The following is a 437,785-nucleotide window of genomic DNA, read 5'->3' as shown; positions in this document are numbered from 1 at the left end:
ACGGCCAGCACTTGGCGTGGTGGTTGTCCCATCACTCTCAGTGGTCACACTGAATACTTCAAAGTCACTACTGCCATCAACATCACGAATGGTGATATTACCACTACCAAGCGCGATATCTTCATCGAAGTCGATGACAATGTCGTTACTAACTGAAACATTGGTGTCGCCATCACTGGGGGTAGAATTGGCACTGTCAAACGTAGGGTTGGTGTTATCAACCGCGGCGGCAGTAAATACTATATTATCTATACCTATCCTCGAGTTATTACCAGTACCTGTTACATGACTGAATGTGACTGAGTTAACCGCTGTCCAGTCAGAGGGGCTTAGTGTTGCTAGAAAATCTCCAAGTTCAGCATCGGCAGCTGTAATACTTACCGCAGTACCACTATCTGGTGTAAACACATAACTACCATCTGAAAGGTCTGCAAATTCGGCCATATCAAACTGAGTAATACTAACTGGAGAATCAAAAGAGAGCGTCCAAGTTTCCCCATTTGGAGTCACAGTGCTCGGAACCATGAACCCTGAAGATACGGTTATATTCCCACCGTCTGACTGAGTTGCGGTAAGTGTAATACCACTAACCGTTGTGGTTAACGTTGCAGTACCTGACCCAGAGACTGTACTAAAAGTATATGTATCTGCTGCAGCTTGAGCACTAAATAGAAACAACACTACAAGCGCTTGTTTAATTGCCAGACTAAATTTACTGTAAGTACCGCACGCCCTATCTTGTGGAAACAATATAGATTTGAAACGCATAATTTTATCCTATACACCAAACTTACGAATAATAAGTAGCAACTAACTAATCAAGGTCATTCACTCTTTTTGTGCCGTGTTTACCGCAAACGTCATAAAAACCAACAATTAGACTGCCAAGTAATATTTTTCACGCCCTAACCAAATCATTGACCTGCCTGAAATAAAACGTGCTATGCGGCCAGCCAAACAGGTTAGCCGCATCGTCTGCTTATTTAGGCTCTGCTGGGATATATTCCCATAAGCGCCATCAGCCAATTTATGGGTAAAATAGGGTTGATTATATCTACTGGTAAACTGTTACCTGTGTTACCAACAGTAACAGTGCCACCCTCGCTGCCTCCGCCTTCGATTGTGAGCCCCGGAATTTCAACCAAATTCGCGCCAACAAAACCGGGTTTGAAGTACGCAGCGCTGGCATTGGCTGCCAAATATGTGTCCGTCGACGGTGTTGTTGCTGTCGCCTCATTGGTAGCCACTTCAAATTTACCGCTGGCACTTGTCGAGCCAGAAGGTTCAAATACAGCCATGTGGTTATGTGCAGGCATATGTACTATGTCAAGCGTAACGCGTTCCTTACCTAGCTTGATCCCCTGCCGATAATCTAAACCGCCCGGCATAGGGCCTTGACCAACTGGGCTTCTTCCACGTAGGTCAGGTATACCAAATGTCGTACGGGCATCCCCCCCATAAATAGTGCCTAACAGTGAAAATAGTGCGGTATTCTCACTGATGGCTTGTAACTGACCTAAGCACATTGTCCAGCGCTCAATCACAAACGATCCGCCAAAAGGCATCATTGATCCAATAAAAGGTTCGGTAGCCATATTTATTCCTCTAAGTTTGTATACTTACCTTGTTTAACTGTGCGCCTTTTACTGCTTAAAACCATACACAGTTTCGTTTGAATTTCTTTATTGTCGGTACTGCCTACACCTACTATCTAAATTACTAACCTGCTCAATTCTATTTACCGCGATTAGTGCTAGCCTTCCTTGCTTTCCTCCGGCAAGCCGACGTTAAATACCGGTGGAATAAAAAACTCAGGTAAAGACACTTGTCGAGCCTCTCCTGATACAACTTTGTCTAAGCACACTGTCCCCAAGTCATTCACACTAAGCTGCAATTCAGCCGCCTCGTCACTGGTAGGAAAGCGCCAGTAGAGTTCAGTTGTTTTGTATCTCAGCAGTGCCATTTGCTGATACTTGTCAAAGTCGCTTGGATTTTCACAAAATCTATCGTGACAACTTTCCAATCGTTGTTCGCCGAGAAATTGCACCAACAAACTCCCCATTCCTGGAATTTCAACTATCTGGCTTTGGCCACTTTTTATTGACAGTTCAGCACTGCCGTCTTTTGGAGCAACCTTTTGAGCCTTACTAATGTCAGGATAGTTGCCATTGTCATAGGGGTAGACAAGTAGCTCATATTCATAACGATTCGTGAGGTTTACCTTTATGTTCATATCTATCTCGCTTCTGAGGTTAATGTCAGAGCATAGTTAGAATGCAGGATTGATAAAAACATCAGCAGGGCAGTTATCATTTCCATCTAAACTAAGCTTCATATAAAAACGGGGTTATGTGTCATCAATACCTGAAATCATTACCTGCACCACTTTCAAGCTCCATACCTGGGTCCAGAGCAAACAACATCGCAAACCGATAGCCATCAAAACACCCCTGCTGCGTACCAATAATATCCAGCTTTACGGCCCCATCTGATGTTTTAATGATCAGCCCTACACTTTTATCAAGCTCAATGATAGTGCCAGGCTTAATGCCAGATAACGTACAGTCAACTTTAGACGCCTGAATGAGTTGGAATGTACTTTGGCTAAACCGAAATACAGCGCAAGTCATATCGGCATTGCCTGCTCGTGCCATGTTCACAATTTCGTGCGTACTGTGCTTAAACCAATCAATGAATAAGTCAACATGTTCGATTGCAGGAGCAAGCTTATTGCCGCCAGACGGCTGCTTGTGCCAAGCTAACTTGTGTTCCTTATCTAACTGAATAAAGTTTGAAACTAAATACGGTAGTGTTTGAGCAACCTTTTGGTGTAGGCACTTTATGGTCTCAAATGGATGTATATCTATGTCAACGCGATAGCCTATATCACCACTATCTAATTCTTCTGCGACTTTGTGAATGGTCAGTGCCGTGGTAGTTTCCCCATTACGAATTTGCCAATATAAAGGTTGCGGACCTCGGTAATCTGGTAAATGGCTTGGATGTATATTTACAAGCTCTTGATTGAAATACTGGATTAAATCTTTTCTTATTTTATGTCTAAATAAATAAACCATTCCTTTTTGGGCTTGTAAGCCATCTAGGCTAGCAATGAGTTGCTGGTCATCTTTGTTAGAATAGCCTAAAACAGCTATCTGTTGATGCTTAAGCCACTGTTGAAGCTGTAACAAATCTGAATTTGGTTCGCCATCGGGCAAAACGACGCATGCTAAGAGATTCGCTTTGTGCAAGTATTCAATCGCTGGCAAACTGAGACAGCTCCCCGTAAAAACAGCATACCGATTCATCACCTTCTCCCTATATTTTTACGGGCACAAACCCCGTCAAGCCGCTTAATTGATAATAAAATTGCACCGTGTCGCCGCTACTTGCTACAAAGTGCGTATGTTCGACTTCCCGAGGTTTAAGATCGACGTAAAAAGTCATATCCGGCTTTGGGTTCGTTATTCCAGAGTCATATTGACCAACTGACTCCTCTGCAAATGTATCGATGTGCGCATAAATCGCTAAGATTCGCTTGCTCATATCATCAACATCGGTGGGTAACACAATCTGGTTTGCGGAGATCACCCTAACGCCATCTTGAAGTTCCAATTCATCCATGGCCAATAGCGTTGATTTATTGATACGCAGTATTTCTCCTAGCTCCACTCTATCTTGCTGCGCCTGATTGTTTACATTCATTGAGTGACTATATTCAACGTTTTTCCATTGCTGGTTAAACTCAGTTTCACCAATAACCATCATGCCTTTTACCGACACATTTTGTGGGATCATCCAGCCATCTATGTTGAGAAACTTCACCAAGTGCTTGGCAATACTCAACTGCCCCTCTTTGGTAAAACCATGTTGCATAGCTTCAAGCACTAACAGATCTATTGCAACATCGGGGGTAAATTGGGTCGCATCCGCTTCTGCTATTTGTAATATGTAATCATCCAGTTGTAAGTCTTTTATCAACTGTTTAAGAGTCATCACTGCACCCGGCTGCACATCAACCAGAATGACCTTGATCTGCTGTGAGTCAAAGGTTTGCGAGTTTTTGTAATAGCTCAACAGCGGTAACAAAAGTGGTGCAAAAGGGCCACAGGCTGGATATAAAATGGTGATGGTTGAATTGTTTTTTAATTTGCCACGAATGGCTTGATCAATACCGCGAGCATATCCCTTGATGCGATACACATCTTTAATCGTATGCTTACAATTATGCACCGACATAACTAAACCGGTGGCCGATATATATTGACGCGTCAATACTTCCTGACTCAAGTCTGCCAACGCCATCGACTGCACAGCTTGGTCGTACATGTTTTCAAATGCTTTGACTAACTGTTGGTGGGTTACTTGGGTGTCACTCAATACCAAAGTCATCGCCTCAACAAAACTTTTTTGTAGGAGTTGCACTCGTTGTTCTGTTGTAACTTTTGACTTCAATAAAGACTCAAGTTGGGTGCGAATTGAATGCTTTAGCAACTCATCAATGTGAGGATCAGCATATCCAAGCGCTGACGCTTTTTCTAATTGTGGTTTTTCCATTAATGCTACCTAGCTCCAAGGGTCCTTGACTAAAACGTTCCACTGCAAGATTCAGTCGGTATTCATTGCTACTCAATGATTCAGTCTAGTCAAACGTTGCAGAAGTACTAAGTTTTTAATCTCAATAACTGGTTGCTTTAATTGTTTATTTTCAAACCAAAAATAAAGAACACAAAAAGTGCCTTAAACCCTTAGCAAAGAAGCCACAAATACCATTCTTTTTGTGAAGTACACCTTACACTGGACTATTCATTTTTAATTCGATAGCTGTTCAATATGAGATTACAAAACAAGCCGTTATCCATTGTGCCAACAATATGAATAATGGGGAATTACACTGAATTACACGCATAGAAACAGCATAAGCTGAGAAGCGCCACGTCAAGGTTTAAAGGCGCCCTAAATTAGCGAGGAAGCTTAATGGACGCCATAATAATGAGAGGGCTAAGCCTTAACAGTGAATTCACTATTTTCGGCTTAGTTTATTGTTTAGAAGATCGCAGTATTAAGCTGTTCTGACAAACACTCCAATGCCGCGATGCCGGCAACAGAATTACCAAATTTATCCAGACCAGGTGACCAAACTGCCACGGTAAACTTTCCTGGTACAACGGCGATAATCGTACCCGATACACCAGATTTGCCCGGCATCCCAACGCGATAAGCAAAATCTCCAGCAGCATCGTAAAGCCCGCTTGTAAACAGTAACGAATTTAACTGTTTGGTTTGTTTTGCACTGAGTAACTGTTGTTGGCTTTGCGCGCAATATCCTTGATTGGATAGGTATGAGAAAGTTCGCGCCAACTCGGCACAGTTAATTTCAATTGCACAGTAATTGAAGTAGCACCAAAGTACTTCTTCAACTTCATTGGTAAAATTGCCGAATGACTTCATTAAATACGCCATCGCCGCATTGCGAAAACGATGTTCAAATTCAGACTGTGCCACCTTTTTGTTGATCACCACCTTGTCGTTACCAGACTGACGACGATACTGTTCAAGCATGGTATAAATTGGCGCACCTAAACGTGAGAACAGCGCATCACAGGTGACAATCGCTCCGGCATTTATAAAAGGGTTGCGAGGAATACCATTTTCAAATTCAAGCTGCGTTAAAGAGTTAAAAGCGGTGCCTGATGGCTCTTTGCCGACGCGTTGCCAAAGCTCATCCTCATAACGCTGCAACGCCATAGTCAGAGTCATCACTTTAGATACTGATTGCACCGTAAAACGCGCCTGACACTCCCCCACCGTATAGGTTTTTCCGTCAATAGTGTGTAACGCCATGGCGAATTGACCGAGTTTTTGCTCCGCCAACGCCGGAATATAATCAGCCACTTTACCTGAGAGTAACAAGGGTTGAATGTGCGCGAAGGCGGTATCTAAAACGGCTTGATAATCGGTCATTTAAACTACTTTATAAGGGGTAAGACTGTTGCTCAGTCTAACATAAAAAAAGGGCCTGTTAAGGCCCTCTTTGCTGATATCACGTTAGGCACTATTACCTTAACGTAAATCCATTTCTTGAATAATTTCGTGTGCGATCTCTGGTGTTGTACTCACCGGCTTATTGTGTAAATTTGCTTTCAGTTGCCCTTTTCTATGTTTTAGTGAGGCATCTAATTTTTTAGCAGCGTTCGCGATTGCGGGATACATTACGTCCCCTTCCCCCTTAACTGCAATACGCACGCCAGAATACGTAGTCGATATTTCCGTGTAAAACTTTTTGTTCTCATTACTTATAATGATGTCTAATGACAATAACGACGGAAAATGTGTAGCTGTTTTGGCAAACTTTTCTTGAACGTGAGCTCTTACTGCATCTGTAACATCCACATGGTGGCCCGATAGATTTATCTTCATACATTTATCCTTTTCTTGTTTACCTCAATTACAGTATTGAGGTCATTTGCGAAAACCTCAAGGGTAAAAAGTCAGATTATTTTCATAAATGTGAAATCAGTGTGCGAGATCAAAAAAGTGTCTTGCCATGAGTTATCCCATAAAAAAATGTAAGTTCATGAATCAGAATTCTTATTTATTATTCTTAGCAGCTAGCTCGGTTGCTCCCTCCCAACGCACTCATCAAATCCATATTTACTTAGCCAAATTACATGCCAATATTGGCGTTGATACGCACACTCCCTAAACATTCCTTGTTACATGTTTCGCTTTTTTTCACAGCGCTATTTCTGTAATCTAGCTAAAACCACTGAGTAACAAGGAATTACAGTGATTAGTGTGACCGACTTATGTTTTAGCCGACAAGATGGCGACCAAGTTCAAACTCTATTTGATGGCTTTAGTTTTAAAATTGCAGCACAAGAGCAAGTTGCTTTACTTGGTGATAGTGGCTCTGGAAAAACCACACTACTGCACTTATTGGCAGGTTTACTCAGCCCTGATAGCGGACAAATTGAAGTAAATGACGAGCTTATTTCTTCTTATAGCAAGCAACAACTTGCGCACTTCCGCCGTAAGATAGGCCTTATTTTTCAACATTATCAACTGCTTGACTGTCTCACTGTGAAACAAAACATTCTGTTTCAACATCAGCTCAATTTTCCAAACCAGCCACCTGAAGCGCTCGATACTTTGGTTGAGCAACTGGGATTAAGCAACAAGCTGAATAAATTGCCTAGCCAGCTCTCAGGTGGTGAGCAACAGCGTGTTGGTATTGCCAGAGCGTTACTTAACCAACCTAAGCTGATCTTAGCCGATGAACCGACGGGCAATCTTGATCAAGCGCGCTCTCATCAAGTGGTCGAAATGCTGACAACTTTATGTAAAGAAAGACAAATGAACTTAGTCATGGTGACCCACTCGCAACAGCTCACCCAGTATTTTGATAGCGTTAAAGTGCTCGCAAACGGGCAGTTCAATGACTGAAATTAAGCTCATTTTAAATACGCACCTTGCGTATTTTAGACGCCACCCGTGGTTACTATTACTGTTTATCGTTGGCCTAAGTTTAGGAAGCGCCCTACTGAGCGCCATTGCTGGGCTCAACCAAGAAGCCAAAAGCCGCCATCAGAAATCATCCGCACTCATTGATGCGACCGTCAGCCATATTGTAAAACCGCCCATTGGCCAAAACTACATTGATGGGAAATTATGGTTAAAGTTACGCGAACAGGGCTTTACCAACGCACAGCCTGTGTTACGCGCCAAACTAACGCTGGCATCGGGTGACACACTTTATCTACAAGGCGTAGATAGCCTCATTTGGATGACCAAACCCGCGCCAAGCAACGCGCAGCAATCTGGCAGTGATGGCAATACGGGATTTGCGTTTGATACCATTTTGATAGATAGCAAACAGGCTGAAAAACTAAAGCTGGCGACGACTAACAACACACTCCAACTTGCAAATAGCCCATATACACCCAGCTTCAGCTTGGCTGATGGTATTGGCATATGGTCGATTACGGACTTGGCTTATGCGGATATGTTACTTGAAGCCAAGGGCCAACTCAGCTTTATTGAATTTGTTGGTTTAACTCCTGAGCAAATTCCACAGGTCGAGGCCATTTTGGCCCATGACGCAAGGCTTGTTGCCACACAAGAGCAAGACTTTGATGCTCTGTCTGAGGCGTTCTTTTTTAACCTCGCTGCACTTGCCTTACTGGGCTACATTGTTGCTGCCTTTTTAAGTTTCAATGCAATTAAGCTCTCAATTGCAGGGCGAAAAAAGCTGCTTGGTCAGTTTAATATTTTAGGGTGCTCACCTAAGGCTATTCGCACCGCTATTGTGATTGAGTTTACCTTGATGAGCTTTGTTACTGCGCTGCTAGGTAGTGTCGCAGGGTTTGTTATTGCCAATGCTTTGGTACTTGACGTAAACCGCACGCTCATGGGGCTTTATAAACTTGAACAAGCATTGACGATACAGTGGCAATGGCAAACCCTAGCACTGGGGTTTGTGGTTAATATCGCCACACTCACCCTGATGCTAGCAACGCAAAAAAACGCAGTACAAAAGCAAAGCAACACCCTGTTTTATTCGGTTCTAGGGGGGGTGATTGCGGCACTCGGTTACTTGTATTTTAACGCCCAATCTGAGTTTGACGCGCTACTGCTGTGCTTTTTCATTTTATTGCTATTTGTGCTGATCACCCCAAAAAGCCTACAAAGGGTACTGAGCTTGCAAAATCCATTTTCGGCCCCTTTGTGGCAATGGCTATATGCAGACAGCAAGCTGCAATTAAAAGAGTTGAGAATTGCTATCGTGGCAATTTTGGTGGCCCTTGGTAGTGCCATTGGCATGCAGATCATGGTTAAAAGCTTTAGCAACACGCTCAATGCTCACCTAGAAAAGCAATTAAGTGCTGATGTGTATATTCAAGTAGATAAATACGACCCAGAACTTCGCGCACGTTTGAGCGCTGACGACCTCACAGAACGGGTTGGCATTTATATGGCAAGCAATGGCTACATCAATAAAATACCAGCAAAGCTGACGAGCTTTGGACAAGGGCAGTTAGCCTTTGCACATATAAACTTAACCTCAGGGGAGGCAGTAAATGCCTCACACTTTGCAAACAATGGCTGTATCGCTAACGAACAAGCCACCATAAAATATCATTACCGACTTGGTGACAAGATTACATTTAAACAAAATCAACATACCTTTGAATGCCGAATTTCTGCATTTACCTATGATTATGGTAACACTGCTTTGGGCCTGATAACCCAAGAGCAAACCATCAAAACAAGCCCGTTACACTGGCAGGTATATGGTTTGTCGCTCACTATCAATGATGGTGTGACTGTGGAGCAACTTATCGAACGCCTTATAAACACGTACCAGATCGACAGTACCTATATTACCGAGAACAAACGATTCAAAGCCATTGCCAATGGACTGTTTAATGATACTTTTAAGGTCACTAAGGTTTTAAATGGCTTTATTCTCGCCATTGCGTTAGTCAGCCTGTGTATCAGCCTGCTGAGTTTGAGCGCTCAACACGCAAAGCAGTTGGCCGTGTTGAATAGCTTAGGTGTGGATGCCACTCAATTACAAAAACTCAAGCTGGTGCAAACCATCTTGCTGGTTGGCTTTACCTGCCTGTTTGCAATGCCATTGGGTTTTGCCTTGGGGTTTGCTTTATTAAAATTTGTCATGCCTATCGCATTTGGCTGGACCATTCATTTTTATTTAGATTTGCCTGCGCTGTTGAACACATGTTTGTTGTTACTGCTTGCTGCGGTGTTTTGTGCTTATTTGCCCATTAAAAAGCTCACCGCCGACTTGCACGCTAAAGGAAGTTAACCAATGATAAAGTCGTCCTGCTTACTGCTTTTTATTGTGCTACTGATGGGATGTGGCCCAGCTCCTCAGACTGAACACACCCAAGCCCTGCAAACCGTCAGTGGTGAACCTGTAGACAAACGCCGTGGCGTAATGTTTCCACAAGATCATGGCCCACACTTGGAGCAAGGCATCGAATGGTGGTATGTGACAGCAAACTTAAGTGCGGATAGTGGCGAAACCTTTGGCGCACAGTGGACTTTATTTCGAACACTGGTGCCTTTACCCTTTGAGTCAACATGGTGGGATAACCAACTTTATTTTGCCCATTTTGCGCTACAACATGAGCAGTCACATATTGCCTTTGAACGATTTGCACGAGCTGGACAGGCAGGTATCACAACCACCCCATTTGCCGCCCATTTAGATAACTGGTCACTAAAAAGCACCGAGCGAAGCTTTTTGCCACTGCAACTCAAAGCAAGCCAAGGTGACTATGCCATTGATGTGTCACTCAGTAATAGTCCACTCACCTTGCATGGTGAAAACGGCTACAGTCAAAAAACTCAAAGCGGCCATGCCTCTTACTATTTCAGCTACCCATTTTTGCAAACACAGGGCACCTTAACTTTTGAGGGCAAAAGTTACCAAGTGTCAGGTAATGCTTGGTATGACAGAGAGTGGTCAGCGAGCTTGTTGGATAAAAGCCAACTTGGCTGGGACTGGTTCAGCCTAGTGAGTGACGATAACCCCAAACAAGGCTTAATGTTGTTTTGCATTCGCGATGCACAGCAAAATTATGACTACTGTAGCGGCACACGTATTAATGAGCAGGGTCAAGCGACGCAAATTCCTCGACAAGATATTCGTTTACAGGCGTTACAACATATCACGATTGAGGGTACTCAATACCCAAGTCATTGGAAAATTGAATTGCCCGACTTTGCACCGGTGCTGATTGAAACCATCACGAAAAATTCTCTAAACAAGTTGTCGATCCCCTACTGGGAAGGCCGAGTGAGAGCCAGCGGTGGATTTAATGGCATTGGCTATGCCGAGTTATCGGGGTATTAACTCTGCATCCATCTTTTTTTGATGCTTTTCAACTCGTTAATTAGCTGTTGTTCAGTGGATGCGAATTGCATAAAGTGATCTTTTAACCCTAAAAACACATGGAAGTAGTCATGAACTCTCATTCTATTTTTAAATATTTATGTTGTTTCACTTTATTAGTCACTTGGCAAAGTGATGCGACGCAACACAAGTTGTTGCCCGACAATGGTCAAGCCCAAGACCAATTTGCTTTTAGCGTTGCAATAGATGGCACAACCGCACTAGTGGGTGCGCTCAACGCTGACGCCAACCAAGTCAAAGACTCAGGAACCGCCTACGTCTATACCTTGGGCGCTAAAGGGTGGCAACAGCAAGCCACATTGGTTGCCGAACCGGCTTTTGCTGGTGACACCCTTGGCGGCAAGGTAGCACTCAAAAACCATGTCGCCGTGCTAGGGGCAAGCAGACGAGACGATAAAGGGGAAGACTCAGGTGCCGTAATTACCTTTGAACGAGCAGCAAGCTCATGGACACAAAAACAAATTTTAACCGCCATCGATGGGCAAGCAGGAGATGCATTTGGTCAAAGCATTGCACTGACAGAGCGCTTTTTGGTCATCGGTGCCCCTCACAGCGATACGCCACATAAAGACTCAGGATCCGCCTACGTTTATATGCGAGACAAAGACTCATGGCAATTTCACAGTAAACTCACCGCTCAAGATGGCGCGGCTGGCGATTTATTCGGAATAAGTGTTGCGATTGACGGCAATACCATGCTCGTGGGCGCTGATTTAAACGATGAACGCGCCGAAAAAGCCGGTGCCGTTTATGCCTATCATTTTGACGGTAAGCAATGGCATCAACAAGCCAAACTGATGGCAAGTGATGGCGCCAACACCGACATTTTTGGTGTAAGAGTGGCACTGTTTGGCGATACCGCCCTCATCTCCGCCAGACGTGATGATGTAGAAGGCATTGGCACAGATGCAGGCTCGGCCTATATTTTTGAGCGCTCACAAGGGAAATGGACTCAAACCCAAAAGTTAATCGCCCCCGATGGCAAAGCCGACGACCGATTCGCCCGTGGCGTAGCACTTTACCAAGACACCGCGCTCATCAGCGCCATGCATCACGATGCCAAGGCTGAAAACGCAGGTGCGCTATACGTGTTTAAAAAACAACAAGGTCAATGGCGTTATAGCACCAAAATCGTCGCCAGTGATGGCGCAGCAGAAGACCGATTTGGTTGGAACCTTGCCCTAACCAAGCAACACGCAATTATCGGAGCCCCGCATCGCGACGACAACGGCAATGCCTCAGGCGCTGCTTACATTCTAGATTTGCAAGATTAAACACGGTACTTTACAGGCGGGTTTATTGGCTGGAGCCTTTAGTTTAACCAGCCTAATTTGCAAGCAGTAAGGGGACTAACTCGGCGTGCTCATAACGTCCAACACAGAGCCAATAAAGAGCTAGAGGTTAATTCAATACGCTTACTATGTGCCTAATGCTCGTTGCCTGAATATATCCACATAGGCTCTGTTTTACCTGCTCGTTCAAAGCCTAGCGCTTTATAAAACTCAATGGCCCCTGTGTCAGCGCTAAGCATTTGTTGATGAAAACCTCGGTAAACAGACTGCATTGCCACCATCATTTTACGCCCTATGCCATTACCATGGTAAGAGGGGTGAACAAGCATATGAGGGTAATATACGACGAGATGACCATCAGATATAGCGTTCCCCACACCTACTAATTTTCCATCTAAACGAGCTGTAACTAGAGTGTGGGAGTTACGCAGAGCAGGCAAAAGCCGTTCAGGCTTTTCTGCCGATGACCATTCGTTAGCTCGGTATAACGCTACAATTTCGGCGTCGTCAATCTCGCCATTAAGTTCAACTTTAATATTCATAGCTGCTTCGATTCTGATTATTCATAGCGCCCAATAATGGGCAAAAAATTGTTAGCTAAAATGTTGAGACACGAAAACATCCAACTGTTTCTTGTTCATATTAACTAGCTAGTTATGCAGTATTTAAAACCACACCTTTTGATTTATTTAGAATAACTAAAGAAAATATAATTTCTGTTAAACCACCAATAAAAGCACCAATTAAAAAGTTTGCACCAAATATGACACAAAACATACCTGATAGCATAAGCACCGCACCTAAAACCCAGTAGATTCTTGAGCCATATAAAGTGTTAAAAATTAAGTAACGGACACCTATAGCCATGAGCATTATTGGGTAAAACCACTCTACATGCAGCTTTGCCACATAGAAAGCTAAGAACAAACCGACAAACAAAATAATAGTGCTTTCTAATGCAAGTTTACCTAAAGGATTTTTAGGATCATGATTTCCAGGACGTTTAAGTACTTTCGATAATAACATAGCCAGCGGGTGTATAAACATACCACCAAAGAACAAGGTCAGCATACTTGACAGGTTCGAGTAAAATAGCGCAACAAAACCCGCAATACACCACACTAAGCCAGAAACTAAAACACCTGTTCCACCTCCAAAATATGAAAAACTCATATCTTTTTGTGCTTCTTCAAACTTCATGCTTACTCCTTATTCCAGAACCGAATAACAGTTTATTCTATTGCATTTTGGTGCTTTATAATGCTCTAAAACAGCTTGTATTACTTACATTTATAATTCCATCAATATTTACCTTTGTAAACAGCTAACTAAAACAACCAAAACCACACTAAAAATGGCGGAGCCAAAAAGTATTGACCACTACACTTGCACCCCACGTTGTCCACATGAGCGTAATTATAAACTCACTTAAAAGCCACTTTCTTCAGCTCGCTTCTGTGCTAGTTCGAGTACATCATCATATGAATAAGCTGAGGTATAAAAAGCATGCTCCCAATAAGGTGGAACTTCATTCATGGAGATCTCGTATCCATGCTCTTCTAACAATGTGAGCAAATGCCCTCTTTGGCTTCTGGAAATTGACCCATTCCAGTAGATCCCATTCTCTTCAATATCGTTAATCGCTGCGTCTAATAGATGTTCTCTCGCATTTTCTTTTAAATTCATAACAGCCTCGCTGTAAAGTGATTTGTGTTTAAGTTAATTACATGCAAGTACAAATAGCCAAATTCAAGGCATAAAAGTGCCTAAATCAGATGAACTAATTTGTGAGGTAAAAAGCCCGAAAGCTTGGTTTCTAGTTGTGAGTAGATCTCACTGATATGATAAAGCCAAAGGCTTTATTTCTTGATGCGATGACATTCGTCTCGCTTTTGCTGGAATCGTTTTCAGACTGTCATAACGCGCACATAAAGTCAATAATTGATTCTCCCCTCTTTGTTCTGCTTGGTTTAGGTGGGGTTTGCCACCGCGTCATTTCTCTTTGCTTCGCGGAATGACGTGGTGGATGTGTATCGGTGAAATCGAGCTATCATATTGATAAGGAGAATCTTATTTACGAAACTTTTCTAGTTACGTTCTTTTGGAGTAGGTAATTTCAATGACACAAACTCAGCTAAATAGAATACTCGCATTACATAAGAAATTTCTTAAAACAGGAGGTATTGAGGGCGAACGTGCGAACTTCTCTGCTACATATCTTGATAAGGTTTATGGTCGAGATGACGCTTCAAATAAAGTTGCCATATACGAAAATGGAAGCTCATGTACCACATTAGTTGGGGCAGAATGCAGCGATGAGCACTTATTTAGAACTTCCCATTTTAATTCATTAGATTTCAAATCAGCTGATTTGAGAGGAGCCAACTTTGCTGGTGCACTGTTTCACAATTGTGATATGAGTGGAGTCGTATTTGGCACTCAAGATTTGTCATCTACATGGTTTTTAAAAGTAAGAATAAAAGTAATGCTAAGGTTAATAGCCAATTTAAAAGGCGCGAAGCTGGTTGAATGTGACTTTTCAGACTGTATGATCCAAAACGCTAACTTTGGCAAAGCTGAAATGCATTGCTGTACCTTTGAGAACTCAAATATTTACTTCTCTTCTTTCCAAAGTACAGTCTTAAAGAAATCAATCTTTAATAAATGCGTATTTTGGGCAGTTAATATTAGAAATACTGACCTCTCAAATAGCCAATTTATATCTGCTAATTTCAAAGAAAGCACAATAGCCCAATCTAATATCTCATACTGCAATTTTCATAACGCTATTATTAGTGGCCTTGAGCTTGTAATGCTTCCTTTCCTGAGCCGCCTTAAAAACGGTAAACAGCTTTCAACTCAATGTATTGGCTGCAATATAGGTACATCAATTGGGGGAGAACTTATAAAACACAAAGTACAAGAACAAGCCCACATTGAAGAATTTGCAGAAGACAGACCCAACACTTACTTGCTCTGGCTCTTAACCTCAGATTGTGGAAAGAGTGGCTACTTGCTGGGTGGTTGGGCAACTCTCTTAATTCTACTTTTTTCAGTTTTATTCTGGTACCTTTCTCCAGATCACCTTAATTACCCAGAACATCTACAGACAATGAAAGAAAGTTGGTTTGTCCATTTGTACTATTCGGTTGCTACATTTACGACTCTGGGATACGGAGACATATCTCCAAAGACATTATTGGCAATGGTTTTAGCTAGCATTGAAGTAATTATTGGCTTCATTTTTCTTGGCCTTTTAATAACATTATTCAGCAATAAAATTACAGCTAAATAATGATTTAAAACATACAAACTAGCTATCAAAAGTGTGCTAAAACGCGATAAGTAATAGAGCATTTATTTCAATGCTGCTGGTATGGGAGCTCCACATTTCAATGAATCGTCTCGAATTGCAGTCTCCCAATACTTTGCCACTGTGAGACTCTCGCATGATAGCCCTATGGCGCCACGAATGTCGGCGTCTTTTAGGCTCACTTCAACTAACGGACTACCCGAGAAATGCGCACCTCGCATGTTGGCACCATCAAAAATTGTTTGCCTCAAAAATCCAGCTCTTAAGTCGCTCATAACCAGCGTTGCATTTGAGAAATTAGCACCTCCAAGGTGCGCTCCCAAAAAATTTGCCATACTTAAATCAGCATCGCTCAAATTAATTCCGGCTAAATACACTCCAACACTTAACATGTCTTCAGAGCGATCTATATTTGGGGGCGACATATCAATGCCCATTAACCTCTCCCCTCGTTGATTTAAGTATTCTAAAGCTCTTATTTTTCCGCTGTTCCCTGATGCTCGGGTTGCAACAACTTGCCAAGCAGTCATTAAACGGGACTCTTCTTTTATCACCCAATCATAGAAGAAAACTACTATAGCTAACATTACTGATACGTACGTCAGCAGTTTCATCAAAGGGTTTATCTTCTGGTCAATTAAACGTAAGTAACTGTTCATTCCCCCAAGTTTCCTTTTGTTATGTTTCGTTTAAAATACAAAAAGTATTAATGTCATATTCTTAGCTTCTGAGTCAATCTGGAGGTAGTCCATACATAAAATTAGAGGGGGAGAATTCTAAAAGCTCAACCACGGCAAGTGTTGTTATCCGATGTACAGCATGTTTAACATTATTCTTTGAAGCATTGATTAGCACCGAATTGGTATGCTTTTTGGGCGCTTTGATATGAATGTCACTTAATAGATGTTTTTGAAGATTTACCCAAATTACCGAATTTACCAATTAATACGATCGATGATGCAACATTGCTACAGTAGGAACTTAGTTACTATAACAACTATCACTCCACCTGTAATGGTGATAATAAAGCTAGCTAGGTGATTTACCAACCATTTAAGTACTCCTCCAGAGCTGCTGTTCGCGGTTTTGCAATCATTCTTTTCTCCAGTTTGAATAATACCACTATTGGACCCTTGGACATTCACAGTATTGTTAATGGTCGTGTGCTTTTTACTTGCCATTGATATTAAGTCTCCTTTTCTTGATTCTGATATTAGAGATAGATAAGGGCGCATTTCGTCATCAGATAAGTAGTGTAAGTATTGCTCCAACGCACCTCTCACATTCGCTTTAAACGTTGGAATGTGTTCAGTTTGAAACTGATTCGACACATTTCCCGAATTACAGTCATATATTCCTTTTGATGACGCACAATCTGATAGTTGCTTCATTGAAGCATAAGCTGCTTCAGCACTAGCTAAAAGGCCTAAGTTCATTAAAGTTTCACTCGCCGAAACCTGTCTCGCTGTAAAGCCAGGTGGTGGCGATTTATGTAACCTTTGACCTAACTTTGTTGCCAGTATGCCCCAGTTCATCTCGCTCGATAAATATTCATGGCCTTTAACGTGTTCACTAAATTTTACTTTGGGCATTTTTTGCTCAAAGTATCCTGAAGGTATGCTTCTATCAAGATCGGACAGTATTTGCACTCTCAGCTGTTTAACTACCCAAGAATCCATGAAAATATTACCTATAAAATAGTTTCGATACATTATAGTACTAAGTATTCACGGCTGTTTATAAGCATCTATGATCACGAAAACAGCTATCGTATCACCTCCTAGACTTGTTCACCTTTTAGTGTGTACCACTGCTACTCAAAGGTTTCTCATCAGACATGCTCAAAATAACCTGCATCATATAGTCTTGAATCGCTTCACTTTCATCATCTGACACACCTTTCAACACAGCTCGTTTTGAAACGCACTCGACACCAAGTCGCTCAAAGTCAGTTTGACCAACACAAAAAAATACATTTTCACCATTCAGATCATGCTGAAACGTTACTGGCTCAACTCCAAGCTCAATCTTTTCCATTACAACAACTACCTTTAAAAACTTAAAAATGATTTTGGCCAAACTACGTTTTGGTAAAAATCTATCTATTTATATTTAAACACTATATTTAAAGGCATCACCAGTTAAAAGTGATAGATCACTAAGTTTGCAGCTTTGAGCACTGATTTAGACTGAACGTAAAACACCTATCACTAATTTACTAACACAGTACTCTTAAGGCTTAGCAAAGAGCGCATTTAGACCTTTAAGTTGCTTAAACTAGGAAAACTCTGATTTTCACTCACCAGGGGAAGCCAACGGAGAAGCTGTGTGCTCTATTTCTTGAATTTCAGGCACGACAAAGCCCTGCATCGAGGCAGTTCTGATTTATATTGGCAAAAGCTTTATTAAGCTATGGGAATATCGCGATATCGCTCGATTGGTGGTGCTTCGCGCTCTTTTTTGGGAATTATCGTTCGGCGCACTTTGGCTTTACTTGCCTTCACTTCACCAAACACAAATTTTGCTACACGACTTACTTGCTCTTTGAGCACCGAAAAAAAACCAAGTGGCCGCATGGTTTCAATTAGAGACTTTACCGTCATATACGCCCACCCCAGCTTTTTAGATAGTTGAGAAATGCTTTGTTGGTAGGTATCTCGTTTATTACGTGTAGATAGTTTGCTGGCTTTGATTTTACTGCTGATCAACGCATGTAGCATCAACATTTTGTGTTGATGACGAGAGTCATATCGGCTTTTTGAGTCGAATAAATGTAACTGAAGACCATAGAGGGGAAGAGTATTCACTGCTTGTTGGCCATGAATGATTTGCGTGTAGCTTTGAAGTCGCCATATATAAACATCGCTTATGTTTATGAAAGCCGCGTTGGAAACTTAAGTCGCCAAACTTAATCTGAGTTTCTATATCGCGGTTTTTTGCTATCAAACGTTCGCTAAATCGCCTCCGTCATGCGCGACGAAGTTATAGATTTTGTAGGAAAAGGGTGTTTTTGTAGGAAACGGTATTTTAAAAATTCGCTGTAAGCGAGAGGGGATGGTGCCCAGAGGCGGAATCGAACCACCGACACGAGGATTTTCAATCCTCTGCTCTACCGACTGAGCTATCTGGGCATAAATAACAACTTTTCCATGCGACTCTCTTAAAAGAGTTTTATGTCCAAGTTTTTTGGCTTTCGCCGAAAATAAATGGTGCCGACTATCCGAGTCGAACGGATGACCTACTGATTACAAGTCAGTTGCTCTACCAACTGAGCTAAGTCGGCACACTAAATAATGGTGCCCAGAGGCGGAATCGAACCACCGACACGAGGATTTTCAATCCTCTGCTCTACCGACTGAGCTATCTGGGCAAAATACTTTTCAAAAGAAAATCCATATAGAATTTTCAATACTACACTAAACCGTTCAACTAATTGAACCATCTAGATAAATTTTTGCTTATCTTTTTATTCCTAGCGAGGAAATGGTGCCGACTATCCGAGTCGAACGGATGACCTACTGATTACAAGTCAGTTGCTCTACCAACTGAGCTAAGTCGGCGCACCTAAAAATGGTGCCCAGAGGCGGAATCGAACCACCGACACGAGGATTTTCAATCCTCTGCTCTACCGACTGAGCTATCTGGGCGTGCGGCGTATTAAAAGGGTTTTGCCCTTTTAAGTCAACCCTTTTTTTAAAACCAGTGTGCGTTTGAACAGTTTTCAGACAGGATGAGCAAAATAACACTCATTTGCCTAAGCTTTGGTCAATAATTAAAGAATCAATCTTGTCTATATTGAAACGATGCTATCAACGTTAGCTGCTAAAAACGTAGAGAAATTGTAGATATACAGTGTTAGGATTGAATTAGTAGTATGCTTTAAGTCTATTCAGCTTCGAATAGCAAAGACTGGAACACTTCAATAATGCAAAACGCTTCGCAAATTAAAATCTCGGGTCTGATGCCGTTAATTATCATCACGGCATTATTAACAGGTGCTATTTGTGCCACTGCTAGCTTTTTTATACCCTCAACCCAAAAAGCACCACAGCTAGACATTCAAGCAACCAAACTGTCCACGCCACTAGCAAGCCTGATGGTCAAATCGGGGTTTGATGATGCCAAGAAAATGCTAGCCAGCTTTGAGTATGCCACCGATGACATTCAATACTACTTATATAGCTATACTGGCGCGAGCACCCCTGAAGTGATTTATCAGTCATCACAAGATGTGCCCGCTGCGCTCTCCACACTCGATACCCGCCAAGATAACAATACCTTAGTGACACATCAGCCTTTACATGTTGACGGGCAGATGGTTGGCGAGCTTATTTTGCGCTATCAAGGTCCTCAGGCTTCCCCAATGGCTTGGCTTGGCTATACGCTCTTCGCGCTTGCTGGGTTACTCGCGTTATTGATGGCTTGGTGGTGTAACCGTCAGGTCGGTAATAACCTTGTAAAGCACAATCAACAGTTACAAGAAGAGCTACAAGATATTATCAACAGGCAAGACTATCACGCTCACATCACCTCACAACTAGGCTTTGGCCTTAATCACATTGCAGGACTTATCAATCAATTACTCGATCAGATGCAGTCCGTGATTGATAATGACCAAGAGGTACATAAAGAGCTTAAACAATTACAAACTAGCCTAGAAACCGAGGTACAGGCGCGTACACTGGCGCTTGAAAAAGCAACCCTTAATGCTGAGCGTGCCAGCGAAGCTAAAACCACTTTCCTCGCAACCATGAGCCATGAGATCAGAACCCCCATGAACGGGGTCATTGGCACCATTGATTTGTTAAGACAAACCGAATTAGACGGAGCCCAACACAGACTCAGTACCATCATTCGTGATTCGGCCTTTTCTTTGTTGGGCATATTGGACGATATTCTGGATTTTTCAAAAATCGAAGCAGGTAAATTACAAATCGACAGCCGAGCATTTTCGGTGGCGGAAACCATTGAAGAAGTTGCGCGAGTGCTGTCATCCGTTGCTAAAAAACGTAAGTTAGACCTGCAACTATCCATCGCGCCAGATATTCCCAATAACTTAGTGGGCGATACCGTGCGCGTTCGCCAAGTACTCTATAACCTGTGCAGCAACGCCATCAAGTTCACCACTACCGATGAAGATAGGCAAGGGTTTGTCAGAATAGCTGCTGAGGTTGCACAAAATACCTCTGAGCATTACACCCTACGATTTACCGTCAGCGACAACGGTAAAGGCATGGATCAGACCCAGCTAAGAGAGATCTTCAATCCGTTTATTCAAGCCGAAGGCAGTATCACCAGAGAGTTTGGTGGCACAGGCTTGGGTCTGTCCATTTGTAAAAGCTTAATTGAGTTGATGCTCGGCTCCATCCATGTTTCCAGTGATATCGGCATGGGCAGTGAATTTATCGTTGAACTACCATTTAGCACCGAAGGTAAGGTTGAATACGCGAACAAAGGCGTACTAAATCAAAAAGAGGTGATTATGATCACCGCTAACAATGAACACCAAAAAGTGTTGCATCGCTATCTATCATTTATGGGGGCAAAAGCCACCACCTATGCTTCGTTCAATGACGCTGAGGAATATCAAATAAGCAAGCCATAATTTGGGTATTGGATGGGCTAGAAAGTATGGCGAATGTTAACGATCAAATTCGCTCACTGCTTTATTCTCTTGAGAATAACAATCAGCAGGTCATCGTATTGAGTACCATGGACGAGGCGGCTATCAATCATAAAAACATTTTTTACCTCAATGCCTCGCCACTGTGTAAAACCAGTTTTATGACCGCAGTACTTGTTGCTGCGGGGTTACATCAACCAAAACAACTTAAGCCCACTCGGACGCTCAACAACTACCTCAGCGTTGAGCAAGCTAAAAAAGAAGACAGGTTGGTGTTGTTAGTAGAAGATAATATTCTTAATCAGCAAGTACTGACAGATCAGCTGCATTTGTTAGGCTATGGTGTTGAAGTGGCTGAAAATGGCGAACAAGGGCTAGAGATCTGGAAAAATGGCACCTACCCTATCATCCTGACTGATTTGCATATGCCCAGAATGTCAGGCTATGACATGGTAAAGGAGATCCGAGACTTAGCCGAACAAAGTGAAGACATTAACGCCCAGCCGTATATCATTGCCGTTACCGCAAACGCACTTAAAGGCGAGCGAGAGCGTTGCTTAAGCGCGGGTATGAACGATTACATCACCAAGCCGGTTGAGCTCAATGTGTTAGAAGCCACATTGCAAAAATATTTGGAGAGTATCGCAAATAAAAAGTCACATGCTGACAAGGCTGTTGAGCGAGGCCAAACGACAGAGCCAACTGACGACTTAGCTGTTGCTGCTACAAATACCGACCCAATTAACCTAGAAACCCTCAGTAAATACGTTAACCACGATGAAGCAAAACAACGTCGCTTCTTTAAAATGTATTTAGAGCAAAGCAACCAGCTGACGCGAGAAATCTATGGCGCGGTGATCTCAATGGAGCAAGATATCATTGTGGAATCTTGCCATCAGCTCAAGTCGATTTCAAACACCATAGGTGCACAGCAGGTAGCTGAAATCGCCACTGAATTCGAAGCCCAGTGTAAAGCACAGCAATTAGCCTCGGATACCCTCATTGAGTATCGTGATAAGCTAGATCAAGCTTACACGCAAGCGACTGAGTTTATTCAACAGTACCTACAAACCCCAGCCCCTAACGAGGAATAGCTCGCCATATGTAGCAGCCAATGGGAGTAGCTAGGGAGAAATATATAGAAACAAAAAAGAGGCGTTCAGTGCCTCTTTTGTAATTTTGCAATTCTTGTTACCCGTTATCTCTACTAACCTTCATACCAAAGCATATATAACAGCTTGATAACCAAAGAAACCATAATCAGTGGCAACACATATTTGCTATAGCGCTGCATTTTGTGCAATCCGAGTGTGTGCTGATAGCGCTCTAGCAAGGGGACTAGGATCAGCAACGCAATCACTAAAGACACTAAAATAACGATGATATTCATAGTTTAACGGCTTAAAACAAACGATTCCTTGTTATAACACGAACCGTCACCACAAAAAAAGCGCAGCTTTCGCTGCGCAGTCGGTTGGAAGTGAACTGATGTGTTAGAGCTAGCCCACTAGCGCTAACAAAATACCCGCCGCTACGGCGCTGCCTAATACACCCGCAACATTGGGGCCCATTGCGTGCATCAGCAAAAAGTTATGTGGATTTGCTTCAAGGCCAACTTTATTCACAACACGCGCAGCCATCGGCACCGCTGAAACACCCGCCGCGCCCACTAACGGGTTGATGGGGTTGCTCGACATGCGATTCATTGCTTTTGCCATAAACACACCTGAAGCAGTACCAATTGAAAACGCAAGCGCCCCAAGCACCAAAATACCTATTGTCTCTACCGTTAAAAACTGATCCGCGGCCAACTTAGAGCCAACCGCCAAGCCTAAGAAGATAGTGGTGATATTGATAAGCTCATTTTGCGCTGTATTGCTCAATCTATCGACCACACCACACTCGCGCATCAAGTTACCTAAACAGAACATTCCCACTAATGGCGTTGCCGCTGGCAAGAACACAATGGTTAAGCTCAAGACCAGTAACGGAAAGAGAATTTTCTCTTTTTTCGACACAGGTCTCAGTTGCGGCATCTCAATATTACGTTCCGCCTCGGTGGTCAGTGCACGCATAATCGGCGGCTGGATAATTGGCACCAATGCCATATATGAATACGCAGCTACGGCTATTGCACCTAATAGCTCAGGTGCCAGTTTTGAAGCTAAGAAGATAGCCGTTGGACCATCGGCACCACCAATGATTGCAATTGCGGAGGCATCTTTGAGGGTAAACTCAAAGCCCGGCACGAAGTTCAATGCAATTGCACCAAACAAGGTGGCAAAGATACCAAACTGCGCGGCCGCGCCCAACAACAGCATTCTGGGATTAGCTATTAATGCACTAAAGTCAGTCAACGCGCCAACGCCCATAAAAATGAGTAACGGAAAGACGCCGCTGTCTATGCCAATGTAATAGACGTAATAAAGCAGCCCACCCGGCTCAGCCAACCCTGCAACTGGAATGTTAGTTAAAATCGCACCAAAACCAATCGGCACCAATAATAGTGGTTCAAACCCTCGCGCAATCGCCAAGTACAATAACCCACATCCTACCGCCATCATGGTCAGTGCAGGCAGAGTAAAGTTCGCAAGTCCAGTGGCCTGCCACAGATTCAACAATCCGTCCATGTCACTCTCCTACGACAATGCCAGAATAGCTTCACCGGTCGCTACCGAATCGCCTTCTTTGACTAATACTTGTGACACAGTGCCGGAGTGTGTTGCTCTAACTTCGGTTTCCATTTTCATTGCTTCCATGATCAGCACTACATCGCCCTTTTCTACCTGATCGCCCGCTTTCACCTTAACCTTAAAAATGTTACCCGCAAGCGGCGCGTTCATGGTTTCAGATGAGCTAACCGATGCCGATTGCGGCATGAGTTCACTGTCTTGGACTTTAACTTCTTTGAGCTCTCCGCCAGGTGCCACAACCACGTCATAGACTTTGCCATCTACCTGCACACTGTAACGCTCTGGCGTGCTTGATGAGCTCTTAGTCGGTTGTGCAGCTTGAGCGTCGTTTTCACCGGCAGCTTTGACCAAGCTCGGCTTAGGCTCAAACGCATCTGGATTGTTTCTATTTTTCAAGAACTTTAAGCCAACTTGAGGGAACAGTGCATAGGTCAGCACATCATCAATTTGCGCATCGGCCAGCTCAATACCCTCTTCTTGTGCCAGCTTAAGTAATTCTGTTTCAAGGCTTTCAAGCTCTGGTTCGAGTAAGTCTGCGGGACGACAAGTAATTGCTTGCTCGCCATCAAGTACACGAAGTTGTAGTTCAGTATTCACCGCAGCAGGTGTTGCACCATATTCACCTTTCAATACGCCCGCGGTTTCTTTGGTAATGGTTTTATAGCGCTCGCCAGTAAGCACATTTAAAACCGCTTGTGTGCCAACTATCTGCGATGTTGGTGTGACCAAAGGTAGGAAACCTAAATCTTCACGTACGCTTGGGATCTCTTTCAACACTGCATCTAACTTGTCTTCAGCACCCTGCTCTTTGAGTTGGTTTTCCATGTTAGTCAACATACCGCCTGGCACCTGTGCGAGCAGAATACGTCCATCAACTCCTTTTAGACTGCCTTCAAACGCCGCATATTTTTTACGCACTTCTCTGAAGTAACTGGCGATATTTTCCAGTTCAGCGAGGTTGAGGCCCGTGTCACGCGCAGTCCCCTCAGTAATAGCCACCATAGTCTCGGTTGCACTATGGCCGTATGTCATACTCATTGATGATATTGCGGTATCTAGCATGTCGATCCCCGCATCAATGGCTTTTTGATAAGTCGCAGTACTTAGGCCGGTTGTAGCATGACATTGCATTGCAATTGGAATTGAAACCGTACTTTTGAGTCCACTGATCAGTTGCTCTGCATCATACGGCTTTAACAAGCCAGCCATATCTTTAATACAAATTGAGTGACACCCCATAGCTTCAAGTTTCTTAGCTTGCTCTAACCACATATCTAGGGTGTGAACTGGGCTGACGGTATATGAAATAGTGCCTTGCGCGTGTGCACCAACTTTGATGGCTGCTTTGATGGCCGTTTCGAGGTTGCGAATATCATTCATCGCATCAAAAATACGAAACACGTCTACGCCATTTTGATGCGCTCGTTGTACGAACTTTTCAACCACATCATCTGCGTAGTGGCGGTATCCCAGTAGGTTTTGACCACGCAACAACATCTGTTGTTTGGTGTTAGGCATTGCCTCTTTGAGGGCGCGTATTCTGTGCCACGGATCTTCGCCTAGGTATCGAATACAAGAATCAAATGTAGCGCCGCCCCATGACTCGACAGACCAATAACCTGCCTTATCAAGTTGCTCTGCAATTGGTAGCATATCTTCAAGACGCATGCGTGTTGCAAGCAACGACTGATGCGCATCACGTAATACCAGCTCGGTAAGTTTAAGTTGTGACATAGTAGACCCCTGTTATTTTTTTGTTCTGTACTGTGCAATGGCTGCTGTGATTGCTGCGATATGAGCATTTGAAACACCTGAAAAGGCTTTCTTTGGTGTACGTGTTGCGACGTCTTCTGGCAGTTGCGGGTCCGATAGTTTTTCCAAACTCTTCACTGCAAAAATTAGAATCGACAAAAAGACAAATACCCCGACCATACCTGTCAGCATTAAGTTTGCTGCTTGTAGCAATAGGCTGATGATATCCATGCTGCTCTCCCCCTGAGTCATGTGTTTTTGCAACACACCACTGTTGATTAATTGTTCTTATAAATACTTATACTCCATCATAACAAAACAATGTGACATGTAAATAACATTGTAAATTGGTAATACCAAATGAACTACATAAACATTTTCAGTCACTTACACACACAACAGTCAAATAAACGTCATATTTTTGCTATAAATATGAAAAATATTCAAAATAGTGACGTGCAATATTACTTTTAGGAATATCAAAGCCCACTCAAAACCAACCTTTTATTTACAGATTAATTGGTCTTACCAATAGCTCTTTTCATCTCTTCTAGTTGTACAGTAACGAGTTGCTTGGTATTGACTGTTTTAACTAGCGCAATAAGCTACAATAGCCGCGTTTCAGATAACTTGGAGTGATTAATGTTCACCGAAAAATTCACCCTAGACAGGGAATACTTTAGAGAGTGTTTTGACGAATCACTGCCTTTGAGTGACAGAACAAAACCTAAATATGCTCTATTAGTATTTCTAATAGTGTTGGCAGTTCTATCGTGGGTGGTGGTTAAGAATCACTATTTGGCGAGTTTTTTGGCCCTACTCGCTGTACTTGAGGTAGTCGCTTTTATTTATCGAAAACCTTGGTGGGTAGCAAGACAAATGATTAGTAGAGCTGCTGGCAGTTTGGTGGTGCTACATATAGATGATGAAGGGATTAAAGCCGTTAATCCGTATAAGCAATATCAGTTTTTATGGCACGAAATCATAGAGGCCAAACAAACCGATAAAGGGGTTGTATTAAAAACAAAGCGGGGAATGCAATATATTTCTCGGGCGGCAATTAGTAAGCAAGCGTTTGATTTTATTTTAGAAAAGACAAAAATATAGCCACTGTGTGGCTATATTTCTTTACAAGCTAGTGGTTTACATATTACCTGTCGAAGGGCTCGACTTCTCAGCTTGTATACGCATATAAATTTCTTCACGATGTACTGATACATCTTTTGGTGCATTTACACCAATACGCACCTGGTTACCTTTTACGCCCAGCACTGTAACGGTAACTTCATCACCAATCATGAGGGTTTCACCTACTCGACGAGTTAGTATTAGCATTCTCTTGCTCCTGTATTCCAATAATTAAAAGATTCCGCGTCTTCGCCATTTTAATGAAAAGTGAGCGTAAAAGTAAGCAAAAAACAGCACTTCGTGGCTGTTTAAGGCAAAAATGTTACATGCAACCTGTTAACAACACGTTGTAAGTCACATTCTGCCACTAAAACCGAAGCCTTTATTTCCGTCGTACTCATTAACTTGGGATAAATATCTTCATACGCTAACGCATCTAGAGTTTGCGCGAGAACTTCTGGGTGAGACTTTACACCCAAGCCAACCGCAGAGACTTTTACCAAGCCCTGCTCAAATGTCATTTCATTGATATCCTGTGCAAACGGCGTAGACTGCAATACCTCCAATACAACTAGGTGATCATTGCTATGCACAGTAAAAGCATAGTCGAAAATATCTACTTGGCGACACCTCTGATGCAACATATCTACTTCAATTTGTAATTTTGCCAATGCCATCAAAAGCTGACTAACGATTTTCACATTGCGGGTGCTAAATTGATATAAAACCGCCTCTTGATTGGCTATACCTGTAATTGGATGATTTGACACACTCCCTTCCTTATAGCTTATCAGTGTTCCTTTGTCGGGCTTAAAACTAGATAATACCCGTAATGGGATTTGATAACGACTCGCGGCTTCTACAGAACGTTGGTGTAACACTTTAGCACCTAGACTGGCCAACTCTAGCATTTCTGCAAAATGGATCTCTGTTAATCTGTGAGCATTGGCAACGATTCTAGGATCGGCCGTGTAAACACCATCTACATCGGTATATATTTGGCACTCGTCAGCTTGCAAAACACCAGCTATCTCAACGGCGGTAGTATCTGTACCTCCTCGCCCAAGCGTGGTGATATTGCCTTCACTATCACGCCCTTGAAAGCCTGCAATAATAGTGATCCGATTATGCTCCAATTCCTGATGTAATCGCTGAGTATCAATGTGTTCCACCCGTGCACGGCCAAACATGTTGTCCGTTTTGATGCTCACCTGATCCGCAAGCAGGCTCACCGCAGAATGGCCACGTTTAATAATTGCCATCGCCAGAAGCGCTACACTGACCTGCTCCCCAGTTGTTAGAAGTACATCTAATTCCCGTGCGCTTGGTGCAGCGTCTATCTGTTTAGCTAGATTTAATAGGCGATTGGTTTCACCAGACATGGCAGACACAACAACCACAACCTGATGGCCCTGCTGTTGAGTCTGAATTACGAGTTCGGCAACAGCCTCAATACGCTCTAACGAGCCTACTGAGGTGCCACCAAATTTTTGAACGATTAACGCCACGAGTTACTGAGTTTTCTCTGCAACCCATTGGTTAACACTTGCTAATGCGGCATCAAGGTGCTGCGGCTCTGAACCACCAGCTTGTGCCATGTCAGGACGGCCACCCCCCTTACCACCGACTTGTGCGGCCATGTGGTTTACCAGCTCGCCAGCCTTAACCTTACCAACAAGATCTTTGGTCACACCTGCAATCAGGCTCACCTTGTCACCATCAGCAACACCTAACGCAATAACGCCAGAACCCATCTTGTTCTTCAGGTCATCAACCATACCGCGTAACGCTTTAGATTCAGTACCTGCCACATTGGCCACCAATAGTTTGATACCATTTACCTCAACAGCTGACTCTAATAATGACGCACCGGCCGCACTGGCCAACTTATCATTCAGTTGCGAAATTTGCTTCTCAAGTACTTTGTTTTTTTCAAGCAAGCTGGTCACTTTTTCTAACACATTGCTCATATCGCCTTTTACCAGCGCCGCAATTTCACTTAATTGCTGTTCCTGCTGGGAAACATAGTTAATCGCTTCTACGCCAGTTACCGCTTCAATACGACGAACACCCGCAGCGATACCGCCTTCGGAAACTATCTTGAATAAACCGATGTCACCTGCACGGTTTACGTGTGTACCACCACACAATTCAATTGAATAATCCCCAATTGAAACCACACGTACTTCATCGTCATATTTTTCACCAAACAGTGCCATTGCACCTTTTTCTTTAGCGGCATCAATGTCCATAAGTTCAGTGTTAAGCGCAAAGTTACTGCGGATCTGAGCGTTAACCATATCTTCCACTTCACGTAGCTGTGCTTTGGTAACACCTTCAAAATGAGAGAAATCAAAACGCAGACGGTCTGGCATGACTAACGAGCCTTTCTGTGCCACATGATCACCCAAGATCTGACGCAGCGCTTCATGCACTAAGTGAGTTGCCGTATGGTTTTTCTTAATACTTTCACGACGCTGTGCATCAATGCGAGCATCAACTTTTTCATTAATGCTGATGGTCCCGCTTACCGTACCATGGTGCGCAAATGCGTTGCCCAACTTGGTCGTATCCGTCACGCTAAACTCACCACCAGTTACAGTTAACGAACCTGTATCACCAACCTGACCACCTGATTCTGCATAGAATGGTGTGCGGTCAAGTACCACAATACCTTGCTGGCCGTCTTGTAGTACTGATACTGGCTTACCTTCATGGAACAATTCAACCACTGTGCCAGTGTAATGCTCTGAGTCATACCCTTTAAAATCTGTGGTTTTTTCTGACTTCAATTGCTCGTTATAATCCGCACCGAACTTGCCCGCCTGCTGCGCCTTTTTACGCTGCACTTCCATACATTCTTGGAAGCCCTGTTCGTCAATCGTCATAAAACGTTCACGAGCCACGTCCGCAGTTAAATCCGCAGGGAAACCATAGGTGTCATACAGTTTAAAGACCAGTTCACCCGGGATCACGTCCCCTTTAATATCAGCAAGGCTTTCTTCAAGAATTGCCAAACCGCGGTCTAGTGTTTTGCCAAACTGTTCTTCTTCGATGCGTAATACTTTTTCAATAATGGCTTGTTGTTTAGCAAGCTCTGGGTAAGCTTGACCCATTTGTTCTATCAATGCTGCGACCAACTTGTAGAAGAACGCACCGTTAGCACCAAGCTTGTTACCGTGGCGCACTGCACGACGAATAATACGACGTAATACGTAACCACGCCCTTCATTAGAAGGCATTACGCCATCAGATACCAAGAATGCACATGAACGAATGTGGTCAGCCACAACGCGTAATGATTTGTCTTCTAGATCTTGTGCGTTGGTGACTTCTGCTGCCGCTTTAATCAAACCTTGGAATAGATCAATCTCATAGTTTGAATGTACCCCTTGCATGATCGCTGAGATACGTTCAAGGCCCATACCTGTATCAACAGACTGCTTAGGTAATGGCTCCATCGTGCCATCGGCATGACGGTTGTATTGCATAAATACTAGGTTCCAGATCTCAATGAAACGGTCACCATCTTCTTCGGGTGTGCCCGGACGACCACCCCAGATGTGCTCACCGTGATCATAGAAAATTTCAGAACAAGGGCCACATGGACCGGTATCACCCATAGACCAGAAGTTATCTGCTGTATCAATACGCACGATACGATCTTCTGGCATTCCTACTTCTTTGTTCCAAATATCAAAAGCTTCATCATCAGTGTGGTAAACCGTTACTAATAGCTTTTCTTTTGGTAGCTGTAAAACTTCAGTTAAAAACTGCCATGCAAACTTGATGGCGTCTTGTTTGAAGTAATCACCAAAACTAAAGTTACCAAGCATCTCGAAGAATGTGTGGTGGCGTGCTGTATAGCCCACATTTTCTAAGTCATTATGCTTACCACCGGCACGTACACAACGTTGTGAGCTGGTTGCTCTGTTGTAAGGGCGGCTTTCTGCCCCTAGAAAAACATCTTTAAATTGCACCATACCTGCATTGTTAAATAACAAAGTGGCATCATTGCCCGGGATCAACGAGCTTGAAGGCACAACTTGGTGTTGTTGTTTGGCAAAAAAGTCTAAAAACGCTTGCCTGATCTGTGCGGTAGTCATGTGCTGCATGTGATTATTCACCCATTGTTGCTGCTTGCATTGCAAAATCTATTTCTTCATAGCTAAAGCCACGGTACATCATGTAGCGTATACGCTTTGCTTTTTCTTTATAATCGAGTTTTTCTGGGGTTGTAGCATACTTCCGAAGATATGCTTGTTGCGCTAGTTCAAACCAGTCTATTTCCTGAGTCTCAACAAGCTGCATCAAACGGGCTCGATCGACCCCCTTGTTCCCCGCGTCACTTAGTACCCTTTTAAGTCCTAAGCCTTTATTTATCTGTGCTCTTAGAAAGCTCTCACAATACCGACTTTCATCTATATAGCCAAGTGATTCGCACCAAGCGAGTAACTTTTCTATAAACGCTTCATCTGCACCTTTGGCTTTGAGCTTTTGTATCAGCATTTTTTTTGAGTACTCTTGTCTACCAAGTAGCCAAAGTACGTAATTTTTTAATTTTTGCTGTTCTTGTTCATCCATTATGCGTCGAAACGCCCTGAGTCTTCTGGCTGATTTTTAACGTCTTGAGCTTTACCATCTGGGCTATTTTGCTGCTCGATAAAAATGTCCTGATAGGACACAAAGAAGCTAATGTAAGCGATGGGCATCACCACCAGCAGTGGGATCATGCTTAATGGTATGGTAGCTAACATCAAGAACGCGATTAGTAAACCATATACGCCGAGCGAGGCCATATTCGAATAAAACACCTTCAATGACAGACCCAATGCTTTGAGAATACGCGTTTCACCTTGAAAGAAAACGATGGGCAACGCATAAGCAAATGCCATGATGTTTATCGAATGAGCAATAAAGAACAGTACAACATCCGTCATTGAGATAGTTGCCAACATATTACTAAGTAATAGTTCATGTGACTGCTCTGCAGAGGCATTATGCATAATGTTCAGTGCTTCTTCGAAATAAATTCCCGCCCCCCAAGTCAGCAGTATCACCACACCAAGCTGGTAAAGACCGAGACGAAATAAGTGCAAACGTCGCCCCTTGGCAGAGAATGCGCCAAGTATGCTCGCAAGAGAAATAGTCTGTCCGCGTTGTTTACTTAACACCGCCATATAAAATCCAGCGGTGAGAAACGGGGCTGCAAATGCTGCAAGCAATTGTAACGGCGGTGCAACCAAAGGGCTCAACGCCACCACCACCATAAATACGTACATCATAATAAATGTCATGGGCTGCATTTTAAAAATCTCCCAGCCAGCTTTTAACCACTGGACGCCCATCGCTGCTTTAAACACTTTAAACTTTACTGACATGTTAACTCTATGCTTGTAAAAACCCTGTGATTATACCTATTAGAACGCAAAATGCGACCAACAGGTCGCACTTTACAAACACCTCTGCAACATATTTTATTTGGGCTTAGCAATCTTCTTAATGTCTAGCATGTGTGAACCATGCTTTACTTTCGTTTCTAAATAGCTGCGATTACCCACATGGCCCGCCTTGATGTGCGCTTGAGTGCCAACAACCGCTTCAACTTCAATGCCTGCATCTCGCAACGCATTAAGTTTATTGGGGTTATTGGTCATCAACTTCACTTTGCTCAAACCAAGTGCATTGAGCATCAATACCGCGTCTGAGAAGTCTCTCAAATCATCCGCAAAACCAAGGTGATTATTTGCCTCATAGGTATTCATACCTTGCGATTGTAAAACGTAGGCATCGATTTTGTTGTACAGGCCAATACCGCGTCCTTCTTGGCGTAAATAAAGCAACACACCGCCTTGCTGATGCATACTTTCGATACATTCGTTTAACTGTTCACCACAATCGCAGCGAGATGAATGAAACACATCACCAGTTAAACATTCTGAGTGCATACGAATTAATGGGATATCTTGGGTGCTATCCGCTTTGTTAAAAATCAGCGCAACATGTTCCTGACCATCTTTAAGGCCACTAAAAGAAACTATCTCTGCAGGAATATGACTATGTTGCCCTACGTTTAACTGAACTCTTGCTCTTACTTCTGCCACGACTTAATTAAGACCTTAAAATTTAGATAAGTGTTATAATATCACATTGTTGTGTTGATGACATAGATATGGTGTTTAAATTAAGAAAAACAAGTCACCACTTGTGCTTGTCACCGGCTAAAACTTCTTCAATATCGCTTCATCATATTGCTCAATATCTAGCGTAGTCTGATACTGAGAGGCCAATGAGTCCAATTCTGCCTGCCACAAACTCAAGTCTTCTAACGTGATCGTGTTGTCATCCAGCTCCCACAATTGCTTTGAACCGCTATAGCTAAATTGTATCGCTAACATCGCATCCACGTCTCCTTGCTGAGCTGCTTTCTTAAGCTTAGGCATCTTGCGGGTTACTCTGTTGAGTGCTTGTTTCAGATCCCATACATAAACCACTTCATACATAAACGGATGAACGCGAAATTTATTAAGCACCCAGCCAATCGCCAGTGCACTTGCCACTACACCGAGCAGATTCCAGTGAAAATGACTGCCGTCTTGATCTGGAAAGAGCGCAATCAAGGCCTGTGAGATACTCAAACTCCCAACGGTGAGGCAAACAATACATGCGAATATCACCTTGTTTAGATGACTGCGATAACGTGCCTTATCAATTTTTTGTAACTGCATAGTAACCCCTAAAAAACAGAGTGGCATTGTATCGTGATCTGAGCATAAAAAAAATTTTAAAAAATATTCACCCCTTTTTTGACGCTGAGCCGTTGTATTAGAAAAAGAGACACACTACAGGGTGCCATTATGCAAGCAATTGAATATCAAAGAGACAAGATTAACTATACGAAATTGGCCTGCGCTGTTGCGGGTGGTGTAGTAATGACAGGCGCTGCGTTTGTTTTTATGCACAATCTAATAACACAGGACAACATCCGAGTACCTTCATCAACTCCTACAACTATCGTAGAGTTGCCACAACTTAAGGAAGATACCCCTGTTCAAGAAGGCAGAAAATTACCTGAGCCGCCAAAAATGCAACCGCCGCCACCGCGATTAGTGGCTGAGCCAACGCCTGATCCAACACTGACGTCTGGTATACCTGTCGCCCCAGAAATATCGGTAAATAAAATTAAAATAGCGGGCCCAAGCTTTACCGAGCAAGGGCAAGAAGCTACGCCGGTGGTGAGAAGCGAGCCCAAATACCCAATAGAAGCAGCAAGAGATGGCGTTGAAGGTTGGGTACAATTAAGCTTTGCTGTCGCAAAATCTGGGGAAGTCATCAACATAAGTGTGACTGACGCAGAACCGAAACGGACTTTCGACCGCGCCGCCATCGCAGCCCTAAAACGTTGGAAATATCGCCCCAAGATCGAAAATGGTCAGGCTGTTGTACAAAATAATCAAAGTGTTGTGTTAGAGTTCAAACTAGCTCAGTAGTATTTAGCTGGGGGACATCCCCCCTAAGAGAGTGCCTATGCTGATAGCCCTAAAATCGTGGTTGAACAATAATGAAATGGCATATGACGCGCTCTATGCCTACAAGCAAAGCGGTGATAGTAAGTATTTAGAACAACTGATCGACAGCTACAGCCAAGATCTGTATTACTTTTTATGTAGCCAAGGCTGTGCCGCTTTGGCTCAGGATTTGTGTCAAAAAACTTGGTTAATTACCATGGAAAAAAAGCACCTATACCATCAACAGCAGTCTCCTAAAGCTTGGCTGTTTACTGTGGCACGTAATGCGATGATCGATGAGCTGAGAAAGCAACAACGCTTCATCAGTACTGACGACGTAAGTTTGCTGACATCCCCTCCCGTTGTCCACGAGCATACGTCACTAACTCAAGCGATTGAACAATTACCCTTTTTGCAAAGAGAAGCACTGTCTTTGCAATTGGAGGGCTTTACCTTGCAAGAAATCGCCGACATTACGCATAGCAACTTAGAGACCATAAAGACTAGGCTACGGTACGCAAAGCAGCAGCTCAAAAATGCAATTGGAGAAACTCATGAATGATGAGCAATTGGATAAACAACTCAAAGCTGAATTTAATAGACACAAACAGCAAAACAAACTCAGCAGAGCACAAGTCAATCAATTTAAGAAGCAGTGTAAGTCACAGAAAAATAGACCTTTGTGGCCACGTATGCAATGGACGTTTACAAGCCTTGCGGCTGTGTTTCTTGCATATTTACTATTTATTGAGTCTCAACCAACTCACCAACCGTTATATGTGTTAGATGTTGAACAGTATCAACAAGTTGAGGTTCATACTCTGCAAGAAGGTCAATATAGCCGCGCTTTGATATTACAAAAGCAACAGTTAGATAGTGCAAAACAAACAGCAACGGATAACCTGAACCAAGTGTATGCAACACGCGGTAGACTCATCGAAAAACATGCCGATACTTGGTTTATTGCCGACTGTCAGCAACAAACTCTACTCGAAATAAGTACAGAACTGATTGCACAAATTACGCAAAAAAACGACTATCAAGCCAATCAAGTTGGTACCTTATTGGCGTTTAGAAGAAATGCCCAAGGGCAGCTAGTTAGCTTGGCTGCCCTTGAGAATAGCGATTCAGCAACCTGTAGCTAGATCATAATCACACTGGCGACAAAGAAGCACACCACAGAGAGTGCGCCACCAACCAGTGCATAAGGTAGCTGCGTTTTAACATGAGTCAGCAAGTCACACCCTGATGCCAGTGCCGACACCGCACTGGTATCAGAAATCGGTGAGCAGTGATCACCAAAAATACCGCCACTCAAAATCGCGCCCAGTACCAAAGCTGGTGGGAGTCCAAGCGCTTGAATCAAAGGCACGCCAATAGGTATAAGGATGGCGAAGGTTCCCCAAGATGTACCGGTGGTAAACGACATAATCGCGCCCGCTAAAAACAATACTGGCACAACAAAATAAATCGGTAGATAGTCACCGACCAATGAAGCAACAAACACGCCCGTGCCCAATTCCTTTAAGCTCGCTCCAAGGGTAAGCGACAACAGCACAATGCTTACCAAAGGCAGCAACTCCCCCATGCCTTTAAAACCCACCTCAACCAATTCATGATGGCTAAAGCGTTTCGCGCTCAGTAACAGAAAGTAAGCTAATGCGGTGGCCAAGACAGTTGCGTATAACACTGATTTAGAACCGCTACCGTTGGCCAGCACTCCATCACCCGTCCAAAACATGAACCCCACCATAGAGACAATCAGTGTCAGTAAAGGTAACAACATAAAGCGTGCTTTACTGGCTTTGGGCCCTGCATCGAGCTCTACTTGTTGCTTTTCGAGTTGCTGCTCAGCATGTTTCATCGGGCCATGCACTTTGTCAAAAACAATAGTATATAAAACAATAAGTAAGGCGATAATGGCGTAAAAATTAAAGGCAACACTGCTCCATAAAATACTGACCGCAGGTTGCTCTAAATCATAGTTGCTAAGCAAGCCCAATACGTAAGCGCCCCACCCATTGAGTAACACCAAAATACACACGGGTGCACTGGTACTATCGATAATATAGGCCAAACGCGCTCGGCTCATTTTAAATTTATCAAATAACCCTCTTGAAACAATACCAGAGGTTAAAACACTCATGTTCGACTCAATAAATACTGCAGTACCGGTAAACATGGTCAACAATCCAACTTGTCGCTTACTGGTAGCCACTCCCTTATTCATCAATATGTTGACCGTCGCGGCTACTCCACCAGATTCTCTGATATACGCCAACAATGCTCCAATAATTAGACTAAATAATAAGATCCGGCTGTTGCCAGCAGAGGTAACAACGTCAACAATACGTTCAATACTGTTTACAGGCGTCATTAAAAGTTGACTAGTTTCATGTTGCATAAGCAACAAAAATTCAGAAGAAATCAGCGCAAGTAGTAATGCTAGGATCACTTCTTTACGCCAAAACACCACTAAGATCGCGATCAATGGTGGTAAAATTGAGTACCAGGTCATACATTCCCTTACAGCAGAGCCGTTTAGTCTTATTATTAAGGCTTAGTAGCTTAAAGGGTTCCTTATTAAAAACAAGGCTTTTACCATCTTTGACTCCACCATGGCAACATTTGTCCCTAAAATTACGATAAAAACATGATAAAAACACAATAATTATTGCATCGACTATCACTGACATTCATTTGAACCTATAATGAATACAACTCAGTAACCAAGAAGTATCGAAATGTCGACATTTGTAAAAATAAAGGCGCTCAAGCCCAGCCTTTCAAGCAGTGAAGCGAAGTTGGCTGATTTTACACTTAGCTCAGGTGCAAAAATTCGCTCCTTGTCATCCGTTGAGCTTGCAAAGCAAGCTGGGGTGAGTCAATCCAGTGTGGTGAAGTTTGCCCAGAAACTCGGATATAAAGGCTTCCCAGCCTTCAAACTCGCGGTGATAGACGATTTAAATCTACAAACTAAACAGCCTGAGCCTGCCCATTCACACATTACTCATGCTGATCCCATTGACCTAATTGCTCAGAAACTACTTGCACATCAGCAGAGTATTCTGGACGAAACTCACAAACTGAATGATGTTAAGCAATTCGAAGCAGCAATTGGGGCGATTAAGGCGGCAAAAAGAATCTTACTATGTGCGGTTGGTGGTAGCTTTACCATGGCACAAGACTTCGCTTTAAAGTTGCAAAAATTAGGACTACCCGCCATTGCACAGACTGATGAACTCTCTGCGGCAAGTTACATTGCGACTATGGGTAAAGATGATTTGCTGATTGCAATTAGTGATTCAGGGCAAAGTAAATCGGTGCTCAGAGTTGCTAGACAGGCGAGAAACAACAACTGTCCACTATTATGTTTATCTCGCTATGGTATTAACCCACTCAATGAGATGGCATCAATTAACTTGTATAACGTCACTGGTGATGAGCCAGTTAGACATGCATCTATGTTGACCCGAATTTCACAGAGCTATTTGATAGATGTGCTGTTTGTGGCGTTAACACAGTCCAATCTAAGATGGCAAAAACGCGCAGAACGTGCAAACGAGCACATGTACGATATCCGCCACAGCTAACGTTTGTATATTAAGTAAGGCTGACGCAACAGTTTAAACGCTTCTAAATCAGCCTGCCAACTGTTCTTAATCTGTGTCGCGGACTGCTGTGCAAGGATTGCTAATCGCAGTTTATCCGTACCCGCTAATTTATCCATAAAGTCTGCGTGAGTAAAAAAAGTTTCATTGCGCACTTTAAACGCTTCATGCGCCTCTAAAAGCCAGGTTAAATCCAAGCCATTAACTGACACGTTACGAAGGTCTGCACCGTGCGCGGTTTTGCCATTGAGTTTAGGATTGGTCGCCGCGCCTGCAACGGGCAATGGCGTAAAACTAAAAGAGCCTAACTTGACGATATCATGCCCGAATACCTGAAATGGCATCGATGTACCACGCCCCACAGAAACAGGGGTTGCTTCAAAAAAACATAATGATGGATACAAAGCGATTGCTTGTGCGTTTGGCAAATTAGGACTGGGCTTAATAGGCAAGTCATAGTTCATACTGGCGTTGTAATTAGCTACAGGGATCACCGTGAACTCGAGCTTTTTATTTGTGCTCAACCAACCCTCTGCATTGATCATTTTAGCCAGCTCTCCTATCGTCATACCGTGTAAAACTGGGATTGGATGCATACCCACAAATGAGCGAAACTTTTCCTCAAGCACCGGTCCATCCACATAGGCAATATTTGGATTAGGTCTATCAAGAATCACTAATTGTTTATCATGTTCGGCTGCGGCTTCCATCACATAGTGCATGGTGCTGATATAAGTATAAAATCGTACCCCCACATCCTGAATATCAAACACAATCGCATCGATATCTTTTAAAACATCTGCACTAGGTTTTTTATTTTTACCGTATAAAGAAACTATTGGGAGTCCTGTTTTACTATCTTTACTGGTGTCAACTTTTGCCCCGGCATCGTGGTCTCCCCTAAAACCGTGCTCTGGAGCAAATACCTTGCGAACATCAACCCCTTTAGCGAGCAAACTATCAAGCAAGTGACCATCTTGAGTTTGCGCTGTTTGATTCACCACCAAAGCGACACGCTGATTTTTTAACAAAGGAAGATAAAGGTCGTATCGTTCAGCACCAACTTGTAAAGCATGGGACATAGCTGAAACACAAAGAAGTATATAAGCAATAAAAAAGCGCATAATCTGACAGTTTAGGGAGTTTGCCTAATGATGGGAGAAATACATCAATGATGCAATCTCAATTAAAGACCCAAATAATATTGAAGCTTCACCCGTGTCCTTCTCACTACGCAAACTCGTTTGCTAAGCGAACCCATCATTGCCAAAACCGCATTTATCGACATTCATATGAGCGCAACTCTTAAAGACACTGAATGAAGGAAAGAAAAATATAATTGCTACGGCTATTCGAGTAGCAGTCATTATTTAATATATTAAAAATAGGTCATCAACGACCCAAGACGCCCTCACTCCAAAAAAAGCATTAACATAAAGTTAAAATAACATAGAAAATTAAAATGTATTCTTTGTTATAGTTCATCAATTACTTTTACTAGGGCTTATCTCCAGAAGAAAAAATACAGCAAAGTGGTTCATAAAAGTAAAATAGCTAATTATAAAATCACTTAAAAGAACCAACGATTAATTATTTTTATAAGCTTACAAAAAAATAGTTCTACATCAATTTTAATCAGTAAATTTTCGAACACCTCACAACAAAATAAAAACCTCAGTAACAAACAACCAAAAAAAGCGCTAACAAACTAGTATTGAAGGTTATTTTAAATTTAATATTTCTTACAAACCATCAAATTGACAACGCTGTCATTTGAAGGATAAAATCTTATGAAGATAATTATACAAAAGGAAGATTGATGAACAGGCGAAGCTTTATAAGCAATTTAGGAGTTAGTTTCTTATTACTAACACCACTCCACTCCTCAGCAGGAAGTTATTTAAGTTCCAGCTTTAATAATAGTCGCGATGAATTCGAGTCACTATTACATTACTTACACCTAAATGATAGTAGAAGCGAAAAAGACAAGATATTCGCAGAACTTTCTCCACAAGAGTTCGAGTTAATATCTCGGATGAATAATATTTTTAGAGAAGATAAAGAAAAAGCTATGACCATTATTAAAAAAACGCCAAAGTTTAAAAATGTCGCTAGCAAAATTGCTGTATCGTTTTACTTAAACACCACTCTAAACGACAGATATCAAGTCTATAGCTCAGATCCATCCATCGCGAGAAGAGTAAACGCAGATACTCACAATTTTAAAGCTTATTGTGGCGGGCAAACTGGCTTTTGGCACAAGCCACCGACGGTAGTATAAAGGATATATATATGTACGATGTAGTTATAATAGGTTCAGGTGTTGCAGGTAGCATATGTGCAAACGAGCTCGTCAAAAATGGACTGAAGATTGCTGTGTTAGATGCTGGGCACACGTTACAGCGCGCAGATTTAGTTTTAAACCAACTTAAATCTGGCCGCGACGACTCGATGTCACCATACCCACTGTTACCCTACACACCACACCCAGATCCCATTCTGTTAAAAGACTATCCAAGTGCTTTAAAAAGGCCATACGATACGAGTTATATTAGAACGGTTGGTGGCACAACTTGGCATTGGGGAGGAGCCTCATGGCGCTTTTTGCCATCAGACTTTAAGTTAAAAAGTAATTTTGGTGTTGGCCGAGATTGGGGAATTGATTATCAGGATTTAGAGCCATACTACGTATTGGCCGAACGTGAAATGGGGATCTCTGGCGAAGAGATCAAACAACTAAAGCAATGGAGAAGTGCGCCCTATCCACTTCCTCCAGTGCCACTTTCTTACATGGATCGCTTCATAAAAGACAAAATTGCAAGCGCCAACCTCAACCTTCAAGCAGAGCCTGCGGCACGAAACACCAAGCCTTATGACAGCCGGCCAAGCTGTTGCGGCAGCAATAACTGTATTCCGATCTGTCCTGTCGGTGCCCAATATAGCGCAATACATACTCTTGAAAAGGCAATAAAAAACGGTGTTGAGTTAATAGAAAATGCGGTTGTACATCGTCTGGAAGATAATCACAAAGGTGAAATAACCACTGCGATTTATAGAACACCAAATGGCAAAGACATCAGTATTAAAGGCAAATACTTTATTTTGGCAGCCAATGCTATTGAATCTGCCAAAATACTGTTGATGTCAAAAACCACGCATAGCCCACAAGGTATCGCCAACAGTAGCGGATTAGTAGGTAAAAACTTAATGGACCACCCGACTGTGCATGCCACATTCGATATAGAAGAACCTGTATACTCTGGGCGAGGTCCAGTGGGTATTTCTGCCATTACAGATTTTATGGATGGTGATTTCAGAAAAGACTACGCCGCCAAAAAGCTGGCTATCGGTAATGGTAACTTCAGCGAAATTATTGCAACTGAGATGATAGATGATCTGCAGTTAACCAAGGACTTTAAAACGCAGCTCAAACACAAAACGATTCGTAGAATAGGGTCTCACACCCAACACGAACAACTTCCTTCATTAAACAACAAGGTGACATTGAGTGCCACTAAGTTTGATGCATTAGGCTTGCCCTACCCAGAAGTGACGTGGGATGTTGAGGAGTATGTCATCAAAAGCGCTGAACACAGTGTAAAAGTATATGAAAAGCTAGGTGAGTTGCTAGGTGCCACCAAAACGAAAATCAACGTTAATCTGGCGTCTAACGCACACATGCTTGGCACAACAATCATGGGAGCAGATCCCAAAACATCTGTCGTCAATTCTGATTGCTTTAGTCATGATCACAGTAACCTTACCATAGCAGGGGGAGCCGTGTTTCCAAGCTCATCATCCGTAAACCCAACTTTGACCGTTGCGGCGCTATCTATCAGGCTCTGTGAAAAATTAAGCTTACTACTCAAGGAAACCTAATATGAAAGATAAAGTAACCCGCTGGGGAGTCATCGGCTGTGGTAGCGTTACCGAAGTAAAAAGCCTGCCTGCATACCAGCAGGTCGAAGGCTTTGATGTGTTCAGTGTAATGAGAAGAGACCATCAACTCGCTATCGATTATGCGCAAAGACATAACGTTCCACACGTTCACAAAGATGCCGATGAGTTAATTAACGATCAAAGTATTGATGCTATTTATATCGCAACTCCTCCGGATAGCCACTTGTATTATGCACTCAAAGTTGCTCAAGCTGGAAAAATTTGCTGTATAGAAAAGCCTCTATCACCAAGTTATCAAGAGAGCCTAGAGATTTGTCAGGCATTTAAAGAACGCGATCTCCCGCTGTATACAGCATACTATCGACGTTCACTTCCTCTTTTCAACAAAGTAAAAGCGTACATAGATCAAGGTGCGATAGGAGAGGTTCGCCATGTTTCTTGGAACTATTGCCGTCCCACATACGACATAGATTTGACTGGCGAATATAACTGGAGAACCGACAAGGATATTGCGCCTGGTGGCTATTTCGATGACCTCGCCAGCCATGGACTCGATATATTTGGTTACTTACTCGGTGACTATAAAGAGGCTAAAGGTGTTGGTAGTAATCAGCAGGCACTATACAGCGCATTGGATTCTGTGAGCGCTTGTTGGGTTCATAAAAACGGTGTCACTGGCTCTGGTATGTGGAATTTTGGCAGCGCGACAAGGCAAGACAACGTTGTTATATTTGGTAGTAAAGGAGAAATTCATTTTTCAATTTTCCAAGACCCCGAAGTAACACTGATAACCCAAAATGGTATTGAGAAAACTGTCCACGAGTATCCTAAACATATTCAAATCCATCATGTTGAGAATATAAAAAGTGATCTTTTAGGCGAACGACAACATCCTTCCACAGGATTAACTGCGCTGCATACGTCTTGGGTGATGGATAAAATCTTAAACACGATATAAAGCGTTACAGAGCAATATAGAAACACCTTTATCACTCTATAAACGTTCAATCTCGCAATTAACCGACTGTCTTTTCAGAACATGTTGGTTGATTGCTCACTCTTTATTTAACCACTTGAGAAAAGTGGCTGACGCGGACATTTGCTGGCAATACAAATCCAGCGCACGCTCTTTGCCTACCGCACCATGAAGCGCCTTTTCAAACTGAATAGTGAGTTTTAGCCAGTTGTCTGTCTTGATATTCAACCGTTCAAGAATCGGGGTTAGGTTTTGCTCTATGAAACCCTGTTTGTCAGTGCGAGTACATTTACCTGTCAGTTCGACTAATTCCAAATAGCTTTTAAGCTCAAATGGCAGCCCTGTGGGCATGTCTTTTCGTGGGCTGCAAATTGAGGGGATGTCAAAAATAATTCTTCAGACCCTATTGGTCTTTTTGCTCGGTATAGCTTGAATACATATTCTGAGAAAGCTCATTTCCTAAACTGGCACTAATAAGTAAATGCTGTAGACCCTTTTTCATATTATATACTGGCGATGTCTCAACTAGGTAAAGCTTAGCTGCCAGATGATGGCAATATCCTTTTGCCTCATCATCAATAAATGGGTCACAGTTCGAAAGCAACTTTAAAGTGTCATTTGCTAGTTGTGCGCTTTTGCGATCAATGCTCTCTACTACATTCTGATCAGCTTTGATCAATATAAAATCAGTTCTATTGAGCGCAACTAACTCATCTAACAAATTTTTAGCATATTTGTCATAGCTAAGGTAGTCGTTATTATAGAGCAGGTACAATGACTCTTTAGCAGTCAAATCGTCATACTTTTCTATAGCAATTCGATAAATTATTGCAGCTTGCTTAATATTGCCATCAAGATAATATAATGTTCCTAAATCTACATAGGCATCCTTCCAGCCCTCATGTACCGATTTATTTAAATATTCAAGCCCCTTTTTCTTGTCTTTAATGCCAAACTCATCAAACCCATAAATAATGCCTAAAACATGATATGCTTTTGCGCTTCCATCATTTTGAAGAAAACTAATAGCTTCATTTACCAAGTGCCTACTTTTCCCATCCAAAATTTCATGCACGACTTGCCAATTCATCACTTGCGCTCTTAAAAAAAATGAAATGGTTATTATCAGAATAAAAGCCATTTTTTTCATTTATCTATCCTATGTAATGGTCAATACTGGGCTCAAATTTCAGGCACGAAAAAACCGAATGTCTTTTAACATCATGGCGGTTGATTGCTCACTTCTTTTAAGAAGTGGCGGACGCGGGACATTTTTTGTAAGAGTGAACCTCCTACCACCTAACTCGCTTTTTAAGCAAAGCTCAAATTTCAGGCACAAAAAAACCGACTGTCTTTTCAGATCATGCCGGTTGATTGCTCACTTCTTTTAAGAAGTGACGGATGCGGGGCGTTATTTGTAAGAGTGAACCTCCGACCGCCTTGCATAACGATTCTCTATATTTAACCACTTGAGAGAAGTAGCGGATGCGGGACGTTATTTGTAAGAGTGAACCTCCGACCGCCTTGCATAACGATTCTCTATATTTAACCACTTAGAGAAAAGTGGCGGACGCGGGAGGATTCGAACCTCCGACCGCCTGGTTCGTAGCCAGGTACTCTATCCAGCTGAGCTACGCGTCCGTCGTTTAAGTATCTTTTACATCTTCACTTACTAGATGCCCTTTTATTAACCACTTAGAGAAAAGTGGCGGACGCGGGAGGATTCGAACCTCCGACCGCCTGGTTCGTAGCCAGGTACTCTATCCAGCTGAGCTACGCGTCCGTTACAAGAAACCATGTTTAAAACATGGCGGAGAGGGAGGGATTCGAACCCTCGATAGGGCTACAAACCCTATACTCCCTTAGCAGGGGAGCGCCTTCGGCCACTCGGCCACCTCTCCGTCTTGTGGATGCGTATAATAAAGACTTGAGAAAATAAGTCAAACACTTTTATGGTAAAAATGGACCGTATGCTCATAGAATGTGCAGCTTTTAAGTCATTTATATCACAGCGTTTAACTTTTCTGCACTTTACGGCCAAAAATACTACAAAGATAAGATAAAATACAAAAAAGCCGCTCTTTGAGCGGCTTTTTATTAAAGATTAAATTAGTCAGCTTGCGGGCGCATATGCGGGAACAAGATAACATCTTTAATTGTTGATGAGTCAGTAAATAGCATCACTAAGCGGTCAATACCAATCCCCTCACCTGCTGTTGGCGGTAAGCCATACTCAAGTGCTTGAATGTAGTCTTCATCAAAGTGCATTGCTTCATCGTCACCCGCATCTTTTTCTTCAACCTGACGAGCAAAACGCGCTGCTTGGTCTTCTGCGTCATTGAGCTCAGAGAAACCATTTGCCAGCTCACGACCTCCAACGAAGAACTCAAAGCGGTCAGTAATGAATGGGTTCTCATCATTACGACGCGCAAGTGGAGACACTTCCCACGGATACTCGGTAATGAAAGTAGGTTGAATAAGCCTATGCTCAGCCACTTCTTCAAAGATCTCACATAAGAACTTGCCAGGACCCCATACACAGTTTTCAGGAACTTTGACATGTACTTGCTTAGCAAATGCTTTTAACTCTTCAAAGTGATTCTCTGGGTCTTTAAAGATATGAGATTGAGCTGCTGCCGCTTCTGAATATTCAATGATGGCATCCGCCATTGATAAACGCGTAAATGCTTTACCAAAGTCGTATTCAATCGTGTCTATCACTTCACCGTCAGAGTTTTTAGTCGTGTTAACGATAGTCGTCGTACCTAGCACGTCTTGCGCCACTGTACGTAACATATCCTCAGTTAAGTTCATCAGATCATTGTAATCAGCATATGCCTGATAGAATTCAATCATGGTAAATTCTGGGTTATGACGCGTTGATAACCCTTCATTACGGAAGTTACGGTTAATTTCAAACACGCGATCAAAACCACCTACCACTAGACGCTTAAGATAAAGCTCTGGTGCAATACGCAGGTACATATCAATGTCTAATGCATTATGGTGAGTTACGAATGGGCGTGCTGATGCGCCACCAGGAATCACCTGAAGCATCGGTGTTTCAACTTCCATAAAGTCACGTTCTGCTAAGAAACGGCGGATACCCTCAATCACTTTTGAACGGATGCGGAACGTTTCACGCGTTTCCATGTTAGTGATTAAATCAACATAACGCTGACGGTACTTGGCTTCTTGGTCAGTCAAGCCATGGAACTTTTCTGGTAGGGGACGCAATGACTTGGTCAGTAGTTCATACTCGACCATGTCTACATATAAGTCGCCTTTACCAGATTTGTGTACTGGACCTTTGACACCAATAATATCGCCAATATCTAGTTGACCATATTTTTCTTTCAAATCTTTTTGTACGTCTTTTGAAGCATACGCCTGAATGCGGCCTTTCATATCTTGTAAAACCAAGAATGGACCACGTTTAGCTAAAATGCGGCCAGCAACAGAAGCTTGGCAGTCTAATTCAACCAATTCTTCTTTCGATTTATCACCAAGCTTAGCCTGTAGATCAGCCGTATAGTCTTCACGGCGGAAGCTGTTAGGGTGGCCATTGGCACTGCAATTCTCGCGAATCGCATCCAACTTGGTACGACGCTCAGCAATGAGTTTATTTTCGTCTTGGATTTGATCTGTCATTTTTTAGCTCTTAGTTTAGCTTGTTGATTAAAGGCCTGATTTCAGGCTAGCTTCGATAAATTTGTCTAAATCACCATCTAATACGGCTTGCGTATTGCGATTTTCAACACCAGTACGTAAATCTTTAATACGCGAGTCATCCAATACGTATGAACGTATTTGGCTACCCCACCCGATATCTGACTTGGCATCTTCTTGTGATTGCTTTTCAGCATTTTGCGCTTGCATTTCAAGTTCAAATAACTTGGCTTTTAACTGCTTCATCGCTTGCGCTTTATTTTTGTGCTGTGAACGCTCGTTCTGACACTGTACTACCGTATTCGTTGGTACGTGGGTAATACGAACCGCGGACTCGGTGGTGTTAACGTGCTGACCACCCGCACCTGAGGCACGATATACGTCAATACGTAAATCAGCCGGATTAATATCAATCTCAATGTTGTCGTCAACTTCAGGGTATACGAAGGCAGAAGCGAATGAGGTGTGACGACGACCACTTGAATCAAAAGGACTCTTGCGTACCAAACGGTGAACACCCGTTTCTGTGCGTAACCAACCGTAGGCATATTCACCGACAAAACGCACTGTTGCACCTTTGATACCGGCAACATCACCATCTGTCGCTTCAACCAGCTCAACTTTGAAGCCTTTTGCTTCACCCCAGCGTAAATACATACGCAAGAGCATGTTACACCAGTCTTGTGCCTCGGTACCGCCAGAGCCTGACTGTAAATCTAAATATGCATCGTTGCTATCGTGTGCACCTGAAAACATTCGACGGAATTCAAGTTTTTCCAATGACGCCAGCAATGTTTCCAATTCCTGCTGAGCTTCGTCAAAGGTTTCCTGATCTTCCGCTTCAACGGCTAGTTCTACCAAACCTTCCACATCGTCAGCACCTGAAACCAAGTTATCAATGGTTTCAACAACTTCCTCTAAAGCTGACTTTTCACGCCCTAAAGCTTGTGCTTTTTCAGGCTCGTTCCATACCGCCGAATCTTCAAGTTCTGCATTGACTTCTTCTAAGCGCTCTTGTTTGTGAGCATAGTCAAAGGTACCCCCGAAGCAGCTCAGTACGTTCGCGAATGTCCTTGATTTGATTAATCACAGGATTCACTTCAAACATGCATATTACTCCAAAAAATTATCGATTTTCTGCGCTTGCTCGTGATGCCTGCTAGGGCGCTACGAGGCGACAATTATTAAACGCGCCATAATAGCAAAGTTTGTTCTGGCTATAAATGCCTTTATGAGGTTATTGCGCTGATTTCTCGCACGATCAGCTGTAATGAAAACTTGCCTCTAAACTCGTTGATGTCAAGCTGATAAGCCACCTGTGAATGCGTTGCTTGTGAATTTGGCCATGACCGTACATCGACATTAAATGCAATTGCATCAACCAGCTTTCCTGATTGATGTTTGAGCACCAGTTTTAAATGTTTTTCGCCAACAATTCGTTGTTGTACTAGCTCAAACTCTCCGCAGAAAACTGGTTCAGGAAAATGCTGCCCCCAAGGTCCAGCTTGTTGAAGAAGCTGTGCAAATTCCATTGTAAAACAATCAGCTGGCAACACCCCATCAGTTAATAACACACTCTGTTTGTGCTCTGGCGACAAGCTTTCACTCACAGTTTGTACAAAAATTTGTTTAAAACGCTCGAAGTTTTGCTCTTGAATAGTGAGGCCAGCCGCCATTGCATGTCCGCCAAACTTTTCTATTAAATCTGGATAGCGAGTATTAAGAGATTCTAATAAGTCTCTTATGTGTACACCTTCAATAGAGCGACAAGAACCTTTTATCTCACCATTGTCTCCCTGCGCGAACACAACAGTTGGGCGATGATATTGCTCTTTGAGACGCCCAGCAAGAATACCAATTACTCCTTGGTGCCAATCATGTTGGTATAGGCACACGGCATCGGGCACGCTTTGACTGCTTAGCACGAAGCGCTCCAACACGGCCTGTGCTTCTTGTTGCATCCCTTGTTCGATTTCGCGTCGCTCATGGTTGAGGCTATCCAGTTCGCCAGCGATACGTCGTGCCTGATGGATATCCTTAGAAAGCAAACACGCTATTCCCAAACTCATATCATCCAAACGACCCGCGGCGTTTAGGCGTGGCGCTAACGCAAAGCCAAAATCACTGGCTGTTAGTCGCGCTGCATTACGATTAGCAACTTCTATCAACGCCAAAATTCCAGGCCGCGTATGGCCACTACGAATACGTGCTAGCCCTTGATAAACCAAGGTTCTATTGTTGGCATCAAGCGCAACAACATCCGCTACGGTTCCTAAGGCGACAACATCAAGCAAAGATGCAAGGTTTGGCATCGCTTGCCCTAAATGCTCGAAATAGCCTTGCTCTCTTAATGTGCTACGCAGTGCCATGAGTAAATAAAATGCAACGCCAACTCCGGCAATAGATTTTGATGGAAACTGACAGCCATGTTGGTTAGGGTTAACGATAGCATCCGCATTAGGTAGCTGCTCACCCTGTAGGTGATGGTCGGTGACTATCACACTTATCCCAGCTTGCTTAACGATATCTATACCAGCAATACACGAAATGCCATTATCAACGGTGATCACTAAATCAGGTTGTAACTGCACAATTTGTTCAGCTAATGCAGGACTCAAACCATAGCCTAAGTTGAACCTATCTGGCACCAAGTAATCCACATGTTGATAACCAAATAGAGCTAACCCTTCCATCAGTACCGTTGTACTTGTTGCCCCGTCCGCATCAAAATCACCAACAATTAGAATTTTCGCCTGCTCGTGAAGCGCTGACTGTAAAATATCGCACGCCTTTTCAATATCTTTTAACAGACGAAAATCAAGAAGCGTATTGGTTCTGTTATCCAATTCGTGTGCTGATTGTACACCTCGGCTGGCATAAATCTGTCTAATAACAGGGTGTAATTGGTTTGGTAGGTGACTATCATCGACGCGTTGACGTACTTGGATATGGGTGTTCATTAACTAACTAAACCTTAAATTTGAAGCAATAAAAAAGGCCTGACGGCCTTTTTCTCGTTGACGGTATTATACCCTCAATTATGACTTCGTGCTTTTGTCTTCTAACATTTTTGATAACGAGTCTGCAGGTTGATAGCCTGGAATTAGCGTGCCGTCATCAAGAATAATCGCTGGTGTGCCAGACAAACCAAAGCTCTGGCCCAACTGATAGTGCTCAGCGACAGGAGCGCTACAATTTTCGACTTTCGCAACTTTTTGTCCTGCTTTGGCATCGGTAAGTGCCTGTGCAGCATCTTTTGCACACCAGACATTTCTAAGATCTTCGTAACCAGAGCCCTGTAAACCACCACGAGGGTAAGCCAGATACTTTACTGTGATACCTGCTGATAGGTAGTCTTCCAACTCTCTATGCAACTTACGGCAATAGCCACAGGTAATGTCTGTAAAGACCGTAATTTGGTGCTTTTCATTTTCAGCTTTATACACAATCATTGAATCTTGGTATTGTGCCACGCCCTCTTTACGCACACCACTAAGTGCTTGATCGGTTACGTTTACGCGGTTTTCCAAATCAATTAGATTACCTTGCATCAAATATTTACCGTCAGCGCTGGCGTAAAGTACACCTTTGTCAGTTAAAACGGTCTTTAAACCAGCTACAGGGCTGTCTTCGATACTTGAAACTGTTACGCCTAATTTAGCAAAGCTTTCTTTAATAGGATCAATAGCTAGCGGCGCAACCTCCTCAGCAGAAATAGCTTCGGGGGCTGTGTTGGCGAAGGTTGAAAAGCAGCATGCCATTGCCGCTACATACATTAGTTTTTTCATATTATGCTCTTTCAATTATTATCCAGTCACCCAGTAGACCGACAATTTCAAATAAAATTCCATCAAGCTCTGGGATGATGCTGCTGATGAAGCGTTTTTAACCGTTCACTGGCAACATGTGTATAAATCTGTGTTGTCGATAAGTCACTATGCCCCAACATCATCTGTACAACTCTTAAATCAGCGCCATGATTCAACAAATGTGTTGCAAATGCATGACGTAACGTATGTGGTGATAATGGTGACGTTACATTTGCCAAAATAGCATAGTGTTTAATTCGATGCCAAAAAGTTTGACGTGTCATCCCCGTTCCGCGCTTTGAAGGGAACACAAAATCGGTAGCATGTTTAACCATTTCAGGGCGACCAACCTTTAAGAACTGTTCAACATAGTGCAATGCTTCTTCACCCATAGGCACCAAGCGTTCTTTACCACCTTTGCCTTTTACCAGCACAACGGCTTGGCGCACATTGATTTGTTCCATTCTCATACCGACCAGTTCCGTCACCCGTAACCCTGTAGCATACAGCAGCTCTAACATTGCTTTATCTCTGAGCCCCATTGCATCGGATAAATCAGGGGCCTCTAACAGCGCCTCAACTTCTTGCTCTGTCAAAGTCTTTGGTAAAGTTTGCGCTGTTTTAGGTTGTGCAATATTTAAAAGTGGCGTTGCGGTGATTTCTTTTTGGCGCAAAAAAAATAAATAAAATCGTTTCAAGGCACTGATTGCTCTAGCCGTGCTACGTGATTTCAATCCTAAATCATGCCGATGTGCCAAATAAGCTTCAACATCTGCGCTTTGCACCTTTAGCAGTGAATAGCTGTTATCTATTGATTGAATAAATTGCGCAAATTTATCCAAGTCACTTCGATAGGCTGCCAGAGTGTTTTCGCTTAATCCCTGCTCCAAATATAAGGAGTCTAGAAACAATTCTATGCTTTGCGCATTGGCTTCATTTAATGGCGTTCTTGAGGTATGTTCGCTCACAGGCTTCCTGTATCAATTTAGTGCGTCATAAGGTAGACTTCGCGCCTATCATATCAGTCAATCTAAAAGTGATAAATACTATGCAAATAGGGTTATTTTACGGTTCAACCACCTGTTACACTGAAATGGCAGCCGAAAAAATAAGAGATATTATTGGAGAAGATATTGTGTCATTACACAATATCAAAGATGAGCCTCTCACCAATGCACAGCAGTATGACTTTTTGATCTTTGGGATTTCAACTTGGGACTTTGGTGAGTTACAAGAAGACTGGGAATCATGTTGGGACGATATTGACGCTGTAAATCTTTCAGGTAAAACCATCGCACTGTTTGGGATGGGTGACCAACAAGGTTATGGACAGTGGTTTCAAGATGCCCTAGGCATGTTACATGACAAGATAGCACCACAGGGTGTAGACTTTTTAGGATACTGGCCCAATACTGCCGACTATGAATTTGAGGCTTCCAAAGCGCTTACTGAAGATGGCAAGTATTTCGTTGGCTTAGCACTTGATGAAGACAGCCAATATGAAAAAAGTGATGAGCGCATCGCCACTTGGGTTACTCAAATCATGACTGAATACAGTGATTCACTTTAATATCGCCTATTTTCTTACCCTGTAAATCGATGTAGCTGCTCATTAATTTGTTTTACGGCTTGATTGATCTCATCGGCAGCCGCAAGAATTTCAGCAGCACTCGCATTGGTCGTATTTGACGTCTGGTGTATCTCTGTGATGCTTGCGCTAATTTCTTTGATGGTTTGCCCCTGCAATCTCGCCGCTTGAGTGAGTTGCTCATTCTGTGTTTGGATCTCGTTGATCGAATTACTGATGCTTTCAATCATATGCTTGGTTTCATTCGCTTTTTGTTGGCTTACCTGAATACTCTGATTGCCATTTTCAATACTCTGCACTGCATTTTTAGCACCAGCTTGAAGCTGGGTGATCATATTGTTAATTTCTTCTGTAGATTCTTGTGTACGACTTGCCAGCGTCCTAACTTCATCAGCAACCACGGCAAATCCTCGCCCTTGCTCTCCAGCTCTAGCTGCTTCAATTGCGGCGTTCAAAGCGAGTAGGTTAGTTTGCTCTGCAATATTTTTAATTACATCCAATACCCCACCAATATTTTGACTATCTGACTCAAGGTTTCTCACCACATCGGCAACTTTTTGCATCATATGCGAAAGCGTTTCTACAGATTCAAAACTCTCCTTGACGATATTGCGCCCGTGAGACGCCTCGTGCTGCGTTGCTTTGGTATTTTCAGCCGTAACATCCGAAATTGTATTCATATCTTCTACAGACGACAGCATCTCATCCATAGACTGTGCAACCTGAGTTGTTATTTGTTGCTGCTTTTTCGCGCCACTATTCGTCGTTTTGCTTATCTCTTGCATCTCAAACGTTGCACCGGATAATTGCTCTACCTGAGTTGCGATACGCGTTAACGCCAAAGAAAACTTGTTCATGAATTCATTAAACGCCACCGACACCACCCCAATCTCATCCTTTGGATGCTCTTCAAGACGGTGAGTGAGATTACCCTCTCCCGCTACAATTTCTTCTAACGCCTTGTGTAAGCTACGTAGACGGTTAGAGATTAATCGTCTAAATAGGTAAAATAAGATACCGATAGTGAGCAACAATGCCCCGACAACGATCCCTGCAATAACGAGGTTTAAGCTTCGCGCACCCGCCAACTCTTTATCTATGGGGACCTGAACTTCCAGTACCCCCCTGACATCATTGAGTTTCCAGCCTGTTCGAGGAGTTTGTGGATGACTGTTATGGCAGTTTACGCACCCCTGCGCCACCATGGTATCGGCAAGTGCAACACGCACCACTTCTTTCCCCGCGACCTGCTCAACCGAGCTAAAAGTTTGCTTAGGATTGTTATTAAGCTTCTGCCAAGCTTGTTGAGCAAATTGATCTAACTGCCTGTTCTGCCTTACAGGAAATGGGTATGGACTGTATAGCTTTAATGCGATTATCCCTTTCTCAGAAAACTCCTCACTGATGTCATGAATAAATGTCGCAGGAAGCGGTATGTGTTTCTCATTATTTTTATGATTAAAGTGTGGGGAAAACTCTTTACCACTGGTAATTTTGTTGATGATATTCTTGGTATAGTACCCACGAATTGCCTTATATTGTTTAACCGTGCTTTCAGCCGATGCAATGGCATTATTGATGGTATGCTGTTTGGTGATATTAGGCACGTAGATGAGTAGCACCAAAAGAACGGCTAAAAAAATGATGACTAGAGGTGCAAATAAACGTGTGCTGAGCTTATCAAAATAAGGAATAATCATCTGAGGTTCATAATAATATATCTTGAATAGCTATTAAGTTTAGCTCAGTCTAATCAAAATGCGTGATTTACCGCCTGCCCAGAACAAAAATAAAAGCCATTAAATATCAATAAATTAAATATTCCACCATCTCATGTTCAGTTAATACCATGACAAATCCCTTAGCCAAATCCGCATAAATGGAAACCCCAAATCTGGATCTACCATATCCCATGCTCTTAGTAGCGGTGTGCCAAATGCCTCTCCTTCGGAAAATATTTTGATATAATGCTCACTTGCTCCTTTGTAGCCATGAGGATGAAACACCACTTCCAATGGCAAACCTATGAACTTAGACGCCGCTACAGACCAAGCAATCGCCGCCATTTCTTCGCCCTGCATCCAACTTTGATACGGCCACTTTTATAAATATCACCACTCATCAAATGCCTTTCTGTTGGCTCACAAACTGCGATATGCCCTGCTTCATGCAAAATATCACCGGGATGAAGTAACTTTGCGGTGTCAATGTGCAATACTCCCTGTTCGAGTCTCAACCCCGGCAGAAATGTCTGTTGTTCAATGCTGCACTCTTGATACGGCAAGCCTATCTGCGTTAAAAAACCTAAAATTGTTTTTACGGTTGCTTGCATTACGTATGTCCTTTTATTCAATACTGATATCTATAAACAAGATGTATCTTACTCCATGCACGCTTGAAATTGTCATATATGTAATAAGATGTAATTTGCTTTTGTCATTTTATTACTATAATTCAGTCTGCCAGTTTACTGGTTGCTAAGGAAGCTTGTGTATAACCTACTTGTAGGTCTCGTCTTTGCAGCAGTCTAGCCTCTTGCACTTTACGTGAAGCAGTAATCTTTAATCGCTGTTTACTTTAAATAACTCAGGGGCGAGTCATGAAAAACAAAAGCAATGCCAAATTCACATGGCACAAATATCTATCAATTGTAAGTTGTGGTTTGATCCTAGCGTTACCCGCTAAGCAAGCTTTCAGTGCTGCATCACCACCTGCAAGCTGCACTGCACCATCGAGTTGGTTTTCAGGTGATCCAGGTATTCCCAGTGAAGTACCAAATAACGGCAATGATTTTTGTGATTTTTATCACTTCACTTGGCAATCATTTATTAGTTTGATGTCTCCATATGAAAGCACTTCAACCAACCCGCAAAACAACGCAGAAAATAGAAACTTTGCAAATACCAATGATTACCCACTCTATGAGCTAGATGCAAAAGGTAATCCAGCAAACTCGTGTGATGACACAATTACGGGTGTCACTTTGAAAAACGCCTTGGCTAAAGGCGGCAGCTTTATTCATGGTGAGGCCGGTGGTGGCGATGTGATTTTCGATCAGGCACGTAATATTGTTTATTATGATATGCGTTTTAGTCGCAATATGTGTGATGACGCCAAGCAAATAAAAAGTGCCACTAACTTCCCTGGTGGTACAACCGAGTTAAAAACGGCTTGGAAAGTACTAACTTCAGCCGACAATCAGGCCGACTATCTAGTATGGAGCAACCCGCAAGGAGCCCCGGCCAATACCACTCTTGGTTTAATTGGCTTTCATTTTGCTATCGCAACACCTGAACACCCTGAATTCATCTGGGCAACATTTGAGCACAACAAAAACGTACCAGATTGCAATAAACCCACCACCAATACCGGCTGGTCATTTATTAGTGAATCATGCTCTGCAGCGCTTGCAAGCGGAGACAATATGACACTTTCCAAATGCCTGAATCAAGCAGCACCTAACGGCACACTTACTGGTGTTCCCACTGAAATATGTCGTGTTTATCCAAATGGTACAGCTGCGGGTGATTGGAAAGCAGATGAAAATGTGAGTGATATTGTATCTATGAACAACAGTGTTCATAACCAGTTATCTGGAGATATGAGCATTTTCAAAAACTACTTTAATGTAGGCGCAATTTGGGTAAGTGATATTAATAAAGACTCTAGTGTCAATGGAGACGTCAGCAATCAGCGTGGCTCGCTTCGTTTAGCAAATACAGTGGCTGAAACGACATTCCAATGGGTCGATACAAATCCAGAAACTAATAATGGGTTTGCCTCAAACTGTTTCGGTTGTCACGGCTATGCAGGCATAGACACTGTGAAGAACAAAAACACCACTTCAGGCTCTTTGAGCCACATTTTTGACAACATTGTTGTAGGTATGGGCCAGTGTGTGGATGTCCAAGCGGGACCAATATATAACCAGCAGGATGCGGTGAAAAAATGTAAAGGTACAACTGATAATGCAGGCGCATGTCCAAACCTCGCTTTAACATGGAATGGTCAGTGGACTACCACCCAAGAAGGCGTTATGTCAGTGTGTGGTTGTTGTAAATAACTTAATCTACATGCAGCTGAGCCAATAGCCGGTCTTCTATAGGCTATTGGCTCGTTCTTATCAAAGGTGCGCCATCCTATGAAATTACTTTTCTATCCCCAGTATCCTGATAAAGAATATTATTCCATTACTCATATCATCAATAGATTAAACTATCAGGTAACCCGTGACTTAAATGCGTCATTCGATATGGCCTTTTTATGGAGCGATGTAACTGAACTTGACTGCCCAAGCGAATTACTTGAAGCCATCGGTAACAGGCACATTATAAATCGACATTGTCTCGATATCAGTAAGAAGCATGTTGAACAATTGCAGTATGCAGTGTTTGGTTATGGCAGCTTTATTGACCCATTAACCCACTATGGCCGATGCGTTGAAAAACCCAATGCGAATGGGGTTAAGGGGGGTCGTGTGATCAATACACCGATAGCACATTATGATGAAAATAAAGTCTATCAAGCCCTGATTGATTCCACGGTAGGTGGCTATCAGCAAGAGTATCGCGTCCCTGTGATTTTTGGCCAACTTCCTATTGTGTATTTGGTACAACAAGCTGTCGCTTGCGATGGATTGGATGATAGAGACCAGAAGCCTCCAGAGCTACTGGGAACCCATACGGTGTTTAGTTATCAAGAACAAATAAACATTACCAAGTTTTGCAAACTGATCGGCTTAGATTTTGGCGAGCTAGACATTGTAAGATGTGCGCAAAGCCAGCGTTTGTTCATTCTTGATGCAAATAAAACACCAGCCGGATATGGCATGCTCAATTACTTTCTATGGCAATCCAAAGATAGAGAAGTTGCATTGGACCTACTGACAGAAACTTTCGATCGAGCAGTCAATAAACTGCTAATTGATGATTCAAGTTCTGAGTTTGCCAATCCAATCGGAGCACATAATCTATGAAAAAAACATATTGTTTGGCCACAGTAACGTGCGACAATTTCGTGCTCGGCACAGAAGTGTTAATTTATAGCTTCTTGAAATATAACGCTTGGTTTGCAGGTGACATCGTAATCTTCATTGACCATTTGTCTTCGGAAAATAAAGCACGTTTAAGTGCCCATTATCCTGTAAAGTTTATCAATCGTTCTGAACAAATTGAACAGGCCACCAACAGGTTGCGAAAACATCTACCGCAATTACGCGCCGATCTACACCTACGGCTACTATCACTTGAAATACTGCGCTTGCGTGATTATGAAAAGCTGGTGTTTCTAGACAGCGATGGCATGTGCTGTGGTGACATAAAAGAAGTATTCGAACATCCCAGTGACTTTTTAGCCGCACCGGACGGTTTCGCCTACGAACATAGAGCTAATAAGTTACTGGCCCATACTCAATCCCCTCTTTTGGCGATCCCAAAAAGTTACGGACAGAGCGAGCTCACCGACTCATTTAACTCTGGTTTTATGGCTGTTTCAAAGGTATACCTCACGGGCGAGCATTATCAAGGAATTGTTCGACTCATAGATGATTTTTCCCTTTGGCGTAATTTTGGCCTCAAAGGTTTTACCGATCAAATGTTGTTTAACATCTACTTTAAAAACAAAGTACAGTTGACCGATGGCCGCTACAACTTTATGCCTTTTATCGAGCAATATATTCATCAGCTAGATAAGGTGACCTTACTCGATGCCAAGTTTCTTCATTTTGCTGGTGTCATTAAACCTTGGTTTAACTACGACGACACAGAGATACTCGAATTGGCACCGCATTACCTAAAGTATCTGCATCTATGGAGAGATATTTGGGATGAATGCACACTTGGATCAGATACTCAGTTTGCCGCATCGCGTATCACCCAGCAGTACCATTGGACGGAAAACGCAGGCGCAACACTTCCAAGCAGCATACAGGCATTGACAAGTGAATATGCAGAACAGTCTGCTGTGAAATTGGTTAATCAATCATAGTATATTGTATTGGATAACAGCCTAAGCGCATACATCACTCATTTGATATTGTTAGAAAAATCATATAAAAAGGAGCGCTTAGCACTCCTTCTCTCTAAACTACTTGCTTTGTGTAGCCATGTATCTTCGTGCTGTAGCACTTAAGCTAACACCATTTTGATCAAATGGTTCCGCTTTAAAACCACCACGACTTTCCAAATTTTCCGTACTGATCAAAAAGCTAAAGATGCTACTTTTGGTGCCACTGGCATTGGTATATTTCGATTGACCGTGACATCCCATACATCCCCCCATCACAATATTATTTTGCTCTCCATGACTGACGCCCGGAACAACCAAGTTAGGCACATTCTGAATGTTTGCTGCGGTGGCGCCTGCTCTTGGATTTGGCAAACAATTTACACTAGGCTGTCCAGATGCTGGAACAGGTTTATCACAGTTCACAGTATTCGGTGGCTGTGGAAGTGGACCCGGCGCCCCACCTTTAAACAACTGAATACCTGGTTGACTACTTTCAATCACATTGTTGGCTAAAAAGAAGTCTTTAGTCAGTGGATTAGCCTTACCTGCGACACTGCTGTCTTCATTTGCGGGTAAAGGTTGCACACCTTTGAGTTGATAATACTGCCACACTGAGTTACCAAACTGTCCAGATTGTGCCATGGCATTTTTCACTTCCTGATTAACACTAATCACCGCATTGGTGATTGTCGGTGGTTGAACAACTCGGATTGGGCCCGCAGAGGTCGCCGTTGGCTGCGTGAAATTACCACTAATAAAATCATAACCATTTGCAGCGGTTATACTACCAGCCTTAGGTAGAGGCAATTGCACTAAATTTGTGCCAGTGTTCACAATCGCGTGCGGCGTTGATGAGACCGTGCTTTGGTAGCTCAATTGATTATACGTGGTGTAAAAATAGAGACCGGTATCAGCACCGTTTGGTTTTTTCAGGTTATCTACATGCTCGAATGTAGAAAATACAAACGCTTCGTAATTTTCCATCTTTCTAATGATGTGTAGGCCAATCAAGCCAAAAGTGGCAACATGCGCCTCAAGAGCACTCTCTTCACCTTTGTAGTACACCGCTTCTGCTGTATGGTAACGACCCGATTGCGCCAGCTCATCACTCAATACCCGCCATGCCGCTTTTATTTCTATGGTTTCATTTGGTAAATCAAAGCTTGCCAACGGTTGCCCGACAGTAACATTTAACCCTTTAATATAATCATATTCCGTTTGATTAACTTTGGCCTCAAACAGCACTTCATAATCGTCATAGGGATTGGTTGACGGCGTACTGCCGTTTTTTGGAAAGAAGATCTTATTCTGGCCAATCTGCGAGCTCTCATCGAGATTATTAAAACGCGCCTGGTTTGACGTTACTGTAACGTTCTCAAATTCGTACTTCGGTAACAGAGTGGGAAAATCACCGCTGGCTTTGGAATCCTTTGGGAATAATTCAGAGCGGTGCGCGTAACTTTCCCAAAGCAAAATGTTGCTACTAAAGTTGTCCGTTGAACTTTTGCCTGAGTGATAAAAGCGTGGGTTACCCGAGGTTACAAAACTGGCGTTAGGGTCCACAGTCCCCCTGACAACGGGGGACACAGTGGTGGGTCCTGAATTGGCTTTCTTCGCAGGTGAGTTCAAGTAAATAAATTGCCGCCAAGCAAAACGCGCAAACTCTTCATGACTTATTGGATCGTTCAATTGATATTTAGGTGGGGGAGCCGGCAGCTGAGCAGGCGTTGCTGTTAAATCTGTTGGTGTGATGGGTGTCCCACCAGGGAAACTTTGTGCCAAAACGATGCTCGAACACATGAGCAGTGTGCCTGACCATACAGTCTTTGAAACATGCTCAAAGCCTTTTACTTGCTTATTCATAATGAATTCCTTTTTAACGAGTGTTAACCCTGAGAGTTAAACCATTGCAGTGACAGACTGGTATCGTTGTAATCAGGTTCTGCCCCACCCTGATCATCGGTTACAAATAATGTTCCACCGCCATAAACAATGCCATTGAGATCAAACTCTACGGTACTTGCCGCCACCAAAGACGTTTTTGAGTGGTCGTTCTTAAACTGAATTTGGTAGCCCGATTGCATAATGAATTTACCGTTACCATTGGTAAATAAATTCACGCCCGTGCCTTGTCCTGTAATGGGAAAAGTATGGGATTGTCCATCGAACGTTTGGAAGGTAATGGGATGACCATTGGCATCAATAACTTGTATCTGCTGCTGGAATTGTGCTTGATGAGTGGCGCTAAAAATTACCAGTTTTCCTGCTGGAATACTTAGCGCTTGGGGTGCTGACCAATTAGACATGTTAATTTCCTCTTCAACAATGCGTTTTAACGAGCTACTGCTCGCTGTGAATTAAATAAGCATTCAGTATTTTTGCTTATTGTTTACAGGCACGGCGTTATGCTCTGATAACACCGACTACGCATGTATTCCTTTTAAGAGTGCACTACTGATAGTCATAAAGTACTGAGTGCATATCTCCATTTTTTTTAACCTTAATGAGACGTTGGTTTTGCCAAGCGAATATTCCTTGGCAAGGATGAATAAATGGCTGCTTAAGCACATTGCTGTAACCACCCATATATTGAAACACCACAAAATCTCCTGCCTGCACAGAGCCTTTGACACCTTGGCAAATCACATCTTTTTCTATACAGGTGTTACCGACCAGATCAAATGTCTCACCCAAGTTTGAGGTAGAACGACTCCCTGGCTTAGGTATCACCTGAACAGGCAAGGTTTCACCTTGCCACTTATGATTGACGTTGTGGTTGCTACCATTGATGAGTGCCAACGCTCTACCTGCGCGGTGCTTTACTTCCAATACTTGTGCAACAAATACCATGGCGTTTGACACCAGAGCAGTACCTGGTTCAAGTAATAATAACGGCTGACTTTCGCCCCGTTTTGGAGTGTACTGAGCTGTCATTGGGGAGCAAACAGCATCAGCGTATTGTTCAAACGTTGCGACACTCTGCCCATATTGACTTGCCAATGAGTCTGGCATCTCCCCAAAAAAGCCACCTCCTACATTTATAAAGTGGGGAAGCGCAGCTTTAAAAAATGTTTCACTGGCGCTAAGCAGGCCGTTTATACGAGAAGAAAAAGACGCAAAACTGCGTGACGAATTGGAAAAATGACTGTGAAATCCAACAATTTGACAATTGTTGAGACTTTTTTGCCAACTAGCTAATTTGCTCATATTGGCTTTATCGCAAGTGATGCCAAAGCGAGACTCTCCTCCTTGTGCTATCGGATAGGTAATTCGCACACCAATTCGAAACTGGCGCTGAGGGTAGCGTTTGCATACCTTTTCAACCATAGCCAGTAAATACCAAGCATCGGCATTGAACAGCGCACCATCAGTCATTACGGTTTCTACAAACTGCTGACTATGAACCGGGCCATTTACAATGACTTGAGAAGGATGATACCCAACCACTTTAGTGGCCATGTCATATTCCATTTTTGACACAACTTCGGCAAAGCAGCCAAGTGCTTTGAGGTGACGACATAGCGCGGGGGTGTAGTTGGTTTTAAATGAATAGGCTATTTGACACGCCTCATATTGCTGAGCAAAACAATTTCTAAACTTATGATAGTTATCAGTGACCTTGTTCAGATCCAACAAATAGTATGCATCCTCAGCAATATCCGCCAATTCTTTCAACTGCGCATGGCTAAGGCACTGCAAACGCTGTGGAGACTTTTCAAAGCTCGGAACATGAATATCTGTATATTCCTCATACGTTTGCATATATGACTCCTTACACTAAATACCTTTCAGTGGCTTGCTGCCACAGACCTTTCGCTTTAAGTAACGCCACCAGCACCTCTCGCACAGCGCCTTGCCCACCCTGTGCTTGTGTCGTCCAATGTGCGACCTCCTTAGCTTCAGCACTGGCATCGGCAGGGCATACTGCTATACCGGCACGACGCATCACAGGGATGTCCATCAAATCATCCCCCATATACAAACACTGCTGCGCACTTAATTGATAACTTTCCAGTACCCGTTTAAACGCATCTAGCTTTACAAGTTCACCAAAACAACACGGTGCCATACCAAGCTCTTGCGCATGTTGCGTATTGGCAAGATCAGCTCTGCCTGAAATTATTCCTACCGGAATGCCTTCGCGGATAGTCATGCGGATCAAGTGATCATCCTGTGAGTGGAAAAACTTGATTCTGGCATCACTCCCGTAACCAACCAGACCATTTGTCATTACGCCATCTATGTCTAACAACACCATGCGGATCTGCTTTGCTTTTTCACTATTCATATTCCCTCTATTATCCGTCTAAACTCGTTAATTGAGAGCGCAATGCCGGTTCATTGCTACTTAATAATTCTTGATAATTTGCAATCACTTCACTTAAATCTCTGGGAGTTTGTTTACGACTTTGAGCGACTAACGGTGCTTGGCTCATATTTAGAAATTCCAGCACAATTCGTTGTTGTGATGAGGTGTTGATAGCTTCATACTCCACCTCGCACCACTCTTGTCCAGAGGTATGCAAGGTGTCTCTAATGTGCTGATAGTAAGATTTGTTCAAAGCTATGTCTGTTTGAAGTTGCTGAATGTCTACCTTAACCTGACAGCGTGTTTGAGGAGGTAAACCCCCATAGTTTTCCCACACTCCGCTTTGTTCGGCTAGCAATTTAGAGACGTGAACTTTGAGCTGATTGCGACGCTCAAGTATTATTTTTTTTATACTTGAGTCGTGGAGTAGGCGGGAAAATACAGTTTGGTTCTGACAGTGGGTCATTTTAAAACCAACGGCTTTATGCCCTAAATCTGATTGCCAGATGCGCTCTAAACAACTCAGCGGGTGCGAATCTCTGTGACGTATATCGTTCGCCACACTAAACTCTCCCCCTCGCAACGGTAACGCATAAAACAGTCCATTTGGGTTGAAAATCTCATGATGACACAAAATATCAGGGTGAGATTGCAGCATGGTACACAGCATGTTGCTGCCACTTCGTGGCGCTGAGAGTATGACAAAGCGCTCAATTTTCTTATCAAACATAAGCCGGCTCGGAAGTTTTTTGCGTCATAGAGCGTAAGCTGTTTACCGTTATCAATTGCTTAGGATCGACCAAATAAATAGCACCATCGTAAGAGGTCGCAGCTAAAAATTCACCATGGCGCACTACCGCACTAATGCCATTCTTGGCAATGCTATTGCGTACTACAGAGCCGTCCGTTAAATCGACTTTTAACAACTCTCCCCAGTAGTTAGTGATAATGACGGTGCTTTGATCCAAAAACAGCAACCCTTTAGGTGAGCGTTTTCCTAAATGAATACAGTGATGTAATTTTCCATCTTCAATGCCATGTACTTTTAAAATAAAATCACGTCCAGCGCTTGCTACGTAACGTCCACTTGGGTCAATCGCAACATCATCAATAATGGCCGTATGGCCTAAATAGTGCTGTTGAATATTTCCCTCAAAATCCCAGCTCACCAGCTCCCCTTCTGCACAGCAACTTATCCCTAAACGCTGGTGAGGATGTAAAGCAAGGGCTTTGACTGCATTGTCATGGGCAGATATTTTTTTTATCTGTCTACCATCACTGGCCAAATGCGCAATCTTGCCGCTATAACAAGCAACGAATAAATCTCCTTGATAACCGCTATGATGTGCACTGACAATACTGTTGATAGGCCCTTCATCAAGCGCAATACTTGCTTGTTCATGCAAGTTTTGATGTGAGCGCTCAAATAAGTACAGGTGTTGATTATGGGCACCCGCAATGACCTTTTGCATTTGCGAGCAAAAGTGCACTGCGTTCATCAAAACACGTCCATTTTGTGGGCTATATTGAGTACGCCAGCGCGCCTGCTCGATAGTGAGCAAACCCACTCTAATGATGCCATCATCACTCACTGCCACTAAAGTGCCATCGCCTTTCGATGCAACATCATTAAAACAGGCGTTACCCATCGCATGCTTATGCCCCAGGTGATGGATGCACGCTCCAGAGGTAACATCCCAAACAAATACAGTACCATCAAAGCTCCCTGCGATAACTCGCAGACCATCAGAAGCCCAATTAAATGAGCGCTCCCAAAGCGCATTTTTACTTTCTAATTGTTGTATCTGCGCAAAGTTTTGGTGATCCCAAATTAAAATTCGTTGGTCGTAGGCTGCCGATAGGATATTGCCATTGGTGGGCGACACTGCCACCTTTTTAATGGCCGACGTATGACCCTCTAACTGGGCTATCAATTGATGTGTTTGCAAATCAAAAACCCGCACGATGCCGTCATCGCACCCTAGTATCAGTCGATGATTCTTCTCATCGATTGCACAGCTATCGGTTTCCGTGGTAAATGGGCCTATTTTGGCCAATTGCTTGCCCGTGTCTATGTCCCATACACGTAGCGTCATATCATCGCCAGATGTATATAACTTTCCCGCAAAATAGTTAATAGACAATACATCTTTTTCATGCCCTAAAATAATCCGTTCAATGGCGCCGGTATCTAAATTCCACACCAATATACGCCAATCTCTGGATACAGATGCTCCAAGGTGGTCATTGATAAATACAAAATCTTCAACGTCGTCATCATGTCCCTTGAGTACACGTTTCAGGCTTTTATCAACCAAATCCCACAAGTAAATGTTGTAATCTGATGAGGCACTGGCGGCCAAAGTCCCATCATGATTCACCGTTACTCTATTGACCAAGTGCTCATGGTAGCCTAGTAGTTCAACCTGCTCAGTATCAATATCAAATAAAGCAACAGCGCTATCATAACCCGATGTAATAATTTGCTGACTATTACCGACCTGTGCAGCACAGGTAATTGGGCCACGATGATATAAAAATTGTTCTGAAACGCTCATAATCCATTCCTTTATTAAAACTGCATGTCTAAACATGGCAGAGCATGAGGGCTCAGCTCCCCCCCTGACTGCTCATCTAGTAACTTGTGGTACTGCTGTGCTGTTAAGCCGTTAACAGCGTAGTTGTTATGATCTGCACCATTGACCCGACAATCTCCCGCATACTGTGCTAACAAAGACACCCATTCATAATAAAATGACTTACGTTGCTGTGCGCTAAAGTGCCAAAGACTATAGATTGTAAAGAAGGCATTACTCCACCAAATGTAGCTATTACCCGCCCCTTTGATCGCTTCAAACAATGCTTGTTTGTCTTCTAATAAATCAATGTGCATATAACGGTGAGGTAAAGATTTCAAACGTTGCCACTGCTCTTTAAAACGCTGTGAACCACCCCAACGCGCCAGTTCTGTTTGCCAAAGTTGCTCTAAGTCTTGCCAATCAATGTTTTTGGTATCTGTGTTATGCCACAGTTGATAGAAAGTGCTTGGCTCGGGAAAGTGTTTAAATATTATTTTCACAAATGCAGGAAAATCTTCGCCATCCCAATGCTCAACGATGAATTGGCGCACTGCTAGCGCCTGTTGACTGTAGTCAAAAAACACCACTTGGCTATGTGCATGAAACCCTTGTGTTGCCAATATTCGGTATGCCTTAAAGCCCGCTGCCACACTGAATACCGAATCAAGCACCTGATCTTTAGGCTCTTTGTCTAAATCATCATATGACTCAATATTCAGCAAAAACACACCCTTTTTGGCGTTTTGGTTCTGTTTTTGTGCTCGCTGTATAAACTCCAGCTGAGCTGGCGCTAATTGATTCGCTACTTCTTGCAACGAACGGGAGCCAAGTAAACATTCAGCAAATACTTGCTGGTTTTTTGGCGCATTCAAATCAAATCGGTTGTAGTTAATATCATGTGAAAACATCCTGACATGCAGTTTATGCTCCAAACTGCATAACACAAATTGCCATCCGTGAGCGTCACAGGGCTGCTGATTCTTTTGCCATTGCTCACTATCTTCAAGTGCAAATGATGATGCCGCTGAAATAACTTCTCGTGTTTGCCAGTCAATTTCGCCAAAATCAGGCATTCCAAGCTTTTGATACTGAAAAATATTTACCAATATACAACTAGGTTCAATGCCCAGTGTAAGATTGTCCGAACGGTACAACTGCCCCGCAACTAGAAAATCTTGCTGCTGACAAAGTTTGCTAATGCTTTGATGAAATCCCTGACGCTGCCAGTGAGGTAAGTACCACTGCTCATCAATTACATGTCCTATTGATTGAATAAGGCAATAGTTCGCACCTTTGCTCACTGCCATATTAAGTATCTCAGAGATACTCGACCCTTCGAGTATCTCTTTACGGTAGCGATAGCGTGAAAACGCAATCGTAAACTCTCTAAGCTTAGTTTGCAGGGCACTTAATTGTTCTCCATATGGGTTAAGCAACCCAAAAATGAGTTTATTCATAAGCCAACTCCTGCTTTTTAGTGACATTGGGTTGGGCCTGCTCTAAAACGGCTGTCAATAAAATACCATCGCCAAATGATTGTGCTTCGATTTGATCGGCACAGATGTCTTTTAGTACTTCCGTGGCTAGTTTAACCGCTTTACATATCGATGGCGTTCTTACATAAATGGTTACAAGGTCAAACAGTTGCTGCGAGACAAACGAATTAATTAAGGTGAGACCCCCCTCTACCAGCACGCTATTTATTTCCTTCTGCTTTAGTTTTGCTAGGGGCTGGGCAAGCATATAATCATGAGCATCAATGTAGGTCAGCCCATCGCTTTTTCTTAATGTGGTCGCGCCCACCAAAAAAGTGGCTCTGCGTATATTGGGTTGATCAACGTCTAAGTTTTGAAGCTGTGCTGACCTTTTGCCAGCAAAGATAACTCTCATCGGCTGGCGCGTAGGCTCACGACCCAACACTTCCTCTCTCACTGTCAGTTTGGGATTGTCATTGAGCCAAGTGTTTGCCCCTACCGCAATAGCATCATACTTTTGCCTAAGCTCATGTACTCGTTGCCAATCAGAGCTGCACGACACAGGCAGTGCATCACCATTTGGACAGCAGGTATTGGCGTGCCCATCAATGGCAAAATTAATGTGAATAAACGGCCTACTAATGGGACTGGGTATTATTTTAGACTTTACATCATGGCGCGCCAGCATATGCCCCATTTGACGACGTTTGGTTTCAAGGTAATCGATTGCATGAGATGTGGGATCACTTGGTACAGGCAACCGACCGGTTACCTTGATGCCCAATTCTGTAAGCTGATTAATTTTCAGCGGATTGTTTGTTAATAGCCGCACAGATTCCAAATCATGCAAGCGAATGATTTGCGCAGCATCGTCATACGTTCTTGCATCTATTGGTAGATTTAACATTGCATTGGCTTCTATCGTGTCATACCCCTGTTCTTGCAGGGCATACGCTTTGATTTTATTGCTCAAGCCAATACCACGCCCTTCTTGAGGCAGATAAATCACCATGCCTTGATGCTTAGCTATATAAGACAATGCAAAGTCAAGTTGTTGTTTACAATCGCACTTTAATGACCCTAGCACCTCTGCAGTAAAACATGCTGAGTGCATTCTGACGGGTAAATCACTACGCCCATGCACATCACCTTTGCAAATAGCTGTGACTTCTTCACCTTGGTGGTTGCGATAAATCTTTACATCAAACGAGCCTAGTTGGGTGGGTAATACGGTACTTGCAGTTAAAATCATAACGCATATTCCTTTTCTTACCGATCACATGGTCACAAGTACCATAGTCGGCCACGCATCCCTTACTGCTCACAGCAATGCGAAACAAAATATTAACAACACATAACTACTTTAGTTCAAAATCTCAGAAATAAAATTACAATGGCTTACAAAGATCACTTGCAGGGCATAACAAACGTTTAATAGATTTATCGTGACGACTGATGTCTTTACATTTTTAGATAAAAATCCTGACAGAGTTTAATAAAATCCTCTGTGTAGATTTGTCCTGGTTGATAGATACATAATGACTCAACGAGCGATGCTTGTGGTTGAATGCGTTGAATGCGTTGAAACTCCATCATACTGCGTGTCGGCCCTTTCTCTTTGCTACTAGAAACTTGGCAATGGCGCTGTAATGATAGTCCACTAGAATATGCCATGGATTGAAACTGTTCTGCTTCTTTGCAAGGTAGAATGATTGCTAACCTAGACAAGTCATGACTCACTTTCAAAAAAGTCTCAATCAGCTCTTCAAAGGTTAAGCTGTCCGTATGGCGCGCTGTATTTCTCGCATGACTCGGCCCCTTGAGGCTATTATTAAAATATGGTGGATTGCAAATCACGACATCAAACACATGCTGATTCTTAAAAGACTGAATATCGCCATGATGCAGTCTGATATCGGGCCACGGACTGTGTTTAATGTTACTCTGTGCGTCCTTGACCGCACCCGAGTCAATTTCCACTGCATCCACATGTAATTGTGGCTGACGTTGTTTGCACATTAGCGATAACAGTCCGGTACCACAGCCGATATCCAATAAGTACTTGGCATTACTTAAATTTATCCAGGCACCGAGCATGATTCCATCGGTCGACACCTTCATTGCGGTGTTGCTTTGTTGTATCTTAAACTGCTTAAATGCAAACCCAGACATGATTCACCTTTTCCAAAATAGCCATCGCGCGTATAATTGCGCACATTGTCCTTTATTTATGATGCGCTATGCAATTTTCTGAATTCGATCTTGACGCCAAAGTTTTGGCCGCCATTGACAAAATGGGCTATGAAACAGCCACCAGCATTCAACAACTCGCGATCCCCGAGGCTCTAATTGGTCGTGATATTTTAGCTTCGGCCCCTACAGGTACCGGTAAAACTGCCGCGTTTTTGATCCCTGCAATTCAGTATTTGCTTGATTTCCCTCGTCGTGATCCGGGTTTTGCACGCGTACTGATCATGGCTCCAACTCGTGAGCTGGCCTATCAGGTACATGAACAATGTCAGTTACTTGCCGCAAACACACACCTACGAATTGGGGTTGTCACCGGTGGTATCAACTACGGAAGTCACAAAGAGATCTTTGAAAAGAACAACGATATTCTAATCGCTACACCAGGGCGTCTAATGGAATATCTTGAAACCGAAAACTTCCACGCCGAAAATGTTGAACTATTGATCTTGGATGAAGCAGACCGAATGCTTGATTTAGGCTTCAAAAAAGAAATGTTGCGTATTTGTGATGAAGCTAAAAATCGACGCCAGTGTTTCTTATTTTCAGCAACATTAGAAGGCGATAGTGTTGAGCTGTTTGCAGAGCGTATTCTTAACGACCCTGCGCTACTAGAAGCAGAGTCATCAAGAAAAGAAAAAGCTAAAATTCACCAATGGGTGCATTTAGCGGATGACTATAAACATAAACTCGCCATGCTTACACACCTGCTGCAAGAAGAAGAAGTGCAAAAGGCCATTGTGTTTGTAAAAACGCGTGAACGTTTAGAACAATTGGTCGGTGAACTGTATGCTAACGACATAAAAACGACTTGGCTTCGCGGAGAAATGCCTCAAGATAAACGTATGGCCGCAATGGCTAGTTTTCACAGTGGTCGCACCCGCATCCTAATCGCCACCGATGTCGCTGCACGTGGCATTGATGTACCTGATATTACTCATGTCATCAACTTTGACATGCCACGCTCCGCGGATGTGTATGTACACCGTATTGGCAGAACGGGCCGTGCCGGTAAAAAAGGCACCGCTATCTCTTTGGTTGAAGCACATGATGCTGCGATACTCGCCAAAGTTGAGCGTTATACCGAGCAAAGCCTTAAACGCCGAGTTATCAAAGGGGTAGAGCCTAAACATAAAGAAGCTAAGCTTCCTAAAAAGAAAAAAGATCCAGTAAAGATAAAAGCAAAGAAAAAGCTGAAAACCAAACAAAAGAAAAAGAAGTAATCTCTTTTTCATAACAAAACCTAAATTCATTTGCTATGTGATGAGTTTAGGTTTTGGCTTTTTTAGTTAAGATACTGCACCAATACCGCTTTAAGTTTGTCCATTTCTATGGGTTTGGTAATAAAGTCATTCATGCCATGGGCGATAGCTTTGTCGAAATCTTCTGACATTGCATTGGCTGACAAACCGCAAATTGGGATATCTAATTTCAACTCATTGCGTATACATTGTGTTGCTTTAAAGCCATCCATCACTGGCATTTGTATATCCATTAAAACAAGGTCATAAGCATACGGTGTATTGCTTAACTTGTTGATAGCTTGTTTGCCATCTTCAGCAATATCAGCCTCAATCCCCAAAGTGTTTAGTAGCTTTTTAGCGACCATCTGATTCACTGCGTTATCTTCAACTAATAAAACATTACCATGTAAATTCAGTTCTATTTCAGGCTCTACATGAATTTGTTTTTTGCCATTACGCAGGCCAAAAAGCTTACAAGCGTGGTCGTAGAAGGTCACATACGTAAAAGGCATTTCTAATACCAATACATCATTTGCGATGCCCGCTCGGCTAAGCAATACAGCATCTCTTTTATCAATGACAACACTTAGCCTCTGACAATAATGCTGTAGCATCGCCATATCAGACAGACTCAAGATTTTTGAAAGCTCGTGATCTAACATCAAAACCACATGTTTATTGGCAATGTGCTGTTGAGATAGGTGTTTCGATTTACCCATTTGTAAATAATTCACCTTACAATTATTTATCGTAAAATATTCACTGATAAGGTCTAAGGGCTTACGGTTATGGCCGTGATATAGCAAACTTACCGCCAAGTCTTCTGAATTTGGAAGCTTTAATATTTCCTGATGTTGAGCGGGCTTTAGCCTTAATAATACCGAAAAAACCGACCCTTTCTCTGGCTGAGAGCGAACACTGATACTGCCATGCATTAACTCACATAACTGTTTTACTATGGCCAGCCCTAATCCTGTTCCACCGTATTTTCTGCTGGTTGAAACGTCAGCTTGAGAAAAACGATCGAAAACATCTCGCTGGTGTTGCTTTGACATGCCAATTCCTGTGTCTTCTACCTCTATACTCAGAATCACCTCTCCAGTAGCACTGCCATGTGCCGAAAGCCGTAAATCTATACCGCCTATCGAAGTAAATTTAATGGCGTTATTACACAAGTTTAAAATTATTTGCGTGATGCGTACTTCATCGCCAACAAAATGACTCAATTCGGTTGGGCATAAACACCTAAAGTATAAATTCTTTTCTGCAGCTCTCAGGCTGACCGAAGCGAGAATATTTTCTAGCATTTTATCCAGTTCAAACTCTTTGTCTTCAATGTCTAGCTTACCGGCTTCTATTTTTGAAAAGTCCAAAATGTCATTGATCACCGACATTAAAACACCGCTCGAATAATCTATTTTATCAAGGCACTCACGCTGCTCTTCCTGTAAGTCTGATTTTTTCAAAAGCTCAACCAGTCCGATAATACCATTCATCGGCGTGCGGATTTCATGACTCATATTGGCCAAAAACAAGCTTTTTGACACCGTTGCCTGTTCCGCTTCCTGACGTTTTACATCTAACTCCTGATTAAGCTCTTTTTGCTCGATCACTAATTCTTTGGTGCGCTCAAACAGCTCTGTTATTTGAATATTCTTTTTATGAAACACGCTAGCAGCCAATGATAGCTGACCAATTTCATCTCCACGTTTTAGATAAGGAATATCCACTATGTGAAGATTATTACTGAGGCGTTGAAACAGCACCGTCAAAGTTCGAATGGGTCGGATCACCCGTAAAATAAGGAATATTGCATATACGGCGACCATCACCATACTTAGCAAAATAAATAGCTCACTGCGTTGCTGCAAAGAGTTCATAGTCTGCTTTGCTTCCACTATTTTACTTTGCATCACCTTCTCCTCTAGTTCACGAAGCTTTGAAGAAAGGTGCAATATTTCATTAGCGCTGCCAGTTAAAACCACGTTGGTTAAGTACAAATAACCACGAATGGTTTGATGTAACTTTCTAAAGGCTAAATGAATATCCTGAAACTGAGCGACCACTGACTGTTTATTAAGCGCTACGAGTTCTGCCTTTGCCGCTGCAACCTGAGCATCAAACATTCTAATGTGCTCTGCATTTTGTGTAATCAAGTAGGCAAGCACTGCATTATGAGCTTTCAACAAATAAGACGATATTAGAGGCTGATTATTAACACTTATTTCTTTATGGATGGTTTCTTGAGCACGATTAATCAAGCCCAACAGCTCATTTTGGTATAAAGACTGTCGTCTTTCTCGACCCGAAATAACCATAGACAGGTTGTCACGATAGTCACCAATATGAATACGCATTCGCGCAATCATATCGCTCACTTCTTCTTTGTAATTTGGAGATTGGTCAAGTTCTGCTAGTGCACTTTCAATTTTACTGATTAAATCTTGACTACGATCCATCGCAACCAAGCTAGCAGACTGCTTATAAATCAGAACATTACGCTGTAGGTCGATAACAGCAAGCTCAAGGTCATGAGCGATCTCTGCCATATGCGTTGACTGCTCTATTTCTGTATCACGCTGCTCAAGTAATTGATAACTGATATTGGTTAAGTAGGCTGATATCAATGCCATTAACCCAATACATAACAGCCCAAAGCTGAGTTGAAATGTCAAAGAGCGATAGAACTTCATACCACCCTCCTAATTAATAAACTCATACCATTTTTGCAAGCTATAGTCATAACTGGGCATAACGGTGTTCCACACCGCGACATTACTGAAACGTTTTAAATAGCTGCCACCGGTCCGAACTTCTCCCTTTTTAACAGATAGTTGGCCATCAGTGCCCGCTAAGTCACTCGCCGCAGGCAAACCTTCATACCAATAGTTCCACTCATTCTGAGACAGATAATTTTTCGCCCGTTGCGGGTTGGAAATGTAATAGCCCTGACGTGCGATAAATGCTCCAGGCCAGCCCGACAACCACCAATTCATGTACTCATAGGCCGCATCCTTCACCGCGCCTTGAGTATGTGAAGACAAGCACATTACGCCATGCCAGCCCCGATACCCTTCTTTTGGTGCGGCATAAATCACAGGTACGTTTTGGCCATTTAGCGCCGATACAGCCGGAGAGAACATACTTTCAATGACCACTCGATTACTTTTCATAAAATCAACCGATTCTGGCACCGATGTCCAGAAACCACTAAAGTGGCCTTGCTGCTTAAACTCACTTAAAATCTTGAATAATTGATCGAGTTCTTGATTGGTAATGTTACCGATATTGCCAAAAGTCATCAGTCGCTGGGCTTGCGCCGCAAGTGCTAAGTCGAACAAACCAATCGTGGGCGCATTGACCACCCCCACTTTACCGCGATACTTTTCCTCGAGCAGCCATCCCCAACTTTCCGTCTTATACGGAATACCGGGTTCAATCACTTTTGTGTTGTAGCCAAATGAATCGACGTTGTGCACATAAGGGAGATAACTGATAACATCGGTTTCGTGATCAGAAAGGCTGCCATCAGGCTGCACATGTAACAACTTGTATGGTGCATCTCCTGCTCCGATATTCGCACTCGGTTGCACACGACCTGTTTTAGTCAGCGGGTTTATCTCATCCCAATAACGCAACCGCTTTTTTTCTATGGGCTGAATTGAGCCTGTATACCACAACACATTGATGCTATTTGACCACTGCTCGTACAAGTCAAAAGATTCGGGAGACATAGCAGCTTTTTGTAACACGGCTGCACTCCCTTTAGGCTCAAATGATAGGTTGATGCCCAAATCTTTTTGCGCTTGTTCTTTAAGTGCCTCTTGCAAGGTTACGTGAGTGCCAAGTACTCTAACCGTGTGCGTTTTTTTAGCAAATACATATGGCACATTAAAACCAAGTAGACCACATGCTCCTAGGCCTGCAGCACGCTTTAACAACTTGCGCTTACCTTGATCAATATCACAACGTAGCGGTTTGTCAGTCATCGCTATTTCCTTCTTATCGCAACCTTGCGACGCATTAATTACTTAAATTTTAACCAAGTATAGAAGAGGGAAAGGCATTTGGTATGCGCGACCACAATTTTTTACGGTCACTGTAACAGCGCAAAAATCTAAAAAAGCAGTGGGGTATTGCGCCGCTTATGCGTATTCCTAGAGGCTGAGAAATATTGTGAACTGAGCAAATGTGTGAGGTAAAAAGGACAACAAAAAAGCGTGCTATGCACGCTTTTACTCGTTAGTTTTGCTCTTCTCGTAAGAACACAGGTTCATTCGCTTTGCTGGTTGCTTGTTCGCTAAAGTAATAGCCAGCCACATCGAACTGACGTAGCTTGTCAACACTCTTCACTTGATGCTCCATAATATAGCGAGCCATCATTCCGCGTGCTTTTTTCGCGTAAAAGCTGATGACTTTGTATTGGCCATTTTTACAATCTTTAAAGATAGGGGTAACAATTTCCCCCTCTAGTGCCTTTTTATCAACCGCTTTGAAGTACTCGTTAGATGCCAAATTCACTAACTGTGATGAATGAGTTTGCGCCAGCGCTTCGTTAAGTTTTTTCGCTATAATGCTCCCCCAGAATTCATATAGGTTCTTACCACGTGGGCTGTCTAACTTGGTGCCCATTTCTAATCGATATGCTTGCATCAAATCTAGCGGCTTCAATACTCCATACAGACCCGATAAGATCCTTAAATGCTGCTGCGCGTACTCTAGTGTATCTTCACTCAGCGAACTGGCTTCCAAACCGCTATATACATCGCCGTTAAAGGCCAACACTGCTTGTTTAGCATTTTGTGCGTTAAAGGGTAAAGACCAGTCATTAAAACGCGCTACGTTCAATCCAGCGAGCTTATCACTAATTTTCATTAAGCTGGCGACCTGTTGCATTGATAAGTTACGGCACACTTTTATCAGTTCTTCACTGTGCTCTAGTAGTTCTGGCTGAGTAAAGTGCGAGATATGCGATGGCGTTTCAAAATCTAAATTTTTTGCAGGAGAGATTACCGTGATCATGGCGAGCCTATTGACTTAAAATATGTTTAATGTCAATTTCAACACTATCCCCTGCTGACTTCAAGTATTGAATAACCCTTGATTTTATAGGGGATAACAACAATTCAAACAAAGTGTCCCTACCTTTTGTACACTGTGAACGCCCGCATAATAGTGTTATCCGCATAAATACGGACAATTGACCTATTAATGGCCGTCATGGTACTGCAACATAGGAACACTAAGATTTTTCGAAATTTTTGCTGCAAATAGGAATGAGGAAAACCAATGACATCAGCACTAGATAGGCTCAAAAAGCACTCTTCAATCGTCGCCGATACTGGCGATATTGAAGCAATTCGTAAGCATCAACCTGAAGATGCCACAACCAACCCATCGCTACTTTTAAAAGCGAGCGAAATGCCAGCCTATCAAGCTTATCTACAAAAAGCATGGGATTACGCGAAATCAGTACACTCTGATACTGATAAACAATTAGAGCTAGCATGTGATTACTTTGCGGTGCTGATTGGTAAAGAGATCGCTGATATCGTGCCAGGCTATATTTCTACAGAAGTAGATGCGCGTTTATCATTTGATACACAAGCGACCATTGAAAAAGCAAAGAGCTTATTGGCGCTGTATCGCAAAGAAGGCGTTAGCCAAGATAAAATACTGATTAAAATCGCATCGACTTGGGAAGGTATCAAAGCCGCTGAACAACTAGAAAAAGAAGGTATCAAGTGTAATTTGACCTTATTGTTCAGCCAAGCTCAAGCCCGCGCATGTGCCGATGCAAACGTATTTTTGATTTCTCCATTTGTAGGCAGGATTTTAGACTGGCATGTTGCCAATGGCTTAGAAAAACCAACAGATCCAATGGCTGATCCTGGTGTGCAGTCTGTACGCAGCATTTATGAATTTTATAAGCGCCATGGTTATAAAACCGTTGTAATGGGTGCAAGTTTCCGTAACACAGGTGAAATAATCGCACTGACTGGCTGTGACAAATTAACGATTAGCCCTTCGTTACTCGAAGAATTAGGTGAGCTAACTGATGCGCCAGAATACTTGCTTGAAAGTAACTATGCACTAGAAGCAAAGCCTGCACCATTGAACGAAGCGCAATTCCGCTGGTTACACAATGAAGATGCCATGGCTACAGAAAAACTGGCTGAAGGTATTCGTTCTTTCGCTCAAGCGCAAGAAGAGTTAGAAACTCGCTTCAAAGCCCTGTAATAGCGCTCCTCTAGTTCCTTAAAAACGCCACTTAATGTGGCGTTTTTTTATGCCCGCTGTTTATTGATTTTAATCAAACTGTCACTCGTCTTTAACTTAAACGACACATTTGTGTTTTATTTTTACGCAAGTTGTGGTATACCGAAGTTGCTTAAAGTGCGAAATTGAGTGCAAAAGCGTTATTGAGGTTAATAATCAATAGGAGAAATTCATGGATAGCCTAGACGATATACTAGAAATATTAGAAGGTCCTGAAACACAAAAACGAACCTCTCAGAAAAAGCAAAAACGAAAATGGCGTGAAATAGAAGCGCTAAAAGATAAACAGCGTCTTCGCAAAGAACTACAGGAACTAGATTACTTCGCAGACAACCTAGATCTAGACGAATTAGACTTCATCTAATTCATCTGGATTTAACCTTTAAAAAAGGCTCCTGTGAGCCTTTTTTAATGTACTAAAAATCCGACTCCGTACTCATCGATTAAGCGCTACACCTGCCAGTTAATAGGTTGTTTACCCATCTCTTGTAGTAGCTGATTCGTTTTAGAAAAGTGCTGACAACCATAGAACCCACGGTGAACTGACAAAGGAGACGGGTGTGGGGCGTGCAAAACATGATGGCGTTGCTTATCAATATTCTTGCCTTTTTTCTGAGCATGTGCGCCCCATAACAAAAATACAATACCATCACTGTGTGCATTCAATTGTTCAATCACTACATCGGTAAAACGCTCCCAACCTAGTTTTTTATGAGAATGCGCTTGCCCCTGTTCTACCGTCAATACCGTGTTGAGCAACAGTACGCCTTGCTCGGCCCAAGGCAGCAGGTAGCCATGATTTGGAATGCTAAACCCCTCGATATCCTGAGCCAGTTCCTTGTACATATTCGCTAAAGAAGGAGGCGGCTTAACACCCGGCAACACCGAAAAGCACAAACCATGGGCCTGATTTGGGCCATGATAAGGGTCTTGCCCTAAAATAACCACTTTTACCTGTTCAAACGGCGTTACTTTAAAGGCTTCAAAAATTTGCTCATGTGGCGGATATACCGTGACCCCTTCATTGCGGCGCTGTGCCACGTAGTTTAATGTCTCTTGAAAGTAGGCTTGCTGCTTTTCCTGACCCAATACACTTTGCCAAGTTGTCATGCTGGTTTCCTTTAATTCTTATCATAGTGTGCGCGAGCAAGTTGTAGTTTATCACACATATCCGTTACCCCATCAAGCACTCGGGTACTGTAACGATGCAGTAAATCCGCGTCCACTTCAATAAACTGTTGATATTGCACCGCGGGGATCTCCGGCCAAGCTTGCCAATTTATTGTTGGCATCACCTTTTTGCTTTTCTCATAAGGCAACACGATAACTTCTGGCTTTTTCTTAAGCACATTTTCAACACTGATTTGCGGGTACTCCATTGAACTATCAGCAAATACATTATCTACGCTGCACAGTTCTAGCAATTGATGAAGCCATGTATTGCGATTTATGGTCATCATTGGCTCTGGCCACAATTGATAAAACACCTGTAAACGTGTTGCACCTTGATAGAGACTTTGTATACGATTGAAGCGAGCCGTGAACTGCTGCGCAAGTTGTTCTGCTTGTTGAATTTTCCCTGTTAACTTACCAAATAAGCGCAGCTCATCCGCAACTTTACTAATATCTTTGGTGTCGCTGTAGATCACACGAATACCCAGCTTCTCCAGTTTATCCAAGTCGTCTTTTTTGTTTCCAGATTGCCACGCAATCACCAAGTCAGGGTTCAGCGCCAATACTTTCTCTAGCATGATGCCATTGTAACCACCAATGCGCACAATCTGGTTCGCCGCTTCGGGATAATCTGCGTACTCTACGGTACCAACGATACGTTCACCTGCGCCAATAGCAAATAAGTTTTCAACAATATGTGGGGCCAATGCAATGATCCGCTTTGCCTCATTAGCGTGGCCATAACCACAAAATAACCCTATGATAAGTATACATAAACGTATATAAAACATTAGAAGTCAAATCCTTCTAGGGCCTTAATGCCAGACTCAAAAGCATGCTTAACATTACGAACTTCGCTCACCGTATCCGCCAATTCAGTCAACTTTCGATGAGCCCCACGACCAGTTACGATCACTGATTGCATTTTTGGACGATTAGCAATTGCCTGAAGTACTTCTTCTAACTCTATATAATCGTAACTGACCATATAAGTGAGTTCATCAAGTAGCACCAAATCAATGCTTTCGTCTTGTAGCCATAGCTTGGCTTGCTGCCATGTTTGTTGTGCAGCTTGGGTATCTGTTTCTCGGTTTTGCGTCTCCCAAGTAAACCCCGTTTTCATCACCGCAAATGGCACGCCGACCTTTTCTAGTAAATTACGCTCACCACATTCCCACATACCTTTGATAAACTGTGCCACTGCGGCTTGCTTACCATGACCCACACAGCGTGCCACCGTGCCAAAACCCGAGGTTGACTTGCCTTTGCCATTGCCCGTGATCACCTGAAAAATCCCCTGCACTTTGTCAGCGGCCGCTACCTTTGCATCCACTTGTTCTTTTACTTTTTGCTGCCTTTGCTGATGTTTTTCTTGATTTTTTTTACTAGCTGAGTCGCTCATAAATTCCTCTCGGTTAAATTTCTATACTTTTAGCGCCATGGCTAATAGTTTATCTATGTCCAAATATTGCTCGCAGGTATCAGCCAATCGCTCAAGCTGCTGCTCACGGTGCTCAGCAAGGTCAAAGGCATTTGCCTGCACTCGCCCATTACTGGCCCATGCCAGTAGCAGATTTGCGGCATCAGGGGTATCAAAAAGACCATGTAAGTAAGTGCCAACAATCTGGTTATCTTCTGATATAAAACCATCTTGAGTGATATTGTGCGGATGACTGCTAAAACGCATGAACGGCTGGCTCAATGCCTTGCCTTCACTGATACCACAATGGATCTCATACCCTTGGATGGCGACTGGCGTTTCACCCAGTAAACATTCACCCGATACTTGGGTTAAAGTTTTACTGCTTGTTAGCGTGGTCGAAAATCGAGCTAAATTTAGCCCGCTCATTTGCTGTTCCGATGATTCAATGCCATCTGGGTCAAAAATCGTCTGTCCCAGCATTTGTAAACCACCACAGATCCCCAAAACCTTGCCACCGAAACGCAGATGCCGCATGATCTCAGCCTGCCAACTCTGTGCTTTTAAAAAGGCCAAGTCACCCAACACATTTTTACTCCCCGGAATAATAATGAGATCGGTTGGACCAATTTGTTCTTCATGACGCACATATCGTAAATCCACATTAGGATGCAATCGCAGGGTATCAAAATCCGTATGGTTACTAATATGCGGTAAGAGCAACACACTGACTCTCAGTTGTGCGTCTATTACATGGTTTTCTATTGTCACCGCATCTTCGGCATCTAGATTGAGCGAATGCAAATAAGGCATCACCCCCAACACGGGTTTGCCGGTATACGCTTCAAGCCAATCCAAACCTGATTGCAGTAACCCTATATCTCCTCGAAAACGGTTGATCACAAACCCTTGTACCAGCGCTTGTTCCTGCTCGCTGAGTAACGCCAAAGTACCAACAAGATGTGCAAACACGCCGCCTTTGTCGATATCTGCCACAATGATAACAGGACACTCAACGGCACAGGCAAAGCCCATGTTGGCAATATCGTTCTCGCGTAAGTTGATTTCCGCCGGACTGCCCGCCCCTTCTACCAACACCAACTCATATTGCGCTTCGAGTCGTTGATGAGACTGTAATACCGCCCCCATCGCTACTTTCTTATAGTCGTGGTATTTACCCGCTTCCATATTACTGATCGCTCGACCATGCATGATCACTTGCGCCCCCGTATCGCTATTGGGCTTCAATAATATGGGATTAAAGTCAGTGCTAAGCTCAATCTTGGCCGCAATTGCCTGTAAGGCTTGTGCTCTGCCAATCTCTCCACCACAAGGAGTCACTGCGCTGTTAAGCGCCATATTTTGCGGTTTAAATGGCGCAACTCGCATACCTCTTCGCGCAAATACACGGCATAATCCCGCCACAAGCGTACTTTTACCCGCATCAGAGGTAGTCCCCTGTATCATGAGTGTTTTCGCCATTATTTTAGCCTCAACGCACAACCTGCCATGACAAATTCAACATGAGTTGCGATGCTTGCAATATCCTGATGTAACCAACCTGACTGATCAACAAACTCACGACTTAATTCACCAACGGGAACAATACCGTGGCCCACTTCATTGCTCACCAAAATCACATCAGCCAATGTACTTTTTAGGGCTTCCAGCAGCTGTTGCTTCTTAAGTAAATATTCCTCAAGTCCCAGCTCACAAAGCCCATACGTCAGCCAAAGTGTTAAACAATCAACTAACACACAACTGCGTTCGGGTTGCTCTATTAGCCTCTGTGGTAGCTGCCAAGGTTCTTCAATAAGCAGCCATTGCTCATCACGACGTGCTTGGTGATGAGCGATACGGTTATGCATCTCATCATCCTTCGCCTGTGCCGTGGCTAGATAAACAATTTGATCAACCTTGCCACTGGCCAGCAGCGCCTTCGCTTTTTGCTCGGCTAGCGCACTTTTCCCTGAGCGCGCGCCACCTAATATCAGTTGAATCTGTTTGTTCATAGCCATATCAATAAACACACCATATAAACGACCACTTCAGCACATTGCTGCGCAGCGCCCAGACAGTCACCTGTATAACCGCCTAGTTGCCAGCGAAACCACCTGATACATAAACTCCTTAGTAGTACTAAGCAGCCAACCAAAGTCACACAATGCCATAAATTAAAAAGGTCAAATCCCCAGCAAACCAGCAATACAGCCAGTGCACAGCCATAAAGGCTTTCTCGCGCACTTTTTGACAGGCTTTGTACTATAGGCTTCACCTTGCTTTGCATATCCTGTTGTACGTAGGGTAATAAACCTATCAAACTGGTCGCCATGGTTCGACTGAGCGTGTGTCCACAAATAAGTGCGATACATACCCAATACCAGTGTTCTGCTAAGCCAACTAGCAATTGATATTTCAAAAGTAACAACAAGCACAGTGCGGCGGCACCATAGGTTCCAAGCCGACTATCTTTCATAATGGTTAGCTTTTGCTCAACCGACCAGCCTCCACCGAACCCATCCCATACATCGGCAAATCCATCTTCATGAAAAGCACCAGTGAGTATTACTCCCGCAGCGAGCGTTAGTATCACTGCCACTTCAACAGGAAAAATACTTTGCAATATGAAATAGATAACAGCTAAAAATAGACCAATGAGTAAGCCCACTAAGGAAAAATAACGACTGGCATGGTTCAATAGAGCTTCATCTACCTCACCTTTGATAGGCACAGGCACACGTGTGAGAAACACGATAGCCAACAAAAATGCGCTTTTATTCACACACTCACCACATCACTTACCTGCGCCTGTGAAAAACTAGCCATGTCATTGTAAAATGCCAGTGCGCTGTGCAATATCGGTAAGCACAGAGCCGCTCCGGTGCCCTCTCCTAACCTTAAACCTAAATTTAGCAGCGGCTTGGCCTGTAGATGAGCCAGCATTTTGGCATGTCCTTGCTCACCTGAATTATGGGCAAAAATCATGTAATCACGGCTATTAGGCTCCATTTCAATCGCCAACATGGCACAAGCAGTTGCGATAAAACCATCAACCACAATCGCTTTTTGCTGATGAGCCGCAGCCAACATTGCTCCAACCATTTGGCAAATCTCAAAACCACCTAAGCAGCGTAAAATATCGCGAGCGGTGTTTAGCTGCTCGCGATGAAATAGCAAAGCCTGTTCAATCAATCTAAGCTTTTTAGCTTGCACATCATCGTCAACGCCAGTGCCTCTGCCCACGGTTTGCTCAGGAGCAAGGCCACTCAAAGCTGAAAAGATTGCAGCTGCCGAGCTGGTGTTGCCAATTCCCATCTCACCAAAAGCCAGCAAGTTACTGTTGTAAGGCAACTTAGATTCGACTAATTGTTTTCCATATGCCAAGCCTCGTTCAAGTTGTTCGACTGACATCGCAGGAGCCGTTGTAAAACATGCAGTAGTCCTACCAAGGCGCTGTGAGATAACGCCCAACGTGGGCGCTGGTGCAGTTAAAATCCCGCAATCAACGACACTGAGTTGCCAGTCAAACTGGCGACAAAACACATTGATGGCCGCACCACCTCTTGCGAAATTAGCGACCATTTGCCCCGTCACCTCGCTGGGGGCAATAGACACGCCCTCTGCTGCAATACCATGATCTCCTGCAAAAACAACTAATTGAGGATGGTTGATAGCAAAGTGAGCCGCAGCGAATTGCTCTGAGTTCAAGCCTTGAGAAAAAATCAAAACAAGCTGCTTAGCCAACACTTCAAGATCACCTAACGCCCCTAGCGGCTTTGTTTTGAAGTCAATTCGATGCTGAATTTGCTCGGCAAATTTCAGCTCAAGTTTACGTACATCACTCATATTATCTTCCTACATGGACGCCGCAGTGCGCTTGCGTAACACCAACAATACTAAGAAAAACACACTCCCGATGGCTGCGGTGATCACGCCAACAGGCAACTCTTGGTTTTCAAGTACAGTGCGCGCGACAATATCGACCCATAACATGAATAACCCACCACTGAGCGCCGTGAGCAACAAACCTGTTGTAGTTGCTTGGGACAAAAAAAACCGCACAATATGTGGGATCATTAAACCGACAAACCCAACACCACCACACATCGCCACCAGTACAGCTGTCAGTAACGAACTCAGTAGCAACATACCCAAACGCAGCTTAGTCACATTAACTCCTAGAGTCGTGGCACTTTCATCACCCAGTAGCATGGCGTTGAGTGTTCTTCTAAATAGCAACATACAACTTACACTCAACAGAACCACCAAAGCTGGCAGCCACAGAGTTTGCCAATCGGCTCGAGAGAAACTACCTAATGTCCAAAACACAATGGCAGTCACCGCTTGTGGGTCACTCCAATACAATAATAAACTGGTGCACGCACTAAAAAGAAACGACAAAGCAACACCAGCCAGTAGCATAGACTCCACCTGATTATTCAGTTGCGATTTGGCAATTAATAACAAAACCGTCATCGCCAGCAGACTACCTGCAAAGGCAGCACCTGAGAGTACTAAACCAGCTTGCACACCAGTGAGCGCAAATAACATCACCACACCAAATGAAGCACCAGATGACACCCCAAATAAATATGGATCTGCCAAAGGGTTGCGCGTAACAGTTTGTAAAATAAGGCCAGCCATTGCTAAGCCACTTCCCGCAAGAAAAGCTAATAACGCGCGCGGTAAACGCAACTCTAAGAGGACTTTTTGTGCTAGATTTGTCACATCGTAAGAGACCAAAAGTTGCCAAATATCTGATAACTTGATGTCAATTGCTCCTAAGCTCATGGCTGATACAAAACTGAGCAATGTCAGTAATAACAACCCTGATAGCACTAATTTACTCATTGAATGTACCCATAGTGATAGCGAATATGTGGTACGAGTGTCTGCTCGTTATGAGCATTGGGAACCTGAGTAACCTGTGCGCACACACCGAAAACATCACTGAGTAACTCACTGGTGAGTACCTGTAAAGGCGAGCCCTGAGCTTTTAATTCGCCGTCATGCAGTACCAACAAATGATCCGATATGGCCGCTGCCAGATTCAGGTCATGAAAGGATGCCAATACACTTACCCCGAGCGACTTTGCCAATTCCATGATCTGAATTTGATATTTCACATCAAGGTGGCTGGTTGGTTCGTCCATGATCAATAATTGCGGCTGCTGTACCATCGCTCGGGCTATCATTACACGCTGTTTTTCGCCGCCAGAGAGAGAACTGAACATCTGAGTTGATTTATGCGTTAAGCCAACCTTTGCTAGCGCCATCGCTATTTCAGACTTATCTTCATGATTCATTGAAGAAAAAAGGGGCTTATGCGGAGTTAAACCCATAGCAACCACATCAAATACCGCAAGATTAAATTGTTCAGGTACATCTTGTAGCACCACTGCAACTTGCTTGGCGTATTCCTGTCGAGAATAACTCTCTACTGGTGCATCAAGAAACTTGATTTGTCCTCTGGTGGGCTTGATAAAGCGGTAGATGCATCTTAATAGGGATGATTTTCCAGCCCCATTTGGGCCAAGCAAACCAACAAACTGTCCCGCTTTGATATTAAAGCTGACATCTTTGAGGATATAGGATTGATTAATTTGTAATCCAACTTGTTGGACATCCAACATAGTCCGAGTTGCTTGTACTGACTGATTCATGCTTACCTTAAAACACATAATCGCGAGTCGTAAGCACAAACAATAGCGCAGTCACATAATTACATGAATGCTAAAAAGAATAATATTGTATGTGACTCAAAGTACGCCCGCTATGAGTATGTCTGCTGGTCTTGGTATCTGACTTTGGCCACGAGTGTGCCTTCACAGTTGCGGGGACAGTTGAGTATTTGCAACTCATTCCCAAGGTTCACCAACAAAGTTAGCCGACATTATGCTGTCTAGACGTCTAAAATACAACTTTTGGCCAGCCTTTATCCTGTTCATCATAATAAACGCACACTTTGAGTACTTTGCCATACTCAATTTCTAATGCGCTGAACACGGACGAATTACTAATTGGTATCTGCAAAACATGTGCTACCAACTGCTTTATCACACCGGCATGTGTAAACACCACATTGTGTGGGTTTCGGTTACTATCAAGTTGAAAACACCACCATTGCTCAACACGCCTTCTAAACTCGAGCAAGGATTCACCGTTGGGAGGAGAGTACAAATGTGGGGACTGCCAAAACTGACCTAGAGTCGGTTTATGAGTAAGTTGCCATAACGACTCGTAAGGCTGGCCGTCCCAATCACCAAAATCCATTTCTTTGAGTGACGCATCTAGCTCAAATTGATAGCCATGCAATTGAGCATAATGTTGAGCAAATTCTTTGCAACGTTTTAAAGGTGAGCTGAAAACTAATGCACCGCTAGTGACTGATTCGACCGCTTGGCTAAGCTGTTGCCAGCCAAGTTTACTTAACGCAACATTACTGTGTCCGAGCATATGTCCGGTGACTTGTGGCTGCCCATGACGAATAAAGTACCAAGTTTGTTGCATATGCTCACCTGTCTCTACTGCACCTAGTTATGGTGATCAAAAATGCGAGCCTCAGCTCGCATTTTACATAAAACCAAACACTTACAAAATTTGATTATCTTTCCAAGCTTGCTCTTTTGCCAAGCGCTTTTTGCGCCTATCGCAAGGGTCATCACAATCGCAGGCTTTTTCAACACCTACCGCACCTAACCCACCACAGCTGCTAGCCATTGATTTCTTTTGTACTATTACGCCGACAGCCATCGCTGTAACAATCAAAATAAGTAAACCAAAGGTAAGTAAAAACAGTGACATGGTACTGGCCTCTAAAAGATAAAAGTTGGCCCACATTTGTTGAGCCGATAACGGTCTAAGACTTACCTATTATAACTCGCTTATTCCCTACTCACAAATAAGGTTTAAACGCTTCGCTGGCATAGGTAACAAGACCTTGTTCTGATTTGCTTATCAAGTACACTGCTAACTGATGCTGCTCTGCATATGCTTTCGCTCGTTCAGTTCCCATAACGGTCAGAGCTGTAGCAAGGCCATCTGCTGTCATTGCTGATGGGTGTAATACGGTGACCGACACTAACTCATGTTTAACTGGCATACCCGTTGCTGGGTCAATCAAATGCGTAAAAGTTTCACCATCCATTTCATAAAAAATACGATAGTCACCAGAGGTCGCAATACCGGTATTCCTCAATTTAAGCTCTCGGTGTACTTGCCTTTGGCCCATAGGTGCATCCGGTTGCTCTATGGCGATGATCCAAGGCTTGTCGTTTGGTTTACTTCCTGAAACACGCAGCTCTCCGCCAATTTCCACCATATAATTGTGAATACCTAATTGTTCCAACAAAGCTGCGACCTTATCGATGCCAAAACCTTTAGCCGTCGCGGAAAATGACACTTCTAGGCCACGAATTGTTTTCGCCAACCCCTGCTCACTAAGAAGCAGCTTATCTACACCAATACGGCTACGCATATCATCTAGCTGCGCTTGGCTCGGGCGCTTCGTTGGTCGTTTATCAGGACCAAACCCCCATAGGTCAATGAGTGGCCCCATAGTTACATCTAATGTTTCAGTTGATTTTCCTAGGCGAATCGATTCTGCTATCACTGTGCGAAAATCTTCGCTAATCGCCATGAACTCGCCTGCTGCAAGTGCATTGAACTGGTTAATTTCTGAGCCTTCAACCCATGGAGACATTGACTGATTTACCGCAATCAGCGCGTCATCTATTTGTTCTTTTAGCTGTACTTGATTGAGTTCAAGCGTATCAGGGAAAACCTTAATATTGTAGGTAGTGCCCATTGTTTTACCATTTATCACCATTGCCTGTGGGGCATGCGTTGTACTGTTGTCACACCCACTTAGGACAAGGGTCAGAAAAATAATAATGGGTAAAAAAATACGTGCCATCTTCCTTCCTATCGTTCATCAAATTATTCATAAGCGCCATACACGCTCATCCTGCATGCACTGTATTAGCTCATTCATAAACATTAAAAAGCCCCAAGACGAAACGCCTTGGGGCTGATATTTTATCTCAAAACAGTGTTTTGGATCATGCTCTAAAAGCCTAACTAGCCACCGAAGTCATCTAGTAAGATGTTTTCGTCTTCGCACCTAGATCTTTAAGCATGTTGATTACTGCTGCGTTCATCATTGGAGGACCACACATGTAGAACTCACAATCTTCTGGCGCTTCATGATCTTTCAAGTAGTTTTCATAAAGTACGTTATGGATGAAGCCAGTGTAGCCTTCCCAGTTATCTTCTGGTTGCGGATCTGATAACGCTGTATGCCATACGAAGTTGTCGTTCTCAGCAGCTAAGCCGTCGAAGTCTTCAACGTAGAACATTTCACGCTTAGAACGCGCACCGTACCAGAAAGACATCTTACGCTTAGAGTTAAGACGCTTAAGCTGGTCAAAAATGTGCGAACGCATCGGTGCCATACCTGCACCACCACCAACAAATACCATTTCTGCATCGGTGTCTTTAGCGAAGAACTCACCAAACGGACCAGAAATTGTAACCTTGTCACCCTCTTTAAGTGACCAAATGTACGAAGACATTTTACCACATGGTAATGACAGGTTATTAGGCGGCGGAGTCGCAATACGTACGTTTAGCATGATAATGCCGAACTCTTCTGGGTAGTTAGCCATTGAGTATGCACGAATTGTTTCGTCGTCCACTTTAGACTCAAGATTGAAGAAGCCAAAACGCTCCCAATCCGGACGATACTCTTGTGGAATATCGTAGTCTGCATATTTAACGTGGTGTGGTGGCGCTTCAATCTGAATGTAACCACCCGCACGGAACGGTACTGACTCACCATCAGGAATCGCAAGCTTAAGCTCTTTGATGAAAGTCGCTTTGTTATCGTTAGAGATAACTGTACATTCCCACTTTTTAACACCGAAAATTGACTCTTCAAGTTCAATTTCCATGTCGTTCTTCACGTTTACCTGACACGCTAAACGGCAGCCCTCACGAGCCTCACCTTTAGAGATGTGATCAAGCTCAGTTGGTAGAATATCGCCACCACCTGATTTAATGTGTACGCGACACTGACCACATGAGCCACCGCCACCACACGCTGATGATACGAAAATACCTGACTCTGCTAGTGCACCAAGCAACTTAGTACCCGCTGAAGTCGTAATACCCTTTTCAGGATCACCGTTAATTCCAATTGTGATGTCACCGCTTGCCACTAACTTAGATTTAGCTGCAATAATAACTAAAACTAAGATAACAACGATAGCAATGAACATCCCTACGCCTAAATATACCTCAAGCATGATTTTTCCTCGCTACCTTACAGTGAAATACCAGAGAATGACATAAAGCCAAAGCCCATTAAACCAACAGTGATAAAGGTAATACCTAAACCACGAAGGCCATCTGGCACGTCTGCATATTTCATTTTCTCACGGATACCAGCAAGCAATACGATCGCTAATGCCCAACCCACACCAGAACCAATACCAAATACCACTGACTCACCAAAGTTAAGGTTACGCTCAACCATGAATGAAACCGCACCAAAGATTGCACAGTTTACAGTGATAAGTGGTAAGAAGATGCCCAGTGCGTTGTAAAGTGCAGGGAAGAACTTGTCTAATGCCATCTCAAGAATTTGTACCAATGCCGCAATAACACCGATAAAAGTCAAGAAGCGTAAAAAGCTTAAGTCAGCTTCAGCAAACCCTAACCACTCTAGTGCACCTGGTGCTAGTACAGCGTAATACACTAAGTTATTTACTGGCACAGCAACACCTAGTACGAAGATTACTGCCACACCAAGGCCTAGTGATGTAGTTACTTTCTTAGATACCGCGAGGAATGTACACATACCCAAGAAGAAAGATAAAGCTAAGTTTTCAACAAAAACCGCTTTAACGAATAAACTAATATATTGTTCCATCTCTCTCCCCTTATGCCTTCGCTTCTACTTGATCTTTCTTGTATGTGCGAAGTATCCAAATAAAGATACCTACCAAGAAGAACGAGCTGAATGGCATAATCAGTAGACCCATTGGGCGATACCAGCCACCGTCAGAAACTAGTGGTAAGATTTCAACACCAAATAAAGTACCTGAGCCAAATAGTTCACGCACGAAACCAACCGTTAGTAGTACCACTGAGTAACCTAAACCGTTACCAATACCATCTAAGAATGACATCGCAGGTGGAGACTTCATCGCATAAGCTTCAGCTCGACCCATTACGATACAGTTGGTAATGATCAAACCGATGAAGGTCGAAAGCTCTTTCGCTGTTGAGTAAACAACCGCTTGCAATACCTGATCAACAACGATTACCAAAGAGGCAATGATGGTCATCTGCACAATGATACGTACACTCGAAGGAATGTGGTTACGCATCATAGAGATGAATAAGCTTGAAAATGCCGTTACTAATGTCAAAGCAATTGACATGATTAAAGCATTTTTAAGGCTTGATGTTACCGCCAATGCAGAACAAATACCTAATACCTGAAGGGCAATTGGGTTGTTTGCAAAGACAGGGCCAAACAAGACTTCTTTCATTTCTTTAGTGTTAGCCATTAGTTCAATGCTCCTTTACGTACTTTCGCAAGGAATGGACCAAAGCCTTTGTTGCTAGTCCAAAAATCAATCGTGTTATCCACACCGTTTGACGTCAAAGTAGCGCCAGACAAGCCGTCAATCTTATGCTCGTTGTCGCCTGCCGTACCTTTAACGATATCAACCGGAAGCTGCTTACCATTCCACGTTGCTGTCCACTTAGGGTTTTGGATTTCGCCACCTAGACCCGCAGTCTCATTGTGCTTGTAGAACTGAATCGCTTTGATTGTTTGACCATCATCATCCAGCGCTAAGAAGCCAAACATGACGCCCCAAAGACCGTAACCTTGAATTGGCAATATAACCGTAGACACCTGACCACTTTCATCTTTTGCAAGATAAACTGGTGAATTATGGGTCATACGTTGAATGCCCGCTAAGTCATCTTCTTTAGGAATAGCAAAGCTACGATCTGCATCATATTTAGTGCTTTCGAAATCAAATGAACTATGATCTACATCTACATATTCACCAGTTTTCATATCGATAACACGAGGTTCGATATTTGCCTTAAATGTTGCTTCAACATCTTCGACATTTTTAAAGCCAGCAGCCGCAAGGATATTGCGTTGAACGTCTTTAATTTTGTTAGCCTGTTGCAGTGGACGTAACTGTACTGATGCAACAGATACTACGATCGCACATACCAAACACAGGCCAACAACAACGCCTAACGTTTTGCCAATAGATTCATTGTTACTAGACACGTGCTAATCTCCTCTTAACATTAGACTGCACAACAAAGTGGTCGAATAGTGGAGCAAACAAGTTAGCGAATAGAATTGCTAACATCATGCCTTCTGGGTATGCCGGGTTAACCACACGGATCAACACTACCATCACACCGATTAGTGCACCGTATGCAAACTTACCTTTATTAGTGAAAGACGCAGAAACCGGGTCAGTCGCCATAAAGAACATACCAAATGCAAAACCACCTAATACCAAATGCCAGTACCAAGGCATAGCAAACGCAGAGTTAGTGTCTGAACCTAAAGCGTTGAACAAGCTTGCCATCGCAACCATACCTAGGAATACACCCAGCACGATACGCCATGAAGCAATACGAACATACATAAGGAAGAAGCCACCAATCATCAGTGCTAACGTAGAAGTTTCACCCATTGAACCTTGAATGAAACCGTAAAACGCATCCCACCAAAGAACCATGTTATTGAAATCTAAAGCGCCTTGAGCAGCCTGACCTAGGTATGTTGCACCAGAGAATGAGTCAACTGCCGTCCATACTGTGTCACCAGAAATATTTGCAGGATAAGCAAAGAATAGGAACGCACGGCCAGCAAGTGCAGGGTTTAAGAAGTTACGACCTGTACCGCCAAATACTTCTTTTGCAACGACAACACCAAAGGTAATACCAAGAGCGGCTTGCCAAAGAGGGATTGTTGCAGGAAGAATCAAAGAGAATAGTACCGATGTTACGAAGAAACCTTCATTTACTTCGTGCTTACGGATTGATGCAAATAATACTTCCCAAAAACCACCAACAGCAAAAACTGTGGCATAGATAGGCAAGTAGAAACATGCACCGTAGAACATTTTCGCGCCCCAACCAGCTTGTGCGGTTAACTCACCACCCAGTGCTTGGAAAATCGCTACCTGCCATGTGTTCGCAAGTTCAAAACCATTGCCAAGTGCAATTGCAGCTTGATGACCAATGTTGAACATACCAAAGAACATTGCAGGGAATGTTGCCATCCACACTAAAATCATAATACGTTTTAGGTCGATGTTGTCACGTACGTGAGTTGCACCTTTGTTTACATAACCCGGTGTGTAGAAAATGGTAGCGACTGCTTCGTACAACGCATACCACTTCTCGTGTTTACCACCTGGTTCAAAGTGAGGTTCAATGTCTTCTAAAAATTTCTTTAAGGCCATTTTTTAACCTTCCTTCTCGATAGTAGTCAGGCAATCGCGCAGGATTGAACCGTACTCATACTTGCCAGGACATACGAAGGTACACAGTGCTAAATCTTCTTCATCTAGCTCTAATGCGCCCAACGCAATCGCACTATCCAAATCACGTGAAATCAAATCACGTAATAATGGTGTTGGTAAGATATCGAGTGGCATAACACGCTCATAGTTACCGATTGGCACCATTGCACGCTTAGAACCGCCCGTTGAGGTAGTCATTTTAAATAAACGACTTGGTGCTAAGTGTGAAATAAATGTACGTGTTACTGAGAACTTGTCACTACCAGGTGCGATCCAGCCAAAGAGCTCTTTCTCACGACCTTCAAGTAATACAGATACTTGAACATGGTAACGACCTAGGAAAGCATGAGGACCGGTTGCTGTTTTACCAGCTAACACAGAGCCAGAAATGACTCGGTTATCACCGTCTTCAAGCTCGCCGGCTACTAAATCTGTTAGCGACGCACCTAATTGAGTTCTAACTAAACGTGGGTTCTTAACACGAGGACCAGCTAGTGATACCACACGCTCTGCGTAAATTTCGCCAGTTAAGAACAACTGACCAAACGCTATCACGTCTTGATATCCTAAGTGCCATACCTGTTTACTAGCAGATACTGGGTCCAAGTGGTGAATGTGAGTTCCCACTAAGCCTGCTGGATGAACACCTGCAAATTCATGCACTTCTACTTGAGAAAGTGACGAACTTGGCACCTTGCTACCCGCTTGCTTACAAACAAATACTTTGCCGTCAGTTAAACGTGACACTACCGCGAGACCCGCTTCAAATGCTTCCACATTTTCAGCAATAATCACAGCAGGATCAGCAGCTAACGGATTAGTATCGATTGCAGTTACAAAGATAGAACTTGGTGTTGCATCGATTGCAGCTACTTTGCTAAAAGGACGTGCTCTTAGCGCAGGCCATTGACCTGATTCAACAAGCACTTCTTTCACTTTGTCACGCTCTAAGCCACTTAAATCGGTAGCAGAGAATTTGTCAAAAGTGATTTGCTCGTTGCCTTGTACTTCAATCACAACGGATTGCAGTACACGCTTAGCACCACGGTTGATTTCTTTAACTACACCAGCAGCTGGTGCAGTAAACTTGACGCCAGGATTCTTTTTGTCTTCAAAAAGAACTTGGCCTTTCTTGACTTGGTCATCCACACGAACATGCATGGTAGGACGCATACCAATAAACTCTTCGCCAAGCACAGCAACTCGTTTGACGGCAGAACCATCATGAATCACTTGCTGAGGCGCGCCCTCTATGGGTAAGTCCAGACCTTTTTTTATGTTGATCATACGCACTTGCATTACATTAACGGAAAGAAATTGAAAAATCTTTAGTTACCACGGCGCTTGTTGCCTCATATCAAGTCTGTATCAAAGAGCCACTTGAACAAGTATTGAACAAGCATCGTAGTTGTATTCTCATATATTTCTGTGATTTTAACATTAATCACTCAAACTATGCGAGTGGAATTGCAAAATTAATATGCCTTTCATCGGCTTTGCTGCGAGCATTGAGAGCAGTATAGACTAAAGTAGCACAATAGAAAGTTTGCCACCCTGCGTGTATTAAAATTAGTCAGCTAAAACTATTCACCGACTATTTGCTATGAGATCAGAATAAAAAGTAACCTGTGGCAAGAAAATGATTACAATAAAAAACGGCTAAGCAACCAACAAATTTTTTTGGTCAGCTTAGCCGTTTTAACTAAAGTAATAAAACGTCTAGTAGTTTAGTTGTTAAATTAAATTGTTGATTGCAACGTCAGGATTAACGTCTTGCTCGTAATCAATTTCATCGATACCAAAACCGAACAAGCGTAAGAACTCATTGTGATAACCTACGTAATCAGTCAATTCATCAATAGTGTCAGTGGCGACTGTATCCCAAATGTGTTGAACTCGCGCCTGCACGTCATCTTCTAGCTCTTTGTAGTTTTGGAACAGGTGACCACCGTCATCAAAGCGAGGCGTTTCACCATATAAGTTTTCACGGAACAACGCATCGATCTGCTCGATAGTTCCTTCATAAGTACCGTCTGCTTTCATCACTTTGAATAGTGCAGAGATGTACAAAGGCATAATCGGAATTGCCGAGCTTGCTTGGGTTACAACTGCGTTTAAAGATGACACATATGCCTCACCGTTTAGTGCTGTGGTCGACTCTTTGATTGCCGCAGTCGCTCGATCTAAATCTTCTTTTGCTTTACCTATCGTCGCATGACCATAGATAGGCCAAGTAAGCTCTTTACCAATGTAGGTGTAAGCAGTTGTTTTAAAGTTATCAGCTAATACATCGGCGTCTTTTAGCGCTTCAATCCATAGCTCCCAATCTTCACCACCCATTACCTTAACAGTGTTGGCTATTTCATCTTCGTTTGCCGCCTCAACTGTCACTTCATCAATTTCGCGCTTAGAAGTGTTTAGGTTTTTAGTGGTGATGTCACCACCGATTGGCTTAAGCGTTGAAGAATATACTTCGCCTGTTTTAGGGTCAGTACGACGAGGCGAGGCCAAGCTATAAATGATAAGATCTACTTTGCCCATTTCAGCTTTGATGGTTTCAACGGCCTTTGCTTTGATCTCATCTGAAAAAGCATCACCATTAATATTTTTAGACCATAACCCTGCTTCATCAGCCGCTTGCTGGAAAGCCGCAGTATTGTACCAACCTGCCGAAGCTGTTTTACGCTCAGAGCCTTCTTTTTCAAAAAAGATGCCTAACGTTTTAGCACCAGCACCGAACGCAGCAGTGATACGCGAAGCTAGGCCGTAACCTGTTGATGCGCCAATCACTAATACATTTTTAGGGCCATTAGCAACTTGGCCTTGTGCTTTAACGTAAGCAATTTGCTCTTTTACATGCGCAGCACAGCCTTGAGGGTGTGCATTGGTACAAATAAAACCACGAATTTTCGGTTTAACGACCATAATCAATCCTATAATTTTTCAAAAACTGTCATAGTTTAATGGTTGATCAGACAAATACAGGTCTGATCAGCTAGTTATCTAACTTAGAACCACCTAAACAACTCGGTGAATCAGGTATTTGACCTGCTTTTTCACTATATTCTTCAGGCGTGTATGCATGAATAGACAAAGCATGGATATGATTCGCCAACTCCTGCTGTAAAACTTCATTCACTTTGCGATGGCGCTGTAGCAATCGTTTACCAACAAACTCCTCACTCACCACCACAACTTTAAAATGGGAGTCTTCACCACGGCTATGCATGTGACTTTCGTTTACAACATTGAGGTGTTTACAGCTAATTGCCGCCGCCAATTTATCGTAGATTTGCGCTTGCATCGACATGCTAACCCCTTAATTCGAATTTATTTACGGCCGATACTATACGCTTTTGTTGACGCTTGACCAACCGTTCTGAACGTTAAATTGATTCTCCCACCCGATACTCTCGCTTGAGCTGGAAGCGCATGTTGATATAGCTGCTGACTGTCACCATGCATCACCAGCGCACTGCCACTTTGTAGTAACACTTGGTACTGATGCCCCGTTACCTTATGCTTTATCTTAAACTTACGCGCTGCGCCAAGTGAGATAGACACAATACATGGCTCGTTACCAAGTTCGGCTTCATCATCACTATGCCAGCCCATTTTATCTTGACCATCTCGATACCAATTAGCCAATAAGGCATTGAACTCATAACCATAAACTCGCTGCAAGCGACGTCGCATCGCCAGCAGCGACGCAGGCCAAGGGGTGTTGTCTAATACTTGCTTTGAATAGCTATAGCGCACATCATCGTCAGCAATAAAGCATTGCTTGCGGGGAATTGTGTGATACTTTCCAAAAACCTGAATGCTTGGCTGCTGCCACGCTAGCTGCTCACAAAGATAATCATACAAGGCGATGCTTTTTTCTAAGCTGATCACGCCTGGGTGATAATCAAAACCCGACGGCAACAGCTGTTCAGGCTGAGACGATGTCATGATACTATTGTCCTATTCGATATATGTTTCTTTAAATTATGACAACTGATGCGTTATTAGGTGGCCAACCCCTAACCCTACACCGTTTTCCTTTAGAACAAAAAAACCGAAGTCTGCAAGCATGGGATGCGGCCGACGAATACCTCATCGATTATGTACTTGAGCATCATAACCAAGCACAGCGTATTTTGGTACTCAATGACAGTTTTGGCGCTTTAACATGTGCTTTAAAGGCAATCGATTCGCAGCGGCAGATTGTCAACGCCAGCGATTCTTTCATCGCTCATCAAGCCTGCCAATATAATCTGCTTGAGAACCACATAGAAAGTGATGAGATCCGTTATTTGGATAGCCTAAATGCACTACCGTGTGACATAGATTTAGTGTTACTAAAAATCCCAAAAAATGCAGGCTTTTTGGCTCATCAGTTATCTTTACTCAGCCATTTACCCGCAAACATCAAAGTCATTGCAGCAGGCAAAGCAAAAGAAATTCACACTTCTACTTTGAAAAGCTTTAGTCACTTTTTAAGTGAGCCAACAACCAGTTTAGCTGTAAAAAAATCACGGCTGATTTTCAGCGAAACAACGGCAAAACCGGTGATGAGTAAGTTCCCCGTGTCTTGGCCACTGGAAAAAACTGAATTTATTTTAAGCAACCATGCTAACGTGTTTTCTCGAGACTCTTTGGATATCGGTGCCCGATTCTTTATGAATTATCTGCCTCAAGGTAAAAAGCCGCTCAAAGTAATCGATTTAGGCTGTGGCAATGGCGTAATAGGCTTAGTTACCTTACATAATATGCCAAATGCCCAGCTTACTTTTATAGATGAATCAGCCATGGCGGTTGCCAGTGCAAAAGACAATGTCGCCAAAAATGTACCTGATGCATTAAGCCGCTGTCAGTTTATCCAAAACGACTGCCTCAGCGATTTCACCTCAGGTTCAGCTGACTTGGTGTTATGTAATCCCCCATTTCACCAAGCACAAGCAATCACAGACCATATTGCTTGGCAGATGTTTGTACAGGCCAAACACGTCTTGAAAAAAGGTGGCGAGTTGCGAATTATTGGCAATCGTCACCTTGACTATCAAGACAAACTCAATCGACTGTTTGGCAATTGTAAAATCATTGGAAACAATAAAAAGTTTACCGTGCTTAGTACAATAAAAAGAGGTTAATAAATGAAGCTACTTTTTGCTATTTCACTGCTTTTTTTAGCCAGTTGCGCTAGTTCACCTAAGACGGTGATACTAAACCCTAGCTATTCATCTGGCGCGATAAGTAATATTCAGGCTCCCGTCCAAGTGACTGTCGCAGATAACAGAATTAGTAATTTCACTATACGCGTTGTGGATCAAGAGCCCGCTCTTTATCTGCCTGACGCCAATATTCCTACCATTGTTGAAGAAACTTTCAAACAAGCATTGCAAGTCAACGGGGCTACAGTTTCAGCTATCGCAAATAACAAACTGGTGTTACACATTACTGAGTTTTCAAGTCTCATCACCGAGTCTCTTAGCAAACACCATAGTGTCGCCAATGCTCGATTTTCAGTTGAAGTTGTTCAAGGAAACAGACGCTTTGAAAAAAGCTACAGCGCCAAATCCGAACTCAACGGACCGTTGAGACACGATCAGGCAAAAATCGAATCTCAACTCAATGACTTGACTGAAATGCTCATCACTCGCATTGTATCAGACCAAGAACTCATTCATTTCTTACAGGGATCATAATGAAAAATATCATCATTTTTTTATCATGCTTATTGTTTTCATTAACAAGCGTCGCGATGAACAAAGAAGGTAGCTTTGTTCAAAAAGACAATTTATTTCCTCGAGTCAAAATGTCAACAAGCTTAGGTGACATTGTGATCGAGCTTGACCGTTCACGCGCGCCCATTACCGTAAACAACTTTTTGACCTACGTGATCAATGGCGACTACAAAGGTTCAGTCTTTCATCGTGTAGAACGTGATGAAGCGAACGAAACCGACTTTGTGATCCAAGGGGGTGGTTACGACAAAGAATACGATGGCATGTTTGAACGTCCTCCCATTTTTAATGAAAGTGGCAACGGTTTGAAAAATGACATGTACTCAGTAGCTATGGCATATCAGGATAATAAACCACACTCAGGCACCCGTCAGTTCTTCTTCAATATGAATGATAATGACCATCTCAATCCAGGCCGAGATTGGGGCTTCGCTGTATTTGGCAGCGTTGTAGAAGGCTATGAAACACTTGATAAAATTATGCAAGTAGAGACAGGTTACAATAGTAAGCTTGGCTACACCTTCATTCCTAAAACTCCCGTTATTATCTTTGACGTCAGCGTATTAGAAGCGAAGCCTCTTTAATTCAGCAAGGAAGTATATGATCCTCAAGGCCAGTTTACGAGAGTACCTAAGCTACTATAAAGACAAACGCTTAGTGACCATTTTTATGTTGGGGATCAGCAGCGGCTTCCCATGGGTATTAATTGGCTCGGTGATGTCAGCCTGGTTAAAAGACGAAGGACTCAGCCGCAGTATGATAGGGTTGTTTGGTCTTGTCTTTGCCGCCTATACCGTTAATTTCTTATGGTCACCACTGTTAGACCGGATCAAATTACCGATTTTAGAGCGTTTACTTGGGCAGCGACGTAGTTGGATTTTACTTTGTCAGTGTATCACCGCAGCCGCCGCGCTTGCTATGTCAACAGTGGTGCTAAAAGAGCAATTGTTCTTGGCAGCGCTTCTTTGCTTTATCATTGCACTAGCATCCGCTACCCATGATATCGCCATTGACGCGTTTCGTATTGATTCACTCCCAGAGGAAGAAAGTGAAAAAGCAACCGCAGCGGCAGCGATGGCAACATCTGGATGGTGGACAGGCTATGCATTGCTTGGTGCCATGCCATTCTTTCTCGCCGACTTGCCCAGCTTTGACTGGCCACATATTTACATATTTCTGGCCTCAATCATGTTAGCGTTGGTCATTGTGACCTTATTGGCAAAAGAGCCAGAATCTAACCGTGATGTCGTACAAGCACAATTAGAACAAGCCTATCAGGATAAGTTAATTGAGCTTGCTCCAGGCAAACTCAGCCAGCTCACAGCTTGGTTAGCGGTTACATTGATTGAGCCATTCAAGAGCTTTTTTCGAAAAAATGGCGTTAAGACCGCTATTGCCCTGTTAGCATTTGTGTTTTTGTTCAAAATTGGAGAGTCGTTTTTAGCGCGTATGTCGATTGTCTTCTACAAAGAAATCGGCTTTAGTAACAGTCAAATAGCGCAATACTCTAAACTTGGCTCAGGTGTGATTACCATCATATTTGCCTTTTTGGGCAGTATTTTTAATCACCGCTATGGGATCGTGAAGGGCTTGTTTGTCAGCGGTGTCGCTATGGCTGCATCAAACTTGATGTTCTCTTGGATAGCTATCGCAGGTCCTAAAGAGCATTTATATGCTTTGGCAATTGTTGTTGACGGATTCACTCAAGCCTGGTCGTTAGTAGCCATGGTTGCTTTCATTTCTATGCTCTGTGATAGAGCATTTAGCGCGACCCATTATGCGCTTTTAGCATCGTTAAGTAGTTTAGGCAGAACCGTGCTTTCAAGTTACAGTGGCGTAGTTATTGACGACTGGTTAGCTGGAAACTGGGCCTTATTTTTCGCGTTAACTGCGTTGATGGTAACGCCATCACTGGCATTTTTGTTCTTTATACGACACAAACTATACGCAATTGAAGCGTCATATCACTCTCGGGTAAATACCAAACAGGAAGGGTAAACAGAATCGGAATGAGATGAGATTTAGCGGAAAAGATTGAGGTGCAAATCCCTGCACCTATCAAAATGAACTGTTACTGCTCATCTTTTAATAAATGAAGACCTTCATATGGGTCTACTTCTAATGCTTCACAGTAACGTAAAAATTCAATCACATCCAAGCGACGTTCTTGATTTTCAATTTTACCGATGAACGAATGTGGCGTTCCCAATACTTGAGCAAGGCTGCGCATTGTGTGGCCTTTCTCATGACGCTTTGACTTAAGCCATTTAGTTAGCTTTCCGTTCTCTTCAGAAGAAACCGTTTTTCCCATCATATTAAACATCTCCTACTAGATGATATTAATAAAATCTCGAACGAAATATGCCCGTCTCGTTCGATCTGTTGTATTGTATACCATAATGAACGCCAAGTATTCACTCTTTGTTCCTATGTACCAAATTAGGTATAGACTATAATTCTTTTAACACCTAATTAAAACTTCCGTTATGAAAAACTTTTTGCTTAGGCGTTTAGACACCTTAACTTTAACAAAAATTTTATAAAATGTACCACTTTTAATAATAAAATATTTTTCTTTAAAAAATATATAGTTACGTCTAATATTAACACATTAACTATAATGTAGGCTGAATATAAATGATCAGATTGCTGTTTTTGTTACCAATTTTACTGTGTATAGCGTGGTATTGCTTTTTACGCACTAATGGTGTGCCAATAAAGAAGGGAAAGCGCGGATTTATGTATATTTTAGGATTTAGTACCTTTGTATTAGGTTTTTTTGTATTAATGATTCAAGTCACAAAAAATACATAAAAAAAGCCACTACATGAGTGGCTTTTTAATCGAATAAAATTTAAACACTGAAGCTTGCACCGCAACCACATGTTGTCGTGGCATTTGGGTTATTTACAAAGAAGCGAGCACCTTCCAGGCCTTCTGTGTAGTCAACAACACCATCGATCAGATATTGAATACTCATAGGGTCAACCACCATGGTCACACCATTTTTTTCAATTTCCAGATCACCTGGGTTGGTTTTTTCATCAAATGTAAAACCATACTGAAAACCAGAGCAGCCACCGCCGGTCACATAAACACGTAACTTAAGGTTTGAATTTTCTTCTTCCTCAATCAACTCTTTTACTCTGTTCGCTGCTGCGTCACTAAATTGAATAGGTAACTGTTCAGACATATCCGCTCGACCTTTATACATTCTATGGGTGCAATTATCTAATACCCGAGTATTTTAATCAAGTATAGTTATTTCTTAAAAAAACTAGATCAAATGCGCTTAAGTATGGAACTTTATATGCGATGTACTGGGACGGTATGACATTTTTTTGTTAGACTTAAGTCCTTATTATGACTTGGAATTCGAACATGTCGCTGGATACTCTTAGGCGTCGTCTTGCTAAACCTAAAACTTCCGTGCAGTTGTGCTTGCTTGGTGTGGCCGCAGGGCTATTGGCAGCGATTCTGATCATTGGGTTTCGTTTGACCATCACAAGCGTACAAGGGTTATTTCTAGAGACAGCTGAAGATTTTTCAACGCTTGCAGAGCACCAGCGTGTTATTCTTCCTGTGCTTGCCGCGTTAATGATAGCGGTGTTTGCAGACCTAACTGGTTTCAAGCACTACCGTTTAGGTATCCCATTTGTCATTCATAGGATTAAGCACCACTACGGTCAAATGCCTATTTGGAACACCGCAAATCAGTTTTTTGGTGGCGCTGTTGCCTTGATCTGTGGTTTTTCAGTAGGTCGAGAAGGTCCTTCTGTCCATATGGGAGCCACGGGCGCGAGTATTTTAGCTGAGCGTCTTCACCTACCTCTCAACTCAGCCAGAACACTTGCAGGGTGTGGTGTTGCTGCAGGTATTGCCGCTTCTTTTAATACCCCACTCGCTGCGGTTATTTTTGTTATGGAAGTCGTGTTACGTGAATACAAAGTCCATATTTTTGTGCCCATCATGCTGGCCGCAGTCACAGGGGCGCTAGCAACGCAGTTTGTTTTTGGCAATGACAGTGAGCTGGCGCTAATTAGCATAAATACCTTGAGCTTTTGGCATTATCCATATCTGATTTTGTGCGGTGTGGTCCTTGGTGCGATCGCATTTAGTTTTAATCAAAATTTAATGCTCATTATCAAAACCTTCAATCCTGTTAGCATGTTTCCCCGACTGATGTTAGCGGGTCTCATCGCAGGATTTATCGGCTATCTAGTGCCTGAAGCAATGGGCTCCGGTATGAGTGCCATACGTTTGGCTGTTGAATCACCCGATAATATGCAGCTTTTGACCACGGTCTTAATTGCCAAATTACTCGCAACTCTATTTGCTATCGGACTAGGGATCCCTGGAGGGCTGATAGGCCCTGTTATTGGATTGGGGGTTATAATGGGAACATTAATGTCTTTTTTTGCACAATTCATCTCTCCTGGCGTCGACGTAAGTGGTACTTATGGTGTTTTAGGTATGGCGGGTTTACTAGCGGCAACGCTACACGCACCGCTCGCAGCACTCACTGCTGTAATGGAATTGACCTCCAATCCAAAAATCATCGTGCCTGCTATGTTAGTGATTTCTGCCGCATACATTACCGCGTTACAGGTATTTGGTAACCGTTCTATTTTTTTACAGCAACTCGACTTTCAGGGTCTCCCCTATCAAGTATCACCTGCTAGTGAAGCTCTCCAAAAAGTAGGTATCATGGAAGAAATGGATGAGAACTTTAAATTGCTTTATTCAGATGACAAAGAACAAATCAAAGACACTTTAGCTGCGGTTAATAGCCAAACTCCCCTGATCGTATATGATGAACAAAATGGTTATCGTCTGGCTGAATATGATCTCAGTTTGATGAGTGACCAAAGTATGAGTATTTCTTATATTCCGTTACAGGGGCTCAGTAGCCAGGCTACTTTGTCTGATGCTTTTGATATATTGAAAGATAAACGTAGTGGTGCCGTGTATATCTATAACCAAAAAGATAACAAGCAAATTATGGGATTGCTCCGTTGGGACCAAATTCGTCACATTCTAACTATTCGCAACAGCTTACTTTAACGAGGACGTTATGAGCGCATTACTAATTTATAAAGCTCTACATATATTTTTTATGGTAGCGTGGTTTGCAGGTATTTTTTATGTGCCCCGCCTGTTTGTCTACCATGCTATGACCGAGGAAAAATCCTGTAGCGCTATGTTAAAAATCATGGAACGTCGCTTGCTGTATTTTGTCACGCCCTTTGCTGTGTTCACCCTAGTGTTTGGCGTACTTACCATTATGGAATATGGTCGTGACTGGTTTCGCCACAGCATGTGGCTGCACTACAAACTGGTATTGGTGATCTTACTTTATATATATCATGGCTATTGCTTTAAACTGCTTAGCGATTTTAAACATGATAGAAACCAAAGAAGCGATCGCTTTTATCGTTATTTTAATGAATTTCCAGTCTTGCTTTTATTAGCAATTGTTCTGCTCGCAATACTCAAACCTAATCTATAACTATGCTATGATAGCGCGCCAAATAACCGCGATGTTATGTGCGCGTTATCACGGCTGGGTTGTATGTGACATTCAACCCGTTGTTTATGTGTGATTAGGAACCGCCCCATGTTAAGTTTCCAAGGTGAAAATATACTTTCTGTCAATCAGTTAGACAGAGAAGCGATAGAGCATATCTTTACTGTTGCCAAAAGAATGGAACCTTACGCGAAAAAGCATAAGCGAACTCGCGTACTCGAAGGTGCCATTTTGGCTAATTTGTTCTTTGAGCCAAGCACGCGCACGCGAGTCAGCTTTGGTACTGCATTTAACTTACTTGGTGGAATCGTTCGTGAAACCACTGGGATGCAAAGCTCAGCGCTGGCCAAAGGTGAGTCACTCTACGATACAGCGCGAGTCATTTCAGCTTACGCGGATGCTGTGGCAATGCGCCACCCTGATGCAGGCTCAGTTAGCGAATTCGCCACAGGCTCAGATGTACCAGTTATCAATGGTGGCGATGGCCCTAACGAACACCCAACGCAAGCATTGCTAGATTTGCTGACCATCGAGCGTGAGCTTAGTCGTTTTAACAACGGTATTGATGGCATGCACATCGCTTTGGTAGGCGACCTTAAGTATGGCCGTACTGTGCACTCACTCTCGAAGTTGCTTTGTCATTACAAAGATATTCGCTTCACTATGGTCGCCCCTGATGGTTTGCAAATGCCTGACTATATTTTGGACAGCGTCAGTAATGCTGGCCATAAAATTGAACTGGTGTCGAAAATGGAAGGCAACCTAGCAGCCGATATCGTATATCAAACCCGTATCCAAGAAGAACGCTTTCCTTCGCAAGAAGAAGCCAACAAATATCGCGGTGGTTTTAGAATTAGTCAGGCTATTTACAACGCACACTGTAAACCCAGTTCCGTATTAATGCATCCATTGCCACGTGACAGTCGCCTTGATGCAAATGAGCTGGATAATGATCTGAACAGTAATGATAATCTGGCCATTTTCTGCCAAGTACAAAACGGCGTACTTATTCGTATGGCTCTGTTTGCATTGACCTTAGGGGTCGAAAATCAGGTTGAAAAGTATGAAGCTAATGTACCTTGGTTTAGCCGCAAACGAAACAGTTAACTTATAGGAATAACAATGACGATTAGCCAAGATCTATTCACTCGCGCCCAAGCATCGATTCCTGGTGGCGTAAATTCTCCTGTTCGCGCATTTAACGGCGTTGGTGGTACACCGCTGTTTATCACCAAAGCAGAGGGACCCTATACCTATGATGCTGACAATAACAAATACATAGATTATGTCGGGTCTTGGGGACCGATGATTTTAGGCCACAACCATCCACAAATAAAACAAGCGGTTCTTGCCGCAGTAGAAAATGGCCTAAGTTATGGAGCACCAACCGAAGCCGAAATCTTAATGGCCGAAAAAGTCAAACAACTGGTTCCGTCTATCGAAAAGGTGCGCATGGTTAGTTCGGGTACCGAGGCAACCATGAGTGCAATCCGCCTAGCCCGTGGTTACACCGGTCGTGACAAAATCCTAAAGTTTGAAGGGTGTTATCACGGTCATGCTGACTCTTTACTGGTAAAGGCAGGTTCTGGCGCGCTGACTATGGGTGTACCAAACTCTCCTGGGATCCCTGCTGACTTTGCAAAACATACGCTTACTGTATCATTCAACAACCTAGATGAAGTAAAAGCAATCTTTGCACAATACCAAGATGAAATAGCCTGTATTATTGTAGAACCTGTGGCAGGTAACATGAACTGTATCCCGCCAAAACCTGGGTTTTTAGAAGGGTTACGTTCGGTATGTGATGAACATGGCGCGGTACTTATTTTTGATGAGGTTATGACTGGTTTCCGTGTCGCATTAGGGGGTGCGCAACAGTACTATCAAATCACACCGGATCTTACTTGCCTAGGAAAAGTCATCGGCGGTGGTATGCCAGTTGGCGCATTTGGTGGTAAGCAAGAAATTATGGACTTTATTGCCCCTGTTGGTCCTGTTTATCAGGCAGGTACACTCTCAGGTAATCCAATCGCTATGGCCGCAGGACTTAAAGCCTTGGAGCTACTTTGCGAGCCGGGTCTACATGAGCAGCTTGAAGCCAAAAGTAAAGCACTATGTGAAGGGTTCCAACAAGCCGCAGATGAAGTGGGCGTTGCGCTCACGACTAACTATGCCGGTGGGATGTTCGGCTTTTTCTTCACACAGGCGAGCAGCGTAAGTAGTTATCAACAAGCAACTGAGTGTGATCTGGAGCGGTTCAAGCATTTCTTCCACTTAATGCTTGAAGAAGGCGTTTACCTAGCACCGTCTGCGTTTGAAGCTGGTTTTGTCAGCACCATGCATACACAACAAGACATTGATAATACAATCGCCGCAGCAAAGCGTGCTTTTGCAAAACTATAATTAATGTCTCGTTACGGTCAGCGAGCAAACCGCTGGCCGTAGCAAAAAACATTTCACTCTGTTTGCCCTCTCTTGCACAAACTCAACTAAATTGAACTAACATTAGCTTTTAACAGGTCTTTATTACTCTAAGTGCAATCTAACGAGAACCCGATGCAAGGCATAAGATCATTCTGCGCTCCAGCAATAAAACTCATGGCGAGTCTAAAGTACAAAACAAAAATTGGCTTAGTATTTGGTATTTTATTAGTACCTCTTAGCCTAAGTTTGTTTTTTCTAACGAGTATGTTGTCTCAGTCAATTAATATCAGTATTGGCCAGCAAGCCGGCTTGAACCTTTACCCCGCCTTGCTCGACAACACAATGAACATGCAAGAAGCAACAAACTTGTCATTAGCAAAGCGAGCGGGCTATAACATTGACACTAAAAACTCGGTTATTGAGCAAGTCTCAATTCAATCATTACTGGCCATTGACGATGATTTAGCACGTTCTTACATAAACAGAGCTTTGGTTGAGTCCACCCCAAAATTACTTGAGCATGTTAACAAACTCTCTGAGCAGGCAAATACCGTCATCAGTGAAGGGCAATTTAATCCTGACAGCTTTATTTCGCTGTCTAATTTGAACAAAGCGTTACCGGAGTTTTTTGTACAATTGAGCAGTAAATTGCATGTTGCCATGGCTGCAAACCAGGACATAAAACCACAATTGCAACCGCATTTAGAACGCCTACAATCCAGCTTGAACAATTATCAAAATAGTATTAAAAAGAATCTCTTGGACCCCGATGAACTACAATTATCAGGCGCACAGTTTCAAAAAATTCATGATAATGTGATAGAAGATGTCAGCCGTTTTATCGCCACAGCAACTCCTCTGCTCAAACAGCTATTAGCAGAAAAAATAACCCAACAAAGCTTGATAAGAAACAGTGTCGATACCGCCGCCGTGATCAGCCTATTACTTGCTGTATATCTCATGTTCGGTTTTTATTTTGCAGTAGTCGATAGCATTTCTGCTTTTTCTATCTCGGCGGGACGCGCAGCTCAAGGCGATTTAACCGCTAAAGCCAGCGCGTCGGGTAGTGATGAGATGTCTATCATCGTAGAGCAATACAACAAAGTTATCTCTGCATTTATCGCGCTACTAAAAGAAGTAAACAGCACCAGTGTAAACCTTGATACCGCGACAAAAAAGCTCAGTCAGATAAGCCAAGATACGCGTGGTGATGTCGACCAGCAGCAAAATAAGATCAGTACCATTCATGGTGCGCTTAGCGAAATGGCACAAGTTGCCGATTCGGTAGAGCACTCTGCGCAACATGCTACAGAGCTCGCCAGTACTGCTGCTGAGCAAGTAAAACAAGGGTCGCATAATACCACTCAGCTGGCTGAGCATATGGCCTTACTACAGCAAGAGTTCGAGGAGAGCCGAGTGGCTTTGGATAAATTGGCACAAGATAGTCAGAATATCAGTAAAGTCAGCGCTGCTATTAGTGAGATTGCAGAGCAAACCAATCTATTGGCACTCAATGCTGCCATTGAAGCAGCGAGAGCGGGAGAGCAAGGTCGTGGCTTCGCCGTTGTCGCGGATGAAGTCCGCACACTGGCCAAGCGCACTCAACAGCAAACGGAAGAAATTCACAGCATTATTAGTTCACTACAAAATGCCTCTAATGACACACAAACAAAAATGCGCAGTAGCGTGGAAAAAATGGAACAAGGTGTCAGTGCTGCAGAGCAAACCAATCAAGTGTTACTACTGGCACAGCAAAGTATGGTGAATATTGATGAACAGGGTGCGCATATCGCACAGCTTGTACAACAACAAAGTCAAGCTACCCAACAAGCACTCAATGATGCAAGTGAGATCAATACCTTGGCAGAACATACGCTCAGCTCAGCCGTTGCCACCGAAGATGATGCGAGAAAACTGGCGACCATGGCACAACATCTACAGTCTGCCATGAGCCAGTTTAAAACCTAATGACGACTATTCGCAGTGTGGTCTAGGTTCGAAATCACTTGCACGTATCGGCAGTTGCACGACCTGACCACACCCAGGTGGTGCCTGCTTCCCCGTGATGGTATTAACAAATGCCCAGCGTATTCCTGTTGGACGATTATCAGCAATCGCTTGTGGGTTGAGTGGTTTTAAATAGCGAATATATAATTCCAATGCACCGTTTCCACCTGTTAAACCAGTAGACTTATTGTCGTCACGGCCAATCCAAGTGACAGTGACTGTATTGTGATCAAACCCAGCAAACCAGCTATCACGCAAATCATTACTCGTCCCCGTTTTACCCGCCAACTGGATTGAAGGGAAATGCTGATTGAGACGCTTTGCGGTGCCCTCTTTAGTCACTTTCTTAAGACCAAACTTAGTCATATAGCTCGCTTCTGGCGTAAAACGTTCGCGGCTGATGACATCATGTTCGTACAAAACTTTACCTGTAGCGTTAGTCATGGCCGAAATCGTTGTTAACTGACGATACTGCCCATTCGCTGCTAATGTTGTGTACATTTGTGCCACATCATAACTTGAAAGCTCAAGCGCGCCGAGTAATAAAGACGGATATTGATTAATTCGCTCCGTTACCCCTAATTTTTGTAGCGTAGCCGCCACATTATGCACACCTAAATCAAGCCCCAAGTTAACCGCCGGAATATTGATACTATTACTAAACGCCTGATATAGCGGTAAGGTACCTCGATATTTGTGGTCAAAATTTTCCGGACGCCACACATCTCCCGATTCATCAGTTACTTGCAGTGGCCCATCTTCTACTAACGTCCCTAGGTTGTATTTAGCCTGCTCCAATGCCGTCAAATAAACCGCGGGTTTCACCAAAGAGCCAATGTTACGCTTGGTGTCCAACACACGATTAAAGCCACTAAAACGCATATCTCGTCCAGCAACAAGTGCCGAGACCCCGCCTTTTTCCACATTAACCGAGATCATTGCCGTTTCTAGCTTCGTGGTGTCGAAACGCCTTTCAAGATACGGTAGCCCCTGCTCCACAGCATTTTCCATAGCAGCTTGTTTTTGCAGATCAAAGTAAGTGAAGATCCGTACGCCTGCATTGATTATTTCTTGATTGGTTAACAGGCTCTTAAGTTCCCTGTCTACCAACTCAAGATAGCCTGGATAACTTTGCTGACGGCTCTTGTCCAAAGGCTGGATTTTTATTGGACGCACCAAGGCCTGACGCAATTCGTTAGTTGAAATATAGCCTTGTTCAGCAAGCAGGCGTAGCACCAAGTCACGGCGTTCTCGAACTCGTTCAGGATAGCGTCTTGGGTTGTAGTAAGATGGTCCTTTTACAATTGCGACCAACAGAGCTATCTGATCAAACTCCAATTCATCTACCGGCTTTGCAAAATAAAACTCAGCCGCCAGCCCCATACCATGAACACCTTGATTATAAGCCTGCCCCATAAATACTTCGTTGAGGTAGGCTTCTAGGATCTCATCTTTGCTGTACCGATAGTCAAGTATTAACGCAATAAAGGCTTCATTCACTTTTCGAATTAGAGAGCGCTCTCGGCTTAAATAAAAGTTTTTTGCCAATTGCTGGGTCAACGTGCTGCCACCTTGCACCGTGCGTCCCGCTTTTAAGTTTGTATACAATGCCCGCAAAATAGACCATGCAGATACACCATGGTGCTCATAAAAATCACGGTCTTCAACCACCAGCAAGGCCTGTTTGAGAATATTAGGGAATTTTTCAAGTGGCAAGAACTCTCGGTCTTGTTTTGATTCATTACCTATGCGGGCTATCTGTACAGGCTCTAAACGCGCTTGTTCGATACGTCGCCCGCCTTTATCAACAATACTGGCAAGGCGTTTCCCAGCAAAATTTAGGGTAAAGATCTGACCTTCTTCAATGCCATTATAGAACTCAAATGCGCGACGATAAATTTTTATAGTCCGCCCTTGCACCATGTACTGACCGGTACGGCTAAGCTGATTTACTTGGGAATAGTTGAGACGTTTTAGTTCCCAAATGACTTCTTGTTCGGACAAAAACTGTTCTGGATAAAAATTCATGGCACGAGCGTACACCTGAACCGGCAATTGCCATTTGCTGCCCTCAAATTGCCTTGTAATTTTTGAATCTAGATAGATGATGTAAAAACTCACTAACACCAAAATGGCCAATGTGCCTTTCCACATGAAACGCCAGCAGGCTTTTAGCGTACGCTGTTTGAAACGACTCAATGAAGAGCTCGACTGAGCTTGTTTCGCTTTGCTTTTGGTGTTTTTTGCGCGTGAGGATTTAGATGTGGTACGTGTGGTTCTTGTGTTTGTTTTAGCTGCGTTGTTATTATTTTTATCTACCATACCACTTATATAAACTTCAAAATTAAATATGCCAGAGCATAGAGTACCCTAGATTAACCAAGCCTGAAAGAGAGAACGGGCCACAATGGGCCCGTTCGACGTGATAACGTTCGACGTGATAACGTTCGACGTGATAACGTTCGACGTGATAACTTGATAGATATTGAAATTAACTATTGCCGCGTACAGATACAAACTCAGGGTACGCGTCGATACCACAATCGTGTTGATCCATACCGTTAATTTCCTCTTCCTCGCCAACACGGATCCCCATGGTACTTTTCAACAGTGCCCACACTAAGTAAGACACGATAAATACAAATCCAAGAATACACACCAAACCAATAAATTGATTCACAAAAGTTGCATCGCTGTTTGATAATGGCACCAACATCACACCTAACATGCCACATGTTCCGTGCACAGAAATCGCACCTACAGGGTCATCAATTTTCGCTTTATCTAAAAATACAATACTGAACACAACCAGTGAACCGCCCAAGGCTCCCAGTAGACAAGCCAGTAAAGGCGTAGGAGACGCAGGCTCAGCAGTGATCACTACAAGACCTGCCAACGCACCATTGAGTACCATGGTTAAATCTGCTTTCCCCCACAGCGCTTTACACACTAACAGTGCAGCAATTGCTCCCGTTGCGGCAGCAGCATTGGTATTAAGTAATATTTGACTTACAGCAACCGCATTCGCTTTGTCTGCCAAGAACAACTGCGAACCACCATTGAAGCCAAACCACCCCATCCAAAGAATGAAAGTCCCCAATGTTGCCAATGGCATGTTAGAGCCTGGAATTGGGTAAATTTCTCCATTTTTACCGTATTTACCTTTACGAGCCCCCAGTAGTAGCACACCCGCCAAAGCCGCCGCAGCACCAGCTCCATGCACAATTGCCGAGCCAGCAAAATCGACGAAACCAAGTTTAGATAAGAAGCCACCGCCCCATGTCCAAAACCCTTCAATTGGATAGATAAAACCTGTTAAAACCACGGTAAATGCCAAAAATGCCCATAATTTCATGCGCTCAGCAACAGCGCCAGACACAATCGACATGGCTGTGGCAACAAACACCACTTGGAAGAAAAAGTCAGACTCAAGGGCATGATCTGCATCAGCAGACGCTTCCCCTATCAACGCTCCAAAGCCCGGAACTACACCACCTTCGGTATTCCCCACATACATAATGTTGTAGCCGACAAGTAAAAACATGGTACAAGCAATGGCATAGAGGGTGATATTTTTGGTCAGTATCTCAGTGGTATTTTTTGAACGCACGAGTCCTGCCTCAAGCATGGCAAAGCCTGCGGCCATCCACATCACCAACACACCTGAAATTAAAAAGTAAAAAGTATTCAAAGAGAATTTGAGTTCTATAATTGCGTTTTCCATTTTCGGCCCCTTAAATCGCGTCTTCGTCTAATTCGCCGGTACGGATCCGCACGATTTGGTCTAAGTCATATACAAATATTTTACCGTCACCAATCTTTCCGGTGCTGGCAGCTTTAGTTAGCGTATCTACCACACGTTGTGTGTTTTCACTGCGAGTTGCTATTTCTAGCTTTATTTTTGGAATAAAATCGACTTGATACTCAGCGCCACGATACAGCTCTGTATGGCCTCGTTGGCGGCCAAAACCCTTTACATCAACGACTGTCATACCCTCTACGCCTAAATCTGCCAGCGCTTCGCGAACTTCATCCAATTTAAATGGTTTTATTATTGCACTTATCATTTTCATTGTTGGTCCCCTTAGGACAGGTTTATCCTGTTTGCAGAGTTAATCCAACCTTCGTGCCATAAAATTAAAGCTAACAATTTCATGCAATTAGATTGTTAAGCCAGTGCTTTTTAGTGCAATTTCGCACCAACTAGGTGCAATATCACACACCATGCTCATTACTGGTGCAGATGTTTCAGCAATTGCAGCAAAAAGGTCGTCTTCAATTGGTAGGCGGTGCATAATAGGTTTTTTCACGGTCTGAGCTCACAACTGTCCCACCATAAGGGGCGTTCAACTCATACCCTTTGAAAATTGAGACAAAAGCAATTTAAATGTTAAAAACTTATCGTCCGAGGAAAAATATGAACCTAACCAAATTGCTGGTTGTGTGCGCCTTAGTTTTAAGCTTTGGTGGTAACGCAGCCGAGCATCAACGTAAAATTGATATTGACAGTAAAGTTGTTACTCATCATAAAGCCACCATAAACGGGGAGCGTATAAACTACAGCGTCGCCTCTGGAACACAACCTGTTTGGGATGAGCAGGGAGAGCCTATTGCTACTTTGTATTACAATTACTATACAAAAGACAAAGTAGACGATTTGAGTAAACGCCCACTGCTTATTTCATTCAATGGTGGTCCAGGCTCTGCCTCTGTTTGGATGCATATAGCCTACACAGGCCCTCGTGTTTTAAAAATTGATGACGAAGGATATCCGGTACAACCTTACGGCATGAAAGATAATCCATACTCTGTACTCGATGTTGCTGATATTGTCTTTGTTAACCCTGTCAACACCGGATACTCTCGCGTATTACCTGATAAAGATGGCAAGATGCCAAGTAAAGAAGAGCAACAAAAGCAGTTCTTTGGTGTTAATGCGGATATTGAATACCTTGCCAGTTGGATCAACACCTTCGTCACACGCAATAATCGCTCACTATCACCAAAATTTTTAATTGGTGAAAGCTATGGTACGACACGCGTATCGGGCCTTGCCAAAGAATTACAGTCAGCACATTGGTGGTTCTTAAATGGCGTAGTTTTGGTTTCTCCTACCGACATAGGTATTAACCGTGACGGACCGGTGAAAGCCGCAAACCGTTTACCTTATTTCGCCGCAACTGCATGGCATCACAAAGTATTACCAGCGCACTTACAGCAAAAGGACTTACTTGAAGTATTAGCAGAAGTAGAAGCCTTCACGCTCAATCAGTATTTACCAGCACTGGCCAAAGGGGCATTTATTTCCCAGCAAGACAAACAAGCCATTGCCGAACGTGTAGCACTGTATAGCGGTCTGTCCAAACAGTTTGTATTACAAAATAATCTGGATATTAGCGATGATGCGTTCTGGAAAGAATTGCTACGTGACCAAGGCTACATCTTAGGTCGTCTAGACTCTCGCTACTTAGGTATCGACAAACGAGATGCCGGTGATTCTCCCGATTACTTCCCTGAGTTAAGTGCTTGGTTACATGCCTTTACGCCATCAATCAATCACTATATTCGTGAAGAGCTTAACTACAAAACTGATGTGCAATACAACATGCTAGCGAATGTTCACCCTTGGGATCGCAGCAACAACACCACCGGTGAACAACTACGCCAAGCCATGGCTGAAAACCCATACCTCAATGTATTATTCCAAGCAGGTTACTACGATGGCGCAACCAACTACTTTGACGCCAAATACAGCATGTGGCAACTAGATCCAAGCGGTAAGATGCGTGACCGTTTGAGCTTTAAAGGCTACCGATCCGGACACATGATGTATCTTAGACATGATGACCTCAAAGCCTCAAACGATGACTTACGTGAGTTTATTATTGAGTCATTAAAGAGCCAAACTCGCTCAGCAAAATACTAACTAATAACCCCACGCGGGTAGCAAAAAGCTGCCCGCCTGCTTTTGATAAACTCACCTAACACATTGTGACTTGCCTGCGGGCTTGGTAGTATCGCCCTTTTAACATCTTTAGGGGCGTAAAGATGCAAGGCACTTTAAGCAAGCTCAAAGCACAACTCACTCAACCCATTCAATACCAGCTTCCCATTGGGGATGAGCTAGTTAACTTAAATGACTATATAGGACAGCAATTCACGTTGACCCATACGGGTAATATTTTTTGCTGTAACTGTGGTAAAAAGACCAAAAAAAGCTACTCACAGGGCCACTGTTTTGTCTGTATGAAAAAGCTGGCGAGTTGCGACATGTGTATCATGAAGCCTGAAACCTGCCACTTTGATCAGGGTACCTGCCGCGAACCACAGTGGGGAGAGGCGAACTGTATGATCCCCCACTATGTTTATCTTGCTAATACCTCAGGCTTAAAAGTGGGTATCACGAGACACACACAAATCCCTACCCGTTGGATAGATCAAGGCGCCACACAGGCATTACCACTGTTTAAAGTGCAAACAAGATTGCAATCGGGGCTTGTGGAAGTCGCATTGGCTGAATTTATTGCCGATAAAACCAATTGGCGAAATATGCTCAAAGGTTTGAACGATAATGTGGATTTAAAAGCAGCAGCGGAACAATTAATCCCTCAAATTCAAAGTAAGCTGGATGAGCTAGCCGAACTATTTGGTGCCACTGCAATTGAGCGCTTGGACGAAGACGTGGTTGATTTGAGTTTTCCTGTTGAGCAGTTTCCAAGCAAAATTACCTCCTTTAATTTTGATAAAAGCCCAGAAGTAACCGGCACTTTGCTCGGTATAAAAGGCCAGTACTTGATCTTTGATACTGGCGTTATCAATATTCGCAAATTTACCGCTTACGAAGTCACTTTTTCAGCATGATAAAAACGCAGCCAGTCATCAGCACTTAAAGGCTTGCAAAACAAATAACCCTGAATGATGTTGCAGCCCAGTTTTTGTAAAAACTGGCGCTGCTCACTCTTTTCAACCCCTTCAGCTACCACCTGTAAGTTGAGCGCTTTGGCCATCGCGATAATGGCACTGACAATTTCACTATTGCCATATTCATCGGGGACCTTAGCCACAAAGCTGGCATCTATTTTTAAGGTGTCAATCGGCAACTTGGTTAAGTAACTCAATGCAGAATATCCGGTGCCAAAATCGTCCAGCGCAATCGAAATACCCAAACTTTTTAGTTTTTGTAATTCACTTTTTGCCTCATGTAAATTGCTGATAAAGCTACTTTCGGTCAATTCCAATTCAATGAAACGACCATCTAAACAGTGTTTATTCAAGGCATTTGCAACCGTGATAGCTAAATCACCCTGACATAAATGTTGTGCCGATACATTAATAGCGATACGTCTAATGTCACTGCCCTGACGACGCCACAGCGCAATACTTTCACAGGCTTTATTGATCACCCATTGGTCCAGCTTGGTGATAAGCCCCAGCTCTTCAGCTAAGGGAATAAACTGAGCCGGAGAGATCATTCCCAGATTTGGATCATTCCAACGCAGCAAACACTCCACACTGGATATTCGCCCACTTGCCAAACACTGCAAGGGCTGAAAATAAAGCTCAAATTCGTCATGCTCTAGCGCATATTGAAAACGACTGAGCATAGACAAACGTTCTAATGAGCGGGCATTCATGGATGCCTTGTATAACTGAAAGGAATTTCGGCCAATCTCTTTGGAGCGATACATAGCGACATCGGCATGTTTTAATAGGGTTTCACTGTCTAAACCATCTTCGGGATAGACCGCCGCACCTAAAGAAGCGGTAGCGGTGACACTCAGATCATTAAGCTCAAATGCTACACTCAATTGCGCAAGTATTTTGTTGGCAAAATTGACCACATCGGAAATATGCTTTACTTCGGTTAGTAACACCACAAATTCATCGCCCCCCAAGCGCGCCAAAGTGTCGCCCTCGTTTAACATGCCTTTGATACGCTCACTCACCTGTACCAGTAGCTCATCACCAGCACTGTGACCTAAGCTGTCATTGACTTCTTTAAAGCGGTCAAGGTCAATAAACATCACGGCAAGTTTATGGTTGTCTCGATGCGCGGAGGCCAGCGCCATGGACAAACGGTCATAAAACAAGCGTCGATTGGGTAACGCTGTTAATTCATCAAAATAGGCAAGTCGTGCTATCTTTTCCTCTGCGTTTTTGCGCTCGGTAATGTCACTGAATATCGCGGCGTATAGCACTTCATCGCTATAAGGCTCGTTGATGGCAATGATGGTTAACCATTCAACATATATTTCGCCATTTTTCTTGCGATTACAGATCTCCCCTTGCCACACACCGTTTTTTCTCAGCTCACCCCACATTTGATCATAATATGCTTTATCATGAATACCCGAACTCAAGATACTGGGGCTCTTGCCAATCACTTCGTAATCTTGGTATCCAGTAAGCTCACTAAACGCTGGATTTATCTGTAAAATTTCACCATCGCCCCGAGTGATCATAATGCCATCTAAAGATGCATCGATAATTCGATTAGCCAAATACAGGTTTTTCTCCGATTTTTGTAACGCTAGGTCGCGTTGCACCAATACTTTTTCAAGCTCACTACAGTAGGCAGTTTCAATTTCGGTGAGTACATTTTTCAATGGCAACAGGCCAATTACTTTGCCAGAACAAGGCTCTTTCACCACCAGATGACGAATAGATTCAGCTGTCATCAATCGATACGCATCAAACAGACTGTCTTTTGGGCTCACCTGTAACATGGGGTATGTAGCTAGCCGCCAACACGGCATTCGCCAATCGGGATTAAGCAACATATAGGCAATGTCTCGTTGCGTAATGATGCCATATTCTGCCAGTTCATGATTGTAAACCAGCACCGCCGTCAGTCGTTTTATACGCATGACTTCGATCACTTTCGACACACAATCATTGGCCTTCAAAATAACCACATTGCGATTATAGTGATCTTCAATAGGACGAAAATGTAAGTAATGATCAAGCCCCTGATTACGCACAATATCAGATAAGGAGACGACACCAACCGGAACTTGTTGTTGGTCTTTGACCAGTAAATGTCGGATCCCCAGTTGATGGAATTTTATCGTGGCCTCACTGAGGGTTTTATCAACTTGAATGTCGTGTACCGGTGAGGTCATTGATGTGGCGATGGGGGCTTTAGCAAAATCAGGATCATTAAAGTTAAGTTTGACACAATCTGACTCCGTCCAAATTCCCACAATCTGTTGCTGCTCGGTGACAAAAATAGAACTGACCCGGCGCTTGCGCATCATTTTTACCGCCTCGCAAAGCGGTGTTTGATGATCACATGACAATAATTGATTAGAAAAAATATCTTTGATTTGTAATTGACGGCTATCAGTGACCATTAAGCACAACCTCGCATTTTAACTTGAATACGAAGTATAATGCTGTATACCTTTTAGACTTTGATTAAGAACAAACAATGCCAATAAAATATTACCCATTCTTGCTCTGTTTAGAAGAAAGTATTGAATTTATTGACAGTGAAGCGACGCTCGAACATACCGTATTTTATCTTTCAAAAACTCAGGTACAACATGCGCTCTGTGTCTATGAGAATGGTCAGTGCTATGATTTACAAGGTAATAAAATGGCTCTACCGGATTTAGCCGTGCTCACTCGACATGTTCAGCAGGCGCTAATTGATGATGGGCAATGTTGTGTTCAAAAAGTCACACTCACCAATATTAAGCAAGTATTTGCACTGCTCAAGCAACTTTAAACACCTGTTAACCCTCAACCAAGGCTTTGATGTGTGTTACCGCACTGCGACCTAGCGCTGATAGCGCATAGCCTCCTTCCAAAAATGAAATAATCCCTTTGGCTTGGGTTTCTTTACTCAACTGGACAATTTGTTCGGTTAACCATTGGTAATCAGCTTCAACAAATTGCAGTCCCCCCATCTCATCTTCTAAATGTGCATCAAATCCCGCGCTGATAAAAATAAGTTCAGCCTCGAATTCTTTTAGCTTAGGAAGCCATTGTTGTGTAAATAACGCTTTTAAATCTTCGCCTTTGCTTGCCACAGGCAGCGGTGAATTAACGATATGTGCGTTGTTTTCTATATCACTGTTGGGATAAAAAGGGTATTGGAATAGCGAGCAAAACAATACATCCGAACGTGTTTTAAAGATATCTTGCGTCCCATTGCCATGGTGTACATCAATATCAAGAATCGCAACCCGTTCGATACCCAAGCTTTTGGCATGCTCCACCGCTATTGCCAGATTATTAAACACACAAAAGCCTGAGGACTGACTGCGATTAGCATGATGACCTGGCGGGCGCACACTACAAAATGCGGCATCAAGATCACCTGCAAGAATTTTGTCTACCGCTAAAATGCCCGCCCCGACTGCGCGTTCTATCGCTTGCAAAGACTCAGGCGCTAACCAAACATCTTCGGCAAAGGCACATAATCCATCATCTGGAATACTGTTACACACCTTGTCAATCAACGCTTGTTCGTGAACCAAAGCAATTTGTTCCATCGACGCTTTCGGCGCTTGTAGCTGCTTGAGTGCAATATCCATCCCCGATGCCAACAACCTATCCGCAATGGCGTCCAAACGCTCTGGGCACTCAGGATGTTCCTCTGGCATTTTGTGCTTTCTGCAATTTGGGTGTGTGATTATCCCGGTACGCATAACGCTCCCTCTATCAAGCTTTCTGCTAGTGTAACAAGCTTACGCCCCTTACACTGTGCGACTTTGGTGTTACTCTGATTCAACGCGAGGTAAAGCGGTTAGTTCAAGATCGTGAAAATCAAAACTAAAGTCAGTTACATCGGGGCTAACAAACTCCATACTGGCACCGACAACATGCTGAAAGTTATCCAAATGAAACTGAATATAGGCATCGGCCTCAAGCAACCGCTCATTCCAACGCACCACAAAAGTATTCCCTGTGTAGTGCTCAAGTTTGCCTTTGAGTAAATCGGTATGAGTAAAATCAATAGTTAACTGGCCATTGCTATGCTCGACAGTCACGTCTCCATACCAAGGGCTTGTTAAAGTGCCGATATATGATTTTAGCGGTAGGCTCGCTTGTACGGTTGTAAGAGGTTTGATACCAGCGCTGGCATAATTGCCAGCCCGCTCTTGTTCATAGCTTTTTGCAGCGACCTCCACACGATCTTCATCAGGCAATCCTAATGCGTCTTCAAACACTTCATCGATAATACCTGTGAGTGCTGGGTACGCTTGCTGATTAGATAATAGCACGACTCCTAACTGCTTTTCGGGAAGTAATGCAACCTGAGAGACCATGCCCAAAATGCCGCCTCCATGGCCGAGTTTCTTATAACCAAAATAGTCCTCGATTGCCCAACCTAAGCCATAACCTCTAAATTGCTGCCGATGGGTTAAGAAGCTTTCTTCCTCTGGCTCTCGCATGATATGCGGCAGCCACATTTGCAGTTGTTGTTGTGCACTGAATAGCTGCTGTCCACGTGGAGTTTTACCGGCGTTTAACTGTGTTAATAGCCACTGACTCATGTCATCAACATTTGAAGCAATCGCCCCTGCGCCACGAAAGTCTTCTAAATAATCAACAAAAAAAGGGTTAAGCTCACCATCCATTGGAATATGACCTGTCGCCCAATTGCGATTTTCAGCGCGAATACGCGAGAACCCGGCCTTTGAGTCATCCATACCAAGCTTGGTGAACATACGTTGTTCAACGAAGTCTTGCCAGCTAATGCCACTGACTCTGGCGACTACTTCGCCTGCCACCACAAACATTAAATTGTTGTAGGCATATTCACTGCGAAAGCTTGAACTTGGCTTCAATTTGGCGATCCCAGCTATAAGTTGCTGCGTTGTTTTATTGGTATCTGGCCAAATCATCAAATCACCAGCGCCTAATCCTAACCCACTGCGATGACTCAACAGATCGCGAATAGTCATTTCACCAGTTACATAAGCATCGAACATTCTAAACTCAGGAAGATGTGTGATTACCTTGTCATCCCAATTAATCTTTCCTTCATCAACCAGCATCGCCAAAGCAGCACTTGTGAATGCTTTGGTATTTGATGCGATACCAAACAAAGTATGCTTATCAACAGGTTCTGCTGTTTTAATATGCCTCACGCCATAACCTTTGGCCAATACCACCTTGCCTTTCTCAACCACTGCTATCGCAAGTCCTGGGATATTGAAACGTGTCATTGCTTGGTGCACTGCAGCATCTACATCATGTACATTCACACTTGTAGATGTATTCGCGGCAGAACTGGCGGCCTCTGAGGCCACTGATGGTAGGGTTAACAGCAACGCAAACCCTGCGCCAATTACGCTATGCAAATTCATACTAGGCCTTTTTAGTTATTTTTATTGGGCGGTGTAACTGCCATTCGCGCTGGGCTCGCTCTTCATGGTGGTCAATAACATGGGGTTGAGCTTTGATAAGTGCCACATATTCAGCGGGAAAGGTATGCTCCAACGCGCCGTTTAACACATGCTGTACATACCAATCAAAAGGGAGCTGATCATCAACAAAGGTGTTAGCAATATAGCAATAGGCTTCAATCACACCATGCTGAGCTGATTCAACTTCTATGGCGACTCTATCGTAGCGCTCTCCTTCAATGGCATCTAACATAGCAAGTTCTCATCATCGAGCGCATACAGCACCCCGATAACCACATCATCACCACAGCTGGTAGGCTCTATCGTGCACTTTGCCGAGCCATCGGTACTGAGCATATTGAACGTCAGTCTATGTTGATACAATTTAGCCACCCCAAGACATTGGGCCTGTGGAAGACGGGCAAATAACCTTCTAGTTGACAGATTAGAACCAAACGCAAAATTAATGTGAAGCTTATTACTCATACTAAATTGAACCTTTTACAATACAACACGCACAGCCAAGGCGATTAAAACGACACCAATACCTCGGTCAAACCAATGTCCTGCCCTTTGGAAAAATGCCCTAACCTGCGCTTTACTTAGGACCATCGCCAAAAATGAAAACCAAACCCAAGTGGCAAGTGCCATGTAGAGCCCATAAAACATCTGAACGAGCGTTGGCGTAGCAGGCGAGATAACCAAGGTGAATAAAGACAAGAAAAATAGCGTTGCTTTAGGATTAAGTGCATTCACCAAAAAACCACGCCTTAGGGCGTGCATCGCGGGCTCTGAGATTTGATGCTCTAAACCTGTCGTATTATCCACACCATTAACAGGTTTCGCACGTAGAGCCTGCACCCCCATATACGCCAAATAGGCCCCCGCTACATATTTTAAAACATTAAACATCGCTGGCGACTGAGATAGCACAATGGCCACACCAAGCAAACAGTAAGTAACATGCACTAAAATGCCCAGTGCGACCCCCCCGCTGGTCCACAAAGCGTTCGCTCTACCTCGCTGAATACTCTGCTTTAATACAATCGCAAAATCAGGACCAGGGCTGGCTACCGCAAAAAAATGCGCCAAAGCTATCAATAAAAACTCATCGAGATAGTCAAACACCGCTTTGTTCCTTGAACATCAGCAACAAAGGATTGGCAGAACTCTTTACATACTCCTGAATTTGTTTATGCGCCTTTTTATATGCACTTTTTAGATGGGGCTTTAGGTATTTCTTACCGTCACTATCTGGTTTGAAATAACATATCAAGGCATGCATAAATACGGTTTGCTCCTCACTTAAGGCAGCTTGTCGGTTTGCATAAGGGTTGTAACAGGAACCGCAACCGCCTTTAAACTGATATACGGTGTTGCTCATCATTACCCCAAACCCCATAAAACATGCTAATGCATCACTCGCTGCGGCAATTTGTTGCTCCCCACCTGGCGGCAATGCGCCTTTTTGATAGATAGCAATAGTCGCCAATGTTCCAGCAAAACTCGCGACCAAATCTTGAGGCTGATTTATTTGATTGGGATTATAAGATAGCAACACAGGGTGTGAAGGTGCTGCAACAAGCTCTGCGGCTTCTCCCCTTGATGGTCCGCTAAAGCTAAAAGCAGGAATACTCTGTTGTGCGGGTAAATGTGCAGGGCTTACTAACTGTAGCGGCCAAGCTTGCATGCCCGCATAGTCACGTACTCTGGCAAATACTGTTTGTGCCATCTGCTCAACACTCGATACCTGATCGGGAAAGTACTGCCCTGTTGGCTCAATAATGTTTGTATGTGCTAAAAAGTGCTGTCCATCAAAATGCTCACACGCCCATACAAAGGTGTCTATCAGCCAAGCAACCTCGCCTTCGCTCAATAAAGGTTTTGATTTAAATAACGCTAACATAATTACTCTGTTTTAGTAGCCCATTGCCAAGCCTGAGTGTTATACAAAGGCACGGTAGACAGTGCATGATGATGACTGCCACTGGTCTCTTTTGTTGAATATGATAAATACAATAAAGTGCGCGTTTTAGCATCATAAATACGACGAACTTTTAGAGACTTAAACAAAATACTCTTGGATGTTTTAAACACCACTTCACCATCTTTGGACAAATCAATTTGTTGCATCTGCTGCGCCGTGATCTCTCCAGTCTGTCGACACGCTATCGACATATCTGAAGGGTCTGAAAAATCCAAATTGGCTTCCACGTGACTAATATGACAAGTTACGCCAGTAATAATGGGGTCCTGTTGCGCGGATACCACCACATCTTTGGTGGTGAACAATCCTAGACTGACTTTTGCGGCGTCATCACTACATCCTGCCAAGGCTACAACTCCAACCAACGCCAACCAAATTTTCTGTTTATACATCTGGTGTTTCCTTATAAATCCCCTAATATAGGCCCATTTACTCATACTTGAGACTATAAGTCATCATGCCACACCTGATCATCGAGCATTCTAATAATTTGCCTATGCCTGCCAAGCAGTTGGTTGACGCGGTCCATGTTGCGGTTGAGCACACTGCACTGTTCGACCCCAAGACCATAAAAACCCGTACTCTGAGCACTGAAAATTTCAGAATAGACAGTGAAAAAACAGGTTTTATACATATTCACGCCCATCTAATTGAAGGCCGAACTGAAGCACAAAAGCAGCTACTCAGTAACACTTTGCTCGACACGCTACAAGATATGTTTGATGAAAACTGGTTACTAAGCGTTCACCCTTACGATTTACTCACAGCCATATACCGAAAGAACTGATCAAAATCGCACAATCACGTATGATATCGCCTCGTTTAATTTACAGACAAAGCATTATGAAATTTCCTTGCCGATTGGATAAATTTTTGAGTCACTTGGCCGAATTACCACGGACCAAAGTCAAAGCTGGTATTAAAAAACGTTATGTAACAGTAAATGGTGAAGTGATCACTCGTTTTGATTATTCAGTTAATCAAAACGACAACGTCATTTGGCAAGGTAAGCCTCTGCAATACCTTGGAAAACGCTACTTTATGCTCAATAAGCCGGTAGGCTATATTTGTGCCAATAGTGACGAAATGCATCCTACGGTGTTTGATTTATTAGATGAACCTAACTTAAAAGATTTTCATGTTGCGGGGCGTCTGGACATAGATACAACAGGCTTAGTACTGCTCACCAACGATGGTGACTGGTCTCACCAAATTACCTCACCGAAAAAGCAAAAGTACAAAACCTATCTAGTTGAAACTCAAGAGCCTATTACCGAAGAAGCATTACAGCTATTGAGAGACGGCGTGCAACTTCATAATGAAAAGCAGCTCACATTACCCGCAATCGCTGAACAACTTGCAAGCTACAGCCTACGGTTATCCATCTGTGAAGGTAAGTACCATCAAGTGAAGCGAATGCTTGCAGCCGTGGGCAATAAAGTCGTGGAACTGCACCGCGAAAAGATTGCGGATATAGCACTTGATACTAACCTAGCCAGTGGCGAATATCGTGAATTGACCGAACAAGAAGTCAACATAATCAATGCAAAATAAGGTGACTTCCTCATCAAGATGAGGAAATATCATCTCTTTTTCTATCGAAATGCACTATATGTTACTTACATGATTTCATTAAACATGGTAGATAATAATATTCTATTATCTGAAAGGGGCGTATTGTGCTATCAGGTTTAACATTAAGAATTAAAATAATACTTTTCGCTGCGGCTATTTTCCTCTCACTTTTGCTAGTCGTCATCTTAGGGTTACAAGCGTTACGCCATGCCAGTGAATCTGACAACATAGCGCGTATCAACCAGTTAATGAAGAGCACGGTCAATATTGTTGAACAATTCGAAGGATACGTACAAACCGGAGCCCTCAGTGAAGAACAAGCCAAAAAGCTCGCCACCAAAATGCTCAGGGAAAATAAATACCATGACTCTGAATACGTTTATGTGGTCGACGACCAGCTAAATTTTGTCGCGACACCACATGACCCACAGTTACATGGCACCAGCTTCAACGATTTCAAAGACGCTAAAGGCAATAGTATCGGTAGAATGGTTGAACGTTTGGTGGGCAATAAAACCAATCAAATTATCACTTATGAATGGGATTCTGTCCGCGAGGGCGAAGTTGTCGATTTAACGTCTGTTGTGCAAAAGACACCGATGTTTGGCTGGTATGTAGGCACGGGAATTAGCGCCAAAGAAACCGATGAACGTTATTGGGGCACAGCCCGCTGGCTATTAACGCTATCACTGCTAATAGCTGTGGCGCTGACCTTTGCGCTGGCCAAGTTTGGCCTTGGTCTGTCTAACAAACTAGGGGGAGAGCTCGATGAAGTATTGACCATCGTAAAGCAAGTGTCTCGTGGTAACTTAAGCTCACCAATCAATACCAGTGCAGCCAAAGAAGATAGCATCATCGCCGCTATGAGCTACATGCAAAAAGGGCTACAAGGGGTAGTTGGAGGGATTGCCACGGTAAGTGATGCGCTCAAAGCACAAAGCAACGATGGTGAAAAACGCTCCAATGAATTAGAACAGCTTACACGTAGCCTGAGCAGCGAAACTCAAATGGTCGCTTCGGCTATCACCGAGCTAACAGCTTCAGCACAAACAGTGGTAGAGCATGCCGAGCAAACAGCCAATTCAGTGCAAGAAGCGGAACGTCAGGGTCAAAATGCCGACAAGCTCACAACTGAGGCTGCAAAAACCATCGCCTTATTAGAGCAACAAATTGACAGCGCTGGTAATAACATTCAAACCTTAGATGAAGAAGTGACCAACATTGCCAATGTACTGAGTGTGATCCAAAGTATTGCCGAACAAACGAACTTGCTTGCACTGAACGCAGCCATAGAAGCAGCTCGAGCTGGTGAACAAGGCCGTGGTTTTGCGGTGGTTGCCGATGAAGTTCGCCAGCTTGCACAACGCACACAAACCAGCACCGAAGAAATTCACACTATGATTGGCAAGCTGCAATCAGCCACACAAGAGGCGAAATCATCGGTCACGGTTTCAATTCATACCAGTGAAAAAACGGTCAGTATGTCCAAAGAAGCGGGTGAAGAGCTACGCAAAGTAGCCAACTCATTAGGTGAGATCTCGCAAATGAGTCATCAAATCGCCCATGCAGCAAAAGAACAGTTGGAGGCAGGTGAGGATACCGCACGCCGAGTTGTAACCATTTCAGACACTGCGTCACAAACCGCTCATGTGTCTGAAAAAGCGCATCACGCCACAGACAGTATCAAAGAGTTAACCGTGAACTTAGAGTCAGAAATCGCCAAGTTCAACTGTTAAAACTCATTGTAAGAATACATTTGTATACCTTGTAACTAAAAAGGACCGTCAGGTCCTTTTTTATTTGTACCATGGCTAGAAAAGTCGCTTAGACGTTAATCAACCACGCCGAAACTTCAATAATATAAGTTATTTGACTTCTACACGCTGCGAGCGCATGACCACTTCGTCGTTAAGCTCGATACCGATCCCAGGCTCCTCTGAGACCTTAAACACCCCGTTTTTAGGTTGAGGGTCTTGGATGCACAGTTCACGGTTCCACTTCTTAATCGCGTAGGTGTGATGTTCGTGAATTAAAAAGTTAGGAATGGCTGTTTCAAGATGCAGTGAAGCCGCTGTTGCGACTGGACCACCACACACATGGGCCTGAATACGAACATCAAAAATATCTGCGTAATCACATACTTTCTTGGTTTCAGTAAAGCCACCACACAACCCAATATCCGGTTGAAGCACATCAATACTCTGATCTTCTAGATACGGACGAACTCCCCAGCGGTTATATAGGCGTTCGCCACCGGCTATCGGTACAGCTACTTTATCAGCGACCTTAGCATGCAGCGAATGGTTTAGATAATTCACTGGCTCTTCATAGTACATGCAATCAAACTCTTCTGCTATTGCGCCAATCTGAATAGCGGAAGTTGCGCCTGGCAAACTGTGACATTCAAAAATAATGTCTACTTCATCACCTACCGCCTCACGAATTGCTTGAATACGTGCACGATACAGTTTCATCTCAGCTCGGGAGATGATCTTAGTACGGTCGTAATAGGTATTGCCATGCTTATCATACTGAATTGGATCCACCTTGACGGCATCATACCCTTCGGCGATAGCCTTAAGCGCCGCTTCTGCGTACTCCTGTGGTTCAACCAGTGCTTTAAACTCTTTATCCCAGTCAAATTGTAACTGTGAAGCATAAGTTCTCAGCTCAGGGTTGACCTTGCCACCTAGCAATTGATAAACAGGTAAGTTAAGCGCTTTACCCTTGATATCCCAAAGTGCGGTATCAATTGCACTCATGGCGGCATACACCACAGGTCCACCGCCTAAGCCCCAAAAACTTTCACGGAGCATACGAGACCAAAGCAATTCAGTTTGAAATGGGTCGTGACCTATCAAAAAGGCTTCCGCCATTTCCTTAATCATACTAGCTGCTGCACTGTGACCTAAATCATATGCCAGACCCGCTTCACCTACACCACTGATACCTTCATCGGTGTGAATTCTTACAAACACAGGGGTCCACGCGGGTCTGTCAGGACAGTGGATATCAAATACTTCGACGCGATTAACTTTCATTGCTGATTCCTATTGTGCAAAGCCTGGATCTAAGCGGTATGCTTTTCGCAGCATTGCAGGCCAAGCTAATTGCCCGCCCGTACTGCCGCTATGAACAACATTCGCTTGGTTATAAATATTATCTATGATGGGCTGAGGTACTGGCACAGCCTGTTGGCCCGTTGACTGAATCGCCACCTGAATTTCACAGGCTCGTTGCAAATCGTAAAAGCGCATAAATGCATCACCAACCGTTGGCCCAACCGTCAATCCGCCATGGTTAACCAATAGCATGTGATTGGTGGTACCCAAATCATCTTGGAGTCGTTTGCGTTCATCATCGTTTACGGCTAGACCTTCGTAGCCATGATAGGACAAAGAAGGCAATGAGAACATTGAGTGCTGACTTAGAGGCAATAACCCACATTCAAGACTCGCAACAGCAACGGTTTCTTTGGTGTGCAGGTGGATCACACAGTGGGCATCTTCTCTCACTTCATGAATAGCACTGTGTATAGTGAAGCCCGCTGGGTTAATTTTAAACGGTGTGTCATCTAAAATATTGCCCTGCAAGTCCACCTTCACCAAGTTTGAAGCTGTTACTTCATCAAAACTCAGACCAAATGCATTAACTAAATATTGGTTAGTCCCAGGCAAACGCGCTGACATATGGGTATAAATCAAATCCCCCCACCGCATGTGTTCAACCAAACGATAACAAGCGGCTAGGTCAACTCTTAGCTGCCATTCCTGCTCGGATACTTTGCCTTTTAGGTTGAGTTTAGGTAGTTCAAACATAGAGGGTCCTTTACCAAGCCCAAATAGATGTATAGAAGTCTAAATGACTCTGGGCATTTGTTCAATATAATAAAAACCACCGACATGCGGTGGTTTTTTGTAAAACGTGTCGCTGAGCACTATTTTACTTGCGATAAATACTCAGCAATAGCTTCTAGTTCAGCATCAGATACATTGGCAACCATTGCCTTCATCGCGGCTGACATACCATTGCTGCGAGCACCCGACTTAATGTCTTTCATTTGTGCCAATAGATACTCTTTACTCTGGCCCGCTACTTTTGGATACATTGGCATAATAGGGGCTTTACCCTCTGCACCATGACAAGTTTGACACATTTTAGCAGTATACAATGCAGCACCATCGGCAGCGTGCACTGCATTTGCGCCTAGTGCAGCCATAGATAACCCAACCCCACAGATTAATTTTTTTATCTTACTCATAACATTACTCTTTTTATTAGTTAACGGATAATTCCCTTACAGTGTAGACCATTTGTCAGCGCTACACATATGTTGCTAATTAGCAGACCTGTGATGAGTAAAAACGGTTACCAAATTAAATCGTCTGGAACCTCATAACCTGCATACGGGTCGTCCTCATCAGGCCCGTTGTTATCATCTTCCACATGGAAAACTATGTATTTTTCATCTACTTCAGCTATCTTACGCGCAGGTTCATCTTGCAATACATAGAACTGGCCTTCAAGCACACAAATAGCCAAACGACCTTTTGATAACGCTTGTTTAGTCTGTTCATTCACATCTAGCTCTTTAACCTTGTTTTCATAAGTAAAGTTAAATGTAACCTCACCACGTATCGAATCCTGGTTGTGATGCTCTAAAATCTGCTTAACGCGAGCAACCTGTTCGCGCTCTTTTAGCTCTGCCTGCTTAGCCTTATTTAGCTCTTCGGCCTTTTGTTGCTGCTCTAGTTTTGTTTGAGCAATATGCTTTTGCAGATCACTTGGATCACTAGTTGCACCTTTTTTCTTTTTCTTCTTCTGCGCTTTACGCTTTTCCGACTTGGCTACCTTTGCTTTATGCTCCGTCGTTAACCCTGCTTTTAGTAGCTGCTCTTGTAAAGAACCCATTGTGCATGCTCCATGAAATACGAATTACCATATTTTAACGCAGTGGTTTTTTTTGACCATATACAAAACTTGTATTAGCGGTTTTTTTTATCTTCTGTCGCTACCTTAGCAAAGCCCTTGCCTCACTTATATGATTTACCGCAAAGAATTGCTAACTAACTGATCCAAAACTGTTCAATCAAAACAAATCCACGCATAATAGCAACGAACCGTGCAAACCACGTTTTGGAACTTTCATGCCGTTAATACAGCTGCTCATTTCTTCTATTTTTATATTTTTCGTGCTTTATGCGCCGCAGCCGTTACTCGCTATATTTGCACAGTCTTTTTCCGTATCAACCGCAGCCAGTGGTGCGCTCATGTCCATCACAATGATCCCATTAGCAATAGCACCAATCTTCTATGGCTTGTTGTTTGCTCGCAAAAACCCTCTCAGCATCCTGAAAAGCGCAATGCTAATCTTAGCACTCACCAGCGTCTTGTTTGCGCTTGCACCAAGTTTTGAGTTATTGCTTACTCTTAGATTTATTCAAGGTTTAACTTTACCTGCGGCCCTCACTGCTATGACAGGTTTTATTGGCCAGCAGTACAGCGGTCTTCAATTACAACAGAATATGACTCGCTATATTGGGAGCACAATTCTAGGAGGATACTTAGGACGCGTACTGGCTGCCAACTTTGCCAGTTGGTTTTCATGGCAAAGCTTTTATTATTTATTTGCATTTGTCTTGTTAATTCTGGCCTTGTGCATCAAGCCTCACCGCTGCCAACCACCCGAACGAGCGCCAGCATCGCCAAAAGCTTACCTGAAACCTTTGCGCAACCAATTAATCGTACGCTTATTTGGCTGTGTTTTTTGTATGTTTTTCTGCTTTGCGGCATTAATGAACTATCTACCTTTTATTCTGCGAGATATGTTCAATATAACCGACAGTAAAACCATTGGCTGGGTGTATAGTGGCTATCTGATAGGCGCCATCATTTCGATGGCAACACCGCGTCTTAATCAGTATTTCAACAACCCTTGGCGGTGGTTAAGCACCTTGTTTGCAATCTACTGTTTGACTCTTATGATCATGCAAATTCCACTTTTGAGTATATTCTTAGTGACATTTACCTTGTTTTGCGCCTGTATGTTTATGATCCATGCCAGCGCGGCCCCCTTGGCAAACAAGATAAGCGATGCGCCGCCCACAGTTACCAATGGTGCCTATGTATCATTTTATTATAGCGGCGGTGCTTTAGGGTCGTTTTTACCCGGTTTAGTTTTACAACATTTTGGTTATCATGCGTTTTTATTCGCCCTACTGTTGGTGTGTGCAATCGGGCTACAATTGACATACATGACCTATAAACAAGGGACATCAATAATGTGAGGTTGGTGGCCTGTATGTTGCCAAAACTGACAGAGTTGGGATTTAGATAAAACCCAAGTTTTACGATTATCAAACGGGTGACATTGCCACAACTGTGCGTCCCAAAGGCCACTATCAACCCACAACTCAACTTGGTGATCACTATCGTTGAATAATGCCAACGCTGAGACACAGCCTGGTTGAATTTTCAGATACTTTTCTAAACGTTGATCAGACGCGAAGCCAAGACGAGAAAGGCCTTGTTGTGTTGACAGTGCTTTTAAGTCGACTTTCAGATGCGCCCTAAGTAGTAGCAAAACATGACGACGCCCGTAGTTATCTCTTAAAAACAAGTTTTTAATTCGAGTACCTAGCCGTTCAAGTTGTAATTTATCGGCTTCATCACAGGTGTGTAGCGCCGGATGTTCATATTGAATAGGCTCAATCTCAAGCTCCCTAAGCGTTCTTGCAAGGCTAAGTTCTAACAAAGCACTCACAAGCAAACACCTCTAAGTTGCACACTGCGCTGACGCCAATAAACACGGTTGATTTTATGCCCTTTTTGGCAATAGTTACGTTGCTTAAGCGTCGTTTCTAACAGCTGTACCGCTCGCTCTTCTAATTGCAGCTTTAGCTCTGGTGAATCTTCGACGCGCTGATGTTTGGCATATTTTTTTAGTTCAGCGCGGCTCATCGGTTTGTGACTGCTAACTTTCATCAATGGTGTTGGTTCTACTGTGACAATATAAACGAAAAGCGAGTCCCCTGACTCGGATTGCTTGGTATGAAGCGCCTGCTCTGCTATTTGAAATTCAACGTCTTCAGGAGCCGATGCACACCCTCCTAAAATAACAAAACACAAACTAGCCAACAGGAGACGTAAATTGTTTTGAAACATCACACATTCTATCTTGGTATTATTTTCACCTAGTCTACCAAAGCCATTTGTAAAAATGTGAAAAAAATTTGTGAGTAAGGACTTGACGAGTCAATCAAAAAGTTTTAAATTTCGCTGCGTTCAAAACGGAATGTGGGGCTATAGCTCAGCTGGGAGAGCGCCTGCCTTGCACGCAGGAGGTCAGCAGTTCGATCCTGCTTAGCTCCACCACTTTCCGCCCATCTTACGATAAAACTCCATTTTCAATACTTATTACCGCTTCGTTCGCATTGCGTGCTTTTTTAGCAATAAAAAACGGGCCAATTAGCCCGCCTTCAGTAAATGATTTACTAACTACTCACTGATTATTCTCTTATCTGGCCTTCACCAGTTACTAAGAACTTTTCCGTTGTTAGCGACTCAAGTCCCATAGGACCATAAGCGTGCAACTTGGTTGTCGCAATACCTATTTCAGCACCTAAGCCAAGCTGCGAGCCATCAGAAAAACGTGATGACGCATTCACCATCACGACGGATGCATCAACGCTACGCTGGAACAGCTCAGCTTTGTGACTGTCTTGTGTACAAATAACCTCGGTGTGATGACTACCGAAACGATCTATATGTTCAAGCGCTCCGGCAAAGTCATCAACAATACGTACGGCAACTTCTAAGCTTAGGTATTCTTCACCAAATTGGTCCTCAGAAATGACATTTGCATTTTCAAAGTACTTTGCTGACTGACTATCTGCGTTGATAACAACTTGTTTGTGTGCGAATGCTTTTTGTAAACGTGGTAAAAATTGCGACGCAACTGCTTTGTGAACAACAATCCCTTCAAGCGCATTACACACCCCCGTGCGCTGTGTTTTACCATTCAATGCCAGCTTAAGTGCGACATCAAGATCTGCATCTTCATCGACATATAAATGACATACCCCTTTGAAGTGCTGGATAACTGGAATGGTGCTATTCTCTGTAACGAAGTTGATCAACCCCTCACCACCTCGTGGAATAATTAGGTCGATATATTGTTTTTGCTGCATCAATTCCATCAGCAAAGCTCTGTCAGGATCTGGTACAACCGTGATAAGTGCTGTTGGTAAGCCATGCTGCTCTAAGACCTTATGCATAACCTTCGCAATTGCTTGAGAGCTTTGTAACGCTTCTTTACCGCCGCGTAAAATCACACCGTTGCCTGATTTAAAGCACAACGCCCCAGCATCTGCCGTCACATTTGGACGTGCTTCATAGATCATACACACGACCCCTAGAGGTACGCGCATCTTGCTAATTTTTATACCGTTTGGGCGTACACCCATGTCACGAACCAAGCCTACAGGATCGTCCAGTTCTACGATTGTTTTTATTCCCTCAGCCATATCTGCGATACGTTCGGGAGTTAAGGTTAAACGGTCAACCATCGCAGGGGGTAACTGATTGTCACGCGCTAGGGATAAATCGTGCTCATTCGCCGCTAAAATATCACTGCTTTGAGCTACGAGTGCCGCTGCCATATCTGTCAGTACCGCATTCTTTTGCTGGGTGCTCAGAAGTGCCAATTGTTTTGCTGCACTTGCTGCTTGTTGTGATAATTCTGTAATTAAACTCATGAGTTACGATTTCTCCAAAATTGCAATGTCTTGTTCCGAAATAACTGGGCCTATGCTTTGTTGTAATTGTCCGTTATCCGATGTTTGTTCCTGCTCAGCTAAAAAGTTCAACAGGCAGCTACTGTAGTTAGTGGTAGCCTTGGCGAGTCGTTCACCTTTTGCGGTACGTACAAGTACCGTATCGCCGACCGAGAATTCACCGTTTACGTGCGAAATATTGCTCGCGGCCAGCGGTTCAGCGTGATCTTTCAATTCTTCTGCATAGTCATGTTCAACAACGATTTCTCCTTGTTCAGAAGCGGTATGCGTCATCCAGTGCTGCTGAGAATGCATAGGTTCATCATAAGGCAAGAATACTGTGCCTGGGTTTTCACCGAGTAATAAGCGCTCAAAGGTTTGTTCTTTAAAGCCATTTACAATATAAGTGCTAATACCGTGAGACGTCGCCTTCTCTGCCGCTTCTATCTTGGTTTTCATACCACCCGTGCCGACCGAGCTCGTTGCACACCCTGCCATTGCATATATATCTTCTGATATTTCAGATACTTGATGAACCAGCTCGGCATCTTCATGCAAGTTAGGGTTTTTATTGTAAAGGCCATCCACATCCGAACACATCAATAACACATCTGCATCTGCAGCTGCGGCGACCATCGCTGACAAATTATCGTTGTCACCTACTTTTAGATCATCGCTAGTCACCGCATCATTTTCATTGATAATAGGTAATATGCCATGTTCAAGTAAAGTGAATATAGTTTCACGAATGCTGTTATAGCGCTCTAAATCACGTAAATCACCATGTGTGAGCAAAATTTGTGCAGATGGGAAGTCAAAAAATCGGTCCCATGTTGCCATCATCTCTGTTTGACCCGCTGCGGCCATTGCTTTTTTCAGCACCACCGATGAGTTCTTTGCATCTTCTGGAAACAGGTGTGACCCTGCGGCGACAGAACCCGATGAAACAAGCACGACTTCCTTGCCCATTGAGCGACAACGAACGATAAATTGTGCAATAGTCAATAAATAACGCGCACGACAACCATCCTGGTCAGGTGCAATAAGTGCGCTACCTATTTTGATCACGATACGCCGAGAGTTTGAAATGTTCATATTGTTTCCTGTCGTTGCCTTACTTAAATAAATTTCACGCAGCACCAACGTAAATTGGACGTGCGCGAGTAAAAACAACCAGAGTTGAACAATACAAATATACAATACAGCTTACGCGTTTACACTCATGTGCCCAACACTGGCTGTCGCTTTACTAAAAAATGGATTGTGACATTGTATTTTTCTACAACGTCGAGCCGTTTTCAGCAGGTACATCATGGTTTGATGAGGCTGAAAAGACCTATACCGCAATGAATAATTGCGCAAAGAATAGTTTAATTGTTGAACAGTACAAAGTAGCTGCTACATTTACATGTGCCAATAACCTGTACTAAAAGCTAGCCTGTTATAATTGCTACAACAAAGCCAAAAAGAATTTCGGTGTACATCTACCGAACGCTTTATAGCTTAACCCATTCATTAGACATTTTTCAACTTTACAGTCGAATAATCGCTTATACCGACCATAAATATGAAAAATAGTACTTTATGGGGACGGGTTTGGCATATTTATTTGTCTTAATTTAAAACAATGTAATGATCCATTTCCTTTGATAAAGACTATGGTTAACTAATAGTGCTCGGCTTGGAACCAAATTCAATTTCGTAGCCGTAATATAACTGTGGTATAACCCGCTTAGTATATTTTAACTATGTTAACCAAAGGGTTAACTGGAGACATTATGTCAGCAATTTATATCGCTGGAATCGCCATTTTTTCTGTGCTTGCTCAATGGCTCGCATGGGTGCTCAAAGTACCCGCTATTTTGTTTTTATTACTCATTGGCTTACTACTCGGCCCCTTGACTGGACAATTAAGTCCAGATGATTTGTTGGGAGATTTACTGTTTCCAGTGGTATCGCTGTCTGTGGCCATCATTCTATTTGAAGGTGCACTGACCCTACACTTTAGAGAACTCAAAGGCATCGGCAAGATTGTCCGCAATCTTTGTTCCATAGGCATGTTTGCAACCTTTGTTATCATTGCCTTGTGCGGGTATTTTATTCTGGACTTAGATTGGCGTGTAGCGGCTGTGCTGGGCGCTGTACTAGTTGTTACCGGCCCAACGGTAATAGCCCCCATGCTCAATGCTATGAGGCCAAATCAAGATATTGACCGTGTATTGCGCTGGGAGGGTATTGTGATTGACCCGATTGGTGCTCTGTTCGCTGTATTAGTGTTCGAAGCAGTCAGTTTCGTTGGCCAAGGAGAAGTACTTAGTCACACTCTGATAGCACTGTTTTCAACGCTTGGGGTCGGCATAAGCGTGGGCGTTGTAGCAGGTTGGATCACCAGCGCATTGATCCGCCGTGAGTGGCTACCCTATGAATTGCATAAGTTTGGCATACTTGCCTTAGTGTTATTTAGTTTCACTTTTTCAAATCATCTCGCCCATGAATCGGGGCTACTCGCAGTGACAATTTTTGGTATTTGGCTGGCCAATCAGGACGACTTGGAAATTGATTCTGTTCTAGAGTTCAAAGAAGATTTATCAATGATATTGATCTCCAGTCTATTTATTTTACTCGCTGCTAGATTGCAATTGAGTGATTTAATGCTTTTAGGTGTCGAAACCTTTATTTTTCTCGCTGTGGTTTTATTTATAGCACGCCCAATCTGTATTGCGATATCTACTTACAACACCGATTTACCGCTTAAGTCTCGTGTTTTATTGTCATGGGTCGCCCCCAGAGGGATCGTCGCAGCGGCAGTAGGCTCGGTATTCGCACTGAGCATGATAGATTCGCAAATTCCCGATGCTAACAAATTAGTACCGTTGATCTTCACCGTTATTATTGTCACTGTCGTGCTACAAAGCCTGACGGCGACACCGCTCGCTAAGCTATTAGGCGTGCGTCAGCCAAGCCCCAATACCTTGTTGATTATAGGTGCGAACCACGTTGCTCGTGCGATTGCTAAAGGTCTAAAAGAACAAAACATTGATGTGTACCTATCAGACCCTGCATGGGAAAACTGTAAAATGGCAAGAATGGATGGACTGCCCTGCTACTATGGCAACCCTCAGTCGGAGCATGCCGAGCGCTATTTGCCGCTAACATCTCTCAAATCTGTTTTAGCCTTATCACCAAACCGACATCATAATGCACTTGGCGTACAATATTTTTCCCACTTGTTAAACGAACAAAATGTGTTCTCATTGCGCTCATCAACCAACCATGCAAAAGCAAACAAAGACAGTGCGACTTTCTTGTCTAGACAGATTTTGTTTGGTGAGCAAGGCTACTACGCAAGACTAAGCAGCCTAATAGCGAAAGGTGGTAAAGTCAGTGCGACTCGTTTATCAGAAGAGTTTAACTGGCAGCAGTATCTTGAGATAAATAAAGAAGCCATTCCGTTATTTATTATTTCAGACACAAATAACAGCGAAGAACCGCAAATAAGACCATTTGTAATCGATATGAAAAAACCACCGGAGCAAGGCGAACGCATAATCGCTTTACAGCCTCCCAAAATGTCAGTGCTCAAAGAGCCCACACTCAACAAAGAGCAAAGCGGCACGTTGGGAGAGAAACTCGGGAACTAATCAGAAGAAGTCATCATCAATGCTAGTAAATCGAGATGATGACTCTTTTTACATTGGTAACCTAGCTCGGCGCACTACACTTTCAGGCATTTTTTCAGCCAAACGAGCCAGCGCAGTTTGAATTTGCTGATGTAGCTTTTTGTCTGCTACTGCGGAATGAAATAACCAACGATAAGCATCTTCGTAATCTCTTGGGCTGCCATATCCACTATTAAATAGGTTGACCAAACGCAGCTGTGCGGCGAGGTTACCCTGCGATGCGGCCTCTCGCAAATAGATGACAGCCATCGCTTTATCTGCCTGCACTAGCTGACCTACATCGTAATAGCGACCTAACTGCTCCAATGCGGGTGCTAAACCTTGCTCGGCAGCTTTACGCATGAAGTAGACACCAAGCTCAACATTCCTATCGACACACACTGCATAAGCTAGCATATCGCCGTATAAAAACTGATATGAAGGCAGCTCCATGGTCTCGGCTCGCGCCTCAATGTCTTGTACAAGCTGGCAATCATCATCCTTAACTCGCTTTAAGTGCTGGTTTTTCTTTATTAGCTCGATTAGCTCTGCTTCAGTGTACAGTGGCACTGCGGTGAGTGGCTCTTGTGCCACCGCCGTCACACTCATTAATAAAGCAATGCAACACAACTTCTTGATCATAAGTTACCTGATTTTTTTGACTCGCATTAAAACTATACAAAGTCCGTACCAGTTCTTCGTATATTGGCGAATTTATAATCACCAAATAATCATACTCTTTTAGCAAATCACTACGGAACACGTTTATTATAGGCACAAAAAAAGCTGCACTATGCAGCCTTTTTCAACTTAACTATCAATTATGCGCCGAATGGGTTGCGAACAATCATAGTCTCAACGCGATCTGGACCTGTCGAAATGATATCAATAGGAACGCCGGTAATTTCTTCTAAACGCTTAATGTAGTTAACCGCAGCTTGAGGAAGTTGCTCGATAGAAGTTGCACCGAACGTGTTTTCACTCCAACCTGGCATCTCTTCATAAACTGGTGTTACTTTTTCATAACCCTCAGCAGCAAGCGGAGTCACGTTAGTCACTGTACCATCTTCTAACTGATAGCCAGTACAGATCTTAATTGTCTCTACACCGTCAAGTACATCTAGTTTTGTTAAACAGAAGCCAGAGATGCTGTTAATTTGTACTGCACGGCGCATTGCCACTGCATCAAACCAACCTGTACGACGTAAACGTCCTGTCGTAGCGCCAAATTCATGGCCCTTTTCACCTAAGTGCTTACCCACTGGATCTTGTTTTTCCTGACCATCGTATAACTCTGTCGGGAATGGACCTGAACCAACACGTGTCGTGTAAGCTTTAACAATACCAAGTACATAATCAAGGTTAAGCGGACCAAAGCCTGCGCCTGTTGCTACACCACCGGCAGTAGTGTTCGATGATGTCACATATGGGTAAGTACCGTGGTCGATATCTAATAGCGTACCCTGTGCACCTTCGAATAAGATGTTGTTACCAGCAATACGAGTCTGATCCAACAACTCAGTTACATCAACAACCATTGATTTCAGTATCTGTGCAACAGCCATTGCATCATCAAATGTCTTCTGGAAATCTACCGCTTCTACTTTGTAGTAGTTAACTAATGTAAAGTTGTGATATTCAAGTACTTCTTTAAGCTTCGCAGCAAACTGCTCAGGGTTAAACAAGTCACCGATGCGAAGACCGCGACGTGCAACCTTATCTTCGTAAGCAGGTCCAATACCACGACCCGTTGTACCAATTGCCTTCTCGCCACGCGCTAATTCACGAGCCTGATCCAGTGCAACATGGTAAGGCAAGATTAATGGACACGCTTCGCTTATCAATAAACGCTCACGAACCGGTACACCACGCTCTTCCAGCATACCTATTTCTTTCATTAGCGCATCTGGTGCCACGACCACACCATTACCAATCACACACTTTACGTTATCACGTAAAACACCTGATGGAATTAGATGTAATACTGTTTTCTCACCATTGATCACCAAAGTGTGGCCTGCATTATGACCGCCTTGATAACGCACAACTAGAGAAGCTTTATCTGTGAGTAAGTCAACAACCTTACCCTTACCTTCGTCACCCCATTGGGTGCCTAATACAACGACGTTTTTACCCATTGCAAAATCACTTAGAAAAAATTAGGCGCAGATTTTACCAGAAAAGCAGGGTGGAGATCACCCCGTTTTGAGTGTTTTTTCCGCATTCGCAAAAATAGTATTGAAAACAACTGAATTAAAACGAAAAAAAGCCCTGTTTAATGTCAGGGCTTTCTCAAAGTATAGTCACTGCAATGAGTAATTATTTACCTTTTGCGGCTTTCATGTAATCAAAGAATTCACTGTCTGGTGATAGCACCATAACGTCACCTTTGTTTTGGAAAGTACGCTTGTAGGCTTCTAACGAACGAACAAAGCTGTAAAACTCAGGGTCCTTATTATACACATCAGCGTATACCTTAGCTGCTGTTGCATCACCCTCACCTCGTACAGCTCGGGCATTACGCTCCGCATCAGCCAACATAACGGTTACTCTTCTATCGACTTCTGCACGAATAGTTTCAGCTTTTTCCTGACCTTCTGAGCGGTGCTCTTTTGCCACAGCGGTACGTTCAGCGCGCATACGTTGATAGATAGAACTACTTACTTCATTTGGTAGATTAATCTGCTTCACACGCACATCTAGCACTTCAATACCCAATTCTTTAGCGCTTTCAGATGCCTGAACCAAAGCTTCTTCCATCAGTTCACTACGCTCTCCAGATACAATCTCTCGTATAGTGCGCGAACCGAAGTTAGTTCTGAGGCCATTGTTTACTTTTTGCTTCAGTAGCGTCTCGGCGTATTGCTTATCACCTCGAGCACGCAGATAAAACGCACTGAAATCATTAACACGCCATTTTACGAATGAATCGACAATCAAGTCTTTCTTTTCACTCGTTACAAAACGGTCAGGTGCCCCATCTAAAGTCTGTATACGAGCATCTAGTTTTCGCACTTGGCTAAAGAACGGAACTTTAAAGTGTAAACCTGGTGCGTACACTACCGCATTGTCTTCACTGTCTTTTTGTACTTTACTGAACAGTAAAACAATCGCACGTTGGCCTTCAGTAACCACAAATACCGATGAAAAAGACATCAATACCGCAGCGAGTAAAATCACAATACTAAAATTCTTCATTGCGCTTATCTCCCGTTATTGAATCTGTCTTGTGAAAAACGATCATTGCCACCACCCACAGTGCTATTGCGAGATTGGCCTAATGTTTTTCTAAGTTCATTGATGTCGTTCTTGCTAGGTAAGGTGATCTGACTGCCAGCACCTGTTTGTCCCATAATTTTATCCAGTGGTAAGTACATCATATTGTTACCACCTTTGACATCCACCAGTACTTTTGTGCTGTTGGTCAACACTTCTTCCATGGCATCTATGTATAAACGCTGTCTCGTAACTTCTTTAGCAGCCAGATATTCAGGTAGTAGTTTCTCAAAACGTTCTACCTCACCTCGTGCTTCTAAAGTAACGCGTTCACGATATGCTTCTGCTTCTTGTGTCATACGCGTCACTTGGCCACGGGCTCTTGGCTCAATTTCACGTGCATACGCTTCTGCTTCACGAATAAAACGCTCTTCGTCTTCTTGCGCAGCAATAGCATCATCAAATGCATCTTTGACTTCTGCTGGCGGACGAGAGTCTTTAAAGTTCACATCCGTCACCAAAATACCGAGGTTATATGGTTCGATAATTTTGTTAAGTTCATCCCAAGTTCTTTGACGTACCAGTTCACGACCAGTCGTGAGCACTTGGTCCATTCTAGAGTGGCCCACAACATAACGAAGTGCACTATCCAAAGATTGTTGTAAGCTGTGATCTGCATCAGTTACGCTAAATTTATACAGTCTCGGGTCCATCACTCGATACTGAACTTCGAATTCAACGCTTACCACGTTTTCATCTTCAGTTAGCATAAAACCCGAAGCCGATAATGAGCGAACCGCTTCAATATCGATAGGGATCACTTGCTCAATAAAGGTCATCTTCCAGCGCAAACCAGGTTCGGCAATACGGTCAAACTGACCAAACTGCAATACAATGCCGCGCTCTGCTTCTTTTACGGTGTAAATACCACTTAGTGCCCAAACGATAGCAGCTATCAGCAAAATGAAGGTCATGCCTGCGCCACCGATGCCACCACTGCCTCCACCGCCGGACTTACCACCGAACAAACCACCAAACTTGTTGCTGAATTTACGGAATACTTCGTCTAGATCAGGTGGGCCTTGATCCCGTCCTCCGCGGTTTTTCCACGGATCGTTATCATTGCCATTATTACCCGGTTCATTCCAGGCCATAGCTATACTCCATTGTTATTAAAGTCAATTAGGGTAAATCTACCAAATATGCGACGATTCTCATACCCAAATGCGAACAAAACTACACATTTCTATGTAAAAATTATGTTTCAATAAATTTCTCGATGTCCATACCCTGTTCTTTTTTCAATCGCTGCCAATCAACTTCAGGTAAGCGTACCTTAATCAACCAGTTTCCTCGCTCATCATAATCTTCATGCTGTACGGCATTTAAATTAAATAACGCGCCTCGTAAACGACCAAAAGCAGGTGGAATACACAGAGTATGATTAAAAATTTTCTTTACTAGCAGCTCTGATATTGCTTGTAATAGTAACTCAGTACCCACGCCAGAGTGAGCCGATAGCCAAACGCGAATAGGTTGCCCTTCATCATTGCGGTCAATTCTTGGGCGCACATCTTCGAGTAGGTCAATCTTGTTATAAACCAACAACTGGGGAATGTCATCCGCTTCGATTTCTTTTAAAACGGACTGCACTTCGCCAATATTTTCCTTACGACGGCTATCTGCAACATCGACCACATGAATCTGTAAATCGGCTTCACGTGTTTCAGTTAAGGTGGCCTTAAATGCCGCGACTAAATCATGTGGCAAATGGCGAATAAAACCTACCGTATCAGCCAATATAACCGACCCAATATCATCTATTTGAAGTTTTCTTAACGTTGGATCTAACGTTGCAAATAACTGATCAGCGGCATATACATCTGAGTTCGTAATAAGATTAAAAAGCGTCGATTTTCCGGCATTGGTATAGCCGACCAAAGACACCGTTGGCACTTCGTTGCGGCTACGTGCGCGACGCCCTTGCTCGCGGACGGTGGCAACTTTATCCAAACGCTTGCGGATGCTTTTAATACGCTCACGCAATAAACGCCTATCTGTTTCAAGCTGGGTTTCACCTGGCCCCCGTAGACCGATACCACCTTTTTGTCTTTCAAGGTGAGTCCAGCCACGAATCAATCGAGTTGAAATATGCCTAAGTTGGGCTAATTCAACCTGTAACTTACCTTCGTGAGTACGTGCCCGTTGAGCGAATATATCAAGTATCAGGGTTGTTCTATCCAGTACCCGACACTGACAAACACGCTCTAAGTTTCTTTCTTGAGAAGGACTAAGTTGATGGTTGAATATAACGACATCTGCATTGTGGATTTTGACAATCTCAGCAATCTCTTCTGCTTTACCCGTACCGACGAATAGTTTGGCATGTGGTGCTTGACGACTGCCTTGCACAATCGCCAAACTACTAACACCTGCAGAAGAAACCAACATTTCCAGCTCGCGCAGATCTTCACGATCGCCTTCATTGGGAAAGTCGATATGAACCAAGACTGCCTGTTCGCCGGCTTCGTAACGGTCAAACAAGCATTATGCTCCTACTAAAAATTAATAATTACCATCATCAGCTTGGTCGGTACCCTCACTGCCCTGCGCACTTTGGAAGTTTACCGCACGAGCTGGTACAACGGTGGAGATAGCATGTTTATAAACCATTTGGTTTACTGTGTTTTCTAACAAAATCACGAACTGATCAAATGATTGAATTTTGCCTTGTAATTTAATGCCGTTAACTAAAAAAATTGAAACAGGAATGCGCTCACGACGTAAGACATTCAAAAACGGGTCTTGTAACGATTGGCCTTTTGCCATTTTCTTTTCCTTCGTTCTAGGTGTTATTATTAGTTTCGCCGTCGATTAAATCTTCAGTAGCTTGATTTAACAGCTACTATTAGCTTAGCGAAGTTAATACACGTTGCAAGTTTTGTTGCTCATTGGTCTCTAACCAAGTCACATCCGGCCAACCTCTTAACCAAGTAAGTTGCCGCTTTGCTAATTGTCTGGTTGCTGCAATGCCTTTGAAAATCATTTGGTCGTAATCGCAGTCACCAGCTAAATGCTCCCACATCTGTCGATAACCGACACAACGTATTGAGGGAAGATCAGGATGTAAGTCTCCTCGACGATATAAGGCCAAAACTTCATTTTTAAACCCCTGATCCAACATAATTTGGAATCTTTTTTCAATACGTTGGTGCAGCACCTTTCGATCTGTCGGAGCTATCGCAAACTGATGAAATTGATAGGGCAAAGGTGACTGTTTTTGTTTTTGTAATTCAGTCATATTTTTGCCCGTGATACGGAACACTTCCAATGCTCGGTTGATGCGTTGAGAGTCATTTTCACTTATTTTTTCAGCCGCTTGGGGATCAATTTCAGTGAGCTGTTTGTGTAATTCAGGCCAACCTAATTCTTGAGCTTCAATTTCCAATTGTGCACGTACATCTGAGTCAGCTTCGGGCAGCGGAGATAACCCTTCTATCAACCCCTTAAAATACATCATAGTACCACCCACAAGGATCGGTACTTTACCCTTTTGATGTAAAGCATCAATATGACGACAAGCATCGCGGCGAAAATCAGCAACCGAGTAACTTTCTAGTGGGTCGATAATGTCTATTAAATGGTGCGGAGCCAAAGCGAGTTCATCTGCATCGGGCTTAGCGGTGCCGATATCCATACCTTTATATACCAAGGCAGAATCAACACTTACCACTTCAGTGTCTAAATGCTGACATAACTCAATTGCTAGGGCCGTTTTTCCTGCCGCTGTAGGCCCCATCAGGGTTATAACAGGTAGCTTATTCACTCTTAAACTCTTGTGGTAATAACGTTAAAAACATCTTCTGATCTATTTTAACTGCTTTTTCCTGAATGCGCGCCAAACATTTTTGATTTTTTTCAATATATTGCTGTACTTTAGCAAATTGCTCGGACGAAAAATAGCGACTGGGTGTATGCGCCACTAACCAAGTTAACCATTCCTCTACACTGTCTACCTTCTTCTGGCAGGCCTTGATGACTTCAGACGTAAACGTTCCCACATCAATGCTGTAAAGGCTTACTGGGAGCTTTTTAACCATGATATATCTTTCGAACAATTGCACATCAAAGCCAAGTAACGTCAACCATGATTCATATTCAGCTAACAGTGCAATCTCCTGTTTCTCAAGATTTACCCTAACAGGTAATAACAGTGCTTTACATGGCAAGCTTGCGTCTTGTTCCAATAATTCTGACCAATAGCTATGAAGCGCATATTTAAAATGCGATACCAGCAGTGTTTGTTGTTGGCCAATTAGTACCAATCCATCTTCTAATGCGAGCAAAGAAGCATATCTTGCTTGGCATCCAGACTCGACCACAGCACTGGGCGGACTATCAAACTCACTCGCTTGTTGATGAGTCAAACCTTGATAAAGCTGGTTAACATTGTAGTGACGAGTGCTAGACTCGGAACGCCCCATACTTTTGTTGTGACTAAAATCCCCCCCTCCGATGGCTGAACGCACACTTGGGGATCGACCTTCATATTCGTAATGTGTGCTGGCTGCTTGGCCAACAGCAGGCTCAGACAAAGGTTGTAACGCACTTCGATAGGCCTGATGATCTACTTCAGACACTTGCCTATCCACCGTTGCAACCGACAGCTCGCAGTTTTGCGGCGTTACGGCTTGCTTGATGGCTTGAACAATAAAATCATGAACTAAACGGGCTTGGTGGAAGCGCACTTCATGCTTTGCGGGATGTACATTTACATCTACTTGGCGAGGATCAATTTCTAAATACACCACAAAACCAGACACTTCTTGCTCACCGACTACTTCTTCAAAGGCTTGGCGAATAGCATGCAAAATCAGCTTATCACGCATCATACGGCCATTCACATAAGTGTATTGAGCACTGTTGGTACAACCAACTGGTAACACCCATGCGTGAAGCATCAGCCCTTCAGAGCCCGATTCGATATAGGTTGCTTGCTGCTCAAAATCTTTTCCTGCGACTTGCGCTACACGCTTTACTCCGTCTTCTTTGTTTCGAGCACGATATTGACGTACCACTTTTTGATTGTGCGTCAAGGTAATAGCGACATCAAAGCGGCTTAAGGCAATGCGCTTAACAAGTTCATCGATATGACTGAACTCGGTTTTTTCGGTACGCAGGAACTTACGCCGTGCGGGCGTGTTAAAGAATAGATCTTTCACTTCAATGGTTGTGCCGTCTGGATGAGCGGTCGGCTGAACTTGCACCGCCATATCTCGTCCCTCAGCAAAAGCTTGCCACGCTGTTTCTTGTTCGGCTGGCTTAGAGCTAAGAGTCAAACGAGAGACAGAGCTGATAGATGCCAGCGCTTCGCCTCGAAATCCAAGAGATAAAATACACTCTAAATCATCCAGACTTTTAAGCTTACTCGTGGCATGGCGAGAGAGCGCCAACGTCAATTCATCTTTAACAATACCTTTACCATTGTCACGAATGCGAATGAGTTTATGGCCGCCACGCTCAATATCGATATGAATTCTGGTTGCCCCAGCATCTATACTATTCTCCACCAGCTCTTTTACCACAGAAGCTGGGCGCTCAACTACTTCACCAGCAGCGATTTGGTTAGCGAGCCTCGCTGGTAAAATCTCTATCGTCATATCGAATTAAGCCTTAGGAATTGTCAGTACCTGACCAACATATAAAATGTCTTTTGTCAGTTGGTTTGCTCGCTTTAATGCCGCAACGGATACGCCATAACGACTGGCAAGCAAGCTCAATGACTCGCCACTTTTTACGACATGCTGATCTGGTTCTTTCAAACGTGCAAACAGAGAATCATCAGGAGGGTTACGCTTATAGTAACTCTTGATTGATTTAAAAATAGCCCGCGCTAGTTTTTCTTGATGACTACTCGATTGCAGCAACCGTTCCTCTTTAGGGTTAGAAATAAATCCAGTTTCGACCAAAATAGAAGGAATATCTGGCGATTTTAAAACCCCTAGATTAGCTGACTGTGGTTTCTTTTTATGCAATTTAGTGACTTTCTTGAGCTCACCAACCACCTCATCAGCAACCTGCACAGCGGTTCGCATTGAATGGTCCATCGACATATCCAATAACGCTTTTGCGAGATACTTTTCGTTTTCTGTATCTTTTATAAGCTCCGCGGCGCCCCCCAACAATTGCGAATGTTTCTCTTTATCCTCCAGCCACTTACCAATCTCTGAGTTTGCGCGACGTAACGATAACACCCATACAGACGCACCATTTGGACCCGGTGTAAAAAATGCGTCCGCATGAATAGAAACAAAGAAATCCGCTCGTTTCTCGCGTGCTTTGACCGAGCGTGTATTTACTTTCAAAAAGTAGTCTCCCGTTCTGGTCAAACGCGCTTTCATGCCGGGTTGTTTATCAATTAAACGTGCTAAACGCCTTGCTATTGGCAAGGTTACATTTTTTTCATATGTACCGGAGGGGCCAATTGAGCCAGGGTCTTCACCACCATGCCCAGCATCCACTGCAATAATAATATCTCGGTCTGTAACTCTTTCTCGCTTTTTAGATTGAGGCTTTTCATTACTGTATAAACTGGTTTGTTGCGCGTACAAATCAACCACTAAACGATGTTTCTTAGGGGGCGTAGGTGCCAAAGCAAATACCACTGGTTTAGCGCTGCCAGATAAATCAAAAACTACGCGTGTGCTTTGTGAGTCTTTTGCTTTGCTATAGCGGATCTTCGTAATGATACGGTGCTCATCGGGGATCTGTGGCAGCGCTTCAGCTTTACTGGTTTTATCAAAATCAACCACTAATCGCAGAGGGTTTTTTAGCATAAAATAGCTGTATTCAGGCTTGTCTGATAAATCAAATACCACACGGGTGCTATCTGGCGAAGGCCAAACCCGCACCCCTTGAATGTCATTTTTCGCTTCTACTACCAAACTTAGCACCATGATTGTGATGCTAAAAAAGCTATTTATCAGAATTCCTATACTACGCATCTTGCCCTAATTGTTTTATGATTTGTTGTCCGCGTTCACTTGTTGCTGACACAGTAATATTTCTGTGTTGCCCATCGTATGCCATCTCGACATTCAGGTCTGGGTTGGGAATAAACCCACGTCCCTTTTCTGGCCACTCAACGATACAAATAGCCGCAGGGCTAAAATAATCTCTAATCCCCATGTACTCTAGCTCTTCAGGGTCACCTAAACGATACAAGTCAAAATGATATATTGAGACATCGTTGAGCTCATAGGGTTCCACCAAGGTGTAAGTTGGGCTTTTTACTTTTCCCTTATGCCCCATTCCTTGCACTATGCCGCGTGACAAAGTGGTTTTGCCAGCCCCTAAATCACCATGTAAAAACAAGACTGCACCATCTTTTATATATTTACACAGGCGTGCGCCCATAGCCACCGTTTGGGCCTCATCGGCCAAATGCTGACTAAAAGTATTACTCATGGTTACCCCAATAAACGTCGAATATGCACAAACAGATCGCTGGCTAATAACCCGCGCTCCCCGTCTTTTGCGGCGATTTGTGCAGCTAAACCATGAATATACACAGCTAGAGTGCTTGCCGCAAATGACTCCATGCCTTGCCCTACTAAAGCACCGATTATACCAGACAAAACGTCTCCCATCCCAGCGCTTGCCATAGCTGAGCTTCCTGAACGATTAATATTTATGCGCTTTGCATTTGCAACCAATGAACCAGGCCCTTTTAATACGACTGTTGCGTTATAGTTAGTCGCCAACCAAGATGCCAGCTCAAAACGAGACTGAGGGTCAATGACATCATTTTCTACCAGCAAACGCCTTGCTTCACCATGATGCGGAGTTAAAATGCTATGACAGTATCGCTCTGTTGAATTGGCCAATAAGTTTAACGCATCTGCATCAACTACCACCGCTCCCCCAAAAGAAAGACTCTTTTCAAACAGGGCTTTCGCCCAATCATTTTGACCAAGACCAGGGCCTATCACCACTACATCTGCTTTTTTAAAAAGTACCGCTAACTCATCTGCCTCGTTGATACCATGTACCATGAGCTCATATCGCCCTTGAAGTACACTTATCACACTATCAGGATGTGTTGCGACACTGACTAATCCTGCACCGCTTCGTAATGCGGCTTCTGCGGCTAGCCGTACTGCTCCAGCCATACCTTTGTTGCCACCGATAACTAATACGTGACCACAACTATTTTTATAACTATCCACCGCTCTTTGCCCGAGTTGACCAAGCAAAGTATTCGATGCATGGAAAGTTGCGCTAGGGTGCACTATCTGATTGAACGCTTCTGCGACATCTAACGATGCAAAAAGTAACTGACCGCATACCGCTTTTGCTGACCCCGTTAGCATACCTTGTTTCAATGCAATAAAAGTCATCGTCATATCAGCAACAAAAGCACCTTTGGAAACCACTGACGAGGTTCCGTTGACCCCACTGGGTATATCTATACTGATGCATTTTGCTTGGCTATTTTTACAGTCGCCAAATAAAGAGATGAGCGCTGGCGGGAGCTGTCCTTTGAATCCAGTGCCAAACACGCCATCAACTATCACGCAAAAATGCTGTAATTGTGGCTGCTCAATTACAATTTTTACGCCACTTTGCTCTGCCGCCAAATAAGCCTGACGCGCATCACCTAAAAGTTGCTGAGGTGAGAACACAGCATATACACACACCTCACGGCCTGATTGATGGAGCAGCTTAGCAAGCACATAGGCATCACCTGCGTTGTTGCCTTTACCTGCAAGCAACAATACACGCTGCGCTGTCACTAATTCATGATCAAACAAACTAAACAGTGCTTGACCTGCTCGGAGCATCAATTGTGATAGATTCGTGCCAGAGCGGCTTGCAGCATCCCCCTCATATTGCTTGACCTGTTGGGCGCTATAAGCAACTTGTGGTAAATTAGTAGAGTATTTAGCTTCCAAGATAAACATTCCGTGACGACTGATAGTATTAATTATATTGAACTGGCTGAAAAAATTAAGCAATGGGGCAAGGAACTCGGCTTTGCCGATGTAGGCATCACGGATATAGACTTATCTGCTCATGAGGCGCAACTACAGCGCTGGCTCGATCATGGCTACCATGGAGAGATGGAATACATGGCAGCGCACGGTATGAAAAGAGCGCGTCCAGATGAGCTCGTTCCTGGCACGCAACGTGTCATATCCGTTAGAATGCACTACCTTCCGCCTGATGCTAGCTTTGCTAAAGCGCTCGCCAATAAGAGCATCGCATACATCAGTCGCTATGCCCTCGGACGTGACTACCATAAAGTCATGAGAAACAGACTCAAACAACTTGGCCAAAGAATTTCGTCAGAAGTTGAGCAACTGGGATATCGACCCTTCGTTGATTCTGCCCCCGTATTAGAGAGACAACTCGCAGAAAAAGCGGGGTTAGGGTGGCGAGGAAAAAATAGCTTATTGATCCAAAAGCAAGCAGGTTCATGGTTTTTCCTCGGTGAACTGTTCGTTGACATTCCTCTACCCATTGACCAAAAAGATGAATTTGAGGGATGCGGTAAGTGTAATGCTTGTATCACTTTATGCCCAACAGGTGCCATTGTGGAACCGTATGTGGTTGATGCGCGTAAGTGTATTTCCTATCTAACGATTGAATTGCAAGGAGCTATTCCTGTGCAATATCGCTCACTCATAGGCAATAGAATTTACGGCTGTGATGATTGTCAACTCGTGTGTCCTTGGAACAGATTTGGTCAACTCACCAAAGAGCAAGATTTCATAGCTAGACCTCAATTGAAAGACCAACCTCTACTCGAGTTATTCTGCTGGGATGAAGAGACTTTTCTTAAGGCGACTGAAGGCAGTCCAATTCGCCGAATCGGTCATCAGCGATGGCTACGAAATTTAGCCGTTGGCTTGGGTAATGCCGACTACGATGAACGCATCATTGAGACCTTAGAAAAGCGCCTTGAAGGTGCATCAGATCTGGTCAAAGAGCATATCCTCTGGGCGTTGGCACAGCAAAATAATAAACGGCAGCAGTCGCAACAACGCAAACAAGCTCGCTTAATTCGTATTATAGAAAAAGGCCTGCCTAGGGACGCTTAGTCAGGGACGCTTAGTCAGGGACGCATTGTGAAAAGTTATACGCCCCTCACATTTTTTCATGTTTACATTGAGGGTGACATGAATTATTTCTCATCTACTTTGTGGCTCAAAGCAGCTAGATCAGACTCAATTTCCGAAAATGCAGCCTTGACTTGCATGACCGCCTCTTGTCTTGCTACTGACTTTTGAATAGCTTCGTCCACGTGATTGTAAATGAACAACTCTTGATCTTCATCCAGTCCCATAGTTGGGATGCGATTTTCAAACTGTTCTTGTAAACTCCTAAATACTGCCTCATTTTGTTTTCGATTATTGTCCAACAGGGAAATCAGTCCTTTAAATTTGCTGTTGATCATAGCAATCGCACCATTTAAGTTTTGTTGCTGTTCACGCAGCTCATTGCGAGTTTGTATAGCCAACAATTGCTGTTCGGTAACACTGACAATAAAGCAAATATGATCACGAATACGGCCATGCTTATCCGCGTCCCCTTCAGGCATGTTTAACACCAGCGCACTGATATAGTCGTAATTAACCAAGATTCGACTGGTAAACTCATGCAAGCGGCCTTTTGACTTTAAGATCTCGAACAGTTCCAACACGATGGGTGAACAAACACCAGAAGAAGCAAAATGCATAATCTGCTTGTCGGTGCGGATCTCAACATTACAGCTGAGTCCAAAATTCGCCATGCAGTTTATCAGCGCCCCTGCTAAAGCGGGTATATTGTCGATACTACCAATGTGCTCGATATAGTTAACAATTTGCCCCATCTCACTGCTTGTGGCCATCGCACTGAATGCCGTTGATGTTGCATCTTCAACCTGCTGTTCTAAAATGTCTTTCTCAAGCAACATTTGACCTAGCTTGGTAAGCTTTGTGGTCAGCTCACCTTGGCCAAAAGGCTTCACAATGTAGTCTTCAGCGCCTACCGCATAACCTTCCATGCGCTCTTCTACAGAACCTCTGGCCGATACAAACATTACGATAATATGGCTTGTCTCAGGGTTAGCTTTGATCTTACGACATACCTCATAGCCGTTCATATTAGGCATACTGACATCTAACAAAATCACCTGAGGGTCAAACTCTTCAAGCATGTCTAAACATTCAGGGCCACTGCAAGCAGTGCGAAGTTCAAACTCTAAGTCTTCTAAAATTTCTTCGATGATTTCGAGGTTGAATGGCTCATCATCTACGGCGAGTACACGTTGTAATGCCATACTTAAACTCCTTGTATTATCGTAAACCTTTATAGTTATAGCCTTGCTTACTCAGTTACGCGAATGTAAAGCAGTGCTTCACTGTTTATCTCTAGGTAGCTCTATATGCATCGTTGCACCGGCATCATCATTATTTGTGGCGTATATTTTCCCTTTATGCAACAACACAAACTCCTTACAGATCGCCAACCCTAAGCCCGTACCACCAGCGCCACTGTTCGTCGTACTACTTTGCACAAACTTAGAAAATATTTTATCCAATTCATCTTTTGGAATGCCGACTCCCTGATCGCGAATTTCGATTTTTACTGAATCATCTAACGCTTTTACGTTAATAAATACACACGCATGTTCAGGGCTAAATTTAATCGCGTTACCCAATAAATTGCGTATGATCTGATTCATCTGCTCAGAATCACAGGAAACCAATACAGCTTCTTTTGGAGCTGATAATTTAAAGTTGATTTGCTTGGCCAGAGCGCTGCCTGAGACATCATCGATACCTGTTTTAACTATGGTGCACAAGTCTTGAACACTTGGATTGAAAGGAAACCGTCCGGCATCCAACTTTGATAAATCCAGCAAGTTATTCAGCAACAGCAACAACCGCTCACCGCTGGTTTCTATTCTAGATAAATACTTACTCAACTTATCAACGGGTACCTCATCACCGGCAAGCTTGTCGATGCCAAAGCGCGCAAAGCTCAAAATAGAGTGCATGGGTGTGCGCAACTCGTGCGACATATTGGCTAAAAATTCAGACTTACTCACATTCGCAGCCTCCGCTGCTTCTTTCGCTTTTTGTAACTGCGCAGTTCGGGCCTGAACCTCCGCTTCAAGCACTTCTTTTGCCTCTTCCAACACCTGCTGTCTTTTTTTCAAGTGCGTCACATTCTTTAAAATAACCGAAAAAGCTAATTCGCCATGATGGTCAATCTCATGAAATGTGCCCATCAAAGGCACGTTTTTATTTTCGTGAGTAAGTAATAACTCACAGTCAAAGCTCCTTTTACCTTTAAGCTCTTGTATGTGCTGCTTCAAACTCGCAACTGACTCTTCATCAAAAATTTCAAATATAGACCTTGAACGTATTTTTTCTTGTGAACATTGAAATAACTCAACACACGCATCATTACCCTCAATAATATTGCCGTTGCGTGTGAATAGCATAATTGAGTCTGGGGTGTGTTTATAAATCACACGCAGCAAACTATCACGCTCAATCAGCGCATCTACCGTATCTTGTAACCGCTCGACCAGCTCCTGATTGTGTCGTTTTAGCATTTCTGTTTGCCAAAGTTTGTGTAAGGCTTTTAATAAATCACCATCATCAAACGGACTAATGAGTACATCCTCAACTCCTTGACGAATCGCTTCTAACATATCTATTTGGTCGGCTTTTTCGGTGTACAATAAACAACGTATGCCAGAATTGATTGACTTGAGCTGACTAAACAACTCCAACGCACTTTTATCATGAGGTTCAAAGGCAGCAATAAGAAGATCGATACTCAACTTCTGCGCCTGTGCTAATCCTGCAAAGCTCGACTCGGCAGTAAAAACTTGTAGTTGTGCCCCAGATAAACTTGAAGCTAGGTCAGCTAGGCGAGGAATTGAATGATCAACCAAGAGAACGGTCGGTAAAACCAAGCGGCTTTCTGCGCCTATTTCAAATACCCTTTCGAGTAGATTCGTTATTTCCTTATTAGAAAAAAATGGATATACCACAATGCCATTGGGCAATGCTTTATTAAATTGACTGAAAATTGCCAACTGCTGTGCATTGTCAGGTTTAGGAGCTAATAAAATAAGTTTATCGTGTTCACGCAGTGTAGCGAGTTTATCAAGATAGGTATTCGGAATGCCGTTGGCAATCGCCACCGCTTTATACTCGGTAAGATCATCGAGTTGTTCAAGCATTCTGTAATGAATATGCTCAACCTCTCCCCCCAACAGTTCAAACAACACTTTGAGACGCATTGCCAACACACTGTTACTGTCGATGATCAAAACCTTGTTCGTCATATTGCTACACAGATTTATCCTTAGTGTGTTTCTAGTGTAGACGAATTTTTGAGCACCTGAATATCGTTCGTCAAAGGTTACTTCAAGTGCTTGCCCATAATCGTTAGATTGTAATGTTTATCATCCATCACTGCGACCTCAGGCAGTTCCCCCCAACAACTAAAGCCATGCTTTTTAAATAAACTGATGCTCGGCGTGTTATGACTAAAAATAAATCCTAATAGCGTTGTCACGCCAATACTGGGCGCGTGGTTTTGTGCAAATGCCATTAGAGTGTGTCCAAGCCCCTTTCCTCGTGCGCTTGTCGCAATGTAAATGCTAACTTCACACGTTTGATCATAGGCTGGGCGACCATAAAAGGATTTAAAACTTAGCCAAGCCAATATTTCGCCACCAGATTCATATACAAATAATGGACGACGTGCATGATGACTGTCGAACCATGGTAAACGTTGTGCAAACTTGTTGGCTCGGTATCTGCTGTGACCATTCGACCAGCAATCGTTTCATTATAAATGTCAACGATATGCTGTAAGTCACTGCGCTGTGCTACTCTTATTGTCATTGTCGAAAAACTTGATCAAAATTTTAGATGTTGGCGTATCATAGAAGATATTCATCATAGAGGGAAAGCCAGTGTTCAGAAAATTAATGTTTCGAACCTTTGTATTGTGCGGCATTTTGGCCAGTACACAACCATTAGCCAGTGAATGTGACGACTTCACTAATGTAGAGCTTAGAAAATTGCGTTCAGAAGACACAATCAATCTATGCCAGTTTAAAAACAAGCCTTTATTAATCGTCAACACCGCTAGTAACTGCGGCTTTACAGATCAATTTACTGGCCTAGAAGAGCTTCATAAAACCTATCAAGATAAGGGGTTGGTGGTACTTGGTTTCCCATCAGATGATTTCTTTCAAGAAGAAAATGATGAAAAAGATACTGCTAAGGTCTGTTTTATAAACTACGGCGTCACTTTCAATATGTTTGCCACCTCAGCAGTGCGTGGGGACGATGCAAACCCTATTTTTCAATACCTAAACGAACAAACTAGCTCCCCCAACTGGAATTTTTACAAATACTTAGTATCCGCAGATAGAAAACAAGTTACGCGCTTTAACAGCCGCACTAAGCCTTTATCTAAAGAGCTAACCAGTGCCATCGAAAAAGCACTACAGTAGAAATCGTGAGTTTTTAATGTTCTTGTATTAGAATAAAGTTTGAGCAAAAAAATAATCATAAGCAAATTATGGAGAGCGTATGACAGTTGCAAGTGCAAGACACATATTAGTTGATAGTGAAGCTGAATGTTTAGATTTGAAAGCCCGTATCGCAGCCGGTGAGGACTTTGCAGAGTTGGCAAAACAGTACTCAAGCTGTCCATCTGGACAAGATGGCGGCGCATTAGGAGAGTTTGGTCCCGGCATGATGGTACCAGAATTTGACAAAGTCGTTTTTTCGGCACCAATTAATGAAGTGCAGGGTCCTGTGCAAACACAATTTGGGTTTCACTTACTTGAAGTTACTAGCCGCTCCGAGTAACTTATTAATTATATTAGTGAGGCCGCTCTATGCGGCTTTTTTTATACCTTGTTTGATAAGGAAATACTATGCAACTATACGGTTCTAATACCTCTCCTTATGCTCGTCGTATTCGGATGTTATGCGCCTTTCACAACTTAAACATTGATTATCGACATTTAGATATTTTCAGTGAAGAAGGCAAAGCGGTGTTAGTCGCCAATAACCCAGCAAGGAAAATTCCTTTCCTTGTGGATGGAGAGCACACTGTATGTGACTCTGGCGTGATACAAAGATACCTCACAGACAAATTTAACTTAACGAAGATGAGCTACTGGCAGGAAAATCAACTGACCAACATTAATGCGTGTAATGATTCACTGGTAGAACTACTGTTATGTTCGCGCTCAGGCTTTGATATTCATAGTGATGTTTTATTTTTTAATTTGCAAAGAGAGCGTATTGCAGCCGTATTAACCGATTTAAATGAACAATGCGTTAAAACTGATTTTTTAGACTGCGACTATTTGAAGATCAGTTTATACTGCTTGCTGGATTGGATCATATTTAGATCTTTAGCCGAATTGGCACCCTACAACGCACTGCTGAGCTTCTATGAAGTTCACAAAAGTTTACCGGGAAGTACACATTCTGATCCAAGAATATGATGATCAAATCAAAGAGGTAAAGAAAATGAACGACATTGAAATAGAATCAGAATTAGTCACCTTTGTAGAGCAAGTGCGCAAGAATGATCAAATTTGGGCACTAGGTGCAGAAGATGGTGGTGTTGTAGTGTGTGAATCAAATCAGTTCGAAGAAACTGATGTATTGCTAATCTGGGACAGTGAGCAAAAAGCACAGGCGCAGTGCAAAGACGAATGGCAGGATTATTCACCCGTGGCCATCGCTCTGGATGAGTTTTTAGATGAATGGGTTGAAGATCTCAATGAAGATCAAGCCTTGTTTGGCCTAAACTGGAATGATGACAATGTGTGCGTAGAGATTGAACCTGTCGGACTAGCTCGCGCGCTCGTTGACTAGCGCTATAAGTGTTCCTTCTATGGCGCGCACATATGCCTGCGCGCCTTCGCCCTTAACGCTTGGCGGCATTAATGGCTCAGCACCAGCGATTACCGCTCTGTCATAACTTTCACTTACGTTGCTACAACATAGGGTCAACTCAAAGCCCAATGCTGGCTGCTTAGGCTGGGCACGAATATAGCTTTGCTTAAATTGTGCTTGTGCCAAAGGATGAGACGCAAATCCCAAAATCACCTCACCACTGTCTATCTCACCATAATCTCCCGACTCTGTTAAGGCTAGAGTGCTTAATCCAAAAGCTTGATAATAGAAATCTAAAACTTCTTCAACATTGTCTACATATATGATTGTTTTTGCATAGCGCATGAATACTTCACTCATTTAATCACAGCCCTGTTCACATCGGGCTTTGTTTTACTTAAGCATAAAATCAAAACGGGGCAAAATACAATCAAAGCGTGCGACAACTTTTGCGCAAATCTGTGGATATTGTGAAGGTAAAAAAAACGACACATTGAGTGTCGTTTTTTTACTGAAATTATGACTTGTTACGATTCTCTTTGGTAAATGCTCTGAGCTTACGCTTTTGAGATAAAGTCATTTTGTTACTGCGACCAGCGTAAGGGTTATCCCCTTCTCGGAACTCTATCTTTATCGGCGTGCCCATAATATTGAGCGCTTTTCGATAGTAGTTCATCAAATAACGTTTGTAGCTATCAGGCAGGTCGTGAACCTGATTGCCATGAATAACAATCCTTGGTGGATTATAACCACCAGCGTGAGCATACTTGAGTTTCACACGGCGACCACGTACCAGTGGTGGCTGGTGATCTGCTTGTGCCATATCCATAATACGACGCAGCATTGCAGTGCTAATACGCTTAGTCGCTGACTCGTAAGCTTCGTTCACCGATTCAAACAGGTGACCCACGCCTGTACCATGTAGGGCAGAGATGAAGTGTAAACGGGCAAAATCGATAAACCCGAGTCTGCGGTCAAGTTCAGACTTAATACGCTCTTTTACGTAGTCATCCAACCCATCCCACTTGTTCACCGCTATCACCAATGATCGACCTGAGTTAAGGGCAAATCCTAACAAGCTAAGATCTTGATCTGAAATACCTTCTCTTGCATCAACCACCAACAATACAACGTTCGCATCTTCAATCGCTTTAAGTGTTTTGATCACCGAAAACTTTTCGACCACATCGCTGACTTTCTTACGCTTACGCACACCAGCCGTATCGATAAGCACGTATTCACGCTCATTTCGTGTCATTGGGATGTAGATAGAGTCTCGCGTTGTGCCTGGCATATCATACACAATCACCCTTTCTTCACCTAAGATACGATTAGTTAGTGTTGACTTACCAACATTAGGACGGCCAATGATAGCAAGCTTAATGGGTTTGTCTTCAAAACCTGATTTGCCATCTTCACCGTCTTCGCCTTCAAGATATAACTCAGCTAACTCAGTATCATCTTGCTGTAGTTCATCTTCTTGACTGGCAAGCTCAGCGATAACGGGCTGTAAGGTCACCTCAAGTAATTGAGTTACCCCACGGCCATGTGCCGCAGCAATTTGATACACTTCACCTAGCGCTAGCTGATAAAATTCAGCGCAGCTAGAATCTGCGTCAATACCATCAGTCTTATTGGCAACCAAAAAGCATTTTTTTTGCTGTTTACGTAAGTGTTGCGCAATAGCCTGATCAGCAGCGTTCATACCCGCACGCGCATCAACCAGAAAGAGTACAATATCAGCTTCTTCAATCGCTAACAGCGATTGCTCGGCCATTTCTGTTTCAATACCTTCTTCAGAGCCATCAATACCGCCAGTATCGACCACGATGAACTCATACCCATCATAATTGGCTTGGCCGTACTTACGGTCACGCGTAAGACCTGGAAAATCAGCCACCAAAGCATCTCTAGTACGCGTTAAGCGGTTAAACAGTGTGGATTTACCCACATTAGGTCGCCCAACAAGAGCGATCACCGGAAGCATAGACTACCTCTTTAATAAACAACAAAAGGCTTCGCAAAGCGAAGCCTTAACAAACTTAACTAAATATTAAGTGTTACGGAATTTTTACTGCGCTGACTTCACCATCTCGGGTGTACAAAATAAGTTTGTCATCAGCTTTCACTGGCTCAGTAAAAAAGCCCGAACTATCAAACGATTCACGTGATACTAGCTGACCTGATTGTTTATCAAGCCAATGAAGATTACCTTCTTGATCACCTAAGACGATGTAGTTACCTGCAACCGTAGGGGCTGTTAAGTACCATCCTCTAAGTGCTGGCTGACTCCAGCGTTCAATACCTGACTCTTTGTCCAAGGCATAAACCACGCCATCGCTATCAACAATATAAATAATATTTAGATCTATGGTCAGATCGCGATAGCTACTATATTCTCGCTTCCAAACCACGTTACCGTTACGAACATCAACTGCCGCTAAATTACCATTATAGCCGATTGCATATACTAACGCGCCGCTAACTACAGGCTTAGTATCAACATCTACCAAACGTTCAAACTCTGATGAACCTTTAGCCAAAGCAACGTCAACACTCCACGCACTGTAACCATTTTCTGCGATTAACACTGAGAGCTTGCCACTTTCCTCACCAAATAGCACACCGCCATTTGCTGAAGTTGGAGAACTGAGTCCTCGTAGAGTCAATGCCGGCACTTCTTGTTCATGGCGCCAACGCTCTTCACCTGTATCAGGATGCAAAGCGAGTAACTTGCCCGATCCTAGGTTAACGTATATCAGTCCATCACCCGCAGCTGGAGATGAAAGTGCTTCACCAGGCACATTTTTGCGCCAAACTATTTCACCCGAATCTCTGTTAATTGCAATCACTTCACCGTGCTCAGAGCCGATATAAATGTTGCCATAAGCTTGCAAGATACCGCCAGACAACTTAGCACTGTCGTTATCTTCCCACGGCCAAAACGCAGGCGCTTTGCGTGTATCAGTTTCCCACAAGGTTTTACCTGTATCAGCGTTAAGCGCTTTAACTCGACCGTAACGTTCAGCCACAAATACCATATCTTGATATACAGCTGGAGTCAGTCGCGAGAAATAATGCTCAACGCCACTACCCACACTTTCTTGCCATAGAATTTGCGTTTCAAACTGGTTGGTTATTTGTGGCAATACCAGTTCATCTTCATCATCATCACTTGATGAACACCCCAACAACGACGCCATACATAACGCCAAGGTTGCCATACTAAGCTTCTTCATGCTGATGACTCCTATGCAGCAGGCTGGGCGGCTGCTAAGTCGTCTAACTTAATTTTCAGCAGAGTATTTGCATTGTCAGATGACGCATCTAAAGCGACCTGATACTGGCTTTTTGCCTGTTCTTTATCGCCCTGAGCTAAGAATGCATCACCCTTAATTTCAGCGATTTGGGCTTTAAAACTGCTAGGCATAGGCTGATCCAACGTCGCCATAGCAGCATCAAACTTTTGTTGTGCGAGTTGAACGCGCGCCAAACGAGTTAATGCGGTTGCCTTTAATTCAGGACTCGCTACATTATCAGCAGCCCATTGCAGCTTTTGCGCAGCTACATCAAGTTGTCCTTTATCGGCAGCTTCTTTGGCAGCAACAAACGCTGCTAAAACTGCATAGCTAGAATCCGCATTCTCTTTAACGAAGCTCTCACTAGCAGCAAGTACGTCATCACTTTCAACAAATTTATTGTATGCATTTGATGTCGCTTCAGCGGTGTCAATTTGATTCTGGTTGTAAGCTTTCCAACCATATAAACCACCCAGACCAATCACGATGCCCAACGTCAACGACACGCCATTTTCGCGGAAAAATCGTTTTATGGCTTCTGCCTGTTGTTCTTCTGTTGAGTAAATTTCCATTCTAACCTCTTATTCTGTCAGTGCTTGCAATAAGGTTGTTACCTCAGCTAACGACACTGTAATTTGTTCTTTTTGTTCTCGCAGATACTTTACGGTGACTTTACCTTCTGCAAGCTCATCTTCACCCAAAATTAGGGCAACTAAAGCATCGCTTTTATCTGCGCGTTTTAATTGTTTCTTGAAATTACCACCACCGGCATGAACCATGACACGTAACCCTGACACGTCTGTGCGCAATTGCTCGGCAATAACTGGTGCCTGAATGCTCGCTTTGTCACCCATCGCTGCAACATAAACATCCGCACTGCGACGAATCTGACCAACACACTCAAGCTCTTGTAGCATCAGTACCAGACGCTCTAGACCCATGGCAAAACCTACTGCTGGGGTGGCTTTACCACCAAGCTGCTCAACCAAACCATCGTAACGGCCACCCGCACAAACAGTTCCTTGAGCGCCAAGGCTTTCTGTAACCCACTCAAAAACAGTGCGATTATAATAGTCTAAGCCTCGAACTAGCTTTTCATTAACCTGGTATTCGACGCCAGCTGCATCTAAACGTTCACATAAATTTGCAAAATGTGCTTTTGACTCATCGTCTAAGTGCTCTGACAGCTTCGGCGCATCAACCAGTAGCGCCTGTACCTCAGGGTTTTTACTATCAAGTACACGCAGTGGATTACTGTGCATGCGACGCTTACTATCTTCGTCTAACTGCTCTACGTGCTGTTCTAAAAATGCAACTAGGGCATCGCGATATTGCGCGCGCGCTTCATTTGAACCCAAAGAGTTAAGTTCTAAGCGAACATATTGGCTGATCCCAAACTCTTTCCACAAACGCGCGGTCATCAGGATCACTTCCGCATCAATATCGGCGCTAGCAATACCAAATGTCTCTACACCGAACTGATGGAACTGACGGTAACGTCCTTTTTGTGGACGCTCATGGCGGAACATCGGGCCCATGTACCAAAGGCGCTGCTCTTGGTTGTACAGTAGGCCATTTTCATTTCCTGCACGAACACATACCGCGGTCCCTTCAGGACGAAGCGTCAAGCTATCACCGCTTCTATCATCAAAGGTGTACATTTCCTTTTCAACAATGTCGGTCACTTCGCCGATAGAGCGCTTAAATAGATCGGTAGACTCAACAATCGGAAAACGGATCTCCTGATAACCATAAGACGCCACCGTTTTACGTAATGTCTCTTCAACCTTCTGCCATATTTGCGTTGTACCAGGCAGACAATCGTTCATACCTCGAACTGCTTGAATTTGTTTTGCCACTGAAATTCCTAAATAAATCTGTTTTTTATCAAAGCGATTGCCACAAAGTACCGTATTTGCGCAAAAAATTAATCGCTTATTATACCCAAACCGACTAAAAATGCGACCAACTCACTAACCTGAGCACTCGCAGCACCCATCTGTTGGTTGTAAGCTGGTATAAGTCGGCTATTCAACAATCTTGATATCTATTTCGCCTTGTTGCTCTTTTTTAGCAACAAAGTCGCGCACCTGGGCTTCCAACTGTTCAACTATATTATCATTGTCGATGCGCAGCTTCTGACGCTCACCATTGATATATAAACCAGAACGACGATTCGCCCCTGCTAGACCAATATCACTGACTAACGCTTCACCCGGGCCATTGACCACACAGCCAATCACAGATACCGAGATAGGAGTGATAATATCTTCCAAGCGTTCTTCTAGTTGGTTCATCGTACTGACCACATCAAACTCCTGACGAGAACAACTTGGACAGGCGATAAAGTTAATACCACGAGAACGAATTCGCAGCGATTTTAGAATATCAAAACCTACTTTAATCTCTTGAACTGGATCTGCGGCCAATGATACGCGTAGCGTGTCTCCGATCCCCTCAGCAAGCAACATCCCCAAACCAACCGCAGACTTCACCGAGCCAGAGCGAAACCCACCCGCTTCTGTGATGCCAAGATGTAACGGCTGATCGATTTCCTTTGCAAGCAAACGGTAGGCACCAACGGCTAAAAACACATCCGAAGCCTTCACAGATACCTTGAATTGATCAAAATTGAGGCGCTGAAGAATTTCTACATGGCGCATCGCCGATTCTAATAACGCTTCGGGTGTAGGTTCACCATATTTTTCTTGTAGGTCGCGCTCAAGAGAGCCACCATTTACACCTATACGAATTGGAATATTACGTTCTGCAGCCGCATCCACAACTGCACGTATACGGTCCTCAGAACCGATATTACCGGGGTTAATTCGCAAACAATCTGCGCCATATTCGGCAACTTTTAAAGCAATTCGATAATCAAAGTGAATATCTGTGACTAATGGAATATCAACCTGCTCTTTTATACTCTTAAAGGCTTGTGCAGCATCCATTGTTGGTACAGACACACGAACAATATCTGCGCCTGCATCTTGAATGGCTCTGATCTGCGCCACCGTAGCATCTATATCGAGTGTATTGGTGTTAGTCATGGACTGAACTGCAATGGGTGCACCGTCTCCAATCGGTACATTGCCCACATTAATGCGAGTCGATTTTCTGCGTTTAATAGGAGATTCTGAAAACATGGACGATTACTCTGCTAACGGTAATTTAAATTTTGCTAAACGGTTTCTAGGTAATGCGGACAAGTCGACTAATTGACCATCAAGCTCAACATCGACAGCCTGATGTTTGCCCAACACCACTGAAAAAGGCGCTTTACCATCAACGGTCATGGTATAGCCTGCTTTTTTGACACCAAAGGCAATACGCTCTTCGGTTGCATCGAAAATTTCAACCCAACTGTCATCATTGAAGCGCATAACAATTGTACTTAACGAGGCATCTTTATTCTCAGTCACACCCTGTGATACGTTCTGCTCAGAAGTATGCACATTGACGGCTTCATCACTGAGAGTCTCTTCCTCTAGATTAGGTATGGTATCATTTTGTATCGCTGTGTTCTCGCTTTCAGCTGTTATTTTTTGCCCATCACTGTCTTGTACCGTTGCGCTCTGCGTATCTGAGGTAGCTGCTTTATCCTCAGTTGCCGGTACTACAGATGTGCTATCAGCGTTCGTGAGTGCAGCCTTTGGCTCGGCTGGAGAATTTTCTACCGTGCTATTACTTGTTTGCCACACCCAAACTCCAGATGAGCCAATTACAAGCGCTAAAATAAGATAGCTGAAAATCATTAAACGATTATCACTGGCTTCTTTTTCAGTACGACGTGAAAAACTTTGCATACGCTTTGTCGCTTCTGGCGCTTTTGGTGCATCCATCAAAGCCAAGGTTTTCTCGACATCTAATTCGAGCACACCACAATAACTCCGAATATAACCTCGCACAAACGTCATCGGACCTAAATCTTGATAATCATCTTGTTCTAGTTTTGTTATCTGTAATGCTGTTAACTTTAGACGCGCAGACACGTCTTCAATACTTAACCCCGCAGCAACCCTCGCTGTATGCAACGATTGTCCTGTGGTTGGAGTCTGTTCTTCCATTTCAATGTTTTCTTGTTTCATAAAACGTAACTATCAGGGTCCACTATCAGAATCCCGTAGCCTTCGGTTAAGGCCACATCGGGTGTTAACTCATTCCATCGCATTAAATCATCGATCAGCAATCCATGCTGAGTCGCTATTGTAAACAAAGTATCACCCGTTCTAATCGCATGGGTGACGGCCGGGTTGTTTAAATAAACCTTTTGACCCGCGGCCACTTTATCCGATTCTTTTAAGTTATTCCAACGCAACAAATCAACCAATTTTATATCGTATTTTACCGACAGACTAAATATGTTTTCACCAGCACTCATTACATGAAACGGTACCGTCGGCACTTGCACTTTGTTATTCACCAACGGCAATTGATTTGCAGCAATTTCACTGCGTGCTGGGCGCACTGTAACAATCGTGCCCGAATTTGGTATAAACGTAACTTCACCGGGCTCTGGCTCGTAAAATCGAATCTGTCCAACGCCCTGCTCATCGGATAATGGGGCGTGGTCACTCGGGTTCATGTCCACGTTGTCTTGTGTGGTGACATTATCAATGTTCGAACCGTTTTGCTCGCCCGCTATGGTAGTTTTATTGCCTGAATGCGCTGTGAATTCAGTATTAGTTCTTAAAGAAACACTGCCGCTATGTAAGTTCGCAGACTGAGTTATGCCATCGTGCTTTGGCGTAACCTTACGCTTCACTTTTATCTGTGGTTGTTTTACTACATGACTAGGTGCTTGCGTGATGGTTTTTAATTGCGCTAAGCGGTACTGCTCTTTAAGTCTTACAAACTCACTGTTTTGTAGTGCATCATTGACCACTATTTTCGCTTGATAAGACTCTGGGTAAGTCTGAACAAGCAAGTCAGCCACTTCTTGCGCTTTTTGCAGGTGTCCCATGCTGGTGTTTAGCAAGTGTTGTAATAGCAAGCTACGAGGTGAGATAAAGCCCTTGTCAGCATAATTTTGCACTACCGCCATAGCCTGATGTAAGTCACTTTTTGCGTAAAATAACGCTGCTAAACCAATCAACGCTGACTGGCTGCGACCATCATGATCAATCGCACTATTAAAGTAGTCTTCAGCCTTAATAAAATTATCTTGCTTGATAGCACACAAAGCTAGGTTTTCGTAACTACGAGAGACTCGCAAATAGCTTGGCACATCAATGGCTTTGAAAAACTGCTCTTGAGCTGCTTGATACTCACCAATGCGACACAAGAAAGTCCCATAGTTATTCAAAGTATTTGGATTGTTTGGGTCGATATCAAGCGCTTTACGATACGCTTTACCTGCACGCTCATCTTCACCAACCTGCTCATAATAATATGCCAACGAATAGTGACCTTGCGGTAATTCTGGGGCAAGCTGCAGCGCTTTTTCGAGATTGTATTTGGCTTGGCTGTTATTACCCGCTCGCAAATATTGCAGCGCTAGGGTAATACGAGTTTTGGCAGCCTCTTGGTTATTTGCTTCACTTCTAACATTTGGTTTATTGCGGGTCACTGAACTTGTCTCAGTCACACACCCTGTCAAAAGGCTTAAAACTGTCAGTAAAATAAAGCAAGAACGCATGCACCACCCACCATGTAATAACATTGTGCCCTTATACTACCTAAAAGTCCTTATGATTCATCTATTTTTTACCATAAGGACACGTTTTTTGGGGTTAACCCGCATTTACCTTAACAGCAATCGCATTATCAGCACGTTGCTGCTTTTTTGCTAACCGCTTGGTTCTGTCTACCACATCACCAACTAACTGACCACATGCCGCATCAATATCATCGCCACGAGTACGGCGAACGATACAAGTCAAGCCCGCAGCTTGTAGTACTTTTGAGAAACGGTCAATACGGCTGTTGCTTGAACGACCATATTCGTTCCCTGGGAATGGGTTAAACGGGATCAAATTGATTTTAGACGGTGTGCCTTTGAGCACCTTAACTAACTCATGGGCATGATCGGTACTGTCGTTCACACCTTGCAGCATCACATACTCAATCGTGACATCTTTGTTCGCTTTAGAGCCATCAATGTAACGACGGCATGCCGCTAAAAACTCTTCGATTGGGTATTTCTTGTTTATTGGCACAAGCACGTCACGCAGTTCATTATTTGGAGCATGTAGGGAAATTGCCAGCGCCACATCAATCTTCTCTTTAAGGATGTCTAAGGCTGGCACAACACCTGATGTACTCAATGTTACGCGACGTTTAGACAAACCAAACGCCCAGTCGTCCATCATCAGTTCCATAGCTGGTACAACATTGTTAAGGTTAAGCAGTGGTTCGCCCATCCCCATCATTACCACGTTGGTTACTGGGCGTTTTGTGCTGTCGCCATCATGCATACCAATGTCTTTTGCAACACGCCACACCTGACCGATGATCTCAGACACCTTGAGGTTGCGGTTAAACCCCTGTTGCGCGGTTGAACAGAACGTACACTCTAGCGCGCAGCCCACTTGTGAAGACACGCACAAAGTAGCTCGGTCTTTTTCAGGGATCCAAACGGTTTCAACTTCCTGACCGCCTTCTAATAGTAAGGCATACTTAATAGTGCCATCACTTGCTACTTGTTTGACGGAAATTTCTGGAGCTTTTATTTCACACTCAGCGGCCAACTTCGCTTTAAGCTTTTTATTGATGTTACTCATCTGTTCGAAGTCATCAACACCGAAGTGATAGATCCATTTCATCACTTGATCAGCACGAAATGGCTTTTCGCCGAATGTAGCAAACAGCTCGCGCATCCCCTCGCGGTTTAAATCAAGTAAGTTAATCTTTTTCTCGGTATTGGCCATGAAACAACCTCAATTCAGGTGACGGTATAACATTAATAAGGTAGCCGCACATTGTACAAAAAACGAACAACTATAACAATCTTAGCATGCGTGCTTTGCTAAATATTCAGAACTAAAACGAATTAAACCCTTAGCAAAACATTTTAGGGACGAAAAAAGGGCTCAAAAGCCCTTCTTTCATGCTCACTGACTCGAAATTAACGAGTACGTGGGCAAATTTCTTCTTCAGCGAAGAAGTAAGCGATTTCGCGAGCAGCTGATTCAGGTGCGTCTGAACCGTGTACCGCGTTCTCGTCGATGCTGTCTGCGTAGTCAGCACGTAATGTACCAGCTAGAGCTTCAGCAGGGTTAGTAGCACCCATGATTTCACGGTTCTTACGAACTGCATCTTCACCTTCAAGAACCTGAACCATTACTGGGCCAGACGTCATGAAAGAAACTAAAGCACCGAAGAAGGGACGCTCTTTGTGCTCTGCGTAGAAACCTTCAGCTTTCTCTTGAGAAAGGTGAACCATTTTAGAAGCAACGATCTTAAGACCAGCTGATTCGAAACGGTTATAGATTGCACCGATGTGGTTTTTAGCTACCGCATCAGGCTTGATGATTGAAAAAGTACGCTCTAAAGCCATCTTTTTTGCTCCAAAATAGTTTGTGATTATTGACGGGCGCGAATTATACGCGTTTTAGCTGCAAAAACCTACTACATTTACCTGTAATGTTGCGAAGTTGATGCACAAGCAAACGGCATTCTCAATAAAACAATTTATGATCTACATCAAAATATCCCCTTCATACATCTCTTATACTGCCCCGCTTTTTTATTTCAGTGTCAATTTTGACCCCAACAGCTGGCTTGTACCCAGTTCGATGTATGAGGTTTTACTATGTTTGTACCAGAACTCCTTTCGCCTGCGGGTAGTTTAAAGAATATGCGTTACGCTTTTGCGTATGGTGCCGATGCGGTCTACGCCGGTCAGCCACGTTATAGTCTACGTGTTCGCAATAACGAATTTGATTTAGATAATTTGGCACTAGGTATTAACGAAGCCCACCAACAAAACAAAAAACTTTACGTCGTGTCAAACATCGCACCGCACAATAGCAAAGTAAAAACTTACTTACGCGATATTGAGCCGGTGATAGCCATGCAACCCGATGCGCTGATCATGTCAGATCCTGGCCTCATTATGTTGGTACGTGATAAATGGCCAGATATGCCGATCCACCTATCTGTACAAGCCAATGCGGTTAACTATGCCAGCGTGCAATTTTGGGCCAAACAAGGTATTGAGCGCGTGATCTTATCTCGCGAACTCTCACTGGAAGAAATCGCTGAGATCCGCGAACTGTGTCCACAAACCGAGTTAGAAGTCTTTGTACATGGCGCATTGTGTATGGCGTATTCAGGTCGCTGTTTGTTATCTGGTTATATTAATAAGCGCGATCCAAACCAAGGCACCTGTACCAATGCTTGTCGTTGGGAATATGACGTAAAACCGGGTAAAGAAACCGAAACGGGTGAGGTAGTACACAAAATAGACCCGAAATCCGTTATTCCAACGCTCGGTGAAGGCCAACCCACTTCCGAAGTGTTTATGCTTGAAGAACAAGGCCGCCCTGGTGAATACATGCCCGCGTTTGAAGATGAGCATGGCACCTATATCATGAACTCTAAAGATTTGCGTGCCGTGCAGTATGTGGACCAACTTACGAAAATGGGCGTACATAGTTTGAAAATAGAAGGCCGTACTAAGTCTTTCTATTATGTTGCTCGAACAGCGCAAGTGTATCGTAAAGCCATCGACGACGCTGTTGCTGGTAAGCCTTTTGATCCAAACCTGATGCATACCCTAGAGAACTTAGCTCATCGTGGATATACCGAGGGCTTTTTAAAGCGCCATGCCCATCAAGACTATCAAAACTATGAGTATGGTCACTCGGTGTCTGATAAGCAGCAGTTTGTTGGTGAAGTGTTAGGCCGCCACGATAATGGCTTGGTAGAAATTGATGTGAAAAACAAGTTCTGTACTGGACACAGTCTTGAGCTGATGACGCCACAGGGTAATATTGCCTTTAACCTTGAACATATGGAAAACAAAAAAGGCGAACGCATTGACGATGCCAAAGGTTCTGGTCACATCGTAAAAATTCCATTGCCTGAGGACATCAATTTAGATCACGCCATTTTAATGCGTAATCTAGACGACAACCAAGACACACGTAATCCATTTAAAAAGGCCTAATCATGGCGTTGATGATCAATTCCAAATGCATCAACTGTGATATGTGTGACCCTGAATGCCCGAATCAGGCCATCTATTTTGGTGAAAAAATCTATGAGATTGACCCAAATAAATGTACTGAGTGTGTCGGGCACTATGATACTCCCACCTGTGTGAGCGTCTGCCCCATTGACTGTATCAAACCCGATCCTAACCACAAAGAAGACTTAGATACATTGGCGGAAAAGTACTTGCGTTTGACAGGTCAAATTTAATTCAAACATTCTGAACTAGCTTTATGACAGGCTAGTTCAGATTATTTAAGCTATTAAGGCCCCAAAAAGCGACGGGGTTCATAGGCGTCAACATCTTGTAGCTGAGTGAACTTCCTCTCCAACACACTAAAATAAATGGGCATCTTCATCTTGAGACGACGTAAGCGCTGATAGTGATACTTATCTAACTGAGTATTACTCAATAGGTAGTCCAGTAGCTTTTTCTGCTCTGAGTTTATATAGGCGGCTCTGAAAGGGATCACTCTGTCTAGCAGTAATTGAAGGGGATCTCTACCAAACTTATAGCCATGTAAATATGGAAATGCCTCAGTTAACTCTAATGCACGACCATAGTTACGCTCATATATCATTTCATACATTACAGACGGAGATGTTTTGCCGACTGCTTTATAATCATTCAAAAATTGATGGTAGTCACCCGTTTCAAATTCCAAAAAAGCAGCTTTATAAAAATCAATATACCATGAGTTTTGCATCACGATATCAAGCGCTTTATGGCCAATATTTGTAAACAGCTGGTACGCTAAATAGTTTTGTTCATGGGGAAGAGATTGATTCCCTAGTTGGATAATTTCTGGCGTTATTTCACTTACCCCATCCACTATACTGTCAAGTTTAGATAAATGTTCGTGTCCACTCCCCCGTTAATGAGACACCAAGAAAACCCCCCTAGATATTTTTACTACTCACTTCCATTAAAAATTATATTTCCATACCTCCCCCACTGCTCTAATATATTTTCATACCTCAAATTAACACTATAATGACCAGAAAACCTAAAATCTGCCTGCCCCTTGCGTTTAACATCAACCCTAATCTTTCTAATCCAATTTCTATTTTTACAACTATAAAAGAAATAAAAACCTAAATACTCCAACTCATCTAGCGCAATTCTTTCGCCGTCAAAGCAAACATATTTGTCAGTAAGAAATATATCCTTCACAACTTTAAAGTAAGAATATAATGAGTAAATAAAGTAAAGAATAAAAAATGGTGTTAGGAAGTACAAAACCTTTTCTTGCCCATAATCAACTGAATTTTCGTTAAAATACCAATACACGCCTTGGCATGAGAAAAAAAATGACAAAACAATTTCATAGTTCATTTTTTTCTTTTTTAGGTGTAGTTTCTTCATACTTTCCTTAAAAACACAGTGGATACATTACTCTCCACATTTTGTAAAAATCAGGTTTGGTAATGTGCAAGCTGGCTAGATCCACACCAAATGAACAATTCATCTAGCGAATTCAAGTTTGCTTCAGCCACGCATTTATAGCACCTCCATCATCGCTTTCTAATAAATCCGCCAACTTACTGTTCCTTTCTAAAATCGCTACGCCACCTTTGCTTTCGAAAACATCATTCCCTTTGGCTATCTTTCTACAGCGTGGTCTTTGTATGGAATATCACTCTCTAAATAAGTTTTCTAAAACGTGGACTCTGAAAAAACTAGAAAATAAAATAAGAACTCTATATCGCTCGGTGCTTACTCACCATTTTTACTAATTTTTATTTTCTCATGACCTTTATACATATCGACTAACGTTTCATATCTAGCATTGAGGCTAAAAATACCTGAAAAGAAAAACGCTTCGCCATTATTGTATTTATAGTAAATCTCAACCTTCCTAACCCAGTTAAGCGACTTAAAGGCATATATAATATGAACATTAACACAACTAAGTTCATTCATATCAATCTTACGACCATCTAAAGACAAATAACTCTCACACAAAGTGACATTTTTATACATTCTAAAAAAAGAAAATGATACGTATAAAAAAACCACAAAAAACATAGGAGTCAAAAAATACAGTATCTTTATTTTACTTTCATCTATATATTCTTGGTTAAAGTGTAAAAAAACACCATGCAAGGTAAAATAAAGCGATATAATCACTTCATAATTAATTAACTTCTTTTTCAGTTTTAGCACTTAGATCCTTCCATAGTAATGGCTATAGCTTTTTGACAGTACAAGGGATAAAGAAGGGTACGATACAGGTACAACCGAATCAACAGATTTATACTTGATCCCTGATAGTTGGCCGATCATGCCTAATATGTATCCTGTTCAATGTGTAATTGCTTAGATAGTTTAAGAAAAAACAAAAAAGGCTCACATGGTGAGCCTTTTGGTGGGAATCTTCTATTTGATTAGAATTTGTATTCGATACCTAAACCTAGGTAGTCACGCTCAACTTGGTTATCACCATCAAATGTCGAGTAGAAACCGTACAGTTTAGTCGCTTTGTTTAGCTTGTGATCGATACCGATTGAAATACCATCTAGCTTATCGCCTTGGTCAAAATCAAGTACCTGATATTGTGCTTTTAACGTGTTTGCACCAAAGCTATACGCAGCGTTTAGTAAGTAACCATCTGCTTCTTCAGAACCGTCAACTTTCTCTTGCATTTGGTACATAGCACCAAGTTTAAAGTCAGCTACTTTACCTTGTACTGAGAAACGTACTGCATCGCGACCTTTTACTTCGCTATCTACAGCAACCGCTGCGTAAATAGATGACTTTTTCAAGCCACTGTCGCCATAAGTTAGCGCCGTTGAAAAACCGTTTTCACCATCTTTTTTATCTTCAGCGATGTAGGTACCTAATACTTTAAAACCATTGAAGCTTGCAGACTTATAAGAAATTGAGTTACCTAAACGGTTTTCACCCTTGAATAAGTTTTTGATATCACCTTCAAGGTCGTTGAATAAATCAAGCTTGCCTTGTGATTGCTTAAAAGCTGTATCGTTGCGGCCAATTACGACTTCACCAAAGCTACCTTTTAAACCCACGTATTGGTTACGTGCTGTGATGTTGTCATCTTCACCTTTTGAATCTGCGTCAGACAAGTCGACTTGAAACTCAAGTTTGTAGATAACTTCTAGACCACCTTCTAGTTTTTCAGCGCCTTTGAAACCAAAGCGAGATGCATTACTTTTGATCTCAGTTGCTGAACCTTCACCTTCATCACTCGATTGCAGTGAAACGTTCGCTTTACCGTATACTGTAACATCAGCATAGGCATTTAATGAAAGCGCACTCAATACAGAGAACAAAAGTGCAGAGTTAGTCAGTTTCATGTGTATTTCCTCAATATCGCAACACGTTAATTTTTAAAACAAGCGCAGTTTGCCAGCGCTTAATGACAGAAATATTACACACACTAAAAAGCAGTAAAAAAACTGACTTAAATATGAAATCATAAAGAAATATTTTAAAATATCTCAATAATATCAACAGAGTAAACGAATTACCCAAAAAGAAAACATGTCATAAAAAAACAATAGAAATGACATTATTTCAATGACATAAGTAAACTTGTGATGGTTTCTATTTGTTCTTTTTGCTCGTTATCTTTGTGATAAGCGATAAAGATCTCTCGTGATACTTGATCAACACAATCAATATGAAATAGCTTGCCTTGCTCTATCATATCTTGCGCTAGTGCTTGTGGAATAAATGCACTGCCACCACATTGCATGATTAAATCTAGCGCGATTCTGCCCGTGCTGGTTCTAAAATAAGGCGGCGTTGTGCCAGCAAACTGCTTAGCGTGCCACAGCGAAAAAGCGGTTCCCCAATCCACATATACGTACTGATTGTTAAAAAATGCCAGCGCATCTTCACACTCAAAGGTACTCACCGGAATAATGGGTAGATCACGAATAGGCTTGACCACTAACTCATCAACTTTAGGGGGATCGAACAACACGGCCAAATCCAGTGTGCGCTCCAGTAACAATCTGGTGCTCTCTTGCTGCGCTTTAACTTCTGCTACTAAAGACACTCCGGGCATTGCGGCAACGATATTATTGATACCAAATTGCAAAAATGCGTCCCAAATATTGGGTGTACCAGAAAGTGACAGCTGCTTATGCATGTTATTCGCCAGTGCAACATCCACCTTGGCCCGCTGCATGCCTGTTAAGATCATGGTAGCGTGGGGCAATAATCGTTCACCTGGTGCTGTCAGCTGAATATTATTACGCTGACGAATGAACAAGTTCACGCCTAAGCTCTGCTCTAATTGCCGAATTCTGAAACTCACAGCCGATTGAGTTATATACAAATTTTCTGCTGCGCGACCAAAATGGCGAGTCTTTACTACTTCCACAAAAGTTTTTAATAGATCTATGTCCACTTTTGTTCCTTACGATAAAAAAAACTTGTTTAAAAAATTTCTATTCCTGATCCATACTCCACCCAATATCAAAGTGAGGATTAAGTTATGGAACAAAACCTAGCGAACTTACATAACGCCTTTGCATGCCCACGCGCCTTTTATGACGATGCTAACTTTCCAAGAGGCTTTAGCCGCAGCGGTCACTTTACTCTCGCTGAAGCACAGGTCTTAGAGCAACATGGCGTAATTCTAAAAAGCTTATACAACAAAGATTGTGAACCACAAAATAGTTTTCAACTTCAGTTTGTTAATGTGATGGATGGTCACCTACCACCCACCAATATTTTTGAGCGAGCTTGGGCTAAATACCTCAAGCTTACGACGTGTAAAACCAAGTTTCACACCCTGTTTGGTCGCTCAAGAATCGTGCCTGATCCATCTATGCAACAATATAGCAGCGCAGACGACGAGCTATAAATTAATTGGGCGCAGTGTATACGAAGCGTTAACGCTTTGTGTGCCCTGCGCTTGACAAACAAGCCTCATCTATCTCACTTAACTAATTAAAAATAAATATAAAGCCATATTTTAGACTACCCTATAGCATTGCTTTTTGTCTAAGATCAGTTTACAACTAACAAGTAAACGATGATAACAAGGCTGGGTTGTGACTCGACGAATTCTTATTATTGAAGATACCCCAACAATTGCAAAGGTCCAAAAACACATTGCGTTGTCTTGTGGTTATGAGGCCGATATTGCCGGGTCACTTGCACAGGCTAAAACCTTGGTCGCAGATCACCAGTATTTTTGCGCTGTGGTTGATTTTATACTCCCGGATGCGCCCAAGGGTGAAGCAATACCATTTACGGTTGAAAATGAGATCCCCACCATAGTGATGACGGGTAATATCGATAGCCGTACGAGAGAGACAGTTGATAAATACCCTATCATTGACTATATCACCAAAGAAAATAAACAAGCGTATCAATATCTTAAAAACCAGCTCAACCGTTTACCCAGAAATGAAAACGTCAAAGTGCTCGTTGTTGAAGACTCACGCCATTCTCGAATGTACATCTGCAGCCTCCTTGAGAGGCATAAATACCAAATTCTCGAAGCTTCTGACGGTATTGAAGGGCTGGAGATGTTAAAGCAAAATCCAGATATCTCAGTGATCATCGCTGATAATGAAATGCCAAGAATGAATGGCGAGGAGCTTTGCGCCGAAATCCGTCGCTTGTATAGCAATGAAGACAAGGTCATTATTGGTGTATCAGGCTCAAATGCCCCCCACTTGTCAGCGCGTTTCTTAAAAAGTGGCGCCAATGACTATTTGTGTAAACCCTTTAATGCCGAAGAGTTTTACTGTCGACTGAGCCTCAACGTGGATATGCTCGATCATATCGCAACCATCAGGCTGCAAGCGAATACGGACTACCTAACCAAACTGCCTAATCGCAGATATTTTTTCGAACAAGCGAATCGTGAGCAAAAGATTCACACAGTCAAGCAGCTTGATAGCCGCCTTGCCATGATTGATATCGACCATTTTAAGCGTATCAACGATAACTATGGTCACGATGTGGGTGATGACGTGTTGAGCTCATTTGCAGCATTGTTTGAGAAGTTTTTCCCAAATCAATTGGCAGCCAGAATGGGCGGAGAAGAGTTTGTCGTGTATTTCACAGAAAATACAGCTGAGCAAAGCCTCAAAGCACTTGAGCTGTTTAGGCAGTATGTTGAATTAAACAGTGCTTCGTTTACTCAGCATCAGGTTCCGTTCACTGTCTCAATAGGCTTTGTCTCAGCTTTAGAACCGAAAATTGACGAGTTATTAAAAATAGCCGACCAAAAACTATACGAAGCCAAAGAGCAAGGCAGAAACCAAATTCAGCACTAGTTAAAAAGGGCTACGCGCCCTTTTCTGATTGGCTGTATCTGGCCTTACGAGCGCTATGGTACGAGTCCCAGCTAAATAATGCCAACGCACTCCATATGAAAGCAAACGTCACTATTCGCTGCGCCGAAAAAGTTTCACCATAAAACACAACCGCCAAAATAAACATGAGACTGGGTCCGATATATTGGAAGAATCCCAAGGTTGAGTACGGAATACGCTTCGCCGCCGCGGTAAAACACAATAATGGCAAAGTTGTTACCACACCAGCGCTAATCAAAAGTACATTCGTTAACAGGCTATTGTGGACTAAATCCGATGTTGCGGTAGGCACGCTAAAAAACCAATACGCTATTGCAAAAGGCATTAGAATAACGGCTTCAAGCAATAACCCAGGTAAAGATTCAACTGGAATTTTTTTGCGGATCAAACCATAGACGGCAAACGAGCCGGCCAATGAAAACGCGATGACAGGGAAGGAACCAAAACTTACCACTTGAATGATGACGCCGACAAAAGCCAGTGCCACCGCAACGAGTTGCCACTTGCGCAGTCGCTCCGCAAGAAAGACCATTCCCAATAAAACATTCAGCAGTGGATTAATATAGTAACCAAGACTGGCATCAAGGATATGGTTGCTATTGATGGCCCAAATAAACAGTCCCCAGTTAAACCCTAACAGACCTGCACTGACGCATAACATCAACATCAACTTAGGCTTTTTTAGTACATGCTGAACTTTGTGCCACTGCTTTAACAAAGCGATAATGATGATGATAAACACCACTGACCAAATCACCCTATGGGTTAGAATTTCAATTGCATCAACGGTATTTAACTGCTTGAAATAAATTGGCGCTAGGCCCCACATAAAAAATGCCAGCGTCGCAAAGATGTATCCCTGTTGCTGAGACGTGCTTTGGCCCATACCACCTCCTATCAAATTGAGGCGGCATTATACCTTTTTTGTGGAAAATTGAATGACTAAATTTAGAAAGCATAAACGTAGACTTATGTGGCTTAATTGTCGGACACTAGCCCACTAAGTACGTGCCTGTGCCAAAGGCAAGTTGTATACCTTGCTCGTTGTGCAATTCCATGCGGCATACACACACTTTGTTGCCCGAACGAATTAATGTTGCACTGGCAATGAAATACTCACCTCTGCCGGGGCGAAGAAAATCTGTACGAATATCAATTGTACCTAATGTCGCCAATTTATTGGGCACACTGTGTAGTTCTTCTTCGGGAAGTTTGGCTATGATTGAAGCCGCAGCCAGTAACCCACCCACATTATCAAGCACCGCAGAAATCACACCACCATGAAGTATTTTTTGTGTTGGATTACCAATAAAGTCATCTTTCCAAGGTAATTGTATTTGCGCCTTTTCAGCGCTGAGCGTTTGTATACTAATGCCCAAGAAGCGATTAAACGGCATTTTTTCGACAAAAATATTACCTACTTGATTGAGCAATAATGTCTTATCCACGGACTTTCCCTTAAACTCATCTGACCAGTAAATTTAAGCTCAGAATGGTTATTTTGCAAGCACTAAAAGTTACAGACAAGTGTGCTAAAAACATCTAGAATGCACGGCGATGGAAAACCAAGCCCTAAATACAGAACAAACCGATATCCACACCGTACTCAAAGAAATTTTTGGCTACAGTGAGTTTCGTGACGGCCAAAGCGCCGTGATCAATGCTGTTCTTCGCGCACAAGATGCCTTGGTGTTGCTGCCTACAGGTGGTGGTAAGTCATTGTGTTATCAAATTCCCGCTTTAACCTTACCGGGCCTAACCGTGGTCATATCACCACTTATTTCACTGATGCAAGATCAAGTTGCTCAGCTTCAGGCGCTAGAAATCAAAGCAGAATTTATCAATAACAGCCTCACCTTCGAGCAGCAACAAGATATTTATCAACGCCTACACCATGGTGATATCAAACTGTTATATGTTGCTCCAGAGAAAGTGCTGCAATACGAATTCAAAGAGCGCTTGAGAAATCTACATATCAGTTTGTTTGCGATTGATGAAGCACACTGTGTGTCACATTGGGGGCATGACTTTAGGCCCCACTACTGCCGCCTGAGCGAATTAAAGCAACAATTTCCTACGGTGCCTATGATGGCGCTGACTGCCACAGCGGATATTGCGACACGCAAAGACATAGTGCATCAACTAGGACTTAATCAACCTTATATTCACACCGGCAGCTTTGATAGACCAAATATTCGCTACACCATCGAAGAAAAGTTTAAGCCACTATCACAGCTCATGCGTTATCTGAAAACTCAAAAAGGTCAAAGTGGCATCATCTACTGCACCAGTAGAAAAAGGGTCGATGAGGTAGCTGAGAAGCTCGCTGATGCTGGTTTTAATGCAGCGGCGTACCACGCTGGGATGAGCAATGAGCAGCGTCAATTCGTGCAAACCGCATTTGCCCGAGATGATGTTCACATTGTAGTTGCCACGGTCGCGTTTGGCATGGGCATAAACAAACCAAATGTGCGCTTTGTTTTGCATTACGACATTCCAAAAAGTATCGAAGCCTATTATCAAGAAACAGGACGCGCAGGTAGGGACGGTCTAGCTGCTGAAGCCATTATGTATTTCGACCCAGCAGATATTGGCCGAGTAAAGCGCTTTTTCGAAGATATTACAGACGAGCAAAGACGTCGTGTTGAAGAACAGCGTTTCAATGCCATGGCAAGTTTTGCCGAAGCACAAACCTGTCGTAGACAAATTCTCTTAAATTACTTTAGTGAATATCAGCGTGAACCTTGCGGTAACTGCGATATATGTCTCAATCCGCCGAAACGGTTTGATGGAACGTTAGTCGCTCAACAAGCGCTGTCATGCGTTTACAGAGCGGAGCAGCGCTTTGGTCTAGGATACATTGTTGACGTACTAAGAGGGGCCAATACCAGCCGTATTAGAGATAATCAACATCACGCACTGAGTACCTATGGTATTGGTAAGCAACACAGTAATGAGTTTTGGCTCAGCGTCTTGCGACAACTCATCCACCATGGGCTGCTCGCGCAAGATATTACGCAAGGGGCCAGCTTACGCTTAACCGAGGCCGCTAGAGCGGTTTTAAAAGGTGAGTACACATTGCAACTTGCAGAGCCAAGGTTACAAGCAAAACACGTTTATCAGGACAAACTAGCACAGTTTAACTACGATAAAAAACTGTTCGCAAAACTTCGCAGTTTACGTAAAGAACTGGCTGATGAAGATGACGTGCCGCCTTATGTGGTCTTTAATGACAAAACCTTGGCAGAGATGGCGCAACTTATGCCGACCACTGACAGTGAGTTTTTGAAGGTCTCTGGAGTGGGATTCACTAAGCTCAGCAAATACGGTGCGCCTTTCATGCAACTTATCCGCAATTATCTGGCCGCCAGCTAATTTGTTAAGAGAAAAATCATGAGCCAAGTCGAATTTGATCCTCAATACCAAATACTGATCATTACACCAACCTGCTTCCCTGATGCGGATGAATTTGAGTTGTGGGGTAGTATTTTTTTACATCATCCAAACCTCATCCAAATTGCAGAGTTTTCCCAAGGCGCTGACCGCCATCAACTGCGCTTTAGCTATGCTCAGCAAAGTTTCAATCTCAACTTTGAGCACTATAGTGAAAGCATTTGGATAGCCCCTGAAGGACAAGAAGCGGCAACTTTTTTGCCTGCACTAGGGCAATTATTCCTATCAAATTCTTAATTATGAAATAGACTTAAAGACTCGGGTTTGTTTATAGTAACGCATTCATATGGTTAAATAATTGCTTAGGAGTTGCGAATGAAGGCACTGAAATGTAACCACTTTTTAGTTATTTTCAGCGCCCTAATGTCTACTTCAAGCGTTGCAAACAGTTTTGAAAACATCACGCAAAGCTGTGCTAATCAAAGAGCTGGAGAGCCACTCAATAGCAACTTGCAGCGCCAACTCGATAAAGAACCAAACCTACCATCAGAGGGTAAGAACAAGCGTATTGAAACGGTCAGTTTCCATCAGCTCAATGTTTTCGATACCAGTTTACCCGAGGAAGATAACGCGCTATTTCGTTTTGCCAACCGCGCGCACATAACCACTAAACCAGAGGTCCTGCGCAGCATATTGCTGTTTCAAGAAGGAGAGCTGTACTCGCAAAGGAGGCTCATAGAGTCGGAGCGGCTACTCAGGAATCAAAACTATCTGTATGACGCGCGGGTGTTTGCCGAAGAAGACTGCCACGGTAACATTCATGTGAGTGTCGTAACCCGTGATTTGTGGACATTATTACCTGAATTGAGCTTTAGCCGTAGCGGTGGTGAAAATTCGTCTCGTATCGGCTTTCGAGAAACCAATTTGCTGGGCTGGGGAAAACGACTGTCACTGACACACACCAGTGATAAAGACCGCTCTGGTTACTTATTTGTGTATGACGATCCCAATATACTTTCATCGCGCTATCGAGGCCGTCTTGAATACGCTGACAATGATGATGGAAAACGTCACTACATCGGTGTGCATTATCCATTCTTTTCAACTGAAACGCCTTATAGTTATGGTGCTTCAGACTATGAAAATCGCCGCATAGAATCTCTGTACGAAGCTGGCGAAGCGGTATCTGAATTCGACCATTTCACAAAAATATCGGATGTATACTTTGGCGCGGCAACTACCTTGAAAAGCAACTGGACCCAGCGTTTGAGTATCGGGTTTCGCCATCAAGAAGATACCTTCAAAAGGATCTCTACAACGCGCTTGCCTATCGCGAACGATAGAACTTTAAGCTATCCATACGTTAAGGGTCACTGGTTTGAAGACAACTATATAAAAGTCAGAAACTTTGACTCTATCTATCGTACCGAAGATTTAAACCTAGGTTGGAACATCAATGCCACACTCGGGTATTCTGATTCACAGTTAAGTAATGAAGACAATCATTGGCTCTATCAAATGTCGGCACAGAAAGCCCATTTTACCTCAGATAGAAGCTTGTGGCGTGTGGCTTTATCACTGAATGGACAATGGAACAGCGAACAAAATACCGCTCGTAACATGGTCTCAGAAGCCAACTTTGAATATTATCTCAATACCAGTTTATACCAGTCTTGGTATGCCAAAGCTCAGCTACGATTTGCTAAAAACCTTACTGAGGATATGCAATTAACTTTAGGCGGTGAAACTGGATTGCGCGGCTTTCCAATTAACTATCAGCATGGCAGTAAAAGCGTGTTAGTAAACCTAGAAAAACGCTACTATTGGGAGTATGACCTGCTTCAACTGTTTAAAGTAGGCGCTGCGATATTTTTCGATATTGGCCGTGTACGTGGCCATTCGTTAGTAAACAGCGATCCTAATTATCTAAAAAATATCGGTATGGGGCTGCGCCTGGCTCCCAGTCGAGCCAACGCTGGATTGGTGCTACATTTGGATGTCGCAGCCCCCATTAATGGGCCCGAAAACATTGACGGCATTCAATGGTTATTCACCGTAAAGAATCGCTTTTAAGAACCTCCCCACTATGCTATAACCAAGCAAATTTCAGTTATGGGATAGAGACTTGTCTTATTTAACGACTATATTAGCAGAACAGTATCGTTTAGTGGTTACGGCGGTTGTATTACTACTATTTCCTATCATTTTTAAATACAGCCAACGAGTGCTTGAAAGAGTCACGCAGGGCAAGATAGATGCACATCGTCAACTCAGAGCTGAGCTACTACTGAAAATAATCACAGCGATAGTGCTAATATGTTTGCTACTGGTTTTTTGGGGAATTGAGCTTAGAGGGCTACTCGTACTTGGTTCTTCTTTGTTTGCGATGTTAGGTGTTGCGCTCTTTGCAGGCTGGTCGTTACTAAGTAATCTCACCTCATTTTTACTGATGTTCATACAGAACTATTGCCGAGTTGGTCACTGGGTGCGCATCGTAGAAGGGGCAAACTATATTGAGGGCTGTATCATTGAAATGGGTTTAATGAATGTTGTACTGAAAAACGTTGATGGTCATCGCGTAATTTACCCTAACAATTTGTTTGTCACTCGCCCAGTATTAGTACTTTGTGAAGAACCAAGCAAACCCAAAGCACAGACACCCAAGCGAGTGCTTGGTCCCAAAAAGTGAGCAAGCAGCCTACACATATAGGCTACTTAGTTATTTAACTCTACATTGTTACCGTTCGATTCGCTGGTCTCGCTAAGCTCGTCAATAAATGACTCAACTTGTTGCTCCACCAGCGAATTGGCGTGTGCAAAATAGGCTAAATGAAACACCGCATCCCCTTCATTCACCAGTGGTAACGTTTGCTGGCCGATAACGATGCCGCTACGCGGAGCTTTAAGCGCTAACTCATTACTACCCAAAGGGTTATCTATATAGGCTAACACCTGTCCCTTGGTAACGCGCTCACCTAAATTAACTTGAGCGCGAACAATCCCATCAACTTCAGCTCGGATCCAACTTGTTGATGACGCTATAACAGCTTCTGGCCCTTTTTTACGCCTTCTTCCCTTTAGCATTTTTAGCTTTTTCAAAACATTTTCAACGCCTTGTAAACCACCCGCTATGGCTAGGGGATCAAACCTTAATGCTTCGCCAGCTTCGTAAGTCACAACTGGGATCCCAAGGCTACTGGCTTCACTACGCAATGACCCGTTGCGTAGCGTAGCGTCAATCACCACAGGTGTGCCAAACGCATGGGCAATTTCTGCCGTGTCTGGACAGGATAAATCCGCACGCACTTGAGGTAGGTTTGACCTATGTATTGCTCCCGTATGAAGATCAATAATATGCGTGCATAAACTGGCCACTTGAGAGAAAAACATATGGGCCATTCTGGCCCCTAGTGAGCCACGCTCTGACCCAGGGAAGCAACGATTTAAATCTCGTCTGTCTGGCAGGTAACGTGACTTTTGCACAAACCCAAATACGTTCACCACAGGAACCGCGATAATAGTGCCTTTGAGCTCTCGAACGTCTATCTTACCTAGTAATTGACGGACCACTTCAACGCCATTGAGTTCATCGCCGTGTATAGCGGCACAAACAAGGACAACCGGTCCCTTTTCTATACCGTTAACCACCTCAATTGGAATAGTTAACGGTGTATGCGTATAAAGTTTGGCAACTTCCAGCGATAATGTTTTTCTTTCACCTACACCGATACAGGTATCAAGTAAGGTGAATGGCCTGTTTATTCTAGCCTTTGCCACGTGTTGCAGTCCTCTTAGATGCCGCGTTCTTTTCAATAAAGTCAATGATCATGCCGGCAATATCTTTACCAGTTGCTTTTTCAATACCTTCCAACCCCGGCGATGAGTTCACTTCCATTACCAAAGGACCACGACTTGAACGCAGTAAATCAACCCCCGCTACATTCAGACCCATAGCTTTAGCGGCAGCCACCGCTGTTTTGCGCTCTTCAGGTGAAATACGTACTAGGCTTGCACTGCCACCTCGGTGCAAGTTAGAGCGAAACTCTCCTTCTTGCGCCTGACGTTTCATCGCGGCAATCACTTTATCACCAATAACAAAACAGCGAATATCAGCGCCACCAGCTTCTTTAATGTATTCTTGCACCATGATGTTGGCTTTTAGTCCCATAAATGCTTCGATTACACTCTCAGCAGCTTTACGGGTTTCGGCCAATACCACTCCAATCCCCTGTGTTCCCTCAAGCAACTTAATCACCACAGGTGTGCCACCAACCATCTCTAGTAAGTCTTTTACATCATCTGGCTTACTGGCAAAACCTGTAATGGGCATCCCCACACCTTTGCGTGACAATAGTTGTAGTGATCTAAGTTTATCTCGTGAACGCGTAATTGCTACCGACTCATTCAGCGGGTAAACGCCCATCATTTCAAACTGACGCAGTACCGAACAACCATAAAAAGTGACCGACGCGCCAATGCGAGGTATCACAGCTTCTACTTCTGTGATGCGCTCTCCTTTGAAGTGAATTTCAGGCTCCTTAGAGTTAATATTCATGTAACAGCGCAACGCATCCAACACAATAATTTCATGACCCCGTTGCTTAGCTGCCTCGATTAAGCGACGAGTTGAGTAAAGTTGTTTGTTGCGGGATAAAATCGCTATTTTCATTGTTGTTCCATTTCTTTGGTTAGATATGAAGCGTTTGGATCAACGACTATTCGACCAGCCATTGCTGTACGTCCTAATAACATTCTAAATTTCATGTTGTCACGGTTCGTCAATGTAATTTCTATCGGCCAAGCTTGCCCTGCGATAACAACGTTACTTTCTATAACATAACGCATTTCTCTATGACCGCCAGAGTCTGTGACCTGTCGCTCATCTTTAATCGCCGCTTCGCAGTAGATTTCCACATCCGTACGTTCTTGTTCTGGATGAAGCCAAAACCTCACCCAAGGCTGTCCTTGATTATCAAATTGCTCAACCCTAAATGCGTGCAAACAAGATGTACGAGCTCCAGTATCAACTTTCGCCTTAATGCGGCTAATTCCAAGCTCTGGCAACGATAGCCACTCACGCCAACCAACATTAATCATGTTAGACATACTCGCTCCTTAAAAAAACTGTCTTATACAGCAATTGTCAGCATATAACAGCGAGTATTATTTATCCAAACAATTAGAAAATTACATTGAAGTATCAAGAGTTTTGTACAACCATGGTAAAACTGTTGCAAAGGAGTATTACAATGAATTCAGGTTTAGTGCATGCGGTACAGCTAGATGGCCTAGGTGGTGCCATTGAGTTGAGTGATTTACAAGACGTCGCCCAGCTTCAAGCTCAAAATAAGCCTATCTGGCTACACTTTGACTATAGCGCCAATGACACAATCGAATGGCTCAAAGCGCAACCCTTTTTGGAGGAATGGGAATGGCAAGCGCTGACAACAGATGAAACGAGACCTCGGGTCACTCAAGCCCAGTATGGACTGTTACTATTCTTGCGGGGTGTAAATTTGAACCCGCAACAAAGTCCTGAGGACATGGTGTCTATCCGCTGTTTTGTGAATGAAAACTTACTGATCACCTTTCGCAAACGTCAATTAATGTCAGCACAAGATGTGTTGAAGCTACTGAAAAGTAAAAAGGGCCCCTGCGACATAGCAGATCTGCTAAGCACGCTAGTGCAGCGCCTTACAGCAAGAATGCAGGATGTAATCTATCAAATTGATGAACAACTGGATACATTTGAAGATTGTCTGGATAACAATGAAGGACACATTGATGCTGGCGTGCTCTCCACCACTCGCCGCCAAACCATTGCGCTGAAGCGCTACCTAAAACCGCAAAAAGTGGCCATATCTGAACTAGTAGATTGCCAGCTATCGTGGCTCAACGATACCGCAATACACAAATTGGATGAAGCCAATAACGCGCTGAGTCGTTATATAGAGGAGTTAGAATCAGCAATAGAGCGCGCTCAAGTTATACAGCACAGCTTATCCAATCAGCTTAGTGAACAGTTAAACCAGCGTATGTATGTGATGTCGGTTGTTGCCGCGTTGTTTCTACCATTGGGGTTTTTAACGGGTCTATTAGGTGTCAACATTGGTGGGATCCCAGGTACTGAGTCACCCTATGCCTTTGCGTTCTTTGTTGTCTCTTTGTGCTTATTAACCGGTGGAATTGGCTATTATTTCAAAACAAAACATTGGCTATGATATGTGCTTTAGTCTGTACGAAGGCAAGGTAACTGGCGCTCTCGGCAGGGATCGAACCTGCAACTCAGCTTCCGGAGAGCTACGTGATATCCATTTCACCACGAGAGCACATCAGTATGACCTGAGGCGTTATGATAATGGCATCGAAAAATAAATACTAGCATTTGTGCTCTATATGGTTAATAAACAACCTGAAAATCAAAAAAATACTATACAAGACACAAAAAACACGATATTTAACTATGCTTATTGTTACGGTTGTCTAACTTAGGCACTGTAATTGAGTAAACCTAAGTAATGACCGCACGACCTAAACAACAAAGTGTCATTACTATTTAGTACATCAAGAGGACTATATTTATGACCCCTATGACCACTGAGCAAGTCGCTGAATTCCTAGGCGTAAAAGTTGAACGTGTTAAACGTTTGGCGAGAGAAAACCTGCTAGTTGCAAAGGATCAGGACCCTCAGGGACAACCTATTTTTGATCGAGCCGATGTTGAAAAATACAAAGAACTTGCACAACGTTTAGGTGGTATTTAAACCACCAATCTCTGTAGTTGAAGTCGCAAAGGAGCTGCCAGTTCAACATAACCGCGATTTTCATACCATTGAATGCTTAGCAGTAAATAGCCAATCTGGTACGCCAGCAACTTGTCGGTTGCATACTCAGGTGTCGACAGTTGTTTGTGCGAGAAGTAAGCGTCTAACATGTCATTCTGCTGTGCTGTGGTTAATTTAAAACTGCTGCTCAGCGCAGCCAAATCAAAAAAAATATCGTTATAGCCCGCATATTCAAAATCAATGAACTTAATGCCTTGTGCAACACCTATTATGTTGTCTTTGACCAAGTCATTGTGACAAAAAGCCATATTTTTGGGTAATGAAGATATTTTATTTTGGGCCCAATTCAATGCCTGCTCAGCAAATGAATAGGGTGTCATATCCATCTCTTGCAATAAGTTTCCAATGTCTAGCGTTTCACACTCTATGTCGGCACTAAATGCGTGGATTTCCAATAAACACCTCAGAACCGAGTCTAAATCTAGCGACTTTGTAGTCTCTGGAGCAAATGCAAACAGGGCGAGTTTTTCTTCGTTGTGCCACATAATGACGGGCTGAGTAACTTGAGTCTCGATTGCTAGACGTTGCTGGGCCTTAAGAGCACTCAATGGAAAGTGACTGCGATATGATTTGAGTAACAGTGGACCAAGTGAAGAATCCAACCAAAAATTATCGTTACTTAAACCTTTGTTGAGTGGTTTTAGTTGGTAAATCGTCAGCTCAGGTTTGATGCTTGTAAGTTTGGCTCTCAATGCTCGCTCTTTCATCTCATAGGCTTCCAAGCGACTTACCCCGGCAACGCTCATAATTTTCATACCAATATTTGTAACCCCAGCAAGCCATAATTGTATAGATGACACTGAGCACCAACGTTGCATAGTAGCCTTTTACTAAAAACAAATACATCGTTGCAGTATTAATCACTATCCAATACAACCAGTTCTCAAGTACTTTATTGACCAGCAGATAGGTTGCCACGATTGAAAAAAAGGCGGTTAAAAAATCAAGATAAGCGAGTTGGTCATAATACCCCGCCAGCTTAGCCAGTAACACAGATATGATGGAGACAAATACGGTGACAGCAATAATAAGCGCATGATGTTTCACGGGCCAAGCACTAATTGGCAGCTTGGTGTTCTTCAAACCTTGTCGCCACATCCACCAACCAACAGCAGCCATCAACATATAGTAGCCATGCAATAAAGATTCGACAAAGAGCGTACCTTGCCAATACATCAGTGCATACATCAATGTGCTCAAAAAGCCGAATATCCAGCAGCCGTTATGTTCCTTTATCGCCAGAAATAGGTAGATCAGTGCAAACAAAACGGCTGTGTACTCCCAGTACGGAAGTGCAACAAGAATACTCATTAGCAACCACAAGGAATCTGACATCAGGCTGACAGATCACCACTGATAAATTTACATACAAACACGATTTTTCCATACTCTTCAAAAGAGCGTTTCATATGCTTTTGCAATTGGCTCATCACCACATCATAATCGCCAAACACTTGAGTAGACATGCTATTGCTAATCACTTTCAGTTCTTGATGTGCTTTAAGACGTTCAATAAAGTCTTTAATAAATGGCACATAATCTACATGCAATGGGTATTTACTAATTTCCACTGATAGTTTCATCATAACTCCAATATTTATCAAACATCACAACCTAATATCTAACGCTTTGGAATTTAAGGTTTTCCCCATTACTCACCATGGTTTTAGGTGTATAGTTTATCCAGTCCTGTTGGTATGTAATAAGGCCACGCTCGTTGAATTGCAGCTTAATTAAAAAGCGCCAAGGACCAAGAGTTTTGCCTCCAAAATCAAAGCGATGAAACTGACCAGATACAATTGCCACGCGCTGCTGCTGATCGATAATTTTCTGCTCAACTGTAAACAAGGGCTTGTTATCCAAGACCGTGACTCGACTTTGCGGCCAAGCATAAAACTTTTCGATCCCAGCGCGGTTCGCAGCATAGTGACCATAAACCATATCTTCCAGCTGCGCTTGTTCATCATAGAATGACAAAAATTTGTCAAAATCTGTCCGCTGCTTAAACACTTCTATATACCGATTTACAGTTTGTTCAAGCGATGGCCCAGTTGTTTGTACAGCACACGAACTCAGTAACAAAGTACTGACTATAAAAAGTGTAGGTAGTTTCATCACTCGACCTCTCAAGCGCCAATAATGCCTAATGGTTTTCCTTGCTGCCATGCCCCGCGCGTAAAGTCAGGAATATCAATAGATGCGCTGCGCTTAGAAACCGATAAAACCGATAATGGAGAGATCACTGACCACGCGGCTCCGTCATACACATCCTGATCCAAAGGTTCACCATTGCGTAGGCAATAAATCATACGCCAGAACATTAGAAAATCCATGCCACCGTGTCCGCCATTGCGCTGTGCTTCCTCACCCATCCGTATCCAAAGTGGATGATCGTATTTAGCATACCAACCGTCCATATTATAGTCCCACTCATGGAAGCTGGTCTCACTGCCCTGCTCCAGCGCAATACGATTAGGGAATCCCGCAAATACTCCATTGGTACCTTGAATAAGATTGTGCCTTGAGTACGGTCTTGGCGTGGTTGTATCATGCTGTACCATAATACTGCGCCCCTTGACGGTTTTGATCAGCGTGGTATTCATATCACCCGATATGTATTTGGTCTGATTGCGTTTATGTTCAGGTGAAAACTCACGCTGAGCATATGCCGCGCGTCCTAACGCAGGTGAACTCATAGACGTTAAATAGTCAAATCTGTCACCTCGGTTAATATTCATATATTGAGATACAGGACCTAAACCATGAGTGGGATACAGGTTACCGTTGCGTTTACTATGCCAATCCGTGCGCCATGAACCCGTTTTGTGTTCAACTTCCTTCATTTGCCAGCGTAATTCATGGATATACGCAGCCTCGCCATGAAGTAATTCACCAAACAATCCCTGACGAACCATATTTAACACCATCAGTTCATCACGGCCATAGTTAACATTCTCCATCATCATACAATGGCGCTGGGTGCGTTCAGCGGTGTTTACTATGTCCCACATTTCTTCAACTGTAAGCGCCAACGGCACTTCCACAAAGGCATGTTTACCACTATTCATTGTATCGATAGCCATTGGCGCATGCCATTTCCATGGTGTAGAAATGATGACAATATCGATATCATCGCGTGCCAATAAATCTTGATAAGCCAACTCAGCACCCGTATATGTCGCGGGTTTTGTTTGACCTTGTTCAGTCAAATATCCAACAGCGCGCTCAAGTACCTCCTGATGAGTATCACAAATAGCCACAATTTGTGCGCCATCTATCTTACTCATTCGCTTTACATGACCATAGCCACGTTGGCCCACACCGATAAAACCCACTCTGACAATATCCAGTTTTTCAGTAACCAACCCCATCACAGATTGTCCCTGACGCGCTGGAACCGACTCCCCAGTTTTTTGCGCGCACCCCGTTAAAGCCGCCCCTGCAATCGCAGTAGCCCCCACAGCACTGCCCGCCGCTTTAAGAAAATCTCGACGATTCATTTTTGTCATTATTATTGTTCCTTAAAAGATACTTCTATTGCACGCTACCTCATAGTAAGAGTAATGCAAAAAGGAATGCGACTAAGTAACCACCACCCAAGATAATTCGCGTGATACAAAAAAAGCGCCGCAGCGCTTTTTTTGTATCAGTATTGAGCCAAAATTTCCTTCAGCCTCCGCTCCTTGGCCAACACATCTTGATATAGCTTAAATTGATTGCGAGCACGCTGAAGATTATGCTGATCTCTATGCACAGCAAAATAATTATCGCCGTCCAAATAGTCCGTTAAAAACCGCAAGCCAATCATAAATGGCATGACTTTAGCACCCAATAAGAAGCTGCTTTTTTCTTGCTCCGTCAAAGTATCTGCCAACGGCTCTACATAACCCTTTACGATAGCTGAAAATATTTCCTCTCGAACCACTACATTTTCTAGGTTGAGAGAGTCTTCCGCTTCTGGTGAGCAGAAGGTGCGTACCATGTCACCAAAATCAAATAACCAATAACCCGGCATACAGGTATCCATATCGATCACGGCTTTACCTTGATTAGTTTTAGTACAAAACAGCATGTTATTAATTTTGGTGTCGTTATGGCAAGGACGCAGTGGAATCGACTTAAGAAGTACTTGCAGTTCTTGGGCTAAATCAAACTGAGACTGACAAAACGCAATTTCATCACGACATAATTGCACACGCTCATGGTTGTCATGGAGCACGGTCTCTTTGAATGTCTCTATGCGCTTAGCAAGATTGTGAAAATCAGGGATCACATGATGTAATTGCTGAGCTTCAAAATCTTCAAGTGCCTTGGCAAATTGACCAAACGCGTTTGCAGCTGTTTGCGCCTTACTCGTTGAATCAACAACATCTTCACTATAACTGCCACCAATGAACTCTAATGCACGCCATACACCACCGTTATGGTTAACCAAATACTCATTTTCTACGGTTGGTAAGTGTTTAATAATATTTAAATTATACTCACCTTGCACCACTTTATCTGATAAGTGTTGCTCAATAGCTCGTGCATTCTCTACCAGTTGTTCTGGATGAGGGAATACATCGGTATTGAGTTTTTGGACAACCACAGCTTGCTTGGTATCTTTGAGTAACATTGTGGTATTAATGTGTCCATTGCCAATTGGATTCATGACAGGCTGCTCACCCTGAAGTCCAAACTGCTGTGATAGGTGTGCCGCTACTGCACGATTTTCCATACTAACCTCATTGACTAATGGCATACAACTGAAGAGTCTTTCACTCTCATTATTAGCGTTGTTCATTTATTTTTCCTGCCACCGCTGCTAATTCTTCTTTAAACGTAACGCCATACCAATGATCTTCGGCTGAATAGACAATCAAATCCATATTCCTTGATACGATGCATTGTTCAATACAATTTGGTAAATAATACTCTTTTTTGACACCGTTGTCATAATTCCTTAGGAATTCCTCAAAGCCTAATTCTAAACTATCGAGTAGCTCAGGTGTTATGCCCCAAAAAGTCATCGATGCTAGCGCTGATGCGGGGAGTCGTTGCTGTTGCCCTTTATAGCGACCGACAATTCCCTGTGTAGTCTGACAAATATCGGTGTACTCTTTAACACTGGTTAATTTACTCCCATTTAGCTGACATATTCCCCTGTTGACTCCTCCTAACTGAGACAAGGTTTTCACTAACGGGTATGCCACCATCGCCATATTATCGGGGTGCCTTTGAAAATGCTCTACCATTTGTTGATACGCTTTTGGACCGTAGTAATCATCGGCAGTGATCACTATCGCAGGCTTATTTATTTGTGCTTTGGCACACAGCAAAGCATGCCCCGTTCCCCACGGTTTTTGTCTTGGTACTGCGTAACTGGCAAACTGTTTAGGAACTTGAGATATGCTTTGCTCAACCAAGGTTATCTGCATCTGAGTCGGCAAACGAGGTAAAATGTCCTGCTCTACCACAGCTTTTATCTGCCCATTTATAACTAAGACCACCTCACGGATACCTGCTTTATAAGCATCTTCGATGCTTAACTCCATGATAGTCCGATTTATATTTGGTAACAGTGCGATTTGTTTACCACCACCAAAGCGGCTACCAAGCCCAGCAGCCAAAACCACCAACATGGGCGAATCTACTTGTTGCAATGGTTTTGCTCCTAGCTTGAAAGAAAAAAGTAATCCAGCACAAAAGTTTATCGCTCTTTGTGATCAATGAAAAGCCATTGCGAAAAATGCGCTAATCAAACTTTTGACAAAGGTATTTTACCACTAAATATTCATCCAAACCTTGATGGCCGCCCTCTTTACCCATACCCGATTGCTTTACGCCACCAAATGGGGCCACAGGGTTAGACACCATACCTTCGTTAATACCCACCATGCCATACTCCAAGGATGTGGACACTCTATGTATTTGCGACACATCCTGAGAATAAAAGTATGCTGCTAAGCCTTCTTCAACACTATTGGCCATCCTTATAGCTTCTGATTCATCAGAAAATGACATAATGCTCACGACTGGGGCAAACACTTCTTGGTTTGCAATTGCCATCTGTGAGGTTACACCCGTTAATATAATCGGTGCCATAAACAGACCTGCTTGCTGTTTACCTTGGTAAGCAACCTCGGCCCCTTTTTTAATCGCGTCATCAATGAGCTTTTGTGCTTTTTCTTTGGCCTCATGGCTGATCAATGGGCCAATGTCCACACCTTCTTCTAGGCCATCGCCCACAACAAGCTTATCCACAGCTTCTATAAAACGCGGCAGGAACTCGGTCTCAACACCTTGTTGCAGCAAAATACGATTTGCGGCCACACAAGTCTGCCCCGCATTACGAAACTTTGCAGCCATCAAGCCTGTAACAGCTTCATCTAAATTAGCGGACTCAAAAACTATAAAGGGTGCATTACCGCCAAGCTCCATGGAAGTGCGTTTGATTGTACTCGCACATTGCTCAAGTAAAATACGACCTACCTGCGTCGAGCCGGTAAATGTAAGCTTACGGATATTGGTGTTCTGGCACAGTGGTTTGATTAACCCCTCAGAATCAGATGTCAATAACACCTGAAAAGCACCTTTTTGCATCCCAGCTTGTAAAGCAAGTTGAGCCAGTGCCAATGCAGACAGCGGTGTTTGTTCCGATGGTTTCAAAATGAAACTACACCCAGCGGCGTACGCTGGAGCGACCTTACGCGTGATCATTGCCAATGGAAAGTTCCATGGCGTGATACCAAGTACAACACCAACACCTTGCTTTATTGCGCTTAACTGATGTTGAGTATCGTTGGCTGGAATAATCTCACCATAGCTACGCTTGGCTTGTTCGCTATACCACTGAATATATCCAGCAGCGTAGTCTACCTCTGCCATTGCTTCTTTGAGTGGTTTACCTTGCTCTTGTGTCAGTAAGCGAGCAAGCAGCGGCTTATTTTCCATCATCAGCTCATACCAACGCCATAAAACCTCACTGCGCTGTTTAGCACTCGTTGTTTTTAACGTTTCAAATGTGTCTGTAGCAGAGCGCAGCGCCAGTGATGTACCTCGTGCATCAACCTCACTAACATACGCCAACTGCTCACCTGTAGCAGGGTTCAAAACCGAGAAATGTTGCTCTGTGTGATAAGGCTCACCTGCAATCAATGAATGCTCTAGTCCTTCTAATAAACTCATCTCTCACCTCATAAAAACACAAAAACCGTAGCTTTCACTGCGGTTTATATTTATCTGTCCAATGATGTAATACTAATCTTAAACCAGCATTTGAACAAACTTGGCCGACTCATACCGCCTGCCTATCACTTTAAAACTACTTATTGAAGTGAGAGGTAGCGAAAGTAAGCCCCCATGTCAGTGAGATTGATAAGTTATAGCAGCGTAAGACCCGACCATGATTTTCAACATCTACTTAAATTATTTTTGTTTCTATTTTCGCTATAACTACACTATCATATTAATTTCATTGAATTTATATAGAGTAGTATCAATGCAAATTAGCGAGTCATGTGTTCAATTTCTAGCTTATTGTAAAACGAATAAGCAAAAAAATTTACATACACATTGTTTCTATTACACAAGAGAAAAGCGCTAGCCTTTTGGTTACCGCTTCTTAGCTGATTATTCAGTTTTTATGCTGTATGCTGCTTTTGATCAATACTCGTTAGCGATATTCAAATGGTACTTTGAAGTTTCAACTACCAAATATCTTACAAAACCAGTTATTCTCTGCAGTTCGAAGTGATAAAGGCTATTTAGAAGCCCACCTGAATTATTCAGCTCAATTCTTTTCGAGTGTGATCTTTAAACTGAATTAGACGCCCTGAACGCTTTTCTTCTTGAAAGTCGCAACTTGTTAACCTAAACATGAGCACCCAATCTGAAAGACATTCTGTGTCATGAATATCTCCAGGCAGATAAGTCGTTACGCTAGATGACTGTATGACATTGGCTCCACGACTAACGAGCGCGGTATAACCATCTTGATTGGTTATTTGTTTATAACTAGTCACCCTCATTTCACCGCTATGTAGGGCGTAAAACACCCAACCTGCTCCGTGATTGTGTGGCACTCTGTACATGCCTTGTTTTTCAAAATGGGCAAGTAAGATAAAGCCATGCTTTGCATCACGATATAATTCTTGGCTCTGTGGTTTATCAGCAAATAAACGCTCTAACCATGGCTCCTGTGCTGGAGTGTGAGTCAATTTTTGTAATTGTGTACGGGTATGCTCGACTGTGTAAGAGTCTAACCCTCGCCAGTGTTTTTTAATGTCACTGATAACTTCATTTAATGTATTTTTCATCACGGTTTACCTCTATATAATCAATTGAAATACCAAACGTTATACTGTCTAGCTGGTTTTTTTTCGTTGGTCGCTTTGCTGATAAATTGCAAGGTTAATGCACAACATAGGACCAATGTGAGATTGACACTACTTACTGCTATTGAAGGTAACAACGCCGATAAAGCTAGCGCGATTAACGCAGCACAGTGTGGTTTTATCTTTGGATGTTGAGCGTTTACTTGAGCAAGCTGTTTCATAGGACCTTATTGAAGTCACATACCATGAAACCTATACTAAGACTTCAAGTCGACTTGAGGTCAACAGTTATGAGCACACACTCCGAATTAGATATACAACAGGTATCATTACGCTCAGGATTACCTTCATCTACCATTCGTTATTACGAAGAAAAAGGGCTGATCAAACCACTAGGACGTAAGGGCCTAACTCGTATATTCAATGCCAATGTTTTAGAAAAGCTATCAGTAATTTCATTGGGGCAATTTGCTGGTTTTTCTTTGGATGAAATACGCGTGTTGCTCGAATCAGGTACAACAACTGAGATTGACCGCTCACGGCTGCTTGAAAAATCGGAGGAAATTGAGCGGAGCATTAAGTTGCTAAGTGTTATCAGTGATACCTTACAACATGTGGCTCATTGCCCCGAACACAATCAATTTGATTGCGCTAAATTTCAAAGCTTATTAAAAAAGGCCACGCGACTTCAACATAAGGGCGTGAAGAAAATGAAGTTCAAATAGACGAGCCCAGTATTCTCACCCTTGTCATGAATGAACCTTGTTGGACACTGAGAACACATAAAAAAGCCACAGCATTTGCTGTGGCTTACTACTCTAAATAGCGCGAGGCAATTAGTGCTCTTCGTTCACTATATTGAGATTATATTTTGGAATTTCAACAACGAGATCTTCATCCGCAATCACGGCTTGGCAACCTAGGCGCGATTCAGCTTCTAAGCCCCATGCTTTGTCTAACATATCGTCTTCAAGCTCGTCACTTTCATCCAGTGAATCAAAGCCTTCACGCACAATAATATGACATGTGGTACAGGCGCATGATTTTTCACAGGCATGAGGAATACTGATACCATTTTTAAGTGCGGCGTCTAATACCGTTTGCCCTTTTGGTGCTTCAATTGCGGCACCTTCAGGGCAAAGCTCTTCATGGGGTAAAAAGATGATTTGTGGCATATTACACCTCGTCTACAGACTGCCCTTGCAGTGCTTTCTTAATTGATACATCCATACGACGTGAAGCAAATTCGCTGCTGGCAGCGTCTACTTTCTCGATGGCATTTTTTATTTCATCCGGCGATTGTGCCTGCTCTCGTGCTGTGGCGAGTAACGCCATTTGCTCGCGTAAATGAGCCAGCTCTTGCTCGTTTAACAGTGCACTGTCTGTGGCAAGTGACGCTTCCAGCGCTTCCAATACACGTAATGCTTCAACCTGTTGCTCTTTAAGCATACGCGCCTGCATATCATCTTTTGCGTTGCTCATTGAATCTTTTAGCATTTGTGCCACTTGATCGTCCGATAAGCCAAACGATGGTTTCACTTGAATTTCAGCTTGCACGCCCGTTGACTTCTCCATCGCAGAGACGCTTAACAGACCATCCGCATCAACCTTGAAGGTAACACGAATATGCGCCGCACCCGCAGCCATTGGGGGAATGCCTTTGAGGCTAAACTTTGCCAGCGAACGGCAGTCATCAACCAACTCTCGTTCACCTTGTAACACGTGCAAAGACATCGCGGTTTGACCATCTTTAAAGGTGGTAAATTCTTGTGCTCTGGCAACGGGAATAGTGGTATTACGGGGAATAATTTTTTCAACCAAGCCGCCCATAGTTTCTAAACCTAGAGACAGCGGCAAAACATCCAATAACAACATATCAGAGTCGGGCTTGTTGCCCACTAAGATATCAGCCTGAATCGCAGCACCAATCGCCACAACACGATCGGGGTCTATTGAGGTTAAAGGCTGCTTAGCAAAAAACTCTTCCACTTGCTCGCGAATGACTGGCATACGGGTTGAGCCGCCAACCATCACCACTTGCAAGATTTCTTCATGACTAACCTCGGCATCTTTCACTGCTCTGCGACACGCACGTAAGGTTTTTTTCACCAACGGCATGACCAGCTCTGCAAACTCTGCACGGGTAACTGTCACCGTGTGACTTTGCTCACGTAAGTCGAGTTTTACGTTAACAGTTTCGTAGCTGCTCAGCGCTTCTTTACATGCTTTGGCTTTGTTAATGAACAAGCGTAGTTCGTTGGCATTTAAGTTATTAATCCCAGTTTGAGACTTAAACAAGTTAACCAATACTGAGTCAAAATCGTCACCACCTAGGCTTGAGTCACCGCCTGTAGCAAGTACCTCAAATACCCCTTGGTTGAGACGTAAAATTGAAATATCAAACGTTCCACCACCCAAGTCATACACTGCAATAACGCCTTCTTGACCTGAGTCGAGACCATAGGCAACCGCCGCCGCTGTCGGTTCGTTCAACAGACGTAAGACTTTTAACCCCGCAAGCTCCGCAGCATCTTTGGTGCTTTGGCGCTGTGCATCATCAAAATAAGCAGGCACAGTGATCACCGCACCTTGCAGTTGTTCGCCCGCAAAGCTTTGCTCAGCACGCTCACGTAATGTTTTTAAAATCTCTGCGGATGCCTGCACTGGGCTAACAGGGCCTGCCACAGTATTAATTGCTAAGCCACTGTCGGTTTGCACAAACTCATAAGGCAACTGACCATAACTGTGCTCAATTTCTTGTTGGGTTTTACCTAAAAAGCGTTTTACTGAAATTAGGGTATTAGTTGGGTCTTGTGCAGAAGTTTGCTGTGCCTGGGCCCCCACTTCAGTGCCCTCTGAGAGATAGCGTACTACCGATGGTAGCATCACAGAACCGTCAAAATCGGCCAGTGTTTTGGCCTCGCCACTTTGCACAGTTGCAACCAATGAGTTAGTTGTGCCTAAGTCAATACCTACGGCCAGTTTATGTTCGTGTGGTGCCGCGCTCTGCCCCGGCTCAGCGATTTGCAATAATGCCATAATGCTCTTTCACTTTTTAGCCCGTTCGAGCGGGCTTCTTTGGAGAATTAATCAAATAAACTGTCTTCGATACGTGCCAGTTCGTCACGTAGCTTATATACAAACTTGAGTTTACGGATGTTATCGGCGGCTTGCTCTAAGTCTTGCGCATCGTCACTGCTTAATTGCATGGCCAATTGCTGACTAAATTGTACATCAAGCGCTTTAATTTGCTGCTCAAACTGCTCAATCGCTGCCTCAATATCGTTGCTGTTAGGCAGCTCTTCTAACGCTTCTCGCAGCTCCATTTGCTGCATGAGAAACATAGGGTCTTGTAGTGTCTGCTGCTCAGCTCGAATGTCAACGCCACGTTCACTCAGCATATACTCAGCACGCTTTACTGGGTGTTTGAGTACCGCTAATGCGTCATTGATCTCAGCTGTTTTTTGCACGGCGAGGAGTTTTTCTCGTTCACCTTTGCCTGCGAAGCGATCTGGGTGAACAACTCGCTGTAACTCAAGGTAATGTTGATTTATCTTTTTAAGATCAACATTATAATCGACTGGAATATCAAATAGCTCAAAATAGCGCATGTCTTTTATATACCCTAAGTGTGCGCACAATGCGCATTGCAAATATACGACAAAGCCCTACCAAGGCAGGGCTTTGAGATCAGGCTAAGCGGCTCTTAAACCGTAAAGCTCTCGCCACAGCCACATTCGTCTTTCTGATTAGGGTTATTAAATTTGAACCCTTCATTAAGACCTTCTTTAGTGTAATCAAGCTCTGTGCCGTCGATATAAACCAGACTTTTCGCATCAACAATGATTTTTACATCTTTGTGTTCAAAAACTTCATCGCCTTCGTCTAGCTCATCAACAAACTCAAGTACATATGCAAGACCTGAACAGCCCGTGGTTTTAATGCCAACACGCAAACCTATGCCTTTGCCACGATTGCTCAAAAAGGCCTGAACTCGGTTTGCCGCCGCGTCTGTCAATGTCACTGCCATATTATTTACTCTTACTTCGCTTGTTTACTTTTATAATCTGCAATTGCTGCTTGAATTGCGTCTTCTGCTAAAATTGAGCAGTGGATTTTAACCGGAGGCAACTCCAGCTCAGCACTAATATCGGTATTCTTGATGCTTGCAGCTTCATCAAGGGTTTTACCCTTTACCCACTCTGTTACCAAAGATGATGACGCAATCGCACTACCACAGCCGTAAGTTTTAAACTTAGCGTCTTCGATAATACCTTGATCTGAAACCTTAATTTGTAGTTTCATTACGTCACCACACGCTGGTGCACCCACCATACCCGTTGCAACACTTGGATCGTTTTTATCAAGCGACCCTACGTTACGTGGATTTTCCACGTGATCTATCACTTTTTCACTGTACGCCATAACTCTTTCCTCACTATGTGCTCATAGCGCCTGGCTACAAGCAAAAACTTGCTTAATGATGTGCCCATTCAACGCTATCTAGGTCAATGCCTTCTTGATGCATTTCCCAAAGCGGCGACATTTCACGTAATCGACCGATTGATTCTTTAATCAAATTGACGGTGTAGTCGATATCTTCTTCCGTCGTGAAACGACCAATGCTAAAACGAATCGAGCTGTGTGCCAGTTCATCGTTACGCCCTAGAGCGCGTAATACATAAGACGGTTCCAAACTTGCTGACGTACAAGCTGAACCCGAAGACACCGCGATGTCTTTTACCGCCATTAATAATGATTCACCTTCAACAAAGTTGAAGCTGATATTCACAATACCTGGTACTGATTGATCAATCGCACCGTTGAAATACACTTCATCCATTGTCATTACGCCGTCAATTAAGCGCTGACGAAGTGCACTGATATGCGCGTGATCTTTTTCAAAATCTTCTTTTGCAATGCGGAACGCCGCCCCCATGCCAACCAGCTGATGCGTTGCCAAAGTACCTGAACGCATACCACGCTCATGACCACCACCGTGCATTTGCGCTTCCAAACGCGCACGAGGTTTACGGCGAACATATAAGGCACCAACACCTTTAGGGCCATATACTTTGTGGCCAGAGAACGACATGAAATCAACTTTCAGTTCTTGCAGGTCAATTTTAACTTTACCCGCACTTTGTGCGCCATCAACATGGAACATGATTTTGCGTTCACGACACATCTCACCGATAGTCGCGATATCCTGAATCACGCCCAGTTCATTGTTAACATGCATAACGCTCACTAGGACGGTGTCATCACGCATGGCTGCTTCCAGCTTTTTCAAATCTAATAGACCGTTATTTTCAACGTCCATATAGGTAACTTCAAAGCCTTGACGCTCTAGCTCGCGGCACGTATCTAATACTGCTTTGTGCTCGGTTTTAACCGTAATAATGTGCTTGCCTTTCTTTTTGTAGAAGTGCGCAGCACCTTTGATAGCTAGGTTGTTAGACTCTGTTGCACCTGAAGTAAAAACAATTTCACGTGGGTCCGCGTTAATTAAATCAGCGATATCATTACGCGCCTGATCAACCAACTCTTCTGCCTGCCAACCAAAACGGTGTGAGCGTGAAGCTGGGTTACCAAAGTTGCCATCCATTGTCAGACATTGCATCATTTCGTCTGCAACGCGCTGATCAACCGGAGTGGTTGCTGCATAATCTAGATAAATCGGTAATTTCATTTGTTTCTCCGCTTGACGTCAACCTACAGTTGACAGCTCACTTGAATATTGTCTAATTGCTTCATCGCACTGTTGACGCTTTTATCTTGACGCGATGCAACCGCACGCACCTCTGAATTTGCGACTAACTCGGCAAGGGAAATATTGTTTAAAAACTCTTCGATGCGCACGCTTAAATCCGACCACAGGGTATGTGTTAAACATCGCATACCGCTTTGGCAGCCGCCCCCTTCTCCGTGACAACGGGTTGCGTCAACAGACTCATCAACCGCACTGATCACGTCGCCAACAGAAATGCTTTGCACATCGCGACCAAGTAGATAGCCGCCACCCGGACCACGAACAGAGCTTACTAAGCCATGTTTACGTAATCGGGCAAATAATTGTTCAAGGTAAGATAGAGATATTTCCTGACGTTCTGAAATATCAGCCAACGGGACTGGGCCAATTTCGCCATGCAACGCAACGTCTAACATTGCTGTTACTGCATATCTGCCCTTTGATGTCAGTTTCATGGAAGCCCCCTAGCTAGTTTACCAAGCCGCAAATTTTAATTACCTGACTAAGATAGTCAAGTATTACTCATCAGTATTACGACTAAAGTTGACGAATACTTGAGTAAATTAGTCAACTACTAGGTTCATTGTAATTACCTGAGTAATTTAGTCAAGTATTATTCTTGTCTCGTAGAACGTGCTGGAGCGAATTAACGCCACTGGTCAGCACGTCCATCACCACAGTTTGGCTTACTCTGATTTTTGGCGGGTAGATTTATTGATAGAGGTTAAAATGCCACGCAAAATATTTAGCTCTTGATCCTCTGGTCGGGCACGATTGAACAAACGCTTAAGCTTGGTCATCACCATGCCGGGATGTTGCTTAATAATGAACCCCGTTTCATTTAACGTGCTCTCTAAGTGCTCGTAAAACAGTGCCATTTGCTGTGCGCTTGGATATACAGCGTCATCTTCTTCAGGCTGTTTTTCCTGACGGTCTAAAAACGCCATACGGGTTTCGTAAGTCAGTGTTTGTACTGCCATAGCTAAGTTTAATGAACTGTATTCAGGATTCGCTGGAATACATACGTGGTAGTTACACAGTTGTAATTCTTCGTTGGTGAGGCCGCTATTTTCACGACCAAACACCAAAGCCACAGGGCCTGTTTCAGATTCACTGACTAACTTTTGCGCACACTCGCGCGGCTCTACCATAGGCCATGACAATGTGCGTGAACGAGCACTGGTGCCAATGGTTAAAGCACACTCTTCTATTGCCTGTGATAATTCACTGACAATCGTCGCATTACCTAAAACATCCGTTGCACCCGCAGCCAGAGCACTGGCGTGGCTGTCTACTTCACAGGCAGGATCAACTAAATAAAGTTTAGATAGCCCCATTGTTTTCATTGCCCGTGCTACAGAGCCAATGTTGCCTGAATGAGATGTGTTTACTAACACAATACGAATGTCTTCTAATGCCATTGATTAACCAGTCTCAAAAAAATAATTGTGAAGTTTATCACAGCATCAAGCGCTCACCATAGTAAAAAGCGCTCTAACTGACCTGAACGCAACATTCCCTCTGATCCAGACTAACTAATTCCTTATCCAGAACAATACAGTACAAAAAAGCAGCAACTTTATTTGCGACAGGTTATTTACTTTGTGACAAAAATCGCTAGAATACGCCGGCTCTATATGAATATGTTCTTTTACAACCCAAAGGTAATGCTATGCATCCAATGTTAAACATTGCGGTACGCGCTGCGCGTAATGCAGGTAAAGTGATCTTACGTGCATGTGAAGATTTATCAAAAGTCGAAGCCCAACAAAAAGGCACTAATGACTTTGTTACAAACGTAGACAAAGACGCTGAAGCGATCATCCGTGATACTATCCTTAAAGCCTATCCAGACCATTCTATCGTCGGTGAAGAATTAGGTGTTATTGAAGGCAAAGATGCAGATTACCAGTGGGTTATCGATCCTCTTGATGGTACAACTAACTTCATCAAAGGCATTCCTCATTTCGCCGTTTCTATTGCATTAAAAGTTAAAGGCCGCGTTGAACAGGCGGTGATTTACGATCCTATTCGCAGCGAGCTATTCACTGCGTCTCGTGGTCAAGGTGCACAGCTAAACTCAAAGCGTATCCGTGTTACTAAAAGTAACGAAATAGCGGGCTCTGTACTTGCAACTGGTTTCCCATTTAAGCAAAAACATCACATCGACGCTTACACCGAAGCTTTTAAAGCGCTGTTTGTACACACTGCGGATATCCGTCGTGCGGGTTCAGCAGCATTGGATATGGCGTATGTTGCGGCAGGCCGCATGGACGGTTTCTTTGAAATCGGCCTTAAGCCTTGGGACACAGCTGCGGGTGAATTACTGGTAAAAGAAGCCGGTGGTATGGTTATGGATTTTGCCGGTGGTGCAAGCTACAACCAAAGTGGCAACGTGATCTGCGGCGCACCTAAGCTTTGTCAGCTTATCGTGAAAGAAATCCGCCCTGTATTAACTGAATCACTACTACGTTAATAGCGGTGAGGCAGTCATATAAAAAAGGAGCGTAAGCTCCTTTTTTATTGTCTACTCGTTTTGTTTTAACGTTATTTGTTACTATTTAAAGCCCATTTAGCGTCTTCTTTTGAGCTCTGTTCCACACCTTGAAAATAAGGGTTTTGTAGTATCAACACTTTGGTCTCGTTATCAAAAGGGAGCTGAGCCAGTACCTTTGCGAAATAGCGCTCAAATAACGCATCAAACTCACCTGTCGCTTGTAACTTTGCCAGCCCCTGCGAGAGTGCCTTAGCAAGCTTTGGCTTGTCTTTATTAACGAAAAAATAGAACGCACTGGGGTATTGTAAATAAAGACTAGGTAAAATCATCAAATTGTCGCTGCTCTGTGTGGCTAATTCAGCGCCAACTTCAATAAATGAACGAGGAAAATAATCTAGGCGGCCCCGCGAAACCATGGCAAACATCGCCTGATAGTTCGCCATGGGCCTTACATCCAAATGGTTATGACCAAGAATTTTGGTATCAGGCCAATCATGCCCTTGCACTGCGGTCAGTTTGGATAACGCTTGAAGCGAGTCAATATCGTCAAATTGCGATAATTGCATCTTATTAATCAGCAAAGCACGCTTGCCAATAAAGCCTTTAAACAAAGGAACAGGAATGGCCGTTGCCAACTGCTCTCGCTCAGGGCTCGTCATACTCCAATGCAGGTCAACTTCGCCTTGGCTCAAAGCCAACAGCGTACGCTGTTGATGAGGATGTACTTTTACATGCTCTATCTGAGCCTCAAAACCAGCAGCTTTGAGTGACATCTCCAATAGTTCGTACAAGTACAAGTCTCTATCGTACAAGGTACGTTGCTCTTTGGCGACATAAATGGTTTCTGCCGCAACTAATGAACCAGCCCAACTACACAATAGGCACAGCAATACGAGTTTACGCATATCTGTGTTCCAAACTTGTTTTTGTTAACGCTACACCGAGCAGAGCTTTTACTCAAGCTTTAATACCACCAATTAGAACAACACAGTTTATGCTGAGCACTCGGCCTGATCTTTTTCTATCTTCACCACAGACACACTCGGACGACGCCTATTACATACAAACAAATAGCTGTTTCTATATCGTTTGGCTTCTTTTTTGGCGTCTGTCGCAAGTGCCGCCACCTGATGACTGTTCTTACAATTGTCTAAATCAGGTCTAACCAAGCCAATGGACAGTGTCAGCAAGGGTACAAATTGCTTTTGCCCCTCTCTATTGGTGGCCCAATAACCACCTGATTTAACATGTTCAGGCGTGAAGAAGGCCTTAGATTGTTGTTCAAAGTCATTGATAATTTGATGACAAAGTTGCTCAGCATCATCGGCATCAAACACCACCATAAAATCGTCGCCACCGATATGCCCAACAAAACATGGGCTTTGTTCACACGCGTTGACCGTTACATCGGCGAGCAATTTGATCACACTATCGCCACTTGCATAGCCATATAAATCATTAAATTGCTTAAAATGGTTCAAATCTATGTATGCCAATGAAAAGTCAGATTGCTTTCGCAAGCGCGTTTCAATTGCTTCGTTTATCGCTACATTACCTGGCAGCATAGTGAGGGGGTTGGCGTGCTGTGCATGGCGAATTTTTTCTTCAGTGATATGTTTGAGAATATCTCTTAGCGGCGCAAGTCCTAGGTAGCATCCATCTCGAGTGATAATAATATGGCGACGAATATCAAACTCTTGCTCTGTTATTTGCTGGCTTACTTGATCCAGTTGAGCATTTTCATCCACTATTAACGGCTGCTTGTCCATCAGTTCCATCACCGACTTCTTAGCATATAACGCGTGTCCATAAGGTGCGGCGAACACTTCTGTTAGTTGATCTCGATGCAATAACCCTATCGGCTCACGATTATCATTTACTACCGCTAAGCTCATCAGCTTTTTATCCGACTCAAAGCTTTTATGGGCATCCTTACATTGCGTGCACTGGTGTATGGCACTTTGCGTCATGGCTAACCAGCCAATCGCGATTGATTGCTCTGTCGTATTCATTTTCGGCGTCAAGTTTAGGGCCGACCACTGACTGGCCTCAAGTTCAATCGTAGGTTCACTCTGAGGGTAAGCAAGCAAATATCCTTGAGCATTCACTATGCCCAATTTCTCGAGCAATGATAGTTCCTCAACTCGCTCTATCCCTTCAGCGATCACCGATGTTCCCGTCGCTTTTGCAAGCTCAATAATGGATTTTAAAAATTCTCTTTTAACAATGCTTTGATCACAGTAGTCAATAAAGTATCTATCAACTTTGACATACTCAGGGCAGAGTTCTGACCACTGTTTAAGGCCTGAGTAGCCAGCTCCTAAGTCATCAATAGCAATGTTAAAACCAAGTCGACGATAATGCTCGATGGTTTTTAGCAATAAAAAGCCATCATCCACCTTATCTTGTTCTGTAACTTCAATAACCACCCTGTTAGCAGCCAACCCATGCTTTTGCACTAAGTGGCGTGTTTCGCCACGCGGATGGCTCGGGTCTAGTAATGTGCTAGGGCTCACATTCAAAAACAACTTACCGGGTAATTGCAGTGAGACAAACCGCTCTATCGCTTTTTCTCGGCATAATAATTCCAGTTCAGACAGTTTGTTGTGAATCCCAGCAGCAGCAAACAACTGGTCAGGCATTTCCAAACAATCTACACCACGGCTCAATGCCTCAAAACCGAGTATATCTTGCTTGCTAATATCATAAATGGGCTGAAATAAAGTATTAACAGTGCCGTGTTTTAATATGTTTTCTAATACTTGTTTTTCTAGCTCTGCTGCTTCATTCACGCCTGTAACCAACGAACAATCGACCAAATAATAGCCCAGCAAATTAGCAAGATTTTATGACATTTTTGTGGCAAAAATCGGAATTGACACCATTATCATTACTCGAAATACAGCAACAAACCAATCTAACATGCTGCCAGCGCCCTGCGCTCCTAGGCTAAGCAATAAAAGCGACCTCTAAAACTGGTAAATGAATTTTATTCACGCTCAATGGCACTTTTATTTCATGAAAATCACAAATAGACGACAGCGACACGGTGCTGTAATGTCACACCGATACAACCTGTATGTTTACTTGGCAATAAAATTGTCGTAGCATTTGCGGTGATTCAGTTATCGGTTTTGTTATGTTCAAATCACTTTCAACCATATTAGTGACGCTTTCAATGCTCATTGCCTTTACAGGGCAAGTGTTGGCGTATGCTGCTATGCCTTGTGATATGTCATTGGATAACCATCAAGCAATGATGACCATGGATCACAGCACCAAAATGACTATGAGCGCTAACATGGACCACAGTAACATGTCCAGCGCAGCAGATTGCTGTGATACCGACTGCACCTGTCCTGCCAGTGCTTGTACTTCGATTCATTATCTAAGCTCATATTTGGCAACAACGTCGGCACTGTATTACTCGGAAGTCATCATTCGTTCATTCCCTCAGGCTCCTCGCGCCATCTCTAGTTCTCTCTATCGTCCACCGATTTTTGCCTAATACAGGGTAATTGCGCCCAAAATTCACAGGCACAGCATATTTTTAATAATTATTACTGCGTTAATCTAGCGCATAAATCAGTCCAGTTAACTCTGGGGACACACATATGAAGCACAACTATTTTTTAAATATTGTTTTGATAGCTTTAACGCTGCCGATCACCGTTGCGGCTAAAACAGCAGCTGGCGAACAACGACACACGATTTCTCTCGAGCAGGCCATACAGCTTGCTCAACAAAACGATCCTTGGTTGCATGGCAACCAGCTAAAGCAACGAGCGGTTGAACAGTCCAGTGTTGCGGCCAATACCTTACCCGACCCGAAAGTGTCGATAGGAATGATGAACTTACCAACCGATGGCTGGGATTTTGCGCAAGAAGGCATGACCCAATTTAAGGTGGGTGTATCACAGATGTTCGGCCGAGGTGACAGTCTGGCAATCAAAAGCAATCAACTAAAGCTTTCTGCGACACAATTTCCGCTGCAAAGACAAGATAGAGAAGCCAAATTACAAAGTAATGTCACTCAGCTTTGGTTAGACGCTTATCTGGCACAAAGAACCATTGCTTTGATCAAACAAGACCGAGTGCTATTTGAGCAAATTGCTGAGGTTGCCAAAGCCAGTTATTCCAGTGTGGTAGGTAAAACCAGACAGCAGGACGTTGTACGTGCTCAGTTAGAGCTTATTCAGCTTGAAGACCGCCTGACAGTCGAGCAACAAAAACTCGAAACGGCAATTGCACAGCTTAACGAATGGCTGCACATTTATGACGCAAGCAATCTTGCCGCAGCCTATGACTTCGATAATCAAACAAGCATTCTAACCGTATCGGGCGAGTTACCCCGTCTTGAACTGGCTTATGCACAGTTACTTAAACCTGCGAATTACTCGCGCAATGAGCTGGCTAAGTTATTAATAAACCACCCTGTCAATCGCGCGATTGATGTTAAACAGCAGGTGTCTGAACAAACCATTGCGTTAAACAAACAACAATACCAGCCACAGTGGGGAGTGAACGCAAGCTATGGCTATCGTGAAGATATGCCCTCAGGCATGAGTCGCGCTGATCTCTTCTCGGTCGGTGTCACTTTTGACTTACCGCTGTTCACTGAAAACAAACAAGATAAACAAGTCGCCGCCGCCATTGCCGAATCAGAGGCAGTTAAAACCGACAAGTTATTGATGGTTAAACAAATGATTAGTGCCGTTGAAAAAGAGCTTAAGCTACTCAATCGCCTCTCAGATAGACAAGCGCTGTATGCCACACAACTGTTAAAACAGGCTCACTATCAAGCTGAAGCCGCATTGACCGCCTATACCAGTGATGATGGCGACTTTGCCGAAGTTGTACGAGCACGTATTGCCGAACTCAACGCCCGTATTGCCGCGTTAAAAATTGATGTGGATGCGCTGAAAGCCGTTTCCCGTATTAATTACTTGCTTACACAAGCCACTCAACCTGCTGCTGCGCAGTCTCATTCTTTGGGAGCAAACTAATGTCTTCAAATCACAAAACCCTCATCGCATTATTTGTCGGTATTGCACTTGGCACTGCGGCGATGAGCTTACTACCAGAAAATCATAGCGAACAAACTCAAGCTTCTGATTCTCAGGAGAAAAAGCCACTGTACTGGGTGGCCCCGATGGACGCTAACTATCGTCGCGATAAACCGGGTAAATCTCCGATGGGCATGGATCTTATTCCTGTGTATGAGGAAGATAGCGGAGCAAATGATGCAGGTCCCGGTAGTGTTAAGATTGCCCCTCATGTGGTCAATAATTTGGGCGTCAGAACTGCCCCCGTTGAATATGCAGCGATGCATACTCAGATTTCAACGGTAGGTTACGTGCAATATGATGAAGACAAATTAATTCATATCCATCCGCGTGTTGATGGCTGGATAGAGAAGCTCTATGTAAAGGCCGCGGGAAACCCCGTTGAAAAGGGCCAGCCCTTGTACACTCTGTATTCTCCCCAGTTGGTTAATGCGCAGGAAGAGCTATTGCTAGCGCTAAAGCGTAATAATGGCTCTTTGATAGGCGCGGCGAAAGATCGTTTAAAGGCGCTACAACTGTCTGAGCAATTCATCAATGCGTTGGAAAAAAATCAGAAAGTACAGCAAACCATCACCTTTTATTCACCTCAGTCGGGCGTTATTGATGGTTTGAAAATTCGTGAAGGGTTTTATGTGAAGCCCGGTACAACCTTGATGAGTATTGCTCAGCTCAATCAAGTGTGGGTAGAAGCCGAAGTCTTTGAACGTGATACCTCTTTGATTTCACAAGGACAGCCCGTTTCTATGACCCTTGATTATCTGCCCGGAAAACAATGGAATGGGACGGTCGACTATGTTTACCCTGCTCTAAATAGCAAAACCCGTACGCTGCGAGTCAGACTCAAGTTCGATAACCCCAACTTTGAGCTTAAACCCAACATGTTTGCTCAGGTGGCCATTCATACCAATCTTGATGAGCCCGTTATTCTAGTACCAAAAGAAGCCGTGATCAGAACAGGCAAGCAAGACCGTGTGGTACTGGCCCTTGGTGACGGACAATTTAAATCGATTGCAGTAACGATAGGTCGAGTCGGTAAAGACAAAATCGAAATTTTAGAAGGCCTCAACGAAGAAGATAAAATCGTTACCTCTGCGCAATTCTTGATAGATTCAGAGTCCAGCAAAAACTCCGACTTCAAACGTATGACCCATGACAAAGTACCCAACTCAGTTTGGGTGCAAGGGGAAGTAAATGACGTGATGGCCGACCACCGCATGGTTAACATCACTCACGACCCAGTAGAAGCATGGGATTGGCCAACCATGACCATGGACTTTACGGTCGCTGAAAAGGTGGATATCAACGCCCTTAGTGCTGGGCAAACACTGCATTTTGAAGTAAGTAAAACAGAGGATGGCAGTTATGAACTCACTGGCATTCACATTATGTCGCAGGGTTCTTCTGAACCGCAAGTGAGCAGCGCAACGGTCGATGGTCTCGTCAATGCCATTGATGTAGACAACCGCATTGTGAATATTAGCCGCGACGCGATTGAAAAATGGAACCGCCCCGCCGCGACGATGGACTTTATGATCGCTGAAGACGTGAGTCTTGACGATATAAAAATTGGTGATGAAGTTACCTTTACCTTTGAAATTAGAGATGATTTTGTGGTGGTAGAGATAAAGCCAAAGACCGTCATGAATGACGATGACCATAGTAAACATACGGGCCACGAGTAAGGAGCACAATCATGATTGAAGCTATCATTCGATGGTCCGTCGGCAATCGCTTTTTTGTACTGCTGACAACGCTCATCATCGCTTTTGCTGGGGTGTTCTCCCTTAAAAACACGCCCGTTGATGCCATTCCGGATCTATCGGACGTACAGGTGATCATCAAAACTAGTTACCCAGGCCAAGCGCCGCAAGTGGTTCAGGATCAGGTGACTTTTCCATTGACCACCGCCATGCTCTCCGTGCCCGGTGCGCAAACTGTGCGCGGCTACTCATTTTTTGGTGACTCATATGTATACATTATTTTTGATGATGACACCGATTTATATTGGGCAAGAAGCCGCGTACTAGAGTACTTGAGTCAAGTATCAGCCAGTCTCCCTGAGAGCGCGAAACCACAACTTGGCCCTGATGCCACCGGTGTGGGCTGGGTGTATATTTACGCGTTGGCAGATAAAACAGGTAAACATGACTTAAGCCAGCTAAGAAGTATTCAAGACTGGTTCTTAAAGTACGAGCTACAAACCGTCCCTGGTGTATCAGAAGTGGCAGCTGTGGGGGGTATGGTCAAGCAATATCAGGTACAGGTTGACCCTGATAAATTGCGCGCCTACAACATTCCACTTAACCATATTCAAACGGCGCTAAAAAGAGGTAATCAGGAAACGGGCGCGTCTGTGGTAGAAATGGCAGAAGCCGAATACATGGTCACCGCCACAGGCTACATTCAATCGGTCAGCGACATTGAAAAAATACCACTGGGTATCAATGAACAAGGCACACCACTTCGAGTGGGCGATGTGGCAACGGTTAATTTAGGCCCACAAATGCGCCGCGGTATTGCAGAGCTAAATGGTGAAGGTGAAGTGGTCGGGGGCGTTGTGGTCATGCGCTTTGGTGAAAACGCGCAAAAGACCATTAATGGCGTGAAAGAAAAACTCGCGTCGCTGAAAAACTCACTCCCCGAGGGGGTTGAAGTAGTCACAGTGTACGACCGCTCTCGATTGATTGAAAATGCGGTCGATAACCTTTGGAGTAAGCTACTTGAAGAGCTGGCCGTTGTGGCGCTGGTGTGTGTGGTGTTTTTATTCCATTTACGCTCATCTATCGTTGCTGTGGTGACTTTGCCGTTGGGCATTTTGGTGTCTTTTATCATCATGTACATGCAAGGGATCAACGCTAATATCATGTCTCTTGGTGGTATTGCCATTGCCATCGGGGCAATGACGGATGGTGCCATCGTCATGATCGAAAACATGCATAAGCATATGGAAAAAACCCCACTGACCGATGAAAACCGCTGGCAAATCGTTGCTAAGTCTGCCTCTGAGGTAGGCCCAGCACTGTTTTTCAGCTTGCTCATCATTACCGTATCTTTCTTGCCTGTGTTTATTTTAGAAGCGCAAGAAGGCCGCATGTTTGCACCACTGGCTTATACCAAAACCTATGCCATGGCCGCCTCAGCTGGACTTGCTATTACCTTGGTGCCGGTGTTAATGGGTTACTTCATTCGCGGTAAAGTGATCTCAGAGAAGAAGAACCCACTTAATCGCATGCTCATCGCGCTATATATGCCAGTGCTGACGCAAGTGATGAAGTTTCCAAAACTCACCATCGCTTTGGCCATTGCCATCACAGCCATTGGTTTTTACCCCATCAATAAGATAGGTAGTGAATTTATTCCTCCCCTTGATGAAGGGGATTTAATGTATATGCCGACGACTTATCCGGGCATTTCCATTGGTAAAGCACGTGAGTTATTGCAACAAACCGACAAACTCATTCGCACCGTTCCTGAAGTAGAAAATGTATTTGGTAAAGTGGGCCGCGCCGAAACCGCGACCGACCCAGCACCTTTGACCATGATCGAAACCTTTATTCAGTTAAAACCTAAATCACAATGGCGTGAAGGGGTGACAACCGATAGCCTCAAGGCTGAGTTTGATAATCTTGTGAAGTTTCCAGGACTGACCAATGCTTGGGTGATGCCGATTAAAACTCGCATTGATATGCTGGCTACCGGTATTAAAACTCCCGTTGGCATTAAGGTCGCAGGTGCCGACCTAGATGTTATCCAACAAATTGGTCAACAAATTGAACGTCTACTGCCCAATGTTGAAGGCACCGCTTCGGTTTATTCAGAGCGGGTTGCCGGTGGCCGTTACATCAAGGTGGATATTTCTCGCCAAAAGGCTAGCCGTTTTGGGTTGAATATTGCTGATGTACAGCAGGTTGTCGCCACTGCAATTGGCGGTATGAACGTCACTCAGACCGTAGAAGGTCAAGAGCGCTACCCTGTCAATCTGCGTTACCCACAAGATTACCGCGATTCACCTGAACAATTAGCACGTTTGCCTGTGGTTACTCCATCAGGGGAGCGTATTGCGCTAGGTGATGTGGCACACGTTTATATCGAAAACGGACCACCGGGCATTAAAAGTGAGAATGCCCGCATTAATGGTTGGACGTTTATCGACATTGATGGTGTAGACGTGGGTACCTACGTGGCGAACGCCAAACAATACTTGGCAGAAAATCTTGACCTACCCGTAGGGTATTCAATCACTTGGGCGGGGCAATATGAATACATGGAACGTGCAAAAGCCAAACTCAGCTATGTGCTGCCGTTAACGCTGGCCATTATCGTGATCTTGCTTTACCTCAATTTTAGGGCTTTTAGAGAAGTGGCAATTATCATCGTCACCTTACCTATGGCCATGATTGGTGGCCTATGGCTGATGTATCTAGAAGGATTTAACTTCTCAGTAGCGGTTGGCGTTGGCTTTATCGCACTGGCTGGCGTGGCGGTAGAAATTGGTGTGATCATGCTGGTTTATTTAAATCAGGCACTCAATGAACTCAAAGAAAACGCCCAGCAAACAGGCAAGTCAATCAGCATAGAAATGTACCGTGAAGCCTTGCTTCATGGTGCTGGATTACGGGTGCGTCCAGTGATGATGACCGTTGCTACCATCATCATCGGTTTACTACCTATCTTGTACGGCACAGGTACAGGGTCTGAGGTGATGAGCCGAATTGCTGCGCCTATGGTCGGCGGGATGAGTAGCGCCGTGTTACTCACCTTAATTGTATTGCCCGCCCTTTATAGCTTGGTAAAGTACCGAGAGGTAGTTTTACTCAATCAAGGCCTAAATAATAATGATAAAAAAGATTAGGAAATACCATAAATGGCTAATGGCCTTTGTTGGCATACAGTTTTTGATTTGGTCGCTAACGGGATTGTATATGGTGAGTATGGACATTCACTTTATTCACGGAGAACACCTTCGTGTCGAACACCTTCGTGAAGCGTCACCACAGCAATCGAGTCAAACGCTGGCGCTTAACAAAGTAAACTACTCACTGAGCGACTTGCTCAGTGAGTACCCTCATGCCCAAAATATTACGCTTGGATACCTGCTCGATAAACAGGTTTATCGTTTTATGACCCATGCGCAGGGCAAAGTACTTGTCGATGCGAGCTCAGGTGAAAGGTTAGCCCCGCTCAACGAGGCGCAAGCCATAACCGTAGCGCAGTATCACTTTACCGGTTCCGCAGCAGTTGCATCCGCTACTCTTATTAAGGACGTGGAAAACACACCGTCGGAACTCTCTGCCCGCCATCTTCCCGTATGGCAAATTACCTTTGCAGGATTTTCGTCCCCCACGTTTTATATCAATCAGCACACCGCTGAGGTTGTCACCACCCGCCATCTAGCTTGGCGCGCGTTTGACTGGATGTGGCGTTTTCACATTATGGATTATGACGATGGTGAAAACGTCGCCAACTGGTTTTTGTTGCTGATTGCGCTGCTCGGTTGTGTCGCCGCGTGTATGGGCGCGGTACTGACCTATCAACGGGTATTCAACACTAGTCAAGCGGGGGCTAAGTAATGTTTAAGTTAAATACATCACTGCATAAATGGCTGTCGCTGTTGGTTGGCATACAGTTGTTAATTTGGCTCGGTACGGGTCTGTACTTTAATCTGATGGACCACCAAAAAGCCTCTGGCTCTGTGCACCTTCGCTCAGTGGATCATAACGCCGCAACGCACTCTAAGCCGCTCATGCCGCTGAGTCAATTGGCGTTTGATAACGCTAAACAACTCAAACTACTTTGGATTTTGGGACACCCTTATTATCAACTCACTTTTGAGTCAGGGGCGCACGGTTATCAACACAAAGACGTCACCTTGGTCGATGCGCACAGCGGCGACATAAGACCTCTGAGCGAAACCTTGGTGCGTACCATTGCACTCAAATCATACGATGGCGCAGTAAGCATTACCTCCGCGCATCTACTCACGCCACCGATTGATGAGCTGCCCCGTGAAGAAAACCCGGTTTGGCAGGTGAAGCTCGATGATGCCAACCATACCAATGTTTATATTGAGGCTAGCTCTGGCGCGGTACTCGGCCACTTTAATGACGACCGTCGCCTACATGATTTAATGCTCAAACTGCACTTTATGGACTACTTCAATACTGGCGGGTTTAATCACTGGCTGATCATTGTATTTGCCATCGCATCATTGCTGCTGTCAATGACAGGGATCACCTGGTTGGTTGAACGTTTTAAATCCGGACAGTTACGCATAATGCTAAAGCCAAGTAGCCAACAAGTGACAGTGACCGACCAAGCTACTGCACAAAGTAGCGTGCTCACCCTAAGCACGCAAGAAACTCTGTTTGATGCACTGGCGCAGCATAATGTATTGTTGCCATCCAATTGTGGCGGCGGTGGCACGTGTGGGCTATGCAGAATACACAGCGAGCAAGCATTAAAAATAACCCCCCCTGAACAAGCACGGTTATCAAAGTCGAAACTAGCCGAGGGATACCGCCTAGCCTGCCAGCATAAGGCGAGTGAAGTGACGCATATTACTGTGCGTACAAACAAAGAATCAGCCAAAGCGCAGTAAGTTCCCATAGTGCGTTAACCAAAGACAAGCTAACAAGCAGCCTACTTTTGCTAGCTTGTCTCTTTTGCCGCTGAGTATATTTCACAACAACCATCAACAATGCGCGACTTTCAATGACTCATATATTTTATTTTAAAAACAAGGAGTAAAAACAATGCGAGCGAGTCTACGGGCCAAAATCATCGAGACATGTAATAAAAAAATTGCCGCCAAGGGCGACAACGTTGGGTTATCTTTTTACGCCTTTTTTGCCAACAAAAATGACGACCCAGAACTGCTGATGGAAGCCGCTACTTGGTGGATCCAAACCCACCAGCTCGACCACTTTGAAAAAGCCATCAAAATAAAAGAGATGGTAGAAGCAATGTAACCAGCGCGGTTATCGGTGACTAGAGCCGCTATTGAAAATTAGCGATTTAACCTCATCTTATTGTTTTAGCTGATGAGTAAAGCACAAAGAAATGTTTGGCCTAACCGACTCCTACATCGCTTTAATCACCTACTTTGCCATTTTTATAGCCAGCGTATTAGTAATTCGAGCGATGTTCGCCATGGTGAAATGGGGCAAGAAAATGCCCAAGGGTGCCTTTATTTTACTAGCTTTTTTTCCATTAATTTCGCTCTTTCCTATTCCTCCCACAGTGTTTAAAAACGTAGAAAAAGCCAAACAAGAACAAACTAAGAAAAAAGAAGCAGATGGTGATGGACTAGATAATGATAGGAAGAGCGCCTAACTTTGATTTTGATGCTCACGCACACCATGAGCCTGATACAACCTTCACGTAACACCTTCATCCTGAATGACCCCAGATACCCCCCCGTCATCCTAACCATTACGCCATCATCCTAATCCCACATACCGTCATCCTGACGAAGGTCAGGATCTTGTTACCTTGATAATCATTGAGTGCTAAATCCTGAGACTTTGAGACCCAGAAACAAGTTTAGGGTGACGGGTGTCGGTTGAGGGTGACATAGACCCTGAAACAAGTTCAGGGTGACGAATTCTGGTTCAGGGTGACGAATTCTGGTTCAGGGCGATGCGCGATGGTGCTGAATAGCAAATATAGGTTCTGGATGATTTCCAACAACGCTAACCACACTGCGGCGTTTTTAAACTCCCACATATCATTAAACGTATGGACGCAACTCTATTGCAAATCTAGTTTCATAAAATTAGAGGCGCTTCCTTCTATCAAGTGGCGCTGTGCTTTAAGTTTCTCAATAAAAAATGCACGAGCGGCTCTAACTCTTGCGGTATCTCGTAAATCCTTGTGGCTTAAAACCCAAACCTTCCAATTTGATGGTGTTAAGGGCAAGTCTATTCGCCGTAGTGTCGGCTCAGAATCGCCCACGTAACACGGGAGCCGTGCTATACCCATGTGATTTTTGGCAAGTTCCATCATACTAATCACGTCGCTTGCTCTGGCAACAATGTCACCATCTGGAAAGTGTTGCTCAGCCCATTCGGGGCGTGTGGTTTCATTTAACCAGAGAATTAACTTTTGCCTCTTGTGGTGACTCAATAGGTAGGTTTCGCTTGCGTAAACGCCATGGCCGAGTTGTACTACATCGGTGCCAATTAAATTTTCAGGTGGTTTGGGGCTAATTCTCACGGCAATATCAGCTTCTCGGCTGCCTAAGTCAATCAAAGAGGTAGACGATACAAGCTCTAAAATAATGTCAGGATATATCCCAGAAAATTCATGAAGATATGGGGTGATCAAGCGACTAAACAAATCATAAGAAGAGGCAACTCTTAATATACCACTTAGCCGGCTGTCCATGCCAAATACCTCTCGATCAGCATTGAATACCACCGCTTCAAGTTCGTTGACATGCGGAACAAGATTTTCTCCGACTTGCGTCAGCACATAGCCGTGTGGCGTTCGGTCAAATAGTTGGCTACCAAGTGACTTTTCCAAAGCGGCAATACGCCTTGCCACCGTTGTGTGTTTTACATTGAGCTCTCGGCCTGCACCACTAACAGAGCCTTGCCTTGCCAATGCTAAAAAGTAGCGAAAATCATCCCAGTTCAAAGCCTCTTCCTTACATGAGTAAAAACTAACATGTGCAATATTGCACACTAAAAGTAAAATAAAAAGCATACCCGAACTTATTTGAGTACCCTATAGTGTAGAGGCGTTTAAGAGATGTAGCCCCGCTCTACTTCTCTGATCTATCCACTCATATAAGGAAAAATAAACATGCCACACATTCGTATTACCGCCGCACACGGGACCTTTGATAAACACACGCAAGATGTGTTTGTTGCCAAAATTAACGATGCCGTTTTACGTGTAGAGCAGGCTTCAGTGACCGATCCCGGTGCACAATCTTTAGCTTGGGTGTTTTTTGAAGAGTTACCTAAAGAGGATGTATACATAGGTAAGGAAAATCACGCTCAGCCACCAGTTGTGATCCGTATCACAACACCGGCAGGTTCGCTGCAGCAATCTGATCGAAATGCGCTTGCATTGACCATTAATGACATTGTTAACTCAAGTATTGGTCAATTCAACAATCGCTTAAATCACTGGCTACTTATGGATGAAATTCCTGTCGGGGGCTGGGCTGGCGCTGGCACAATTTTCAGTATTGAAGATGTTAAAGCCGCCATGAACATTGTCGCTTAGTTCTTCTATGCCCTTCTTATGGTAAGGGCATATAAAACCAAAGTAGCTCATGAACGCGATCTGCTCGCGCCTAATTGCTTTGCTCCTAAACCGCCTGCCCCGCAGCAAAGCCGCAGCTCCACGCGTATTGGAAATTGTAGCCGCCGAGCCAACCGGTGACGTCAGTGACTTCGCCGATAAAGTACAAACCCTTTTGCTTTTTGGCTTCGAAGGTTTTTGAGCTCAGTTCATCGGTGTCTACACCGCCTAGGGTGACTTCGGCGGTGCGGTAGCCTTCGGTGCCGTTGGGTTTGATTTGCCAGTTGTGTAGGTAGTTGGCGATGGCGTCAATTTCACTATGGGTGAGCTGGTTGATGGCTTTGTCGGGGATGGCTTGCTCCGTTATAAGCACTTCCACAAAACGCTTAGGTAAAATTGCACCTAAGGCGTTTTTCAGTGACTTGCTAGGGCTTTCACTGCGCCATTGGTGAATGGTGTCGTTCAGGTTTAGCTCTGGTAACAGGTTAATTGTTACGGCTTGCCCTGCTCTCCAGAATGATGATATTTGCAATATCGCAGGCCCAGAGAGCCCACGATGTGTAAACAAAATGTTTTCTTTAAATGTGGTGCCACATTGACTGCTCACTTCACAGGGAATGCTCACTCCAGACAAACCATCAAATCTTACCTTGTCGTGCTCATGCAAAGTAAAGGGTACTAATGCGGCCATGGTAGGTAAAACTTTTAAAGCAAATTGTTCGGCGATTTTATAGCCAATGGGGGTTGCACCCAGTTTGGGCATGGTAAGCCCGCCTGAGGCTACGACCAAAGATTCACATTCAAAGGTTTGTTCATTGGTGGTGACAATATAACCGCCCTGTTCTTTGGCTTGTACACTGAGTACTTCATTGCGTAAAAATATTTGTACACCCGCCCAGTCACATTCTGTTGTAAGTATATCAACAATATCTTGAGCGCTGTTGTCGCAAAATAACTGCCCTAGGGTTTTATGGTGATATGCCAAACCATGACGGTCTACCAGTTCAATAAAGTCATGTTGGGTATAACGGCTTAAACACGACTTTACAAAGTGTGGGTTACCACATAAGTAATTGCTGGGTGATGCGCCTTCATTGGTAAAATTGCAGCGGCCACCGCCACTTATAAGAATTTTTCGGCCTGGCTTTTTGCCCATATCCAGCACAGCAACCGAGCGCCCGCGGTAGCCTGCTTGTGCCGCGCACATTAATCCTGCCGCGCCTGCACCAATAATTACTACATCAAACTGTGACATGTTTCTCTCAACCAACCATCATATGGCGGCATTATACCTATATTCCCTGCCAGATCAGAATAAGTACTGTAAAACCAAATAATTTGTCACTAATGTGCGCAAAAAACGAACACATAAAATAGTTAATAATGAACAGGTGATTGAACATTTTTTTACCAATTGAGTAAAAACATAGCTACATTTACATTCATTTACATAACAAAATCACATTTCATCCCCTTGCAACAATGTAGAGTAAAAGCTTTTAAAACAACCAGTTAATGTAACCCAAATGTCATATAGCCATCCACTTATAACAAATTTATCAATGTAAATAACAAAACAGTTCTTTTAAAAAGTTAACCGTAACTTTACGTTCTGTAACGTCTAGGTTGCACTTATGTGCACCGACCAATACAAAAATACAACATGAAACATACAACATGTCAGGGGATCTTATGACAACAACTCAGTTCAAATTAGGTGCATTGTCACTTGCAATGACCACACTGTTCACAGCAAATACCGCTTTTGCTAATCCAGAATTCACAGTTCAGAACCTAAACTTTGCGCAAACATCTGCAAAGTTACAACATCAAGGTAACTTCGGTACTCAGTTCATTATCAAGTACAAGAATAATGACCAAATGATGATGACTGCGGATGCCGATGTATCACCTGCAGCAATGAGAAAGCGTGCTGAAAGCTTCGTGCAAGGTTTTCAGAGCAAAAAATCAAATGTAAAAGCGCAATATGTTCGCCCTATGGCACTTAGCAACCACCACGTTATGCGTGTTGATAAGAAGCTATCTGCTGCTGAAGCGAACTCTTTCATGCAAGAAGTTGCGGCATCAGGTAACGTTGAGTACATCGAAGTTGACCAAATGCTACAACCTTTCGCAACACCTAATGACCCGCGTTATAGCGATCAGTGGCACTACTTCGAAGCAAACGGTGGTTTGAACCTACCAACGGCTTGGGACAGTGCAACAGGTGCAGGTGTAACAGTTGCGGTACTTGATACAGGTTACCGTCCACACGCAGATCTAAACGCTAACATACTTCCTGGTTACGACATGATCTCAAACCTAGATGTAGCAAATGACGGCGGCCTTCGTGATAGCGATGCAAGCGATCCAGGCGATGCGGTAACTGCAAACGAGTGTGGATACACACACGGCGCACGTGACTCAAGCTGGCACGGTACTCACGTAGCAGGTACGGTTGCTGCAGTAACTAACAACGGTGAAGGTGTTGCCGGTGTTGCTTACGACGCGAAAGTTGTACCAGTACGTGTACTTGGTAAATGTGGTGGTTTAACTTCAGATATCGCTGACGGTATCATTTGGGCATCAGGTGGTTCTGTATCAGGTGTTCCTGCAAACGCAAACCCAGCTGACGTTATCAACATGAGTTTAGGTGGCAGCGGTGCATGTAGCTCTACAACACAAAACGCGATTAACCAAGCTCGTGCAAACGGCACTGTAATCGTTATCGCAGCAGGTAACGACAACGACAACGCTAACAACTACAACCCAGGTAACTGTAGCGGTGTAGTAAACGTTGCATCTGTTGGCCGTAACGGTGGTCGTGCATACTACTCTAACTATGGTACTTCTATCGACGTAGCAGCACCGGGTGGCGCACAAAGCTTTGCTAATGACTCTGAAGGTGTACTATCTACACACAACTCAGGCAGCAATGGCCCTCAGTCAGACAGCTACCACTACTCTCAAGGTACTTCAATGGCTGCGCCACACGTAGCGGGTGTAGCTGCGCTTATCAAGCAAGCTAAACCAAGTGCAACGCCTGACGAAATTGAAAGCATCTTGAAAACAACAACTCGTAGCTTCCCTGCAACATGTACAAGCTGTGGTACAGGTATTGTTGATGCAGCTGCGGCCGTTGCAAAAGCAAAAGGTGACATTATTGACCCACCTACTGGCGACGATCAATTAGAAGATGGTGTTGCTAAAACAGGCCTTAGTGGTGCTAAAGACAGCCAAGCATTCTACTATGTTGACGTACCAGCTGGTGCAAGCAAGCTAACTGTAGCAATGAGCGGTGGCACAGGCGACGCTGACCTATATGTTAAAGCGGGTTCTAAACCAACTCTAAGCAGCTGGGAATGTCGTCCTTATAAAGGCGGTAACAGCGAAACTTGTACTATCGACAATCCAACTCAAGGTCAGTACTGGGTAATGCTTAACGGCTACTCTGCTTACTCACAAGTTAGCCTACAAGCTGATATTACAGGCGGTACTACTAGCCCTGTAGCGGCGGCGCAACTGAAACTAACCTATCAGGTACTCGTGGTCAGTGGAAACACTACACTATCGACGTACCAGCGGGCATGAACAGCTTCACAATTACTACAAGTGGCGGTTCTGGCGATGCAGACCTATACGTTAAACAAGGTGGTCAGCCTAGCGCATCAAGCTATGACTGTCGTTCTTGGAACAACGGTAACTCTGAAACTTGTACTTTCTCAAGCCCTGCGGCAGGTACTTGGAACATCAGCCTTTACGCTTACAGCACGTTCTCTGGCTTAACACTGGACGCACAGTACAAGCCATAAGCTGAGAGTTCCCCCAGCAAGTCATAACTACAGTATTTAATACTGTTGTAAACACCCAATCGGCCACGATGTAAATTGTGGCCGATTTTTTATTTTTGATCCCATACCTTCGACCCTAATATAGAAAAATTCACTTTAAAAAACACCTTTGAGACTCTAAGGTAACTGTCGAGCATCAGGCTCAATCTATTCTTTAACAAGGAAAAAGTAATGAAGAAAACAGCTCTACTACTCACGGTAGGTTTGATAAGTGTCGGAGCACATGCAGACCTAGTTACCTATGATACCGATGGCAGCGCAGGTCGTGTTACGTATTACAACAACGCCCCCATTGACGCCATGGTCACGCAATCAAGTTCAGCTTACAATTTAAGTATATACACGCCACACATGACCAATCCAAACCCCTGCCACTCTGCGGCGGTGTATGATCAACATAATGATGAGCTCATTGCTACCTTAACAGTGAGTAATAAAACCTTGTGGGGCACCATTGCCAAGGGCTATGAAACTCGCGCCAAATATGTCGAGGCGCAATGTACAGACGAGCAAGGACAGAACCAAACATTACAACATAAGTTAGCTCCTGCACCACAAGTTAGCTTCAACAGTCAACTTATTGTCGCAAATTGGAGTGACTCAAATGGCTTTGGACCAGGGTTCTTTCAGGATGTGAACTATCAGGCATTACTGAATATTGATAATGGTGAACCAGATGGATTTTGCCATGCCAACACACTAGTTGGACAAACACCTAATCTACTCAATCAACGCCATAACATCGGTTTTTATAGTGACGTACTGAGTGTTCAAGGAGCAGCCAAATACGATGCCCGAAGCGGCGTATTGGTTAACGAAGTCATTTGTAAAAGCACTGGTGGAACGACCCGTGCGGTGGAGGTTTGGCATATCAGTGAACAGCAGCAACGCCGAGAGCTCAATGTAGATAACTTCTAACGTGTCATTGTTCAACAGGGTAGCGTACACTTACCAATGCCCTACCCTAGAGAGCTTTCTTAAAAAGCAAACGCTGCTTACTGCACGATCAGCAATTGGCTTTGGTTGTTGATTCTGCCCACTTAAACTGTCGAAAAGAAATGTTAAACCTTGGTCCGGTTTCTTTGCTGCCTTTCGCTACCGCATGTTCATATTGATCTTGAAAGCCGTTGCCCATCACCAGCAACGAGCCATCTCCAAGGGTCACACTCTGTTGTATCTCTGGGTTATTTTGCTCGCGAATTAAAAACTCACGCTCAGCGCCTAAGCTGATTGAGGCGATTACATCGGTTGAACCAAAGGCGGGTAAGTCGGTATGAAACCCCATGTATTCCTCGCCATCGGGGTAGTACAGGCACACCCCCACACTAAACTCGATACCGGTACAGTCTTTGATCTGCTGCCGCAACTGCTCCAGCAAGGGGAACCAAGGTGCTCGGCGACCATGGTGCTCAGAAAACACATCGTTATTGTCAAATTCAGGGGAGACGAAAATCATTCTCCATGGCAAGATACATACCTCTTCACCATTCGGCATCTTGAGTTTTTCTGGCTCTGTCAAATCAAAATTGCTTTTCAGCCATTCAAATAATGCCTGTGATTGCTCTGTTGACATAAATTGCGAGTAATAGTGGGCGTCACAACTAAGCGCTAGTTTCACGACTGGTTCCTTAATGCATATCCATTAACCGTTAATCTAGCGCTAAGCGATACACAAAGCAAAGTACATCCTGATTTTGCTTTGTTTTTTTGCCACTTACCGTTGCTATCAGTGGCTTTAATTTAGTCCACTTGTTAGTGTGCCGCCAACCCTAAGCTATGTCTGATCTGCTGCATTTGCTCTTGTAGACGTGCCTGAATGTCACACACCTGCTGACTAGAACTGTTCACTTGAGCCTTCATTTGATCCATTTCCTCGCTGAAATTATCCAACAAGCCACTTTGCTGTTGCGCGATTTCCATGGCGTGTGTGGCCACTTGATTAGCCGTTTGTGCACTTTGTGCCACGCCTTCTGAATTTTTCTTCAACTCTTGTGCATGATGGGTTTGTAGCTCAGCGTCTTCGGCTAATGCCGAGATCTGGGTTGAAACGCGGCTTGAGTTGTCGCCCAGTATGGTCAGCTGTGAATTGATATCGGTCAGGGAGTCTTGCGTTTGTTGCGCCAGCTTGCGCACTTCATCGGCCACCACCGCAAAGCCTCGGCCATGTTCACCGGCGCGTGCCGATTCAATCGCGGCATTCAGTGCCAATAGGTTGGTTTGATCGGCAATATTACGAATAATTTCAATCACTTTTCCAACATCCGCAACCCCGTTCAGGAGCTCATTCAAACTCGCCAACCCTTCTTCTACTCGTTGCTGATTTTTAGAGCTTGCGTTGAGCATTGCATCAGCAAAGTTAACACTTTGTCTCATCGCATTGAAAGTTTGATTGGCATTATCAGACACTTGCGAGTTGATGTCGCTGGCTTCATTACCCAGTGTTTTAACTTGATCTAACATGCTCTGCGTTTGTTCAACTCGTGTGTAAGTGGTATCTGACTGGGTGCTGATCTTAGCTAAATGATCGCTCATTTGTTGCATAAACTCATTAATCACATTGAGCATTTGCTCACGCTCTTGTGCTTCACCTCGTTGTCGTTCTATCAACTGATTGAAGTAAGTTGCGATTTCACCCAGCTCGGTATTCTTACTCTTACTTTTAATGGTCTTTAACTCATTACTTTCGATCAAATCCGCAAAGCCATCACGAAGATAACGCAGCGGTTGCAATACTTGATTACGCTGTACCAAATATACCCCTAACGCCAATACCACCAGCAAGCCAATGGCAACGCCGAAGATAATAACCACGCGCTGCGATAACACATCTTGCTGCTGTTTAAGCTGCTGCTCCGCGCCGAGCATAACATTAGAAACTTTTTTCATATCATCACGTAAGCCACGTATTCCCGATTGGCGTTTTTTGGCCTGTGTGAGAGTCGCGCGTAAGTCTCTTTCAAAACGATTTGGCCAACTGTTTAGCTCTGCTTTGATTTCTTCTGCTAAATCTTCCGCCTCAGCACCTAAAAACAGCTCGTCTTCATCAACCTCAGACATCACCCCTAAGTTCTCTAACCGTGAGATCTCATCGGATAATTGTTGAAGTCGATAGACGCTCTGTTGTAGGTTTTTTTCGGTGGCTAAATCAAAGCTCATAACCAACTGGTAGGTATAAATACTCAGGTTGCTCACCTGCGAATAATAATCTGATGCCAAGGCGTGATATTGAGGAGCCAATGGGTGCTCTGAAGCCTTGAGGGTATAGTTGATAAGTGATGAAGCGGAGCCGGCCATTTGTCGCAAAGCGTTATCAAGCAGCGCCATTTCATTACCTGATAATTTCCCTAATGCGCGATACTTACCGTTAATATCTTTATCAAGCTGCGCTAATTGGTTTTCCATCCGCTCGTTGAGGGCATCGGGCAGTGCACCAAGTTGCTGTTGTTTGATCCTATCTATCAACTCAGAAGCATGATTCAGATATTGGCCATCACCTGATCCTAAGTAATCCTCTATGCTACCTTCTAAATCTATCAAGATGGTATTTTTAAGTTGGGTGTATGCCATGTTTTGGCTATCGAGCGAGCTGAGCACTTGAGAAGCCCACACCAATACGGCAGCTAAAAACACACTGGCTGATGCCAACAAAATTGCCAATAACCGAGTAAACGACGAAACACGCATAACCACAACCCTTCAATATTTAAGCGCGTGTACAGTATTACCCTTTTATGACAATTTGATGTAAATTACCCAAAAATTAAACAAGCGATATAAAAACCATACTTTTAGCGTATATTTTATCAACAACAGATATCTATACGGCTATTTCATTGCTGCTTTTACATAAACATCAAATCTATTTTTCTTAGTTTTTATTTGCATGCTAGGGGTTTTATCATTTAAGAAAGGTGCATAATCAGGGCGTTTGACCACCACCCTTTTAGTCGCTAATTGGTAGGCAAATTCTAATAAATTATCGGCATCATCGTCGGCACCGACGAGATCTTGAAAAACTCTCATCTCTTTTTTCACCAATGCTGACTTTTCACGATGTGGAAACATAGGATCAAGATAAACTACATCGGGTTGCAACTGTGTACTGGTGAGCAAATCATGGCTGGAGCCAAACTCCATTTGCATATTTTGCTGCATCCAATTGCCAATTTCCACGTCTTGATAAGCGCGTTGTAAGCCATCATACAACAGTGCAGCAACCACAGGGTGACGTTCATGCAGGGTTACTTTGCATCCTAATGCCGCCAATACAAACGCATCTCGCCCCAACCCAGCGGTTGCATCCAGTACATGGGGGGTGGCCCCTTTATTTAAACCCACGGCTTTGGCAATCGCCTGCCCTTTACCACCACCGAACTTGCGACGATGCGCTGCTGCGCCTGTCACAAAGTCAACCAACACAGCCCCAAGCTTAGGCTCATCCGCTTTAAGCAGTTGCAAACCTTGTTCGTCATACAGCAGTTTAAAATTACCTTGGCCTAAGCTGGTGCTCTGCTCAGCCCATTGCTCCAGCGCAAAGCGCTGTTCTAGGTCAGTTAAATAAGGACGGTTTTCAACAAATGGGGTATGAATAAGCACTGCAAACTCCTGTGTTCAAGAGTGCTAAGTATACCTAAAGCATAATTGCCACGACACCGCTAAATTACGTTGTTAAGAGAAAAGTCGCCTCACCTAGAACAGTTCAATGTCGGCCTGAGACGCGATATCTTCCTCACCCCACGGTTTGGCAATTTGATTAAGACTTTCGATCAGCTGGTAGCGCACTTGACCCACTTCATTGAGCTTGGATTTGATCACTGTCAGTTCATCATCCAAAAATGCAAAATGCTCATGCATTTTATCTAGTGTCTCAGCCTGTTCACTTGGCAGCTTGGTTTTAATTTGCTTTGCCAACTCAAAGAACTCAGCAACTTTGAGGCTATGAAGTTCATCCATACCATACAACTGCTCACTCAGTTCCTCAAACATCAAGCCTATTCGCTCGACCTTGTTCAATGCGTCTTCGCTTATCTCCATGTCTTTAATTTTGGCGTTGGTTGCTTCTAAAATATGTGGCAAAAGGTCTTTATACCGACCATACATTGCCGCATCTTCAATAGGCATGTTTTTTACTAATAACGATACTTTGGGGTAATTGATAATGGTACGACAGCCAAAATCGACAAAACGGTTGCTGTCACGGTGTTTTTCTAACAGCTCTTGCTCAATGGGCTGAATCGTTCCATTTTGTGAAAAAAATACTTCACTGCCGTGATACCAAAACACCACTGCCACATCGAGCTTAAGCGGTATAAAAAACTCAAAAAAATACTCGCTGAGCGAGGTTAAATCATGAGCATGATATGACTGCCCTACATAACGCATGATCCGTCCCATATCACCAGAATCCGTCATGGCTATTTCAGCGGTAACTTGCGCGCGCTGTATATCTTGTTTGAGCTGCATTGATTGTTGGCGATAGGTATCGAGCACTTGAATTCTGGCGAGTAGCTCTGGGGAAGCAAAAGGTTTGACGATGTAATCTGCTGCACCGGAATTGTAACCGCGCATACGCTCAGATATGTCTCCCTTTGACGATAAAAACATCACTGGCGTGTCTGCGGTTTGTTCACATTGCTTAAGCTTTTCACAGGTTTCATAGCCATTCATACCGGGCATTTCAACATCTAACAGAATAATATCCGGTTGGTATTTTTGCGCGAGGCGAATGCCTTCTTCACCACTTTTAGCATGTAGTAACTGACAAGATGAAGCGAGCGCGTCTTCAATGATGCAATGCGCTAACTTATCATCGTCAATCGCTAATACTAGTTTGCTCATTTTGCTGCCCTAATTAGCTCTATTCTTTAAAAAGCATAGACCTAGATAGCAATTTTGCGAACGACAAAAAAACAAAGGCACCCGAAAGTGCCCTATTTTATCATTGACCGTTTAGCAGTTAGCTTAAGCGGCGCTGTTAATACCACTGTGTCTTAACAAGGCATCCACCTGTGGCTCTCTGCCTCTAAAGCGTGTGAAAAGCACCATTGGCGCTTCTGAACCGCCTTTTTCTAAGATGTTTTCCATAAACGAACGGCCGGTCTGCGCATTGAAAATACCGTCTTCTTCAAATTTAGAAAACGCATCCGCCGACAGGACTTCCGCCCATTTATACGAGTAGTAACCCGCACTATAGCCGCCCGCAAAAATGTGACTAAAGCTGTGTTGAAAACGGTTAAATTCTGGCGCTTTGATAACCGCGGTTTTTTCTCTTACGGCATTCAAAATGGCTTGAATTTGGAACGTTTGGTCCGCTTTGTAATCGGCATGAATATGAAAATCAAACAAACTAAACTCGATTTGACGTAACATCTGCATCGCCGATTGATAATTCTTCGCAGCCAATAACTTGTCTAATAACTCTTTAGGCAGGGGTTCACCTGTTTCATAGTGACCAGAGATAAAGTTCAGGGCTTCTTCTTCAAAGCACCAGTTCTCTAAAAACTGACTCGGTAATTCAACCGCATCCCACGCGACCCCATTGATACCAGACACCGCGGTAGCGTCAACCTGCGTCAACATGTGATGAATTCCGTGACCAAATTCATGGAATAAGGTAGTCACTTCATTGTGGGTAAATAGCGCAGGCTTATCACCGACCGCTTTGTTAAAGTTACACACTAAAAAGGCCACTGGAGTTTGTAACTTGCCATCAGCATGGCGCATACGACAAATACAATCTCCCATCCATGCCCCACCGCGTTTATGCTCGCGGGCATACAAGTCTAGGTAGAAATGACCTCTCAGCTCACCATCTTTGTCATGAATCGCAAAGAATCGTACATCTGGATGATAGGTATCAAACTCTTTCACCTCTGTCACCGTGATCCCAAACAAACGATTGACGGTGGTGAACAACCCGCTTAATACCTTGTTGGCAGGAAAGTACGGGCGTAATAGCTCGTCTGAAATCGCGTACTTGGCCTGTTTAAGTTTTTCACCGTAATAGCCGTAATCCCACGCTTGAAGCTGCTCAATCCCGTGTTGCTGTTTTGCAAAATCAACCAGTTCAGCCAACTCTGCCTGTGCCTGTGGTCTAGATTTGTCAGCCAAGTCATTTAAAAAGGCGAATACTTGCTCTGGTGATTCAGCCATTTTGGTCGCTAAAGATTCATGAGCGTAACTTTCAAAACCGAGCAGTTGTGCAAGCTCATGACGCAGCGCCAACTCTTCTGACATGATCTCTGAGTTATCAAACTCATTGGCATTGGGGCCTTGATCTGAGGCGCGAGTAACAAACGCGCGATATGCTTCTTCACGTAGTTCACGGTTATCGGCATAGGTCATTACTGGCAAATACGAAGGAATATCTAGCGTAAATACCCAGCCTTCTAGGCCTTTGGCCTCAGCGGTGTGTTGGGCCAACGCCAATGCGGATTCAGGTAAGCCACTTAACTGCGCTTCATCTGTGATATGTTTTTGCCAAGCCTGAGTGGCATCCATAACATTATTGCCAAACTTGGCGGATAACTCCGACAATCTGGCGCTAATTTCTCCAAATCGTTTTTGTTTGTCTTCACTTAAGCCAATGCCCGACAACTCAAAGTCGCGTAGTTGGTTGTCTATCGTGGTTTGCTGCGCTACGGTTAATTGCGCAAACTCAGCAGACTCTTTAAGTGATTTATACGCTTGATACAACCCCTGATGTTGCCCAACATAGGTCGTATACTCAGAAATTAATGGCAAACACTCATCGTAAGCTTGGCGTAACTCTTCGCTATTTACGACCGAGTGTAGATGTGACACTGGCGACCACACGCGAGACAGTTTGTCATCCGACACTTCCAGTGGCTGCACTAAGTTTTGCCACGTAAATGACTCATTTTTTAGAACGTTATCAATCGTTTCACGACAATGTGCAATGGCCTCTTTTAGAGCGGGAACTATGTGCTGAGGTTTAATCTTCGAAAATGGGGGTAGGCCTTCTAGCCCAATCAATGGGTTGCTCATAATCTTTTCTCTATCGTTATTTAAGCGTTATTGGGTTGAAATTGGGGCAAATGCCGCAATTACAAGTTAGACTGTTATTTTTTCTGGCGTTTCGAGGTCTTGATACTCTAAGCGTAGAACAATTTTTTAAGAATAAAGGGTAAGCTATGGCTCAACATTTTGATTATATTGCCATTGGTGGCGGTAGTGGTGGTATTGCATCAGCTAACCGTGCAGCAATGCGCGGCGCTAAAGTGGCACTCATTGAAGCAAAACATATGGGTGGCACCTGTGTAAATGTCGGCTGCGTACCTAAAAAGGTTATGTGGCACGGCGCACAAATCGCCGAAGCCATTAAGCTGTACGCACCAGATTATGGTTTTGATGTTGAGCTAAAAAACTTTGATTGGGCGCAATTGGTAAAAAGCCGCGAAGAATATATTGGCCGCATCCATAAAGGGTATGAAGGCTATCTTGCCAAAAATGGCGTTACCGTGATCAACGGCTTTGCTAAATTTGTTGATAATCATACCGTTGAAGTGAACGGTGAACATTATACGGCCGATCATATCAGCATTGCCGTAGGCGGTCGTCCTTCTATTCCAGATATTCCCGGCGCCGAACATGGCATAGATTCAAATGGTTTCTTTGAGCTAAACCAACAGCCTCGCCGCGTAGCCGTCATTGGTGCAGGTTACATTGCCGTTGAACTGGCTGGGGTGTTAAACAGCCTAGGCACAGAAACCCATTTATTTGTACGTAAACACGCCCCACTGCGTAGCTTTGACCCTATCATTGTTGAAACCCTCACCGAAGTGATGGAAAAAGAAGGCCCAACGCTACACACCCATGCCACCCCCAAAGCGTTAACCAAAGAAGCAGACGGCTCGGTCACATTGCAACTTGAAAACGGCCAATCCCATACCTTTGATCAAGTGATCTGGGCTATCGGCCGTGAGCCTGTCACCGATCTTATCAACCTACAGGCAACCGATGTACAAACCAACAAACGCGGCTTTATTAAGGTGGATGAATATCAAAACACCTCTGTAAAAGGTATTTATGCACTGGGCGACATTATGGAAGGTGGTATTGAACTGACCCCTGTTGCCGTCAAAGCAGGACGTATGCTGGCTGAGCGTCTATTCAACCCAGACCTACCCGATGCCAAGATGGACTATAACCTAGTCCCGACCGTGGTATTTAGCCACCCGCCCATTGGCACCATCGGCTTAACCGAGCCACAAGCGATTGAAAAATATGGTGAAGACAACGTAAAAGTGTACACCTCAACCTTCGCAGCCATGTACACCGCAGTAACGCAACACCGTCAACCATGCAAAATGAAGCTAGTATGTGCAGGTGAAGAAGAGACCGTTGTCGGCCTACACGGCATCGGCTTTGCGGTCGATGAAATGATCCAAGGCTTCGGCGTCGCCATGAAAATGGGCGCCACCAAAGCAGACTTTGACGCAGTGGTCGCCATACATCCAACGGGGTCAGAGGAATTCGTTACTATGAGATAAAAAACTGATTACTAAAGAAATTTAATAAAAATTCTAAACGCGAGTGGATCACCTCCCCTCGCGTTTTTTATGCCTGCTCTCCTGCGGTAGGTAGGTTGGATAAGTGGCGAAGCCACGCCATCCGACGCCAATTACCAACAACGCACATACAAGTCAACGTACAGCCGGAATTATGCCTTAGCCTGATTTGTAGGCTGTGATTAATGGGCTGCTAATAGATGCACATGTGCCAACGTCTAAAAAGCGATACCAAAATCCGCTTAACGCTCAAAGCTTTATTACGCAAAAATCCCCAAATCAGTACCCACAACATAAAACGGTTTACACGTCGGATGGCGCTTCGCTTATGCCGACCTACCGCGCTATTAACATTCGAAGGTTGGAGAAGCCTATAACGCCTTTTGATTAGCTTACTAGGTATTAGCGCTTCGCGTTGGGCGGTTTGCCATGGAAATCTAAATATAGTGCCTTCAGGTTTTCTGGTAACAGCGGCCAACCGTTTGCTATTCCTTGCTGAGTTCCTTGCCAAAATAGGTGCTCAACATAGTAAACATCAATGTATTCATGTTCAGTGGGTGTGGCTACTTTGAGTTTTTCACTCATGTATAAAAGATAACGCTGGGCATCTTCTAGGTTACCGGTATTGAGCTTGGTGGTTGTTAAGTTTGCGAACTCTTCCATGAGAGATGTGAACGCCCATGATTCGTGCTTTTTCATCAAAGCAGTTACTTCAGGAAAGCGCGTTTTTATTTCCTCAATAAACCTTGTTACTTCTGCTTTAGCCATTAGTTCCCTTTAACGCGTATTTCACTGACAGTTATCTATATTTAATTGGAATTTATAAATTTCAGAATTAAAACGCAACGTCTCTAAAAATGCTTCACCATCGACCTGATACTCATAAAGTTTTATTCTTTTAAGCTCAAGCGCATTGGTTTCCGTATCTCGAACTTCTAAAATGTGCAAATTATTATAATAGGTTGCGCTTATTACCTGCTCCCAAAGGATAGAGTTGGGGCTGTCACTCGCACCATATTTTATGGCCTTTTCATCGACCTCTAATCTCCCTTTGGCGAGTCTAAATAGGTCAAAAATCCCCCAAGCGAAATAAAAAAGCAATACAATAGACAAAGCATTTGCAATCATAATTTTAGCTTCAACTTGAGCTCCTTTTGGCTGAAGAAAAAACAAGGAAAATGATAAAGCGCAAGCAATAGCAATTGCGATGCAAAACTTTATTCTTCTCGCCAAACTCGGTTTATAAACTCTAACTGCAGACATTATTTTCTTAAACTGGCCTACTATTTTTTGGTAACTATAACTAATTACCCAAGGGCTAACCAGAGAGCTTAAGGTTATAACGTCGGATGGCGCTTCGCTTATGCCGACCTACAGCAGTACTTTAAAGAATCTGAGTGTGTAACCCCACATTGCCCTGTAGGTTGGATAAAACTCTAATATAAACAACATCACCAGAAATAATTTTGTAACTAGCCGCACCTTTAAAAATAAAGGTTGATAAATGGCAATGCATCTCCCCCCCTAGATTTCAACTATTGCGTAAACGGTTAAAACGTCGGATAGCGCTTCGCTTATGCCGACCTACAAAGAACCTGAGTGTGTAACCCCACATGGCCCTGTAGGTTGGATAAGGCGCGAAGCTACGCCATCCAACATTGTTAATTATTAACCCTAACAATCACCCTAACACCCCACACTGCTCACAAAACCCAGTTAAAACATATTGCTACAGCGTTGCTTAAAGTGCTACAAATGAAAATCAACAACGATTTGTATCACATAAAAACAAAAAAGGACGCTCGATTTTGCATAAGTTGTTTCTCACTCTGGTGGCTTTACTATCCATCCATGTTAACGCCACGAATTTTAGTAACCTTGAAGTGCCTCAATCTCGTTTTATGACTGAGATGCCAAAAATCACCATTGCCCTGCCAGCCTCTTATAACACCAATAAAAACAAACGCTATCCGGTTTTGTATTTGCTAGACAGTGATTTAAATGGTGAGCTGGTTTATGGCATGTTAGATAGATTACATGCGTCTAAAGGTGCCAATGAGCATATTATCGTGGGTGTTAGCAGTACAGATAGACTCCGTGATTTTGCGCCGACCGTTAACCACGACCCAAGAGGTCCAGTAGGTGCCGGTGGTGGTGCTGATAAGCTGTTGGACTTTATGCAAAAAGAGCTGATGACGACCATCAACAAACTATATCGCACCAATCATCACAATGTCATTGCTGGGCACTCCATCGCGGGGCTATTTGTTGTCCACACTTTTCACGCACGCCCCAAGCTTTTTCAGGCACATATGGCGTTTAGCCCTGCCGTTTGGTGGGCGGCTAGAGAAACCGCAAAAGCCACAAAACAATATGTACTTTCTGACGATGACGTAGGCACCTTTTTGTACATGAACATCGGCAGTGAAGGCGGCGAAATGAGGCAAGTTTACGACGATTTATCACAAACTATTTTGAGAAATCGCTCAACCGATTTAACGCTGCAATTAGAAACATTTGACGAAGAAGACCACGATTTCACTATGGTCGCAGGTTTACACCACGCTTTGAAAGCACTGCATGGTTACCAACAAAGTACGCAAAAGCTATAAATAAAGATAAATATCAGCGTGGTGTTCGTTATACAGGTGTGTACAACGAACACAGCTTGAGGTTACTTACTTACCACCACGCGATTGCGCCCTTGTGCTTTGGCGTCATAAACCGCATGGTCAACTTGCTTAAGTGAGAAACTAAAAGGCTTGGCAAGATTCACCTGAGCAACACCACAGCTTACGGTCACTTGAATGTAGTGATGAGCGGTTTCTATGATGTTTTTTTCTACATTGATACGCAGTCGCTCCGCGACTTCCTGTGCGCCTTCAACCGGAGTATTGGGTAACAACACAATAAATTCTTCACCACCTAAACGACATAGGCTGTCTTCCACTCTTAGGGCCTGTTTGCAGCACAACGCAAACTCCTGCAATATCACATCGCCTATCTCATGACCGTAACTGTCATTGATACGTTTAAAGTGATCAATGTCTAACATCACCACACTCAGTTGTTCACCCGCGCGGATATGACGGCGGATCTCGCGATGTGCACTGTCCATCAGATAACGACGGTTTTTTAACCCTGTGAGCGCATCATGAAAAGCCAGCTTGGTCAGTTGCTGTTGCAAAGTCCACAGTTCATTGACCAACAAGCGGCGGCTACAACAATCAGCCACCATCTCTGCGTAGGCAATCTCAGCACTTTGCCATTCTCGCAAAGGACCTCGGCCTTCACAGCATACAACCCCATGAGGAATACCATTTTTAAAAATAGTGGCATCAAGCATGGTGGTGATCTTGTTATAAATGAGGTAGGTATCTCTAAATTCTGCGGTGCGTGGGTCGTTAAGCGCGTCAGTGGCGTTGATTGACACCCCCGTCGAAATGGCTTCGAAATAATTAGGGTACTCGTCGCACAGTAACACGGGGTAATCTTCAGCGTTAAGGTCATTGTCCCATTGAGTGTTAGCGACATTGATCAGCTTTTTTGGGTCAGAAATATCGTCAAAAAGCCATACCGACACCTGATCCACCACTAAGGTGTCTTTGCCTTCACGAATCAAGTCCAGCAAAAAGCTTTGATAACTACCCGATACATCTAACTCTTCAGAACTCATACGCCTTAGCCGTTGAGTTACTTCACTGAGATCAATAAACATAGTAAGCCATTTATATTTAAGTTATTTGATACCAATGAGCGCTGCTCATCTAATGATCATAATACCTAAACGGCAAACAAATGGGTAAATATTTATACACAATTATTTTAAAGGTGAACTATGACCCGAATAACTTACTGCATATATTTTGCCAAGTATTTTTTGAATACAGGATCTACTTTAGCCAACTGCTTTTGCTCTTCGAGGATGCTTTGCAAAATACTATGAGATGTCAAAGGATTAGCCAGTACCACACGAAATACCACGGTAGGCTGATGGTCGTATTGCTCAGGGGTTAACCGTGTACGCGATACAAACGAAATCCCCGCTTCACGCTGACGTTTTTGCATACTGGCGGTAAAACGATTCAGTGCTGCGTAAATATCAATACGCTCTTGCTCATCTGCGTTGGCGATCGCTTCACGGATCTGTGCTGGTACATAACGATAAGTAAGTAAACACAACTCAGGCTCTGAGATCAGTTCAAAATCAGGGTCTTGCTTGATTAACTCGGCAAAGTATTTCGCCTTCTCAATACCTTTATCAATCAACATTTCGTAGCCTTTGCGGCCAATCACTCGCAAACAGGCGTGTACCAACATCGCCATACCAGGACGACTGCCCTCTAAAGTATGACTTCCTAAGTCTTTAGAGCCTTTACGAAGAATATATTCAGCGTGGTGTTCAATGGCATCGGCTGCCGCGGGGTCTTTAAACAGCACCAACCCTGCCCCCATTGGCACATACATTTGTTTATGCGCATCAATGGTAATTGAATCAGCGCGCTCAATTCCATCCAATAGATGTCTGTTATTACTAGATAATAAAGTAGCACCGCCCCAAGCAGCATCCACATGGAAATGGCAGCCAAGCTCTTCACTTAAATCAGCCATCTCATGAAGGGGATCGATATTGCCGGTTTCCGTGGTACCTGCCACACCAACCAGCGCCATCACCTTGATACCTTGCGCTTCGAGCGCCAAGGCTTGTTGACGCATCTTACTCACATCAACTTTATTGTTCGCGTCGGTTTCAATAGCAATGAAGTTATCTCGGCCAAGCCCCAACACATCAGCAGCTTTACCTAAAGAATAGTGACCACGCTCAGAAACCAGTACCGCCAGCCCTTTGTAGCCATAATGTAGCATCGCCGCAACTACGCCTTGAGCTGCAATCCCTTTAAAATCACCATCGGCTCTTAACAAACGGTTGCGAGCAATCCACAGCGCCGTAATATTAGCAATGGTTCCCCCAGAGCAAAACGCTCCCAAAGAGGTGCTAGCGCTGTGCATCCACTTGTCATAAAACTTGTCTGATGCGCCATAAGCTAAGTGGTGCATCATGCCCAAAACTTGTCTTTCTAGAGGCGTAAACGCTTTAGAAGTCTCAATTTTAACTAGGTTCTGGTTTAAACCCACCATCAGCTTTGACAGTGGCAACACAAAGTGTGGCAATGCCGAAGTCATGTGGCCAATGAAGCTCGGGGCTGCGGTATGGACGGAATGGGCAACAAGCTGTTCCATAATGTCTTGTGCATAATCAGACACAAACATGGGCTCTTCTGGGATCACAGCCGATTGAAAGTCCTTCTCTATTTCATGCAAGGGCTTTTCAATAGCGGCTATATTTTCATTTAAGAAACCCGCAAGATTATTTGAGATCTCTAACTCTATCTTACTCAGAGTCGAGTCAGGCGCTTCTGGCACCGTAAAAATACGCATCAAACTTTCTTCAGAAGCGACAGCACAACGCTTTGGACCCATTACATTACCCAGTGTTTTTATGGGCCACGGCAAAGTGTCCCACCAGCTTGTTATTACGAAATGGCTAACTTTACTGTAAGTTAACGATAATGTCTCCTATTGTATAGCGAAAAGTCTTAACTTGACCCAGTTTGATATGACATTTTTATGGTGTCACCAAGACAGTTCTTTGAAATTTAAGCTGATATAAAAGCTCTCTCCTTATTTACCCACACAGTTACAAAACTTCACACTATTCAAAAGTTTAAAAGCTGTCTAGACTTGTATACAGAGATTCTATTGGTACACTTTGTAGTTATAAAAAATGCAAAGTTTACCATTTAGGAACATATAGATAAGGATCATTATGTACAGGAAGGCCTCTGCGATGACATGGTCTTTGGTTGGGTTTTTGCTATTTATCTCCAGTTTGATTGGCTATGTTGCCTATACATACCAATCTGCCCGCCAAACCATTATGGATAACATTGATCAGCAACTGTTGCATGCAGCCAAAAGTGCGCAGCTTATTTTAGGTGACGACTATCATGCACAGCTGAGCTCAATCGACCCACAAGAGTACCAACAAAAAAGTGCTCAGTTGACCGCCCTTGCTCAAGCAATTGGCGTCGAATATGTGTATACCATGGTTTACCGTGCACCCAATGTGTACTTTACCGCTTCTAGCTTCACCAAGAGTGACCTCAAGCAAGACAGAGTGACGCAGTTTCTGGATCACTACCAAGAAGCGACGGCCATCAACAAAGCTGCGTTTCGTTCCACCGAGCCGGTATTTGAGATCTCAAAAGATCAATGGGGACATTTTAAGAGTATTTTTATTCCATATATCGCGCCAAATGGCACGCCATACATAACAGGCGCAGATATCACCATTGATAAAGTCGATGCACTGCTACAAGAGAGCGTGACCAAAGCCACCCTAACAGCGAGCTTTTTCTTCTTTATTGCGGTGTTGGTTGCGGCTTTGTATTTGCAGTTATATCGCAAGTCAATGAGCACCGACCCACGTACCGGATTTGCCAACCGTGTGGCGCTAGAACGGGACCTGACGAAAAAACAAGATCAGCACTTAGCACTGGCAATCGTCACGGTTGATGAACTCGAAGACATTATTAGTTTTTATGGCACACAAGTTGGCGACCTAGCGTTACAAAAAGTGATGACCTATTTTAAACGCTTCACACATCCTCATCAGGTCTATCGTCTGGCAACCTCAAAATTGGTCATTATGAGCGATATCAAAAACGGTGAGGCTTATTTAAGTCAACTTATTAATGATTTTCCTAAGTCCAGCCCTGTGTTGAAAAAACCCCACTTGTACATTCAATTACATGCGGGGATCGCCACAGGCAACAAATCGTTATTGCTAGAAAATGCTTCCATTGCTTGTCGACAAGCTAAACAGAATCAGCAGACTGTTTGCCTGTTCAGCGTCGACAGTCAAGATGCCAGACTAAAACAAAAGAATCATCTAGCCATTGCTAATATTCTACAAGACGCCTTTGATGGTGATCGAATCGCGACCTACTTCACGCCTAGAGTTAACCCCAAAACCGAGCAGATCCTACAGCATGGTTGCAGCCCTCGGATCATCACCGAGCAAGGGGCCATATTAAAAACCGAAAGTTTTAGCGAGGTGGTGCGCCAATCTCGCCTACAAAGTAAATTGACTCAGTGTATTTTTACTCAATGCATTACACGTTTTAGAAAGACCAGTTCAGCGTGGAGCATTAAACTGAGTTTTCAAGATGCCACAGACCCACAATTACTCGATTTCATCGACCAAGAGTTACGCCGTTATCCACAACCGCAACTCATTACCTTTGAATTAGATGAAAAAGATGTATTGGACAACTTTAATGCCATGGCGGTGTGTATCAATGTACTCAAAAGTAAGGGCGTCAAGGTCTCAATTAATGCGGTTAGTAGTGGTTTACTCACCGTGAGCCGCGTGATGAAACTCAACATAGACATGTTGTTGCTAGATGAAACACTTACCCCTTACATTGCCGAAGATGAGCAAGTTTTTGAGTTTATACAGAACATCGCCAAACTGTGTAGCGATAAAGGCATTTTAATACTGGTTGCGGGAGTTGAGTCTGAGCAGCAATATAGCAAGCTCTCTGAGGCTGGGGTTGATTTGGTTGAGGGCCACTACATTGCCAAAGCGGCCCCACATATTTGTAGTAAATTAGGGCAGCTTAATCACCAAGCGCGTGCTTGATTGCCCACTTGCCCAATATTTACGTTCAAATGGCGTGATAGCTGTATCACTGTGATACGGCTCAACCGGTGTTGGGTGTCCTGCCAATTGCAGCGCGCGGGCAAATTCTTTGACGTAAATATCCCAGTTGCTACGTACCTCAAGCACTCCACCAAGCTTAACAATAAATGGAAACACCGCGGCACCATGCCAACGACGTTGGATGTGTTTAGCCTTTGGCCAAGGGTTTGGATACAACAAATAATGATGCGTTGGTTGCCAGTTAGCCGCCACCGCTAAGCGCCAAAAGTCATTGAGATCCGCTTGTACCAACAGATACTGACCAGCATCCGTTTGTTTGTACTCAACATCATGCTTTTCAAGACGATGAGACGACTTATCGATGCCTATCACTAAGGCATCCGGATGCAGTTTCGCGAGGTTGGCAGTACTTTCTCCCACTCCACAACAGGAGTCTAAGATAATCGGACCGTCAAACGCCTGAACCCGCGCATTGACTTCATCAAAAGCGCGTTGCGTATGCTCAGCAACGGGCTTTTTAAACTCGGCCTGTAAGTGCTTTGTGACTATTTCGTCCAGCTTGTCATGCAAGCTGGGCTGGTTTGAAACAATGCTTCTTGAATTTGCTTCACTCATCAGTGACGTAACCCTACTCCCCGGCGGATCAAACTCAACGCCAGAATAAATAATCCAGAAATAAACGCGAATAATACCGCAAAAGCGGTGTAAATGTTCACATCAGATACACCTAAAAAGCCATATCTAAAGGCATTAACCATATAAATGATGGGATTAACCTGAGAAACCCCCTGCCAAAACTCCGGCAACAATGTAATGGAGTAGAACACGCCCCCTAGGTAGGTCAGCGGGGTTAACACAAAAGTAGGAATAATACTGATGTCGTCAAAACTGTTGGCGTACACCGCATTGATCAGTCCACCTAGCGAAAACACCGCTGAGGTCATGATCACCGTTGCGATGATCACCGCTAGGTTATGAATTTGAATATCAACAAAAAATAATGATACCAACGTTACGATAAGCCCCACTAGCATGCCACGTGCCATACCGCCGCCGATATATCCCAACACAATGATGTAGTTAGGCACAGGTGCTACCAGCAACTCTTCAATGCTCTTTTGAAATTTAGTGGAATAAAAACTGGAGGCCACATTGGAGTATGAGTTGGTGATCACCGACATCATGATAAGGCCAGGCACGATGAACTCCATGTAACTAAAGCCACCCATATCACCAATTCTAGACCCTATTAAACTGCCAAAAATCACAAAATATAGCGTCATGGTGATGGCTGGAGGTACCAGAGTTTGCACCCAAATACGCAAAAAACGAATACACTCTTTAATCCAGATACTTTTTAATGCAACACCGTAGCGGGTGATATTCATGCTGTGCGCCCCTGTTCTAATAATCCAACAAACAACTCTTCCAAACGGTTGGCCTTGTTACGCATACTCAATACCGTATTGCCTTGCGCACTCAATTGACTAAACACCTCGTTCAACCCTTGAGATTTGGCCACTTCCACTTCTACCGTGTGATCATCGACCATAGTGAATTGATAACCCGTAAGGGTAACAGGTTGAATCGGGGCTTTTAAATCAAGCACAAAGGTTTCTTTATCTAACTTGGCAAGCAACGCTTTGATGGTGGTGTTTTCAACAATCACGCCTTTATCGATAATGGCGATGTTTTTACACAGTAACTCGGCTTCTTCAAGGTAGTGAGTGGTAAGAATGATGGTCACGCCTTGCTTGTTGATTTGTCGTAAAAAATCCCACATTGAGCGACGCAGTTCGATGTCTACCCCCGCCGTTGGTTCATCGAGGATCAATAACTTTGGCTCATGCATCAAGGCTCTAGCAATCATTAAACGACGCTTCATACCGCCCGATAGCGTGCGTGCTTGCTTATCTTTTTTATCAAACAAGCCAAGCTGCTTTAGGTATTTTTCAGCGCGTTCATGGGCCAAGGCTCGCGGTACACCATAGTAGCCAGCTTGATTGACCAAAATCTGGTTGAGCGTTTCAAACTGACCAAAGTTAAACTCTTGTGGTACTAGGCCCAGCTCTGATTTTGCATCTTCAAGTGCGGTATCAATACTATGCCCAAATACTTCAACTTGCCCTTGTGTTTTGTTAACCAGTGAAGCGATGACGCCGATGGTGGTCGATTTTCCCGCGCCATTGGGACCAAGCAACGCAAAAAAGTCGCCCTGCTCAACTTGTAAATCTATCCCTTTTACGGCCTCAACGCCGTTTTTATAGACTTTTCTCAAGCCTTTGATATTCAGTGCTATCGTCATGTTAGTGTTGTTCTCCATAACCCCAGCGCTTCGCCAAGGTATGTTCGATGTTTAAATGATCAAGAATACGGGCCACCATAAAGTCGACTAAATCCTGAATCGATTCTGGCTGGTGATAAAAACCCGGAGCCGCCGGCATAATAGTGACGCCAAGCTGGCTAAGCTTAAGCATATTTTCAAGGTGAATAGAGCTAAACGGGGTTTCTCTAGGTACTAAAATCAGTTGACCGCGTTCTTTTATTACTACATCCGCGGCGCGCTCTAACAAATTGTCCGACGCCCCCATAGCAATGGCAGACACAGACCCCGCACTACACGGGCATACCACCATTTTTTTCGGTGCGGCCGAGCCAGACGCAACCGGGCTAAACCAGTTATCTTTACCAAATACTTTGATTTGCTCAGGCTTGGCCTGATACAAGGCGCTTAACTGCTCAGTGGCCTTTTGTTCGTTGCCCGAAAGTTTGATGCCCGACTCCGTATCGAGTACCACCCGTGCCGCACTTGAGATAAGCACATACACTTGATAATTCATGGCGACCAATACTTCTAACAAACGCAGTCCGTAAGGTGCGCCCGAAGCGCCGCTAAATGCCAAAGTTATGGCGGGTTTAAACTCGCTCACATTAAGTTCCTGCTTAGTTAATTCGCTGCTTGAGCGCTTGAAGTAACTTTTGATGTAGCCCGTCAAAGCCACCGTTACTCATGATCAAAATATGTTGCCCGGGCTGCGCATGCTCACACACCTGAGTAATGATCTCGTCAATGCTATCACTACACTTGCGCCCGGCTTTTTGCGCTTGCTCGCGCAGCGACCAACCCAGCCCCTGCGGTTCAAACAAATAGGCTTCATCAGCCAGCGCCAAAGAGTCCAATAAGGTGCTTTGATGCACCCCCATCTTCATGGTGTTTGAGCGCGGCTCTAAAATGGCAATCACTGAGTCATCACCCACACTCGCCTTTAACCCCGCAAGCGTGGTTTTTATCGCGGTGGGATGATGCGCAAAGTCATCGTACACACGCACACCGTTTACTTCGCCCAGTAATTCCATGCGGCGTTTGGGTGATTTAAATTCACTGAGTGCGTCAATGCTTACCGACACTGGAATGCCCACATGACGCGCTGCCGCAATCGCCATCATGGCATTTTTAACATTATGCTCGCCAATGGCCGACCAGTTAACAACGCCTGCCAGTGCACCATGGAGATAAACCTCAAATTTAGAGCCATCGCTTTGCAAGAGTTTATACGTCCAATCGCCGTTTAGGGTTTCCTGCTGGCTCCAAAAACCGCGTTTGATCACCTCAGCTAGTGGCTCATCATCTTGCGGATAAATGGCCTTGCCTTGCGACGGTAAAGTACGCAGTAAGTGATGGAACTGTGTCTGTATGGCGTTGAGATCGCTAAATATATCAGCGTGATCAAACTCAAGGTTGTTCATGATCAACGTGCGTGGCAAGTAATGCAAAAACTTACTGCGCTTATCAAAAAACGCGGTGTCATATTCATCCGCTTCAATCACAAAAAACGGGGTATCGCTGATACGCGCTGATACGCCAAAATTTTGTACAATACCGCCAATCAAAAAACCTGGACGTAAGCCAGCATATTCCAACAACCACGCCAACATACTGGCTGTGGTGGTTTTTCCATGAGTCCCCGCCACCGCCAGCACCCAAGCATTTTGCAGTAAATTGTGTTTTAGCCATTCTGGGCCTGAGGTATAAGGGATACGCTGCTCAAGCACATACTCAACACACGGATTGCCTCGGCTCATTGCGTTACCGATCACCACCATGTCTGGGGCAGGCTCTAGTTGCGCGGGGTCATAACCCGTGGTTAGCTCAATACCTAAAGACTCAAGTTGGGTGCTCATTGGCGGATACACATTTTGATCTGAGCCGGTCACTCTAAAACCCAGCGCTTGCGCAATCGCCGCAATGCCGCCCATAAACGTGCCACAGATCCCTAAAATATGTATATGCTGTTGCTTAGTTTGCTGACTTGCCATGAAAATAATTTGCCTTTTCTAATATTTATACCGCCATTGGCAGGGTGTCTACTATGCCAAATTTAAACGCAATAAACCAATTTTGGCCGAGCAAAACAGCTATGCGCAATCGGCAATAATAACCGCTTATGCTGAACTTTTTATGAGTTTAGATAAAAAAAATGCCAGTCACAGACTGGCATTTTTACTAATAGTTTAACCGGCAATTACGCAACACCGTATTGGTCACGGTAAGCCTTCACCGCTTCTAGGTGCTCTGCCATACCACCTTGTTGCTCAAGGTAAGTGATCAAATCAGCCAATTTAACGATAGACACCACTTGAGTGTTAAAGTCACGTTCAACTTCTTGAATCGCAGACAGCTCAGCTTTGCCTTTTTCCTGACGGTCTAACGCAATCAATACGCCTGATAAATCTGCGCCCGCCTGTGCAATGATCTCCATTGACTCACGAATCGCAGTACCTGCGGTGATCACATCATCAACTAACATGATACGACCTTCCAGCGCTGACCCGACCAACGAACCACCTTCACCATGTTGCTTTTTCTCTTTACGATTAAAGCAGTAAGGCACGTCTTTGTTGTAGTGATCCGCCAATGCAACCGCGGTGGTGGTAGCAATTGGAATGCCTTTGTACGCTGGGCCAAATAAAACGTCATACGCAATGCCCGCATCTTCAAGTGCTGCAGCATAAAAGCGGCCTAAACGCGCTAAATCACGACCAGTGTTAAACAGGCCTGCATTAAAAAAGTAAGGACTGGTACGGCCTGATTTCAGTGTAAACTCACCAAACTTAAGCACCTGCTTTTCAAGGGCAAATTCAATAAACTCTTTTTGATATGCTTTCATGTCTTACCTATTATATCTAACGGTCTTATGCGAGTGCTTTTTTCTGTAAATCAATGATTTCGCGGATTGAGTGCTTCGCTAAACCCAGTAGCTCATCCAGCTCTTCAAACGAGAACGGTTCACCCTCAGCGGTGCCCTGTACTTCAATCAGTTTACCCGTTTCAGTCATGATCACGTTCATGTCAGTTTCTGCTTCTGAATCTTCTAGGTACTCTAGATCAGAAATCGCTTCACCGTTGTAAACCCCAACCGAAATCGCAGCAATCATAAACTTAAGTGGATTGTTGTTGATCATACCCTTAGCACGCATGTAGGTTAGCGCATCAACCAAGGCCACACAGGCACCACTGATTGAAGCTGTACGCGTACCGCCATCCGCCTGTAGTACGTCACAGTCGATGGTAATGGTGTTCTCGCCAAGCGCTTTTAAGTCAACCGCAGCACGCAATGCACGCGCGATCAAACGTTGGATCTCCATGGTACGGCCACCCTGTTTGCCTTTGGCCGCTTCACGGTTATTTCGAGTATGAGTAGAACGTGGCAACATACCGTATTCAGCGGTGATCCAGCCTTTACCTTGACCTTTCATAAAACGAGGTACACCCGCTTCAACAGTGGCAGTACACAATACTTTGGTGTTACCGAACTCTACCAACACCGACCCTTCGGCATGCATAGTATAGTTACGGGTAAATGTTACTGGTCTTATTTGGTTTGCTGTTCTTTCGCTTGGACGCATCCACGTTCCCCTAAATTCAGAATTTTGCCTATTATAAAGGCTCAGCCGATACGATGCTATGCGTTAAGCTAATAAATTGTTGTGACCTTAGCTCACAAAATTTGCTAATTATTTCCTCTGTCGCCCTGCGCGCTTTATAAGCTATAATGGCGCAGCAAAATTTGTTAATAGATTAGGAACTTTACATGATCCATAGTATGACCGCCTACGCACGCCGAGAAGTTAAGGGTGAATGGGGCACAGGGGTTTGGGAAATTCGCTCGGTTAACCAGCGCTACCTAGAAACCTTTATCCGCGCACCTGAACAGTTCCGTGCCATGGAGCCAGTAGTACGTGAACGCCTGCGCAAGCATTTACAGCGCGGCAAGGTAGAAGTGTATTTGAAGTTTACCGCCAACCCAGCCCACGTGGGTGAGTTGTCTATTAACGAAACCTTAGCAGAGCAACTGATCAAAAGCGCTCAATGGGTGCAACAACACAGCAAGGGCGAAATCAACCCAGTAGACATTCTGCGTTGGCCCGGCGTTATGGAAGCACAAGAAGTAGACCTAGACACAGTAAATAGTCAGCTACTTGCAGGTTTTGACGAATTAGTCGAAGATTTTAAAGCCGCTCGCGCCAGCGAAGGTGAAAACCTAGAAACCATGATCACCACCCGTTTAGACTCGATTGTAGAGCAAGTCGCCATTGTTGAAGGCCACATGCCAGAGGTAAACAAATGGCAACGCGAAAAGCTCACCACTAAGTTAGAAGAACTTAAAGCGGAAATCGACGAAAACCGCCTAGAGCAAGAGCTTATATACCTTGCACAAAAACAAGACGTCGCCGAAGAGCTAGACCGCCTCAAGTCACACGTTAAAGAAACTCACAAAATCTTGAAAAAAGGCGGCGCATGCGGCCGACGTTTAGACTTTATGATGCAAGAGTTCAACCGCGAGTCAAACACCCTCGCCTCAAAATCAATCAACACCGAAATCACCAACGCAGCAGTAGAGCTAAAAGTGTTGATAGAGCAAATGAGAGAGCAGATCCAGAATATAGAGTAATGTTCACTAGCGCTCATGATAATTCATAATAAATTGAAAAACCTCACTTTATAGTGGGGTTTTGTTTTTTATGGTTTCGTATTTTTTCATTCTGTTTCATCCAATTGGTGAGTATTGTGGTGAGTATTTTTCACTGCTAGTCTCAAACTACTGGTGAGTACAAGAGGTGAAAAAATGCCAAATTTAACAGTTAAACAAGTCAACATACTTGCTAAAGGTCAGCCAAGTAAAACATCCGATGGCAATGGATTGTCCTTCGTCGTTCCGAAGCGTGGCGAACCATACTGGTCCCTAAGATATACCTTCAACGAAAAGAGGAGGGAAAAGTCGCTGGGTAAATTCGGACAACTGACACTGGCTGAAGCTCGTGGTGAGGCTGAAACGATCAGAGCCATGCTCAGAGAAGGAATTGATCCACTATCATTGAGCTCTCTGTCTAAACATAGCGGGATGACTTTTAACGAGCTATTTCAAGATATGTATGAAAATAAGCTGCTCAAACGATTAAAAAGGCCTGATATTCCGAAAAGTAAATATGACAACAATGTAGCCAAATTCATTGGTCACCTTAAAGTTGAGCAGGTTAATGCGTTTCACATTCGAGATATCCTAAATATCATTGCCGACAGTGGGCGAACTACAGTGGCGAATGATGTACTCGATCTACTTAAAAACCTTTTTAAGCATGCTATCCAATTGAATATTACACTGAACAATCCCGCATCTGCCTTCAGCTATAAAGATGCGGGAGGGCATGAATCCTCTCGGGAAAGAGTATTAACTATTGATGAAGTGGAGCAAGCATTCAGCGTATTCAGAAAATACCCCGAGTCTTTTACTCGCGACAACTACCTAGCTTGCTGTTTGTTGGTGGTTTTAGGAGTACGTAAGTCTGAATTAATTCAGGCTCCATGGCATGAGTTCGATTTAGGCAATGCGGTTTGGCATTTACCAAAAGAGCGTACCAAGAAAAACTTTAGAGCTATCAAAATTCCCTTACCACCACTCGCTGTAGAATGGCTTAGAGAACTAAAAGTTCGATCACATGGGTCAAATTATGTATTTCCAGCTAGGCGCAAGAGCACTAGACCATACATGGGCCCTGATACTATCAACAGCGCAATTAATTCACTATTTGGTATAGATCAAAGTAAAAAAGTTCAACCGCCAAACCGTATGCATGACTTAGAACATTTTAGAGTTCACGACCTTAGGCGCACTTTCAGATCTATTGCGGCCGGGATGAAGTTTCAAGATGATCATTTAGAGCGTTGCTTAAATCATCAAATCAGTAAGTTAGATGAAATTTACAACAAACATGACTTCTTTGAAGAGAGAAAGGAAATTCACCAAGCAGTATCAGTCGCTTTACAGCCTCTTCTTCAGTAGTGAAGAGGCTAGCCTAATCCAAGCAGTTACCATTCATCAATCTCTAAAAGATTGTTTCGTCGTAGTTGAAAAAACTCTACAGAAGTTTGAGCTTGGATCTCCTTCAGTGCTTCTTTTACCGCATCACAGACAGTACATTCATTTGTAACAACCCATAGTTTTTCAATGTCTCTCGAACCTCTCTGGTCAAATGCATAAAGGAGAACCTGCCCAATGGCATAACGCAATTTCCCTAAAGCATTTTCATCTGGATTAATATATTTAAGCTCAACGAGAATTTTTTCGGGGCTTCTTACATATAAATCATACCGCCCATGTAACTGTTCGTCTTCAACGACAAATTTATAGCTTTGATTTTTTAGATATGATTTCACTTCTGGCAGTAAGATATTACGTTCATTAAACGACATCTCCGTACTAGGAACCGAACGGCGGGGAGATGTGGCGGGAGCCACTTCATTTTCATCAAAAAGACCGTCCCATTCCGTAGAACCATTAATAAAATCGAAGACCTGATTAAGGCTACGGATAATCAACAATCGCCTCTCTCCAGAGTCAAACCTTAACTTGAGAAGCGGATCTCTCAAACGACAGCCAGGAGTAGTACTTCTAGCGAGGCAAATATCAGCTTTAACACCTGAAAAATAAGGCTCCAGCTCAAAACGGATTCTTTCACAATGCAATGAGAAAGGTTCAACTCCAGTAACATGCACACGTTTATTTCCGTTATACTTGATGAAAGTTGGGCTGCCAAATCTCTCGACCATCACGGCTAAGACATCCAGAAGCAAATTAGCTTGCTCTTGGTTACATTTGCCAAACTCTTCAATTGTGCTTTTAAAAGACGCTCCTCTATCCCTAGATATCTTTTTTAAAAAAGTTAGTAATTTTTTTGCACTACAGCTTAATTCAGTCATATCCCTTATCACTCGAATAACATCATATCTCGCCTAAGTTAGCATAACATGCTCTAAACATTACCATTTATCCACAATAAAATATCAGACAGCAACCAACGGGCCTTTCCTTTACCCACGCTGGAGGATGGCGGGGTTTCTCCCGCCTTTTGCATACGCCACCAGGTAGTGCGGCTTATGCCGGTTCTGCGGCAGCGCTCAGTCTCGCTTATCAACCGCTCTTCTTCGCCATAAAGCTTTAAAATTCCCGCTCGTTTTTCAAATAGCTCGTTATTCATGTTCGTCTCCCAGTTCCACGCGATTCTTCAGTACCCAAGCATCAACTTCTGTTCTTTTAAAAAATGTTCGCCGCCCTCCAAGTTTGTAGCAGGGCAACCCGTTCCGTACTTGTTGCCGCAAGAAATTCGGGCTTAGTGCTGTGTATTGAACACACTCATCAAATGTGAGGAACTCTTTGCTGTTGAGCGCTACTTTGCAAAGTTGGCTTTCAATCACGCATTTAATTTCGTCAAATAGCTGGTCAGTAAGCATTAGTAATTCTCGCTCTGGGAAACTGGGAAAGTGGGATTAGCATTACTATTCAATGAGTTATCATTTGGGTGAAAGTGGGATAGATCCACACTTTCACCGCATTCGCGACAGATTTTCTCGGGAAAGAATTTAAAAAAACGTTTGCTGCCAATTTTGAATGTGCGCCGGTCAGGCTCATTAGAACTTAGCCAACCCTTTTTCCACATAAGCTCTCGGACTTTACTATATATTTGTTTATTCGGTTGATTTACCTCTGTTTTGAAGATTTGTTGAGGAATATACCAAACCAACTCCTGCTCGAACTCAAACATACCAATAAAACTATCGTTCCATTGTTCTTTTGACGATAGGCTATGTCGCCATTTTTTAATAAGCTTCAATATATCTTCAGTCAGCTTCTTATTCTCAGCATTCTCTGTACCGTCTCTGTCGTCGAGCCAGACCATCGCAACCTGTTTTAACGCGCCTTTTGCATCCCCCAAGTGCCACGGTAACAGTCCATGATTAGTCGCTATCTCTCCTGCGGCGGCGAGTAAAGCTAGTTTATCCAGCACATTATTAGCCTGGCTCCCAATATCCTTTGCCCAAGGCCACTCTTCTCGGATGCACCTGTACTCTTTTATAACTTCGTCTTGAGGGCAGTTAAGGCGAGAAAGTATTTTTACCCATGCTTTGGCAAGCGTTCCGAAATACTTTCGAGTAGCAGAACCTAAATGTTCTGCGAACTCTTTAGGAGATGAGAATTCATGAATGTTTTCAAACACATCAAAAGCACCAAATGTAGGTATGTCCAAGAGACGTACCATCTGGCCTGCGCTCACTGTCTTATTGTTATCGTGGAGTAACTCTTTAAGTGTTAACTCGCCTGTGCTCAAAAAGATTGTGTTCCATCGGTAGCGCTTTCCTAGAGATCCATCTTTTTCACTTCGCAGTTTTGAAACACCATTGCACAGATGATAAACCAGCCGGTCCATTTCCTGTTCTGGGCACTGCTTAAACTCATCTAGGCAAAGCAGCATGTTGTTTCTTGCACGTGCAATAGATTCAAGTCCATTTGCTGTAGAGCTCCAGCTTTCGCAGTAAGTTTGATCAGAGTAAACACTGGCGGCTACCTTCATTGCTGTAGACTTTCCAGTTTTTGAGGCACCAACAATCTGAACGCCAAAACTTTCTATTCCCGTCCATTCGATAAGCGGGGCAGCTAAAGCACAGCAAACAGAAAGAATCAAAATGGGATTATCACGGCAATAACTGCCCACCTGTTGCTGCCATTCGGTTAATGTCCCTGCTTCAGACAAGCTTGCACCCGCAAAATCACCAACATAAACAGCAGGTGTGGTTGCTTCACCTATTGTCCAATCCGGAGTGATAAACTGGCGATCAATCCAACCACTTTGCTTAGCAGTAATTGCATGCTCACTACATGGATATTCAATTAGATAAGAAAGTAATGAGTCCCAGGAAAACTTTTTTGTTGATAACTCAAACCCCGAATTCAAAAGCCTCTTTTTGAATTTCTTCGCCGAATAATCATCTACTTCCCCCATTGGCAGAACTTCACGTATTGATAGTCCGAAGTAATTCTTCCACTCAATTAATCTACCAAAATCGTCCCGCTTGTCGGGCGACGAAACGATAGCTTTAACTTCTATTGGACCGGAAATTTTTCTCTCTTCACCATCTTTGTTAAGGGCGTAGATACCATCAGGTTTTGCTTTTAGCATGAATTTTACCTCTCAAAATCAACGCATTTGTATTACTTGAATCATTGAGAGTTAGGTTGACACGGTTTGAGACAGGTTGGATCGGAAAAACCCCCCTTACTTTCGAGGGGTTTTTCTAAGCGTTAAAAAAACGCCAAGATTTACCCGTTTCAGGGATTTAATTTTCACGTAAAGTGGGAGAAAACAGCTGTTTTTGGGTGCCAAGAATTAGGCATGCCTAATTTTTTCGCTAGAGATATTGGATATCAGTCGAATTTATTGAGATTGTCGCGATTAAAATGAAATAGCAAAGCAAAAAATATCACCAACGCCAGAACCATGGCGCATCCTGTAAGCAACGGAGCCATAACTATATTCTCCCCTCTTTAATTGCTTCAAATAGATCGTGTTTTAGTTTGTCGTAGTGGCGAGTAGCGCGAATAGCCAGCACCATTAAAACCCACATTTGAAACCATTCATATGTTGTCATAGCAGTTCCTATTAATTTTAATGCCTGGTGATGCCGGTAAATACGTCACCTTCCCAATTACACAATTCGATAACCCAATTACTGATTTGCTGCCGCTTATTAGGATTATAGCCGGTAAACGGGAATGTTATTTTGGTGCTGCGCGCTTTAAACTTTGAAAAGGGCTCCAGTCTTACATCCCAGACAGCCCCATATTCGTTGGTTACATCGAACGCAAACGCTTTTTGGGATATTAAAGTGAGTAACATATCCTCTTCTGTCTGAACATCCTTATCAAAAGAAAGGCCTAGTGGCTCACATTCGACTTCAATACCACGCAGTCGATGTTTGATCTCAGCAAATGCGGGTAAAAATGGCCGTAGCTCAGAGTTATTAATCAATTTTTCTTCGTTCATAAAATCCGCCCCCAATTTGGCATGCCAAATTGGCCTATGTATTAGCTCTAGTAATAAGTGTCGTATAACTCGCCTCGTGCCTGAGCATCCTCAGCCTCTTGACGAGTCATATGTTCGCCATCAGCGATAATATTACCCATACCATCATCAAGCTTATCGAGTTGTTCATTTTCCGTAGATGATTGATCATCAGCGGTAAATATACTAATCAACAAGTAGATAACCCCTACCGACACACACACGAAAGTTTCAAGCATAGCCATGTCCTCCAAAAAATTAGGCATGCCTAATCTGTAGCTAAGTATTCCTTAGTATCTAGATTCAATTAAAGCTAAGAAAATCTTAGTTTTCAAGAGCAGATGTCTTACACCAATTGAAAACTAATGATGGTTCGCCGTTTCCAACACGGCTAAAGCAAGCAAGAACAAGACTCGGTCTGTCCCAGAAGCAGTTAGGAATAATGGCGGGGATGGATAAGTTTGTTGCGTCTGCTCGTATGAACCAATATGAACGTGGTGTTCACACTCCAGATTTCAAAACTGTAGTCGCGTTGAGCGGTGTTCTAAAGGTGCCAACTGCCTTCTTGTACTGCATTGAAGACGAGTTGGCTGAAAAGATATTGGATTGGTCAGTAAGCGGATAAAATTAGGCATGCCTAATTTTAACTGCCCAAGTAAGCATAGGTTATCTTCAAACGTTCATGACCTAACTCTTGGCTAATTTGCTCACGGACTTTGGTATCGTGCTCATAATCAGTGGGCGACAACTCTCTTCTATGAGGGCCTCCGTCAGCAGGGCATTTCCAACCTGTAAGCTCTAAATAACGCTCCCTTGCGTAATGGTGACGTAATCCGTGATTTTTATTTAATCCAACTCGGATTGTTTCGCGGTCGTACTCTCCCATTTGTGACTTATAGTTCTTTTCAGGTTCGATAAGTGCGCCTTTAGTAACAGCGGCAATATCACGAATGAGTTGTCGTTGAGATTCTTTTCGAATTGGGATCGTGCGGTATTTGCCACCCTTAGCCCATGAACCTTTTATTTGTAGAGTGTTAGCGTCTACCAAAGCATAAGATAAGCTGAATTTCATACACTCCTCTTTTCTAAGCCCAAACTCTTGCTGCAAACGCAGGGAAAGCTTGATTAAGTCACTCTTGATCTTGGCATGTTTATCCATGTCTAACGTTTTTGACTTGCCAATGGGGTTGTTGCGAACTCTTGGAATGCCGTAATCATCATTGCTACGTGAACAGATATTAGGTTTACCTATTTTTTCGGCAATCCAACGCAAGGCCGCCATTCTGTTTTTTATTGTTTTTGCTGCTAAACCTTCATCTTGCCAACGCGTTACAAGGTGATTGATATGTTTGGTTTTAAGGCCGGACGGGTCTTTTAATCTATAACCATGTTTGAGTAACTGCTTGGCAGCAAGATTTAATACTTTGCTACGAGTAGCTCTAGTGCTAAAGCTACTTTCGCGGTGAGTGTCGTTCACCATTTGATGAAGACGATATCCTAATTGGCTCATTTCATGTTCCTCATAAATTTAAAAACTAATTTGAAAGTATTGAGAAAAACACTAAACCGAAGACCAGGGGGCGAAATGCCAAAATAGGTAAGTTTTAAAGCCATATGAACGGTGCGTAACCGAGCATATTGTCGTAAGACATAAAGGCTAACTGGTCTAAAGCAACAAAGCTGAGCCGTGTGATTTCTGTTGAAATACAGCGCGAACTACTGTGGTTTATATTTGTGTTGTTTATTGTGGGGTGGTCGGGTGACCCATAATGCTGCGAGTGCAGCTCCTCAGGAACGTATTGCGGGCAGTGGATACGCCCTTTTTCTTGGTGCTCATTTCGAGCGAGTTCATAAATAAAATTATCACAGTGATCAGAGATTGCAACACCTTTTTGACGCTCTCAAATCTCCATCCCTCTTCTGGCCCTGCAATTTTTCAAGGCGGATTGGGTGTCGAGGCATCATGAGCAGTGGCCTCGACGGGCGACTCTGCGAGTCGTCCCTACCTCTTTCGAGTAGGGACGACTCGTCGCCAATCCGCCTTAAAAAAACCGGGGAAAACTTAGGGGAGTTTTTCTGACGCACAATGTAGGAGAGTCAGTTATAGTTCAAATCAGTGGCTGCACACCAGCCCCGTCTACTCTACAGACGACCTCTACCTAGGTGGCCGTATGGCTAATGGTACAACCGGGCGTTGCCCACGAGGTGAGTAATCCAAGTAGGTGTTTTTAGGGTTTTTAGCATCTACCGTCTCAAAGGATAGTCGTATCTAGATAGATACGCGGCCTTAAATACTGTCAAGGCGACAACGGTGTGCAGCTGCTTTTTTAAAACCTGTAATCTATTAACCATATACAGCATCATGAAACACCGATGGGTAGTGATTTAACCTTTCAGAAATCCTATCTCTAAATTTTTCGAACACTGATGTATCAAAAGATTCAATTGGTTGCTCAGCATTGCGAAGTATATTACCAATATCTCTGGCAATGATACGATCAGCTAATCCCTTTGAATAAAGCCATTTCTCTAATTCATCATCTAAGCCAACTCTTAATGAAGCTTGCAACCTCCTAAATGAATCTGAGGTATCAGGAATTGCATAAATGCTTTCTAGCAAATCCGCGCAAGCACCAACTAATAACATCGCGTCATATCCTAAGCAGCTGTCACATATCTCTATGATATTTTCGATTTTTAGTCTTCGCTGTTGTGTATTAGCTTTAAACTTAAAGCCATTTTGCATTGACTGACGCAGTATTTCTTGTAAGAGATTCCAGAACACCATAGACGTGCGATAAAAAGCCCGGCCCCTTCACCTAAAAGCTTGCCTAGATTGTTATTCATCCCTAAATCTTCAATAACCGGCCAAATAATTTCTAATAAATTTTCTAGTGAATGCTTTTCCTCCAGAGCCTCAATATTTTCATTTAACCATATTTCTAGCTTTTCAAGCTCTTTAATACCTAAAAGAGCTTTCCCATAAAAAGCACGTTTCTCTGGGGCTATATCGCGGACTCGCTCTGCAACAATAGTAAATACCGTTTTTAATTTTTTCTTTTCATCATTGTTTGCAAGTGAATAAGCAAAAGTATCAGTCGAAAGCTCGACCAGCGCTTCTTCAGTAAGAGTGTCTTCACTGCTATTTGCCAACAGGAAACTCTCTAAACTCTTTATGAAACCAAGCCGATACTCCATTTGCTTTATTAAGGAAGATATATCTAAATTCTGCTGGGTTGAGGCCTTTAAGCAAAGCTGTTTGTACTTTTCAGGTGACTCCAAAAATTTAATTGGATCAACTTTAAAAGGGTCATCGTGAAATGGCTGTACTAAGGTCAAAAGGCTACTAGTACAGTGCTCTGATTTTGTAGGGTCCAGCAACGCACCAACCTGGTCCCACTGCCGCCTTTTTCCAGTTCGCCTTTGATCAAACAGTTCCGTATCTGCAAAAATAATACTCCCCTCTGTATGTTTCCCAGCTCTTCCAGCTCTACCTAAAAGATTGTGAAAATCGCGCGTTGAAATGAGCTTTTCCCCTTGAAAAACCCCCGACACTACCAAGTATTTAATTGGCAGGTTTACACCTTGAGCTAAGGTTGACGTACAAATAACACATTGACCGAATCCTTTATCCATGGCGGACTCAACTGAAATACGCAAACCGTTTGGGATATTGGAACTGTGAGGAAGTATGCCTTGCTGAATCGCTTTGGTTACTACAGACGAGGCGCCCAGATGCAGCTTTGCCAAGTGTCCAATTTTTTCAATTTCTTTCCGATTGCTATTAACTATTGGAGCACGAAGCTCCTCAACTCTATCGAGAGGTTTAATTACCTCACGACATATTTTAATAACGGAACTTTTTTGCCCACAAAATACAGCTACTGGTCCATGTTGTGACAGTTTAATTCCAAGGTAAGCTGCAACTAATGATTTATCATCTCTCGGTGGGAAAAATCTCTGAACAGTCTCATTCCCCTGTAAGGGTATGGGTAATGATGCTAATACTCTAGGGACGAAGAACTCTTCTGAATTAGGATTCAACGGCTCAACGTAGTGAAATTGGCCAAGCCCAGTTCGCCAGCTACAAAACGCTACACTGCGCTCAGTTGATAAACATTCTGCGCCATTAACCACCTCACCTTCGCCAGCATATAACCAGTCTCCTATTGACGCTGCATTAGATAGTACTGCTGAAATAAGTAGGTGCTGCGTATCAGACCGCAGTTTTTGCTTCAGGCTCGTCAGAAGAAGTTCATAAGTTACTCCTCGAGAGCCAGTATCAAATTGATGTCCTTCGTCGTAAATAACCAGTGAGATAGCCTCAGCCAATTCAGGCTTATGGCGAAGCAAATAAACTAGCTTTTCCGGGGTAGCAACAACAATAGAAGGTGAAGGAGTTATCGCTTCATTAGTTTCAAATAGTTGAGAGAATAGGGCAATATCAAATTCATCTATCTGCGGAACATCGTTTAGCTGGTTAACTAACACTTCCTCGTCTTTAAAAGCTACGTTCAGCGAGTCAGTAATTTCTCTACACAACGATCTAAAAGGAGCGATTATAACGGCTGTCGATGCTCGTTCTGATAAAAAAGCAGAGCGAATAACCAACTCTGCTGATTTAGTCTTTCCTGCACTTGTTGGTAGTTGCACTACAGCGGATGTTCCTCTGAACACCCCGGCTTCACCTAGCAAGCGTTGCGCAGGCCATAGTTCGTTTATAAAGGTCTCTTTGGAAAGGGCTGTTAACCATTGTTCTAACGGTAGGCCGGAATAGGCCGGTAATAAGTTAATCGATGAATTCTTTAGTTTCCTTATTACTATCGAAGCGATGATATCCGCTATGAGTAACTCACGATCTGTGCCATTTGAATGGAAAAATGTCCTAATTTCATTCACTAATTGGCGAATGACACCTTGGTATTCGTATAGCTTGGGGGCAGATGTATTGCCGCTCATGTACCTTGCCATAGCTGTATAGAGGCTTTGTATTTCACCCTGTATTGGGGTCTCCCTCACATACAATTGAGGTCCTTTCTGCCCAAGTAACAACCAACTTAAGATGTTTTCTAGTCCCGATTCTGTAAGGAGCTCTCTTTGCCGAGTCTTTTCCGCTAATACTGCTGCGCTACCAGGCATATCTGCTAAATAATAGGATGCAGACCCTAGCAGGCACAGGTAATAATCATAGTTTGATTGCAACTTTGACCCTACAAGCGCATCAAAGTATCTGGCTGCGTTCCTTAGCTCTAGACGACGCTGCTCGATATATTCAGGATTAACCTCTTCAGACAACTCTTCCCGGCATAAATCACCAAGTATTGCGATAGTCATAAGAAGCAATTCATTTGGTGACTCTGATAACTGAATATGGTGCTCTTCGTCCAAACCAAATTCGTACATTTTGGCTTTCGATTTAGTTATCGATAACAGCTTGAGGGATTTATTTTCAAACTTCATGGGCAGCCCTCTCATAAAGTGCGTGGGCTAACGCCATCAATTCATGACCTCGAATTGCTAACAACTCAAGGTCATCTGAGTACGGGTGTTGTGATGAATCTGCACTCGCAAGTAAAGTGCCATCATATGCGCTATCGGAACATACAGCAGCCGCACCAAATCTTAATTTGTATGGTTGATTAGTTTTGTCTTGGAACCTGTGCACCATGCCTGCGCTCTGTAGATCATTTCGATCTATCATCCTTTGTTTGATACCGTTTAACGACTCAGCTAAACGCAAATGGTCCTTTGCAGAATGGTCAACCGCTTCTTGAAGCATAGACTTAGCGCCTGAACTTAATTTAGCTTTCACTTCATAAACTAGAAGCTCATCATCGCTCGGCTTTCCATCGATTTGTTTAAAGGCTAGAACATCAGAACCCTTAGTGGATTCATTTGGTACACCTTTACGATCATATCGAGTTTTTGGAACTGTATAACCATGTAAAAACGTTAAATAATCAGCGACAAGAATTTCAGCAAAATCCCCCGCCCGAATACTCGGACCAGGCGCTACTGTTTCATTGGGAAACTTCATTTCTAACAGGTATTCAGTGCGAGACTGCTCGGGAGCTTTAAGCATGTCGATCTCAGCATCACTACAGTAATGATTTCTAAAATGCTTTGCCCAAGCGGCCATTTTCACTTGGTCATTAACATCATGATGAAATCGATAAACTTTTGCTTGTTTACCACACTGAAGTGTCAGTGTTTGACCAGTGTCTTGGAGCCACTGAATATGCTCATTTGTCCATGGCATTTTTTACTTCCTAATAATGCTCTTCTATATATCCATAAGCTTTGTTAAACAGCTCTTTATCTTTACCAAGACCAAACTGGGCAAGTGTTACCAATAATGCTTTTTGTATTTCTCGGGGGCCACTGTTGGAGTTTTGCCAACCGTCAAAACGCTTAGCTTTAACAATCTTGTCAATTTGCTCCACCACATCCTGGATAACTTGAGGAGTGCTATTTGGACGAGTTTCCATGAACAGCTTGGTAAGGGCCTGAACATTATCCTCTTCGGTAACTACTTTCTCACCGGTTTCGCGTTCAGCTTGCACAGTGTCCTTTGCGGCGTCTAACAGCGCTTTCAACCAGTCAATAGCCTTGATTACCCCAGCTTCGTAATCTTGGCGCAGCTTTTCTAAACGCTCGCCTAGTTCCACAAACTTCGGCTCGCCGCTGCCACGCAGTCGGCCCATAAGATCGATTTCAAGACGCTTAGCTCTTTGTTCTTGCTCTTTTTCCGTTAGAGTGAAAATCGCATGCTCATCCATAATGAGCTCATCAATATCATCCCTAATACGGTTTATGTCCGTATTCTCGTGAATCATCTTGATGGTTTCAGGACCCAGAGCAGCCCAAACTAACGCACCAGTTTGACCGACAGGGCGGACCGACTCATAGATTTGCGCAAGCCATTTGTAGTCTTGCCGATATGGGTTTAAAAGCGGGTCAGGATTAATGGCTGACCATAGCTTTGTAAGTACACCAAAGCTTGCGGCAAACTCGTCACGCTTTTCATTGGTCGGCAAGCAGTCTTGTGCCGCCATCACACCTTCAAACCCTTCAAGGGTTCTATCTACACCGGGGAAGAAAGACAAACACTTATCCAGTTGTGTGGGTAACAACGCCTTGAAAGCTTCGATGCCTTCAACAACACCTTCGATCTCACCTGGATTATAAGCAAGCGCGGTACGCAGATTTTCAAACACGCCTAGGTAATCAATGATCAAGCCCATATTTTTGCGTGTCTCGTCAGTCTCATATAAGCGGTTGGTACGACACATAGCTTGAAGAAGCGTATGATCTCGTAACGGCTTATCTAAATACATGCAATAGCAAATCGGCGCATCAAAACCTGTAAGCAATTTCGCGGTAACAATAATAAGCTGTAGCGGGTTCTGTGGGTCTTTGTAGCCTTCGATAAGATCTTTCTGAGTTTGTTCTTCTGCATCAATTGTTTGCCAACGTTTGAAGTCCTCTTCCTTAACTGGAATGTCCTTATCGCTTTCCCACTTAGCCCAGTCTTTGTTTTTCTTACCTTTGTCGTCAATGATAGGAGCTTGGTCAACGTTCATAACCACTTCAACGGCATCAAACCCTAGCTTTTCACCTAGCAAGTAATACATCTGAACGCAGGCATCACGGTCATAAACGACCACCATACCTTTCATCTTTTTCGGTTTAACGTGGCTGGTAAAGTGTTCAACAATATCATTACTGACGGCGGCCATGCGCTTAGGGGCTTTGAGCATCACCGCCAACTTGCCAGCGCGTTTAGACAATGCCGCTTTTTCTTCGTCGTCCAAGCTATTGTCTTTGGCTAGTTGCTCAAATTCTTGGTTAATGGCATCGCGATCAACGCGAAGCTCAGCAAGGCGCGGTTCAAACTTCACAGGGTTTGTCGCCCCGTCACGAATCGACTGCTTGTAGCTGTAGCGATTCATATAGCGACCTGGGTCTTCTTCCGCACCAAATAACTTAAAGGTATTGCGGTCGATGCCTGAAATCGGCGTGCCGGTTAAACCATAAAAGTGTGCGTTGGGTAATGCCCAGCGCATTTTCTCACCTAAACCACCTTCTTGGGTGCGATGGGCTTCGTCTACTAACACAATAATGTTGTCGCGGTTATTGAGGCCGTTGAGGTTGCTATCGTCTATTACGACATCTTTAAATTTAAAAATGGTGGTAATTAATATGCCACGGCTGTCTTGCTCAATATGTTCGCCCAGTTTTTTGCAGCTTTGTACTTTGATTAGGTTTTTAACATCCGCACCACCAAAGGTTTCATTGATCTGGCTGTCCAGGTCACGCCTGTCTACCACAACCAATACGGTAGGGTTATTAAGCTCATTGTCAGCACGAAGCATCTTTGCAGCATAGAGCATCAATAGGGATTTACCCGAACCTTGGAAATGCCAAATAAGGCCTTTTTTCGGATAGCCGTTTCGGACTCTATCAACAACCTGCTTAGCAGCTTCAAATTGGGGGTATCGTGGCAGAATTTTAATTCGTTTAGGGGGCGTATTTTTGCCCGTTTTAATCGTCGAGAATAGCGCGAACGACTCAAGTAATTGCAGTAAGGTTGTTGGATTTAGCAACCCCTCAGCGCTTTGTAAGACGGAAGCCATTCCAGGCATAATTTCTTCACGTTGATCAGTGTTGTGCCATGGCCCCCAATCTTTCACTCGAGCGTTGATGGCACCATATGCAAAAGTTTTACCTTCACTCGCAAAACAAAGTAGGTTGGGCACAAAGAAAGGTTCTACGTTTTTCCAGTAGTGCTTTTTACCCCCCATAAAATCGGCAGCACCGTCTTGCCAGGTAACACTCGGGCGAGTCGCTGTTTTCACTTCACCCACCACTAAGGGAATCCCGTTCACATAAAGCACGATGTCAAAATAGGCTTCGGTAGCGGCGATATAATGTACCTGCTGCGCTACAACAAAGTCGTTATTATCAAGATTATCAAAATCAATCAGGTTAATAGTGATGTGATCGCCACTCTCACCAAAAGGGAGACTTTTTTCCGCCATCAGCCATTCTTGGAAATTTTCGTTAGCTTTAACTAAGCCGGTATTACGCGCTTCAAGTATCAACCCTCGAAGCTTATGGATCACTTCATCCGCATAATCCGGCTGTTTGGCAATATCGGGATTTAACGAACAAAGTGCATCTTTAAGCCATTCATCGACAAAGATATCCTGCGCTTTTTTTGGCAGGCTCTCACCATGGCAGTAAGTCCACTTTACCCCGCTTAAACCCTTTAAGCGGTCAATAATTCCATTTTCTGTGACGGTTTGTTCGTTAAACATTTCTTAAACCTCTAAACTTAGCAAGCTTTTCTTTAGCGCTTGTACGCTTTCTTTTTTATACAAAAGGTTGCTCTTAACCAGAGTTAATTGCCGCAAGTTTTTACTAACAACTAGTGCTCTTTCCTTTGACATTGGGGAAATACGCCACTCTTTAAGTTCCTTTCCTGAAATATTGGGAAAAGTGGAACCTGCACCTTTTGCTTGCTCAAAAATAGCGTCTCTCAAATGACATAACACTTGAAATACATATTCGTTCAGTTCGGGAGATTTTGCTCTGATAGCAGCTAGTCCCCTTCCTATGCAGTATTTTTGGTCCGCTTTATTCATTCTTCCAGTTGTACTTCCGCGCACGCAAAATAATACATCGTCAATCTCTGCTTCCCGTGTTATTTGGTTGGTATATTGGACAGGGGTAGGAAACTCCTCACCAAACTCGGTGGGTCCATTGAGAAGAGGTAAACTTCCAGCAGTATATGCATCAAAACAATTTGCGCCTTTCGGGGACTGACCCATGACAATATCAGCTATTTCCTGAAGCTCAACCATTCCACTATCAGAAACAAACTCTTTGGACCTCAATGCATGTGTTGCTTGATCAACAGCAATAATACTGGCATCACAGTGACCTATTGTTTCCTCAGACTTATTGAGGAGTTGTAGTAACATCGACTGCTTGTTTTCTGTGGGAATAACAAAACGCTGCTCACTAAGCACCTTCCATTTAATGGTTGGCGAAAGTGATCCTTCAGATATTGCTACAGCTCGACTCATAAACACATCAGACTGCATAAAAAATGGCAAAAACCCAGGTATTACTTTTTTAGGGTTTGCCTCAAGCACCATTGCATGTGCAGAACAAATACAGTCCCAGTCTGCCACGGCCACTTTACGCTGATAGGCGCGGCGTTTACCAAAAATAATCTGGCCTTTTTTAACCAACAGTTTTTGCCCAGCAACATCGCTTGGCACACCATGGCGTTTAATTTTCAAGCTGTCAGGGTCCAAATGTTCCAGCCCAACATAGATTTCAAGGTCAGTTTCACTGGGCTCGACACGCTTGGAAATATGCTTGGCGATATCGCCAAACTTCACCATTTGCCAACCTGCGGGTAATTGTTGCTCAGTCATTTACTGCTCCACCTTGCTAACTTCAGTCTCAAATCCCAGCTCAGCAAGGCTTTTGAATAACTTATTGGTCTGTTTCTTCAATTGCACACGACTTATGTTCCATGCCTCGATGGCATGCTCAATATCGTGCACCTCGCCGTTGTTTTGTGACTGCACATAGAGTGGAATCGACAGGTTGTAGAGGTTTTCTTTGATGGTTTCGATATCCACCAAAGCGGTGATGTCGCTTTGTTGCTCTGGTGTAAAGTAAGCCTCGCAGAGCACGGCTAAATCCTCGTCTGATAAGCGGCTATGAGCGCGCTCTCGGGTAACGTGATCTACACCATTGATAAACAACACCTTGTTTTTACGCTCGGCGGGTTTATTGCAATTGAGCACCACCACGCAGGATTCCATCGGCGAGTTGTAAAACAGGTTTGGGCCAAGGCCAATCACCGCTTCGATAATGTCCGACTCAATAACCTGCTTACGGATGCTTTGCTCGGAATCGCGAAACAAAATGCCGTGTGGCCAGAGCATAGCAGCGCGGCCAGTGTCGGGCTTCAGACTTTTAATGATATGAGTATAAAACGCATAATCGGCACAACCTTGCGGCGGCACGCCATAGAGGTTGCGGCCATATGGGTCGGCAGAGAACTTATCGCGGTTCCACTTCTTAATCGAATAGGGAGGATTAGCGAAAATCACATCAAACTGCTTGAGCTGGTCGTTTTCAATAAACTTTGGTTCCGCCAGGGTATCACCGCGCAGCACATCGAATTCTTCAATGTCATGCAGGAACATATTCATTCGAGCTATCGCTGAAGTGAGCAGGTTTACTTCTTGGCCGTACAAATGAACCGATCTCCACTCTTCACCGCGTTCGCGCAAATCCATTACCGCATTAAGCAACATACCACCGGTGCCGCAGGTCGGGTCATAAGCCGTTTCACCTGGTTTTAAACCCATTATACGTGTCATTAGGTGCACCACGGTACGATTGGTATAAAACTCTGCGGCGGTGTGGCCTGAGTCGTCGGCGAATTTTTTGATTAAGTATTCGTAAGCCTCGCCCAGGTCGTCCTGGGCAACTGATTTAATTCCCAGCGGAATTTTACTGAAGTGCTCAATCAGATCCGACAGCAGGTGATCGGGTAAACGCTCTTTATTCGTCCACTGAGCATCTCCAAATACACCATGTAAACGCGGGTTGTTGGCTTCAATTAAACGCAGTGCGTTTTGAATGGCCTCACCGATGTTTTTACTAGTATGGCGCACCTTTTCCCAGCGGGCTTCCTTGGGAATATCAAAACGGTGGAACATGGGCATAGCGGCATATTCGGCATCGCCTTCATGAATCTCTAAGGCTTCTGTGTATTCTTCCAAATACACATCCGACAGACGCTTATAGAACAGTAGTGGAAATATGTACTGCTTGTAGTCTGAAGCGTCAATTTGGCCTCGTAAAAACTCGGCGGCGCCCCAGAGTAAATCCTCTAATTTTTTCTTATTTAATGCGCTCATGATTTCTTCTTGTCGCTTAGTTGCTGTTTCACTTTCTTGCCAAGCGAGGTTAATCGGTATTTTTGTTTAGGGCTTTTTGGTTTATCGGGCAATGTTAATTCAATGAATGCCTTCTCCAAGCTAGGTTTGATGTAAGAATCTCTCACATGCTCACGATCTTTGAGTCCTAGTTTGCCTTTGATTTCTAACGTTGATAATTCACCATCTAAGCAAGCGAGTAGCTTGTAGACTTCCGGGTTATCTTCCGGGGTAGCTTCCGGGGTAGCTTCCGGGGTAGCTTCCGGGGTGACTTCCGGGGTGACTTCCGGGGTAGCTTCCGGGGCGAACAGGGTCAAGGTCACGCCAGATGAGCTATCTGATTGCCATTTTGGCGCGGGTAGGTCTGCTGCTATACATGCTTCTTGAATCACCACACTGCCGCGGCCAAGCTTTTCCATATAGCCTTGCAGGTATAAGCCGTGGGCGATGTCGGGATTACGCAGTACCGAGATATGACCTTGCTGAATTTTGTGCTCGTCGATGCCTTGCGGAAACGCACCGGAGTTCCATATTTTCAGGTATGATAGGCTAACTTCGACCTTAATTCCTCCGGCAAAGTTACTGTAGTCGCGATGGGCAAAGGCATTGACAATGGCTTCGCGTACCGCTTGCTCCGGGTACATGGGGATGTCTTCGCGCTGATTATTGGCGGTACTAAAACGTGCGCGCGATGGCGTATTGCGCATCACAAAGGTAATCAGCTGCTCAATCACCTCGGCCATAGGGCCATCGAGGTGCTGTAAATCCTGATACTCGTCGTCGGCCTTGTGGCGATAACACACCGCACGCACTCGGGCTTGGGGGTGGCGTTTACCTGGCGCACTGGCCAGTAATACATCGGCGGCATTGGTTAAACGGCCGTATTTGGCCAGCGATAACAATTGCAACTGGTGCAGTAAGCCTTGTTCGGCTTGCGCGACTTCTTTGGGAATGCGTTTGGCGGATAGCAGCTTATTACAGGCACTGGTTGATAAACCTTGTTCGTCAAGTTCAGACGAAAACAAGCGCTCCCAACGGGTAGGCTCTACTTGCTTGCGCATAACCATGTCGCGGATGGTATCGACATCGGCTTTCTGGGTTTGCTCGCCTGCACGTATGTAGATGTCACTGTTAAAGGCGTAAGGGATATCTTTGCCGGCCGGCACTTCAACCACTAATAACTGTTTGGTTTCGACTTCCTGTACTTCTACCGAAAACAATACTGGTGGTTGAATGGCCGATTTAAGCTGGCTTTCGAGCTGTTCAGCTACTTGTTCAGCATGCTCTACACCCTTAATTTGACCATTATCATCGACCCCACATAGCAGATAACCGCCTTGGGTATTTAAAAAGGCGCAAACTTGCGGGCCGCAGTGTTTTAACTCGCAGCTTGTAAGGTATTCAAGGGTTTGGTTTTCGCCCAGCGACAGTAGTTGCTTGAGTTCTGCGGCCGTTTTACTCATGGCTTGCTCCAAACTTCTTGACGACTAATTCTGCGTTCTCAAAATGTTGTTCCAATAGCTCTTCAACATCTTGATATCTTGAAAACTGTGCCGTGACAAAAACACTGGCATCTAAATCAGATTGAAATTTTTGAACCCAGTTACCCTGCCTTTCATCTAGAGGAAGATGTTCCATAGTCGCATCTTCATATAAGTCGATAACTTTTAGGTTAGATATGGAACTTGCACCTCTTTTTAGCTCCAACTTACTTCTATCATCACGGTTTTTATAACCTAAATCCATGAGCATTCGACGAGCAAATACAACATGATCATGCGCCAAAAACCAACGAGGTTTATTGAGCTCAATAGCTCTTTTCATTTCCTGATGAGTAATGGATAAGCCGGATGCGTCGACGCCACTGCCGTATTGCGGCGTAATGATACCCAAAAACAGGTCGCATTTTTCTACTGCTTTTAGGCAGCTTTCAAAGGCAGTTTCATTCGAGGATACCGGTACTGTGCCTTTATGTGACATGAGTACTTCATATCCGTACTCAGTTTGATAACCAAAACCAGTTAGCAGTGCAAAGACACGATCTAACAACTCTTCTACACCGTAAACTGTTGAAGAAACCATAATTTTCAGCTTCTTACTCATAGTTCAAACCCTTCCTTGATCAGCAGTGCTTCCAGTTCATTTTCGGCTTGCTCCAAGGCTGCCAGTTTTTGTTGGAAGTCTTTTAGCGCTTCTTCCACTGTGATGGTTTCTTCTTCCAGTGGTTTTTGTACATAACGTGCGATATTGAGGTTGAAGTCGTTTTCTTCAATCTCAGTTAACGCGACCCAGCGCGCAACGCCTTCGATTTCTTCAGCTTTAGGGCCAGCGGTTTCTTGCTGGTGATAGATGTTAAAAATTTCGTCCGCTTGATCATTAGACAAGGTATTTTGCGCACGGCCTTTGGTGAAGATTTCTTCTGCATTAATGATCAGCACGTGCTCTTGATGGTTGGCTGGGCGTGATTTGCGCAGCACTAAAATACAGGCAGGAATACCTGTGCCATAAAACAGATTTGACGCTACGCCTATGATTGCTTCGATGCGGTTTTCTTTTAAAAGTTGTGTACGGATCTTGCCTTCAGCTCCGCCCCTAAATAAAACGCCATGGGGCAATACCACAGCCATACGCCCTTGCTCGTTCAATGAGGCGAACATATGTTGAACCCAAGCAAAGTCACCGTTTGTTTTAGGTGCTAAACCATACTGCTTTCGGCCATAAGGATCGTTAGCCCAAAGCTCATAACCCCATTCTTTTAAGCTGAACGGCGGGTTTGCAATAACGCAATCAAATGTTTCGAGGCGGTCATTTTGGATGAACTTGGGGTCTCGAAGTGTATCTCCGCGTATTATGTCGAAATCTTCCTGGCCATGAAGAAAGAGGTTCATACGAGCAATGGCTTCGGTGGTTAGGTTCTTTTCCTGGCCTTTGATTTTAAGTAAACGTGGGTCACCGCCGTTTTCTTTTACGTGGTGGATAGTTTCTAGCAACATACCGCCAGTACCGCATGCAGGATCGTACACGCTTTCACCCGCTTTCGGGTCTAGGATGTTAACCATTAAGCGAACAATGGTTCGAGGCGTATAGAATTCACCGGCTTTTTTGTTGGCTTTATCAGCGAAACGTTTGATTAGGTACTCGTATGCACGCCCCATATCGTCATCGCGCACTGAAGCAACACCAAGATTTACCTTGTTGAAGTGATTTAACAAGGTCACCAGAAGTTCATCGGATAGCCGTTCTTTATTGGTCCAGCTTGCATCACCAAATATACCGTGCAGTTTAGGGTTTGCTAACTCGATACCTCTGAAGGCTTCTTTGAGTGATTGCCCTACATCTTTGGTCCGATTGAACACATGGCGCCAATGACAGTTTTCAGGGATCTGAATTCGGTGAAACATTTCACCTTTAGCAAGCTCTTCATCACCTACTTGTTCCATCGCTTCCTGAAATTCTTCGTCATACACATCACATATACGTTTGAAAAATAAAATAGGGAAAATATATGTTTTGTAATCAGAAGCATCGATGGGCCCGGTAATGATATGTGCCGCATGCCATAAATGTGCTTCGAGGTCCTTTAGTTTTATCAGGGTCATTTACTGCTAGTGTCCTGTTTGATCATCATGTGTTGTTTGCTCAAATAGTTCGCTTATCTCACAATTGAACAAAATGCAGAGTTTATCTATTGCTTCAAGATCTACTTTTTGCGCTGTTTCACGGTAAAGCAGAGTAATTGTATTCCTGCTCAACCCGGTTTCTCTAGCAACGTCTGCAATTCGCATTTTGTGCTCGCCCATTAGCCTTGCGAGGTGGCACTTGATCACTGTTTGCTCCAAACAAATATGTTTACTTTCACTAGAATAACACTCAACACTTAAGAAGCAATTTTTTAAGTTGAAATGACAAAATTACATATTAAGCCCTAAACTACTTCGTTCAAACCCTGTAAAGCCATAAATCGGAACCCCACAAGCGGGGACCCCTTGCTACGCAACCCTTCGGGCGATTTCTAGCTTGACTGGCTTTTCTCTGCGTAGTCCGTGTTGGCCATGAGGTATGGCGCGCCTTTAGGCGGCAAGCGCCTAAAACTTACCAACCTCATAGCGAAAGGGCTTCTATGAAATCTATGGACTTTATAAACAGGGCTAAAAAAGTAGAATTTGCTGATATAGCAAGGTCGGCAAAACCGATTGAACGCACCACTCTTAAACACATTCGGCCTAGGGATAAATGTTACCTGGTTAAAGCAGGCAGTAAGTTACAATTCTGGATCACTCGTGATGATTGCTTGTTGTCTGTGAATGTCTCTCTGCACTCAGCATTTTGTGTTTGTACTGATGCAGATAGTTAGCTATGTTTCCCATATCCCAACTTTCCCAGTTAGAAATTGAGCATTTTTTTAATTTTTTTCATAAATTTTTTCGATTTCTTTATGGTGAGTACACTGGTGAGTATAAGGCTCTTAAAACGAGTAAAAAACACCTTGCAGGCCTTGTTATCACTGAAACCGTGAAATTTAAAACGATAAACAGATCCAGAATATTGAGTAAAGCTAACTAGAGCCCACAAATATCCATAACCTCATGAAAAAAATCGCTTTATAGCGGGGGGATTTTTGTGATTTCGTATTTTTTCATTCTGTTTCACCCAATTGGTGAGTATTTTCACTGCTAACCTCAAACTACTGATGAGTACACTAGGTGAAAAAATACCTAGTAGACACCCCATCATGGGCAATTAGTTTACCACTCCATTGTAAACAGAATGTTGACTTTTTAGTCATTTGCAAATATCTTTACTACAATATTTATTCAGGCTGAATTCATTGTTTTTCAACCTTTGACAACGTTGGTACGTATTTTTAGCCTGCACAATCACTCTTCGTTGTTAACAACATGTACATTAACTGTGGAAAATCTCCCCATTAATAAAAAGGACAGGGACACGTGATAAATGGTGATGATTTAAGGGCGATGAGGGTCAACGCCTGCATATCTCAAGAAGCTATGGCTAAAAAGCTCAAATGTGATAGAAAAACCATCATCAATTATGAGCTAGGAGTCAGTGACATTCGTTCCAAACAGCTTTTCATGTGGCTTCTATATTGTAAGATAGATTCTGGGTCTCTCTTGAGTGAGATTAAGCAGATCCGCGATCAGGTCAACAGCAAAGAAAAACCAAACTTACAGGATGAAGAACAATGAAACAGTTAAGCGCCTTTTTATTTAATTTAATGAATTTTTTAATCTCGTTTGGTGATAAAAGTAAACCCAAAAGAAGCTGCCGTCGCTCAGATAATAAGTTGATGCGTGTTAACGGGATTGAGAGTTATTCAATAAAGCCTACCAAGCATTTATCCAATGTTAAGGCTAGAAAAAAACTTACATGCAACTCTTTTATACCAGTTGTTGATGCTTGCACTTCAAAACCACAACAAATGGAAAAAGTGGATTTAAAAATCAAACGACCCCTAAAACAGTTAAAAAACGATATATTTACATATGAACTTACAACTGAGTCATGCTTGTATGTATCGGGCGGCTTACCAATAAAACCACCAAGATTTAATGCTGTAAGTACCAGTTTTGTACCCAGTAACAAATATAGATAGTTCACAAGGACAGAGAATGAAGCTCTCAAATTTAATCTTGCTAAGTATCATATCAATAGCGTTTTTCTATATTCAGCTCTGGGACCACCGCATTGTAATTCCCCTCTACTTAACATTGCTGGGAGCTAATGTAATTTATGCCACCGCTTTAAAAAATACCAACATGGCTCACATCTCTGGCTTTATCTTTTTAATATACAGTATCAACTATATGGTTTTTAAAGTCGGTTTAATAAATTATGTAACTCCAGAAGATAATAAACTGTTGCAAGGTACTTTAATTTATGGAACTCATTTTATATTTAGTCTCATACTTGTTCTTGTACTAATTTTCAGAGTGCAATTATCTAGGCTTATCTCCAAATCAGAAAGTATTGAATTGACACACTTCGATGGTATTTTTCACTGGATCTATATCTACACTTCCATTGTTTACCTGTTAGCACTAGTAGAAAATATCGCTTGGTCATATTTTGACCTTAAATCTTGGACACTGATTTACGATAATTTCGAGGGGCTAATTTATATTGCTTGGGCGCTATGTTGTGGAGCGCTATTAACCATGATGATTTGTAGTAAAAAGCCAACCAACACAAATGAGTTGGCTTAATTGCGCATTGCGGCACTACACTGTTCTTCGCTTTTAGCGACACTGTAAAACGGAAGATATACAACAACATGGATAAAACATGATTGATGGTGAAGATTTAAGGGCGCTGCGTGTTCAAGCGGGGATTACACAGCAAGAGATGTGTAAAAAGCTGGGTTGTGATAGAAAAACCATCATCAATTATGAGTTGGGGGTCAGTGATATTCCCTCAAAAAAGCTATTTCGCTGGCTACAATGCTGCAAGCTTGATCTGGGTGTATTGCTCGGTCAGATAAAGGCGATACGAGATGGCGCACATGATAGTAGTAAAGCCAAGCTATTGGACTTTGTTACAGTGGCATTTATTTTGAGCCAGTTTTGGAGCCAAGTAATTGTCACTCCAATCTATTTGTCACTTCTTGGTATGAGTGCCCTTTATGGTATGTATATCAAAAATATTAACGTCTCTCATATTGCTGGGTTTATTCTTGTTTTGACTACGATCAATCTTGCTATTTTTGAAACTGACTTGGTCAATTACGTTACGCCTGATGAGAACCCCCTTCTACAGGGAGTTCTCATTTATGGCATACAACTATTATTCAGTCTTACAACTGCATTGATACTAATTTTTAGAGTTCAGTTTTCTAGACTATTATCGAAGTCGGATCAAGTTGAGTTAACCCATTTTGATGGTATTTTTCATTGGCTATATCTTTACAGTTCAAGTATTTACTTTTTAGCGCTTGCTGAGGAGATTGCCTACACCTTCTTCGAAATGAAATCTTGGACACTGATTTACGATAACTTCGAGGGGCTAATTTATATTGCTTGGGCGCTATGTTGTGGTGCGCTACTCACTATGGTGATTTGTAGCAAAAAGCCTAGCAACACAAATGAGTTGGCTTAGTTGCGCATTGCGGCACTACACTGTTCTTCGCTTTTAGCGACACTGTAAAACGGAAGATATACAACAACATGGATAACGCATGATTGATGGTGAAGATTTAAGGGCGCTGCGTATTCAGGCGGGTATCACCCAGCAAGAGATGTGTAAGAAGCTGGGTTGTGATAGAAAAACCATCATCAATTATGAGTTGGGGGTCAGTGATATTCCCTCAAAAAAGCTGTTTCGCTGGCTACAATGCTGCAAGCTTGATTTGGGTGTATTGCTCGGCCAGATAAAAGCTATTCGTGATGATGCCAATGATAGTGGCAGAGCTAAGATACTGGATTTTGTCACCATCGGTTTTGTATTAAGCCAATTATGGAGCCCTATGATCATCACGCCAATATACTTGGTATTGATTGGTATTTGTATTATCTATGGTGTTTATACAAAAAACATCAACATGGCTCATATCGCAGGCATTATCTTTGCGTTAACTGGGGCGGGTTATGTAATTTTTGAGTCAGGCTTAATCAATAAGACAACGCCTGACGAAAATCAAGTATTACAGAGCATACTTATTTTTGGCACTCAATTGCTACTTAGCCTAACCACCACATTTCTTCTGATTTTTAGGGTGCAACTTTCTCGTCGGCTATCCAAGGCGGACTCTATTAAGCTAACCCCTTTTGATGGCGTTTTTCATTGGATTTTTATTTACTTAGTGGTTGTTAATCTTGCAGCGCTATTAGAAGACATGGCTTACCTCCTTCTTGACCTAAAATCTTGGACCCTAATCTACGATAACTTCGAAGGGCTGATCTATTTCGCTTGGGTGCTATGCTGTAGTGCGCTGTTAAGCATGATGATCTGTTCAACTAAAAGCAAACCAGTAAACGGCGCTAATGTTTCTTAATAATCACTGGGCTTGAGTGTGCAATCAATCCTCATTTTAAAGCCTGATTAGCACTCATAGACTGTGAATGCTCACGACGCGAGTACGACTCTGGCCTGCTGCCAAAATACTAAAAGCTCTATAGCTTGCAGTCGTCATAACGCCCTACCGCTCATTAGTTCCACCGTTACCAATTCGATTAGCCGCTGATCTTTATAGTAAACCCCTTAATTGCCCGAGCAAGCGATCACCAGAAAAACATAACTTATGCACTATTTTGTAATTTTTTTCTGTGTGTGGAGATTTTTCCACACGCTGTGTTAGACAATGTAAATATCAAGTAACCAAAGGTTAATTAAAATCATGTATGGAACAAGATTTTTAGGTGATGTTAAAGCAAATGTACAAGCCGCTAAGGGGTTTGATGATGTGGTGTTGTACAGAAAGGACAGGCAAGCTGTTTACATAAAACATGTGTTTATGACTAAACTCCCAGCCAAAGTTAAACCCGACATGAGCGCTCAACATATTGAATTTATTAAGCAGTTAGACACGCTCAACCTACGCTGTTATGTGCTTGTTCATGTCAAAAACAAACTGTCAGGGGAATATGATTCTGCCTTCTTTTTAGATGACTATGAGGCGATTCAGGGAGTGAGTAAAGAAGTAGCAATGCAAAGAACGATGCCTTTAGCATCAGCAACACATTTAATCGATACCATTTTGCTATGAGGAAAGGATATGAGAAACAATATGGCAATGAGACAGGCGCAGGTAGACCGTTTTAAAACAGAATTGCAGATCAGTATTCGCAACCTACGAAAAGAAAGAGGGCTTACACAAAGGCAATTGGCGACTATTTTAGGCGTTGATCAGGCGACCATCAGTAACTTTGAAAGTGGCAAAACCGTCATGAGTATCACCCAAGCATATGAGTTGGTACTGGTATTTGGTAAGGATTTTTCAAACCCAACGTTGGCGTTAGCGTCTAGCCATTAAACCGTAACCAACACACAACTTTGCTTGTATCGAAGGCTTCACACTGTTCCTTCGTAAGGGATGCGCATCCTAAATAGTTTTACCTCTCCATAACCTACAATCACCCACCCTGAGTGAGTCAACTCAACCACAGATTTATTAAAATTTTCATGTTCCATTTCAGTGAATTTATCACAACAATACCATGCTCCCTGACCAGATTTAGACACAAAAAACCCCGTAAACAAACGGGGCTTTCATAGCGCTGGTAAAGATAGAAATAGGTTTACATACTCATATACAAACCAACGACTCAAAGTGCTGAGACTTCCTGAGCCATCTCGGCTTTTACCTTGTCCACCAGCTCATTTAAATTACTGCAATCCATCACCCACTCAAAGTCCACATAAATACCCACTTTTTCTTCCAGCAGTTCGCAAAACTCGACCACATCAATTGAGTCTAGCCCCAACAGTGACATATCCAGCTTCATGTGTTCTTCGTTAAAGTCTTTGGTTACAAAACGAGTGCCCCAGCTCATCACTAGGTCTTTGATTTGACGTGTTTCCATTTTAAACTCCTTGCCTATCTAACATCCACTTGGTCACTAAACTAAGCTGACCGTTAATAAATTGCTCCCGACATGTTTGGCGGCGTATTTTTCCACTTGAAGTCATAGGTATAGTCGAAGGTTGCACGATTGCAATACCATAGACGGGAATAGCAAATTCTTGATATACCGCTTTTCTAATGCTTTCAATCACTTCATCGTAATCGGCATTTTTAACATGAGTACGCTCTACCTCATGAATGAGAAGCAAACGCTCTCGGTTATTGTCATAAATCGACACCGCGGCACATCGCTCATTTCTCAGTGCTTCATGGGCGTTGTAGCTACACAACTCAACATCTTGTGGGTAAATGTTACGGCCATTAAAAATCAGTAAGTCTTTGACTCTGCCCGTAATAAATAGATTCTCTCCATCGGTAAAACCTAAATCACCCGTGTTAAGGTAGCGCTTTGCGCTGTCATCGTTTGCAAGGCGGTTTTGAAACGCTTCTCTGGTGGCTCCTTCGTTATCCCAATACCCGATTGCATTACATGGGCTATGCAGCCATATTTCACCAACCTGCATAAGGGGAAGCTCAGTTTTACTTTGGCTATCCACAATCACAATAGACCCTTCAATCAAAGGCACACCCGAAGAGACAATGGTGATGCTATCAGAGGATGTTGCCGCTTCCTCAACGGGTTGGATCTGGCTACATTCGTAGGAGCTTCTATCCACCGTTAAATAGACCGGCTCTTGCGTTTTAATCGCGCCGCTAATGATTAATGTTGATTCCGCTGTACCATAACAAGGGTAGAAGGCACTCTCTTTAAAACCACAACAAGCAAAGGCGTCGGTAAACTTTTTGAGGGTTTGCGCACGAACGGGTTCTGCCCCATTAAAGGCCACTTCCCAGCAGCTTAAATCTAGTGTTTGCTTATCTTCTTCACTGATGCGTTCCACACACAGCTCATAAGCAAAGTTAGGCGCACCGCTGACCCTGACTTTGTGTTTAGAGATGGCTTTTAACCAGCGCAGCGGCTTTTGTAAAAACGCGTTTGGCGCCATAAATATGAAGGGCTGACCAATATAAATGGCCTGTAGAAAGTTACCAATTAACCCCATATCATGATAAAGCGGCAACCAAGAAAGGTACGTAGACGAGCCAAAATTCCGAAAGCCTTTTTTGAGAATAATCTGATTCTCAATCAGGTTATCATGAGTTAACGTCACGCCTTTTGGCAGACCCGTTGAGCCTGAGGTGTATTGCAAAAAGGCAATATCACTGCCTGTTATGTTTTGCGCAGCTTTGGGTGGGGATTGCATCAGCACTTCGTGTAACACAATGTTCAGCTGTGTATCTGTGAGATAACGCTCGGCATTTTGGGCGATTCTGTCATAGGCTTTTTCATAGGTGATCACCCATTTTGCCCCAGCACTATTGGTTATTTTTTCTATTTTTTCCCAATCACTGGCACGCCTACTCGGTACGGGTAGCGGAATCGAGATCACTCCAGCATACAAACATCCGAAAAATGCCACCGCAAATTCATAAGACGATTGATATAACAACACAACCCGATCCCCTTTGTTGATGTGCTGTTTATCCAGTCCAGCGGCAAATTTCATCGCTTGAGTGTGAAACTCCCCATAGCTCATCGCTGGCAATTCTGTTTCTCCGTCACTGAGAAACAGCAAAGCGGTGTCATCACGCTTTTCTACCGCGAGTGTTGACAATATTTGTACAAAATTAGGTAAGCCATCGTCGGCTAGTTTGTAAGCTTGTAGATTAAGCTCATCGGTTAGTATTTCCATCGTTATTTTTCCATCTGTTCATAGCCGCACGTCCTTTGCCAACCCAACTACACATGTCTACTACAGAGCTGGTTGGTGTGTGTTTGCTATGGCTTTGAAGTTGCTTACTACCGCGTTTTTTACTTGTTCGTTGAAAAAATCAACCACCTTCATGCGTAACTCAGCACATGCAACGAGGTTGTTGTCTTTCAAAATTTGCGCCTCACAAAGTGCAAAACCACGACTAAAGCTTAGTAGCTCCACTTCGCAGGTGAGCCTATCGCCCGGCACCACGTAATTGACAAACTTACTGTGAGATACCGCAGCCAGAATTGCCATGTGGCTAAAATCGGACTTATACAACACCAAGTTACCCGCCGATTGGGCCATCATTTCAATGAGTAATACTCCAGGTACAATGGGGTGCCCCGGAAAGTGCTCGTCTAAAATCGCTGAATGATTGGGTATTTCAATCAAGCTCTTGAGCTGCTGAGTTTGTTTATCACTTACGTCAATGCGCTGCAAAAACTTAAAACGTTCAAAGTTCATCTTCAATCTGCTCTCATTTAGTGCCACCCCGAAGCGAACACGCTTCGGGGTGCCAAGGGTTAACGTAATCGTTTTAATGAACTTTGGCTAAAGTCGCTTTCGCTTAAGCCCTCACGAAACTGATAGTTATAAAACTCCAGTGATGTCGATTTTCCGCTTTGATGGTTCACCATCTGCGCATGATCGGGGCGCCAAAAACCTTCGATGTACTTGTTATAGCCGGAATAGGTTAAAGTCTTTAGCAGTGAGTCTTTGCGATCATAAAACTCTATTTTTTGAATACGATAGGCGTCTTTGTCTATCCAAACGATACGTCTTTTGTAACCAGAGTTTTCATCCACCGGAAACTGCTCAACCTTATAACTTGCTAGGCCGTTGACTTCTTCTTCACCCAAATAGTTGTAAGTATACTTTTCTACCTCAAATGAGCTTAAATCCTCATAAGCAAACTCGGAGCCCATAAACGGCCCTGATTTATTACTCGAAGAAATGCGCTTTACGCGTTTCAGCGCAGGTAAGTACAACCATTGGTCGTCCGCCCCTACTGGATGAGAAAAGCTCAAAAATGCAGTGCCTTTGAGGTCATACGGCTCCACAAAAACCGTGAGACTTTTATCCCCATCCGACAATTGCTCTAGGGTATTAAACGTGATCTTGCGAATACTTTCTTGCCCCTCGGTATTGCGTAAAATCATTTTGATCTCTGAGCTGCTATCACCCCAACCGGTATCGCGGGTCTTGTACTCTTTGGAGATCTGCAATCCCTTTTGTGCTCCTTCCATTGCCAGCAGGCCTTGGCTGCACAGCAACAATGCAGATAGCAAGGTACAATGTGTTAGTTTTCTTATATTTAACATGAGATTATTTCCTTTCTTGTGTTATCTGATCAGCTTGCTTTTCGCTTCAGCGCTAAGTCACCCTGTTGCTCATCCCACTGGGCATCCGTTTCTTTGGCTTTGCTACTTTTACTTTTATCAATCGCCAATAGCAGCGGTGGCAAGAACAGAAAATCTATGATTAACGCAACCACTAAGGTAATCGCCGTTAACAGTCCCATATCGGCATTGGTTTTAAAGCTGGAAATAGACAACACGGCGAAACCGACAACCAAAACAAACGTGGTGATCCAAAGTGAGCGGCCAACGTTGCCAAAGGCATAATAAATCGCTTGCTCTGGGGTTTCTCCACGCTCACGTCGCGCATGAAAATACTTACTTAAGAAGTGCACGGTATCATCCACCACAATTCCTAAGGTCATACTCGCAACCACAGCCAAGGCCACACCAATTTGCCCATCCATTAGGCCCCAAATACCAAAGCCAACCAACACCGGTGCAAGGTTAGGCAGCAGGCTGACTAAACCAAAACGGATACTGCGCATCGCCACACCCAATACAACTGAGATCACCAGTAATGCAATGGTGGTGCTGATCAACAAGCTCTCGACACTGCTTTGCCCTATATGTGCAAACATCAAGCTGGGGCTGGCAATGTCCATACGATATTGATTGCTGTTTGCCGCCGACCACGCTTGAATACGCTGCTCTACATCTATCAACTCACTGGTGGTGAGGTTTTTGAACGTGACGATTAAACGTGTTGAAGACTTATCAATATTAATCTGACTATTTAAATCCAAACCGTATGGCAAAGATAGCTCATACAATAGAACGTACTGTGCGGCTAACTCACGAGATGTGGGTAAGGTATAGGCGCTGGGGTCATCCCCATTCATATTACGATTTACGCGTTTGATGGTATCGGTGATGGTACTAACATGGTCTGTTTCGGGTTGTTGACGTAACCAATCACTAAAGTCAGACACAAATTTTAAGTACTGAGGCTCGTAAATACCACTGCTTTGCCCTGAATCTACCGATACCTCCAAAATCGTCATACCAGAGATATTTTCCTGCATATAATCGGTAGATGCTCTAAAGGGCACGCTTTCATCAAAGTATTTTACGTAGTCATCATTTACTTCATTGTTAGCAACATTCAGCGCCAACGCTACAGTGATAATGCTTACAGCAGGCAACAACACTTTTTTCTTGGCGATGATGAAACCCGCTAGCTTGTGCATATTATTCTGGCTATCGCTGATATCTTTACTCACTCGAACCGGCAGAATCGACAACATCGCAGGGAAAATCGTCATTGAGAAAATAAAGGCGAGGAAAATCCCCATTGCAACTAAATTACCCAAGTCACGGTACGGTGGTGAGTCAGAGAAATTCATACACAAGAAGCCGATTGCGGTGGTCACCGTTGTTAAAAACACTGGCTGTAAATTCAATTGTAAGCTTTTGGCAATGGCCGCTTTTTTCTCTACACCTTGGCGCATCTCATAGAACATGGTGCTGAGAATATGCACACAGTCAGCCACCGCGAGCGTTAAGATCATAATAGGTGCAACCGATGATGGGCTGGTCAAATAGAACCCTAACCAACCGGCCAGTCCCATGGTACTGGCAATACTAATTATAATAACCGTCACACTGGCGATGGTGCCGGTAATCGTTCTGAGTAACACGCCAATGGTGACTATCACCAATAAAAACATCAGTGGAATAAGCGTGGCGCTATCAGCCATTGATGATTCACTGAATGCGGTGTTCATCATCACCATGCCCGATAGATACACTTCAGCGCCGGGATTATTGGCCAAATATTGTGCCTTGAGTTCACGCACAAATGCCGCAACTTCAGGTACTTCGGTAATTGGATTGACGCCTGGCAATCTGACCGTAACATTCACCACTGACACATGCCCCTGCTGAGATACCACCTTATTTACTAGCTGGGGTTCATTTAAGGCAATTTCTTTGATGCGATTAAGATCCGCAGCACTGAGACTTTGCGCATCTGTCACTAGGTCTTCCACAACCAAATCATCACCTTCTGCATAGCTATGTTGAAAGTTTGTGATCGAGTCCACCCGTGAAGAATAAGGTATTTGCCAGCTTTGTTTGGTCAACTCTTTAATGGAAGCAAGGTGTTCTTTGCTAAACACATTACCGTCTTTAGGCACCACCAAAAAATATACGTTGTCGCTTTTGCTGTATACTTTTTGCATCGATTCATAAGCTTGTAACTGCGGATGTTCAGGCCCGAAGAAAACTCGGTAATCAGATTTAAAAAGCAGGTTTTTTGCCCCGTTAGAGGCGAGAAAAGCCAGCCCTATTATTGCAACAAATACCCATATGGGGTGCTTTATTACAAAGTTAAAAATTTTATTCATCATAAACGAATTTCCTTTTATGTTTTCACGACTTATAAATATTTATGCCGATAGTGCTAACTGTTTTCGGTAGCTTTTATCGACAACTTTTTTATCCAATATCGGGCATCCATTAAAGCCAGCGAACTTCTCTAATTCTTTGATCAGCAAAGAGAAGAACTCCTGCCTATCAAACGCCAAGTCCTCTAAATGTAAGCTCAATACTTCAAAACGCTGCTCACTACGATGGGCTTTACAATCAATGCGCCCTACAAGCTGATCACCAAACAAAATAGGTAAACAAAAATAACCGTACTTTCTTTTGTCTTGAGCGACGTAACACTCTATTTTGTAATCAAAACCGAACAACTCATTGAGTCGCTCTCGGTGGATAACTAAATTGTCAAAAGGCGACAAAATCTTCACCACCTTCTTACATTGAATGGGTTGCTCAAGGGTGTGGGTATCAACGTAAAGTTCTTTGCCCTTGCTATGTTTGATGACCGTAATATCTCCAGCTTGAATGTGGTCATTAAGAAGTTGCCGCATGACTTCTCTGAGCGCTTTACCGGGTCGTAAATGCACGAGTTGCTTCCAATTGAACACACCATGGGCTCTTTTGGTGGTATTAAACAAATACTCTGCGTACTCGTACAGTGATGGTGTGCTTACGTTCAAACCGCTTGGCAAACAGCGTTCTGGCAAGTCATAGACTTTTTCCATACCGTTACGCTTACACACCATTAGTTCACCACGCATAAACAGATGCTCCACTGCGCGTTTACCCGGTCCATAGCTCCACCAACTGCCTTTGCTGCCACCTTTTTTATCAATATCTCGCAGTCGCAATGGCCCCTCAGATTTAACCTGCGCTAGCACGTCTTTCATCATCTTGGTTTGGGTACTTTGAAAGTATCGGTTTTCCCCATTACGTATGCTGTTCATTTGTATCAAAGCGAATCGGTAGTCTTGCATCGGTAAGTACGCCGCAGCGTGATACCAATATTCAAAAATGCTTTGTTCCGTAATTAATTGATTGAGGTAGTCTGGGTTGTAGTTAGGTACGCGACTCCACAACACATGATTGTGGGCGCGCTCAACAACACTTAGCGTATCAATTTGCACATAGCCCAAATGCTCAATAACAAGTTTGCTTGCTTGCAAGCCATCTGTCGACTCGACCTCTGACAGTAACCCTTGTTTGGCCAGCGTAATACGCCTTAGTTGCTCAAACTGCTCCATATAACACTCCACTTCCTCACTAAATAGGGCTTGTCCGCAGACAAGCCCTTAACGCTTTTACAACTAGCCCAATACTGGCTCAATCACATCAGGGGCAAACGCCGCCTTCGCCGATGGTTTCGACAAGTTGTTTTGCAAATAACTGTTTAGTTTCGGGAAAGGTTTTAAATCTACCTTAGCGTGAACCACATTTGTCAGTACCTCGCTGACGATAAGATCGGCAATCGTAAAGTGGCTACCAACCAAAAATCCTGTTTTTTCAATCGCTTTTTCAAGCATGTTCAAACAGCGCATTACTTCGCCTTGCTCTTTGTCAGCAACTTTAGGGTCTCTGATACTTTCGTCAAACCAAGTTAGATGTAATGAAGCAACTTCAATGTGGCTTTCCAGCTCCGTCATCGCCCAGACAGACCACTGTAGTAAAATAGCCTCGTCGTGCACATCATCAACATACAGTGTGTCAGCACCGTACTTTTTAGCCAGATAAAGACAAATGGGTACTGACTCAAACAGCACTAGACCGGCATCATCAATAACAGGGATGCGGGCATTTGGATTGATTGCTCGAAACTGCTCTGAACCGGTACCTTCGCTGCCCAATTTGGTCAACTCTTCTTGATACGGTACATTCATTTCCTCAAGCGCCCATCTAACACGGTTAGCTCTGGAATAGGGGTTACCATATAATTTAATCATCACAATTAATCCTTTATTTCTATTGGTTTACTTTGAAATAGGCGGCGTTATTTACTCCGCCATCTCCGTTAAATACTTGTCGTGAAAATGTTTAATTGACTGCTCATAATCCTCAGCCAGTGCACCAATTCCACCTACATCAGACATCATGCCTTGCTGAACACGCTCACATAAATCAATGTCTTCTTGGTTAACGTTAAACTCTTCACTGCTTCCAGCATCTTCGTAGTACTGGCCTTGGTCTTCCTCACCTTCATCCATAAACTTACCAAACACTCGGATCTGAACCTGACTGGTCGTTGCTGAGGTTGGCACGGCTTTCAACATGGCAACAAACTTTGCCCCAGTTACCACACCCAAATTGGGGTAAATCATGTGATCCCCAGAACCAAACCACGTCTCGTTAGGGGCAATAATTTTAGAAGGTAAGTATTTTTCGAACTCCGCCATTTTTCCTTCCACCAAAGTGGGTTGAAAAAACGACCAGTGACCATTGTAGTAGTAATTCACCTGGTTTTTATGATCCAATCCTAGGATCGAGTTTTTATGGGCGTACCATAGGTGATAACTTTCGATGTGGTTTTCAATAAATAGCTTCCAATTTGCCTTCATATCATAGTTAACGCTATGTATTTGCTCAAGTTCACTAAGGTCATAAGGTCCAAAGTGCTGCCCAAACTCGCCTATCCACTGCGTAAAATCAGGTGCGTTGTCTGGGTCTGGATGAATGAAGATCATACTCTTGAAAACGTTAACGGCGGCTGGATAAAGTGAAAGCTCTTTTTTATCAACGCGGCTAAATTGTTTTGACTGCTGTGGAATAGAACGAAGCTCGCCCGTTAAATCATAACGCCAGCAGTGGTAGCCACATTCAATCGCGCTGCTAATGTTGCCAGAATCACGTAGCATCACGGTGCCACGGTGACGACAAATATTATGAAATGCTCTGAGTTCACCTTGGCTATCTCGGATCACAAACAGGGGTAAGTTACCAACCGTTGTACAGATGTAGTCGCCGTTGTTTTTCACATCATTTACTACACCAACAAAACTCCAGTTTTGTGCAAATACATTTTTTTGTTCTTTGGCAAACCATTCTTCGCTGAAGTAGGCTTCGCGATTTAATCCTAATGACTTAACGTCCTTCATACTGCACCTCCTTGGTGACTTTGCTAGATAATGACTTGTAAGACTTAGAAATTGCTCGACTTTTGCTTGTCATTATTCAAGGCCATTATTTCTAAGTCTCACACCACGTTACTTTTTATCTCTGACAGCGAACCTGAGCGGAGTCTTGTGAATAGCTCCGCTCATCTGTCAGAAACCGTTGTGTTACTTGCTATTAAGAGCTGGATGTATCAGCAATTACTTCATGTTCTGCATCGTGCTTTGCAACTGATTTTGCATCTGCTGCACCTTGCACCTGCTGCTCATCTTCGTCTGGAATATTTCTGAAAAATACCCGTCTGAAGGCAAGCGCAGGTCTATCTGCAATCACACTTACCGGCTTGTCGATGCCATAGGTTTGTTGTGATGAAAGCATTAGCTCAACATGCTCAACATCTTCACCATTTAGCTGTCTAACCCATTTCTTGATGATGTAATCCACCAGTGCATTTTTGGCGAATGAACGAACGTGTTCACCAAAGAACCATGATTGAGTATCATCCGCTGGCGTAACCATAAATAATGCAACTTGCTCGTGTCCGGATACAAATCGGTCATAGAAGTACACCACTCCACCTAGGTCGAAGCGGAAGTAACACTTTTCACGATCTAATCTAGTTACCCCCAATAAACGACGACTAAGCCCCAACATGCCTTCGGTGCCTTTTACATCATCATGGATTGGATCGCTTGGGTCTAATTGACCCCAGTAACCGCGCATATCGTCGTCATAACGGATCACCTGATCAGCCACTCTAGGTGGTTCACCCGCAAGTGTGCCGGGATGAATAAACGGAGGGTGAGTATTGTCGATGGCATTTTCCACCACACTTAAAAATGGTGCATTGGCAAAAATAGGAATATCTCTTACGCGACGCATACCTCGACCGTAATCTTCTTCCAAAAAGTAGTAATGAGGAGGATTTGGATCGCTCGGCGCACTTTTCTCCCCCCAAATCCAAATAATGCCCTGACTTTCAACAACATGATAGGAATTCACCTTCGCGTTGTTAGGAATATTTTTTGATGGGCACTGAGATGGAATTGCCGCACACTTCCCTGCGCCATTAAACTCCCAGCCATGAAACGGGCATTGAATATTGCCGTTAACAACTTTACCAATTCCCAAGTCAGCACCTCGGTGAGGACACATCGCATCAAGGGCAACCACCTTGTTTTCCAGATCCCTAAAAAATATGATCTGACTGCCTAATATCTTTCTTTTTAGAGGTAATTCATTATTGATCTCATGACTCCAGCCAGCGGCATACCAAGCTTTGGTCGGAAATTTTTTGTTATCCATAATCGTTATCCGTAATCTCTTGAATTATTTAGTATGCTTTTCAGGGCTTTGTAGAAACAAAATAAAGCTCATCAAACACATGGTGTAGATAAATGCATAGTGGTGGGTGATCATCCCCAAAGTTGGCACTCGCCAATACTCAAAATATTCGCCTGCTATGACAATAAAACCCAAAAACAACATCACTACACTTATGCCACAACCAAATATTCCCCACTGCTTAGCGGCTTCAAAAGCCGTATCATCATTGCGTGCTGCAAACATCTTGTAGGCTGCAAACAAGCACACTGTGCCAGTTGCAAACTTAGATAAATAAATCATCGCAAATCCGAGTGTCGCTATCACAGGTGAATGGATACTGCGCCACTCGATACCTGGGGTGTCTGCTGCCCCTTCCATACTCAGTACATATCTGACCTGCTCCAAGCCTGGCGCATAGTCCATCAAGTTACTCAGTACACCAACAAACCCCCAACAACTGACACAAAACATCAGTACAATTTTCAACAACCTTACCATGCAAATTTTCCTTTTAACTTTTGCTACGCTCGTTCATGACACCCTTTGTTCTAGGTGCGAACAAGGCCAATATCTTTATCGCGTATACACATCAAGTACATGATTGAACAACTGCGGCGACGTCACCTCGTGGGCTCGAGCACGGTCAATTTTTCCGCTTGATGTACGAGGCAATCGACTTGTCCCCAAGAAAATAAACCGATGTACTGCCAGCTTATATTCACTGAGGATTTGACCACTGAGCGTCACCGCCAACGCCTCTAACTGGGGTAATTGCCCATTGACTTCATCAAGTCTAGACTTTTGAATTTCTTGGATAAAAATCACCTCAGCATCTTCTAAGCCCTCATTGACCTGAATCAGACAAGCTCCTGTTTCAACGAAGTAATCCCGCGATTTTGAAACAAAGTACTCAATCTCTTCCCCGTAGTAGTTCTTACCGTTGACAATCAACATGTTTTTCAGTCGGCCAACCACATGTAACTTGCCATCGTTTAGATACCCCAAATCTCCAGTTCTGAGATAGGTCTGTTCACTGTCGCTGTCATCCAGCGTTGCTTGAAAGGTATCTGCCGTCGCTTTGGGGTTGTTGATATAACCTTTTGCAACATGCGGCCCTCGCACCCAGATCTCACCTGTTTCCCCCTCAGCAAGCTTATGCTTTTGCTCATCAACGATGATGACTTCGGCCAGCTCATCAGCTTTACCCACACTGACATTCAATTGCGTTAGTCCCTGCTCTGCTATCACGCCCGTTTCACCCGCCACATAGAGCGTGGTTTCCGCCATGCCGTAACAGAAGAACGGGGCATTATGAGCAAAACCATACGGACTAAATCGCTCAATAAAGCGCTTAATAGTGGTCGCACGGATCATCTCTGAACCATTAAAAGCCACCTGCCAACTGCTTAAGTCAACGCCTTCTAATTGTTCATCTCTGATGCGCGTAACACAGTAGTCATAAGCAAAATTGGGCGCGCCGCTAACACTTGCTGAATACTTCGACATCAGCTGTAGCCATTTGCTGGGGTTGTGAAGAAAATCATTGGGAGACATCAATACGGCACTGCCGCCGGTATACACTGGATACAAAATACTCCAGATCAAGCCCATATCATGGAAAAATGGTAACCAGCTAACCGATGTTTCATCTGTGCGTAATTGGGCATGTTTAGCAAATCCACGTTGGATCATTTGTAAATTTGCCAGCAGGTTGTCATGCCCTACAATGACCCCTTTGGGGTTTGCGGTCGAGCCAGAGGTAAACTGGATCAAAGGCGGAACATCGAATGACAGCTCCGGCATAACCCCCTCAAAATCAAATGCACGCACTGCGTCAGTACAAATAATTTTGTAGTCTTTGCCATCGAACAATTTTTCCAATTGATAGCCAACCTGTTCAGCCTTGTCTCGTGTGGTAAACACCACCGCCACATCAATTCCGCTGGTGATTGAACGCAGACGATTATCTGGCTCATTACCCGGAGGAATGTACATGGGTATGGCCGACATATTGCCATACATACAGCCAAAAAATGCTTCCACAAATTCCAGCCCCGGTGGATACATTAATAATGCATATTTACCAGCTAGCTGATGCTGTGTGGCAAGGTCGGCGATAGCGCACGCACGCTCATGTAGGCGTCGGTAGGTGATAGATGTGGGGCGCGTAGCGCGCGGCGCATAGTAACTATACGCCTTTTTATCACCTAGCAACTGAGCATGTTGCGCCAGCACTTGAGAAACTCCTTGTTGCTGCATAATCAAAGTACTCCTTACTTCTCAACAATGCTTGGCGCGGGCGCTTTGGCTGTAGTTCCGCGTTTAAGCGGTGCCCATAGCTGACTAAACCACCCTTCAGGTACGTAAGTGCTTACCCCTATTTCCTTCGAAGCCATACGATCTTTTGGATTAAGGTAAGAGCCAAAAATATGATCCCAAATCATAGACACGGAACCATAGTTGTTGTCATGTTCATCTCTGATTTTACTGTGATGCCAATGATGCAACTCAGGTGTATTAAAGACGTAAGACAACCAGCCGCTTCTGACGGCAACATTGGAATGGGTTAATAGGCCCACCGTCAGTTGAAACGCAAAGTACCAATTCAATAATGCTGCAGGTACATCAATCACCGACACCACAAGCATAATCGGCAAGAAGAAAGTAAACACTTCCAACGGATGCACACGCGCATTGTTCAATACGTGCAATTGGTGGCTATTGTGATGCAGCGAGTGAAACTTCCATAACATAGGCAAGGTATGGAATGAGCGATGACATATGTACCAAATGAGATCAACGATGAGGATCATAATGGCCAGCTCAAGTACAAACGGTAGGTTCATGTTGAACAAACTTTCACTGCCCGGTGCTGCTTGTGCGCCCACCACTGCAAGCGCGACAACCGTGGCGCCAATTTGTGCGACGGGGAAGGTAATATTGTAGAGAAAATCATTCCATCCTTGGCGGTCATATTTATTCCAACTCTTGTGATAAGGAATGATCAACTCCAAAATGAAAATCCCGACCATAAGCCCCAAAAAATGAAACTGTATGGCCATTTCGTAGGACATCGCCATCGGTCCGATTAGCCACCAATACATCGCCAGAGAAGCCGCCATCACCGCTGGCCAAACAAGTACCAGTAAATGACTCCAAACTGATTTGCTGGTGTTCAATTCCATGACATCTTTCATGTTAATTTTCCTCCTTTGAGATCTTCCTTGATTCAACCCGTTGCGGTGTTGGCACTTGCACATTGCTGGCAAGACCCATCCACTGCCACAACTTAATCAACCCATAACCAATGTCTAAATTTCTCGCATACAACCCCACATGTGCCGAGCGTGGAAAGGCATGATGGTTGTTGTGAAACGACTCACCTAAAGTGATGATGGTCATCCACCAATGGTTACGGCTGTTGTCTCTAGTCTGAAAAGCCTTTGTGCCGATTAAATGGTTAAGGCTATTGATATAACCTATGGTGCTACTGAGCACGAACGAACGCACTCCCCAACCCCATAAAAATCCGGTGAGCAAGCCTATCGGTTTTTGCGTAATGGCAAACTCAGCCAAAGCAGGTAATATCATTGCCAAAGCTATCCATTTATAATAATGCTTGTTGACCGCACCTATCTCTTCGTCACGGAGCAAATCTGGTACATACACCATCGGGTTAGGATATTCATGTCGCTTCATCCAACCGAAAGCCGCGTGAAAAACACCGTTATATTTTGAGTCGTGCTGGTTAGGTGTATGTGGGTCGCCCTCTTTATCAGTAAACTGATGATGACGGCGATGGAAAGCTGCCCACACAACTGGAGGACCCTGACCGCCCATACACGCCAGAGCGACCAAAGATTGCTTTAAGCTTTTAACCGGTTCAAAAGAACGATGGGATAGGTAGCGGTGACTGCCACAAATCACACCCACTAAGGTTAAAAACCACATCACTAAAAATTCTAAAATGTTTGTCAGGGTAGGTGGAAACCAAACAAACGCAGCCACAGTAAGTGGTATTGGCAAGCAAGTTAATATCAAGAAATGCACATCTGTGTTTTTGCCATGCGTTCATCGAACATCATGGGACTCTTTTCTTCTGTTAAGACAGAGTCTACTTTCGTGTTATTGTCCATAAGATACACTCAAATATTTCTCTAAAGTGGTCGAAGTTGACATCAAGACGTCCTTTTTTGTTAGTAGAGTCAATGCGTTCACTCGCGTCTTTCGGCCACTTCTATCACTTATATTGCTAGCAATCACAATTGCGCAACGCTACGATCCCAGGCTAACAACGCCTCAGTGATCTGCTTCGCTGCACGCAACCCTGACTCTAGCGCCCCTTCAATCTGACAAGGATGAGTTTGCGCATACTCCGCACCACACCAGTAAATGGGTGGTTCGTGTTCGCGTAATACATGTCCCATCCTGCTCATAACGCCAGGTGGAAAATAGGCACCATAACTGCCACCAATCCACTCATTTTGAGCCCAATCCTCGATCAGCACCTTCTGCGGTTTCGGGAATTTGTTGCCAAACATGTCATCAATCGCATCGGCCACTAACTTCTCACGATCAACGCCTTCGGCCATAAATGCCTTGGCATGACTGGTCCCCACAAATGCGGCCAGCACCCCGCTTTGGTTGTCAGTAGGAGAGTTGTCTATGGTGTAACTGAGCGGATAATGATTACTCATTACCTGACCTGATAGGCCCAGTTCTAGCCAATATGGTTTTTCATAAACAGCTTGAACTTTGATAACACGCCCCATGGGAAGCGCTTGTAATAAGCGCTCTCTGGCAGTGTCTCTAGGTGGTGAAAATATAACTTGCTTAACAGCTGGTGGTGGCATCGCACACAGCACAGAACGATAACGTCCCGATACATGCCCCGCATCCACAGTGACCATACCATCAGCCACTTTGATAGCGCGAACTGGAGTATTGAGCAGAATATTTTCCGCTCCGATACTCGCAGCTAGATGATCACATAGTTGTCTAGGGCCATGAGTAAACCTGAGTTCTTGATGACCTTTGTCAACGCTTATCAAGCTACTCAAGCTCACTGAACGGTTCGAATAGTAGAGCACATATAAAAATGACACCATATGTGACTCGACCCCAAACACCATTTCACTCACCATGCGGAAGAATTGCTTACCACTGGTGGTAAACAATGTCTTATCAATCCATTGGCCAAACGACATATGGTCATATTCCACAAATTGCTCATCCCAAGGTTCTTGGTTTTGCAATTTGGCCATGATCCGCTCAAAGCGCGCCATGCCCTGAATGATGTCGGAATTGACAATAGGCCCAAGCGAGGGAAGTATGCCCTTAAATGCACTGCGCTGATCATTCCACCAAATCAGGTGTTCACCATCGTTGTGTGTTCGTTTTGTTTCAATCCCAAAACGTTCAATTTGCGCCTTGATTAAGGGTTGCTGCTCCGAGAACCAGTTTGCGCCGAGCTCCACTGTCACATCTTCATGACAGACGGTATCTTTAACGCGTCCACCGACATGACTCTGTGCCTCATATACATCAACCGTTAAGCCTGCTTTTCTCAGATTATCTGCGGCGAATAAGCCGGAAACTCCGGCTCCCACCACACAGACATCCGCTGTGCGTACTGAATCACTCATTTTGATACCCTCAGAAGCAGTTTCTTAGCTGCCCACGGCGCTTGATATCCAGTGATGCACAGTGAAATGAGCCAACAAATGGAAAGTAATTTTCAAACTCACACACAATTGGCTGCATACCTAACTTTTTCAGAAACTTAATTGTATGCTCTTGATTCTTTTCAACAATTATACGTTTCTCATCTAGGCTCAACATATTGATGTTCAACCAACCAGAAAGTCGACCCAAGCGGTTTTTTGCGCTGTAAATCACTTCGGGTGCTTCAAACATTTCCCAAGTTTTGAAGATATCTGGCAACGCCGCTGGGTCAAAGTAATCAGGGCTATAAACCAAACGTCCTTCATCAAGCGGCATGATAGTGTCATCAATATGCATGGCGAATGCGTTTTTGGTCTCAACCTCATGCACAGTAAAATCTGAACCTAAGATTTGTCTGACCCATTTGATCCCAGCTTCATTGGTGGTGTGACTGCGAGAAACCAAGATATCTTTACCAAACTTCATGAAGTCAGCCGCATCGAAAAGGATTTCTTCCTCTGTGGTGAGCCACTGAGTTGGACGCCCATCTTCATCGCGTTTTAAATCACTGACAAAGGATTTTTCCGACAACCTAGGTTTGGGTGCTGAAATCCAACGCGCACCACGCTCATTCAGCTCTTTGAGTACATCTCTATAAGCGAATGTTTCGAAGTAGCGACTGCGATCTGCCATAGGTGACTCGACAATAAGATCTCCTATCAGCAATAAGCTATCTCGTGGGTTAGATGAACAAAACTGATTGGCAACACTCCAATCAGGCGTTTTTATTGCCTGAGTAAAATCAATTGGTTGAGCCACATGCACTTTCACTCCTTCACCTTCAAGCACGGCTCGCAATTCGGTTACTTCTCTTCTGGCCGCGTCAATGAGATCGCTCGGATACTCGGTGCTGCCATTTGGGAAAATATTTTCTAATACGTGGCTATACTCGGGCGGTACAACGGCATCAAAAACCGCCATTTCACCGGGTTTCATGGCGCCTAAAGGATCGCCGAGCAGTACCTCTTCCAACGGATCCCATTCGGTAAAGGTACCTATTTTGTTTTGCTCACTAGTATGAATAGTCATAAAACTTTCCTTGTAGTTTTGCTTAGTAGTAATAAGGTGCCGATGGAACTAGATCCCTTACGATCTCCAATGCATTGATTGCATTGTCAATTTCTTCAATCGTGTTGGCCGCTGTAATGGTAAATCTAAGCATTGAACGCTTGATAGGTGCATTTGGATACACTGCTGGAGTGATTAAAATCCCCTTCTCCCACAATATTTTCGCCGCTTCTGTCACTGCTGCAATGGTGCCGATTTCAACACTAACCAGCGGGTAAAAATCGGAACTTTCTGCAACCAGCCCCACTTCTCGTACACCCGTAACAAAACGCTTAGTGAGTTCGAAAATATGCCTTCTAAGTTCATCACCTTCGCTACTTTGAGAAATTTCTAACCCTGTTTGAGCACTTGATAAACTGGCCGTTGGACACGGGCCAGAGTTAATAAAGGTGGCAGCGGTGGCAAACATTTCCAGCTCTGCATCACTACGACAAGTGACAAACGCGCCTAAGGATGAAAAGGCTTTTGATAGACCGGCGACATAGATTACTTTGTCCCTGTTCACGTCAATATTGTACTTGCGTAATAACCCGCCGCCGCCTGTACCATAAGGGTTTTCTTCACTAGGATTACTCCCCCACAAACCAAACCCGTGCGCATCATCAACATAAATGGTGGCATTTGGATAGTCTCTGATCATCTCTACCATTTCAGGGAGTTTTGCATCCACCCCAGTCATGGAATACACGCCGTCGATACAGATATACACCGCATCTAACTCTCTGGCATTTTCAAGTTCTCTTTGTAAGTCTTCCAAGTCGTTGTGTTTGAAGAACTTCTTCAATGCCCCTTTGGCATATGCTAAATCAACACCTTCTTGAATTGATTTATGAGCACGCTCGTCCATTAAAAACAACGTATCGGGCGTCGCCACTAAAGGTAAGATACCCATATGGATTAGCGTTACAGTTGGATATACAAGCACACGCGGTGCGCCAACAACATGGCTTAAAGTATTTTCAAGCTTGGTGTAAAGTTCAGGCGAAGCAATCGCTCTTGACCAACTTGGGTGAGTTCCCCATTTGCGTAGGTCTTCTTCAATTTTCGCAAAAATTCTCTCGTCCAAATCCAAGCCTAGATAGTTGGCAGATGCGAAGTCATACACTTCTTTGCCTTTAATTTTCAAGGTTCTGCCGTGCTGCTCGTCTACCTCGTTATAAAACTGAGGCACTTCTTCTATCAAGTGACGTTGTAAGTCAGTGATCCCTACACCGGGCACGCCGCCCTTGGCATCTGCGTCTTGATTTTCATTTATGAGCTCTAATAAGTCTCTGAATGTTCTTACATTTGTAGACTTATCTGGGTCGATTGATAATCCGAAAGTCTTTTCTACGTGTAGTAAAAACTCGACTTGGTCAATGGAATCTAGCGCCAAATCACCACTGAGTTGTAGGTCTAGGTGAAGGTTTTGTGGAATACGCTTCTTCTTGTATTTATTGCAAAAACCTACATAGGATTCGAGCAATTGTTCGCCGTCTATGGTGCCTGATTTTGCTTTCCCAGAACTATTTAGCTCCAGTCCAACAACTCTCTCTAGATCTACCACTTCTTCTGATAAGTACTCTTCTTTCATGACGTTCCCTCTAATTTAGCCTACTAGCACGACTAGGCTTTTAAATACTTTATTCTTATATAAACTCAATAAAGTCCGTAATTTATATTTCGTGACAATCAAAAAGGATTAGAGAATAGCCAAATGACAAACGTCATTACATCAGACTTGATTTTCGTACCTTAACTAGCATATCGACCGCATTCAGTGTTTCACACCGAGTCATGCTGATAATCATCACAACCAGTTAAGAGCGTACAGCCAAAATCAAAACCGCTCAAAAAACCCACACATTTGTAACACAAATGTATAAAAGATCAATAGATCATTTATATCATTAACCTAATTAACTTATTTTTAATTACAAAAATAATGCAAAATTAATACACTTAGCCCCATTTACCAATCTCGAATACAATAATGATAATGCTTATCAATTTTAAATATAATCTTCTTAAAAATATTCACCTGATCGCAAGAAACAAACAGAGACAAAAATAAAAGCAATATAAACAACAAGTTAAAATCATAAAACATTAATAACCAGCAAAATTTATAATGAAAAAGAACTATATTTGATAATAGCGGTGTAAATGCACTTTTATTAGCATTCGCGTAATAAATTATTCTAAAATCAGTAGAAATATGGAAAAGCAACAAAACTAAGGTTTAAAAAACAATTGCAAAAATCAAAACCATATGGTTGTTAGTGATGCATTTTTAGAGTTAAAAGTGGTAGAAGATATTGATTTCAAGAAAATCATCTTGTTTCAGACTATAAAGTGGACTATCAGACTTATTTGTCTCAAAGAGCCAAGCCTCAATTTGCCACTTCCAGTGAACATTAATGCGGCTTGATGTTTCAAGTTTAATAGCGTATTCGTCGCTATTATCTAAGTCTTGGCTTATACCAAATAGCATTTCGGTGCCGTTAAAATCATTTAGCGCCAAACGCCAGCCTAGAAACAGATCATTTTGATATAATGCCTGCGCGGTGTCATTGTATGAGTATTCTGCTATCCACCCCAAATTCCACTGCGTGTTAGCAACCCCAGTCTGGGTCAACTCAACACCACTGATGTAGGCCAGTTGATTTTCAAGACTATCACGATAACGCATTTCGAGTTTTACCAGTAGATCATCAAATATTGCTTGTAGATCCACACTAGTTTGCGTCATTTGAGCATAATAAGGTGTTAGCTTAGCACCTTGCTCGATAAAGTAAGGCTCGCGATTAGTGCCTTTAAAAAAGCTGAGCCCCACTTCCCATTCATCGATGAAGTGGCTATATCTTGCTGCAAAATCAAGGTGCTTTTGCTTTTGTTCCGACTCATAAAGAGGTTTATCTGAAATGGGCACATCAAGACCCAGTCGACCATCTACTCCGGCAAATGTTCGCTCTCTAAAGTAAGGTAATAGCCAAATACTGAAGCTGCCATAGTCCTGATGAGTTGCAATATTGAGCATAGGCTGACCAAGTTTGCTCTCCTGATCAATGGCATCGGCAAAGTCGGTTTGATTAATCACATCAATCAAATGTTGTGATTCGGTCACGCCCCAAAATTCCTTACCAACCCCTATCTTAAATTCGATGTTATCGCTGTAATGCACATACATAAACTCTCTAACATCCAAAAGATTTCGTTCACTATCAACATTGTCGACACGCAAATATGGCACAAATGATAGTGTGCTGTTTTCACCCAACCAATGTAACTGAGGTTCGATGGCAAAGGAGGTATGCCAATGCTTGTTTGCTTCCTCAGTCATTGTGTTGGCTCGGTTGTTGTAAAACCGCTGTTGGAGTGAACTTTCGCCACTGAGCTCAACACTCATGACATCCATACATATTAGCTGAACAGCGATAGGGATGACCCATTTGATAAAGATTAAGCGCATACAGGCTCCTTTTTGACTCTTCACACTGACTTGTCGAGCTCACCGAAGAAACAACTCTGAACGAACGCAAAGTAACAAATGTTTCAGACTTCCTTGAGAGAGATTATGGTTACATGTAAAAAAAAAGTTATCAACATGTTTTAAATGGCGATGCAAATTAGTGGTGTGATTGGTAGCAACTCAGAAAGGAAAAACAAAAACGGCGCTTGTCAGCGCCGTTTTAAGTCCTGATTAACATCAAAGCTTATTCTTCATTTTGCTCAACTGGTGTCTCTTCGATGTTTGAAGTAGCAAGTTTATTCTCTATTTCGTACTCATCGACACGCTGTAAACCCCGAGGCAATTTGTTACCACGGCGACCTCGCTCACCATAGTAATGCTCTAAATCACTTGGCTTAAGAGTGAGTTTACGCTTACCAGCATGGAGCGTAACTGAGCTCCCCTCTGGCACACAGGCCAGTACCTTAACAAACTCTTCGCGCGCTTGAACCTTGGCACTGGGGATGGAAATAATCTTATTACCCTTACCTTTACCCAATTTAGGCAAGTCACGAAGTGGGAACAGCAACATTCGACCTTCATTTGAAATCGCCATACACATATCAGTGGCGACATCATTGACAGTAATAGGTGCCATCAGATGTGCGCCTTTTGGCACGCTAACCAATGCCTTACCGTTCTTATTTTTACTGACAAGATCGTTAAATTCAGTGATAAAACCATAACCACCGTCAGTTGCCATTAGATACAGAGTTTTTTCATCCCCCATAACCACATGTTCAAAATTACATCCTGGTCCTAGGTTAAAGCGCCCTGTCATGGGTTCGCCTTGGCTACGGGCTGAGGGTAAGCTGTGAGCTTCGGTCGCAAAAGCGCGGCCTGAGGTATCTAAAAATACTGCGGGCTGATTACTGCGCCCTTTGGCTGAAGCTTTGTAACTGTCGCCCGAGCGATAACTTAAACCTTCCGCATCAATATCATGACCTTTAGCTACACGCGCCCAGCCTTTATCAGACAGCACCACAGTCACAGATTCAGACGGGATCAAATCCTTTTCACTCAGTGCTTTAGCTTCTGAGCGCTCGATCACAGGTGAGCGACGCTCATCGCCATACAGTTCAGCCGCTTCTTGAATTTCTTTTTTCATTAAGGTCGACATGCGACGTTCAGAACCTAACGTCAGCTGCAACTTATCACGCTCCGCGCTTAGCTCATCTTGCTCACCACGAATTTTCACTTCTTCTAACTTGGCTAAGTGACGTAGTTTTAAATCAAGGATGGCTTCAGCTTGTTTATCCGATAAGGTAAAGCGCGCCATCAGTTCTTCTTTTGGCTTCTCTTCATTACGAATAATTTCAATAACTTCATCGATATTTAAGAAGGCAACCATCAAGCCTTCTAAAATATGCAAGCGAGCCAATACTTTATCTAGGCGATATTGCAAACGACGGCGCACTGTTTCGCGACGGAATATTAGCCATTCGGATAGAATTTGCTGTAAATCTTTAACCTGAGGACGGCCATCAAGGCCAATCATATTGAGGTTTACGCGATAGCTTTTTTCTAAATCCGTAGTGGCAAATAAATGCGCCATTAAAGGTTCAAGCTTCACACGATTGGAGCGCGGCACTATCACGATACGCGTTGGGTTTTCGTGATCAGATTCATCTCGTAAATCCGCTACCATCGGCAACTTTTTCGCGGTCATTTGAGCGGCTATTTGCTCTAGAACTTTGGCACCAGAACACTGGTGAGGCAATGCAGTAATAACGATATCGCCTTGCTCTTCTGTGTAAACCGCGCGCATTTTGATAGAACCACGACCCGTCGTATAAATCTTTTGGATCTCTGACTTAGCGGTAATTATCTCTGCATCTGTTGGATAATCCGGTGCTTGTACTACTTCTAATAGCTCTTCGAGTGTTGTTTTGGGCTGATCAAGCAACATACAACATGCGGTCGCCAACTCGTTGACATTGTGAGGCGGTATGTCGGTCGCCATCCCCACGGCGATACCCGTAACGCCGTTGAGTAAAATATGTGGTAAACGAGACGGTAGCACCTTTGGTTCATCCATGGTGCCATCAAAGTTTGGTGTCCAATCAACCGTGCCTTGACCTAGTTCTTTAAGTAACACTTCTGAGAACTTAGACAAACGCGCTTCGGTATAACGCATTGCCGCAAATGACTTAGGATCGTCAGCCGCACCCCAGTTACCCTGTCCATCCACCAATGGATAGCGGTACGAGAAAGGCTGTGCCATTAACACCATGGCTTCGTAACAGGCGCTATCTCCGTGGGGATGATATTTACCTAACACGTCACCCACGGTACGGGCTGATTTCTTATATTTCGCAGCGGCTGATAACCCCAGCTCGCTCATGGCATACACGATACGACGCTGTACCGGCTTCAAACCATCGCCGATATGAGGCAAAGCTCGGTCCATGATCACATACATGGAGTAGTTCAAATAGGCGTCTTCGGTAAAACGCCCCATCGTTTGTTGTTCAATCCCCTGTAAAGACAAGGTTTGAGGATCAGTCATGTAACACCCTATTTATTGTTATAGCGAACGCGATATATCGCATTAGCAAAATCGTCCGACACCAATAAGCTGCCATCAGCAAGCTCGGCAAATGCAACCGGACGACCCAAGGTTTGTTCTTTATCTAAAAAGCCGCTAATAAAGGGCTCATAGGCAGTAATTTCGCCTTCTTTAATGGTGGCCATCATCACACGATAACCTACTTTTTTACTGCGATTCCAAGAGCCATGCTCCGCCACAAACAGTTTGTTATGCATCGCTTTTGCAAACTGCTTACCACGATAAAAATGAATGCCCAGTGGCGCGACATGGGCCTGTAGAGCAAGTTTTGGCATTGTGTATTTTTGCATATCGGTAAGTGTTTTACCTTTGCCAAACTCTGGGTCTAACACACTGCCACCGTGTACGTATGGAAAACCGAAATGCTCGCCATCCACACTCACACGGTTTATTTCATCAGGCGGAATGTCATCTCCCATCATATCTCGGCCATTGTCAGAAAACCAAAGCGCACCGCTTTGTGGATTAATATCGAATCCAACGGAGTTACGCACCCCTTGCGCTACGGTGGTCAGCTTTTTACTCTCTAAGTTCAGTGAAAAAATACGGCCATACTGTTCGTCTTCAGCGCACACATTGCAGGGCACACCCACCGGCACTAACAGCTCACCGTTATCAGCAAAGCGAATAAACTTCCAGCCATGATGACGGTCCGTTGGTAACTTATCAAAAACAACTTCGAAGCTTGGTTTTTTAAGTTGCTTATCAATGCTTTTGAAACGAATAATACGATGAACCTCAGCGACATATAAATCGCCTTGATTGAGCGCCAAACCGGATGGCATATTGAGCCCTTGAGCCAACACTATCTGGCGATCCGCGACACCATCTTGATTATGGTCAATCAGGGCATAGACTTTGCCCGCTTTTCTTGAGCCAACATACACAACCCCCGTTGACGAAACGGCAAGCTGCCTAGCATTTTCAACATTTTTCGCAAAGTAGCTGATCTCATAACCTGCTGGCAGTGTTAACCGTTCTAATAACTCATCATTTGCTGAAGCACAGCTCATCCATATCAACAAATTGATGAGCACGCTCAATGCTAGTACGGTGCAGCGGTTCATCATTTACACCTCAACTTGTGCTTTATCACCATGGTTTTCAAGCCACTCTTTTCGATCGCCCGAACGTTTTTTGGCCAATAGCATATCCATCATTTCCATGGTCTGCTCCGGTTCATCCAGTGTTAGTTGCACTAAGCGTCGCGTATTTGGATCCATGGTTGTTTCACGAAGCTGTAAAGGGTTCATCTCACCTAGACCTTTAAAGCGCTGCACATTTACCTTACCGCGTTTGTTTTCAGCTTCTATGCGGTCTAGCACACCTTTTTTCTCATCTTCATCAAGGGCGTAATACACTTCTTTACCCACGTCGATTCTAAATAATGGTGGCATGGCCACAAATACATGCCCTTGTTTAACTAACGTTGGGAAATGACGAACGAATAGCGCACACAACAAGGTCGCAATATGCAATCCATCGGAGTCCGCATCCGCAAGAATACAAATCTTGCCATAGCGTAGCCCTGACAAATCTTCAGAGTCAGGATCAATCCCCAATGCCACCGAAATATCATGGACTTCTTGTGAGGCGAGAATTTGACCTGAGTCGACCTCCCAAGTATTTAAAATCTTACCTCTAAGCGGCATGATGGCTTGAAATTCACGGTCTCGTGCTTGTTTTGCCGAGCCACCAGCAGAATCCCCTTCCACAAGAAATAATTCCGAGCGCTCAGTTTCACTGCCAGAGCAATCCGTTAGTTTACCTGGCAATGCTGGACCTGAAGTGATTTTCTTGCGAACCACTTTTTTTGCCGCTCGCATCCGTTTTTGGGCATTGTTGATGCATAATTCCGCGAGTAATTCCGCCGTGTCGGTATGTTCATTCAACCAAAGACTAAAAGCATCTTTGACGATACCCGATACAAACGTGGCACACGAACGCGAAGACAGCTTTTCTTTTGTTTGCCCCGCAAACTGCGGATCCTGCATTTTTACCGACAATACATAACTACATCTATCCCAGATATCATCAGGCGTTAGTTTGACGCCGCGTGGTAACAGGTTGCGAAACTCACAAAACTCTCGCATCGCTTCGAGTAGTCCCTGTCTTAAACCGTTAACATGGGTACCACCTTGCGCAGTCGGTATTAAGTTCACGTAACTTTCGGTTATTGACTCTCCGCCTTCAGGCAACCAATGCAATGCCCAATCAACGCCCTCGGTGGAGCCACTAAAACTGCCCGTAAATGGGCTTTTGGGTAAAACTTCATAGCCCTGTGAACTGTCTTTTAGATAATCCTCAAGACCCGCTTCATAGTGCCACTCTTGGGTTTCCTTGGTTTGTTTATTAACAAAACGAATTCTAAGGCCTGGACACAGTACCGCCTTGGCTTTAAGTACATGATTGAGCTTGGCCAAAGAGAAGTTTGCGGAGTCGAAATAGCTAGCATCTGGCCAAAAGTGCACTGATGTGCCGGTGTTACGCTTGCCTACCGTGCCTGTGATTGAGAGATCTTGTACTTTATCACCATGCTCAAAGGCCATTTCATAGACTTGCCCATCACGTTTAACGGTGATCTCCACTCGGCGCGATAAAGCATTTACAACCGAGATCCCTACCCCGTGCAAACCACCTGAGAACTGATAGTTCTTATTTGAAAACTTACCACCCGCATGAAGTTTAGTAAGGATAAGCTCTACGCCCGGCAAGCCTTCTTCTGGATGAATGTCCACAGGCATACCGCGACCGTCATCAATGACTTCAAGCGAGTTATCTTCATGTAAAATAACATCTATTTTGGTAGCGTGCCCTGCGAGCGCTTCGTCCACACTGTTATCGATCACCTCTTGTCCAAGATGGTTAGGGCGCGTGGTATCCGTATACATGCCAGGACGACGTTTTACAGGTTCTAGACCATTTAAAACCTCAATCGCTTCGGCGTTATAATTTTGCTCGCTCATAGGTAAATTCTTTTTATTTAATTCGTTCTGTTTTACGTGATTTTAAGAAAATTGACAACAGTGTCAAAGTAACGTTGAAAGCCCATAAAACTATGATCACCAGCAAACTCTATCCTTTGCGGGCACGATTTGTAGTATTGCAGCGCATCTTGGTACGGCAGAACTTCATCCCCCATTTGCTGCAAAAGCATCAACAATGATGGGACTGTGAGTTGCTGTAGATACATCCGCCGCAGAGCATACACATGTTCTTGACCCAGTTGATAATGTATCTGTTGATAGGGATTATACTGTGGGCCCAAATAATCCGCCAATAATTCAAAAGGTCTCACTGCTGGATTGATCACAACCGCTGGAATATTGTGCTGCTGTGATAAATAAGTGGCATAAAACCCTCCGAGGGAGCTGCCCATCAATACCGTATTACTATCCAGTAAAGATTCAAGCTGCACCATTGCAACTCGAGGATCATAGTGAAGTCGTGGTGCAATATAGTGGCATTGAAACGCCTGTTCTTTTAGCCATAGACCAAATTGCTGGGCTTTGGCTGACAGTTCTGAACTATTAAAGCCATGAATGTAAATCACTCGCTTAGCCATATGACCTCGGTATAATAGCTTTGTCCATCAATGCTAATTAACCGCCAGGCAGGACCACAATCCTGTTGTTGCCAGTCGCTAACATGCTTAGCAAACTGAATTGATGTTGCTGGAGTCGCATACACATCAAGCCCTCTAAACTGAGCGTGATACTCGTTATGCACATGACCATGAAACAGCGCTAATACATCACCTGCATTGACCAATGTATTGAGTAACTGCGGCCCATTTTCCAGAATATGTTTATCCAAATAACCATTAATGGCTAAAGGGTGATGATGGCAAAAAGCAATCGCTTTATTATCTGATCTTTTGAGCACTGCCGCGATATCTTGGAGATGCTGTGAGCCACACCAGCCAGCAGGCGTTTCACCTTTGGAGTCTAACAGTAAAATATCTAGTTCGTTAGTGCGCAAGTATTTTGCAGTGCTTATCAGCCCCTGACTCATCCCCTCAAGCAACGGTATTTCATCATGATTGCCCGGCACCCAAAAAACTGGACAAGACAAGCCTGAACGTGTGAGCAGTGAGCTGAATAACTCGTATGAAGCGAGACTGTGATCTTGGGTCAAATCTCCCCCAAATATCACGCCGTCAATTTCATACTGGTTAAGTTGTTCCAACACTTGCTGCAAGTATTGCGCCGTATTGACATTAAAATACTGACCAAGTGGGTCGGCAAAAAGATGACTATCGGTAATGTGGGCAAGCTTTATTTTACGTTTTTTAAAGTGATGGACCTCATCAAACCAAGCCATTATTCACATCCCAGTTCAGTGGCGTCTTACCGCTTTCCAAACACGCCATTAACCAGTCGGCCAAAAAGGCATTGATTTGATATTTTTCATCTTTTTGGTGCATGTTTGGGTTAGGGTAACGATATGAAGGTTTAATGCGCTGGTGATAATCCTGATGGATCACTTCCGCAACTTTAGCATCATGATAGAGACGTACGGAAAGATGTAAGTTTGGAAAAAACTCACTACTGACGGAAGTTTGCTTAATGGTGATATCCGTCGTGTATCTGGCACACCCCTGAACCTCAATGACATAATGTACATTGGCCAGCTCTATCGCCCTTTGCGCCCCATGCTCTTCCTGAGGTAACACCTTAAGCGCACGCAAATAGTTACGTTCACACAGCGTAATGTATTTTGGCAATGACTGCACATATGCGCGTTCTACAACTATGTCGCTCAACGATATACCCCACTTCTAAATTACGCCCACTGGGCTAACACTTGTTCTTTATGTAATGCCAACCACTGTAAACTAATCACGGTTGCCGCATTATCAATCTCGCCACTGTTTAATCGTGCCATGGCATCTTTGTATGGTAGCACATGACTCTTGATGTCTTCACCTTCGGTATCAAGACCAAAAACACCGCCCGCGCCTGATAAGTCTGTTTTAGCAAGGTAGAGGTACAAGCGCTCCGTTGTACCTCCGGGGCTCGAAAGATACGATGTCATGAAATACAACTCATCAAGCTCTAGCCCAGCTTCTTCATGTGCTTCTTTGCGTGCCACTTGTTCAAAGTCTTCGCTTCCCTCTGCCATCCCAGCGATACATTCCAACAACCATGGCGATTCTTTACTTGCCATCGCCCCGATTCTGATTTGCTCAATCAATAACAGTGAATCTGTTTCTGGATCATAGGGCAATACCGCCACAGCGTGTCCTCGTTCGAGTATTTCCCTAGTGATGGTCTGAGACATCCCCCCTGCGAACAGTGCGTGACGAAAGTGGTATGTTTGGATCTTAAAAAAACCATTAAAAACCGTTTGTACATCTTCTAGTAATACATCTTTGTTATCAAAACTCGAAATTGCAGACATAAGTAGATCCTAATTTTTTACAGTAGGGGTTTAAATTAAAAGCAACTAGCCCCATGATGTACTCTTATTACCCTTTGAGCGTCTTTTACTTCTCAAAAAGGGAAGTATTATATTCTGTTACATTTGTTGATGCTGTTTTACGTTTTAACTTTTTCGTTCTGAAGAAAAACAAGGTAACATGCATTCAATACAAAAGTTGTCTAAGGACTGAACGAACGATGAAAAAAAGCATTATATCTCTGTTAGTTGGCTTATCCTGTGCGCTAACTTCTAATCTATCGCAAGCCGAAGATTTACTACAAGTATACGACATAGCAACTTCAAACGATCCAACTGTGCTAAAAGCGAAAGCACAAGCTGATGCACAAAAGTTTGCACAAGACAGAGCGTTAGGAGTGTTACTTCCTCAAATCGGTTTTGAAGCTGGCTATAGCCAAGTTGACGCTGATGCATTCCCTGGTACTCAAAACGATTCAACAGGCTACACCATAGGCAGCGGTTTTCGCGATACGTTTAGCCGTACTTTGTCACTGCGCCAAACTATTTTTGACATGTCATCATGGAAAAACCTAGGCATTGCAGAGAAACAAGCATTACAAGCAACCACTCTATACGAGCAAGCACAACAAGAACTGGTAGTGCGCATCGCTCAGGGTTACTTTGATGTTTTAGGCGCGTTAGATAGCCTTGAGTTTGTACAAGCGGAAAAGCGCGCGATTGAGCGTCAACTAGAGCAAACTAAACAACGCTATGAAGTGGGTTTGACTGCTATTACTGACGTGCACGAAGCACAAGCTCAGTATGACCGTGCAGTGGCCAATGAAATTGGCGCAGAGAATGACGTGGAAACAGCGCGTGAAGCACTGCGCACCATCACAGGTAAGTATCATAGTAAGCTTGACCCGCTCAATACAGAGACCTTCTCAACAGTATCACCAAACAAGCAAGTCAATGACTTCATTGGCGTGGCGAAAGACAAGAACCTATCACTGGCTATCGCCAAAGCCAGTTTAGATATTGCTCAGGATCAAATAGAACTTGCGCGAGCAGGTCACTACCCAACATTGAACCTAAGCGCCAGTTATGGTGACTCTCTAACCGATTCAAACGGTATGGTACACCAGCCAAGGGAAGATCAAACAACGGTTGGCGTGACCTTCAATGTGCCAATTTACTCTGGTGGCACCACTCTTGCCGCAACCGAGCAAGCACGTGCACTTTATGTTGGTGCGAGCCAAGATTTGGAAGCAAGCATGAGAGAAGTGACGCGTTCTGTTATTACTTCATATAATCAAGTTGTTTCTAATGTTGCGACATACCGCGCTCTAGAGCAATCGGTCGTCTCAGCACAAAGTGCGTTACAAGCAACCGAAGCAGGCTTTGAAGTGGGCACTCGTACCATTGTCGACGTATTAGTAAGCACACAAAGTTTATACAACGCGAAAAAGAACTTAGCCAACCTGCGTTATCAATACGTGCTGTCTTCACTGCGCCTAAAGCAAGCTGCTGGCACACTTTCACGTAGTGATTTAGAAGCTATCAACAAAGGTTTGATACAAGGCTAACGCCAACTTTCAAACCCTTTGCATACAAAAGCCGACGACAGTCGGCTTTTGTATTTTACAACACTTGTCGATAAACTATCGCCATTGTGTAGTAAGAGATTAATTTTGTGGTCACAAACCCTACTTTCAAATGGTCGTTCCTTTCACCTCGTTATTGGTTAACCTGGCTTGGCGTTTTGTTTTTGTACCTTGTATCTTGGCTACCACAGCGTATCCAGTTTTTCTTGGGTAAGTTACTCGGTCGTCTTGTACACCGCTTTGTGAAAAAACGCCGCAAAATTGCTGAGGTCAATGTCAAGCTGTGCTTTCCACAGTTAGATGAACAACAACAGCGTGACATGGTGTTAAAGAACATGGAAAACACTGGGATTGCTACGTTAGAAACGGGTATGGCGTGGTGGTGGCCGCAGTGGCGTATCAACCAAGTAATTGGTTCCATCGAAGGTATTGAGCACGTAGAGCAGACACAAAAGCAAGGCAAAGGCGTCTTATTGCTAGTGCCGCATATGCTACACTTAGAAATGCTCGGTCGTATCCTTGGTACAGTTCAGCAAGGCATTGGTTTTTACCGGCCACATAACAATCCGCTTATGGAATATTTTATGACCAAAGGACGGCTACGTTCCAATGAAAGTCTCATTACTAAACGAGATGTGAAAGGATTACTACAAGCATTGAAAGATAAAAAAATGTGTTACTACTTACCCGATCAAGATTATGGCCGCAATCGCTGCGAATTTACCGCTTTTTTTGCGGTCCCAGACGCCGCTTCAACAACAGGCACTTTAATATTTTCATCGAGTAAGAATTGTGAAACACTGAGCTTAAGTGGCACAAGAGATGCTAACGGTAAGTACCACCTAAAAATTTACCCGGCATTGGCGAACTTCCCAAGTGAAGATGCCAAGCAAGATGTGACAAGAGTCAATCAGCGAATGGAGGAAGCAATCATGTTGGCCCCCGAGCAATATATGTGGTTACACCGTCGATTCAAAACAAGACCCGATGAAAACGCACCATCTTACTATGGTTAACTTTATTTATGGTTATAAGAAAAAGTAAAAAAATACAAAGACCGACACCAAAACCTAAGGTAAACACTGAGCCGCAAGTGAAAAGAAACAAAAAGGCCAAACCCGTTGCCGCCATGTGGTTTTGGATTAAACACTTGTCACTCGCTTTCATTTTGGTTTTTGCTGCCTACTATTTTCTATTTGGCGCTTTACCAAAAATGAATGTCGGTACCAGTTCAAACGTTGCTGCTAGAGGCTTCTCTCAGTTTTACGAAAGCTTTCGTAACAGAACTTCTAGTCGTGATACCGAACGCGCCAAATTTGTCATTGAGTTAGGCACACCAAGCTTTAGACTAGATGAAGCACTGAAGGACCGTGAGCGAGTCGTCAAACCTTCCAGCCAACGTTGGACCGGTGAGTATGAACCTAGACGTTTCGAATCTGGCGATACTTTGCGTGGAGTATTATCTGAATATGCTCGCAGAGAGGATGTAGAGCTATTCTGGTATTTAGACAAAGATTATGTGGTGAAACAGAATTTCCGCGTTGACAGTAATTTTTTGTCAGCTCTTTATCAAGTCGGCAGAGCGATCAATGATGATTTTGAGTATGAGATCTATACCTTTTTCTGTTATCGCCAACGAGCAGCCGTTATCACTGAGAAACCAACCCGATTTGTAAGGGATAACTGTCGTAAACTCGCTAATTAAGCAGACCGTTAATATCAACGGTCTGCCATCTTCAGTTTGTTTTTATTTGACTAAATCACCTAAATGACGTCTGAAAATCGTCAGCACCTGTGCTGATAACTGCGCAAGCTGCGTGTCCCAACTCACGCACTTGCCTTGTCCATTTAAACTTTGTTTGTGATATTGCTCCCTAAAGAAGCAATATGCCTGTGTCAGCAGCGCTTGTTCTTCATTGTTCAATATTGCCAACTCTTTGGCATGAGCCAGAATACGAACATTGTCAGTATGCTCAGTCAAAAGCGGATGCTCTGCGGCAAAATTTAACACTAGAAATTGCGCAAGAAACTCTATGTCAGTCATGCCACCGAGCCCTTGCTTTAGGTCAAATACGTCGTCGCTGTCTTTGGACAAATGCGTACGCATTTTCTCTCGCATTGAAGCGACATTCTCTGCCAGCTCTTTGCTGTCCCTAGATTGTGTCAAAACAGCGGTGCGGATCTGTGTAAAACGCTCAAACATACTTTGCTCACCCAATACCATACGTGCACGCACTAGCGCCTGATGCTCCCATGTCCATGCCTGTTGCAGCTGATACTGATAAAAGCTCTCTAGGTTAATCGCCAACAAGCCAGAGTTGCCCTCTGGGCGCAGCCTCGTATCAAGTTCATACAATATGCCTGACGCCGTTCTGGTATTGAACAAGTGCATCAGCCGTTGTGCCAGCTTTAGATAAAACTGCCGTGCTGGAATGGCCTTTTCTCCTTGCGTATAACTGTCGCCATCGCTGTTGTGCACAAATACCAAGTCTAAATCAGAGTCATATCCCAACTCCCAACCTCCGGCTTTACCATATGCGATAACACCAAACCCTTTGGCCACCTCATCGCACCCCTCGGGCTGTCCATAGCGCTCTATCATTTGCTGCCAAGCTAAATTCACCGCTTGCTCTATAATCGCTTCAGCCAATGCCGTTAAATGATCACTCACTTTCATAATACTGAGTACATCGGTTGCATCAGCCGCTGCGATGCGCAATTGATGGGCCTGTTTGAACTGCCTTAAAGCCTCCATTTGCTGCTCAAGATCATGCTGCTCAATACGTAAAAAATATTGTCGAATCTCAAGCTTGTACGCATTCAACGGTAATGGTTTGTAAAGCGCTGCTGGGTCCAGCAGTTCATCAAGCAGCATAGGGTATTTTGCGATGTGCTCAGCTATCCACAAACTATGAGAGCACAAATACACCAACTGCTTTAGTGCCCCCTGATTTTCATATAACAGCTCAAGGTAAGCTGTCCTAGAAGCAATCATGGCTATGATATTGAGCACACTGGTAAGCTCTTCAGCGACCAACTTTTGCTCAGCCGCTTGGTACAACAAGCACGGGATAAGTTTATCGAGTATATCAGCACCTCGGGCGCCCATTTGTCGCTTGGTTAATGCCTGTTTGAAGCTATGTAAAGCGCTCTGCCATGGTTCTATTTGGCTTGCTTCTAGCTTATTAGCCAGCTGTTGTGTATCCCCTTCCAACCACACATATGTGAAGGCTTCGTCAAACGATGTTTGTTCAAAAGGTTCATCGCCTATCACCTGAGTAAACTCATCACGAATCTTAATCATGACGCTTTGAATACACTCAAGACACTGCTGATAATCAGCTTTTTGGATCAATACACGCAGCCGCATCTGATCTATTTCGTTTTGCGGTAAGGTTTGTGTTTGTTGATCATCAAACGCCTGTAAGTACTGCTCAATGGTGCGTAAATATAAATAGCTTTCTCTTAAAGAGCACACCGCGTCATGGGGGATCACTTCAAGTTCATCGAGCTGACTAAGCGCTTCTAACAACGAAGGGGTTTGTAAGCTAGTGTCTCGACCGCCTCGGATCATCTGCAAAGCCTGCACGATGAATTCAACTTCACGGATCCCTCCAGCACCAAGCTTTATATTATTTATCAGCCCTTTGCGTCTCACTTCTTGCGCGATCATATGCTTCATTTTTCTAAGCGATTCAATGACCGAAAAATCAATATAACGGCGATAAACGAAAGGACGCATCATTTGGTAAAATATCGGCCAATACTCATTCGATTTTCCCAACAAACGCGCTTTGAGCATGGCATAACGCTCCCACTCCCGTCCTTGATCTTGGTAGTAGTCTTCCATTGCCGATAGACTCATAACCAAAGGACCGCTGTCACCAAAAGGCCTCAAACGCATATCAACTCTAAAAACCTGACCATCCACAGTCACCTGATTTAAAGCAGCAATGAGCTTTTGTGCCACCTTAGTATAAAACACCTGTGCCTCAACACTTTTGCGCCCACCTTGGGTGTGAACATTGTGTGGGTAGCAAAAAATAAGATCGATGTCCGATGAAAAGTTTAATTCTCCCCCGCCAAGCTTTCCCATCCCCAACACCAGCATGGGTAACGCATTACCCGCTTCGTCAAATGGTGTGCCACATTGATTGACTGTTTGTGCAAACGCCCATTGATTAGCTGCATCAATCAGCCCCTCAGACAATTTGGATACATAGTGAATGCTATCAGCAATCTCATTTCCTTTTACTAAATCCAGCCACATGACCTTTAACCAGTAGCGTTGACGATATTTCCTCAATAATCTAAAGCAGCTTTGTTCATCAAGGGATGACAAATCGTCCGGTAATGGATTAGGCACGTCTCGTATTTGCATTTGCTGTTCATCGCGCAACCAATCTCCTAAAGCAGGGTCTTGCTGCAAAACTTTAAAAGCAAAATCACTCATCGCAAGTAAGCGAGCCAAACCTGCGTCAATGGGATCAGTATCGTATAACTGTTGCCAACGCTGTTGTGCTAATTGAGCCAACAAATGGGGTAAGGTGACATCATGCATAAAAATCTCCATAGCTATATGGCTCAATGAGTTGGGAGTAGTTATAGTAACAATATCTAAAATTTATCAGTAGAGCGAATATGACTTATTTGTCGTTGCAGAACATCAATTTTTTTGCGATTTTTTCAAGCTTTATCGTGATTTGTCTGGTTGTGACCATTTTACGTTTGTTAGTTCAGCATCGCGCTAAGCAGGAACTACAGGAGGAGCTCGCCAAACGTGATAATTTTGCTCTCGGTATCAGTTATGCGTGCCAAATTTCAGTCATTGCTTTTAGCGTGGCCTATTTTTTTGAAGACATAAAATTTTCTACCGCACTGGCACAGCCCATCCAGTCCTCGGTGATGCTATTGTTGCTGCTCGCCTTTGTAGCATTTGGGCAATACATCCATCGCAAATGGATCTTGTACCAATTCAATGAAGAGCAAGCCATTCTCAAACAAAATATATGCGCGGCACTGGTTGACTCGGGTATGTTGATAGCCAATGGCATCTTGGTGCTAGGCTTGTATCACTGGGTTCATCCAAAAGGCATTAGCGACTTATTGGTGGTCAGCCTAAGCTTTTTACTGTTACAGGGGCTATTTGCTCTGGATAGCAAGCTGCGAGAAAGTCGCTTTGCCCGAGTGAATCAAGGTGCGTCATTACAGCAAAACTTCAACCTCGCAAATACCTCTATCGGGATTCGCTATGCGGGTAAAACTATTGGCTTATCTTTAGCTATTTATGCGGGCTTACACAGCGCACCCTATCACGGCGCGATGATAGTCGAAAACCTTTTTTCGGTAGTGCTACATTGCGGCCTGATGTGGGCATTGTTATATGTGAGCAGTTACCTGTTGCTGTATGTTTCGTTACCTAAAGTTGACATAGGGCTAGAAGTCGACCACCAAGACAACATCGGTATCGCCTGTATCGAATTTGCGGTTTTCGCATCAATAGGCTATCTACTAATTAGTACTTTTTCCGTGTAGCCGCTGGACATGGCTGCACTAGGTGGGGCCATGTCTATCAAACCTGATAATTATCTGTTAGTTGACAGCAATAGCGAGTTCAGCAGGGAATATGCTGAGTATTTGCGCAAACATTCACATAATAAAAAAAGCCAATTAATCGTAGCAGGAGATAACACACGTCACCTTCTTAAAATGATGTTTGATGAACTGATCAAAGATTATAGCTATTGCGATTTTGCGAACGAAATAAGCGTGTCTGAGTTAGCTAGTTATCTTAATGAACACCACAATATTTGTGGGGTACTCATCTCCAGTCTGGACTATCACCTCGCCAACAAAGAGCAACAGTTTATCTTTAACTCACTACACCCAGTACGCTATTTATTGGATCAACAAGAAGATGGCGGATTTAAGTACCAAAAGCTCACCGACAAAGCAAACATAAACCATTTATCCTGCCAAGGCCCGTTACCAAACGTCGGAGAAGACATCGAAGCTTCTTTGTGTAAACTCGAAACCGACTAGCGCAGCCTTAATATGAACAAACCACAAGTGAAACTAGACGCTTAGAGCGCAAAACTTTACTATTAGCGCATTGCTATTTTACTTGGGCTCATTATGCGCATTCCCCATATTTATCAACCTTCAGAATTAAAATTAAACACACAAGTTACACTCGATGAAGACGCCGCGGGCCACCTTTCCCGTGTCCTTCGTATGCAAGTCTCAGACAAAGTCTCATTATTCAATGGTCAAGGCGGCGAATATCTGTGTGAGTTAATCGAGGTAGGGAAAAAAGTAGTTATCGCCCAAGTTCTTGAGTTTAATGATCACGATTGTGAGTCACCGCTGAAAATTCACCTCGGCCAAGGTATCTCCAGAGGAGATAAAATGGACTTTACAATTCAAAAGTCTGTGGAATTGGGAATAACCGAAATCACTCCTTTATTTACTACTCGCTGTGGCGTAAAACTATCCGGTGATCGCTTAGCTAAAAAACATGCTCAATGGCAAAAAATAGCGATTGCGGCGGCAGAACAATCGGGTAGAAATACCATCACCACCATCCATCCTCCTATTGATATCAATAGCTGGTTGGCGCAACAATCTGATGAACTAAAACTAACATTACATCCAAGAGCGGAACACAGTATCAAAACCCTGCCTGCACCAACACAAGGCGTTCGTTTTATCGTTGGTCCTGAAGGAGGATTTACCGATGAAGAAATCAAGGCTACCAACGAGCAAGGGTTTATAGATGTCCGCTTAGGTCCACGTGTGCTGCGAACTGAGACCGCAGCACTAACAGTGCTCAGTGCATTGCAATTGCAGTTTGGTGATCTTGCTCTTTAATTTTGATTATTCGGCCCCATAGTAAGGTAAAACAGTATGAAGGTGACGCATGGCAATTAAATTAGGAATTATTTCCGACCCTATTAGTGGATTTAACATTAAAAAAGACACCGGCTTTGCCATGATGATGGCGGCGCAAGCTCGTGGTTATGAGCTTTACTACATGGAGATGGGTGACCTGTTTATGTATCAAGGTCATGCTAAAGCGACGGTGGCCAGGGCCAAGGTATTTGACGATGCAGCACATTGGTACGAACTAGAAGATAAACAGACCATTGAACTGGCCGATTTAGACGTCATCTTAATGCGCAAAGATCCTCCTTTTGATACTGAGTATATTTACGCAACATATATATTAGAGCGCGCAGAACTGGCCGGATGTTTAGTTGTAAACAAACCCCAGAGTTTACGAGATGCCAACGAAAAGTTGTTTACCGCCTGGTTCAGTGAACATACACCAGACACTTTGGTGACTCGCTCTCAAGCACAAATCAGAGAGTTTTTGACTAAGCATCAAGATATTATCCTCAAACCATTAGATGGCATGGGTGGGGCCTCTATCTTTAGAGTGAAGCAAGATGACCCGAATATCGGTGTGATCTGCGAGACACTCACCGAACATGGTCAACGCTTTGCTATGGCTCAACAGTATATCCCCGAAATCAAACAGGGAGATAAACGCGTTTTGGTGGTGGATGGCGAAGTGATCCCTTACTGCCTTGCACGTATTCCTCAAGGTGGTGAGACACGAGGCAACCTTGCCGCTGGTGGTCGCGGTGAAGCGCGTCCTCTAAGCGAAGATGATTTGAAAATTGCCGAGGCCGTTGCACCGACTTTAAAGGCCAAAGGATTACTATTTGTAGGTTTAGATATTATTGGTAATAAACTTACTGAAATTAACGTCACAGCACCAACGTGCGTTAAAGAAATTGAAGCAGCGTACGATATTTCAATTATGGACAAGTTTTATGATGCGATAGAAGTAAAACTCGCCCATACTAAATAAAATCACATAACGGGGCGACACATATGCAATCATTAGAAAACCATTTTTTAATCGCAATGCCCAGCTTACAAGACCCTTTTTTCAAGCACACAGTGACCTACATCTGTGAGCACAATGAGAATGGGGCGATGGGCCTAGTTGTTAACCACCCTATTGATGTTACAGTTGGCGAGTTACTCGACAAAATAGAGATCGACAACGACAAAACTACTCCAGCAGCGGCGCAACATGTCTTTGCTGGCGGTCCCGTTCATACTGATAGGGGGTTTGTACTGCATACCCCTAAGTTAGGTTATTCATCCAGTCAAGAGCTCAGCTCTGACATCATGATCACGACGTCAAAAGATGTATTAGCATCTTTGACTTCAAATAGCTGCCCAGATGCGTTTTTAATCACATTAGGATATGCCGGCTGGGAACGCGGTCAGTTGGAAAAAGAACTGCTCGAGAACTCGTGGCTAGTGATTGAAGCGGATCCTGCCATCATATTCAATACGCCTCCAGAACAGCGCTGGGAAAAAGCAGTGCAAATGCTGGGAATTGATGCAGCGCAGCTCAGCTCTCAAGCTGGTCACGCATAGAAGTAGATATGACAAAAAAAGAACAAGCTCGCCCAGGCGAGCGCACTATTATGGGGTTTGATTTTGGCACCACAAGCATTGGTATAGCTGTCGGCCAAGAGATAACCGGCACTGCGACCAGTTTAGGTGCCGTTAAGGCCAGAGATGGCATTCCCAATTGGTCAGAAATCGAGGCGCATGTTCATCAATGGCAACCCGATTTGTTAGTGGTCGGCTTACCGCTGAATATGGATGGCACCAATCAACAAGTCACTTTTCAAGCAAAGAAGTTTGCCAACAGATTACACAACAATTACCGTTTGCCCGTAGAAACCCATGATGAACGCTTAACTACCGCAGATGCAAAGGCAAGGCTTTTTGAACAAGGTGGCTACAGAAATCTCGGTAAAGGGAATGTTGATAGCATGTCAGCTGTCATTATTTTAGAAAGTTATTTTGAAAGTTTGTGGCAATAGGTGACACGCTTTTTACTGTGCCTTCAGCTCCTTCATTTTTGACCAATCCGGAATAAACCCAGCTTGAGCATAGGCTTTTTTAATGATGCCCTGTGCTCTTAGCTGTTTGAGTCCTTGTTGTAATGCAGCAAAAGCGCGCTCCCCCTCAGGGTGTAACTTAGACACAACAAAATGACGACTCCCATCCAGTAATACCACCCACTTAGGATGTGCAACAAGGTGGATTCCTTCCAGCTTGTACTCGTTGTTTTTACTTGGCATGAGTGGCATCAACATAAAATCTACCCATTTCATACTGACCATCCGTGCTTGTGCTACCCATTCATGTTCTATCACATGATTTTTTAGCGGTAACTGCTGTAAAGTACTCCAGTCAGTACGCCAGCGAGGCGTGCTGACTGCCGACAACGTTTTAAGCTCATCCCAATGGCTTAAATTTAGGACCTGATGATTATCCGGGGCATAAAAAATACCAGCATAATACTCACCATGTCGGATCACCGCTTCACTAATATAAACATGTTGTTCTAACGGCCGCGCATCAGCCAGCCAATAACTATCAAAGCTCAGTAACAACTTCCCCTGCTCTAATAGTTTGGTATTACGAAAATTTACATTACCCGTTTGATAAGTGAATTTTTTATCAAACCCACCTAACAATAAGGCTTTTTGTATCAGGACCATATCAACGACATCCCGACGTATGTAACCACCACTAAAATCATCAACGTCTAGGGGGGAACGGCCTTTTAAAAAGCGTTGATAGTCAGCAAATACATCATCACGAATGTACATCTGCACACTTTCGCTTTGCGTAAAGCCGGATATATGCCACCCCCAAAGCAAACAGCATAATAAATGGAGCAGCTTATTTTTTGTCCAGCCCATCTACCGTAACTCCTTGTAAGAAGCCTGCGCCTTGCTGTTCATTATTTTGCAGCTTGATCATTAATCTCAGATCATTCGGTGAATCAGCGTGATGCAATGCGTCTGCGTAATTAATACGTTGTTGTTTGTATAGTTCAAACAAGGCTTGATCAAAGGTCTGCATCCCCATATCTTTGGATTTGGCCATCGCTTCTTTGATGGAGCCTACATCGCCTTTTTTAATGAGTTCAGCCACCAATGGGGTATTGAGCAAGACTTCAATCGCAGCCACTCGCCCATCGCCTTTAGCAGCTGGCACAAGCTGTTGAGCCACAATGGCGCGCAGGTTGAGCGAAAGATCGTACTTTAACTTATCATGCTTTTCCTTCGGCACTAGGTGCATAATACGATCAATAGCCTGATTCGCATTATTTGCATGTAGCGTCGCCACACATAGGTGACCCGTTTCGGCAAAGCTCAGCGCATATTCCATGGTTTCCTGTGAGCGAATTTCACCGATTAAAATGACATCAGGTGCCTGACGCAACGAGCTTTTCAAAGCAGCCTCAAAGCTTTCAGTGTCTAGCCCAACCTCACGCTGAGTAACAATGCTTTTTTTGTGTTCATGGACAAATTCAATTGGGTCTTCGATCGTTAGAATATGACCTCTTTGATTACGGTTACGGTAACCTAACAGTGCGGCTAATGAGGTTGACTTACCGGTGCCGGTTCCACCGACAAACAACACCAACCCTCTTTTTGACATGATCACATCGGTTAAGACCGAGGGTAAGCCAAGCTCAGCAACATCAGGGATCTGTGTGATGATCCTGCGTATCACCATACCTGCACAGTCTCTCTGCCAAAAAGCAGATACCCTAAAGCGTCCAGCATCAGTAACAATTGCGAAATTACTCTCTTTATGAGCATGAAACTCCTGCTTTTGCTTGTCACTCATGATCGATTCCACCAGCATTAAAGCATCCTTAGCATCGATGCGCTCATCGCCCAGAGGCCTCAATTCACCATCGATTTTTGCACTGATAACCAACCCAGCAGACACAAATAAATCAGATGCTTGCTTATCAACCATCATCTGCAAATAATTACTTAACGTCATCGCTCTACTCCTCAATAGCCACTGGAGCCATGTTTATCTTGCGATCTACCATGTGCATCTTGCTGCGAAATCAAACCGCGATTCACCAAATTACTTAAGCATTGTTCCATCGTCTGCATGCCATGGATAGCTCCGGTTTGAATGGTGGAGTACATCTGTGGAATTTTATCTTCTCGGATTAAATTACGAATTGCTGGCACCCCTAACATAATTTCATGGGCGGCGATTCGACCACCACCAACTTTTCTGACCAACGTTTGTGAGATCACCGCTTGCAGGGACTCTGAGAGCATAGAACGGATCATGTCTTTCTCTTCACCGGGAAAAACATCAATAATACGATCTATGGTTTTTGGTGCTGAGGTCGTATGTAAGGTGCCAAATACAAGGTGCCCTGTTTCTGCTGCAGTCATAGCCAAACGAATGGTTTCTAAGTCCCGCAATTCTCCCACTAAAATCACATCAGGGTCTTCACGCAGCGCACTGCGTAAAGCCGCATTAAAGCTATGGGTATCACGGTGGACTTCTCGCTGGTTAATCAAACACTTTTGATTTTTATGTACAAATTCTATGGGATCTTCGATAGTTAACACATGATAATGTTGGGTGGCGTTAATATGGTCAACCAAGGCCGCAAGGGTCGTTGATTTACCCGATCCTGTTGGGCCTGTCACAAGTACCAAACCTTTACGATATTCCGCTATTTTGCGAAAAATATCTGGCGCGCCCAAATCATCTAGACTCAAAACTTGAGAAGGGATGGTACGAAAGACCGCAGCAGGACCGCGGTTAGTGTTAAATGCATTGACACGAAAACGAGCTAAGTTAGGCACTTCAAATGAGAAATCTACCTCAAGATTTTGCTCATAGTCTCTGCGCTGGTTATCATTCATAATATCGTACACTAGATTGTTTACATCTTTTGCTTCGAGCGCAGGAATATTAACGCGGCGCACGTCGCCATCAACGCGTATCATTGGCGATACGCCTGATGATAAATGTAAATCCGAGGCTTTGTGTTGCACACTAAAAGCCAATAACTCAGTAATATCCATGTATGACTCCACTACGAGCTGAAAAATAATATGGTTACAATAGCAGAACGCCTTATATCCGCCTACGCTCGCGTAGAAAAAGCCGCCCAACAACGTAAATCTGATCAACTTGATGATCAGCCTGTTACTATTTTAGCAGTTTCTAAGACCAAACCAGTTGAACTTATTGAACAAGCTTATATACATGGACAGCGCCAGTTTGGCGAGTCCTATGTGCAAGAAGCGGTCGATAAGATTATTCATTTAAAAGAGAAAAAAGACATTGAATGGCACTTTATTGGCCCTATTCAATCGAATAAATCCCGTTTAGTCGCTGAACACTTTAGTTGGGTACAAAGTGTAGACCGTGAGAAAATCGCCAGGCGTCTTAATGAGCAGCGCCCCAACAATCTCATGCCATTGAATGTGCTTATCCAAGTGAATATTAGCGAAGATGAGAATAAATCGGGCTGCCGCCTAGAAGATCTTGATCAACTTGCTGAATTTATCCATAACAGCCGTCAACTCACCCTCAGGGGTTTGATGACCATCACTGAGCAAACCGATGATAAAAATAAACAATTACAATATTTCCAGCAAATGAAAGCTTGCTTTGATAGACTAAAGGACCAATATCCTCAGCTAGATACTTTGTCGATGGGTATGAGTGGTGATTTAGAGCCTGCAATTGCTGCGGGCGCCACCATGGTACGTATCGGCACTGATATTTTTGGCTCAAGAAAATAAGGTAAGTACTCGCTATGTCTAACAAAACAATTGCATTTATCGGCACTGGAAATATGAGCTACGCCATTATTGGCGGCATGATCAAAAACGGCTTTGCACCACAAAGCATTATCGCCACCAACCGCAATCAAGACAAACTTGCTAAAGTGGCTGCCGACTTCCAAGTACAAACCACCTCTGATAATAACCAAGCCCTAAACGATGCCGATGTTATTGTATTGTCTGTCAAGCCACAGATGATGGCTGAACTTTGCCAGAGCTTCCAAGATTCTGGGATTGATTTTAGTAATAAACTATTTATCTCTGTTGCCGCAGGCATTACCGTGAGCAGACTCAGAGAAATGCTCTCACACCCAGTTAAGATGGTGCGCTGTATGCCAAATACACCTTGTCTATTAGGTCGAGGCGTGTGTGGCTTGTATGGTGAAGATATCAGCAGCGAAGAGCGTGAATACGTTACTCAAGTGTTTTCAGCAACAGGCATCGCCAGTTGGGTTGAACAAGAGTCACAGATTAACGACGTGATTGCAGTGACAGGCTCATCACCGGCATACTTCTTTTTATTTATGGAAGCAATCGAGGAAAAAGCCAAAGCGCTTGGCTTTAGTGATGAGCAAGCTCGCCAGTTAGTGCAGCAAACAGCGCTAGGTGCAGCAGAAATGGCGGTATCACAACCCGATATTAGCATCGCACAACTGCGTGCCAACGTTACCTCTAAGGGCGGCACAACCCATGCAGCGGTTGAGCATTTAAAATCTCAAAATTTACATGCAACGGTAGCCGGCGCAATGGACGCTTGTATTGCCCGAGCTGAAGAAATGGAACAGGAAATATAAGGTTAATCTATGAACGCCATGCAATTTTTAATTGGGATCATTTTTGATCTATTCTTAATGGTCGTATTATTGCGATTCTGGCTACAGTTGGTGCGTGCGGATTTTTATAACCCGCTGAGCCAAACCGTAGTGAAGGTGACTTCGTTTGCGGTCAACCCGCTGCGTAAAATCATTCCCGGCGTTGGCGGATTAGACTTAGCGTCTTTGTTGCTGGCGTTCATGGTAGGCTTTGCTAAAGTTTCTTTATTGATGGTGCTTTTTTACGGTGGCTGGAACCCTCTAGGCGCACTAATCAATGGCGCCATCACAGTACTCAAAGAAGCATTTTCTTTGGTATTTTGGATCTTAATTATTAGAGCCATAATGAGTTGGGTAGTGCAGGGCTATAACCCTATCGCAGCAGTTTTCGATCAGTTAACCGAGCCTATGCTACGACCTATTCGCAAAGTCATCCCTCCATTAGGTGGATTAGACTTATCGATTTTGGTGTTGCTCATCGGCATGCAGTTTTTACAACTGCTGGTGATGGACTTACTCACTTAGGAGCAATACATCATGAAAAAATATCTATCACTGGCCTTGTTACTATTCGTATGTGCTTTCGCACAAGCGCTCTCGGAGCAAGGTGGTCAATTCAAAAATTTAGGTCCATGGCAAGTGCACTACATCGCATTTCCTTCGACCTTTCTTCAGCCTAATATTGCCAAAGCATATGGCTTAGAACGCAGCAATTATAAGGCGACAGTGAACATATCAGTGTTGAAGAATACCGCTGAGAAGCAAGCACAAAAGGTACGCCTAACGGGTGAAGCTAGAAACCTGCTTGGTAATAAACAAGACTTGGAATTTAAAGAAGTCATTGACGGAGATGCAATCTATTACCTTGCACAAATTGATTTCAGTAACGAAGAAACTTATCGCTTCAACGTGACCATTTCACAGGGCAATACTCAGCAAGTATTGAACTTTCAACAAAAATTTTATGTGGATTAAACCAGAATGCCCCAACAAGTAGTCTTGGCAACAGGTAACCAAGGTAAAGTAAAGGAGCTCGCTAGTATGTTAAGCGAGCTCAAAATTGAAGTCTTACCACAAAGCCAGTTCAATGTCCCTGATGTGGCAGAAACTGGCACCACCTTCGTGGAAAATGCCATTATAAAAGCTCGCCATGCTGCAAAAATAACGGGGCTCCCAAGTATCGCAGATGATTCAGGGTTAGAAGTCGACGCCCTAAATGGTGCTCCTGGGGTATATTCAGCACGCTATGCGGGCGCTGGTGCCCGTGATCAAGACAATATAGATAAATTACTGGAAGAACTTGGTGATAGTCCAAATCGTAGCGCCCGTTTTTGGTGCGTTTTAGTGTATATGCGTCATGCAAACGACCCAACGCCAGTTATTTGTCAGGCCAGCTGGGAAGGACAAATTACCATGCAACAGCAAGGTCGAGAAGGATTTGGCTATGATCCGGTGTTTTTCGTGCCAGAGCAAAACTGTACCAGCGCCGAGCTCAGCAAAGATCAAAAGAATGCTCTTAGCCATCGCGGTCAAGCGCTTAGCATGTTGTTAAGTCAATTGCAGGCCAGTGTGTGAAGCTTCCTCCTCTTAGTTTATATATTCACGTCCCATGGTGTGTACAGAAATGCCCTTACTGTGACTTTAATAGTCACAGCTTAAAGGGAAAAATTCCTGAGCAAGAATATGTACAGCATTTGTTGGACGACCTGAAAGCCGATTTACATCTTGTACAAGGCCGAAAACTTCACAGTATCTTTATTGGCGGAGGCACCCCTAGCCTACTTTCAGCGAATGCATATACTCATTTGTTATCACAAGTACGCACACTTATTCCTTTTGAAGATGAGATTGAAATCACGCTAGAGGCCAATCCTGGAACGGTTGAAACAGACCGCTTTGCACATTATGTTGAAGCAGGTATCAATCGTATTTCAATTGGCGTACAAAGCCTACAAGCAGATAAACTTAACGCCTTGGGCCGAATTCATGGTGAGCAAGAAGCAATTAATGCTGCACATGAAGCACGTAAAGCTGGGTTAAGATCGTTCAACATGGACTTAATGCATGGCTTACCGAATCAAACCCTAAGCGATGCGTTGAGTGATCTACAACGCGTTATAGAGCTAGACCCGCCACATATATCTTGGTATCAACTAACCATTGAGCCTAACACCCAGTTTGCTTCCAAACCCCCCATATTACCGCAAGATGAGATCCTTTGGGATATTCAAGAGCAAGGCCAGGAATTGTTAGCCAAAGCTGGATATCTACAGTATGAAATTTCTGGATACGCTAAATCAGGCTATCAATGTAAACACAACCTCAATTATTGGCAATTTGGCGATTATCTCGGGATCGGATGTGGTGCCCATGGCAAAATTACCCAACCACATAAGCAGCAGATCTTACGTACTGTCAAAGTAAAACATCCTCGTGGTTATATGGATTTGAGCAAACCTTATCTTTACCAGAGTTGGCAAGTTGAAGAGCAGGACAGACCCTTTGAGTTTTTTATGAATTGTTTCCGCCTACAGCAGCCATGCTCAAAGCAAGACTTCATTGATTTTACAGGACTGCCATTAGAGTGTGTTGCAGGCAATATTGCCGACGCCGAAGCTAATGGTTTGTTGCTAAATCAGGCCCATTCATGGTTAGTTACAAATAAGGGCCACAGGTATTTAAATGACCTGCTACAATCGTTTGTTTAGAGCTGAGACAATCCTCTTTTCTGAAATTAAGAATTTAAGACTGAGCAGATGTGCTCATGAATAACAAAAAAGGTAAAACAATGCGTAAACTTACTGTTATTGCTGCCGCTATCAGCGTAGCACTATTGGGTGGCTGTCAGCAAACAGCTGAACAGCCAGCACCTCAACAACAAGTTCAACAAGTTGCTCAAAGCGAAGTTGAAAAAGCAAATGCTTTTTTTGAAGAAGTATTTATGCGTAATGTCATGCGCAGCCCTGTTTATCAAACCTACATGGGTATCAAACAAGATTACGATAAATGGGATGACGAAAGCGAAGAGCGTCAACTTGAAGACCTAGAGCTTACGAAAAAAGATTTAGCAACGCTTAAAAGCATTGATCGCAGCAAGCTAGATGCGTCAACGCAAGTAAGTTACGATTTAATGCAACAAAACCTAGAAGATGAAATTGCTGACTTTAAATGGCGTTATCACGACTACCCTGTTAACCAAATGTATGGCACGCATTCAACTGTACCAGCATTTTTAATCAATCAGCACCAGATCACTAACCAAGAAGATGCATTAGCATACATTTCACGACTAAACGGCGTTACTAAGGTATTTGATCAATTGATTGAAGGCTTAGAAGTTCGAGCTAAAAAAGGCATCATAGCACCTAAGTTTGTGTTCCCTCACGTCATTGGCTCTAGCAAAAATATTATCAAAGGCGCGCCATTTGAAGCGGGTAAGACTCAACCCTATTGGCTGATTTCAAGCGTAAAGTAAACAAATTAGACATTGACCAAGCTGAAAAAACAAAGCTAATTGCACAAGCAACAGATGCTCTGAAAGCAGCTGTAAAACCTTCGTATAGCAAACTTATCAACTACTTAGAGCAGCTTGAAAAGCGTGCCGATGAACGTGATGGCGCGTGGAAGTTCCCAGATGGGGATGACTTCTACAACACCATGCTTGCGCGCACCACAACGACAGATTTAACCGCTAAAGAAATCCATGAAATCGGCCTAGCTGAAGTCGCTCGTATACATGATGAAATGCGCGAAATTAAAGACAAAGTTGGCTTTAAAGGCGACCTAAAGGCATTCATGGAGTTCATGAAAACCGACAAACAATTCTACCTGCCGAATAATGATGAAGGTAAAGAGTTGTATTTAACCCAAGCTAAAGACTTAATTGACAACATGAAGTCGCGCTTAGACGAACTGTTCATCGTTAAACCAAAAGCAGACATGATTGTTAAACGTGTAGAAGCATTCCGCGAAAAAGCAGCAGGTAAGGCATTCTATCAACAGCCTGCGCCAGATGGTTCTCGTCCTGGTATCTACTACGCAAACCTCTATGACATGGAAGCAATGCCGACTTACCAAATGGAAGCGTTGGCGTACCATGAAGGGATCCCTGGACACCACATGCAAATTGCTATTGCACAAGAGCTTGAAGGCGTACCTAAATTCCGTAAGTTTGGCGGTTACACCGCGTACATCGAAGGCTGGGGCTTATACTCAGAATTAGTACCAAAAGAAATGGGACTTTATGAAGACCCATACTCAGATTTTGGTCGTCTTTCGATGGAGCTTTGGCGAGCATGTCGCTTGGTTGTTGATACAGGCATCCATGCGATGAAATGGACTCGCCAAGAAGGTATTGATTATTACATAAACAATACCCCTAATGCCGCTTCGGATGGTGTTAAAATGGTAGAGCGTCACATCGTTATGCCTTCGCAGGCAACTTCCTACAAAATCGGTATGCTGAAAATTCTTGAGCTTAGAGAAAGCGCAAGACAAGAGTTGGGTGATAAGTTTGATATCCGCCAGTTCCATGATGTAGTTCTTAAAAACGGCCCTGTACCGTTAAATGTACTAGAGCGTTTTGTGGCCGATTGGGTTGCAAGTAAAAAAGCTTAATACACGTTTTTGATATTTAAAAAGGCTGCTTAGGCAGCCTTTTTATTTTACGACTATGAGGGTTGCTCGTTACGCCTGCCTTTTTTGGCCGCTTCGGTCATCCGATATTGAGTACTCGATAAAACAACGTGTACACATGCCCCCCCATGCGCAGGACTCTGTATTTTAAACTCTCCTTTGAGTTTCTCTGTTACAAGGTGGTAAATCACACTCAAGCCGAGCCCCAACTTACCAAAGTGCCCCCTCGTTTCCATGTGCGATCCAGAAAAAATCGCTAGCAACTCACTGTCAATCCCGGCACCATCATCTTTGAAATATAGATGCACAAAGTCATTCACCACCATTGCTGACACGACGATGTTTAGAGGCTTTCCCTCTTGTTTCGCATGTTTCACACAATTGCCAATACAATGGTGATAAATTTGCTCAAACACAGCTGGATAACTTTTCAGTTGCAAAGATTTGGGGATCTCAAAGCTAACATGGCACTGATGGGCCGCTAACTCTGGTTCATGGCGCGCGAAAATATCTTCGATTAATTGCTTGAGATTAAATTCTCTTTCTACATCAAACTGGTGGTAATTGGCTATTTGGTTAAAGTCATCAATCACCGCGTAGGTGTGTGCAAGCTCCCTATCTAATTGAGACAGGATCTGCTGTAACTTCGCTAGTAATTGAGCAACTTGCTCTTCACTGAGATCCCCGCCTGACAGTTTGTTACTAAGAGTCGTGAGTCGCCGGTGATGTGTTGCAGCATGTTGTACGGACATTTGCAAAGATTGTGAGAAACCTTGTACCATGCTGCCGAGAGTGGCAACTTGCGCTTCTTCTACAAACTGTGCGTGAGCCTGTTCTAATCTAGTTGCCAACACCTCAACAATTTTAAGCAATTCACCTAACGGCGCTTCTGCCGCGATTTTGCCTACATGATGAGAAGGTAAAGTGTAAGCCTGATGATACTTGGCATCATTTAACACCTGCTCGGTGAGTAAGATGCCATGATGAAGCTTTGTGTAGAGGCAATACAGTCCCGCGCCCCAAATCAAGGTTACAAAACTTAGTAGCAACAGCAACCAACTATCCAACCACACATTTTGACTATGCTGTTCAGTTAGCTTATTCGCGTATTGAGAAAATAACTCGTTTAGCTGATGACTCTCGGTAATCAACTTCTGCTTAAGTAGGTCATCGGAGGTAAACGAACCATTTAACATCGCTTTGACCGCATCTGAGACCACGTGTTGCTGAATGTTAAATTGTGCATTCAAGCGACTCGCTAACTCCGTGGCAGAGCGTTGTGATAGCTCATCAACTGTTTGTTTTAGTTGATTGATTGCATTGCTATATTCAGGAAAGTTTGCGGGGTCAATTAACACTTGAGCATAACTCTGTTGCACTTGATTGTAATCACTACGTAGCAATTTTTGATGTTGCACTACATTTGCCATCTGAAACACCGACGTCCCCAACAAACTAATAACAGTAATGCTGAACACGATGCCAACAGCTAAGACCATTCGATAGATCAATTTCTCGCGAATAAGTTGCACTAATTCAATCTCTATTTAGACGTTTTACATAAGCTTAGTAAATAATAGGTTTATCACCAATCAACGACTAGCTCTGCTAAGCTTAGTGAACATGTTGTAGGTATGATTGAGTTTTATGGCATTGAGCAATAAGCACAGTAGCAGCCAGATAGATCACCGTCGTCGAGCGTTTACACGAAAGGCGGCCTATGTCGTCGCAAGCTGCGCAATGCCTTATGATTTATTGGCAAATGAGCGGTGCCAGCAGAAAACTCTCGAAGAACTAGAGAAGTGCCGTCGAGCTAACTTTAACATGGTATTTGCCTCTCCCTACGACACACATCAGTGGCGCGCCTCTCCACATATGCACCAACAGCTCAAAAATAATATTGAGTACTTTAGCGAAGGCAAAATATATCTCGATACTTACCATAACGGCGCGCTCGGCGTGGGTACAGAGTTAGCCGTGCATACTGCACGAGGGGCTATTCAGGCGGCTTTGATTTCAGTGTCCAACCTCACCCCCATTTTACCCGCACTAGATATACTCAATATTCCATTTTGGTGCGCAGGACAACAACAATATCTTAATCTTATTTCATCAAAAACATGGCAAGATCATGTGCTTAATAAGATACACAAACAAGGCAAGCTCAATATATTGATGCACTACTTGCCTGGCGCACGTACCGTCACATCCACTAAGCGCTATGGTGCAACCATAAAAACCCCAAAAGATATGCAAGACATTGTATTTCGGATCCCAGCTAGCAAGGTACTCAATCAATTTTATGATTTATGTGGCACCCGCCCCGTGCAAGTTCCTTGGAAGAAGGTCGCCACTCTAGCTGAAGGTGGCCGCATAGAGGCTTTGGACCCTTCTATCGTTGGGTTGTTTAATGGACCTAATGAACTGAGAAAACACCTAGGTGTCATTTCAAAAATTGATAGTGTACAAGATGGCTGGCTACTGGTTGTTAACCAACCATGGTTTAATGCGCTGCCGCTAAAACTCCAACATGCCTTGCACGATGCAGCAAATAAGACCTTTAAAGAACATCTAGAGCAACAACCAAGCATTGCACAATACTGTGAGCATGGTTTGAAAAAATTAGGCACTGATATCTATCAGCCCAATAAAGAGGAAATAGCCCAATGGCACGCGCTTGCAGGCCCAGATCAGCCACAATGGCTTCCTTTCAAGCGCGCATTGCTTGGGAGTGAAAAACTGTTTATGCAATTCTTTGCTGCAGCTCAAAAATAACTAGGCCGTTATACCTAGTAATTTTACTCTTACTTAGCCTTTCGCTTGTTTCCACCCACTTTAGGCTTGGTGTTGGCTTTTTTGAACTGACTAAATCCAGTGTGTCTGGTCAATGCAGTACGGCCGCGAGAGGCTTTAGTGCGTTCTGTACGACCTTCATCAGGCACAAGACAGTTCGGCCCTTTACCTATCAAATTTGCCTTACCCATGCTGCGTAAAGCTTCACGGATCATTGGCCAACCCGATGGATCATGATAACGCAAAATGGCTTTATGAAGACGCCTCTGACGTGCACCTTTGGGCACTGACACCTGCTCAGTGTTGTTCTTGATATTTCGCAACGAGTTCATTTGCGTATGGTAAATGGTGGTCGCATTGGCCATAGGAGAAGGATAAAAGTTCTGAACTTGGTCTAACTTAAAGTCATTAGCTTTTAGCCACAGCGCCATATTCACCATGTCTTCGTCTGTTGTACCAGGGTGTGCCGAAATAAAATACGGGATCAGATACTGTTTTTTCCCAGCTTCTTTTGAGTACTTATCAAAAAGTTCCTTGAATTTATCATAAGCCCCCATGCCGGGTTTCATCATTTTAGACAGCGGCCCCTCTTCGGTATGCTCTGGCGCAATCTTTAAATAGCCACCAACGTGATGTGTTACGAGTTCTTTAACATAGCGAGGGTCTTCAATAGCCAAATCATAACGCACCCCTGAAGCTATTAAGATTTTTTTAACCCCTTTTACATCACGGGCCTTGCGATACAACTCGATAGTCGGCGTATGATCTGTGTCCATATGCTTACATATATCAGGATATACACAAGACAAGCGGCGACATGTACTCTCAGCTTTTTTGCTCTTACAGCGTAACTTATACATGTTTGCCGTCGGACCACCCAAGTCAGAAATAACACCGGTGAAGCCCGGTACCTTATCTCGGATTTGTTCAATTTCATCAATGATGGATTGCTCTGAACGGCTTTGAATTATTCTGCCTTCATGCTCAGTAATCGAACAGAAGCTACAACCACCAAAACAGCCACGCATAATATTAACGGATGTTTTTATCATCTCATAAGCAGGAATTTTCGCATCCCCATAGCTTGGATGCGGAACACGTTGATACGGCAGACCGAACACCGCATCCATTTCATCGGTTTCCAACGGAAATGCCGGTGGATTAACCCATACCGAGCGATCCCCGTGGCGTTGAAACAGCGCTCTGGCACATCCTGGATTGGTTTCTTGATGCAAAATTCTTGAAGCGTGTGCGTACAGAGGTTTGTTAACACTTACTTGCTCGAAGGCTGGCAATTTTACGTAGACCTTTTCCCAGGGCTTCAAACGTGGCGGCTGTACTGTAATCGGTTTTGCCGCCTCCGCTGATAAATCGATCCCCGCCTTTGCAAATTCAGATTTACTACAGCCTACATCATCCGCACCGTAAGGATTTGGAATAGGATCAATTTTACCCACTTTGTCTATTGCAGTTGAATCACTGCCTCGCCATTCAGGTAGCGGTGTTTTACGGATCACTGCAGTGCCACGTATATCTTGAATATCTTCTATTTTATCGCCCTTGGCGATACGGTGTGCCACTTCCACCAGCGGACGCTCAGCATTGCCGTATATCAGTATGTCAGCCTTGGCATCGAAGATAATGCTGCGACGCACTTTCTCCTGCCAATAATCATAGTGGGCAATACGTCTAAGACTTGCTTCAATACCACCAATCACCAATGGCACGTCTTTATAGGCTTCTCGACATCTTTGGCTGTACACAACGACCGCACGATCAGGACGCTTTCCCCCTACGTTACCTGGGGTATACGCATCATCATGTCGCATACGTTTTTCAGCAGTATAGCGGTTGATCATGGAGTCCATGTTACCAGCGGTCACTCCATAGAACAGATTAGGCTTACCAAGACTCATGAAGGCTTCTTTACTCGACCAATCTGGCTGAGCAATGATCCCCACTCTGAACCCTTGCGCTTCGAGCACCCGTCCGATCACAGCCATACCAAAGCTCGGATGATCGACATAAGCGTCACCTGTCACTAATACAATATCGCAGCTATCCCAGCCCAATTGATCCATTTCTTCACGGGTGGTAGGTAAAAAGGGAGCCGTACCATAGCATTCTGCCCAATATTTTGGGTAAGAAAACAACGGACGTTCAGCTTTGAGTGCACTCATAGTGACAGCCTAGAGGATAAAAAGAGGCGAATTATAGCCTAAATGCCTTCAACCACAAAACATAGATTGTCCGCCGTGGCTTCAGACAACCGTCAGTAGCGTGATAACTGGCTTCATTAGTCTGCCACTTTGGGCTTATAGCTTTTTAAAAATGCCATTAACTCGTCGCTTGGCATGGGCTTAGCGTACATGAACCCTTGTACTTCATCACATCCCATTTTTTTCAACACATCACTTTGCGCTTGGGTCTCTACACCTTCAGCAATGGTTTTACGACCAAGGTGACGACCCAAAGATATCACCAGCTCTGCGATCGCTCCGCTATCGTTATCTGGAATATCTTTGATAAATGCTCTGTCTATCTTTAATCGAGAGAAAGGCAGCTTTTGTAGGTAACTGAGTGATGAAAAGCCAGTTCCAAAATCATCAATGGCAACTTCAACTCCTAACTCTTGTAATTCTGTCAGAGTTTCTACTACCGCGCCGACCTCATCCATTACAACACTTTCTGTCACTTCCAATTCGATAAAGCGGGGCTCTACGTCATAATCCAAAAGCGTTTCTTTCACCGTTTGCGCATAGTTGGGCACCTTAAACTGAGGCACAGACACGTTTACTGCGATACTGATTGGCTTACCCATAGCGGCCAATTTTTTCTGTTGTTCACATGCCTGTTCAAGTACCCATTGCCCAATATCAACAATAAGTCCTGCATTTTCAGCAAGAGGCACAAAAATTCCAGGAGAAATATATCGACCATTGTCTGATGGCCAGCGCAATAAAGCTTCACACCCCGTTACCTCAAAGGTTTTGAAACACAACTGAGGCTGATACCAGACCTCGAGCTTGCGTTGCTCAAAATCTTGTCTTAATTGGCGAATAAGGCCTAACTTCCAAGCCATTTTCTCTTCAAGGTCAGAGGTATACCAACCAACTACCTGATTTCCTTGCTTTGCCTGATTAAGTGCTATGTAGGCAAGTTTGAGTGTTTCTAGACCGTTACAAGCAAAATCATCTTGCTCACACACCCCTACTCTAAAGTGAATTGACAAAACGTGCTCGTTTACTTGATAAGGCGTAAGCAGGCTGTCTATGAACAAACGCTCATCAAAACCTAATCTGGGCAACAGCATGGCAAAAACGTCAGCCCCAATGCGCGCCAGCAGCTCAGCCTGAGGAAACTCTTGCTCAAGGCGATTCATCACAGCCAATAATAATTGATTGCCAACCTCCTGACCCAAGCCATTATTAATATCAGAGAACTGGGCTATATCGATTAAAACCAGCAAGAGGTTACTATCTTGATTTTTGTAGTACTGCGCGATTTTATCGGTAAAGCAAGCTCGATTTGGTAACTTCGTGAGCGGATCCTTATAAGCGACATCGCGTAACTCATTAAATAGCTTAATGTTATCTAAACCAATACTGACATTGGCTAAAAAGATTTCCATAGACTGCAATTGAGAGTCTGTCGGCTGAATATCTAGCTCTAAATAAATCGCTGCACTGCGGTTTTTACCTTGAAGCAACACGGTAATATCGTGTTCCGTTTGTTGGTGCTGTGCACTATCAAAGCAATTTTGTACCTGCATGATAACGCGACCATTGTCCAGCTGCTCTAGTCCTTGACCAAACGACTCTTGAAAGTGGGTGGTCCCACCTAATACGACAATCCGCTTGTCATTACCCAATTGTCCGCTAACAATCCCATAAGGCTCGCTGCCCAAAATTTTGGCTAATTGCGTCACGACAGCAAGGCTAAACGTGCGAATGTCATTATGACCCAAAATACCTTTGATAGCGTCGAGGATAGATGCCAATGCTAGGCTTTGCGCTTCTAGCTCACATATTTGACGATACGAACGTACAGCAGTCATCATGGAAGTCACTAATTTACTGCGCGTTAGCTCCGTCTTCATTTTATAATCATTGATGTCGTAGTCGCGGATCACTTGCTCTTCTGGCGCGTGTCCTGGCTGGCCAGTACGTAAAATGATGCGCACATTTTCATTTTTTAGTTCATCACGCACACGTTTTACGACAGTTAAGCCTGCATCGTCAGTCTCCATCACCACGTCCAGCAACATCACACATATTTCTGGGTTATGGATCAACGTTTCAATGGCTTCTTTACCGCTATACGCATGATGAAAGCGCAACGTGCGCCCCCAAAACTCAACGCCTGACAATGCCAATGTTGTAACTGAATGAATTTCAGGGTCATCATCTACAACAAGGATATCCCACGCGGCTCCACTGACCTCGACTTCTTGTGTGTCATCATCATGATCTAAAAACAAAAAATCATCTTGCTCAGACGCCATTTTTTATCCTTCAATTCACTACTTCGCTTTATTATGTTTCAAGCTTAAGTTTACTAACCCATTTACCATCATACGAATTGTGGTACATTTTTACTATCAGATATAACTTTCATATATACATGAAATATTATAGTCGATGTTCAACCACTTGCGTGTTGGATGTTGTCAACAGTGTGACAGGAGACAGCCATAAAAATTCTCATTGGTTTAATTAAGGTATTGTTACTCACCAGCTTGTTATTTGTGCTGGTTGGTTTGCTTTTGCCTCATAAGTATCATTTAAAGCAACAAAAGACCTTTCTAACCACAGATATCCAACAGCTTTCTCCCTTATTCGACTTACAAGTATGGTCACGACTCATGCTATGGGATCGGATGCAAGGCACCACCGATATCCTTATATCAACTCCTAGTACCGGTGTTGGTGCTCATGCAACCATTCAACACCAATTTGGCAATGCAGAAATTACCATTACCAAAAATAAAGCTCAGGGCATACACTTTTCGGTGCTGATTAACAACGAGCACACAGCCACAGGGCAACTCACCCTTGTGCCACTTGAAAATGCAGTCTCCGTCCAGTGGTACCTCTCAGGCGTCATTCATTCCACCATATTTGGCGGCTACATGGCACTGTATGTGGAATATTATGTACAACAACTAATGATCTCAGGGTTCAATAACCTACAAACAGAACTTAAATTGCGAGCCTCTACATGACTGTAAAAAATGCCCAAGCTAAAGCGAGCTTAGCCTCCTTAATCGAAGAGAAACTCGGATTTACGATGGTTAAAAGTCGTGACTTTGGCGCGAGAAATGCCTCAGATAACAGCTATAGTGCGCAAGGAACCATGCCTATTAGCTATTCTGTACGAAGTGATGACAGCATCTTAAAACGAGCCTTAAAACGTCAACAACTCAACAAAATACAGCGCCAATATAATATTGAACAAATTACCGCCATGGCTTTAAGTGTATGTCCCGATGTTACGAGTCAAGGGCGTCCAGACCCCGACTGGCTAGAACACTACATTGTACTGGCTGAAGATATCGCCAATCAAAACATGCAAAAACTGTGGGCAAAAATTTTAGTCGGTGAAACCGTTTCTCCAGGTACTTTTTCGATCAAAAGTTTACAAACACTAAAACAAATGACGCAACGAGAGGCCTCCGCACTGCAAAAATGTGCTGGACTTTGCGGCTACCTAGAAAAAGAGGACAGCTATCTAATTTTGTTAGGCTATTATAAAAAACCCTCATTTTTTGACTTACTCAGAAAAGGCAACAAGGAATCTATCAACCTCGGTAATGCAGGTCTGAGTTTTCCCCATATATTAACCTTAATGGATATCAACTTGCTGTATCGCAAAGAAATTGAGTCCGCTAGCCTAAAACAAGGCCAACCTATACAATTTTCTTTTAACAGTAAGAAGCTCACCTTAACTCCGAAAAGTAATGAACTGGTACTAAGTTATTACAAGTTAACACAGACCGGAGATGAATTAAAAAAGTTGGTCAGCTCACCCATCAACAAGAAATATAAGCATCTGTTGGAGCAAGCGTTAGTAGAGGAGTTTGAATGTCAATGGAGCTAATATGATGGTTTAACAGAGCCCTCTTTTGAGCACTCTGTTAAATGAGTCTCGCTGAGACTTAGAAATGTACTTCGATACCTGCAAATGGTCCTGACGCATCGATATCAGTAGAAATATCATCAACATCATCAAGTTCAAGCACCATTGAACGGTAACCTGCACGTAACGCGACATCCACAGCTAGATTGCCAATAACTTGCCAAGCAACCCCTATTTGATAATCTTGGATTTTGCTATCATCTATCGCCAACATACTTCCTTCAGCAAATACGCTAAAGCCCGTCATAGGCAAACCTAGTTCAGCACGTAAGTAACCAAGCGGCACCACTCCTGAAAAGTCTCTTATTTCAGTCGTAACAACGCCCTCGACTGTACCTGCTACCTGAATTGTGCCGTCAAACTGTTTAAGATTCAGACCAAAATCAAATGACACCAAATCATTGTCAAAAATTTCGTAATACAAAGTGTAATCTACATGGCTAAGATCGGTGAACGTGTTTGCCGTAGTGCCCACTGTAAAGTCTTTTCCACCAAATTCAAAAGTTTCAGACAGTGTTGTTGACCCATCTAATTCAAGCTCGGTATAACGTAATTTTATATTAGGCACGAATGGCACTGGGTGCTCAAGCGCAGCATAATAACTTGTGAAAGTTTTATCGTCGAAATTGAATGACTGAGCATTCCCTTGTTCGGCGAAATTACCCGAATTGTCGGCCTGCCACCCTTCTGCTCCTAAATACAAGCCAAGTAGGGTGTCAGCTTGAGCAACTGGTGCTAAACAGGCCATCGACAACGCGGCTGCGATACAGTACTTTTTCATTTTTTATCCTTGCGCTAAGAGTTCACTGAGTTCGATAAGAGCTGCGTTAGCTCTTGAAATATAGTTTGCCATTACTAGCGAATGATTGGCAACTAAGCCAAATCCGCTACCATTTAAAATCATTGGACTCCACACTGTTTCTTGAGTCGCTTCTAATTCTCGAATAATCTGCTGTAAGCTTACCGCGGCATTCTTTTTCGCCAATACATCGGCAAAATCGTGCTCTACTGCTTTTAAAAAGTGTAACAGCGCCCAGCTTGCGCCACGAGATTCATAAAATACATCATCAATTTTCCACCAAGATGTTTTTACTTCACTGTGACTAGGTGTATACGTAGCCTGATTAGCCGCGCTATCCCCGGCTAAATCAGTGTTAACTCTATCTTGACCAACACTGGCACTTAAACGCTGACTTAAGCTCCCCAGTCGCTTCTCAGCTTCTTTTAACCAGCCCCTTAAATTGTCCGCTCGCGCATAGAATTGACTATCTCTTTGTGCTGGATTAGCGATTTTTGATCGGTACTCTTTTAGATAGTTGACTCCAGACTGATACTCTCCCTCAGCGCTGGGCCACGCCCAGGCGGTGGAGCTTATGTTAAATTGAGGTTGTGCGAGTTTGAGTGCTGGATGCTCAGTTGATTGAGATTGAGAACGGCTAAAGTCTTTACGCATAGACAAAGCCAAATCACGTACCATCTCTAATGCCCCATATTCCCACGCTGGCATATTATCCATGAACACACTGGGCGGTAACATGTCATTAGATAAATAACCGCCAGGCTTTTGTAATAACGTTTCACTCACACTTATGAGTGTATTGGTGGTCACATAGCCCGTTACCATCTTTTCATTATTACTCTGAGCTTGCTGTTTTGCCCGCTCTACCACATCAAATTTCGCGGGCTCTACGCTCCAATAAATCGCCAACAAATAACCCAGTAAGAGTAAAGCACTCAGTGCACCAATAAACTTTCCTATATTTTGCTGCATAACTGCTCCTAATGATGTTTATGTTCAGAGTGGCTATCACCTTGCTTAGTCATTTCTTCTTGCAAGGATACCACCGTAATCGGGCTTTCTAGCTGCTCACCATTGGCGAAGTATAATGTCAAAGTCAGTCTTTCACCTCTCGTTAGTGCCTTATGAGGCTCAAATGCCATTAAATGATAGCCTCCAGGTTGAAAACTGATTGTTTGGTGAGGTGATATTGTCAGCTCATTTCGCTTTTGCATGCGCATCATTCCATCGTTGTGAATATGCTCATGAATTTCAACACGGCCAATATTTGATATGGTTGCCTTTGTTAGTATCCGTGTTTGCTCTGAATGATTCATTAACGAAAAATACGCTGCTGTCGAAGCGGCTGCAGGTAGAAACTCTCTTATCTTGGCATGCTGCACCATGAGGTTGCTAGAGTTTAACTGCTCAGCTGTTGTCTGCACTGATGTTAAACCCAGCAACATACCGGTAAATACAACAAGATATTTAACAAACATGAACATTCCCTTTAAATAGCAATAACTGCCTAAATCATAACATGAAATAGGCAGTTTCGCGCCATGAGTTCAATCATTTATATGCTAATGACTGGTTACTGGTTCATACACCAACCACCCCACTCCAACAAGCAATAATAAGGGAATAGCAATCAATATTGAGTTGAAAAGCAGTGCCAACACTAGCCCAATGAGCACGACTAAGAAAGCGCCAATTAATCCCATTCCCAGTAACGCAATGACCGCAATAAAGGCGATTGTGCCAACCAACACCGTGAACAGCTCCATCCCCACCCAACTTAAATCCATGAAAAAGTCAGGAATACTTAACCATGCAAATGGTGAGCTTAACCACGATAAGGTAGAACACAACAGCAGCGCAATCAGTACTAAAAACACGGTTTTCATAGTATTCACCCTTAGGCTTTCGTGGGTAACACAACGCTGGCTATCACATACGCAAGCACAGTCACCACTGGAAATTTAAAAAACAGTAATACGGTTAGTAATCGAGTCAACCACGTTGGCATATCAAATCGCTCAGCAACACCTGCACACACACCAGCTATTTTTTTATGACCTAGTAGGCGAAAACAACTTTTTTTCTCACTATAGTATTTCATGAAAAGCTCCTTAAGCATTCGCTGGTGCGGCGTTGCTTTGCATCTGCTGTTTTAACTGTGCCAATGAGGCATTAATTTTTTCATCTCGCTCAAACTGTGCGAACTGTTCTGCTGTTGATGACTGACCTAAGTCATAACTATCAACCTGTGCTTCAATACGCTCAACCTTGCTTTCTAGTTGCTCGAAACGACTGATCACGTTGGCGACCTCTTCACAGTGCAATGTCTGTTGTACCTTTAATCTCGCAGAGTATGTTCTTTGCGTTCGTTCCAGCTGCAATTGCTTGGTTTTTAAAACCTGAATTTTACTCACTAACTTATCCGCATCGTCTTTCAATTTGATTAACGTTTCGTCAAGTATGCTTTGTTGTTGAGTTAATTGCTGTTGATTGTCTACAAGCTGCTGCTTCTCAGTTAATGCAGCCTTAGCTAAATCTTCCCTGCCTTTGCTCAGAGCATGCTCAGCCCTTTGTTGCCATGTATCGATTTGCTTTTCATATTGAGCGTAGCGTCTATGAAGTGCTTTTTGTTCACACATGATTTCCGCCGCTGTAGCGCGACAATCGCTCAAGGCATCATTCAACTCAGTCAGCAACTGCGCTGCGAGCTTTTTAGGATCTTCTGCCTTATCTAAAAATGCATTTACTTCAGATTTCACTAAGTCTTCAATTCGGTTAATTAAGGCCATATTCTGCTCCTTTGCATTGGCGTTAGGTTGTCCTAACATTCCAATCTTTATGCCAAGGTTAAAAACCCCTTAATTTACAAATAAATAAAGAAAAATAGATATGTTCGCCGAGAGGCAATGGAAGTGAATATTCGCTGAATGCACCAAAAAATAGTGATTTTCACCACATAATGAGTCACTGTCTGTCACAAAGTTAAAGGTGGTTGATTTAACATGACTTGGCACTCACAACATGAGTTGTCTGTAGTAGTCATTAAAAAAATAGAAAGTTTGTAGTTTTTAATTAGGTAGATAATAAATAGATCTGTTAAATCTTAACCATCAATAAAAAAATAAAAAGCGCCCAGCTTTACACTCAACGCTTTTAGAAAGTATATACTTAAATCAATAACTCAATATATACTGCTAAACTCTAATGTTTAATTTGGTTAGTTTACCATCTCGTGACAACCACTTGCACAGTCTGTGCATGCATATGGATTGTTAGCCATACCACCTGCTACATTTGGAGTTAGGTTGTTTGGCAAGTTACGCTTGCTATCTGATAAATTTACTAACTTCTTTTTATTTAACTTGATTTTATTTTTCATATTACAGCTCCTTATTTGTATTTAAAGCGATTAGACATTATCAGAAACAAGGGGGAATATAATCTGTTACTAATAGCAGTTGACAGAAATAAGAAAATAAGTAAGTAGATTTTTTCTTATTTAAAATAAAGCTATTAAAAATAGGATATACAAGCGTTGATTCAACCGTAAACTAACTTTGCGAGTTAGGGACTGACTATATGATTTTCGGTAAGTGAAAATTGGTGAGCGAAAAAGCAAAGCGCCCTTTCGCTCAATTGCCCTGAAGGCAGACAAAGGTATCTTTTGGCAACGTAAGTATTTTACTGTTCAGGAACAAAGCTTAGCGCCTTTTCCATCACGCTAATATCGGCATCCTTTTTGTGTCCATTCTCTGACAGGTGACGACGGAAACCTCTCGCGCCTGGCTGGCCCTGAAATATACCTAACATATGTCGAGCAATGTGCCAAAAGTTAGCCCCTGATGACATTTGCTGTTCAAAATAACCATACATACCACGCACAACCTGATGACGAGTTTGAGTAAATGGCTTATCGCCATAAATAAGCTCATCTACTTGTGAGAGCATAAATGGGTTGCTGTACGCCTCTCGCCCAACCATTACACCATCAATATGCTGTAGGTGATGCAAGCTCTCATCTAGGGTTTTAACGCCACCATTGATACTGATGTGTAATGCTGGGTAATCTTCCTTTAATTGATAGACACGTGGGTAGTCAAGCGGCGGGATCTCTCTATTTTCTTTCGGACTTAACCCTTGCAACCAAGCTTTACGAGCGTGAATAATAAAATCATCACAACCCACCTTCGCCGATGCTTCAATTAAGGCAGTTAAAAACTCATAAGAATCCTGCTCATCAATTCCAATACGTGTTTTCACCGTCACTGGAATATCGACTTGCGCTTTCATAGCGGCAACACAATCGGCCACAAGCTGGGGCTCTGCCATAAGACACGCGCCAAAGCGACCATTTTGAACGCGATCTGACGGGCAACCAACATTCAGGTTAATTTCGCTATAACCATGCTCCGCCGCTCGTTTTGCACACTCGGCTAACGCGGTAGGATCCGAACCACCTAGCTGTAATGCAACAGGCATCTCGTGTTCACCAAAGCTGAGGTAATCACCTTTGCCGAATAAAATCGCGCCTGTTGTGATCATTTCTGTATAAAGCACAGCATGGCGCGTTAGCTTACGGTGGAATGTGCGACAATGCTTGTCAGTCCAATCGAGCATGGGCGCAACAGAAAATCGTCTGAACGTTGAATCGCTTACCATTAAAGGGCTAACGCCTGATTTAACTGTGTTTGACATATTTAATGAACCGCCTCTAGTTACCTGTAATTACCCCGAGTTTCGATATGCAATCACCCTAATATCCCCCTGAAGGGCAGAACCAAATAGATTATAGAGGACATTGCCATGGCTGGCTTACAATCGAAAAACGTAAATTATCGTCTAACGCTCTACGCAATAAATGCGTTGCTCGCAAGAAATCTAAGGGCGGGATTATACACAAAGCAAAGCGAACCTTCAGTAAAAGATTCTCACTGACATTCAAGAAAATCGTCATTCACCTTAAGTGAATTTTGCTAATTTACACAGAGGAATAATAGAATGAGCTATTTATCACAATAGCTCATTCTATGTAGTAGTTAAGATTAGTAGCCTAAGACCATATCACAGCCGTGATTATAGTAACTGACTTCTCCTTCATAATAAGCAATAACGCCTTTGTCGAAAGTTTGCTTACCTACGAAGCGGTTACCAACAAATTCATAGTCAGGGTGCCCATATTTATAGAGTTTAATCTTCTCCAGCTTATTCATATTCGGATCGGCTAATTGGATGTTAAATATACCTTTTTTAATTGCATAGTTACCACGCATTATGAAACTACGACCCGTCATATTAGTGTAAGTTGGCGCAGCATGACCCACGACTACACGCTTATTTGCTTTCACACAGATTTGGTATAAATCGTCTATGAAATAACCATCCGTTTCACTAACAAATAACACGCCTTTGCTAATTTCATCTTTACTGGTTGGAAATGGCTCGTAAGTTGCTGCATTTGAATCTTCTGAACCGAATGAATCATCTGAACCGAATGAATCATCTGAGCCGAATGAATCATCTGAGCCGAATGAATCATCTGCGCCGAATGAATCATCTGCGCCGAATGAATCATCTGCGCCGAATGAATCATCTGAGCCGAATGAATCATCTGAACCGAATGAGTCATCTGAGCCGAATGAATCATCTGCGCCGAATGAGTCATCTGAGCCGAATGAATCATCTGCGCCGAATGAGTCATCTGCGCCGAATGAGTCATCTGCGCCGAATGAGTCATCTGCGCCGAATGAGTCATCTGCACCGAATGAGTCATCTGCGCCATACGAATCACCAGCACCGAATGAATCATCAGCATAAAATGATTGTTCTAATCCCGCTCCTCGGGAATAGAGTTGAGACTGTTCTAGCTTGCTGACATTTTCAACAATATCATACACTCCAGATGCAACTGTCTTTCCTACATAAACCGTCCCAAATGCGATGGGTAAAACGGCCATTAAGTTGAATTTCATTATTTATCCTTAAGTTAGATGGTGTTTAGCCTTTGAATATAGCCACTAAGTATATGTAGCAGTTGCGCCTTAGCGACTGATATATAGCTCTCCCATTGCTGCGGAGGAATATGGTTAATATGACTTGCGATAGTGACACTTAAATACTTGAAAGACCCGCTCAACAAGACTTTGCGCGCCACGCATTCATCTTGTTCTAAGCCATATATAAAATTATTGAGGTTGGTAAGCAAATCCACTGCCCCTTGACTGCCTTCGATCTCCTTTTGCAAGGCTTGAAGGTGCATTTGCACCTCCAACTCCACATTGTCAATCACCTTGGTATTTCCATGCTGTCGCAGATACGACGGAAAACCTTCCCGTATACTTGCAACAGCTTGCTTTATATCCGTTGCACTAGGAGAACGTAAAAAGTGATCTAGAGTACTCGTTTTTGTACCTTGAATATACGCACCGTCACTCGCATTAATAATCGTTTCGTGATTACACCTTGCAATGAGTGCTTCTAGGCTCAACCTCGCTTCATTAAAAATACGGGTACTATGAACCACTCCGCCAAAGTTCCCCTTAACACTTAATTCAGCATGCATCTTATTCAAAAACAGAGGATCTTGATTATCATGGTATTGGGAATACTGACTGTGATGTTGCTGCTCATCACGAAAGCCAAAGTCACAGCCTATCAATGCTATATTCGTGAAGCCCAGTTTCAACATGATGGCCAAAGCGGCATTCACAACAGTTGGATTGCAGTGGTACAACGGCTCAAATGTGTGATCTCCGTCTCTGAGTATCTCTGTACCAATATCGTTTGCTTTTGGAAAGACTAATTTATTCTCAAACAAAGCGAGTAGTTTAGGAGAAACTGTATTGAGCGTTAATAATATTGTGCTGTTAAGACGAGGGTCTGATAACGAATCAGCTTTTAGCTCAAATATATCCGCAGTCCTTTCCATTTCAACATGAAAATCAGGAATAATACCCAGCCTCAATAAACTGGCCACCGCCGTACCACATGAGACAATAACCACATCTTTTGCCTGAGCTAAGGCTTCGATCTCTTTATCTAAACTAGGCCCATTACCCACGATAACAACCTTAGGCTGAATGGTAAAATATGACGCTAACTTTGGCGCGGATTTCAGAATATGTCTTTGATTTTGGATGGTGTGAGACAACCCAATCAGTTCATCTTCGAAAAAACCCCACATGCTGGCTAAACGATTTCGCCAAGACCTAAATTTATCAACAATTTCATCATACAATGGAGTGTTATAGTGACGAAACAAGCTGATATCAGCAAGTAGATGGTATCCATGCTTTTTCAGTATTGATCGCATTGAGTCAATAAAATCGGCATAACTTTCAATGCTTAGAATATGAAGATTTCCGCCATGCTTTCGGCAGTGCGTTTGCAATTGTGCAATATCAATGTGATTACAGGCTAACTCCAAAGAGTTGACATCATTCTCAATGATAATCACATCTGTGTATCTAACTTTTTTGAGTAAGGCTGGTATCTGCAATCCAGCACCCAGCCCCAAAAATATTATTGTGCTACGTTTTGGTACTGATGACTTTTTATAACCTAACTCTTTGGCATGCTGTGTCATCGTGGCAATGAACGTCTGATGATAGTACTTTGGTGTACTCGGAGCGCTAAAGTGCATGGATAAATGCAGTGGTGAAGATAAAAATAACGCAGCTTGTTGTTCACATAGCTGTTTAGGGCAACTAGGATAAAATGAGCGTTCAAAGTCTTTGATGTGCCCCACTTTTTCCAAATAGTCACCTTTAGAGAAAGCTCTTTTGCTCAAATGAATAATAATCTCTCGATTTCTGTCAAACATTTCTGAGCCTTGGGTCTGTTCCATTACCATTTTCCCTAATCCATTCTCTATGAATCATACTGTAGTGTGTCGATATACAAAATACTCTTCCCAGAGAAATTGTCTAAAACCTTTCAAAAAAACACCCTCACCCACTTATTACTTCAATACAATCAAAAGCATAATGAAAAAACAGAATATTACCTTATAAACAGCTTTATTTATAGAAAGACAACAGTGTAATTTTAGTTATCCCAGATAAAGCCTTGTTAACACTTTGCCTCTGTTCAAAGACAAGATAAACTAGTCATACATGTCTTTAGGAACTGAACTTTACGCGTGAAGTCGCATTTAGGCCGCCGAGCTTTTTCTGCAATGGAGTTACACACTCTATTCAATGGTTATATCTATGGTGATGAAAAGCAGCCAAGGGAACAACCCAAACATTGGCACTTTTGGCTACCACTTATTGCTTATTATTCTGGGGCTTATAGTGATGAAATTGGTAGCTTAACGCTCAGCGATATCATGACACACGAGTCGGTAACGGGCTTTAATTTTTATACACATGGCAAGCTCAAACCTCGATTTGTTCCTATACATACCGCACTGTGGCAAGCTGGCTTAGAGCAATATATCCACTTTGTAAAAGCTCAAGGCCAAACCCGCTTACTGTTTGACTTGCCCTCTAAATCGGGTCGATATAGTGAAAAGGTAAGGATCTGGTTTTCTGGCGAGGGAGAAAGGTTAGGCTATCTGCAAAAATGTGGCTTACCAAACATAGATCAACAGGGACACAAAACCGCCATTAGCAGCTTAAGATTAAACTTTGAACAACAAGTTAGGATCGCTGCAATTCAACGCGCTGAAAAACCAGCATTTCATTATCTTATGGGACTAAAAGATGAAACCTTGTTACAACAACCCAACTCTATCATTTTGAAAAAAGTCATCGCCCCCATTCGAGTCATCAACAATAATGTCCATTGGCAACGTTTTCTTGAAAGACAAAACTGATTAAAAAAACAGCCTACAGATACAAACTCTAGAGCATTTTTATTCGTCTGAATTTTAACCAAGATTAGAAAATTCTGGGCCACGCACAATAATTGCAAAATTAGCAACAAAATAAACTGGTGGAACTGGCTAAAATTACAGCAAATCAAGTTATACAGAAGGTATCTGTATCAATCGTTCACACATAAAAAAACGCCACCCTTTGGGTGGCGTTTCAAAATTCACTGTAAACAAATCTTGATTAGTTAGTACCAGTTACTGGCACTTCGTTACACTCAAGTCTAACTGTACCTGTTAGTGTGCTATCAGCTTGAACATCTTCAAAAGTAAACACTTGAGATTGACCACCACCTTCTACTTTAGCACCACGGATGGTTGCACGTACTTTGTAGTTACCGCCAGCTTCAATACCCGCAAGTTTGAAGGTTGAATTGCCTAGTGCCTGAGCTAATGAAGCAGCTTTACCATCTTTAGCATAAGTTACAATTGAACCTGAAAGATTCGCAGTCTTAGTTTCATCTGCAGCACAAACACCGTTTAAAGTCACCTCTTGGTCGATGGTTTCAACGCCGACTAATGATACTTCAACGTCACCACAGATACCTTGGTTTTCTTGCTCATACCACGTATTGCCTGCTCTATCATACAAACGAACCTTTGCAACCGCATCTGATGAAATACCAAATCTAGCAGTTGATGCACCAGAGATAACCTGTTTGGTTGTAGAACGAATGTAGCTAGAAATCGAGCCATCAGGTGAAGTCATGCTTACAGCTAAGCCGCGCGCAGGTAGCGTACCACTCACAACTTTAACAGTCACACCAGACGTACAAATTGGAACACTTTGGTTCATAGAGAAAAATGTTAGGTGATCTGTAGTGAATGTTGCAGGATAAGTACCGTCTGAATTTGCTGCACCAACTGTTGCTTGGTTAGTTTCTTGAGTCCAAGTACCCGTTGTTTCATCGTGTGATGAAATGTCTAACATGTCTCCAGCAGTCACACCGCTATCAGCAGGTAAATTTACAGAAACACTGATTGGACTAGAGAACTTCTTAACCATAGCACCAGTGTCATCAGTCATTGTAACGCTTGTTACACCCACCGGCTGAAGTACAGTAGTGGTAGATTCGCTGTTCAAACCTTCAGGGATAATCGCCCCCGCGTTTTCACTGCTTGAATCAGCAGCAATAACGTTCACAGTCACTTCAGAACCTGAGACAGCCTCACCATCTGCATTTTGGAATACCGTGTTAGCAGGTACTGTTACTGTTGATTTAGCTGTGCCTGTAGCTGCTTCCGTAGTTACAGCTGTTGCTGTTGTACCGCCTGAAACCGTAGCTGTTCCAGTCTCAACTTTCAAACCCGCAGTATCAGCAGCGACCAAGCCAAACTCTACTGGAATATCGTTACCATCGCCTTCTACCTCTGCAGATAAATCGACGATGAAGCTTTTAGTGATATAGCCGTCAGCTGACACTACCGCTGTTACTTCACCAGACGCACCATCCTTAGATAAGAACGTGAAGCTACCTGTGTCATCAACGGTAACCATGCTCAAATCTTCTTCGTTTACGTCAGTCAAGTTAGTGGCGGCTTCGCCGTCAACTAAAAATGATACTGTCGCACCTTCCAAAGCGTCTGAGTTGGCTCTGTCAACAACGTTTGCAGAGAATACTTTACTTGGTTGCTCAGTTACGAGCGTATCTGGTACTACAATTTCTGGCGGTGTTGGAGTTGGTGGTTCTACTGTAACGTTGTTGTCGTTGTCGCTAAAGCAACCCGTTAGTGCAAATGAGGCAGCGATAGACACTGCAAGAAGTGATTTTTTATTAGCAAGCATGATTAGTCCTTGTTCCATTTTTTGCAAAGGTCATTACAACCCTCACTGAGTTTTGTAAATCAAATATATACTATAGAAAGTTCTAGAGTATTTTCAAATTATAGTTAAGCAGTAATTTCGGCACCACACAAGTTAAAAACTGCTCAAATTTTGAGATTAAAACTTCAGTTAACCGCTTCTCTTGCATGAAGATTCTGTTCAATTACCGACCAACTTTTCACTAAACTCCAGCTACAGCGCAGCTTTGCTATAGATGAAGTACATCACTTAACTATATTGCCCTGTTCCGTTTTATGGCTGTATTAAAAATCAGCATTAGTATCCACAGTCACTACATCGTAGAATACGGATAGCTTATTTAATATACAACCTTTACTGCTCTAAAAACACCCCAACACATTACTTTTCAGCAAGTTAGTAACATTAAAGTTGTATTACAACAACCAGTTCCCACAATGCTTACTTAACGAAATGTTAAGTGCACTGCTCACAACTTGGTCTAATTAGCGTAAATATAACTATTCGATAACCTGCTTGGGTTTAATACCGTTCTGTTAATTTACTGAAATATAGGGTGTTACTGCCCACTTCTTTTAACATGAGATATATTTAATTAGAGTTTTATGATGTATAAAACTGTGCTCAAAGAAACCGATGCGGGTATGAAGGTTGAAGAAGTGTGTCGAAAATATGGGATCAGCAGTTGTCCACTTCCCTTAACATGAGACATGTTTAATTAGAGTTTTCTGTAATATCACAAACAGGAGACAACGATGAAAAAGTCACGTTTTACAGAATCTCAGATCATAGCTGTGCTTAAAGAAACTGATGCGGGTATGAAGGTTGAAGAAGTGTGCCGCAAGCATGGGATCAGCAGTGCTACGTATTACAACTGGAAAGCTAAATATGGCGGGATGGAAGCGTCAGATGTTAAGCGCTTGAAAGAGCTTGAAGAAGAAAATGCCAAGCTTAAGAAGATGTATGCTGATGTTAGCCTAGAAAATCATGCGATAAAGGAGTTATTCGCAAAAAAGGGTTGGTGACAGCGAAGTAGCGCCAGCACACTGGTTCAAGCGGGTTTAAGTATTCTAAAAGCGTGTAAGTTTGTGGGTATTGGTCGCGCTACCTACTACCGCTCAGAACGAGACTGGCGAAAGGCTGACGCAGCTGTCATTGATGCCATCAATGCAGAATTAAAAAAACCTAGAGCTGGATTCTGGCAATGCTGCTGTAACCACCTACTGAAGTAGGTGGTCTAGAGTTGAAAATTAAAGTTGCATTACGACAATGCATTTCCATAATCGTTACTTAACGAAATGTTAAGTAGGCTTCACGCAATCGAGCCAAGTTAGCGTAAATATAACTACTCGATAACCTACCTTGGTTTAATATCGTCCTGTTGATACTAACTGGAGTATCAAGTTGTAATGCGCTACCAATAGCTAGGTTGTTGTGTTCCTCACCTATTCGTGTACTTACGGTATGCCTCCAGGCCTCATTACCTTTCAGTTGACCATATCGTGTCACGGCCATATCTTTGCGTGGTGTTAATGGGATACTAAAGGCTATGCCAGCCATTTGAACATCAGTATCTTGCGCGAAAATTGACACATAACTATCACCGAACCAAAAGCGCGTTTCCAGTTTTACCCCACTGTCTTCATAAAAAAATCGACCTGCAGTCGCATGAAAACTCACATCTTTTTCAACCCAGTTGTAGCGATAAGAGACGGTTTGATAATCGCGATCGGCTTGGTAATCTTCATATTCCAAGTAAGCCATATCGGCGGTAATTTGATGTCGGCCATTTTGGCTCAACCATGAGGTCTCATTTTTGATACCTACATAGTCGTGAAACTCCTTAAAGAAGCCAACGTGCGTTTGGTTATATATGCCGTAGGGTAGTTCAAAGGTTTGATACAAAGTTGCCTGTGTTATGCCACTTTGTTTAGCAAATGGACCAAATGGTCGATGCGCTTCGAAATCGTCGGTTTTAGCGACTTCAGTTTCAGCGACAACACTAAGACCACCACCATACCACATGGGAAGGTCTATCGCGGCGCTGATTGCGAGTGAAAAGTCGTATACGCCTAACTCTGTCGCTAAGTTAGTATCTAGAGAGGGCCCCAGAGTTAAACGAGGCTTAAAATAAGGACTGTTAGTTTTAGGCATACCTACCCAAGAAACACTGCCGATGGGTTCCATTTCACCTCGTCGAATGTCCATATCAGGTGTAGCACTAGTATTGATAAATTCACGGTAGTTATCTATCTTCCCTGTGACCAATAACATAGGCATTCCACGGTTTAACAACTGAACGCTGTATTGTGCATTGGGCTCATCGATATGTTCTACGATCCTGCCCAATACCACTCCAATAGCATCTATATCATTACGGTTAAATACATAGTTTTCAAAGCTCACTACAATATGAGGGTCACGACTAAAGCCTACACTTATCGCTTCAAAACCATCATTGATCAAAGCATTTTTTAAAGCACGCGTCTGTAATGTTAAAGATCTGCTGTCACTACCACGCTCATTAATTTCCTTTTTAGCTTCATCTATTGGCTTTTGTGCCAAATCTCGCTGTTTTTGGTAATGCGCCTGAAACGCGGCTTCTCGTTTCTCATGGTTATCGAGTATAGGCGCAGGCGCTGCTTCAGCTGGAGCATTAAGTTCAGCTTGCGTAAACAGCGGCATGTTAAAATTAATCCCCCAATATGTATCTTTCTCAGTATGCTCTGTATCACTATAGAACTTACTTGTAAGGGTTAATGTACCAACATTGAAAAGCCACTCTTTTGGCACCTCAAGACGTAGCCCCGCATTCATCGCATCAGCATCGTGCTCTAGCAGCAAAGTAAACCAATCTAGTGGTTGCCATTCGATACCAACAAATGCGCCATCCAACTGGCCTGTCGCCCTTTGGCTGTTACCTAAACCAAGTGAAAAGCTAAAGTCCTGCCACTCTTTTGTCGCAGCCATATAATACGTTTTGTATTTATTTGCGGCTCCACCAATATCTTTATAGCCTAAAGCAAGCGAAAACCAGTCTGATGGTATATATGGAATCATATACTTAGCATTAAAAGATAAATCTCTTATCTGTCCATCGACTACAAACATATTGTCATGCATTGTATTTGATGCAATTTGACCACTCACTTCAAGGTTTTCAAAAACTCCAACAGAGAATATATAGTTGTAGCCATCAAGATACTTTTCACCTCGAAAATCGAATTGATTATTGAACCCGAAATCAAATACACCAGTGCCCTGTACTTTTGCGTTTGGTACATTTAACAAACCGGTATAGCCGTTGAATGACTGATAGGAATCTGATTCGGCAGCAAAAATATCACCACAGTAAAATACAAAAGCCGCTGTGTAATAAAAATTTAATTTTTTCATTTTTAATTCTTACTTTTAATTTAAATTAAACCGAGTTAAAACCACTCAAACAACCAGCGACGCATATACTACACACTACAAAACGCCGAGTATTTTTTTGGCGATCTCTTGTGAACTTAACCCAACTGAAAACACATTCGAAATATCAAACCCTGTAACATTGTGAGTATCATTACTTTCCAAAAGCTTTTCAAACAGCTCATCCTCATTATCATAGCAATATGAATTTTCTTTGAAATAATGTGGAATAGGGTGCTCAGGGAACTCATACAAATATAGCGGAGACAATGCTCCACAAAGCCCTAACAATGAAGAATAGTGACCGAGATAATAAGCAGAATAAGGCAAACTTTCTCTTTCTAATGAAAAACCTAGCCCTTCATATAAACTTAAGTCAGATCTTGGGTGAAGTTTTACGTAAACTTCTAAGGACCCTTTTTTAGCGAAATCAGATAGTTTTTTCAAAAAACGTTCCATCTCACATCTCTCTAGCCTTCCGTCTTCCACCAAAGTCTGAGCTACATAACACACTGAGTTCAAAATTTTTGGTCTACTTTTAATTTTATCAACCTTGCGCAGTTCATGATAGCCAACATCAAAGATAACGTCTCTATCATAACCAAAATTTTCATGATGATAAGTTTCCCAATATTTCCCATAAACAAAAACATACGAAGAGTTAACATCATTAAAAAAGGGAATAGCCTTAGTATAGTCAACTGATTTGACAAAGTGCTTTAAGAAACTTTTAAAAACAAAAGGAAATGAAGCGCCTATAGCCTTCGCAACGACTTTTGAGTACTGTGCATACCTAAAAGTTTTATAAATATTATTTATAAAAAGAGACTTGTGTCTTTTTAAATGAGGGATATACATCCCATGCTGAATCATGATTGACTTGATACTTAAGTTTTTTGCTACTGTTACAAATGCACTGTCCCCAAGCCTTTGAGCATTATGGACTAGAATATCTATTTCATTATTTTTCAATAGGCCATTGATATAATTGTAAGATACATGTTTCACATGAATACATTGAACACTCAATGAATCTAAAAAATTAAATGCTTCATCATTATACTGATCATAGAACGCCACAATACTATGTCCCTGAAGACGAAGTTCAGAAATAATTGAACCTATATAATTTTTATGATTAATAAGATTTACATCGTAAATACCGATATTCATAATTTACCTTTGTAACCTGTATACCCTTTAAGAAAACCTTTGCTATAAGAAATTGGGTGATATCCACTTTTAATAATTGATAATGGAAAGCGAAGCACAAGTTTCGCTATTTTCTTAATGGTATAAAGAATTGGAAAGTATTCACCTTCGACTCTCGTAAGAAGAAGCTTTTTACAAAACGCCCCATGCCCTAGAGAATAAAGATACGTTTTTTCAGGCGAGTATCGGCCAGGATTCTCGTGATAGACAATAAGCTCAGGCTCGTATAAGCCTGTCGCGCCTTCCATCAGCATATGATAAACAAGGTCAAGCTCTTCACAACTAGAAAACTTTGCACCTAAACCAAACTCCTCGTCAAACCTTAAGTTCTTTTCATTTATGAAGCTTCTCTTAATGAAAATTGAAATAGATGTTATCGCAGAAATAAAGTTATACATATCAATCTTCGACTTCTCGTGCAACTGACTATACTGAGTAAAATCAAGAGAGTGTGGAACTCTAACACTTCCACTATACATATCTAAGTTAGACTTACTTAAACCAACAAATGTCTCATAGATTTTCTTGTCATATAATGCATCATCGTCAACAAAGGTAATATAGTCGCCTGTCGAAAAGTTAATCCCTGTATTTCTGCTATAACTTAGCCCTTTCTTAATTGAGTGGAAATAAAGCACTTCAAACTTAAAGTCAAAACTTTGCAAAATATCATAAGTTTTATTATTGAAGCTTTGATCAATTATAAGTAATTCAAAATTATCACGATTGATTCCTTCAATACCGTTCAAGGACTCTAGTGTTTCTCCAATAATTTCATATCTGTCGCAGGTAGCTAGAATATATGAAAGTTTCATAAATCACCTATGGGGATTATTAATCTTAATGTTTTGTATTGAAGGCAAGTTTGCTCTAGTGACATAACCTTGTTCGATAAAAAGGTCATCTAAATAGTATAATGGCTTGTGATTAAAGATAGGGAAATTGTAGTAAAAAGAACTTGAGCCTAAGATCCAGTTACTAGAAAGAGTAAACAGTATCACAATAAAAAACATATGACGCTGCTTGAAATTACAATACTTGTAAAAAAATAAAAAATAAAGGTAACCAGTCAAAATTGTAAATACCGAAGCAAAAACTCGTGTAGTCAAACCAGGAACATAGCTAAATGTAAGCGTTATAACATAAATGGTTATCAAACTATAAATCAGCGAGTTTTTAACCCTGAAAAGAACACTCATAAAAATCAAAACAAGTAAGTACACACTTGCAATAAATGCCACTTTAAATGAATCAAAATAAAAACCAACGCCATCAAGTTTAGCAAATGCCGATTTAAATTTAGCAAGTAAAAAAGCATCGTATCCCAACATATATGTCAAAATAACACTAAAACTTATAAAACCGATAATCGCAACGATAGAAGAAGTAAAAATAACCTTGAAACATTTATTAATAGAGTCTATAGAAAATAAATAGCGCAATAAAAAATAAATGGGCAATGCGCTCAAATGAAAAATACTAGCAATTGTTAAAAAGACAAATTTTTGATTTCTACCTGTCGAAAATAAGGCAAATAAAATAAAAAATGAAGAGTACCCTTGTCTCAAATGGTTTAATGTCGCTCCATGCTTAAAGAAAATAAATGTTAAAGCTGATAGTACTGCCAGCTCTCTCAAACTTAGCTTTAAGGATCTACCTATGAAAAAGATTAAGGATATTAAGATAACTACTTGTGTCAACGCATAAGATAGTTTAACTAAATATGGATAACTTCCTCCATATAAACAAGAAAGAATATAGTTAAAAAATGGCAATGCTATCTCTAGACCTAGTCCAAAAACAAAACCATCGTAACTAAAACCATGCTCTAAAAAATATACATAATTATTATAATAGGTAGTAAAATCTTGCTCTTCATAAAGAAAAATAGGATATGAAAAGGCCGTAATAGCAGTCGACAATCCCACTCCAGTAAGAGCTATATAAAAAAACATGCTCAGTGTTCGCTCATCAATATTATCCATTGATTCTGAAATCAGAATCAATGTAATAATATTCAAAATGAACGCTAAGATTGGTGAAAAACAAAGAAATAGCAAGTTAAGGAACAGGAAAAAGAACTGAAAGTTCCTAAAGCCGTTAAAATAGTTCATTAAATTTTACCCTTTCAAACAGCTCAAGCTTGCCACCATGTGTAGAGTTATAAATTTTCCTTCCCGCACTTTCATACACTAAAGACATCATTTTGTAGCTTTTCAACACATTATCTAACTGAGGATCATGCCAAGTTTTACCTTTACCAAAGTAATCTGGATGGAAATGATTAGTATCGTCCTCTGTTGAAACAATTTCTAACCCATCGACTTGCGCACTATCTGGTATATCATAGCTGAAATCCATTCCCAAAAGGTATACCTTTTCAAATCCAAGATAAAAGGCAATCTGCAAGTTCATCATTGTCACTGATTGGCCACAATATAAGCGTTTAGATGCATCAGTAGAAAACCTTGGTATTCCAAAGTTAGGGCTTTCTTCTCGATAAAAGCCTGTATTCATTCTAAAGAAATAGCAGTTTTCCTTATTTTTTATTTTACTTCTATAGTGAGTTGGGAAGAATCTGTAATCGCAAACGTAATCATTTATTCTTTCTTGGTTGTCATTCATTACGGCTTTGTCTTCGACAACATAGAATGTAGGTTTAAATCCACATTCTTCCGTTTTATAGAAGATACCGTTAACTCCAAAAGTATATTCATTTTTAAGTTTGCTAAAATCTACTTTATTTAGAGATGGCCCGTTACCAAGAATAAAACAACGTTTACCTTTAAATTTATTATTAAGGCTTTTAATTTTTTTTGAATCTGGGAAACCATAAATAAAAGGCTCCTCAAGCATTGAGTAATCAAGCTTATCTCTATCAACAAAACTAAAGAACATTTTTTTTAAGAACATAATCAGACCTAATTTTCATAATTAAAAATAAAACTGTGGCAAATAGAGTAAAAGCAAATAGAGAATTCACAATAAGGACAATAAATACAGAGTCAAAAATAGACAATAGAATAAACGAAAGAAGTGTTTGTATAGAAAAAATCGATGCAACCGATTTTGCTACCTGTAGAGCTTTCCCTTTAAAATAAAGCTCATTCATAAAAACCATCGATAGTGCTTGAAAAAATGACGACAAACATGTCAACCATAATATATCACTAGAAAATTTATAATCTGGGTAAAAAGATTCAATGAATATGCTTCCAATGATCCATAGCACAAGCATTGCAAAAGATAGGAGCAAACTGACAAATTTATAAATTTTATTTACACCACTGTAGCCTGAACTTTCTTTAGAGAGCAAAGTGTTTATTTCAGGTACTATAGCAAGATTGATAGCTGTTACAATTAGCACTGCAATTGCAGATATTTGAAACGCCAAAACATATTCACCTAGTAAACTAACACTAAAGAAAGCAGCTACTAGATACCTCTCAGCACCACTTCGAATCCACCACCCCATAGCCTGAGGCATAAACGCAAGGCCTTCCTTATACACTTTCCAATGAAAGCTAAAATTGTGCCTATAATCGCTTATAGAATTGTTAGATTTCGAACTAGCTTTAAATAAAAATGTAGCCTGAACAAAACTACTAATTAGCATTGCTAAAGACCAAGCAAATATACCTTCATCAAAAAATACAAAAAACACTACCAGATATGTAAATACGAATAGCATTTGTGCAGCAAGATACAAATTTGTATTCTTCGAACACTGAACTATAGCCAAATTAGCTAAGCTATAAGATTTAAGTAATGGTACAGCTAACAATAAATAGACAGACGTGCTTACATTGAAAAAAACAAAAGACAACAAGCTACAAAGAAAAGTTATGGCATATATCCAAAGCGAATTTCCATATAAAGAAAAGAGGAAATCTCTAAAAGAAAGTGATGACTTTTTAAAAAACTCAATTCTAACTAATGCTGCTGAGTTATTACTAATAAATATTGTAAAAACTTCGAGTGTAATAATTAAAAGAGCTAATTTACCAACTAATTGGCTATCAAATGCTTTTGCAAACGAAAAAACAGTAATGAAAGGAATAAACCTAACTAAACCTTCACTCAATCCGAATCGAACAATTTTTGATAAGGTGTCGCTTTTCATTTTTATCTAACTGCTCTTCTTTGCTAAAATTTGAGAAACTCTTTCTCCAATAAAATTCAGCCCTTTTCGATTATAGTGAACGTTATCGACAGTATAATATTTTACCTCTTCATCAGACCAAGCAGATAAATCTACCACGTCATTAAAATGACGTAACATTATTAAGTCTTGTTCCAACTGTTCGTTGATGCAATCCGGCCGATCTCTCCAATAATTTCCTCTCCAATCATTAACTACAGGGTTAATACCTACATAAATAATATTCTCAATTTTTTCCAATGCAGGGATGAATTCATTAATCAAAAATTCACGACTCATAAATTGAAGGCATGCCTCTCCCTCATAATCACATAGAAAGTCGTTCCTATTTTCAAAGTAATGGTACCAGCCCATTTTTTTCAGATAATTTTCCTTATCTTTGAGCATGCTTGTATATGATGATAACGGTCTGGGAGCAAAGTCCACAATACCACAGTGTAATATTATATGGGAGTAACCTTGGTTTTCTGAAGTATATTCAAGAAAGTCTAATAAACTAGTGAATTTATGGGGACAAAGTTCGTACTCAACAGAGTAGCTATCTAAATACCCTCTAATATAGGAGAAATATGGATTTTTATGTTTAAATCTAGGGTAGATTTCAGTCCCCCTAGAGTCTGAGTATAGTAAGACCTTTCCAATATCTGACTTTTTTTTTGCTATCAAATCAAAGGATAAATCATTGATAAACATTACCATTTTATGTATTGTTTTTTTCATATTAATCAGGATCACTTAAACAGCTTGCTATTCCACCATTAATAGATACACATGAACCATGTAAAAAGTTAGCTTTTTCAGAAGAAAGGAAAAGTGCTAAGTCAGCAACCTCATCTGGAGTGCCAATCCTTCCTAGCGGATGGTACGATTCAAGCTCAGAGAATAAGTCTTCCTTTCCCTTAAAACCGTCTTTTAGCATTTCTGTGGAAATTGCTGCCGGCTCAATTGCATTAACTCGAACAGCTCCCCCCAATTCGATCGCTAGATTTCTAGTTAATGCACTCAAAGCAGCCTTAGTCGTTGAATAAGCCAAAAAGTTCTTTTTAGTCAGCTTAGAATGAATAGAACTAATGTTTACGATCGAACCATTATTTAAACCAAGCTCAGTAGCAAAAGATTTTGCAAAAATAAAAGGCGCATGTAAGTTTACATCAAAGCTTAAAGACCAATCATCAAACTCCAATTCATCAAACGGCTTGACGATTTGAATCGCCGCATTGTTTATCAGAACTGAGATTCCTTGAGTATTACTGATTTTTTTTATTTGATGCAAAATACTATTCAGATATGCCTTATCTCGGACTAATTTTGCCAAATCTACTTGTACAGGAAAAAAGTTCTCACCATCAACTTGCTCTTGGTAATCCAAACCAATTACAAGATAGTCATTTTCAAGGTACTTATCTCTAAGTGCTTTACCTATCCCGCCAGCACTGCCTGTAATTAGCGCATATTTTTTACGCGTCATGTAAAAACCCTGATAAATGCTCAATTGCTTTATAGGTTGCTCTGCGAACGCCTTCTACAGCATTGCTACCATTGTGGGAACCGAAAACACACTGCGGCATTTCTCTCAATGGAGATTTTTTTGGCAAAGGTTCAATTTCGAATACATCTAAGCCAGCTGCGTAGAGTTTTTCGTTTTGAAGTGCTTCTACTAGAGCATTTTCATCAATGAGAGGACCTCGAGCAACGTTGATAACCATAGCGCCCGTTTTCATTTTTTCAATCGTAGCGCTGCTAAGCATATGATGATTTTTCTTGTTCAATGAGCAAGTGAAAATCAATGCATCGACTTGCTCCAACCTATCAGGAAAATTAGCACGCTGAACAAACTGATAGCCTTTATTGCCTTCTACACCTGGATCATAAGCAATTACATTCACATCGAATCCAGTTAACCTCTTAGCGACACTTTGACCAATATCACCGAAGCCTACAATACCAATGGTTTTACCTTCGATGCTCATGCCTGCAGGCTTAGGCCAAGAGAAATTATTTCTTATTTCTCTGTCGATAAAATGTGTTTGACGAGTCAGCGCTAGTAGCAAAGAAATAGCGACATCAGCAACTTCACCTCCAAACATGTTCGGAGTGTTTGTGATTGGAATACCAAGCTCTTCGCAAGCGACGAAGTCAACATTATCCACGCCAATGCCCCACTTAACAGCCGCTTTCAAAGCGCCATTTTTTCCCGCTTCAAATACTCGTCTCGTTGCTGGGTCATCCCCAATAATCCATCCATCATAATGCGGCAGCAACTCAATTAATTCTGCCTCAGATAACACTTGGGTTGTCTTTGCTTTAACTAATTCAAGTCCTAGCTTTTTAGCCGGTTCAACAAACTCATCAAATAGGCCCAACATGGTGGGCATGTGACTAATACTTTCATGATTCTATCCCTTTGTTACGTTCTCAGCTAAAGCTCTTGCCATTTCCCAATCTTCAGGTTCATCTATATCAACAGACTCCAACTGAGGAGTTTGGAACATCATTGGCTTTTCACCTATTCTTGCATTTGTTTTCGAAAAACTTTCTTTTGTAAATGCATATAAACAAGAGTTTTCTTCAAACCAAGGGGTGAGATCCTGAGTGCGAACCAAATTATCTGGATCATGATTTACTGGTTTCACATCTTCTGTATAAAATCGAGTTTGGACTTTGTTAACCGTGAACAAAGAGTCATACTCGTTTTGATTTAGGTATTGTTCTAATGCTCTATCAATTGTGTTTGTACTGATCAAAGGGTTAGTCGTATGCGTCATCAAATAAACATCGGCATCAACATTTTTAATATCATCTTCGAGAATTAGATTCATGCTTACGAAGTCGCCACACAGATGTTCCGCTCTTTCTCTAATAACTACGCGATCAGACTCAACTAAGCCGTTCTCAAGAAGAATTTCTCGAGCATCGGTATTAATGATTACCTTATCAATATATTTACTTTCAAGAAGAGAGTCCAAAATCCACTTAAAAAGGGGCTTACCAGCAAGATTTCGGAAGTTTTTTCCTTTAACCCTTTCACTATTTGCTTTCATGGGTAGCAATGCTACAACTTTCTTCATTTACTTGCCTCTTTAAGTTTTTTCTTTGTTAGATTCTTTGGCTTCATTGAGACTTCCATATCTGTCACTCTAGGGTAAAAATATGCAAGCTTAGTTTCATGGGACAACTTTCTTGTTATATGATTGCCTAAGTAACCACCGTAATATTGAGCTAATCTGAACCTAAAAATTGAGTACAGCTCAGTAAGCAGCCTCTTCTGTTTGGTTGCTTCTTTTACATCTTTGGCAATACCAACAAATATATACGTGAGCATATCAAAGAAAGTCATATGAACATGAGGAAGAATCTTTTGTAATGCAATAGCTTCCCGCTCATATCTAATTTTTACTTTACCCCAAGTTTCATCATGGATGTGAAAGACTGGCGCATCAGCTACATAACCAACTTTACCCCCATCTTCTACAAGCTGTTTAGCTAAATACATATCTTCACAGCCGGTAAGGGTTTCATCAAATTTATACTTTTCCCACGTATCTTTTCTGATAGCTGCGTTCGCGTTATTACAAAAGAAGCCCTCTTGCGGAATACAAGACACTCTCGGAAAATATTTATCAAAGAGTTGCCTTTCACTAAATTTAGTATTATCCCTTCCGACTTGTCGGCCATATGTATATTGGCACTTGTCAACCAGTGGAGCTACAAGGTTATGAACCCAAAGCTCATCGCATGGAATACAGTGGCCACTGATAAAAATTAAGTACTGCCCCTGAGCAAAGTCACACCCTACATTCAGCGAACGTCCGAATGTGAAATCTTGCTTCTTAATGTAAGTTATTCTACAGTCGTGAAATTCAGCAATTTTCAGCGTGTCGTCAGTTGATCCTGAATCAACTATTACAACTTCAATTTCAAAAATGTCAGACTGTTGCTTCTTTATGGCTGCAAGTAATTCTGGAAGGTAGCGCTCCTCATTGAGAGTGCGAATAACTACTGACACTAATTCTTTACTCATCCCTATCACCTAAACAAATTTCGATTAAAGAGCCTGACATTGGGTAGTTGACTAATTGTTCATCAGACAAACCACCTCTGGCACTTGTAACAAACAGAGAGTCATTAACTGCTATACAGTTTGTGGGCTGTAATACTGGTAATTGATATTCCATGATTTCGTTTCCTTGAATATCATACTCTTTGATACAACCCCCTCCCCAGATACTGATAAAAACACGGTCTCGGAGCCTACAACCGCCATCAGGGACTTTTCCTTCCTCATCGAATTTTTTCCAGACTTCACGTCGACCTAACAAATCATCTTTGTCATGTTTATATATAATGCCAGCTTTAGAGTCGCTGACTAAGACGTGCTCATCTAGTTCAATGAACGTGTTAGGTATCGAATTACTGTATTCTGAGCTAAAGACTTTCTCGTCACTAACCAAATAGAGTTTTCCAGCATTCTCTTCACCATTAAGGCCCATACTACCGAAGAAGTATCGACCATCAATAAGTTGAACTCCATCGTTCATTCTCATTTCAATGCTGGCTGTATGCTCTATCGTAGTCATATTCGCAGTACATTTAGAGTTACAATCGTAAGAAAAAAGACCTCTTGAGTTTAAGTACACAAGCTGGGGCCAATTCACGTTCAAAATAACACTGGGATAATTTTCTAACTGGTGCACATCAAGGTTTTTTTCGTTAAAAGGGCTATGTAGTACATACAATCTTGATTGAAGAATATCTAACCAAAAGATTTTCTGTGTTGTACTATCATAGTATATTCCTTCTCCGAGCTGATTTTGAGTTTCAGCAACGACTTTAAAATGCATTTCCATTTCTATCTACCCATACCAAACAAAACAGTTTTAGTGGTGAGTAGCAGTATTTTTATATCAAGCCAAAGACTATAGTGCTTAATGTAATAAACATCATATTTATGCTTCCATACAGCATCCTCAATAGATGCACCATATGGATAGCTAACTTGAGCAAGACCTGTCACACCGGGTTTGACTGCATGCCGAAATCGATAGTAAGAGATTTCCTTTTCCAAATCGGTAATGAATATTTCCCTTTCAGGTCTTGGACCTACGATTGACATTTCGCCTTTCAAAACATTAATCAGCTGCGGCAACTCATCAATTCTCGATTTTCGAATAAACTTACCGACTTTAGTTACGCGAGCATCATTTTTTATAGCCCACTGCGCACCATTTTTTTCTGCATCATTTCTCATAGATCTAAATTTGATAACATCAAATTCTTGGTTATAAAGACCAGTCCTTCGTTGCTTAAACAAAATAGGGCCAGGGCTTTCAAGTTTAATCAAGATAGCTGCCAAAATAGCAATGGGCAAAGTCAGCATTAACAACAAAAATGCCATCACGATATCTGTGCCCCGTTTTAATATTTTGTCGCGCTTGTTACTTAAAATCGAAAATGCCTTTTGGTGTAAAAAGTAACTACTGTGAAGTAACTTAACTTCTGTATAACCTAAGCGTTCATCCAAATAGCTAACAAGAGGCTCGACCCAAGCCCCACATTCTGTTGCCGTTACAAGAAATTTACGCTGCTCTTTCGTTAAATCAGAACTCTGATAGTGACATATAACTTTGTTACTAAAGTCACGTACTGAATAATCATTGAGCACTATATCAAATGTATAATCATCAATTATTCTCCCGATAGTCAATTCGGAAGTTTCAGGACAATATACATAAATGACCGGTTGCGATAATGCTTCTTTTTTTGATTTGAACTGTTTGACTACTGGAGTAGTTTGAGTATCACTCAAAGAAACCTGTTTAGTCGGTACTCTATCAAGTTTACGAGCTGTGTTAGTCACTTCTTGTCCATTCATTTTAAGAAACCTTTGTTCATACTAGTTAAGGTAATCAGCATTGTGTCGAGTTCTAGCTATCTGACTTATACTCGTAGTTATAGTATCCGTAGTAACCGTATGCATTGCTTGATTTACGAACCACACCATTAAAAACTACGCCCTTAACATCAATACCATTTTGCTCAAATCGGTTACGAGTGATCTCAAGCTCTTTGATATGGTTTTGACCAAAGCGAGTTACTAGTAACGTAGTGCCTGCATGAGCACCAACAATCGCAGGGTCGGTTACAGCCAAGATAGGTGGTGTATCCACTATCACCAAATCATACATTTTACTCACTTCAGTAATCAGCTTACTAAAGTTTTCATGCATAAGTAGTTCTGACGGATTTGGTGGAATTTGACCGCGTGTCATTACATGAAGCCCGTCCACCTGGCTCGGCTTAATCACTTGAGCAAGACTCAACCTACCTGACAGGTAATCACTTAAACCATCATTCCATTTCATACCAAACTGTGTTTGCAAGTAGCCTTTGCGCATATCCGCATCAATTACAAGTATGCGTTTATCACTTTGAGCTAGTACTGTAGCAAGGTTAGCTGTAATAAACGATTTACCTACACCAGGACTCGGACCAGAAATGGCAATCACATTATTTTTGGCCTCTAGCATGGCGAAATGCAAACTAGTGCGCAGGCTTCTCAATGCTTCTATTGAAAGGTCTGCAGGGTTGTCCACTGCCAAAATAGATTTAGCTTTGGCCACTTTGCCTTTTCGTGCTTTTGCGAAGCCAGTCAACTTGACTTGGTATTCTGAGAACGGAACACTTGCGTAAACAGGTAAGCCTAGAGCTTCAATCTCGCCTGGGTCTTCTATTCCCTTGTGTAACGCCTTTTGAACAAGCACGATTGCAACTGCAAACATGCTACCAAGCATTGTCGACAATACTACAATTAGCGCCTTTCTAGGCTTAACAGGCTCGGTAGTATTTACCTCTGCGTAATCAACGATACGCACATTACCAACTGTACCCGCACGCACAATATCTAACTCTTGAGTTTTAGCTAGTAATAGAGTATAAATTTCATTGTTTACTTCAACATCACGTTTTAGACGCAATAGCTCGCGTTGTGTTTCAGGGAGCCCCTGAACTTCACCAGCAAATTCATTACGCTGCCTTTTGACTGTTTCAATCTGCTCTACAACGCCGCGATATGCAGGGTGTTCACGTTTAAATTTTCGCCCAAGCTCAAGACGTTTGAGTTCAAGCTCTTGTAGTTTAGTTTCCAATGCAACTATCTGTTCTAGTACACCTTGGGTCTCTAAACTAATATCTATAGATTCTTGGCGAATTTGATAATCATTAAAAGCTTTTTCAGCACGTTCAAGGCTACGCTTTACTTCTGGTAATTGAACTTCTAAAAACTCCAAGGATTGTTGTGCTTCAGCACTGTTACGCTCTACATTGCGACGTACATAGATTCCAGCTACTTTATCCAGAACAGTTTCCGCATAGTCTGGGCTCTTATCTTGAAGCGCTAAGTTAATAATACCCGAATCCTTGCCTTTCTCAGACGCAGCAATAGCGCCCTGTAAGTCTATAATTGTCTGCAGACGATTGCGTTTAATAATAGAGAATTCGGTATTCGGGCGCGCAATTAATGTCTTAATTGTAAGCTCAAAGAAGCCATTCTTAACAGATTCACCAACTTTACCCGCAAGAATTTCATCTCCACCCTCAGTCAACAAAGCGAATGATTCTTCGGCTCTTGCTTGTAGCACGAACTCTTCACCAATTGCACTGTTAGGTACTTTAAAACGATGTATTTCTACTTTCTCGCCACCCCATGCATAGGATTCAGCACCAAAGCTTGCTTCTGCTACTTCACCCTCATTTTGTGCGACAAACTTACGATAACTACGACCACCAAAAAGTGGAAACAGCTTTGGCTCAACAACAGTGTCTAGATTCAATGTATCAACAGCTTCGCCAATAACACTTCTTGATTTAAGTAATTCAATCTCTGTTACCGCGGCCGATGTACTCTCGAACATGCCAGACATGTCATCAAAACCAGGGACCGAGCCCCCTTTTTCTTCTACCTGCACCATAGCGGTTGCTTGGTAGACTGGTGTACTAAATATTGCATACGCAACACCAAGCAGCATAAATAATGCTGTCACACCCGCAATAAACCACTTTGCGTCAAGCAACGCACCAACAAGAGCCATCAAGTTTATTTCTTGATGATCTTCTTTTTGTGACTTTTGCGGAGAAATTAGATTTGGCTGAGCATTCATATACCCATGTTTCCTTATAAATACTTTTGCCAAGCGCCACAAGCGCTTTCGATAAGCTCGTAAACGTGTTGAAACGCTTCTCTTGATTGACGATATGGATCGGGGATCTCTTTATCTCCAATCCATTTACCAAGTAGAAAGGTTTTGCCACGAGCTTGAGGGTAGCGGTTACACAGGTCTTCTAAGTGCCTGTGTTCCATTACTAAAATGAGGCTATTTTGTGCCACCAAGTTACCATCTAGCTGGCGACCTTGGTGTGGACTCATGTCGATTCCTTGTTCATTTGCCAGCTCTTGTGCAAGAGCATCGGCGGCCTTTCCTTCCAAGGCAGTCAGGCCTGCAGACGAAACCTTAACATTTTTACCTGCTAATTGACTTTTCAACAGGTATTCTGCTGTTGGGCTGCGGCAGATATTACCTGCACAAACCATTAAAACACTATCAAACATGAGTACTCACAATTACTGATTTTCTATATCTTGAAGTGCATCCACTGTTGACAGCGAAGGCAATAACAAGCTGATAACTTTGTTCCAACGGGCGAGTGGAGCACTGGTTACATAAACAATATCTTGTGGCTGTAACTCGAACTGCTCTGCTAGCACTAAAGAAGCAACATTTTTAGAATGCAACTGATATACATCAGCAAGCACGCCATCTTTTTGCAGATTGCGTTTACGTAATACAAATACACCATTTGCATCTGCAGTACGTTCGTTAAAGCCACCTACGTCAGTTAACGCTTCGGCTAAACTTAAACCATAACGATTTACGCTAACTTTACCTGCTTTAACTACATCACCTAGCACATACACATTACGTTTGTCATTGCGGCTAATATGGACAATATCACCATGTCTCAACAGGCGATTTTGTGAAATATCACCCTCAGAATAAAAATCGTCCAGCTGTATAACTTCCGTCTTGTTGCCACGTGTAAATGTTACGGTTTCCCAATCAGCATTTTCAGTTAAGCCACCTGCTTGACTGATTGCATCAATAAGCGTTACGGGAGTTTCTGTAATTGGATACACACCAGGCTTACTGACCTCACCTGTTACATAAGCCTTTTGACTTTTAAAACCAACAACTTTAACGTCAATTTGAGGCTCTTCAATAACTCGGCTTAATCTTTTTGCAAGCTCTGCTCTAAGTTCATTTACCGTTCTGCCTGCTGCTGGAACTTTTGGCGCATAAGCAAAATTAACCGTGCCATCTGCTTGTACTCTAAAACCGTCAAATTCAGCAGTTCTTTGTACTGCTGCCGGTATGGTAAGCTCTGGATGATCCCATACACCAATGGTGATCACATCACCTACACCAAGGCGGTACTCATAGCTAGATACATCAACTGATGAAAGCTTAGCGCGATCTATTGGCTTTGCCTTTTTAATCTTATGCTCTTGAACGAGCTGAGAGTCGATGATATGAATATTTACTTTTTCAAGATCACGTTCGAGATTTGCTGTTTGCTCACCCGAACCAATACCTTCAAAGTGGCCACCAGGTATCATCGTACAGCCACCCATTGCTAACAGTAATGCAGAAGCAATGATCGTTTTACAGCGTTGCGCCATTGTGTCTTCCCAATTATTTTAAAATCTTTCACTATGTGCTGCTTAAATATACAGCGGTTCATTTTAAGTGCGCTAATTAAAGCATGCACTAATTTTAATCGCAAGGAGAGTGTCAAGCACACTCCACCCAACCATTCACAGGCACGCTTCCGCCCTTAGGTTACAGCTCCTAATTGCTGATACAAAATTCTTTCTGTAGCACCCAGCTTTGTAGAACAAATAAGGCATCACTATTGATAATGACCTAATATGTACCTAACTATAGGTATAAACTCAAAAAATATAATAGAGATTAAAGCTTTAAAATATCTCGACTCAATCACCAATAGAGACATTACCGATACTCAAAGCACCAAGGCCAATCAAAGCCGCGCATTATACTCTTTTTTTCAGGTACAAAACACACCCTTTGCTGAAAAAATAACAACAAATGAAATCCTAAATTAGATTTTTTGAATAGCACTATTAGATGCAATAATTTGGGTATACTGATTAAGTAATTTTATCAATAAAACACTTCGTATATCACCTTCAGGTTGCTGATATATAGCAAGCAAATCCTTGTAACAACCTTCGGTGATTTTAACAGTGTCACCTGTTTTAATTTCACAGTCAGATTCCTGCTTACTATGTTGCATCAATTGCGCAACTAGCTCATCAGGAACTACTTGCAATTTAGAGCCATAGCGAACAAAATCTGTTACTCCGCGCGTATACTTTACTGCAGAAAAGTGAACAGAATATGGATCTAGCTTTACGAAAAGGTACCGAGGAAAAAGCGGCTGCTCTACCAGCTTAGACATCGCTGTTTTACTTTTTTTATACGTTGGAAAACAGGACTCTATACCTTGATTTGATAAATTTGAGTGAGCTCTAGCTTCTTGTTTAGGCTTACAATAGAGTAAATACCAGCGTTCCATGCAATAACCCATTGGTAATTATGCGTGCTCTAAATAATGGCACATATTATACGTGATTCAAGTCGAGTGTCCATAAGTACATTAATAAATTAGTGTCTTATATACAGTGGAGAATCATGTGTGATCCATACAATTTTAGCCATCACAAAACGTTACAAAAAACACAACAATCTCTACCACCGCTCACTTCATCGCACTTCAATTGACCTTTGCCTAATCACACCTAAAAATATCTCTGGTGTAGACTTTATCCTCAACGTCCATCAGTTCATCAACCATCCTATTAGAAATAATGATATCGCTGCGCACTTTCAATTCATCGAGTGATCTAACAACTTCAGAGTGGAAAAAATGTTCTCCGGCAAAACTGGGTTCATAAACAATAACAGTCACTCCCTTCGCTTTGATTCGCTTCATTATGCCTTGTACCGCAGAAGCTCTGAAGTTATCCGAACCCGACTTCATAACTAACCTATATATACCAACTACCTTTGGATTCTTAGCTAATATCGAGTTTGCAATAAAGTCTTTGCGCGTGGTATTTGCATCAACAATAGCTGCAATCATATTGTTTGGTACATCTTTGTAGTTAGCCAGTAGCTGCTTAGTGTCTTTTGGTAAACAATAGCCACCATAGCCAAAAGATGGGTTGTTGTAGTGGTTTCCTATTCGAGGGTCTAAACCTACACCTTCAATAATTTGTCGACTGCTTAAACCATGTGCTTCAGCATAGCTATCCAATTCGTTAAAGTAGGCAACACGCATCGCTAAATAAGTATTGGAAAACAGCTTTATCGCTTCAGCTTCAGTAGAGTCTGTGAATAGAACTGGGATGTCCTGTTTTTTTGCACCTTGCACCAAAAGTTCAGCAAACAGTTTAGCTCGCTCACATTCTCCGCCAACAATCACCCTAGAGGGGTATAAATTGTCATGCAAAGCCTTTCCTTCACGCAAAAATTCAGGTGAGAAGGTTAGGTTTTTAATACCAAACTTTGCCCTCACACTTTGTGTGTACCCCACTGGGACGGTCGATTTAATAAATACTGATGCAGTTGGAGCTAATTCCATTACGTCTTTGATAACAGCTTCAACTGATGAGGTATCAAAGTAATTAGTCTCAGGATCGTAATCAGTAGGTGTCGCTATCACTATAATTTCAGCGTTTTCATACGCCAGCTTTTTGTCAGTAGTAGCTGTTAAATGAATATCTTTTCGTGCCAAGTAGTCTGAGATATCTTTATCTTCTATTGGAGAAAGGCCGTCGTTTAACATATCGACTTTTTCTTGAACTATGTCTAACGCAACCACTTTGTTATGTTGAGCTAACAAGATTGCATTGGACAAACCGACATAGCCAGTACCAACTATTGTAATATTTAAACCGTTTTGCATGCGTTGTAAAATCCTCAAACCTTGCGCTTTCTATACCACTTCAATAATCGCCAGGCGTGTAAAATGGCGTAATTATAGAGGAAAAATATACCTAAAAAGGTGAAAAACATGATGGATTCAGACACAGCAAGCAGCTCGCCTAAAATACCAACCGCAGCAAATACAACACCAATGAGTGAAATAACAAACAATGCATGTCTGGACGTAAAACCAGCTCTTAGGAAAATGTGATGGAGGTGGTCTCTATCTGGGCTAAAAGGTGACTTCCCCTTTCTTACACGACGAATGATAATAGCAGCCATATCCATCAAGGGCACTGCCACTATCCATAATGCGGTTACAGGACGAAATGCGCTGATTTCACCTTGAGTATTAGTAACTAACAACCATACAACGGTGAAACCAATAAACATACTACCGGCATCACCCATAAATATTTTTTTAAACTGCGTACCAAATACACCCAAGTTAAAAATCAGATATGGAACGAGCGAAACAACCAATAAGATTGAGATTAGGCTTGTCTGCCCACTATTGAACAGGAGAATAGAGATAGCAGTAAGTGTAATGATTGCCATGGAGCCTAACAGGCCATCTATGCCATCAACCATGTTGAATGCGTTGATCATACCAATGACAGCAACATAGGTGAATATCACACCGAACCAAGCAAGATTGATATTGCCAAAGAAGAGAATATTGCCCAAATCTTGGATATAACTATCCACAGAAAAAATCATCAGGGACGCAACTACAACTTGGAAAAACACTCTAAATCTAACGCTAAGATCGTGTTTGTCATCCATCACGCCTAATATCACCATCAAACCGGAAGCAAATAAATAACTGGCGAGCTCTTTACTGAACGGAAAAAACAAACTTGCGGTGATCAATACACTGCTGAATACGGCAATGCCACCAATTAGTGGAATATTCCCTTCATGCTTTTTTCTTTCATTTGGTTTATCGACTAAATTAAATCGAATCGCCACTGGTCGCACTAAGCCAATCGTCGCTAAAGTCATAGCGAACGAGAAAAACAAGGCTAACATGAGCTCCATTAAAGACTCTCCAACTTCATATGTATTCTTCCACTTAAAGTTAAAATCTAGACCAACTGAATAAAACTATTGCTATCGAAACAAGAGCAGAGAGGTGATGGCCCAAAAGCCTCACTCAAAGTTCTGCATTATATCCGATGAGAACCTCAAGTGCACTATGAAAACCTCAATCAACCATATGTTTTACTGGGTAATGAAGTAAAAAAAAACAGTTTAGTTGTTATTATTTGTTAAGCAAAAAAAACCATAGAAATTTTCAATGAGTTACTACAAAAATTATCATTAACAACGAGCTAATATTTGCTCTCACCGACCAACAACTCGTCTAGGCTCCATTTTTTAAGTGAAAGCTTATTTTAATTTTACATACAATCACAATTAACCTTTACCTAATATTAACATCTCACATTATTTTGCTTTCAATTCTCAGGTTTAATGATTTTTTTTAATTCTGTATAATCCTACTCCTTTTGTATTTCTAGGATGTCTACCTAATGACTAATTCAACTTTGAGCATGCGCAAAGAGCCGCCGGAATTTGGCGAATTAGTTCGATTCATGTGGTCTGCAAAATTAGTAATATTAGGCATCAGTTTTGCCTGCGCCGTCATGGGGATTGCGCTAGCATTAAGCGTACCAAATATCTATCGCTCCACCGCAGTCCTTGCTCCAACACAAAATATTAAAAATGGTTCGGGAGACCTTGGCGGGCAACTGGGAGGCCTCGCTGCACTTGCTGGCATTTCAGCGACAAATGACAGTGGATTTAAAACAGAGGTGGCCTTAGCTAAACTCGTAAGTAAAAGCTTTCTATACAAATTTATCGATGACAATGAGTTGCGAGTGCCTTTGTTAGCTTCCGAATCTTGGGATCCAGAAACAAACACTCTACATCTAAACAAAGACATCTATGACGATAAAAGCAAAAAGTTCATAGAGTTAGAAGAAAGTAAGCAACTTTGGAAAGCTTACATGGAGCTGACTGAGTCACTGATAATTGATAAAGAAAAAAGCGGCCTGTATAGCCTGTCGTATGAGCATCACTCTCCACACCTTGCTCAAACTATATTAAAGAAGCTAATCGTGGAACTAAACGCAACGATGAAGCTTTACGATATAGAGCAAGCTAAGAAAAGTATTGAATACCTTAATAATAAGCTAGAGCAAACAAATGTCTCTGATATGCAAGTCGTTTTTTATCGATTGATAGAAGAGCAAACGAAGCAAAAGATGCTCACCGAAATAGAAGATGAGTATATTTTAACAACCATTGATCCCCCCAGCTTTCCAGATGAAAAATATGGCCCCAAGCGTGCTTTCATAGTGATTGTTTGCACCTTCCTTGGAGGGCTATTGGCGATGTTTGTGTACCTTGTTAAATTCTATGCAGCGAGAAACAAATGAGCCTATCACCACTTGTTACCATCTACATGCCAACACATAACCGCTTAGGTAATCTGCAAAGAGCGATAAGAAGCATAGAGTCCCAAAGTTACGGCAATTGGGAGCTCATCATTGTTAATGACGGCTCTTCTGACGGCACGAATGAATACCTCGAATCGCTGAACAATAACAAGATTCGAGTATTTCATAATGTGCCAGCACAAGGGGCTTGCCATGCAAGGAATGTTGCAATAGAAAATGCTAAAGGCTATTTCATCACAGGCTTAGATGATGATGATGAGTTTACCCCAGATAGACTGCAAATATTTATCGATTCATGGAATGATACATATAGTTTTTTATGTAGTCCCGTGACTGTTGTTAGAGGAACAAACCATAAAGTACATCCCTATTTTATCGGTGAGTTAGATTTACAAGATATATTGGTCATCAATAAAGTTGGCAACCAGATCTTTTGTAAAACAGAGGACCTCAGAGCGATTGGAGGATTTGATACATCCTTTAAAGCTTGGCAGGATTATGACACTTGGGTGAGATTCACACAGCGATTTGGTAAAGGCATCAAGCTGGATAAATCGACCTACCTGCAACATGAGGATGATAAAACTGGTAGCATCACTCGCTCACCAAATCGACTGATTGGCTTTCAACAGTTTTTGGATAAACATCAACACCTGATGAGTTCAAAACAAAAACTAGCAATGAACTGTTGGGAGAAGATCATCCAAGGGCAATGGGTACCTCTATTAAAGCTTGCCTTAGCTGACAAGAACATTGTTAAGTATGGGTTACTGCATAATCTTAAACTGGCTATGGGTCGATGAAACTATTGTTTGTAATGGAAGACTTCACCTTTGGTGGCGTCGAGCGCGTAACATTGCAGCTTATAAAAGGGCTGATCGGTGATTATGACTGCAAGATATCAGTTGCCTGTCAATCCGAATCAGGCCCGCTACTGAGTGAGTTTCAAAAGCTATGTCATGTCAGTAAAGATGCGCATACTATCACTGCTTTTAGAAGCCTTAACACAGCATTTCAGCCCGATGTGGTGGTATTTACCAAAGGTGGATTATCAAAGTTAGGGGCATTTATTCCTAGCAAATCCAAATCAATTGTCATACAGCACGTACCAATCCAGTTACCTGAAGCAAGTAGAATAAAAAATATACTCAGGCGCATGGCGGCGTCGATACTCTTTCGCACCGTCAACAAGGTGGTCTGTGTTTCAGATGGGATTTTAGACAACCTTATAAAACTAAAGGTCTGCTCTGCATCCGATGCAATACGAATATACAACCCAGTGCTCAGTGATGATATTCAGCAACTCGCAAACGAGCCCCAAGATGAATATCACAACTACTACGTCTGTGTTGGCCGACTGCATTTCCAAAAGGGCTATGATTTACTGCTCAAAAGTATTGAGCAACTAGATGATTTCAAAAGTAAGGTTGTTATCCTCGGAGACGGCCCAGATCGTCAGCAGCTACAGGCATTAATTGAGCAAAAAGGTCTACAGGATACCGTTGTACTACATGGCCTAACGAATAACCCATATAAATATATCAAACATGCGAAAGCTATTCTGCTGTCGTCGAGGTGGGAAGGGCTCCCTACTGTTTTGGTTGAGGCAAGCTACCTTCAAACCCCTATCGTTGCTTTTGATTGTCGCTATGGACCTAAAGAGCTGACGCAGAGCGGCCAGTATGGCTTACTCATCCCTTTTGGGGAAACTGATAAATTTGCACAAGCTATTTTAGATGTAGAACGGGGATTGGCACCAAATTCTGTCGATGTTGAGGAGTTTAAATTGCCATCAGCTGTAAAGAATTACTACACATTATTTAAGTCACTATGAAAGAATCACTCAACAAAAAAATTCATTCGGGCGAACAGTTTGACGAGATCCGACTCCAAGCTTTGCAGTTGAGTAAGCCTGCCGCAATTTCGTTTGTAAATCCATTTTCTTACTATGAACTCCAAAAACGCGACGACCTTATTGATGGTATTGACTATTTCTTTTCGGACGGCGCTTTATTGTGCAAGTTGCATAATTTATTTTTGCCTAAAGTGACGCGTGCAAGTTTTGATTACAGTTCTATTGCCGGCCCATTTCTACAGTATGTAAGTGACAATAATCTAACGATTGCAGTAATTGGCGCCACAGAAGCTGAAAACTTAAAAGCGGTAGACGTACTGCGCAAGCAATATCCTAATATAAATATTGGATATCACCGTAATGGCTATATTCAAAACGCTGAAGCCGTGTATAAAGAACTCGAAACACACAACATTGATGTTGTGTTAGTCGGTATGGGCACTCCCTATCAAGAGACCTTTTGCGTCAACGGAAAAAAAGCGCTTGCACGACCTATGTTGTTTGTTACTTGCGGTGGTTTCTTGACTCAAACATCTATCAAGGCTGATTACTATCACCCTATTATAAAAAAGCTTGGGTTGCGTTGGTTACAAAGAGTAGTGATGCATAAGCATGTACGCGATAGGGTAATCCGTCAGTACCCTAAGTTTGTGTTGAGCTATCTTTACCATATGATTAAAAAGAAGTAAGCCGATGCAGCGAACCAGCTTTCCACATATAGTTACGTATGCTTGTATATTTGTCTTATTTTACTGGCCGATCTATTTTATTCCTTCGGTAGCGCCGCCAGTGATGCAAAAATCGTTCTTTGTGGTCATGCTGCTTGTACTCACTGCAAGTGTGCTAGCAACCAGAACTAGACTCTTGATACCCGCTCTGTCATATGTCTATTTCTTCCCCATCCTAGCGATGTTTGTTGCTTTTTTCTTCCAATGGCAGAAATTTTCCGCATTTCATGCTGGCGTATTGGTTAAGCCATTTATGCTATTTCTGTGCACGCTTGCCTTTTTCTCGCTATTAAAAGCACACTTTAAGCTAGTCGAGCTGCCTAAGTTAGGAAATATCCTATTTATTATGCTCTTACTACAGCTTGTTTTAATTGCCCTACAAATCATCTTGGGCGACATTCCTGCACTCAAAATCATCAGCTTTAAAAAAGTCTATGATGGCTTTGGATTTAGAGCACCGGGTAGTTTCGATTGGGTGTATATCACCTGCTATGTTTTGAGTTTTTATTTGGCGTACTTCATTGTAGAGCTGTTTTTGGGTACTAGAAAAGCCATTGCACTACTGATGATTATTATGATCTTTATAGCTATCTTCCTTTCTCAGTCAAAAACAGGGTATTTAGCAACAGCTTTGCTCGCACTCTACTTTTCACTACTCTCTATAACGCTGAATTTAGGGATTGCAAAAAAGCTACTCCTGCTCAAGTTATGTTTTATCTCAGTTGCTACTTTTGCCATCATCCAACTCAATCTAAACTTGGACTACATTGCCAACTTTATTGAGCTGATGTCACAAGGCCAATTAGATGGCTCTACATCAACGAGAAAACTACAAACGATTATTGCCATAGAACAGGGCCTAACTTATTGGTACTCTGGCTCGCCCCTCGCCTTGAACGGGGTTATTATTGAAAACACTTATCTGGATTATCTGTTTCGATATGGCTTACTTGGCTTTATTAGCATTGTGCTGTTATTTATGACTTGCTATTTTTACTCGTTAAAAGTGTGTTTTACATCCAGAAAAAATATCAGCATTCTGGGATTTAAACATTTACAGCTAAGTATTGCGGCCCATATAGCCATCACCTCAGCAATACTGTATGGATTTACCGGGACACCGTTAGATGCATCACGTTCCGCTATCTGGTCAGCATTTATATTAGCCTTGATTGCCTATCTTGATCATATCAATAAAACGCACCTATCTGCACGTGCCAACTAATTGTTTTATACGTGATGATAGGGTCGAGAAGAAGCAATTCATAAGCACTAACTAACTCTTAAAGACTGATCATATTGAGTCAAAAGGTCGCTAGGCTTACGACTGCACGATAAGATTAATGATTGCATAAGCAAATAGATTAATGGCTATGACTGACACTGTCGTTTTAACTGTGCATTTAGCTCCACATCGACCAAAAAACATCACAGCACATACAGTTAACAATAGCTGTAAAGCTGCCATAGCATAGCTAAAGGTGAAAATATCTCCCAAAAAAGCCACAATTATGACAGTCACACAACTCACTATCGAGGTTATCAAATTCCAGTAAAACTCATAGTGAACTTGCCCCTTGGCTTGAATAGCCATGCCAAGTATGGTCCCCATTGGTCGGAGTAACCCAATGATGATCAAAATAGAAAATATTGGTAAAAACTGGGCGTATTTATCCAGTCCCATAAACTGGCTAGTAAACAATAGCCCCGCGAATAACAGTAGGTAGATACTAAGGTTTAGCAAAGAAATTTTGAATAAAAAGTCGTTTAAATAAGTCGTAAATCTAACTTCGTCAAATTGCAGCTTAGCAATACTTGGAAAAAACATCCTAGCTATCAGAGGTCTGACAAATTTTACAGGTTGTAACACCATTTCTTTGGCAAAGGCATACACACCAAGCGCCTCTAGACCCAGTAACTTGCCTATAACGAGCTGATCAAGCTGCGTTTTTATTTGATTTATGACTTGTGAACCCATTTGGTAACTGCCAAATTTTAAAGCCGGTATCGCAATAGACCAATCAGCGCTTCGTGATGGGTGCCAGTCACTACGTGCTCTTAATAACATCAATCCGACCCTGACAGCGGAGGCCGTGATGATTGCGTAGATATAGGATAAAACGACGGGGGTTTCTAATTGGATAAACATAAACGTGCTTCCCAACAATATCAGTTTGGCAACGATATCTATTTGAGATAGCTCTATGTTATAACCCGCCTTTATAAAGTGCGCTTGGTATTGGGCACCGACGCCCAATAACAAGAAGTTGATGGAAGTAATTAATAAATAGCTAAATATTAACGGCTCATCGTAAAACAACGATACTGGATATGCTAACAGGAGCATCACCAAACCAGCCACCGCCCCTAAGCCTTGGTTAATAAAGTGAAGCGCGCTTTTTTGCTGCGTACTAAGGTCTTGTTTATGGATAAAGTAGTTGGCTAACCCCATATCCTGAAACAAGAAAACAATCGATAACACGATATTTATGATAGCCAAAATACCTAACGCTTCAGCATTACCATAAAACGCTATCAAAAAATAAATAACAAATTGGCTCACCCCAGCAATGCCGGAGGAACCTAAAATCCATAGGCCTTGTTTATTAGCACTCATGGGTTTGCTTCGATATCTGTGCTAACTCATCATATAATTTACTTTGATTGAATTGTGTATCAATCGTGTGTAGAGCATTCTTTCTAATTGCTTCTATGTCATAGCCATCAGTACTGAGCTTCGATAGCACTTGAGCCAGCTCATTCGGTGATCGCTCATTAACTAGCAATCCATTGACTTCATGTTGAATTAATTCAGGAATTCCACTGTGGAATGTTGAAACGGTGATCAACCCCATCGCCATTGCTTCCATCAAGGCCACTGGGATCCCCTCCATATCGCCATTTTTTGCCACAACTGAAGGTAATAAAAAGACATCTGATGCTTCAAGTAAACTAGTGACTTGTTCTTGGGGTTGAAAACCGAGCAACTTGATTTCTCGTTGCAGTTTAAGCTTTTCTATTTGCTCGATAATTTCATTTTTAAGCGGACCATCACCTACTATCTGATATTCAAAGTCGACACCTTGCTCTTTTAGTAGTTGCATTGCATTGATGGCATCTTGCAACCCTTTCTTTTCAATAAAACGGGCTACAGATATAATTCTTAAAGGCTGCTGTAATGGTTGCTCGAATGCACGACTGCGAAACAGTTCAATATTGATCCCCATTCTGTTAACCGTAATCTTTTGCTCGTTACAGCCCAGCTCAATGAGTTTGTTGCGCCAGAGATTACTGATTGGCAGCATTCCCTCACCAGAAACAAATAGTTGTTTGTAATCACCCGAGAAGGTGTTCAATATTTCTTTGACTGAAATATCTGCGCCATGGAAGATAGTCAATATCTTACCCTCAAGTAAGCCTAACCGGCGCATCTTTTCTGCAACCACGCCCGCCGTACCGAAGTGAGCAATAAAGACATCTGATTTAATGACTCGACTGTTTCTGCCTGCAATACTGGGTAACAGTAATGATTTACTGTGTATTCCGAACTGTTTGTAGTTTAGAGCTGACAGAATTTTTGCAAACCGACTGGGGCGCAGCACCCCTAAAATTCGGCTTAACTTTGCTTGAAGCGCTGACTGATTGGCATTTTCCTGAGTCAAATACGTTGTCTTATCTAGCAACTTGTATTTATCCACTAGGCTATGCGTTTTTGTCATATCACCTTGTGATATAGCAACAATTTCGACATCTAAGCCCCGTTCAATTAAGCCTACAATTTGGCTGATAACAAACGTTTCTGATGACACAGGAAACTGACCGAGAAAAAATGTTACTTTCATGCCAGTTCCTTGATTTGCTTTAGCGTATCTTCAACCATCTTGGTAACCCGAGCGCGTTCTTGGGCTACTTTCACTGTCATATTCTCTTTGATTGCGCTCAGATTCTGCAAGTTATTGAACACTGCACTTTGTAACGTACCATCGAACAAGCTGCTAACGTCCATAGAGAGTTCCGGTAGGTCCAATTGCTGCATAATACCTTTGGATTTATGCTCATAGTTCAACGCAATCGCAGGGGTAGCAAAATTCATTGAAATGATGGCACTGTGCAAACGTGTTCCGAGGGTCAACTGGCAAAGACTCAATAAACTGCCTAACTCCACATCGTTCAGCTCGTCCATAACCACATGACAAAGCGCTTTATTCTTAACTTTCTCTTTAACCGTTAACGCAACCATACGGTCATCACGTTGATAACTATCGATACCCGTGCAAGTAGATACTATCAACACTTGGTACCCCTTGTCGTTCACACTATCAATAAGCTCTGCAAGCTTAACTTCATACTCTTGCTGAGTCACACCGAGCCTCTTGTCGAACGGTGCCAGTTTTCTCATGGTCATTGCAATAGTTGGCTGACTTGTCACCAATTGACTCAAAGCTTCCGGAATGGCTACGGGGTCATTTGGCACAACCCAAGCTGTATCAGCACCTTCAGATACTTTGCTGGTAACTATGTTAGCCTGCTCCATAAGTTGCAAGCTCACCGACTCTCTTAGAGCAAGTGTGTTGACCTTACTAAACACTTTTGAAGCCAGCTTTTTATAACGATCACTTTCGAAAGGTCCCACGGAGTGACCCAGCATAAACAGTGGCTTGTTCGCAAACAAAGCACAGATCGCATGTTCAAATTGCGCAGGTCCATATAGGTCAACAAAAAATGACCCACCCACCTGAATAACAGCGTCATATTGTTGCAATGCGCCAACCTGCTGCTGAATGTGTGCTGGTAATGTGCTTACAGGCTTATTCAACTTATTGATCAATTGATAAGATTGAAAACGTTGGCTGACGCGTTTCCACAGCCTGTCAACAAAGCCATTTGCACTACCGTGATAGGCATGAAGCTCATCCATCATCACCTTTTCTCCAAGCAAAAAGCTGGAGCTGATAGGAAAGCGACTGATGATATCGAGCTCAATAGTTGGTTCTTGTTTTCTTAGCTCGGCTATTAACCCTCTCAATATAGCCGCATCACCACGATTACCACACGTGTGATTCCCAACTAATAATAGCTTCATGCTCATCCTCTACTACTGTTACTACTTAATGATAATAGGCGCGCTGTAAAGCTCTGAGATTGCCTCACCAAACTCATCCACCTCTGATTCACTCTTGACCACTTTGGTGGTGATTAGCATCATCAGCTCTGTTCTTTGCATTGTGTCTTCTTTGGCTTTGAATAAATTACCGAGTACTGGTAACTCACTTAATCCAGGCACGCCTTGAGTGAAGTCACTCTTTTTCTCTTGGATAAGTCCACCTAGTGCCACAGTTTGCCCATCACCTGACAACACTTCAGTGGTGATAGAACGGTTAGTAATCGTTGGTGAAGATACCCCTAACTTATTCGGCTTACCATCGCTTACTGACATAGAAACAGAGAGCGTAACAACCCCTTGGGAATTAATAATTGGTGTAATCGATACATTCACACCGGTAGAACGATACTGGATTGAATTAGATACAGAGTTATTGTTACCAATGTTCTCAACCGTCTGGGTGATGATAGGAATTTGATCACCCGAGCTAAGCGTCGCGGACTCACCATCTCTGACAATGAAATATGGTCTTGATAACACTCGTGCATCACCTATGGCATCATTCCAGTTAAATTCCGCTTTCCAATCGCCGGAAATAACCTGTCCAAACAACGCACCTGTGGCTGAGTCCAGCGTAAGTGCATCATTGCCCGATGCACCAGCTTTATTATACAGCCACTTAATACCTGAAGACATTTCATCTGTCAGGGTGATCTCCAAAATAGTGACGTCCAAGATCACCTGACCTGGCAACACATCCATTTTTTTCAATAAAGACTCGATTAAGCGGTATTCGTCTTTATCGGTGTAAAAGATTAGCGCATTCTGTTGTTTATCTAGGCTAAACTTTACGTTTGAATTTTGACCACCCATAGCAGCTTTACCCGCACTATCTGAGTTGCCTCCAGCTTGAGAGCGCCCTTGCAGTAATACGGTGAGTGATTCACGCATATCGTCTGCTTTTGCGTATTTGGGCTTGTAGATAAAGTACTGCCTTTCATCACCAGCCAGTGGCACATCTATTTTTCTTGCCCAAAAGCCCACTCTTGCAATGGTTTCTTGGTTTGCAGCGTAGGCAACAAATGAGTTAATGCGTGGTAATGGTACAAATGACACATCCCCCTCTTTTGACACTTGCAAGCCATCTTCTTGTAATAACTTTTCGATTTGCTCAATCCCCTCTAGCGGCGAAATATGTGCAAATTCAAATAAACGGATTTCTCTACCAAATGCTCTTGGCACATCTAGCATATTGATAATTTTAATTGCCCGAGTCAGTTCCGCCCTTTCACCTTCAAGGATAATTAATTTCTGTAGCGAGTTAATTGTTACTTTGGCGGTCGAAAGCTTACTTAAAATGCTTGAGACGTTTCTGCTACTGCTATAAACATATGGCACAATATGGGTAATTGGGCCCGCAACATCAGGTACATCTTGTTCTTTGTTACCTATACCTACAGCGATTGAGTTTTTCTGAGTCGCCCCTGATGATTTTGATAGATAGAGGATCTCGTCTTTTCTGTAACTTGTTACACCGCTTTCTTCCAGCGCTTTCATCGCTACACGATAAAATTCTTGACGTTCAATCGCTGAAGAGAGATTCAAGGTAATGGTGTCATTAGAAGCTGATAACTGCGGAGACATTACATAATTGATACCTAGCAATTCTTGAAATACCTTATTAGTAAACTCTTTTACTGGCATTTCATCAGCAGAAAATGTAATCGCCTCACCTTCCAAACGAGGCGCCGTTTTTGCGTCTTCTTGAAGGCGAGTGATGCCACCCCAGTCGTCAACTTGTTCCACTTTAAAGTCTCTGTTGTCGCTGTCAGGTGCTTGCTTCTCCACTGACGTACTCACCTGCGACTGCTTTGTCTTCAACAAAGATTTTTCTATTTGTAAATCTTTATCTCGCAGGCCTGTCTTACTCGCACAGCCGGAAACCAATATTAATGACATCAACGTCAAACAAGCTTTCTTCGAAGGCTTTAAAATCATTCTAAACTTCTCCATTAGTCTCAGTTGTCTTGATTGACACTGTTTGCGGCTTGAACATTTTCAACTGAACAGCTTTGGTATTTTTATCTTCTGTAGAGAGTAGTATGCTGTTCACATCCACCTTTTCTACATGGTATTGATATAAGGCATCACCTGCGCGCACATTCAGAACTTCTTCACGGTTGTCTTGGCTCACTTTCAGCCTCGCCACAGCAACATCACCTGACGTATATATCGCGTTTAATGCAAGCTTTACTTCCATACTCTTAGGTAAGTCGCCCTTCTTTGCATCCAAATCAACGAATTCAACACCTAAATTTTTAGATAATGCAGCTATATCGAGCGGCTGTTCTTGCGTAATGGCAACATCTACCAATGTCACTTCTTTATCATCGACATCAGGAAAGGATGAAATCACCACTTGGGCCACCCAACCCAGTGCACAAAGCACCACAGCGCATAAAATTAGAAGGTTTTTCATTTTGTTCTATACACCCTCACAAATTCAATATTTGCAGTCACATACCCTTGTCTGGCACGTTGCTGATAAAGAGAAACTTGTCGTACACGGTTCCCCTCTGAAATATTCTCTAGTTCATTCAGTAAATTAAGGATGCGATTATATTCACCCACCGCACTTAATCTTCCCGTAAACGCTGAGTAATCGTCGTTGATCACAACCGCACGCTGTGGCACTTTATTGTTAACTGTTGCCTCCACACGCGCTACCGCAGCGTCGACCACCTCAAGCCAAAGCAAGGCCGGATCTTGATTTTTTTCTAATATTGGCAGACCCGCATAAAGTGTGGTTTGCTCTTTTAGTTCAGCTAACTTGCTTTCTATGTCAGCATACTGAGAAGCGACATTGCGTTGTTTTGCCGCAAATGTGCGCGCGTTGAGTATCTCGGTCTTGGAACGCTCAACCCAATCCAACCAAGGGAAAACAACAAATTCCAGCGACACTAGCAGAATGATTGCCGCACCACCCCACTTTTTTAGTATTTCTTCTCTTGAGCTCACAGCCACTCCACTTCAATTGTAAAGCCTTCGCCACCCGTTTTTTGTTTCACAACCGGACCTGAGAATTTAGCTTCTTTAATAACGTCAGATGCAACTATCTGCTTTAACAAGTCTGTCGCCGACTTATCAGTCACCCCACGAAGCTCAACTCCTTTGGGGATCACAGTCACTCTATCAAAAATGATGCCTTGCGAATTTATATTTAGGCTAGCAAGTCGGCTTAATACATTAGGATTTTGCTTTAAAAATGTTTGTAACTCACCGATAGAATTTACTTTACGATTATACTTTTGACGCATCTCTAGAGATTCATTGACCTGCGTTTGATTCTGCACATTCGCTGATTGTAAGCTCATTTGAGTCAAATAAATGTAAGCCGATAATGACGTTACAGTAAGTACACCTGTCGCCAACAAACCATATATCAAATGAGTCGTCGACAAGCGCTGTTGTGTCTTAGTTTTTTCTCGCTTGACCCTAAGACCAACCAAATCTAACCATGGTAGCTGAACTTTCGAGATTTCCTGTGACTCATCACACACATTGGACAAGGTAAGCGGCCATTGGTTTTGTTCTTTTGTATCGTTATAGAGCGGTAACACAAATTGGCATGACGCAGGGATTAATTCATAATTTTCTTTCGGTATAACGAAATAATCAATACTGAACTGCTCTGCCCCCAAGTTTCTAACCCGCCACAAAAACATCCCTTCAAAAGGCGGAAGTACTTTGCTTTGCGCTTTAACAATATTAAATATTTCTTTAAGAGATGACTTCGGATAGTACCTCGTGGTCGCCCAGAATAAATCCCGATCAATAACACAAGCTTCAGCAAGTTTTATTTTTGGCGCATTGTTTTGTACTTCAACCAGTTCTTTTTGATGGTTTAAGAAGAACTTTTTATGCACCAAGTACTCAGATGCGTCGTTTATATTTCGATTAGCCAACATTATGAACTAGTCCACTATTTGTTCATTACTTATAAAATATGGTCGCAAACCAGCTCCTCTTTCAAAGATAAACTGCTTTGAGTACGTAACCGCTTCATTGTGAGAAATTTGAATTAAAAGTTTACCACTGGATAATTGACTTTCGGCACCTTCAATACTGCTTTGTTCCGATACCCTACCCTCAAAACCAAACGCAGAGTATAAAGATTTCGGTGTAAATTGTCGAACAATATCAGGGTAACTGCCCACTAACAAAAATGGCTTGATTTGTGTGTATAAGTGGTCATTTTCGAGGATATACCTGAGTTCCTCGACCACCTGAATGTCAGTGTTGGTTGGTAGGTGAGCCTGCTCGTAATCTCCTTTCTCGCCTCCCTCAATCCTACGTAATCCATCGGCATCTTGCCAATCTTCTAGTCGGTCTTGAATCCTAGTGACATCGTCAGATGAGGCACCATTATATCTTAGTAGCGTTTCAAACGCCTTGTCATTCATTGGCGACACTGAAACTAAACCACTTGCATCTTGTACTGTCACCGTTAACTTATCGCGAGTCGTTGGCTCACCCATAAAGTTTGTTACCGATGGATTTTCAGCTTTGATACCATTGTAGCTGCCAGTTGGACCAAGAATACCGAGTGACGTTGTCATCAACTCATTGATTAATTCAGCCTGCGCGCTATCAACCTGCATTTTAGCTCGGCTATGTTGTTTGATCAGGTTAGCCATTCGCGCCGAATTAGTACCTTTCTCAGACATATATATCATAATGCTGGCCATAGCAGCTGCAATCATAAGCACAAGCAGCAATGCTGCGCCTTGGTTCCGTGAAGGATAGTTACACACTGCCAGCTCCAAACAATGAAGGGGGTACACGCATCAATTTGTATATCAGTTGGCTTTCCTGCTCTGCATTTTCTTCGCTTATCTTTAATCTGACAAAAAGTGGCATGATACGACGTTTAGACGCATCAAAGTCAGTACTCCAACGCGGAACAGGCTTAATAGCCACATTCATATAAGATGAATAGTAGTTACTCAACTCTAACCAGTCTTTCCATGCATAATATTCAAACTGCGCGGTTTTAACTGTCATAAAGGTGAGACTCTGTTCACAGTTGTCACTGTCAAAGCGATAGTGCTCCAACGCAGTAGAGCCAAAAGGAGTCTCACAGTAGCGTATTTCCTGCTCAGCCAGATACAACGTAGCAATACTCATAGGTGATGAGATAAGTATTGGCGAGCGATTGATAAAGCTGAAACTGCTACGTGTACCAATAAAAAAAGGAACCCTTTCTCTGAGCTCGTTGTGATAGCCAAACGGAGTCGCTTCGCGAATCGTGCGATTCACAAGCTTTACTCGAGAGAGCTGCTCAATATTATGATTCGCTTGCTCTTTGGTAAGCTGCTGCAATGAAAAACGATAGCTCATCACCGCCAGTGCGATAACCATAGAGAAAATAGTCATGGCTATCAGTACTTCAACTAGGGTGAAACCCTTTGTATTATTATTGTTCACGCCAGTACACACTCTTAAATTCTGCTATTTTTTTAGGACTCGGTGACAACTGAGAAAAAACAGAAGTTGAATACAAAATCATTGTACCATTGGCCGCTGAGCCTTCTCCATCAACGACAAGCTCCGACATCACTGGCTTTTCTGATAGCACCTCTACTTGCCAAAAGTAGGTAGAGCCTGCGAATCGGTATTCTCCCTCACGCTGCTTCTCATATTCAAAACGATAACTCACCTCGTCTTGAATATACTCAAAAACAAACGCGTGCTCAGCGGCTCTGGATAGCCGCATTTCATTGAGCATCATAGCTTTAGATACATAACTGATGGCGCTAATGGAAATAAATAGAATAACAGATGCAATCAGCACCTCTATCAGGGTCATACCTTGTTGATGATTAAAACTGAATGGTTTCACGTTGCTGGCTATTTATATTGACAAAAGTTACTTGCTTATCAAGAAAGTATGTTTTTGAAGACACTTCAAAGGTTGCCTCTTCCTCAAAACCGATGTAAGAAAACGACACAAGCTTTAAAGGCTTATCCTCTTTCACTTCTCCCTCACTTTCTTGCTCTGGTGTTTTAGTAAGCATATTGACCACGTTGCTCACGCTCTCCGAGCTTTTTGAGATGTCTTGTTTAGCAGGTTCTTTGGCTTCCCTCACTTCAACTGAGTTGTCAGCGACTTTAATCTCCAGCTTTTTTCCCGAATACACCGCATACTGTTTAGCGTAGCGCAACAACGAAGTGAGTTGCTGCTTTTCTGAGTATCGTTTGACTTGCTCAAATTGCTTCCACATATTTGGTAGCACCACTGAGCTGGTTAAACCCATTAGTACAATTACGATTAAAAGTTCAACAAGCGTAAAGCCTGACTGCTTAAAACGAAACATCATTCATAGACACTATACTAAGCAGCATGATAATCACGACCGATCCAACTACACCACCCATGATCAAAATAAGTAATGGCTCTAACAGGGCCGTGAACTTGGTTAGCCAACTTTCAAAACTGTTCCGAGAACGTTTGGCGATCTCATTAAAAGAGCTTGCAAGACTACCGCTTTCTTCACCCACTGTGACTAGTGAAACCGCAACCTCATCATACAAACCCAAATGCTTGAGCTCGTGGCTAAGTACACCACCACTGCTAACAACCGTTGCCACTTTACCTAACTTTGCTTGTAAAGTGGGGTTGGCGACAGTTTGCATGGCCAACTCCAAACTGTCAGAAAGGCTCACGCCACTTTCCAGCGTCAATTGTAATGCCGTTGAGAACTTGATGCGGTCGGAATGATTGACAATCTGTTTTACTATAGGAAACCTTATAACGCTGGCAAATAGACTCGCCCTTAACGAGGCTTTTTGTAGTGCGCTATAAAGTGCGACCCCCGCTAACAAGATGCTGATCAGTAAGTGCAGCTGATAGTTTTGTACCCAGCTTGACATATCTAACAACAATTGTGTGTACTGTGGCACCTGCGCCCCATTGTCAAACATGGATGACATGCTGGGAATAACAAAGTTGAAAATCGCCCAAATAGCAGTAACACAGACAATCAAAATAAACAGCGGGTAAGTTGATGCTTGAATTACTTTACTACGCAGAGCGCTCTGGAATTCTAGGTTCTGGCTAAGTCTAGAAAAAACTTGTGGTAGGTTACCCGTCGCCTCGCCTATTCTAACCATTTCGATATAAAGCGTAGAAAAGATATCTGGCCGACTAGCCAAAGCATCGCTCAGCACCGCGCCTTGCTTGATCTCATTCAATACCAAAGACCAAACCTGTCCCAAGGCTGAGTTTCTATTTGATTGCGCTAGCACTTCCAGTGCTTTATCAACTCGCAAACCGTTGTGCAACAAGGTCGACAATTGACTTGTGGACTGCTCAAGCTCGTTTAAAGACACTCTTTTGCGTATTGTTCGTGCGCTATCTTGCTTTAACTCTAGAATTAACAAGTTTCTCGATTTCAGTGCACTGTGCGCAGCGGCTTCATTTTCTGCGGTGATCTCGCCACGTTCAACTTCACCACCGGCATTACAGGCCTTGTACTTAAATACCTGACTCACCCAGCTACCCTCAAGACTTCTTCAATGGTTGTTACCCCTGTTACAGCCTTAAGGAAGCCATCCTGCTTGAGGGAGCGCAGTTGCTTGTCACGCATCAGTTCATAGAGGTTATCTAGTAACCGCTCGTCTTTTGGTAGTTTCTTTACATCCCCATCACATGGCAAGTACTCAAGAAATGCAACTCGACCTGCATAGCCCGAATTCTCACATTTTTCGCACCCTACCGCTTGATAGAGCGGTGCAATTTCACCTGAGGTCAAATCAGATAGCGCATACTTATGGTACAACTGATGTGTTTCAGCATCACTCAGTGGCTGTTTACAGTGTTCACACAAAGTTCGAGCCAGTCGCTGAGCCATAATAGACACCAAGCCCGCATTGAGCAGATACTCTTGAATGCCCAGATCCATAAGTCTCGTGTAGGCAGAAGGTGCATCATTGGTGTGTACCGTACTAAACACCAAGTGTCCTGTTAACGCAGACTGTAGGGCTATTTTAGCCGTTTCATTATCGCGAATTTCGCCGACCATGATCACATCAGGGTCTTGACGAACAATGCTCCGTAAGCCCGCTGAGAAGTCGTAGCCAATCTCCGCATTAACTTGCACTTGGTTAATACCAGGTAACTGGTATTCGATCGGATCTTCCAGCGTAACAATTTTAATATCTGGGCGGTTTATCTGGTTTAAAAAAGAGTAAAGAGAGGTGGTTTTACCGGAACCTGTCGGGCCGGTCATCAAGATAACACCTGATGTTCTCTTTAAATCCTGATTTATTTTTTCTACTAGATCTTCGGAATAACCGAGTCTTTTTAAGTCAAACTTAACCGCGTTTTTAATGAGAAAACGCATAACAACACTTTCGCCCATTCCCAATGGCAGTGTCGAGCAACGGATATCTAGATCCGTTGTGCCAGCTTTCATCTCAATCTTGCCATCTTGTGGTCGCCTTTTCTCAGCGATGTCCATACCCGACAAAATTTTTATACGTGAAATAACGGCTAACTGTAAATTATGCGGTATTGGATCCGCTTCTTTTAAGATTCCGTCTATGCGATATCGGGCGCGGTACTTTCCATTTACAGGCTCAATATGTAAATCAGATGCCCCCAACTTGACCCCTTTATTGATGAGGCTATTCACTAAGTTAACCGTAGGTGCACCTAACGCAAGCTCCTTAAGCGCACTTAAGTTATCGGTAGAAATGGGTGTATCGGGTACGTCACTTAGTAAGGCTTTACATTGCTCGCCAAGCAACTCAAGTTCTTTGGCTGAAACAGCAAAAAACCGTTTATTTTGTGGAATAAAGCGTAAATAATCGAGCGCTTCTTTACCATGAGGATTAGAAAAGGCGATGTCTATCTGATCATCGTTGATAAAAACGGGCACCATGTTATTTGCTAGTAGCAAATCTACATTTATCGTTTTTAGATATTCGATAAACTCTTTAGATGTATCTAAGCCCTGCTCCCAAGCATGACAGTTGAGAAGCTGGCAATACATATCCCGCAGTTGGTCTTCGTCTATCCAACCAGAATTAAGTAAGATCAACTCTAAATTTGATTGCTCGTCTTTTTCAAAGTCAGCTAATTGCTGTAATCTGTCATGGTTTAATATTTGCTTTTGTGCAATATATGCATGAACTTTAGAGTTCCACGTCTGCATCTTCACCTTCACCGCCTGGTTTACCATCTCGACCAAAGCTCTTTAACTCAAACTTTTCTGTACCATTTTCGCTAATGGCTTTATAGCTGTAAGGGTTGCCCCAAGGATCATTTGGAATTTGTTTTGGAAAATATGGGCCATCCCACATTTGGTGGTTACTTTGTAACAACTCGTTCAGCTCTTTTGGATAGTAGCCTATGTCTAATCGATATGAGTCCAAAGCGGTCGACAATACCTGCATTTGCGCCTTGGCTGTGCCTTCTCTGGCCGTACCTACTTTGCTAAACATACGCGGGGCTACAACTGAAGCCAGCAGTCCAAGTATTACCATTACAATTAATAACTCTACAAGCGTAAAGCCGTTACTATTTCTTAACTTCTTCATATGAAAGCTCATAATAATGCGATGTTGTTAAAATTGAAATTCGCTGTCCGCCTAGGACTACAAAGGCTCAGTTAAGTTCAGATAAAACTTAAACCTCTTGTACTTAAATTGGTAAAGGGTTAATGCCACTAGGCTGAACGCACTCTCAACGCGGTAATAATACCGTTGCAATCTAACATACAACGGTATTATTTTGAACTATCTAAGTGTTACTTCAGTGCTTTAATCGCTGCACCTAGCTTTTCTAAACTACCGCCCACGACAACTTGATAGTCAACCAGCATTCCGTCTTGTTGCTTACCTACAACAAACGAAGGCGTTCCACCAATACCCAATAGCTGAGCATCTGCGATGGAACGATTAACCGCTTCATGAACTGACTTGTCGCTTAGGCAAGATGCCAACTTATTCGCATCTAAATTGAACTCTTCGGCGATGTCTTTCGTCGTTTCCTGAGCGATTGAATTACCAATTTCAAACAGCTTGTCTTTGATTGGTTCATATTGCCCCTGCTGCTCTGCGCAACGCAAAAATACCGCAGCATAACCCGCTTTGGGGTGTAGTTTGCTCAAAGGCAACTCTCTTGCCAATACTGCGACTTCGCCGGTATCGACAAATTGCTTTTTGAGCTCAGGCCAGATTTCTTGCTGAAATTTTTTACAAAATGGACAGTGTAGATCCGTGTACTCAATAATAACCACGTCACTTGACTTATCACCAATCCATTTACCATCTTCGGACAATGGCAGCGTGTCAGGCTTAACCAGCTCCGCTAAGCCTACTCTCACAGCCACTTGCTGCTGTATATTTTTAAGTTGTTCGACTTCGGCTCGCAATGCCTCCAATTCCGACTGCTGCGTGCTATTACACCCAGCTAGCATGGTTGATAAAACAATTGGCATTATCCAGTTTTTCATTGAAAGTCCTCAAATTGAAAAGATAAAAAAACCCCCGCCAAAGCGAGGGTTTTCAAACCTAAAAGCTAGTAATTAGCTAGTGATTACTGTGACCAATCGTTTTGGTCTAGAACTGGCATTACGCGGTCTGAACGGCCAGGAACTTTCTGTACAGAAACACCGTGTACAGAGTTCTTAGGTGCAGTAACAGTGAAAGTTACTGTGTGACGGCTTGCGTTAGAAACCGCGTTTGCACCTAGAGCGTCAGCAGCATAACCACCGTCAGCACCTTCGTACTGCTTCTGGCTAACAGCTTCTTCGATTACTTTAGGCATGAAGTAAACTACTGAAGACTTAGCAGGAACTGAACCAAGCTCAACAGCTGTTACTTTACGAGTACCGTCGTTACCATCAGCTGATTCACTGAATACGTCAACAGTTACTTCTGCAGACTCATCGTGCTCGTTCGTGATACGTACGAAGTTACCTTCAGCGTTAGTTACATAAGGAACTTTAAGAACCGCACCGTTAACGCCTACTTCGTGAGTAACTTTGTTAGACGCACAGTGATCAAGTTCACCAGCATCGCCAAAGTCTAACGTGTAGTGAGTAGTCACGTCGTAGTTGAAGTTCATGATGCCAGTTGCAGGGTTGTTTTCAACAACATAGAACATTTCGTTGTAAGCCGCACCTAGTAGAGGAGCCGTTGTCATTGGGTTAGTTTCTGCATCACCAGCACCTGCAGCTGGAGTGAACAGGTCAACTGCTTCTGTGTTATACACAGTTGCTGTAGCTTGAGTCAAACCAAATGCACCTGGAGTAGTACCAGTTTCAACTGCTACAGCTGTATCAAGAACACCTGTTGCAGCAGTACGGCCATTGTATAGACGCATTTTAACGTTTGTACCTGGCTCAGAAGAAGCTACGAAAGCAGTTTCAACGTGATCGGCAGCATCAAGATCAATTGCTTGGTCAAGAAGCAATTCACGGTCATAGAAACCAGTCTTGTAGATAGCTTGTGAGCTAGTTGCGATTAAGCGGTTAGTCGCGTCAGCGTTATATACAAACTGAGTACGTGCTACGATTGCAGTGCCTTCAGAGTTTGAGCTTTCAGCGTTAACTTGAACTTCTGCAGTAGTACCTGCATGTAGCGGGTAGAACTGTGGAGAAATATCAGCAATTTTCTGAGCGTTAGAAACCGCACCTTGGATGTTATAACCCGTACCACCATCTGTTACCGCAGCAGTAGCAGCGATAGTTACAGATTGAGAAGATTGAGTTGTATCAGTACAAGTAGTGTTAGTGATCTTGATACCGATTTCGGTCGCAGCTGTAGAAGAGCGAGAGAATACTAGACGTGTACCAGCACCGATTGTAATACCAGCTTTCGTTAGGAACGTGATAGTTGAAGCACCATCAACCGTACCATCTGAAGAAGCTACAGCTTCAATACCAGTGCCATCATCTTTTAGAAGGTGGATCTGGTTAGAGTTACTATCGAAAGTAGCACCTGTTAAAGCGATAGTGATTTTAGTACCACCAGGGATATCAGTCGTTGGGATGTAAACGATGTGTTGGTCATCGTCAGTTTCAGTAGCAGGAATTAACTCATCACCATCAACATCATCGAAGTCAATAGGCAGGTTGCCAGTCAATTCGTATGCGATAGCTACTTCATCAGTTGCTTGTAAGTTGTTAGCAGCAGCGCCTGTACGGCTAGCTTCAGCAATACAAGCTGCACCAGCGTAAATAACACTATGGTTAACAAGAGCAGAACCTTTGTATACTTCGAAACAAGCTTCAGTACCTGCATATGCATTACCTGCTAATACAGCGGCAACTGCAGCAGGAATTAAAGCGACTTTATTAAAACGCTTCATTTTTATCTCCATGTATCCGGTGGACACTTTATGTTTTCAGTTAAAATTTACACACTCTGAATACCAGAGTAAGCAAAACGTTAAATAATTTAAAGGGCCCGACCGACACTGCAATAACATGTAGCATCAAATCTAGGCTCCCACATTATGATAAGAACTACAACTTAATTCAAGTCCCATCATAAATTAAAATTTCTACAAAGTTAATAATTTATCAGAATAATTTAAAACTCAACCCCATCCGCACCCTTACTGTACATTTATTGTACACTACAGTGCATTCAGTGCTGCAACAGCGACACCCATCTGATAAAGGATCTGCGTTGCCTTACTCCATAGGGTTAGATTATCAATATGTTCGTAGTCCAAAGGTACTACTATTGTATCACCCGGTTGGATCTGGCTTTCGCTTGAAACGGCAAACCAAGAACCTCCCGTTGTTCTTTCAACCATACCATTGGCTTTTATAATGTAAATACTATCAGCATCAGCTTTTTGTTTTAATCCACCACTACTATTTAAATAGTCACCAGTGTCATTGTTGGATCATACTGCATTGAAGTAGATACATTAACTTCGCCCACCACCGATACGGTATCAACTTTTTTTGGTATAAACAGTGTATCACCATTTCTCAATAATATAACTTGCTCATTATCAATTACTTTGGGCAAGTCAATTACCATACGTCCAAGCGCTTCTTGCTGTGAAATATCGTTGATTAAGTTATCCATGTCCTCATAAGAGAGGTTTGCACTACTGACCGACTTTTGGAAGCTAGATGAAGCCAAATCCGCTCGTAACGTTTTAGACAAATCTTTTAACAACTCTTGTTCTTGTTCACGCAAATATTCTCTTGTAAATACTGCGCCGCCCTCAAAGGCATAATCTGTCAGTCCACCGGCTCTTTGTATTACATCACTTAAGCTTTCTCCCGCAGAGAGCGTGTAACTTCCTGGGAACCTTACTTCGCCAACAATTTTTATTTTAGAAGAATCTTGCCACTTCGGCTTTGAAAACACCGAGATGACATCCTTACTGTTAACTTTAAAGTTACCAGTCAATTTATTAAGATTCAATTCTATATGTTGAATTCCTTCAATTCCATCTTCATACGCTAGACGTGAAACCTCAATCTTTTCGGGGTAAGCTGATTCTTTAAGCCCACCTGCGGCTTCTAGCAGGCCAGAAATACTCGCATTGACAGGTAAAGGGTATAAGCCTGGGTAGCGAACTTCTCCGTTCACACTCACAACTGGGGCTGCTCCATCGGGTGCACCTTGCCTGTTTAACTCACGAATAATAGGACGAAGTAAACGCTGTCTGCTATATAAAGAATAATTACTTTCAGAAACTTCCAGTGACTTACCTTGTAATATCTCTCTTGTGGTTAGTGGCTGAGATTTCTGCTCACTTGAGGATGACAGCAAGCTTTCTCTACCAATAGATTCGAAGAACTGCTCGCGTTTATATTCCTCAAGCAACCTGTCTTTTTCCATTTCAAGTACTTCTTCAGCAACATATGCAAAACGATTTAGTTCGTTCACTTCTTCAATCGCACTTTCGAAGCGACTAAAGAAGACCACCTGATCTCCTGAACGCAATTCCAAATCAGACGTTCCTGCTACGACACTTTTTGGCGAAAACTGCAGCACATATTTGTCGGAGTCTTCGCTATTCTCGCGGATTATTAAGGCGTAGTTTTTATCGGTGATAGGTAGTAAATCGCTTTTTAGGGATGTAAGAATTTTAGATAGCTTAAGACCCTTGCTCCACTGTCTTGGACCTGGGTGTGTGACTGCGCCGATAAGTGTAACCGCTTTTTCCAGCTCACTTGAGACAGCTGGAATTTTTATTTCATCACCATCATGTAACGCTGCGTCGCCTTTTTGACTTATATCTACCGATACAACAGTTTTTCTATTCTGCTGGGTGAACCTCAGTATCGTGATGTTTTCCTTTGACCCTCTAGCTGAAATGCCCCCGCCTATTTTTAGCAAGTCCTGTAAATGTTCACCGCTTTTTAATTCATAAATCGCGGGCCTATTGATAGCACCGTCAACGGTAACGCGCTTCTCAATTGATGGCACAAACACCACGTCGCCATTGCGTAAAATTGTGTCAGCCGAGTTATCGCCTGTTAATAGCAGGTCGTATAAGTCAAGGTTCGATACCTGCTCCCCTTTACGTTTTTGCTGTATGTTTCTTAGAGAGCCTAATTCTGTAATGCCATCTGCGTAGTTAAGTGCTTGCGTAATACTCGTCAATGCAGGTAGCGTATAGATCCCAGGCTTTTTAACCTCACCCGCTATGGTGATGCTGATTGGTTGCAACTCTCCTGTTGTGATAATCGCTTCACCACCAATTACTTCTTGCTTTACTTTCGATAGAATTAAGGACTTTGCCTCATTTAGCGTTAGCCCTAATACATTAACTGGTGATAAACCAGGTACCAGCAACTGCCCATCACCACTAACTTGAACTTCATGTGTGATATTCAGTTTGCCATAAAAACTAACGATCAAATAATCGCCAACATTAATCGGGTAGTTACCAGGTGCAGCTTGCATTACCAAGTTTGCGCCTTGCTCGACATTTTTCTTTTCAAAAAGATCATAGCCAAATAATTTTAGCTCATCATCCTCTTGTTCTTTTTCTTCTTCCTCTGGTATTTGTTCTTTATATAGGTCGTCTTCTTCGCGCTCACCAAGCTCATCTAGCAGGTTATTCTTTTTCTTTGGTAAGCGATTTGAACCTAAGTCATCCACACTTACGCCATACTGTTCAGCCAGTTCTTTCTTCTCGCTTGCTGAAAGGCTTTTTATGTAAGCAAGTTGCTTTGGAGAAAGTTGTACGGCGATGGATTTGCTCGCAAAAAATACGGAGCAAAAGATCAAAAATCCAATGAGTCGTAGTCCCATATAAATTATTTTTCCAGAAAATAAGACGATATTGGCGACAATTCTACACCAATTAAAAACATTAAAAAACGTACAGTATTGAATCGAGTACAAGAAAAGTACCGAATTACGCATTTCAAAGATTAATCGCAGGGCCCCAAACACAATGAGGCCCTACTCTGAGCGTTAGAAACTATAAACCAAAGTTAATGAAGTCTCTGTATCAGTGTTATCTTTTTCTGGTGCAACATCTGAGTTGTGAATTACGTTATAGGCAACTTTCATCTGTAATGAGCCATTAATTTTGGTCATCAAAGCTGACTCTGCGGTTGTCTTGGTATTACTCTCACCATATTCGATGGCTACTAACTGAGTAAAACGCGCATTTTCAGAAATCTGCCAGTTAAAATCTAATTTACCTACGCCGATCAATTCACTTTCAGACTCACCCGCCAATGAATTACCGTCATCATCCAGTTCTGTGCTGTCTTGATGATGTTCAAAACGTTTAATACCCGGACCCACTTCTGCGTTTAGGTACATATCATCGGTACCAAATAATCTTTGACCATAACCTACCGAAACCACGGTTTCATTTCGGTAAGCGCCAAAGTAATCTGACACGTAAGCTCCATAAATAAACAGGTGGCTATTCTCTTTTTGAAGCTTATAGTTACCTTGAGTCGATAGAGAGTACTTTTCGTTAGTACGCTCTGTAATACGCTCACCTTGGTCGTTTTCTATTTCATCTTCTTTATAGATACCACTGACTTTGTATTCGTTGTGCCAGTTTTCTAGGTTGTGCTTTGCTTTTAGCGCGCCTTTTAAAGTAGTGGTTTTTGTATTACCACTGGTAATGATGGCACCCACTTCACTGGTCACATCCCAAGTCTTTTTTACATCTGTGTCGTTTGCATAAGCGTTGTTTACTGTGGCTGCAATTACACACAGAGATAAAATTTTTAATTTCATTTCGTATTAACCTTTCGAAAAATTAGTCTTTATGAAGATGTACATCCATTTGCGGGAATGGAATCGTGATATTCGCTTCGTCTAAAGCTATCTTAATATTTTCAACCAACTCAAAGTAAGTCGGCCAATAGTCCGGCGTTTTAACCCAAGGACGCACCACAAAGTTCACGCTAGAATCCGCTAATTCTAATACCGCGACCGTGTATGCTGGGTCTTTTAAAATACGCTCTTCTTTATCTAATACTGATTTGAGAACTTGTTTCGCTTGTCTGAGATCCGCATCGTAACCAACGCCTATCACTAGGTCGATACGACGTGTTTTTTCTCTTGAAAAGTTAACAATAGCACCTGACATGATTGCCGAGTTTGGCATGATAATGACTTTGTTGTCCGGCGTTTTCAATTCTGTAGAAAAAATCTCGATCTTTTGGACGCTACCAGCTTTACCGCCAGCTTCAATATAGTCACCCGCTTTAAAGGGTCTTAAAATAATAATTAATACACCTGAGGCAAAGTTAGACAACGAGCCTTGCAACGCTAAACCAATGGCAAGACCGGCCGCACCAAGTATCGCGATAAAAGATGTGGTTTCTACCCCGACCTGAGACAGAGCCATCAATACCGTTGCAGCAAAAACAGCAGCGTAAACAATATTGGCAACAAAGCCAGCAACCGCTTTGTCTATTTTTCTCTTTTCAAATGCTTTAACAGTCAAAGAGTCACACATTTTTGCGACCTTCAGACCAATAAACAAAATGATTAAGGCTATAACGGCCTGTATCGAGAGATGCAGTAACATATCTGAGTTTTCATTTAGCCAATTAATAGCTGCGTCCATAAAGCCTCCTAGGCATGATTTTTGATTTTGAGCGGATCATACATAGATTATATGAATATTGTCTGTATGTAAGGATTTTTTTATTTGTATTTTTTTCTAAAAAAATTACATTTTTTGCTTTGCAAGTGCCAGATATTTATGTATTATGCGCGCCACACCAAACGAGGTGTTCAATTCTTTTGTGGCGGCTGTAGCTCAGTTGGTAGAGCCCTGGATTGTGATTCCGGTTGTCGTGGGTTCAAGTCCCATCAGTCGCCCCACTTTTCTTTATTTATCTTATCTTCTAGATAAAACTTCTTTGATTAATTCCGTGGTTTAAAGCTGACTTCTAGCTGATGTCAAACCTATTTATTTCTCTATCGCTATTTCTCTATCGCTATTTCTCTATCGCTATATACACTCGCACTCGAATTTTTGACAAAAAAATGCCACCTTTCGGTGGCATTACACACGGGATTATTTCTACGTATAGATAGAAATTCTTTACTTCCAACTTCTCATTTTGTGACCTTTCACAGCATAGAAGAGGATAAATAGATAACTTGGGATCATTAAGCTATATGCACCTTGTGCACCGAGGCCGGCAACGTTACCCAATCCAATCAGTAACGGTCCTAAGGCTCCCCCTGCGATCCCCATAATTAACAGGCCTGACGCAGTACCCGTTAATCGCCCTAATCCTTCTAATGCCAGTGGCCAGATAGCAGGCCAAACCATCGCATTAGCAAAACCAAGCAGTGCGATACACAATAGCGGATCTGGTAACTCAGGTCCACCAAATGGAACGAGTAATAGGTTGGCTATCGCAAAAGAATCGTTACTGCCAAATACAACCGCCAATACAGTAACAATACCTGCAATTCCCGACATCATCAACGCATTTTGTTGAGACATAAATCTAGGGATTAAAGCGATACCAATGGCATATCCAACAAGCATACATGTCATTGTATAAGAAGTCATCACAGAATAATCTGCAATACCCAACTGTAAAGCATAGGAGCCGATGGTGTCTGCAGCAATCACTTCCACAGCCACATACAAAGCAATACCTATTACACCTAACACCAAATGAGGGTGCGCAAGTGTTTCTTTGAGCTCTCCTTTACTTGTTTTACTTTCTTCGCTAAATACCAAGTCAGGCAAAGGTGCAAACTTCGCAAATAATGCAAATAAGAAAATTAATCCTGCTATCGCGATGTAAGGCGCGATTAGGCTGTTTGCCATAATGTCTTTTTGCTCTTGAGACAGCTTAGTTCCACCTTCAACCAAACCACTTACGACCACGGCTGCAAATACGATAGGTACGATAACGCCTGCGGATTTATTTAACAATCCCATGATGCATACTCGTACAGCTGCAGACTTTTCCGAGCCCATTTTTACCACATACGGGTTCACCGCAGTTTGCAACACAGTTTGACCAACACCAATCATAAGCTGGGCGAATAAGAAAATTTCTATCATTTGCATTTTTGCGGCCGGAATATACATCAAAGCGGATGCAGCCATAACCACACACCCAATCGCCATGCCATTTTTGTATCCGACGCGTTTGATTAACATCGCAGAGGGAATACCGGCAACCGTCACTGCAATATAGAAAGACGAAATAATGAAGGAGGCTTGTAACGGAGTCAGCTCAAGCATTTGTTGTAAAAACGGAGTAATCGCGCCATTGAGCCAAGTGATACACCCCAGAATGAAAAACATTGAACCTGCGAGTATCATCGGGAGCCAAATACTCTGCTTTTCTTTATCTTCAATTTCCACGATTGCTTCCATAAATCTCTTCTTGTTGCTAATTAATATCATTATTTTGACTGTCATGCATGGTGATTTAGCCTTGAGCAAAATGCATTTTCACTACACACCACAAAAATGACAGCGCTGACATTTAACTTTACGTTAAAATTTCACATTTGACTAGTTAGATTTTAAACACAATTGTAACTAAAGCTGAAACAAACTATTTCAACTTTAGCTACTTTATTGCTGAGTAACCGCCAAATCATTCTAATCCGGTGACACGGCTAGTATTATTTTCCCCAATGCGTGTTCTTAAACGAACCGCTGCCGAGTCGTTAACGGAGACAGGAGCACTATAAACTTGCCAATTTTGACCAGCATCCAAACTGTACTCGATGGTCAAATAAGGAAATGCACTGTTGGCATACAAGTTACCATTTTCTAACTTCGCACCAGGCACAGGTAGATTGGCATTCACTTTATCTTGCTGTAATTTTGCCAATTCCTTGAGCGATAAAGCTGCGGCAAATTGCTGCCAATCTTTATCAAACTCTTTGCTGTTTACCCCTGTATTTTCCCATTTTGATTTATGCCATGCCCGCTCGGCAACAGCTAAAATACGTGGGAAAATCATCGCCAGTACTTGATCTTCGGTACGGATTGTTTCACTCCATACTTGCCCCTGCATCCCGACAATATTTTCTGGTTTCTGTAATTGAGGCAACTCACGGCCAACCAAAGCCTCAAGATTTACAATCGGCTCTCTAGTGCGTGTAAAATCGGCGTTGCCATATACATCATCAGGCATGTAGCTGAATGTCTTTTTGGTATCAATGTAGCGAGTTGCCCAGTAATAACCTCTTTCTTCTGGATGTGCTTCATAAGGGTGATCAAAATATAAATGTGTGCCGTGCGATAGGATCACTTGATAGCCTTCGTTGGCTAAACGATATGCTCTGTCTGCCACCCCCCATTCCCAGATGTTATCCCATACGTTTGCGGTAAACGATTTGTTGGCAAAAGCTGCTCGATTAAAAGGGTTCACACGGTCATACATCAAGCCGTCTTCCCATGCTCCGGGGGTGATGCCACGCTTATTGAGCATCTCGGCCACGCGCTGAGTAAAGTATGGTTTTAAATCTGCAACTCCCGAAACACCATTACCAGAGCGAGCAAACAGGCTTTGGCAGGCCTTGGAACCAGCCCATGAGCCAGCGCCGACTTCATCACCACCAAAGTGTAAATTAGTTAGTCGGGTGCCAGCATCACGATACATACTTTGCAATTCATACGTCACTTTTTCCATAAATGCATAGCTAGAATCAAGACAGACATTTATAGAATTATCGGTATAGCTTTGTACCGTCATGTATTTTGACTGATCATCGGGCTCACTGAGTAGGTAAGCACCCGCTTGCTCAGCTTTCCCCTGTTTGATTAGCTTGTTATATCTAGCTTCCATAGCTTTGATGGATGCACGCGCATGCCCGGGGCTCTCTATTTCTGGCACTATAGTGATGTGTCTTGCCTTTGCAAACTTTAATAGCTCAACAAAGTCATCTCTTGACAAATAGCCATTGCCTGAACCCGATTTGAACGGCCCAGTCCCAAGTTGAGTCAATAAACAACTTTGCTCGGTTAAATCAAAACAGCGATGGCCACCAATCTGTGCTAATTCCGGCAAGCCAGGGATCTCTAGTCGCCACCCTTCATCATCTGAGAAATGCCAGTGTAGAACATTCATTTTATAACGAGCCATTTGCTCAACAAGCTTGAACATGGCCTCTTTACCATGAAAGTTACGTGCATTGTCATAATGCATACCACGCCAACTTAGCCTTGGACTATCTTCAATCTCCACATTTTGTAATGTCACACGTTCGCGCGCATCTGCGGGAAACAGCGCCAGCAAACTCTGCATACCATAAAACACACCTGCGTTATCCGCTCCCACAATTTCAATTCGATCATCATCAATAACAAGACGGTAGCTGTGTGCTTTACCCCCCGCAATTGTGTTATCAACCTTTAAACTGATCATAGGTTGCTTTTGCACCGCGATGTGATCAGGTTGTGCTGCTAACTTGAGTCCGTATTTGGCTAAGTCTTGCTGGAATACCTCTAACTCAGACTTTAGTCGACCTGCAAAACGAATTTGCCAATTGCTGTCCAGCATGGCACTACCGCGATTAAAATCCACCTTGTTGGGTTTTGGGATAATTCTCTTTAGCGCTTCTTCTTCAGATACTTTAACGGCGCTCTGGTTGCGCTCATAACGTAACTGAGCAGTCGCTAGCTTTGTAAGATCAGCAGGTTCGTTGTAACGTCTCAGCTGATTTTCTCTTTCAATTGGTGCAATAAACTGTTGTAAATCTTCGGTGTCCGTATTGGCAAAAATGGCAGGGGTCTGATCTTTAGCGACCATAAATGCACGAGGCATAAAATCACTGTAAGCTGCTATCCAAACATTCGCTTCAAACTTGACGGTCAATTGTTCGCCATTGGCTAATCCTGCAAAATCAGCTGTTGGCACAAAGCGATGCAGATCACCATTGATATGCTCAACCTTCAATCCTGAGGCTTGCTTAGTGTGGATTTTACGCACCGAATGAATATAAATTTGCCAATCTCCCTCGCCTTTAGGCAACGCCACACCGGAGTTGTTTGTCAGCGTCATAGAGCCTATGAAACTCGAAGCACCGTTATGAAAATTATCTTCTACCGCAAAAGTTAGCGCTGTACCTTGGGTAAAGCGTTGCAATTCACTCTCTGACAATGTTGCGTTGGCAAGTAATGGGATGGAGGCTAGCACACTAGCCATTATCGTTTGCTTAAAACTCATCGTATGCTCCTTTAAAGCGGTCGTCTCTTCGCTTCGTTTCTGTTCTTTTATGTGCGAGTTGATTAATTATTAGCTGATTCATTACCCTTTCATCATATAAAAACTAAAATGACAGCGCTATCATTATTTTTTCATCTATTTGAAACAACCAGCATATAGATACAAAGAAGCCCGCAAGGGGCGGGCTTCTCAACTTAACCAATTAGGCTTACCAAATTTTCACACGTTGCTCAGGAGCTAAGTACATTTTGTCGCCTTCTTTGACATCAAATGCTTTATAGAACTCCGGCATATTCGGTAACACGCCAATTACGCGGTAATGACTGGGTGAGTGCGAATCTGTCACCAAGCGATTACGTAACTCTTCCTCGCGGTATTTTCTGCGCCAGATCTGTGACCACCCCATAAAGAAGCGCTGTTCACCAGTATAACCATCAATAACAGGTGCCTTAGTGTCTCCTAGAGAGATTTGGTATGCTTTATAAGCGACCGTCAAGCCGCCCAAATCACCAATATTTTCACCTAAAGTAAATTGACCATTTACGTTCGCATCTTCAAATGGCTTGAACTGATCAAACTGCTCTACCAGTTTTTTACCACGTGCTTCAAATTGCTTAAGATCTGACTCACTCCACCAGTTACGCAGGTTGCCATCACCATCATACTTGGCACCTTGATCATCAAAACCATGCCCTAACTCGTGACCAATCACCGCACCTATGGCACCGTAGTTGACTGCATCATCAGCTGCGAGGTTAAAAAATGGTGGTTGCAAAATGGCTGCAGGGAAAACAATTTCATTATTAACTGGGTTATAGTAAGCATTTACCGTTTGCGGTGTCATAAACCACTCGGAGCGGTCTACTGGCTTACCCATTTTATCGACCATCTCTTGATATGCCCATTGGTAGTAACGCACATAGTTACCAAGCAAGTCATCTCGGTTGATTTCCAAGGCTGAGTAGTCTTTCCATTTGTCTGGGTAGCCAATTTTAGGCGTGAATTTATTTAACTTTTCTTTTGCTGCAACTTTCGTCTCAGCAGTCATCCACTCTAAACCATCAATGGCTTGTTCGAAACCTTTTATCAAGTTCGCAACCAGCTCTTCCATCTTGGCCTTCGCTTCAGGAGGAAAGTACTGTTTTACATAGATTTTACCAAGCAATTCACCTAACACTTCATTGCTTGCATCAACCGCTTTCTTCCATGTCGGAGCCTGCTCTTCAAGGCCTCTGAGCGTTTTATCAAAGAAGTTAAATCTTAGTTCAACCATATCCTTGTTAAGTAAAGCCGCATGGTTGTTTACAAAGTGAAAAGTAAGGTATTGCTGCCAAGCTGCTAGCGAGTTATTACTGTAAACATCAGATAACCCCTGCAAATAAGATGGCTGACTAACGATAAGTTCTTTCAGATCTAGCCCAAGCGCACTAAAATATGCGGGCAAATCAAACTCAGGCATTAATTGATCTGCCTGAGCCAAGGTCATTTTGTTGTATGTTTTAGTCGCATCACGACTCTCAACACGCGTCCACTGTACTTCAGCCATAGCTTTTTCCAACGCCAAAATATTTGTAGCAACCTGTTTTGCATCACTATGACCTAGCCTCACAAACACCTGCTCAATGTACTGCGCGTACTGCTCACGTATGGTGTTATATTTATCACTATCTTTTAAGTAGTAATCTCTATCCGGTAGACCCAATCCAGACTGATAGAGATACAGAGCATGCTCAGTCGAGTTTTTCGCATCGTTATTGACATACCAAGCAAATGGGTTGCTACCACCTTTACTTAGCATCTTAGCCATTAAGGCAGGCACGTCAGCCTTGTCTTCAACCGCATTGATTTCACTAAGGTAGGTTTTTATTGGTGATAATCCTAGCTCCTCACGCGCATTCTCGTCCATATAGCTCGCATAAAATGCACCAAGTTTGTACTCATCACTCCCCTGCGTAGCCTGAGCATTTGACTTGGCGCTCTCTAATACTTCTTTTAATGCTTTTTGAGATTCATCGTAAAGCTGAGTAAACGAGCCATAGTTTGATTTATCTGCGGGAATTTGCGTTTTTTCAAGCCATTTGCCGTTCACATGGTAATAGAAATCGTCTTGTGCTCTTACTGTACGATCAATATTATTTAAATCTATTCCAGATACTTTAGCCACTTGCTGTGATTGTTGTTCGGCAGCAGCTTGAGTATTGCTTGCAGGTTCACTACACCCTAGCAAACCCAATGTCATAGCGACGCTTGCCGCTGTTAATGTAATTTTATTCATTTATGATATTTCCATAAGTTGTACCACATCATCTTAAACTGCTTAGTCCCCTGAAAACAATTTCAACAAACTAATAATTCGATAATCAATGGTAACAAATAGTGTACATGCTCACTTAAAAGTCCGACTGCAACTTAGCCACAATTTCTTTATTCGCTTCAGGAAACGACAATTCATGGAGGCCCTCAATGCTAATCCATTGACAAAGTTGCCCTTCTAACCCCTTAGCCTCACCAGAAAAATCTTCTACGAGATGAATATCTAAGCAAACCTGCTTGTCGCCATAGTCGTGTTCAATACGCATTAAAGGTTGCGAACTATGGACGGTAATATTCACTTCTTCTGCAAGCTCTCTTTGGAGTGCATGAAAAATACTCTCTTGTGCTTCTACCTTCCCGCCAGGAAATTCCCACAAACCGCCCTGATGTTGGTGCTCTGCACGCTTACTGACAAACACCTGTCTGTCTTGCATGATCACCCCAACAGCTACATTAACTGTCTTCTTTGTCATTATTACTCCCGAAAAAAAAGCGACTCATGGTCGCTTTTTTATCTTTGCTTGTTTATTACTTTAGCTTACCGCAACACTGTTTGAACTTCTTGCCTGATTGACAAGGACAAGGCTCGTTACGACCAACTTTAGGCTCAGTGCGCGCTGCAACAACCGCCGAATCTTGTGGGACGTCGCCACCAACCTGTTCAGCGTCGGCGTGTTGATACTCTCTTGGTGCTTGTTCGCTGCGACGATGCTGTTGTTCTACCTTTTCAACATCTTCTTCCGCGCGTACCTGTACCTTGCTCAGAATACCCACTACATCTATCTTCAAATTCTCCAACATCTCTGAGAACAATTCGAAAGACTCACGCTTATATTCCTGTTTAGGATTCTTCTGTGCATAGCCACGCAAATGGATCCCCTGACGTAGATGGTCCATCGCTGCCAAGTGATCTTTCCAATGCTGATCCAAACTCTGAAGCATAACCGCTTTTTCAAATTGACGAAGCACATCAGGGCCAACCATCAACTCTTTTTGCTTGTACGCAGCATCGACTTCTTCTGCAATACGATCACGAAGTTTCTCTTCGTACAGTTTCTCATCATCAGCTAACCACTGTGCGATTGGCAATTCGATTAAGAAGTCTGCTTTCAAGCGTTCTTCTAAACCCGGAATATCCCACATTTCAGCCAAGCTTTGTGGTGGAATAAACTGATCAATGGTGCCATTGAGCACATCACTACGGATAGCTGTGATAGTCTCAGAGATATCGCCTTCTTCAAGTAATTCATTACGTTGCTCGTACACGACGCGACGTTGGTCATTGGCCACATCATCATATTCAAGAAGCTGTTTACGAATATCGAAGTTGCGCGCTTCTACTTTCCGCTGTGCATTTTCAATTGCACGGTTTACCCAAGGATGCTCAATCGCTTCGCCACGCTGCATACCTAGTTTGCGCATCATGTTAGTCATGCGTTCGCCAGCGAATATACGCATTAGGGCATCGTCCATCGATAGATAGAAACGGCTAGAACCCGCATCCCCTTGACGACCAGAACGACCACGTAACTGATTATCGATACGACGAGATTCGTGACGCTCAGTACCAATTATATGCAAACCACCTGCTGCAATAACGGCATCGTGTGTTTGTTTCCACTTCTCTTTGATTTGAGCTATCTGCTCTTCAGATGGATTATCAAGCTTAGCCACTTCTGACTGCCAGTTACCACCTAGCACGATATCCGTACCACGACCGGCCATGTTTGTGGCGATGGTCACTTTACCTGGTAAACCGGCATCCGCAACGATATCCGCTTCTTGGGCATGGAACTTAGCGTTGAGTACGTTGTGCTCAATTTTTTCTTTGGTTAAAAAGTGAGAAAGGTATTCTGAACTTTCAATTGAAATAGTACCCACCAATACTGGCTGACCACGTTTTTGACAATCACGAATATCTTCCAAGATGGCTTCGAACTTTTCTTCTTGCGTCAAATATACTAAATCAGCGCGATCATCACGGATCATTGGTTTATTGGTAGGGATAACAACGGTATCTAAGCCATAGATTGACTGGAACTCAAACGCTTCAGTGTCCGCAGTACCAGTCATACCAGCTAGTTTGTCATAAATTCTAAAGTAATTCTGGAAGGTAATAGAGGCAAGTGTCTGGTTCTCATTTTGAATGCGAACTCCCTCTTTAGCTTCGACCGCTTGATGCAGACCTTCTGACCAACGACGACCTTCCATCGTACGTCCGGTATGTTCATCAACAATAATAACTTCATTGTCTTTTACCACGTAGTCTACGTCTTTTTGATACAGTTTATGTGCACGTAAAGCTGCGTAAACATGGCTCAACAGAGTGATATTGCCCGCCGAGTAAAGCGAGTCACCTTCGTCAATCAAACCATTTTCAATTAATAGTTCTTCAACTTTTAGTTGACCACGCTCAGTCAAATGAACCTGTTTAGATTTCTCGTCTAAGGTAAAGTCACCATCACCTTCCACGCCTTCTTCATCTTCTTTTTCTTGTAATACAAGAGAAGGTACCAAGGTATTGATTTTGGCGTATAGCTCAGAACTGTCTTCAGCTGGGCCAGAAATGATCAATGGTGTACGCGCTTCATCAATTAAAATTGAATCCACTTCATCGACTACCGCGTAATACAATGGACGCTGTACACGTTCACCAATACTAAATGCCATATTATCGCGCAAATAGTCAAAGCCAAATTCATTGTTAGTGCCATAGGTTATATCTGCTGCATACGCTTCTTTTTTCTGTTGCGGCATCATACCAGGCACATTGCAGCCAACGGTTAGACCTAAGAATTCAAACAGTGGGCGGTTGGTTTCAGCATCACGCTTAGCTAGGTAGTCGTTTACGGTAATGACATGAACGCCTTTACCTGTTAAACCATTTAAATAAGCAGGTAACGTTGCCGTCAGTGTTTTACCTTCACCCGTACGCATTTCAGATATGCGGCCCTGATGTAAAACGATACCGCCGATCATTTGCACATCGAAGTGACGCATATTGAAAACACGTTTAGAGGCCTCTCTGACCGTGGCAAACGCTTCCGGCAAGATATCATCTAAGCTTGTACCTTGCTCGAAACGCTGTCTGAATTCTGCCGTTTTGGCCTTTAATTCTTCATCCGAAAGACTGCTGTATTGTTCTTCTAACGCATTGATTAGGGCGACCGTTTTTCTTAAGTTTTTAATAGTGCGGTCGTTGCGACTACCAAAAATCTTGGTAAATAAATTAGCTATCATGTTAAAACCGTTTCACTCTAGTGATGGCTGACCTTCGCCATGTCCATATTGTTATTTATTGGCATATGAGGCCGCACTGTTCGCTTTGGCAGCAAGTTAATTAAACCTCGCTATAATGCCTGAAGTTAAAATTATGCCCTATCATACCAGACTCAGCGAGTGTGCAAACCACTGAAATGAAATCAACCGCGTTTTACTGTTAATTAACGGCTGGAACGTAAACTTATATTGCTACGTTCTACTAGTCAGCTGCCCGTAATGCTCAAGAAGGTATCCGAGGTTACACGAAGATATGGGTACGATTTGATACAATTCAAGAGCACAATAACACTTCTGTTGCGCCTTATGCAGCGTTATACTGCTATTAGAATCAGCAAATAGGCTACTTTCTGTATGGCAAAAAACCGCTATGATCCAAAACAACTCAATGAATTGATGGGCAAGTGGTCAGATAAACTGAGTAACTATAGCCATAAATCACAAACGATGGCACAGCTACAGCATTGTCTAGAAGCCGCGATTGGCCCCATCTTGAGTAAAAAAGCACGGGTTGCCAACTATCGCGATGGTACGCTCATCATCGAGGCGGCATCAGCCACCTTAGCGACAAGACTCAACTATTTGAAAATGGAAATTTTATCGCAGTTTAGACAAGCTGGGATGATTGAATGTGCACAAGTTAAAGTGGTAACTAATCCAGAAGCTCAGCAACGCTTGACCCCGCGAGACAACACATCGACACAACACAAACAACAGTATACGGGGCGAGTCATGAGCGAGCAGACAGCGGCTCAATTAACTGATCTTGCAAGCAATGCTCCGCCTAGCTTGCAAGAAAAGCTCTTAAAGCTCGCTGCGCATGCGCAAAAAGCGAAGCAAAAAAAATGACGCCGATGCGTCATTTTTTTTGCTTCTTTTTTCAAGCCGTGGCGACTTCCAGTCCAGGCGCTGGCATAGCCACTGGTTCATCAAATGTCGCCCACTCCCACGCTGACTCAGTCGCCATAATTGTGCGCAGCAGTTTATTATTCAAACCATGTCCTGACTTATAACAGGTGATTTTACCTAAAATGTTATGGCCAGCCATGAACATATCACCAACACAGTCTAAGATTTTGTGCTTCACAAATTCATCGTCATAACGCAAACCGTTAGGGTTTAAAACCTTATAATCATCAAGTACAACAGCGTTATCCATGCTACCACCTAACGCTAGGTTGTTTGCATGCATATACTCAATGTCTTTCATAAAACCAAAGGTTCTGGCGCGACTAATCTCTTCAGTGAAGCTTTGTGCTGTGATATCAAGTGCAATACGCTGACGGCTATCGTTGATAGCTGGGTGATCAAAGGCAATTTCAAAGTCAATATGGAAACCGTCATAAGGGGTAATTTCTGCCCACTTATCACCATCTTCCACACGGACCTTCTCTTTGATACGAATAAAACGCTTAGCTACGTTTTGTTCTTTGATGCCGCCTTTTTGTAATAAATAAATGAATGGTAATGCACTCCCATCCATGATCGGCACCTCTGCGCTGTCTAATTCCACAATCAGGTTATCAATACCCATTGCAGCAACGGCAGCGATCAAGTGCTCAGTGGTCGACAGACGGATACCATCTTTATTCGTTAAACACGTACATAGCTGGGTATCACCCACAGCCTCAGGGGTAGTTTCAAAATCAACTACTGGATCAAGATCCACACGACGAAACACCACACCGGTGTTTTCACTCGCTGGTCGGAGAGTGATCGTGACCTTTTCACCTTTGTGAAGCCCTACACCCGTTGCTTTAACAACTTCGGCAATTGTACGTTGTCTAATCATAGCTTCGCCCACTTATATTACACATAGACGGCGGATTGTATCACAGATACGACCACCTGCCAATTGTTTAATCTTTAGCCAAAAATTAATCTGACTGCTTACGTAAAAACGCTGGGATATCGAAGTAATTGTCTTTTTCTTTATCCGCATCTTTGCTGCTTGTTTTACTCGTATCAGCAGTACCTGACTGGCTACCAGCCGTTGTCGAACTGGTTTTACTTGGCACGCTTTCTTGTACAGTTTCTGTTTGCGGCTGTGTAAAGCTTGGTACGAACATGCCTGCGGATTGGCTACTCTCTTGAGTCACACTTCCCGCGTCTGAACCAACAACCTTTTTGAAGCCACTGTCAACAATACCAAACTGTGGACGACGTTCACCGCCTAAACCTGTTGCAACAACCGTCACACGAAGCTCTTCACTCATTTCAGGGTCAATAACCGCACCTACAACCACTGTCGCGTTCTCCGAAGCCAGTGCTTTAACGTGGTTACCTACAATTTCGAACTCTTCAATGGTGATATCCATACCAGCGGTAATATTTACTAGGATGCCTTTTGCACCTGTTAAATCTACATCTTCTAACAGTGGGCTTGAAATCGCTGCTTCAGCAGCTTCTTGCGCTCTATCTGGACCTGATGCAGATGCAGTTCCCATCATCGCAGTGCCCATTGCAGACATAACCGTTCTAACGTCTGCAAAGTCAACATTGATCAAACCAGAACGAGTGATCAACTCAGCGATACCTTGCACCGCTCCATAAAGCACGTCATTTGCTTTAGCGAACGCGTCTAATAATGTAGTGCCTTTGCCAAGAACTTTCAGTAATTTGTTGTTTGGAATTGTAATAAGCGAGTCTACAATTTCTGACAATTCGCCGATCCCTTGATCAGCTGCTGCCATACGCTTCTTGCCTTCTAGGTCAAACGGACGCGTCACGACTGCTACGGTTAAAATACCTAATTCTTTAGCAACACGCGCTACCACTGGTGCAGCACCTGTTCCAGTACCGCCACCCATACCAGCTGCGATAAACACCATATCTGCACCTTCAAGCGCTGACTTAATAGTCTCGATGTCTTCTTCCGCTGATTTGCGACCCACTTCAGGGTTAGCACCGGCGCCTAAACCAGATGTGATCTGAGTACCAAGTTGCACAGTTACATCTGCAGATGACTTGCGCAAAGCCTGTGCATCCGTGTTCGCAGCAATAAAGCGAACGCCTTCAATTTCTTGTTTCACCATGTGTTCAACGGCATTACCACCGCCACCACCTACACCGATGACTTTAATTACAGCTTCTTCGCTGTGTTGTTCCATAATATCAAACATTTTCACTCTCCGACTTGAGCTTAAAACTCACCTTGGAACCATTTTGTAATGCGGCTCCACCAACTTCCTTCCGACTCTGCTTTCGACTTCTGTGCATTCATCGATTGCAGCGTTCGGCCGTATTGTAACAAACCTACCGCGGTTGCGTATGCAGGATCATTAACATAATCTGTTAACCCAGTGATACCAATGGGCTTGCCAATTCGCACAGGCATTTGACAAATGTCTTCGGCAACCTCTAGAGCGCCAGCCATTTTGCCACTACCGCCAGTAATCACTAGGCCAGCAGCAATTTGATCTTCAAAACCCGAGCGACGAATTTCTTCTAACGCTAATTCTAATAGCTCGCGAAATCTCGGTTCAACTACCTCAGACAAGGTATGCCTTGACATTAAACGGGCAGGACGCCCCCCCACGCTTGGCACTTCAATGGTTTCTTCATTGCTAGCCATTTGGCTACTCGCACATGCATATTGTACTTTCAGTGACTCTGCATGAGAAATAGGGGTACGAAAAATTTTTGCAATATCACCGGTCACTTGGTTACCAGCGACAGGGATCACCGCCGAATGACGCAGTGCACCATTTAAATAAATTGCAATATCCATAGTGCCACCACCGATATCAACAACAGCAACACCCAATTCTTTCTCATCGTCTGTCAGCACCGAATAACAGGACGCCAATGCGCTAAATGTCAGTTGATCCACCTGCAAACCGCAGCGCTCAACACACTTTTCTAAGTTCTTTGCCATATCATTGGAACACGTAATGATATGCGCCTTGGCTTCCATTCTTACCCCACTCATACCAAGTGGGTTTTTGATGCCTTCTTGCATGTCAATGCTATATTCCTGTGGCAGGGAATGTAACATTTTACGTTCAGCCGAAATCGGCACAGAACGCGCAATATGAATCACATTCGCAATGTCGTCATCGCTTACTTCTGCATTATTGATTGCGACGACGCCGCTTTCATTTTGACACTGAATATGCTTACCTGAGATACCTAAATACACCGAGCTAATTCTGCAATCAGCCATGAGTTCAGCTTCATCAATTGCACGACGAATAGACTCAGAAACGAGATTTAGATCGTTCACACCACCTTTATCCATACCATGGGAGACTTGGTTACCCACACCCACAATACTAAGCTGATTATCTGCGGTGATTTCGCCAACAGTCGCAACCACCTTTGAAGTCCCTACATCTAACCCTATCACTAGGTTTCTTTCTGCTGACTTAGTCATGCTTCACTCTTACTTTGTTGTTCTTGTTCTTGCGGATACTTCCAGCTTACCGCAAGCCCGATATCGTAACGCAGGTCTATCACATCTATCGCAGCCCCTTCTGGTGCTCTCATCTTCGGATAGACATCAATAAATCTTTGCACTCGCTTAGCTATTTTTTCGCGGCCCAAATTTAATCGGATCCCGCTATCTAGCCATAGCTGCCAAGCAAAGCGCTCTGAAAGCGCTAAGCTAACCAGCTTAAAGTCATTCACATCCAACATGTCTTTAAACTGTAAAAATGTTTGCCATGCTTCTTGTTCACTACCTTCCGGCCCATATAACTGAGGTAACTGTGCACTGACCAAGTCACTTTGTGCTTGGAATACCTCTCCATGCTCATTCAATAACAGATCACTGTTCCAAACTGCAACTGGGGTATGCTCTACCACATAAACCTGTAGTTGATCTGGCCATTGCTTTCGCACCGATACATGAGCAATCCAAGGTAGCGCTTTTACTTGGCTATGCACAGATTGAACATCAAGCTCAAAATAACTACTCAAATCTACTTGTTTAATCGCTGCAATAATATCCGCTTCTTTTGTATAGTGCGGTTCACCGAGTACAGTTAACTGTTTGATTTGTGCATCTTTATGCTCAACCAACCAGTCGCTGACCCAGTATGTCCCTCGCACTACACTGGCTATCACTAACATGAAAAAACCAACACCCAGCAACAACGACCAATTTAGGCGCTGGTTCAATCGTTTGGCTTTTTCAAAAAATGCACGCATCTTAAAGCGTTTGCTCCAAAATGCGAACAACTAATTGCTCAAAAGTTATGCCTTGTGCTTTTGCCGCCATCGGCACCAATGACTTTTGTGTCATACCCGGTACCGTATTTACTTCCAGTAAATAAAAATGACCATTTTCATCTTGCATCGCATCAACTCGCCCCCAACCATTTGCGCCCACAAGCTCAAAAGCATGTTTAGCCATGATCTGTAATTGAGCAGTATGCGCTTGTGAAATATCCGCAGGACAAAAATACTGAGTACTGTTTACCTGATATTTTGCTTCATAGTCATAAAAACCACGTGGAGTCTTCATTTCAATCACAGGTAAAGCGTCATTGCCTAGCATAGCCACAGTAAACTCTCGTCCAGTGATCCACTGCTCCACCAAAACTTGCTCATCAAATTTAAAAGCGTTGGTTAATGCTGTGGTTAGTTCCTGTGCATTATTCGCTTGCGCCATGCCAATACTTGAGCCTTCATGCGATGGCTTAACCATGACTTTACCAAATTCTTTGATAATGGCATCGGCATCAAACCCAACATTTGCGTCAACCACTGCATAGGCAGCAGTACTCAGCTTGGCTGACTTGAATAAATGCTTACAACGTATTTTGTCCATTGCTAGCGCACTACCTAATACGCCGCTTCCGGTATAAGGAATACCCATATATTCCAGTGCACCTTGAATAGTGCCATCTTCACCACCTCGGCCATGTAGGGCGATAAATACACGTTCAACAGCCAAACTCTTCAACTCCCACAGATTTCGTTCTGCCGGATCAAAAGCAATTGCGTCTACGCCCGCACTCAATAACCCATTGAGTACAGCTTCACCAGACTTTAACGACACCTCACGTTCAGCTGAGCTACCGCCCAGCAATACCGCTACTTTTCCAAACGTGTTCATGCATCACCTTGCTGTAATGCCGCTACCGACATTTTGGTAGCAGCTAATTGTTTAACGATTTGACCGATGTTACCCGCGCCTTGCGTGATAACGAGATCGTTATCTTGTAGCGTTTCTGCTAATACCGCAGACAGCTCTGCGTGGTCAGCCACATGAATAGGTTCAACACCACGCTGACGCAAACTGCGACATAGGCTCTTGCTATCCGCGCCCACTATCGGCGCTTCACCCGCGCTATATACATCCAGTAGTATCAATTGATCAACTTCTGACAGCACTTTAACAAAATCTTCATACAAATCGCGGGTTCGAGTATAACGGTGCGGTTGATAAACCATCACTAAGCGCTTATCAGCCCACCCTGCACGTGCAGCTTGAATAGTCACAGCGACCTCTGAAGGGTGATGACCATAATCATCAACTAACATGACTCTACCGCGCTCATTGTCGAACTCACCATAATGTTGAAAGCGTCTACCAATCCCTTCAAATTTCTCAAGCGCAGCTAAGATTGCGGTATTATCAATGTCATGATCCTTTGCTACTGCAATAGCTGCTGTGGCATTTAAAGCATTGTGTCTGCCCGGCATATTTAATTTAACTTCAATCGCTTCACCTTTTTTGGTCGTCACCGTGAACTCACTACTGCTCACCGTTTGCTTGAAGTTCTCCATGCGATAATCCGCGAGCTCTGATTCACCGTAAGTGATAGTGGGACGAGCAAAACGCGGGATCAAATTTGCGGCCACTTCAGAATCGATACACACCACCGCCAAACCGTAAAATGGCAAATTATGGATAAAGTCCACATAGGTGTCTTTCATTTTTTCAAAGTCACCCTCGTAAGTATCCATATGATCGGCCTCGATATTTGTGATCACCGAAACCATAGGTTGTAGATGTAAAAATGATGCATCACTTTCGTCCGCTTCTGCAATCAGCACATCACCTGTGCCCAATTTTGCATTTGTGCCTGCGCTGTTTAACAATCCACCAATCACAAACGTTGGGTCAAGTTTTGCCTGAGCAAATATACTGGCAATTAGACTGGTTGTAGTCGTTTTACCATGGGTCCCCGCAATTGCGATACCATGACGAAAACGCATGAGCTCGGCGAGCATTTCTGCGCGTCTCACAATCGGAATACGTGCCGCTTTGGCGGCGATAATTTCCGGATTCTGTTCATCAATGGCACTGGAAACAACAACCACATTGGCATCTTTGATGTTATTTTCGTGGTGGCCGATAAAAACTTCTGCGCCAGCTTTCAATAACCGCTCTGTCATCGCATTTTTCGCAATATCAGATCCAGTGATGCGATATCCTTCATATGCTAATACTTCCGCTATGCCGCCCATACCGGCTCCACCTATACCAATAAAATGTATGGTGTTAATTCTTCTCATAGCTCGACGATTACTGGTTTCTTTCACGCGTTACTCTTCAATATCAATAAGTTCAAATTCAGGAGCTTAGTTGCTCACATACTTTTGCCACCACTGATGTGGCATCTAATTTTGCTAGTTGCTTGGCGCGTATTGCCAACTGTTCAATTCGTTCAGGCTGCTGTGTGTAAGGCAACAGCAATGCGCAAAACGATTCTACGCTAAGTTCACTTTGCGGTAGTAGCAATGCAGCTTGTTGATCTACCAAATATGCCGCATTGGCCGTCTGGTGGTCGTCAACCGCATGAGGATAAGGCACAAACAGCGCCATTTTCCCCGCAGCAGCGATTTCACTGACAGTCAATGCTCCTGCCCGGCAAATGACGATATCAGCCCACTCATAAGCTGCATCCATGTCATCAATAAACTCAAAAACTGAAGCACCTAACCCCACTTGAGCATAGCTTTGTGCCAACTGCTCACTATGACCTTTACCGCTTTGATGCTTGATGGCCAAAGGGAGTGAAGTATTCATCGCAAGCTGCGCAAACGCTGCGGGCAATATATCATTTAAAGCTTTAGCGCCAAGCGACCCACCAACAACTAAGCAATTTAATTGCTCAGACACCGCTTTAGGGCTCAAATTTGCCACTGAATGACGGACCGGATTCCCCACAACTTGCGCCTTGCTCTGACCGAAAGCGCTCGGAAAAGCCGCCAAAACTTTGTTAGCAATTTTTGACAGTAATTTATTACTCAACCCCGCTACAGCATTTTGCTCGTGGATCAGTAAAGGCGTGCCTGTCAGCTTTGCTGCAACTCCTACGGGACCTGTAACATATCCTCCCATAGCGAGTATCACATCTGGACGGCGCTGTTTAATCACTCGCAGGGCCGACATAATCGCTTTAATCACCATAAAAGGGGCTTTAATCAAGCGTTTTATGCCGTTGCCACGAACGCCCTGCACCTTAATAAAGTCAATCTCAAAACCATGCTTTGGTACCACTTGAGCTTCCATACGGTCTTCGGTACCTATCCAAGATATTTCCCAGCCTTGCGCTTTTAATTCGTTGGCAACCGCCACCCCAGGAAAGATATGCCCACCGGTTCCACCAGCTGCGACCAGTAAACGCTTACTCATCGTTTACCTCCACGAGAACCGCTTCTCGACGTTGCTTGCTTGCTCGCCATCTTGGTTTCAAAATCCACTCGCTGTAACACTCCCGCAGCCACGATCATCACCAATAAACTAGAACCACCATATGAAACGAAGGGCAGCGTTAAGCCTTTGGTTGGCAAAATACCAGCACTGGCACCGATATTCACCATGGTTTGAAACGCAAACCAAATACCTATCGCCAATGCAAAATAGCCTTCATATTCTTTACCTGCTTTCAATGCTTTTTGACCTATCAACAAGGCTCTAAACACTAAGGTGCCAAGTAGCAGAATGATGCTCACCACACCGACAAAGCCCAATTCTTCGGCAATCACCGCAAAAATAAAATCATTATGCGCTTCAGGTAGATACTGCAATTTTTGGACACTGTTCCCCAACCCTTGGCCAAACCAGCCCCCTTGTCCATACGCCATCAGTGATTGCACTAACTGATAACCTTTACCGAAAGGATCGTCCCAAGGTTCTAAGAAACCAACCACTCGGGCCATTCGATAGGGCTCGAAAATAATCAGCAATACCACCAACAAGATGCCTGTTAAGATCAAGGCAAAGAACTGCCATAACTTAGCGCCTGCTAAAAATAATAATCCTACGGTAGTGACAAACATCACCACGACCGTGCCTAAATCAGGTTGCATTAAGATTAAAAATGCATAGACAGAAAACACTGCGATGGGCTTTGCGAAACCTTTTAAGTTCTCTTGTACTTCCTCACGTTTTCGCACTAAATAACCCGCGATATAACTAAAGAAAAATAACTTCGCTAATTCAGCAGCTTGAATGCCCACAGGCCCGACAGGGATCCAGCGTTTAGAACCGTTAACTTCACGACCAATCAATAACACTAACACCAGTAAGCCTAAGCCAAAAAGTAGCAGGTAAGGGTTACAGCGCTTCCACCACGTCATAGGCGCACTGGTACTGACCCAAAACAGCACAAATCCCATACACAAAAACGCCGCATGACGAATCGTTATATGGTAAGGATTGTTAAATAATCTCTCTGCCACGGGCATAGATGCACTGGTCACCATCACAAACCCCACTCCCAATAAACACAACATGGCATACAACAATGGAATGTCGTATAACGCATTGGACTGCTTTAGTTGAAAGTTTAGGTTTAGTTGTGACAGTGCTAACATCGCGTCACCTCTTCAACTAGGCGACAAAATTCCTCACCTCGCGCCATATAATTAGGATACATATCAATACTGGCGCATGCTGGTGCAAGTAAGATACAGTCACCATTGCTGGCGATTGCTTGCGCTTGTTTCACCGCATCTTCTAATGTCGCTACTAAGTGGCTGTTACGGTGTAAGGATAAAAACAGCGAACCATCTTTACCAAAGCCATAAATTGCTTTGCAATATCTGTTCATCGGGTCTGCTAGCGGAGTGAGATCTGCATCTTTGGCATCACCACCAACAATCAAAATAATCTTACCTTCAGAGGTTGCTAAGCTTTCTAATGCCGCAACCGTTGCACCGACATTAGTCGCCTTTGAGTCATTAAAATATTTTATGCCCTGATAGTCAGCGACTAATTGGCAGCGATGAGCAAGCCCCATAAATTTGCTAAAGGCATGTTCAAAGGCACTCAACGGCAAAGAAAATGGTGCGAGCAGAGCCATTACAGCCAACGCATTGAATTGATTATGCTTACCTTGAAGACTCATACACGAAACAGGTAACAACGCTTTACCATGAGCTGCAAAATAATACTCACCATCATGGCTCAAAAGCTGATAGTCGGCATTGTCCAACGCCACACTCACGCCTTGCTGGCGATTACTAAATGTATTTTCGTCTTTGGCATTAAAGACCAAATGTTCTGTATGCTGATAAATGCGTCTTTTGGCTTCACAGTATGCCGAGAAGTCAGGGTAGCGATCCATATGATCTTCGGTAATATTCAAAATCATTGCGCTAGCACATTTTAAACTGTGAGTTGTCTCTAGCTGAAAGCTAGACAACTCTAGTACGAATACATCAAAGTCTTGGCCTAACAGATCTAGCGCAGCAGTACCTATATTGCCACCTAATCCTACTTTCATTCCAGCTTCACTCAGTACTTGAGCAGCTAGCGTCACAACAGTGGATTTGCCGTTGGAACCCGTTACCGCAACCACAGGCTTATCATTTAGTCGTGCAAACAGCTCTATATCACCAATCACCTCAACGCCGTCGGCAATAGCTTGCGCAACCGTTGCTTCATATAAAGCAATGCCAGGGCTGATAATGATCATATCTGCACTTGATAAACCTGCCTCAGCTAAGGGACCAAACACCGCCTCGCAATCAGGTTCGTTATCTGCAAGCCATTGCGCACCCGGTGGCACGGGGCGGCTATCCACAATTCGTGGCACAATATTATGAGACAGCAGAAAACGTACAATGCCTAAGCCGGTTACACCCAGCCCAAGCACCGTGATCTTTTTATTTCTGATGGCGTTTAAATACTGCATTACCTAATCTTCAAAGTTGCTAGTCCGGCAAGTACCAGAACAATAGAAATAATCCAGAAGCGCACGATTACACGAGGCTCTGGCCATCCTTTTAATTCATAGTGATGATGTATCGGTGCCATGCGGAATATTCGTTGTCCACGTAGTTTATATGACCCAACTTGCAGGATCACCGACAACGCTTCCATCACAAACACACCGCCCATAATCATTAATACCAGCTCTTGACGAACTAAAATGGCGATAATACCCAATGCACCACCTAACGCCAAAGAGCCCACATCTCCCATAAATACTTGCGCCGGATAGGTGTTAAACCATAAAAAGCCTAACCCCGCACCTACAATCGCAGTACAGACCACCACTAATTCACTGGCCAAGGGTATATGAGGAATGTGTAGATAATTTGAGAAATTAACATTGCCAGTTAAGTACGCGATAATGGCCAGCGCTGATGCCACCAAAATAGTCGGCACAATTGCTAACCCATCTAAACCATCGGTCAGATTTACTGCGTTAGACGTGCCAACAATCACAAAGTAACACATCACTAAATAAAACAATCCCAACTGCGGCATGACTTCTTTTAGAAATGGCACCACTAAAGTGGTTTCTGCCGCTGAGTGGGAGGTAAAATACATAAAACTGGCAACCGAAATCGCAATCACAGACTGCCAAAAGTATTTCCATCTGGCTATCAGCCCTTTACTGTCTTTACGGATCACTTTGCGATAGTCATCAACAAAACCTACGATCCCCAGACTTCCAACCACAAACAAGGTCACCCAGACATATTTATTATCCAAATCCCCCCACAATAGGGTGCTGGTAAAAATAGCAGCCAATATCAATAAGCCACCCATGGTCGGAGTGCCTGACTTCGACAGGTGAGATTGTGGACCATCGTCACGTACTGTTTGACCTATTTGCATTTTTTGCAAAGCCACAATCAACTTAGGGCCGAAGTACAAAGAAATAAATAGCGCCGTCAAAATCCCCAAAATCGCTCTGAGCGTCAAATATGAAAAGACGTTAAAGCCACTGTAATACTGAGTTAAATATTCTGCTAACCAAACTAACATGCTGAGGCCTCATCAGTGCCTGAGTTATGGTCACTGCCTATTAAATCTTTGACTATTAATTCCATACGTGAGCTACGAGAGCCCTTGACCAACACAGTACATATCCCGTTCTGCGTTTTTAATGTTTGTTGTAATGCCTCTAATAAATGTTCTCTGGTTGAAAAATGTCGCTCAGGCTGGGCGAACACATCACTACTATCGCGACTCAGTACACCCAGTGAAAACAATGCATCTACGCCCTGTTGCAGCGCGTACTCTCCAACTTCTTGATGATATTCACGCGCCTGTTCGCCAAGCTCCCCCATATCACCGAGCGCTAAAATACGGTATCCAGGCATCTGCATCAGCAGGTCTATTGCTGCTTTAACAGAACGGACATTAGCGTTATAGGTATCATCTATGACATTAAGCGTGTCTGATGCTTTGATTAGATTTACACGCCCTTTCACAGGTTCCATACTCTCAAGCGCAGCTGCTACATCATCTAATGTCGCTCCGAGCTCAGTAGTTAAGGCCGCAGCAATGACCGCGTTGGTAACATTATGCTCCCCCGGTAGAGCGAGCTGTACAGGCACTTTTTCAGCATCAGTACAAAGTAAGAAGCTCGCATGAGCGGTGTCATTTAAGTGGATATCTTCAGCCCAAATATCTAAATTTTGCTTACGAGAAAAACATTTAGTTGAAACGTCATGTAAGCTATCACGCCACATATCGACAAACTCACAATCACAATTTAGAACCGCAACACCGCCTGATTTTAACCCAGAAAAGATTTCACCTTTCGCTTTGCCCACACCTTCAAGAGAGCCAAAACCTTCAATATGTGCAGGCGCAACGTTACATACCACAGCTACATCAGGACTGGTGAGCGAAGTGGTGTAGGCTATTTCCCCAATGTGATTTGCACCCAGTTCTATAACTGCAAACTCATCATCTTCACAAAGACGCATTAGCGTCAGTGGGACGCCAATATCATTATTAAAATTGCCTTTAGTTGCCAGTACTTTACCTTTACGCGCTAAAATAGCCGCACACATCTCTTTAACTGTCGTTTTACCAACGCTGCCAGTGATTGCGATGGTTTTTGGGGCAACGCTATCCATGATGGCCTTGCCTATTTTCCCGAGCGCTAGACGCGTATCTTGTACAACTAGCTGCGTGATATCGCAGGCCACTGGTGTATCCACAATAGCGGCTATCGCACCGCTTTTTTTTGCTTCTTCGATAAAATTGTGACCATCAAAGTTCGGCCCTCTCAGTGCAAGAAATACTTCATTATCTTTGATGGTTCGGGTATCCGTGTTGACATTGGCAATCGCCAAATTTTCCCCATTTAAGGGAGTATCAAGTACCGCTGCAAGCCAAGCCAAATCTACTTTGATCATGCACTTTTCTCCCGTAAAACTGCTTCTACATAACGTCTGTCACAAAAAGGCAGACGTTGGTCTCCTATTATTTGATAATCTTCGTGCCCTTTTCCCGCAATCAGCACCACACCTTCTTTCGGTGCGTGCTCAATGGCGTAACGAATGGCCTCAGCCCTATCAATTTTGCACACAGCATACTGTGGATTGCTGAGTCCAGCCTTAACGTCAGCAATAATTTGCTGTGGGTCTTCGCTGCGCGGATTATCGCTGGTTATGACCAATTGATCGGCGTTGCGCTCCGCTGCCTGTGCCATTAACGGACGTTTGCCTTTATCTCTATCTCCACCACAACCAAACACACACATCACATTACCTGGTACATGTTGTTGCAGAGCCTGTAACGCTAATTCTAATGCCTCTGGGGTATGCGCATAATCTACAATACAAATCGGTTTATTCGCTGCGCGAAACGCTTGCATGCGACCAGCAACTGGTTGAAGCTGTTCAGCGGCGCAAAGGAGCTGTTTTAATTCAAACCCTTGTGTCAGCAAAGTCGCAATCGCTGCAACTAAATTATAAACATTGAACAGGCCGTAAAGTGGCGCACGTAACTTACCTGTCCCCCAGCTACTGGTTATGGTGACCTCAAAACCCAACGCATCACATCTGACATCATCAAACCATATGAAATTTTTAAAGGTATGATTCGCTGGCTTTCTACCGTATACGACCAGATTACTGAAGGTGTGTTTATCCAGCCACTGCTGAGCATATTCATCATCAGCATTAAGTACGCTAAATTCTGGTTTGTGACGTTGGAATAAGGACAGCTTGGCTTCAGCATAGTTTGTCATATCTGAGTGATAATCCAGATGGTCACGCGAAAGATTGGTGAATACAGCCACATCGAAGGCGGTTTCATCTAGCCGCCCCTGCACTAAGCCATGTGAAGATACTTCCATCGCCACCAGTTTACTGTGCGGTGTAAGCTCTGCAAGAATACGTTGTAAATCTACATTTGACGGAGTGGTATTGGCCAGTGGCGTCAATGCATCAGGTTGACCGTAACCTAAAGTCCCGATAATTGCAGATGGATGCTCACAATGTTTTGCTAGATTGGCTATCATGGTCGTCGTTGTAGATTTACCATTGGTGCCTGTTACCCCAACCGTGCATACCTGTTTGCTCGGGTGTTGATAAAACTGTGCGGCTATGCCGGCGATACAATGACTCAGAGCAGGCACGCGGATCAGCCGCGCTTTTGCAGCACTAACGTCACTATCTGCATCTACGATGATGCATACAGCCCCGCGCTCAAGGGCTGATGAGATATAATCCTCGCCGTTTTGATGGTGTCCTCGTAGTGCAATGAAGGCATCGCCCTCATTTACCTGTCGGCTGTCTAGTCGCAAATGCGCCACCACAATACTGTCGCATTGCACGTTAAAAGCGCTCAAAACTTGGCTAATATCACGACTCATTACTTGGCTCCGAAATATAAGCTACACGCTCTTTGTCTGGCGCAACATTTAAAATACGTAACGCATTGGACATGATTTCAGCAAAAGCGGGACCTGATGTATGTCCACCGTAATACACATCACCGCCGGGTTCATTGACCATCACAACAACCGCTAAACGAGGGTCACTCACTGGTGCAATCCCCGCAAAATACCCTACATATTCATCACCATAGCCACCAGCGATCGCTTTTTTTGAAGTTCCTGTTTTGCCCGCAGCACGATAACCATCTACTTTAACGTTTTCAGCAGTTCCGCCTCTTTCAAACACCGACTCCATCATTTCTACCACAGCACGCACATCTTCTTGAGAAAAAATACGTTCTCCCTCTGGAGGACTTTTTTGCTTCAAAATCGTCAATGGGCGTAGCATTCCGCCGGAACCAAATACTGAATACAAACGAGCTATTTGCGCTGTGCTTGCTGATACCGCATAACCATAAGCCAAAGTTGCGATTTCAAAGTCTGACCAACGTCGATTGGGATAGAATAAGCCACTGCTCTCGCCAACCATCATGGTGCCCGTGTCTTCCCCAAAACCGACTTTTTGATACAAACCTACCAAATAATCTTTAGGCAACATTTGGCTGATTTTTGCTACTCCCATGTTGCTAGATATCTTCAAGATCTCACGTAACGTCATTTCGCCATTATTACGGGTGTCTTGTACAAGACTACCACCTAAGCGCATCCAACCCGGATAGGTATCTATGGTGTCTTGCGCCTCAATTGCACCGTAGTCAAGACCAGCGAGTACTGCCAGAGGTTTCAGTGTTGAACCCGGTTCAAATAAATCGGTGATGGCACGATTTCTTCGCTTGTAAGGTGCTGCATCGCTCATGTCATTGGGGTTAAAGCTTGGACTATTTACCATCGCCAAAACTTCCCCTGTTTTAACATCTACTACCATTGCCGACCCAGAGGTCGCTTTATAACTGAGTACCGCGCTTTTTAAAGCACGATAAGCAATCGCTTGGATACGTAAATCAATACTCAGTTCGATATTCTCAGGTTCAACGCGTTGTTCTTCAGAAAGCACCTGTACTTCTCGGCCCTGCGCATCTTTACGGATGGTCCGTTTACCCTCAGCACCTGTTAATGCAGTTTCAAATAGTCGTTCAACGCCTTCAATTCCCTTACCATCAATATCGGTAAAACCAAGTATATGAGCTGTGACTTCGCCACTTGGGTAAAAACGCTTCGATTCATCAAGTAAGTGAATGCCGGGGAGGTGGAGTTGACGAATATAATTGGCAACCGCGGGGGTCACCTGACGTTTTAAGTAAACAAAGCGTCTACTTGGGTCATTTCGTAAGCGAGAATCTACCTCTGAATTTTTGATTTGCAGCACATCTGCCAGTTCTCGCCAACGCAGTTCGTTAGCGTACCACTGCTGCTTACGACGCGTCATTTCTTGTTCGTTATCAGCCAACGCTTTGTGGTCTTCGCCATTTTTACGAGCCGCTTTTAACACTTTTTTTGCTATTGATTTGTCCAGCGCCAGTGGATCCGCATACACGCTGACCACAGGAACACTTACCGCGAGTTCTTTGCCGTTTCGGTCAAAAATCATTCCTCGCTGTACTTTAAGCTTTTCTACTCTGACCGTGCGCTTGGCATTTTCTTCACGCGCTTTATCTGGTTCAATCACCTGCAAATAAGCCGCACGGGCTACGAGCGTAAGAAATACCAAAACTAATAAACAACACACCAAAGCAAAACGCCAGGTGATTAAGCTGGTGACCACTTTTCCTCTATTATTCACTGTAACACCACCACTTGTTCATCTTTGCTGGTTGGACGCTTCATGTTGAGTTGGGTTTTCGCTATTTCTTCGATACGAGCGTGCTGAGAGTAAAACTCTTCTTCAACAAGTAGGTAACGCCATTCCAAATCCAGCTCATCCCGTTGTTGTAATAATTCATCCTGACTGATCAACTGCGCTCTTGTCAGGTGAGTGACCTGAACAACAGCCAAAGCGGTAACAAAAATAGATAGCAGCAAAAACAGGGTCAACTTGTTAGCAAGTAACCCTTGAATGATCTCAACGAATAGCTTTGGCTGTCTGTCTATATGCTTATTCATTACAGTTTTTCCGCCACCCTCAACACCGAGCTTCTAGCTCTTGGGTTGTCTGCAACTTCTTTTGCACTTGGTTTAATGGCTTTGCCCACTGCCTTTAACGTCAGGTTTTGTTTAAGTTGTGCATCCGTTAAAGGCAGACCTCTGGGCATCGCCTCTCCCTTACTCTGCTTCTTAATGAACTGTTTCACAATTCTATCTTCCAAAGAGTGAAACGAGATCACCACTAAACGTCCACCGGGCTTCAAGACCTCTATAGACGCCTGTAATGCGGTTTGTATTTCTTCCAGCTCGCTGTTGATATAAATACGGATCGCCTGAAAAGTACGCGTTGCTGGGTGCTTATGTTTGTCCTTGACTGGCACAGCTTCATCAACCAGCTCAGCAAGTTGCTTGGTCGTCGTGATAGGGGTATGAGTGCGCGTTTCAATAATTTTATGCGCGATGCGACGACCAAACTTTTCTTCACCGTACTTTTTAATCACAAACGTAATGTCTTCCAGATCGGCTTCAGCAAGCCACTGTGCCGCACTGCGTCCAGAAGTTGGATCCATACGCATATCCAAAGGACCATCGTGCATAAAACTAAAACCACGTTGTGCGTCATCTAACTGTGGTGAAGACACACCAATATCAAGCAAAATACCGTCTACTTTTCCCAGTAAATCTGCTTGTTCAGCAACTTCTTTGATATTTGAAAAACGTGAGTGTGCTATTGAAAAACGGCTATCGTCTGCAAATTTCTTAGCAGCTTCTATGGCTTGTGGATCCTGATCGATGGCTTGAAGGCGACCTTGCTCACCCAAACGTGACAAAATTTGCCCTGAATGACCACCTCGACCAAATGTGCCATCGATGTATATGCCTTGTGGATTGATTGCAAGCGCATCTAGCGTCTCTGCCATCAATACCGACACATGTTGAAATTGCGCCGTCATGCTCAAATTTTGCCTTACTTTCTGTTACAGCGAGAAATTATCAAGTTCAGGGGAAGACTCAAACTCACCACCTCGCTCAAGCTCAGTGTCAAGCTGCATCTGTTGATGCCAACGATCTTCATCCCAGATCTCAAACTTGTTCAACAGCCCCACTAGCATAATCTTCTTACTTAACCCTGCATGTGTTCGTAATGAAGGTGCCAGCAAAATACGGCCGTTTTTATCTAATTGATATTCAGTAGCGTGGCCCAGTAGCATGCGCTGTAAACGCCTTGCTCTGGGATTCATATTGGATAGTTTTTGTAAGCGACTTCGATTTCATACCATTCGCTCATGGGGTATAACCATAAACATGGTTCATTAATAGCAATAGTGCAGATCAGTGCGCCCTGTTCTTCAGACAGCAGTTGTTGACGGTACTTTGTTGGTACCGCAAAACGCCCTTTGTCATCTAAGCTCAGCGAGCTTGCACCTTTGAACATTAAAAAACCAACCTCAACCTGCTTAGTACTCAAGATCCAACTTGATCCACTAAAAACCACTTTTTACCACAATACTACAGTCTAGGGCTTGACAGCACTTTATGTCAAGCAAATATAGGGTTGTATATGGCTTTTGAGACCAGAAAAAATGCGGGTTTCGCGAAAGTCTATGAATTCGGTGGAAAAAAGTGGGAGCAATGAAAAACTACGACTTCATAACAGAATAATTACAGGATTTTAGCAGCCAGAATAATAAATAATTCTTCTAAAACTGAGCAAAAATCCCCCCTCTAGCACAGTTCCAAGAAGTGATAGTTAATAAAAAACTCCCAATTACTTGGCGCTATAGCTCACAGTTTAGTATTATACGTTGTTGTTTTATCGGCACTCTAGGTGTGATTATTTCCAATTTATCAATACCAAAACGTTTTTATCGTTTGCTATTTCTTATTTGTATCCCTGGCTTATTAGTGATACTGGCCCAACTACTCGATGAACGTTCCGAAATACTAGAACAAAGTGAGCACCATGCGCTGTTGCTTGCTCAACATATTGTTGCAGTACAAAGCACAGAGATTAATAACACCAAAGGATTATTGCTTAAGCTGTCACAGCAACCCACGGTGCGTAATTTTGAGCGTGGTCAATGCCCAATATTACTCGATCATGCACAGATCCTATCTTCTGACATTGCCAATATTGGTATAGTGGCGCTGGATGGTCATGTACTTTGTTCGTTACAAACCGGCACCCGTGCGATAGACATCAGTGATAGAGGCTATTTTCAAGCGGTTCTCTCGTCTGAACAGTTTGCGATTGGTCATTATCAACAAGACCGCTCAGTTCATCGCGCAACCGTCAATTTTGCGATGCCAATATTTGACGATGCGGGAACGCTCATAAGTGTTTTAGTTGCTGTAAAACCACTGGATAAATGGAGTCTAGCGCTGGCTAAACTGCCGCTACCACAAAACAGTCAAGTTATGCTCAGCGATGCAAACCACAATATCATCGCACACTCTCCATTCAATAAAGATTTACTCGGAACAGGGAGCGATGATTACTGGCCAAAAATAGCGCCAAACCAAGCACAAATATTAGATGACAGTGACGGACACAGACGTATTTACTTTACTCTGCCACTGACTCAAGATGATGCGCCAAACCCACTGACAGTCCATGTTTCTTTACCTTTTGAGCAGGCGATTGCCCAAGCAAATAAGAAAGTAGCCATTACGTTACTGCTGTTTTTTCTCGCCATTGCATTACTGATTTGGCAAGCCCATTGGAATCTACAACGCGTTATTTTACGCCCTTTACAGAACCTCGTCGACGCAATTGAAGAGCTGTCACAGGGGTTACCCGTTCGTTGGTCACAAAAGTCGCAAACGCCAGAGTTTAACGCCATTGCCCTGAGGTTCGAGCAAATGGCCAACATTCGTTTGAATATTGAATCGGCACTGTCACATAAACACGCAGAGCTCAGCGCATTACTTGAGTCTATGCCTGACAGTTATTTAAGGCTGAGTAAGCAAGGTAAAATCTTAATGCGCCATGGCTCATTTGCTAAACGTGCACCGCAGTTAGAGCAAATGTTTCCAGAGTATATCTACAAACGCTTAGTCAGTGAGTTATCAAAATTGAGCGAACACACGCATTGTCAGTTAGAGTTCTCAATACTTGAAAAGCAAGTCAGACATGTGTACGAATGTCGATTGAGCCCAATTGTTCATCATCAGCAAGCTATTGTGGTGATCCGAGATATCAGCCAACGTAAAAAGCAAGAAGAAGCCATTAACCTTGCGGCATTAGTGTATAACAACAGTAGCGAAGGCATGGTGATCACTGATGCTAACGGTTACATTCTCGATACCAATCCTGCGTTTAGCCAAGTAACAGGCTTTAAACGTTCGGAAGTAATCGGTAAAACAACGGCTATTTTAGCATCTGGCAAGCATGAACAAGCTTTTTACGAGCAAATGTGGCAACAATTGGACAAGGATGGCAACTGGCAAGGTGAGATCATCAATCGCCGTAAAAATGGTGAGCTTTACACTGAGTGGCTGACCATTAACAGCGTCTACAACACAAACAACGAACCCTATCGCCGTGTTGCAATATTTACCGACATCACCGAGAAGAAAAAACAAGACGAATTGATCTGGCGACAAGCACACTATGATCAACTCACTGAACTTGCCAATAGAACTCAGTTGAAGCGTCATCTTAAAAGTCGCCTCGGACAAAGCAAACAAGCGTTAGCTATCTTATTGCTTGATCTAGACCACTTTAAAGATATTAACGATACCTTGGGACATTTCTATGGTGATCAACTACTGACTGAAGTGGCTAATCGCCTCACTCAACTTAGCCCCTTGTGTAGTCTGATCTCACGAATTGGTGGAGATGAATTTGTGTTAGTTACGCACTATTTGGATGATGATGCGCTGGCCGAACTTGCAGATAAAGTATTGCAGCAGCTACAACCCAATATCAAAATTGGTAATGAGTCATGCCATATTAGCGCAAGCATCGGTATTGCCCGAGCACCAAAAGATGGTAATACCAGTGAGCACCTACTAAAGGCGGCCGACCAAGCCATGTATCAAGCCAAACAGCAAGGCCGTAGTGGCTATACATTTTTTAGCAATGACATGCGTGAACAAGCTGAAAACCGCATGAGATTGTTGCAAGACTTGCGCATCGCACAACAACACCAACAGTTTTGCCTCTATTACCAGCCCATCGTCAATCTCAATACCTTACATATAGAAAAAGCAGAGGCATTGATCCGCTGGCAACATCCACAAAAAGGATTGATCAGCCCCGATGTATTTATTCCTTTGGCCGAAGAGACACAGCTGATCCATAAAATGGGTGAATTTATCTTTGACGCTGCATGTAAGACTTTAAGCAAAGTGAAGGAGTTAGGTGAGCCGCTACAACTCAGTATTAATGTCTCTCCAGTACAGTTTACGTCAAAACATTGTTATTTGAACCAATGGCATACGCAGCTGAAGCAACGTAATTTAGCACCGTCTGATATTGTGATTGAGATCACAGAAGGCCTAATGATGAACGCTCAGCCAAGAACCCAAAAGCGACTTCACACACTCACGTCACAAGGGTTCGCTTTGGCGTTAGATGACTTCGGAACGGGTTATTCATCCTTGGCCTATCTCAAACAAATGGATACCGACTACATTAAAATCGACAAGCGCTTTGTTGATGGCATCGCAGACAGCACAGATGATTTGGCGCTGTGTGAAGCCATGATCATGATGGCGCATCAATTGGGTTTGCAAGTCATCGCCGAAGGGATTGAAACGCAAGCACAGCATCAATTGTTGCAACAGGCTGGATGTGATTTTGGACAAGGCTATTACTACGCCAAGCCCATGCCAGAGGAAGAGCTATTAGCTTTGCTGTCAAATGATTAGCGGACACTAAAGTAAAAAGCCACCAAATGGTGGCTACGACTGACGTCTAAGGGAGCTGGCTTGCAGCGTTACTGTTGACTCAACCCAAGTGCTGCCATCATTTTCTGACCAATATCAACATGGTGTTGCATGGTCGAAAATTGCTTGGTCACACCTTCAGGGCCAAATGCATACACTGGCACTGGTGCCGCTGTGTGGGTACCGGTCCCCCATACTACGTTTTGCTGTGTCGAGAGTACTCGGCCCACTTTAGCCGTAAAATCTTCGGTGTCATACACATAGAAGTCTGAAAAATCGTCAAACTTAGGCAGCGGATACCCATCGCTGTTAAAGCCATTGACAGCATTTACTTTCGCCGCTTGCTCATAAGTAATCGTGTAAGGCGTGTACTTTTCAATAGCATCTTTCCATTGCTGATCCGTTGCATTTGAGTAGTCATAATTACCGTTTACTTCACCGATAACATCATAGAAAGTGCCAGCTTGAGAATATAAAGTATCTAACACCTCTAAACCGCCAAAGTTGAACTTGGGCTTATAATCTTTGCCTCTCATACCATCGCCAGGCAATGTGACAGGATCTGGCGTGTTGTGGTTTGAGTAGCTAAAACCGAAACTACCTGTTTCGTGGTCCGCGGTCACAACCACTAATGTGTCGTTACGATCTTTTACCCACTCATATACTGCTTCTACCGCCTCATCAAACTTTAATAGTTCATTGAGCATCCAACCCGCATCGTTCGCATGACCTGCCCAGTCAATCTGACCACCTTCGATCATCAAGAAAAAGCCATCTTCATCTTTTGACAAGATATCAAGCGCTTTGACTGTCATCTCTTTCAACGAAGGCTGTGTACAGCTGTTATCTGTTTTACAGGTTTTGTAAGCGATACCATCTGCCATGCCAGAATTAGCAAATAGGCCCAGTAATTTAGTAGCATCGCTATTTGCTAGCTGTGTTTTATCGAACGCCAAAGTATAACCGTGTTGTTCTTTTGCTTCTAAGGCAATATTGCGGTCATCACTGCGTTTTGACTTCTTATAAACACTTTCAGGCGCGCCAAGATCAGCCATTGCTTTTCTATCGGCTTCATCCGTTTTGATGTCTGAAGGAACGAATACACGGGCACCGCCGGAAAGCATCACATCAACCATTCCACTTTCAACCATCTGCACCGCAATTTCAGCTTCATAAGAACGGTGTGGTTGATGCGCTGCAAACGCAGCTGGTGTGGCGTGAGTCAAACGAGTGTCAGATATTAAGCCTGTCGCTTTACCTGCTTTTTTGGCTTTTTCTAAAATCGTTTCGACGATATTACCTTGCTCGTCCAACCCAATCATTTCAGAGCCTGCTGCAAGCCCCGTTGCAAGTTGCGTTGCAGAACAAGCAGAGTCAGTAACTAGCTTACCATTCGCACCATGCGGTGCATTCAAAGACAATCCTAAATGGCCATTATTTGCCAACTTAGAAAGTGCCGTTTGATTACCACGGCTGTTATACGTTGAATTCGGCGCGCGGCGCGCATATTCTTCAAGTAAACCAACTTGTTGAGGACCCATACCATCACCAATCATCAGGATGACGTTTTTCACAGAAGTAACAGTAGGAACTGGCACTTCTTTAATCACTTCAACCTCTTTGATAACTTCTACTGTTTTAGTCTCGTCGTCATTACACGCGGTTAATAAAACAGCCGATATGGCTACTGCCAGCAATTTCTTATTCATTGTGTCTTTCCTGTAACGTGAGCGCTCAGTTGCCAAAATCGCAACTGACTAAATTGCGGCTTAGTCTAGGGACTGATAATGACTTTTTGATTGCAGTTACATGACAATTTGAGTGCAAACTCTAAATTTTGAAATACATCACATCGATATATTATTTTTATTTTTCATGAAGTTATTATATTGTCGTCCGCAAGAGTATTCAGCAAACCAAAACAAAAGTCCTTTATTCCTGCTTCGCCTTATTTTGAATAAAACGCAATGCGATGGGTCGAGTGCTGATCCCGTGCAAAAATACGCTGAGTAATATGGTATATGCAGCGACCTCAGCGATAAGTTCAGTGCCTTCAATATTGGCTTGTAGCAACATGAGCGTGAGGACCACCGAAGCCAGTCCCTTTGGTCCAAACCAAGCCAAAGTCAATTTGGACCAAATGTCTATTCTAGCAGGTAATAAACTCATTAATATTGGCACAATACGGATCACACTGACCGCCAGCAAGGCGTACAACCACGCAAAAGGGTGCGCATTCAGTAGCACAATTTGACTAACAACCACCCCAAACAACACCCATATCAACAGCGTTGCAAAGTCGGCAATGTGTTCACTATCTTCTATTAATTGCTCTTTAAAACTATGTTGGTAAAACCGGTCAAACAACAAACCACTGACGAACACAGCAATAAAGCCACTGCCATGCAATAGCTCAGTAGATGAAAATATGGCAATGGCGATGCCGATAAATAAAAATGGGCTGGAATTTAAGGCAAATAAATGCCTTTTATGTGCCCCCGCAATGGCAATGATTGCCAACCATGTCAGCAAAGCCGAGACCGCAAGCGCTATACCAACTTCTTTAGCAAACAAACCTATGAGTTCAAACCAACTTGCCTGCGTTTGCCCCGCGACGACGGCTAACAAAAAGACAAAAACAGGAATACATAAACCATCATTTAAACCACTTTCGATGTTAACGGCTTCTCTCAAATTTGCTGGAACATTTTTTTTGGTAATAAAGCCTTTGCACAAAGCCGCGTCCGTTGGACTGATGATCACCGCGAGTAAAGCCGCATGTAGCCATGACAGCGCCAGCAGCCAATGCGCTAGCAAGGTGCCAAATACCATAGTCAAAGGAAGCGCGACTAACAACATTAACAAAGGAAGTTGATAGGAATGAAAGAGTACCCGTAGACGCGTTCTTGCCGCATCACTGAACAGTACAATGGCCAATGTGATTTCTATAATGGGCAACACTAACGCACTATCTTGAATTTGGAAATGCCACGCGTCGGTGAACCACCAGCCGAGAATACATCCTAAAGACACAAACCAAATCGGTCCGGTTAACTCTGCTCGCTTTAATTGCCGAACACTAATTGAATAGATAAAAATCGCAATGCCAATACAAGCCAGTGCATAATCAGCCATGCTATTCCCTTACACTTAGCCAAAATAAACAGAAAAAAACCGTCATCAAATGACGGTTCAGTCAATCACTTTAGCATGAGCTAATCTGGCGCATAACACAATGTGTGTTTATACCTTCGTTGCCTTGGGCTTAAAACGGCGACGTTTTGGCTTAGCATTGGTAGGGTTATCAATCGCAGAGCGAACCCTTTGTTGTTGTGCCTTACCAGCGGTATTGGCTTTGCCTTTTTTCGCAGCTGGATTTTGTTGGCGCTTATTGGCATCTACCGGCTTATGCTCTTGATGTGGCTTTGCCTTTTTAGGCTTTTTAGCTTTAATCGGGCGAGTATCCAGTGCTTTTTCTGGGACTGGATGAGTTGGTTCAAAACCAGACTCTTGTGCTCGTGGGATCAACGCCCCAATAAACCGTTCAATGCCATATAAATCAGCGGCATCATCCATCGTCACAAAGGACACGGCTACGCCATCGCTCCCTGCCCGTCCGGTGCGGCCGATACGGTGTACATAATCTTCATAAACATTAGGTAAGTCATAGTTCACAACATGAGGAAGCTCAGCGATATCCAAACCTCGCGCCACAATATCCGTCGCTACAAGTACTGTGATCTCACCGGTTTTAAAGCCATTTAAGGCCTTAACACGCGCCGCCTGCGATTTGTTCCCATGTATCGCAGCACCACTGATCTTATCTCGCTCTAACTGTGTTACCAAACGGTTGGCACCATGTTTAGTACGACAAAATACCAACACCTGCTGCCAATCTTTACTGCGGATCAAATGGCTGAGTAATTTCGTTTTCTGAGCTTTATCCACACCATAGACAAACTGAGTGACTGTTTTTGATGCTGCGTTTTTAGGCGTCACCGAAATCTCAATAGGGTCAATAATCAAACCCTTAGCAAGCGCTTGAATTGGCTCTGAAAACGTGGCTGAAAATAATAGATTTTGACGTGTTTTGGGCAAGAAATTAATAATCTTTTTAATGTCATGAATAAAGCCCATATCCAGCATTCGGTCAGCTTCATCCAACACCAAAGTACGCAGTTGATTAAATTTAACCGCGTTTTGGTTGTATAAATCTAACAATCGTCCCGGTGTAGCAATTAAAATATCCACCCCTTTGCGCAACTGCATCATTTGCGGGTTAATCTTAACGCCACCGTAAACCACAGCAGAGCGCAATCGCGTTCCCTGACTATACGCCTCAACGTTTTCGGCTATTTGCAACGCAAGCTCACGCGTAGGTGCTAACACTAACGCTAAGGCCTGATTGGCATGAGGACGCGGCTGATGTAATAGCTGTTCGATGATTGGAAGGGTAAAGGCGGCAGTTTTGCCTGTCCCTGTTTGCGCTGCAGCCATAACGTCTTTACCAGACAATACAGCGGGGATCCCCTGAGCCTGTATTGGTGTTGGCGTACTGTAGCCTTTTTCTGTGATACTTTGAACAATTTCGGGAGATAAACCCAAGTCAGAAAATGTCATTTAAACTCTCATGTGTTGGGGCTTATCATCAACAATTTAGATAGGATTACAACAGTGGCATAAGCCCGAGTACATAAACGCCATTAACGTATATTCACTCAGCCAACTGTACCTGCTTAAGCCAATAACGGTCATCAACTCACATGCAAGGTATCAAGTATAACAGATACCCACCGTTTACCCAGCATTGTACTGTGCATATCAGCACATTATGCTCAAAACCGCACTCCTTATAACTAAAACACAATTGATTAACATGTACCTAGGTTATATGCTGAAATTTGCTTTGAGCAAAATTAATACAACTGTAAAGGAAAAATCATGAACCTAAACAAACGAAAAATGCTACATGCATTGCTGGGATTGAGCGCCCTACCATTGCATGCTTTCGCCTATAACTGTGATGGCCTAGCCGCTTGGTCGAGCAGCGAAGTATATGTAAAAGGCTCTCTGGTTACACAACAAAATACCGCATTTGAAGCACAATGGTGGACGAGAGCTGAGTCACCTATTAACAATTCGGCACCTTATTCCGTATGGAAGTCTTTGGGCCAATGTAGTGGCAATCAAATCCCTAATATCACGTTAACTAGCCCAGCTGATGGCACTACCTTACCTGCAAATGACAGCGCTGTTTTTAGTGCTCAAGCAAGTGATAATGATGGACAAGTCACACAGGTAGAGTTCTTTGTAAACGATCAATCCATTGGCATAGACCGTGACGCGCCATATCAAATAAACTGGCAAACAGTTATCGGTGAATATCAGATAAGTGCCATGGTCACGGACGATCAGGGTGCGACTAAGATGAGTAATCTCGCTAGGCTTTTTGTGCGCGATGGTATGCCAAACCTTCCCCCCACAATTGAGCTGCTGAGCCCTGCAAATAATGGTCAATTTAAAGCTGGCGAAACCATTAAGATCAGTGCAGATGCCCAAGATAAAGATGGACAAATTAAAGCTGTCGGCTTTTGGCTAAACAACACGCTATTAGCCAAAGATACCGATGCACCCTATGAGCATGAGTGGGTTGCCAGTGTTGGTGAACAACTCATCAAAGTGATAGCCACGGATGATTTAGATGCCACAGCCAGTGCGCAGGCAAAAATCACGGTCACCAGCTCAAGTTCAGGTGGCTGTAATAACATTCCAGCATATCAGGCTGGCGGCTCCTACAACGCGGGTGACCTAGTATCTCATAACAACCATAAATACCGCTGCGATATTGGTCCTTGGTGCAGCTCAACGGCATTGTGGGCATACGAGCCTGGCGTGGGTCAGCATTGGCAAGAAGCTTGGACCGATCAAGGCATTTGCGCCATTAAACCTGACGTTAGCATCATCAGCCCAGCACCAAATAGTACCTTGCTACAGGGCAATCAATATGAAATCAGCGTCAACGCCAATGACGCCGATGGACAAGTAGAACAGCTCGATATTTATGCTAACAATACGCTGCTGGCAAGCCTAAACCAAGCCCCTTACAGCGTAAACTGGCAGGCCCAACAACTAGGCGCAGTCTCACTTAAAGCGGTTGCGATTGATAATGAAGGCCATCAAGGCACCAGTGAACAAATGGTCACTGTGACTGATAAACCACTCGTTACAAATATCACCGCTCCCACCGCTGGAACACAATTGACCTTAGGTAACACCATTGCACTTAAAGCCAGTGCCTCGGCTTTACTTGGGGAAGTAACTCAAGTGCGCTTTTTAGTTGATGGTGTGGTTATTGCGACCGATACCACTGCACCTTACTCTGTACCATATACACCGGCGAGTTTAGGTAATAAAACCATTGTCGCGCTCGCAAAAGATAGTCTGAACAACGAAGCCAGTAGTGAAGGTGTCAGCATTAAAGTGGTCGATAAGCCACTGGGCAAAACGCACAAACTCATCGGCTATTGGCACAATTTTGTTAATCCCGCTGGCTGCCCATTACCACTTAACCAAATGTCTGATGCATGGGATATCATAGACATTGCCTTTGCTGACAATGATAGAAATTCAAACGGTACGGTGCACTTCAATCTGTTTGAAAAAGATATTCACTCTAATTGCCCACCGATTGACCCACAGCAGTTCAAACAAGATATGCGCAACCTACAAGCTCAAGGAAAAGTGTTTGTACTGAGCCTTGGCGGTGCAGAAGGTACCATCACCCTTAACACTGACAGCGACGAAGCAAACTTTGTTGCTAGCCTCACAGCTATTATCAATGAATGGGGTTTTGATGGATTAGACATCGACCTAGAAAGTGGCTCAAATTTAGTACATGGCTCGCAAATTCAAGCGCGTTTGCCCAGAGCGCTAAAGCAAATTGAGCAAAATATTGGTGGTGATATGGTGTTGACCATGGCACCTGAACACCCTTATGTACACGGTGGTATGATTGCCTATTCTGGTATTTGGGGCGCGTATATTCCACTGATCAATGAACTGCGCGACACACTAGACCTATTACATGTGCAGCTATATAACAACGGCGGCTTACCCAACCCGTATGAACCGGGTAGTGCTCCAGAGGGCTCAATCAACATGATGGTTGCACACGCTAAAATGCTGGTAGAAGGCTTTGAATTGGCAAATGGTACACGCTTTATGCCACTACGAGATGACCAAGTTGCGATTGGGTTACCTTCTGGGCCCAAATCTGCTAATTCTGGTCAAGCGCCTATCGCAAATATCACTGCGGCATTAGATTGCTTGATTAAAGGTGTCAGTTGCTCAAGTATTGTACCGAGTAAGCTCTATCCAAATTTTGGTGGGGTGATGACTTGGTCTATCAACTGGGATAAGTATGATGGTTACAATTTCTCTAAACCCATCGGCGATAAGTTAACGCAACTGAATCAACAAAAATAGATTAGCCACAAATGAGCCTGCCAACATGATTGGATAAATAATATAAGTCGCATATTAGGTCTGAACCTTGGGCCTAATATGCCTTAGCGCTCATCCCATGCTGTTTGCGTGCAAAAACATCTGGCGGCTCAGATTTCTTACATGAAGATCCGAAGTGATAAACACAAGGTAAAACAAAATATGTAAACTCAACTTAACACGTAAACTGTCGCCCTAAATTAAGCTCACTGGAGTGCATCTCCACAAGATAACGTCATAAAATCAGTACGTTAATTTTTAAATTACACGTTTTTCGATGTTAAACTGCACCGTAGTGGCCTAACTGCTTATTTTTTCTCGATGCACAGAAATTAAAATATGGCGCATATGTTGAGCATCCCATTATTAGTAGGTATTCGCGAACCCAGTGTTCAAGCCGGTCTATCAATATGTGTTAGAACCTGCTGAAAAATCGAGCAAATCTGACCGAAAAACAGTTAAGCCGTTAATATGTATAGAAATCTATACTGGTAAACCCGCATACTTTATTGTAATGTACGCAACTATTACAATATACTGTTCAGCGAGCCTTAAGGTTTACTCTTTTTGGTGCAATGAACATAGTAGCAGTACTTAGCAAAGTCTATTTACATAGGCTTAAAGACATGAAAAATGATGATAATCAGAGCAACTGCTGCTACTAAAATCGGAGTATTTTGGCAATTTCACAATGTCTGCTCTTTGCCCGATACACGATAACGTATTGAATTAAATAGTACAGCCTTAAAGAATGGGATTGAATCTTAACCCATCTATTAGATAATTTTCAGGGTGAAGGTTGTACAAAAATAAACCTGCCATAAAAAAGTGGGTGTCACTGACATTGAAAATGATCCACTTGACGCTTGGTAGCGTAAAGGTTGATAAATGAGTGGTTTGGTTTACGCCTATTAAAGCTGGGAACCGTCTCATTTAACTGGACATTTACAAAAAAATAACATAAAAACAACTATAAGCTAACCGAATATAAGTCAAATTAGAGCAAGAGATATTAATTCAACAATATGTAGTGCACTGATTTTTTAATCACTTGACTCGTATACAGTAACTAGTCCGTCAGTGGCAACTGTAGATTTACTCGGTAACAAAGATAAATGGCTGATGATAAACTTGTATTTTTAAAGCCGGAAAGATAGTCTAATGTCTTAATGACAACGTGATATATTGGTGCGTCAAACAACTATCTAACCATTTGCAACGGTTTGTCTCAAGCCCTCACAAGATTGAAACAACGATGAACAAATTAAAGCATGAACAGCTATTATTAAGTTTACTAAATAAAAAAGGGCAACTTTATGATGCTGCAGATAGATATGAATCTATTTTTCTTAGCTTAGTATCACCAGATCCTGAAAATGCGCGTTTCTTTCCGGCCGTATTTATCAAAGATCAAGACGCACAATTGTTTATTCAACGTAAGTTATCTAAAGCACAGCTCATCAAAATCTATGACGCGGAAAACCATGTTATCGTCGGTAAGTCTTGTATCATTAACTGCCTCAACAGTGACACGCCGCAATGGAAAAGCGTACAACACACCATAAAGTCCATCATTGAGCTTGGCGAAAATATTTCAATCACAGAACTTATTCAAGCACCTTCCGTATATCCTCTTGATGATGGTACTTATAGGATTCTGACCGGACATCGTCGCTTCTTTGCGTTGGTATATGCACATGGTTATGACTCAGCAGCCCAATTCAAGCTGTATGAAAGCGAACCTCTACTTCCGAAGATTAAACAATTTCAAGAAAATGCCAGCCGTGAAGACTTGTCTCAATATGGCAAACTCGTTGCTTTTAAACAAGCGATTGCCGAAATTGAAAATGTTAATTCAGCACGGTTGAAAATTGGCTTAAAAAAGTTAACCGTTAAAGACATCAGTCATAACCTCGGGATCTCAATGGGGGCGTTTGACAACTACAATGTTTTGACCCGCTACAATACGGTATTAAAAGCCTATGAAAAGGGTTTGTCACTGCCATTTGTCCACGTTAAAAAAGTAGTAACCACAGCAGAATCTGAGTACAAGCAGCAGCACAATAAGACACAACTCAACCTCAGTGATATACGTATTATTGAGAAAGAGATAGAACGTAAGCTTATGGGCGATAAAACACCTACGCAAAGCCATAAAGCAGTAAGAGTAAAGCCTATTCAATCTCTTAATACCGTGAAACAGCTATTAACGAGCAACATTATGGCACTTGATCTTGGTATTGATTGGGATAACGTTGATTGGGAAAACTATGACAGCGTTGCATCTACGCTTTCAACAGTACTCAAAGGCTTAGAAGCGATGGATACCAAGCGATAATTTGGCTAAATAATTCGACATCATCAATGATGATAATAAAGACGACTTTCATGGATATAAAAATCGTCTTTAATATTGTGATGAACAGCAGGTCACGGCGATAGCATAGCCAAAGGTTTATGTAGCATTGCGGCTGTCACTTGCTGTTGACTCAAGCCAACCGTGGCAAACCAATCTTGGGAGTGTGACAACCATTGCATTGGTAACATTTGACTTGTTTGACCGAGGTCAGAACTATAAATAGCATTGTGTACACCATCTAGTACTGCACCAAAGTCTTCAATCGTTTGATAACCCAACAATACCGTGAGTGCAGTTTGCTCTACGTATAACCAATCATAGCTGCCCAACGCTTTTAGCGCGTTTGCATCCATGCCTGTGATCGGGTTAGCTGGCTGGTTTAACATGACTCTAACCCCGCCTACAACGTCAGCGGCTTCAACTAAAGCTTCAACCTCAGCGCGAGATGCGTGACCACTTGAGAGAACCACATCATGCTCTTTACAAAACTGTAAAATGTCTTGCATCTGCGGCTTTAGTTTACCCGAAGCATCAGAGATGCTCAGTTCCTGCAACGCATACTTTTGAATTGCATCGTTGTGATACTTTCTAACTAAAGTACTACGGTGTTTATTGGGTACTATCGTGGGCAAATGAACAATAAGTCTGCCATTTTGCTTTGTGTCATAGTGAGCGAGAGCGCTTTGAATCGCTCTCACACTTAAACCACCTGCAATCTGATTTAACACAATAGAGCCAAATACAGGTAAGCCTTCATCTATCGCAGTTCTTGCGGCTGCACATGCACAGCCTAGGTGGCTTTTTAACACAACACCACCGCGCAATTTCTGGTACTCTCGTCCAGCTTGCACTGAGTTAAAACGTCTGGTGTAGGTATCTGGATTTACATGATAGTGTACATCCAGAAAATCCAATTCCTGTTCCCAGCGTTGAACGAATTCAGTTGCCATTGACCACTTCCCATGGCTTTGAATAGCCATACTGTGAACGCGCCTCATCAAGTGATGCGCCCGACTCTATCGCAGCAACTATGCGTTCTTCGGTCTTTTCAACATTCTCAGCACGTTCAAGCACTTGTAGCAAGTTATCTGCGGCAATCACCACCACTCCGTTGTCATCAGCAAATAACCAATCACTGGGTTCCACCACGACGGAGTTTATCTCTACTGGTACATTGGTCGCGCTAACTCGCACTCTGTTTTTACCCGATACCATGTAGATCCCTTTACTAAATAAGGGATAACCAAGCTCACGAACAACCGCTAGATCACGTGCGGAACCATTGACAACTGTGCCTTCAATCCCTGAACTCATCGCTTTTCGAGTTAAGATGTCACCCCAATTTGTACAACTCGTGTCACCATAGTTATTAATCAACACAATGGCGCCCGCGGGAACTTGATCAATGTAATTACCCGCATTTTGAAAGGTCTCGGGCGATTTATCGAAACGTTCATACTGCACAGTAAATACCGGCCCCGCGACCTTAACACCTTGCGTGCGACATTCAATACCATGCAACGCACGGTTGACGCCCAAACTATCCATTGCATCAGATACTGCGGGGGTATCAAGCTTTTTCAATCTAGCTCTAACTTCTTCTACATTAAAATCCATCATATTTCCTTAAATCAACTTTCTGATGTTAGGTAGCACCAACTCGCAAACTCTTTCACATATTCAGTGACATATTCATCACGTAATGGGATCGCCAGCACACGAGGTTCACCATCTGGCGCTTGTACATGGATCTCCAATGTGCCATCAAAGCTGCCTGTACTTAGCACATCTGATATCGCTGGAATGGTATTGACGTAATATGTGGGTCCGATACCGTTACCTGGTAATTGTTGTAACAGTTCTTCTAATTGGACATCATCACTTTTCCAACATAGCGCTTCAGTTGCCTCAATCATCTGTGATGCATTTAGGCCATTTCGACTGACTGTAAAAGCCTCTAAGCTGTTCGTTACAGCTTGTAATTGCTCGATAACCTCAGGCTGTGAATCATCACAATTAACGCTGACATTTAGATAAGGGTAACGCCAGATATACTTTACTTGTTTCGCAATTGCCGGAGCGAGTTTTTCAATCAGCACATTGATCTGTGTTTCAGTCACACCCAATAACTTCCACTGGTGTTTACTGTGCTGCGCGATGCGATTGCTTTGTCTGTTTTCAAATGCCTTATTCAGTACCGCACTCATTTCTTTTGGTGGTCCAGGCAGGACTAAGACTTCCGTATTGTGGCGCGTCAATGTGAATCCCTGAGCAATACCCGCAGAGTTGGCAATCGTTGTCGCACCTTGTGGGAAGTACGCTTGAACTTTATCTTTGTCACATACCTCTAGTTTGAAAGAGCTCATGCGATTACAAATGTGCTGCCAGCTTTGCTCGTTAAACTCGACGGGTAAAGACAGCGCACTGGCAACAGCATAACGAGTCACATCATCTGATGTCGGTCCTAAGCCGCCAGAAACAACTAATAGATCCACGGCACCAACATACTTGTTAACCGCCCTATTGATCATGCTTTTTTGATCTGAGCAAACTAGGTGTTCGGCAACGTGATAACCTTTATCTTGTAAAAACTCACTGATTTCTTTGAGGTTAGTATTATGGTACTCACCAGCTAACAATTCATCACCTACCGTGATAATCGCCGCACTCAGTTGCTGCTTGTTATTCTCAATATTATCGATGATCTGAGCAGCAAGTTCAGACGTTGAAGCATCGCCACCAAAGTCATAAGTAAGGTTCTTACTCTTACGAATTGTCTCTTGCACAGCAACACGGATTTTTTCCGCAGCGTCTTCGAAGCCAAGGTAATCTAGCATTAATGCAATACTTAAAAACATTGCGCTAGGGTTTGCTTTATTTTTACCGTACATACTTGGCGCACTACCATGAACCGGCTCAAAATAAGCGGTACCCTCACCATAGTTTGCGCTTGGAGCCAAGCCTAATCCACCCATTACTCCGCCGGCAAGATCAGATAAAATATCCCCAAACATGTTTTCAGCAACTATTACACCAAACTGCTCTGGGCGTGTTGCTAACCAAAGTGCCATCGCATCAACATTTTGGATGTCGTATTCAATCTCTGGATAATTCGCTGCTACCGAGTCTAAAACCTCTTCAGCAAAAGCACCGCTATCACGCATCACATTCGGTTTATCTGCAAACGTGACGCGTTTATGACCATGCTTAACTGCATACTCAAAAGCAAACTTGAACAATCTAGTAAGACCGAATTTCGTTTGTAGCCTAAGCGTGATGGCTGAATTATCAAAACCACTCTTATCAATATTAGGGTGGCTTAACAGACTTTGGATTTGTTCAGGAATACCATGGTAATCAAAACCAGCATACAAGCCTTCGGTATTCTCACGGATCACTGCCATATTAAACGGCTTTCCTTGACCAGAAATATAGTAAGATGGGCGAACATTCGCGAACAGACCTAGTTTCTGACGCAATTGAATGACCGGAGAAACAAACTTATGTCCGGTGCCTTGCAAATGCTCTGGCAACTCTTTCTCTGCTTGCTTTTTACCTTTACTGGTGATCGCCCCCAATAGCACCGCATCGGAGCGCGCTATTTTATCCCATGTATCTTGAGGAACAGTGTCACCTTCTTTTTTCCAACACTCCCAACCTATATCACCATATTCTAACTCTATAGGTAGATTTAACGCTGTTAGTACAGGTAGCGCTGCATCGCACACTTCCCGGCCGATCCCGTCACCAGGTAATATTAAAACTTTTTTAGTTTTCATCTTTTAACCAACTACTAATTTCTGAAATTGTATATTCAATGTTGTCGCACAACACTCTCATCCCAGCGTTGGGGACAACGACTAACGTGTGCAGTGAATTTCCGCTTTGTAGCGCTTGATTATCTCGCGTTGCTAACTGCGAAAGTTCACCCACAACGCACAGTGCATTGCCTTTAAACTTTGCTAAATCTTCACGCGCATCAAGTTGCAACAAAAACTCAAATCCATTTAGCATACGTGTGCAAGCAAGATGCTGATCGTCATCTGGTATTGCATCTATATGCCCCTGACTAGGTATACTTCCCTTTGGCGCAACACTCTTAGCCAAAGCGAATAAGGCGCTTGCCAAATCCCCTTGCCTAAGTGGCACATTGAGATCACTGAGCGCTTGACACAGAGGCGCATCAATAAACCCTGGCCCAGACAAACTCACCACATGTGTAACATGTTCTAGGCGATGCGCCAGTTTGCAGGCGAGCGTTCCACCTAATGCATAACCCATGATGCATTGGATGTTTGGAAACTGCTCACTAATGACTCCCGCAAGAGAGTCAATGATTTCCTCGCTGCTACGTTGCAACGGCAAGTCACCTAGGTAATGAACGCTATCTAACACATAGACACAATAACCCTGTTCTGTAAGCGCAGCTATCAACCCCATACAAAACTCACCGCCGCTCCATGCTGGCGTAACCGGACCCAAAATCAAGATTGGTTCTAGGTTATCATCGCCATATAGCGTGCAGTGCTGAGAGTAAGCGTAGCCGTGACTTCCCATATCATTTACCTCAAGCATTTTCTAGTTTATGACGCTCAGTGAAAGGCACATTAAACAATCCGCATTTAATATCGATTGTGTATTCTTCTTCATCCGACGCAACATAATCAGGGTTACTACGCAGTGCTGATACCGCTTTTAATAACTGTTCAAGAATGTATTTTTTCTTGCCGTTAGAGAGGTTATAAGCAATCCACTTTTCTAACTTTAAGTTGCCAATACCTTTGCCCATACCCAATAAACTGGCGTCGATAAAGGTTGTACCACTCTCAACCGCCGCAATTGAGTTAGACATTGCCAGACCCAAGTTATCATGTGCGTGAAAACCAATCTCTAGATCGGTGTTTTGTTTAAGTACCCCAGCGATTCGTGATACCGCTGATGGGTTTAAATTACCGTTAGAATCAGCAAAATAAATGACATCCGCACAACTTTTATCAACACGCTTAACTAGCTCGGCTAATTGGCTGTCAGCAATACTACTGATGCGCACAAAGTTTATACCTGTGGTCATATTACGTTGCTTGGAAATCGCAGATAACTTTAGTGTTGCATCGATATTCTCTGGTGTCGTACAAAAACGCACCATAGATACCCCCATGTCAGCCATGTCATGCACATCCTGTTCTGTAATATTTTTCGCATGTGCAATAACAACTAACTTCATGTCAGGTACAACTTCACGAATGGCCTGAATATACTGATTTTCACTAAAACCTGTAATTCCCATTCCTTTTATTGGCACCACTGAACCATTACGGTAGCCAATTTCGACATAATCAACGCCAGACTCATACATGCTTTTTACGTGATTTTGCACGAAGTCTAAAGAGAAATTAAAGCGGTTTCTATAACCACCATCTCGCAGCGTTACATCAATTACTTTTACATTATCAAGGTTGCTGTTCATGATATATTCCCTTATTCAAGTTAAATATAACTTTAAATATGTAAAAAACAGTGGCCCTTTATCATTAAGCACACTGACTCTGAATTGATAGAGACTAATTACTACTTACTACGCTAACTCTGTCTTTCAGAAAGTTTAATTTAAACAACCATTAGACTGATGACGTATTTGGCACACAAAAACCTCCCGCAAACGAACCATGTAATGACAATCATCAACAGTTAAGTTCACGGTTTATAACATCTATTAGTTTGATGGCTTCATTTTAGCTATGACTATGCCTAGGCGTTTATACCTAAAATGCATAAATTCATAGCAAGTCTTCTTAGCTAGATGTGAAATCTATCTAGCTACTACATATCTTGATGTGAATGGCTAACACCTTACTTTGCATACCCTTAAAATGTTGGATAACTAAATGGCTTTCCAAAAAAACTTTCACCGTTAACCACAGCGCATGCACGCGCAGTTAAGCAGCTATTGACTGGTCAGTTAGCTTTACTATCAAAATTTAGTTCACAAAGCATGATGATCGTAAGTCGCTTACCATCGCCTATTTAGTAAACTCCATCTCCAACACTCATGGCATAAGGTGCTCAAAGCACTTACTCAAACGACGTGAGTAAACCAAATACATCACTATAAATTATCTAATTACTGATATTGGGCAAAATACTTAAGCTTATAATGCAAGCTATTTTAATCGGTGACTCAGCCTAGCTATTGCCCAAAGTTGCTACATTTAATTCTATTTATTTCAAAAGTTTACCGAATGTTTATCGCCTATTTCTGGGCTGTAACACTATCCACGAATACTTGCAGTGAAATTCGAATAAATGCATTGCTAGACCAAGCCACCTCAGCTTAGTGTTCTAAGCTTTAATGATTCTGCTTATGCAGCAATCTCAAACGTACAATCCATCGCTTCGTCACGAATTGCGATTAACGCTTGATATTCAGGCGAGTTGTACCAGCCTTCCGCTGCTTCTCTGCTTGGAAATTCAAAAACAACCGTTTTATCAAAACCAGCTACGTCACCACATAGAACTGTTGGTGCACCTTTGATTAGCACTTTACCGTCGAACTTTTCTAAAATAGCACCCGTTTGCGCTGAGTACTCTTTTAGCTTTTCCATATCTTTAACTTTTAGCTTAACGATGATTAATGCAGACATAATTTACTCCATATATAAATGTGCTTGTTCAAGCGATCTCACGCATGAGATCACTCAGTGTTGTTTAGTTGTTTGTAATTAACTCAGTGCGTCTCATCAGCTCTGTAAACAAGTGCAAGCGCTGATGTGTTGTCCAGAAATCAAACTCTGTTGACGGTAAGTTATGTAATGCTTTACAGGTATCAAGACGTGAAGCCGCTTCTAGATAACGGTTTTCATCGCTTGTAAATAAAGACAATGCTATAGATGCCCCAAGAGGAGTACCACGAACGCTCTCGTTAGCTAACTCAACTGGGTCTTCACCCTCATCGTAGTAGCACACTGAAACTGTTGGGTAGGGGATCTCTTCACGCAATACTGGCGCTTCTTTTTCAACCGTCATGAAGAACATATCACGGTCATAGAAAACCTGACCTGAGCTTGTCCAGCCCTGTGCGATTTCACGTGCCTGTGGCTCTGAACGGCCAAGATCCGTCGCGTCATCTTGTGGCGCTCCACGCACGAGTTTATCAGCTTCTGCAACCATCGCCGCTTGCAACGCGGACGCCATAGCACGAGGCGCAAAAACTTTCTTAGTAGAGTTACAACGGTTACCCCTGTCGTCTGTGGCACCTCTTACAATGGCTGCCGCAGTCAGTTGCACATCCGCATCATCCCACACGATAGCACCTGAGCGACCCGTCAAGAACGTGATTGACTTATGGTCTACACGGAAACCAAATGGTCCACAAATTGCGTCTACAGTGTGATCTTCACCATAAATTACAGACTGCTGTGTCAGTTTAATGGCCTTTTTAACCAAGTCTTGTTCGGCTTCTGAGTCACGGCTGATATACAGCAACGATGGTGGCGTTAAACCCTCGGCAATAATGGCTTTGGTGAATAAATATGCGCTTAGTGGCTCAATTTTACTAGGTTTCACAATTGCTCGTGAATCTGCAAGCATCGCTTGGGCGATGTTCCAAGGCGCGATAGCAACTTCATCACCGGCCAATACAAACATGGTAGATAGACCGCCACGGAATAGCATGCCTTTGTCGTCTAGTAACACTTCTTTTGGTTCATCTGTACCCTGTACCGGCTTTAGCTTGCCATTGATTTGTACATAGTCTTTTAAGCCAGCGAGCCAAGTGTTGATCACATCAATCGACTTACGCATGTGTTTAATCGGGCTACCACTTAATTCTGCTTGAATCTTTAGATCTTCATCTGTGATCCAATTCGCATCTCTACCAATTTTTGACAGCGCTTCAATCACTTTATTAATAGGCTGCGACTTTTGCACACGAGTTAGCTTTAACGCGAAGCTTAGGTCTTGATCCGTGGTTACAGGGAAGCTAAAACGACCAGCAACTTTGCGCTCTTCAGCTTCTCTTTCATTACCATTGATGATGTTGTTTAGTTGAATTATTTCTTGCATGATAAACTTTATATTCCATTAACAGTATTACTAAATATAGGTGCTACAGCAAAAGCATTCGGTAGCACCTGATAGTTCAAAGCAGTTTATAAACCGCCACCACAACCCTGTTGCAGCCTTTCGATTTCTTTTACGCGTTCAATGTTCTTTAAACGTGGTGAAGTTTTACCGCATTTACACGGCTCATCTACATACACAGCTTCATCACCAACTAAGTAGCGTAAGAAGCGAGAACCATTTCTAAGACCTGTAATTGCAACAAAGCCTTTTTCTCCGCTTTTCACATGCTTACCCGTGTTTTCGTCTAACACTTCGGTAAAAGTTGGTCCAGGCGCTAAATGTAAACCGTCGTTCATTTCACAATCCATCGCATTGGGTAAGCTTTCTGAGAAGCCATACATTTCAAAGAATTGCGTTCTTTCTTGCCCTGCTAGCTCATTCGCTTCCCAAACACGCTGGCGTAGGTTTAAACCTGGTGCTTCACGAGGGGTGCCACTGGTTAGAATGACGCGAATGTTTTTACCAATGATGTTGTCCACATCGATTTCAAGCAGAGAGTCAAGGTTTGTACCTTTGCTTGCCCCTTGCATTCCTTTAGGCAGACCAGGAGGAATAATTAGCGTATTGAATCCACCCAGTTCTTTCGCACCACTGATAGCCAACTGCTCTAATACAGCCTCTGGTGTAGTACGACTAATGTGAACACCTTCAACAGAAACACCTAATGTAGAAAAAATGTCTTCTTGGAATTTAGCGCCAACATGACCACCGTTAAAACAGTTTAGAGCACGTGAAATTTTGTAAAATGGAATATGCGATGCAAGCATTCTCGCACCGGTTGTCACCAAGACTTCCCAGTCATCACGCGTGTAATAAGATACCTTGGGACGTAATCCACTAGAGCCACTCGTTGTGAATTTGCGCCATAGTTTTTTTTGTACTGGCATATTGAAAAAACCAGTTTTCAAACATTCTCTTGTGGCGTCAGGTAACAGCGTACTGTCAGTTAGTGCGCTTACCTCACCGCTTGACATTGGCGGGATAGCTTCAAAAGCGTCTCTATTAGTAATTGTAGATGGGTCAATACCGGCCTGCTCAAAACGCTGGCGATAGAAACTACATACTTCAGGCAAAGTACGCGTGTATTCAAAGCAAAGCTCATAATATTCGTTTGAATAAGGTGCGCAATCAAGCTCTTGATTACTTACATCAAGGGCATGTTCGCCAAACGCAATTACTTTCTCAGGTATATTTACATCACTATGTTTCATATTAAATGAATCCCTCACATAAATTTTGGTGAAACTATGCTTTCACTTAAGGCTCAATACTTTGGCTATTTTGATATTTTTAACGCTTTCGATCACACGACCAATCCTTCGCTCGCTGGGCTGTTGTTTTTCCTTAAACTCACTTGAATCTTTATTTTAACAAATGAAACAAAAACAGTTACACTTTTGTTAAAATATTTTATTCGAGCGACGATCCTACTTTATTTTTTTGTCAAGTCAATGACAACTATATTGTTGTGCTAAATATAGTTGCAGTGCAAACGCCATTGTTGCTTTTGCAATACAACTATACTCATCGCAGAATGACTTTACTTAACAAGTTTCCAAGCTTTACTATTCGCAGGTTTCTCATTTGCGCTATACCAGCGCGCCTGATAGGTTTGCTGCTCATAAACCACTTGGTCGCCGCGTTCATAATCAAGATCACTGCGCCAAGGGCGTGCTATTGGATCGACTTCACGCCATGGATGTCCATTGTCTGGGTTATCACCTTTAGAGAACCACTTCGCACGATAAACGATGCCGTTATAGGTCACCATATCGCCCTCTGTGTATACCTCTTTTGGATCCCATGAAGCGTATCCGTGACATTTAACATCAGATGCACATTCAGCGTCAGCTAAAATAACATCAGATGCTTTTTCACTGATCATGATGATCGCTGCTGTTGGGAAAAACCCAGGTGTCTTCGGAAA

The 437,785-nt window shown here is 43.1% G+C and carries 395 protein-coding genes, 11 tRNA genes, 7 pseudogenes and 1 riboswitch (1 of these 414 only partly in view); of the genes and pseudogenes, 111 read left to right on the top strand and 302 right to left on the bottom strand.

The window, feature by feature from the left end; all coding sequences use genetic code 11:
* The 7 genes from C2M32_RS06480 to hpf all read right to left on the bottom strand — a co-directional run.
* A partial coding sequence (locus C2M32_RS06480; protein WP_158678146.1) for an Ig-like domain-containing protein occupies window positions 1-768 on the bottom strand: 768 nt, incomplete at its 3' end.
* Between the two features lie 215 nt (window positions 769-983).
* On the bottom strand, window positions 984-1,595 hold the full coding sequence (locus C2M32_RS06475) for a phage tail protein (RefSeq protein WP_105167637.1): 612 nt from the start codon (window positions 1,593-1,595) through the stop codon (window positions 984-986).
* Window positions 1,596-1,753: 158 nt separating this feature from the next.
* Window positions 1,754-2,233, bottom strand: coding sequence for a hypothetical protein (locus tag C2M32_RS06470; protein WP_105167636.1), 480 nt, complete (start codon window positions 2,231-2,233; stop codon window positions 1,754-1,756).
* Window positions 2,234-2,357: 124 nt separating this feature from the next.
* A complete protein-coding gene (locus C2M32_RS06465) occupies window positions 2,358-3,308 on the bottom strand; it encodes a formyltransferase family protein (RefSeq protein ID WP_105167635.1) in 951 nt (316 codons plus the stop codon).
* Window positions 3,309-3,318: 10 nt separating this feature from the next.
* Complete coding sequence (locus C2M32_RS06460; protein WP_105167634.1) at window positions 3,319-4,557, bottom strand: hypothetical protein; 1,239 nt, start codon at window positions 4,555-4,557, stop codon at window positions 3,319-3,321.
* 489 nt (window positions 4,558-5,046) lie between these two features.
* A complete protein-coding gene (glsB, locus tag C2M32_RS06455) occupies window positions 5,047-5,964 on the bottom strand; it encodes a glutaminase B (RefSeq protein ID WP_105167633.1) in 918 nt (305 codons plus the stop codon).
* A 99-nt stretch (window positions 5,965-6,063) separates the two neighbouring features.
* On the bottom strand, window positions 6,064-6,420 hold the full coding sequence (gene hpf, locus C2M32_RS06450) for a ribosome hibernation-promoting factor, HPF/YfiA family (RefSeq protein ID WP_105167632.1): 357 nt from the start codon (window positions 6,418-6,420) through the stop codon (window positions 6,064-6,066).
* Between the two features lie 369 nt (window positions 6,421-6,789).
* On the opposite strand from hpf, the gene C2M32_RS06445 reads away from it, so the two are divergent.
* The 4 genes from C2M32_RS06445 to C2M32_RS06430 all read left to right on the top strand — a co-directional run bounded on the left by C2M32_RS06445 (window position 6,790) and on the right by C2M32_RS06430 (window position 12,216).
* Window positions 6,790-7,446, top strand: coding sequence for an ABC transporter ATP-binding protein (locus C2M32_RS06445; protein ID WP_105167631.1), 657 nt, complete (start codon window positions 6,790-6,792; stop codon window positions 7,444-7,446).
* A complete protein-coding gene (locus C2M32_RS06440) occupies window positions 7,439-9,829 on the top strand; it encodes an ABC transporter permease (RefSeq protein WP_105167630.1) in 2,391 nt (796 codons plus the stop codon). The genes C2M32_RS06445 and C2M32_RS06440 overlap by 8 nt, the downstream gene beginning before the upstream one ends.
* 3 nt (window positions 9,830-9,832) lie before the next feature.
* Complete coding sequence (locus C2M32_RS06435) at window positions 9,833-10,882, top strand: lipocalin-like domain-containing protein (protein ID WP_105167629.1); 1,050 nt, start codon at window positions 9,833-9,835, stop codon at window positions 10,880-10,882.
* A 110-nt stretch (window positions 10,883-10,992) separates the two neighbouring features.
* On the top strand, window positions 10,993-12,216 hold the full coding sequence (locus tag C2M32_RS06430) for an FG-GAP repeat protein (protein ID WP_105167628.1): 1,224 nt from the start codon (window positions 10,993-10,995) through the stop codon (window positions 12,214-12,216).
* A gap of 152 nt (window positions 12,217-12,368) precedes the next feature.
* On the opposite strand, the gene C2M32_RS06425 is transcribed toward C2M32_RS06430, so the two are convergent.
* The 3 genes from C2M32_RS06425 to C2M32_RS06415 form a co-directional block, all read right to left on the bottom strand.
* The gene (locus C2M32_RS06425; protein ID WP_105167627.1) at window positions 12,369-12,776 is read right to left on the bottom strand and encodes a GNAT family N-acetyltransferase; all 408 of its coding nucleotides are present in this window, start codon (window positions 12,774-12,776) and stop codon (window positions 12,369-12,371) included.
* A gap of 112 nt (window positions 12,777-12,888) precedes the next feature.
* Complete coding sequence (locus C2M32_RS06420; protein WP_105167626.1) at window positions 12,889-13,434, bottom strand: DUF7010 family protein; 546 nt, start codon at window positions 13,432-13,434, stop codon at window positions 12,889-12,891.
* Window positions 13,435-13,662: 228 nt separating this feature from the next.
* On the bottom strand, window positions 13,663-13,920 hold the full coding sequence (locus C2M32_RS06415; RefSeq protein WP_105167625.1) for a hypothetical protein: 258 nt from the start codon (window positions 13,918-13,920) through the stop codon (window positions 13,663-13,665).
* A gap of 433 nt (window positions 13,921-14,353) precedes the next feature.
* On the opposite strand from C2M32_RS06415, the gene C2M32_RS06410 reads away from it, so the two are divergent.
* Window positions 14,354-15,529 carry a pentapeptide repeat-containing protein gene (locus tag C2M32_RS06410; RefSeq protein ID WP_105167624.1) on the top strand — a complete coding sequence of 392 codons (1,176 nt, stop codon included), beginning with the start codon at window positions 14,354-14,356 and terminating at the stop codon, window positions 15,527-15,529.
* 62 nt (window positions 15,530-15,591) lie between these two features.
* On the opposite strand, the gene C2M32_RS06405 is transcribed toward C2M32_RS06410, so the two are convergent.
* The 9 genes from C2M32_RS06405 to C2M32_RS06365 form a co-directional block, all read right to left on the bottom strand.
* A complete protein-coding gene (locus C2M32_RS06405; protein WP_105167623.1) occupies window positions 15,592-16,206 on the bottom strand; it encodes a pentapeptide repeat-containing protein in 615 nt (204 codons plus the stop codon).
* A 309-nt stretch (window positions 16,207-16,515) separates the two neighbouring features.
* Complete coding sequence (locus C2M32_RS06400) at window positions 16,516-17,226, bottom strand: hypothetical protein (RefSeq protein ID WP_105167622.1); 711 nt, start codon at window positions 17,224-17,226, stop codon at window positions 16,516-16,518.
* A 118-nt stretch (window positions 17,227-17,344) separates the two neighbouring features.
* A complete protein-coding gene (locus tag C2M32_RS06395; protein WP_105167621.1) occupies window positions 17,345-17,584 on the bottom strand; it encodes a hypothetical protein in 240 nt (79 codons plus the stop codon).
* A gap of 368 nt (window positions 17,585-17,952) precedes the next feature.
* Window positions 17,953-18,354: a hypothetical protein gene (locus tag C2M32_RS06390; protein ID WP_158678145.1), complete on the bottom strand. Its 402-nt coding sequence runs from the start codon at window positions 18,352-18,354 to the stop codon at window positions 17,953-17,955.
* Between the two features lie 248 nt (window positions 18,355-18,602).
* Window positions 18,603-18,678, bottom strand: a tRNA-Phe gene (locus tag C2M32_RS06385).
* Window positions 18,679-18,754: 76 nt separating this feature from the next.
* Window positions 18,755-18,830, bottom strand: a tRNA-Thr gene (locus C2M32_RS06380).
* An 11-nt stretch (window positions 18,831-18,841) separates the two neighbouring features.
* A tRNA-Phe gene (locus C2M32_RS06375) sits at window positions 18,842-18,917 on the bottom strand.
* Window positions 18,918-19,031: 114 nt separating this feature from the next.
* Window positions 19,032-19,107: transfer RNA gene (locus C2M32_RS06370), tRNA-Thr, on the bottom strand.
* An 11-nt stretch (window positions 19,108-19,118) separates the two neighbouring features.
* A tRNA-Phe gene (locus C2M32_RS06365) sits at window positions 19,119-19,194 on the bottom strand.
* 278 nt (window positions 19,195-19,472) lie between these two features.
* Between C2M32_RS06365 and C2M32_RS21145 the strand changes: the two are divergent.
* Window positions 19,473-22,264 (top strand): annotated as a pseudogene (locus C2M32_RS21145) (ATP-binding protein).
* A gap of 113 nt (window positions 22,265-22,377) precedes the next feature.
* On the opposite strand, the gene C2M32_RS06355 reads toward C2M32_RS21145, so the two are convergent.
* The 4 genes from C2M32_RS06355 to C2M32_RS06340 form a co-directional block, all read right to left on the bottom strand.
* A complete protein-coding gene (locus C2M32_RS06355; protein ID WP_105167619.1) occupies window positions 22,378-22,560 on the bottom strand; it encodes a hypothetical protein in 183 nt (60 codons plus the stop codon).
* 109 nt (window positions 22,561-22,669) lie between these two features.
* Window positions 22,670-23,800 carry a sodium ion-translocating decarboxylase subunit beta gene (locus C2M32_RS06350; RefSeq protein ID WP_105167618.1) on the bottom strand — a complete coding sequence of 377 codons (1,131 nt, stop codon included), beginning with the start codon at window positions 23,798-23,800 and terminating at the stop codon, window positions 22,670-22,672.
* Window positions 23,801-23,809: 9 nt separating this feature from the next.
* Window positions 23,810-25,597: a sodium-extruding oxaloacetate decarboxylase subunit alpha gene (gene oadA / locus C2M32_RS06345; RefSeq protein ID WP_105167617.1), complete on the bottom strand. Its 1,788-nt coding sequence runs from the start codon at window positions 25,595-25,597 to the stop codon at window positions 23,810-23,812.
* 12 nt (window positions 25,598-25,609) lie between these two features.
* Window positions 25,610-25,846 (bottom strand): OadG family protein, encoded by a 237-nt coding sequence (locus C2M32_RS06340; protein ID WP_105167616.1) that lies wholly within the window; start codon window positions 25,844-25,846, stop codon window positions 25,610-25,612.
* A 411-nt stretch (window positions 25,847-26,257) separates the two neighbouring features.
* Between C2M32_RS06340 and C2M32_RS06335 the strand changes: the two genes are divergently transcribed.
* Window positions 26,258-26,722 carry a YcxB family protein gene (locus tag C2M32_RS06335; RefSeq protein ID WP_105167615.1) on the top strand — a complete coding sequence of 155 codons (465 nt, stop codon included), beginning with the start codon at window positions 26,258-26,260 and terminating at the stop codon, window positions 26,720-26,722.
* 36 nt (window positions 26,723-26,758) lie between these two features.
* On the opposite strand, the gene csrA is transcribed toward C2M32_RS06335, so the two are convergent.
* The 7 genes from csrA to C2M32_RS06300 form a co-directional block, all read right to left on the bottom strand.
* Window positions 26,759-26,950: a carbon storage regulator CsrA gene (gene csrA / locus C2M32_RS06330; RefSeq protein ID WP_070991803.1), complete on the bottom strand. Its 192-nt coding sequence runs from the start codon at window positions 26,948-26,950 to the stop codon at window positions 26,759-26,761.
* Between the two features lie 101 nt (window positions 26,951-27,051).
* Complete coding sequence (locus tag C2M32_RS06325) at window positions 27,052-28,251, bottom strand: aspartate kinase (protein WP_105167614.1); 1,200 nt, start codon at window positions 28,249-28,251, stop codon at window positions 27,052-27,054.
* Window positions 28,252-28,254: 3 nt separating this feature from the next.
* Window positions 28,255-30,858: an alanine--tRNA ligase gene (alaS, locus tag C2M32_RS06320; protein WP_105167613.1), complete on the bottom strand. Its 2,604-nt coding sequence runs from the start codon at window positions 30,856-30,858 to the stop codon at window positions 28,255-28,257.
* Window positions 30,859-30,862: 4 nt separating this feature from the next.
* Window positions 30,863-31,327, bottom strand: coding sequence for a regulatory protein RecX (locus C2M32_RS06315; RefSeq protein WP_105167612.1), 465 nt, complete (start codon window positions 31,325-31,327; stop codon window positions 30,863-30,865).
* Complete coding sequence (locus C2M32_RS06310; RefSeq protein ID WP_105167611.1) at window positions 31,327-32,124, bottom strand: BPSS1780 family membrane protein; 798 nt, start codon at window positions 32,122-32,124, stop codon at window positions 31,327-31,329. The genes C2M32_RS06315 and C2M32_RS06310 overlap by 1 nt, the downstream gene beginning before the upstream one ends.
* 96 nt (window positions 32,125-32,220) lie before the next feature.
* Window positions 32,221-32,847, bottom strand: a complete 627-nt coding sequence (locus C2M32_RS06305) for a GTP cyclohydrolase II (RefSeq protein WP_105167610.1) — start codon at window positions 32,845-32,847, stop codon at window positions 32,221-32,223.
* Between the two features lie 117 nt (window positions 32,848-32,964).
* Window positions 32,965-33,471 (bottom strand): DUF3087 domain-containing protein, encoded by a 507-nt coding sequence (locus C2M32_RS06300; RefSeq protein ID WP_105167609.1) that lies wholly within the window; start codon window positions 33,469-33,471, stop codon window positions 32,965-32,967.
* Between the two features lie 129 nt (window positions 33,472-33,600).
* On the opposite strand from C2M32_RS06300, the gene C2M32_RS06295 reads away from it, so the two are divergent.
* The 3 genes from C2M32_RS06295 to C2M32_RS06285 are packed head-to-tail and all read left to right on the top strand — an operon-like array spanning window position 33,601 to window position 35,396.
* Entirely contained in the window at window positions 33,601-34,233 is a 633-nt protein-coding gene (locus C2M32_RS06295) for an energy transducer TonB (protein WP_105167608.1), read from the top strand.
* 37 nt (window positions 34,234-34,270) lie between these two features.
* Window positions 34,271-34,813, top strand: a complete 543-nt coding sequence (locus tag C2M32_RS06290) for an RNA polymerase sigma factor (protein WP_105167607.1) — start codon at window positions 34,271-34,273, stop codon at window positions 34,811-34,813.
* Window positions 34,806-35,396, top strand: coding sequence for a hypothetical protein (locus C2M32_RS06285; RefSeq protein WP_105167606.1), 591 nt, complete (start codon window positions 34,806-34,808; stop codon window positions 35,394-35,396). The genes C2M32_RS06290 and C2M32_RS06285 overlap by 8 nt, the downstream gene beginning before the upstream one ends.
* Here the strand turns inward: C2M32_RS06285 and C2M32_RS06280 are convergent.
* On the bottom strand, window positions 35,393-36,769 hold the full coding sequence (locus C2M32_RS06280) for a Na+/H+ antiporter NhaC family protein (RefSeq protein ID WP_105167605.1): 1,377 nt from the start codon (window positions 36,767-36,769) through the stop codon (window positions 35,393-35,395). The genes C2M32_RS06285 and C2M32_RS06280 overlap by 4 nt on opposite strands.
* Window positions 36,770-36,995: 226 nt before the next feature.
* Between C2M32_RS06280 and C2M32_RS06275 the strand changes: the two genes are divergently transcribed.
* Window positions 36,996-37,844: a MurR/RpiR family transcriptional regulator gene (locus C2M32_RS06275; protein ID WP_105167604.1), complete on the top strand. Its 849-nt coding sequence runs from the start codon at window positions 36,996-36,998 to the stop codon at window positions 37,842-37,844.
* On the opposite strand, the gene C2M32_RS06270 is transcribed toward C2M32_RS06275, so the two are convergent.
* Complete coding sequence (locus C2M32_RS06270; protein WP_234401238.1) at window positions 37,841-38,944, bottom strand: exo-beta-N-acetylmuramidase NamZ family protein; 1,104 nt, start codon at window positions 38,942-38,944, stop codon at window positions 37,841-37,843. The two genes, C2M32_RS06275 and C2M32_RS06270, sit on opposite strands and share 4 nt — an antisense overlap.
* A 737-nt stretch (window positions 38,945-39,681) precedes the next feature.
* Here C2M32_RS06270 and C2M32_RS06265 point away from each other — a divergent pair.
* From C2M32_RS06265 to C2M32_RS06255, 3 genes are read left to right on the top strand one after another with little or no spacing between them, the layout of a single operon-like run.
* Complete coding sequence (locus C2M32_RS06265) at window positions 39,682-40,143, top strand: hypothetical protein (protein WP_105167602.1); 462 nt, start codon at window positions 39,682-39,684, stop codon at window positions 40,141-40,143.
* Between the two features lie 11 nt (window positions 40,144-40,154).
* Window positions 40,155-41,741 (top strand): GMC family oxidoreductase, encoded by a 1,587-nt coding sequence (locus C2M32_RS06260; protein ID WP_105167601.1) that lies wholly within the window; start codon window positions 40,155-40,157, stop codon window positions 41,739-41,741.
* A gap of 1 nt (window position 41,742) precedes the next feature.
* Window positions 41,743-42,720, top strand: coding sequence for a Gfo/Idh/MocA family protein (locus C2M32_RS06255; protein ID WP_105167600.1), 978 nt, complete (start codon window positions 41,743-41,745; stop codon window positions 42,718-42,720).
* 96 nt (window positions 42,721-42,816) lie between these two features.
* On the opposite strand, the gene C2M32_RS06250 is transcribed toward C2M32_RS06255, so the two are convergent.
* The 10 genes from C2M32_RS06250 to xerD form a co-directional block, all read right to left on the bottom strand.
* On the bottom strand, window positions 42,817-43,089 hold the full coding sequence (locus tag C2M32_RS06250) for a hypothetical protein (protein ID WP_105167599.1): 273 nt from the start codon (window positions 43,087-43,089) through the stop codon (window positions 42,817-42,819).
* Between the two features lie 52 nt (window positions 43,090-43,141).
* Window positions 43,142-43,888 (bottom strand): hypothetical protein, encoded by a 747-nt coding sequence (locus C2M32_RS06245; protein WP_105167598.1) that lies wholly within the window; start codon window positions 43,886-43,888, stop codon window positions 43,142-43,144.
* Window positions 43,889-44,302: 414 nt separating this feature from the next.
* A tRNA-Arg gene (locus C2M32_RS06240) sits at window positions 44,303-44,379 on the bottom strand.
* 65 nt (window positions 44,380-44,444) lie between these two features.
* Window positions 44,445-44,521, bottom strand: a tRNA-Arg gene (locus C2M32_RS06235).
* 25 nt (window positions 44,522-44,546) lie between these two features.
* Window positions 44,547-44,639, bottom strand: a tRNA-Ser gene (locus C2M32_RS06230).
* 208 nt (window positions 44,640-44,847) lie between these two features.
* Complete coding sequence (gene lysS / locus C2M32_RS06225; protein ID WP_105167597.1) at window positions 44,848-46,389, bottom strand: lysine--tRNA ligase; 1,542 nt, start codon at window positions 46,387-46,389, stop codon at window positions 44,848-44,850.
* 27 nt (window positions 46,390-46,416) lie between these two features.
* Window positions 46,417-47,515 (bottom strand): peptide chain release factor 2 gene (gene prfB, locus C2M32_RS06220; protein WP_105167596.1). Its coding sequence is split into 2 segments (ribosomal slippage): window positions 46,417-47,439 and window positions 47,441-47,515, totalling 1,098 coding nucleotides; the frame shifts between segments, so codons are not numbered across the junction.
* 121 nt (window positions 47,516-47,636) lie between these two features.
* Window positions 47,637-49,367 (bottom strand): single-stranded-DNA-specific exonuclease RecJ, encoded by a 1,731-nt coding sequence (gene recJ / locus C2M32_RS06215; protein ID WP_105167595.1) that lies wholly within the window; start codon window positions 49,365-49,367, stop codon window positions 47,637-47,639.
* 78 nt (window positions 49,368-49,445) lie between these two features.
* Window positions 49,446-50,195, bottom strand: coding sequence for a bifunctional protein-disulfide isomerase/oxidoreductase DsbC (dsbC, locus tag C2M32_RS06210; RefSeq protein WP_105167594.1), 750 nt, complete (start codon window positions 50,193-50,195; stop codon window positions 49,446-49,448).
* 62 nt (window positions 50,196-50,257) lie between these two features.
* Window positions 50,258-51,184: a site-specific tyrosine recombinase XerD gene (gene xerD, locus C2M32_RS06205; RefSeq protein ID WP_105167593.1), complete on the bottom strand. Its 927-nt coding sequence runs from the start codon at window positions 51,182-51,184 to the stop codon at window positions 50,258-50,260.
* Window positions 51,185-51,264: 80 nt separating this feature from the next.
* Here xerD and fldB point away from each other — a divergent pair, with 80 nt between their 5' ends.
* Window positions 51,265-51,786: a flavodoxin FldB gene (fldB, locus tag C2M32_RS06200; RefSeq protein ID WP_105167592.1), complete on the top strand. Its 522-nt coding sequence runs from the start codon at window positions 51,265-51,267 to the stop codon at window positions 51,784-51,786.
* Window positions 51,787-51,800: 14 nt separating this feature from the next.
* Here the strand turns inward: fldB and C2M32_RS06195 are convergent, their stop codons facing one another.
* From C2M32_RS06195 to C2M32_RS20755, 3 genes are all read right to left on the bottom strand, one after another.
* Window positions 51,801-53,504, bottom strand: coding sequence for a methyl-accepting chemotaxis protein (locus C2M32_RS06195; protein ID WP_105167591.1), 1,704 nt, complete (start codon window positions 53,502-53,504; stop codon window positions 51,801-51,803).
* Window positions 53,505-53,645: 141 nt separating this feature from the next.
* Window positions 53,646-53,870, bottom strand: a complete 225-nt coding sequence (locus C2M32_RS20760) for a hypothetical protein (protein WP_234401237.1) — start codon at window positions 53,868-53,870, stop codon at window positions 53,646-53,648.
* Entirely contained in the window at window positions 53,846-54,136 is a 291-nt protein-coding gene (locus C2M32_RS20755) for a hypothetical protein (protein ID WP_234401236.1), read from the bottom strand. Before C2M32_RS20755 ends, C2M32_RS20760 begins: the two co-directional genes overlap by 25 nt.
* A gap of 267 nt (window positions 54,137-54,403) precedes the next feature.
* Here C2M32_RS20755 and C2M32_RS06185 point away from each other — a divergent pair, with 267 nt between their 5' ends.
* From C2M32_RS06185 to C2M32_RS06175, 3 genes are all read left to right on the top strand, one after another.
* Window positions 54,404-55,867 carry a mannan-binding lectin gene (locus C2M32_RS06185; protein WP_105167590.1) on the top strand — a complete coding sequence of 488 codons (1,464 nt, stop codon included), beginning with the start codon at window positions 54,404-54,406 and terminating at the stop codon, window positions 55,865-55,867.
* A 78-nt stretch (window positions 55,868-55,945) separates the two neighbouring features.
* A complete protein-coding gene (locus C2M32_RS06180) occupies window positions 55,946-56,779 on the top strand; it encodes a hypothetical protein (protein ID WP_105167589.1) in 834 nt (277 codons plus the stop codon).
* Window positions 56,776-57,789, top strand: coding sequence for a glycosyltransferase family 8 protein (locus C2M32_RS06175; protein WP_105167588.1), 1,014 nt, complete (start codon window positions 56,776-56,778; stop codon window positions 57,787-57,789). Before C2M32_RS06180 ends, C2M32_RS06175 begins: the two co-directional genes overlap by 4 nt.
* A gap of 99 nt (window positions 57,790-57,888) precedes the next feature.
* Here C2M32_RS06175 and C2M32_RS06170 read toward each other — a convergent pair whose 3' ends face one another.
* The 9 genes from C2M32_RS06170 to C2M32_RS06130 all read right to left on the bottom strand — a co-directional run bounded on the left by C2M32_RS06170 (window position 57,889) and on the right by C2M32_RS06130 (window position 68,345).
* Window positions 57,889-59,673, bottom strand: coding sequence for a hypothetical protein (locus tag C2M32_RS06170; RefSeq protein WP_105167587.1), 1,785 nt, complete (start codon window positions 59,671-59,673; stop codon window positions 57,889-57,891).
* Between the two features lie 23 nt (window positions 59,674-59,696).
* On the bottom strand, window positions 59,697-60,116 hold the full coding sequence (locus C2M32_RS06165; RefSeq protein ID WP_105167586.1) for a hypothetical protein: 420 nt from the start codon (window positions 60,114-60,116) through the stop codon (window positions 59,697-59,699).
* Between the two features lie 145 nt (window positions 60,117-60,261).
* Window positions 60,262-61,572 (bottom strand): hypothetical protein, encoded by a 1,311-nt coding sequence (locus C2M32_RS06160; RefSeq protein ID WP_105167585.1) that lies wholly within the window; start codon window positions 61,570-61,572, stop codon window positions 60,262-60,264.
* Between the two features lie 10 nt (window positions 61,573-61,582).
* Window positions 61,583-62,098 (bottom strand): KdsC family phosphatase, encoded by a 516-nt coding sequence (locus tag C2M32_RS06155; protein WP_105167584.1) that lies wholly within the window; start codon window positions 62,096-62,098, stop codon window positions 61,583-61,585.
* Between the two features lie 10 nt (window positions 62,099-62,108).
* Complete coding sequence (locus C2M32_RS06150) at window positions 62,109-62,849, bottom strand: hypothetical protein (RefSeq protein WP_105167583.1); 741 nt, start codon at window positions 62,847-62,849, stop codon at window positions 62,109-62,111.
* Window positions 62,842-64,677, bottom strand: coding sequence for a WD40 repeat domain-containing protein (locus C2M32_RS06145; protein WP_105167582.1), 1,836 nt, complete (start codon window positions 64,675-64,677; stop codon window positions 62,842-62,844). Before C2M32_RS06145 ends, C2M32_RS06150 begins: the two co-directional genes overlap by 8 nt.
* Before the next feature lie 14 nt (window positions 64,678-64,691).
* Window positions 64,692-66,155 carry a hypothetical protein gene (locus tag C2M32_RS06140; protein ID WP_105167581.1) on the bottom strand — a complete coding sequence of 488 codons (1,464 nt, stop codon included), beginning with the start codon at window positions 66,153-66,155 and terminating at the stop codon, window positions 64,692-64,694.
* Complete coding sequence (gene ribA / locus C2M32_RS20460; protein WP_158678144.1) at window positions 66,148-67,425, bottom strand: GTP cyclohydrolase II RibA; 1,278 nt, start codon at window positions 67,423-67,425, stop codon at window positions 66,148-66,150. The genes C2M32_RS06140 and ribA overlap by 8 nt, the downstream gene beginning before the upstream one ends.
* Window positions 67,426-67,634: 209 nt before the next feature.
* Window positions 67,635-68,345, bottom strand: coding sequence for a tRNA1(Val) (adenine(37)-N6)-methyltransferase (locus tag C2M32_RS06130; protein ID WP_105167580.1), 711 nt, complete (start codon window positions 68,343-68,345; stop codon window positions 67,635-67,637).
* Window positions 68,346-68,413: 68 nt separating this feature from the next.
* Here C2M32_RS06130 and srmB point away from each other — a divergent pair, with 68 nt between their 5' ends.
* Window positions 68,414-69,643, top strand: coding sequence for an ATP-dependent RNA helicase SrmB (gene srmB / locus C2M32_RS06125; protein WP_070989730.1), 1,230 nt, complete (start codon window positions 68,414-68,416; stop codon window positions 69,641-69,643).
* Window positions 69,644-69,705: 62 nt separating this feature from the next.
* Here the strand turns inward: srmB and C2M32_RS06120 are convergent, their stop codons facing one another.
* From C2M32_RS06120 to yaaA, 3 genes are all read right to left on the bottom strand, one after another.
* A complete protein-coding gene (locus C2M32_RS06120) occupies window positions 69,706-72,357 on the bottom strand; it encodes an ATP-binding protein (RefSeq protein ID WP_105167579.1) in 2,652 nt (883 codons plus the stop codon).
* A gap of 9 nt (window positions 72,358-72,366) precedes the next feature.
* Window positions 72,367-73,626 (bottom strand): ABC transporter substrate-binding protein, encoded by a 1,260-nt coding sequence (locus tag C2M32_RS06115; RefSeq protein ID WP_105167668.1) that lies wholly within the window; start codon window positions 73,624-73,626, stop codon window positions 72,367-72,369.
* 280 nt (window positions 73,627-73,906) lie between these two features.
* Window positions 73,907-74,686 (bottom strand): peroxide stress protein YaaA, encoded by a 780-nt coding sequence (gene yaaA / locus C2M32_RS06110; protein ID WP_105167578.1) that lies wholly within the window; start codon window positions 74,684-74,686, stop codon window positions 73,907-73,909.
* A gap of 267 nt (window positions 74,687-74,953) precedes the next feature.
* Between yaaA and tal the strand changes: the two genes are divergently transcribed.
* Window positions 74,954-75,904, top strand: a complete 951-nt coding sequence (gene tal, locus C2M32_RS06105; RefSeq protein ID WP_105167577.1) for a transaldolase — start codon at window positions 74,954-74,956, stop codon at window positions 75,902-75,904.
* A 211-nt stretch (window positions 75,905-76,115) separates the two neighbouring features.
* Window positions 76,116-76,307 (top strand): DUF3545 family protein, encoded by a 192-nt coding sequence (locus C2M32_RS06100; protein WP_070989737.1) that lies wholly within the window; start codon window positions 76,116-76,118, stop codon window positions 76,305-76,307.
* An 86-nt stretch (window positions 76,308-76,393) separates the two neighbouring features.
* Here C2M32_RS06100 and ung read toward each other — a convergent pair whose 3' ends face one another.
* From ung to C2M32_RS05995, 21 genes and pseudogenes are all read right to left on the bottom strand, one after another.
* Window positions 76,394-77,053, bottom strand: a complete 660-nt coding sequence (ung, locus tag C2M32_RS06095; RefSeq protein WP_105167576.1) for a uracil-DNA glycosylase — start codon at window positions 77,051-77,053, stop codon at window positions 76,394-76,396.
* 11 nt (window positions 77,054-77,064) lie between these two features.
* The gene (locus tag C2M32_RS06090) at window positions 77,065-77,907 is read right to left on the bottom strand and encodes a cobalamin-binding protein (protein WP_105167575.1); all 843 of its coding nucleotides are present in this window, start codon (window positions 77,905-77,907) and stop codon (window positions 77,065-77,067) included.
* Entirely contained in the window at window positions 77,907-78,518 is a 612-nt protein-coding gene (cobO, locus tag C2M32_RS06085) for a cob(I)yrinic acid a,c-diamide adenosyltransferase (RefSeq protein WP_105167574.1), read from the bottom strand. Before cobO ends, C2M32_RS06090 begins: the two co-directional genes overlap by 1 nt.
* 21 nt (window positions 78,519-78,539) lie before the next feature.
* The gene (locus tag C2M32_RS06080; RefSeq protein ID WP_234401235.1) at window positions 78,540-80,018 is read right to left on the bottom strand and encodes a cobyric acid synthase; all 1,479 of its coding nucleotides are present in this window, start codon (window positions 80,016-80,018) and stop codon (window positions 78,540-78,542) included.
* Complete coding sequence (cobU, locus tag C2M32_RS06075; RefSeq protein WP_105167666.1) at window positions 80,018-80,548, bottom strand: bifunctional adenosylcobinamide kinase/adenosylcobinamide-phosphate guanylyltransferase; 531 nt, start codon at window positions 80,546-80,548, stop codon at window positions 80,018-80,020. Before cobU ends, C2M32_RS06080 begins: the two co-directional genes overlap by 1 nt.
* Window positions 80,545-81,318 (bottom strand): adenosylcobinamide-GDP ribazoletransferase, encoded by a 774-nt coding sequence (locus tag C2M32_RS06070; RefSeq protein ID WP_105167573.1) that lies wholly within the window; start codon window positions 81,316-81,318, stop codon window positions 80,545-80,547. The genes cobU and C2M32_RS06070 overlap by 4 nt, the downstream gene beginning before the upstream one ends.
* Window positions 81,315-82,382: a nicotinate-nucleotide--dimethylbenzimidazole phosphoribosyltransferase gene (gene cobT / locus C2M32_RS06065; protein WP_105167572.1), complete on the bottom strand. Its 1,068-nt coding sequence runs from the start codon at window positions 82,380-82,382 to the stop codon at window positions 81,315-81,317. The genes C2M32_RS06070 and cobT overlap by 4 nt, the downstream gene beginning before the upstream one ends.
* Window positions 82,383-82,391: 9 nt before the next feature.
* Window positions 82,392-83,387, bottom strand: coding sequence for a FecCD family ABC transporter permease (locus C2M32_RS06060; protein ID WP_105167571.1), 996 nt, complete (start codon window positions 83,385-83,387; stop codon window positions 82,392-82,394).
* A complete protein-coding gene (locus C2M32_RS06055; protein WP_105167570.1) occupies window positions 83,384-84,199 on the bottom strand; it encodes an ABC transporter ATP-binding protein in 816 nt (271 codons plus the stop codon). Before C2M32_RS06055 ends, C2M32_RS06060 begins: the two co-directional genes overlap by 4 nt.
* A gap of 112 nt (window positions 84,200-84,311) precedes the next feature.
* Window positions 84,312-84,437, bottom strand: a riboswitch (cobalamin riboswitch).
* 9 nt (window positions 84,438-84,446) lie between these two features.
* A complete protein-coding gene (locus tag C2M32_RS06050; RefSeq protein WP_105167569.1) occupies window positions 84,447-85,046 on the bottom strand; it encodes a histidine phosphatase family protein in 600 nt (199 codons plus the stop codon).
* 81 nt (window positions 85,047-85,127) lie between these two features.
* Entirely contained in the window at window positions 85,128-85,340 is a 213-nt protein-coding gene (gene nqrM, locus C2M32_RS06045) for a (Na+)-NQR maturation NqrM (protein WP_105167665.1), read from the bottom strand.
* 91 nt (window positions 85,341-85,431) lie between these two features.
* Window positions 85,432-86,451 carry an FAD:protein FMN transferase gene (locus C2M32_RS06040; protein ID WP_105167568.1) on the bottom strand — a complete coding sequence of 340 codons (1,020 nt, stop codon included), beginning with the start codon at window positions 86,449-86,451 and terminating at the stop codon, window positions 85,432-85,434.
* A gap of 164 nt (window positions 86,452-86,615) precedes the next feature.
* Window positions 86,616-87,841, bottom strand: a pseudogene (gene nqrF, locus C2M32_RS06035) (NADH:ubiquinone reductase (Na(+)-transporting) subunit F).
* Window positions 87,842-87,858: 17 nt separating this feature from the next.
* On the bottom strand, window positions 87,859-88,467 hold the full coding sequence (nqrE, locus tag C2M32_RS06030; RefSeq protein ID WP_070983820.1) for an NADH:ubiquinone reductase (Na(+)-transporting) subunit E: 609 nt from the start codon (window positions 88,465-88,467) through the stop codon (window positions 87,859-87,861).
* Between the two features lie 10 nt (window positions 88,468-88,477).
* On the bottom strand, window positions 88,478-89,110 hold the full coding sequence (locus C2M32_RS06025) for an NADH:ubiquinone reductase (Na(+)-transporting) subunit D (RefSeq protein ID WP_070983819.1): 633 nt from the start codon (window positions 89,108-89,110) through the stop codon (window positions 88,478-88,480).
* Window positions 89,110-89,856, bottom strand: coding sequence for a Na(+)-translocating NADH-quinone reductase subunit C (locus tag C2M32_RS06020; protein ID WP_105167567.1), 747 nt, complete (start codon window positions 89,854-89,856; stop codon window positions 89,110-89,112). The genes C2M32_RS06025 and C2M32_RS06020 overlap by 1 nt, the downstream gene beginning before the upstream one ends.
* Window positions 89,849-91,048: an NADH:ubiquinone reductase (Na(+)-transporting) subunit B gene (locus tag C2M32_RS06015; RefSeq protein ID WP_105167566.1), complete on the bottom strand. Its 1,200-nt coding sequence runs from the start codon at window positions 91,046-91,048 to the stop codon at window positions 89,849-89,851. The genes C2M32_RS06020 and C2M32_RS06015 overlap by 8 nt, the downstream gene beginning before the upstream one ends.
* Before the next feature lie 3 nt (window positions 91,049-91,051).
* Window positions 91,052-92,395 (bottom strand): Na(+)-translocating NADH-quinone reductase subunit A, encoded by a 1,344-nt coding sequence (locus C2M32_RS06010; protein WP_105167664.1) that lies wholly within the window; start codon window positions 92,393-92,395, stop codon window positions 91,052-91,054.
* A gap of 447 nt (window positions 92,396-92,842) precedes the next feature.
* Window positions 92,843-94,033, bottom strand: coding sequence for an enoyl-ACP reductase FabV (fabV, locus tag C2M32_RS06005; RefSeq protein WP_105167565.1), 1,191 nt, complete (start codon window positions 94,031-94,033; stop codon window positions 92,843-92,845).
* Window positions 94,034-94,103: 70 nt separating this feature from the next.
* Window positions 94,104-94,418 (bottom strand): BolA family protein, encoded by a 315-nt coding sequence (locus C2M32_RS06000; protein ID WP_105167564.1) that lies wholly within the window; start codon window positions 94,416-94,418, stop codon window positions 94,104-94,106.
* 20 nt (window positions 94,419-94,438) lie between these two features.
* Window positions 94,439-95,059, bottom strand: a complete 621-nt coding sequence (locus C2M32_RS05995; protein WP_105167563.1) for an alpha-ketoglutarate-dependent dioxygenase AlkB family protein — start codon at window positions 95,057-95,059, stop codon at window positions 94,439-94,441.
* A gap of 38 nt (window positions 95,060-95,097) precedes the next feature.
* On the opposite strand from C2M32_RS05995, the gene C2M32_RS05990 reads away from it, so the two are divergent.
* Genes C2M32_RS05990 through C2M32_RS05975 form a run of 4 tightly spaced genes read left to right on the top strand, consistent with a single transcriptional unit; the run spans window position 95,098 to window position 98,832 of the window.
* A complete protein-coding gene (locus C2M32_RS05990) occupies window positions 95,098-96,240 on the top strand; it encodes a methyltransferase (protein ID WP_105167562.1) in 1,143 nt (380 codons plus the stop codon).
* Window positions 96,241-96,243: 3 nt separating this feature from the next.
* The gene (locus C2M32_RS05985) at window positions 96,244-96,795 is read left to right on the top strand and encodes a YajG family lipoprotein (RefSeq protein ID WP_105167561.1); all 552 of its coding nucleotides are present in this window, start codon (window positions 96,244-96,246) and stop codon (window positions 96,793-96,795) included.
* Entirely contained in the window at window positions 96,795-97,418 is a 624-nt protein-coding gene (locus tag C2M32_RS05980) for a peptidylprolyl isomerase (RefSeq protein ID WP_105167560.1), read from the top strand. The genes C2M32_RS05985 and C2M32_RS05980 overlap by 1 nt, the downstream gene beginning before the upstream one ends.
* A gap of 16 nt (window positions 97,419-97,434) precedes the next feature.
* Window positions 97,435-98,832 carry an AmpG family muropeptide MFS transporter gene (locus C2M32_RS05975; protein WP_105167559.1) on the top strand — a complete coding sequence of 466 codons (1,398 nt, stop codon included), beginning with the start codon at window positions 97,435-97,437 and terminating at the stop codon, window positions 98,830-98,832.
* Window positions 98,833-98,905: 73 nt separating this feature from the next.
* On the opposite strand, the gene C2M32_RS05970 is transcribed toward C2M32_RS05975, so the two are convergent.
* Together C2M32_RS05970 and erpA are read right to left on the bottom strand one after the other, a co-directional pair.
* The gene (locus tag C2M32_RS05970; protein WP_070983810.1) at window positions 98,906-99,148 is read right to left on the bottom strand and encodes a helix-turn-helix domain-containing protein; all 243 of its coding nucleotides are present in this window, start codon (window positions 99,146-99,148) and stop codon (window positions 98,906-98,908) included.
* Window positions 99,149-99,688: 540 nt separating this feature from the next.
* Window positions 99,689-100,027 (bottom strand): iron-sulfur cluster insertion protein ErpA, encoded by a 339-nt coding sequence (gene erpA, locus C2M32_RS05965; RefSeq protein ID WP_070989783.1) that lies wholly within the window; start codon window positions 100,025-100,027, stop codon window positions 99,689-99,691.
* Between the two features lie 188 nt (window positions 100,028-100,215).
* On the opposite strand from erpA, the gene C2M32_RS05960 reads away from it, so the two are divergent.
* The 5 genes from C2M32_RS05960 (at window position 100,216) to C2M32_RS05940 (ending at window position 106,753) form a co-directional block, all read left to right on the top strand.
* A complete protein-coding gene (locus C2M32_RS05960) occupies window positions 100,216-101,898 on the top strand; it encodes a chloride channel protein (protein WP_105167558.1) in 1,683 nt (560 codons plus the stop codon).
* 10 nt (window positions 101,899-101,908) lie between these two features.
* Window positions 101,909-102,343, top strand: coding sequence for a CopD family protein (locus C2M32_RS05955; protein WP_105167557.1), 435 nt, complete (start codon window positions 101,909-101,911; stop codon window positions 102,341-102,343).
* Window positions 102,344-102,451: 108 nt separating this feature from the next.
* Complete coding sequence (locus tag C2M32_RS05950) at window positions 102,452-103,468, top strand: aspartate carbamoyltransferase (RefSeq protein WP_105167556.1); 1,017 nt, start codon at window positions 102,452-102,454, stop codon at window positions 103,466-103,468.
* 15 nt (window positions 103,469-103,483) lie between these two features.
* Window positions 103,484-104,764, top strand: a complete 1,281-nt coding sequence (hemL, locus tag C2M32_RS05945) for a glutamate-1-semialdehyde 2,1-aminomutase (RefSeq protein ID WP_105167555.1) — start codon at window positions 103,484-103,486, stop codon at window positions 104,762-104,764.
* Window positions 104,765-104,917: 153 nt separating this feature from the next.
* On the top strand, window positions 104,918-106,753 hold the full coding sequence (locus C2M32_RS05940; protein WP_105167554.1) for a methyl-accepting chemotaxis protein: 1,836 nt from the start codon (window positions 104,918-104,920) through the stop codon (window positions 106,751-106,753).
* A 6-nt stretch (window positions 106,754-106,759) separates the two neighbouring features.
* Here the strand turns inward: C2M32_RS05940 and mrcB are convergent, their stop codons facing one another.
* From mrcB to C2M32_RS20455, 4 genes are all read right to left on the bottom strand, one after another.
* Window positions 106,760-109,114 carry a penicillin-binding protein 1B gene (mrcB, locus tag C2M32_RS05935; protein ID WP_105167553.1) on the bottom strand — a complete coding sequence of 785 codons (2,355 nt, stop codon included), beginning with the start codon at window positions 109,112-109,114 and terminating at the stop codon, window positions 106,760-106,762.
* 169 nt (window positions 109,115-109,283) lie between these two features.
* On the bottom strand, window positions 109,284-110,516 hold the full coding sequence (locus tag C2M32_RS05930) for an ammonium transporter (protein ID WP_105167552.1): 1,233 nt from the start codon (window positions 110,514-110,516) through the stop codon (window positions 109,284-109,286).
* Window positions 110,517-110,526: 10 nt separating this feature from the next.
* Window positions 110,527-110,865: a P-II family nitrogen regulator gene (locus tag C2M32_RS05925; protein ID WP_070983801.1), complete on the bottom strand. Its 339-nt coding sequence runs from the start codon at window positions 110,863-110,865 to the stop codon at window positions 110,527-110,529.
* An 87-nt stretch (window positions 110,866-110,952) separates the two neighbouring features.
* On the bottom strand, window positions 110,953-111,102 hold the full coding sequence (locus tag C2M32_RS20455; RefSeq protein WP_158678143.1) for a hypothetical protein: 150 nt from the start codon (window positions 111,100-111,102) through the stop codon (window positions 110,953-110,955).
* Between the two features lie 107 nt (window positions 111,103-111,209).
* Between C2M32_RS20455 and C2M32_RS05920 the strand changes: the two genes are divergently transcribed.
* Together C2M32_RS05920 and C2M32_RS05915 are read left to right on the top strand one after the other, a co-directional pair.
* On the top strand, window positions 111,210-112,718 hold the full coding sequence (locus C2M32_RS05920) for a S10 family peptidase (RefSeq protein WP_105167551.1): 1,509 nt from the start codon (window positions 111,210-111,212) through the stop codon (window positions 112,716-112,718).
* Window positions 112,719-112,840: 122 nt separating this feature from the next.
* Window positions 112,841-113,653, top strand: coding sequence for a DUF2797 domain-containing protein (locus tag C2M32_RS05915; protein ID WP_105167550.1), 813 nt, complete (start codon window positions 112,841-112,843; stop codon window positions 113,651-113,653).
* Here C2M32_RS05915 and C2M32_RS05910 read toward each other — a convergent pair.
* Window positions 113,629-116,145 (bottom strand): EAL domain-containing protein, encoded by a 2,517-nt coding sequence (locus C2M32_RS05910; RefSeq protein WP_105167549.1) that lies wholly within the window; start codon window positions 116,143-116,145, stop codon window positions 113,629-113,631. The two genes, C2M32_RS05915 and C2M32_RS05910, sit on opposite strands and share 25 nt — an antisense overlap.
* 77 nt (window positions 116,146-116,222) lie before the next feature.
* Between C2M32_RS05910 and C2M32_RS05905 the strand changes: the two genes are divergently transcribed.
* Complete coding sequence (locus C2M32_RS05905) at window positions 116,223-116,522, top strand: hypothetical protein (RefSeq protein WP_105167548.1); 300 nt, start codon at window positions 116,223-116,225, stop codon at window positions 116,520-116,522.
* Between the two features lie 7 nt (window positions 116,523-116,529).
* Here the strand turns inward: C2M32_RS05905 and C2M32_RS05900 are convergent, their stop codons facing one another.
* The 7 genes from C2M32_RS05900 to C2M32_RS05875 all read right to left on the bottom strand — a co-directional run bounded on the left by C2M32_RS05900 (window position 116,530) and on the right by C2M32_RS05875 (window position 121,530).
* Window positions 116,530-117,447 carry a histone deacetylase family protein gene (locus C2M32_RS05900; protein ID WP_105167547.1) on the bottom strand — a complete coding sequence of 306 codons (918 nt, stop codon included), beginning with the start codon at window positions 117,445-117,447 and terminating at the stop codon, window positions 116,530-116,532.
* Between the two features lie 69 nt (window positions 117,448-117,516).
* Window positions 117,517-119,112 (bottom strand): serine hydrolase, encoded by a 1,596-nt coding sequence (locus C2M32_RS05895; RefSeq protein WP_105167546.1) that lies wholly within the window; start codon window positions 119,110-119,112, stop codon window positions 117,517-117,519.
* Between the two features lies 1 nt (window position 119,113).
* A complete protein-coding gene (locus C2M32_RS20750; RefSeq protein ID WP_234401234.1) occupies window positions 119,114-119,404 on the bottom strand; it encodes a gamma-glutamylcyclotransferase in 291 nt (96 codons plus the stop codon).
* Window positions 119,398-119,637 (bottom strand): gamma-glutamylcyclotransferase family protein, encoded by a 240-nt coding sequence (locus C2M32_RS20745; protein WP_234401233.1) that lies wholly within the window; start codon window positions 119,635-119,637, stop codon window positions 119,398-119,400. The genes C2M32_RS20750 and C2M32_RS20745 overlap by 7 nt, the downstream gene beginning before the upstream one ends.
* Before the next feature lie 15 nt (window positions 119,638-119,652).
* Window positions 119,653-120,279, bottom strand: coding sequence for a LysE family translocator (locus C2M32_RS05885; protein WP_105167545.1), 627 nt, complete (start codon window positions 120,277-120,279; stop codon window positions 119,653-119,655).
* Entirely contained in the window at window positions 120,272-121,057 is a 786-nt protein-coding gene (locus C2M32_RS05880; protein WP_105167544.1) for a hypothetical protein, read from the bottom strand. The genes C2M32_RS05885 and C2M32_RS05880 overlap by 8 nt, the downstream gene beginning before the upstream one ends.
* A 2-nt stretch (window positions 121,058-121,059) precedes the next feature.
* A complete protein-coding gene (locus tag C2M32_RS05875; RefSeq protein ID WP_105167543.1) occupies window positions 121,060-121,530 on the bottom strand; it encodes a CreA family protein in 471 nt (156 codons plus the stop codon).
* Window positions 121,531-121,595: 65 nt separating this feature from the next.
* Between C2M32_RS05875 and C2M32_RS05870 the strand changes: the two genes are divergently transcribed.
* From C2M32_RS05870 to C2M32_RS05860, 3 genes are all read left to right on the top strand, one after another.
* Window positions 121,596-121,925 (top strand): 5-carboxymethyl-2-hydroxymuconate Delta-isomerase, encoded by a 330-nt coding sequence (locus tag C2M32_RS05870; RefSeq protein WP_105167542.1) that lies wholly within the window; start codon window positions 121,596-121,598, stop codon window positions 121,923-121,925.
* Between the two features lie 56 nt (window positions 121,926-121,981).
* Window positions 121,982-122,692: a 16S rRNA pseudouridine(516) synthase RsuA gene (gene rsuA / locus C2M32_RS05865; protein WP_105167663.1), complete on the top strand. Its 711-nt coding sequence runs from the start codon at window positions 121,982-121,984 to the stop codon at window positions 122,690-122,692.
* Between the two features lie 125 nt (window positions 122,693-122,817).
* The gene (locus C2M32_RS05860; protein WP_105167541.1) at window positions 122,818-124,449 is read left to right on the top strand and encodes a methyl-accepting chemotaxis protein; all 1,632 of its coding nucleotides are present in this window, start codon (window positions 122,818-122,820) and stop codon (window positions 124,447-124,449) included.
* A gap of 129 nt (window positions 124,450-124,578) precedes the next feature.
* Here the strand turns inward: C2M32_RS05860 and C2M32_RS05855 are convergent, their stop codons facing one another.
* From C2M32_RS05855 to C2M32_RS05840, 4 genes are all read right to left on the bottom strand, one after another.
* Window positions 124,579-125,754 carry a mandelate racemase/muconate lactonizing enzyme family protein gene (locus C2M32_RS05855; protein ID WP_105167540.1) on the bottom strand — a complete coding sequence of 392 codons (1,176 nt, stop codon included), beginning with the start codon at window positions 125,752-125,754 and terminating at the stop codon, window positions 124,579-124,581.
* A 9-nt stretch (window positions 125,755-125,763) separates the two neighbouring features.
* Window positions 125,764-126,531, bottom strand: coding sequence for a class II aldolase/adducin family protein (locus tag C2M32_RS05850; protein WP_105167539.1), 768 nt, complete (start codon window positions 126,529-126,531; stop codon window positions 125,764-125,766).
* A 119-nt stretch (window positions 126,532-126,650) separates the two neighbouring features.
* Window positions 126,651-126,974, bottom strand: a complete 324-nt coding sequence (locus tag C2M32_RS05845; RefSeq protein WP_105167538.1) for a c-type cytochrome — start codon at window positions 126,972-126,974, stop codon at window positions 126,651-126,653.
* Between the two features lie 107 nt (window positions 126,975-127,081).
* Window positions 127,082-127,624 (bottom strand): DUF2058 domain-containing protein, encoded by a 543-nt coding sequence (locus C2M32_RS05840; protein ID WP_105167537.1) that lies wholly within the window; start codon window positions 127,622-127,624, stop codon window positions 127,082-127,084.
* Window positions 127,625-127,860: 236 nt separating this feature from the next.
* On the opposite strand from C2M32_RS05840, the gene C2M32_RS05835 reads away from it, so the two are divergent.
* Window positions 127,861-129,000 carry an MFS transporter gene (locus C2M32_RS05835; protein ID WP_105167536.1) on the top strand — a complete coding sequence of 380 codons (1,140 nt, stop codon included), beginning with the start codon at window positions 127,861-127,863 and terminating at the stop codon, window positions 128,998-129,000.
* Here the strand turns inward: C2M32_RS05835 and C2M32_RS05830 are convergent.
* Window positions 128,973-129,476 carry a prolyl-tRNA synthetase associated domain-containing protein gene (locus tag C2M32_RS05830; protein ID WP_325047864.1) on the bottom strand — a complete coding sequence of 168 codons (504 nt, stop codon included), beginning with the start codon at window positions 129,474-129,476 and terminating at the stop codon, window positions 128,973-128,975. The two genes, C2M32_RS05835 and C2M32_RS05830, sit on opposite strands and share 28 nt — an antisense overlap.
* Complete coding sequence (locus C2M32_RS05825; protein WP_105167535.1) at window positions 129,473-129,877, bottom strand: hypothetical protein; 405 nt, start codon at window positions 129,875-129,877, stop codon at window positions 129,473-129,475. Before C2M32_RS05825 ends, C2M32_RS05830 begins: the two co-directional genes overlap by 4 nt.
* A 134-nt stretch (window positions 129,878-130,011) precedes the next feature.
* On the opposite strand from C2M32_RS05825, the gene C2M32_RS05820 reads away from it, so the two are divergent.
* A tRNA-Ala gene (locus C2M32_RS05820) sits at window positions 130,012-130,087 on the top strand.
* Window positions 130,088-130,221: 134 nt separating this feature from the next.
* Here the strand turns inward: C2M32_RS05820 and C2M32_RS05815 are convergent.
* Window positions 130,222-131,469, bottom strand: coding sequence for a glutamate-5-semialdehyde dehydrogenase (locus C2M32_RS05815; protein ID WP_105167534.1), 1,248 nt, complete (start codon window positions 131,467-131,469; stop codon window positions 130,222-130,224).
* Between the two features lie 3 nt (window positions 131,470-131,472).
* Window positions 131,473-132,582 carry a glutamate 5-kinase gene (gene proB / locus C2M32_RS05810; RefSeq protein ID WP_105167533.1) on the bottom strand — a complete coding sequence of 370 codons (1,110 nt, stop codon included), beginning with the start codon at window positions 132,580-132,582 and terminating at the stop codon, window positions 131,473-131,475.
* 683 nt (window positions 132,583-133,265) lie between these two features.
* Between proB and C2M32_RS05805 the strand changes: the two genes are divergently transcribed.
* Entirely contained in the window at window positions 133,266-135,128 is a 1,863-nt protein-coding gene (locus C2M32_RS05805; RefSeq protein WP_105167532.1) for a cation:proton antiporter, read from the top strand.
* Between the two features lie 48 nt (window positions 135,129-135,176).
* On the opposite strand, the gene C2M32_RS05800 is transcribed toward C2M32_RS05805, so the two are convergent.
* From C2M32_RS05800 to C2M32_RS05750, 11 genes are all read right to left on the bottom strand, one after another.
* On the bottom strand, window positions 135,177-135,788 hold the full coding sequence (locus tag C2M32_RS05800) for a tetratricopeptide repeat protein (RefSeq protein ID WP_105167531.1): 612 nt from the start codon (window positions 135,786-135,788) through the stop codon (window positions 135,177-135,179).
* 179 nt (window positions 135,789-135,967) lie between these two features.
* Window positions 135,968-137,284: an adenylosuccinate synthase gene (locus C2M32_RS05795; RefSeq protein ID WP_105167530.1), complete on the bottom strand. Its 1,317-nt coding sequence runs from the start codon at window positions 137,282-137,284 to the stop codon at window positions 135,968-135,970.
* Between the two features lie 181 nt (window positions 137,285-137,465).
* Window positions 137,466-138,344 carry a protease modulator HflC gene (hflC, locus tag C2M32_RS05790; RefSeq protein ID WP_105167529.1) on the bottom strand — a complete coding sequence of 293 codons (879 nt, stop codon included), beginning with the start codon at window positions 138,342-138,344 and terminating at the stop codon, window positions 137,466-137,468.
* Window positions 138,345-138,349: 5 nt separating this feature from the next.
* Window positions 138,350-139,516, bottom strand: coding sequence for an FtsH protease activity modulator HflK (gene hflK / locus C2M32_RS05785; RefSeq protein WP_105167528.1), 1,167 nt, complete (start codon window positions 139,514-139,516; stop codon window positions 138,350-138,352).
* Between the two features lie 103 nt (window positions 139,517-139,619).
* Entirely contained in the window at window positions 139,620-140,906 is a 1,287-nt protein-coding gene (hflX, locus tag C2M32_RS05780) for a ribosome rescue GTPase HflX (protein ID WP_105167527.1), read from the bottom strand.
* A gap of 21 nt (window positions 140,907-140,927) precedes the next feature.
* Window positions 140,928-141,191, bottom strand: a complete 264-nt coding sequence (hfq, locus tag C2M32_RS05775) for an RNA chaperone Hfq (protein WP_105167526.1) — start codon at window positions 141,189-141,191, stop codon at window positions 140,928-140,930.
* Window positions 141,192-141,270: 79 nt separating this feature from the next.
* Window positions 141,271-142,188, bottom strand: coding sequence for a tRNA (adenosine(37)-N6)-dimethylallyltransferase MiaA (gene miaA, locus C2M32_RS05770; RefSeq protein WP_105167525.1), 918 nt, complete (start codon window positions 142,186-142,188; stop codon window positions 141,271-141,273).
* Window positions 142,181-144,022, bottom strand: coding sequence for a DNA mismatch repair endonuclease MutL (gene mutL, locus C2M32_RS05765; protein ID WP_105167524.1), 1,842 nt, complete (start codon window positions 144,020-144,022; stop codon window positions 142,181-142,183). Before mutL ends, miaA begins: the two co-directional genes overlap by 8 nt.
* Window positions 144,023-144,028: 6 nt before the next feature.
* Entirely contained in the window at window positions 144,029-145,318 is a 1,290-nt protein-coding gene (locus tag C2M32_RS05760) for an N-acetylmuramoyl-L-alanine amidase (protein ID WP_442792693.1), read from the bottom strand.
* A 40-nt stretch (window positions 145,319-145,358) separates the two neighbouring features.
* Complete coding sequence (gene tsaE, locus C2M32_RS05755; protein WP_105167522.1) at window positions 145,359-145,829, bottom strand: tRNA (adenosine(37)-N6)-threonylcarbamoyltransferase complex ATPase subunit type 1 TsaE; 471 nt, start codon at window positions 145,827-145,829, stop codon at window positions 145,359-145,361.
* A 2-nt stretch (window positions 145,830-145,831) separates the two neighbouring features.
* Complete coding sequence (locus C2M32_RS05750) at window positions 145,832-147,325, bottom strand: NAD(P)H-hydrate dehydratase (protein ID WP_234401232.1); 1,494 nt, start codon at window positions 147,323-147,325, stop codon at window positions 145,832-145,834.
* A 3-nt stretch (window positions 147,326-147,328) separates the two neighbouring features.
* Here C2M32_RS05750 and queG point away from each other — a divergent pair, with 3 nt between their 5' ends.
* Window positions 147,329-148,465 (top strand): tRNA epoxyqueuosine(34) reductase QueG, encoded by a 1,137-nt coding sequence (queG, locus tag C2M32_RS05745; RefSeq protein ID WP_105167520.1) that lies wholly within the window; start codon window positions 147,329-147,331, stop codon window positions 148,463-148,465.
* Window positions 148,466-148,548: 83 nt separating this feature from the next.
* On the opposite strand, the gene C2M32_RS05740 is transcribed toward queG, so the two are convergent.
* From C2M32_RS05740 to C2M32_RS05730, 3 genes and pseudogenes are all read right to left on the bottom strand, one after another.
* Window positions 148,549-149,688: a response regulator gene (locus C2M32_RS05740; RefSeq protein ID WP_105167519.1), complete on the bottom strand. Its 1,140-nt coding sequence runs from the start codon at window positions 149,686-149,688 to the stop codon at window positions 148,549-148,551.
* A 78-nt stretch (window positions 149,689-149,766) separates the two neighbouring features.
* Complete coding sequence (locus C2M32_RS05735) at window positions 149,767-151,713, bottom strand: hybrid sensor histidine kinase/response regulator (RefSeq protein ID WP_105167518.1); 1,947 nt, start codon at window positions 151,711-151,713, stop codon at window positions 149,767-149,769.
* Window positions 151,714-151,790: 77 nt separating this feature from the next.
* Window positions 151,791-152,278 (bottom strand): annotated as a pseudogene (locus C2M32_RS05730) (GNAT family N-acetyltransferase).
* A gap of 86 nt (window positions 152,279-152,364) precedes the next feature.
* On the opposite strand from C2M32_RS05730, the gene C2M32_RS05725 reads away from it, so the two are divergent.
* From C2M32_RS05725 to C2M32_RS05710, 4 genes are all read left to right on the top strand, one after another.
* Window positions 152,365-152,895: a glutathione peroxidase gene (locus tag C2M32_RS05725; protein WP_105167517.1), complete on the top strand. Its 531-nt coding sequence runs from the start codon at window positions 152,365-152,367 to the stop codon at window positions 152,893-152,895.
* 79 nt (window positions 152,896-152,974) lie between these two features.
* Entirely contained in the window at window positions 152,975-153,256 is a 282-nt protein-coding gene (locus C2M32_RS05720) for a peptidylprolyl isomerase (protein ID WP_105167516.1), read from the top strand.
* Window positions 153,257-153,324: 68 nt separating this feature from the next.
* Complete coding sequence (locus C2M32_RS05715; RefSeq protein ID WP_105167515.1) at window positions 153,325-153,903, top strand: glutathione S-transferase family protein; 579 nt, start codon at window positions 153,325-153,327, stop codon at window positions 153,901-153,903.
* A 25-nt stretch (window positions 153,904-153,928) separates the two neighbouring features.
* A complete protein-coding gene (locus C2M32_RS05710; RefSeq protein WP_070989869.1) occupies window positions 153,929-154,279 on the top strand; it encodes a DUF2750 domain-containing protein in 351 nt (116 codons plus the stop codon).
* Here the strand turns inward: C2M32_RS05710 and C2M32_RS05705 are convergent.
* From C2M32_RS05705 to ndk, 10 genes are all read right to left on the bottom strand, one after another.
* Window positions 154,256-154,645 carry a VOC family protein gene (locus C2M32_RS05705; protein ID WP_105167514.1) on the bottom strand — a complete coding sequence of 130 codons (390 nt, stop codon included), beginning with the start codon at window positions 154,643-154,645 and terminating at the stop codon, window positions 154,256-154,258. The two genes, C2M32_RS05710 and C2M32_RS05705, sit on opposite strands and share 24 nt — an antisense overlap.
* A gap of 172 nt (window positions 154,646-154,817) precedes the next feature.
* Window positions 154,818-156,287, bottom strand: coding sequence for a ribosome biogenesis GTPase Der (gene der / locus C2M32_RS05700; RefSeq protein WP_105167513.1), 1,470 nt, complete (start codon window positions 156,285-156,287; stop codon window positions 154,818-154,820).
* A gap of 73 nt (window positions 156,288-156,360) precedes the next feature.
* A complete protein-coding gene (bamB, locus tag C2M32_RS05695; protein WP_105167512.1) occupies window positions 156,361-157,539 on the bottom strand; it encodes an outer membrane protein assembly factor BamB in 1,179 nt (392 codons plus the stop codon).
* 11 nt (window positions 157,540-157,550) lie between these two features.
* Entirely contained in the window at window positions 157,551-158,171 is a 621-nt protein-coding gene (locus C2M32_RS05690) for a YfgM family protein (protein WP_105167511.1), read from the bottom strand.
* Between the two features lie 9 nt (window positions 158,172-158,180).
* Window positions 158,181-159,458, bottom strand: coding sequence for a histidine--tRNA ligase (gene hisS / locus C2M32_RS05685; RefSeq protein WP_105167510.1), 1,278 nt, complete (start codon window positions 159,456-159,458; stop codon window positions 158,181-158,183).
* A gap of 168 nt (window positions 159,459-159,626) precedes the next feature.
* Complete coding sequence (ispG, locus tag C2M32_RS05680) at window positions 159,627-160,745, bottom strand: flavodoxin-dependent (E)-4-hydroxy-3-methylbut-2-enyl-diphosphate synthase (RefSeq protein ID WP_105167509.1); 1,119 nt, start codon at window positions 160,743-160,745, stop codon at window positions 159,627-159,629.
* 6 nt (window positions 160,746-160,751) lie between these two features.
* Window positions 160,752-161,687, bottom strand: coding sequence for a RodZ domain-containing protein (locus tag C2M32_RS05675; RefSeq protein ID WP_105167508.1), 936 nt, complete (start codon window positions 161,685-161,687; stop codon window positions 160,752-160,754).
* Window positions 161,684-163,237, bottom strand: a complete 1,554-nt coding sequence (pilW, locus tag C2M32_RS05670) for a type IV pilus biogenesis/stability protein PilW (protein ID WP_105167507.1) — start codon at window positions 163,235-163,237, stop codon at window positions 161,684-161,686. The genes C2M32_RS05675 and pilW overlap by 4 nt, the downstream gene beginning before the upstream one ends.
* Before the next feature lie 94 nt (window positions 163,238-163,331).
* Window positions 163,332-164,468 carry a bifunctional tRNA (adenosine(37)-C2)-methyltransferase TrmG/ribosomal RNA large subunit methyltransferase RlmN gene (locus C2M32_RS05665; RefSeq protein ID WP_105167506.1) on the bottom strand — a complete coding sequence of 379 codons (1,137 nt, stop codon included), beginning with the start codon at window positions 164,466-164,468 and terminating at the stop codon, window positions 163,332-163,334.
* 197 nt (window positions 164,469-164,665) lie between these two features.
* Window positions 164,666-165,097, bottom strand: a complete 432-nt coding sequence (gene ndk / locus C2M32_RS05660; RefSeq protein WP_010377338.1) for a nucleoside-diphosphate kinase — start codon at window positions 165,095-165,097, stop codon at window positions 164,666-164,668.
* 255 nt (window positions 165,098-165,352) lie between these two features.
* Here ndk and trhP point away from each other — a divergent pair, with 255 nt between their 5' ends.
* Window positions 165,353-166,711, top strand: a complete 1,359-nt coding sequence (trhP, locus tag C2M32_RS05655) for a prephenate-dependent tRNA uridine(34) hydroxylase TrhP (RefSeq protein WP_070989887.1) — start codon at window positions 165,353-165,355, stop codon at window positions 166,709-166,711.
* A gap of 2 nt (window positions 166,712-166,713) precedes the next feature.
* Complete coding sequence (locus tag C2M32_RS05650) at window positions 166,714-166,965, top strand: YfhL family 4Fe-4S dicluster ferredoxin (RefSeq protein ID WP_070983753.1); 252 nt, start codon at window positions 166,714-166,716, stop codon at window positions 166,963-166,965.
* 53 nt (window positions 166,966-167,018) lie between these two features.
* On the opposite strand, the gene C2M32_RS05645 is transcribed toward C2M32_RS05650, so the two are convergent.
* From C2M32_RS05645 to C2M32_RS05625, 5 genes are all read right to left on the bottom strand, one after another.
* On the bottom strand, window positions 167,019-167,588 hold the full coding sequence (locus C2M32_RS05645; protein WP_105167505.1) for a hypothetical protein: 570 nt from the start codon (window positions 167,586-167,588) through the stop codon (window positions 167,019-167,021).
* Window positions 167,589-167,668: 80 nt separating this feature from the next.
* Window positions 167,669-168,121, bottom strand: a complete 453-nt coding sequence (locus C2M32_RS05640) for a hypothetical protein (RefSeq protein ID WP_105167504.1) — start codon at window positions 168,119-168,121, stop codon at window positions 167,669-167,671.
* Between the two features lie 351 nt (window positions 168,122-168,472).
* On the bottom strand, window positions 168,473-168,922 hold the full coding sequence (locus C2M32_RS05635; RefSeq protein ID WP_105167503.1) for a hypothetical protein: 450 nt from the start codon (window positions 168,920-168,922) through the stop codon (window positions 168,473-168,475).
* Between the two features lie 221 nt (window positions 168,923-169,143).
* On the bottom strand, window positions 169,144-170,073 hold the full coding sequence (locus tag C2M32_RS05630) for a porin (protein ID WP_105167502.1): 930 nt from the start codon (window positions 170,071-170,073) through the stop codon (window positions 169,144-169,146).
* Window positions 170,074-170,288: 215 nt separating this feature from the next.
* Window positions 170,289-171,134, bottom strand: coding sequence for a LysR family transcriptional regulator (locus C2M32_RS05625; RefSeq protein ID WP_105167501.1), 846 nt, complete (start codon window positions 171,132-171,134; stop codon window positions 170,289-170,291).
* Window positions 171,135-171,221: 87 nt separating this feature from the next.
* On the opposite strand from C2M32_RS05625, the gene C2M32_RS05620 reads away from it, so the two are divergent.
* Both C2M32_RS05620 and C2M32_RS05615 read left to right on the top strand, forming a co-directional pair.
* Complete coding sequence (locus C2M32_RS05620) at window positions 171,222-171,593, top strand: DUF413 domain-containing protein (RefSeq protein ID WP_105167500.1); 372 nt, start codon at window positions 171,222-171,224, stop codon at window positions 171,591-171,593.
* A gap of 190 nt (window positions 171,594-171,783) precedes the next feature.
* Window positions 171,784-173,019, top strand: coding sequence for a GGDEF domain-containing response regulator (locus C2M32_RS05615; RefSeq protein WP_105167499.1), 1,236 nt, complete (start codon window positions 171,784-171,786; stop codon window positions 173,017-173,019).
* 10 nt (window positions 173,020-173,029) lie between these two features.
* On the opposite strand, the gene rarD is transcribed toward C2M32_RS05615, so the two are convergent.
* Together rarD and C2M32_RS05605 are read right to left on the bottom strand one after the other, a co-directional pair.
* Window positions 173,030-173,944, bottom strand: a complete 915-nt coding sequence (rarD, locus tag C2M32_RS05610; RefSeq protein WP_105167498.1) for an EamA family transporter RarD — start codon at window positions 173,942-173,944, stop codon at window positions 173,030-173,032.
* Between the two features lie 106 nt (window positions 173,945-174,050).
* Window positions 174,051-174,506 carry a thioesterase family protein gene (locus C2M32_RS05605; protein WP_105167497.1) on the bottom strand — a complete coding sequence of 152 codons (456 nt, stop codon included), beginning with the start codon at window positions 174,504-174,506 and terminating at the stop codon, window positions 174,051-174,053.
* A 109-nt stretch (window positions 174,507-174,615) separates the two neighbouring features.
* Here C2M32_RS05605 and recQ point away from each other — a divergent pair, with 109 nt between their 5' ends.
* From recQ to C2M32_RS05585, 4 genes are all read left to right on the top strand, one after another.
* On the top strand, window positions 174,616-176,433 hold the full coding sequence (gene recQ / locus C2M32_RS05600) for a DNA helicase RecQ (RefSeq protein ID WP_105167496.1): 1,818 nt from the start codon (window positions 174,616-174,618) through the stop codon (window positions 176,431-176,433).
* 18 nt (window positions 176,434-176,451) lie between these two features.
* Window positions 176,452-176,748: a DUF3630 family protein gene (locus C2M32_RS05595; RefSeq protein WP_105167495.1), complete on the top strand. Its 297-nt coding sequence runs from the start codon at window positions 176,452-176,454 to the stop codon at window positions 176,746-176,748.
* Window positions 176,749-176,826: 78 nt separating this feature from the next.
* The gene (locus C2M32_RS05590; RefSeq protein WP_234401230.1) at window positions 176,827-178,524 is read left to right on the top strand and encodes a POTRA domain-containing protein; all 1,698 of its coding nucleotides are present in this window, start codon (window positions 176,827-176,829) and stop codon (window positions 178,522-178,524) included.
* Window positions 178,525-178,576: 52 nt separating this feature from the next.
* On the top strand, window positions 178,577-179,140 hold the full coding sequence (locus C2M32_RS05585) for a mechanosensitive ion channel domain-containing protein (RefSeq protein ID WP_199886122.1): 564 nt from the start codon (window positions 178,577-178,579) through the stop codon (window positions 179,138-179,140).
* 26 nt (window positions 179,141-179,166) lie between these two features.
* Here C2M32_RS05585 and C2M32_RS05580 read toward each other — a convergent pair whose 3' ends face one another.
* Genes C2M32_RS05580 through C2M32_RS05570 form a run of 3 tightly spaced genes read right to left on the bottom strand, consistent with a single transcriptional unit; the run spans window position 179,167 to window position 181,557 of the window.
* On the bottom strand, window positions 179,167-180,228 hold the full coding sequence (locus C2M32_RS05580; protein WP_105167494.1) for a succinylglutamate desuccinylase/aspartoacylase family protein: 1,062 nt from the start codon (window positions 180,226-180,228) through the stop codon (window positions 179,167-179,169).
* Entirely contained in the window at window positions 180,215-181,120 is a 906-nt protein-coding gene (rimK, locus tag C2M32_RS05575) for a 30S ribosomal protein S6--L-glutamate ligase (RefSeq protein ID WP_070989913.1), read from the bottom strand. The genes C2M32_RS05580 and rimK overlap by 14 nt, the downstream gene beginning before the upstream one ends.
* Window positions 181,117-181,557: an ATP-dependent zinc protease family protein gene (locus tag C2M32_RS05570; protein WP_234401229.1), complete on the bottom strand. Its 441-nt coding sequence runs from the start codon at window positions 181,555-181,557 to the stop codon at window positions 181,117-181,119. The genes rimK and C2M32_RS05570 overlap by 4 nt, the downstream gene beginning before the upstream one ends.
* Window positions 181,558-181,700: 143 nt before the next feature.
* Between C2M32_RS05570 and C2M32_RS05565 the strand changes: the two genes are divergently transcribed.
* Window positions 181,701-182,672, top strand: coding sequence for a zinc transporter ZntB (locus tag C2M32_RS05565; protein WP_105167493.1), 972 nt, complete (start codon window positions 181,701-181,703; stop codon window positions 182,670-182,672).
* 33 nt (window positions 182,673-182,705) lie between these two features.
* Here C2M32_RS05565 and C2M32_RS05560 read toward each other — a convergent pair.
* Window positions 182,706-182,780 (bottom strand) — tRNA-Arg (locus tag C2M32_RS05560).
* Window positions 182,781-183,032: 252 nt separating this feature from the next.
* On the opposite strand from C2M32_RS05560, the gene C2M32_RS05555 reads away from it, so the two are divergent.
* A complete protein-coding gene (locus tag C2M32_RS05555; RefSeq protein WP_070989919.1) occupies window positions 183,033-183,215 on the top strand; it encodes a helix-turn-helix domain-containing protein in 183 nt (60 codons plus the stop codon).
* Here C2M32_RS05555 and C2M32_RS05550 read toward each other — a convergent pair.
* From C2M32_RS05550 to C2M32_RS05510, 9 genes are all read right to left on the bottom strand, one after another.
* Window positions 183,212-184,042, bottom strand: coding sequence for a phosphotransferase family protein (locus C2M32_RS05550; protein ID WP_158678142.1), 831 nt, complete (start codon window positions 184,040-184,042; stop codon window positions 183,212-183,214). The two genes, C2M32_RS05555 and C2M32_RS05550, sit on opposite strands and share 4 nt — an antisense overlap.
* Window positions 184,005-184,607 carry a nicotinamide riboside transporter PnuC gene (gene pnuC, locus C2M32_RS05545; protein WP_234401228.1) on the bottom strand — a complete coding sequence of 201 codons (603 nt, stop codon included), beginning with the start codon at window positions 184,605-184,607 and terminating at the stop codon, window positions 184,005-184,007. Before pnuC ends, C2M32_RS05550 begins: the two co-directional genes overlap by 38 nt.
* Before the next feature lie 23 nt (window positions 184,608-184,630).
* Complete coding sequence (locus C2M32_RS05540) at window positions 184,631-184,879, bottom strand: YkoF family thiamine/hydroxymethylpyrimidine-binding protein (protein ID WP_105167490.1); 249 nt, start codon at window positions 184,877-184,879, stop codon at window positions 184,631-184,633.
* A 31-nt stretch (window positions 184,880-184,910) separates the two neighbouring features.
* A complete protein-coding gene (locus C2M32_RS05535; protein WP_105167489.1) occupies window positions 184,911-185,411 on the bottom strand; it encodes a hypothetical protein in 501 nt (166 codons plus the stop codon).
* An 11-nt stretch (window positions 185,412-185,422) separates the two neighbouring features.
* A complete protein-coding gene (locus C2M32_RS05530; RefSeq protein WP_105167488.1) occupies window positions 185,423-186,805 on the bottom strand; it encodes a Gfo/Idh/MocA family oxidoreductase in 1,383 nt (460 codons plus the stop codon).
* A 137-nt stretch (window positions 186,806-186,942) separates the two neighbouring features.
* Window positions 186,943-188,016 carry a phosphotransferase enzyme family protein gene (locus tag C2M32_RS05525; RefSeq protein ID WP_105167658.1) on the bottom strand — a complete coding sequence of 358 codons (1,074 nt, stop codon included), beginning with the start codon at window positions 188,014-188,016 and terminating at the stop codon, window positions 186,943-186,945.
* A gap of 52 nt (window positions 188,017-188,068) precedes the next feature.
* Window positions 188,069-188,920 (bottom strand): nucleotidyltransferase family protein, encoded by an 852-nt coding sequence (locus tag C2M32_RS05520; RefSeq protein WP_199886124.1) that lies wholly within the window; start codon window positions 188,918-188,920, stop codon window positions 188,069-188,071.
* 112 nt (window positions 188,921-189,032) lie between these two features.
* Entirely contained in the window at window positions 189,033-190,466 is a 1,434-nt protein-coding gene (locus tag C2M32_RS05515) for an NAD-dependent succinate-semialdehyde dehydrogenase (RefSeq protein ID WP_105167487.1), read from the bottom strand.
* Between the two features lie 599 nt (window positions 190,467-191,065).
* The gene (locus C2M32_RS05510; protein WP_105167486.1) at window positions 191,066-191,596 is read right to left on the bottom strand and encodes a hypothetical protein; all 531 of its coding nucleotides are present in this window, start codon (window positions 191,594-191,596) and stop codon (window positions 191,066-191,068) included.
* Window positions 191,597-191,904: 308 nt separating this feature from the next.
* On the opposite strand from C2M32_RS05510, the gene C2M32_RS05500 reads away from it, so the two are divergent.
* Window positions 191,905-192,339, top strand: coding sequence for a helix-turn-helix domain-containing protein (locus C2M32_RS05500; protein ID WP_105167484.1), 435 nt, complete (start codon window positions 191,905-191,907; stop codon window positions 192,337-192,339).
* Window positions 192,340-192,450: 111 nt separating this feature from the next.
* Here C2M32_RS05500 and fdx read toward each other — a convergent pair whose 3' ends face one another.
* The 8 genes from fdx to trmJ all read right to left on the bottom strand — a co-directional run bounded on the left by fdx (window position 192,451) and on the right by trmJ (window position 198,787).
* Window positions 192,451-192,789, bottom strand: a complete 339-nt coding sequence (fdx, locus tag C2M32_RS05495) for an ISC system 2Fe-2S type ferredoxin (protein ID WP_070991829.1) — start codon at window positions 192,787-192,789, stop codon at window positions 192,451-192,453.
* Between the two features lies 1 nt (window position 192,790).
* On the bottom strand, window positions 192,791-194,653 hold the full coding sequence (gene hscA, locus C2M32_RS05490; protein WP_105167483.1) for a Fe-S protein assembly chaperone HscA: 1,863 nt from the start codon (window positions 194,651-194,653) through the stop codon (window positions 192,791-192,793).
* Window positions 194,654-194,700: 47 nt separating this feature from the next.
* Window positions 194,701-195,225: a co-chaperone HscB gene (hscB, locus tag C2M32_RS05485; protein ID WP_105167482.1), complete on the bottom strand. Its 525-nt coding sequence runs from the start codon at window positions 195,223-195,225 to the stop codon at window positions 194,701-194,703.
* 95 nt (window positions 195,226-195,320) lie between these two features.
* On the bottom strand, window positions 195,321-195,644 hold the full coding sequence (iscA, locus tag C2M32_RS05480; RefSeq protein ID WP_105167481.1) for an iron-sulfur cluster assembly protein IscA: 324 nt from the start codon (window positions 195,642-195,644) through the stop codon (window positions 195,321-195,323).
* Between the two features lie 11 nt (window positions 195,645-195,655).
* Window positions 195,656-196,039 carry a Fe-S cluster assembly scaffold IscU gene (gene iscU / locus C2M32_RS05475; protein WP_105167480.1) on the bottom strand — a complete coding sequence of 128 codons (384 nt, stop codon included), beginning with the start codon at window positions 196,037-196,039 and terminating at the stop codon, window positions 195,656-195,658.
* A gap of 52 nt (window positions 196,040-196,091) precedes the next feature.
* Entirely contained in the window at window positions 196,092-197,306 is a 1,215-nt protein-coding gene (locus C2M32_RS05470) for an IscS subfamily cysteine desulfurase (RefSeq protein ID WP_105167479.1), read from the bottom strand.
* A gap of 23 nt (window positions 197,307-197,329) precedes the next feature.
* Window positions 197,330-197,821 (bottom strand): Fe-S cluster assembly transcriptional regulator IscR, encoded by a 492-nt coding sequence (gene iscR, locus C2M32_RS05465; RefSeq protein WP_105167478.1) that lies wholly within the window; start codon window positions 197,819-197,821, stop codon window positions 197,330-197,332.
* 231 nt (window positions 197,822-198,052) lie between these two features.
* On the bottom strand, window positions 198,053-198,787 hold the full coding sequence (trmJ, locus tag C2M32_RS05460; RefSeq protein WP_105167477.1) for a tRNA (cytosine(32)/uridine(32)-2'-O)-methyltransferase TrmJ: 735 nt from the start codon (window positions 198,785-198,787) through the stop codon (window positions 198,053-198,055).
* A gap of 251 nt (window positions 198,788-199,038) precedes the next feature.
* Between trmJ and suhB the strand changes: the two genes are divergently transcribed.
* Window positions 199,039-199,842, top strand: a complete 804-nt coding sequence (suhB, locus tag C2M32_RS05455; protein WP_070991837.1) for an inositol-1-monophosphatase — start codon at window positions 199,039-199,041, stop codon at window positions 199,840-199,842.
* A gap of 71 nt (window positions 199,843-199,913) precedes the next feature.
* On the opposite strand, the gene C2M32_RS05450 is transcribed toward suhB, so the two are convergent.
* Together C2M32_RS05450 and C2M32_RS05445 are read right to left on the bottom strand one after the other, a co-directional pair.
* Window positions 199,914-200,768, bottom strand: a complete 855-nt coding sequence (locus C2M32_RS05450; protein ID WP_105167476.1) for a substrate-binding periplasmic protein — start codon at window positions 200,766-200,768, stop codon at window positions 199,914-199,916.
* Between the two features lie 87 nt (window positions 200,769-200,855).
* Window positions 200,856-202,655, bottom strand: a complete 1,800-nt coding sequence (locus tag C2M32_RS05445; protein WP_105167475.1) for a GGDEF domain-containing protein — start codon at window positions 202,653-202,655, stop codon at window positions 200,856-200,858.
* Window positions 202,656-203,002: 347 nt separating this feature from the next.
* Between C2M32_RS05445 and C2M32_RS05440 the strand changes: the two genes are divergently transcribed.
* From C2M32_RS05440 to C2M32_RS05405, 8 genes are all read left to right on the top strand, one after another.
* Entirely contained in the window at window positions 203,003-203,371 is a 369-nt protein-coding gene (locus tag C2M32_RS05440) for a hypothetical protein (protein ID WP_105167474.1), read from the top strand.
* A gap of 106 nt (window positions 203,372-203,477) precedes the next feature.
* The gene (locus tag C2M32_RS05435; protein ID WP_105167473.1) at window positions 203,478-204,869 is read left to right on the top strand and encodes a TolC family protein; all 1,392 of its coding nucleotides are present in this window, start codon (window positions 203,478-203,480) and stop codon (window positions 204,867-204,869) included.
* Entirely contained in the window at window positions 204,869-206,611 is a 1,743-nt protein-coding gene (locus C2M32_RS05430; RefSeq protein WP_105167472.1) for an efflux RND transporter periplasmic adaptor subunit, read from the top strand. Before C2M32_RS05435 ends, C2M32_RS05430 begins: the two co-directional genes overlap by 1 nt.
* Window positions 206,612-206,622: 11 nt before the next feature.
* Entirely contained in the window at window positions 206,623-209,781 is a 3,159-nt protein-coding gene (locus C2M32_RS05425) for an efflux RND transporter permease subunit (protein WP_105167471.1), read from the top strand.
* Window positions 209,765-210,499 (top strand): hypothetical protein, encoded by a 735-nt coding sequence (locus C2M32_RS05420; RefSeq protein ID WP_105167470.1) that lies wholly within the window; start codon window positions 209,765-209,767, stop codon window positions 210,497-210,499. The genes C2M32_RS05425 and C2M32_RS05420 overlap by 17 nt, the downstream gene beginning before the upstream one ends.
* Window positions 210,499-211,527, top strand: coding sequence for a PepSY domain-containing protein (locus tag C2M32_RS05415; RefSeq protein ID WP_105167469.1), 1,029 nt, complete (start codon window positions 210,499-210,501; stop codon window positions 211,525-211,527). Before C2M32_RS05420 ends, C2M32_RS05415 begins: the two co-directional genes overlap by 1 nt.
* A gap of 154 nt (window positions 211,528-211,681) precedes the next feature.
* Window positions 211,682-211,897, top strand: coding sequence for a DUF6500 family protein (locus tag C2M32_RS05410; RefSeq protein WP_105167468.1), 216 nt, complete (start codon window positions 211,682-211,684; stop codon window positions 211,895-211,897).
* 91 nt (window positions 211,898-211,988) lie between these two features.
* The gene (locus C2M32_RS05405; RefSeq protein WP_105167467.1) at window positions 211,989-212,261 is read left to right on the top strand and encodes a hypothetical protein; all 273 of its coding nucleotides are present in this window, start codon (window positions 211,989-211,991) and stop codon (window positions 212,259-212,261) included.
* 417 nt (window positions 212,262-212,678) lie between these two features.
* Here C2M32_RS05405 and C2M32_RS05400 read toward each other — a convergent pair whose 3' ends face one another.
* Window positions 212,679-213,566 (bottom strand): LysR family transcriptional regulator, encoded by an 888-nt coding sequence (locus C2M32_RS05400; RefSeq protein WP_199886121.1) that lies wholly within the window; start codon window positions 213,564-213,566, stop codon window positions 212,679-212,681.
* 168 nt (window positions 213,567-213,734) lie between these two features.
* On the opposite strand from C2M32_RS05400, the gene C2M32_RS05395 reads away from it, so the two are divergent.
* Window positions 213,735-214,163: a tautomerase family protein gene (locus C2M32_RS05395; protein ID WP_105167465.1), complete on the top strand. Its 429-nt coding sequence runs from the start codon at window positions 213,735-213,737 to the stop codon at window positions 214,161-214,163.
* An 85-nt stretch (window positions 214,164-214,248) separates the two neighbouring features.
* Here C2M32_RS05395 and C2M32_RS05390 read toward each other — a convergent pair whose 3' ends face one another.
* Window positions 214,249-215,436, bottom strand: coding sequence for an NAD(P)/FAD-dependent oxidoreductase (locus C2M32_RS05390; RefSeq protein WP_105167464.1), 1,188 nt, complete (start codon window positions 215,434-215,436; stop codon window positions 214,249-214,251).
* Between the two features lie 437 nt (window positions 215,437-215,873).
* Here C2M32_RS05390 and C2M32_RS05385 point away from each other — a divergent pair.
* Window positions 215,874-217,993, top strand: a pseudogene (locus C2M32_RS05385) (S8 family peptidase).
* Window positions 217,994-218,203: 210 nt separating this feature from the next.
* Window positions 218,204-218,950, top strand: coding sequence for a hypothetical protein (locus C2M32_RS05380; RefSeq protein ID WP_105167463.1), 747 nt, complete (start codon window positions 218,204-218,206; stop codon window positions 218,948-218,950).
* A gap of 88 nt (window positions 218,951-219,038) precedes the next feature.
* On the opposite strand, the gene C2M32_RS05375 is transcribed toward C2M32_RS05380, so the two are convergent.
* The 5 genes from C2M32_RS05375 to prlC form a co-directional block, all read right to left on the bottom strand.
* On the bottom strand, window positions 219,039-219,650 hold the full coding sequence (locus tag C2M32_RS05375) for an alpha-ketoglutarate-dependent dioxygenase AlkB (protein ID WP_105167462.1): 612 nt from the start codon (window positions 219,648-219,650) through the stop codon (window positions 219,039-219,041).
* Between the two features lie 134 nt (window positions 219,651-219,784).
* Entirely contained in the window at window positions 219,785-221,716 is a 1,932-nt protein-coding gene (locus C2M32_RS05370; protein ID WP_105167461.1) for a methyl-accepting chemotaxis protein, read from the bottom strand.
* A gap of 141 nt (window positions 221,717-221,857) precedes the next feature.
* Window positions 221,858-222,628 (bottom strand): class I SAM-dependent methyltransferase, encoded by a 771-nt coding sequence (locus tag C2M32_RS05365; RefSeq protein ID WP_105167460.1) that lies wholly within the window; start codon window positions 222,626-222,628, stop codon window positions 221,858-221,860.
* 93 nt (window positions 222,629-222,721) lie between these two features.
* Window positions 222,722-223,870 (bottom strand): response regulator, encoded by a 1,149-nt coding sequence (locus tag C2M32_RS05360; RefSeq protein WP_105167459.1) that lies wholly within the window; start codon window positions 223,868-223,870, stop codon window positions 222,722-222,724.
* Window positions 223,871-223,993: 123 nt separating this feature from the next.
* Window positions 223,994-226,039, bottom strand: coding sequence for an oligopeptidase A (gene prlC / locus C2M32_RS05355; RefSeq protein ID WP_105167458.1), 2,046 nt, complete (start codon window positions 226,037-226,039; stop codon window positions 223,994-223,996).
* Between the two features lie 146 nt (window positions 226,040-226,185).
* Here prlC and gorA point away from each other — a divergent pair, with 146 nt between their 5' ends.
* Window positions 226,186-227,544, top strand: a complete 1,359-nt coding sequence (gene gorA, locus C2M32_RS05350) for a glutathione-disulfide reductase (RefSeq protein ID WP_105167457.1) — start codon at window positions 226,186-226,188, stop codon at window positions 227,542-227,544.
* 420 nt (window positions 227,545-227,964) lie between these two features.
* Here the strand turns inward: gorA and C2M32_RS05345 are convergent, their stop codons facing one another.
* On the bottom strand, window positions 227,965-228,330 hold the full coding sequence (locus tag C2M32_RS05345) for a DUF7674 family protein (RefSeq protein ID WP_105167456.1): 366 nt from the start codon (window positions 228,328-228,330) through the stop codon (window positions 227,965-227,967).
* Window positions 228,331-228,351: 21 nt separating this feature from the next.
* Window positions 228,352-228,825, bottom strand: coding sequence for a hypothetical protein (locus C2M32_RS05340; RefSeq protein ID WP_105167455.1), 474 nt, complete (start codon window positions 228,823-228,825; stop codon window positions 228,352-228,354).
* A gap of 545 nt (window positions 228,826-229,370) precedes the next feature.
* Here C2M32_RS05340 and C2M32_RS05335 point away from each other — a divergent pair.
* Window positions 229,371-230,174: an alpha/beta hydrolase gene (locus C2M32_RS05335; RefSeq protein ID WP_234401227.1), complete on the top strand. Its 804-nt coding sequence runs from the start codon at window positions 229,371-229,373 to the stop codon at window positions 230,172-230,174.
* A gap of 62 nt (window positions 230,175-230,236) precedes the next feature.
* Here the strand turns inward: C2M32_RS05335 and C2M32_RS05330 are convergent, their stop codons facing one another.
* Together C2M32_RS05330 and panP are read right to left on the bottom strand one after the other, a co-directional pair.
* Window positions 230,237-231,280: a sensor domain-containing diguanylate cyclase gene (locus C2M32_RS05330; protein ID WP_105167454.1), complete on the bottom strand. Its 1,044-nt coding sequence runs from the start codon at window positions 231,278-231,280 to the stop codon at window positions 230,237-230,239.
* A 134-nt stretch (window positions 231,281-231,414) separates the two neighbouring features.
* Window positions 231,415-233,043, bottom strand: coding sequence for a pyridoxal-dependent aspartate 1-decarboxylase PanP (panP, locus tag C2M32_RS05325; RefSeq protein ID WP_105167453.1), 1,629 nt, complete (start codon window positions 233,041-233,043; stop codon window positions 231,415-231,417).
* Window positions 233,044-233,389: 346 nt separating this feature from the next.
* On the opposite strand from panP, the gene C2M32_RS05320 reads away from it, so the two are divergent.
* Window positions 233,390-235,267: a GGDEF domain-containing protein gene (locus tag C2M32_RS05320; protein ID WP_105167452.1), complete on the top strand. Its 1,878-nt coding sequence runs from the start codon at window positions 233,390-233,392 to the stop codon at window positions 235,265-235,267.
* Here C2M32_RS05320 and trmB read toward each other — a convergent pair.
* The 7 genes from trmB to rph form a co-directional block, all read right to left on the bottom strand.
* Complete coding sequence (trmB, locus tag C2M32_RS05315) at window positions 235,235-235,903, bottom strand: tRNA (guanine(46)-N(7))-methyltransferase TrmB (RefSeq protein WP_105167451.1); 669 nt, start codon at window positions 235,901-235,903, stop codon at window positions 235,235-235,237. The two genes, C2M32_RS05320 and trmB, sit on opposite strands and share 33 nt — an antisense overlap.
* Window positions 235,903-236,670 carry an ABC transporter permease gene (locus C2M32_RS05310; protein WP_105167655.1) on the bottom strand — a complete coding sequence of 256 codons (768 nt, stop codon included), beginning with the start codon at window positions 236,668-236,670 and terminating at the stop codon, window positions 235,903-235,905. The genes trmB and C2M32_RS05310 overlap by 1 nt, the downstream gene beginning before the upstream one ends.
* 2 nt (window positions 236,671-236,672) lie before the next feature.
* Window positions 236,673-237,593: an ABC transporter ATP-binding protein gene (locus C2M32_RS05305; RefSeq protein ID WP_105167450.1), complete on the bottom strand. Its 921-nt coding sequence runs from the start codon at window positions 237,591-237,593 to the stop codon at window positions 236,673-236,675.
* Between the two features lies 1 nt (window position 237,594).
* Complete coding sequence (locus C2M32_RS05300) at window positions 237,595-238,218, bottom strand: flavin prenyltransferase UbiX (protein ID WP_105167449.1); 624 nt, start codon at window positions 238,216-238,218, stop codon at window positions 237,595-237,597.
* 13 nt (window positions 238,219-238,231) lie between these two features.
* Window positions 238,232-239,605: a UDP-N-acetylmuramate:L-alanyl-gamma-D-glutamyl-meso-diaminopimelate ligase gene (gene mpl, locus C2M32_RS05295; RefSeq protein ID WP_105167448.1), complete on the bottom strand. Its 1,374-nt coding sequence runs from the start codon at window positions 239,603-239,605 to the stop codon at window positions 238,232-238,234.
* Window positions 239,606-239,811: 206 nt separating this feature from the next.
* Window positions 239,812-240,456: an orotate phosphoribosyltransferase gene (gene pyrE, locus C2M32_RS05290; RefSeq protein WP_105167447.1), complete on the bottom strand. Its 645-nt coding sequence runs from the start codon at window positions 240,454-240,456 to the stop codon at window positions 239,812-239,814.
* A 25-nt stretch (window positions 240,457-240,481) separates the two neighbouring features.
* Window positions 240,482-241,195: a ribonuclease PH gene (gene rph / locus C2M32_RS05285; protein WP_105167446.1), complete on the bottom strand. Its 714-nt coding sequence runs from the start codon at window positions 241,193-241,195 to the stop codon at window positions 240,482-240,484.
* 185 nt (window positions 241,196-241,380) lie between these two features.
* Here rph and C2M32_RS05280 point away from each other — a divergent pair, with 185 nt between their 5' ends.
* Both C2M32_RS05280 and C2M32_RS05275 read left to right on the top strand, forming a co-directional pair.
* A complete protein-coding gene (locus C2M32_RS05280) occupies window positions 241,381-242,241 on the top strand; it encodes a YicC/YloC family endoribonuclease (protein WP_105167445.1) in 861 nt (286 codons plus the stop codon).
* A gap of 174 nt (window positions 242,242-242,415) precedes the next feature.
* Entirely contained in the window at window positions 242,416-243,630 is a 1,215-nt protein-coding gene (locus C2M32_RS05275; RefSeq protein ID WP_105167444.1) for a tyrosine-type recombinase/integrase, read from the top strand.
* Between the two features lie 26 nt (window positions 243,631-243,656).
* Here C2M32_RS05275 and C2M32_RS05270 read toward each other — a convergent pair whose 3' ends face one another.
* The 5 genes from C2M32_RS05270 to C2M32_RS05245 all read right to left on the bottom strand — a co-directional run bounded on the left by C2M32_RS05270 (window position 243,657) and on the right by C2M32_RS05245 (window position 247,923).
* Complete coding sequence (locus C2M32_RS05270) at window positions 243,657-244,547, bottom strand: hypothetical protein (RefSeq protein WP_105167443.1); 891 nt, start codon at window positions 244,545-244,547, stop codon at window positions 243,657-243,659.
* A gap of 53 nt (window positions 244,548-244,600) precedes the next feature.
* Window positions 244,601-244,825: a helix-turn-helix transcriptional regulator gene (locus tag C2M32_RS05265; protein WP_105167442.1), complete on the bottom strand. Its 225-nt coding sequence runs from the start codon at window positions 244,823-244,825 to the stop codon at window positions 244,601-244,603.
* 252 nt (window positions 244,826-245,077) lie between these two features.
* Window positions 245,078-246,802, bottom strand: coding sequence for a DUF927 domain-containing protein (locus tag C2M32_RS05255; protein WP_105167440.1), 1,725 nt, complete (start codon window positions 246,800-246,802; stop codon window positions 245,078-245,080).
* A 486-nt stretch (window positions 246,803-247,288) separates the two neighbouring features.
* On the bottom strand, window positions 247,289-247,666 hold the full coding sequence (locus tag C2M32_RS05250; protein ID WP_199886120.1) for a hypothetical protein: 378 nt from the start codon (window positions 247,664-247,666) through the stop codon (window positions 247,289-247,291).
* Window positions 247,667-247,713: 47 nt separating this feature from the next.
* Window positions 247,714-247,923, bottom strand: coding sequence for a hypothetical protein (locus C2M32_RS05245; RefSeq protein WP_105167653.1), 210 nt, complete (start codon window positions 247,921-247,923; stop codon window positions 247,714-247,716).
* A 116-nt stretch (window positions 247,924-248,039) separates the two neighbouring features.
* On the opposite strand from C2M32_RS05245, the gene C2M32_RS05240 reads away from it, so the two are divergent.
* Window positions 248,040-248,309, top strand: a complete 270-nt coding sequence (locus C2M32_RS05240) for a helix-turn-helix domain-containing protein (RefSeq protein ID WP_101566470.1) — start codon at window positions 248,040-248,042, stop codon at window positions 248,307-248,309.
* 18 nt (window positions 248,310-248,327) lie between these two features.
* Here C2M32_RS05240 and C2M32_RS05235 read toward each other — a convergent pair whose 3' ends face one another.
* From C2M32_RS05235 to C2M32_RS05185, 11 genes are all read right to left on the bottom strand, one after another.
* Window positions 248,328-249,194: a phage integrase N-terminal domain-containing protein gene (locus C2M32_RS05235; RefSeq protein WP_105167439.1), complete on the bottom strand. Its 867-nt coding sequence runs from the start codon at window positions 249,192-249,194 to the stop codon at window positions 248,328-248,330.
* Window positions 249,195-250,028: 834 nt separating this feature from the next.
* The gene (locus tag C2M32_RS20625; RefSeq protein WP_199886119.1) at window positions 250,029-250,331 is read right to left on the bottom strand and encodes a hypothetical protein; all 303 of its coding nucleotides are present in this window, start codon (window positions 250,329-250,331) and stop codon (window positions 250,029-250,031) included.
* A gap of 50 nt (window positions 250,332-250,381) precedes the next feature.
* A complete protein-coding gene (locus C2M32_RS05225; RefSeq protein WP_199886118.1) occupies window positions 250,382-253,144 on the bottom strand; it encodes a DEAD/DEAH box helicase in 2,763 nt (920 codons plus the stop codon).
* On the bottom strand, window positions 253,134-253,943 hold the full coding sequence (locus C2M32_RS05220; RefSeq protein WP_105167438.1) for a Hachiman antiphage defense system protein HamA: 810 nt from the start codon (window positions 253,941-253,943) through the stop codon (window positions 253,134-253,136). The genes C2M32_RS05225 and C2M32_RS05220 overlap by 11 nt, the downstream gene beginning before the upstream one ends.
* 10 nt (window positions 253,944-253,953) lie before the next feature.
* Window positions 253,954-257,004 (bottom strand): type I restriction endonuclease subunit R, encoded by a 3,051-nt coding sequence (locus C2M32_RS05215; RefSeq protein ID WP_105167437.1) that lies wholly within the window; start codon window positions 257,002-257,004, stop codon window positions 253,954-253,956.
* A 3-nt stretch (window positions 257,005-257,007) separates the two neighbouring features.
* Window positions 257,008-258,099, bottom strand: coding sequence for a restriction endonuclease subunit S (locus tag C2M32_RS20620; RefSeq protein WP_234401226.1), 1,092 nt, complete (start codon window positions 258,097-258,099; stop codon window positions 257,008-257,010).
* A gap of 33 nt (window positions 258,100-258,132) precedes the next feature.
* Window positions 258,133-259,635 (bottom strand): type I restriction-modification system subunit M, encoded by a 1,503-nt coding sequence (locus tag C2M32_RS05205; RefSeq protein ID WP_105167436.1) that lies wholly within the window; start codon window positions 259,633-259,635, stop codon window positions 258,133-258,135.
* Window positions 259,632-261,116, bottom strand: coding sequence for an RNA-binding domain-containing protein (locus tag C2M32_RS05200; protein ID WP_105167435.1), 1,485 nt, complete (start codon window positions 261,114-261,116; stop codon window positions 259,632-259,634). Before C2M32_RS05200 ends, C2M32_RS05205 begins: the two co-directional genes overlap by 4 nt.
* Window positions 261,109-261,756 (bottom strand): DUF4062 domain-containing protein, encoded by a 648-nt coding sequence (locus C2M32_RS05195; protein WP_105167434.1) that lies wholly within the window; start codon window positions 261,754-261,756, stop codon window positions 261,109-261,111. The genes C2M32_RS05200 and C2M32_RS05195 overlap by 8 nt, the downstream gene beginning before the upstream one ends.
* The gene (locus C2M32_RS05190) at window positions 261,753-263,252 is read right to left on the bottom strand and encodes a type I restriction-modification system subunit M (RefSeq protein WP_105167433.1); all 1,500 of its coding nucleotides are present in this window, start codon (window positions 263,250-263,252) and stop codon (window positions 261,753-261,755) included. Before C2M32_RS05190 ends, C2M32_RS05195 begins: the two co-directional genes overlap by 4 nt.
* 6 nt (window positions 263,253-263,258) lie before the next feature.
* Window positions 263,259-263,480: a helix-turn-helix domain-containing protein gene (locus tag C2M32_RS05185; RefSeq protein ID WP_105167432.1), complete on the bottom strand. Its 222-nt coding sequence runs from the start codon at window positions 263,478-263,480 to the stop codon at window positions 263,259-263,261.
* A gap of 1,122 nt (window positions 263,481-264,602) precedes the next feature.
* Between C2M32_RS05185 and C2M32_RS05170 the strand changes: the two genes are divergently transcribed.
* The 7 genes from C2M32_RS05170 (at window position 264,603) to C2M32_RS05130 (ending at window position 268,639) form a co-directional block, all read left to right on the top strand.
* Window positions 264,603-264,860 carry a helix-turn-helix domain-containing protein gene (locus C2M32_RS05170; RefSeq protein WP_105167429.1) on the top strand — a complete coding sequence of 86 codons (258 nt, stop codon included), beginning with the start codon at window positions 264,603-264,605 and terminating at the stop codon, window positions 264,858-264,860.
* Window positions 264,857-265,267, top strand: coding sequence for a hypothetical protein (locus tag C2M32_RS05165; RefSeq protein ID WP_105167428.1), 411 nt, complete (start codon window positions 264,857-264,859; stop codon window positions 265,265-265,267). The genes C2M32_RS05170 and C2M32_RS05165 overlap by 4 nt, the downstream gene beginning before the upstream one ends.
* Before the next feature lie 16 nt (window positions 265,268-265,283).
* On the top strand, window positions 265,284-265,877 hold the full coding sequence (locus C2M32_RS05160; protein WP_105167427.1) for a hypothetical protein: 594 nt from the start codon (window positions 265,284-265,286) through the stop codon (window positions 265,875-265,877).
* A gap of 79 nt (window positions 265,878-265,956) precedes the next feature.
* The gene (locus C2M32_RS05150) at window positions 265,957-266,766 is read left to right on the top strand and encodes a helix-turn-helix domain-containing protein (protein WP_234401225.1); all 810 of its coding nucleotides are present in this window, start codon (window positions 265,957-265,959) and stop codon (window positions 266,764-266,766) included.
* A 79-nt stretch (window positions 266,767-266,845) separates the two neighbouring features.
* Entirely contained in the window at window positions 266,846-267,661 is an 816-nt protein-coding gene (locus tag C2M32_RS05140) for a helix-turn-helix domain-containing protein (RefSeq protein ID WP_234401224.1), read from the top strand.
* Between the two features lie 342 nt (window positions 267,662-268,003).
* On the top strand, window positions 268,004-268,372 hold the full coding sequence (locus tag C2M32_RS05135) for a hypothetical protein (protein WP_105167426.1): 369 nt from the start codon (window positions 268,004-268,006) through the stop codon (window positions 268,370-268,372).
* Between the two features lie 9 nt (window positions 268,373-268,381).
* The gene (locus C2M32_RS05130; RefSeq protein ID WP_105167425.1) at window positions 268,382-268,639 is read left to right on the top strand and encodes a helix-turn-helix transcriptional regulator; all 258 of its coding nucleotides are present in this window, start codon (window positions 268,382-268,384) and stop codon (window positions 268,637-268,639) included.
* Window positions 268,640-268,931: 292 nt separating this feature from the next.
* Here C2M32_RS05130 and C2M32_RS05125 read toward each other — a convergent pair whose 3' ends face one another.
* The 24 genes from C2M32_RS05125 to C2M32_RS05010 all read right to left on the bottom strand — a co-directional run bounded on the left by C2M32_RS05125 (window position 268,932) and on the right by C2M32_RS05010 (window position 297,415).
* On the bottom strand, window positions 268,932-269,189 hold the full coding sequence (locus tag C2M32_RS05125; protein ID WP_105167424.1) for an acyl carrier protein: 258 nt from the start codon (window positions 269,187-269,189) through the stop codon (window positions 268,932-268,934).
* A gap of 1 nt (window position 269,190) precedes the next feature.
* On the bottom strand, window positions 269,191-270,984 hold the full coding sequence (locus tag C2M32_RS05120) for a fatty acyl-AMP ligase (RefSeq protein WP_105167423.1): 1,794 nt from the start codon (window positions 270,982-270,984) through the stop codon (window positions 269,191-269,193).
* Between the two features lie 60 nt (window positions 270,985-271,044).
* Complete coding sequence (locus tag C2M32_RS05115; RefSeq protein ID WP_105167422.1) at window positions 271,045-271,512, bottom strand: 3-hydroxyacyl-ACP dehydratase FabZ family protein; 468 nt, start codon at window positions 271,510-271,512, stop codon at window positions 271,045-271,047.
* A gap of 59 nt (window positions 271,513-271,571) precedes the next feature.
* Complete coding sequence (locus tag C2M32_RS05110; RefSeq protein ID WP_105167421.1) at window positions 271,572-272,369, bottom strand: outer membrane lipoprotein-sorting protein; 798 nt, start codon at window positions 272,367-272,369, stop codon at window positions 271,572-271,574.
* Window positions 272,370-272,398: 29 nt separating this feature from the next.
* Entirely contained in the window at window positions 272,399-274,756 is a 2,358-nt protein-coding gene (locus tag C2M32_RS05105; RefSeq protein ID WP_105167420.1) for an efflux RND transporter permease subunit, read from the bottom strand.
* Between the two features lie 39 nt (window positions 274,757-274,795).
* Window positions 274,796-275,974, bottom strand: a complete 1,179-nt coding sequence (locus C2M32_RS05100; RefSeq protein WP_105167419.1) for a winged helix-turn-helix domain-containing protein — start codon at window positions 275,972-275,974, stop codon at window positions 274,796-274,798.
* Window positions 275,975-276,037: 63 nt separating this feature from the next.
* Complete coding sequence (locus C2M32_RS05095; protein ID WP_105167418.1) at window positions 276,038-276,670, bottom strand: glutathione S-transferase family protein; 633 nt, start codon at window positions 276,668-276,670, stop codon at window positions 276,038-276,040.
* A 51-nt stretch (window positions 276,671-276,721) separates the two neighbouring features.
* Window positions 276,722-277,819, bottom strand: a complete 1,098-nt coding sequence (locus tag C2M32_RS05090; RefSeq protein WP_105167417.1) for an aromatic ring-hydroxylating oxygenase subunit alpha — start codon at window positions 277,817-277,819, stop codon at window positions 276,722-276,724.
* A 193-nt stretch (window positions 277,820-278,012) separates the two neighbouring features.
* Window positions 278,013-279,140: a Rieske 2Fe-2S domain-containing protein gene (locus C2M32_RS05085; RefSeq protein WP_105167416.1), complete on the bottom strand. Its 1,128-nt coding sequence runs from the start codon at window positions 279,138-279,140 to the stop codon at window positions 278,013-278,015.
* 24 nt (window positions 279,141-279,164) lie between these two features.
* Window positions 279,165-279,659: a DUF2165 family protein gene (locus tag C2M32_RS05080; protein WP_105167415.1), complete on the bottom strand. Its 495-nt coding sequence runs from the start codon at window positions 279,657-279,659 to the stop codon at window positions 279,165-279,167.
* A 75-nt stretch (window positions 279,660-279,734) separates the two neighbouring features.
* Window positions 279,735-281,420, bottom strand: coding sequence for a fatty acyl-AMP ligase (locus tag C2M32_RS05075; protein WP_105167414.1), 1,686 nt, complete (start codon window positions 281,418-281,420; stop codon window positions 279,735-279,737).
* A gap of 14 nt (window positions 281,421-281,434) precedes the next feature.
* The gene (locus C2M32_RS05070; RefSeq protein ID WP_158678141.1) at window positions 281,435-282,358 is read right to left on the bottom strand and encodes a sterol desaturase family protein; all 924 of its coding nucleotides are present in this window, start codon (window positions 282,356-282,358) and stop codon (window positions 281,435-281,437) included.
* A gap of 1 nt (window position 282,359) precedes the next feature.
* Window positions 282,360-283,112 (bottom strand): acyl-CoA desaturase, encoded by a 753-nt coding sequence (locus C2M32_RS05065; RefSeq protein WP_158678140.1) that lies wholly within the window; start codon window positions 283,110-283,112, stop codon window positions 282,360-282,362.
* A 308-nt stretch (window positions 283,113-283,420) separates the two neighbouring features.
* Window positions 283,421-284,806, bottom strand: coding sequence for a flavin monoamine oxidase family protein (locus tag C2M32_RS05060; RefSeq protein ID WP_105167411.1), 1,386 nt, complete (start codon window positions 284,804-284,806; stop codon window positions 283,421-283,423).
* Between the two features lie 10 nt (window positions 284,807-284,816).
* The gene (locus C2M32_RS05055) at window positions 284,817-285,914 is read right to left on the bottom strand and encodes an amidinotransferase (RefSeq protein WP_105167410.1); all 1,098 of its coding nucleotides are present in this window, start codon (window positions 285,912-285,914) and stop codon (window positions 284,817-284,819) included.
* A 22-nt stretch (window positions 285,915-285,936) separates the two neighbouring features.
* Window positions 285,937-287,526, bottom strand: a complete 1,590-nt coding sequence (locus tag C2M32_RS05050; protein WP_105167409.1) for an aminotransferase class I/II-fold pyridoxal phosphate-dependent enzyme — start codon at window positions 287,524-287,526, stop codon at window positions 285,937-285,939.
* Between the two features lie 705 nt (window positions 287,527-288,231).
* The gene (locus tag C2M32_RS05045) at window positions 288,232-289,404 is read right to left on the bottom strand and encodes a hypothetical protein (protein WP_105167408.1); all 1,173 of its coding nucleotides are present in this window, start codon (window positions 289,402-289,404) and stop codon (window positions 288,232-288,234) included.
* 244 nt (window positions 289,405-289,648) lie between these two features.
* Window positions 289,649-291,952, bottom strand: coding sequence for a DNA topoisomerase IV subunit A (gene parC, locus C2M32_RS05040; protein WP_105167407.1), 2,304 nt, complete (start codon window positions 291,950-291,952; stop codon window positions 289,649-289,651).
* A gap of 8 nt (window positions 291,953-291,960) precedes the next feature.
* Window positions 291,961-293,025: a PQQ-dependent sugar dehydrogenase gene (locus C2M32_RS05035; protein WP_442792695.1), complete on the bottom strand. Its 1,065-nt coding sequence runs from the start codon at window positions 293,023-293,025 to the stop codon at window positions 291,961-291,963.
* A gap of 57 nt (window positions 293,026-293,082) precedes the next feature.
* On the bottom strand, window positions 293,083-294,978 hold the full coding sequence (gene parE, locus C2M32_RS05030) for a DNA topoisomerase IV subunit B (RefSeq protein ID WP_105167405.1): 1,896 nt from the start codon (window positions 294,976-294,978) through the stop codon (window positions 293,083-293,085).
* Window positions 294,979-295,010: 32 nt separating this feature from the next.
* Window positions 295,011-295,577, bottom strand: a complete 567-nt coding sequence (locus C2M32_RS05025; protein WP_105167404.1) for a YqiA/YcfP family alpha/beta fold hydrolase — start codon at window positions 295,575-295,577, stop codon at window positions 295,011-295,013.
* Window positions 295,562-296,335 carry a metallophosphoesterase gene (locus C2M32_RS05020; RefSeq protein ID WP_105167403.1) on the bottom strand — a complete coding sequence of 258 codons (774 nt, stop codon included), beginning with the start codon at window positions 296,333-296,335 and terminating at the stop codon, window positions 295,562-295,564. Before C2M32_RS05020 ends, C2M32_RS05025 begins: the two co-directional genes overlap by 16 nt.
* The gene (locus C2M32_RS05015; protein ID WP_105167402.1) at window positions 296,322-296,777 is read right to left on the bottom strand and encodes a DUF1249 domain-containing protein; all 456 of its coding nucleotides are present in this window, start codon (window positions 296,775-296,777) and stop codon (window positions 296,322-296,324) included. The genes C2M32_RS05020 and C2M32_RS05015 overlap by 14 nt, the downstream gene beginning before the upstream one ends.
* 20 nt (window positions 296,778-296,797) lie before the next feature.
* Window positions 296,798-297,415 (bottom strand): NUDIX domain-containing protein, encoded by a 618-nt coding sequence (locus C2M32_RS05010; protein WP_105167401.1) that lies wholly within the window; start codon window positions 297,413-297,415, stop codon window positions 296,798-296,800.
* Between the two features lie 218 nt (window positions 297,416-297,633).
* On the opposite strand from C2M32_RS05010, the gene tolC reads away from it, so the two are divergent.
* From tolC to C2M32_RS04995, 3 genes are all read left to right on the top strand, one after another.
* Complete coding sequence (gene tolC / locus C2M32_RS05005; RefSeq protein ID WP_105167400.1) at window positions 297,634-298,980, top strand: outer membrane channel protein TolC; 1,347 nt, start codon at window positions 297,634-297,636, stop codon at window positions 298,978-298,980.
* Window positions 298,981-299,087: 107 nt separating this feature from the next.
* Entirely contained in the window at window positions 299,088-300,014 is a 927-nt protein-coding gene (gene lpxL / locus C2M32_RS05000; RefSeq protein WP_105167399.1) for an LpxL/LpxP family Kdo(2)-lipid IV(A) lauroyl/palmitoleoyl acyltransferase, read from the top strand.
* Between the two features lie 113 nt (window positions 300,015-300,127).
* The gene (locus C2M32_RS04995) at window positions 300,128-300,703 is read left to right on the top strand and encodes a TcpQ domain-containing protein (RefSeq protein ID WP_105167650.1); all 576 of its coding nucleotides are present in this window, start codon (window positions 300,128-300,130) and stop codon (window positions 300,701-300,703) included.
* A gap of 42 nt (window positions 300,704-300,745) precedes the next feature.
* Here the strand turns inward: C2M32_RS04995 and glnE are convergent, their stop codons facing one another.
* The gene (glnE, locus tag C2M32_RS04990; protein WP_105167398.1) at window positions 300,746-303,559 is read right to left on the bottom strand and encodes a bifunctional [glutamate--ammonia ligase]-adenylyl-L-tyrosine phosphorylase/[glutamate--ammonia-ligase] adenylyltransferase; all 2,814 of its coding nucleotides are present in this window, start codon (window positions 303,557-303,559) and stop codon (window positions 300,746-300,748) included.
* An 80-nt stretch (window positions 303,560-303,639) separates the two neighbouring features.
* Here glnE and C2M32_RS04985 point away from each other — a divergent pair, with 80 nt between their 5' ends.
* From C2M32_RS04985 to ruvX, 6 genes are all read left to right on the top strand, one after another.
* Window positions 303,640-304,533 (top strand): DUF350 domain-containing protein, encoded by an 894-nt coding sequence (locus tag C2M32_RS04985; protein ID WP_105167397.1) that lies wholly within the window; start codon window positions 303,640-303,642, stop codon window positions 304,531-304,533.
* A gap of 30 nt (window positions 304,534-304,563) precedes the next feature.
* Window positions 304,564-305,040: a hypothetical protein gene (locus C2M32_RS04980; RefSeq protein WP_105167396.1), complete on the top strand. Its 477-nt coding sequence runs from the start codon at window positions 304,564-304,566 to the stop codon at window positions 305,038-305,040.
* 93 nt (window positions 305,041-305,133) lie between these two features.
* Complete coding sequence (gene rsmE, locus C2M32_RS04975) at window positions 305,134-305,868, top strand: 16S rRNA (uracil(1498)-N(3))-methyltransferase (protein ID WP_105167395.1); 735 nt, start codon at window positions 305,134-305,136, stop codon at window positions 305,866-305,868.
* Window positions 305,869-305,917: 49 nt separating this feature from the next.
* The gene (gshB, locus tag C2M32_RS04970) at window positions 305,918-306,874 is read left to right on the top strand and encodes a glutathione synthase (RefSeq protein ID WP_105167394.1); all 957 of its coding nucleotides are present in this window, start codon (window positions 305,918-305,920) and stop codon (window positions 306,872-306,874) included.
* 23 nt (window positions 306,875-306,897) lie between these two features.
* Window positions 306,898-307,455: a YqgE/AlgH family protein gene (locus C2M32_RS04965; protein WP_105167393.1), complete on the top strand. Its 558-nt coding sequence runs from the start codon at window positions 306,898-306,900 to the stop codon at window positions 307,453-307,455.
* A gap of 8 nt (window positions 307,456-307,463) precedes the next feature.
* Window positions 307,464-307,910: a Holliday junction resolvase RuvX gene (gene ruvX / locus C2M32_RS04960; protein ID WP_105167392.1), complete on the top strand. Its 447-nt coding sequence runs from the start codon at window positions 307,464-307,466 to the stop codon at window positions 307,908-307,910.
* Between the two features lie 12 nt (window positions 307,911-307,922).
* On the opposite strand, the gene C2M32_RS04955 is transcribed toward ruvX, so the two are convergent.
* Genes C2M32_RS04955 through C2M32_RS04945 form a run of 3 tightly spaced genes read right to left on the bottom strand, consistent with a single transcriptional unit; the run spans window position 307,923 to window position 310,952 of the window.
* Window positions 307,923-308,798: a hypothetical protein gene (locus C2M32_RS04955; protein WP_105167391.1), complete on the bottom strand. Its 876-nt coding sequence runs from the start codon at window positions 308,796-308,798 to the stop codon at window positions 307,923-307,925.
* Entirely contained in the window at window positions 308,779-309,897 is a 1,119-nt protein-coding gene (locus C2M32_RS04950; protein WP_105167390.1) for a PilT/PilU family type 4a pilus ATPase, read from the bottom strand. The genes C2M32_RS04955 and C2M32_RS04950 overlap by 20 nt, the downstream gene beginning before the upstream one ends.
* Before the next feature lie 11 nt (window positions 309,898-309,908).
* On the bottom strand, window positions 309,909-310,952 hold the full coding sequence (locus C2M32_RS04945; protein ID WP_105167389.1) for a type IV pilus twitching motility protein PilT: 1,044 nt from the start codon (window positions 310,950-310,952) through the stop codon (window positions 309,909-309,911).
* Window positions 310,953-310,982: 30 nt separating this feature from the next.
* Here C2M32_RS04945 and C2M32_RS04940 point away from each other — a divergent pair, with 30 nt between their 5' ends.
* The 7 genes and pseudogenes from C2M32_RS04940 to C2M32_RS04910 all read left to right on the top strand — a co-directional run bounded on the left by C2M32_RS04940 (window position 310,983) and on the right by C2M32_RS04910 (window position 317,149).
* Complete coding sequence (locus C2M32_RS04940) at window positions 310,983-311,678, top strand: YggS family pyridoxal phosphate-dependent enzyme (protein ID WP_105167388.1); 696 nt, start codon at window positions 310,983-310,985, stop codon at window positions 311,676-311,678.
* A 14-nt stretch (window positions 311,679-311,692) separates the two neighbouring features.
* On the top strand, window positions 311,693-312,514 hold the full coding sequence (proC, locus tag C2M32_RS04935) for a pyrroline-5-carboxylate reductase (protein ID WP_105167387.1): 822 nt from the start codon (window positions 311,693-311,695) through the stop codon (window positions 312,512-312,514).
* A gap of 9 nt (window positions 312,515-312,523) precedes the next feature.
* The gene (locus C2M32_RS04930; RefSeq protein ID WP_105167386.1) at window positions 312,524-313,057 is read left to right on the top strand and encodes a YggT family protein; all 534 of its coding nucleotides are present in this window, start codon (window positions 312,524-312,526) and stop codon (window positions 313,055-313,057) included.
* Window positions 313,058-313,069: 12 nt separating this feature from the next.
* Window positions 313,070-313,507, top strand: coding sequence for a DUF4426 domain-containing protein (locus C2M32_RS04925; protein ID WP_105167385.1), 438 nt, complete (start codon window positions 313,070-313,072; stop codon window positions 313,505-313,507).
* A gap of 6 nt (window positions 313,508-313,513) precedes the next feature.
* Window positions 313,514-314,107, top strand: a complete 594-nt coding sequence (locus C2M32_RS04920; protein ID WP_105167384.1) for an XTP/dITP diphosphatase — start codon at window positions 313,514-313,516, stop codon at window positions 314,105-314,107.
* Window positions 314,104-315,240 carry a radical SAM family heme chaperone HemW gene (hemW, locus tag C2M32_RS04915; protein WP_105167383.1) on the top strand — a complete coding sequence of 379 codons (1,137 nt, stop codon included), beginning with the start codon at window positions 314,104-314,106 and terminating at the stop codon, window positions 315,238-315,240. Before C2M32_RS04920 ends, hemW begins: the two co-directional genes overlap by 4 nt.
* Before the next feature lie 80 nt (window positions 315,241-315,320).
* Window positions 315,321-317,149 (top strand): annotated as a pseudogene (locus C2M32_RS04910) (DUF885 domain-containing protein).
* Window positions 317,150-317,202: 53 nt separating this feature from the next.
* On the opposite strand, the gene C2M32_RS04905 reads toward C2M32_RS04910, so the two are convergent.
* Window positions 317,203-318,699: a sensor histidine kinase gene (locus C2M32_RS04905; RefSeq protein WP_234401223.1), complete on the bottom strand. Its 1,497-nt coding sequence runs from the start codon at window positions 318,697-318,699 to the stop codon at window positions 317,203-317,205.
* A gap of 115 nt (window positions 318,700-318,814) precedes the next feature.
* On the opposite strand from C2M32_RS04905, the gene C2M32_RS04900 reads away from it, so the two are divergent.
* Complete coding sequence (locus tag C2M32_RS04900) at window positions 318,815-319,942, top strand: TRAP transporter substrate-binding protein (protein WP_105167381.1); 1,128 nt, start codon at window positions 318,815-318,817, stop codon at window positions 319,940-319,942.
* 29 nt (window positions 319,943-319,971) lie between these two features.
* Here C2M32_RS04900 and C2M32_RS04895 read toward each other — a convergent pair whose 3' ends face one another.
* Window positions 319,972-322,140, bottom strand: coding sequence for a YgiQ family radical SAM protein (locus C2M32_RS04895; protein ID WP_105167380.1), 2,169 nt, complete (start codon window positions 322,138-322,140; stop codon window positions 319,972-319,974).
* Between the two features lie 116 nt (window positions 322,141-322,256).
* Complete coding sequence (locus C2M32_RS04890) at window positions 322,257-324,464, bottom strand: bifunctional diguanylate cyclase/phosphodiesterase (protein ID WP_105167379.1); 2,208 nt, start codon at window positions 324,462-324,464, stop codon at window positions 322,257-322,259.
* 261 nt (window positions 324,465-324,725) lie between these two features.
* Between C2M32_RS04890 and C2M32_RS04885 the strand changes: the two genes are divergently transcribed.
* On the top strand, window positions 324,726-325,184 hold the full coding sequence (locus C2M32_RS04885) for a hypothetical protein (RefSeq protein ID WP_158678138.1): 459 nt from the start codon (window positions 324,726-324,728) through the stop codon (window positions 325,182-325,184).
* Window positions 325,181-326,059 (top strand): TIGR03899 family protein, encoded by an 879-nt coding sequence (locus C2M32_RS04880; protein WP_105167377.1) that lies wholly within the window; start codon window positions 325,181-325,183, stop codon window positions 326,057-326,059. Before C2M32_RS04885 ends, C2M32_RS04880 begins: the two co-directional genes overlap by 4 nt.
* 58 nt (window positions 326,060-326,117) lie before the next feature.
* Here the strand turns inward: C2M32_RS04880 and C2M32_RS04875 are convergent, their stop codons facing one another.
* The 10 genes from C2M32_RS04875 to C2M32_RS04835 all read right to left on the bottom strand — a co-directional run bounded on the left by C2M32_RS04875 (window position 326,118) and on the right by C2M32_RS04835 (window position 334,740).
* The gene (locus C2M32_RS04875; protein WP_105167376.1) at window positions 326,118-326,879 is read right to left on the bottom strand and encodes a TIGR04219 family outer membrane beta-barrel protein; all 762 of its coding nucleotides are present in this window, start codon (window positions 326,877-326,879) and stop codon (window positions 326,118-326,120) included.
* 3 nt (window positions 326,880-326,882) lie between these two features.
* Entirely contained in the window at window positions 326,883-327,869 is a 987-nt protein-coding gene (locus C2M32_RS04870; protein ID WP_105167375.1) for a DUF2333 family protein, read from the bottom strand.
* A gap of 8 nt (window positions 327,870-327,877) precedes the next feature.
* Window positions 327,878-328,375 carry a copper chaperone PCu(A)C gene (locus C2M32_RS04865; RefSeq protein ID WP_158678137.1) on the bottom strand — a complete coding sequence of 166 codons (498 nt, stop codon included), beginning with the start codon at window positions 328,373-328,375 and terminating at the stop codon, window positions 327,878-327,880.
* 84 nt (window positions 328,376-328,459) lie between these two features.
* The gene (locus C2M32_RS04860; protein ID WP_105167373.1) at window positions 328,460-328,783 is read right to left on the bottom strand and encodes a hypothetical protein; all 324 of its coding nucleotides are present in this window, start codon (window positions 328,781-328,783) and stop codon (window positions 328,460-328,462) included.
* 11 nt (window positions 328,784-328,794) lie between these two features.
* Window positions 328,795-328,998, bottom strand: a complete 204-nt coding sequence (locus C2M32_RS04855; protein WP_105167372.1) for a PspC domain-containing protein — start codon at window positions 328,996-328,998, stop codon at window positions 328,795-328,797.
* 10 nt (window positions 328,999-329,008) lie between these two features.
* Window positions 329,009-329,686: a PspA/IM30 family protein gene (locus C2M32_RS04850; RefSeq protein WP_105167371.1), complete on the bottom strand. Its 678-nt coding sequence runs from the start codon at window positions 329,684-329,686 to the stop codon at window positions 329,009-329,011.
* Window positions 329,687-330,114: 428 nt separating this feature from the next.
* Window positions 330,115-330,276 carry a hypothetical protein gene (locus C2M32_RS20445; protein WP_158678136.1) on the bottom strand — a complete coding sequence of 54 codons (162 nt, stop codon included), beginning with the start codon at window positions 330,274-330,276 and terminating at the stop codon, window positions 330,115-330,117.
* Window positions 330,277-330,578: 302 nt separating this feature from the next.
* On the bottom strand, window positions 330,579-331,592 hold the full coding sequence (dusA, locus tag C2M32_RS04845; protein WP_105167370.1) for a tRNA dihydrouridine(20/20a) synthase DusA: 1,014 nt from the start codon (window positions 331,590-331,592) through the stop codon (window positions 330,579-330,581).
* Window positions 331,593-331,939: 347 nt separating this feature from the next.
* Entirely contained in the window at window positions 331,940-332,866 is a 927-nt protein-coding gene (locus tag C2M32_RS04840; RefSeq protein ID WP_105167369.1) for a hypothetical protein, read from the bottom strand.
* Window positions 332,867-332,880: 14 nt separating this feature from the next.
* Window positions 332,881-334,740 (bottom strand): motility associated factor glycosyltransferase family protein, encoded by a 1,860-nt coding sequence (locus C2M32_RS04835; protein ID WP_158678135.1) that lies wholly within the window; start codon window positions 334,738-334,740, stop codon window positions 332,881-332,883.
* A gap of 294 nt (window positions 334,741-335,034) precedes the next feature.
* Here C2M32_RS04835 and C2M32_RS04830 point away from each other — a divergent pair, with 294 nt between their 5' ends.
* Window positions 335,035-335,712, top strand: coding sequence for a hypothetical protein (locus C2M32_RS04830; protein WP_199886115.1), 678 nt, complete (start codon window positions 335,035-335,037; stop codon window positions 335,710-335,712).
* Window positions 335,713-335,953: 241 nt separating this feature from the next.
* On the opposite strand, the gene C2M32_RS04825 is transcribed toward C2M32_RS04830, so the two are convergent.
* Window positions 335,954-337,555 carry a hypothetical protein gene (locus C2M32_RS04825; protein ID WP_105167367.1) on the bottom strand — a complete coding sequence of 534 codons (1,602 nt, stop codon included), beginning with the start codon at window positions 337,553-337,555 and terminating at the stop codon, window positions 335,954-335,956.
* A 773-nt stretch (window positions 337,556-338,328) separates the two neighbouring features.
* Here C2M32_RS04825 and C2M32_RS21140 point away from each other — a divergent pair.
* Window positions 338,329-338,589, top strand: a pseudogene (locus tag C2M32_RS21140) (transposase); the annotation flags it as partial.
* A 274-nt stretch (window positions 338,590-338,863) separates the two neighbouring features.
* On the opposite strand, the gene C2M32_RS04815 reads toward C2M32_RS21140, so the two are convergent.
* From C2M32_RS04815 to wecA, 19 genes are all read right to left on the bottom strand, one after another.
* Window positions 338,864-340,969 (bottom strand): YjbH domain-containing protein, encoded by a 2,106-nt coding sequence (locus C2M32_RS04815; RefSeq protein ID WP_105167366.1) that lies wholly within the window; start codon window positions 340,967-340,969, stop codon window positions 338,864-338,866.
* 75 nt (window positions 340,970-341,044) lie between these two features.
* A complete protein-coding gene (locus tag C2M32_RS04810) occupies window positions 341,045-342,160 on the bottom strand; it encodes a polysialyltransferase family glycosyltransferase (RefSeq protein WP_105167365.1) in 1,116 nt (371 codons plus the stop codon).
* Window positions 342,157-343,014, bottom strand: a complete 858-nt coding sequence (locus tag C2M32_RS04805) for a glycosyltransferase family 2 protein (protein WP_105167364.1) — start codon at window positions 343,012-343,014, stop codon at window positions 342,157-342,159. Before C2M32_RS04805 ends, C2M32_RS04810 begins: the two co-directional genes overlap by 4 nt.
* A 3-nt stretch (window positions 343,015-343,017) precedes the next feature.
* Complete coding sequence (locus tag C2M32_RS04800) at window positions 343,018-344,184, bottom strand: EpsG family protein (RefSeq protein ID WP_158678134.1); 1,167 nt, start codon at window positions 344,182-344,184, stop codon at window positions 343,018-343,020.
* Between the two features lie 115 nt (window positions 344,185-344,299).
* On the bottom strand, window positions 344,300-345,112 hold the full coding sequence (locus C2M32_RS04795) for a 6-hydroxymethylpterin diphosphokinase MptE-like protein (RefSeq protein WP_105167362.1): 813 nt from the start codon (window positions 345,110-345,112) through the stop codon (window positions 344,300-344,302).
* Complete coding sequence (locus C2M32_RS04790; RefSeq protein WP_158678133.1) at window positions 345,087-346,322, bottom strand: hypothetical protein; 1,236 nt, start codon at window positions 346,320-346,322, stop codon at window positions 345,087-345,089. Before C2M32_RS04790 ends, C2M32_RS04795 begins: the two co-directional genes overlap by 26 nt.
* 6 nt (window positions 346,323-346,328) lie before the next feature.
* A complete protein-coding gene (locus C2M32_RS04780; protein WP_105167359.1) occupies window positions 346,329-347,081 on the bottom strand; it encodes an SGNH/GDSL hydrolase family protein in 753 nt (250 codons plus the stop codon).
* Window position 347,082: 1 nt separating this feature from the next.
* The gene (locus tag C2M32_RS04775) at window positions 347,083-347,829 is read right to left on the bottom strand and encodes an SDR family NAD(P)-dependent oxidoreductase (RefSeq protein ID WP_105167358.1); all 747 of its coding nucleotides are present in this window, start codon (window positions 347,827-347,829) and stop codon (window positions 347,083-347,085) included.
* Complete coding sequence (locus C2M32_RS04770) at window positions 347,819-348,736, bottom strand: phosphoglycerate dehydrogenase (protein ID WP_199886114.1); 918 nt, start codon at window positions 348,734-348,736, stop codon at window positions 347,819-347,821. Before C2M32_RS04770 ends, C2M32_RS04775 begins: the two co-directional genes overlap by 11 nt.
* Before the next feature lie 21 nt (window positions 348,737-348,757).
* On the bottom strand, window positions 348,758-349,429 hold the full coding sequence (locus tag C2M32_RS04765; protein WP_199886113.1) for an acylneuraminate cytidylyltransferase family protein: 672 nt from the start codon (window positions 349,427-349,429) through the stop codon (window positions 348,758-348,760).
* Entirely contained in the window at window positions 349,426-350,382 is a 957-nt protein-coding gene (locus C2M32_RS04760) for a glycosyltransferase (protein WP_105167357.1), read from the bottom strand. Before C2M32_RS04760 ends, C2M32_RS04765 begins: the two co-directional genes overlap by 4 nt.
* On the bottom strand, window positions 350,375-351,202 hold the full coding sequence (locus C2M32_RS04755) for an SMP-30/gluconolactonase/LRE family protein (protein WP_234401222.1): 828 nt from the start codon (window positions 351,200-351,202) through the stop codon (window positions 350,375-350,377). Before C2M32_RS04755 ends, C2M32_RS04760 begins: the two co-directional genes overlap by 8 nt.
* An 8-nt stretch (window positions 351,203-351,210) precedes the next feature.
* Window positions 351,211-352,233, bottom strand: a complete 1,023-nt coding sequence (locus tag C2M32_RS04750) for a sugar transferase (protein ID WP_105167355.1) — start codon at window positions 352,231-352,233, stop codon at window positions 351,211-351,213.
* Between the two features lie 52 nt (window positions 352,234-352,285).
* Window positions 352,286-354,517 carry a polysaccharide biosynthesis tyrosine autokinase gene (locus C2M32_RS04745; protein ID WP_105167354.1) on the bottom strand — a complete coding sequence of 744 codons (2,232 nt, stop codon included), beginning with the start codon at window positions 354,515-354,517 and terminating at the stop codon, window positions 352,286-352,288.
* A 14-nt stretch (window positions 354,518-354,531) separates the two neighbouring features.
* Entirely contained in the window at window positions 354,532-354,966 is a 435-nt protein-coding gene (locus C2M32_RS04740; RefSeq protein ID WP_105167353.1) for a low molecular weight protein-tyrosine-phosphatase, read from the bottom strand.
* Window positions 354,967-354,978: 12 nt separating this feature from the next.
* Window positions 354,979-356,094, bottom strand: a complete 1,116-nt coding sequence (locus C2M32_RS04735; protein ID WP_105167352.1) for a polysaccharide export protein — start codon at window positions 356,092-356,094, stop codon at window positions 354,979-354,981.
* Between the two features lie 443 nt (window positions 356,095-356,537).
* A complete protein-coding gene (gene rfaH, locus C2M32_RS04725; RefSeq protein WP_105167350.1) occupies window positions 356,538-357,014 on the bottom strand; it encodes a transcription/translation regulatory transformer protein RfaH in 477 nt (158 codons plus the stop codon).
* A gap of 213 nt (window positions 357,015-357,227) precedes the next feature.
* The gene (locus C2M32_RS04720) at window positions 357,228-358,406 is read right to left on the bottom strand and encodes a nucleotide sugar dehydrogenase (RefSeq protein WP_105167349.1); all 1,179 of its coding nucleotides are present in this window, start codon (window positions 358,404-358,406) and stop codon (window positions 357,228-357,230) included.
* 14 nt (window positions 358,407-358,420) lie between these two features.
* A complete protein-coding gene (gene wecA, locus C2M32_RS04715; protein ID WP_105167348.1) occupies window positions 358,421-359,467 on the bottom strand; it encodes a UDP-N-acetylglucosamine--undecaprenyl-phosphate N-acetylglucosaminephosphotransferase in 1,047 nt (348 codons plus the stop codon).
* A 494-nt stretch (window positions 359,468-359,961) separates the two neighbouring features.
* Here wecA and C2M32_RS04710 point away from each other — a divergent pair, with 494 nt between their 5' ends.
* The 5 genes from C2M32_RS04710 (at window position 359,962) to C2M32_RS04690 (ending at window position 364,699) form a co-directional block, all read left to right on the top strand.
* A complete protein-coding gene (locus C2M32_RS04710; RefSeq protein WP_105167347.1) occupies window positions 359,962-360,870 on the top strand; it encodes a Wzz/FepE/Etk N-terminal domain-containing protein in 909 nt (302 codons plus the stop codon).
* On the top strand, window positions 360,867-361,694 hold the full coding sequence (locus tag C2M32_RS04705) for a glycosyltransferase (protein ID WP_105167346.1): 828 nt from the start codon (window positions 360,867-360,869) through the stop codon (window positions 361,692-361,694). The genes C2M32_RS04710 and C2M32_RS04705 overlap by 4 nt, the downstream gene beginning before the upstream one ends.
* Window positions 361,691-362,725, top strand: a complete 1,035-nt coding sequence (locus C2M32_RS04700; RefSeq protein ID WP_105167345.1) for a glycosyltransferase — start codon at window positions 361,691-361,693, stop codon at window positions 362,723-362,725. Before C2M32_RS04705 ends, C2M32_RS04700 begins: the two co-directional genes overlap by 4 nt.
* Window positions 362,722-363,435, top strand: coding sequence for a WecB/TagA/CpsF family glycosyltransferase (locus C2M32_RS04695; protein ID WP_105167344.1), 714 nt, complete (start codon window positions 362,722-362,724; stop codon window positions 363,433-363,435). The genes C2M32_RS04700 and C2M32_RS04695 overlap by 4 nt, the downstream gene beginning before the upstream one ends.
* Window positions 363,436-363,538: 103 nt before the next feature.
* Window positions 363,539-364,699, top strand: coding sequence for a hypothetical protein (locus C2M32_RS04690; protein ID WP_158678132.1), 1,161 nt, complete (start codon window positions 363,539-363,541; stop codon window positions 364,697-364,699).
* 96 nt (window positions 364,700-364,795) lie between these two features.
* Here C2M32_RS04690 and C2M32_RS04685 read toward each other — a convergent pair whose 3' ends face one another.
* From C2M32_RS04685 to C2M32_RS04590, 20 genes are all read right to left on the bottom strand, one after another.
* Window positions 364,796-366,091 (bottom strand): oligosaccharide flippase family protein, encoded by a 1,296-nt coding sequence (locus C2M32_RS04685; protein WP_105167342.1) that lies wholly within the window; start codon window positions 366,089-366,091, stop codon window positions 364,796-364,798.
* Window positions 366,081-367,316, bottom strand: a complete 1,236-nt coding sequence (locus C2M32_RS04680; RefSeq protein ID WP_105167341.1) for a glycosyltransferase — start codon at window positions 367,314-367,316, stop codon at window positions 366,081-366,083. The genes C2M32_RS04685 and C2M32_RS04680 overlap by 11 nt, the downstream gene beginning before the upstream one ends.
* Window positions 367,313-368,557: a colanic acid biosynthesis pyruvyl transferase WcaK gene (gene wcaK / locus C2M32_RS04675; protein ID WP_105167340.1), complete on the bottom strand. Its 1,245-nt coding sequence runs from the start codon at window positions 368,555-368,557 to the stop codon at window positions 367,313-367,315. The genes C2M32_RS04680 and wcaK overlap by 4 nt, the downstream gene beginning before the upstream one ends.
* 21 nt (window positions 368,558-368,578) lie before the next feature.
* Window positions 368,579-370,576 (bottom strand): secretin N-terminal domain-containing protein, encoded by a 1,998-nt coding sequence (locus C2M32_RS04670; RefSeq protein WP_158678131.1) that lies wholly within the window; start codon window positions 370,574-370,576, stop codon window positions 368,579-368,581.
* Window position 370,577: 1 nt separating this feature from the next.
* A complete protein-coding gene (locus C2M32_RS04665) occupies window positions 370,578-371,057 on the bottom strand; it encodes a hypothetical protein (RefSeq protein ID WP_105167338.1) in 480 nt (159 codons plus the stop codon).
* A complete protein-coding gene (locus C2M32_RS04660) occupies window positions 371,054-371,596 on the bottom strand; it encodes a hypothetical protein (protein ID WP_105167337.1) in 543 nt (180 codons plus the stop codon). Before C2M32_RS04660 ends, C2M32_RS04665 begins: the two co-directional genes overlap by 4 nt.
* Window positions 371,593-372,546, bottom strand: a complete 954-nt coding sequence (locus C2M32_RS04655) for a hypothetical protein (protein WP_105167336.1) — start codon at window positions 372,544-372,546, stop codon at window positions 371,593-371,595. The genes C2M32_RS04660 and C2M32_RS04655 overlap by 4 nt, the downstream gene beginning before the upstream one ends.
* Before the next feature lie 6 nt (window positions 372,547-372,552).
* Entirely contained in the window at window positions 372,553-373,392 is an 840-nt protein-coding gene (locus C2M32_RS04650) for a type II secretion system protein GspK (RefSeq protein ID WP_105167335.1), read from the bottom strand.
* Complete coding sequence (locus C2M32_RS04645) at window positions 373,385-374,065, bottom strand: PulJ/GspJ family protein (RefSeq protein ID WP_158678129.1); 681 nt, start codon at window positions 374,063-374,065, stop codon at window positions 373,385-373,387. The genes C2M32_RS04650 and C2M32_RS04645 overlap by 8 nt, the downstream gene beginning before the upstream one ends.
* On the bottom strand, window positions 374,055-374,480 hold the full coding sequence (locus C2M32_RS04640) for a prepilin-type N-terminal cleavage/methylation domain-containing protein (protein WP_105167333.1): 426 nt from the start codon (window positions 374,478-374,480) through the stop codon (window positions 374,055-374,057). Before C2M32_RS04640 ends, C2M32_RS04645 begins: the two co-directional genes overlap by 11 nt.
* Complete coding sequence (locus tag C2M32_RS04635) at window positions 374,461-374,958, bottom strand: pilus assembly FimT family protein (protein ID WP_105167332.1); 498 nt, start codon at window positions 374,956-374,958, stop codon at window positions 374,461-374,463. The genes C2M32_RS04640 and C2M32_RS04635 overlap by 20 nt, the downstream gene beginning before the upstream one ends.
* A complete protein-coding gene (locus C2M32_RS04630) occupies window positions 374,942-376,132 on the bottom strand; it encodes a type II secretion system F family protein (RefSeq protein WP_105167331.1) in 1,191 nt (396 codons plus the stop codon). Before C2M32_RS04630 ends, C2M32_RS04635 begins: the two co-directional genes overlap by 17 nt.
* Window positions 376,129-377,796, bottom strand: a complete 1,668-nt coding sequence (locus tag C2M32_RS04625; protein WP_105167330.1) for a GspE/PulE family protein — start codon at window positions 377,794-377,796, stop codon at window positions 376,129-376,131. Before C2M32_RS04625 ends, C2M32_RS04630 begins: the two co-directional genes overlap by 4 nt.
* Window positions 377,777-378,181 carry a type II secretion system major pseudopilin GspG gene (gene gspG, locus C2M32_RS04620; RefSeq protein WP_105167329.1) on the bottom strand — a complete coding sequence of 135 codons (405 nt, stop codon included), beginning with the start codon at window positions 378,179-378,181 and terminating at the stop codon, window positions 377,777-377,779. The genes C2M32_RS04625 and gspG overlap by 20 nt, the downstream gene beginning before the upstream one ends.
* Window positions 378,182-378,390: 209 nt before the next feature.
* Window positions 378,391-379,098 carry a DsbA family protein gene (locus C2M32_RS04615; RefSeq protein ID WP_105167328.1) on the bottom strand — a complete coding sequence of 236 codons (708 nt, stop codon included), beginning with the start codon at window positions 379,096-379,098 and terminating at the stop codon, window positions 378,391-378,393.
* Window positions 379,099-379,181: 83 nt separating this feature from the next.
* Window positions 379,182-380,957: a hypothetical protein gene (locus C2M32_RS04610; RefSeq protein WP_105167327.1), complete on the bottom strand. Its 1,776-nt coding sequence runs from the start codon at window positions 380,955-380,957 to the stop codon at window positions 379,182-379,184.
* A 270-nt stretch (window positions 380,958-381,227) separates the two neighbouring features.
* Window positions 381,228-381,410 carry a hypothetical protein gene (locus C2M32_RS04605; protein ID WP_105167326.1) on the bottom strand — a complete coding sequence of 61 codons (183 nt, stop codon included), beginning with the start codon at window positions 381,408-381,410 and terminating at the stop codon, window positions 381,228-381,230.
* Between the two features lie 65 nt (window positions 381,411-381,475).
* On the bottom strand, window positions 381,476-383,878 hold the full coding sequence (locus tag C2M32_RS04600; RefSeq protein WP_158678127.1) for an SLBB domain-containing protein: 2,403 nt from the start codon (window positions 383,876-383,878) through the stop codon (window positions 381,476-381,478).
* A gap of 165 nt (window positions 383,879-384,043) precedes the next feature.
* Window positions 384,044-384,829, bottom strand: a complete 786-nt coding sequence (locus tag C2M32_RS04595; protein ID WP_105167324.1) for a DUF481 domain-containing protein — start codon at window positions 384,827-384,829, stop codon at window positions 384,044-384,046.
* A gap of 22 nt (window positions 384,830-384,851) precedes the next feature.
* The gene (locus C2M32_RS04590) at window positions 384,852-385,667 is read right to left on the bottom strand and encodes a mechanosensitive ion channel family protein (protein WP_105167323.1); all 816 of its coding nucleotides are present in this window, start codon (window positions 385,665-385,667) and stop codon (window positions 384,852-384,854) included.
* 184 nt (window positions 385,668-385,851) lie between these two features.
* Here C2M32_RS04590 and C2M32_RS04585 point away from each other — a divergent pair.
* Window positions 385,852-385,927, top strand: a tRNA-His gene (locus tag C2M32_RS04585).
* 223 nt (window positions 385,928-386,150) lie between these two features.
* Here the strand turns inward: C2M32_RS04585 and nagP are convergent.
* From nagP to secA, 5 genes are all read right to left on the bottom strand, one after another.
* Window positions 386,151-387,452: an N-acetylglucosamine MFS transporter NagP gene (gene nagP / locus C2M32_RS04580; RefSeq protein WP_105167322.1), complete on the bottom strand. Its 1,302-nt coding sequence runs from the start codon at window positions 387,450-387,452 to the stop codon at window positions 386,151-386,153.
* 226 nt (window positions 387,453-387,678) lie between these two features.
* Complete coding sequence (locus tag C2M32_RS04575) at window positions 387,679-390,258, bottom strand: family 20 glycosylhydrolase (protein WP_105167321.1); 2,580 nt, start codon at window positions 390,256-390,258, stop codon at window positions 387,679-387,681.
* Window positions 390,259-390,466: 208 nt separating this feature from the next.
* Window positions 390,467-392,533 carry a M13 family metallopeptidase gene (locus C2M32_RS04570; protein WP_105167320.1) on the bottom strand — a complete coding sequence of 689 codons (2,067 nt, stop codon included), beginning with the start codon at window positions 392,531-392,533 and terminating at the stop codon, window positions 390,467-390,469.
* 115 nt (window positions 392,534-392,648) lie between these two features.
* Window positions 392,649-393,044 (bottom strand): 8-oxo-dGTP diphosphatase MutT, encoded by a 396-nt coding sequence (mutT, locus tag C2M32_RS04565; protein ID WP_105167319.1) that lies wholly within the window; start codon window positions 393,042-393,044, stop codon window positions 392,649-392,651.
* A 55-nt stretch (window positions 393,045-393,099) separates the two neighbouring features.
* Entirely contained in the window at window positions 393,100-395,811 is a 2,712-nt protein-coding gene (secA, locus tag C2M32_RS04560; protein ID WP_105167318.1) for a preprotein translocase subunit SecA, read from the bottom strand.
* A gap of 393 nt (window positions 395,812-396,204) precedes the next feature.
* Between secA and C2M32_RS04555 the strand changes: the two genes are divergently transcribed.
* Window positions 396,205-396,699, top strand: coding sequence for a DUF721 domain-containing protein (locus C2M32_RS04555; protein WP_105167317.1), 495 nt, complete (start codon window positions 396,205-396,207; stop codon window positions 396,697-396,699).
* A 31-nt stretch (window positions 396,700-396,730) separates the two neighbouring features.
* Here C2M32_RS04555 and lpxC read toward each other — a convergent pair whose 3' ends face one another.
* The 16 genes and pseudogenes from lpxC to mraZ form a co-directional block, all read right to left on the bottom strand.
* Window positions 396,731-397,642, bottom strand: coding sequence for a UDP-3-O-acyl-N-acetylglucosamine deacetylase (gene lpxC, locus C2M32_RS04550; protein WP_105167316.1), 912 nt, complete (start codon window positions 397,640-397,642; stop codon window positions 396,731-396,733).
* 85 nt (window positions 397,643-397,727) lie between these two features.
* The gene (gene ftsZ / locus C2M32_RS04545; protein ID WP_105167315.1) at window positions 397,728-398,972 is read right to left on the bottom strand and encodes a cell division protein FtsZ; all 1,245 of its coding nucleotides are present in this window, start codon (window positions 398,970-398,972) and stop codon (window positions 397,728-397,730) included.
* Between the two features lie 20 nt (window positions 398,973-398,992).
* Window positions 398,993-400,225 (bottom strand): cell division protein FtsA, encoded by a 1,233-nt coding sequence (gene ftsA / locus C2M32_RS04540; protein ID WP_105167314.1) that lies wholly within the window; start codon window positions 400,223-400,225, stop codon window positions 398,993-398,995.
* Complete coding sequence (locus C2M32_RS04535) at window positions 400,222-401,001, bottom strand: cell division protein FtsQ/DivIB (protein ID WP_105167313.1); 780 nt, start codon at window positions 400,999-401,001, stop codon at window positions 400,222-400,224. The genes ftsA and C2M32_RS04535 overlap by 4 nt, the downstream gene beginning before the upstream one ends.
* A 1-nt stretch (window position 401,002) precedes the next feature.
* Window positions 401,003-401,911, bottom strand: coding sequence for a D-alanine--D-alanine ligase (locus tag C2M32_RS04530; protein ID WP_105167312.1), 909 nt, complete (start codon window positions 401,909-401,911; stop codon window positions 401,003-401,005).
* Complete coding sequence (murC, locus tag C2M32_RS04525) at window positions 401,908-403,317, bottom strand: UDP-N-acetylmuramate--L-alanine ligase (protein WP_105167646.1); 1,410 nt, start codon at window positions 403,315-403,317, stop codon at window positions 401,908-401,910. Before murC ends, C2M32_RS04530 begins: the two co-directional genes overlap by 4 nt.
* A 58-nt stretch (window positions 403,318-403,375) precedes the next feature.
* Complete coding sequence (murG, locus tag C2M32_RS04520; protein ID WP_105167311.1) at window positions 403,376-404,440, bottom strand: undecaprenyldiphospho-muramoylpentapeptide beta-N-acetylglucosaminyltransferase; 1,065 nt, start codon at window positions 404,438-404,440, stop codon at window positions 403,376-403,378.
* Entirely contained in the window at window positions 404,437-405,624 is a 1,188-nt protein-coding gene (ftsW, locus tag C2M32_RS04515; protein WP_105167310.1) for a cell division protein FtsW, read from the bottom strand. Before ftsW ends, murG begins: the two co-directional genes overlap by 4 nt.
* The gene (gene murD, locus C2M32_RS04510) at window positions 405,618-406,946 is read right to left on the bottom strand and encodes a UDP-N-acetylmuramoyl-L-alanine--D-glutamate ligase (RefSeq protein WP_105167309.1); all 1,329 of its coding nucleotides are present in this window, start codon (window positions 406,944-406,946) and stop codon (window positions 405,618-405,620) included. Before murD ends, ftsW begins: the two co-directional genes overlap by 7 nt.
* Window positions 406,946-408,028, bottom strand: coding sequence for a phospho-N-acetylmuramoyl-pentapeptide-transferase (gene mraY, locus C2M32_RS04505; RefSeq protein ID WP_070992042.1), 1,083 nt, complete (start codon window positions 408,026-408,028; stop codon window positions 406,946-406,948). The genes murD and mraY overlap by 1 nt, the downstream gene beginning before the upstream one ends.
* Entirely contained in the window at window positions 408,022-409,413 is a 1,392-nt protein-coding gene (locus tag C2M32_RS04500) for a UDP-N-acetylmuramoyl-tripeptide--D-alanyl-D-alanine ligase (protein WP_105167308.1), read from the bottom strand. Before C2M32_RS04500 ends, mraY begins: the two co-directional genes overlap by 7 nt.
* Window positions 409,410-410,876 (bottom strand): UDP-N-acetylmuramoyl-L-alanyl-D-glutamate--2,6-diaminopimelate ligase, encoded by a 1,467-nt coding sequence (locus C2M32_RS04495; RefSeq protein WP_105167307.1) that lies wholly within the window; start codon window positions 410,874-410,876, stop codon window positions 409,410-409,412. The genes C2M32_RS04500 and C2M32_RS04495 overlap by 4 nt, the downstream gene beginning before the upstream one ends.
* On the bottom strand, window positions 410,866-412,680 hold the full coding sequence (locus C2M32_RS04490; protein WP_105167306.1) for a penicillin-binding transpeptidase domain-containing protein: 1,815 nt from the start codon (window positions 412,678-412,680) through the stop codon (window positions 410,866-410,868). Before C2M32_RS04490 ends, C2M32_RS04495 begins: the two co-directional genes overlap by 11 nt.
* Window positions 412,677-413,000, bottom strand: coding sequence for a cell division protein FtsL (gene ftsL, locus C2M32_RS04485; protein ID WP_105167305.1), 324 nt, complete (start codon window positions 412,998-413,000; stop codon window positions 412,677-412,679). The genes C2M32_RS04490 and ftsL overlap by 4 nt, the downstream gene beginning before the upstream one ends.
* Window positions 413,000-413,935: a 16S rRNA (cytosine(1402)-N(4))-methyltransferase RsmH gene (gene rsmH / locus C2M32_RS04480; protein ID WP_105167304.1), complete on the bottom strand. Its 936-nt coding sequence runs from the start codon at window positions 413,933-413,935 to the stop codon at window positions 413,000-413,002. Before rsmH ends, ftsL begins: the two co-directional genes overlap by 1 nt.
* Window positions 413,936-413,959: 24 nt before the next feature.
* Window positions 413,960-414,417: pseudogene (gene mraZ, locus C2M32_RS04475) on the bottom strand (division/cell wall cluster transcriptional repressor MraZ).
* Window positions 414,418-414,887: 470 nt separating this feature from the next.
* Between mraZ and C2M32_RS04470 the strand changes: the two are divergent.
* Window positions 414,888-417,857: an EAL domain-containing protein gene (locus C2M32_RS04470; protein WP_234401221.1), complete on the top strand. Its 2,970-nt coding sequence runs from the start codon at window positions 414,888-414,890 to the stop codon at window positions 417,855-417,857.
* Window positions 417,858-417,925: 68 nt separating this feature from the next.
* On the opposite strand, the gene C2M32_RS04465 is transcribed toward C2M32_RS04470, so the two are convergent.
* The 3 genes from C2M32_RS04465 to C2M32_RS04455 all read right to left on the bottom strand — a co-directional run bounded on the left by C2M32_RS04465 (window position 417,926) and on the right by C2M32_RS04455 (window position 422,495).
* Window positions 417,926-419,584: an alkaline phosphatase gene (locus C2M32_RS04465; protein ID WP_105167303.1), complete on the bottom strand. Its 1,659-nt coding sequence runs from the start codon at window positions 419,582-419,584 to the stop codon at window positions 417,926-417,928.
* 223 nt (window positions 419,585-419,807) lie between these two features.
* Complete coding sequence (locus C2M32_RS04460; protein ID WP_105167302.1) at window positions 419,808-421,010, bottom strand: cation:proton antiporter; 1,203 nt, start codon at window positions 421,008-421,010, stop codon at window positions 419,808-419,810.
* A 108-nt stretch (window positions 421,011-421,118) separates the two neighbouring features.
* Window positions 421,119-422,495 carry a DEAD/DEAH box helicase gene (locus tag C2M32_RS04455; protein ID WP_105167301.1) on the bottom strand — a complete coding sequence of 459 codons (1,377 nt, stop codon included), beginning with the start codon at window positions 422,493-422,495 and terminating at the stop codon, window positions 421,119-421,121.
* A gap of 321 nt (window positions 422,496-422,816) precedes the next feature.
* Between C2M32_RS04455 and C2M32_RS04450 the strand changes: the two genes are divergently transcribed.
* Together C2M32_RS04450 and C2M32_RS04445 are read left to right on the top strand one after the other, a co-directional pair.
* A complete protein-coding gene (locus C2M32_RS04450) occupies window positions 422,817-425,360 on the top strand; it encodes an Ig-like domain-containing protein (protein WP_105167300.1) in 2,544 nt (847 codons plus the stop codon).
* 1,273 nt (window positions 425,361-426,633) lie between these two features.
* Complete coding sequence (locus C2M32_RS04445) at window positions 426,634-427,716, top strand: hypothetical protein (protein ID WP_105167299.1); 1,083 nt, start codon at window positions 426,634-426,636, stop codon at window positions 427,714-427,716.
* A gap of 92 nt (window positions 427,717-427,808) precedes the next feature.
* Here C2M32_RS04445 and C2M32_RS04440 read toward each other — a convergent pair whose 3' ends face one another.
* The 9 genes from C2M32_RS04440 to C2M32_RS04400 form a co-directional block, all read right to left on the bottom strand.
* A complete protein-coding gene (locus tag C2M32_RS04440; RefSeq protein ID WP_105167298.1) occupies window positions 427,809-428,687 on the bottom strand; it encodes a DUF6282 family protein in 879 nt (292 codons plus the stop codon).
* A complete protein-coding gene (locus tag C2M32_RS04435) occupies window positions 428,677-429,354 on the bottom strand; it encodes an RraA family protein (RefSeq protein ID WP_105167297.1) in 678 nt (225 codons plus the stop codon). Before C2M32_RS04435 ends, C2M32_RS04440 begins: the two co-directional genes overlap by 11 nt.
* A gap of 14 nt (window positions 429,355-429,368) precedes the next feature.
* Window positions 429,369-431,516, bottom strand: coding sequence for an isocitrate/isopropylmalate dehydrogenase family protein (locus C2M32_RS04430; RefSeq protein WP_105167296.1), 2,148 nt, complete (start codon window positions 431,514-431,516; stop codon window positions 429,369-429,371).
* Window positions 431,506-432,312 (bottom strand): alpha/beta hydrolase, encoded by an 807-nt coding sequence (locus tag C2M32_RS04425; RefSeq protein WP_105167295.1) that lies wholly within the window; start codon window positions 432,310-432,312, stop codon window positions 431,506-431,508. Before C2M32_RS04425 ends, C2M32_RS04430 begins: the two co-directional genes overlap by 11 nt.
* A complete protein-coding gene (locus C2M32_RS04420; protein ID WP_105167294.1) occupies window positions 432,305-433,204 on the bottom strand; it encodes a 3-hydroxy-3-methylglutaryl-CoA lyase in 900 nt (299 codons plus the stop codon). The genes C2M32_RS04425 and C2M32_RS04420 overlap by 8 nt, the downstream gene beginning before the upstream one ends.
* Before the next feature lie 892 nt (window positions 433,205-434,096).
* Window positions 434,097-434,378 carry a DUF1330 domain-containing protein gene (locus C2M32_RS04415; RefSeq protein ID WP_199886112.1) on the bottom strand — a complete coding sequence of 94 codons (282 nt, stop codon included), beginning with the start codon at window positions 434,376-434,378 and terminating at the stop codon, window positions 434,097-434,099.
* A gap of 64 nt (window positions 434,379-434,442) precedes the next feature.
* Window positions 434,443-435,798, bottom strand: a complete 1,356-nt coding sequence (locus C2M32_RS04410) for an aldehyde dehydrogenase family protein (protein WP_105167293.1) — start codon at window positions 435,796-435,798, stop codon at window positions 434,443-434,445.
* Window positions 435,799-435,884: 86 nt separating this feature from the next.
* A complete protein-coding gene (locus C2M32_RS04405) occupies window positions 435,885-437,069 on the bottom strand; it encodes a phenylacetate--CoA ligase family protein (protein ID WP_105167292.1) in 1,185 nt (394 codons plus the stop codon).
* A 329-nt stretch (window positions 437,070-437,398) separates the two neighbouring features.
* A protein-coding gene (locus tag C2M32_RS04400; protein WP_105167291.1) for a GMC oxidoreductase crosses the window boundary here: on the bottom strand, window positions 437,399-437,785 show its end. Its footprint extends 1,884 nt past the window's final position; only the last 387 of its 2,271 coding nucleotides appear in the window; the start codon falls outside the window, past its right edge — the gene reads right to left on this strand; the stop codon is at window positions 437,399-437,401.

Origin of the sequence: Pseudoalteromonas sp. T1lg23B (assembly GCF_002964665.1) — a bacterium.
Lineage (GTDB): Bacteria > Pseudomonadota > Gammaproteobacteria > Enterobacterales > Alteromonadaceae > Pseudoalteromonas.
The sequence above is the reverse complement of the archived record's forward strand: the minus strand, read 5'-3'. Positions and strand labels throughout refer to the sequence as shown.

What these genes read in the sequence shown, in the direction of transcription:
- C2M32_RS06475 (WP_105167637.1), bottom strand. Translation starts at nt 1,595, where the DNA reads ATGGCTACCGAACCTTTTATTGGATCAATGATGCCTTTTGGCGGATCG.
- C2M32_RS06470 (WP_105167636.1), bottom strand. Translation starts at nt 2,233, where the DNA reads ATGAACATAAAGGTAAACCTCACGAATCGTTATGAATATGAGCTACTT.
- C2M32_RS06465 (WP_105167635.1), bottom strand. Translation starts at nt 3,308, where the DNA reads ATGAATCGGTATGCTGTTTTTACGGGGAGCTGTCTCAGTTTGCCAGCG.
- C2M32_RS06460 (WP_105167634.1), bottom strand. Translation starts at nt 4,557, where the DNA reads ATGGAAAAACCACAATTAGAAAAAGCGTCAGCGCTTGGATATGCTGAT.
- glsB (WP_105167633.1), bottom strand. Translation starts at nt 5,964, where the DNA reads ATGACCGATTATCAAGCCGTTTTAGATACCGCCTTCGCGCACATTCAA.
- hpf (WP_105167632.1), bottom strand. Translation starts at nt 6,420, where the DNA reads ATGAAGATAAATCTATCGGGCCACCATGTGGATGTTACAGATGCAGTA.
- C2M32_RS06440 (WP_105167630.1), top strand. Translation starts at nt 7,439, where the DNA reads ATGACTGAAATTAAGCTCATTTTAAATACGCACCTTGCGTATTTTAGA.
- C2M32_RS06435 (WP_105167629.1), top strand. Translation starts at nt 9,833, where the DNA reads ATGATAAAGTCGTCCTGCTTACTGCTTTTTATTGTGCTACTGATGGGA.
- C2M32_RS06430 (WP_105167628.1), top strand. Translation starts at nt 10,993, where the DNA reads ATGAACTCTCATTCTATTTTTAAATATTTATGTTGTTTCACTTTATTA.
- C2M32_RS06425 (WP_105167627.1), bottom strand. Translation starts at nt 12,776, where the DNA reads ATGAATATTAAAGTTGAACTTAATGGCGAGATTGACGACGCCGAAATT.
- C2M32_RS06420 (WP_105167626.1), bottom strand. Translation starts at nt 13,434, where the DNA reads ATGAAGTTTGAAGAAGCACAAAAAGATATGAGTTTTTCATATTTTGGA.
- C2M32_RS06415 (WP_105167625.1), bottom strand. Translation starts at nt 13,920, where the DNA reads ATGAATTTAAAAGAAAATGCGAGAGAACATCTATTAGACGCAGCGATT.
- C2M32_RS06410 (WP_105167624.1), top strand. Translation starts at nt 14,354, where the DNA reads ATGACACAAACTCAGCTAAATAGAATACTCGCATTACATAAGAAATTT.
- C2M32_RS06405 (WP_105167623.1), bottom strand. Translation starts at nt 16,206, where the DNA reads ATGAACAGTTACTTACGTTTAATTGACCAGAAGATAAACCCTTTGATG.
- C2M32_RS06400 (WP_105167622.1), bottom strand. Translation starts at nt 17,226, where the DNA reads ATGGATTCTTGGGTAGTTAAACAGCTGAGAGTGCAAATACTGTCCGAT.
- C2M32_RS06395 (WP_105167621.1), bottom strand. Translation starts at nt 17,584, where the DNA reads ATGGAAAAGATTGAGCTTGGAGTTGAGCCAGTAACGTTTCAGCATGAT.
- C2M32_RS06355 (WP_105167619.1), bottom strand. Translation starts at nt 22,560, where the DNA reads ATGAATATCATCGTTATTTTAGTGTCTTTAGTGATTGCGTTGCTGATC.
- C2M32_RS06350 (WP_105167618.1), bottom strand. Translation starts at nt 23,800, where the DNA reads ATGGACGGATTGTTGAATCTGTGGCAGGCCACTGGACTTGCGAACTTT.
- oadA (WP_105167617.1), bottom strand. Translation starts at nt 25,597, where the DNA reads ATGTCACAACTTAAACTTACCGAGCTGGTATTACGTGATGCGCATCAG.
- C2M32_RS06340 (WP_105167616.1), bottom strand. Translation starts at nt 25,846, where the DNA reads ATGGATATCATCAGCCTATTGCTACAAGCAGCAAACTTAATGCTGACA.
- C2M32_RS06335 (WP_105167615.1), top strand. Translation starts at nt 26,258, where the DNA reads ATGTTCACCGAAAAATTCACCCTAGACAGGGAATACTTTAGAGAGTGT.
- csrA (WP_070991803.1), bottom strand. Translation starts at nt 26,950, where the DNA reads ATGCTAATACTAACTCGTCGAGTAGGTGAAACCCTCATGATTGGTGAT.
- alaS (WP_105167613.1), bottom strand. Translation starts at nt 30,858, where the DNA reads ATGCAGCACATGACTACCGCACAGATCAGGCAAGCGTTTTTAGACTTT.
- C2M32_RS06315 (WP_105167612.1), bottom strand. Translation starts at nt 31,327, where the DNA reads ATGGATGAACAAGAACAGCAAAAATTAAAAAATTACGTACTTTGGCTA.
- C2M32_RS06310 (WP_105167611.1), bottom strand. Translation starts at nt 32,124, where the DNA reads ATGTCAGTAAAGTTTAAAGTGTTTAAAGCAGCGATGGGCGTCCAGTGG.
- C2M32_RS06300 (WP_105167609.1), bottom strand. Translation starts at nt 33,471, where the DNA reads ATGCAGTTACAAAAAATTGATAAGGCACGTTATCGCAGTCATCTAAAC.
- C2M32_RS06295 (WP_105167608.1), top strand. Translation starts at nt 33,601, where the DNA reads ATGCAAGCAATTGAATATCAAAGAGACAAGATTAACTATACGAAATTG.
- C2M32_RS06290 (WP_105167607.1), top strand. Translation starts at nt 34,271, where the DNA reads ATGCTGATAGCCCTAAAATCGTGGTTGAACAATAATGAAATGGCATAT.
- C2M32_RS06285 (WP_105167606.1), top strand. Translation starts at nt 34,806, where the DNA reads ATGAATGATGAGCAATTGGATAAACAACTCAAAGCTGAATTTAATAGA.
- C2M32_RS06280 (WP_105167605.1), bottom strand. Translation starts at nt 36,769, where the DNA reads ATGACCTGGTACTCAATTTTACCACCATTGATCGCGATCTTAGTGGTG.
- C2M32_RS06275 (WP_105167604.1), top strand. Translation starts at nt 36,996, where the DNA reads ATGTCGACATTTGTAAAAATAAAGGCGCTCAAGCCCAGCCTTTCAAGC.
- C2M32_RS06270 (WP_234401238.1), bottom strand. Translation starts at nt 38,944, where the DNA reads ATGTCCCATGCTTTACAAGTTGGTGCTGAACGATACGACCTTTATCTT.
- C2M32_RS06265 (WP_105167602.1), top strand. Translation starts at nt 39,682, where the DNA reads ATGAACAGGCGAAGCTTTATAAGCAATTTAGGAGTTAGTTTCTTATTA.
- C2M32_RS06260 (WP_105167601.1), top strand. Translation starts at nt 40,155, where the DNA reads ATGTACGATGTAGTTATAATAGGTTCAGGTGTTGCAGGTAGCATATGT.
- C2M32_RS06255 (WP_105167600.1), top strand. Translation starts at nt 41,743, where the DNA reads ATGAAAGATAAAGTAACCCGCTGGGGAGTCATCGGCTGTGGTAGCGTT.
- C2M32_RS06250 (WP_105167599.1), bottom strand. Translation starts at nt 43,089, where the DNA reads ATGCCCACAGGGCTGCCATTTGAGCTTAAAAGCTATTTGGAATTAGTC.
- C2M32_RS06245 (WP_105167598.1), bottom strand. Translation starts at nt 43,888, where the DNA reads ATGAAAAAAATGGCTTTTATTCTGATAATAACCATTTCATTTTTTTTA.
- lysS (WP_105167597.1), bottom strand. Translation starts at nt 46,389, where the DNA reads ATGACAGATCAAATCCAAGACGAAAATAAACTCATTGCTGAGCGTCGT.
- recJ (WP_105167595.1), bottom strand. Translation starts at nt 49,367, where the DNA reads ATGAACACCCATATCCAAGTACGTCAACGCGTCGATGATAGTCACCTA.
- dsbC (WP_105167594.1), bottom strand. Translation starts at nt 50,195, where the DNA reads ATGAAAAAACTAATGTATGTAGCGGCAATGGCATGCTGCTTTTCAACC.
- fldB (WP_105167592.1), top strand. Translation starts at nt 51,265, where the DNA reads ATGCAAATAGGGTTATTTTACGGTTCAACCACCTGTTACACTGAAATG.
- C2M32_RS06195 (WP_105167591.1), bottom strand. Translation starts at nt 53,504, where the DNA reads ATGATTATTCCTTATTTTGATAAGCTCAGCACACGTTTATTTGCACCT.
- C2M32_RS20760 (WP_234401237.1), bottom strand. Translation starts at nt 53,870, where the DNA reads ATGGCGGCGATTGCTTGGTCTGTAGCGGCGTCTAAGTTCATAGGTTTG.
- C2M32_RS20755 (WP_234401236.1), bottom strand. Translation starts at nt 54,136, where the DNA reads ATGCAAGCAACCGTAAAAACAATTTTAGGTTTTTTAACGCAGATAGGC.
- C2M32_RS06185 (WP_105167590.1), top strand. Translation starts at nt 54,404, where the DNA reads ATGAAAAACAAAAGCAATGCCAAATTCACATGGCACAAATATCTATCA.
- C2M32_RS06180 (WP_105167589.1), top strand. Translation starts at nt 55,946, where the DNA reads ATGAAATTACTTTTCTATCCCCAGTATCCTGATAAAGAATATTATTCC.
- C2M32_RS06175 (WP_105167588.1), top strand. Translation starts at nt 56,776, where the DNA reads ATGAAAAAAACATATTGTTTGGCCACAGTAACGTGCGACAATTTCGTG.
- C2M32_RS06170 (WP_105167587.1), bottom strand. Translation starts at nt 59,673, where the DNA reads ATGAATAAGCAAGTAAAAGGCTTTGAGCATGTTTCAAAGACTGTATGG.
- C2M32_RS06165 (WP_105167586.1), bottom strand. Translation starts at nt 60,116, where the DNA reads ATGTCTAATTGGTCAGCACCCCAAGCGCTAAGTATTCCAGCAGGAAAA.
- C2M32_RS06160 (WP_105167585.1), bottom strand. Translation starts at nt 61,572, where the DNA reads ATGCAAACGTATGAGGAATATACAGATATTCATGTTCCGAGCTTTGAA.
- C2M32_RS06155 (WP_105167584.1), bottom strand. Translation starts at nt 62,098, where the DNA reads ATGAATAGTGAAAAAGCAAAGCAGATCCGCATGGTGTTGTTAGACATA.
- C2M32_RS06150 (WP_105167583.1), bottom strand. Translation starts at nt 62,849, where the DNA reads ATGTTTGATAAGAAAATTGAGCGCTTTGTCATACTCTCAGCGCCACGA.
- C2M32_RS06145 (WP_105167582.1), bottom strand. Translation starts at nt 64,677, where the DNA reads ATGAGCGTTTCAGAACAATTTTTATATCATCGTGGCCCAATTACCTGT.
- C2M32_RS06140 (WP_105167581.1), bottom strand. Translation starts at nt 66,155, where the DNA reads ATGAATAAACTCATTTTTGGGTTGCTTAACCCATATGGAGAACAATTA.
- ribA (WP_158678144.1), bottom strand. Translation starts at nt 67,425, where the DNA reads ATGATTTTAACTGCAAGTACCGTATTACCCACCCAACTAGGCTCGTTT.
- C2M32_RS06130 (WP_105167580.1), bottom strand. Translation starts at nt 68,345, where the DNA reads ATGTCTGGGTTTGCATTTAAGCAGTTTAAGATACAACAAAGCAACACC.
- srmB (WP_070989730.1), top strand. Translation starts at nt 68,414, where the DNA reads ATGCAATTTTCTGAATTCGATCTTGACGCCAAAGTTTTGGCCGCCATT.
- C2M32_RS06120 (WP_105167579.1), bottom strand. Translation starts at nt 72,357, where the DNA reads ATGAAGTTCTATCGCTCTTTGACATTTCAACTCAGCTTTGGGCTGTTA.
- yaaA (WP_105167578.1), bottom strand. Translation starts at nt 74,686, where the DNA reads ATGATCACGGTAATCTCTCCTGCAAAAAATTTAGATTTTGAAACGCCA.
- tal (WP_105167577.1), top strand. Translation starts at nt 74,954, where the DNA reads ATGACATCAGCACTAGATAGGCTCAAAAAGCACTCTTCAATCGTCGCC.
- C2M32_RS06100 (WP_070989737.1), top strand. Translation starts at nt 76,116, where the DNA reads ATGGATAGCCTAGACGATATACTAGAAATATTAGAAGGTCCTGAAACA.
- ung (WP_105167576.1), bottom strand. Translation starts at nt 77,053, where the DNA reads ATGACAACTTGGCAAAGTGTATTGGGTCAGGAAAAGCAGCAAGCCTAC.
- C2M32_RS06090 (WP_105167575.1), bottom strand. Translation starts at nt 77,907, where the DNA reads ATGTTTTATATACGTTTATGTATACTTATCATAGGGTTATTTTGTGGT.
- cobO (WP_105167574.1), bottom strand. Translation starts at nt 78,518, where the DNA reads ATGAGCGACTCAGCTAGTAAAAAAAATCAAGAAAAACATCAGCAAAGG.
- C2M32_RS06080 (WP_234401235.1), bottom strand. Translation starts at nt 80,018, where the DNA reads ATGGCGAAAACACTCATGATACAGGGGACTACCTCTGATGCGGGTAAA.
- cobU (WP_105167666.1), bottom strand. Translation starts at nt 80,548, where the DNA reads ATGAACAAACAGATTCAACTGATATTAGGTGGCGCGCGCTCAGGGAAA.
- cobT (WP_105167572.1), bottom strand. Translation starts at nt 82,382, where the DNA reads ATGAGTGATGTACGTAAACTTGAGCTGAAATTTGCCGAGCAAATTCAG.
- C2M32_RS06060 (WP_105167571.1), bottom strand. Translation starts at nt 83,387, where the DNA reads ATGAGTAAATTAGTGCTATCAGGGTTGTTATTACTGACATTGCTCAGT.
- C2M32_RS06055 (WP_105167570.1), bottom strand. Translation starts at nt 84,199, where the DNA reads ATGAATCAGTCAGTACAAGCAACTCGGACTATGTTGGATGTCCAACAA.
- C2M32_RS06050 (WP_105167569.1), bottom strand. Translation starts at nt 85,046, where the DNA reads ATGCAACAAACTTGGTACTTTATTCGTCATGGGCAGCCACAAGTCACC.
- nqrM (WP_105167665.1), bottom strand. Translation starts at nt 85,340, where the DNA reads ATGTCACTGTTTTTACTTACCTTTGGTTTACTTATTTTGATTGTTACA.
- C2M32_RS06040 (WP_105167568.1), bottom strand. Translation starts at nt 86,451, where the DNA reads ATGGCACGTATTTTTTTACCCATTATTATTTTTCTGACCCTTGTCCTA.
- nqrE (WP_070983820.1), bottom strand. Translation starts at nt 88,467, where the DNA reads ATGGAACAATATATTAGTTTATTCGTTAAAGCGGTTTTTGTTGAAAAC.
- C2M32_RS06025 (WP_070983819.1), bottom strand. Translation starts at nt 89,110, where the DNA reads ATGGCTAACACTAAAGAAATGAAAGAAGTCTTGTTTGGCCCTGTCTTT.
- C2M32_RS06015 (WP_105167566.1), bottom strand. Translation starts at nt 91,048, where the DNA reads ATGGCCTTAAAGAAATTTTTAGAAGACATTGAACCTCACTTTGAACCA.
- C2M32_RS06010 (WP_105167664.1), bottom strand. Translation starts at nt 92,395, where the DNA reads ATGATCAACATAAAAAAAGGTCTGGACTTACCCATAGAGGGCGCGCCT.
- fabV (WP_105167565.1), bottom strand. Translation starts at nt 94,033, where the DNA reads ATGGTCGTTAAACCGAAAATTCGTGGTTTTATTTGTACCAATGCACAC.
- C2M32_RS06000 (WP_105167564.1), bottom strand. Translation starts at nt 94,418, where the DNA reads ATGTCGATGCAAGCGCAAATCTACGATAAATTGGCGGCGGCAATTAGC.
- C2M32_RS05995 (WP_105167563.1), bottom strand. Translation starts at nt 95,059, where the DNA reads ATGACATCGTCTCAGCCTGAACAGCTGTTGCCGTCGGGTTTTGATTAT.
- C2M32_RS05990 (WP_105167562.1), top strand. Translation starts at nt 95,098, where the DNA reads ATGACAACTGATGCGTTATTAGGTGGCCAACCCCTAACCCTACACCGT.
- C2M32_RS05985 (WP_105167561.1), top strand. Translation starts at nt 96,244, where the DNA reads ATGAAGCTACTTTTTGCTATTTCACTGCTTTTTTTAGCCAGTTGCGCT.
- C2M32_RS05980 (WP_105167560.1), top strand. Translation starts at nt 96,795, where the DNA reads ATGAAAAATATCATCATTTTTTTATCATGCTTATTGTTTTCATTAACA.
- C2M32_RS05975 (WP_105167559.1), top strand. Translation starts at nt 97,435, where the DNA reads ATGATCCTCAAGGCCAGTTTACGAGAGTACCTAAGCTACTATAAAGAC.
- C2M32_RS05970 (WP_070983810.1), bottom strand. Translation starts at nt 99,148, where the DNA reads ATGATGGGAAAAACGGTTTCTTCTGAAGAGAACGGAAAGCTAACTAAA.
- erpA (WP_070989783.1), bottom strand. Translation starts at nt 100,027, where the DNA reads ATGTCTGAACAGTTACCTATTCAATTTAGTGACGCAGCAGCGAACAGA.
- C2M32_RS05960 (WP_105167558.1), top strand. Translation starts at nt 100,216, where the DNA reads ATGTCGCTGGATACTCTTAGGCGTCGTCTTGCTAAACCTAAAACTTCC.
- C2M32_RS05955 (WP_105167557.1), top strand. Translation starts at nt 101,909, where the DNA reads ATGAGCGCATTACTAATTTATAAAGCTCTACATATATTTTTTATGGTA.
- C2M32_RS05950 (WP_105167556.1), top strand. Translation starts at nt 102,452, where the DNA reads ATGTTAAGTTTCCAAGGTGAAAATATACTTTCTGTCAATCAGTTAGAC.
- hemL (WP_105167555.1), top strand. Translation starts at nt 103,484, where the DNA reads ATGACGATTAGCCAAGATCTATTCACTCGCGCCCAAGCATCGATTCCT.
- C2M32_RS05940 (WP_105167554.1), top strand. Translation starts at nt 104,918, where the DNA reads ATGCAAGGCATAAGATCATTCTGCGCTCCAGCAATAAAACTCATGGCG.
- mrcB (WP_105167553.1), bottom strand. Translation starts at nt 109,114, where the DNA reads ATGGTAGATAAAAATAATAACAACGCAGCTAAAACAAACACAAGAACC.
- C2M32_RS05930 (WP_105167552.1), bottom strand. Translation starts at nt 110,516, where the DNA reads ATGGAAAACGCAATTATAGAACTCAAATTCTCTTTGAATACTTTTTAC.
- C2M32_RS05925 (WP_070983801.1), bottom strand. Translation starts at nt 110,865, where the DNA reads ATGAAAATGATAAGTGCAATAATAAAACCATTTAAATTGGATGAAGTT.
- C2M32_RS05920 (WP_105167551.1), top strand. Translation starts at nt 111,210, where the DNA reads ATGAACCTAACCAAATTGCTGGTTGTGTGCGCCTTAGTTTTAAGCTTT.
- C2M32_RS05915 (WP_105167550.1), top strand. Translation starts at nt 112,841, where the DNA reads ATGCAAGGCACTTTAAGCAAGCTCAAAGCACAACTCACTCAACCCATT.
- C2M32_RS05910 (WP_105167549.1), bottom strand. Translation starts at nt 116,145, where the DNA reads ATGGTCACTGATAGCCGTCAATTACAAATCAAAGATATTTTTTCTAAT.
- C2M32_RS05905 (WP_105167548.1), top strand. Translation starts at nt 116,223, where the DNA reads ATGCCAATAAAATATTACCCATTCTTGCTCTGTTTAGAAGAAAGTATT.
- C2M32_RS05900 (WP_105167547.1), bottom strand. Translation starts at nt 117,447, where the DNA reads ATGCGTACCGGGATAATCACACACCCAAATTGCAGAAAGCACAAAATG.
- C2M32_RS05895 (WP_105167546.1), bottom strand. Translation starts at nt 119,112, where the DNA reads ATGAATTTGCATAGCGTAATTGGCGCAGGGTTTGCGTTGCTGTTAACC.
- C2M32_RS20750 (WP_234401234.1), bottom strand. Translation starts at nt 119,404, where the DNA reads ATGTTAGATGCCATTGAAGGAGAGCGCTACGATAGAGTCGCCATAGAA.
- C2M32_RS20745 (WP_234401233.1), bottom strand. Translation starts at nt 119,637, where the DNA reads ATGAGTAATAAGCTTCACATTAATTTTGCGTTTGGTTCTAATCTGTCA.
- C2M32_RS05880 (WP_105167544.1), bottom strand. Translation starts at nt 121,057, where the DNA reads ATGTTAGCGTTATTTAAATCAAAACCTTTATTGAGCGAAGGCGAGGTT.
- C2M32_RS05875 (WP_105167543.1), bottom strand. Translation starts at nt 121,530, where the DNA reads ATGTATAAACAGAAAATTTGGTTGGCGTTGGTTGGAGTTGTAGCCTTG.
- C2M32_RS05870 (WP_105167542.1), top strand. Translation starts at nt 121,596, where the DNA reads ATGCCACACCTGATCATCGAGCATTCTAATAATTTGCCTATGCCTGCC.
- rsuA (WP_105167663.1), top strand. Translation starts at nt 121,982, where the DNA reads ATGAAATTTCCTTGCCGATTGGATAAATTTTTGAGTCACTTGGCCGAA.
- C2M32_RS05855 (WP_105167540.1), bottom strand. Translation starts at nt 125,754, where the DNA reads ATGAAAGTTAATCGCGTCGAAGTATTTGATATCCACTGTCCTGACAGA.
- C2M32_RS05850 (WP_105167539.1), bottom strand. Translation starts at nt 126,531, where the DNA reads ATGTTTGAACTACCTAAACTCAACCTAAAAGGCAAAGTATCCGAGCAG.
- C2M32_RS05845 (WP_105167538.1), bottom strand. Translation starts at nt 126,974, where the DNA reads ATGAGTAAGATAAAAAAATTAATCTGTGGGGTTGGGTTATCTATGGCT.
- C2M32_RS05840 (WP_105167537.1), bottom strand. Translation starts at nt 127,624, where the DNA reads ATGGGTTCTTTACAAGAGCAGCTACTAAAAGCAGGGTTAACGACGGAG.
- C2M32_RS05835 (WP_105167536.1), top strand. Translation starts at nt 127,861, where the DNA reads ATGCCGTTAATACAGCTGCTCATTTCTTCTATTTTTATATTTTTCGTG.
- C2M32_RS05825 (WP_105167535.1), bottom strand. Translation starts at nt 129,877, where the DNA reads ATGTTTCAAAACAATTTACGTCTCCTGTTGGCTAGTTTGTGTTTTGTT.
- C2M32_RS05815 (WP_105167534.1), bottom strand. Translation starts at nt 131,469, where the DNA reads ATGAGTTTAATTACAGAATTATCACAACAAGCAGCAAGTGCAGCAAAA.
- proB (WP_105167533.1), bottom strand. Translation starts at nt 132,582, where the DNA reads ATGAACATTTCAAACTCTCGGCGTATCGTGATCAAAATAGGTAGCGCA.
- C2M32_RS05805 (WP_105167532.1), top strand. Translation starts at nt 133,266, where the DNA reads ATGTCAGCAATTTATATCGCTGGAATCGCCATTTTTTCTGTGCTTGCT.
- C2M32_RS05800 (WP_105167531.1), bottom strand. Translation starts at nt 135,788, where the DNA reads ATGATCAAGAAGTTGTGTTGCATTGCTTTATTAATGAGTGTGACGGCG.
- C2M32_RS05795 (WP_105167530.1), bottom strand. Translation starts at nt 137,284, where the DNA reads ATGGGTAAAAACGTCGTTGTATTAGGCACCCAATGGGGTGACGAAGGT.
- hflC (WP_105167529.1), bottom strand. Translation starts at nt 138,344, where the DNA reads ATGAAGAATTTTAGTATTGTGATTTTACTCGCTGCGGTATTGATGTCT.
- hflK (WP_105167528.1), bottom strand. Translation starts at nt 139,516, where the DNA reads ATGGCCTGGAATGAACCGGGTAATAATGGCAATGATAACGATCCGTGG.
- hfq (WP_105167526.1), bottom strand. Translation starts at nt 141,191, where the DNA reads ATGGCAAAAGGCCAATCGTTACAAGACCCGTTTTTGAATGTCTTACGT.
- mutL (WP_105167524.1), bottom strand. Translation starts at nt 144,022, where the DNA reads ATGACGATAGAGATTTTACCAGCGAGGCTCGCTAACCAAATCGCTGCT.
- C2M32_RS05760 (WP_442792693.1), bottom strand. Translation starts at nt 145,318, where the DNA reads ATGGTGCTAAGTTTGGTAGTAGAAGCGAAAAATGACATTCAAGGGGTG.
- tsaE (WP_105167522.1), bottom strand. Translation starts at nt 145,829, where the DNA reads ATGAGTAATACTTTTAGTCAGCATTTGGCCGATGAGGCCCAAACGGTG.
- C2M32_RS05750 (WP_234401232.1), bottom strand. Translation starts at nt 147,325, where the DNA reads ATGTTTATCTTGGAAGCTAAATACTCTACTAATTTACCACAAGTTGCT.
- C2M32_RS05740 (WP_105167519.1), bottom strand. Translation starts at nt 149,688, where the DNA reads ATGGCATTACAACGTGTACTCGCCGTAGATGATGAGCCATTCAACCTC.
- C2M32_RS05735 (WP_105167518.1), bottom strand. Translation starts at nt 151,713, where the DNA reads ATGACGAACAAGGTTTTGATCATCGACAGTAACAGTGTGTTGGCAATG.
- C2M32_RS05725 (WP_105167517.1), top strand. Translation starts at nt 152,365, where the DNA reads ATGTTTCGAACCTTTGTATTGTGCGGCATTTTGGCCAGTACACAACCA.
- C2M32_RS05720 (WP_105167516.1), top strand. Translation starts at nt 152,975, where the DNA reads ATGACAGTTGCAAGTGCAAGACACATATTAGTTGATAGTGAAGCTGAA.
- C2M32_RS05715 (WP_105167515.1), top strand. Translation starts at nt 153,325, where the DNA reads ATGCAACTATACGGTTCTAATACCTCTCCTTATGCTCGTCGTATTCGG.
- C2M32_RS05710 (WP_070989869.1), top strand. Translation starts at nt 153,929, where the DNA reads ATGAACGACATTGAAATAGAATCAGAATTAGTCACCTTTGTAGAGCAA.
- C2M32_RS05705 (WP_105167514.1), bottom strand. Translation starts at nt 154,645, where the DNA reads ATGCGCTATGCAAAAACAATCATATATGTAGACAATGTTGAAGAAGTT.
- der (WP_105167513.1), bottom strand. Translation starts at nt 156,287, where the DNA reads ATGCTTCCGGTGATCGCTCTTGTTGGGCGACCTAATGTGGGTAAATCC.
- bamB (WP_105167512.1), bottom strand. Translation starts at nt 157,539, where the DNA reads ATGAAGAAGCTTAGTATGGCAACCTTGGCGTTATGTATGGCGTCGTTG.
- C2M32_RS05690 (WP_105167511.1), bottom strand. Translation starts at nt 158,171, where the DNA reads ATGGAAATTTACTCAACAGAAGAACAACAGGCAGAAGCCATAAAACGA.
- ispG (WP_105167509.1), bottom strand. Translation starts at nt 160,745, where the DNA reads ATGTTTTCAGAATCTCCTATTAAACGCAGAAAATCGACTCGCATTAAT.
- C2M32_RS05675 (WP_105167508.1), bottom strand. Translation starts at nt 161,687, where the DNA reads ATGAAACAAGAAAACATTGAAATGGAAGAACAGACTCCAACCACAGGA.
- pilW (WP_105167507.1), bottom strand. Translation starts at nt 163,237, where the DNA reads ATGCGTTCTTGCTTTATTTTACTGACAGTTTTAAGCCTTTTGACAGGG.
- C2M32_RS05665 (WP_105167506.1), bottom strand. Translation starts at nt 164,468, where the DNA reads ATGGCCAATACCGAGAAAAAGATTAACTTACTTGATTTAAACCGCGAG.
- ndk (WP_010377338.1), bottom strand. Translation starts at nt 165,097, where the DNA reads ATGGCTTTAGAGCGTACTTTTTCAATCATCAAGCCTGATGCGGTAGCT.
- trhP (WP_070989887.1), top strand. Translation starts at nt 165,353, where the DNA reads ATGTTTGTACCAGAACTCCTTTCGCCTGCGGGTAGTTTAAAGAATATG.
- C2M32_RS05650 (WP_070983753.1), top strand. Translation starts at nt 166,714, where the DNA reads ATGGCGTTGATGATCAATTCCAAATGCATCAACTGTGATATGTGTGAC.
- C2M32_RS05640 (WP_105167504.1), bottom strand. Translation starts at nt 168,121, where the DNA reads ATGAAGAAACTACACCTAAAAAAGAAAAAAATGAACTATGAAATTGTT.
- C2M32_RS05630 (WP_105167502.1), bottom strand. Translation starts at nt 170,073, where the DNA reads ATGAAACTGACTAACTCTGCACTTTTGTTCTCTGTATTGAGTGCGCTT.
- C2M32_RS05620 (WP_105167500.1), top strand. Translation starts at nt 171,222, where the DNA reads ATGGAACAAAACCTAGCGAACTTACATAACGCCTTTGCATGCCCACGC.
- rarD (WP_105167498.1), bottom strand. Translation starts at nt 173,944, where the DNA reads ATGGGCCAAAGCACGTCTCAGCAACAGGGATACATCTTTGCGACGCTG.
- recQ (WP_105167496.1), top strand. Translation starts at nt 174,616, where the DNA reads ATGGAAAACCAAGCCCTAAATACAGAACAAACCGATATCCACACCGTA.
- C2M32_RS05595 (WP_105167495.1), top strand. Translation starts at nt 176,452, where the DNA reads ATGAGCCAAGTCGAATTTGATCCTCAATACCAAATACTGATCATTACA.
- C2M32_RS05590 (WP_234401230.1), top strand. Translation starts at nt 176,827, where the DNA reads ATGAAGGCACTGAAATGTAACCACTTTTTAGTTATTTTCAGCGCCCTA.
- rimK (WP_070989913.1), bottom strand. Translation starts at nt 181,120, where the DNA reads ATGAAAATAGCGATTTTATCCCGCAACAAACAACTTTACTCAACTCGT.
- C2M32_RS05570 (WP_234401229.1), bottom strand. Translation starts at nt 181,557, where the DNA reads ATGTCTAACATGATTAATGTTGGTTGGCGTGAGTGGCTATCGTTGCCA.
- C2M32_RS05565 (WP_105167493.1), top strand. Translation starts at nt 181,701, where the DNA reads ATGAATTCAGGTTTAGTGCATGCGGTACAGCTAGATGGCCTAGGTGGT.
- C2M32_RS05555 (WP_070989919.1), top strand. Translation starts at nt 183,033, where the DNA reads ATGACCCCTATGACCACTGAGCAAGTCGCTGAATTCCTAGGCGTAAAA.
- C2M32_RS05550 (WP_158678142.1), bottom strand. Translation starts at nt 184,042, where the DNA reads ATGAGCGTTGCCGGGGTAAGTCGCTTGGAAGCCTATGAGATGAAAGAG.
- pnuC (WP_234401228.1), bottom strand. Translation starts at nt 184,607, where the DNA reads ATGAGTATTCTTGTTGCACTTCCGTACTGGGAGTACACAGCCGTTTTG.
- C2M32_RS05540 (WP_105167490.1), bottom strand. Translation starts at nt 184,879, where the DNA reads ATGAAACTATCAGTGGAAATTAGTAAATACCCATTGCATGTAGATTAT.
- C2M32_RS05535 (WP_105167489.1), bottom strand. Translation starts at nt 185,411, where the DNA reads ATGAAACTACCTACACTTTTTATAGTCAGTACTTTGTTACTGAGTTCG.
- C2M32_RS05530 (WP_105167488.1), bottom strand. Translation starts at nt 186,805, where the DNA reads ATGACAAAAATGAATCGTCGAGATTTTCTTAAAGCGGCGGGCAGTGCT.
- C2M32_RS05525 (WP_105167658.1), bottom strand. Translation starts at nt 188,016, where the DNA reads ATGGAAAATCGTGCAGTAGCGGCACACCTATCACAGCAGTTTGGACTT.
- C2M32_RS05520 (WP_199886124.1), bottom strand. Translation starts at nt 188,920, where the DNA reads ATGTTGGTGGTTTTGGCTGCTGGGCTTGGTAGCCGCTTTGGTGGTGGT.
- C2M32_RS05515 (WP_105167487.1), bottom strand. Translation starts at nt 190,466, where the DNA reads ATGAGTTTATTAGAAGGACTAGAGCATTCATTGATTGCAGGTGAGCCT.
- C2M32_RS05510 (WP_105167486.1), bottom strand. Translation starts at nt 191,596, where the DNA reads ATGAAAAATACATTAAATGAAGTTATCAGTGACATTAAAAAACACTGG.
- C2M32_RS05500 (WP_105167484.1), top strand. Translation starts at nt 191,905, where the DNA reads ATGAGCACACACTCCGAATTAGATATACAACAGGTATCATTACGCTCA.
- fdx (WP_070991829.1), bottom strand. Translation starts at nt 192,789, where the DNA reads ATGCCACAAATCATCTTTTTACCCCATGAAGAGCTTTGCCCTGAAGGT.
- hscA (WP_105167483.1), bottom strand. Translation starts at nt 194,653, where the DNA reads ATGGCATTATTGCAAATCGCTGAGCCGGGGCAGAGCGCGGCACCACAC.
- hscB (WP_105167482.1), bottom strand. Translation starts at nt 195,225, where the DNA reads ATGCGCTATTTTGAGCTATTTGATATTCCAGTCGATTATAATGTTGAT.
- iscA (WP_105167481.1), bottom strand. Translation starts at nt 195,644, where the DNA reads ATGGCAGTGACATTGACAGACGCGGCGGCAAACCGAGTTCAGGCCTTT.
- iscU (WP_105167480.1), bottom strand. Translation starts at nt 196,039, where the DNA reads ATGGCGTACAGTGAAAAAGTGATAGATCACGTGGAAAATCCACGTAAC.
- C2M32_RS05470 (WP_105167479.1), bottom strand. Translation starts at nt 197,306, where the DNA reads ATGAAATTACCGATTTATCTAGATTATGCAGCAACCACTCCGGTTGAT.
- iscR (WP_105167478.1), bottom strand. Translation starts at nt 197,821, where the DNA reads ATGAAACTGACATCAAAGGGCAGATATGCAGTAACAGCAATGTTAGAC.
- trmJ (WP_105167477.1), bottom strand. Translation starts at nt 198,787, where the DNA reads ATGGCATTAGAAGACATTCGTATTGTGTTAGTAAACACATCTCATTCA.
- suhB (WP_070991837.1), top strand. Translation starts at nt 199,039, where the DNA reads ATGCATCCAATGTTAAACATTGCGGTACGCGCTGCGCGTAATGCAGGT.
- C2M32_RS05450 (WP_105167476.1), bottom strand. Translation starts at nt 200,768, where the DNA reads ATGCGTAAACTCGTATTGCTGTGCCTATTGTGTAGTTGGGCTGGTTCA.
- C2M32_RS05440 (WP_105167474.1), top strand. Translation starts at nt 203,003, where the DNA reads ATGTTCAAATCACTTTCAACCATATTAGTGACGCTTTCAATGCTCATT.
- C2M32_RS05435 (WP_105167473.1), top strand. Translation starts at nt 203,478, where the DNA reads ATGAAGCACAACTATTTTTTAAATATTGTTTTGATAGCTTTAACGCTG.
- C2M32_RS05430 (WP_105167472.1), top strand. Translation starts at nt 204,869, where the DNA reads ATGTCTTCAAATCACAAAACCCTCATCGCATTATTTGTCGGTATTGCA.
- C2M32_RS05425 (WP_105167471.1), top strand. Translation starts at nt 206,623, where the DNA reads ATGATTGAAGCTATCATTCGATGGTCCGTCGGCAATCGCTTTTTTGTA.
- C2M32_RS05420 (WP_105167470.1), top strand. Translation starts at nt 209,765, where the DNA reads ATGATAAAAAAGATTAGGAAATACCATAAATGGCTAATGGCCTTTGTT.
- C2M32_RS05415 (WP_105167469.1), top strand. Translation starts at nt 210,499, where the DNA reads ATGTTTAAGTTAAATACATCACTGCATAAATGGCTGTCGCTGTTGGTT.
- C2M32_RS05410 (WP_105167468.1), top strand. Translation starts at nt 211,682, where the DNA reads ATGCGAGCGAGTCTACGGGCCAAAATCATCGAGACATGTAATAAAAAA.
- C2M32_RS05405 (WP_105167467.1), top strand. Translation starts at nt 211,989, where the DNA reads ATGTTTGGCCTAACCGACTCCTACATCGCTTTAATCACCTACTTTGCC.
- C2M32_RS05395 (WP_105167465.1), top strand. Translation starts at nt 213,735, where the DNA reads ATGCCACACATTCGTATTACCGCCGCACACGGGACCTTTGATAAACAC.
- C2M32_RS05390 (WP_105167464.1), bottom strand. Translation starts at nt 215,436, where the DNA reads ATGTCACAGTTTGATGTAGTAATTATTGGTGCAGGCGCGGCAGGATTA.
- C2M32_RS05380 (WP_105167463.1), top strand. Translation starts at nt 218,204, where the DNA reads ATGAAGAAAACAGCTCTACTACTCACGGTAGGTTTGATAAGTGTCGGA.
- C2M32_RS05370 (WP_105167461.1), bottom strand. Translation starts at nt 221,716, where the DNA reads ATGCGTGTTTCGTCGTTTACTCGGTTATTGGCAATTTTGTTGGCATCA.
- C2M32_RS05360 (WP_105167459.1), bottom strand. Translation starts at nt 223,870, where the DNA reads ATGAGCAAACTAGTATTAGCGATTGACGATGATAAGTTAGCGCATTGC.
- prlC (WP_105167458.1), bottom strand. Translation starts at nt 226,039, where the DNA reads ATGAGCAACCCATTGATTGGGCTAGAAGGCCTACCCCCATTTTCGAAG.
- gorA (WP_105167457.1), top strand. Translation starts at nt 226,186, where the DNA reads ATGGCTCAACATTTTGATTATATTGCCATTGGTGGCGGTAGTGGTGGT.
- C2M32_RS05345 (WP_105167456.1), bottom strand. Translation starts at nt 228,330, where the DNA reads ATGGCTAAAGCAGAAGTAACAAGGTTTATTGAGGAAATAAAAACGCGC.
- C2M32_RS05340 (WP_105167455.1), bottom strand. Translation starts at nt 228,825, where the DNA reads ATGTCTGCAGTTAGAGTTTATAAACCGAGTTTGGCGAGAAGAATAAAG.
- C2M32_RS05330 (WP_105167454.1), bottom strand. Translation starts at nt 231,280, where the DNA reads ATGTTTATTGATCTCAGTGAAGTAACTCAACGGCTAAGGCGTATGAGT.
- panP (WP_105167453.1), bottom strand. Translation starts at nt 233,043, where the DNA reads ATGGGTCCAAAGCGTTGTGCTGTCGCTTCTGAAGAAAGTTTGATGCGT.
- C2M32_RS05320 (WP_105167452.1), top strand. Translation starts at nt 233,390, where the DNA reads ATGTACAGGAAGGCCTCTGCGATGACATGGTCTTTGGTTGGGTTTTTG.
- trmB (WP_105167451.1), bottom strand. Translation starts at nt 235,903, where the DNA reads ATGAGTGAAGCAAATTCAAGAAGCATTGTTTCAAACCAGCCCAGCTTG.
- C2M32_RS05305 (WP_105167450.1), bottom strand. Translation starts at nt 237,593, where the DNA reads ATGACGATAGCACTGAATATCAAAGGCTTGAGAAAAGTCTATAAAAAC.
- mpl (WP_105167448.1), bottom strand. Translation starts at nt 239,605, where the DNA reads ATGGCAAGTCAGCAAACTAAGCAACAGCATATACATATTTTAGGGATC.
- pyrE (WP_105167447.1), bottom strand. Translation starts at nt 240,456, where the DNA reads ATGAAAGCATATCAAAAAGAGTTTATTGAATTTGCCCTTGAAAAGCAG.
- rph (WP_105167446.1), bottom strand. Translation starts at nt 241,195, where the DNA reads ATGCGTCCAAGCGAAAGAACAGCAAACCAAATAAGACCAGTAACATTT.
- C2M32_RS05280 (WP_105167445.1), top strand. Translation starts at nt 241,381, where the DNA reads ATGATCCATAGTATGACCGCCTACGCACGCCGAGAAGTTAAGGGTGAA.
- C2M32_RS05275 (WP_105167444.1), top strand. Translation starts at nt 242,416, where the DNA reads ATGCCAAATTTAACAGTTAAACAAGTCAACATACTTGCTAAAGGTCAG.
- C2M32_RS05270 (WP_105167443.1), bottom strand. Translation starts at nt 244,547, where the DNA reads ATGACTGAATTAAGCTGTAGTGCAAAAAAATTACTAACTTTTTTAAAA.
- C2M32_RS05265 (WP_105167442.1), bottom strand. Translation starts at nt 244,825, where the DNA reads ATGAATAACGAGCTATTTGAAAAACGAGCGGGAATTTTAAAGCTTTAT.
- C2M32_RS05255 (WP_105167440.1), bottom strand. Translation starts at nt 246,802, where the DNA reads ATGCTAAAAGCAAAACCTGATGGTATCTACGCCCTTAACAAAGATGGT.
- C2M32_RS05250 (WP_199886120.1), bottom strand. Translation starts at nt 247,666, where the DNA reads ATGAACGAAGAAAAATTGATTAATAACTCTGAGCTACGGCCATTTTTA.
- C2M32_RS05245 (WP_105167653.1), bottom strand. Translation starts at nt 247,923, where the DNA reads ATGCTTGAAACTTTCGTGTGTGTGTCGGTAGGGGTTATCTACTTGTTG.
- C2M32_RS05235 (WP_105167439.1), bottom strand. Translation starts at nt 249,194, where the DNA reads ATGAGCCAATTAGGATATCGTCTTCATCAAATGGTGAACGACACTCAC.
- C2M32_RS20625 (WP_199886119.1), bottom strand. Translation starts at nt 250,331, where the DNA reads ATGTTATTAGTTGGTGCTTGCGCGGATTTGCTAGAAAGCATTTATGCA.
- C2M32_RS05225 (WP_199886118.1), bottom strand. Translation starts at nt 253,144, where the DNA reads ATGAAGTTTGAAAATAAATCCCTCAAGCTGTTATCGATAACTAAATCG.
- C2M32_RS05220 (WP_105167438.1), bottom strand. Translation starts at nt 253,943, where the DNA reads ATGCCATGGACAAATGAGCATATTCAGTGGCTCCAAGACACTGGTCAA.
- C2M32_RS05215 (WP_105167437.1), bottom strand. Translation starts at nt 257,004, where the DNA reads ATGTTTAACGAACAAACCGTCACAGAAAATGGAATTATTGACCGCTTA.
- C2M32_RS20620 (WP_234401226.1), bottom strand. Translation starts at nt 258,099, where the DNA reads ATGGTGAAGTTTGGCGATATCGCCAAGCATATTTCCAAGCGTGTCGAG.
- C2M32_RS05205 (WP_105167436.1), bottom strand. Translation starts at nt 259,635, where the DNA reads ATGAGCGCATTAAATAAGAAAAAATTAGAGGATTTACTCTGGGGCGCC.
- C2M32_RS05200 (WP_105167435.1), bottom strand. Translation starts at nt 261,116, where the DNA reads ATGAGTAAAACGGCCGCAGAACTCAAGCAACTACTGTCGCTGGGCGAA.
- C2M32_RS05195 (WP_105167434.1), bottom strand. Translation starts at nt 261,756, where the DNA reads ATGAGTAAGAAGCTGAAAATTATGGTTTCTTCAACAGTTTACGGTGTA.
- C2M32_RS05190 (WP_105167433.1), bottom strand. Translation starts at nt 263,252, where the DNA reads ATGACCCTGATAAAACTAAAGGACCTCGAAGCACATTTATGGCATGCG.
- C2M32_RS05165 (WP_105167428.1), top strand. Translation starts at nt 264,857, where the DNA reads ATGAAACAGTTAAGCGCCTTTTTATTTAATTTAATGAATTTTTTAATC.
- C2M32_RS05160 (WP_105167427.1), top strand. Translation starts at nt 265,284, where the DNA reads ATGAAGCTCTCAAATTTAATCTTGCTAAGTATCATATCAATAGCGTTT.
- C2M32_RS05150 (WP_234401225.1), top strand. Translation starts at nt 265,957, where the DNA reads ATGATTGATGGTGAAGATTTAAGGGCGCTGCGTGTTCAAGCGGGGATT.
- C2M32_RS05140 (WP_234401224.1), top strand. Translation starts at nt 266,846, where the DNA reads ATGATTGATGGTGAAGATTTAAGGGCGCTGCGTATTCAGGCGGGTATC.
- C2M32_RS05135 (WP_105167426.1), top strand. Translation starts at nt 268,004, where the DNA reads ATGTATGGAACAAGATTTTTAGGTGATGTTAAAGCAAATGTACAAGCC.
- C2M32_RS05130 (WP_105167425.1), top strand. Translation starts at nt 268,382, where the DNA reads ATGAGAAACAATATGGCAATGAGACAGGCGCAGGTAGACCGTTTTAAA.
- C2M32_RS05125 (WP_105167424.1), bottom strand. Translation starts at nt 269,189, where the DNA reads ATGGAAACACGTCAAATCAAAGACCTAGTGATGAGCTGGGGCACTCGT.
- C2M32_RS05120 (WP_105167423.1), bottom strand. Translation starts at nt 270,984, where the DNA reads ATGGAAATACTAACCGATGAGCTTAATCTACAAGCTTACAAACTAGCC.
- C2M32_RS05115 (WP_105167422.1), bottom strand. Translation starts at nt 271,512, where the DNA reads ATGAACTTTGAACGTTTTAAGTTTTTGCAGCGCATTGACGTAAGTGAT.
- C2M32_RS05110 (WP_105167421.1), bottom strand. Translation starts at nt 272,369, where the DNA reads ATGTTAAATATAAGAAAACTAACACATTGTACCTTGCTATCTGCATTG.
- C2M32_RS05105 (WP_105167420.1), bottom strand. Translation starts at nt 274,756, where the DNA reads ATGATGAATAAAATTTTTAACTTTGTAATAAAGCACCCCATATGGGTA.
- C2M32_RS05100 (WP_105167419.1), bottom strand. Translation starts at nt 275,974, where the DNA reads ATGGAGCAGTTTGAGCAACTAAGGCGTATTACGCTGGCCAAACAAGGG.
- C2M32_RS05095 (WP_105167418.1), bottom strand. Translation starts at nt 276,670, where the DNA reads ATGATTAAATTATATGGTAACCCCTATTCCAGAGCTAACCGTGTTAGA.
- C2M32_RS05090 (WP_105167417.1), bottom strand. Translation starts at nt 277,819, where the DNA reads ATGAAGGACGTTAAGTCATTAGGATTAAATCGCGAAGCCTACTTCAGC.
- C2M32_RS05085 (WP_105167416.1), bottom strand. Translation starts at nt 279,140, where the DNA reads ATGGATAACAAAAAATTTCCGACCAAAGCTTGGTATGCCGCTGGCTGG.
- C2M32_RS05080 (WP_105167415.1), bottom strand. Translation starts at nt 279,659, where the DNA reads ATGGTAAGGTTGTTGAAAATTGTACTGATGTTTTGTGTCAGTTGTTGG.
- C2M32_RS05075 (WP_105167414.1), bottom strand. Translation starts at nt 281,420, where the DNA reads ATGCAGCAACAAGGAGTTTCTCAAGTGCTGGCGCAACATGCTCAGTTG.
- C2M32_RS05070 (WP_158678141.1), bottom strand. Translation starts at nt 282,358, where the DNA reads ATGAAAGATGTCATGGAATTGAACACCAGCAAATCAGTTTGGAGTCAT.
- C2M32_RS05065 (WP_158678140.1), bottom strand. Translation starts at nt 283,112, where the DNA reads ATGTGGTTTTTAACCTTAGTGGGTGTGATTTGTGGCAGTCACCGCTAC.
- C2M32_RS05060 (WP_105167411.1), bottom strand. Translation starts at nt 284,806, where the DNA reads ATGAGTGATTCAGTACGCACAGCGGATGTCTGTGTGGTGGGAGCCGGA.
- C2M32_RS05055 (WP_105167410.1), bottom strand. Translation starts at nt 285,914, where the DNA reads ATGACTATTCATACTAGTGAGCAAAACAAAATAGGTACCTTTACCGAA.
- C2M32_RS05050 (WP_105167409.1), bottom strand. Translation starts at nt 287,526, where the DNA reads ATGAAAGAAGAGTACTTATCAGAAGAAGTGGTAGATCTAGAGAGAGTT.
- C2M32_RS05045 (WP_105167408.1), bottom strand. Translation starts at nt 289,404, where the DNA reads ATGCGCTTAATCTTTATCAAATGGGTCATCCCTATCGCTGTTCAGCTA.
- parC (WP_105167407.1), bottom strand. Translation starts at nt 291,952, where the DNA reads ATGACTGATCCTCAAACCTTGTCTTTACAGGGGATTGAACAACAAACG.
- C2M32_RS05035 (WP_442792695.1), bottom strand. Translation starts at nt 293,025, where the DNA reads ATGAGCTGTGCTTCAGCAAATGATGAGTTATTAGAACGGTTAACACTG.
- parE (WP_105167405.1), bottom strand. Translation starts at nt 294,978, where the DNA reads ATGAGCGAGCAAAATTATAACGCCGAAGCGATTGAGGTTTTAAATGGT.
- C2M32_RS05025 (WP_105167404.1), bottom strand. Translation starts at nt 295,577, where the DNA reads ATGGCTAAGCGAGTGATTTACATTCATGGCTTTAATAGTTCAGAACTG.
- C2M32_RS05020 (WP_105167403.1), bottom strand. Translation starts at nt 296,335, where the DNA reads ATGGCTTGGTTTGATGAGGTCCATCACTTTAAAAAACGTAAAATAAAG.
- C2M32_RS05010 (WP_105167401.1), bottom strand. Translation starts at nt 297,415, where the DNA reads ATGTCTGCAATTTCGAGTTTTGATAACAAAGATGTATTACTAGAAGAT.
- tolC (WP_105167400.1), top strand. Translation starts at nt 297,634, where the DNA reads ATGAAAAAAAGCATTATATCTCTGTTAGTTGGCTTATCCTGTGCGCTA.
- C2M32_RS04995 (WP_105167650.1), top strand. Translation starts at nt 300,128, where the DNA reads ATGTGGTTTTGGATTAAACACTTGTCACTCGCTTTCATTTTGGTTTTT.
- glnE (WP_105167398.1), bottom strand. Translation starts at nt 303,559, where the DNA reads ATGCATGATGTCACCTTACCCCATTTGTTGGCTCAATTAGCACAACAG.
- C2M32_RS04985 (WP_105167397.1), top strand. Translation starts at nt 303,640, where the DNA reads ATGACTTATTTGTCGTTGCAGAACATCAATTTTTTTGCGATTTTTTCA.
- C2M32_RS04980 (WP_105167396.1), top strand. Translation starts at nt 304,564, where the DNA reads ATGTCTATCAAACCTGATAATTATCTGTTAGTTGACAGCAATAGCGAG.
- rsmE (WP_105167395.1), top strand. Translation starts at nt 305,134, where the DNA reads ATGCGCATTCCCCATATTTATCAACCTTCAGAATTAAAATTAAACACA.
- gshB (WP_105167394.1), top strand. Translation starts at nt 305,918, where the DNA reads ATGGCAATTAAATTAGGAATTATTTCCGACCCTATTAGTGGATTTAAC.
- C2M32_RS04965 (WP_105167393.1), top strand. Translation starts at nt 306,898, where the DNA reads ATGCAATCATTAGAAAACCATTTTTTAATCGCAATGCCCAGCTTACAA.
- ruvX (WP_105167392.1), top strand. Translation starts at nt 307,464, where the DNA reads ATGACAAAAAAAGAACAAGCTCGCCCAGGCGAGCGCACTATTATGGGG.
- C2M32_RS04955 (WP_105167391.1), bottom strand. Translation starts at nt 308,798, where the DNA reads ATGGGCTGGACAAAAAATAAGCTGCTCCATTTATTATGCTGTTTGCTT.
- C2M32_RS04950 (WP_105167390.1), bottom strand. Translation starts at nt 309,897, where the DNA reads ATGACGTTAAGTAATTATTTGCAGATGATGGTTGATAAGCAAGCATCT.
- C2M32_RS04945 (WP_105167389.1), bottom strand. Translation starts at nt 310,952, where the DNA reads ATGGATATTACTGAGTTATTGGCTTTTAGTGTGCAACACAAAGCCTCG.
- C2M32_RS04940 (WP_105167388.1), top strand. Translation starts at nt 310,983, where the DNA reads ATGGTTACAATAGCAGAACGCCTTATATCCGCCTACGCTCGCGTAGAA.
- proC (WP_105167387.1), top strand. Translation starts at nt 311,693, where the DNA reads ATGTCTAACAAAACAATTGCATTTATCGGCACTGGAAATATGAGCTAC.
- C2M32_RS04930 (WP_105167386.1), top strand. Translation starts at nt 312,524, where the DNA reads ATGAACGCCATGCAATTTTTAATTGGGATCATTTTTGATCTATTCTTA.
- C2M32_RS04925 (WP_105167385.1), top strand. Translation starts at nt 313,070, where the DNA reads ATGAAAAAATATCTATCACTGGCCTTGTTACTATTCGTATGTGCTTTC.
- C2M32_RS04920 (WP_105167384.1), top strand. Translation starts at nt 313,514, where the DNA reads ATGCCCCAACAAGTAGTCTTGGCAACAGGTAACCAAGGTAAAGTAAAG.
- C2M32_RS04900 (WP_105167381.1), top strand. Translation starts at nt 318,815, where the DNA reads ATGGCATTGAGCAATAAGCACAGTAGCAGCCAGATAGATCACCGTCGT.
- C2M32_RS04895 (WP_105167380.1), bottom strand. Translation starts at nt 322,140, where the DNA reads ATGAGTGCACTCAAAGCTGAACGTCCGTTGTTTTCTTACCCAAAATAT.
- C2M32_RS04890 (WP_105167379.1), bottom strand. Translation starts at nt 324,464, where the DNA reads ATGGCGTCTGAGCAAGATGATTTTTTGTTTTTAGATCATGATGATGAC.
- C2M32_RS04880 (WP_105167377.1), top strand. Translation starts at nt 325,181, where the DNA reads ATGACTGTAAAAAATGCCCAAGCTAAAGCGAGCTTAGCCTCCTTAATC.
- C2M32_RS04875 (WP_105167376.1), bottom strand. Translation starts at nt 326,879, where the DNA reads ATGAAAAAGTACTGTATCGCAGCCGCGTTGTCGATGGCCTGTTTAGCA.
- C2M32_RS04870 (WP_105167375.1), bottom strand. Translation starts at nt 327,869, where the DNA reads ATGCAGCAAAATATAGGAAAGTTTATTGGTGCACTGAGTGCTTTACTC.
- C2M32_RS04865 (WP_158678137.1), bottom strand. Translation starts at nt 328,375, where the DNA reads ATGTTTGTTAAATATCTTGTTGTATTTACCGGTATGTTGCTGGGTTTA.
- C2M32_RS04860 (WP_105167373.1), bottom strand. Translation starts at nt 328,783, where the DNA reads ATGAAAACCGTGTTTTTAGTACTGATTGCGCTGCTGTTGTGTTCTACC.
- C2M32_RS04855 (WP_105167372.1), bottom strand. Translation starts at nt 328,998, where the DNA reads ATGAAATACTATAGTGAGAAAAAAAGTTGTTTTCGCCTACTAGGTCAT.
- C2M32_RS04850 (WP_105167371.1), bottom strand. Translation starts at nt 329,686, where the DNA reads ATGGCCTTAATTAACCGAATTGAAGACTTAGTGAAATCTGAAGTAAAT.
- C2M32_RS20445 (WP_158678136.1), bottom strand. Translation starts at nt 330,276, where the DNA reads ATGAAAAATAAAATCAAGTTAAATAAAAAGAAGTTAGTAAATTTATCA.
- dusA (WP_105167370.1), bottom strand. Translation starts at nt 331,592, where the DNA reads ATGTCAAACACAGTTAAATCAGGCGTTAGCCCTTTAATGGTAAGCGAT.
- C2M32_RS04840 (WP_105167369.1), bottom strand. Translation starts at nt 332,866, where the DNA reads ATGAAATTCAACTTAATGGCCGTTTTACCCATCGCATTTGGGACGGTT.
- C2M32_RS04835 (WP_158678135.1), bottom strand. Translation starts at nt 334,740, where the DNA reads ATGGAACAGACCCAAGGCTCAGAAATGTTTGACAGAAATCGAGAGATT.
- C2M32_RS04825 (WP_105167367.1), bottom strand. Translation starts at nt 337,555, where the DNA reads ATGCTTGCTAATAAAAAATCACTTCTTGCAGTGTCTATCGCTGCCTCA.
- C2M32_RS04815 (WP_105167366.1), bottom strand. Translation starts at nt 340,969, where the DNA reads ATGAAAAAATTAAATTTTTATTACACAGCGGCTTTTGTATTTTACTGT.
- C2M32_RS04810 (WP_105167365.1), bottom strand. Translation starts at nt 342,160, where the DNA reads ATGAATATCGGTATTTACGATGTAAATCTTATTAATCATAAAAATTAT.
- C2M32_RS04805 (WP_105167364.1), bottom strand. Translation starts at nt 343,014, where the DNA reads ATGAAACTTTCATATATTCTAGCTACCTGCGACAGATATGAAATTATT.
- C2M32_RS04800 (WP_158678134.1), bottom strand. Translation starts at nt 344,184, where the DNA reads ATGGATAATATTGATGAGCGAACACTGAGCATGTTTTTTTATATAGCT.
- C2M32_RS04795 (WP_105167362.1), bottom strand. Translation starts at nt 345,112, where the DNA reads ATGTTCTTAAAAAAAATGTTCTTTAGTTTTGTTGATAGAGATAAGCTT.
- C2M32_RS04790 (WP_158678133.1), bottom strand. Translation starts at nt 346,322, where the DNA reads ATGAAAAGCGACACCTTATCAAAAATTGTTCGATTCGGATTGAGTGAA.
- C2M32_RS04780 (WP_105167359.1), bottom strand. Translation starts at nt 347,081, where the DNA reads ATGAAAAAAACAATACATAAAATGGTAATGTTTATCAATGATTTATCC.
- C2M32_RS04775 (WP_105167358.1), bottom strand. Translation starts at nt 347,829, where the DNA reads ATGACGCGTAAAAAATATGCGCTAATTACAGGCAGTGCTGGCGGGATA.
- C2M32_RS04770 (WP_199886114.1), bottom strand. Translation starts at nt 348,736, where the DNA reads ATGCCCACCATGTTGGGCCTATTTGATGAGTTTGTTGAACCGGCTAAA.
- C2M32_RS04765 (WP_199886113.1), bottom strand. Translation starts at nt 349,429, where the DNA reads ATGAAGAAAGTTGTAGCATTGCTACCCATGAAAGCAAATAGTGAAAGG.
- C2M32_RS04760 (WP_105167357.1), bottom strand. Translation starts at nt 350,382, where the DNA reads ATGAGTAAAGAATTAGTGTCAGTAGTTATTCGCACTCTCAATGAGGAG.
- C2M32_RS04755 (WP_234401222.1), bottom strand. Translation starts at nt 351,202, where the DNA reads ATGCATTTTAAAGTCGTTGCTGAAACTCAAAATCAGCTCGGAGAAGGA.
- C2M32_RS04750 (WP_105167355.1), bottom strand. Translation starts at nt 352,233, where the DNA reads ATGAATGGACAAGAAGTGACTAACACAGCTCGTAAACTTGATAGAGTA.
- C2M32_RS04745 (WP_105167354.1), bottom strand. Translation starts at nt 354,517, where the DNA reads ATGAATGCTCAGCCAAATCTAATTTCTCCGCAAAAGTCACAAAAAGAA.
- C2M32_RS04740 (WP_105167353.1), bottom strand. Translation starts at nt 354,966, where the DNA reads ATGTTTGATAGTGTTTTAATGGTTTGTGCAGGTAATATCTGCCGCAGC.
- C2M32_RS04735 (WP_105167352.1), bottom strand. Translation starts at nt 356,094, where the DNA reads ATGGCGCAACGCTGTAAAACGATCATTGCTTCTGCATTACTGTTAGCA.
- rfaH (WP_105167350.1), bottom strand. Translation starts at nt 357,014, where the DNA reads ATGGAACGCTGGTATTTACTCTATTGTAAGCCTAAACAAGAAGCTAGA.
- C2M32_RS04720 (WP_105167349.1), bottom strand. Translation starts at nt 358,406, where the DNA reads ATGCAAAACGGTTTAAATATTACAATAGTTGGTACTGGCTATGTCGGT.
- wecA (WP_105167348.1), bottom strand. Translation starts at nt 359,467, where the DNA reads ATGGAGCTCATGTTAGCCTTGTTTTTCTCGTTCGCTATGACTTTAGCG.
- C2M32_RS04710 (WP_105167347.1), top strand. Translation starts at nt 359,962, where the DNA reads ATGACTAATTCAACTTTGAGCATGCGCAAAGAGCCGCCGGAATTTGGC.
- C2M32_RS04705 (WP_105167346.1), top strand. Translation starts at nt 360,867, where the DNA reads ATGAGCCTATCACCACTTGTTACCATCTACATGCCAACACATAACCGC.
- C2M32_RS04700 (WP_105167345.1), top strand. Translation starts at nt 361,691, where the DNA reads ATGAAACTATTGTTTGTAATGGAAGACTTCACCTTTGGTGGCGTCGAG.
- C2M32_RS04695 (WP_105167344.1), top strand. Translation starts at nt 362,722, where the DNA reads ATGAAAGAATCACTCAACAAAAAAATTCATTCGGGCGAACAGTTTGAC.
- C2M32_RS04690 (WP_158678132.1), top strand. Translation starts at nt 363,539, where the DNA reads ATGCAAAAATCGTTCTTTGTGGTCATGCTGCTTGTACTCACTGCAAGT.
- C2M32_RS04685 (WP_105167342.1), bottom strand. Translation starts at nt 366,091, where the DNA reads ATGAGTGCTAATAAACAAGGCCTATGGATTTTAGGTTCCTCCGGCATT.
- C2M32_RS04680 (WP_105167341.1), bottom strand. Translation starts at nt 367,316, where the DNA reads ATGAAAGTAACATTTTTTCTCGGTCAGTTTCCTGTGTCATCAGAAACG.
- wcaK (WP_105167340.1), bottom strand. Translation starts at nt 368,557, where the DNA reads ATGAAGCTATTATTAGTTGGGAATCACACGTGTGGTAATCGTGGTGAT.
- C2M32_RS04670 (WP_158678131.1), bottom strand. Translation starts at nt 370,576, where the DNA reads ATGATTTTAAAGCCTTCGAAGAAAGCTTGTTTGACGTTGATGTCATTA.
- C2M32_RS04665 (WP_105167338.1), bottom strand. Translation starts at nt 371,057, where the DNA reads ATGAAAAACCTTCTAATTTTATGCGCTGTGGTGCTTTGTGCACTGGGT.
- C2M32_RS04655 (WP_105167336.1), bottom strand. Translation starts at nt 372,546, where the DNA reads ATGTTGGCTAATCGAAATATAAACGACGCATCTGAGTACTTGGTGCAT.
- C2M32_RS04635 (WP_105167332.1), bottom strand. Translation starts at nt 374,958, where the DNA reads ATGATGTTTCGTTTTAAGCAGTCAGGCTTTACGCTTGTTGAACTTTTA.
- C2M32_RS04625 (WP_105167330.1), bottom strand. Translation starts at nt 377,796, where the DNA reads ATGCAGACGTGGAACTCTAAAGTTCATGCATATATTGCACAAAAGCAA.
- gspG (WP_105167329.1), bottom strand. Translation starts at nt 378,181, where the DNA reads ATGAAGAAGTTAAGAAATAGTAACGGCTTTACGCTTGTAGAGTTATTA.
- C2M32_RS04615 (WP_105167328.1), bottom strand. Translation starts at nt 379,098, where the DNA reads ATGAAAAACTGGATAATGCCAATTGTTTTATCAACCATGCTAGCTGGG.
- C2M32_RS04610 (WP_105167327.1), bottom strand. Translation starts at nt 380,957, where the DNA reads ATGAAGCGTTTTAATAAAGTCGCTTTAATTCCTGCTGCAGTTGCCGCT.
- C2M32_RS04605 (WP_105167326.1), bottom strand. Translation starts at nt 381,410, where the DNA reads ATGGTTGAAAGAACAACGGGAGGTTCTTGGTTTGCCGTTTCAAGCGAA.
- C2M32_RS04600 (WP_158678127.1), bottom strand. Translation starts at nt 383,878, where the DNA reads ATGGGACTACGACTCATTGGATTTTTGATCTTTTGCTCCGTATTTTTT.
- C2M32_RS04595 (WP_105167324.1), bottom strand. Translation starts at nt 384,829, where the DNA reads ATGAAATTAAAAATTTTATCTCTGTGTGTAATTGCAGCCACAGTAAAC.
- C2M32_RS04590 (WP_105167323.1), bottom strand. Translation starts at nt 385,667, where the DNA reads ATGGACGCAGCTATTAATTGGCTAAATGAAAACTCAGATATGTTACTG.
- nagP (WP_105167322.1), bottom strand. Translation starts at nt 387,452, where the DNA reads ATGGAAGCAATCGTGGAAATTGAAGATAAAGAAAAGCAGAGTATTTGG.
- C2M32_RS04575 (WP_105167321.1), bottom strand. Translation starts at nt 390,258, where the DNA reads ATGAGTTTTAAGCAAACGATAATGGCTAGTGTGCTAGCCTCCATCCCA.
- C2M32_RS04570 (WP_105167320.1), bottom strand. Translation starts at nt 392,533, where the DNA reads ATGAATAAAATTACATTAACAGCGGCAAGCGTCGCTATGACATTGGGT.
- mutT (WP_105167319.1), bottom strand. Translation starts at nt 393,044, where the DNA reads ATGACAAAGAAGACAGTTAATGTAGCTGTTGGGGTGATCATGCAAGAC.
- secA (WP_105167318.1), bottom strand. Translation starts at nt 395,811, where the DNA reads ATGATAGCTAATTTATTTACCAAGATTTTTGGTAGTCGCAACGACCGC.
- C2M32_RS04555 (WP_105167317.1), top strand. Translation starts at nt 396,205, where the DNA reads ATGGCAAAAAACCGCTATGATCCAAAACAACTCAATGAATTGATGGGC.
- lpxC (WP_105167316.1), bottom strand. Translation starts at nt 397,642, where the DNA reads ATGATTAGACAACGTACAATTGCCGAAGTTGTTAAAGCAACGGGTGTA.
- ftsZ (WP_105167315.1), bottom strand. Translation starts at nt 398,972, where the DNA reads ATGTTTGATATTATGGAACAACACAGCGAAGAAGCTGTAATTAAAGTC.
- ftsA (WP_105167314.1), bottom strand. Translation starts at nt 400,225, where the DNA reads ATGACTAAGTCAGCAGAAAGAAACCTAGTGATAGGGTTAGATGTAGGG.
- C2M32_RS04535 (WP_105167313.1), bottom strand. Translation starts at nt 401,001, where the DNA reads ATGCGTGCATTTTTTGAAAAAGCCAAACGATTGAACCAGCGCCTAAAT.
- C2M32_RS04530 (WP_105167312.1), bottom strand. Translation starts at nt 401,911, where the DNA reads ATGAACACGTTTGGAAAAGTAGCGGTATTGCTGGGCGGTAGCTCAGCT.
- murC (WP_105167646.1), bottom strand. Translation starts at nt 403,317, where the DNA reads ATGAGAAGAATTAACACCATACATTTTATTGGTATAGGTGGAGCCGGT.
- murG (WP_105167311.1), bottom strand. Translation starts at nt 404,440, where the DNA reads ATGAGTAAGCGTTTACTGGTCGCAGCTGGTGGAACCGGTGGGCATATC.
- ftsW (WP_105167310.1), bottom strand. Translation starts at nt 405,624, where the DNA reads ATGTTAGCACTGTCACAACTAAACCTAAACTTTCAACTAAAGCAGTCC.
- murD (WP_105167309.1), bottom strand. Translation starts at nt 406,946, where the DNA reads ATGCAGTATTTAAACGCCATCAGAAATAAAAAGATCACGGTGCTTGGG.
- mraY (WP_070992042.1), bottom strand. Translation starts at nt 408,028, where the DNA reads ATGTTAGTTTGGTTAGCAGAATATTTAACTCAGTATTACAGTGGCTTT.
- C2M32_RS04500 (WP_105167308.1), bottom strand. Translation starts at nt 409,413, where the DNA reads ATGATCAAAGTAGATTTGGCTTGGCTTGCAGCGGTACTTGATACTCCC.
- C2M32_RS04495 (WP_105167307.1), bottom strand. Translation starts at nt 410,876, where the DNA reads ATGAGTCGTGATATTAGCCAAGTTTTGAGCGCTTTTAACGTGCAATGC.
- ftsL (WP_105167305.1), bottom strand. Translation starts at nt 413,000, where the DNA reads ATGAATAAGCATATAGACAGACAGCCAAAGCTATTCGTTGAGATCATT.
- rsmH (WP_105167304.1), bottom strand. Translation starts at nt 413,935, where the DNA reads ATGACGGCGCAATTTCAACATGTGTCGGTATTGATGGCAGAGACGCTA.
- C2M32_RS04465 (WP_105167303.1), bottom strand. Translation starts at nt 419,584, where the DNA reads ATGAATAAGAAATTGCTGGCAGTAGCCATATCGGCTGTTTTATTAACC.
- C2M32_RS04460 (WP_105167302.1), bottom strand. Translation starts at nt 421,010, where the DNA reads ATGGCTGATTATGCACTGGCTTGTATTGGCATTGCGATTTTTATCTAT.
- C2M32_RS04455 (WP_105167301.1), bottom strand. Translation starts at nt 422,495, where the DNA reads ATGACATTTTCTGACTTGGGTTTATCTCCCGAAATTGTTCAAAGTATC.
- C2M32_RS04450 (WP_105167300.1), top strand. Translation starts at nt 422,817, where the DNA reads ATGAACCTAAACAAACGAAAAATGCTACATGCATTGCTGGGATTGAGC.
- C2M32_RS04445 (WP_105167299.1), top strand. Translation starts at nt 426,634, where the DNA reads ATGAACAAATTAAAGCATGAACAGCTATTATTAAGTTTACTAAATAAA.
- C2M32_RS04440 (WP_105167298.1), bottom strand. Translation starts at nt 428,687, where the DNA reads ATGGCAACTGAATTCGTTCAACGCTGGGAACAGGAATTGGATTTTCTG.
- C2M32_RS04435 (WP_105167297.1), bottom strand. Translation starts at nt 429,354, where the DNA reads ATGGATTTTAATGTAGAAGAAGTTAGAGCTAGATTGAAAAAGCTTGAT.
- C2M32_RS04430 (WP_105167296.1), bottom strand. Translation starts at nt 431,516, where the DNA reads ATGAAAACTAAAAAAGTTTTAATATTACCTGGTGACGGGATCGGCCGG.
- C2M32_RS04425 (WP_105167295.1), bottom strand. Translation starts at nt 432,312, where the DNA reads ATGCTTGAGGTAAATGATATGGGAAGTCACGGCTACGCTTACTCTCAG.
- C2M32_RS04420 (WP_105167294.1), bottom strand. Translation starts at nt 433,204, where the DNA reads ATGAACAGCAACCTTGATAATGTAAAAGTAATTGATGTAACGCTGCGA.
- C2M32_RS04415 (WP_199886112.1), bottom strand. Translation starts at nt 434,378, where the DNA reads ATGTCTGCATTAATCATCGTTAAGCTAAAAGTTAAAGATATGGAAAAG.
- C2M32_RS04410 (WP_105167293.1), bottom strand. Translation starts at nt 435,798, where the DNA reads ATGCAAGAAATAATTCAACTAAACAACATCATCAATGGTAATGAAAGA.
- C2M32_RS04405 (WP_105167292.1), bottom strand. Translation starts at nt 437,069, where the DNA reads ATGAAACATAGTGATGTAAATATACCTGAGAAAGTAATTGCGTTTGGC.